Source organism: Candidatus Poriferisodalis sp. (genome assembly GCF_965208555.1).
Lineage (GTDB): Bacteria > Actinomycetota > Acidimicrobiia > Acidimicrobiales > Poriferisodalaceae > Poriferisodalis.
This window is the reverse complement of record NZ_OZ242342.1, coordinates 1,831,733-2,285,378: the sequence shown is the minus strand read 5'-3', so window position 1 is coordinate 2,285,378 and position 453,646 is coordinate 1,831,733. Positions and strand designations below refer to the sequence as shown.

General features: G+C 67.1%; 430 protein-coding genes, 14 tRNA genes and 5 pseudogenes (2 of these 449 cut by a window edge). 163 read left to right on the top strand and 286 right to left on the bottom strand.

The features are described from left to right. Both ACOGXE_RS10600 and ACOGXE_RS10595 read left to right on the top strand, forming a co-directional pair. Window positions 1-381, top strand: the 3' portion of a protein-coding gene (locus tag ACOGXE_RS10600; protein WP_419930879.1) for an NADPH-dependent FMN reductase. Its footprint begins 186 nt before the window's first position; the window shows 381 of its 567 coding nt (coding positions 187-567); its start codon lies beyond the left edge, outside the window; its stop codon occupies window positions 379-381. Further along, a complete protein-coding gene (locus tag ACOGXE_RS10595) occupies window positions 374-2,029 on the top strand; it encodes an FAD-dependent monooxygenase (protein WP_419930878.1) in 1,656 nt (551 codons plus the stop codon). Before ACOGXE_RS10600 ends, ACOGXE_RS10595 begins: the two co-directional genes overlap by 8 nt. Window positions 2,030-2,218: 189 nt before the next feature. Here ACOGXE_RS10595 and ACOGXE_RS10590 read toward each other — a convergent pair whose 3' ends face one another. Then, on the bottom strand, window positions 2,219-3,760 hold the full coding sequence (locus ACOGXE_RS10590; protein ID WP_419930877.1) for a DUF3179 domain-containing (seleno)protein: 1,542 nt from the start codon (window positions 3,758-3,760) through the stop codon (window positions 2,219-2,221). Window positions 3,761-4,042: 282 nt separating this feature from the next. Here ACOGXE_RS10590 and ACOGXE_RS10585 point away from each other — a divergent pair, with 282 nt between their 5' ends. Beyond that, entirely contained in the window at window positions 4,043-4,792 is a 750-nt protein-coding gene (locus ACOGXE_RS10585) for an SDR family oxidoreductase (RefSeq protein WP_419930876.1), read from the top strand. A 22-nt stretch (window positions 4,793-4,814) separates the two neighbouring features. On the opposite strand, the gene ACOGXE_RS10580 is transcribed toward ACOGXE_RS10585, so the two are convergent. Both ACOGXE_RS10580 and ACOGXE_RS10575 read right to left on the bottom strand, forming a co-directional pair. Then, the gene (locus ACOGXE_RS10580; RefSeq protein WP_419930875.1) at window positions 4,815-5,444 is read right to left on the bottom strand and encodes an MSMEG_1061 family FMN-dependent PPOX-type flavoprotein; all 630 of its coding nucleotides are present in this window, start codon (window positions 5,442-5,444) and stop codon (window positions 4,815-4,817) included. 58 nt (window positions 5,445-5,502) lie between these two features. Then, the gene (locus ACOGXE_RS10575; RefSeq protein WP_419930874.1) at window positions 5,503-7,242 is read right to left on the bottom strand and encodes a DUF222 domain-containing protein; all 1,740 of its coding nucleotides are present in this window, start codon (window positions 7,240-7,242) and stop codon (window positions 5,503-5,505) included. A gap of 132 nt (window positions 7,243-7,374) precedes the next feature. On the opposite strand from ACOGXE_RS10575, the gene ACOGXE_RS10570 reads away from it, so the two are divergent. The 4 genes from ACOGXE_RS10570 (at window position 7,375) to ACOGXE_RS10555 (ending at window position 9,825) form a co-directional block, all read left to right on the top strand. Next, the gene (locus ACOGXE_RS10570) at window positions 7,375-7,512 is read left to right on the top strand and encodes a hypothetical protein (RefSeq protein WP_419930873.1); all 138 of its coding nucleotides are present in this window, start codon (window positions 7,375-7,377) and stop codon (window positions 7,510-7,512) included. A gap of 9 nt (window positions 7,513-7,521) precedes the next feature. Continuing rightward, window positions 7,522-8,088 (top strand): DUF1697 domain-containing protein, encoded by a 567-nt coding sequence (locus tag ACOGXE_RS10565; protein ID WP_419930872.1) that lies wholly within the window; start codon window positions 7,522-7,524, stop codon window positions 8,086-8,088. A 119-nt stretch (window positions 8,089-8,207) separates the two neighbouring features. After that, window positions 8,208-9,104, top strand: a complete 897-nt coding sequence (locus ACOGXE_RS10560) for an ABC transporter ATP-binding protein (RefSeq protein WP_419930871.1) — start codon at window positions 8,208-8,210, stop codon at window positions 9,102-9,104. Next, a complete protein-coding gene (locus ACOGXE_RS10555; RefSeq protein ID WP_419930870.1) occupies window positions 9,097-9,825 on the top strand; it encodes an ABC transporter permease in 729 nt (242 codons plus the stop codon). The genes ACOGXE_RS10560 and ACOGXE_RS10555 overlap by 8 nt, the downstream gene beginning before the upstream one ends. A gap of 28 nt (window positions 9,826-9,853) precedes the next feature. Here ACOGXE_RS10555 and ACOGXE_RS10550 read toward each other — a convergent pair whose 3' ends face one another. Both ACOGXE_RS10550 and ACOGXE_RS10545 read right to left on the bottom strand, forming a co-directional pair. Beyond that, complete coding sequence (locus ACOGXE_RS10550) at window positions 9,854-14,839, bottom strand: pre-peptidase C-terminal domain-containing protein (protein WP_419930869.1); 4,986 nt, start codon at window positions 14,837-14,839, stop codon at window positions 9,854-9,856. Between the two features lie 92 nt (window positions 14,840-14,931). Further along, window positions 14,932-15,090, bottom strand: a complete 159-nt coding sequence (locus ACOGXE_RS10545; protein ID WP_419930868.1) for a hypothetical protein — start codon at window positions 15,088-15,090, stop codon at window positions 14,932-14,934. Between the two features lie 137 nt (window positions 15,091-15,227). Here ACOGXE_RS10545 and ACOGXE_RS10540 point away from each other — a divergent pair, with 137 nt between their 5' ends. Beyond that, window positions 15,228-15,602, top strand: a complete 375-nt coding sequence (locus ACOGXE_RS10540) for a helix-turn-helix domain-containing protein (RefSeq protein WP_419930867.1) — start codon at window positions 15,228-15,230, stop codon at window positions 15,600-15,602. A 22-nt stretch (window positions 15,603-15,624) separates the two neighbouring features. Here ACOGXE_RS10540 and ACOGXE_RS10535 read toward each other — a convergent pair whose 3' ends face one another. Together ACOGXE_RS10535 and ACOGXE_RS10530 are read right to left on the bottom strand one after the other, a co-directional pair. Further along, on the bottom strand, window positions 15,625-15,888 hold the full coding sequence (locus ACOGXE_RS10535) for a helix-turn-helix domain-containing protein (protein ID WP_419863635.1): 264 nt from the start codon (window positions 15,886-15,888) through the stop codon (window positions 15,625-15,627). Between the two features lie 69 nt (window positions 15,889-15,957). Then, a complete protein-coding gene (locus ACOGXE_RS10530; protein ID WP_419863634.1) occupies window positions 15,958-16,281 on the bottom strand; it encodes a type II toxin-antitoxin system RelE/ParE family toxin in 324 nt (107 codons plus the stop codon). 125 nt (window positions 16,282-16,406) lie between these two features. Here ACOGXE_RS10530 and ACOGXE_RS10525 point away from each other — a divergent pair, with 125 nt between their 5' ends. Beyond that, a complete protein-coding gene (locus ACOGXE_RS10525) occupies window positions 16,407-17,084 on the top strand; it encodes an MBL fold metallo-hydrolase (RefSeq protein ID WP_419930866.1) in 678 nt (225 codons plus the stop codon). Window positions 17,085-17,450: 366 nt separating this feature from the next. Here ACOGXE_RS10525 and ACOGXE_RS10520 read toward each other — a convergent pair whose 3' ends face one another. From ACOGXE_RS10520 to ACOGXE_RS10480, 9 genes are all read right to left on the bottom strand, one after another. Beyond that, window positions 17,451-18,197 carry a DUF5131 family protein gene (locus ACOGXE_RS10520; protein WP_419930865.1) on the bottom strand — a complete coding sequence of 249 codons (747 nt, stop codon included), beginning with the start codon at window positions 18,195-18,197 and terminating at the stop codon, window positions 17,451-17,453. A gap of 262 nt (window positions 18,198-18,459) precedes the next feature. Next, window positions 18,460-19,440 (bottom strand): FRG domain-containing protein, encoded by a 981-nt coding sequence (locus tag ACOGXE_RS10515; RefSeq protein WP_419930864.1) that lies wholly within the window; start codon window positions 19,438-19,440, stop codon window positions 18,460-18,462. Between the two features lie 109 nt (window positions 19,441-19,549). Further along, on the bottom strand, window positions 19,550-21,556 hold the full coding sequence (gene brxL / locus ACOGXE_RS10510; protein WP_419930863.1) for a protease Lon-related BREX system protein BrxL: 2,007 nt from the start codon (window positions 21,554-21,556) through the stop codon (window positions 19,550-19,552). Next, complete coding sequence (locus ACOGXE_RS10505; protein ID WP_419930862.1) at window positions 21,549-24,035, bottom strand: PglZ domain-containing protein; 2,487 nt, start codon at window positions 24,033-24,035, stop codon at window positions 21,549-21,551. Before ACOGXE_RS10505 ends, brxL begins: the two co-directional genes overlap by 8 nt. Continuing rightward, the gene (locus tag ACOGXE_RS10500; protein ID WP_419930861.1) at window positions 24,032-27,811 is read right to left on the bottom strand and encodes an Eco57I restriction-modification methylase domain-containing protein; all 3,780 of its coding nucleotides are present in this window, start codon (window positions 27,809-27,811) and stop codon (window positions 24,032-24,034) included. The genes ACOGXE_RS10505 and ACOGXE_RS10500 overlap by 4 nt, the downstream gene beginning before the upstream one ends. Continuing rightward, entirely contained in the window at window positions 27,808-31,263 is a 3,456-nt protein-coding gene (brxC, locus tag ACOGXE_RS10495) for a BREX system P-loop protein BrxC (RefSeq protein WP_419930860.1), read from the bottom strand. The genes ACOGXE_RS10500 and brxC overlap by 4 nt, the downstream gene beginning before the upstream one ends. Next, window positions 31,260-31,835, bottom strand: a complete 576-nt coding sequence (locus ACOGXE_RS10490; RefSeq protein WP_419930859.1) for a BREX protein BrxB domain-containing protein — start codon at window positions 31,833-31,835, stop codon at window positions 31,260-31,262. The genes brxC and ACOGXE_RS10490 overlap by 4 nt, the downstream gene beginning before the upstream one ends. Then, on the bottom strand, window positions 31,822-32,565 hold the full coding sequence (locus ACOGXE_RS10485; protein ID WP_419930858.1) for a BrxA family protein: 744 nt from the start codon (window positions 32,563-32,565) through the stop codon (window positions 31,822-31,824). The genes ACOGXE_RS10490 and ACOGXE_RS10485 overlap by 14 nt, the downstream gene beginning before the upstream one ends. Before the next feature lie 20 nt (window positions 32,566-32,585). Then, window positions 32,586-33,131, bottom strand: a complete 546-nt coding sequence (locus ACOGXE_RS10480) for a BrxE family protein (protein ID WP_419930857.1) — start codon at window positions 33,129-33,131, stop codon at window positions 32,586-32,588. Between the two features lie 145 nt (window positions 33,132-33,276). Between ACOGXE_RS10480 and ACOGXE_RS10475 the strand changes: the two genes are divergently transcribed. Continuing rightward, a complete protein-coding gene (locus ACOGXE_RS10475; protein ID WP_419933513.1) occupies window positions 33,277-33,615 on the top strand; it encodes a hypothetical protein in 339 nt (112 codons plus the stop codon). Here the strand turns inward: ACOGXE_RS10475 and ACOGXE_RS10470 are convergent. From ACOGXE_RS10470 to ACOGXE_RS10445, 6 genes are all read right to left on the bottom strand, one after another. Beyond that, entirely contained in the window at window positions 33,612-34,016 is a 405-nt protein-coding gene (locus ACOGXE_RS10470) for a hypothetical protein (RefSeq protein ID WP_419930856.1), read from the bottom strand. The genes ACOGXE_RS10475 and ACOGXE_RS10470 overlap by 4 nt on opposite strands. Window positions 34,017-34,323: 307 nt before the next feature. After that, the gene (locus ACOGXE_RS10465; RefSeq protein ID WP_419930855.1) at window positions 34,324-34,992 is read right to left on the bottom strand and encodes a helix-turn-helix domain-containing protein; all 669 of its coding nucleotides are present in this window, start codon (window positions 34,990-34,992) and stop codon (window positions 34,324-34,326) included. A gap of 32 nt (window positions 34,993-35,024) precedes the next feature. After that, a complete protein-coding gene (locus ACOGXE_RS10460) occupies window positions 35,025-35,867 on the bottom strand; it encodes a TIGR04255 family protein (protein WP_419930854.1) in 843 nt (280 codons plus the stop codon). 63 nt (window positions 35,868-35,930) lie between these two features. Next, window positions 35,931-39,257, bottom strand: coding sequence for a DEAD/DEAH box helicase (locus tag ACOGXE_RS10455; RefSeq protein WP_419930853.1), 3,327 nt, complete (start codon window positions 39,255-39,257; stop codon window positions 35,931-35,933). Further along, the gene (locus ACOGXE_RS10450) at window positions 39,254-41,116 is read right to left on the bottom strand and encodes a phospholipase D family protein (protein ID WP_419930852.1); all 1,863 of its coding nucleotides are present in this window, start codon (window positions 41,114-41,116) and stop codon (window positions 39,254-39,256) included. Before ACOGXE_RS10450 ends, ACOGXE_RS10455 begins: the two co-directional genes overlap by 4 nt. Before the next feature lie 58 nt (window positions 41,117-41,174). Continuing rightward, window positions 41,175-42,413: a DUF6361 family protein gene (locus ACOGXE_RS10445; RefSeq protein WP_419930851.1), complete on the bottom strand. Its 1,239-nt coding sequence runs from the start codon at window positions 42,411-42,413 to the stop codon at window positions 41,175-41,177. A gap of 647 nt (window positions 42,414-43,060) precedes the next feature. On the opposite strand from ACOGXE_RS10445, the gene ACOGXE_RS10440 reads away from it, so the two are divergent. The 3 genes from ACOGXE_RS10440 to ACOGXE_RS10430 all read left to right on the top strand — a co-directional run bounded on the left by ACOGXE_RS10440 (window position 43,061) and on the right by ACOGXE_RS10430 (window position 45,204). Then, window positions 43,061-43,609: a carboxymuconolactone decarboxylase family protein gene (locus ACOGXE_RS10440; protein ID WP_419933512.1), complete on the top strand. Its 549-nt coding sequence runs from the start codon at window positions 43,061-43,063 to the stop codon at window positions 43,607-43,609. A 370-nt stretch (window positions 43,610-43,979) separates the two neighbouring features. Continuing rightward, window positions 43,980-44,483 (top strand): NYN domain-containing protein, encoded by a 504-nt coding sequence (locus ACOGXE_RS10435; protein WP_419930850.1) that lies wholly within the window; start codon window positions 43,980-43,982, stop codon window positions 44,481-44,483. Window positions 44,484-44,586: 103 nt separating this feature from the next. Then, window positions 44,587-45,204, top strand: coding sequence for a uridine kinase family protein (locus ACOGXE_RS10430; protein ID WP_419930849.1), 618 nt, complete (start codon window positions 44,587-44,589; stop codon window positions 45,202-45,204). Between the two features lie 8 nt (window positions 45,205-45,212). Here the strand turns inward: ACOGXE_RS10430 and ACOGXE_RS10425 are convergent, their stop codons facing one another. Beyond that, on the bottom strand, window positions 45,213-46,022 hold the full coding sequence (locus ACOGXE_RS10425) for a fibronectin type III domain-containing protein (RefSeq protein ID WP_419930848.1): 810 nt from the start codon (window positions 46,020-46,022) through the stop codon (window positions 45,213-45,215). 159 nt (window positions 46,023-46,181) lie between these two features. On the opposite strand from ACOGXE_RS10425, the gene ACOGXE_RS10420 reads away from it, so the two are divergent. Next, the gene (locus tag ACOGXE_RS10420) at window positions 46,182-47,174 is read left to right on the top strand and encodes an LLM class flavin-dependent oxidoreductase (RefSeq protein WP_419933511.1); all 993 of its coding nucleotides are present in this window, start codon (window positions 46,182-46,184) and stop codon (window positions 47,172-47,174) included. Between the two features lie 19 nt (window positions 47,175-47,193). Here ACOGXE_RS10420 and ACOGXE_RS10415 read toward each other — a convergent pair whose 3' ends face one another. Beyond that, a complete protein-coding gene (locus ACOGXE_RS10415) occupies window positions 47,194-47,598 on the bottom strand; it encodes a hypothetical protein (protein WP_419930847.1) in 405 nt (134 codons plus the stop codon). A 53-nt stretch (window positions 47,599-47,651) separates the two neighbouring features. Further along, a complete protein-coding gene (locus ACOGXE_RS10410) occupies window positions 47,652-50,336 on the bottom strand; it encodes an RCC1 domain-containing protein (RefSeq protein WP_419930846.1) in 2,685 nt (894 codons plus the stop codon). Window positions 50,337-50,526: 190 nt separating this feature from the next. On the opposite strand from ACOGXE_RS10410, the gene ACOGXE_RS10405 reads away from it, so the two are divergent. After that, entirely contained in the window at window positions 50,527-52,830 is a 2,304-nt protein-coding gene (locus ACOGXE_RS10405; RefSeq protein ID WP_419930845.1) for a TauD/TfdA family dioxygenase, read from the top strand. A 61-nt stretch (window positions 52,831-52,891) separates the two neighbouring features. Beyond that, the gene (locus ACOGXE_RS10400; RefSeq protein ID WP_419930844.1) at window positions 52,892-53,443 is read left to right on the top strand and encodes a superoxide dismutase family protein; all 552 of its coding nucleotides are present in this window, start codon (window positions 52,892-52,894) and stop codon (window positions 53,441-53,443) included. A gap of 19 nt (window positions 53,444-53,462) precedes the next feature. Here the strand turns inward: ACOGXE_RS10400 and ACOGXE_RS10395 are convergent, their stop codons facing one another. Both ACOGXE_RS10395 and ACOGXE_RS10390 read right to left on the bottom strand, forming a co-directional pair. Further along, window positions 53,463-53,888, bottom strand: a complete 426-nt coding sequence (locus ACOGXE_RS10395; protein ID WP_419930843.1) for a PIN domain-containing protein — start codon at window positions 53,886-53,888, stop codon at window positions 53,463-53,465. Beyond that, the gene (locus ACOGXE_RS10390) at window positions 53,878-54,165 is read right to left on the bottom strand and encodes an AbrB/MazE/SpoVT family DNA-binding domain-containing protein (protein WP_419930842.1); all 288 of its coding nucleotides are present in this window, start codon (window positions 54,163-54,165) and stop codon (window positions 53,878-53,880) included. The genes ACOGXE_RS10395 and ACOGXE_RS10390 overlap by 11 nt, the downstream gene beginning before the upstream one ends. Before the next feature lie 152 nt (window positions 54,166-54,317). Here ACOGXE_RS10390 and ACOGXE_RS10385 point away from each other — a divergent pair, with 152 nt between their 5' ends. Continuing rightward, window positions 54,318-55,076 carry a dienelactone hydrolase family protein gene (locus tag ACOGXE_RS10385; protein WP_419930841.1) on the top strand — a complete coding sequence of 253 codons (759 nt, stop codon included), beginning with the start codon at window positions 54,318-54,320 and terminating at the stop codon, window positions 55,074-55,076. Window positions 55,077-55,125: 49 nt separating this feature from the next. Here ACOGXE_RS10385 and ACOGXE_RS10380 read toward each other — a convergent pair whose 3' ends face one another. From ACOGXE_RS10380 to ACOGXE_RS10370, 3 genes are all read right to left on the bottom strand, one after another. Next, on the bottom strand, window positions 55,126-57,168 hold the full coding sequence (locus tag ACOGXE_RS10380) for an ABC transporter permease (RefSeq protein ID WP_419930840.1): 2,043 nt from the start codon (window positions 57,166-57,168) through the stop codon (window positions 55,126-55,128). 5 nt (window positions 57,169-57,173) lie between these two features. Beyond that, window positions 57,174-58,214 carry a quaternary amine ABC transporter ATP-binding protein gene (locus ACOGXE_RS10375; RefSeq protein WP_419930839.1) on the bottom strand — a complete coding sequence of 347 codons (1,041 nt, stop codon included), beginning with the start codon at window positions 58,212-58,214 and terminating at the stop codon, window positions 57,174-57,176. 145 nt (window positions 58,215-58,359) lie between these two features. Continuing rightward, complete coding sequence (locus ACOGXE_RS10370; protein WP_419930838.1) at window positions 58,360-59,388, bottom strand: ABC transporter substrate-binding protein; 1,029 nt, start codon at window positions 59,386-59,388, stop codon at window positions 58,360-58,362. A gap of 674 nt (window positions 59,389-60,062) precedes the next feature. On the opposite strand from ACOGXE_RS10370, the gene ACOGXE_RS10365 reads away from it, so the two are divergent. Together ACOGXE_RS10365 and ACOGXE_RS10360 are read left to right on the top strand one after the other, a co-directional pair. Beyond that, complete coding sequence (locus ACOGXE_RS10365) at window positions 60,063-62,396, top strand: ATP-binding protein (RefSeq protein WP_419930837.1); 2,334 nt, start codon at window positions 60,063-60,065, stop codon at window positions 62,394-62,396. A gap of 106 nt (window positions 62,397-62,502) precedes the next feature. Then, window positions 62,503-63,870 (top strand): protoporphyrinogen/coproporphyrinogen oxidase, encoded by a 1,368-nt coding sequence (locus tag ACOGXE_RS10360; RefSeq protein ID WP_419930836.1) that lies wholly within the window; start codon window positions 62,503-62,505, stop codon window positions 63,868-63,870. Here the strand turns inward: ACOGXE_RS10360 and ACOGXE_RS10355 are convergent. The 5 genes from ACOGXE_RS10355 to ACOGXE_RS10335 are packed head-to-tail and all read right to left on the bottom strand — an operon-like array spanning window position 63,867 to window position 69,444. Continuing rightward, complete coding sequence (locus ACOGXE_RS10355) at window positions 63,867-65,264, bottom strand: amidase (protein WP_419930835.1); 1,398 nt, start codon at window positions 65,262-65,264, stop codon at window positions 63,867-63,869. The two genes, ACOGXE_RS10360 and ACOGXE_RS10355, sit on opposite strands and share 4 nt — an antisense overlap. Beyond that, window positions 65,257-66,018 (bottom strand): SDR family NAD(P)-dependent oxidoreductase, encoded by a 762-nt coding sequence (locus ACOGXE_RS10350; protein WP_419930834.1) that lies wholly within the window; start codon window positions 66,016-66,018, stop codon window positions 65,257-65,259. The genes ACOGXE_RS10355 and ACOGXE_RS10350 overlap by 8 nt, the downstream gene beginning before the upstream one ends. Further along, the gene (locus ACOGXE_RS10345; RefSeq protein ID WP_419930833.1) at window positions 66,018-67,031 is read right to left on the bottom strand and encodes an LLM class flavin-dependent oxidoreductase; all 1,014 of its coding nucleotides are present in this window, start codon (window positions 67,029-67,031) and stop codon (window positions 66,018-66,020) included. The genes ACOGXE_RS10350 and ACOGXE_RS10345 overlap by 1 nt, the downstream gene beginning before the upstream one ends. Continuing rightward, complete coding sequence (locus tag ACOGXE_RS10340) at window positions 67,028-67,822, bottom strand: alpha/beta fold hydrolase (protein ID WP_419930832.1); 795 nt, start codon at window positions 67,820-67,822, stop codon at window positions 67,028-67,030. Before ACOGXE_RS10340 ends, ACOGXE_RS10345 begins: the two co-directional genes overlap by 4 nt. After that, window positions 67,819-69,444: an AMP-binding protein gene (locus ACOGXE_RS10335; RefSeq protein WP_419930831.1), complete on the bottom strand. Its 1,626-nt coding sequence runs from the start codon at window positions 69,442-69,444 to the stop codon at window positions 67,819-67,821. Before ACOGXE_RS10335 ends, ACOGXE_RS10340 begins: the two co-directional genes overlap by 4 nt. Before the next feature lie 149 nt (window positions 69,445-69,593). On the opposite strand from ACOGXE_RS10335, the gene ACOGXE_RS10330 reads away from it, so the two are divergent. Beyond that, window positions 69,594-70,211, top strand: a complete 618-nt coding sequence (locus ACOGXE_RS10330; protein ID WP_419930830.1) for a TetR/AcrR family transcriptional regulator — start codon at window positions 69,594-69,596, stop codon at window positions 70,209-70,211. A gap of 61 nt (window positions 70,212-70,272) precedes the next feature. Here the strand turns inward: ACOGXE_RS10330 and ACOGXE_RS10325 are convergent, their stop codons facing one another. The 9 genes from ACOGXE_RS10325 to ACOGXE_RS10285 form a co-directional block, all read right to left on the bottom strand. After that, window positions 70,273-70,986 carry an ABC transporter ATP-binding protein gene (locus ACOGXE_RS10325; RefSeq protein ID WP_419930829.1) on the bottom strand — a complete coding sequence of 238 codons (714 nt, stop codon included), beginning with the start codon at window positions 70,984-70,986 and terminating at the stop codon, window positions 70,273-70,275. Beyond that, window positions 70,970-72,778: an ABC transporter permease subunit gene (locus ACOGXE_RS10320; protein ID WP_419930828.1), complete on the bottom strand. Its 1,809-nt coding sequence runs from the start codon at window positions 72,776-72,778 to the stop codon at window positions 70,970-70,972. The genes ACOGXE_RS10325 and ACOGXE_RS10320 overlap by 17 nt, the downstream gene beginning before the upstream one ends. Then, window positions 72,775-73,656, bottom strand: a complete 882-nt coding sequence (locus tag ACOGXE_RS10315) for a branched-chain amino acid ABC transporter permease (RefSeq protein ID WP_419930827.1) — start codon at window positions 73,654-73,656, stop codon at window positions 72,775-72,777. Before ACOGXE_RS10315 ends, ACOGXE_RS10320 begins: the two co-directional genes overlap by 4 nt. 33 nt (window positions 73,657-73,689) lie before the next feature. Next, window positions 73,690-75,153, bottom strand: coding sequence for an ABC transporter substrate-binding protein (locus tag ACOGXE_RS10310; protein WP_419930826.1), 1,464 nt, complete (start codon window positions 75,151-75,153; stop codon window positions 73,690-73,692). Window positions 75,154-75,335: 182 nt separating this feature from the next. Next, window positions 75,336-75,731: a GNAT family N-acetyltransferase gene (locus tag ACOGXE_RS10305; protein WP_419930825.1), complete on the bottom strand. Its 396-nt coding sequence runs from the start codon at window positions 75,729-75,731 to the stop codon at window positions 75,336-75,338. Further along, window positions 75,664-76,236, bottom strand: coding sequence for a hypothetical protein (locus tag ACOGXE_RS10300; RefSeq protein WP_419930824.1), 573 nt, complete (start codon window positions 76,234-76,236; stop codon window positions 75,664-75,666). The genes ACOGXE_RS10305 and ACOGXE_RS10300 overlap by 68 nt, the downstream gene beginning before the upstream one ends. 141 nt (window positions 76,237-76,377) lie before the next feature. Then, entirely contained in the window at window positions 76,378-76,914 is a 537-nt protein-coding gene (locus ACOGXE_RS10295; RefSeq protein WP_419930823.1) for a GNAT family N-acetyltransferase, read from the bottom strand. 30 nt (window positions 76,915-76,944) lie between these two features. Beyond that, window positions 76,945-77,196, bottom strand: coding sequence for a hypothetical protein (locus tag ACOGXE_RS10290; RefSeq protein ID WP_419930822.1), 252 nt, complete (start codon window positions 77,194-77,196; stop codon window positions 76,945-76,947). A 49-nt stretch (window positions 77,197-77,245) separates the two neighbouring features. After that, window positions 77,246-77,467: a hypothetical protein gene (locus ACOGXE_RS10285; RefSeq protein ID WP_419930821.1), complete on the bottom strand. Its 222-nt coding sequence runs from the start codon at window positions 77,465-77,467 to the stop codon at window positions 77,246-77,248. 188 nt (window positions 77,468-77,655) lie between these two features. On the opposite strand from ACOGXE_RS10285, the gene ACOGXE_RS10280 reads away from it, so the two are divergent. The 3 genes from ACOGXE_RS10280 (at window position 77,656) to pyrF (ending at window position 79,853) form a co-directional block, all read left to right on the top strand. Next, window positions 77,656-78,114 carry a mobile mystery protein A gene (locus tag ACOGXE_RS10280; protein WP_419930820.1) on the top strand — a complete coding sequence of 153 codons (459 nt, stop codon included), beginning with the start codon at window positions 77,656-77,658 and terminating at the stop codon, window positions 78,112-78,114. Then, window positions 78,111-78,698: a mobile mystery protein B gene (locus ACOGXE_RS10275; RefSeq protein WP_419930819.1), complete on the top strand. Its 588-nt coding sequence runs from the start codon at window positions 78,111-78,113 to the stop codon at window positions 78,696-78,698. Before ACOGXE_RS10280 ends, ACOGXE_RS10275 begins: the two co-directional genes overlap by 4 nt. A gap of 189 nt (window positions 78,699-78,887) precedes the next feature. Continuing rightward, window positions 78,888-79,853: an orotidine-5'-phosphate decarboxylase gene (gene pyrF, locus ACOGXE_RS10270; protein ID WP_419930818.1), complete on the top strand. Its 966-nt coding sequence runs from the start codon at window positions 78,888-78,890 to the stop codon at window positions 79,851-79,853. 98 nt (window positions 79,854-79,951) lie between these two features. Here pyrF and ACOGXE_RS10265 read toward each other — a convergent pair whose 3' ends face one another. Further along, window positions 79,952-80,311, bottom strand: a complete 360-nt coding sequence (locus tag ACOGXE_RS10265) for a hypothetical protein (protein WP_419930817.1) — start codon at window positions 80,309-80,311, stop codon at window positions 79,952-79,954. A 1,052-nt stretch (window positions 80,312-81,363) separates the two neighbouring features. On the opposite strand from ACOGXE_RS10265, the gene ACOGXE_RS10260 reads away from it, so the two are divergent. After that, on the top strand, window positions 81,364-82,347 hold the full coding sequence (locus ACOGXE_RS10260) for a DUF6602 domain-containing protein (RefSeq protein ID WP_419930816.1): 984 nt from the start codon (window positions 81,364-81,366) through the stop codon (window positions 82,345-82,347). Window positions 82,348-82,947: 600 nt separating this feature from the next. On the opposite strand, the gene ACOGXE_RS10255 is transcribed toward ACOGXE_RS10260, so the two are convergent. Both ACOGXE_RS10255 and ACOGXE_RS10250 read right to left on the bottom strand, forming a co-directional pair. Beyond that, on the bottom strand, window positions 82,948-85,338 hold the full coding sequence (locus tag ACOGXE_RS10255; protein ID WP_419930815.1) for a hypothetical protein: 2,391 nt from the start codon (window positions 85,336-85,338) through the stop codon (window positions 82,948-82,950). Window positions 85,339-85,598: 260 nt separating this feature from the next. Continuing rightward, on the bottom strand, window positions 85,599-85,835 hold the full coding sequence (locus ACOGXE_RS10250) for an integrase core domain-containing protein (protein ID WP_419933510.1): 237 nt from the start codon (window positions 85,833-85,835) through the stop codon (window positions 85,599-85,601). Between the two features lie 756 nt (window positions 85,836-86,591). Here ACOGXE_RS10250 and ACOGXE_RS10245 point away from each other — a divergent pair. Both ACOGXE_RS10245 and ACOGXE_RS10240 read left to right on the top strand, forming a co-directional pair. Further along, window positions 86,592-88,025 (top strand): hypothetical protein, encoded by a 1,434-nt coding sequence (locus ACOGXE_RS10245; protein ID WP_419930814.1) that lies wholly within the window; start codon window positions 86,592-86,594, stop codon window positions 88,023-88,025. Then, window positions 88,022-88,708 carry a hypothetical protein gene (locus ACOGXE_RS10240; protein WP_419930813.1) on the top strand — a complete coding sequence of 229 codons (687 nt, stop codon included), beginning with the start codon at window positions 88,022-88,024 and terminating at the stop codon, window positions 88,706-88,708. Before ACOGXE_RS10245 ends, ACOGXE_RS10240 begins: the two co-directional genes overlap by 4 nt. Before the next feature lie 416 nt (window positions 88,709-89,124). On the opposite strand, the gene ACOGXE_RS10235 is transcribed toward ACOGXE_RS10240, so the two are convergent. Then, window positions 89,125-89,457: a leucine zipper domain-containing protein gene (locus tag ACOGXE_RS10235; protein WP_419930812.1), complete on the bottom strand. Its 333-nt coding sequence runs from the start codon at window positions 89,455-89,457 to the stop codon at window positions 89,125-89,127. 707 nt (window positions 89,458-90,164) lie between these two features. On the opposite strand from ACOGXE_RS10235, the gene ACOGXE_RS10230 reads away from it, so the two are divergent. Beyond that, a complete protein-coding gene (locus ACOGXE_RS10230; protein ID WP_419930811.1) occupies window positions 90,165-90,626 on the top strand; it encodes a hypothetical protein in 462 nt (153 codons plus the stop codon). 620 nt (window positions 90,627-91,246) lie between these two features. Next, window positions 91,247-91,318: transfer RNA gene (locus ACOGXE_RS10225), tRNA-Gly, on the top strand. A 130-nt stretch (window positions 91,319-91,448) separates the two neighbouring features. On the opposite strand, the gene ACOGXE_RS10220 is transcribed toward ACOGXE_RS10225, so the two are convergent. Next, the gene (locus tag ACOGXE_RS10220; RefSeq protein ID WP_419930810.1) at window positions 91,449-91,688 is read right to left on the bottom strand and encodes a hypothetical protein; all 240 of its coding nucleotides are present in this window, start codon (window positions 91,686-91,688) and stop codon (window positions 91,449-91,451) included. Window positions 91,689-92,011: 323 nt separating this feature from the next. After that, the gene (locus ACOGXE_RS10215) at window positions 92,012-92,677 is read right to left on the bottom strand and encodes a hypothetical protein (protein WP_419930809.1); all 666 of its coding nucleotides are present in this window, start codon (window positions 92,675-92,677) and stop codon (window positions 92,012-92,014) included. A gap of 763 nt (window positions 92,678-93,440) precedes the next feature. Between ACOGXE_RS10215 and ACOGXE_RS10210 the strand changes: the two genes are divergently transcribed. Both ACOGXE_RS10210 and ACOGXE_RS10205 read left to right on the top strand, forming a co-directional pair. Then, complete coding sequence (locus ACOGXE_RS10210) at window positions 93,441-94,376, top strand: nucleotidyl transferase AbiEii/AbiGii toxin family protein (RefSeq protein WP_419930808.1); 936 nt, start codon at window positions 93,441-93,443, stop codon at window positions 94,374-94,376. Beyond that, window positions 94,357-94,698, top strand: a complete 342-nt coding sequence (locus tag ACOGXE_RS10205; RefSeq protein ID WP_419930807.1) for a hypothetical protein — start codon at window positions 94,357-94,359, stop codon at window positions 94,696-94,698. The genes ACOGXE_RS10210 and ACOGXE_RS10205 overlap by 20 nt, the downstream gene beginning before the upstream one ends. Window positions 94,699-95,508: 810 nt before the next feature. Here ACOGXE_RS10205 and ACOGXE_RS10200 read toward each other — a convergent pair. Then, window positions 95,509-97,329 (bottom strand): hypothetical protein, encoded by a 1,821-nt coding sequence (locus tag ACOGXE_RS10200; protein WP_419930806.1) that lies wholly within the window; start codon window positions 97,327-97,329, stop codon window positions 95,509-95,511. A 731-nt stretch (window positions 97,330-98,060) separates the two neighbouring features. Here ACOGXE_RS10200 and ACOGXE_RS10195 point away from each other — a divergent pair. Next, complete coding sequence (locus ACOGXE_RS10195) at window positions 98,061-99,425, top strand: hypothetical protein (protein ID WP_419930805.1); 1,365 nt, start codon at window positions 98,061-98,063, stop codon at window positions 99,423-99,425. Beyond that, a complete protein-coding gene (locus tag ACOGXE_RS10190) occupies window positions 99,422-101,137 on the top strand; it encodes a hypothetical protein (protein ID WP_419930804.1) in 1,716 nt (571 codons plus the stop codon). The genes ACOGXE_RS10195 and ACOGXE_RS10190 overlap by 4 nt, the downstream gene beginning before the upstream one ends. Window positions 101,138-101,350: 213 nt before the next feature. Here ACOGXE_RS10190 and ACOGXE_RS10185 read toward each other — a convergent pair. Next, a tRNA-Met gene (locus ACOGXE_RS10185) sits at window positions 101,351-101,427 on the bottom strand. A 74-nt stretch (window positions 101,428-101,501) separates the two neighbouring features. Beyond that, window positions 101,502-104,546 carry a UPF0182 family protein gene (locus tag ACOGXE_RS10180; protein ID WP_419930803.1) on the bottom strand — a complete coding sequence of 1,015 codons (3,045 nt, stop codon included), beginning with the start codon at window positions 104,544-104,546 and terminating at the stop codon, window positions 101,502-101,504. 83 nt (window positions 104,547-104,629) lie between these two features. Here ACOGXE_RS10180 and purN point away from each other — a divergent pair, with 83 nt between their 5' ends. The 6 genes from purN to ACOGXE_RS10150 all read left to right on the top strand — a co-directional run bounded on the left by purN (window position 104,630) and on the right by ACOGXE_RS10150 (window position 109,932). Continuing rightward, window positions 104,630-105,295 (top strand): phosphoribosylglycinamide formyltransferase, encoded by a 666-nt coding sequence (purN, locus tag ACOGXE_RS10175; RefSeq protein ID WP_419930802.1) that lies wholly within the window; start codon window positions 104,630-104,632, stop codon window positions 105,293-105,295. Next, on the top strand, window positions 105,292-106,863 hold the full coding sequence (gene purH / locus ACOGXE_RS10170; protein ID WP_419930801.1) for a bifunctional phosphoribosylaminoimidazolecarboxamide formyltransferase/IMP cyclohydrolase: 1,572 nt from the start codon (window positions 105,292-105,294) through the stop codon (window positions 106,861-106,863). The genes purN and purH overlap by 4 nt, the downstream gene beginning before the upstream one ends. Window positions 106,864-106,932: 69 nt before the next feature. Further along, the gene (locus ACOGXE_RS10165) at window positions 106,933-108,732 is read left to right on the top strand and encodes a D-alanyl-D-alanine carboxypeptidase (RefSeq protein ID WP_419930800.1); all 1,800 of its coding nucleotides are present in this window, start codon (window positions 106,933-106,935) and stop codon (window positions 108,730-108,732) included. Window positions 108,733-108,861: 129 nt separating this feature from the next. After that, window positions 108,862-109,146 carry a hypothetical protein gene (locus ACOGXE_RS10160; protein ID WP_419930799.1) on the top strand — a complete coding sequence of 95 codons (285 nt, stop codon included), beginning with the start codon at window positions 108,862-108,864 and terminating at the stop codon, window positions 109,144-109,146. Between the two features lie 148 nt (window positions 109,147-109,294). Further along, window positions 109,295-109,534: a FitA-like ribbon-helix-helix domain-containing protein gene (locus tag ACOGXE_RS10155; protein WP_419930798.1), complete on the top strand. Its 240-nt coding sequence runs from the start codon at window positions 109,295-109,297 to the stop codon at window positions 109,532-109,534. Beyond that, window positions 109,531-109,932, top strand: coding sequence for a type II toxin-antitoxin system VapC family toxin (locus ACOGXE_RS10150; protein WP_419930797.1), 402 nt, complete (start codon window positions 109,531-109,533; stop codon window positions 109,930-109,932). The genes ACOGXE_RS10155 and ACOGXE_RS10150 overlap by 4 nt, the downstream gene beginning before the upstream one ends. Window positions 109,933-109,944: 12 nt before the next feature. Here the strand turns inward: ACOGXE_RS10150 and ACOGXE_RS10145 are convergent, their stop codons facing one another. The 3 genes from ACOGXE_RS10145 to ACOGXE_RS10135 form a co-directional block, all read right to left on the bottom strand. After that, window positions 109,945-110,946 carry a malate dehydrogenase gene (locus tag ACOGXE_RS10145; RefSeq protein WP_419930796.1) on the bottom strand — a complete coding sequence of 334 codons (1,002 nt, stop codon included), beginning with the start codon at window positions 110,944-110,946 and terminating at the stop codon, window positions 109,945-109,947. Window positions 110,947-111,072: 126 nt separating this feature from the next. Continuing rightward, window positions 111,073-111,918 (bottom strand): bifunctional 5,10-methylenetetrahydrofolate dehydrogenase/5,10-methenyltetrahydrofolate cyclohydrolase, encoded by an 846-nt coding sequence (locus ACOGXE_RS10140; RefSeq protein ID WP_419930795.1) that lies wholly within the window; start codon window positions 111,916-111,918, stop codon window positions 111,073-111,075. A gap of 39 nt (window positions 111,919-111,957) precedes the next feature. Next, window positions 111,958-113,214: an NAD(P)/FAD-dependent oxidoreductase gene (locus ACOGXE_RS10135; RefSeq protein ID WP_419930794.1), complete on the bottom strand. Its 1,257-nt coding sequence runs from the start codon at window positions 113,212-113,214 to the stop codon at window positions 111,958-111,960. A gap of 76 nt (window positions 113,215-113,290) precedes the next feature. Here ACOGXE_RS10135 and ACOGXE_RS10130 point away from each other — a divergent pair, with 76 nt between their 5' ends. Next, window positions 113,291-113,896 carry a TetR/AcrR family transcriptional regulator gene (locus tag ACOGXE_RS10130; protein WP_419930793.1) on the top strand — a complete coding sequence of 202 codons (606 nt, stop codon included), beginning with the start codon at window positions 113,291-113,293 and terminating at the stop codon, window positions 113,894-113,896. Then, entirely contained in the window at window positions 113,893-115,491 is a 1,599-nt protein-coding gene (locus ACOGXE_RS10125) for an aromatic ring-hydroxylating oxygenase subunit alpha (RefSeq protein ID WP_419930792.1), read from the top strand. The genes ACOGXE_RS10130 and ACOGXE_RS10125 overlap by 4 nt, the downstream gene beginning before the upstream one ends. Here the strand turns inward: ACOGXE_RS10125 and ACOGXE_RS10120 are convergent. Beyond that, window positions 115,459-115,941, bottom strand: coding sequence for a VOC family protein (locus ACOGXE_RS10120; protein WP_419930791.1), 483 nt, complete (start codon window positions 115,939-115,941; stop codon window positions 115,459-115,461). The two genes, ACOGXE_RS10125 and ACOGXE_RS10120, sit on opposite strands and share 33 nt — an antisense overlap. A gap of 92 nt (window positions 115,942-116,033) precedes the next feature. Here ACOGXE_RS10120 and ACOGXE_RS10115 point away from each other — a divergent pair, with 92 nt between their 5' ends. The 6 genes from ACOGXE_RS10115 to ACOGXE_RS10090 are packed head-to-tail and all read left to right on the top strand — an operon-like array spanning window position 116,034 to window position 121,054. Further along, on the top strand, window positions 116,034-116,861 hold the full coding sequence (locus ACOGXE_RS10115; protein ID WP_419930790.1) for a glucose 1-dehydrogenase: 828 nt from the start codon (window positions 116,034-116,036) through the stop codon (window positions 116,859-116,861). A gap of 28 nt (window positions 116,862-116,889) precedes the next feature. After that, entirely contained in the window at window positions 116,890-117,237 is a 348-nt protein-coding gene (locus ACOGXE_RS10110) for a putative quinol monooxygenase (protein WP_419930789.1), read from the top strand. After that, complete coding sequence (locus ACOGXE_RS10105) at window positions 117,234-118,109, top strand: SDR family NAD(P)-dependent oxidoreductase (protein WP_419930788.1); 876 nt, start codon at window positions 117,234-117,236, stop codon at window positions 118,107-118,109. The genes ACOGXE_RS10110 and ACOGXE_RS10105 overlap by 4 nt, the downstream gene beginning before the upstream one ends. A gap of 47 nt (window positions 118,110-118,156) precedes the next feature. Continuing rightward, entirely contained in the window at window positions 118,157-119,593 is a 1,437-nt protein-coding gene (locus tag ACOGXE_RS10100) for an aromatic ring-hydroxylating oxygenase subunit alpha (protein ID WP_419930787.1), read from the top strand. Window position 119,594: 1 nt separating this feature from the next. Then, window positions 119,595-119,822, top strand: a complete 228-nt coding sequence (locus tag ACOGXE_RS10095; protein ID WP_419930786.1) for a hypothetical protein — start codon at window positions 119,595-119,597, stop codon at window positions 119,820-119,822. An 11-nt stretch (window positions 119,823-119,833) separates the two neighbouring features. Then, window positions 119,834-121,054 (top strand): aromatic ring-hydroxylating oxygenase subunit alpha, encoded by a 1,221-nt coding sequence (locus ACOGXE_RS10090; protein ID WP_419930785.1) that lies wholly within the window; start codon window positions 119,834-119,836, stop codon window positions 121,052-121,054. Window positions 121,055-121,116: 62 nt separating this feature from the next. On the opposite strand, the gene ACOGXE_RS10085 is transcribed toward ACOGXE_RS10090, so the two are convergent. Together ACOGXE_RS10085 and ACOGXE_RS10080 are read right to left on the bottom strand one after the other, a co-directional pair. Next, window positions 121,117-122,202, bottom strand: coding sequence for an LLM class flavin-dependent oxidoreductase (locus tag ACOGXE_RS10085; RefSeq protein ID WP_419930784.1), 1,086 nt, complete (start codon window positions 122,200-122,202; stop codon window positions 121,117-121,119). Window positions 122,203-122,219: 17 nt separating this feature from the next. Next, the gene (locus ACOGXE_RS10080; RefSeq protein WP_419930783.1) at window positions 122,220-122,765 is read right to left on the bottom strand and encodes a pyridoxamine 5'-phosphate oxidase family protein; all 546 of its coding nucleotides are present in this window, start codon (window positions 122,763-122,765) and stop codon (window positions 122,220-122,222) included. Window positions 122,766-122,865: 100 nt separating this feature from the next. Here ACOGXE_RS10080 and ACOGXE_RS10075 point away from each other — a divergent pair, with 100 nt between their 5' ends. The 6 genes from ACOGXE_RS10075 to ACOGXE_RS10050 all read left to right on the top strand — a co-directional run bounded on the left by ACOGXE_RS10075 (window position 122,866) and on the right by ACOGXE_RS10050 (window position 130,518). Continuing rightward, window positions 122,866-123,531 carry a nitroreductase family protein gene (locus ACOGXE_RS10075; protein WP_419930782.1) on the top strand — a complete coding sequence of 222 codons (666 nt, stop codon included), beginning with the start codon at window positions 122,866-122,868 and terminating at the stop codon, window positions 123,529-123,531. 31 nt (window positions 123,532-123,562) lie between these two features. After that, a complete protein-coding gene (locus ACOGXE_RS10070; protein WP_419930781.1) occupies window positions 123,563-125,128 on the top strand; it encodes a hypothetical protein in 1,566 nt (521 codons plus the stop codon). A gap of 120 nt (window positions 125,129-125,248) precedes the next feature. Then, window positions 125,249-127,642 carry an ABC transporter permease gene (locus ACOGXE_RS10065; RefSeq protein ID WP_419930780.1) on the top strand — a complete coding sequence of 798 codons (2,394 nt, stop codon included), beginning with the start codon at window positions 125,249-125,251 and terminating at the stop codon, window positions 127,640-127,642. After that, on the top strand, window positions 127,639-128,433 hold the full coding sequence (locus tag ACOGXE_RS10060; RefSeq protein ID WP_419930779.1) for an ABC transporter ATP-binding protein: 795 nt from the start codon (window positions 127,639-127,641) through the stop codon (window positions 128,431-128,433). Before ACOGXE_RS10065 ends, ACOGXE_RS10060 begins: the two co-directional genes overlap by 4 nt. Next, the gene (locus tag ACOGXE_RS10055; protein WP_419930778.1) at window positions 128,430-129,215 is read left to right on the top strand and encodes an ABC transporter ATP-binding protein; all 786 of its coding nucleotides are present in this window, start codon (window positions 128,430-128,432) and stop codon (window positions 129,213-129,215) included. Before ACOGXE_RS10060 ends, ACOGXE_RS10055 begins: the two co-directional genes overlap by 4 nt. 37 nt (window positions 129,216-129,252) lie before the next feature. Next, window positions 129,253-130,518, top strand: a complete 1,266-nt coding sequence (locus ACOGXE_RS10050; RefSeq protein WP_419930777.1) for an aromatic ring-hydroxylating oxygenase subunit alpha — start codon at window positions 129,253-129,255, stop codon at window positions 130,516-130,518. Here ACOGXE_RS10050 and ACOGXE_RS10045 read toward each other — a convergent pair. After that, window positions 130,503-132,221, bottom strand: coding sequence for an FAD-dependent oxidoreductase (locus ACOGXE_RS10045; protein ID WP_419930776.1), 1,719 nt, complete (start codon window positions 132,219-132,221; stop codon window positions 130,503-130,505). The two genes, ACOGXE_RS10050 and ACOGXE_RS10045, sit on opposite strands and share 16 nt — an antisense overlap. Before the next feature lie 150 nt (window positions 132,222-132,371). Here ACOGXE_RS10045 and ACOGXE_RS10040 point away from each other — a divergent pair, with 150 nt between their 5' ends. Then, on the top strand, window positions 132,372-133,163 hold the full coding sequence (locus ACOGXE_RS10040; protein WP_419930775.1) for an SDR family NAD(P)-dependent oxidoreductase: 792 nt from the start codon (window positions 132,372-132,374) through the stop codon (window positions 133,161-133,163). Then, window positions 133,160-133,678, top strand: coding sequence for a nuclear transport factor 2 family protein (locus ACOGXE_RS10035; RefSeq protein WP_419930774.1), 519 nt, complete (start codon window positions 133,160-133,162; stop codon window positions 133,676-133,678). The genes ACOGXE_RS10040 and ACOGXE_RS10035 overlap by 4 nt, the downstream gene beginning before the upstream one ends. 30 nt (window positions 133,679-133,708) lie before the next feature. Here ACOGXE_RS10035 and ACOGXE_RS10030 read toward each other — a convergent pair whose 3' ends face one another. Then, window positions 133,709-135,124 (bottom strand): aromatic ring-hydroxylating oxygenase subunit alpha, encoded by a 1,416-nt coding sequence (locus ACOGXE_RS10030; protein ID WP_419930773.1) that lies wholly within the window; start codon window positions 135,122-135,124, stop codon window positions 133,709-133,711. Between the two features lie 39 nt (window positions 135,125-135,163). Between ACOGXE_RS10030 and ACOGXE_RS10025 the strand changes: the two genes are divergently transcribed. From ACOGXE_RS10025 to ACOGXE_RS10015, 3 genes are all read left to right on the top strand, one after another. Continuing rightward, window positions 135,164-136,015: a sugar phosphate isomerase/epimerase family protein gene (locus tag ACOGXE_RS10025; protein ID WP_419930772.1), complete on the top strand. Its 852-nt coding sequence runs from the start codon at window positions 135,164-135,166 to the stop codon at window positions 136,013-136,015. A 65-nt stretch (window positions 136,016-136,080) separates the two neighbouring features. Further along, on the top strand, window positions 136,081-137,778 hold the full coding sequence (locus ACOGXE_RS10020; protein WP_419930771.1) for an AMP-binding protein: 1,698 nt from the start codon (window positions 136,081-136,083) through the stop codon (window positions 137,776-137,778). A 78-nt stretch (window positions 137,779-137,856) separates the two neighbouring features. Beyond that, window positions 137,857-138,936, top strand: coding sequence for a phosphotransferase (locus ACOGXE_RS10015; RefSeq protein ID WP_419930770.1), 1,080 nt, complete (start codon window positions 137,857-137,859; stop codon window positions 138,934-138,936). Between the two features lie 21 nt (window positions 138,937-138,957). Here ACOGXE_RS10015 and ACOGXE_RS10010 read toward each other — a convergent pair whose 3' ends face one another. Both ACOGXE_RS10010 and ACOGXE_RS10005 read right to left on the bottom strand, forming a co-directional pair. Beyond that, the gene (locus ACOGXE_RS10010; protein WP_419930769.1) at window positions 138,958-139,782 is read right to left on the bottom strand and encodes an SDR family NAD(P)-dependent oxidoreductase; all 825 of its coding nucleotides are present in this window, start codon (window positions 139,780-139,782) and stop codon (window positions 138,958-138,960) included. A gap of 12 nt (window positions 139,783-139,794) precedes the next feature. Then, complete coding sequence (locus tag ACOGXE_RS10005) at window positions 139,795-140,556, bottom strand: SDR family NAD(P)-dependent oxidoreductase (protein ID WP_419930768.1); 762 nt, start codon at window positions 140,554-140,556, stop codon at window positions 139,795-139,797. A 112-nt stretch (window positions 140,557-140,668) separates the two neighbouring features. On the opposite strand from ACOGXE_RS10005, the gene ACOGXE_RS10000 reads away from it, so the two are divergent. Both ACOGXE_RS10000 and ACOGXE_RS09995 read left to right on the top strand, forming a co-directional pair. Then, complete coding sequence (locus ACOGXE_RS10000) at window positions 140,669-141,466, top strand: SDR family NAD(P)-dependent oxidoreductase (RefSeq protein ID WP_419930767.1); 798 nt, start codon at window positions 140,669-140,671, stop codon at window positions 141,464-141,466. Next, window positions 141,463-141,993 carry a nuclear transport factor 2 family protein gene (locus ACOGXE_RS09995; RefSeq protein ID WP_419930766.1) on the top strand — a complete coding sequence of 177 codons (531 nt, stop codon included), beginning with the start codon at window positions 141,463-141,465 and terminating at the stop codon, window positions 141,991-141,993. Before ACOGXE_RS10000 ends, ACOGXE_RS09995 begins: the two co-directional genes overlap by 4 nt. Window positions 141,994-142,029: 36 nt before the next feature. Here ACOGXE_RS09995 and ACOGXE_RS09990 read toward each other — a convergent pair whose 3' ends face one another. Continuing rightward, window positions 142,030-142,896, bottom strand: a complete 867-nt coding sequence (locus ACOGXE_RS09990) for an enoyl-CoA hydratase (protein ID WP_419930765.1) — start codon at window positions 142,894-142,896, stop codon at window positions 142,030-142,032. Window positions 142,897-142,951: 55 nt separating this feature from the next. Here ACOGXE_RS09990 and ACOGXE_RS09985 point away from each other — a divergent pair, with 55 nt between their 5' ends. From ACOGXE_RS09985 to ACOGXE_RS09970, 4 genes are all read left to right on the top strand, one after another. Next, a complete protein-coding gene (locus tag ACOGXE_RS09985) occupies window positions 142,952-143,239 on the top strand; it encodes a DUF1330 domain-containing protein (RefSeq protein WP_419930764.1) in 288 nt (95 codons plus the stop codon). A 68-nt stretch (window positions 143,240-143,307) separates the two neighbouring features. Next, window positions 143,308-144,585, top strand: coding sequence for an acyl-CoA dehydrogenase family protein (locus ACOGXE_RS09980; RefSeq protein WP_419930763.1), 1,278 nt, complete (start codon window positions 143,308-143,310; stop codon window positions 144,583-144,585). 37 nt (window positions 144,586-144,622) lie between these two features. Then, window positions 144,623-145,378 carry an SDR family NAD(P)-dependent oxidoreductase gene (locus tag ACOGXE_RS09975; RefSeq protein ID WP_419930762.1) on the top strand — a complete coding sequence of 252 codons (756 nt, stop codon included), beginning with the start codon at window positions 144,623-144,625 and terminating at the stop codon, window positions 145,376-145,378. Continuing rightward, window positions 145,375-146,172: a ThuA domain-containing protein gene (locus tag ACOGXE_RS09970; protein WP_419930761.1), complete on the top strand. Its 798-nt coding sequence runs from the start codon at window positions 145,375-145,377 to the stop codon at window positions 146,170-146,172. Before ACOGXE_RS09975 ends, ACOGXE_RS09970 begins: the two co-directional genes overlap by 4 nt. Window positions 146,173-146,192: 20 nt before the next feature. Here the strand turns inward: ACOGXE_RS09970 and ACOGXE_RS09965 are convergent, their stop codons facing one another. The 6 genes from ACOGXE_RS09965 to ACOGXE_RS09940 form a co-directional block, all read right to left on the bottom strand. Beyond that, window positions 146,193-147,566 carry a cytochrome P450 gene (locus ACOGXE_RS09965; protein ID WP_419930760.1) on the bottom strand — a complete coding sequence of 458 codons (1,374 nt, stop codon included), beginning with the start codon at window positions 147,564-147,566 and terminating at the stop codon, window positions 146,193-146,195. 15 nt (window positions 147,567-147,581) lie between these two features. Then, the gene (locus ACOGXE_RS09960; RefSeq protein WP_419930759.1) at window positions 147,582-148,553 is read right to left on the bottom strand and encodes a TIGR03621 family F420-dependent LLM class oxidoreductase; all 972 of its coding nucleotides are present in this window, start codon (window positions 148,551-148,553) and stop codon (window positions 147,582-147,584) included. Beyond that, window positions 148,550-150,295 (bottom strand): PEP-utilizing enzyme, encoded by a 1,746-nt coding sequence (locus tag ACOGXE_RS09955; protein WP_419930758.1) that lies wholly within the window; start codon window positions 150,293-150,295, stop codon window positions 148,550-148,552. Before ACOGXE_RS09955 ends, ACOGXE_RS09960 begins: the two co-directional genes overlap by 4 nt. A gap of 133 nt (window positions 150,296-150,428) precedes the next feature. After that, a complete protein-coding gene (locus ACOGXE_RS09950; RefSeq protein WP_419930757.1) occupies window positions 150,429-150,773 on the bottom strand; it encodes a Rieske (2Fe-2S) protein in 345 nt (114 codons plus the stop codon). Between the two features lie 53 nt (window positions 150,774-150,826). Beyond that, window positions 150,827-152,164: an aromatic ring-hydroxylating oxygenase subunit alpha gene (locus tag ACOGXE_RS09945; protein WP_419930756.1), complete on the bottom strand. Its 1,338-nt coding sequence runs from the start codon at window positions 152,162-152,164 to the stop codon at window positions 150,827-150,829. 108 nt (window positions 152,165-152,272) lie between these two features. Further along, window positions 152,273-153,853: an AMP-binding protein gene (locus ACOGXE_RS09940; protein WP_419930755.1), complete on the bottom strand. Its 1,581-nt coding sequence runs from the start codon at window positions 153,851-153,853 to the stop codon at window positions 152,273-152,275. A gap of 102 nt (window positions 153,854-153,955) precedes the next feature. Between ACOGXE_RS09940 and ACOGXE_RS09935 the strand changes: the two genes are divergently transcribed. The 3 genes from ACOGXE_RS09935 to ACOGXE_RS09925 are packed head-to-tail and all read left to right on the top strand — an operon-like array spanning window position 153,956 to window position 155,037. Further along, window positions 153,956-154,141 carry a hypothetical protein gene (locus ACOGXE_RS09935; RefSeq protein WP_419930754.1) on the top strand — a complete coding sequence of 62 codons (186 nt, stop codon included), beginning with the start codon at window positions 153,956-153,958 and terminating at the stop codon, window positions 154,139-154,141. 36 nt (window positions 154,142-154,177) lie between these two features. Then, on the top strand, window positions 154,178-154,459 hold the full coding sequence (locus tag ACOGXE_RS09930; RefSeq protein ID WP_419930753.1) for a carboxymuconolactone decarboxylase family protein: 282 nt from the start codon (window positions 154,178-154,180) through the stop codon (window positions 154,457-154,459). Next, window positions 154,459-155,037 carry a pyridoxamine 5'-phosphate oxidase family protein gene (locus tag ACOGXE_RS09925; protein ID WP_419930752.1) on the top strand — a complete coding sequence of 193 codons (579 nt, stop codon included), beginning with the start codon at window positions 154,459-154,461 and terminating at the stop codon, window positions 155,035-155,037. The genes ACOGXE_RS09930 and ACOGXE_RS09925 overlap by 1 nt, the downstream gene beginning before the upstream one ends. A 4-nt stretch (window positions 155,038-155,041) precedes the next feature. Here the strand turns inward: ACOGXE_RS09925 and ACOGXE_RS09920 are convergent, their stop codons facing one another. Continuing rightward, entirely contained in the window at window positions 155,042-155,485 is a 444-nt protein-coding gene (locus ACOGXE_RS09920) for a nuclear transport factor 2 family protein (protein ID WP_419930751.1), read from the bottom strand. 61 nt (window positions 155,486-155,546) lie between these two features. Between ACOGXE_RS09920 and ACOGXE_RS09915 the strand changes: the two genes are divergently transcribed. Then, window positions 155,547-156,644, top strand: coding sequence for a phosphotransferase (locus tag ACOGXE_RS09915; RefSeq protein ID WP_419930750.1), 1,098 nt, complete (start codon window positions 155,547-155,549; stop codon window positions 156,642-156,644). Window positions 156,645-156,665: 21 nt separating this feature from the next. After that, the gene (locus ACOGXE_RS09910; RefSeq protein WP_419930749.1) at window positions 156,666-157,973 is read left to right on the top strand and encodes a cytochrome P450; all 1,308 of its coding nucleotides are present in this window, start codon (window positions 156,666-156,668) and stop codon (window positions 157,971-157,973) included. Between the two features lie 15 nt (window positions 157,974-157,988). On the opposite strand, the gene ACOGXE_RS09905 is transcribed toward ACOGXE_RS09910, so the two are convergent. Next, window positions 157,989-158,957: a lysylphosphatidylglycerol synthase transmembrane domain-containing protein gene (locus ACOGXE_RS09905; protein ID WP_419930748.1), complete on the bottom strand. Its 969-nt coding sequence runs from the start codon at window positions 158,955-158,957 to the stop codon at window positions 157,989-157,991. A 63-nt stretch (window positions 158,958-159,020) separates the two neighbouring features. Between ACOGXE_RS09905 and ACOGXE_RS09900 the strand changes: the two genes are divergently transcribed. After that, window positions 159,021-160,265: a glycosyltransferase family 4 protein gene (locus ACOGXE_RS09900; RefSeq protein WP_419930747.1), complete on the top strand. Its 1,245-nt coding sequence runs from the start codon at window positions 159,021-159,023 to the stop codon at window positions 160,263-160,265. A gap of 26 nt (window positions 160,266-160,291) precedes the next feature. On the opposite strand, the gene sucD is transcribed toward ACOGXE_RS09900, so the two are convergent. From sucD to ACOGXE_RS09820, 16 genes are all read right to left on the bottom strand, one after another. Beyond that, on the bottom strand, window positions 160,292-161,176 hold the full coding sequence (gene sucD / locus ACOGXE_RS09895) for a succinate--CoA ligase subunit alpha (protein WP_419930746.1): 885 nt from the start codon (window positions 161,174-161,176) through the stop codon (window positions 160,292-160,294). 15 nt (window positions 161,177-161,191) lie between these two features. Continuing rightward, window positions 161,192-162,334, bottom strand: coding sequence for an ADP-forming succinate--CoA ligase subunit beta (sucC, locus tag ACOGXE_RS09890; RefSeq protein ID WP_419930745.1), 1,143 nt, complete (start codon window positions 162,332-162,334; stop codon window positions 161,192-161,194). Between the two features lie 64 nt (window positions 162,335-162,398). Continuing rightward, window positions 162,399-164,747 carry an ATP-dependent helicase gene (locus ACOGXE_RS09885; RefSeq protein WP_419930744.1) on the bottom strand — a complete coding sequence of 783 codons (2,349 nt, stop codon included), beginning with the start codon at window positions 164,745-164,747 and terminating at the stop codon, window positions 162,399-162,401. Further along, a complete protein-coding gene (gene argJ, locus ACOGXE_RS09880) occupies window positions 164,744-165,964 on the bottom strand; it encodes a bifunctional glutamate N-acetyltransferase/amino-acid acetyltransferase ArgJ (RefSeq protein WP_419930743.1) in 1,221 nt (406 codons plus the stop codon). Before argJ ends, ACOGXE_RS09885 begins: the two co-directional genes overlap by 4 nt. A gap of 97 nt (window positions 165,965-166,061) precedes the next feature. After that, window positions 166,062-167,639, bottom strand: coding sequence for a glutamine-hydrolyzing GMP synthase (gene guaA / locus ACOGXE_RS09875; RefSeq protein ID WP_419930742.1), 1,578 nt, complete (start codon window positions 167,637-167,639; stop codon window positions 166,062-166,064). A 137-nt stretch (window positions 167,640-167,776) separates the two neighbouring features. Next, window positions 167,777-169,426, bottom strand: coding sequence for a chaperonin GroEL (gene groL, locus ACOGXE_RS09870; RefSeq protein ID WP_419930741.1), 1,650 nt, complete (start codon window positions 169,424-169,426; stop codon window positions 167,777-167,779). A gap of 34 nt (window positions 169,427-169,460) precedes the next feature. After that, complete coding sequence (gene groES, locus ACOGXE_RS09865) at window positions 169,461-169,751, bottom strand: co-chaperone GroES (RefSeq protein WP_419854708.1); 291 nt, start codon at window positions 169,749-169,751, stop codon at window positions 169,461-169,463. A gap of 142 nt (window positions 169,752-169,893) precedes the next feature. After that, window positions 169,894-170,901, bottom strand: a complete 1,008-nt coding sequence (gene tsaD / locus ACOGXE_RS09860; protein ID WP_419930740.1) for a tRNA (adenosine(37)-N6)-threonylcarbamoyltransferase complex transferase subunit TsaD — start codon at window positions 170,899-170,901, stop codon at window positions 169,894-169,896. Beyond that, on the bottom strand, window positions 170,898-171,569 hold the full coding sequence (gene rimI / locus ACOGXE_RS09855) for a ribosomal protein S18-alanine N-acetyltransferase (RefSeq protein ID WP_419930739.1): 672 nt from the start codon (window positions 171,567-171,569) through the stop codon (window positions 170,898-170,900). Before rimI ends, tsaD begins: the two co-directional genes overlap by 4 nt. Next, a complete protein-coding gene (tsaB, locus tag ACOGXE_RS09850) occupies window positions 171,566-172,264 on the bottom strand; it encodes a tRNA (adenosine(37)-N6)-threonylcarbamoyltransferase complex dimerization subunit type 1 TsaB (protein WP_419930738.1) in 699 nt (232 codons plus the stop codon). Before tsaB ends, rimI begins: the two co-directional genes overlap by 4 nt. 57 nt (window positions 172,265-172,321) lie before the next feature. Then, complete coding sequence (gene tsaE / locus ACOGXE_RS09845) at window positions 172,322-172,825, bottom strand: tRNA (adenosine(37)-N6)-threonylcarbamoyltransferase complex ATPase subunit type 1 TsaE (protein WP_419930737.1); 504 nt, start codon at window positions 172,823-172,825, stop codon at window positions 172,322-172,324. Between the two features lie 12 nt (window positions 172,826-172,837). Continuing rightward, window positions 172,838-174,163: an alanine racemase gene (alr, locus tag ACOGXE_RS09840; protein WP_419930736.1), complete on the bottom strand. Its 1,326-nt coding sequence runs from the start codon at window positions 174,161-174,163 to the stop codon at window positions 172,838-172,840. Next, complete coding sequence (locus ACOGXE_RS09835) at window positions 174,160-175,602, bottom strand: NAD(P)H-hydrate dehydratase (protein ID WP_419930735.1); 1,443 nt, start codon at window positions 175,600-175,602, stop codon at window positions 174,160-174,162. The genes alr and ACOGXE_RS09835 overlap by 4 nt, the downstream gene beginning before the upstream one ends. Window positions 175,603-175,617: 15 nt before the next feature. Beyond that, window positions 175,618-175,986 carry a holo-ACP synthase gene (locus tag ACOGXE_RS09830; protein ID WP_419930734.1) on the bottom strand — a complete coding sequence of 123 codons (369 nt, stop codon included), beginning with the start codon at window positions 175,984-175,986 and terminating at the stop codon, window positions 175,618-175,620. Window positions 175,987-176,031: 45 nt separating this feature from the next. Next, a complete protein-coding gene (locus tag ACOGXE_RS09825; protein ID WP_419930733.1) occupies window positions 176,032-179,625 on the bottom strand; it encodes an SIS domain-containing protein in 3,594 nt (1,197 codons plus the stop codon). A 66-nt stretch (window positions 179,626-179,691) separates the two neighbouring features. After that, the gene (locus tag ACOGXE_RS09820; RefSeq protein WP_419930732.1) at window positions 179,692-180,042 is read right to left on the bottom strand and encodes a hypothetical protein; all 351 of its coding nucleotides are present in this window, start codon (window positions 180,040-180,042) and stop codon (window positions 179,692-179,694) included. A gap of 170 nt (window positions 180,043-180,212) precedes the next feature. Between ACOGXE_RS09820 and ACOGXE_RS09815 the strand changes: the two genes are divergently transcribed. Continuing rightward, window positions 180,213-180,335 carry a hypothetical protein gene (locus ACOGXE_RS09815; RefSeq protein ID WP_419930731.1) on the top strand — a complete coding sequence of 41 codons (123 nt, stop codon included), beginning with the start codon at window positions 180,213-180,215 and terminating at the stop codon, window positions 180,333-180,335. Between the two features lie 219 nt (window positions 180,336-180,554). On the opposite strand, the gene ACOGXE_RS09810 is transcribed toward ACOGXE_RS09815, so the two are convergent. The 4 genes and pseudogenes from ACOGXE_RS09810 to ACOGXE_RS09795 form a co-directional block, all read right to left on the bottom strand. Beyond that, entirely contained in the window at window positions 180,555-181,994 is a 1,440-nt protein-coding gene (locus ACOGXE_RS09810) for a phosphoglucosamine mutase (protein ID WP_419930730.1), read from the bottom strand. A 28-nt stretch (window positions 181,995-182,022) separates the two neighbouring features. Continuing rightward, window positions 182,023-182,414, bottom strand: a pseudogene (gene rpsI / locus ACOGXE_RS09805) (30S ribosomal protein S9). 59 nt (window positions 182,415-182,473) lie between these two features. Then, entirely contained in the window at window positions 182,474-182,920 is a 447-nt protein-coding gene (gene rplM, locus ACOGXE_RS09800) for a 50S ribosomal protein L13 (protein ID WP_419930729.1), read from the bottom strand. A gap of 88 nt (window positions 182,921-183,008) precedes the next feature. Continuing rightward, complete coding sequence (locus ACOGXE_RS09795; RefSeq protein WP_419930728.1) at window positions 183,009-184,730, bottom strand: N-acyl-D-amino-acid deacylase family protein; 1,722 nt, start codon at window positions 184,728-184,730, stop codon at window positions 183,009-183,011. Window positions 184,731-184,818: 88 nt separating this feature from the next. Between ACOGXE_RS09795 and truA the strand changes: the two genes are divergently transcribed. Then, the gene (gene truA / locus ACOGXE_RS09790) at window positions 184,819-185,643 is read left to right on the top strand and encodes a tRNA pseudouridine(38-40) synthase TruA (RefSeq protein ID WP_419930727.1); all 825 of its coding nucleotides are present in this window, start codon (window positions 184,819-184,821) and stop codon (window positions 185,641-185,643) included. A gap of 69 nt (window positions 185,644-185,712) precedes the next feature. Here the strand turns inward: truA and ACOGXE_RS09785 are convergent, their stop codons facing one another. Then, window positions 185,713-188,742: a M16 family metallopeptidase gene (locus ACOGXE_RS09785; RefSeq protein ID WP_419930726.1), complete on the bottom strand. Its 3,030-nt coding sequence runs from the start codon at window positions 188,740-188,742 to the stop codon at window positions 185,713-185,715. Between the two features lie 218 nt (window positions 188,743-188,960). On the opposite strand from ACOGXE_RS09785, the gene ACOGXE_RS09780 reads away from it, so the two are divergent. From ACOGXE_RS09780 to ACOGXE_RS09765, 4 genes are all read left to right on the top strand, one after another. Further along, window positions 188,961-189,578, top strand: a complete 618-nt coding sequence (locus ACOGXE_RS09780) for a superoxide dismutase (RefSeq protein ID WP_419930725.1) — start codon at window positions 188,961-188,963, stop codon at window positions 189,576-189,578. 110 nt (window positions 189,579-189,688) lie between these two features. Beyond that, window positions 189,689-190,321: a hypothetical protein gene (locus ACOGXE_RS09775; protein WP_419930724.1), complete on the top strand. Its 633-nt coding sequence runs from the start codon at window positions 189,689-189,691 to the stop codon at window positions 190,319-190,321. Then, window positions 190,315-190,650, top strand: a complete 336-nt coding sequence (locus ACOGXE_RS09770) for a transcriptional regulator (protein ID WP_419930723.1) — start codon at window positions 190,315-190,317, stop codon at window positions 190,648-190,650. The genes ACOGXE_RS09775 and ACOGXE_RS09770 overlap by 7 nt, the downstream gene beginning before the upstream one ends. A gap of 32 nt (window positions 190,651-190,682) precedes the next feature. Next, window positions 190,683-191,621: an acyl-ACP desaturase gene (locus ACOGXE_RS09765; RefSeq protein ID WP_419930722.1), complete on the top strand. Its 939-nt coding sequence runs from the start codon at window positions 190,683-190,685 to the stop codon at window positions 191,619-191,621. 66 nt (window positions 191,622-191,687) lie between these two features. On the opposite strand, the gene ACOGXE_RS09760 is transcribed toward ACOGXE_RS09765, so the two are convergent. The 30 genes and pseudogenes from ACOGXE_RS09760 to ACOGXE_RS09615 all read right to left on the bottom strand — a co-directional run bounded on the left by ACOGXE_RS09760 (window position 191,688) and on the right by ACOGXE_RS09615 (window position 208,337). Next, on the bottom strand, window positions 191,688-192,404 hold the full coding sequence (locus tag ACOGXE_RS09760) for an RraA family protein (protein WP_419930721.1): 717 nt from the start codon (window positions 192,402-192,404) through the stop codon (window positions 191,688-191,690). Window positions 192,405-192,428: 24 nt separating this feature from the next. Further along, window positions 192,429-192,779 (bottom strand): annotated as a pseudogene (rplQ, locus tag ACOGXE_RS09755) (50S ribosomal protein L17); the annotation flags it as partial. Window positions 192,780-192,781: 2 nt separating this feature from the next. After that, window positions 192,782-193,813, bottom strand: a complete 1,032-nt coding sequence (locus tag ACOGXE_RS09750) for a DNA-directed RNA polymerase subunit alpha (RefSeq protein ID WP_419930720.1) — start codon at window positions 193,811-193,813, stop codon at window positions 192,782-192,784. A 35-nt stretch (window positions 193,814-193,848) separates the two neighbouring features. Beyond that, window positions 193,849-194,466 carry a 30S ribosomal protein S4 gene (gene rpsD / locus ACOGXE_RS09745; RefSeq protein ID WP_419930719.1) on the bottom strand — a complete coding sequence of 206 codons (618 nt, stop codon included), beginning with the start codon at window positions 194,464-194,466 and terminating at the stop codon, window positions 193,849-193,851. Window positions 194,467-194,468: 2 nt separating this feature from the next. Continuing rightward, window positions 194,469-194,864 (bottom strand): 30S ribosomal protein S11, encoded by a 396-nt coding sequence (gene rpsK / locus ACOGXE_RS09740; RefSeq protein WP_419863536.1) that lies wholly within the window; start codon window positions 194,862-194,864, stop codon window positions 194,469-194,471. A gap of 58 nt (window positions 194,865-194,922) precedes the next feature. Then, window positions 194,923-195,300, bottom strand: coding sequence for a 30S ribosomal protein S13 (gene rpsM, locus ACOGXE_RS09735; protein ID WP_323671034.1), 378 nt, complete (start codon window positions 195,298-195,300; stop codon window positions 194,923-194,925). An 18-nt stretch (window positions 195,301-195,318) separates the two neighbouring features. Then, window positions 195,319-195,432: a 50S ribosomal protein L36 gene (gene rpmJ, locus ACOGXE_RS09730; RefSeq protein WP_155429726.1), complete on the bottom strand. Its 114-nt coding sequence runs from the start codon at window positions 195,430-195,432 to the stop codon at window positions 195,319-195,321. Window positions 195,433-195,472: 40 nt separating this feature from the next. Continuing rightward, entirely contained in the window at window positions 195,473-196,033 is a 561-nt protein-coding gene (locus ACOGXE_RS09725; protein ID WP_419930718.1) for an adenylate kinase, read from the bottom strand. Continuing rightward, window positions 196,033-197,361 (bottom strand): preprotein translocase subunit SecY, encoded by a 1,329-nt coding sequence (gene secY, locus ACOGXE_RS09720; RefSeq protein WP_419930717.1) that lies wholly within the window; start codon window positions 197,359-197,361, stop codon window positions 196,033-196,035. Before secY ends, ACOGXE_RS09725 begins: the two co-directional genes overlap by 1 nt. 9 nt (window positions 197,362-197,370) lie before the next feature. Then, on the bottom strand, window positions 197,371-197,862 hold the full coding sequence (rplO, locus tag ACOGXE_RS09715; protein WP_419930716.1) for a 50S ribosomal protein L15: 492 nt from the start codon (window positions 197,860-197,862) through the stop codon (window positions 197,371-197,373). Beyond that, a complete protein-coding gene (gene rpmD, locus ACOGXE_RS09710) occupies window positions 197,846-198,043 on the bottom strand; it encodes a 50S ribosomal protein L30 (protein ID WP_419930715.1) in 198 nt (65 codons plus the stop codon). Before rpmD ends, rplO begins: the two co-directional genes overlap by 17 nt. Then, complete coding sequence (gene rpsE / locus ACOGXE_RS09705) at window positions 198,040-198,774, bottom strand: 30S ribosomal protein S5 (RefSeq protein WP_419930714.1); 735 nt, start codon at window positions 198,772-198,774, stop codon at window positions 198,040-198,042. The genes rpmD and rpsE overlap by 4 nt, the downstream gene beginning before the upstream one ends. Before the next feature lie 10 nt (window positions 198,775-198,784). Continuing rightward, a complete protein-coding gene (gene rplR, locus ACOGXE_RS09700; protein WP_419930713.1) occupies window positions 198,785-199,138 on the bottom strand; it encodes a 50S ribosomal protein L18 in 354 nt (117 codons plus the stop codon). Then, window positions 199,135-199,716, bottom strand: a complete 582-nt coding sequence (gene rplF, locus ACOGXE_RS09695; protein WP_419930712.1) for a 50S ribosomal protein L6 — start codon at window positions 199,714-199,716, stop codon at window positions 199,135-199,137. The genes rplR and rplF overlap by 4 nt, the downstream gene beginning before the upstream one ends. Before the next feature lie 9 nt (window positions 199,717-199,725). Then, a complete protein-coding gene (gene rpsH, locus ACOGXE_RS09690; RefSeq protein ID WP_419930711.1) occupies window positions 199,726-200,130 on the bottom strand; it encodes a 30S ribosomal protein S8 in 405 nt (134 codons plus the stop codon). 13 nt (window positions 200,131-200,143) lie between these two features. Next, window positions 200,144-200,329 (bottom strand): type Z 30S ribosomal protein S14, encoded by a 186-nt coding sequence (locus ACOGXE_RS09685; protein WP_323671042.1) that lies wholly within the window; start codon window positions 200,327-200,329, stop codon window positions 200,144-200,146. A 56-nt stretch (window positions 200,330-200,385) separates the two neighbouring features. After that, on the bottom strand, window positions 200,386-200,928 hold the full coding sequence (rplE, locus tag ACOGXE_RS09680; RefSeq protein WP_419933509.1) for a 50S ribosomal protein L5: 543 nt from the start codon (window positions 200,926-200,928) through the stop codon (window positions 200,386-200,388). A 77-nt stretch (window positions 200,929-201,005) separates the two neighbouring features. Continuing rightward, complete coding sequence (gene rplX / locus ACOGXE_RS09675) at window positions 201,006-201,344, bottom strand: 50S ribosomal protein L24 (RefSeq protein ID WP_419930710.1); 339 nt, start codon at window positions 201,342-201,344, stop codon at window positions 201,006-201,008. A 13-nt stretch (window positions 201,345-201,357) separates the two neighbouring features. Then, window positions 201,358-201,726 (bottom strand): 50S ribosomal protein L14, encoded by a 369-nt coding sequence (rplN, locus tag ACOGXE_RS09670; RefSeq protein WP_419930709.1) that lies wholly within the window; start codon window positions 201,724-201,726, stop codon window positions 201,358-201,360. 18 nt (window positions 201,727-201,744) lie between these two features. Beyond that, window positions 201,745-202,032 carry a 30S ribosomal protein S17 gene (gene rpsQ, locus ACOGXE_RS09665; protein ID WP_419930708.1) on the bottom strand — a complete coding sequence of 96 codons (288 nt, stop codon included), beginning with the start codon at window positions 202,030-202,032 and terminating at the stop codon, window positions 201,745-201,747. Continuing rightward, window positions 202,029-202,328: a 50S ribosomal protein L29 gene (gene rpmC / locus ACOGXE_RS09660; protein WP_419930707.1), complete on the bottom strand. Its 300-nt coding sequence runs from the start codon at window positions 202,326-202,328 to the stop codon at window positions 202,029-202,031. Before rpmC ends, rpsQ begins: the two co-directional genes overlap by 4 nt. Then, window positions 202,328-202,744, bottom strand: a complete 417-nt coding sequence (gene rplP / locus ACOGXE_RS09655; protein WP_323671046.1) for a 50S ribosomal protein L16 — start codon at window positions 202,742-202,744, stop codon at window positions 202,328-202,330. The genes rpmC and rplP overlap by 1 nt, the downstream gene beginning before the upstream one ends. Further along, window positions 202,744-203,631 carry a 30S ribosomal protein S3 gene (gene rpsC / locus ACOGXE_RS09650; protein ID WP_419930706.1) on the bottom strand — a complete coding sequence of 296 codons (888 nt, stop codon included), beginning with the start codon at window positions 203,629-203,631 and terminating at the stop codon, window positions 202,744-202,746. The genes rplP and rpsC overlap by 1 nt, the downstream gene beginning before the upstream one ends. 2 nt (window positions 203,632-203,633) lie before the next feature. Beyond that, window positions 203,634-204,302: a 50S ribosomal protein L22 gene (gene rplV / locus ACOGXE_RS09645; RefSeq protein WP_419930705.1), complete on the bottom strand. Its 669-nt coding sequence runs from the start codon at window positions 204,300-204,302 to the stop codon at window positions 203,634-203,636. Next, window positions 204,299-204,577: a 30S ribosomal protein S19 gene (gene rpsS / locus ACOGXE_RS09640; protein ID WP_323671047.1), complete on the bottom strand. Its 279-nt coding sequence runs from the start codon at window positions 204,575-204,577 to the stop codon at window positions 204,299-204,301. The genes rplV and rpsS overlap by 4 nt, the downstream gene beginning before the upstream one ends. 4 nt (window positions 204,578-204,581) lie before the next feature. After that, on the bottom strand, window positions 204,582-205,418 hold the full coding sequence (rplB, locus tag ACOGXE_RS09635; protein ID WP_419930704.1) for a 50S ribosomal protein L2: 837 nt from the start codon (window positions 205,416-205,418) through the stop codon (window positions 204,582-204,584). 9 nt (window positions 205,419-205,427) lie between these two features. After that, on the bottom strand, window positions 205,428-205,718 hold the full coding sequence (rplW, locus tag ACOGXE_RS09630) for a 50S ribosomal protein L23 (RefSeq protein WP_419930703.1): 291 nt from the start codon (window positions 205,716-205,718) through the stop codon (window positions 205,428-205,430). Then, on the bottom strand, window positions 205,715-206,392 hold the full coding sequence (gene rplD / locus ACOGXE_RS09625; protein WP_419930702.1) for a 50S ribosomal protein L4: 678 nt from the start codon (window positions 206,390-206,392) through the stop codon (window positions 205,715-205,717). Before rplD ends, rplW begins: the two co-directional genes overlap by 4 nt. A 10-nt stretch (window positions 206,393-206,402) precedes the next feature. Next, window positions 206,403-207,077, bottom strand: a complete 675-nt coding sequence (rplC, locus tag ACOGXE_RS09620) for a 50S ribosomal protein L3 (protein WP_419930701.1) — start codon at window positions 207,075-207,077, stop codon at window positions 206,403-206,405. Between the two features lie 234 nt (window positions 207,078-207,311). Further along, window positions 207,312-208,337 carry an NADP-dependent oxidoreductase gene (locus tag ACOGXE_RS09615; RefSeq protein ID WP_419930700.1) on the bottom strand — a complete coding sequence of 342 codons (1,026 nt, stop codon included), beginning with the start codon at window positions 208,335-208,337 and terminating at the stop codon, window positions 207,312-207,314. 189 nt (window positions 208,338-208,526) lie between these two features. Between ACOGXE_RS09615 and ACOGXE_RS09610 the strand changes: the two genes are divergently transcribed. From ACOGXE_RS09610 to ACOGXE_RS09595, 4 genes are read left to right on the top strand one after another with little or no spacing between them, the layout of a single operon-like run. Beyond that, the gene (locus ACOGXE_RS09610) at window positions 208,527-209,405 is read left to right on the top strand and encodes an FAD binding domain-containing protein (protein WP_419930699.1); all 879 of its coding nucleotides are present in this window, start codon (window positions 208,527-208,529) and stop codon (window positions 209,403-209,405) included. Further along, complete coding sequence (locus ACOGXE_RS09605) at window positions 209,405-209,884, top strand: (2Fe-2S)-binding protein (RefSeq protein ID WP_419837535.1); 480 nt, start codon at window positions 209,405-209,407, stop codon at window positions 209,882-209,884. The genes ACOGXE_RS09610 and ACOGXE_RS09605 overlap by 1 nt, the downstream gene beginning before the upstream one ends. A gap of 51 nt (window positions 209,885-209,935) precedes the next feature. After that, window positions 209,936-212,209, top strand: coding sequence for a xanthine dehydrogenase family protein molybdopterin-binding subunit (locus ACOGXE_RS09600; protein ID WP_419930698.1), 2,274 nt, complete (start codon window positions 209,936-209,938; stop codon window positions 212,207-212,209). A gap of 43 nt (window positions 212,210-212,252) precedes the next feature. Beyond that, a complete protein-coding gene (locus tag ACOGXE_RS09595; RefSeq protein WP_419930697.1) occupies window positions 212,253-212,504 on the top strand; it encodes a MoaD/ThiS family protein in 252 nt (83 codons plus the stop codon). A gap of 62 nt (window positions 212,505-212,566) precedes the next feature. Here the strand turns inward: ACOGXE_RS09595 and rpsJ are convergent, their stop codons facing one another. The 16 genes from rpsJ to ACOGXE_RS09515 all read right to left on the bottom strand — a co-directional run bounded on the left by rpsJ (window position 212,567) and on the right by ACOGXE_RS09515 (window position 229,439). After that, window positions 212,567-212,881 (bottom strand): 30S ribosomal protein S10, encoded by a 315-nt coding sequence (gene rpsJ / locus ACOGXE_RS09590; protein ID WP_323671069.1) that lies wholly within the window; start codon window positions 212,879-212,881, stop codon window positions 212,567-212,569. Window positions 212,882-212,927: 46 nt separating this feature from the next. Then, entirely contained in the window at window positions 212,928-214,112 is a 1,185-nt protein-coding gene (tuf, locus tag ACOGXE_RS09585) for an elongation factor Tu (RefSeq protein WP_419930696.1), read from the bottom strand. 184 nt (window positions 214,113-214,296) lie between these two features. Beyond that, on the bottom strand, window positions 214,297-216,381 hold the full coding sequence (gene fusA, locus ACOGXE_RS09580; protein WP_419930695.1) for an elongation factor G: 2,085 nt from the start codon (window positions 216,379-216,381) through the stop codon (window positions 214,297-214,299). 52 nt (window positions 216,382-216,433) lie between these two features. After that, window positions 216,434-216,904 (bottom strand): 30S ribosomal protein S7, encoded by a 471-nt coding sequence (rpsG, locus tag ACOGXE_RS09575; protein WP_419930694.1) that lies wholly within the window; start codon window positions 216,902-216,904, stop codon window positions 216,434-216,436. A gap of 1 nt (window position 216,905) precedes the next feature. After that, window positions 216,906-217,277 (bottom strand): 30S ribosomal protein S12, encoded by a 372-nt coding sequence (rpsL, locus tag ACOGXE_RS09570; protein WP_419837519.1) that lies wholly within the window; start codon window positions 217,275-217,277, stop codon window positions 216,906-216,908. A 172-nt stretch (window positions 217,278-217,449) separates the two neighbouring features. Beyond that, window positions 217,450-221,388 carry a DNA-directed RNA polymerase subunit beta' gene (locus tag ACOGXE_RS09565; protein WP_419930693.1) on the bottom strand — a complete coding sequence of 1,313 codons (3,939 nt, stop codon included), beginning with the start codon at window positions 221,386-221,388 and terminating at the stop codon, window positions 217,450-217,452. Window positions 221,389-221,472: 84 nt separating this feature from the next. Continuing rightward, window positions 221,473-225,117 (bottom strand): DNA-directed RNA polymerase subunit beta, encoded by a 3,645-nt coding sequence (locus ACOGXE_RS09560; protein WP_419930692.1) that lies wholly within the window; start codon window positions 225,115-225,117, stop codon window positions 221,473-221,475. Window positions 225,118-225,364: 247 nt separating this feature from the next. Beyond that, the gene (rplL, locus tag ACOGXE_RS09555; protein ID WP_419930691.1) at window positions 225,365-225,757 is read right to left on the bottom strand and encodes a 50S ribosomal protein L7/L12; all 393 of its coding nucleotides are present in this window, start codon (window positions 225,755-225,757) and stop codon (window positions 225,365-225,367) included. Then, complete coding sequence (gene rplJ / locus ACOGXE_RS09550) at window positions 225,754-226,356, bottom strand: 50S ribosomal protein L10 (RefSeq protein ID WP_419930690.1); 603 nt, start codon at window positions 226,354-226,356, stop codon at window positions 225,754-225,756. The genes rplL and rplJ overlap by 4 nt, the downstream gene beginning before the upstream one ends. A 308-nt stretch (window positions 226,357-226,664) precedes the next feature. Beyond that, window positions 226,665-227,351: a 50S ribosomal protein L1 gene (gene rplA / locus ACOGXE_RS09545; RefSeq protein WP_419930689.1), complete on the bottom strand. Its 687-nt coding sequence runs from the start codon at window positions 227,349-227,351 to the stop codon at window positions 226,665-226,667. A 28-nt stretch (window positions 227,352-227,379) separates the two neighbouring features. Continuing rightward, entirely contained in the window at window positions 227,380-227,838 is a 459-nt protein-coding gene (rplK, locus tag ACOGXE_RS09540) for a 50S ribosomal protein L11 (protein ID WP_419930688.1), read from the bottom strand. Window positions 227,839-227,855: 17 nt separating this feature from the next. Then, a complete protein-coding gene (gene nusG / locus ACOGXE_RS09535; protein ID WP_419930687.1) occupies window positions 227,856-228,638 on the bottom strand; it encodes a transcription termination/antitermination protein NusG in 783 nt (260 codons plus the stop codon). A 21-nt stretch (window positions 228,639-228,659) separates the two neighbouring features. Beyond that, window positions 228,660-228,962 carry a preprotein translocase subunit SecE gene (gene secE, locus ACOGXE_RS09530; protein ID WP_419930686.1) on the bottom strand — a complete coding sequence of 101 codons (303 nt, stop codon included), beginning with the start codon at window positions 228,960-228,962 and terminating at the stop codon, window positions 228,660-228,662. A gap of 103 nt (window positions 228,963-229,065) precedes the next feature. After that, window positions 229,066-229,139 (bottom strand) — tRNA-Trp (locus ACOGXE_RS09525). Window positions 229,140-229,269: 130 nt separating this feature from the next. Continuing rightward, window positions 229,270-229,343 (bottom strand) — tRNA-Met (locus tag ACOGXE_RS09520). A gap of 23 nt (window positions 229,344-229,366) precedes the next feature. Then, window positions 229,367-229,439, bottom strand: a tRNA-Thr gene (locus ACOGXE_RS09515). A gap of 85 nt (window positions 229,440-229,524) precedes the next feature. Here ACOGXE_RS09515 and ACOGXE_RS09510 point away from each other — a divergent pair. After that, window positions 229,525-230,052 carry an N-acetyltransferase family protein gene (locus ACOGXE_RS09510; RefSeq protein ID WP_419930685.1) on the top strand — a complete coding sequence of 176 codons (528 nt, stop codon included), beginning with the start codon at window positions 229,525-229,527 and terminating at the stop codon, window positions 230,050-230,052. Window positions 230,053-230,083: 31 nt separating this feature from the next. Here ACOGXE_RS09510 and ACOGXE_RS09505 read toward each other — a convergent pair whose 3' ends face one another. Beyond that, a complete protein-coding gene (locus ACOGXE_RS09505) occupies window positions 230,084-230,998 on the bottom strand; it encodes a 1,4-dihydroxy-2-naphthoyl-CoA synthase (protein ID WP_419930684.1) in 915 nt (304 codons plus the stop codon). A gap of 176 nt (window positions 230,999-231,174) precedes the next feature. Between ACOGXE_RS09505 and ACOGXE_RS09500 the strand changes: the two genes are divergently transcribed. Beyond that, window positions 231,175-232,053: an LLM class F420-dependent oxidoreductase gene (locus tag ACOGXE_RS09500; protein ID WP_419930683.1), complete on the top strand. Its 879-nt coding sequence runs from the start codon at window positions 231,175-231,177 to the stop codon at window positions 232,051-232,053. A 155-nt stretch (window positions 232,054-232,208) separates the two neighbouring features. Here ACOGXE_RS09500 and ACOGXE_RS09495 read toward each other — a convergent pair whose 3' ends face one another. The 3 genes from ACOGXE_RS09495 to glnT all read right to left on the bottom strand — a co-directional run bounded on the left by ACOGXE_RS09495 (window position 232,209) and on the right by glnT (window position 235,602). Continuing rightward, window positions 232,209-233,474, bottom strand: coding sequence for a rhodanese-like domain-containing protein (locus tag ACOGXE_RS09495; protein ID WP_419930682.1), 1,266 nt, complete (start codon window positions 233,472-233,474; stop codon window positions 232,209-232,211). A gap of 91 nt (window positions 233,475-233,565) precedes the next feature. Next, window positions 233,566-234,210 (bottom strand): cysteine dioxygenase, encoded by a 645-nt coding sequence (locus ACOGXE_RS09490; RefSeq protein ID WP_419930681.1) that lies wholly within the window; start codon window positions 234,208-234,210, stop codon window positions 233,566-233,568. Window positions 234,211-234,222: 12 nt separating this feature from the next. Further along, window positions 234,223-235,602: a type III glutamate--ammonia ligase gene (gene glnT, locus ACOGXE_RS09485; protein WP_419930680.1), complete on the bottom strand. Its 1,380-nt coding sequence runs from the start codon at window positions 235,600-235,602 to the stop codon at window positions 234,223-234,225. Between the two features lie 200 nt (window positions 235,603-235,802). On the opposite strand from glnT, the gene ACOGXE_RS09480 reads away from it, so the two are divergent. From ACOGXE_RS09480 to ACOGXE_RS09470, 3 genes are all read left to right on the top strand, one after another. After that, a complete protein-coding gene (locus ACOGXE_RS09480; protein ID WP_419930679.1) occupies window positions 235,803-236,702 on the top strand; it encodes a class II glutamine amidotransferase in 900 nt (299 codons plus the stop codon). An 8-nt stretch (window positions 236,703-236,710) separates the two neighbouring features. Then, window positions 236,711-237,430, top strand: a complete 720-nt coding sequence (locus ACOGXE_RS09475; protein WP_419933508.1) for a hypothetical protein — start codon at window positions 236,711-236,713, stop codon at window positions 237,428-237,430. 83 nt (window positions 237,431-237,513) lie between these two features. Beyond that, window positions 237,514-238,812 (top strand): FMN-binding glutamate synthase family protein, encoded by a 1,299-nt coding sequence (locus ACOGXE_RS09470; RefSeq protein ID WP_419933507.1) that lies wholly within the window; start codon window positions 237,514-237,516, stop codon window positions 238,810-238,812. A 13-nt stretch (window positions 238,813-238,825) separates the two neighbouring features. Here ACOGXE_RS09470 and ACOGXE_RS09465 read toward each other — a convergent pair whose 3' ends face one another. After that, entirely contained in the window at window positions 238,826-239,602 is a 777-nt protein-coding gene (locus ACOGXE_RS09465) for an enoyl-CoA hydratase-related protein (protein WP_419930678.1), read from the bottom strand. A gap of 79 nt (window positions 239,603-239,681) precedes the next feature. Further along, window positions 239,682-244,982 (bottom strand): cell wall-binding repeat-containing protein, encoded by a 5,301-nt coding sequence (locus tag ACOGXE_RS09460; RefSeq protein WP_419930677.1) that lies wholly within the window; start codon window positions 244,980-244,982, stop codon window positions 239,682-239,684. A gap of 355 nt (window positions 244,983-245,337) precedes the next feature. On the opposite strand from ACOGXE_RS09460, the gene ACOGXE_RS09455 reads away from it, so the two are divergent. Continuing rightward, the gene (locus ACOGXE_RS09455) at window positions 245,338-247,005 is read left to right on the top strand and encodes a SulP family inorganic anion transporter (protein ID WP_419930676.1); all 1,668 of its coding nucleotides are present in this window, start codon (window positions 245,338-245,340) and stop codon (window positions 247,003-247,005) included. Between the two features lie 38 nt (window positions 247,006-247,043). Here ACOGXE_RS09455 and ACOGXE_RS09450 read toward each other — a convergent pair whose 3' ends face one another. Next, entirely contained in the window at window positions 247,044-247,619 is a 576-nt protein-coding gene (locus ACOGXE_RS09450; RefSeq protein WP_419930675.1) for a hypothetical protein, read from the bottom strand. Window positions 247,620-247,648: 29 nt separating this feature from the next. Between ACOGXE_RS09450 and ACOGXE_RS09445 the strand changes: the two genes are divergently transcribed. Next, complete coding sequence (locus ACOGXE_RS09445) at window positions 247,649-248,482, top strand: hypothetical protein (protein ID WP_419930674.1); 834 nt, start codon at window positions 247,649-247,651, stop codon at window positions 248,480-248,482. Window positions 248,483-248,492: 10 nt separating this feature from the next. Here ACOGXE_RS09445 and ACOGXE_RS09440 read toward each other — a convergent pair whose 3' ends face one another. Then, window positions 248,493-249,326 carry a phytanoyl-CoA dioxygenase family protein gene (locus ACOGXE_RS09440; protein WP_419930673.1) on the bottom strand — a complete coding sequence of 278 codons (834 nt, stop codon included), beginning with the start codon at window positions 249,324-249,326 and terminating at the stop codon, window positions 248,493-248,495. Window positions 249,327-249,460: 134 nt separating this feature from the next. Between ACOGXE_RS09440 and ACOGXE_RS09435 the strand changes: the two genes are divergently transcribed. Next, entirely contained in the window at window positions 249,461-249,970 is a 510-nt protein-coding gene (locus tag ACOGXE_RS09435) for a MaoC family dehydratase (RefSeq protein WP_419930672.1), read from the top strand. A gap of 99 nt (window positions 249,971-250,069) precedes the next feature. Beyond that, window positions 250,070-250,846: an SDR family NAD(P)-dependent oxidoreductase gene (locus ACOGXE_RS09430; protein WP_419930671.1), complete on the top strand. Its 777-nt coding sequence runs from the start codon at window positions 250,070-250,072 to the stop codon at window positions 250,844-250,846. Between the two features lie 19 nt (window positions 250,847-250,865). On the opposite strand, the gene ACOGXE_RS09425 is transcribed toward ACOGXE_RS09430, so the two are convergent. Continuing rightward, a tRNA-Tyr gene (locus ACOGXE_RS09425) sits at window positions 250,866-250,950 on the bottom strand. 72 nt (window positions 250,951-251,022) lie between these two features. On the opposite strand from ACOGXE_RS09425, the gene ACOGXE_RS09420 reads away from it, so the two are divergent. Beyond that, window positions 251,023-251,511, top strand: coding sequence for a YajQ family cyclic di-GMP-binding protein (locus ACOGXE_RS09420; RefSeq protein WP_419930670.1), 489 nt, complete (start codon window positions 251,023-251,025; stop codon window positions 251,509-251,511). A gap of 25 nt (window positions 251,512-251,536) precedes the next feature. Here the strand turns inward: ACOGXE_RS09420 and ACOGXE_RS09415 are convergent, their stop codons facing one another. The 7 genes from ACOGXE_RS09415 to ACOGXE_RS09385 all read right to left on the bottom strand — a co-directional run bounded on the left by ACOGXE_RS09415 (window position 251,537) and on the right by ACOGXE_RS09385 (window position 263,478). Continuing rightward, window positions 251,537-252,595: an NAD-dependent epimerase/dehydratase family protein gene (locus tag ACOGXE_RS09415; protein ID WP_419930669.1), complete on the bottom strand. Its 1,059-nt coding sequence runs from the start codon at window positions 252,593-252,595 to the stop codon at window positions 251,537-251,539. A 12-nt stretch (window positions 252,596-252,607) separates the two neighbouring features. Next, the gene (locus ACOGXE_RS09410) at window positions 252,608-253,285 is read right to left on the bottom strand and encodes a sterol desaturase family protein (protein WP_419930668.1); all 678 of its coding nucleotides are present in this window, start codon (window positions 253,283-253,285) and stop codon (window positions 252,608-252,610) included. A 57-nt stretch (window positions 253,286-253,342) separates the two neighbouring features. Next, the gene (locus ACOGXE_RS09405) at window positions 253,343-254,194 is read right to left on the bottom strand and encodes a zinc metalloprotease HtpX (RefSeq protein WP_419930667.1); all 852 of its coding nucleotides are present in this window, start codon (window positions 254,192-254,194) and stop codon (window positions 253,343-253,345) included. A gap of 151 nt (window positions 254,195-254,345) precedes the next feature. Next, window positions 254,346-255,455: a hypothetical protein gene (locus tag ACOGXE_RS09400; protein WP_419930666.1), complete on the bottom strand. Its 1,110-nt coding sequence runs from the start codon at window positions 255,453-255,455 to the stop codon at window positions 254,346-254,348. A 38-nt stretch (window positions 255,456-255,493) separates the two neighbouring features. Next, window positions 255,494-255,997 (bottom strand): hypothetical protein, encoded by a 504-nt coding sequence (locus tag ACOGXE_RS09395; RefSeq protein WP_419930665.1) that lies wholly within the window; start codon window positions 255,995-255,997, stop codon window positions 255,494-255,496. A 43-nt stretch (window positions 255,998-256,040) separates the two neighbouring features. Next, complete coding sequence (acs, locus tag ACOGXE_RS09390) at window positions 256,041-258,044, bottom strand: acetate--CoA ligase (protein WP_419930664.1); 2,004 nt, start codon at window positions 258,042-258,044, stop codon at window positions 256,041-256,043. A gap of 208 nt (window positions 258,045-258,252) precedes the next feature. Next, the gene (locus ACOGXE_RS09385) at window positions 258,253-263,478 is read right to left on the bottom strand and encodes a SwmB domain-containing protein (RefSeq protein WP_419930663.1); all 5,226 of its coding nucleotides are present in this window, start codon (window positions 263,476-263,478) and stop codon (window positions 258,253-258,255) included. A gap of 323 nt (window positions 263,479-263,801) precedes the next feature. Between ACOGXE_RS09385 and ACOGXE_RS09380 the strand changes: the two are divergent. The 4 genes and pseudogenes from ACOGXE_RS09380 to ACOGXE_RS09365 all read left to right on the top strand — a co-directional run. Continuing rightward, window positions 263,802-264,269: pseudogene (locus ACOGXE_RS09380) on the top strand (adenosylcobinamide amidohydrolase); the annotation flags it as partial. Further along, complete coding sequence (locus ACOGXE_RS09375; RefSeq protein WP_419933506.1) at window positions 264,269-264,433, top strand: adenosylcobinamide amidohydrolase; 165 nt, start codon at window positions 264,269-264,271, stop codon at window positions 264,431-264,433. The pseudogene ACOGXE_RS09380 and the gene ACOGXE_RS09375, both read left to right, overlap by 1 nt. Window positions 264,434-264,494: 61 nt before the next feature. Next, a complete protein-coding gene (cbiB, locus tag ACOGXE_RS09370; protein ID WP_419933505.1) occupies window positions 264,495-265,418 on the top strand; it encodes an adenosylcobinamide-phosphate synthase CbiB in 924 nt (307 codons plus the stop codon). 295 nt (window positions 265,419-265,713) lie between these two features. Further along, window positions 265,714-267,300 carry an HNH endonuclease gene (locus ACOGXE_RS09365; protein WP_419930662.1) on the top strand — a complete coding sequence of 529 codons (1,587 nt, stop codon included), beginning with the start codon at window positions 265,714-265,716 and terminating at the stop codon, window positions 267,298-267,300. Between the two features lie 96 nt (window positions 267,301-267,396). On the opposite strand, the gene ACOGXE_RS09360 is transcribed toward ACOGXE_RS09365, so the two are convergent. From ACOGXE_RS09360 to ACOGXE_RS09145, 44 genes and pseudogenes are all read right to left on the bottom strand, one after another. After that, the gene (locus ACOGXE_RS09360; protein ID WP_419930661.1) at window positions 267,397-268,482 is read right to left on the bottom strand and encodes an SAM-dependent methyltransferase; all 1,086 of its coding nucleotides are present in this window, start codon (window positions 268,480-268,482) and stop codon (window positions 267,397-267,399) included. 15 nt (window positions 268,483-268,497) lie between these two features. After that, window positions 268,498-270,177: an NADH-quinone oxidoreductase subunit N gene (locus ACOGXE_RS09355; protein ID WP_419930660.1), complete on the bottom strand. Its 1,680-nt coding sequence runs from the start codon at window positions 270,175-270,177 to the stop codon at window positions 268,498-268,500. A gap of 2 nt (window positions 270,178-270,179) precedes the next feature. Next, a complete protein-coding gene (locus tag ACOGXE_RS09350; RefSeq protein WP_419930659.1) occupies window positions 270,180-271,745 on the bottom strand; it encodes a complex I subunit 4 family protein in 1,566 nt (521 codons plus the stop codon). Between the two features lie 85 nt (window positions 271,746-271,830). Next, window positions 271,831-274,005 carry an NADH-quinone oxidoreductase subunit L gene (gene nuoL / locus ACOGXE_RS09345; RefSeq protein WP_419930658.1) on the bottom strand — a complete coding sequence of 725 codons (2,175 nt, stop codon included), beginning with the start codon at window positions 274,003-274,005 and terminating at the stop codon, window positions 271,831-271,833. 10 nt (window positions 274,006-274,015) lie between these two features. Further along, a complete protein-coding gene (gene nuoK, locus ACOGXE_RS09340) occupies window positions 274,016-274,315 on the bottom strand; it encodes an NADH-quinone oxidoreductase subunit NuoK (protein ID WP_419930657.1) in 300 nt (99 codons plus the stop codon). 77 nt (window positions 274,316-274,392) lie between these two features. Continuing rightward, window positions 274,393-274,887: an NADH-quinone oxidoreductase subunit J gene (locus ACOGXE_RS09335; RefSeq protein WP_419930656.1), complete on the bottom strand. Its 495-nt coding sequence runs from the start codon at window positions 274,885-274,887 to the stop codon at window positions 274,393-274,395. A gap of 8 nt (window positions 274,888-274,895) precedes the next feature. Next, entirely contained in the window at window positions 274,896-275,483 is a 588-nt protein-coding gene (locus ACOGXE_RS09330) for a NuoI/complex I 23 kDa subunit family protein (RefSeq protein WP_419930655.1), read from the bottom strand. Then, window positions 275,484-276,512, bottom strand: a complete 1,029-nt coding sequence (gene nuoH, locus ACOGXE_RS09325; RefSeq protein WP_419863466.1) for an NADH-quinone oxidoreductase subunit NuoH — start codon at window positions 276,510-276,512, stop codon at window positions 275,484-275,486. After that, a complete protein-coding gene (locus ACOGXE_RS09320; protein WP_419930654.1) occupies window positions 276,509-277,690 on the bottom strand; it encodes an NADH-quinone oxidoreductase subunit D in 1,182 nt (393 codons plus the stop codon). Before ACOGXE_RS09320 ends, nuoH (ACOGXE_RS09325) begins: the two co-directional genes overlap by 4 nt. An 89-nt stretch (window positions 277,691-277,779) precedes the next feature. Then, window positions 277,780-278,328: pseudogene (locus ACOGXE_RS09315) on the bottom strand (NADH-quinone oxidoreductase subunit C); the annotation flags it as partial. 95 nt (window positions 278,329-278,423) lie between these two features. Next, window positions 278,424-278,972 (bottom strand): NADH-quinone oxidoreductase subunit B, encoded by a 549-nt coding sequence (locus ACOGXE_RS09310; protein WP_419930653.1) that lies wholly within the window; start codon window positions 278,970-278,972, stop codon window positions 278,424-278,426. Window positions 278,973-278,992: 20 nt separating this feature from the next. Beyond that, window positions 278,993-279,358, bottom strand: coding sequence for an NADH-quinone oxidoreductase subunit A (locus ACOGXE_RS09305; RefSeq protein ID WP_419930652.1), 366 nt, complete (start codon window positions 279,356-279,358; stop codon window positions 278,993-278,995). A gap of 42 nt (window positions 279,359-279,400) precedes the next feature. Then, window positions 279,401-279,703, bottom strand: coding sequence for a hypothetical protein (locus ACOGXE_RS09300; RefSeq protein ID WP_419930651.1), 303 nt, complete (start codon window positions 279,701-279,703; stop codon window positions 279,401-279,403). Window position 279,704: 1 nt separating this feature from the next. Then, on the bottom strand, window positions 279,705-279,968 hold the full coding sequence (locus ACOGXE_RS09295; RefSeq protein WP_419930650.1) for an HPr family phosphocarrier protein: 264 nt from the start codon (window positions 279,966-279,968) through the stop codon (window positions 279,705-279,707). Window positions 279,969-280,005: 37 nt separating this feature from the next. Continuing rightward, window positions 280,006-280,473: a PTS sugar transporter subunit IIA gene (locus ACOGXE_RS09290; protein ID WP_419930649.1), complete on the bottom strand. Its 468-nt coding sequence runs from the start codon at window positions 280,471-280,473 to the stop codon at window positions 280,006-280,008. 8 nt (window positions 280,474-280,481) lie between these two features. Then, the gene (locus tag ACOGXE_RS09285) at window positions 280,482-280,865 is read right to left on the bottom strand and encodes a hypothetical protein (RefSeq protein WP_419930648.1); all 384 of its coding nucleotides are present in this window, start codon (window positions 280,863-280,865) and stop codon (window positions 280,482-280,484) included. A gap of 64 nt (window positions 280,866-280,929) precedes the next feature. Further along, window positions 280,930-282,024, bottom strand: coding sequence for a PTS transporter subunit EIIC (locus ACOGXE_RS09280; protein ID WP_419930647.1), 1,095 nt, complete (start codon window positions 282,022-282,024; stop codon window positions 280,930-280,932). A 206-nt stretch (window positions 282,025-282,230) separates the two neighbouring features. After that, window positions 282,231-283,739, bottom strand: a complete 1,509-nt coding sequence (locus tag ACOGXE_RS09275) for a BglG family transcription antiterminator (RefSeq protein ID WP_419930646.1) — start codon at window positions 283,737-283,739, stop codon at window positions 282,231-282,233. After that, window positions 283,736-285,442, bottom strand: coding sequence for a phosphoenolpyruvate--protein phosphotransferase (gene ptsP / locus ACOGXE_RS09270; RefSeq protein WP_419930645.1), 1,707 nt, complete (start codon window positions 285,440-285,442; stop codon window positions 283,736-283,738). Before ptsP ends, ACOGXE_RS09275 begins: the two co-directional genes overlap by 4 nt. Further along, complete coding sequence (locus ACOGXE_RS09265; RefSeq protein ID WP_419930644.1) at window positions 285,439-286,125, bottom strand: hypothetical protein; 687 nt, start codon at window positions 286,123-286,125, stop codon at window positions 285,439-285,441. Before ACOGXE_RS09265 ends, ptsP begins: the two co-directional genes overlap by 4 nt. Window positions 286,126-286,187: 62 nt before the next feature. Beyond that, complete coding sequence (locus tag ACOGXE_RS09260; protein ID WP_419930643.1) at window positions 286,188-287,120, bottom strand: 1-phosphofructokinase family hexose kinase; 933 nt, start codon at window positions 287,118-287,120, stop codon at window positions 286,188-286,190. After that, window positions 287,117-288,883: an alcohol dehydrogenase catalytic domain-containing protein gene (locus ACOGXE_RS09255; RefSeq protein ID WP_419930642.1), complete on the bottom strand. Its 1,767-nt coding sequence runs from the start codon at window positions 288,881-288,883 to the stop codon at window positions 287,117-287,119. Before ACOGXE_RS09255 ends, ACOGXE_RS09260 begins: the two co-directional genes overlap by 4 nt. A 153-nt stretch (window positions 288,884-289,036) precedes the next feature. Further along, the gene (locus ACOGXE_RS09250) at window positions 289,037-289,264 is read right to left on the bottom strand and encodes a hypothetical protein (RefSeq protein ID WP_419930641.1); all 228 of its coding nucleotides are present in this window, start codon (window positions 289,262-289,264) and stop codon (window positions 289,037-289,039) included. Between the two features lie 142 nt (window positions 289,265-289,406). Then, a complete protein-coding gene (locus ACOGXE_RS09245; RefSeq protein WP_419930640.1) occupies window positions 289,407-291,023 on the bottom strand; it encodes an NADH-quinone oxidoreductase subunit N in 1,617 nt (538 codons plus the stop codon). Beyond that, window positions 291,023-292,684, bottom strand: coding sequence for a complex I subunit 4 family protein (locus ACOGXE_RS09240; protein WP_419930639.1), 1,662 nt, complete (start codon window positions 292,682-292,684; stop codon window positions 291,023-291,025). Before ACOGXE_RS09240 ends, ACOGXE_RS09245 begins: the two co-directional genes overlap by 1 nt. 2 nt (window positions 292,685-292,686) lie before the next feature. Next, the gene (gene nuoL, locus ACOGXE_RS09235) at window positions 292,687-294,591 is read right to left on the bottom strand and encodes an NADH-quinone oxidoreductase subunit L (RefSeq protein WP_419930638.1); all 1,905 of its coding nucleotides are present in this window, start codon (window positions 294,589-294,591) and stop codon (window positions 292,687-292,689) included. Between the two features lie 4 nt (window positions 294,592-294,595). After that, window positions 294,596-294,910, bottom strand: coding sequence for an NADH-quinone oxidoreductase subunit NuoK (gene nuoK, locus ACOGXE_RS09230; RefSeq protein WP_419854833.1), 315 nt, complete (start codon window positions 294,908-294,910; stop codon window positions 294,596-294,598). Continuing rightward, window positions 294,907-295,518, bottom strand: coding sequence for an NADH-quinone oxidoreductase subunit J (locus ACOGXE_RS09225; protein ID WP_419930637.1), 612 nt, complete (start codon window positions 295,516-295,518; stop codon window positions 294,907-294,909). Before ACOGXE_RS09225 ends, nuoK (ACOGXE_RS09230) begins: the two co-directional genes overlap by 4 nt. Then, complete coding sequence (nuoI, locus tag ACOGXE_RS09220) at window positions 295,518-296,192, bottom strand: NADH-quinone oxidoreductase subunit NuoI (RefSeq protein WP_419930636.1); 675 nt, start codon at window positions 296,190-296,192, stop codon at window positions 295,518-295,520. Before nuoI ends, ACOGXE_RS09225 begins: the two co-directional genes overlap by 1 nt. After that, a complete protein-coding gene (nuoH, locus tag ACOGXE_RS09215; protein ID WP_419930635.1) occupies window positions 296,192-297,436 on the bottom strand; it encodes an NADH-quinone oxidoreductase subunit NuoH in 1,245 nt (414 codons plus the stop codon). Before nuoH (ACOGXE_RS09215) ends, nuoI begins: the two co-directional genes overlap by 1 nt. Next, window positions 297,433-299,922 (bottom strand): NADH-quinone oxidoreductase subunit NuoG, encoded by a 2,490-nt coding sequence (nuoG, locus tag ACOGXE_RS09210; protein WP_419930634.1) that lies wholly within the window; start codon window positions 299,920-299,922, stop codon window positions 297,433-297,435. The genes nuoH (ACOGXE_RS09215) and nuoG overlap by 4 nt, the downstream gene beginning before the upstream one ends. Beyond that, window positions 299,915-301,381, bottom strand: a complete 1,467-nt coding sequence (gene nuoF, locus ACOGXE_RS09205; protein WP_419930633.1) for an NADH-quinone oxidoreductase subunit NuoF — start codon at window positions 301,379-301,381, stop codon at window positions 299,915-299,917. Before nuoF ends, nuoG begins: the two co-directional genes overlap by 8 nt. Beyond that, the gene (gene nuoE / locus ACOGXE_RS09200) at window positions 301,381-302,001 is read right to left on the bottom strand and encodes an NADH-quinone oxidoreductase subunit NuoE (protein ID WP_419930632.1); all 621 of its coding nucleotides are present in this window, start codon (window positions 301,999-302,001) and stop codon (window positions 301,381-301,383) included. The genes nuoF and nuoE overlap by 1 nt, the downstream gene beginning before the upstream one ends. Next, window positions 302,001-303,290, bottom strand: coding sequence for an NADH-quinone oxidoreductase subunit D (locus tag ACOGXE_RS09195; RefSeq protein ID WP_419930631.1), 1,290 nt, complete (start codon window positions 303,288-303,290; stop codon window positions 302,001-302,003). Before ACOGXE_RS09195 ends, nuoE begins: the two co-directional genes overlap by 1 nt. Then, window positions 303,287-303,817, bottom strand: a complete 531-nt coding sequence (locus ACOGXE_RS09190; protein WP_419930630.1) for an NADH-quinone oxidoreductase subunit C — start codon at window positions 303,815-303,817, stop codon at window positions 303,287-303,289. The genes ACOGXE_RS09195 and ACOGXE_RS09190 overlap by 4 nt, the downstream gene beginning before the upstream one ends. After that, window positions 303,817-304,497, bottom strand: coding sequence for an NADH-quinone oxidoreductase subunit B (locus ACOGXE_RS09185; RefSeq protein WP_419930629.1), 681 nt, complete (start codon window positions 304,495-304,497; stop codon window positions 303,817-303,819). The genes ACOGXE_RS09190 and ACOGXE_RS09185 overlap by 1 nt, the downstream gene beginning before the upstream one ends. Next, on the bottom strand, window positions 304,497-305,099 hold the full coding sequence (locus ACOGXE_RS09180; protein WP_419930628.1) for an NADH-quinone oxidoreductase subunit A: 603 nt from the start codon (window positions 305,097-305,099) through the stop codon (window positions 304,497-304,499). The genes ACOGXE_RS09185 and ACOGXE_RS09180 overlap by 1 nt, the downstream gene beginning before the upstream one ends. A 69-nt stretch (window positions 305,100-305,168) precedes the next feature. After that, entirely contained in the window at window positions 305,169-306,065 is an 897-nt protein-coding gene (locus ACOGXE_RS09175; RefSeq protein WP_419930627.1) for a hypothetical protein, read from the bottom strand. Beyond that, window positions 306,062-307,216: a c-type cytochrome gene (locus tag ACOGXE_RS09170; RefSeq protein WP_419930626.1), complete on the bottom strand. Its 1,155-nt coding sequence runs from the start codon at window positions 307,214-307,216 to the stop codon at window positions 306,062-306,064. Before ACOGXE_RS09170 ends, ACOGXE_RS09175 begins: the two co-directional genes overlap by 4 nt. Beyond that, complete coding sequence (locus ACOGXE_RS09165) at window positions 307,209-308,099, bottom strand: ubiquinol-cytochrome c reductase iron-sulfur subunit (RefSeq protein WP_419930625.1); 891 nt, start codon at window positions 308,097-308,099, stop codon at window positions 307,209-307,211. The genes ACOGXE_RS09170 and ACOGXE_RS09165 overlap by 8 nt, the downstream gene beginning before the upstream one ends. 12 nt (window positions 308,100-308,111) lie before the next feature. Beyond that, window positions 308,112-308,858, bottom strand: a complete 747-nt coding sequence (locus ACOGXE_RS09160; RefSeq protein WP_419930624.1) for a menaquinol-cytochrome c reductase cytochrome b subunit — start codon at window positions 308,856-308,858, stop codon at window positions 308,112-308,114. A gap of 27 nt (window positions 308,859-308,885) precedes the next feature. Beyond that, window positions 308,886-309,602 (bottom strand): selenite/tellurite reduction operon b-type cytochrome ExtP, encoded by a 717-nt coding sequence (extP, locus tag ACOGXE_RS09155; protein WP_419933504.1) that lies wholly within the window; start codon window positions 309,600-309,602, stop codon window positions 308,886-308,888. 86 nt (window positions 309,603-309,688) lie between these two features. Further along, window positions 309,689-310,105, bottom strand: coding sequence for a 4Fe-4S dicluster domain-containing protein (locus tag ACOGXE_RS09150; RefSeq protein ID WP_419863446.1), 417 nt, complete (start codon window positions 310,103-310,105; stop codon window positions 309,689-309,691). 11 nt (window positions 310,106-310,116) lie between these two features. Then, window positions 310,117-310,551 (bottom strand): hypothetical protein, encoded by a 435-nt coding sequence (locus ACOGXE_RS09145; RefSeq protein ID WP_419930623.1) that lies wholly within the window; start codon window positions 310,549-310,551, stop codon window positions 310,117-310,119. A gap of 409 nt (window positions 310,552-310,960) precedes the next feature. Here ACOGXE_RS09145 and ACOGXE_RS09140 point away from each other — a divergent pair, with 409 nt between their 5' ends. Beyond that, a complete protein-coding gene (locus tag ACOGXE_RS09140; RefSeq protein ID WP_419930622.1) occupies window positions 310,961-311,734 on the top strand; it encodes a c-type cytochrome in 774 nt (257 codons plus the stop codon). A gap of 71 nt (window positions 311,735-311,805) precedes the next feature. After that, window positions 311,806-313,068: a geranylgeranyl reductase family protein gene (locus ACOGXE_RS09135; RefSeq protein ID WP_419930621.1), complete on the top strand. Its 1,263-nt coding sequence runs from the start codon at window positions 311,806-311,808 to the stop codon at window positions 313,066-313,068. Between the two features lie 13 nt (window positions 313,069-313,081). On the opposite strand, the gene hemL is transcribed toward ACOGXE_RS09135, so the two are convergent. The 10 genes from hemL to ACOGXE_RS09085 all read right to left on the bottom strand — a co-directional run bounded on the left by hemL (window position 313,082) and on the right by ACOGXE_RS09085 (window position 322,447). Beyond that, window positions 313,082-314,368, bottom strand: coding sequence for a glutamate-1-semialdehyde 2,1-aminomutase (hemL, locus tag ACOGXE_RS09130; protein WP_419930620.1), 1,287 nt, complete (start codon window positions 314,366-314,368; stop codon window positions 313,082-313,084). 28 nt (window positions 314,369-314,396) lie between these two features. Beyond that, a complete protein-coding gene (locus tag ACOGXE_RS09125) occupies window positions 314,397-315,185 on the bottom strand; it encodes a uroporphyrinogen-III synthase (protein WP_419930619.1) in 789 nt (262 codons plus the stop codon). Then, complete coding sequence (gene hemC, locus ACOGXE_RS09120) at window positions 315,178-316,092, bottom strand: hydroxymethylbilane synthase (RefSeq protein WP_419930618.1); 915 nt, start codon at window positions 316,090-316,092, stop codon at window positions 315,178-315,180. Before hemC ends, ACOGXE_RS09125 begins: the two co-directional genes overlap by 8 nt. Window positions 316,093-316,103: 11 nt before the next feature. Beyond that, window positions 316,104-317,363: a glutamyl-tRNA reductase gene (locus tag ACOGXE_RS09115; RefSeq protein ID WP_419930617.1), complete on the bottom strand. Its 1,260-nt coding sequence runs from the start codon at window positions 317,361-317,363 to the stop codon at window positions 316,104-316,106. A gap of 230 nt (window positions 317,364-317,593) precedes the next feature. Continuing rightward, a complete protein-coding gene (locus ACOGXE_RS09110) occupies window positions 317,594-318,418 on the bottom strand; it encodes an SAM hydrolase/SAM-dependent halogenase family protein (RefSeq protein ID WP_419930616.1) in 825 nt (274 codons plus the stop codon). Between the two features lie 31 nt (window positions 318,419-318,449). Next, a complete protein-coding gene (gene proC / locus ACOGXE_RS09105; RefSeq protein WP_419930615.1) occupies window positions 318,450-319,247 on the bottom strand; it encodes a pyrroline-5-carboxylate reductase in 798 nt (265 codons plus the stop codon). Window positions 319,248-319,420: 173 nt separating this feature from the next. After that, window positions 319,421-319,897 (bottom strand): YbjN domain-containing protein, encoded by a 477-nt coding sequence (locus tag ACOGXE_RS09100; RefSeq protein ID WP_419930614.1) that lies wholly within the window; start codon window positions 319,895-319,897, stop codon window positions 319,421-319,423. A gap of 19 nt (window positions 319,898-319,916) precedes the next feature. Beyond that, entirely contained in the window at window positions 319,917-321,188 is a 1,272-nt protein-coding gene (locus tag ACOGXE_RS09095; RefSeq protein WP_419930613.1) for a glycosyltransferase, read from the bottom strand. Window positions 321,189-321,260: 72 nt separating this feature from the next. Further along, window positions 321,261-322,112 (bottom strand): hypothetical protein, encoded by an 852-nt coding sequence (locus tag ACOGXE_RS09090; RefSeq protein ID WP_419930612.1) that lies wholly within the window; start codon window positions 322,110-322,112, stop codon window positions 321,261-321,263. A 92-nt stretch (window positions 322,113-322,204) separates the two neighbouring features. After that, window positions 322,205-322,447 carry a MoaD/ThiS family protein gene (locus ACOGXE_RS09085; protein WP_419930611.1) on the bottom strand — a complete coding sequence of 81 codons (243 nt, stop codon included), beginning with the start codon at window positions 322,445-322,447 and terminating at the stop codon, window positions 322,205-322,207. 51 nt (window positions 322,448-322,498) lie between these two features. On the opposite strand from ACOGXE_RS09085, the gene ACOGXE_RS09080 reads away from it, so the two are divergent. Then, window positions 322,499-323,203, top strand: a complete 705-nt coding sequence (locus ACOGXE_RS09080; protein ID WP_419930610.1) for a histidine phosphatase family protein — start codon at window positions 322,499-322,501, stop codon at window positions 323,201-323,203. Between the two features lie 27 nt (window positions 323,204-323,230). On the opposite strand, the gene ACOGXE_RS09075 is transcribed toward ACOGXE_RS09080, so the two are convergent. Beyond that, window positions 323,231-323,437 (bottom strand): hypothetical protein, encoded by a 207-nt coding sequence (locus ACOGXE_RS09075; protein WP_419930609.1) that lies wholly within the window; start codon window positions 323,435-323,437, stop codon window positions 323,231-323,233. Between the two features lie 79 nt (window positions 323,438-323,516). Between ACOGXE_RS09075 and ACOGXE_RS09070 the strand changes: the two genes are divergently transcribed. The 3 genes from ACOGXE_RS09070 (at window position 323,517) to ACOGXE_RS09060 (ending at window position 324,486) form a co-directional block, all read left to right on the top strand. Then, window positions 323,517-323,589: transfer RNA gene (locus ACOGXE_RS09070), tRNA-Lys, on the top strand. Between the two features lie 59 nt (window positions 323,590-323,648). Continuing rightward, on the top strand, window positions 323,649-324,140 hold the full coding sequence (dut, locus tag ACOGXE_RS09065) for a dUTP diphosphatase (RefSeq protein WP_419930608.1): 492 nt from the start codon (window positions 323,649-323,651) through the stop codon (window positions 324,138-324,140). Window positions 324,141-324,192: 52 nt separating this feature from the next. Further along, window positions 324,193-324,486, top strand: coding sequence for a hypothetical protein (locus ACOGXE_RS09060; RefSeq protein ID WP_419930607.1), 294 nt, complete (start codon window positions 324,193-324,195; stop codon window positions 324,484-324,486). 15 nt (window positions 324,487-324,501) lie between these two features. Here the strand turns inward: ACOGXE_RS09060 and ACOGXE_RS09055 are convergent, their stop codons facing one another. Continuing rightward, window positions 324,502-325,341: a potassium channel family protein gene (locus ACOGXE_RS09055; RefSeq protein WP_419930606.1), complete on the bottom strand. Its 840-nt coding sequence runs from the start codon at window positions 325,339-325,341 to the stop codon at window positions 324,502-324,504. Between the two features lie 55 nt (window positions 325,342-325,396). Here ACOGXE_RS09055 and orn point away from each other — a divergent pair, with 55 nt between their 5' ends. From orn to ACOGXE_RS09015, 8 genes are all read left to right on the top strand, one after another. Beyond that, entirely contained in the window at window positions 325,397-326,005 is a 609-nt protein-coding gene (gene orn, locus ACOGXE_RS09050; RefSeq protein ID WP_419933503.1) for an oligoribonuclease, read from the top strand. A 30-nt stretch (window positions 326,006-326,035) separates the two neighbouring features. Further along, entirely contained in the window at window positions 326,036-327,124 is a 1,089-nt protein-coding gene (locus ACOGXE_RS09045; protein ID WP_419930605.1) for an MBL fold metallo-hydrolase, read from the top strand. Window positions 327,125-327,644: 520 nt separating this feature from the next. Next, on the top strand, window positions 327,645-327,989 hold the full coding sequence (locus ACOGXE_RS09040; RefSeq protein WP_419930604.1) for a WhiB family transcriptional regulator: 345 nt from the start codon (window positions 327,645-327,647) through the stop codon (window positions 327,987-327,989). 207 nt (window positions 327,990-328,196) lie between these two features. Continuing rightward, complete coding sequence (locus tag ACOGXE_RS09035) at window positions 328,197-328,928, top strand: TlpA family protein disulfide reductase (protein WP_419930603.1); 732 nt, start codon at window positions 328,197-328,199, stop codon at window positions 328,926-328,928. A gap of 25 nt (window positions 328,929-328,953) precedes the next feature. Beyond that, on the top strand, window positions 328,954-329,868 hold the full coding sequence (locus ACOGXE_RS09030; RefSeq protein ID WP_419930602.1) for a cytochrome c biogenesis CcdA family protein: 915 nt from the start codon (window positions 328,954-328,956) through the stop codon (window positions 329,866-329,868). A gap of 6 nt (window positions 329,869-329,874) precedes the next feature. Continuing rightward, window positions 329,875-330,573, top strand: a complete 699-nt coding sequence (locus ACOGXE_RS09025) for a poly-gamma-glutamate hydrolase family protein (RefSeq protein ID WP_419930601.1) — start codon at window positions 329,875-329,877, stop codon at window positions 330,571-330,573. 10 nt (window positions 330,574-330,583) lie between these two features. After that, window positions 330,584-330,997, top strand: coding sequence for a fluoride efflux transporter FluC (locus ACOGXE_RS09020; RefSeq protein ID WP_419930600.1), 414 nt, complete (start codon window positions 330,584-330,586; stop codon window positions 330,995-330,997). Then, window positions 330,994-331,323 carry a CrcB family protein gene (locus tag ACOGXE_RS09015; RefSeq protein ID WP_419930599.1) on the top strand — a complete coding sequence of 110 codons (330 nt, stop codon included), beginning with the start codon at window positions 330,994-330,996 and terminating at the stop codon, window positions 331,321-331,323. The genes ACOGXE_RS09020 and ACOGXE_RS09015 overlap by 4 nt, the downstream gene beginning before the upstream one ends. A 38-nt stretch (window positions 331,324-331,361) precedes the next feature. On the opposite strand, the gene serS is transcribed toward ACOGXE_RS09015, so the two are convergent. Then, entirely contained in the window at window positions 331,362-332,615 is a 1,254-nt protein-coding gene (gene serS / locus ACOGXE_RS09010; RefSeq protein WP_419930598.1) for a serine--tRNA ligase, read from the bottom strand. Between the two features lie 83 nt (window positions 332,616-332,698). Between serS and ACOGXE_RS09005 the strand changes: the two genes are divergently transcribed. Further along, window positions 332,699-334,465, top strand: coding sequence for a uracil-xanthine permease family protein (locus ACOGXE_RS09005; RefSeq protein ID WP_419930597.1), 1,767 nt, complete (start codon window positions 332,699-332,701; stop codon window positions 334,463-334,465). Window positions 334,466-334,497: 32 nt separating this feature from the next. Continuing rightward, the gene (locus tag ACOGXE_RS09000) at window positions 334,498-336,246 is read left to right on the top strand and encodes a UGSC family (seleno)protein (protein WP_419930596.1); all 1,749 of its coding nucleotides are present in this window, start codon (window positions 334,498-334,500) and stop codon (window positions 336,244-336,246) included. A 36-nt stretch (window positions 336,247-336,282) separates the two neighbouring features. Here ACOGXE_RS09000 and ACOGXE_RS08995 read toward each other — a convergent pair whose 3' ends face one another. From ACOGXE_RS08995 to ACOGXE_RS08960, 8 genes are all read right to left on the bottom strand, one after another. Then, a complete protein-coding gene (locus ACOGXE_RS08995; RefSeq protein ID WP_419930595.1) occupies window positions 336,283-336,666 on the bottom strand; it encodes a cytochrome C oxidase subunit IV family protein in 384 nt (127 codons plus the stop codon). 11 nt (window positions 336,667-336,677) lie between these two features. Beyond that, window positions 336,678-337,361 (bottom strand): cytochrome c oxidase subunit 3, encoded by a 684-nt coding sequence (locus ACOGXE_RS08990; RefSeq protein ID WP_419863417.1) that lies wholly within the window; start codon window positions 337,359-337,361, stop codon window positions 336,678-336,680. Then, on the bottom strand, window positions 337,354-339,456 hold the full coding sequence (locus ACOGXE_RS08985) for a cytochrome c oxidase subunit 4 (RefSeq protein WP_419930594.1): 2,103 nt from the start codon (window positions 339,454-339,456) through the stop codon (window positions 337,354-337,356). The genes ACOGXE_RS08990 and ACOGXE_RS08985 overlap by 8 nt, the downstream gene beginning before the upstream one ends. 13 nt (window positions 339,457-339,469) lie before the next feature. Continuing rightward, the gene (coxB, locus tag ACOGXE_RS08980; RefSeq protein WP_419930593.1) at window positions 339,470-340,651 is read right to left on the bottom strand and encodes a cytochrome c oxidase subunit II; all 1,182 of its coding nucleotides are present in this window, start codon (window positions 340,649-340,651) and stop codon (window positions 339,470-339,472) included. Next, window positions 340,651-341,454, bottom strand: a complete 804-nt coding sequence (locus ACOGXE_RS08975) for a hypothetical protein (protein ID WP_419930592.1) — start codon at window positions 341,452-341,454, stop codon at window positions 340,651-340,653. The genes coxB and ACOGXE_RS08975 overlap by 1 nt, the downstream gene beginning before the upstream one ends. Before the next feature lie 7 nt (window positions 341,455-341,461). Next, window positions 341,462-342,082 carry a cytochrome c oxidase subunit 3 gene (locus ACOGXE_RS08970; RefSeq protein ID WP_419930591.1) on the bottom strand — a complete coding sequence of 207 codons (621 nt, stop codon included), beginning with the start codon at window positions 342,080-342,082 and terminating at the stop codon, window positions 341,462-341,464. After that, on the bottom strand, window positions 342,082-343,830 hold the full coding sequence (locus tag ACOGXE_RS08965) for a cbb3-type cytochrome c oxidase subunit I (protein WP_419930590.1): 1,749 nt from the start codon (window positions 343,828-343,830) through the stop codon (window positions 342,082-342,084). The genes ACOGXE_RS08970 and ACOGXE_RS08965 overlap by 1 nt, the downstream gene beginning before the upstream one ends. Before the next feature lie 181 nt (window positions 343,831-344,011). Continuing rightward, window positions 344,012-344,896, bottom strand: a complete 885-nt coding sequence (locus tag ACOGXE_RS08960; RefSeq protein WP_419930589.1) for a heme o synthase — start codon at window positions 344,894-344,896, stop codon at window positions 344,012-344,014. Window positions 344,897-344,932: 36 nt separating this feature from the next. Between ACOGXE_RS08960 and ACOGXE_RS08955 the strand changes: the two genes are divergently transcribed. The 6 genes and pseudogenes from ACOGXE_RS08955 (at window position 344,933) to ACOGXE_RS08930 (ending at window position 347,409) form a co-directional block, all read left to right on the top strand. Further along, the gene (locus tag ACOGXE_RS08955; RefSeq protein ID WP_419930588.1) at window positions 344,933-345,940 is read left to right on the top strand and encodes a COX15/CtaA family protein; all 1,008 of its coding nucleotides are present in this window, start codon (window positions 344,933-344,935) and stop codon (window positions 345,938-345,940) included. Between the two features lie 4 nt (window positions 345,941-345,944). Continuing rightward, entirely contained in the window at window positions 345,945-346,283 is a 339-nt protein-coding gene (gene clpS, locus ACOGXE_RS08950) for an ATP-dependent Clp protease adapter ClpS (protein ID WP_419930587.1), read from the top strand. A gap of 3 nt (window positions 346,284-346,286) precedes the next feature. Further along, window positions 346,287-346,775, top strand: coding sequence for a DUF2017 family protein (locus tag ACOGXE_RS08945; protein ID WP_419930586.1), 489 nt, complete (start codon window positions 346,287-346,289; stop codon window positions 346,773-346,775). 61 nt (window positions 346,776-346,836) lie between these two features. After that, a tRNA-Glu gene (locus ACOGXE_RS08940) sits at window positions 346,837-346,909 on the top strand. 8 nt (window positions 346,910-346,917) lie between these two features. Further along, window positions 346,918-347,193 (top strand): annotated as a pseudogene (locus ACOGXE_RS08935) (recombinase family protein); the annotation flags it as partial. Continuing rightward, window positions 347,179-347,409, top strand: a complete 231-nt coding sequence (locus ACOGXE_RS08930) for a recombinase family protein (protein ID WP_419933502.1) — start codon at window positions 347,179-347,181, stop codon at window positions 347,407-347,409. The pseudogene ACOGXE_RS08935 and the gene ACOGXE_RS08930, both read left to right, overlap by 15 nt. Window positions 347,410-347,560: 151 nt before the next feature. On the opposite strand, the gene ACOGXE_RS08925 is transcribed toward ACOGXE_RS08930, so the two are convergent. The 7 genes from ACOGXE_RS08925 to ACOGXE_RS08895 form a co-directional block, all read right to left on the bottom strand. Continuing rightward, window positions 347,561-347,800, bottom strand: coding sequence for a hypothetical protein (locus tag ACOGXE_RS08925; RefSeq protein ID WP_419930585.1), 240 nt, complete (start codon window positions 347,798-347,800; stop codon window positions 347,561-347,563). 70 nt (window positions 347,801-347,870) lie between these two features. After that, the gene (locus ACOGXE_RS08920; protein ID WP_419930584.1) at window positions 347,871-348,032 is read right to left on the bottom strand and encodes a hypothetical protein; all 162 of its coding nucleotides are present in this window, start codon (window positions 348,030-348,032) and stop codon (window positions 347,871-347,873) included. 640 nt (window positions 348,033-348,672) lie between these two features. Continuing rightward, a complete protein-coding gene (locus ACOGXE_RS08915) occupies window positions 348,673-350,223 on the bottom strand; it encodes a hypothetical protein (protein ID WP_419930583.1) in 1,551 nt (516 codons plus the stop codon). A 412-nt stretch (window positions 350,224-350,635) separates the two neighbouring features. Next, complete coding sequence (locus ACOGXE_RS08910; protein WP_419930582.1) at window positions 350,636-350,878, bottom strand: hypothetical protein; 243 nt, start codon at window positions 350,876-350,878, stop codon at window positions 350,636-350,638. Window positions 350,879-350,988: 110 nt separating this feature from the next. Then, window positions 350,989-352,368: an ATP-binding protein gene (locus tag ACOGXE_RS08905; RefSeq protein WP_419930581.1), complete on the bottom strand. Its 1,380-nt coding sequence runs from the start codon at window positions 352,366-352,368 to the stop codon at window positions 350,989-350,991. Continuing rightward, on the bottom strand, window positions 352,365-353,060 hold the full coding sequence (locus ACOGXE_RS08900; RefSeq protein ID WP_419930580.1) for a response regulator transcription factor: 696 nt from the start codon (window positions 353,058-353,060) through the stop codon (window positions 352,365-352,367). Before ACOGXE_RS08900 ends, ACOGXE_RS08905 begins: the two co-directional genes overlap by 4 nt. Before the next feature lie 48 nt (window positions 353,061-353,108). Beyond that, on the bottom strand, window positions 353,109-353,648 hold the full coding sequence (locus ACOGXE_RS08895) for an NUDIX hydrolase (protein ID WP_419930579.1): 540 nt from the start codon (window positions 353,646-353,648) through the stop codon (window positions 353,109-353,111). Between the two features lie 76 nt (window positions 353,649-353,724). On the opposite strand from ACOGXE_RS08895, the gene ACOGXE_RS08890 reads away from it, so the two are divergent. The 6 genes from ACOGXE_RS08890 (at window position 353,725) to ACOGXE_RS08865 (ending at window position 356,815) form a co-directional block, all read left to right on the top strand. After that, complete coding sequence (locus tag ACOGXE_RS08890) at window positions 353,725-354,807, top strand: LLM class flavin-dependent oxidoreductase (RefSeq protein ID WP_419930578.1); 1,083 nt, start codon at window positions 353,725-353,727, stop codon at window positions 354,805-354,807. A 75-nt stretch (window positions 354,808-354,882) separates the two neighbouring features. Further along, a complete protein-coding gene (gene rpmB / locus ACOGXE_RS08885) occupies window positions 354,883-355,119 on the top strand; it encodes a 50S ribosomal protein L28 (protein WP_419930577.1) in 237 nt (78 codons plus the stop codon). After that, window positions 355,119-355,283, top strand: a complete 165-nt coding sequence (gene rpmG / locus ACOGXE_RS08880; protein ID WP_419930576.1) for a 50S ribosomal protein L33 — start codon at window positions 355,119-355,121, stop codon at window positions 355,281-355,283. Before rpmB ends, rpmG begins: the two co-directional genes overlap by 1 nt. Before the next feature lie 36 nt (window positions 355,284-355,319). Continuing rightward, window positions 355,320-356,588 carry a winged helix-turn-helix domain-containing protein gene (locus tag ACOGXE_RS08875; RefSeq protein WP_419930575.1) on the top strand — a complete coding sequence of 423 codons (1,269 nt, stop codon included), beginning with the start codon at window positions 355,320-355,322 and terminating at the stop codon, window positions 356,586-356,588. Between the two features lie 78 nt (window positions 356,589-356,666). Continuing rightward, window positions 356,667-356,741 (top strand) — tRNA-Asp (locus tag ACOGXE_RS08870). A gap of 1 nt (window position 356,742) precedes the next feature. Next, window positions 356,743-356,815 (top strand) — tRNA-Phe (locus ACOGXE_RS08865). Window positions 356,816-356,978: 163 nt separating this feature from the next. On the opposite strand, the gene ACOGXE_RS08860 is transcribed toward ACOGXE_RS08865, so the two are convergent. The 4 genes from ACOGXE_RS08860 to purL form a co-directional block, all read right to left on the bottom strand. Continuing rightward, window positions 356,979-358,391 carry an NAD-dependent malic enzyme gene (locus ACOGXE_RS08860; protein ID WP_419930574.1) on the bottom strand — a complete coding sequence of 471 codons (1,413 nt, stop codon included), beginning with the start codon at window positions 358,389-358,391 and terminating at the stop codon, window positions 356,979-356,981. A gap of 77 nt (window positions 358,392-358,468) precedes the next feature. Then, window positions 358,469-359,527: a phosphoribosylformylglycinamidine cyclo-ligase gene (purM, locus tag ACOGXE_RS08855; protein WP_419930573.1), complete on the bottom strand. Its 1,059-nt coding sequence runs from the start codon at window positions 359,525-359,527 to the stop codon at window positions 358,469-358,471. A gap of 5 nt (window positions 359,528-359,532) precedes the next feature. After that, a complete protein-coding gene (purF, locus tag ACOGXE_RS08850; RefSeq protein WP_419930572.1) occupies window positions 359,533-361,155 on the bottom strand; it encodes an amidophosphoribosyltransferase in 1,623 nt (540 codons plus the stop codon). Beyond that, window positions 361,152-363,500, bottom strand: coding sequence for a phosphoribosylformylglycinamidine synthase subunit PurL (purL, locus tag ACOGXE_RS08845; RefSeq protein ID WP_419930571.1), 2,349 nt, complete (start codon window positions 363,498-363,500; stop codon window positions 361,152-361,154). Before purL ends, purF begins: the two co-directional genes overlap by 4 nt. 74 nt (window positions 363,501-363,574) lie before the next feature. Here purL and ACOGXE_RS08840 point away from each other — a divergent pair, with 74 nt between their 5' ends. After that, entirely contained in the window at window positions 363,575-363,976 is a 402-nt protein-coding gene (locus ACOGXE_RS08840; RefSeq protein WP_419930570.1) for a hypothetical protein, read from the top strand. Window positions 363,977-363,980: 4 nt separating this feature from the next. On the opposite strand, the gene purQ is transcribed toward ACOGXE_RS08840, so the two are convergent. From purQ to dnaK, 12 genes are all read right to left on the bottom strand, one after another. Then, window positions 363,981-364,655 (bottom strand): phosphoribosylformylglycinamidine synthase subunit PurQ, encoded by a 675-nt coding sequence (gene purQ / locus ACOGXE_RS08835; protein ID WP_419930569.1) that lies wholly within the window; start codon window positions 364,653-364,655, stop codon window positions 363,981-363,983. A 32-nt stretch (window positions 364,656-364,687) separates the two neighbouring features. Then, window positions 364,688-364,960: a phosphoribosylformylglycinamidine synthase subunit PurS gene (purS, locus tag ACOGXE_RS08830; RefSeq protein WP_419930568.1), complete on the bottom strand. Its 273-nt coding sequence runs from the start codon at window positions 364,958-364,960 to the stop codon at window positions 364,688-364,690. Next, window positions 364,957-365,862: a phosphoribosylaminoimidazolesuccinocarboxamide synthase gene (locus ACOGXE_RS08825; RefSeq protein WP_419930567.1), complete on the bottom strand. Its 906-nt coding sequence runs from the start codon at window positions 365,860-365,862 to the stop codon at window positions 364,957-364,959. Before ACOGXE_RS08825 ends, purS begins: the two co-directional genes overlap by 4 nt. A gap of 78 nt (window positions 365,863-365,940) precedes the next feature. Further along, window positions 365,941-367,371 carry an adenylosuccinate lyase gene (gene purB / locus ACOGXE_RS08820; RefSeq protein WP_419933501.1) on the bottom strand — a complete coding sequence of 477 codons (1,431 nt, stop codon included), beginning with the start codon at window positions 367,369-367,371 and terminating at the stop codon, window positions 365,941-365,943. 7 nt (window positions 367,372-367,378) lie between these two features. Beyond that, window positions 367,379-367,825, bottom strand: coding sequence for a 5-(carboxyamino)imidazole ribonucleotide mutase (gene purE / locus ACOGXE_RS08815; protein WP_419930566.1), 447 nt, complete (start codon window positions 367,823-367,825; stop codon window positions 367,379-367,381). A gap of 21 nt (window positions 367,826-367,846) precedes the next feature. Next, window positions 367,847-369,136, bottom strand: coding sequence for a phosphoribosylamine--glycine ligase (gene purD, locus ACOGXE_RS08810; protein WP_419930565.1), 1,290 nt, complete (start codon window positions 369,134-369,136; stop codon window positions 367,847-367,849). 110 nt (window positions 369,137-369,246) lie between these two features. Next, window positions 369,247-370,527: an adenylosuccinate synthase gene (locus ACOGXE_RS08805; protein ID WP_419930564.1), complete on the bottom strand. Its 1,281-nt coding sequence runs from the start codon at window positions 370,525-370,527 to the stop codon at window positions 369,247-369,249. Between the two features lie 113 nt (window positions 370,528-370,640). After that, window positions 370,641-373,253 (bottom strand): ATP-dependent Clp protease ATP-binding subunit, encoded by a 2,613-nt coding sequence (locus tag ACOGXE_RS08800; protein WP_419930563.1) that lies wholly within the window; start codon window positions 373,251-373,253, stop codon window positions 370,641-370,643. 37 nt (window positions 373,254-373,290) lie between these two features. Beyond that, complete coding sequence (locus ACOGXE_RS08795; protein WP_419930562.1) at window positions 373,291-373,710, bottom strand: heat shock protein transcriptional repressor HspR; 420 nt, start codon at window positions 373,708-373,710, stop codon at window positions 373,291-373,293. An 18-nt stretch (window positions 373,711-373,728) separates the two neighbouring features. Next, the gene (locus tag ACOGXE_RS08790; protein WP_419930561.1) at window positions 373,729-374,712 is read right to left on the bottom strand and encodes a DnaJ C-terminal domain-containing protein; all 984 of its coding nucleotides are present in this window, start codon (window positions 374,710-374,712) and stop codon (window positions 373,729-373,731) included. Window positions 374,713-374,721: 9 nt separating this feature from the next. Further along, on the bottom strand, window positions 374,722-375,348 hold the full coding sequence (locus tag ACOGXE_RS08785) for a nucleotide exchange factor GrpE (protein ID WP_419930560.1): 627 nt from the start codon (window positions 375,346-375,348) through the stop codon (window positions 374,722-374,724). Further along, a complete protein-coding gene (gene dnaK / locus ACOGXE_RS08780; protein ID WP_419930559.1) occupies window positions 375,345-377,162 on the bottom strand; it encodes a molecular chaperone DnaK in 1,818 nt (605 codons plus the stop codon). The genes ACOGXE_RS08785 and dnaK overlap by 4 nt, the downstream gene beginning before the upstream one ends. A 146-nt stretch (window positions 377,163-377,308) precedes the next feature. Here dnaK and gpmA point away from each other — a divergent pair, with 146 nt between their 5' ends. After that, window positions 377,309-378,031 (top strand): 2,3-diphosphoglycerate-dependent phosphoglycerate mutase, encoded by a 723-nt coding sequence (gpmA, locus tag ACOGXE_RS08775; RefSeq protein ID WP_419930558.1) that lies wholly within the window; start codon window positions 377,309-377,311, stop codon window positions 378,029-378,031. A gap of 131 nt (window positions 378,032-378,162) precedes the next feature. Here gpmA and ACOGXE_RS08770 read toward each other — a convergent pair whose 3' ends face one another. After that, the gene (locus ACOGXE_RS08770) at window positions 378,163-378,516 is read right to left on the bottom strand and encodes a P-II family nitrogen regulator (RefSeq protein WP_419930557.1); all 354 of its coding nucleotides are present in this window, start codon (window positions 378,514-378,516) and stop codon (window positions 378,163-378,165) included. A 181-nt stretch (window positions 378,517-378,697) separates the two neighbouring features. On the opposite strand from ACOGXE_RS08770, the gene ACOGXE_RS08765 reads away from it, so the two are divergent. Both ACOGXE_RS08765 and ACOGXE_RS08760 read left to right on the top strand, forming a co-directional pair. Further along, window positions 378,698-379,129 (top strand): Crp/Fnr family transcriptional regulator, encoded by a 432-nt coding sequence (locus ACOGXE_RS08765; RefSeq protein WP_419930556.1) that lies wholly within the window; start codon window positions 378,698-378,700, stop codon window positions 379,127-379,129. A gap of 51 nt (window positions 379,130-379,180) precedes the next feature. After that, on the top strand, window positions 379,181-381,358 hold the full coding sequence (locus tag ACOGXE_RS08760; RefSeq protein WP_419930555.1) for a heterodisulfide reductase-related iron-sulfur binding cluster: 2,178 nt from the start codon (window positions 379,181-379,183) through the stop codon (window positions 381,356-381,358). A gap of 36 nt (window positions 381,359-381,394) precedes the next feature. On the opposite strand, the gene ACOGXE_RS08755 is transcribed toward ACOGXE_RS08760, so the two are convergent. After that, window positions 381,395-382,675, bottom strand: coding sequence for a branched-chain amino acid ABC transporter substrate-binding protein (locus ACOGXE_RS08755; protein WP_419930554.1), 1,281 nt, complete (start codon window positions 382,673-382,675; stop codon window positions 381,395-381,397). Beyond that, the gene (dcd, locus tag ACOGXE_RS08750; protein WP_419933500.1) at window positions 382,672-383,250 is read right to left on the bottom strand and encodes a dCTP deaminase; all 579 of its coding nucleotides are present in this window, start codon (window positions 383,248-383,250) and stop codon (window positions 382,672-382,674) included. The genes ACOGXE_RS08755 and dcd overlap by 4 nt, the downstream gene beginning before the upstream one ends. Window positions 383,251-383,282: 32 nt before the next feature. On the opposite strand from dcd, the gene ACOGXE_RS08745 reads away from it, so the two are divergent. Beyond that, window positions 383,283-383,353, top strand: a tRNA-Gly gene (locus ACOGXE_RS08745). 4 nt (window positions 383,354-383,357) lie between these two features. On the opposite strand, the gene ACOGXE_RS08740 is transcribed toward ACOGXE_RS08745, so the two are convergent. From ACOGXE_RS08740 to ACOGXE_RS08710, 7 genes are all read right to left on the bottom strand, one after another. After that, complete coding sequence (locus ACOGXE_RS08740) at window positions 383,358-383,588, bottom strand: hypothetical protein (protein WP_419930553.1); 231 nt, start codon at window positions 383,586-383,588, stop codon at window positions 383,358-383,360. 11 nt (window positions 383,589-383,599) lie between these two features. Continuing rightward, the gene (gene dnaB / locus ACOGXE_RS08735) at window positions 383,600-385,072 is read right to left on the bottom strand and encodes a replicative DNA helicase (RefSeq protein WP_419930552.1); all 1,473 of its coding nucleotides are present in this window, start codon (window positions 385,070-385,072) and stop codon (window positions 383,600-383,602) included. A 96-nt stretch (window positions 385,073-385,168) separates the two neighbouring features. Continuing rightward, window positions 385,169-385,618 carry a 50S ribosomal protein L9 gene (rplI, locus tag ACOGXE_RS08730; protein WP_419930551.1) on the bottom strand — a complete coding sequence of 150 codons (450 nt, stop codon included), beginning with the start codon at window positions 385,616-385,618 and terminating at the stop codon, window positions 385,169-385,171. Then, a complete protein-coding gene (gene rpsR, locus ACOGXE_RS08725; protein ID WP_419930550.1) occupies window positions 385,615-386,061 on the bottom strand; it encodes a 30S ribosomal protein S18 in 447 nt (148 codons plus the stop codon). Before rpsR ends, rplI begins: the two co-directional genes overlap by 4 nt. Then, window positions 386,061-386,525 (bottom strand): single-stranded DNA-binding protein, encoded by a 465-nt coding sequence (ssb, locus tag ACOGXE_RS08720; protein WP_419930549.1) that lies wholly within the window; start codon window positions 386,523-386,525, stop codon window positions 386,061-386,063. The genes rpsR and ssb overlap by 1 nt, the downstream gene beginning before the upstream one ends. A gap of 11 nt (window positions 386,526-386,536) precedes the next feature. Further along, on the bottom strand, window positions 386,537-386,872 hold the full coding sequence (rpsF, locus tag ACOGXE_RS08715; protein ID WP_419930548.1) for a 30S ribosomal protein S6: 336 nt from the start codon (window positions 386,870-386,872) through the stop codon (window positions 386,537-386,539). 225 nt (window positions 386,873-387,097) lie between these two features. Next, entirely contained in the window at window positions 387,098-388,765 is a 1,668-nt protein-coding gene (locus tag ACOGXE_RS08710; RefSeq protein WP_419930547.1) for a transglycosylase domain-containing protein, read from the bottom strand. A 105-nt stretch (window positions 388,766-388,870) separates the two neighbouring features. Between ACOGXE_RS08710 and ACOGXE_RS08705 the strand changes: the two genes are divergently transcribed. The 10 genes from ACOGXE_RS08705 (at window position 388,871) to ACOGXE_RS08660 (ending at window position 398,051) form a co-directional block, all read left to right on the top strand. Then, entirely contained in the window at window positions 388,871-390,268 is a 1,398-nt protein-coding gene (locus ACOGXE_RS08705) for a CCA tRNA nucleotidyltransferase (protein ID WP_419930546.1), read from the top strand. Window positions 390,269-390,278: 10 nt separating this feature from the next. Continuing rightward, a complete protein-coding gene (locus ACOGXE_RS08700) occupies window positions 390,279-390,674 on the top strand; it encodes a DUF5318 family protein (RefSeq protein ID WP_419930545.1) in 396 nt (131 codons plus the stop codon). A gap of 96 nt (window positions 390,675-390,770) precedes the next feature. Continuing rightward, window positions 390,771-391,253 (top strand): CarD family transcriptional regulator, encoded by a 483-nt coding sequence (locus ACOGXE_RS08695; protein ID WP_419930544.1) that lies wholly within the window; start codon window positions 390,771-390,773, stop codon window positions 391,251-391,253. A 1-nt stretch (window position 391,254) separates the two neighbouring features. Beyond that, entirely contained in the window at window positions 391,255-393,042 is a 1,788-nt protein-coding gene (gene murJ, locus ACOGXE_RS08690) for a murein biosynthesis integral membrane protein MurJ (RefSeq protein ID WP_419930543.1), read from the top strand. After that, on the top strand, window positions 393,039-393,890 hold the full coding sequence (locus tag ACOGXE_RS08685) for a DegV family protein (protein ID WP_419930542.1): 852 nt from the start codon (window positions 393,039-393,041) through the stop codon (window positions 393,888-393,890). The genes murJ and ACOGXE_RS08685 overlap by 4 nt, the downstream gene beginning before the upstream one ends. Continuing rightward, window positions 393,887-395,377, top strand: a complete 1,491-nt coding sequence (locus ACOGXE_RS08680) for a hypothetical protein (protein WP_419930541.1) — start codon at window positions 393,887-393,889, stop codon at window positions 395,375-395,377. Before ACOGXE_RS08685 ends, ACOGXE_RS08680 begins: the two co-directional genes overlap by 4 nt. 33 nt (window positions 395,378-395,410) lie before the next feature. Beyond that, entirely contained in the window at window positions 395,411-395,740 is a 330-nt protein-coding gene (locus ACOGXE_RS08675) for a hypothetical protein (RefSeq protein WP_419930540.1), read from the top strand. Further along, window positions 395,737-396,705 carry a thioredoxin-disulfide reductase gene (gene trxB, locus ACOGXE_RS08670; RefSeq protein ID WP_419930539.1) on the top strand — a complete coding sequence of 323 codons (969 nt, stop codon included), beginning with the start codon at window positions 395,737-395,739 and terminating at the stop codon, window positions 396,703-396,705. Before ACOGXE_RS08675 ends, trxB begins: the two co-directional genes overlap by 4 nt. Before the next feature lie 60 nt (window positions 396,706-396,765). Next, the gene (gene trxA, locus ACOGXE_RS08665) at window positions 396,766-397,089 is read left to right on the top strand and encodes a thioredoxin (protein ID WP_419930538.1); all 324 of its coding nucleotides are present in this window, start codon (window positions 396,766-396,768) and stop codon (window positions 397,087-397,089) included. Beyond that, entirely contained in the window at window positions 397,086-398,051 is a 966-nt protein-coding gene (locus tag ACOGXE_RS08660) for a peptidoglycan-binding protein (RefSeq protein ID WP_419933499.1), read from the top strand. The genes trxA and ACOGXE_RS08660 overlap by 4 nt, the downstream gene beginning before the upstream one ends. Before the next feature lie 132 nt (window positions 398,052-398,183). Here ACOGXE_RS08660 and ACOGXE_RS08655 read toward each other — a convergent pair whose 3' ends face one another. Together ACOGXE_RS08655 and ACOGXE_RS08650 are read right to left on the bottom strand one after the other, a co-directional pair. Beyond that, window positions 398,184-399,086 carry a ParB/RepB/Spo0J family partition protein gene (locus ACOGXE_RS08655; protein ID WP_419930537.1) on the bottom strand — a complete coding sequence of 301 codons (903 nt, stop codon included), beginning with the start codon at window positions 399,084-399,086 and terminating at the stop codon, window positions 398,184-398,186. After that, window positions 399,083-399,880, bottom strand: a complete 798-nt coding sequence (locus ACOGXE_RS08650; RefSeq protein ID WP_419933498.1) for a ParA family protein — start codon at window positions 399,878-399,880, stop codon at window positions 399,083-399,085. The genes ACOGXE_RS08655 and ACOGXE_RS08650 overlap by 4 nt, the downstream gene beginning before the upstream one ends. A 241-nt stretch (window positions 399,881-400,121) precedes the next feature. On the opposite strand from ACOGXE_RS08650, the gene ACOGXE_RS08645 reads away from it, so the two are divergent. Beyond that, a complete protein-coding gene (locus tag ACOGXE_RS08645; protein ID WP_419930536.1) occupies window positions 400,122-400,742 on the top strand; it encodes a 16S rRNA (guanine(527)-N(7))-methyltransferase RsmG in 621 nt (206 codons plus the stop codon). Between the two features lie 12 nt (window positions 400,743-400,754). Here ACOGXE_RS08645 and ACOGXE_RS08640 read toward each other — a convergent pair whose 3' ends face one another. Then, window positions 400,755-401,273, bottom strand: coding sequence for a protein jag (locus tag ACOGXE_RS08640; RefSeq protein ID WP_419930535.1), 519 nt, complete (start codon window positions 401,271-401,273; stop codon window positions 400,755-400,757). A gap of 175 nt (window positions 401,274-401,448) precedes the next feature. Continuing rightward, complete coding sequence (locus tag ACOGXE_RS08635; protein WP_419930534.1) at window positions 401,449-402,501, bottom strand: Rieske 2Fe-2S domain-containing protein; 1,053 nt, start codon at window positions 402,499-402,501, stop codon at window positions 401,449-401,451. 166 nt (window positions 402,502-402,667) lie between these two features. On the opposite strand from ACOGXE_RS08635, the gene ACOGXE_RS08630 reads away from it, so the two are divergent. Beyond that, complete coding sequence (locus tag ACOGXE_RS08630; protein WP_419930533.1) at window positions 402,668-404,710, top strand: cytochrome P450; 2,043 nt, start codon at window positions 402,668-402,670, stop codon at window positions 404,708-404,710. An 11-nt stretch (window positions 404,711-404,721) separates the two neighbouring features. Here ACOGXE_RS08630 and ACOGXE_RS08625 read toward each other — a convergent pair whose 3' ends face one another. Genes ACOGXE_RS08625 through rpmH form a run of 5 tightly spaced genes read right to left on the bottom strand, consistent with a single transcriptional unit; the run spans window position 404,722 to window position 407,062 of the window. Next, the gene (locus tag ACOGXE_RS08625; RefSeq protein WP_419933497.1) at window positions 404,722-405,045 is read right to left on the bottom strand and encodes a Jag N-terminal domain-containing protein; all 324 of its coding nucleotides are present in this window, start codon (window positions 405,043-405,045) and stop codon (window positions 404,722-404,724) included. A gap of 55 nt (window positions 405,046-405,100) precedes the next feature. Further along, window positions 405,101-406,300 carry a YidC/Oxa1 family membrane protein insertase gene (locus ACOGXE_RS08620; protein ID WP_419930532.1) on the bottom strand — a complete coding sequence of 400 codons (1,200 nt, stop codon included), beginning with the start codon at window positions 406,298-406,300 and terminating at the stop codon, window positions 405,101-405,103. Beyond that, entirely contained in the window at window positions 406,300-406,557 is a 258-nt protein-coding gene (gene yidD, locus ACOGXE_RS08615; protein WP_419933496.1) for a membrane protein insertion efficiency factor YidD, read from the bottom strand. The genes ACOGXE_RS08620 and yidD overlap by 1 nt, the downstream gene beginning before the upstream one ends. 23 nt (window positions 406,558-406,580) lie before the next feature. Next, window positions 406,581-406,928: a ribonuclease P protein component gene (gene rnpA, locus ACOGXE_RS08610; RefSeq protein WP_419933495.1), complete on the bottom strand. Its 348-nt coding sequence runs from the start codon at window positions 406,926-406,928 to the stop codon at window positions 406,581-406,583. Further along, window positions 406,928-407,062 (bottom strand): 50S ribosomal protein L34, encoded by a 135-nt coding sequence (gene rpmH / locus ACOGXE_RS08605; RefSeq protein ID WP_419930531.1) that lies wholly within the window; start codon window positions 407,060-407,062, stop codon window positions 406,928-406,930. The genes rnpA and rpmH overlap by 1 nt, the downstream gene beginning before the upstream one ends. A gap of 586 nt (window positions 407,063-407,648) precedes the next feature. Between rpmH and dnaA the strand changes: the two genes are divergently transcribed. The 12 genes from dnaA to ACOGXE_RS08545 all read left to right on the top strand — a co-directional run bounded on the left by dnaA (window position 407,649) and on the right by ACOGXE_RS08545 (window position 419,283). After that, window positions 407,649-409,184: a chromosomal replication initiator protein DnaA gene (gene dnaA / locus ACOGXE_RS08600; RefSeq protein ID WP_419930530.1), complete on the top strand. Its 1,536-nt coding sequence runs from the start codon at window positions 407,649-407,651 to the stop codon at window positions 409,182-409,184. Window positions 409,185-409,256: 72 nt separating this feature from the next. Then, window positions 409,257-409,511, top strand: a complete 255-nt coding sequence (locus ACOGXE_RS08595) for a hypothetical protein (RefSeq protein WP_419930529.1) — start codon at window positions 409,257-409,259, stop codon at window positions 409,509-409,511. Next, window positions 409,508-410,617: a DNA polymerase III subunit beta gene (dnaN, locus tag ACOGXE_RS08590; protein WP_419930528.1), complete on the top strand. Its 1,110-nt coding sequence runs from the start codon at window positions 409,508-409,510 to the stop codon at window positions 410,615-410,617. Before ACOGXE_RS08595 ends, dnaN begins: the two co-directional genes overlap by 4 nt. Continuing rightward, entirely contained in the window at window positions 410,614-411,696 is a 1,083-nt protein-coding gene (recF, locus tag ACOGXE_RS08585) for a DNA replication/repair protein RecF (protein ID WP_419930527.1), read from the top strand. Before dnaN ends, recF begins: the two co-directional genes overlap by 4 nt. 86 nt (window positions 411,697-411,782) lie before the next feature. Continuing rightward, on the top strand, window positions 411,783-412,037 hold the full coding sequence (locus tag ACOGXE_RS08580; RefSeq protein WP_419930526.1) for a DUF721 domain-containing protein: 255 nt from the start codon (window positions 411,783-411,785) through the stop codon (window positions 412,035-412,037). A gap of 117 nt (window positions 412,038-412,154) precedes the next feature. After that, on the top strand, window positions 412,155-414,128 hold the full coding sequence (locus ACOGXE_RS08575) for a DNA gyrase/topoisomerase IV subunit B (protein WP_419933494.1): 1,974 nt from the start codon (window positions 412,155-412,157) through the stop codon (window positions 414,126-414,128). Between the two features lie 28 nt (window positions 414,129-414,156). Beyond that, entirely contained in the window at window positions 414,157-416,718 is a 2,562-nt protein-coding gene (gyrA, locus tag ACOGXE_RS08570) for a DNA gyrase subunit A (RefSeq protein WP_419930525.1), read from the top strand. A 180-nt stretch (window positions 416,719-416,898) separates the two neighbouring features. Beyond that, a complete protein-coding gene (locus tag ACOGXE_RS08565; protein ID WP_419930524.1) occupies window positions 416,899-417,246 on the top strand; it encodes a hypothetical protein in 348 nt (115 codons plus the stop codon). Between the two features lie 17 nt (window positions 417,247-417,263). After that, on the top strand, window positions 417,264-417,932 hold the full coding sequence (locus tag ACOGXE_RS08560; protein WP_419930523.1) for a DUF3566 domain-containing protein: 669 nt from the start codon (window positions 417,264-417,266) through the stop codon (window positions 417,930-417,932). Between the two features lie 65 nt (window positions 417,933-417,997). Next, a tRNA-Ile gene (locus tag ACOGXE_RS08555) sits at window positions 417,998-418,071 on the top strand. A gap of 4 nt (window positions 418,072-418,075) precedes the next feature. Next, a complete protein-coding gene (locus tag ACOGXE_RS08550; RefSeq protein WP_419930522.1) occupies window positions 418,076-418,213 on the top strand; it encodes a hypothetical protein in 138 nt (45 codons plus the stop codon). Between the two features lie 83 nt (window positions 418,214-418,296). After that, complete coding sequence (locus ACOGXE_RS08545; RefSeq protein WP_419930521.1) at window positions 418,297-419,283, top strand: saccharopine dehydrogenase NADP-binding domain-containing protein; 987 nt, start codon at window positions 418,297-418,299, stop codon at window positions 419,281-419,283. Between the two features lie 21 nt (window positions 419,284-419,304). Here ACOGXE_RS08545 and ACOGXE_RS08540 read toward each other — a convergent pair whose 3' ends face one another. Then, a complete protein-coding gene (locus ACOGXE_RS08540) occupies window positions 419,305-420,042 on the bottom strand; it encodes a maleylpyruvate isomerase family mycothiol-dependent enzyme (protein ID WP_419930520.1) in 738 nt (245 codons plus the stop codon). A gap of 51 nt (window positions 420,043-420,093) precedes the next feature. On the opposite strand from ACOGXE_RS08540, the gene lgt reads away from it, so the two are divergent. After that, window positions 420,094-421,017, top strand: a complete 924-nt coding sequence (lgt, locus tag ACOGXE_RS08535; RefSeq protein WP_419930519.1) for a prolipoprotein diacylglyceryl transferase — start codon at window positions 420,094-420,096, stop codon at window positions 421,015-421,017. On the opposite strand, the gene ACOGXE_RS08530 is transcribed toward lgt, so the two are convergent. The 4 genes from ACOGXE_RS08530 to ACOGXE_RS08515 all read right to left on the bottom strand — a co-directional run bounded on the left by ACOGXE_RS08530 (window position 421,010) and on the right by ACOGXE_RS08515 (window position 425,203). Then, entirely contained in the window at window positions 421,010-421,906 is an 897-nt protein-coding gene (locus tag ACOGXE_RS08530; RefSeq protein WP_419930518.1) for a TIGR03564 family F420-dependent LLM class oxidoreductase, read from the bottom strand. The genes lgt and ACOGXE_RS08530 overlap by 8 nt on opposite strands. 75 nt (window positions 421,907-421,981) lie before the next feature. Then, the gene (locus ACOGXE_RS08525; protein ID WP_419930517.1) at window positions 421,982-422,884 is read right to left on the bottom strand and encodes an LLM class flavin-dependent oxidoreductase; all 903 of its coding nucleotides are present in this window, start codon (window positions 422,882-422,884) and stop codon (window positions 421,982-421,984) included. 56 nt (window positions 422,885-422,940) lie between these two features. Further along, a complete protein-coding gene (locus tag ACOGXE_RS08520) occupies window positions 422,941-423,978 on the bottom strand; it encodes a methyltransferase domain-containing protein (protein WP_419930516.1) in 1,038 nt (345 codons plus the stop codon). Between the two features lie 10 nt (window positions 423,979-423,988). Next, window positions 423,989-425,203: an MFS transporter gene (locus ACOGXE_RS08515; RefSeq protein WP_419930515.1), complete on the bottom strand. Its 1,215-nt coding sequence runs from the start codon at window positions 425,201-425,203 to the stop codon at window positions 423,989-423,991. Window positions 425,204-425,256: 53 nt separating this feature from the next. On the opposite strand from ACOGXE_RS08515, the gene ACOGXE_RS08510 reads away from it, so the two are divergent. The 3 genes from ACOGXE_RS08510 (at window position 425,257) to ACOGXE_RS08500 (ending at window position 428,708) form a co-directional block, all read left to right on the top strand. Then, complete coding sequence (locus ACOGXE_RS08510; protein WP_419930514.1) at window positions 425,257-426,978, top strand: solute carrier family 23 protein; 1,722 nt, start codon at window positions 425,257-425,259, stop codon at window positions 426,976-426,978. Window positions 426,979-427,068: 90 nt separating this feature from the next. Beyond that, the gene (locus ACOGXE_RS08505) at window positions 427,069-427,368 is read left to right on the top strand and encodes a DUF1330 domain-containing protein (protein WP_419863341.1); all 300 of its coding nucleotides are present in this window, start codon (window positions 427,069-427,071) and stop codon (window positions 427,366-427,368) included. Between the two features lie 146 nt (window positions 427,369-427,514). Then, the gene (locus ACOGXE_RS08500) at window positions 427,515-428,708 is read left to right on the top strand and encodes a Fic family protein (protein WP_419930513.1); all 1,194 of its coding nucleotides are present in this window, start codon (window positions 427,515-427,517) and stop codon (window positions 428,706-428,708) included. Between the two features lie 61 nt (window positions 428,709-428,769). On the opposite strand, the gene ACOGXE_RS08495 is transcribed toward ACOGXE_RS08500, so the two are convergent. After that, window positions 428,770-429,138: a VOC family protein gene (locus tag ACOGXE_RS08495; protein ID WP_419930512.1), complete on the bottom strand. Its 369-nt coding sequence runs from the start codon at window positions 429,136-429,138 to the stop codon at window positions 428,770-428,772. 105 nt (window positions 429,139-429,243) lie between these two features. Here ACOGXE_RS08495 and ACOGXE_RS08490 point away from each other — a divergent pair. The 3 genes from ACOGXE_RS08490 to ACOGXE_RS08480 all read left to right on the top strand — a co-directional run bounded on the left by ACOGXE_RS08490 (window position 429,244) and on the right by ACOGXE_RS08480 (window position 430,148). After that, a tRNA-Ala gene (locus ACOGXE_RS08490) sits at window positions 429,244-429,320 on the top strand. Window positions 429,321-429,339: 19 nt separating this feature from the next. Then, window positions 429,340-429,726 (top strand): DUF1801 domain-containing protein, encoded by a 387-nt coding sequence (locus ACOGXE_RS08485; protein ID WP_419930511.1) that lies wholly within the window; start codon window positions 429,340-429,342, stop codon window positions 429,724-429,726. A gap of 5 nt (window positions 429,727-429,731) precedes the next feature. Next, window positions 429,732-430,148 (top strand): DUF1801 domain-containing protein, encoded by a 417-nt coding sequence (locus tag ACOGXE_RS08480; protein WP_419930510.1) that lies wholly within the window; start codon window positions 429,732-429,734, stop codon window positions 430,146-430,148. Window positions 430,149-430,200: 52 nt separating this feature from the next. Here ACOGXE_RS08480 and ACOGXE_RS08475 read toward each other — a convergent pair whose 3' ends face one another. Genes ACOGXE_RS08475 through bmt form a run of 5 tightly spaced genes read right to left on the bottom strand, consistent with a single transcriptional unit; the run spans window position 430,201 to window position 435,594 of the window. Further along, window positions 430,201-431,496, bottom strand: a complete 1,296-nt coding sequence (locus ACOGXE_RS08475; RefSeq protein WP_419930509.1) for a tetratricopeptide repeat protein — start codon at window positions 431,494-431,496, stop codon at window positions 430,201-430,203. Window positions 431,497-431,551: 55 nt separating this feature from the next. Further along, entirely contained in the window at window positions 431,552-432,550 is a 999-nt protein-coding gene (locus ACOGXE_RS08470; protein ID WP_419930508.1) for a WD40/YVTN/BNR-like repeat-containing protein, read from the bottom strand. A gap of 45 nt (window positions 432,551-432,595) precedes the next feature. Next, window positions 432,596-433,468: a UGSC family (seleno)protein gene (locus ACOGXE_RS08465; RefSeq protein WP_419930507.1), complete on the bottom strand. Its 873-nt coding sequence runs from the start codon at window positions 433,466-433,468 to the stop codon at window positions 432,596-432,598. Further along, window positions 433,465-434,544: a hypothetical protein gene (locus tag ACOGXE_RS08460; protein WP_419930506.1), complete on the bottom strand. Its 1,080-nt coding sequence runs from the start codon at window positions 434,542-434,544 to the stop codon at window positions 433,465-433,467. Before ACOGXE_RS08460 ends, ACOGXE_RS08465 begins: the two co-directional genes overlap by 4 nt. A gap of 54 nt (window positions 434,545-434,598) precedes the next feature. Then, window positions 434,599-435,594 (bottom strand): betaine--homocysteine S-methyltransferase, encoded by a 996-nt coding sequence (gene bmt, locus ACOGXE_RS08455; RefSeq protein WP_419930505.1) that lies wholly within the window; start codon window positions 435,592-435,594, stop codon window positions 434,599-434,601. Between the two features lie 58 nt (window positions 435,595-435,652). On the opposite strand from bmt, the gene ACOGXE_RS08450 reads away from it, so the two are divergent. Both ACOGXE_RS08450 and ACOGXE_RS08445 read left to right on the top strand, forming a co-directional pair. Further along, entirely contained in the window at window positions 435,653-436,405 is a 753-nt protein-coding gene (locus ACOGXE_RS08450) for an enoyl-CoA hydratase/isomerase family protein (protein ID WP_419930504.1), read from the top strand. A gap of 97 nt (window positions 436,406-436,502) precedes the next feature. Further along, window positions 436,503-438,974: a CaiB/BaiF CoA transferase family protein gene (locus tag ACOGXE_RS08445; protein ID WP_419930503.1), complete on the top strand. Its 2,472-nt coding sequence runs from the start codon at window positions 436,503-436,505 to the stop codon at window positions 438,972-438,974. Here the strand turns inward: ACOGXE_RS08445 and ACOGXE_RS08440 are convergent. Both ACOGXE_RS08440 and ACOGXE_RS08435 read right to left on the bottom strand, forming a co-directional pair. After that, entirely contained in the window at window positions 438,971-439,741 is a 771-nt protein-coding gene (locus tag ACOGXE_RS08440; protein WP_419930502.1) for an SDR family NAD(P)-dependent oxidoreductase, read from the bottom strand. The genes ACOGXE_RS08445 and ACOGXE_RS08440 overlap by 4 nt on opposite strands. A gap of 38 nt (window positions 439,742-439,779) precedes the next feature. Continuing rightward, the gene (locus ACOGXE_RS08435; protein WP_419930501.1) at window positions 439,780-440,808 is read right to left on the bottom strand and encodes a TIGR03617 family F420-dependent LLM class oxidoreductase; all 1,029 of its coding nucleotides are present in this window, start codon (window positions 440,806-440,808) and stop codon (window positions 439,780-439,782) included. Between the two features lie 109 nt (window positions 440,809-440,917). On the opposite strand from ACOGXE_RS08435, the gene ACOGXE_RS08430 reads away from it, so the two are divergent. Next, entirely contained in the window at window positions 440,918-442,549 is a 1,632-nt protein-coding gene (locus ACOGXE_RS08430; RefSeq protein WP_419930500.1) for a class I adenylate-forming enzyme family protein, read from the top strand. 10 nt (window positions 442,550-442,559) lie between these two features. On the opposite strand, the gene ACOGXE_RS08425 is transcribed toward ACOGXE_RS08430, so the two are convergent. Beyond that, entirely contained in the window at window positions 442,560-443,864 is a 1,305-nt protein-coding gene (locus tag ACOGXE_RS08425; protein ID WP_419930499.1) for an acyl-CoA dehydrogenase family protein, read from the bottom strand. Window positions 443,865-444,043: 179 nt separating this feature from the next. Here ACOGXE_RS08425 and ACOGXE_RS08420 point away from each other — a divergent pair, with 179 nt between their 5' ends. Next, window positions 444,044-444,424 carry a DUF3499 family protein gene (locus ACOGXE_RS08420; RefSeq protein WP_419930498.1) on the top strand — a complete coding sequence of 127 codons (381 nt, stop codon included), beginning with the start codon at window positions 444,044-444,046 and terminating at the stop codon, window positions 444,422-444,424. On the opposite strand, the gene ACOGXE_RS08415 is transcribed toward ACOGXE_RS08420, so the two are convergent. Further along, window positions 444,421-444,681: a hypothetical protein gene (locus tag ACOGXE_RS08415; protein ID WP_419930497.1), complete on the bottom strand. Its 261-nt coding sequence runs from the start codon at window positions 444,679-444,681 to the stop codon at window positions 444,421-444,423. The two genes, ACOGXE_RS08420 and ACOGXE_RS08415, sit on opposite strands and share 4 nt — an antisense overlap. A gap of 37 nt (window positions 444,682-444,718) precedes the next feature. On the opposite strand from ACOGXE_RS08415, the gene ACOGXE_RS08410 reads away from it, so the two are divergent. Further along, window positions 444,719-444,976 carry a hypothetical protein gene (locus tag ACOGXE_RS08410; RefSeq protein WP_419863326.1) on the top strand — a complete coding sequence of 86 codons (258 nt, stop codon included), beginning with the start codon at window positions 444,719-444,721 and terminating at the stop codon, window positions 444,974-444,976. Between the two features lie 57 nt (window positions 444,977-445,033). Here ACOGXE_RS08410 and ACOGXE_RS08405 read toward each other — a convergent pair whose 3' ends face one another. From ACOGXE_RS08405 to ACOGXE_RS08375, 7 genes are read right to left on the bottom strand one after another with little or no spacing between them, the layout of a single operon-like run. Further along, complete coding sequence (locus ACOGXE_RS08405; RefSeq protein ID WP_419930496.1) at window positions 445,034-445,300, bottom strand: cell division protein CrgA; 267 nt, start codon at window positions 445,298-445,300, stop codon at window positions 445,034-445,036. A gap of 11 nt (window positions 445,301-445,311) precedes the next feature. Continuing rightward, the gene (pknB, locus tag ACOGXE_RS08400) at window positions 445,312-447,639 is read right to left on the bottom strand and encodes a Stk1 family PASTA domain-containing Ser/Thr kinase (RefSeq protein ID WP_419930495.1); all 2,328 of its coding nucleotides are present in this window, start codon (window positions 447,637-447,639) and stop codon (window positions 445,312-445,314) included. A gap of 54 nt (window positions 447,640-447,693) precedes the next feature. Next, entirely contained in the window at window positions 447,694-448,977 is a 1,284-nt protein-coding gene (locus ACOGXE_RS08395) for a penicillin-binding transpeptidase domain-containing protein (RefSeq protein ID WP_419930494.1), read from the bottom strand. Continuing rightward, window positions 448,974-450,302, bottom strand: a complete 1,329-nt coding sequence (locus ACOGXE_RS08390; protein ID WP_419930493.1) for an FtsW/RodA/SpoVE family cell cycle protein — start codon at window positions 450,300-450,302, stop codon at window positions 448,974-448,976. Before ACOGXE_RS08390 ends, ACOGXE_RS08395 begins: the two co-directional genes overlap by 4 nt. Window positions 450,303-450,353: 51 nt before the next feature. Then, complete coding sequence (locus tag ACOGXE_RS08385) at window positions 450,354-451,193, bottom strand: PP2C family protein-serine/threonine phosphatase (protein WP_419930492.1); 840 nt, start codon at window positions 451,191-451,193, stop codon at window positions 450,354-450,356. A gap of 31 nt (window positions 451,194-451,224) precedes the next feature. Then, window positions 451,225-451,692: an FHA domain-containing protein gene (locus ACOGXE_RS08380; protein ID WP_419930491.1), complete on the bottom strand. Its 468-nt coding sequence runs from the start codon at window positions 451,690-451,692 to the stop codon at window positions 451,225-451,227. Next, window positions 451,692-451,970, bottom strand: a complete 279-nt coding sequence (locus ACOGXE_RS08375) for an FHA domain-containing protein (RefSeq protein WP_419930490.1) — start codon at window positions 451,968-451,970, stop codon at window positions 451,692-451,694. The genes ACOGXE_RS08380 and ACOGXE_RS08375 overlap by 1 nt, the downstream gene beginning before the upstream one ends. A gap of 50 nt (window positions 451,971-452,020) precedes the next feature. On the opposite strand from ACOGXE_RS08375, the gene ACOGXE_RS08370 reads away from it, so the two are divergent. After that, window positions 452,021-452,104, top strand: a tRNA-Leu gene (locus ACOGXE_RS08370). 41 nt (window positions 452,105-452,145) lie between these two features. Here the strand turns inward: ACOGXE_RS08370 and ACOGXE_RS08365 are convergent. Beyond that, window positions 452,146-452,640: a methylated-DNA--[protein]-cysteine S-methyltransferase gene (locus tag ACOGXE_RS08365; protein WP_419930489.1), complete on the bottom strand. Its 495-nt coding sequence runs from the start codon at window positions 452,638-452,640 to the stop codon at window positions 452,146-452,148. Between the two features lie 63 nt (window positions 452,641-452,703). Then, window positions 452,704-453,646 carry the 3' portion of an AlkA N-terminal domain-containing protein gene (locus ACOGXE_RS08360; protein ID WP_419930488.1) on the bottom strand. It continues 512 nt past the right edge of the window, so only the last 943 of its 1,455 coding nucleotides appear in the window; the start codon falls outside the window, past its right edge; the stop codon is at window positions 452,704-452,706.

Genomic DNA, 453,646 nt, shown 5'->3' with positions numbered 1-453,646 from the left:
GGGGGCATCCCGCAGCCGGCGCACGACTTCTACAACGCGCTCGGGGCGGCTGATGCGCTGCTGATCTCATTCGCCGAGCACAACGGCTCGTACACGGTCGCCTACAAGAACGTGTTCGACTGGGCGTCGCGGATCGACATGCGCGTCTACCACGACAAGCCGATCGTGATGCTGTCCACATCGCCGGGCGGCGGGGGTGGCGGCTTCGTGCTGCGAACGGCCAGTCACCTCGCCGGGTACTTCGGCAACGAGATTCTGGCGACCCTGTCGATTCCCCGGTTCGGCGAGAACTTCGACACCGGGGCTGGCGCAGTGAGCGATCCCGACCTCGACGCTCAGTTGCGAGAAGCCTTGGCCGCGTTGACGAGCGTTTGTGACTGACACGACGGTGCTGGTGGCGGGTGCGGGGCCGGCGGGGTTGTCGATGGCGATCCTGCTCGGGCGCTTCGGGCTGGACACCGTCGTTGTCGAGCGCCGCGGAGGTGTGAATCCCCATCCCCGCGCCCGGTCGGTCAACGTGCGGACGGCCGAGCTGATGCGCCAGTGGGGCGTGCTGGACGAGATCGAGGCCGTGAGCCTGCCGCTGCCGTGGACCGAGCAGTTCGTGTACTGCGAGACGCTGGCCGGCACCGAGATCGGCCGGGTGACGACGGGAGTGCAGCCGGTCGTGAACGGAGTGGAGCTGTCGCCGGCGCCGTGGCTGCTGACATCGCAGGACCGGATCGAGGAAGTCCTGCTGCGCCGGCTGGCGGGCATGAGCGAGGTGCAGATCTGCTGGGACACGGAGCTCCTCGAGGTGGTCCAAGACGGCGAGCACGTGACGGCTGAGGTGGGCGATCCATCGGGCACGCAGCACCTGACGGCACGTTGGCTGGTCGGTGCCGACGGGGCGTCGTCAAGCGTGCGTCGCAGCCTCGGCATCGAGATGGACGGCATCGCCAGCTTCGGCACGATGATCAACTGCCAGTTCTACGCCGACCTGGGGCCGTGGACCGATCATCGACCGTCCGCCCTGTACTGGACGACGAAGCCGGCCCGCAACGTCTTCCAGAAGATCGACACCAATGATCGATGGCTGTGCCAGATCAACTACGACCCGTCGACGCACCGTCCGGAGGACTTCACGACCGACATGGCCGAACAGTGGATCCGGCGTTCGATCGGCGACGAGGCGCTTTCCGACAGCTTTGACCTGCGGGTGACCGACGTCATCCCGTGGGTGATGTCCTCGACGGTGGCAGAGCGGTTCCGGGACGGGCGGATGTTCCTGATCGGCGATGCTGCGCACCAGCTGCCGCCCACGGGTGGCTTCGGCATGAACACGGCCGTTCAGGACGCCCACAACCTGGCGTGGAAGTTCGCTGCCGTGGCCGGCGGCCATGCCGGCGAGGGGTTGCTGGACACGTACGAGGCCGAGCGGGCACCCATTGCCCAGTACAACGCTGATCGGTCCCGTGAGAACTCTCGAAGCGTCGGGCGGATCCGGCGGCTGGTCGAATCGGGCACGGCGACCATCGACGAGAAGCGTGTGGCCCTCGCATCCTCGGAGCGGTACGGGAACTGGCTCGGGATGGACCTCGGGCTGCACTACGAGGACGGCTGCCTGATCGGCGACGGCACAGCGCCGCCGCAGGTGGACGACCCGGTGACCGACTACGCCCCGACGGCCCGGCCGGGGCACCGTGCTCCCCATGTGCCGATCGACTTCGACGGGGCGACATCGACGCTGGACCTCTACGACACGCAGTTCGTGCTGATCTGCGGTGCCGACGTCGATCTTGCCGACGTCGACACTGGTGCTAAGGCCGACGGGACCGAAGCCGGAGATGGCGTTGCGGCCCACCCGATGCTTCGTGCGCTGCGGCTCGGCATCGACCTCAACGATCCAGGCGGTGACCTCGCAGCCGCGTATGGCATCGGTCAGGCGGGTGCCGTGCTGGTGCGCCCCGACGGCCATGTCGCCTGGCGCCACCCCAATGCGACGACCACTGCCGCCATGGCCGCTTTCGACAGCCTGCTCATGTGCTGACGGTCCGCCGCTAGCCAGCGCGCCGCTCGCGGCTGCTCCACGACGCGATCCTTCGCATGGCCATGCTGTTGGCTCGCGCGTTGGTTCGCTGCGCTCACGAGCCATTCGGCCGCGGCCTCCGCGCGCGTCGGCGCGGCCTGTCGGCGTGCCGGGTTCTTGAGACCGCGGCCTCGGGGATCGGAGTGCGGGCTAGGGCTCCCAGAGCAGGGTGTCGGCCATGAACTGGCTCCAGGCGAACCAGAACGACTGGTGGCCTTCGACGGGATTGCCATCGGCGTCCACCGCACGCACCCCACCGCCGTCGAGCTGCAGCGTGACCCCGCTCAGCTCCACCACCCCGCCGGCTTCGAGCTCGACCACGGCGGCGGCGACGGGGAACGCGACCGGGGTGCCGTCGTCGAGCACTACGCCGAAGACCTGGTCCTGGACGCTGAGGCGCCCGTCGACGTCGCCGACCGGGAAGATCGGCCCGCGATCGTCGCGGCCGCCCAGCGGGTCCAGCGGGTACTGGCGGCCGATCCCCCCGTCCGAGGCCACGATCGTCGTCTCGGGATGGGCGGCTTTCCATTCGCCCCACGTGGTGGTCACGACAGTGGTCTGCGGCAGCACGACGCCCTGCTCTCGCAGCGGTCCCGATACCGCTTCGCCGGTGAAGGTGTTGAACACCGACTTCGTGATGAGGTCGTACATGACCTTGTTGGACCGTGACAGCAGGCCCGAGGTGCGCAGCACGGGGGTGGCGACGCCGTCGGGCACCTCCTCGGTCAGGTACGCTTGGGCCGAGCCGCACAGCGTGCAGTAGGGCATGCCGATGCGCCGCCCGCCGAGCGAGTCGTTGATCATCTCGTGGATTTCCATGATGTGGCGGGGGTAGGCCCGGGCCTCGCCGCCGAGCACGACGGCGAACACGACGCCGTCGTCGGGGTACCACGAGCCGCCCGCCGCATCGGTGACGCCCGGGTTGTCAAGCGCGGGGATGCAGCCCCGGGGGCAGAGGCGGGGGTCGCCGAGGTCACGGTTGTCGATGAGCACCCCGCCCCAGCTCACGATGCGCCAGTCGATCTTGGCGTCGGGGTCGTCGAAGAACGGCTGCCAGCCGGGCTCGACCAGCGTGAACAGCCGCTCCTTGTACTCGGCATAGCCGTCGAAGACGGGCAAGTCCCAGGCGAGCAGGTGGTCGGTCACCGACTGCCATGGGCTGCGGAGGGCGACGGGGTCGTCGGCGAGCCTGACGCTGGTCAACGACTGGAAGGCCGAAATGGCCCCGTCGGTGAGTTCGCCCGGCGGAACGAACCTGAGCAGGTCGGAGACGATCCACCCGAGTCGAGGGTCGTCCGTCTGGCCGAGCCGGGCGATGGCGTCGCCGCTGACCCCGCCTCGCTGCAGGCCGGACCAGACCATGTTGAGGTCGTTCTGAGCGGCCCGTGACAGCGGGCCTGTCGGCACCTCCGGCGCAGGAGGGAACGTGTAGCCGAGGAAGTTGCGCAGCGAGCCGATTTCGCGCGGGTCGAGGACAACGGTGTTCTCGCTCGTGCCGGCGGCCGCCGCTGACGAGTCAGCGGTGGTCCCCGAAGTGTCCGCTGTGGTGGCGGGTGTGGCCTGCTGGCCAGAGTCTTCTCCCGACGAGGCTGCCGGGTCGCCTGATGTGTTCGATGCAGGTTCGGCGTCGGGTACCGGCACAGTCGAGTCCGTGGTGGCACAAGCCGTTGCGAGCAGGGTGATCGCCAGCATCGCCGCGATGCTCCGGGCGCGAGCACGGCACGCAGCGACACACCTAGCGGAAGCGCTTGGGGCGCAACGACGCCGACTCGAGACGCACTCACGGAGCCGCACGCGGCCACCCTATGACGCCGTCGGGAACAGTTGGTCTCGCCCTTGTCGAGCGGACTATCCCCGACTGTCAGGGCGCGCGGGCAGATCGGCATCGGTTGGACCAGCCAGGGCAGGTGCAGACGGATCGGTACCGGTCGGGCAGGCCAAGACAGGTACTCAGCGGCTCGTAGCGTGCTGCCCATGCCGCCGAACATGTTGGAAGGCAAGCGGATCGTGGTGACCGGAGCGGGCGCCGGCATCGGCGCAGCCATTGCCGACACTGCTCGTCGCTACGGGGCCCAGGTATTCGGTGTCGACATCGACCGGAGTACCCACGCCGACGGCTACTACGACGTCGCCGACGAGGTTGACGTGGCCCGGCTGTTCGAGGCGGCGGCCAGCGCCATGGGCGGCATCGACGGGCTGGTCAACAACGTCGGCATCGCCGGGCCGACCGGCCGGGTCGAAGACCTCGACCCATCAGCGTTCGACGACTGCGTGCAGGTCAACGTGGGCAGCACGTTCCGCTGCACCGCCGCCGCCGTGCCGCTGCTCGGCGTCGGCAGCTCGATCGTCAACATCGTCTCCACAGCCGGCATCTTCGGCTACCCGCTGCGCAGCCCCTATGCGGCCTCGAAGTGGGCGGTGGTAGGTCTCACCAAGACCTGGGCGATGGAGCTGGGCGAGCGCGGCATCCGGGTCAACGCCGTGTGCCCCGGCACCGTGGAGGGCCCGCGCATGGATGGCGTCATCGAGCGGGAGGCCGCCGCCACCGGGACCACACCCGAAGCCATCAAGGCCGGCTACACCGCCCAGGTCTCGCTGCACACGTTGGTCACTGGCGCCGACATAGGCGAGGCCTGCTGTTGGCTGCTCTCGGATGCCGCCCGCTATGTCTCCGGACAGATCCTCAGCGTGGACGGCAACACCGAGACGCTCCGCACCGTTTAGCGACTGCTCGGCCTGACGATTCCTAGGAGCCCCCGCTCTCCCACATGGTCTCGGTGTAGTTGGTGTCGACGTTGCGGTCGATGACCTCGGCCTCGACTCCCAGGTCGTGCTGGCAGGCGATGATGTTGCCCAGCGTGGGCACGTCGGCGTCCGGCCATGTCGAGGTGTCCCAGATGCTTGCCCGCAAGAGCGCTTTCGCACAGTGCACGAAGCATTCATCGACATCGACAACTACCGCTGCTTTGGGCACCCGCTCGCCGACTGCGGTGGCAGCGCAGACGTCGGGATCGGTGGTCAGTGAGGCGGCGCCGTTGACCCGGACGGTGTGGTCGGTGCCGGGCACGAAGAAGATCAGGCCGACTTGGGGGTTCTCGACCAGGTTCGTGTAGGAGTCGAGGCGGTTGTTGCCGCTGAGGTCGCCGAACGCCAGGCGTGTGCCGCCATCGAGCACCCGGGCAAACCCTGGCGGCCCGCCTCGAGGCGAGGCATCGGTACCGCCCGGCCCGTGCGTGGCCAGCACGCACAGCGGCGACATCGCCAGAAATCGGGCCGACTCGGCATCGATTTTGGGTGCGGTCTTGTTCGCCACCAGCTTGGATGGCTGACGGTAAATCTCCCGCAGCCCTGCCGGGTCGCTGACCTGTCCGTTCATCGCTCGTCCCCTTCCCTGGTCTCAGTATTCCCCCTGCCGGATTCCCTCTGCCAGCTGCTCAACGGTTCTGTCGAGTGTGATCTCGGACCGGCGTGCATGCCTTGCGGGGCGCGGCCTGTGTGACAGTCCAGCCATCCCCGGGCGGAGCGGGGCCGGTCGGCGGGTGCAGCACCAGGTTGTATTCGTGCAACCGGTGGTGGTGGCTGTGGCAGAGCAGCGCCAAGTTGTCCAGGCTGGTCGGCCCGTCGTCGAGCCAGTGCTGGAGGTGATGCCCGTCGCAGTGAACGGGCGCTCGATCGCAGCCGGGCCATACGCATCGTTGGTCGCGTGCAATCAATGCCCGACGCAAGGCCGGCGTAATGGTGCGCTTGGCCCGTCCAACGTCAAGCACTTCGCTCGGGCCGCCCATCACCACCGGGATGATCTGGGTATCGCAGGCGATTCTGCGCAGATCGGCGGCGCCGAGCACGGTGCCGTTCTCGGTGATGCCCGCAACGCCGGGAACTGCCAACGGGTCCATCGCCAGCCTCGACGCCACGTCCGTGGACTGAGCAGCTGGCGTTGCCGACAATGGACGCGCGAGCGACGGCGACTCGCCATTGGCGCCCGCGGCCGTAGCTCGTTCGCTCGAGCCGCCACGCAGATTGTCCAGCGTGGTGAGCACGATCATCTGCGTTGGATTCGGCACGATCCAGACGTCGTCTCCCGTGCCCCCGCCGACGACGTTTCCGGAATCGCGGGACGCGAGCCCCGCTCTAGGGAAGCCGGCAGCCGACGCGGGCTCATGGGAAGCGCTGTTTGCGCTTGGAGCTCTGGCCGCCGCAGCGACCTCGCGAGGCAAGGAACCAGCCCGTTGGCCAGCGCTGGCGGTAGCAGCGCTTCCGTCCGCTCGTGTCGCACCTTGGGCGCCGGCGGCCGTGATCAGCCACGCGAGCGCGTCGGCGGCACGCTGCTGAACGCTGCGGCGCTTCGATTCAGGCAGCTCTTTGTCGCTGCGCCAATTCCGCTCGATAGCGCTCACCAAGAGTCGGTTGACTGCGTCGCCAGTCAGCGCGTCGAACTTCGCACGCAGGTGCCACATGCCGTTGTCGGGATCGATCCACATCGAGGCCGACCTCGCTGCGCGCTGACGAGCCTGCCGCTGCGCATCGCTCTCGCGTCGCCACGCGGCTTCGGCGGCGCGCACGGTCTTCCGTGTCTCGTCGGCTGTCTGGTTTCGAGCCTGCTTGCACAGGTCCCTTCGCACCTCGTCGGGGACCTCGGCCGCGGCAACCAGGGCAGCTTGCTCTGCGTTAATCGCACCGTGCCCCAAGGACTCGGCCACCTGCGGTTGAGCATCCAGAACCTCTGCCTCGCGTTCGACACGTCGGGCCAACGCGCCTCCCACCCCAGTGGCATTGACCAGCGTCTCGGCCGCCGAGGCCTCCCCACGGCGCGCATGCAACTGGCGCCGTGAGGCCTCGGCCGCAAGCGCACTGCGTGCTCCCTCGAGCACGTTGATCGCCCGTTGCACCGCCTGCGCGCACCACACCAGATCCCCATCGTCAACAGACCGAGCCGCCCTCGCACCGACCAGCGGACCGGTGCCAGCCAGCGGGCTCACTGCGGCATCCACAGCATCACGGACGCTCCGAGCACCGGCGACATCGCTGCCCAAACCGTTGTCGTCGCCGCTCCCTTCGGCCTCACAGCTTCGTGCCAGCCGGGTACGCAGCTCCACCAAACAGGCACCGCCGACAGACGAGCGGGGCGAGGGCCGCCGGCCGCCGACCGGTCGGTTTCGTACGGCGGGGTTCATGGCGGCCAACGTAGGAGAGGGGTGTGACAAGTTCTTCCGAGCTGGCGCCGCAGCGGTGACCTGCAAGCCGCCGTGCGGGCTCCGCCCCAAAACGATGCGGACCAGAAGCCGCCACTGCCCTACCGTTCTCCCATGGCCAAGGCACACCGCAGCGCCCACGAGCAACCCGCCGGCGCCTGCCGCACCGACGACACCTTCCAGCAACGACTTGCGGCGTCCATGAATCGCCACAGCCGCATTCTCAATCGCCTCGCCGGCGAGTCCGGCTGAGCCGGCCCCGTGAGCACCCGCTGCGTCGTCCTCCCCCGGGGCATCAACGTCGGCGGGCACAACCGGGTTCCCATGGCCGAGCTGCGCCCGAAGCTGGCCGAGGCCGGCTACGGCGATCCCGTCACGATCCTGCAGAGCGGCAACATCATCGTCACCGCCGAGATCACCGCCGACCAACCCGACCAACCCGACCAACCCAGCGCCGCCGCCGTGGCCGCCGCCGTCCAACAACTCCTGGCCGACGAATTCGACGTGAACGTGCCCTGCGCGGCCCGCACCGCCGCCGAGATCGAAGCCATCCTCGAGCGCAACCCACTCGGCCACGTCGCCGACGACGGGTCCCGCTACCTGGTCAACTTCCTGTCAGCGAAACCGAGCCCCGCAGCCGTCCGTGAGCTCGTCGACGCCGACCACAGCCCCGAGGTCGTCCACGTCAAGGGCACCGAGGCATACGTCTGGGCACCCGATGGCATCAAGGCGCTGCGTCTGTCGTACTCGCACCTCGAACGGCATCTCGACGTGACCGCCACGGCCCGCAACTGGAACACGCTCGAACGCATCGCCGCCAAGCTCTAGCCGTCCCGCCCGACGTTCGAGTCTCAGGGAAGCGCTGCCTCAACCGAGGCTCGGGTTTCGGTCCCGCATTCCCGCCTCCCGGCGTTGGCTGACGGGGCTGGGCGGCCAGACTGTCGGCCGTGACGCTGCTGGAGGTCGAGTCGCTGACCAAGCGGTACGGCTCGATCGTCGCCGTCGACGACCTGTCGTTCTCGGTTGCGCCTGGGGAGACGGTCGGCCTGCTGGGCCCCAACGGCGCCGGCAAGACCACCACGATGGGCTGCATCGTCGGCCTGCTGCAGCCCGACGGCGGGCAGATCGCCGTCGACGGGCTGGCGCCGAACTCGCCGCCGGTTAGCGCCATGGTCGGGTACGCGGCCCAGCGGACGGCGCTGTACCTGTCGCTGCGGGTGTCGGACAACCTCTCCTACTTCGGCGGTCTCTACGGCCTGCGGGGCGGCTCGCTCACCACTGCAACAAGCAAGATCGTCGAACTCTTCGATCTCGGCCCGCTGACCGATCGCAGGGTGAAGGACCTCAGCGTGGGCCAGCAGAAGCTGGTGCACCTGGCGACCGCCGTGATCCACGAGCCCCGGCTGCTGCTGGTGGACGAGCCGACGGCCGGCCTCGACGTCGCTGCCCGCCGGCGAGTGATCGACGGCATCCGCCGGCTGGCGGCCCAGGGCACGGCGGTCATCTTCAGCACCCACTACCTCGAGGAAGCCGACGAGGCGTGCGACTCGCTGGTGATCATCGACCACGGCCGGCGGGTCGCGGCCGGGTCGCTCGCCGACCTGCTCGCAGCCGTCGCCGACCCCGCCACGGTCATCACGCTCGGCAGCGGCGAGACGGTGTCGTTCGACGACCGTGACCTGCTGGCGGCGATCAACTCGGTCGACCAGGACCAGATTGCCGAAGTGGTCGTCGAGCGGCCCTCGGTCCGCCGCCTGTACGAGCGGGTGATCGGCGGCGCCGACGGCAACAGCGCCGCCGGCAGCACGGCAGAAGTCACCCCCGGAAGCACCGCCGATGTCTAGAACCCTCCTCGTCACCCGCAACGAGCTGCGCCTGCTGCGCCGCGACCCCTTCCCCCTGTTCGTGCTGGTCGGCATGCCGGGCGTGCTGCTGTTCTTCGTGTCCGACGCGCTCATCGGCGGGCCGGCGCACTCGGTGCCCGCCCTGGCCTCGCTGTTCGCGCTGCTGGGCACCGGATCGATGGGGTTCTCGTTCTTCCGGGAGCACGGATGGGGCACCTGGGACCGGCTGCGCATCGCCCCGATCCGCACGATCGAGATCGTCACCGGCAAGGCCATCCCCATGCTCGCCGTGACCGCCGCCCAGCAGCTCCTGCTGGTGGCCGTCGGCATCGCCACCTTCGGCCTCGAGGTGCCCGGCGGCGCGGCCCAGCTCATCATCACGGCGCTGGCCTGCGCGGCCGCCTACGTCACCCTGGCGATCGCGATGACCTCGCTGTGCCGCACCATGTCGCAGCTCAACGCCGCCTCGATGCTGGGCACGATGGCCGTCGCAGGCGCCGGCGGCGCCATCGCCCAGATCACCACACTGCCGGGCTGGGTGCAGGCCATCGCCCCCGCCAGCCCCGTGTACTGGGCAATCGACGCCTACCGCAGCGTGCTCGCCGGCGAGCAGGGCTTCGGCCGCGCCATCGCCATGCTGCTCGGGTTCACGGCCCTGTTCATCGCCGTCACCCTGTGGCAGTTCCGAGCCGACAAGCCCAAGGACTGGCTCGGCGAGTAACCCAGCGGCCGAAACGCGAACCGCCCGGCTACTCGTCGCTGGCCTCAGTGAAATCGAGGTCGTAGTTGAAGTACGCGCCGTCCCCGAATCTCCACTCGCTCCACACCTCCAGCAGGTGCATACCGGTGCGCTCGGCGGTGTAAAAGCGCCGGTCACCATAGAAATCCGTAAGGTCGTCTTCGGACATGCCGTCCAGCCTGTTGCCGTCGTCGTCACGCAGCCGCATGCGGGGGACGCGTCCGTCCCAACGCCAGTCGCTCCACGGGTAGGTAACCCTCCACATCTCCAACTGGTATCGCTGGCCTTCCTCCAGATACACCCAGTACCAGTCCGCATCCCCTGGGGGTACGTGTCCGAACGCGGTGTCGTCGAGCGCCACATACGCGTGGGTGCGCGCGCCGTCGGGATGGTCGGTGCCGTAACCGGGCGGCTCCGAGACGCTCACCAGCGGCCGTTCGACGACCGTCACCCGGTAGGTGCCCCGCTCGCCCCCGGCCGAGCCCGCTGCGATGTAGTAGGTGCCGCCGGTGTCCACCGTCAACAGCAAGAAGCTGTCCAGCGCCGCGCCGGAGTCGGCATCGCTCGTGCCGGCTACCAGCGTCCCCGTGCTGTCCATCACCCCGTACAGGTGCGGATCGGGCAGGGTGCCCCGGCGGCGCCCGCGGCCGTCGAGCCACACGAAGTACTCCTGGTCGGCCTCAAGGGTGACTGCGAACCAGTCCTGGTCGCCCAGGTACTGCACCTGCCCGTCCACGCTGCCGCCCACGGCGACCGTGCCGGCAGTCGTGGCGTCGCCCGCAAAGTCGTCGCTGAACCCGGCGCTCACGTCGGTCACCGACACCTGGTAGGTGCCCACCTCGCCAGACCCGACATCGATGTAGTAGGTGCCCGCGGTCGACACCTCGAAGATCAGCTCGGCGTCCGCGCCGTGGCCGTTGTCGGCATCAGCAGTGTCCGCGACCATCGTCCCGACGCTGTCCATCACCCCGTACAGGTGCGGGTCGGCCAGCGTGCCGTTCTTGCTCGGGGCGCCCTGCACCTCCAGCCAGTAGGTCGTGTTCGCCGCCAGGGTCACCGCCAGCCAGTCCCGGTCGCCGCGGTAGTCCACCTCTGCAGACGTCGCTCCCCCGTCCACCGCAACCGTGCCGCTGGTAGCGGTGCCGGCTGAATAGTCGTCGACGCCGGCCGTCAGCTCGTAGGTGCCCCGCCCGCTGTTGCCGGTGCCCACCGCGACGTAGTAGGAGCCGGCAGACGCAGGCTCGAACACCACCTGTGCATCCGTGCCCACGCCGCCATCAGCGTCGGCGGTGTCCGCAACCAGCGTGCCGGCGCTGTCGAACACCCCGTACAGGTGGGGATCGGTCAGCGTCCCCCGGCCGGTCGAGGCGCCTTTGGCCATGAACCAGTAGCTGTGCCCGGCCGCCAGGGTGACCTCGAACCAGTCCTGGTCGTCGCCGATCTCCATCTCGCCCACAGCGGCAGCCCCGCCGACCGTGACCACGCCCGTCGTGGACGTGCTGGCCGCAAAGTCGTCGACCACTTCGCTCACCGCCAGGTTGTAGATGCCCAGACCCGACGCCGCCGCGCCGGCGATCACGAAGTACTTGCCCGAAGCGGTGGGCCGGTACCACACGGCGCTGTTGTTGCCAGTACCGCTGCTGTCGTCGGAGGTGTTCGCCACTGCGGTGCCGTCTTCGAGCGTGATGCCCCAGATCTTCGGATCCTCCAGCGTGCCGGAGGCGGGCGTGCCCGGCGGGCTGTCGACCCCCAACAGCTCGATCACGTACGCCGTGCCGGCTACCAGATCCACTGCGAACCAGTCCCGGTCGTTGGCGAAGTCGACCCGCGCCCGGGTGCTGCCGCCGACCGACACCGCCCCCGTCGAGCTCACATCGGCGGAGTGATCGCCCGACAGCACCACCTTGTACTCGTGGACATATCCCGTCACGTCATCGGACACCGACACCGTCACCTCGGTCAGCCCGTGCTCGGCGACGTCGATCTGGTGGCCTGCCGTGTTCGTGTCGGCATCGGCCGGCGAGATCGCAACCCCGAACGCCGGATCTGCGGCCTTCGCCTCGGCCGCCACCGTCACCTGCGCGCCGGGGCGATCCATCTCGTAGAGGAAGGTCTCCGACGAGAACGACGGCACCGAGCTGCCGTCCACGGTCAACGAGGCCAGCAGCGGCGCCGAGGAGCCGACGTAGTCGCTCACCGCGACATCGATCCTGAAGAGCCGCTGGCGGCCGTCAAGGCTGTAGTGCTGGATGGCCTCGATGAGATAGGTGCCCGCCTCCAGCGTCGCCTTGAGGCGCCCGTGATCGGGGCACGGGATGTCGAAGTACGCGAGGCACTCGTCGTTGTCGTAGTCGACGTGATCGAAGTAGTGCGCGAGCTGCGTGCCGTCAGAGGAGCGCACCACGGTGTGGGTGCTGGTCGTCCACCAGTCCGCGTGCCCAGGCTGCCTGGTATCGAGACGGATCGTCACGTCGCTGATCCGTGGCAGCGTCAATTCGTAGAAGTGCGCGTTCCCGGTCGTCGTTATCCCAGCGGGGAGATGGCTGGTCCACTGCGGATACTCGAAGAGCGACGTGCAGCTCGGCACGAAGCGGCCCGACGCTGTGAGCGTGCCGTCGCCTTGATCTTGCAGATGTTCGAGCTCGCAGCCTGCGGGGAGGATCGCCGAGAGCGGGCTGTCGCGGGCGACGGTGATGATGTAGGCGTTGACGGCGTTCTGGGCGTTGCGGGCGATGACGGCAATGACGGTCTGGGTGGGGACGCCGTCGGGGCCGGGCTCGGCCAGGTTGACCTGGTGGCCGTCGGTGATGTCGTCGGCGTCGGCTGGGGTGACGATGTAGGTGGTGCCTGCGGGGGCGGTGGCGTTGACGGTGACAGTGGCGACGTCGGCCGCGACTTCTGCGGTGTAGGCGGTGGTGCCTGCGGCGAACGCCGGACTGAGGGTGGTGTCGGCGAGCGTGATGCTGTCGAGCGTGGGCAGGTTGGTGTGGCGGGTGAAGATGCCGGAGGACCGCAGCCGTCCTGGTTCGAGGCTGACCTGCGATTGCTTGCCGGGCGTCTGGGAGTAGCGCGGGGTTCCGCCTGATGCCTGCTGGCTGATGAGGATGACGTAGGCCCGCTGGCGCAGCCCGTCGGCGGAGGTGACGATCACCAGCACCAACGTGTCGCCGTCGGCGGCGAGGGGAGCTTGGTGGCCGCCTTCGACCGGGTCACCGTCGTCGAGGTCCGGGGTGAGGGTCGGGTCGTCACCGTGCAACGTGATGACCTGCACGGTGGCGTCAGTGTCGTGCAGGCCGGTGATGATCGTGGCGGTGTCGGCGTCTGGGTCAGCGGTGGTCTCATAGCGGGTGGTTGCGGGATCGAATCCCAGGTCGTCGACGCCGTCGACGGCGAGGCCGTTCAGCTTCGGCGGCTCCGAGCCCTGCTCTGAGGGACCCGCTCCGGGGACGTCGACCACCGCCCAGTAGGTCCGCTCGGCGCCGTCGGCGGCGACGACGGTCGCTGCGATCACGGTCTGCGCGCCCTGCGCGAGTGCGACTTGGTGCCCCGTGGCGACGGCGTCTGCGTCTGCGGGCGAGACGGTCGCCACCGATGAGGAATTGGCGGGACCCGCCTCCACCGTGATCTGCTGGGTTCCCGCCGGCGCGGTCGCCGAGTACAACGTCACCTCGGGATCGAATGCGGGTGACAGCGCGAGCGAGCCCACAGTCAGCGACGCCAGTCGCGTTGTGGCCCCAGGCCCTCCGATGTTGGCCTGGGGAGAGTTGCGCAGCATGCGCCCGCCGGCGGAGCACACCGAGGCGGCCGACGCGCAGTCGGCTGGCGCGGCGAGCGTCACGGTCACGTCGCCGGGTCCGTCGGGCGTCACGGCGAGCTCCCAGGTTTTGCCGACGGGCGCTACTTCCGACACGGCCGCCAGCGATCCGCCGGTCACCGTCAGCGCATCGGCGAGCGATCCCGAGACGACGCCGACGTCGTCCTCGTCGAAGTTGAGGCGCAGCGTGAACTGCGACGATCCGTCGTGCGCGTCGGGCACCCGGGAGAACCACGCGCCCGGCGGCGCCGTGCCCCGCTCGGGGAGGGCGTCGGCGCCAGCGCTGAGCGACACGTCGAGCGCGTCGCCTACCGAGCCTGACAGCAGGCCGTCGGAGGGCCACCAGTACGTGCCGCGCAGCGGCAGCCCGGCGGGCACCTGGCTCTGCGAGCCGACGAACTGCTCGCCGTCGATCTCGAGCACGAACTCGGTGTCCAGCGAGCTGCGCAGGCCCAGATACAGACCGCCGGCGAGCTCCGCGAGCAAGATGACCCCATAGGACGACCCGTCGACATCGAAGCTCTCCGAGGTCAGCGAGCCGAAATTCGCCCAGCGCGAGTAGCCGACCGTGCCGTCGGTCGCCCCCACGTCCAGCACCGCCGTCCACGCCTCGACAAGGTCCGTGCCAGTGCCCAGATCCGTCTCGGTGCCCAGGTCCGTGCGGCTGTCGGCGGGCGATTCCGACGAGTCTGTGGACGTCCCGCCGACGGGCTCCCCCACCGGCTCGGACAGCTTCAGTTTCATGCGGTACCGCACGGGGCTGGAGGACTCCACCCGCACCTCATAGGTGCCCGCCGCCAAGGTGATGCTGAACCGCTCATCAGAACGCCCGAGCTCGACGCCCGAGCCCAGCAGATCGCCCTCGGCGCTCTCCAAGTACACGTCCGCGTTGGCAGTCAGCAGCCGCAGCACCACCTCCACCGACTTCGGCGACGACAGCTCGAACTGGTACCGCTCCACACCGCCCGCCGCGTCGTCGATCGTGCTGTTGACAACGGTCTTGGCCTCGTCGGTGATGTCGCCCAGCTCCACCGCCTCGGGATCGTCGCGTAGCTGCAGCTCCGGCGACGCACCCATGGCCGGCGCCAGCGGTCCCAACACCGCCGCCGCCCCCACCAACACCGCAGCCCCAGCCCTCAACAACCGCGACCCGCGGCCCCACCACGCAGCAACGGCCCCCATTCAGACTGATTGTAGTTACCACTACTAGACAGCCAGGGGACAGAACCCCTAACCACTCCCCCGTCAAACAGCGCTCACCGGCGGCCTCTGCGCTAGCTCGAGTTCGGCATCCTCCGCCGTGGGAAGATCGCCCGGTCGTCCTGACGCAACTCCGCCAGAGCTCGCAGCTTGGCCTCTTCGATCCGCCGGGCGCGCTCGGGATCGCGACGTGCCTCGTCCCGCAATTCGCTGAACTTCTTGGTGCTCGGCATCAGCAGAGTCCTCCTGTTCGCTGCGCCCCTCAGGGAAGCCGCGGCCCGATCCAATGCCGGGATGAATGCCCTGCAAGATCGGGTGCCAACTAGTCTGTCTAGTGCGGTTGACACATTATCGACGACGAGTTGAGGCGATGACCACTTACGCAGTGACGTACCGGCGCGACCCCGGCGACAACGCTTGGCTCGTCGACATCGACGGCATGGCCGACGTTCACACGTTCGGCCGGAACCTCGACGAAGCGGCAACGAATGCCCGCGAGGCCATTGCTGTCACCGTCGATGTCCCCGAATCCGCTGTGGAGCTCGACGAGCGCATCGACGTTGCGGACGTCGATGTCGACGAACTCGTACGCCTGCGCGACCAGGCACTGGAGGCCCACGAGATCTACCTGGCTTGTCAACGCGCCGCAGCGCTGCGCCTCACCGATGCCGGTGTTTCACGCCGTGATGCGGCTCGTCTGCTGGGCGTGTCCCACCAACGGGTCCAGCAACTCGTCGCCGGCTGACGTGAGCGATACCTAGGAAGGTTCAGGCGACTTGCACTGCGTCGTGAAGCTGGCCGGGCGGTTCTGCGGGAAATGACAGCACGAGATGTCGGTCTAGCCCGGACGCCACACGGGCGAGGGTGTCGATCCGATTGCGTGCGCCGCCGCCCTCTTCCAGGCGGGAGATCACCGACTGCGTAGTGCCCATGCGGTCGGCGAGCTCCCGCTGGCTCAGACCCGCCTGCACCCGGAGATCGTGAATGAGCTGACCCAGGGCGAGATCCTGCTCGACGGCGGCACGCGTCACAGGAGAAGGCTCACCGCGACCCGCCTTGACATCCTCCCAACGAGATCGATTAGCCACAGCCCGGCTCCCTCACGGATCGCTACCCGCGCACTCGGCGGCAACACGACGCGCCCGAGCGATCTCGATGCGCTCGTTGTCGCGCTGTTTGCGAAACGTCGTCAGGAGCACTACGCGACCGTCCATCGTGAATCGGTACGTAATGCGTCGGGATGTCGGCCCGAGCGTGAACCGCAGCTCGAACAGACCGCCGCCGAGACTTCGCGACAACGGCATTCGTGCCATTGCGCCCAGTTCGGCAAGCCTGTCGATGATCACGACGACGCGGTGCCAGTCGGCTTCGTTGAGCTGATTGAGCCACTCCGCTACCTCGTCGTGAATCTCGACGTCTGCCACGGGAAGGATAATCGCATTATTGCGATAATGCCAGCAAAGCGATTTTGGCGATGCGAAGGCCTAGGCGGGCACTCTGGGCGATGGTTGACGTGACGGGGTCACGATTCGTCGACAATTGCAGCGCAATGACTGCTGTCCACCAGCTCCGGCTCGGCCGCATGAGCCTGCCGCAGAGCCACCCACGAGCCGCGGAGCAAATCTGCGAGATCTGCTGCTACGTCATCGATCACCCCGACGGGGTCATCGTGGTTGACACCGGCCCGAGGGCCGGCCACCCGCTCATCGACGAGTTATATGCGCCGGACGTGGCGGTGATCACGAGCGTGCTCGCCGCCGCCGGGTTCGATGAGCGTGACGTTGCCGCGGTGGTCAACACGCATCTGCACTTCGACCACTGCGGCCAGAACCATCTCCTCGGCCACGCCCCGGTTTGGGTCACCGAAGCTGAGCTGCGGGTGTCGACCACCGAGCGCTACACGGTGCCCGAGTGGGCTCACATCGAGCCGAGCCGCCTCCGACTCGCCGCTGACGGCGAGCTGATTGCGGACGGAGTCCGAGTGCTGCATACCCCAGGCCACTCCCCCGGCCACCTCTCGATCGCCGTGCAGACGAAACGAGGCCTCGAGATCGTCGTCGGCCAGGCCTGCTACTCGTGCGCAGAGTTCGCCGCGGCTACAACAACTGCAGACGACATGCACGATTCTGCCTGGCACTCCGTCGGCCTGGAATCCGTTGCCCGGCTGCGCTCCCTGAACCCAGCCCGGGCCCACTTCAGCCACGACCCCCAGGCATTCGAGGCCTAGACGCTAAACAGCCCCGACCGAAGTCGGGGCCGTCGGACCGGGGCTACGCGCCCCGGTGGGGTGCCCTCACGGTATCGGAAAAACGGCTTCAGCCGAAGCTCGCGTGCTGCCTACCGTCAGCTCGGATCCGCAGAGCGCTCGGCCGGCGGCGTAACCGAACTCTCGTAGGGAAAGCAATCGGGGGGCGCCGCCACAGTTGACGTCGCCCCCCAAATTCTGCCCCAAGCAGCTTCAACGAGAGGCCGACGAGGGGCTTACGACGCTCACAGTATTGGCATTCCCGCGGCCTTGGCAACGCAATTCTGAACCCGCCCAGATCAGCGGATACCCGCTCTGCGCCGAGACTCGGCTGAGAACTGCCTCCAGCTAGCTCGCCACCCCCGCCGGCAGCTCGTTCCACACCTCGCCCTCGAGCTCCCGACCGCCGGCCTTGGGCGTCCTGCCTCCCCACTGCTTGAAGAAGAACGCCACGCCCGCCGCCGTGCACCTGTCGCGCAGCTCGGTGACCCACTCCAGCTCCATGGGCCGGGCGCCGGCACCGGACTCGCCGCCGGCAATCACCCAGTCGATGCCTGCCAGATCGAGCTCGCCGAGCGGGCCGAGCAACGGCTCGGCGCTCACGAACCTCACCGCTGCAGGCACCTTGTGCAGGTGATCGATGCGGAAGGCGTACCGGCGAGTCTCCACGCTCACGCCCATCCACAGGTTCGACGGCCAGTCGAGATCGCCTGCGATCCGGCTCAGCCGCTGCGCTCGCTTGGTGAGCACCTGGTAGGTGTGCTGGGGCGTCTGGCGGATCACCTCGAAGACCTGCGCGATGAACTCGGGCGGCACATCGTCATGGAAGAGATCGCTCATCGAGTCCACGAACACGAGGCGGGGTGCGCTCCAGCGTCGAGGCACGTCGAGCGATGACCGATGCAAGGTGAGCTTGAAGCCCGGCCCGCTCGTCGCCGGGTCGCCGTCGTTCTGGTACTTGGGCGACCCCATCGCCTTGAGCCGCTTGGCCAGGGTCTGCGCATAGCAGCGGTCGCAGCCCGGCGACACCCGATCGCAGCCCGTGGTCGGGTTCCACGTCGCCTCGGTCCACTCGATCGCCGACTTGTCAGCCACACCTCAACCGTAGAGACAGGGTTCGACGTCCATTAGGCCACATGGGAAATCCCACGACTAGCGCTGGCTTCTACTCAGCTATCGCCAAGGAGACATATAGCAGCTCGCTAGAGACCTGGCTCGACGATCAGTATTCCAAACCCGGTTGTCGCCATGAACTTTAGGAGCGGCACACTACCCGTCCAGATCCAACCCAGCCTCAACGATTGAGTCTCCATCAAGGCGATTTGCTGGAGAATCAAAGGTACAAGTCACCGAACCCCTATAAGCCACGTTTTAGGCCTGACACTCCGCGCTCGGCGAATCCCGGATAATCGGGAAACACGGTTCGCGCTTCGATATCAAACCATTGTCCCAGCTCTTCACGAATCCTGACTTTGGCATCGGCATCTACTCGAACGGTCATTGTAGGATTATGTGGCGGACGGCCAGCGTTCATTTCGAGCTTGTGCAGCCGGAGTGGTACCGACGTGAAGCGTTTCACCGTCTCAATGCCCCAAGTGTCACCGGGCAACGTCGATTTTGGCCAAGTTATACTTCCCGTCTTAGGCACGCCTCCAAAGATAAAGCCACTATTTTGCGCTGAGAATCGCGCCTCAATAGCGGCTGGACGCCATGCCCAGTAGCGAGTACTCCAATCCTTGACGCCCTTCACTGTCGAGCGCCACGGTCTCTTGGACACCAGCTCCCATTGACGCTCAATGCGATTCGACTCATTGATTAATCGATTCGAAACATCGAAAATAAAGAGTCGGCCGTCATCGCTGGCATGAGTATCCGTTCCTGGAGTATCTTCTTTAGCCTCAACTGCAAAATACAAAGCAATGAGCGGATTAAACGTGACATCAATCAGCCGGGTAGGAGCACCAAAATGCTGGAGCATCGCCAACTGATATAACACCGGCAAGTGTGCTCGATCCAAGAAATGCAAACCCCAACGGTTGGCATCAGCTAAGATCTTGCCCTCAAGCCTCTCTAGGCTTGTTTCATATGTTTGATGTGGGTTTGTCCAAATCATCCGTCGATAGAGTGCGCTGTGTAACGGCCAACCCGCATTCTGAACACCGCGCCAGGCATAGTGCACATCTTTGGAACTCCAGCGCGAAAACGTGTCACGGATGAGTTGGAGAAACTCGTCTAACGATTGAATTGGCGCTGGCTCCCACGGCCCAAAAAAGTCATCGGAGCCTATTGTTCGATCGTTTGAGTTCTCGGCCGTTTCCCCATCGCCTTTAGCATCCATGTCTTGAGTCCTTCCGTCTGTTCGCTCTGCTGGTTAGCAATCTGGCAAAATGGGATGGGTTGCTACGTTGTAGTCGAGGGCTGCGTCGTAGTCCGACGTTGATTTGTTCTCACCAATGCGCTTGGATATAGGTGAGCGCATCACGCGTGTTGTATGAGCGTGTGGAGTTGCCCATACGAACGTAGAAATCTGCTTCGCCGCCCATGTATACGGGTTGGTCGGAGGGCTCGATGTCGACCCGACATATGTCGCCATCCTCAGTCTGCTCAAATGTGACATACAGTAATGATGCTGTGGGCGTCTTGCCTAGTTCCTGCTCAAGCTTGGTAATGAGCCAGTTTTCGAAGCCGTCTCGACCCTTGTTTCCAGTTAGTGGGTAGTCAATCTCAATGCCCGAAACGGAGCCGTCATCATTTACACCGATGAGCAATACTCCACCGGCAGCGTTCATGAAGCCCGCGACGGTCTTGACCACAGCGCGTTCGATGTTCTTATCCCGAACACCTGTGTGTTCGTTATAGCGGGCGGATCGCTTGAACTCAACCGTCTTACTTTCGCCCGCCGCGACAAGCTCAGCAATGCTGAGACTTGAATCGCTCGCTGAAGCGTCCTCGGCGACGGCCTCCTCAGCGTCAAATGCCTCGGGCTGTTCTGGAACATCGACCCAAATCTCTCGGCCTGTGTCGTTCTCGACGTAGGAAAAGGCGGTTTTTGCGTAGTCATGAGCGGCCAGCTTCCTAAGCTGCTCCTTTACCCGCCGCCGGCCCTCGAGGGCAAACTCGAGGTACTCGCGGAGCTCTCCATGGCTCCACTTTCCGTGCGGATGCAAAATCTTCAGCAAGCCGGAGACGGTCTTGCGCACGGCCTTCTCGTCGCGCGCTGCCAGATGGGAGCCAAGGCTGAAGTCGGTGTCGATCGCCCGTACGTAGCTCTGTTTCCGTAGCTGTCGTAGCGCCTCAGCGAAGTAGTCAGACACAAATCCGAAGTGGTTCGTGAAGAGCCTCTTTTCAAGCTTCGGGGTCTCCCAGCCTGGCACGTAGTAGTGCAGCCGATCCAAGAACGCGGGATCGATCATCGACGGTGGTAGATCAGCGAAGAGATGCGCTGTTCGGACCAACTCCTCGTGTGGCTTCGACGTATTGCCGACATACACGATGGACGCCTCAGCCGGGATCTCCTCCTTGCCGCGAGCAAACGAACCGGACTCCATGAAGTCTTTGAGCATGTTGATCACCGTCGAGTCCGACATCTGGAGGCCGGCAACCTCGTCGAAGGCGACGACATCCCATGTGCCGAGCAGGCCTACGCGACCCGTCGACATGTTGACAAAGAGCTGCGCGACAGTGACTTTGCCTCCCGAGATCAGGATGGTGTTCGGATTCGACTCGCGAAACACAAATGACTTGCCAGTGCCCCACGGGCCTAGCTCGATGAGGTTGTAGTTGCGCTCGGCCATGGGAATCAACCGCGTGAGCGCGAGCAGCTTGCCGCGCAAGTCGTATTCCGTTGGCTCGAGACCAACGGTGCGCATGATGAGGTCGAGCCAGTCATCGCGGCTGAATCCGTCGCGAGCCTCGACGTAGAAGTCGTAGTCGAACGCTGCGACCTGGATGGGTTTGAGCGCCGAGATGTAGAACGGCGTCTTCTGAGCCGCGTCTTCAAGGTCGTTGTAGACTAGGTCGAGCTGGCACCAAGCACCACCGCCCAAGAGACGGTCGTACTTGTACACGATCTCCTCAGGAACGTTGACGTACCGAGAGCCAAAGTTGTGGAGCGTCGCCCAGAACTTCTTATCGCCCTCCACGAAGCGCACGTCGACCTTGTCGATCAATCGGTGCTTGCCCTTCTTCTTGAGTTCTGCCTTGGCCTTCTCGGACTCGTCCGGGCGGATGAAGTTCTCTGCGAGTGTCTGATTGACAACTGCAAGTCCAGCCTCGATGGCAGCAGTGTCGTCAGACGCGCAGTACCTGCCGAGGAGAAACTCAAGAACGTAGACAGGAACGCTGGCTCCCACCTTCACCTGTCGCACAAGGTCCTTGCGAACGACGCGACCTGGGAAGTTTCGGTTGGCAATCTCGTCCAACCGTTCGTAGGCGTGGGTCGAAGTCTCAGTCAAGGTTGTCTTCCACAATCACATTCGCACCGACTGCAATATTCAGAGTCTCAAGCCGAACACCGGTTGCGGCGTCGCTCACCTCAAGTGTGGCGATCGAGCCGGCCACGAGGTTCGCCGTCACCTGCACAGTGATGACACGTGCGGCGTCGACGCTGGCGTCAATCGTCTCGGTCGCGGGGTCGAATCCGTCGCCGCCAACAACCGCGCCAACCCGGTTGTCATCCTGGACAAGCTGCAGGCGAATCCGGCTCTCTCGGGTGAAGAGGTTGCCAGTCATCATTAAGGTGACAGCGACGACGCCGGTCGTGATTCGCTGACCTGCAACATCGAGGTCGATCCTGTACTGCGGATCGTCTGAAGCATCTCTGGCGGTGGCAACTATCACCGGAATGACGAGCTCCTGAGGCGATAGCCCCCCATGGAAGAACTGGAGGCCCCCACCGGTTGCGAACACACCGAGTCCTCGGGGAGTAATGATCTCGAGACCTCCAGCGATGCCGAAGGCAGCAAGCGAGATCTTGACCATCGACTGAGACGCCGTGCCTCCGCGACCGATCCACGAGCGACGATGTGACTCGCCGGCGCCAGTCGATGGCTTGTCGATCCGGCGTTCCTCGCCGAGCTGCCTAACGGCGAGAAAGCCATGGTCAGACGCAATCACAACCCTCTCAACCCCTGCATGAAACAGCTTGGCGACTGCCGTTTGCAGCACGCCCAGTGTCGAGTCGAATGAGCCCCAACTGGCAGCGAGTTGGTCGGACTCACCATCGGAATCGATTTCGGTTGAGCGCACTAGCACCGGTGAAGAGTCGCCGAGCACCTTCTTGAGTTCTTGGTTCGTTAGCTGTGCTACATCATCGAGGTGTAAGTCGGTGATCGCACCGTGCGCGTGCTCCAGCTGACGAACGCGATCTCTGGCCGACTTGACCACGCTGCCACCGACGGACACCACGAGCCGATCGCCTTCGTCAAGTTCGACGAGGAACTCAGTATCGGCATTCGGCAGAAGGGCTGCCATTCCGACCGGCGTAATGGTCGGGGGCGTGGCCACAACTGCTCGGTGCTCGACATCAGCATTCAAGGCTCCCAATCGTTCGACGAGATCCATGCCGAGTTCGTATCGGAGAGCGTCAACGAGAAAATACGCGGTCCGCATGGTTTGATCGCGCAAGAAGCTTGCGTGGATCGAGCGCTGTTGATCGTTGGTCGGGATCTCAGGCGCCGACAACGCATCCGCGGAGTCACGGAGAATCTGATCAAGCCATGCCTCGTAGCGCCGACGAGCGCTGTGATACAGCTCGTCGAACTCGTCGAGAACAATGCCTGACGAGACGCGAATCAACTCACTTTGGCGGTACCCAGAATCAACCTGCCAGCCCTCGTCCTGGTACCAATCGCGGACATCCAACAGGGAGCGAAGCGCCGGCACAGGCCGTGCGATGGAGATCCCAAGTTGTGCGAGCGCTCGGACGGCGCGGAACTTCACGACGAGCGAAACTGCATCGGGCGCTGAAGATCTCAGCCACCAGCTCATCGACAAGCGGTCGCTGGCGAGCTCGACGGCAACTTGCTCATCACCAGCCTCGAGAGCTCGAATTGCGGCGTCAAGGCCGAGCAGATCGATTGCAGGCGTTGCATCCACTGTGCGGAGCTCGTGAGCCCATGTCAGCAGTGTCCCGAGATGAAGTTGCTGGTCGGCCATCTCAGCCAGCTCGACGTAGGCCGCTCGGAACTCCATACGAACCTGGAGCATCTCGATGATGTCCGCGCAGTTCCTCCGCTGCAACGGCGTCGTCGTCGCAACCGAGGCATTCAGGTCGGGCGGTAGACCCACACCGGCCTCAGCAAGGTGGCCAAGCACAACCTGCCGAAAAGCGGCATCCCGGAACTCGGAGTCATCGAGACTGTCATAGCTTCCGCCGATTGCCTCGGTGATCAACTGGCGGCAGGCACTCTCCAGTGACCGCCTAGCCAGTGCTGCTTCATGCGTGCCGCAAATCAGGGCGGCAGCCAGGGCCGCTGTTGATGTCTCGCCAAGAACCGAGATCAATCGCGCGTCAACCTGCCTGTCGCCAGCATCGAGTGCGGCTTCGGCGTCCGCAAATGTTGCGCACTGTCGGCCGATCTGAGTGATCCTTTGCTCTGTGAGCTGACCCTTGAGTGCGTGCTTCAGTAGGGTCGGCAATCTCCTGCGGTAAGGCCTACAAACCGCACGTATCTCCTCAAGGGGGTCTGGGTCAGGGGGCTTGGTCGGTACGTACACAATCAAGGCAGGGGGCTCTTGCCCGGCCATGTGGCGCTCCAGCCGATGTCGGAGCTCCAGCCAACTGCCGCTGAACTCCTGCAGTGCCGTGCCTTCGGGCACGACGTCAGCGGCGACTCCTGCGTATGCAGCTTCAGGGTCGTCCCAGACAACAACGCCACGCTGCTCTACGTGCGCCGCCAGATCGGCCCTCAGCTGTTCGCGTAGTTCAGTCACAGCTGATCCGCGTATTCGGCCACGGCTGCCCACCGGTGGTGTCCGTTTCGCAACTTCGTGCGGAACATGGCAGCCTCTCTCCACGCAGGAAACAAGTCGGCCAGCGGTGCAGCGTTGAGAACGATGCCGTCATCAAGGTTCGGTTGCCAGCCAAGGTTGGCAACCCGTTCGGCTGCCGCGAGGAACGCCTCAAGCTCGACGGCCAATTCGTGCTCTAATGCAAGATCGGTGGCGATCTCGCTTGCTCGACGGCCACTGTTGCCTGCCGCCTCTTCGCGCTGCAATTGCCTCATTTGCTGATCAGCCAACCGTCGCCGCTGGTCGGCTTCGTGAACCACCGCAAACAGCATTTCGCGGCACAACTTGGGCGCGTACAGCCAAAGGCCCCATCGCTTCGAGGGCACCTGGAGCTGCCAGTAGATAGGAGCCTTGCGTCGACTCATCGTGTACATGTTGAGATGTCGTCGGAAGAACTGGTTTCGCAGAAACACTGACAGCGAGGGCCGGCGCATGAGCGCGCCAAGGGCGGCGTCGAGCGCCTCATCGGAGTCGCTCAGCGCAACCCCAGCTTGCTCAACCGCTGCGGTGACATCTCGTTCATGGCCGGGTTGGTCAACCAAGACGCCGTCTGCTGGAAACTCGATCGGATAGTCGCGCAGAGTCGAAGCCGCAGCGCGGCCGTCGGGCGTCAGCAATGTGCCGGGTGCGTAGCGGGCCGGCGGCGACTGGAGATCTGACGCCACCGTCGCCAACCCCGCGTCGCGTCCGATTCTCACATCCCAGCGTCCAAAGGCGAGTCCAACAAGGTACGAGACGAGTCGGAACGCCTGGTCCTCGGATTCGCCTGGCACAGTGAGCCCGCGTTCCTTAATCACTCGTACAATCGTCCTCGGATTGACTTCGAGTCCGTGGGAAATCACTTCGAGTCGACGGTCTGCGACGAAAGTCAGATTCGCTATCGCTCTCGAGCCGCCTCTCTCTTGGATGAGTTCATCAATGATCTCCTTGATTGGCCTCTGGTATAGATCGGCGATGCGATCATCAAGACTGTCAGTCTCTGGGTAAGAGAGTGGAAACGGACCGATTTCCTCATCGAGATACGCCCGACCACCATCGTCGATCCCGGCATGACGGATCACGAGCTCGTCCAATTCTTGACCGTCCGCCAACTGCTCAAGGTGATTCGATAAGTCCGTCGTGACGAAGCCCTTCGGCCGGACGAACCGACGCGTCGTCTCGTCAGAATCGTCTTGCCAAGCTCTTCTGCTCGCGAGACGGGCTGCTACTGGGTTCAGTTCGGGAATGTGAACCCAAGCGAGTTTCTGCACGAGGCCGACCTCGTAGCTCCGTGACGCGCCGCCGGATGACACCTCCTCACCCGCCGACACCATCGCGTCGATCATCGCTTGAGCGAGTCGGCCACGCAGCCACCCAAGGACGCTGAAGAGATCGTCTACGGCAAAGACTGCTGATCCCTTATCGGCGAATACAGTCCCGCTCGGTAAGACTCTCATGCCTAGACCAGAATTGGTGCGCCGAGGCCAAGTGAGGCCAGGTCGGAAATAGAACTGCGTGTTCTGCGCGCGCGACTTGTCGTGCCCTCGAATCACCTCGCCATCGTTCAACCAATCAACTACTAAGTGAATGTCGGCCCAAAATGGGCTGTACTCGCCGCCCTTGGCGAACGGAACCCAACGGTGTCCACGCTTAGTGTCAGAGACCGAATTGCCAATTCGCTCAGGATCCACCTCCCAAAAGGCTCTGACAAATCGGAAGTCGTCGCCCGTTGCTAAGCCCTGCCTTGCGTAAGCTCCCGAACCCTCGAGCGCGGGCAACTCACGAAAGAGGCGCCGAACCGACTCGTCCATCCAGTACGCGACCGGTGACCCGGGGATCCCTCGCAGATCGTCGAGCGCTATTCGAAAGGTTCGATCCCCTTCACCGATCCTTCGAACGTCGTCTATCTCTTCTTGCATCGCGCGTGGGCGGTCCGCATCCTTGAGCAGTCGGATGAACGTGCTACGTCCACCCGGCCGGTCGTTTCGCAGGACGTACGCAGCAGCTTCAACGAGAGCCTGGTCCATCACGCCGTATCCAAGGTCGGCCGTCGCTATGAGCTTGTGCGCGAGCAACACCTCGTTTCGCCAGGCCTCGTAAGTCTTGAGAAACAGTCCTGCGCGGGAGGTAATTGCCCCGCATGTGCCGATCCCAGGCTCCGCTAGCTCGATGCCCCGCCCAACGAACGCCGCTAGAAGGTTGTAGTCCTTGCCGGGAATCCATGGGTACGCCGACTTGAGGTAATCCTTGGTGGAGGGGACCGGCTCACCGAAGGGAGGATTCATCAGCACGGCCGTATAGCGGCGCGCCATCGCCTCCACGAACTTGACTGCATCGCTGGCCTCGGCAGCGAACAACCGCTGCGCAGCACCGGCGGTGGTCGAACCTGCGATCTCGCTCAACGCTGCGAGCACAGCTGCTTCGACGTCGTCGGCCCCTGAGACCACCACTTCAGACAACGTGCCCTCGACGACGCCTGCGCCAAAGACGTCCCGTACTTCCTGGGTCAACCGCTCCTCAATCCTCAGCAGGGAGCCCAGTACCGGTGCGTCGCTCAGCTCGGTACCGATTGACCGCACCACCCGAGCCACATGCGCGGGAAGCGCGTCGATGAGCGCCTCCACTGCTGGTCCGCTCGGCAGCGATCGTGCACAGATGATGTTTGCCGGCGGCAGTGAACCATCACGGCAATGTCGGCGAGCTCGGAACATGATCGCTGCCTGTGCGATCTGTGTTGCCCGCGGGTCGATGTCGATGCCCCAGAGCGACGCCAAGATTTCCGGCGCAGCGGCGCCCGGCTCAACACCGACGTGCTGCCAAGCTCTTTCTAGGACATCGTAGGCGCCTAGCAAGAAATGGCCCGACCCGCAAGCAGGATCCAGCACGTTGACAGCACTCAGGTCGATCACGGCCGGATCAACCGGCGCATCGACGAGCAACGGGAGATCTTCAACGAGGCCCGGAAGACCGCTCGCGAGGTAGGCGCCCAAGCCATTGTGGACCAGGAAATCGACTACGTAGCTCGGCGTAAAGAACTGATTCCTGACTGCGAGCTCGCGGGAGTCCTGCGGTGCAGAAGACTCACGCATCTCACGTCGCTCTGCTCCGGTGTTGAAGTACTGGTAGGTCCATCCCAGAGTGTCAGGAGCCGCCCAAATGATGTCGTCGAGGTCAATGAAGGCCTCGACAACTCTGGCGAGCACAGCCTCCGACATCATGAGTTCGATGAGAGGGTTGCGCGGATCGAACAGCGCGGGCACGTCCGTCGCAAGTTCATCTGCGCAGAGCCGGACAAACTCGCTGAACCGACCCCATTCGGTAACCGCAACCGTAGGCGCGAGTTCGGAGAAATCGCGGAAGCCAGATGACGCAAGCCCCTTGGCTATGGTCTCCGGGAGCAATCCGACCGCTTCGGCAACGCGCACTGCCACCATCCGATTGATGTGGGTAAACGCCGCCTCTCGAATGAGGCGCGAAACCGATTCCGCCCGACCGGCGCCCTCCGAACGCAAGTACTCCACGATGTCGACAAGGTTGGCCCGAACAAGAGAATCCGAATTCGACAAAGAGAGACGTTCCGTGGACTCGATGCGGCCGTCACGTCGGATCCCGAATCTGCCTTCGAGACTCTCGCTGAGATCGTCCTCCAGCCAGCCGCGGGTGTCCTGGATCAGTTGCTCAAGCTCTGATCGTTGGTCAGCCGCGAGAGCTGTGCTCATCGGAGTCGCACTTCAGTGTTGTCGTCGAGTTGCGCGAGCAGAGCCTCGCGGAGACGTTCGAGAGCCGTATCGACGTCGTCAAGTGACGTGATCGGGCCGCCCCACACGTCGCTTACGCGAATATGACGGACTTCTTTGGTCGTGGACAGAGCATCGAGTAATTCTGCGACCCTGAGGACGATTCCGGGCACGGCGTCTGCGCTGGCACGCAAGAGAGATAGATCATTGCTGGTTGTGAGCCCGCGCAGCGGTTCCGTGGCATCTTCGAATGCGCTGTCGTCGACCCGGGGGTAGCGAGATCGCAGGTTCTCCAAGGCGTCCTCGACTTGCGAAGTCACGCGTGCCCGGAACTCGATCCGTTCCTGCTCCGCGGCCAGTTCGACACTTGCAGTCAAAGACCTCAGCTGCGCTAGGTCGTCGGAGTACTGAGCCCGATCGAGCAGTTCTCCGAGTTCAGTAGCCCAAGTTGAGCCGGCTCCATCGGCAAGCAGTATTGCGATTTCCCTCGCACTCTTTGCGGCACGCAAAGTCCCAAGCTGGTCGTCGACAACCGCCGCTAGCTCAGAAATCGAATCCCGCCCTGCATCCAGGTCCGCCTGCCGCTCGAACAGCGTCGTCACAACGAGCTCATCATCGGCACTCGTGACGCGTGCCAAGAGCTCGTCCATGTCGACAAGCGACTGAGGAACGGTCAGACCCGCACCAGCCAGTGTCGAGCGAGCCTCGGTACAGGGCTGGCGGTAGTCGGCAAACGAGTTGCGACCAGCGTCCGCTAGCTCGTGGAGATCCAGCGACAGGACCTCGCCGGTGATACCTCCAAGCCATTCGCTCACGGCCCCGCGTACTTCGGTCGACGGCCCTGATTCCTCTGCCGGTTTGAACGAAGCGGCGCGGAATTTTGTGATGCTTCCGAATACCTGCCCGAGGCGCTGATCCGTGAACGAGGTGATGCGAGCCGCCTGAGAAACGACCTCGATCAGTCCAGCGCGCATTGCAGCTGCCAAGGCCGCCTGCACTGATTCGACCGGAGCACCGAACGGCGGCGCCCCGAAGAATCGTTCAATCTGTGCGCCGTTCTGATCCTCGCCATACTGATTGCGCGCCTGAATGTGCGTCACGACTGCCGCAACTGGACCGCCGTCAGTGACCATCTGTCTGCCTGTCGCCGTGAGCTTGAAGAGGCCAAGTCCTTCGGGCCCGAGCTGATCGGCGAATCCATCAAGGCTGTCGGCCTCGAGAACTTGAAGCACCTCGGCTCGCCTGATCGAGCCTGCGAATGTACGAATGCTGGGGTAGATGTCGTCGAGCAAACCGCTGATCAACCGGCCTGCGGCAGCCCGAAGCTCACCCGAGGGAGCCTCGCTCGAGACTCCTCGAAAGATCGTCGTGCCGTTAGTGGCGTCGCGAGCGACGAGCTGTTCAGCGGTCCTGAGTACCCGGTCACGACGCTTGCGCTCCTCGGCCAGAAGCACACGTTGCACATCGGACTGACCGACGTTGTCATAGCGATCGATCATCTGGTTGCTGCGATAACACTCGGCCAGCGCCTCCCAAGTGTCATCCTCAGTGCTGAAGGACCAGAAAATTCGATTCTTTGCATCCTCCAAGCGCGATGTTTGACGAATATCTTCGATGGAGGTCTGATCGCGCACATCTAACGTGATATCACCGTCACTCACCTTCTCACGTTCTGCGAACAGCTCAATCTTGAAGGAGCGCCTCTTCGTCACAGTTAATGTACCTAGCGCGTCCTCAAGAATGTGCCGCCGCAAACGCACTGCGTCTCCAGGCTTCATTTCGATGCCGCGCCTGGTGTTCTCCCAATCTTTCTGCTCTGGACTTTGCAAACGGTAACCGTCGTCTGTTTCGCGAACACGATCCTCAGCAACCAGATTGTCGAGTGCCACGCTGATAGCATCCTCAATTGGATCCCCCGATATAGACGGGTGAAGGGCAACTGCGAGGTTTCGAGTCGTCAGCGCGAGGCCCGGCACATCCGCGCACAGCGCCACTACTCGCATGATCTTCACCTCGAGACTCTCATCTCCGTGCTTAGCCGCAACTTGATCGACCTCGTGCCTCCAAGCTGTGGGGATGACATCCTCGAGCAGCATATAGGACCGATCCAGAGTGACGAGAGCGCCGACTGGCATCGGTGCAAGGCCCACCGATTGATTACTGATCAGCTGTTGCGCATGGCGAATCAATGTCCGATTAGATCCGCCCATGGTTTGCGGCGCACCACCCTCCGCGCGTCGAGCCGATACAGCATCAATGAGTACGTGAAGCTGATAAGGAACGAGAGGATAGAGCCGCACAAAGTCCTCATCGGCGAACGGTCCATGTCGGTCAGATTGTGGAGAAACTGACGTCACGAGCTTGTTTCGATCCACATCAAGCAATTCTCGAACACGCGCGGCGCCAGCCGCGGTCTTGTTGAGGACTCGTTTACCAGTGACCTCGTCGATGTCCGATGGCAGCAGATCGACTCGAACAGGGAAGCGATCTTGTGCCTTAGCCAGTTCAGTCTGCTTGCCTTCCAGGCTGTCGACAACATCTGTCAGTTTTTCTTGCGATGTAGCAACTAGCCAAAGCCGACCCTTTGTCTTCTGGCATTCCTCCGCGAGACCTTGTAGGTGACGCATACGGTCGGTAGAACGAGAAACGTACTGCCCGACTTCATCTACGACCAGAACCAGTCGCTCTTTGCCAGGACGCCGCCTCCGGAGCAATTCCAGAGCCCGATTGGCAAACCATTTTGCAGTAACCGCAGGCAAGCTAGCCGCGTTAGACCATGAGTCTGCCGCTGGAAAGGTTGCGTCATCAAGCTCATGAAGTACACGACTAGCCCGGTTCTTGGCCGTAATAAAGTCCCGCTGGTCGACCCACTCTGTAGCGAATACCTCTTCATATTTAACGCTGAACCCAATGTAATCGTTTCTTCCTTCAAGTTCGAACTCAAGTTCCGCGAGAACCGGATCTCGGCTGTAGCCAAGCGCCTGTAGCAGAGTGCGATATATGGGCAATACGACTGGCTCACCCTCCTCAAGCACGTTGGGAGAAGTGTTGAGATCAAGCAGCACGGTCTCAGTCGGCGCCGCTGCGTAGATTGTATTCAAGAGGGCCTTGGCTGGCGGAACCTCGTGGAGCTCGAAGAATCGGTTGGCAACTGGCTTTCCATCAATCTGAGGATTGGCCAGCAGGTACCCTAGTATCTTGGCGAATGATGACTTGCCTGAACCGAAGAAGCCACTAATCCAAATGTTGATCTCCTCGCTCGGACTATTGATTGTGCTCTGAAAGGACTCGAGAGCTCCGACCATTTGCGACGCGATGTGGCTAGTGAGTACGTATTCCTCTACCTCGTCAAGCACCGCATCATGATCATCAACCTTGATTACCTCCTTGATATCTCTGTCGATCTCACGGCTAAACAACTGCCCTATGTTCATTGGCGCTTTCCTTCACGAGAAACTATGAGTGCCCGGTATCCATAGGCCGGTTCGGTTTTGCCCATGAATCTCAGGCCGTAGTCTCCGACTAATCGGCCTGGGTAGAGCATGGTAACCGGTCGATCAATTTTATCTTTCAAAGCGTCGAGCAAAGAGCTAGTGCGGTGTGCTGGATACAATGCCCCAGCACGGTACAAGAAGACAGCTTCACGTTCGTCTTGAGGAATTGCAATTTTCGCTACAATGCGATCAGAGAGTGTAGGGGCAGTAGCCAAGATCTGGCGCACAGCCAGCTGCGCGTCGGCATAGTTTCCCGCTTGTTCTGCTTCGACAACCATTTGCAGTCGGCCATGTTCAGTCAGTGATTCCCAGAATATCTCCGCCAGTGAAACCGTCCGACTGCCGATATCATGCTTAGCCTTGAGCCATCGTGTCAGCACTAACAGCTCTTGGCGAACTAAGTATTCATCCGATGGCGGATATTGGTACACGATGAATGGAGGTACCAATTGTCGGTCGTAGTAGCCAACTATTTGATTTGAGATGTCGGCCAGCGGCTCAGACAATTGCATCGACGACCTCCGCCAACGAGCAAGTTCGCCAGTCGATACGCAGCGTTGAGCCGGCAATCGAGTAGAGGGCTGCCCCAGTCGACGCCACATGGTGCATCATCTCATCGACTCGCTTCTCGTCGAGTGACCAACGTTGCCACACCGTTGACGCCAGAATTGCCCTGCTGGATTCGCCCTGCTGATGCAGCCGAAAAGCCACGTAGGCGAAACCCCCGGCCGAGATTCCGGGACGCACAATTTCCTTGCGCGGGCTCGAGCGCTTACCCGTGAGTCGTCCTAGATCTCGCAATGCCGCCATCATTCCGCGAGCCACACGATCGCGGATGTTCGTGGACCAGCATGGCACTCGCTTGTCGCCCACGAGTCGGTCGATCCATTCGCGAGCGTCAGAGGTAGAAACGAATGTGCGGCCTTCATTCCACCAAACAGCAAGCTGCTCCGCTGCGAAGGCGGCTACGAGCGCATCCACACGAGTGAGCTCGTAGTAGCAGGCATCTCGAAATGCGCCGGAGTGCCTCATGAGGCACCGAAGCGCGGGAATGATGCCCGCATCGGGTGTGACAAAACGCGGTCGCAACGCCCGGACCATGACATCGCGGGCCCGCGAGTGAGACGGTAGCGCAAGGAGATTCTCATTGACGATCCGCGTCACGTTGGCCTCATCGGAAGCGTCGTCCTCCCAAACGCCTACGAGGACCCGCGTGTCGCCTAGGTGCGCCCCCACCTTCATGATGTTGGACGTGAATCCCGTCACTTTGTGACCTCGAGGTACGGCACTACGAAGGTTTCATCCATGCCGCAATACGATCTTGCGAGCCGTTCAATTGCCACGCTGGTCGCGGCAATCGAATCAATATCGCCGGCACTGATCGAGCCAACGCGAACTGCCCGATCCGCAGTACTAGGGCGACGCTGCGGCCCGCCGAGATTCTCGATCAGCCGATCGGTCGCGACGGTCTCAAGATGCTCAAACAAGGCATCAGGCTGCGCCGCAGTCTTCTGCCCCGCGATCCATGCACTCGTCCAGCGTCGCGCCGGCCAGTTGTCACTGAATAGATGTACTGCGTTAGGTCGATTGATGACATCGTCGTGGCGGTTCGCGGCTGCTGCGATGTCAAGTTCGAGTGCCGCCATCCGCCAAGTACGCGGCAGCCGTCGCCTCAACACGACCCGTCCAGCGGCTCCGAACGAATGGGTGCCCCACCAGCCGCGACAGTCGACCTCGCCGAGGCGCGCCACAAACACGACCGTTCGGATGATCCGTTCGAGCTCGTCGGTGCTGTTCTCGGCGTTCACGCTTCCGATACCAATTGATGGCGCCATAGTCGGCCACTGGGGATCCGCCCGTCACGAGGCAGATTGGGGCGAATGTACGTCGTCGAGCGTCCCGGTGCGAGGCCTGTCGCGCGGCGTCTCGTCCGGTCGTGTGTCACGCTGGCTCATGGCGCGCATCACGGTCATTGCGGACGACGACTGGGACGGCGAGCTCGGCGAGCTGTACCCCCGGGTCGTGGACCCCGCCTGGGGCCGGGTCGACCACATCTTGGCCATCCACTCGCTCAACCCCCGCAGCATGGCTGCACACCAAGGCCTCTACGAATCGGCCATGGCCGGCACCGCCACGCTGCGCAAGGTCGAACGCGAGTACATCGCACAGCGCGAGGCTGGCTTCAGCGACCGCGACTTCCTCGAAATCACCGAAGTCCTCGGCTACTACGCGTACGCCAACCGCATCGCCGACGGGCTCGGCCTCCGAACCGAAGACTGGATCTCCGCCTAGCTGTGCGCAAGATGCTGCCTCATCGCACGACGGATTCCCGCACGGTGCTGTGGATCGGCGAGCCGTTCCTGTCGTGAACTCCCAGATTGGTCAGGAGACCGAATCCACTGATGGAATGCCTCGACAGATGCGTGGCGCGCGGCGCCGCGCTCGGCTACGCGGCTCACCCACTCTTCTTCCAGTTCGGCTTCCTCAAAGACTGCTTCAGTGGCCTCGGCGAGTCGGTGAGTTGGCACCAAGAATCGTGTGAGGTACCAGATGAAGCGTTGCTGGAGCAGGTGGATGCCGTAGGGCGACAGGCAGGCGATGCGTCGCTCCGGCAGCAGTGACGCCGATTCGACGAGACCCATGTCCTCAAAGCGAGCGGCTTGGTGCTCACCGGCGAGTTCGGGCAGCGGCATCAACTTGAAGTGTCCATCTCGCCATTTCCTCAGTGGGATCTCCTCGTTGGTGGCAACTCGCGCCATGTGAAGTCGTGGCGCCAACTGCACGCCATCAACGCGCATCGAGCACGGGTGGGTCAGAACGATGCCGAGCCCCTCGTCCTCGGGCGCTGTGCCTGGTGTTACACCCGGAATGGTGACTCTTCGGAAGACATCGCCCGTCATGAACGGACGTGCCTGTTCAACCTCCGCAGGCGACGAAGCTAGGTACAGGTCCGAAGGCGAACCCGGAGACTCAAGCGCTTCGTCCGCCAACTGAGATGACCTAGCTGTCAGAGTCGGTGAGTCGAAGACCCGCCAGGCCATCGGCGGCGGTGAATACCTCTACGTCGGAGCGGTAGCGGACACGCCAGTCAGAATCGAACTCATCGAGGACCCGTTCGGGGTCGCTATGCCGGTCTCGGGCCAAATGGAGGACGAGGTCGAGACGCTCTGATGCCATCAAGTCGAGCCCACTCAGCGGAGCCTCCGGGTGCACCGGCGTTTCGAGCCATCCTGCGACATCGTCAATGTGATAACGCTCTTCGGCGATCTCGCAGAGCGCCACTGCGCGGGCGACGCGCTGCCGGTTCTCCCCCGTCGCTGACTCGCCTTGTCGCCATTTGCGGACGGCAGGCACCGAGACTCCGCAGACCCGGGCGATGTCCCGCCACGAGAAGCCCAGCATGCTGAGCCGGTCCAGCATCGCCGGCAAGCGATCCTGAGCCAAGCGAAGCGCAGTCGAGCGCAACTCCTGCTCCAGGCCGTCGGAGTGCATGCGTCCGATTGACTCGTGTAGGTCCTGAGAATCGTTGACCAGCAACTCACTCTGGTTGCGCAGGAACCCGATGTCGTCCACGACATCTTGAATCGTCCTCGTCCGCTCCACGCGGGGCGGTGCGTGACCGACTGACGCGCCGGTGGGCGCGTCATCGGTGCGACTTATCGGGCTCATGTCAGGTCCTTTGTACTCGGCGCATCCGTGCTTCAGTCGAACACTTCGACGCGCAGCTTGTCAGTGACTGCAATCTTGAAGAAGTCGCTCGCTGCTTGATGCACTCGATCGCAGCGTTCGAGAATGCCGTCTGCCGCGAACTCGGGAATCTCATGTTCGCTTGTCCAAAACGCATCAGAGTCGAGCAAGAAATACGGTCCCGGTGGATGCACGGACTTGCGCCGGGTAGGCCCCTCGGGGTCTACGGCGTAGCCCGTCTGCGGTCCGTAACGAACAGTCAGCGCGTGCGAGGCCGCGGTCTGGTATTGGATGCGGCCTTGCCACGCCGTCGCGTTCATCCCAGCCGGCCTCAGCTCAGCTGCCGCTGCGGCCAGCAATTGAGAGTTGATGTAGCCGTCCCAGTCCTCAGGCTCGTCGCCGACGTTGGGTACCCGAATCTCGTCGATGTACCGCAAGCCGATCCGCAACACGCCGTCGGGCGCGCAGATGCGCTCCAAGGTCTCGATGACCTGTCGCGCCAGTGGCCGAAAGTGCTCAACCCAGCCCGCGTACGCCGTGGTCTCGAGAACTAGCGCGTCGTGCCTGACAACTAGCGCAGTCGCTTGGTCACGGGTGCAGAACCTTGGTGCCGTGCGCTGTGTGACCTGCAGCGGAGCTGGCACTTCCACGGCCACGTCAACCTGCTGCTCAATCTGCGTCGCCATGATCGGCAAGCTGTCTTGCACCGCTTCCTTCATCGCTGCCACGGCGTCGTCGCTCAAGCCACCCGCAATCTCGGGATATCGGATCTCCAGCACGGTCAGGACAAGCGGCGGATTCCGGAACGGCGGCGTGTGGCCGGACAGGTCGTCGGCGATAACCAAAAGTGTAACCAAGCGTGTTACACAGCCGCGCCGCCGAGAGCGTCGCAGCAGTTCCACCTGCTCGGCCTAACTCGATCACAGGTCTGTCACCCCGACACGTCGGGCGAGGAGCGTTGGCGGGGAGAGGTCGATCTTCAGGCGGGCAGTCAGCTGCAGTAGCTCTTGATTGGTGCGGTCGGCGCTGAGGAACTCGACTAGCTCTTCTTGGCGCGGTTGGCCGAAGGCGAGGCGGTAAGCGGCGAGGGCCTTGCGCAGTTGCGACACGGCTGCGGCGTCTCGGCTGAACGGCAGCACGGGCACGTGGCGTTGGATCTTCGCTGGGCCATCGTTGAAGACCCAGTACGGCACGATCGCTCCGTCGGTGCTTGGGCTCGACTCGACCGCTGCTTCGAAGAGTTCGTTCCATAGGTCGCCATGGGGCGGCACGCCGTTCGCGAGCAAGTTCGGCCCGAGCGTGGCGGCGAGATTTCGGCGTACGGCGTGGCCCTTGTAGCGGTGCACGCGGCCCTCGCGCTGCTCTAGGTCGACCGGGTTGGTCGGCAGGTTCCAGTGGACGACTGCGTGACACCACAGGTGGAAATCGAGGCCCTCTTGCCCAACCGACGTGGAAGTGAGCACGAAGGGCCAGAACGGGGAATTGAACGCCCTCGAAACAGCCTCGATACGAGCTTCGCCGTGCTCCTCGTCGAGCGTCTGGTTGCCGAATGCGACAGCGAACCTCGTTCGCAGCCGGTGCTCCTCCAGGTTGAATTCCCGACCGCGTGCCTCTCGTTTGGGAATGTCGACCCTGAATGACGTAGTGCGAAGACTCAGCGCCTCTTCGACCTTGTAGCCGATGTCGTCGGCTGCCGCGGTGCGCTGCTCATCGTCGGTCAGGTTCACGTGGCCGAGCCAGTCGCGCAGCACGTGGCAGTGCTCGTCGAGCACAGCTTGGAGGTTGCCGTCGATCGAATGCCGCACCACATCGCGCCAGTAGCGCTCGACGCCTGCCTCGCCATCGGGGCCATCAGGCCTTCCACGCACGATGACGCCGGTGATCTCGGGTGCGTTGAAGAAGCGCCGGAACGTCTCGGCAATCCACGCAGCGTTCGAGACCGTCGACTCGTGAGATCGCGGGAGGCCGACGGCAGAGCTGACCGCCCGCAGGGCGCATTGCGCTGGCCCGCCGATCGCGACCTCGGCGAGCACCGCTGCGAGATCATCAGGAGGACGGCCAAGAGCAAAGTGTCCGTAGCTGGCCATCTCACGGGCTTCGTCGAGATGAGCAGCGAACACCTGGCCAACGTTCTCGCCCTCCCAGTACTGAGCGCCGTTGCGGGCCAGCAACCGGTCTGCCGCCGAAGGGTGCAGCTCGCGGTCGAGGAACAGCAGCGCAGCCCAGTACCAGCGCCGGTCGACAACCCCATCTGAGGGTGCCGACCGAACGAGCGGCGCGATGGCCTCTGCGACCCGCGCTTCGACCTCGGCCAGTACCGCTGAGATCTCGCGCCGACCGCCTCGGGCCAAACGGCGCGGATCACCCAGCTCAGCGAGGCTCGGACTGGGCCACACGAGCAGGAATGCGGTCATCGTGGCAGCCCGCCGGGTGCCTCGTGCCTCCCCTGCCCGAGCTACCCGTGCCGCACGTTCACTGGTGCGGAAATCGAGGCGCGAGCCTCCCCGGCGGTGGTACTCGGCGGTGTAGCTGTGGTTGCGACCGGCGAAGGCGTGCCGTTCGGCCTCCAGGCTGACCAGCGACGAGACGACCTTCGGCACGACCGCCCAGCCCGAGAAGATCAGGCGCTTGGTGAAGCCGGTCGCCTCCGGCGATTCGTACACCGACCCGGTGTCGTAGTAGCGGAGCGACGGCGGCACCCACAGCAACTCGAATGCCCGGTGCCTCTCCAAGTCCTCGAGCAGCCAGCGAAGCCGGCCGTTCTGGGGATCGATGCGCCGGTAGGCCTCGACGTCTTCCCAGCTCAGCAAGCCGGGACCAGGGTCGAGCCGCCCTTCCTCGGCGAGCCGGCCATCGGCTGCGGCCTGCTTGACAGCTTCCTTCAGCTTGTACCGCTCCATGAAGTTGACGAGATACGGGCCCGACTTCCAGTACTCGGTGGGCTCGTGATGCTCGACCTTCTCCGCAAGTTGGCCGATTCGCATGTACGCACGCAGGTCATCGGGTGCCACCGTCACCTGAGCCTCGTACTCGGCGAGCATCCCGTCACGGCTCGGCGTGGCGGCGAGCCGTTCTGTCCGTGACATCACCCTGCGCAGATCGGTGCTGATGTCTTCGCAGATCGCTTCCGCATTCGGCAGCGACTCCGCGGAGGTGAGCGCGGACCGGAGACCGGCGAAGCGCTGCCTCAGCCGTTCGACCCGCTCCTCGTCCTGGAACAGGAACGTGCACGTGTCGAGGAAGTCGGCGTAGTGGTCGCTGTCGATCTCGTCTGCCGTCGTGTACATGCGGTACGGGGTGGCTGACAGCAGCAGCGTCCGTGTGAGACGACCGGTGACGCTGTCCTTGTAGTCGAACAGGCGGTGTGCCAGCTCGGCGGCGAAGTTGTCCGGATCGGGTCGCAGCAGGTCCTTGAAGCGTTGGAACTCGTCCAGCACTACGAGATCGGGCTCAAGCGCGGCAATGCCGACGATCGCCAAGATGCGGCGGACTTCACCGATCAGCACTCTGCGGTCGTCCCACAGGTCACCGGGAAACGTGCGCTTCCACTTCAGTCCATCGACCAGCCGGTCGAAGAGCGTGCGAAGCGTCGGTTGGCCGTGGCGACGGCGCGACTTGTCCACCTCGGCAAGCTCGTCGGCGAATGCCTTGAGCGAGCCAGCGATCTTCGGCCGGTATTCGCGCTCCCATGAACGCAGGCGTCCATCGGGATTTCCGGCCGTGACGCCATCCCAGAAGATCCATCGGGCCGGGGCGGTCATGACCTCGGCACCCCAGTGCGCCCGCAGGAATGTGTACGCCAGGCAGCGCTCCCGAAACTGGCCGGTGCTGCGACCGAACTTCAGCGATGTGCCGGGCGTGATCGCAATGAGATTGATGCCCGGCTGTGTGCCCTGGCCCTCGTTCAACGCGGTGAGCGGCAGCATGGCGAGCCGGCCGACGTCTTCGAGCGGCTCGATGCCTTTGGGGACGAGTTTGCGGAGGTTCTGACGGGCGATCGCTGCGTTCGAGCAGACGTACACGATGTCGTGGCGTGAGTCGCCAATGCGGCCGAGGTGTTCGATGACCTGGGCGATCACGCCCTTGGCGATGTGGGTCTTGCCGAGACCGACTTCGTCGGCCACCAAGAATCGGTACGCCGGATCGTGCTTGTCGAACATCCGCTGGAAGGTCCAACGAGCGGTCCGCTGTTGGAAGTCCTTCAAGTCGCCGAGGACGGCTTCGACGTCGACGTGCCCTTGAGTCACTCGGCCGGTGCTCCTTCAAGCGCTGCCCCGTTGACACTCGGGTCTGCCCCTGCCATCGCCACGTTGAAGATGGTCATCCAGAGTTCGGCGAAGCCCACCGGCAGGACGTCGTCGTCAGCAAGATCCGACACGAGCGGGTGAAGCCCGGCCAGCTTCGCGGGGTCTCGGCGCATCGTTCGCAGCAGCTTCTCCAGCACCGGCAGGGCGGCTACGCCGGCTTCGTCGTCCCAGGCGTCGGTGCTGGCTCGCTCCACCGCTTCCAGCAGGTCCAGCTGGCCGGGATCCTCGTCGAGCAGTGCCAGCAGATAGCGGAAGAAGCGCTCTGCGTTGCCGATGAGGGAACGCAAGAGGAACCGTTCCCGATGCTCGGGTACGCCTCGTAGGGGGACGGGCACCACGAATTCGGTCACCGCGCCGTCGTCCTGTTCGAGTTCGAACGCAAGGAAGCCGCTCATGGCTTCGAGGCTCGTCTCGAAGCGTTCCTCCAAGGGGCTGCCCCCGGCCACTTCACGCCTGTTGCCCGCCGACGAGAGCGGCCAGCAGTGGATAACTGTGTTATCCAAGCTCGGCAGCGGTTCGCTCGTTCGGTACGTGACGGCCCAGTCCGTCCCGCTCGCCTCGACGACTCCTTCGATCTGAAGCCGTCCGATGGCAACGCGCGCCCTGTCCAGTGTCGATGTGTCGGGCAGCGGGACCGGGGCGTCGGCGGGTCGCTGGTACGAGATGAACCAGTTGCGCAGACCGGGCTCATCGTCGGTGCCGCCGCAGAGCCGGTCGACGCCGAGGGTCGCGATGGGTCCCATCAACTCGACGAGGATCTCGACGCTGGTGTGGAAGGCAGACCGGGTCGCATTCGCTGAACCCACGAACAGGTGCGCCCGGTCGCCGGATTCGAATGCGAAGACCTTGGCGTGCAGTCCTGCGAGCGGTCGGGCCGGATCCAGCGGCGACGTCTGATCTTCTGGTGCGGCGAGCTCAACCGGGCTGCCGTCGTCAAACGAGTAGGTCGTGCCCACGTTGGCGAGGGCGGTTGGCTTCAGGGAATCGAGCCACGCCTCCAAGCTCACGAGTTCGGTGACCGGATGCGGGTGCACTGAGCTGAAGAAACCGTCGCTCACGAACGGGGAGATGATCAGCGAGCGCTCGGCGTTGTCCGGGAAGGGCGAACCCGTTGGCGACGAATACCTGCCGTCGAGACCGAACACATGGACCCGCAGGTCGTCCACGCCGTCGGGCAGGGCGAACGTGGCTGTCTGCAGTGCTGCTGCGAGGGACTGGACGCGCTGTCGGTGGCCTGGGGCGACGTCATGGACCGCCGCTTCGAGCAGGCCTTCGAACAGCTCCCCGACCGGCTCGAGCCGAGCGCCGCCTGCACCCGGGGTCTCATCGAGCCGGAGCACGGCATCCCAGCTCGGGTCGAACGTGAGATTTCGGCTGGCCACCAGCACGCGCAGGCGTTGCTCACGGGCCTGGCCCGCGGGCTCATCACCGCATGCCTCGTAGCGGAGCACCCACACCTTGGGATGCACGATCCCGCCGCGTGGCGCATCGACCGGCACTACCGCGCCTTCGAGGAAGGCGAACACCCGGCGGGATGGCGGCACAGCGGTATAGCCGGCCTGGTTGAATACGGTGATCTTGCTGGCATGGGAGCGGAGGGCGTGCAGCAGCTCGACAGGCTCCAGTTGCTCGCCGTCGGCAACCATGCCGTCCGGCCCGGAGAGTGCGAACGCGGCCGGGGCAGCCAGCAGTGCTCGAAGATCGAGCGTGAAAGTGACTGCCATCGCCGACTCGATGCGGAACCCCGCAGGCGGTCGCATTGCGCCGAGGAGCGTCAGGCGGTTGGTGGGCTGAAGCATCAGGTGCCTGTAGCCGTTGGCGCGCTCGCGTTCGCCGGCGTGACAGTGAGCCGGTGCATCAGGCGTGTACCTCGAGGGCCGCGGCGATGTCGCGCATGTAGCTCTGCGTGATGCCCCAGCGGAAGTCGAACTGCCCGCCGACACCCAGGCCGTTCCAATTCTCCAGCGCGGAGCGATGCGCCAGCCGAGCCCGCTTCGATTTCAGGCGAAGTTCGCGGTCACGGATTCTGCGGTGGACCGCTGAGTCTTCGGCGAATCCCTCTGGGTCATGCGCGATTCGCTCGACCATGGCGTTCACGAACTCCTGGACGCCAAGGTTGATGCCGAATTCGTTCAGCAGGGCCCAGAACTCGGGCAGATCGTCGGCCCATGCGCGGACATCGTCGAGCCGCTCTGCTATCCGGTTAGTCCACTTGTCGAGGCGGGCAAGTTCGTCCGATTCCAGCTCGTCGGTGTCCCAGGCCAGCTCTTCGCGGGCCTGACGTGCCACGAGCACGTTATAGACGTGCTGAGGACCGGCGGTCAGCTCGGAGAAGTTCCGAGCGTGGCGGAGGATCTCGACAAGCTGGGCCGGCATGCCGGGTGTTGGCAACTCCCACGGGTAGTCGACCTGCGCAGCCGCTTGCGGCGTCGCGCACAGCACTGCCAGCAACGTGCCAGCGTGGCGGCGCTGGATGTGATCCACCAGCAGCTGCGCCTCGTCGGACGTGAGATCGAAGGTGATCTTTGCGTGCAAGAAATCGTCCGGAGGCGGCGGCAGCTCCGCCCACATCGAGACGGTCCGCGTCGTCGCGTTGTGATCGTCATCACGATCGGGCTGATGCCTCCCGATAGCAGCGGCTCGCTGGCCGTACTCAGAGATGCTGAGGTCCATCCGCCGCAGGCCCCACGTCCACAGGCCTCCCCAGTAGGCGTCGCTCGGCATGCGCTTCAGATTCCGGCCGGCGGTGTAGCCGATGACCCCTTGGAGGCGCCCGAGGTGACGGAGACAATCGATCAGTCGCGCCTCGTCGTCACGAAGCCTGCGCGAGAACTCCCCCGGCGGCACACGCTGGGCTTCAAGCCGAGCGCAGATCCAAGGCACGAAGAGGAAGTAGCGGAGCCTGGTCTGAATGGTCGAAGTTCCAGGATTGAGCATCCCCGAGAACGCATCCCGCACAGTGCCCAGACCCAGAACGTCAAGCGTGCCCGGCTCGTCAAACGCTCGCAGCAGCTCACCGACGCGCTCACTCGCTGCACTGTCAAAGTCCAGCCACCCCAGCGACGACTCGGGAACGTAATCAGTCGCTATCGCCAATGAACGACTCCCAAAGTTCCAGCGTCAATCAACGTGCGCACACAACGGCGATCGGTCAGACCGTGCCTCGCCATTGCTCAGCCCGATGGGCGTCCCGCGCTTGCTTTCGGTCCATGCGCGCCTCGATGCGCTGTACCGCTTCGGGACTCAAGGGGAAGCGGTTGCGTCCCTGATGCAGCCACCAACCTCCGACCAGCGACGCCACCGCCCCATAGACGACCACGAGGGTGATTGCGCCGACGAGGCTGATGGAGGTCCAGTACCTGGACCACGGAATGATGCTTCAGGGCACAGCCGTCGCTGCGAGGTGCCACGTCCACCACTCGGCGCGACTGCGGAACTCCGGAAATCTTCCGAGCGCCCGACGCACCGCTCGCCAATACGACAGCTCGACTCGCTGAATCGTGTCGTTCGTCACCCGAGAAACCCAAGCCCCGCCATCGACGCTGAGGCTACGCGCAACTCGCGAGCAACGGCTGTGTGGCATCTAGCTGACCGTGAGCACCGGTTTCCGCAGCTCAGCGCCCGACACCTCAACACTGCGCTGACTACAGCAACAAAGAGATAACCCCGCCAGGCCCGGCGAGGCCGGGACGGCGGGGAGGAATGGACACACGATACAGCGACTCGGTGTGAAACGCTGGCTCATGGCGCGCATCACGGTCATTGCGGACGACGACTGGGACGGCGAGCTCGGCGAGCTGTACCCCCGGGTCGTGGACCCCGCCTGGGGCCGGGTCGACCACATCTTGGCCATCCACTCGCTCAACCCCCGCAGCATGGCCGCACACCAAGGCCTCTACGAATCGGCCATGGCCGGCACCGCCACGCTGCGCAAGGTCGAACGCGAGCTCATCGCCCTGGTCGTCAGCCTCACCAACGACTGCCACTACTGAGTGGTCCACCACCGGCGCGGTCTGCGCCGCCTCATCGCCGACGACGAGCTCGTCGCCGCCGTCGAGCACGACTGGACCACCGCAGGGCTGTCCGCAAAGCGCACCGCCATGCTGGCCTACGCCGTCAAGCTCACCGAGACCCCCGCCGCCACCACCGACGCCGACGTCGACGCCCTGCGCGATGCCGGCTTCAGCGACCGCGACATCCTCGACATCACCGAAGTCGTCGGCTACTACGCCTACGCCAACCGCATCGCCGACGGGCTCGGCCTCCAAACCGAAGACTGGATCCCCGACTAGCCCGCGCCCCGGGCAAGTGGCGCGGTAGGCGCTGCAGCCTGCGCGCCCCGTCACTATCGGCCAGGAAAACCAGTGGGCCTCGCCACCCATTATGTGCCACCGTCTCGCGTTCAACCCTTGCGAGCGGAGGAGGCAGATGAGAGTCGGCGCCTACATCGACGGACTGAACCTGTTCTACGGCGGACGTTCGATCTGTGGCCGCGGTCAGCCAGGATGGCGTTGGCTGGACCTCCGCCAGCTGAGTCAACGCCTCATCGACCGTCGGCGATCGTGGACCGCTCAAGGTGCGACGTTGCATCGGATCGTCTATTGCACGGCATTCATCGACGGCCATACGAACAGGAACCGTCGACGGCATCAGGATCGGTACGTGGCAGCACTGCGACAACACCGATCCTTCGATGAGTTGATGGAGGGCCGGTTCCAGCCACGCCTGATGCACGCACCTCTTGCCACCATCGGAAGCAGCGGTCGTCCGGAGGTCGTCACTTCACACTGGCCGGTCATGGTGCAGGACTCGCAGGGCAACGCGGTGCCTGACGCCGTCTTCATGGTGTCCCAACTACGCAACGAGGAGAAGGGCTCCGACGTGAACTTGGCGTCCCAGCTTCTGCTTGACGTACTGACACAGTCTGTTGACGCCGCAATCGTCATCTCGAACGACAGCGATCTGCGGTTTCCCATTTGCGAGAGTCGTCTTCGTATTCCGGTCGGGGTTGTCAACCCAAGCTCCGCCAGGCTCGCAGGCGATCTCCGGGGCAACCAGAGCGATGGCGTTGGCGACCACTGGTGGTACCAGCTCGATGCAGCCGACTTCACGAGCTGTCAGTTGCCAGACCTAGTCGGCGCCTACGCGAAGCCAGATGACTGGTAGGCAAAAGAAAACCCGGCCCCTTAAGGGCCGGGTGGTTTATGACGCCAGCATAGCTCCGGTGCTCGGCGAGGCACTGCGAATTCCTCCAAGCGGTGTGATTGGCGTGGCCGACATCGTGCGGCCGGTGGCGCCGATGGGCCCGCAACTGCGGATCGGCATCGATGGTCCTGGCGGATCTGGCAAGAGCAGGCTGGTTGCAGAGCTGATCCGTTGTTGGCCGACCTCGGCCGCGCTCGTCCACGGCGACGACTTCGGTCGACCGACGACCGACCCAGCCAGATCGGAGCAACGCATCGGCGGTCTCTTCGACCTCTCCCGACTGGAGCGCGAGGTGCTCGAGCCCCACGAGCGCGGCGGCTCCATTCGCTACCGGCGCTACGACTGGAACGCAGACCGGCTCAGCGAGTGGATCAGCGCGCCGCATGACGGCACGCTCATCGTCGAGGGCGTCTACACCACCCATCCGTCGATCCGCGATTGGTATCACTTCCTCATCTGGGTCGAGGCCGACCGCCCCACCCGGCTTGCCCGGGGACTGGCTCGTGACGGCGAATCAGCACGATCCCGCTGGGAAGACATCTGGATGCCGGTCGAGGACCGCTACCGAGCCGAGCACCGCCCCGACGACGCCGCCCACCTAGTGCTCGACAGCACCGACTCCAGCGACGGCGACGAGCTGACGTGCCGAGTAGGGCGATCTCGGGCTCTGCCGGACGGATGAGTCCTGGCTCAGTTCCCGGGAGCCGGTGCCACTCGGACGGTGAAGCGCTCCATCAACTGCTTCCGCGTAGGCGGCGGCTGGGTCTCGGGTTCAGTGTCTGTTTCTTCGGGGGGGTCCGGATCGGGGGTGGACGCGCTGGAAGTCGGCTGACTCGGCGGCGTCGGATCTTGCTGCGGCGAGTCGTGATCTGAGCGCTGCTGTTTCGACTCGTCAGCAGGGTCCTTGTTCTCCTGGCCCGATTGACCGTCGTCTTTCTGCGTCAAGCCCTGACCAAGCGGCGGCGGCGATTTCGGCTGCGGCGAGTTGGGTCCGGGGTCTGACTTGGAGAAGACCTGCGCGACCGGGGTGGTGCTGTAGGTGACGGGAGCCGGTGCCGCCGGCGTGTCGGCGCGCACATGCCTCGACGAGGCGCTCAAGCCAGCCGCGTTGCGCGCCTTGACCTGGTACGAGTACGACGACGATGCCGAGACGCCGGTGTCGACGTACGACGTGACGTCACTGCCCAGATCGTCCGCGATGACGGCATAGGTGCTGGCGATGCCGTCAGCGTGATCGCGCCGAAGCACCTGGTAACCCGTCACGCTCGCATCGCTCGGCGGCGTCCAAGAAAGGGTCACCGAGTCATGAGTCACCGACGTCACCGAGAGCCCTTCTGGGGGCGACGGGACATCGGTCGACTGCGCCCCCGCCGGGACACCTGGCGCCAACAACAAGAGCACGACAATCGCCGACAGCGCACCCATCAGCACAGCCCGCTTCGGCGAGCGGCGGCGGGCGCACAACCCCTCCATCACTGCCACCCGTCGCGCCAATCCCACATGAGCACTCCGACGATAGTCCTCGCAACTAGGCACCACTGCGCGTGCCGGACTCGGGGGAACGGCTTGACCGTGGTGAGGCGCGGTTCCTAGCGTTCGGCGTGTCGGCGGCGGCGATCGGTGCTGCCGCACGAACAGGGGGAATCAGACATGGCTGACATGAAGCTGGCGTTGTACTTGCCGAACTTCCGTGACCACGTAACCGTCCAGGAGCTGGAGGAACTCACCGACCTCGCCGAGGAACTCGACTTCGACTCGATATGGACGCTCGACCGCATCGTCGTGCCCGAGGTCTCCGACCGGGGCGAGCTCGAGTACCCGTTCGGGATGATGGAGCAGTTCCCCACCCAGCTCCCCGTCTCGGCCCGCGGCCAGTGGTTCCAGGGCTGGCCGCTCATCCCCTGGCTCGCTGCGAAGACCTCGAAGTGCCGCATCGGCATGAGCATCACCGACACGCCCTACCGCTCGCCTGGCGTGTTCGCCGCCGAGATCGCCACGGTCGATCACCTGTCGAACGGGCGCGTCAACGTCGGGGTCGGCTCGGGCTGGATGCCCGAGGAGTTCGCCGCCGCAAGCGCATCGCACCTCTTCCCGAAGCGCCACAAGCACGTGCGCGAGACCATCGAGATCTGCCTGGGCATCTGGACGAACGATCTGTTCGAGTACCACGGCGAGTTCGCCGACTTCGGCCCCAGCGGCTTCGGCCACAAGCCACTGCAGGACCCGCACCCGCCGATCTTCATGAGCGGCCTGCGCAACCCGGCCATCTCCGCCAAGCGGGTGGCCCAGTACAACCTGTCGGGCTGGATCGGCATCCAGGACACGCCCGAGGAACTGACCGAGTGGCTCACCGCCTTCGGCGACGAGCTCGACAAGCTCGACAGCTCGCACAGCATCGACGACATGGAGATCTCCAGCATGTGCTGGTTCGTGATCACCGACGAGCCGACCGATCAGGCCCGCAACGGCAAGCTGACGAACCTGCTGGCCGGCACCGCCGACCAGATCACGCAGAACCTGATCGAGCTGAAGGCTGCCGGCATGACCATGCCGCTCATCTGGCCGCCGTTCGCCGACGTGCCGGTCGCCAAGACGCTGGACGATCTCCGCCAGCTCAACGACGAGATCCTCCCCCAGGTCAACGCCGCCTAGCGGTTGGGCGGCTGCGCCGTCAGCGGGTGCGACGGACTGCAACTACCAGCCCGACCGCGAAGCCGACGAACTCGATGAGCGCCAGGCTCAGTGCGGTGTGGAAGAACACACCCGCGCCGTCGCCGACGACGTTGGAGTGCAGGTCTGGTGTGTCGATGACGAAGTGCAGCAAGTAGCCGAACACGAACGACGCATACATCGATGCGGCGAACAGCGCAGCGCCCAGCCGGACGCTGCGACGGAACGCCAGCCACACCGCGACCAGCGGCATGAGCGTCACCACCACAACGATGTAGGCGAGCTGGGCGCCCGGGATGGGCACGTCGGCGGCGGCATGGCCGTAGGTGTGCGTCAATCCGACGCCGAGGTGCAGTGCTGCGATCCCCGCCAGCGTGAACTGCTCGAACCTCGCGGACGTCGGCATAGCTACTCCCATTGTCGCGGCCGGCCGACCGCTCTCCGGGCTGCCCGTCAGGCTCAAACGAGCAGCGACTCGAGCTGGCCCCGCACCTCGGGTCCGAACCGGAGCTCGATCTCGTCGAGCCACTCCCCGAGCTCGCCCTCGATCTCCGAGGGCCTCGGTGCCCGAATGTCGATCTCGGCACCGAAGTCGTAGAAGTCGGTCGTCGTCACGATCTCGTCGGGCAGCGCCGTGAAGTCCACGCCGAACCGTTCGGACAGCGCCTGCCAGTCCATGGTCTCGGTCAGGACCGACCGGTGAATCCGCAGATGCTTGTCCAGCCACAGCTCGATCGTGAGTTCGGTTGGCGTGATGCCGCTCAGCACGTCTGCGAGGCTGCCTTCCTCCACGCCCTCAGACGGCACCAGGCTCGCCGCGGCCGCGTCCAGCGTCGCCAGAACGCCCGTCGTCGGAACCCCGCGAATCTCCGCGTCGCCGATGACGGCCGCATCGAGCACGTAGTCCGCGAAGTAGTCATCGGCTTCAGGAAGGACGCACTCATCACCGCTTTCGTCACCGTCAGAGCCCAGACTCCCCTGTGCCGGCCCGCAGTCGAATCCGAGGTACTCCATCGTGGCGCGGCCCACGGTGAACCAACCCGACGGAATGTCGATGCCCGATCCCTGTCGGATCGCCGCAGGAATATGCAGGCGCATGTACACGGCGCCGTCCACGGTGAGGATCTCGTTGCCGACCATGTCCTCCGGCTCGTCGTCGGGACTGCCCTGCAGCGAGATCGTCCGCTCGTTGGACTCCCCGTCGTACTCGGTGATCTGAAATGACCAGCCGAAGGGGCCGAGGTCGGCGACGCTGTATGAGCGCACGGGCTCATCGACGTCGCTTTCCAGCACCTGTGTGACGATCTCCACGAGTATTTCCGGGCTTGTCAGCGGGTCGAATACTCCGGACACGTACTCGCCGTCGCCGTCACCGCCGTCAGCCTCATCGCGGCCCCCCGGTCCCAACGCCTCGACAGCGTCCGGAGTTCCGACAGCCCGAGTCAGCCAGCAGGCCACCGTGGCATCAGACCGGGTCGCACAGGCGTGTCCGTCCCCCACCGAGACTCTCCCGAACACGCCGCTCGGCGCACCCGCATCGCCGGCCACGCCTTCGCCCCAGCATGCGATGGCCCCGTCGACGCGCACCGCACACGCGTAGTCGGCAGCCACGTCCACATAGCGATACAGCCCGTCGGGCGGGTCGGTCTTGCCGCCCGACGCATCGCCCCAGCACTCCACCCGGCTCCCGAAGGCCACGGCACATGCGTGATGACTGCCCGCAGCGAGCTGGAGGAACTCCCCGCCTGCGGGTGGCGACGCCGTGCCGAACTCGTCCTCGCCCCAGCAACGGATCGTGCCCGCGGGCCGCAGCCCGCACACGACGTGCGCAGCGGCAGCAAGCTCGACGAACGTGCCGGCAGGCGAATCCGCTAGCCGGACACCGCTGTCGTCCCAGCAGATCGCCATCCCGTCGACACGCAATCCGCATCCGCCTGTGGACCCAGCCACGATCTGTGTGAATCGCTCCCGTGGAGGCTCGAAGCTTCCGCGGCCGTAGCTGCGGCACACCGCCGCCCCGTCAACCCGGATCGCGCACGACCACGGGAGGCTGGCGTTGATAGCCGTGTACTGGCCCGGCGGGAACTCAGGGGGAGACGTCGGCCACGCGCCCCAGCACTCGACCTGACCGCCCGCTTGGACAGCGCAGCTGTGCCGGAACGCAGCCGAGACGGCTGAGTACTTGCCAGCCGGCATCTCGACGAGATCGTCGATCCGGTAGCCCCAGCACGTCACGTTGTTGTCGATGCCCACCGCGCACGTTTGCTGAGAGCCGGCCGCGACCGATGCGAAGCGTCCGGCAGGCGGATCGGCCGCACCTGCCGAATTGTTGCCCCAGCACGTCACCTCGCCTCCGGTGCCGAGCGCGCAGGCGTGCCCGGCACCCACCGAGACTTGGGTGAAGGTGCCGCTCGGAATGCTGGAGAGCAGCGGCGTGTTCAAGCCCCAGCAGGTGACGCTCTGGTCGTCGCGCACAGCGCACGAGTGAAATGGCCCGCTCGCCACATCGATGAAGCTTCCTGCGGGCACCGTCGACTCGGCATGCTCGATACGTCCCCAGCACGCAACTGTGCGATCAGTCCCCAGCGCGCACCCGTGGGATACGCCGAGTGACACCTTGCTGAACGAGCCCGCCGGGGGTGGCTCGTCACCTACTGCTAGCGAACCCCAGCAGGCGAGCGTGCGGTCGAGACGGATTCCGCACGCGGTGTCGTCGCCAGCGGCGATCGCGACGAACTTCCCAGCAGGAGCATCTGTCTGACCTGCCTCATTCGAGCCCCAGCACGCCACGTCGGCGGTGGTGAGGAGACCGCACGCGAAGCGACCGCCCATCGACACCGATGCGAACTCTCCGTCCGGCGGTTCGGCTTGGCCGTGGCTGTTGGCACCCCAGCAGGCCATGGCGCCATCAAGCGACACCATGCACGCATGGAAATATCCGGCTGCAACGGTGACCGCAGCGGGGAAGTCGATGCGAGGTTCGGCATCAGGCTCGACTGCGGCGCTGACGGAACTCTGTTCGTCGGGTGATGGTTCGTCACTTTCGGCAGGCGCTTCGCTCGTCGACGCGGGCGTCGTTTCGTCTGCCGTGTCGTCCGGCAACTCGTCAGAGACGCACGCCGCAGCCATGAGTGCAACCGCCACGACAATCGACGCCAACCGGACCCATCGCAGGCGGGGCGATAGTTGCGAATATTTTGAGCGGCCCACGAGGCCACTGTAGATGTGCGCTGGTCCGTCCTCTCCGGGCCGCAGGCAGGAGCCATCACGCTCCGCCCGAATCGCCAGTCGTACTCTGCGGGGCACGACGGCTCAGCGACCACCCTCGGTGGTGGTGTCGATCGACGGGTTGGCCCCGCGGCACATCACCCGCACCACCATGCCCGCGCTCACCACGCTCGCCCTCGAGGGCGCCTCGTGCTTTTCTGCCCGCACGGTGACGCCGCCGCTGACGCTGCCTGCGCACACGTCGATGCTGCGCGGCGTCGGTCCTGCCACCCACGGTGTGATCGAGAACCTCTCGGCTGGTTTGCGCACCGACGCGCCCACGTTCCTCAAGGCAGCCCGCGGCGCCGGCCGTTCCACTGCGGCCTGCATCAGCTGGCTGCCGCTCGACGACGTGATCGAATGCGGCGCCGTCACCCAGCGGTTTGTGATCGACGGCGGCTACGACCCCGACAATGACCGCCAAGTGGTCGACGCCGCAGTCGCGGCCATCTGCGAAGCCCACCACGACCTGGTGTTCGCGTACCTCATCGGACCTGACCTCGCCGGGCACGACCACGGCTGGGGCAGCCCCGAGTACCAGACCGCAGTCACCCAGTCGGATGCCGCGCTCGCCCGGATGGCAGAGGCCGCCGGCCCCGACGCCAACGTGCTCGTCACCACCGACCACGGCGGCCTGGGCACCGGCCACGGTGACCCCGTCCCCGAGGTGATGGAGACGTTCGTCGTGGTGCGCGCCCCCGGCCGCATCCGACCCGCCTCGGGCTGGCCCGCAGCGTCGCTCCTCGATATCGCCCCCACCGTCGCCGACGTGTGCGGTTTCGCCGCCGACCGCCGCTGGGAAGGCACCTCGCTGGTCGGGCGGGAACTGCCCCTCAACGACGTGCTGGTGGACCTGCTGGCCGCCAGCGCACACCACACCTACGGCGAGCAGGTGACCATGCTCGATCACGCGCTGCAGGCCGCGGCGCTCGCCGCTGCCGACAATGCCGGCGACGAGATGGTCCTGGCGTGCCTGCTCCACGACGTGGGTCACCTGCTGGCCCGCGCCGGCGAGTGGGGCCTGCCCTCTCACGCGGAGGTCGGCGCCCGGGCACTGCAGCCGCTCCTGTCCCCCGCCATCGTCGAGCCCATCCGCGCCCATGTCCGCGCCAAGCAGTACCGGGTCGCCGTCGAGCCCGCCTACCACGACCAGCTGAGCCTCGCCTCGCAGATGTCGCTCGCCGAGCAGGGAGGCCCGCTCTGCACCGACGCAGTGCGAGCGTTCGCTGCAAGCCCCTTCGTCGCTGAGGCGCTGCAGCTGCGCAGCTATGACGATGCCGGCAAGGTCCACGGTCTCACGATCCCGCCCCTCGAGACCTACCGCAGCCTCATCGACGCCGCGCTCACACCTGCCCGTCCGATCGATCCCGCCTGGGCACGCGACGCGTGCCGGTGCGCCGAATGCCGCGACCCCGGCAACGACCAGCACCTCATCGACGCCACGGCGCTTGAAGGATGGACGGTCGTCCGCACCGACCAGCCTCACCCGCCCGACAACGAGCTGACCGTCACGCTGCATCACTGCTCAGGCGAGCGGCACGTCTGTCGCATCCCCACCGCCCAACGCACCGACCTGCCCATCGAGCCATGGCCGCCCGCCTTCGCCAAGCAGCTCCGCTCCGACAGCACGCGCTGGACCGGCCCAGACTGCGACCACACCAAGTTCGCTCGACAGCTCGCCCACCGCGGCATCGCGCTGCTCCACGACTGCGGAACCGAGCCCCGAACGGTGCTCGACGTCGCCAGCACCATCGGCTTCGTGCGGGAGACCAACTACGGCGCCCTGTTCGATGTCATCGCCGAGCCCGACCCCGTCAACCTGGCCTTCACGCCGCTGGGCCTGCCCGCCCACACCGACAACCCGTACCGGGAACCCTGCCCCACGGTGCAACTCCTCCACTGCCTGGTCACAGCCGCTGACGGCGGCGCCAGCAGATTCGTGGACGGGTTCGCGGCCGCTGCCCGCCTCCGCGACGACAGCCCCGCCGCCTTCAGAGCACTCACCACTACCGAGGTCGGCTTCCGCTTTCGGAGCGCGAATGTCGACCTGCGCGCCCGGCGTCCCCTCATCGAGCTCGACAGCGATGGCGCAGTGCGGGCGGTCAGCGTCAACAACCGCTCGATGGAGCCGTTGCCGGCCTGCCATACCGGCACCGCTGCTTTCTACGCTGCGTACCGCGACTTCACCCGACTCCTCGACAGCGACGACTTCGCCATCGAGATCACCCTGCAACCCGGCGAGCTGGTCGCATTTGACAACCGCCGAGTGCTGCACGGCCGCCGTGCCTTCCGCTCCACCGAACGCCGACACCTGCAGGGCTGCTACATCGACATCGACGCCGTCCGTTCCGCCGCCTACCTCGCCGCTTGATTCGGCACTGACCGCCTAGCGTGGGCGGGGTTTCGGGTCGAATCGGCGGACAGGATCGGGAATGCGCTTCCGGAAGACGATCATCGGGTTGATGGCGGGGCTGCTTGTGGTGCTGGCGCTCGCGGCCTGCAGCGGTGACGACGACGGCAACGACATCGCGGGTGTCGGCCAGCGAGCATCAGCAGCGATGTCGGGGCCCGACGGGTCGCCGATGGGCACCGTCACCCTGGAGCAGGGGCCGCACGGTGTGCTGGTCTCCGCCGACATCAGCGGGCTGAGCCCCGGCGGCCACGGATTCCACATCCACACTGTCGGCACCTGCACGCCGGACTTCAGCGCAGCAGGCGGGCACTTTGCGCCCGGCGAGCGCGGACACGGCTTCATGTACGCCGACGGTCTGCACGCGGGCGACCTTCCAAACATCTATGCGGCCGGCGACGGCACCGCCCGGGCCGACTACTTCACCGACCTCATCACGCTCGCGGCCGACGCCGAGACGTCCGTGTTCGATGCCGACGGCTCCGCGTTCATCGTCCACGCCAAGCCGGACACCTACCAATCCGAAGCCGGCGCCGGCGACCGTGTCGCCTGCGGCGTCATCGAGCGCAGCTGACACGCCCCCAGCCCGGCATCTAGCGCAGTTCTGCGAACGGGTTCGTGACCCGGACCGTGCCGTACAGCCGGCCGTGCTCGAAGTCCTCCGAGAGCAGCTCGGTGATGCCATTGACCTCAGCGCATGCCCACAGGTGCGCATCGAACCATGACATGCCGTAGGCCACCGCGCCCCGCAACGCAGTGTGCAGCACCGTTGCGTCGGGGTAGATGACAGAGAACTGCACCATCAGCTCCTCTGCCTCCCGAGCCGCCTCGGCGAAGTCGAGCAGCCGGCGCTCGGGCCCGCCTCTGGTCGTGGCGGCTACGAACTCGACGATCGACTGGTGAGCGATGAACGCGCGGCCGTCCTCGATGCCGGCTCGCATCCGCTCGGCCGCTGCCTGCTGCTTGTCTGGGAAGCGAGCATCGACCCGGTACACGAGCACGTTGGTGTCAATCAGCAAGACGACCGCCGCGCTCGTACAGCTCGTCGCGGGTCCAGCCCCGCGATCCGGCGCGTTCGAACGTCGTCGCCGCCTCCCGGTGGCGCTGCCGCTCGGTCGCAGCGTCGAACAGCGCAAGGCGCGTCGCCACGTCGGCCAGCTCGGGGCGGGCAGGCGCCGAGGGGGGCACCACCCGAATCACATCGCCCGCTTCCTCAAAGCGGATCTCGTCGCCTGGCCTGATGCCGTAGCGATCAGCCACCGCCTTGGGCACGGTCACCTGAAGCTTGCTCGTCACCTTCGCCACTTCCTTACTTTAGCAAGGACAGCATCCTTACCACCGATGTGCGATCGAACAAAGCGAATTGTCGGTGTCGACTCGGCAGCCGGTCATAGCGCCGAACGGCGAGCGGTTACCGTGCGCGGGCGCATATCACGCTAGGGGGCCGCATGCACACTGAACGACGCGAACTCGACACTGGCGACGGGCAGCTTGGGCTGTATGTCGCCCGGCCCGACGGCGACGGCCCGTTCCCGCTGGTGATGTTCTTCCATCACGGACCGGGATTCGACGACGGGTCGCGTGAAGCCGCAGACGCCATCGCCGATGAGGGCTTCTGCGTTGCGGTGCCTGACCGGTACTGGCGCAACGGCCCGTGGCTGACGTTCGACATCGCGGCGCTCTTCGCCGAGGGCCCCGATTCCCCTGCGATGCAGGAATTCCTGGGCCTGCTGCTGGGCACCACCGATGACATGGTCGACGCAGACATCGCGGTGGCGCTGGCCTCGCTGCACGACGACCCGGCGGTGGACACCGTCAACACCGGATGTATCGGCTACTGCATCGGGGCGCGCACCGTGGTACGGACGCTCGCCGGCCGCTCGGACACCTTCGTCGCCGGCGTGGGGCTGCATCCCTCGTTCTGCGTGACGTCCGAGCCCAACTCACCGCATCTGTCGGTGCCGACGATGACCGGTCGGCTGCACATGGCACAGGGCGCCGCCGATCAGCTCGCATCGCTCGAAGAGAACCAGCCCCTGCTCGATGCGGTCGCCGAGCTGGGCGAGCGGGGCAGCATCGATGTGATCGAGGGTGCCGACCACGGGTTCGCCGTGCCGGGTGGGCACGCCTATCACCCCGAGGGCGCTGCCCGCTCGTACGCCACTGCGCTCGCCATGTTCGGCGAGCATCTCGGCAGCAAGGCCTGACGCTCCGGCCGGCCGTACGTCTCGCGGCCGCGGCCCGGGGCGCCGGCGGCTAGTTGATGCCGAGCTGGGCCTTGCGCTCGCGCGCGTAGTTGGTGATGAGCTGGTCCGCGGTCAGCCCGATGACGGCCACGTTGAAGCCGGCCACCAACCCCTCCCCGACAAGGGCCTGCTCGGTGCGGGCCAGCAAAATCTCGTCGCCGAGGCCGTCGATGCCCCCGATGAACGCGGAGATGATCACCAGCAGCAGCCCGAACAGCAGCACCTGGTTCATGCCCAGCATGATCTCGGGGAACGCCATCGGGAACTTCACCTTGCGCAGGAGCTGCCAGCGGGTGCAGCCCGACATCTCGGCGGCTTCGACCATGTCGGGCGGCACATTGCGCAGGCCGAGCATCGTGTAGCGGACAGCGGGAACCGTGGCGTAGATGACGATGGCCGTCAGCGCCGCCACCGGGCCGACCCGGAACAGCATGACCACCGGGATCAGATAGATGAACGACGGCAGCACCTGGAACGTGTCCAGCACCACTTGCACCGCGGCATAGCGACGAGCCGACGTCGAGGCGAACACACCGATCGGCACGCCGATGGCCACGCTCACGATCAGCGCCGCCACCACGAGGTACAGCGTCTCCATCGACTCGATCCAGAAGCCTGAGAACGCCAGGTACGCCACGAACAGCGACACGATCGCTGCCAGCTTCCAGCCGCCGAATCGCCACCCGACTGCCGCCACCAGCACCAGCAGGCCGATCCACGGCAGGGCACCGAAGCCGTCGCGCATCGGGAACAGGACTTCGGTGATCATGAAGTCCCGGAAGTAGCCCAACGGCGTCTTCAAGTTGAGCTGCACCCAGTCGACCAGCCATTCCCACAGCGGAGCGGTGCTGACCGTCCAGCTCTTCGGCAGCAGCTGGGCGTGACTGGTGAGCTGGGCCAGGGCCGTGCCGACGGCGGCCACCGCAGCGGTGGCGACCCAGTAGGGATGGCGTGCCAGCCACGACTTCGACAGGTCGACGTGCTCGGGCCGGCGGGAGCCTGCGGCCTGGCTGAGGCGGTCCAGCATGATGGCCATCAACACGATCGCTACGCCGTACTCGAGCGCCTTGCCGATCCGCAGGCTCTGCAGGAAGTTCAGCAGCGGCAGGCCCAGGCCGCGAGTGCCGACGAACGAGGCCAGCACGGTCATGCCGAAGCACTGCATCAGCACCTGGTTCACGCCCACGAGCAGCTGCGGGCGCGCCGCCGGCATCTCCACCTTCCACAGCATCTGCCAGCGCGTGCAGCCCGACGTGAGGCCGGCTTCGAGCACCTCGGTGGGCACCGTCTGCAGGCCCAGCAGCGTCAGCCGGGCCATCGGGGGAACGGCGAACAAGATCGTGGCAATGGCGCCGGCCTCGTCGCCGATGCCGATGAACACCGAGATCGGCAGCAGGTACGAGAAGTGCGGCATCGACTGCATCACGTTGAGCACCGGCACCAGCAGGCCCTCGAACCACTTCGCCTTCGCCGCTGCCAGGCCGGCCGCCCAGCCGAACAGGGCCGCCAGCGGGGCCACCACCACCACGATCGACAACGTGATCATGGAGTCGTCCCAGATGTCGAAGAACACCAGGTAGAGCGAGCAGCCGCCGGCCACCACCGCCAGCCGCCAGCCGCCGAACTTCGCCCCCGCCACCGCGAACAGGCCCACCAGCACCACCCACGGCACCGCGCCCAAGCCGAAGGGGCCGTCGCCGGCGATGAGCAGCTGCTCGCTGATGTCCAGCGGGTACTCCAGCCAGCCCGAGACCGTGCGGGTGACGTCCTTGACGTTGAACAGCCCCAAGAGCTGCTCGTCCTTGAGATACAGCAGCGCTTCGTTGGCCCAGTCGGGCAGGAACCGGAACTCGCCCAGCTTCGACAGGAAGTCGGGGAACCAGCCCGGCGCCGCCTGGTGGAAGACCTGTATGGCGAGGTAGGGCGACACCAGCAGCAGCGCCATGCGCCAGCCCCGCAGACGACGGGCTCGCTCCAGCAGGCTTCGTGGTGCAGCGGATTCCGTGGCAGATCCCGCAGCAGACTCCACAGCAGACTCAGTCGCGGCGGCCATCGGCCTCAGTCGCCCACCTCGGAGCCGTTGGCACCCCAGATGGCATCGATCACCGCGTCACGGCTCAGGCTGCCGACTGTCGTGTCGTCGCCGTCGACCACCCGGAGGTTCTCTGCGGCACCCAGCACGCTCGCCGCGATGTCCCGCAGCACCGCATCAGCCGGTACAGCCGCTGCCTCGGCCGCGGCGTCGGCCGCTGCCCCCATCACGCTGCGGGCGGTGAGTATCCGGTCCCGCTGGACGTCACGGGCGAAGTTGCGCACGTAGTCGGTCGCCGGCTGCGTCACCAGGTCTTCGGCACTGCCGAGCTGCACGATCTGGCCCTCGTAGAGAATGGCGATGCGGTCGGCCAAGCGGATCGCCTCGCTGAAATCGTGCGTGATGAACACGATGGTCTTGTGCAGCACCGACTGCAGGCGCAGGAACTCGTCTTGCATCTCGCGCCGGATCAGCGGGTCCAGCGCCGAGAAGGGCTCGTCCAGGAACCACACGTCTGGCTCCACCGCGAGCGACCTGCCGATGCCCACCCGCTGCTGCTGACCGCCGGAGAGCTCCCGCGGGTAGTAGCCGCCGCGGCCCTCGAGCCCCACCAGCGCCAGGATCTCCTCGGCCCGGGCCCTCCGGGTGGCCCCGTCCACACCCTGCACCTCCAAGGGGAAGGTGATGTTCTCCGCGACCGTGCGATGCGGGAACAGCGCGAAGTGCTGGAACACCATGCCCATCCGGTGCCGGCGCATGTCAATCAGCTCACGGCTCGATGCCGCCAGCAAGTCGACGCCCGCAAAATGGATCCTGCCCGCTGTCGGCTCGATCAGGCGCGACAGGCACCGCACCAGCGTCGACTTGCCCGAGCCGCTGAGACCCATCAGCACCAGGATCTCGCCGGGCATCACGTCGAGGCTCGCCGCCACCACCGCCGGGATGTAGCCGGCATCCTTCACCGCATCGACCGACGGCGCGCCGTCGTGACGCTCGAGGAATCGCTGGGGATCGGGGCCGTAGAGCTTCCACACATCGCGGCACGAGATCACGGCGTCACCGTTCACAACAGCACCACATGCGCTCCGCTGAATGACCTAGGCAGCCGACGGGGAAGAGCGCCGATCCCGGGATCGCCAGATCCGAGATCGGCGAGCCCTTCCCCGTCAACCGCGCCTCGGGAGGAGGTCCGCTCTTTGCCCGCTGGACCGCTCAGCCGTCGATCCAGCTCCGCCAGAGATCCTCGTTGGCAGCCAGCCATTCCTGGGCTGCCTCTGATGCTTCCTTGCCGTCCACATCCACCGCTGCGGCCATGGCGGCCAGCATCGGATTGGTGAAGTCCATGCGCTGCACGATCGCCGCTGCCGTGGGCCACTTCTCTGGGAAGTGGATGCCCACGCCGGTCTTGAGGTAGCCGTCGGCGGGGTTGCCGCAGTCATGGGTCAGCTCCTTGTTGGTGCCCCACTCGGGATCGGTGCGGCAGGCGTCCTCGAAGGTCGGGAACTCGATGAACTTGCCCTCATAGACGGCTTCCACGAAGTTGGGCGTCCAGTTGAACAGCACGATCGGCGTGTTGTCCGCCGAGGCGGCGTCCAGCTCGGCCCACAGCGTGGCCGCCGAACCGGCGTTGATCACCTCGAAGTCCATGCCGAGGCCCTCGACACGCTCCTCGTCGCCCTTGAGCCAGTCGACCGGTCCGCCCAGGAAGCGGCCCTTGTCGCCGGTCTCAGCGGTCGCGAACAGGTGAGCGCACGCGTTCAGCGCCTCCCAGTCCGGAAGACCGGGGCACTGCTCCTCCACGTAGATCGGGTACCACCACTCCTCACGCGTCACCGCGTTGTGGGTGGCCCAGTCGAGCACGCAGCCGGCGTCGACCTGCTCTTGGAAGGCCACGCCGAAGGCGCCTTCCCAGACCTCATGCACCAGCTCGATATCGCCGTCGCACATGGACTGGTACACGACCTGGCTGTCGGACGGCACGTACTCCACGCTGAAGCCGGCCGCCTCCAGGATTCCGCCGACCACCTCAGCGCCGACGAGTTGGCTCGACCAGTTGTGCAGCGGAATCCGGATGGGATCTGACGAGTCTTCCATCGCCATCTCCTCCTCGGCCTCCGGTGCTTCGGCGGCCGCCGGTGCTTCCGTGGCGGCGGGCGCCTCGGTAGCGGCCGGAGCCTCTGTTGCCGGCGCCGCCTCATCGTCATCGCTCGTACAGGCCGATGCCACCAGGGCGAAGGCCATCAACGGCAATATCAATCTGCGAAGCATTGACATCGCATCCTCCAGTTGTGAACGTTCCTTTGCGTTCTGTTCGGGCCCGGCCGGTAGCTGCGTCGACTTCAGACTCCAGGTGGAGTCAGACGTCCTCTTTGTCCCCCCCACGGCCGCAGTCATAGATGATGACTGACCCCCAGAACTTTCCTGAAATTAGCATGATCTAGAACCACACTAAAACCGTTGTGCACGCCAATTCGGGGGTCTCATGGGCCAAACACCGTCGTATCTGAGCCACAAATATCAACATCCGTGCGCCAAGGCCTATTTTGTGAATGAGCTGTGCTCTTTCTGCCGATATTTGTGACTAGTTCGCTACTTCTTTAGAGAATTCGGCCGCGACATGCATTGTTTCTTTGCAATTCTCTCTAGGTGGACGGCAGCGTTCATGCAGGTCATTGCTGGTGTCGCGCGGCGTACCAGGCCGCGACGGAGCTCGCTAGATCCCGGTGCACAGCTGTGCCACAGCACTCGACGGCTCGTGATTGCGAAAGAAATCGCGCACTATGGGATGGCGAATGTGAGAAAGTTGTGATTATTGCTGGCCGTTTTGTGACTAAGTCGGTGCTACATCGCCTGCTATTCACAAGATGCAACTGCTCGCGGTGATTTGCGCGCAATACTTCGACAGAGGTGCAGCATTGGCCAGTCACTCATCGAAACAACCCGCCGACGGCGCAGCCAGCAGCCGGATATCCAAGCTGAGCTCGGCAATCCTGCGCATCAATCAGAGCCTCGATGACGCCACGGTCCTCGAGGAAGTGCTGGAAAGCGCTCGAGAGCTCACGGGGGCTCAGCTGGGAGTCATCATCACGGTCGACGAGCGAGGCGAGCTACAGGAATACGTCACGGGAGGTTTTTCGCCCGAGAGCCGCCGCGTGATGGTGGAGTGGCCGGACGGACTGCGGTTCTTCGAGCACCTGCGGGATCTCGGCGCGCCGGTGCAGATTCCCGATCTCGCCGAGTATCTCCGGTCACTCGGGCTCTCCTCGCCCGCCTGGACCTCAACGACCCTGCAGGGCACGCCGATGCTGCACCAGGGCGAGCATCTCGGCATGTTCTTTCTGGGAGACAAGAAAGACGGCCAGGCAGACGACCAAGAATTCACCGGCGAGGACGAGGAACTCCTCAACTTGTTCGCTTCGCAGGCCGCGGCGGCAATCTCGAACGCCCGGACGCACACTGCCGTGAACCGGGCTCGCGCCGATCTGGAAGCACTGGTGGAGACGTCACCGATCGGGGTCGTGGTCTATGACGTGGGCGCCGGTCGCGTCGTGTCGTCCAATCTGGAAGCACGCCGAATCGCCGACAAGCTCCGCAACCCGGGCCAGCGGACCAAAGACCTGCTCGACGTGGTGAGATGGCGTGTGCGCGACGGGCCGGACCTGTCCCTGACAGAGGTGCCCGTGGCTCAGCAACTGGAGCACGCAGCGCAGACGCGTGCCGAGGAGGTCACCCTGTCGGTGCCCGACGGGCGCCGGGTGCGGACGTTGATGAGCGTCACCCCGATCGGCTCGGCACGCGGCGAGAGCGAGTCAGTGGTGATCACCATGCAGGACCTCGCCGGCCTCGAAGAGCTGGAGCGGCAGCGGGCGGAGTTCCTCGAGATGGTGAGCCACGAGCTGCGGGCTCCGCTGACCTCCATCAAGGGCTCCGCAGCGACCGTGCTCGGGACGACGCCGGCACCGCCCCAGTCGGAACTGCTTCAGTTCTTCCGCATCATCGACGAGCAGGCCGACCACATGCGTGGTCTCATCTCCAATCTGCTGGACGCCGGGAGCATCGAAGCCGGCACGCTCACGGTCACTCCCCAGCCGTCCACCGTCTCCGATCTGGTCGACAAGGCCAGGAACAACTTCCTCAGCGCGGGCGGGAGCAACCCTGTCGTCATCGATCTCTCGCCGACGCTGCCGCCGGCCATGGCCGACCCCGAGCGCATCACGCAGGTGCTGAACAACCTTCTGTCGAATGCGGCCCGGCACGCGCCCACCACGTCTCCCATCCGGGTCGAGGCGATCCACGAGAGCGGTTTCATCGCGATCTCGGTGACCGACCAAGGAAGCGGGATCCCGCCTGAGCAGCTCCCGCACCTGTTCAAGCGGCGCTCGGGCCTCGCGGATGGCACCGGACTGGGCCTAGCCATCTGCAAGGGGCTCGTAGAGGCCCACGGCGGCCGCATCCGAGCCCAGAGCGCCGGCACCGACACAGGCGCACGCTTCACGTTCACGATTCCCGCCGCTTCCGCCGAGACAGCGCCGCGCACCGCCGAACAGCGCTCGACCGAGCACTCAGAGGCCAGGACAACGGTGCTCGTCGTGGACGACGACCCGCAGGCCCTGTACATGGTGCGGAACGCGCTCGCGACGGCCGGCTACGCCCCGCTGACGTCGGGCGACCCCGGCAAGCTTCGCGAGCTCATCCGAGCGGAACGGCCCAGCCTGGTACTGCTCGACCTGATGCTCCCCGGAACTGACGGCATCGAGCTGATGAACCGCACCCCGGAACTCGCCGACCTGCCGATCATCTTCATCTCCGGATACGGCAGGGACGAGACGATCGCCAGAGCGCTGGAGAACGGCGCAGCCGACTACATCGTCAAGCCGTTCTCGGCCATCGAGCTCGTTGCGCGGGTCCAGGCTGTGCTCCGCAACCGTGCCGGACCCCAGACCTACATGCGCGGCGACCTCAGGGTGGACTTCACACGGCGACAGGTGAGCCTGGGCAGCCGCGCTGTCGCCCTCACCGCCACCGAGTTCGACGTGCTGCGTGTGCTCGCCGCAAATGCAGGAGGGGTGGTGACCACCGACATGCTGCTGCGGCAGATATGGGGCCACTCGGAGTCGAACCACACCGACCGCGTGCGCGCCGCCGTCAGGAAGCTGCGGGCAAAGCTGGGCGACAACGTTGCAGCGCCCGTCTACATCTTCACCGAGCACGGCGTCGGCTACCGCTTGGCTGCCTCGACTGAGGCCTGAGCTGCGGGCGCGGCGTCACCGTCACCATCCGGCTGCCCTGCGGCCGGCGCCGCCATAGCGTTCAGTCACCGGGGGCGCCGGTGCCAACCAGAAGGGAGCCGGTCGCATGAGCAGAGAGCGGGTCGTCATCGTGGGCGGGGGCTTCGCCGGGCTCAGCGCCGCCTACACGCTGATGAAGCGGGGCATCACTCCCCTGCTGCTCGAGGGTTCCGACCGAGCGGGCGGTCGCGGCAAGGGCGAGACGGTGGACGGGTTCTCGGTGGACATGGGCGCTTTCGTCTTCACCGCCACCTACGACACCGCGTTCCGCATCTGCGAGGAGCTGGGGCTGCCGCTGGTGCGCTCGCAGATGAAGTTCGGGCACCTGCGCGGCGGGCGCTGGGTGACCACCACGCCGGACCAGTCGCTGCGCAGCTTCGTGCGGCAGCTGCCCGCGGCGGCAGCCATGGGCTTCCTGTCGCCGTCGGGGTTCCGGGCCGGCACCAAGGTGATGAGCCAGATCCGTCGCCAGTCGGACTACATGAGCTTTGCCAGCGACAGCCCCCTCGCCGAGATCGACGACGGCGAGAGCTTCGGCGAGTACCTGGAGCGGCTGGGTGTGCCCGAGAAGCTGCAAGTGACGCTGAGCGGGCCGCTCAAGATGATCCTGGGCGATCCGGCGCCGGCCGGCCAGGCGCTGATGCGGGCCTACATCGGCGAGACGATGCTGAGCGACGGCGAGGTGTTCATGCCCGAGCGGGGCATCGGCTCGCTGAGCGCAGCGCTGGCCGCCGAGTGCGCTGATGTCACCCGGGCGTCGGCTCCCGTCAGCAGGATCGTCGTCGCAGACGGCACGGCGACCGGCGTGGTCGTCGACGGCGAGACCATCGAGGCCGACGCGGTCATCTGTGCCGTGCCGGGCACGAAGGTCGCAGACCTGGTGCCCGAGCTGCCGGCAGCGGTCCGCCAGGCGCTGGGCACTGTCAGCTATTCGACCGGTTGCCGAGTGGTGATCGGCCTCGACCGCTCCCCGCTGCCCGCGGACTGGCATGGCGCGATCTACGCGGAAGACCACGACGCCCCGCTGCTGATGGACCGATCCAAGTTCCTGCCAGCGTGCGCGCCGCCGGGCCACAGCATTCTCGACCTGCTCATCGGGCGCGACCGCGCCAAGGAGCTGATCCCGCTGGACGACGAGACGATCAAGCGCGAGCTGCTGGGCGCCGCTCGCCGGAACGCGCCGCCCGGCTCAGCCCTTCCCGGCGACGACGAGGGCCTGTTCTTTCGCGTTTATCGCTGGGAAGAGGCGCTGTGCATGGGCGAGCCCGGAATGCTCGCCGCGCTGGCGGAGGTGCCCGGCCAGCTCGCAGACAGCATCGACAGCCTGTTCCTGGCAGGCGACTACATGGGCATCCCGTCGGTCAACGGCGCCCTATCCAGCGGCGAGAGCACCGCCAACCACGTCGCAGACCTTCTGGCATCCCGCGCGAGCTAGAAGCTGTCGCCCACCGTGTAGGAGGCGAGCGCGCGAAGAGCCGATGAAGCGAAGGGGCGCACATCCAGCGCCCCTTCGAGCTGCTCGGCAACGGCCAGCAGCTCGTCGTCGCCTCCGTGCCGTCCGACGAGCTGGATTGCTGCCGGCAGCCCCTCGACGAACCCGACGGGCAGCACCACCGCGGGATGCCCGGAGACGTTGAACGGCACGGCGAACGGGAACGCGCCCCACAGCTTCGACACGGGCTCGCCGGCGATGGCAGACGGCCGGCAGCCGAGCTCGAACGCGGTGGTGGCCGTAGCGGGGGTGGCGATCACGTCGTAGTCACCGAACCAGCGGTTGACGCGCTCTCGGTACGTCACCAACGCAGTGCGGGCAGTCAAGACAGCGACGGGGTCGAGTCGATCTGCCGCCTCGAGGGACCGGCGGCAGTACCAGGTCAGCTCGTGGGGGCCGTCCAGCAGGTGGCCGCGGCGCTCGCCCTCGTCGGCCAGCACCAGTGGGCCGAAGATCTCCTCCCAGCCGCCGAGATCAAGATCCACCGGGTGCACGTCATGACCGCACGACGCAAGCACCTCCATCGCGGCAGCGGCCACGGCGCCGACCCCGGCATCGATCGGGCGACCCTCGGGCGTGGCACACCACGCCACGCGGCGGGATGCCGCATCGCCGGAGGTGTCCCGACCGCCGTCGCCGTCGGCGAGCACCGCATGCATGCAACGGACATCGGCGACGCATCGCGCCAAGGGACCGACGGAGATGAACGGGCTGAACGCACGGAACCCTTGCTCGTCGTGGACAGTTCCGTAGGTGGGCTTGAATCCGACGAGGCCGCAGAACGAAGCAGGAATGCGGATCGATCCGCCGCCGTCCGACCCGAGGCCGAGCGTGCACATGCCCGCGGCAACCGACGATGCAGCGCCGCCGCTGGAACCGCCAGCGGTGCGACGGAGGTCGAAGGGATTCGCCGTGTCGGGACCCAGCAGGTTGTCGGTGGTGGCCGATTGGCAGAACTCCGGCACGTTGGTTTTGCCGACGAAGACCGCCCCGGCACGGCGCAGCCGGCGAACGGCGCCCGAGTCGTGCGCCATCACGTCGTCGGCGTGCGCCAGCGACCCGAGCGTGGTGACGTGACCTTCGATATGGAAGGCGTCCTTGATCGAGACCGGGACGCCGGCGAGCGGGCCGGCAGTGCCGTTGCGATACGCCGCCTCCGCGGCGACCGCCTGGCCGCGGGCCAGCTCCGACGTGGTGAGGACGACCGCGTTCAGCAGCGGGTTGACCTGTGCGATGCGCTCTTGCGCTTGTTCACAGACCTCGACGGGTGACAGCGAGCCGCCGCGGTACGCATCGATGAGCTGGCGCACCGGCCACCACAGGGGTCCCTCATCCACGAGCCGACACGCCGCCCGAGACCGTGAACACTTCGCCGGTGACGTAACTGGACTCATCTGACGCCAGCAACGAGACCATGGCTGCGACATCGTCCGGCTGGCCGATGCGACCCAGGAACGCCTTTTCGATCAGGTAGTTCGTGAAGAAGTCTTCCGGATAGATCTTGCGCAGGAAGTCGTTGTAGATCAGGCCCGGGGCGATCGCGTTGACACGCACGCCGTGGCTGCCATTCTCCGCGGCGGCCACCCGGGTGAGTGCGAGCACTCCGGCCTTGGCAGCGGAATAGGCGGCGCCGTGCTCGGCCGACATCTCCCAGGCGGCTATCGACGAGATGTTGATGATCGAGCCGCTCCCTGCGGCGATCATGTGCGGGAGCGCAGCGCGCATGCACACGAACGTGCCGGTCAGGTCGACGTCGAGGCAACGCTGCCACGTCTCGGTCGACATCTCGGCCACCGGCTCGATCTTCGACCAGCCTGCGTTGTTGACCAGCACATCGAGCCTGCCCTTGGCCGCAGCGGCCTCCTCGATGACGGCCTGCACCTGGGCGTGGTCGGTGACATCGAGGTGGTACGAGCTGACCTGGCTGCCCACTTCACCGGCGAGCTCGTCGGCGAACTCGTGGCACCGGCGCTCGTGAGCGTCAGTGACCACCACATCGAAGCCGTCGTGGGCGAGCCGCCTCGCCGCGGCGGCCCCGATGCCGGCGCCGGCGGCTGCGGTCACCAGCGCCACTCGCGGTTCGGTTGTCATCAGTCGTCTCCCTCTGCTTCGACGTTGGCGATGAGGTCGTCGGCCAGCTGCGCGAGACGCTGCTCGCGACCGCCCGACAGCAGCGCGAAGGTGATCCGGTCGATATCGAGCTGCCAGAGCTCACGGATCCGTTCGACGCAGGTGTCGCGGTCGCCCGCCGGCGCCACTGACGTGACGAAGTCATCGGACACGATGTGCTTGTGCTCGGCCTGGAGCGACAGGTGGTCGACCAGTCCGTACGCGCCTGCAGCGCGCTCGAATTCGGGGCGGAATCGCTCCCACGCAGGCGGCATGCGCTTCCACGGATGGAACGTGGCCGCCTGGCTGACGGCCCAGGCCCGGACGTCGTCGAGGGCGGTCTGACGGTTGTCGTTCATCGACATCGTGACGAACAGGTCGACGGTCAGCTCCGAACGGTCGCGACCGGCGGCAGCCAGCCCCTGATGGATGAACTCGAGCTGCCACTTGCAGAATTCGGGGTCGGCGGCGCCCATGAGCACGACGCCGTCGCACGTCTGCGCGGCGAGCTGCAGCATGGCGGGCTGGGACACAGCCAGATAGATGGGGACTTGCCGCGTCGCGGTGGCCAGGCGCACCTGGGTGCCGTAGAGATCGCATGGCTCGCCGCTGAAGAGCTGCCGGAACTCGTCGATGCCCGAGCGCAGCTCGGCCAGCTTGGACGGCGCGCCCCCGGCGCCGAGCACTGCTGACCAGCCCGCGCCGAGACCCAGCACAGCGCGGCCGCCGGACAGCTCGTCGACAGCCGCGGTGGCGTTGGCCGTGACGGTGGGGTGACGGGTGACGAGATTGGTGACGCCGGCGCCGATGAGCACCTCGTCGGTGGCCAGCGCTGCCAGGTTCATCGCGGCGTACACGTCCTTCATGCCGAGCTGGAAGTCGATGAACCACAGGGCCTCGAAACCCCGCTCGTCGATGGCGCGGGCCAGCTCGGCCGTGCGGCTCAACGGCTCGCGAGGGCTGACGCCCATGGAAATGCCGTAGCGGCGCTTCATGCTGATTGCCTCTCAGCCAGGAGCCTGGCGATCAGGGTGCCGTAGGCATCGGGCTGGTCCACCGAGATCAGGTGACCGGCGCCGGCTATCTCGTGGTACCGGCTGCCGGTGACACGTTCGGTGATGATGTCCGATGCCCGGCGCGGGCAGAAGACATCGTCCGATGCCCCGATGACGTCCACGGGCACCTCGACGTTCTCCAGCAGCGGGTTGAGCGGCTCGGACCGCAGGCCGATCATGGCTCGGGCGGCGTTGATGTAACCGCTGCCGTCGCCGATGGCAGCCAGTCGCCTCGCGGTCACGGCGTCGATGTCGGACGGCGTGACGATCTGGGCGGCCGTGTCGTCGCGCAGGCCTGCGGCGAAGCCGCTCGCATCGCCGGCTTCGAGCTGGGCGATGCGTCCCGCAAAGAACTCGGCGGCAGCCGAGCCGACCACCGACGAGGTGGCAATCGCGATCAGATGGCCGATCAGGGTGCCCGGCTCCGTCGCTGCCCGCAGCCCGATGGTGCCGCCCAGCGAATAGCCGACCACTGCGGCAGGGCCGGTCACCTCGCGCAGGAACGCGTCGAGGTCGCCGCTCAGCTGCGACAGCGTGCCGGTGCCCTCGCCGGTCGTCGTGCGGCCGTGGCCGCGCAGGTCGAGCGCGTAGACGGTGAACTCGCCGAGATGGCCGGCGATGCCGCCCCAGGACCGATGGTCTTCGGCCAGTCCGTGCAGCAGCACCACGGGCGGTCCCGAGCCGCGCCGGGCGTAGTTGACCGTGATGTCGCCGAGCTCGACGGAACTCATCGGACCGTGTCCCGATCCGGGCCGGCGCTGGCGCCGGGCGTCGTCTCAGCGGGTTCGCCGGCAGCGACGAGCTCATCGCGCAGCTGCTGCTTGCGGATCTTGCCTGCCGCTGTGCGCGGGAAGCCCTCGACATGCACCAAGCGCTCGGGCCAGTACCGGCGCGGCAGCCCCTGTTCTGCGCAGCAGGCGAGCACCTCATCGAGGTCGAGCGGAGTGCGGGCGTGGACGGCTGCGCAGATGCGCTCGCCGAGTCGTTCGTCCGGCCAGCCGATCACGGCCACGCCGACGACCTCGGGATGGGCGGCGATCGCGTTCTCGGTCTCGACGGGCGAGATGTTGACGGCGCCGCGGATGATCAGGTCCTTGAGCCGTCCGGTGATCGATACGTAGCCGTCCGGGTCGATGCGGGCGAGATCGCCGGTGCGGAACCAGCCGTCGCCGACCATGTCCGCGGCGTACAGCTCGGGCTGGCCGTAGTAGCCGTTGAACACCCCCGGCCCGCGCATGACCAGCTCACCGCTGCCTGCGTAGTACAACACCCCATCGGCCTGGAGAATGCGCAGCTCCAGCCCGGGCAGGCCCACCCCCACCGTGGTCTCGACCTGGCGCTCAGTCGACGCCCGAACGCAGGTGGTGAGACCGCCTTCGGTCATGCCCCACAGCGGGGTGACGAACGTGTTGGGCATCTCGACGCGGCAGCGCCGGATGAGCGCAGGCGGCACTTGGGCGCCGCCGCAGAGAAAACTGCGCATCGATGCCAGCTTGGGCGCGCCGGCTTCCCAGCGGGCATCGGCCAGATCCAGCAGGAACGGTGTCGCCGCCGCCGTGAACTCGGCCCCGTGGCGGGCCACCAGCTCCAAGGCCGCCTGGGCATCCCATTCGTCTTGGAGAATGAGCGGCGCACCCACGAACAGTGACAGACGGCAGCCGTGAATGGCGCCGACGCTGTGGCCGAGCGGTGACGGCATGAACACCGGCGTGTGCTGGTCGAGATCGAAGCGCTCGGCGAACTGCATGTTGAGCGCGGCCAGCGAGTCCTCGCAGTGGCTGACCGCCTTGGGCGGCCCGGTCGTGCTGGAGGTGAACATGAGGTGTGCAGTGGTCTCTGGCACGTTTTCGGCGATGGCCGGAGAGCTCAGCGGGCCGTCGGGCGCCAGCCGTCCCCCCTTCGCCACCGCCACGGAGACTGGCCCGCAGGCTGCCGCGGCGGCGGCTCGCCGGACGGAGTCTGCAGGGCGGTCGCCCGGACCCTGGCCAGTGCAGATGACCAGCGCCGGCCGGGTGAGCTCGAAGATGTGGCGCAGGTGAGCCTCTGAGGTGGTGACGGGCGGCGTGGCCGGCACATGGCCCGCCCTCAGCACGGCCAGGAACATCACCATCCAGTCGGCGCAGTTCGGCAGCAGGATCACAACCGGCCGCCTGGCGGTCCCGGCGAGCGAGCGGATCTGCTCGGCAGCCACGCCTGCGGCGTGCCACAGCTCCCACCGTGACATGGCGGTGCCGTCGCTGACCAGAGCGAGCCGGTCGGGGCCCTTGTCGACATGGGCCTCGAATCGATCGATCAGCCGACTGCCCGTCCACCAGCCGGCCCGGCGGTAGCGCTCCGCCCGCTTGTCGCTCACGGCGCTTCTCCGTTCGCCGCTGGGTTTGTCCCCGGGAGTATTGCAGTCTCGCCGGTCATTCATTAGAACGACTTCACTTTTGCTTTTAGTGCATGAGCGATGTGCGGATAGGCTTGCCCGCCGCAGGCATTCGGGCCGCCGAAGCGATCATGGCTATTGAACCCACCACTCCGAAGGGTCGCCGAACACGGCAGACGATCCTCGACGCAGCATCGACGGTCTTCACCAAGGACGGCTACGTCGATGCCCGCATGAGCGATGTCGCGACAGAGGCCGGTCTCTCGCTCGGCGGCCTGTACCGGTACTTCGAGAACAAGGAAGACCTGTTCAGCAGTGTGATCCGCGACATCCATGAGGAGCTCTTCAGGCGGAGCAGGTCGTCGACGCCGATCGGCCAGGATCCGGAGGCCGCGCTGTTCGAGGCCAACCTCGGATACCTGCAGCACTACCGCGACAACAGGGGCGTGATGCGCGCCTTCATCGCGGCGACCACCGTCGAGCAGCGCTTCACCACGATCTGGTGGACGATGCGCGAGCGTCACGTGGCCCGGTTCGTGCATGCGATCGAGAACGACGACCGTGTCCGGCTCGACGGGCTCGATCCGGCCACAGTGGCCCGGGCCATGGCGTCGCTGGTCGAACAGACCGCATACACCACCTTCGCCCACGATGCGCTCAACACCACCACCGTGGACGTGGAGACGGTGGCGCGAGTGGTGACCAGAGCCTGGTACCGGAGCTTCTACGGCGATCCCGACGGCGTCTGAGGCGACCGGGGCGGCCTCGCCGTCGTGGGTGCCTCGCCTCCGCGTACGTCCGGTGAGCATCTCAGAGCTCCGAACCCAGATAGGCGGCCGCCAGCCGCTCGTCGGCCAGCAGTTCCCGGCTGGTGGCCTCCAGCGACACCTCGCCGGACTCCAGCACGTACGCCCGATCGCAGACCTCGAGCGCCTGGTGGGCTCGCTGCTCTACCACGATCATTGCCGTGGTCTCGCTCTGCATCAGGCGCGTGACGCCTTCGAAGATGTCGTCCGCGGCGCGTGGCGCGAGCCCCATGGACGGCTCGTCGAGCATGAGCAGCCGCGGGCAGGCCATCACCCCGCGCGCAACCGCCAGCATCTGCTGCTGGCCGCCCGACAGCGCGCCCCCGTCGCGGCCCGCCATGTCAGCCAGCGCCGGGAAGATCTCGAAGACGAGCTCGCGGCGCTCGTCGTGCCGATGCTGCGCAGCCCTGCGGTGGCTGCCGAGCCGGAGATTGTCGGCCACGCTCATCGAGGCGAAGATCATCCGCCCCTGCGGCACGTGCACGATGCCGGCCTCGACCCGCTTGTGCGGCGCCTGAGCAAGCAGGTCCTGACCGTCGAAGCTGATCGAGCCGGAGTCGGGCACCACGGTGCCGCTGATGGCCTTCAGCAGGGTGGTCTTGCCGGCGCCGTTGGGGCCCAGGATGGCCACATGCTCGCGGGGCCCGACGCGGAAATCGACTGATCTCAGCGCTGGGATGCCGTCATATCCGGCGCACAGGTCACTGATCTCGAGCACGTTCCATCCATTTCGAGCCGAGGTAGGCCTCGACCACGCGGGGGTCGGACACGACGTCGTCGGGTGAGCCGTGCGCAATGATGCGGCCCTCGTCGAGCGCCACCACCGATTCGGCGTAGCGGACCAGCGACCGGACCGAGTGCTCGATCACCACGATCGCCGTCTGCGGCGCAACGAGGTCGTCGACAATCTGGAAGAAGCGAAGACGCTCGGCCTCGTTGAGGCCTGCGAGCGGCTCGTCGAGCAGCAGCAGCTCCGGTTCGCTCACCATGGCCCGTGCCAGCTCGAGACTCTTGATTTCGGCAACGGTGAGCGCGCTGAGCTGGCCCAGCGCCTTGCCGGCCAGGCCGACCCGCTCGAGCATCTCCATCGCAGCGTGCACGGGGTGCTGCACCGACGCGCCGATCGCGGCGACGACCACGTTGTCGAGCGGCGACATGAGCCCGAAGCCCTGCGGCACCTGGAACGTGCGGGAGATGCCGAGCTCGTAGCGGCGCGGGGCCCGGATCCGGTCGATCGGAACGCCTTTGAAGCGGATGCGCCCGGCATCGGCACGCAGGTGGGCGGTCATGATGTTGAACAGCGTTGTCTTGCCGGCACCGTTGGGGCCGATGATGCCCACCCGCCGGCCGGCATCAACCGTGAAGGACACGTCGGACAGGACGCGATTGGCGCCGAAGCTCTTGGCCACGCTTTCCACCTCGAGCACCGGCGCCCCGCCCGCTGAGGGCAGTGCCGCCGGTCGCCGTGATCTGCGCGGCACGCTGAGCAGCGGCGAGGGCCGCGGCGACGGCGCCAGCACGCGCTGCAGCAGCGCCCGGCCCGGCGACTCCGGCGGCGCTCCGAGCCGTGCTGCGAGCCAGCGGCAGGCCCATCCGGCAGCGGGCAAGATCCCGCGCGGCATCAGCAGCGCCACCAGCACGAGCGCGGCGGCATACACCAGCTCCTGCGCGCCGGGCACGGCCTCGCCGATCGAGTCGTCCAGGAACATCGCCAGCGGGATCAGGAACGCCGCGCCGACGACTGGTCCCCACGTCATCCCGACCCCGCCGACGAACGCCACCGACAGCATGACGATCACCACAGTGATGCCGAAGACCTCCTCAGCAACCGTCACCCGCAGCACCGCCTTGACCCACAGCACGGCCATGGCCGCCGACAGCGCGGCGGAGATCATGAAGGCGGCGGACTTCCACGCCACCGTCCGGATGCCGACAGCGCGTGCCAGCACCTCGTTGTCGCGGATGGCCCGCAGGGCGAATCCGAATGAGGTCACGTCGATCAGCTCGCTGATCAGCAGCGCGACGATGAGCATCCCCAGGCCGACCCACACGTAGGTGTGCGCGTCGGCGAACTCCATGAACTTCCACTGATTCTCCGGATGGAACGGAACGGTGAGCTCGGGCTCGCCGTAGTGGGAGACGAGCAGTTCCAGGATGAGCGGGAACGAGATGGTCGCCAGCGTGAAGTAGAAGCCCTTGAGCCGGAACGTGGGCAGGCCGATGACGAAGGCCACCACCGCGGCGGCACCCATCCCGATGGCCATGCCGGTCCACGGCGACATCCCGCCCTCGCGCAGCAGCACGGTGAAGCCGTACGCGCCGATGCCGACGAACGCGCTGTGGCCCAGCGAGATCTGCCCGGCCTTGGCCAGGAGATTCCAGGCCACGCCCGCCAGCGCCCAGACGACGGCAAGGGTGAGCACCCGCACATGGAACCGCTGCCCCAGCCAGCTGTTGAGGAACGCCACTGCCGCGACCAGCACGACGAACGGGATGAGGCGCCGGGTCATATGGCCCGCTGGACCTTGCCGAACAAGCCGTTGGGCCGCACGTACAGGATGAGCAAGAACAGCGCGAATACCCAGACGTTCTTCACCGCCGCCGAGGTCCAGACCTGCGAGACGGACTGGATGATCCCGATGAGCACCCCTCCCACGAAGGCGCCGCTGACGCTGCCGAGACCGCCGAGCACGACGGCGGCGAACATCACCACCACGAACCGCAGGCCCACGAATGGCGTGATGCTCTGGAACGTGACCAGGGCCGATCCCCCGACGGCGGTGAGCGCTACGCCCACGCCGAACGCGATGCGGTTCGTCCGGTCGATGTTGATGCCCATGTAGGTGGCGGCTTCCCAGTTCTCCGACGCGGCCCGGATGGCGCGGCCGGTGCCGGTCCGGTTGAGGAACAGGAACAGCAGCGCTGCGACCAGCAGCGACAGCAGGAAGGCGTACAGGCGCGCCCGGCTGATGAAGATGTCGCCGATGAAGTCGCCCTCGTTGGCGTAGGACGGCGCGACGACGCGTGGCTCCGAGGAGTACCTGATGAGGATGAGGTTCTGGAAGATCAGCCCGAGGCCGATCGTGAGGATGACCTGGGCGTCGTGGTTCTCGTGCCGCCCGATCACGAAGCGGATGAACAGCCAGTGGACCGCCATGCCCAGCAGCAGGAACACGGCGAAGACGCCCGGCATGGCCAGGAACGGGTCCATGCCGATGCCGCCCGCGAACAGCGCCCACGAGAGGTACATGGCCAGCATCATGAAGTCGGCCTGGGCGAAGTTGACCACCCGCATCACGCCGAAGATCAGCCCGAGTCCCGAGGCCAGCAGCGCGTAGACGCCCCCGATGAGGATCCCCGGGATGAGGAACTGCAGGAATTCAGTCATCTAGGCCGCTCAGGCGGCGCCGCGAGCTTCGCGTTACTCCCAGACAGGTTCGCAGATCGCGAACTCCTCCGGATAGACGGTGCACGGGATCAGCCTCCCGTCCACTTCCTGCCATTGGGCGAGCACGCCGAAGTGCTGGTCGATGCGACCGGACGCACTGAAGCTGATGGCCGACGCCGGCATGAGATCCACAGCCGGGCCCTCGGTCAGTTTGACGGTGTTGAAGGCCTTGGCGACCGCAGCCGGCGACGGATCGCCGGACTGCTCCAGCACGGCGGCGATGAGATGGACCACGAAATAGCCGCCGATGTGGTCCTGGCGGGCGTAGGGCTGGTCGATCGCGGCCGCCAGCTCGTCGAACGCGTCGCTGCCCGCCAGCGGGTTGGCGTAGACGAAGGTGGACAGCCCGGCAACCTCCGGGCCCAGATCGGCCCATGCGGGCAGCAGACCCTGCCCGCCGTTCTGGATCACCGGGGCGGTGACGCCGCGGGCGATCAGCTCGTTCTGGAGGGCGCTGACGTCGCTGAACGCGAACGCGATGTTGAAGATGACGTCGACATCGGCGTTGGCGATCTTCGTGGCCACGCCCGAGGGATCGTCGAGCCCGCCGGGCGCCCACGTGTCGGTGACGGCAACCTCGATGCCCCGCTCGGCGAACTCGGCCTTCAGTGCCTCCTGCAGCGGCACCGCTGCAGCCGATGTGGAGCCCACCACTGCCACGGTTTCCATGGTGATGCCCGCCTGGTCGAGTCCGGGTTGGATCGCGTCGAGGACGAGGCCCTTGATGGCCGATGCCGGCGGCGAGTAGCCGAACACGTGGGTGAAGCCCTCGCGGTCGGTGACCGAGTCGGCGAAGCTCTCGGTGACGAACGGGATGCCGGCTCGCTCGGACACCTCGGTGGCGGCCAGGCTGAACGACGACAGCCATGACCCGGCGATGGCCGACACGTCGGGCTCGTCGTCGAGGAGGCGCTCGACGGCGGTGGCTGCCTCTTCGGCGGATCCGCCCGCGTCGTAGATGGCGAGCCGCAGCGTGGCATTGCACAGAGACTCGATGCCGCCGGCCGCGTTGATGTCCTCCACCGCTTTGGTGGCACCGGCGATCTCGGCGCTGCCGACGAAGCTGAAGGTTCCCGACATCGGCCACACCGTGCCGATGACCACCTCGTCGACGCAGTTGCGCTCATCGACCGCTGCGGCAGCGGCGGCCTGCTCGGCTTCCGCCTCGGCCGCTGCGGCGGCTTCGCGCGCCTCGGCCAGCTCTTTCTCGAGATCGGCGACGACCTCTGGGTCGACGCCTTCGGCGGCCTGGGCCTCGGCCAAGGCAGCCTCGGCTGCTTCCGCCTTGGCAGCGGCCTCCTCGGCTTCTGCCTCGGCGGCTGCTGCGGCGTCCTGTGCCTCTTGGAGGGCTTCGGCGTCGGCGGTCGAGTCCGTGTCTGTATCGCTGGCGCAGGCAGCCGCGAGCAGGCCGGCTACGGCGAGCAGAGCTATCAGCAAGCGCCGCTTCGTTGCGAATCGCGTTCGGTGGTGGGGCCGGGTTCCAGGCATAGCCGCTCCTTGGGCCTCCAGGGCCGGCCTCCGGCTGCTGCATTCGACCGACCGAGATCGATGTACGACCGACACTAGGCAGCCGCGAACCCCAAGTCAAGAGACTGATATCGCTTTTTTTATATCGCCCGCTATGAGATCGATAGCTGGAGGGTCAGCGCCTCGCCCGAGTCGGTCGGTGCATCGTCCGCGACAGGCGAACGAAAGCCGGCAGCCTGGTAGAGCGCTACCGCGGCGGTGTTGGCCGGAAACACGTCGAGCGCGATGGACTCGAGCCCGAGCTCTCGGGCCCAAGTGAGGCCGGCTGCAAGCAGTTGCTCGCCATATCCACGGCGACGGAAGGCTGGGGCGACCCACATGCCCCAGACGACTGCCTGCGTCTCAATTGTGCCCTGGCCGATGCCCATCATCCCCTCGGCACGACCATGCCGCGCAAAGTACCGAGCCGCAGGTGACTGACTAGTCCACCGTCGCTTGGCTTGCAGACTGAGCGGACTGTTTCGTCTTGCGGGCCAATATGCGTGCACCGATCACGGTGACGATCCCGCACAGCAACACGTACAGCGTGACCGTGAGATTGCTCACGGGTGGAAAGGCCCACTCCAGAAACTCGGGCACGATCACGGGACCCAGCAGGCACGCCGGGAGAAGCGAGCACCAACTCGCCACCCAGTAGCGGCGCGGCAACGCCCTGCCAAGCTGACGGGGTCGCAACAGGAGCCGCCAGCGGCCGGGTCTGCTCTGCTTTTCTTTCCTCGCCGCCTCCGGCGTGATGATCAAGGCGTACAGCAGCAGATAGACGGCGCTGATCGTGGCTGTGCTGATGATGACGTCTCGCAGACGGTGACGATGGAACTCCTCAATGCAGACGAGCACCGGCTGCTCCGGACTGCCTTCGACGGGCACGCCGTCGACCGACTTCCATCCCATCGTGCAGTGCTCCAGCGGGTGCGCTCCGGCCGGGTCGGCGAGGACGAACACCGAAGCCAGCACAGCTGCGCCCGCGACCAGCCTGCCAATGACAATCCTCATTGCCGTCGCCATGACATCGCCCACAACCTACGGCGACTGAGCGCCGCGAATCCCCCACCAAGCGCTCCTCAGGCGCCAAGTTCGGCCCCAAGGTCACTCAGCGATGCAATTGCTCTCGCTAGGACAGTGTCGGCGCGAATGTCAGTCGTGTCTCGCTTGCGGCGAATCGGTCGACAACAGGAGGTTCAGAGCCTGACTGGGGTCTGTCGACCCATCGTCTGCGCTGACCGGACGAAAGCCGGCAGCTCGATAGAGCGCTACCGCGGCGGTGTTCGCAGGAAACACGTCGAGCGAGATGGATTCCAGCCCGAGGTCTCGGGCCCAGCTGAGACCGGCTGCAAGCAGTTGCTCTCCATACCCTCGACGGCGGAAGCCAGGGGCTACCCACATGCCCCAGACAGTTGCCTGCGCCTCCATTGGGCCTTGGCCGATGCCCATCATCCCTTCGGCGTGACCATCGACATCGGCGACGAATACCGCACCAGGACGGCCCGCGAACGTTTCAAGCCGACTGCGCCAGCTCGCGTCGTCGAGCGAAGCCTCGTCTTCGTGACTCGATTCGAACGCTGCGGCGTCGCACTCCAGCGCCCGCAGCCGAATGGACCGGTAGACGTCCACCTCCGACGCTTGCAGCTGCCGCACGATCACGCCTCGCAAAGTACCGAGCCACCTGGCCATCGCCCAAGCCGTTTGCGGCGGGTGGTTCGCTCAGAGTCCGATCAGGTCGGCGATGAGTTCGCGGATCTGTCCCAGCGCGACGGGGCCGATGTTCGTGCCCGTCACCTCGACGACGCGGTCGACGCTGAGCGTTGTCGGCAGGTGCGCCTGGGCGACACCGAAGGCGGCGACGTCGACTTCGCTCAGCCATCCCCGCTTGGTGGTCGTGCACGGGACGACCACGATTGCGTGCTGCCGGAACTCGAGCACATCGTCAGACGTGATGACGATCGCCGGTCGCACGAACCCCGGCTCGCCCCTCGCCGGAGTCCCAAAATCGCAGCGGAGGATGTCACCCGCTTGCATCGGCGACATCGCTCGCTGACGCATCGAGCACAGCTTCCTCATCGGAGTCGAGCGGCGCGCTCGCGAGCTGAGCCCCGATGATGCGTCGGCGCTCCCGCCGGATCAGCTTCTCGATCTGTGCGTCAAACGTGAGCCCCTCGCGATCGGCAAGCTGACGCAAGGCATCCCGAGTCCGTACCGAGACCTTGATGGTAGTCGATTCAGGCATACCAAGAAATATACCCGTCACACACCCCAACCATCACCTGCCGAGTTCGACGGTGCCACCTTGGTCGACAATCTATAAGTTGTCAGAAGAGAGTATTTCAACAATATATCTAGTGTTAACTCACTCATTTTGTGTTATAGATGTGTTGTGAGAAGATCACTTCCAAGCCCGGGCCTGTGAGGACGACGATGAAGAGCCAACGAGAAATCGCCCGCCACCGTCTCGATGAGCGGCTCGCACGCGTGCCCGAACTGGCGCGGCCGAACAAGGGCTGGATCCGGGCGTTGCGCGACGCCCTCGGTATGTCAAGCGCTGATCTCGCACGCCGCATGGGAGTCAGCCAGCAACGCGTGCCGGCGATCGAGCGGGGCGAGCAGGACATGACCATCAAGCTCGACACGCTGATGCGCGCCGCCGATGCACTCGACTGCGACCTCGTCTATGCACTCGTGCCTCGCACCAGCCTCGACGACATGGTCGCCGACCAGGCACGCCGACGAGCAACCGATCTACTCGGTCGCGTCACGCAGCATTCCCGGCTGGAAAACCAACAGCCCACCGACGCGGACCTCGCCGAACAAATCGAAGAACTCGCGACCGAACTCGCGGAACGACGCAGACTGTGGAACGACGTTCAAGACCGATGAGCGACTGGCGCTTTCCACAAGACGACGGGCATACCCCGCTGTCCGAGGAGGACCGCCAAGGATTGCTGCTCAGTCACATCGCGACCCGCGACGACCTCAACGACGCTGAACAGCGCAACATCACCAAAGCACTCAGACGCCGGGCACCCACCGTCGACCGGCTCCTCGACGACATGTACTTGCGCGGCCTGCACAAGGCGATGTTCGGCGAGGTGTGGGAATGGGCCGGCACCTACCGCCAGCGCGTTACCAACATCGGCGTCGCCCCAACGCAAATCGCCGCAGACCTGCGAATGCTCACAGATGACGCCACAGAATGGATCAAGTGCGAGTATTTCGAACCTGACGAACTCGCCGTGCGCTTCCACCACCGCTTGGTCACCATCCACCCATTCCGCGACGGCAACGGCCGGCACAGCCGAATCAGCGCCGACTACCTAGCTCAAACGCTCAGGCAGCCGCCATTCAGCTGGGGCGCCCGCTTGGACTTGGGAATCGACGTGCTCCGGCGCACCTACCTGACCGCTCTGCGCACCGCAGACCGCGGAGACATTTCGCAACTGCTCAGCTTCGCCCGAAGCTGAACTCCAGCACATCGGCCCTGCAACTGCGGTGTGGCGGCGCGTCTCCTTGGAACTACGTTCACGCGTGCCGGACGGTTCAGCAGTCGAATCCTCACCGGCGTGGAGACATTCCATGGTCACTCAAGCTCTCAAGAACTTCGATGCATACGCAACACATCATCGACCCGAACTCGGCCTCGGTGCCAAGGGATGAGCGCCGCCAACTCCGTGCATGCTGCTGACCGTCTTGTCGCTTCGACGGCGACTACCGGGTCGATCGCGTGTGTGGGACTCGACCCGCGGCCTGAGTTGTTGCCGTCTTCATTGGTCGCCGATGCTCTTCGCGCGCACGAGGACCCGCTGGATCAGGTGTGCCACGCATTCCTCGCCTTCAATCAAGGTGTCCTCGACGCGGTCGCGGGTGCGTGCGCTGCGGTCAAGCCTCAGTCTGCTTGCTATGAGGCCTACGGCTGGCGGGGATGGCGGGTGCTGGAAGCCACGATCGAGCACGCCCACTCGTTGGGCATTCCGGTGATTCTCGACGCAAAGCGGGGCGACATCGGCTCGACGGCCATTCATTACCGTCAAGGACTGCTCACCGAGGCTCCGGGCCTGGAAGAAGGCGCGTTTGTTCGGGGGCTCGGTGTCGACTGGATCACCGCCAGCCCGTTCTTGGGGAGCGACTCGGTAGAGCCCTTGATCGGCTCAGTTGATGAGGGCAAAGGGGCATTCATCCTCGCGCGCACATCGAATCCAGGTGCCGACGATGTCCAAGGGTTGTTGGTCGGCGGAGAGCATCTGTCGACAGTCGTGGCCCGCCTGGTGCACGAGTGGGGAGTCAGCAGAATCGGGGATTCTGGTTATTCCGACGTTGGTGCCGTGGTGGGAGCCACATGGCCGCAGATCGCGGCAGCGCTTCGTCAGCTCATGCCGCACACCTTGTTCTTGGTGCCTGGCTTCGGAGCTCAAGGCGGTTCGGCGGCGCACGCCGTTGCCGGGGCAAACAAACGCGGCGACGGAGTCCTCGTCAGCTCGAGCCGCGCCATCGCCGGTGCATGGCAGTCGGCCGATGCGGACAGTGAATTCGCAGCCGCGGCGCGGGATGCCCTCGACAGGATGAACGACCTGCTCAACGCCGCGATGGCTGCCCAGGCCACATCGAGAACGGCCAGCTGAACCCTTGGGTGATCGGCGCCTCTGTCCGGAAACCGATGCGCTCCGACACACATCTCTGACCGCGCCGCAAGCCAAAGGCGAGTGTTTGGTCCTCGCTGTCAGCAGGTTCCCTTCGGAATCACGAACAGCCAGTACCAGATGAGCGCCTGCAGCGTTCCTGCGGTGTACGGCAGGACCAGCCACCACCTCGCCATCAACAGATGACCGGCGACGAGGGACACAGCGATGCTCCCGACGACGACGCCGACGTTGAGCACGGTGTAGGGCGACTCATGGAAGTCATCGCAAGGGTCCGGGATGGAGGTGCCCGTGAACGCCACCACGAACAACGCTGCGTAGGCGACCCCAGCCGTGATGAGCGCCCACACAAACCACCGTGGAAGCTGAACCGGTGTGGGGTGCTGCACCCGCGAGTCGTCGAGGGGCCTCGCCCGCCGGAATCTCGCCGTCTTGCCCATATCGCCTAGTCGGACCGCAAGCGCTGCTTGACACGAGACAAGCCCCGGAGCCGGGCTCCTGGGGCTTGCTAGGTGGTGGGATGTTGGCCAGTCGCGAAGTGCCTGGTCACGCTAGGCAAGTTCTGGCCCGTTCGTGAATCTCCACATGAAATTCGGCGAATCTCCACATTGGCCTCAAAACAGCGAAACCCCTGGTCAGGACGCCGCACTGAGCATCGCGGCCAGTCAAGAGGTGCGCAAAGCGGGCTTCGAGGCGGCTACTTGGGGTTCGAAATGGCCGATTTGTGGGGTCTTGAGCGCTCTCGCAGTGACGGGGTTATGAGACCGCCGCGTGTGATCTGCTCAACGAGGGATCAGTGTTTCCGGCGAGGGATTACAGGGACACAAATTTGAGGCGCGCGTGACGCGCTCGCTCAGGAGGCCCAACACATCACCCTGCTGCCCAACCGATATGTCCACGACAGCTAGGTAGTCAAGAACGGCCGAGAGGGACCATCACAGTCCCGTCTGCACGAGTGTGCGCAAGTCCGCTCAGGCCTTCACTCTGGTCACACTGAGTCTGAAGCCTCAGCCATCGAGCTGGGCGTGCACTCCTGTGCGCCGCCGGACCGACTAGAACTCGATCTCAGCGGGCAGCCGTCGGAGATCGCCGTTGTCGCTCGTGAGCACGGGAAGTTGCCATCGCAGCGCGAACACAGCGACTTGCAGGTCGTGACAACTTGCGGGGCAAGCCGCGGCGATCACGACAGTGCGAAGCAGCACAGCTAGGCAAGGCAGCAAGGCAGCAAGGCAGCAAGGCAGCAAGGCAGCAAGGCAGCAAGGCAGCAAGGCAGCGTGGGTACGCTCGGGGCATGGAGAGCGTCGCCGTTTCGACGAATGACGCAACGTGACTCTTTCGGCGGTTGTGACATCAGGCTGGGATGACGCGGAGCTGCCGATAATCGCCCAGATGACGATCGAGCGAGCGTTGACTGCCAGTCGAGGCGGCCTACGGAACGCTCCCGCGAGGTCGCCAGACAGATCGACATTGGCGGCGATCGAAAGTGGGTTCAGTGAGCGCGGCCAACGGACCTGAAACCCTCATCGAGGCGCTGCGCGCACATGCCGATGCCACACTCGCCGAACTCCGCAAGTCTGGGATAAGCGCCCATTCGGGAATCAAGGGCGCTGCCAGGGAGGAAGCGATCAAGGCCTTCTTTCGCTGTTTCCTTCCTGGTTCGTATGCCATAGGTCATGGAGAAGTGTTCGCAGAAGGCCACGAGCGGAGCAGGCAGATCGATGTCATCATTCACGATGAGCTCTTCTCCCCGGTATTCCGGGTAGGCGATGGCAGCATCCTCGTACCCTGTGAGGCCGTCTACGGCGTAGCGGAAGTCAAAACGCAGCTTGACGGTCGGGGGCTGGAAGTTGCCCTCGAGAACATTGCATCCGTCAAGCGCCTCCCGCGCGCTCCGTCCACACCTGAGGATGTTCTGCCCAACAGCGCCATGAGGCTCACAGGCTCCGGGGGCATCACGATCGACACCCCCGACAAACCGCAGAATCCGTATCTCGGCGTCATTGTCGCACTTCGTAGCCTTCCACCCGAAAGGGTCATCCAAGGTCTCGAAGAACGAACGCACAACGCAGACAACGGCCCAGCGCTGCTGCCCGACTTGATTGCCTGCCTAGAAGGCGGATGGTTGATAACGCGCTACAACAAGAGCGAAACAGGGGGCAGCAACGTAGGCCGAGCCACGCTCGGCGATTCATACGATGGCTTTCGCCGCTTTGAAGTGGGCGAGTACGTCCTGAGCAGCATGCACCTGGGGCTGAACATACTGCTGTCGGACATTCGGCTCAAGAACCGAGACCTCAGCCAAAACTGGCTAGAGGAAATGCTGTGGATCGAGCGCAAGACACAGTTGGACCGCCTCCACGCCGTGCGCGACGTATTTGGCGTGCACTGGGAGGACATGGAGCAGGAAGCACAGCAGCACGGCGATGTCGACGCGCTCGATCGGCTCAAACGCCTTCGGCAAAATCCGCCTGTCTGAACAACACGGCACACCCGCCCGACCCGTCAACAACCCGGGTGGACGTCACGACTAGGTCTGCCGTGCCGCTCAGCAGCTCGCTCAGTTGAACGCGGGTTCGCTTTCGAAGTCTCGAATGCCAGCTTCGAGCACTCCGAGGACTCGCTCAATGTCGTCATCGGCGAGCCGTAGGCCCCACGAAGCAGGAGCCTAAATGGACTCCTATGTCAACGGCCCGGTGTCGAGGTGGGCCCAGATGCGATCTAATCTGCGTCGCATAAGGGCTCGGATGGCTTCTCGTTAGGTCTTGCCGTGGTCGGGGCAGCGTTGACAATGGCGGCGGCTTCCGATGTGGCGGCGACCGACCTGGTTGACGGTGGCGACGTGGATCACCTCGCTGGTCTGGCGGATACCACAAACGCCACGCTCGCACAGGAGGCTGAGCCCTTCACCTTGCTTTCAGCCTCTATGACCACGAACCCTGGGGACTCGTCGTTTCTGGGGCACTGCCATGCGCGAAGCGCCAGCAGAATCGAGTAGCCCTCTCGTTCTTTGCTGTTCGTCCGCGAGAACGCCGCAGTGGTCTGCTCCTGCTCGCCCACCCGCGTGGCCGACTCGAGCTCACCGCACTGGCGATTTGAGGTATTGGCGCAGTCCGAGGACGGTGAACAGGAACGGGACTCCGAGCATGACTCGGGCGATGTGGCTGAGCCAGGCGGGATCGAAGATGATCGAGTTCCTGCTTCCTGGCCGAAAGTAGGTGACTGGGGCGAACAGCAACTCGATGTACGCGCCTACGTCGGATGTCCTGGGGAGGAAGCCGATCCTGATGTCGAACCAGCTGTAGTGGCGGACGAGCAGCAGCAGCCCGGCGACGGCGAACCAGCTCGCCGCTGCAACGAGCGGCCGGTATCCGTATCCCACCATTCGGTAGAGGGCTCGCAGCGCTCGTTCGGGTGCGAGCTTCCCGAGTCCTCGGTGCTGGAGCCTCATGACAGACCATAGAAGCCAGCTTCGAGACCGTCCGGAGTTGACCCGTTTGCCGACTGCGGCGAAGATGGCTGCGAGCTTCTCGGCGCGTTCGCGGACGTCGTCCCGAGTCAGAGGCGATTCACGGTCGCCGGTCCAAGGGATCCTTGACCATTGGTAGAGCAGCCATGTTCGTTCGGTCGCGAAGCGTTGAAGCGACGTAGCTGAGATTTCGAGCACTCGCAGCGGACGCAGCAATTCGACCTGGCGCGCCGGCAGGTTGTTGAGGTTCACGTTGAGGAGGTGTCCGTCGGCGGCTTCGTCGGCATCGGCTGCCGCTTCGATGTCGACGATCGACAGCTCGCCGTCGTCGGCTCCGTAGATCCTGCCCTGCAGCCCCCTCAGCGAACAAATGCCCTGGGCGTTGCGGACGACCGTGCCACCGGCGAGCATGAGCCGTGGGCAGGTGCTGTCCGGGTCGTCCGATCCGGCGGTCTCGCTGCTTCGGGCGACCTCTGACGTCAGGCCGGATATGTCGACCGCTGTGTCGAGCAGTCCGGAGCCGGCCAGCTTGACATCGTTCAGCTGTGCGTCTGGGTTCGAGTCTCGGAGCCTTGCGGTGCCGTCGCAACTCAGCTGCAGCTCGGAGACGGCTGTTGAGATGTCCTCGAGCGAGAGCGTCGCGTCGTGACGGACGGCAGCACTGATCGAAACGGACTTCCTCTTCTCGACGTCGACCGTCACGCTGAGGTCTCCCTCATGGAGCTCGATCGAGACGAAGCGACTTAGCGCTACGAGAGCAACTCTCGCGAATCCGCCTGGGTCCGCACCGGAGGAGGGCTTGCCGCCTGTGCCAACAACGGCAACGTCGAGATGCGGTATCTCCATTCGCAGCGAGCCGATTCGCGTTCCGGTGGGAATCCTGAGCCGGGGCTCTTGGATCACGCGGCCCTCGTTCGGGAGCAGCAACTGGCCGAGCACGAGATCGCCGTTGTCACTGACTTGAGACGACGGGCGGACTTCGAAGACAGCGCGGGGTCTCGTAGGGCGCCATTTCACTGCGAGCGTCTTCTTGAGAGACCCACGCAGGACTACATGTCCGACAAACGTGGCGGACGAGCACTCCAGGGCGCCGTCGAAGCGGGCACTGTCGTCGACTTCGATCTCGCTCACCTCGGCCCGTTGACGACACCGCGCGCTGCCGTAGGCGTGCAACCCCGCGGTGCCCAGCAGCTCGCCGTGCACATCCAACGACCGGCAGCGCACCTTGGCGTGCGACTCGATGGCGCCTTCGACGTTCAGGTCTCTGCAACGGACCTTCTGCTCAGATTGGGTATCGACGTCGCCTTTGACGGTGACATCTCCGGCGATATCGATAGCGCATCCGGTCAGGTTGCCAGTGACGTGCAGTGAGTTCTTCGGCGCCTCGTCGGAGCGCTCAGGCGGCCGGGAATCGGAGCTGCTGCCCTCATCGCTAATTCTCACGTCGCGCAGATCACCTTCAAACGCGGCGCGTCCGCTTCGCAGCGTTATCTCGGCCCCAGTTTCGAAGGGCAGGCCGTAGACATGGTCGCCGTCAGTGTCGAGCGCCTCGACTGTCACGGCGTCACCGCGAATGGTCGTCTCAGCCTGCGAGTCCTCACAGCGCAGTCGAACGGCCGGCAAGACAGGGCCCGTCGGCCCGCTCAGATGCCAGGAGCCTGCCCCGAAACACAGTGCAGCATCGGAGTCAAGCTGGATGGAGGTGTGGTAGTCGCGGCGATTGGCTTGGTGAGTGGTGCAGTTGACGTTCAGGATCGGACCCCGGATGTCGACTCTTGGGGCAAAGTCCGTGTCCGCGACGAGATAGAAGACCACGTCGTCGAGAGCAGCCTCTTGCAGGTCAGTTGTGAGCACGAGTCGGTCGCGGAAGAAGATCGCTGCACGGCCGCATGTCGGCACGTCGCGGACTCGGATCTCGGTGAGCCCGTCTGGGCATATGAACACCACCACTTCGTTCAAGTCGACGACTTCGCAGTCGAGGCTCGTCGCGTACCAATTCATCTCTCGCTCCTCTTTGCTGTGTCGTTCCTGGCGATCAAGCCATCCTGTCGCAGAGATCCCAGCTGACCCGCCGGTGATCTCCATCTCGTGGGCGACAGTTTGTGCCCGTCGCTGCTCGGCAACGGCATGGGGCTCGCCGGAGTGCGGTCAGATGTCGGGACACTCCGGGAACTGTCGGTGTGGCGTCGGCGCTGCTGTTGCTCCTCGCAGGCGGGCCTGGTTGACAAGGAACTGGATCCCGCCGACGCTGCCAGCCCGATTCAAACACGTATGTCCGTTCGCGTGAGGTAGTGAGCGCGTGAAGCGGGCGGTCCGCCGACGGCGGTGTGGTGCCGGTGGCAGTCGTAGTCGTGCACACAGCGGGCCAGGCGGACCCTGCGGTCGGCTTCTGAATGGAACTTGCGGGAACAAGGAAACCCGTCAGCCAGGGTGCGGTTGAAGCGCTCTGCATTGCCGTTGGTCGGGGACCGGTAGGGCTGGGTGCGGAGGTGCTTGATTCGGCCTTCGGCGAACAGCTAAGCGATCGCGTCGGAGAAGGGTTGGGGCCGTTATCGGTGAGCAACTCGTCGGCCGCCGTGTCGTGCGCCCAGAACGAGCCCGGAGCCCAAGTCCGCTGTTTCCGGACTCGCCGCCAATGAGTGGGACACCAGGTCAGATCTGGTCGCCTCATGCGACAATCCACTGTCAGAATTCCTTCGACAACCCGGGACCGACTTCGTGCGGCGGCGATGTAACGCCGGCGATGTTGCTCGATCCAGCGCCGACTCTGCAGCGTTACCCTGACCGTCTGCGCACTGCCGGCTACGGCCCTTTTGGGACGCGTAGAGGTGCGGGGCAGCCGCCGGCCTTGCGAGACGAGAAGACGCCTGTGACCGGGAGAACCGTGCGGAAGCATGTCTGTGCGTAAGAGAACGACGTGAGTGTCATTCAGGGCCTTCTGCAGCGCAGCGGCGCGAGCTCGTGTCGTCTGGACCGGTCCACATGGGCGAATCGCCATCACACAGGAAGCTGCGAGCTCGCTGCCTGATTCGTACAGAGTCCCTTTTCTGGGTCAGAAGATGGTCCGAGGGGGCGACTGGACGTGCGACCCAGCGCTCTATCAGGAAGTCCAAACATGGATTGATGAGCATTGGGGCACGGGACAGGGGGCGGTGCCGCCTCCAGGGTGTGTCAGATCGAACCGGCCAGTCCGCTTCGGACCACGAGACCGGCTCGACACTCCCACAGCAGCGCGGAAGCTGATCCTGGCCGCGATGCTGCACGGTCCGGAGGCTGCGGCGCACAGCGCCACGCGGTTCGCGCAAACCGACCTGCTTGAGGTCGAGACCATCTATCTGTTGAGGGGGCCCTCGATAAACCAAGCGATTGCGCTGGACGATTACTGCACGATGATCTCGTACCGCGAAGCCGTGCAGATCCGGGAGTCCTTGCTGGAATCGCCGAGTCCTGGCGAGACTTGGCCGCCGAAGCACGCAGACGGTATCTGTGCGCTCAGGGCGAGAGGGTTCGAGCGTCCGGGCAGCGAGGAAGTCACGCAGTACGCCAGCGAGCTCCTTCGGGAGGGTCACGCCGAGGCACTGGCGATGCTTCTCGGGGTGGTCTGGGGAGACGGGTACACCGTGTTCGGACACTGGGACCTAGTTCCGCTCGTGACCTCAGCGGCACTGCCGTTTTGGACGATCGGACCGATCGGCGGATCCTTTCAGATGGCAACGCTGCTGCCGCTTCGGATAGGTCAGCCCTATGTCAAGAAGCGACCGCTCGCCACGAGGGAACTTGGGGAACTCGTGGAGGCCCACGCCGAATTGGACGACCAGCCCCGCAACGTCGTGAACCTGGCGATGCGACGCCTGCGAGATGGTGCGGGAAGGATCGCCTTCGAGGACAAGATCATTGACATCTGCATCGCCTTGGAAGCGCTGTTCACAGGCAACGAATGGGAGGCCGACCTCAGACAAGCGATCAGCCGTCGGGGGTCTTGGTACTACGCAGACACCGTGCAAGAGCGCGACAGCGCCAGACGGGTACTGAAGGAGCTCTACGAGACTCGCCGCAACATCATCCACGGCAACACGACCGACCCTGTCGGGCTCTGGCCAGATGCAGAATCGATCAAGCTGCTGGCCGACGCAGAGAACATCTTGCGGGCCTGTCTGAAGGACTTCGTAGCCAACGGCATACCGGCCGATTGGGAAGCCTCTAAGGAACACAAGTCGATCTGGCGAGATCCGCCGCGGCCCGCCTCGAGGACACCGGCCATCAAGTCGGACTCCATGAGTTGGACCATTACGGAGCAAGCGGAGATTGACCGAGAGTTGGAGGCCGTCTGGAAACCAGAGATCGACAGAGCTCCATCGCAACCAGCCGATGCTGTGTCATCCATCCACACCGGTATCGACGCCGAAGAGATCGAACGGTGTCGCCAACAGGGCATCCCGTATGTCATCAGCGTCCCCATCCGGCTCTACATGGCTCACCCCCGATGGCCTGAGAGCGACAGCGATCCAGTCGACGAGCGCATCAAGTACTACTGCGGGAAGGATGTGGACAGGCACCTGCGTCTGTGGCAGGAGGCAGCGGCAGCAAAGAAGATCCGGCAGTTCACATTGGAATCCGAAGATCCCTCTATGTACCTCCCAAACTCCTTCGACATGTGGCGGAAGATCCTCCAGGGGGCGGCTTCATGATCGACGATCCACTTGCAAACGCATTGCGGACGCTCGGATACGAGCCTCCGATTAGTGCCGACGGCCCGGAGGTCGCAGCGATCCGGCTGCTGCCGGACTCCCCACAGAAGCGCGCCGTGCTCGAGGCAGTGGCCGACTACACGACATCCCGAGCGGGCACGCCGTTCGAGGTAGGGCTCTCGATCTCAGAGGCGCTGGCCCGAACGGACGCCGTGCAAGCGGAGTTCGACGCGAGGTGGAAGTGCGCTGTAGGCAACGTCATCTGCGAGTACCAGCTGCTGCGACGACGAATGGCCATTCTCTGCCACATCGCCGACAGCGGAATGACTGACGATCGTGTGGTCGAGTACGTGGACAAGTTCTGCGACGACCACACCTCGCAGTTCCGCCGCGAGGCGCTGCGCCAGCTGGAAGAGTCGTGCCCTGAGGCGAGCGAGGTCCTGGCTGAATTCGACCGCGCATACGAGACTCGCAATCTGGCAGCCCACACCAGATTCGAAGACGGCATGGTGTACTTCGACGGCATGCCCGAACCTGGGTACTGGGTCGGCAAGCAGGCAAACAAGAAGTGGATGACCGTCACCCAGCTGAACTCGCTCGCCGACAAGATGAGAGAACTTGAGGTCGAAAAGCTCGGGCCGATACTGAGACGACGCAGCGATGCGACGGAGGAGCAGCGGTGACGTCTTCGACAGCCGAGCAGGCGGACTGGATCAAGGAGACCGTCTCCAAGATCCCCAGGTGAGGGCAGCAGTTTCACATCGGTTCTGCGGTCGCTGCGTCGCCAGGACACGAGCCGGCGTAATGGGTCCGATCGCGGTGAGGTTGGAGTCCGGACTGGTGATCCATTGCTAGTCGGGTCAGCGGTGGTCCGCTGGATCGAAGCTGCGTGCTGTCTCTCCGACCGATTCGAAGCGAGACTTGGCGCCCCACACGACGCTGTCGAGCGCTTAGCGGTAACCGTGCCGCAACGCTTGGGAGGTGGAGTGCCTGCGGTGAACGCGGGCGAGGTGCCATAACCATGTCGGGGCTGCGGTGTGGGTACGCGCGCTGCGGCGAATCACTCGATCCGTCGGGCGATCCATCCACGCCAGCCTGTTCAGCCCATGACGCTGCAGCACCCGCCACACTGTCGTAGCAGGCACCCGGTGCGAGCTGCCAAGAATACAAGGCTCCGCTTGGTCGAGCGCCGCAGCCGAAAGATCCGCTCCTCCACGTTGGGATCGGTGCGCTTGGGGGACCGATGCGGCCGGCTGGAACGGTCGATCAGCCCCGCCTCGCCCTCGGCCTGATAGCGATGCCACCACTTCGCCACCGTGCCCCGGGACAGGCCCATCTGGCGGGCCACCTCAGCCTGAGTCGTTCCCGCCTCGATCCGGCTGACCAACAGCAGGCGCCCAGCGGGCGTCAAGCGAGCACTAGCGTGAGACATCGAGCCTCCTGGAGTGATCGTGGTTGTCCTCTCAGACACCACGCTCGCAGAGGAGGCTCAACCCATCACTCTGCTTCCACCCTCTATGTCCACGACACTTGGTCGCCGCCGCCGACCACTGCCGCGCCGGCTGCATACTGCACAGTGTGGACGTTGTTCGGAATTCCAGGTCAACCGGGCCTCGACTCAGCCACTCTCTACGTCCCCAGCTCAAGACCTGTCTCGGATCAAGGTGAGCAGTCGTGGGCGGCTACGCAATGCGAGGCAGCAGCTCACGGCCGGTAGACGGTGCGCAGAGAGTTCTCTCAGGACCGGTGGCTGCGCGCAGGCATCATCATTTTGGTCGCAACCGCCGTCGTCCAATGGTGGACCTGAACCTTGGCGCTCTGGTATCACGAGTGACAATTGGACAACGTGATGTCATGGGGACTACCCTTTCGCACCCCACAGGAGGACAGCACATGACCACCCAAGAACGAGTCGGATGAGCAAGACGCCTAGCCGGGCGGTGTCTCGGTCAAGCGTGCGGTACCCGCTGCCAGCCTTTTGGGACGGGGTAGCCCAGGCGTTCGACATGCGAGGAAAGTTCGTGCCGCGCAAAACGTTCACACGACGAGGATCAAGGGTGCTGGTCGTCATGACACACGACTGGCTTGACTACGCGACGCAAGCAAGCGGAGTCATCTCAGGCCATACGCAATCCAAAGATGGCTGAAGGCGAAGAACCGGTCAACGGAGACATAGTTCCAGAAGCTCCCGCCGAGCAGGCAGCCCCATCAATCGCTATCAATCAACTGATCCAACAGGTTCAAGTCGTGTTTCCGTCGATGGTCGATGCCATCACGGGGCTCGCAAAGACCTCTCTCGACCTGGCTGCGGCAGTGGTCAGCGACATCATCGAGCGAGGGCAGCGACAGGACGAAATGGACATGGTGTTGGTCAGGGGCGCCGACCGGCGCGCCGACAGAGGACAGCGATGGGGACAGTTCGTCGGTCTCTTGGTCTTGGTGTTCGGAGCCGTCTTGATTCTCACCGACCGCCCCGTAGGGGGATGGATACTCCTATCCGTTGCCGCTGCACCGTTTCTTGGCCTCGTGATCTGGCGAAACCCGGCGCGTATCCAGGAACCCCCCGCCATCCCAGACGATGGCCTAGGAGAATCTGCGTAGCCGGCCAGCTACCAGCATCATCAACCCCCGCAATAGTGCACAATCCGAATTGGGGCACTCTGGGACTGCGCAGGACACACCCGCGGCGAGAGCCCTTCGTCCACGCAGCAGCAGCCGAGACGTCCCGACATACGTGCGAGTCGCCAAACGAGCGAATACGAGTTATCGCGACGCCTCCGTCGTCGTGCACGATCCAAGAGCACCGCCCGGCGTGACCAACTTCGGCATCTGACCCAAGCTCTATCACAGGCTCGACGCCACCACCGAAGTGGCGGCCGACATCAGTCCGCCCCCAACCTTGAAGCACGTGTGGGCCGCTCTTGCGTCACTTCGATGTAGTGCGTTCAGAATGGACCCAACGACGAACTCTTCGGCCCCGTGTTGAGCACTATGCCGTAGCGCCGACTGGCATCCGCGGGCCAGCGTAAATCACACGCGCTGTTTCGAGGCGCGCGGTCACTTGGCCGGCCTGGCTGCAGATAGGCCCCTGACCAGCGGTTTTGCACTCCCAAAGCGGCGAGTTTGCAAACTACACAAGCCGCGTGGTCGCGTGTCGTAGCGGAAAACGCCAGACCCCGACTCCGGAAACAAACAGACGCCGGGGCCCAGCGCTTCCGCTCGCCGCAGTAGTTCAAAGGCAGAACGACGCGATTCCCATCGCGTAGCTGCGGGTTCGAAACCCGCCTGCGGCTCTACAGCCCGTGAGTGTATATCTGCGCTCCGCAGGCACGCCAGAGCCGCGCTCGCCCGCTGGTCACAGCGCTGCAGTAGCAGGACGCGGCGCGAGAGATCCCTGAACCGCGCCGGGCACACCGAACTGCGTCAATCCTCGACCGCGCCCGCGCTCCGCCCGATCTTGGCTTCGAGACGCTTGATGAGCGTTCCCAGATTTGCCAGCGAGGCTTCGATGCGGTCGAGGCGTCCTTGCAGCCGGCCGTTGTTCTCGGCGCTGCGCATGTCTCGGTCGTTCTCGTTGCTGAGGTGAGCGGCGAGGTCGCGGTCGATGCGCTCGACGATGTACCGGAGCGAGCGGATATCGGAGCGGACGTCGTGATCGGACATGGGTGCGGTCCTTCCCGAGTCGGTCGGTGTGCTGTGCGAGAGCAGTCCACTTGGGGGGTGTGACAGAAGCGGTGCCGCACCATCGACGCCGACCCTGCTCTCGTCGAAGCGCGCCGACAGGCCGACGAGGACGCGCGTTCGGATGAGCGAGCGCGGATGCGCCAACAACAGCGACGGGCAGCGGCTTCGAAGCGTCGCGCCAACGGCGGGCCAGCCGTCGACGTTGCGGGCAGTGGATGCCGAGGTCTCGGACGTTCTGCCGCAAGCCTGCTGGCCACACCGGCGGATGCGGCCGCAATCCTTGAGTGCATCCGCGCGGCTGATCAGCCCTCGGTGCTTGGCACCCACGTTTCGTGTGCCTCAGGTGCCTTGTCGGATAGGAACTGCGAGACGCCGCTGATCTCGTCGGCGATCTTCTCGTCAGGCCCTTTCGTGTAGTCGACCTCGATGTCGTGCTGCCACCTCGGCGGGATGTCGTCCCAGAAGAAACCCGCCATAGCGACGACCTCTCGAAGCGTCGGGTGCCGGTAGGTGAGGACAGCCGACCAATGATTGGTCAGGACGCACTTGCCGGAGCAGTCCTCGGCGTTGCATGCCAGGAGATGAGACTTGTCGAGCAGCTCCGCGGGGCTCTTCACGCCGAGCCATCCGCTCGCGGAGCCCTCGATCTGCTCGACGACGAGATTGCACATGAGGCAGGCAGCGATGAGAGCGCCGTTGTCGACCTTGTAGCCGGTGAGCCGTTCGACGTCCTCTTTCCGCTTGAGGCTGCCTTCGGTCCGATCGGGCTCATCCAGGGGCCCGCAGACAGCGAGCCATCTCAGGCACATGCAGAGCTGCGCATCGTCGATGCCTGGGCCACCCGCGGCCCGCTTGAAGCCATGGGGACTCAAGTCCGGTTGCGCCTCGAGCACTGATGCGAGGGTGTCGCCGCGGGCAGTTCGATCGTGCAGTAGCCGCATCGCTGATCTTGCAAGGGTGTCGTTCACCGCTTCCTCTCCTTCGTCGAAGGACGCGAAGGTAGTGCGGGATGCGAAATGGGTTGACCGCGGTCCGCCGGGAGCCGCATCAGTGCTGGCGCTCGGCTTGACGCCCCACCGAGGGCTACAGATCTACGGCGCTGATCTCAGGTTTGGAATCTCAGCAGGCCGACGATCAGACTGATGAGCCAGACACTGCCCACGGCCGTGGCCGCCGCGCCGAGAGTGCCGATCAACGGCAAACGATCACGGACCAGCCTCATCTCGTCGCTCAGCCGCGCAACGAGTTCGGCGTAGCTGTCCTCGCCGATGAGGTCGGTGTGTATGGAGACCGTGAGGTTCCGGGGCCTTCGAAGGCGAGCCGAGCCACCGACACCGATGGCGACGCAGACGAACGGACCGAGCTGCCGGCCGGCTTAGGCGAGCCGACCCTTGGCATCTCGTCGGCACGCGGCTCCGGTTCCCGAGCGGCTGGGCGCGTGCGGCATCGACCGGCCGTAAGCTGACACCCCTTCGCCTCGCCTTCCCAGTCCCGCTGGGAGTGATGGGTCATATTCGCTGAGGATCGGTCCCGCGCTCGTGACGACCGCTGCGAACTGGCCCGGTCCGACGAGTCCTTCCCAGATGCCCTTCATTGCCGGAGACTCCCCAAAGCACTCGAGCCGCGTCCGCGCGCCGAGGATACGAATTTGCGCGACTTGACCGCGCCGGCAAGAACCGGACTCATGCCGGCGACCGGTTCGGGGCGCACGAACGCGAATTCGGCGCAGCGGTGCAGCAGGTCGCGGCCGACACCGGCCTGACGCGCCGTCAAGTGATCGTCGACTACTGGGTCGTGCGCGTCCTGTACGCGCTGCATCTGCGTCTTCCCGCCGACGGCACCCCGGGCGAGTCACAGCTGCGAGGGCACCACCGATCAGCTGGGTCGTCGAGCGCCGGCATGTGGGCGTTCAGCGGCGGCAATTCGCTGTCGATGGCGTGGGGAATCACCCGCCGATTCTCCGACGACATCGACGGCACCCTGCTCACCGCCGACCACCGTCGCGGGTCGCCCAATCGGGATGCGCACGCCTGTCGGACTGTCGCGGAATGGGCCGCCTCCGATCCCGCGGTGAGCTGCGGGACCACCGTCGGCAGCCGGATTCGCGCCACGATGCTCAACATCGCTGCTGCCGAGACTGACGTCAAGCTCGAAACCACGCTCCTGCACGTACCCGACGGACTGGTTGCGACATGCGAGGTGAACTCGCTGCTCGCCCGACGCGGCGACCCCGAATGGGCACTCCGATTCCCTGAGCTCGGCGGATTCGAACTGCCATGCGTGTACCCGTGGTGGACAGCGGTCAACAAGCTCGACGCTCTGCACCGTCGCGCCGCCCGGGGCGATCTCGGCGGGCTGTGCGCACGCGGACGGGACCTGTATGACCTGTGGTCCATCGCCGCCCAGCCAACCCACGCAGCCCAAACCCGCGAACACGCACCGCAGATGTGGCGCACGGCGTCCGCAGCGGTTCGCGCACCAACACCGAGACCCCTGCACGGCTATGGAACCTCGCCTGCGTTCACTGAAGGCACTCCCGCCTACGAAGCTCTCCGAGACGGCTATCACCGAGCGCTCGACACCACCGTGTGGGGCCCCAAGCCCCGCTTCGAAACAGCCGTCAAAGCAGCACGCAGCCTCGACATGGTTGGCTTCAGCGACGATTGATGATGCGTGTGGCGAGGACCCGCCGCAACGACCACACTCGGTCGGCGAGCAGATCGTCGCACCCGTCAACGTCCCCGTGATCCCCACAGGCGGCCCGGAATACGCTGATCCCATGTCGGCCAAGGGCGACGAAGAACAGCCGGACCAAGGCGCTTCAGTTTCTGAGGCATTCAGGCAGATAGCCGAGCACTACGTCGAGATGGCCAACGAGGCGCTCAAGGACGACCCCGATCTCTGTATCGATGTTCCCGAGCCGCGGCTTAGCGACATCAACCCGCATGACCGGCCCGGGCTAGATACGTCGACCTCTGGCGGGCCTTAGCGAGGTCAGAGACCCGCACATATGCGCAGCGATGGCGGCTTGCCGGTCGGCCGAAGGCCCCGAGGTCGCGTGCCGCCTATGTGCACTGCGCAGTACCACTTGAAGCTCACATGTCCCGATGTCGTGTATTGCCGCACTTGAGAAGTCCCGGGCTGATGACATCCGGGGGTGCTGCACCACCGGGGCAGATTGGGCTTGGGGCAATGATGCGGATGGCCGTTCCAGCCCCGCCGAACGTGCCTGCTCGCAATCCCGATCCACTTCTCATAGATCTCGTCCCTGACGTCCTTCTCATACCGCGGTTTGGGACCAGAGCCCGGTGCGGCTCTGGCTTCCTTCTCGAACTTCAGCAGGAGGATCCTTGCGCAGAGCCCACAAAGCCACTTGGGGAGGATGCGAGACCAACATGTACGCCAAGTGAACAACGAGGCATCGGGCACGTCTGCATGCGGACCCCAATACTGTGCGTTGAACCAGCACCCGAGCGACAGCAGCCACGCGGGCTTGAGGTAGCGCTTCGTGACCTCGAAGACAGCCACGATGGTCACGACATCCGCGACGACCGATAACACGCTCAACATTGCCGGATTGTGGTTCGCTGCATTGCCGTCTCAGTGATCTTGTCGTTCGCCGTCCAAGCAGTGTGGCGTGTCAGGACTCCAGAATTGCCCGCACGAGCACACCCAGCTGCAGTGGGTTATGCGCGCGAAGAATCGTCCCGATGCCCCGCGGACGGAATCTGCCAGAACTCGTCGCCTCGATTCGCGGCCTGGCGGTTGCTTCATTCCGCTCCAACGGAAGCGGCGTGTTTTAGTGGGCGATGATCCATTCGCTGACCGGCTGCACGTCCGCGGACGCGATGTCAACAAGCCGGTCGATGGGATTGCTGGCCGGCTGATGTCCGGCCATGTTCTCGGCTCTCCATCCGATGCAGCTAGCGATTGCTTTGGCCAGGTCGTGGTCGCCAACTGCCTTGGCGGCTGTTCGGAGGCTTGCGAGCTCGTGTCGGGAGTCTCCGAATGACTTGGTCTCATCCGCTAGGAGCTGGAGCGCTTGCACGGCCAGTGCCTTGCGTACCTGGGCGTCTGTGAAGGCTGGAGCGCCGTCGATCTTCGCCCGGTGCCACGCGACCAGAAAGGCTGCCGAGCGGGCCGTTTCCCCGTCGACGTGTGACCATTCCTTGATCTCCGGCACAGAGATCCGGATCTCGTGATCGCCGCCGTTCGTGGTGAGCCGGATGATCAGACGACTGTGGTCGCCGAGGTGGGTCGAAGCCAGAGGTCCGATTTCTGCGAACTTGACGGGCCGTGTGGTGCGCGCCTCGATGACAGCTTCGTCTTCTTCGAGGCGCATGGCGACGTCCTCCCAGCCGAGCAGGCCTTCTGCGTGGGAGCGAACCAGGAACGGCGACGTGCCGTCGGCGTGATCTCCTACGCAGCGGCCGGTGACGAGCGCGAAAGCCATGTCCATAGCACCGCATGCTTCGCTGATCGCGAGCACCGCGTCGCACAACTCGTCAAGCGACATCACCTTTGAGGGGCGGCCCTGCGCCGCGCATCGCGCGGGGCACAGCTCGATCATTCCGTCGGCTCGGACCGAGTAGTCGCGATGAGCAAACGCGTTGCGGATATCGGAATCGCCCAGTAGCGAGGCGACAGCCCAGCCTTTCTGGTTCGCGACTCCGATCAGCGCAGCGACGTCGCTTGCTTGGGTCGACTCGAAGCGCTGACTTGTCGTTGCCGCACAGGCGATGCCGAGGTGCAGCTTGAGCGGCTGCTCGACGAGCCGGTGGCCGAAGTCCAGCAGCTCGGTGGCGTGCTGGCGCTGGGACTCCGAGTCGTCTTGTTGGACGGCCAATCGTGCTGCGTGCAACAGATCGTCCAATGCGTCCGAGGCGCGCTGTTTGAAGATCTCGGACTCGGCGAGCTCGACGACTCGGTCTCGATGGCGGGCGAGCAGCGATTGGTGCTGTGCCGCGCGGCACCAGAACGAGCGGTCGTCTGAGGTCGAACCGGAGATGAAATCCCACAGCACCGCCAAGACTCCGACGCTGACTTGATCGGAAGTCAGCCTGTGATCCTCCAGAATCGCTCTGCCGCGGGCTTCCGCTGCCACCATGTCGTCGCCGATCGCGAAGCGGATCCAAGTGGCTACGGCATTGTCCGACAGTGCCAGCTCGGTGATCTGGTCGGACAGCTCGTTGCATCGAGAGATCGCGGCGGTCGCCGCGTCCAGATGCTCCTGCAGCTGGGGCTCGAGCTGTTGAGCATCTGATCCTCGGCGCGCTTCGAGTATTGCGACGGTGACATCGAAGACCCCGATCAGGTGCTCGACGGTGATCTTCACGTGCCGCGCGTAGGCACCCAACGGCCTCAGCTGAGGTGTCTCGCTGGCCCAGGCCTCGAGGTCGGCTATGTCCGCCGCGATCTGTTGAAGCTCATCCGGTCGGGCGTTTCGGGTGCGGGAAATGGCGTTGGCGCCCCGCGAAACGCGATCGGGAAGGTCCGCGAGCAGCGCCGACACCAGCATTTCCAAGGGCGAAGCGTCGGGAGCTCGACCGGGCGACGAGCGCTTCTGCTTGACCAGTTCGAGTGCCCGCAGGCGACTCTGATGCTTCAGGTCGACTTCCATCGGCGCGGCCCGAGCTCCGCAAACAGGACAATCAAGTCCCCTCTGCCGCCGCTCGCCGCACCCCTGACAGTCGATCGACTCATAACTGATCTGGAACTTCACCGTCCCGCGACCATAACGACGAACTCTCGAGCACCGCGAGGCATTTTCTGCGGTTCATCGAACACCAGCAGTCTCTCGCGCGATGAGCCTGGATCGTTCTCGCCGCCGATATCGAGTGGCGAGCCGGAATCACACATCTCCCGGGCTGCGGTCACCGCTTAGTCGAGGCAGGCCATGGGTCCGATGCCTCGACCCGCAACGTCGCGCGCATCAGCGACGTGGATTCCCATTCGAATTCTCTGGGGCCACGAAACGACGCCGTTCTTGCGGCGAGGGGCGGTATCCGCGCTCCGTGCCGCGATCGTCTCCATGCAGCCTCGAGCCGTTCGCGGCCAGGAGCATCGAACCGAAGTGCGCGCGCGATCCGCCTATGGGCCAAGTGCTCCGAATCGTGCGTTTAGCCGCATGGGGACTGGGAAATCGGGTTCGCACCTTGCAATCGCGATGCTCCAGGTCGGGAAGCGTGACTACGGCTCTTAGGTAGCAGCCGCAGTGTCGGTCGCCATTTCGGCGAGCGACACCGCGGCTGCTGAACCCAAGGAAATGCGAACTTACAGATCCGTCGTCGACGCGGCCGCGCGGACCGCCAGGTGCCATCGGCGGGCCGCGCGCGGCCCCGAGGTGCTGCTGTGACCGGCATCGCAGCCGATCGTGCCCGAGGGAACGCGTCGGCGCCGGAGACGGCAGACGTCCAGACCGGCGACGTGTGTGGCGGCGTCGCTGCCCGCGGGAGCATCCGCGCGTCGACCTCGCTGATTCTCGCCAGGTTGCGCGAAGCCGAAGGGCTGAGCCCGGCGACGGTGAGCAATCTGGTGTGGCTCGCGAAGAGTCTCCTGGAATACCTGGCGCGCGCTGCCGATGACCGTTGGGCGAACGCGACCCGCGAGATGATCGATGCCTGGTGTGTCGGCGCCTGGGCTGATCCGGTGACAGGCCGGCGGCCGGGCCAGTCGTCGCTGTCGAGGAAGCAGCGCCGCTGGGCTGCGCGACGCGTCGCGGGAGCCGCGGTCGCTGCGGGACTGATCTCGGCTGACAGTGCGATGGCCGGTTTCGCTGACACGCTGCAGCGACGTCGAGCCAGCGCCGGCGACCGTGATCCGGGCAGCGTCGCTCTCACCATCGAGCTGTGGTGCCCCAGCGACGAGCGGTCGCGGGCTGCGACTCCCCTGCTCGCGGTCGCACGCGAATGGGCGACACGTGCCGGACCGCCTACGGCATCCAGCGCGGTCACGTGGCTGCGGGTCATGACCGACGCGCTGCTGTGGTCCGAAGCGGAGCTCGGCACCACAGATCCGGACTATGTGCTGCACCCCCACAACGTCGAGACGTTCGCGATGGACCCGGCACGCGGCTGGTCCGACGGATGGCGTGCCCAGGTCCGCTCCGTGCTGCGTCGTGTCGGCCGGGCGGTCTGCCCCGAGCTGTGGCCCGACGGCCCGCAGCGCATCGGGGCCAGAGACGCCGCCGCGCCGTACTCGGCGGTCGACGAGTTCCTGTTCCGCGAATCGGCCGCGATGGCAGGCCGCAGGCTCAGATGCGAGCGGCTGTGGCTGACCGCCGCGACGCTGGGGGCGGGCCTGCGCGGCGCCGAATCCCACTCCCGCGGCCCCGCCGACCTGGTGAGCCTCGACGGGGGCCGGCTGGGCATCACGGTGCACCGGGACCGGCCGCGGGTCGTCCCGGTCCGTGCCGCGTACACCGACCTGGTTCTCGAGGCCAGCGAGCTGTGCGGCGGGGACCGGTTCTTCGACAGCGACAGCCCCGCCGCTGCCTCCAACGTCGCGACCCGGCTCGCCGTCCCAGGACTCGGGCGGCTGGAGCTGCACCGCGCCCGGGCAACGTTCGTGTGCGCGCACATCCGCGCCGGCACGCCGCTCGACGTCCTCAACGAGATCGCCGGCCCGATCACCGGCTCCTATCTCCAGCAGATGCTCAGCCACTGCGCCGACCCCGCCGACGCCGTCGACGCGGCCAACCGAGGACTCGCAGCATGAGCCGCCGGGTGACAACGCCGAAGCGAGATCCCGCGGCCGGCAAGCTCACGGCCGAGGAGATCGTGCGCCGGCTGAAGGCGCACCAAGAGCCTCCGGGCCATCCCCAGTCCACGGTGTTCTGCAAGAGGCCCGACCCCCGCCAGATCCGCAGGCTCAAGGTGATGTTCGAGTCAGCAGGCGTGCTGCCCTATCTCGAGCGCAGGCTGCGGCGCAGCGGACCCGCGTCTCGCCTGACCGTGAGCACGCTGCTCATCTCGAAGTTCTACGTCATCGGCGAATGGGCCACCTACTGGCGCACACACGTCGCGAATTTCTTGGCGAGCCTGGAACCCCAGGACGCCGTTGACCTCGGCGTGCAGCCGCTGGACACGCTGCTCAAACCCATCTCCTACTACGTCGTGGCCAAGCAATCCAGACGTCTCGAGAAAGCCCTGCACGACGGATGGACCGACGAGGACGGCACCCACTGCGACCTGCGCTGGTTCACCGCTGCGGTCATCCGCGCATCGGTGCGGCCGCGCATCACCCGAATGGTCGAGAACGTCGCCATGGACGCGACCGCCGTGTCCTCATGGGCCAACGGCAAACGCCCCGACGGGCACGGCGGACACGGCCTGGACCCCGACGCGACCCACGGCCATTGCAGCGGCAACTCAGAGCGCGAGCCGGGAGGCTATTACGGCTACATGCTCACAACATGCATCGCAGTGAGGCCCTGGCACCTCACCCGCAGCACCAAACGAGTGAAGTTCGGCCCCGCCGTGCCGCCATATGTGGTGTCGCTGATCTTCGAGACCGCCACCGCGAACGTCGCCAAGACGGGCATCGACGCCATGGAAGACGCACTTCACCTGTGCCCGAACATCTCAAAGCTCGTCGTGGACCGCGGCTACAGCCAGCTCGGACCGAGCTTCAACCGCCCGATCCACACCATGAACATCGACATCGCCATGGACTACAAGGAACCGACACGCACCAGCGTCAAGCCCGTCCGGCTCGGCCCCAGCGGCTACCCAGCGTTCCTCCACGCCGGAACCCTCCTGCACGCCTGCACCCCGCCCAACTGGCGCAAGCCGCCTCCCGAGCTCAAGGGCAAGGAGCTCCAGGACTTCTACACCGAGCGAGCTCGACGATTCGCGCTGACCGTCCACGAGCACCTCGACGGCGGCGCCAAGAAACTCTCGTCGCCCAGCCGAGACGGACGGCTCAACATCGACCCCGACCAGCACACCGGGCCGGAGGGACGACCCCTGTACCCGCCGCCGGCGGACCTCACCAGAATCTTCAAGGACCTCCCCCAAGAACTCCTCCACCAAGGACTCATCACCGCCGCCGTCGAGAATCTCGACTACTTCCAGTGGCCACCGTGGGGCACACCGCTGCACGACCAGGTCTACGGACAGCGCAACCCCTCCGAGAACATCTTCTCCCAGATCAAAGACGAGAACGGCCTCTCCAAGAAGGTCAACCGCATCATGGGCAGCGCAGCACGCCACATCATGTGCCTCGCACGATGCGTCTCCTACAACCTCAAGCTCACCCGCAAGAGCGAAGAAGAGCTCAAGGCCGCCAAGCAGGCTCGACGGGCCGCGAAGAAATCACGCCCCGCAACCGACACACCAGAACAGCTCGAAGACACCGACCAACCAACGTCGACCCCGCCAGCCGGAGAGGCACCCGACTCCCCCGCACGCCCGCCACCACCCACATAGCGCCATAGAAGCATCCCGATGAGGCAGACGGCCCCGAAGCCGTCTGCCTCATCGCGCTCGTCCGCACCCAGCTCGCGGCCCGTCGGACGCCAGCCGGCAAATCAATACGTCAACAAGCCCGAAATCGGTGCCGAAACGCGCAGAAACGGGCCGAATCGGCCCGCTTCTGGTCGAACTGGCCAACACAATTGGGGTGCACTGGCCAAGACCCCGTGGTGGCGGGGGCAGGATTTGAACCTGCGACCTTCGGGTTATGAGCCCGACGAGCTTCCAGACTGCTCCACCCCGCGGCGAGAACGATCACACTACCAGCGGTCCTTCGCGACCGGCAAGGCAGGGTCGGCGCGCGACGGCGGACGGCCGCTTAACCGGTGGCGGCTTGTTCGAGGATGCGGGCGGCTCGGGCGATGAGGCGCTCGGCCTCGTCGACGGCCTCCTGGTAAGCGGCCAGGTCGCCCTCGCGCAGCGCGACGTCGGCACGCTCGAACGCCCTGGCGGCACGCTCGAGCAGGTCGCCCACGTCGTCGGTATCGGGCGTCGTCGCCGGTTCGTCGTCGGCTGCATCGTCGGGCTCGGCGGCAGCCGGCGCTTCGTCTTCGGTAGCGGGCGCATCGGGCGTTCGCTCGGGTTGGCGCACCGTCCCGTTGCCGATGTCGATGCTGGCGCCGATGGCCTTCTCGAGCGCTCCTTCGAACGTCTCGGAGATCACCACATTCGAACCGATGCCTGCAATCACCAGCTGCAGCTCGGGCACCGCCGTCGGCCCGGTGGCCGCGATGAACAGCGGCCGCACGTACAGCAACGAGTTCTCCACCGGGATCAGCAGCAGGTTGCCGGGCCGCACCACCGAACCGTTCTGGTTCAGCAGCGTCAGCCGCTCGGAGATCTCCTCCTCGGTCTGGATGTTCGAGTTGAACAGCGCAGGACCGTCGATCGGCTGATCCGATCGGATCTCGAACACCTCGATGTCGCCATAGCGATCCGGGTCGTTGTGGACCACCATGAAGCCTTCGAGGTTCTTGCGAGAATCGTCCTCGGAGAACGGCACGAACGGCCGGAAGATCACGAACGACGCAGCATCGTCGCCCGGCAATCGGAACAGCAGGTACTGCGGCGAGATGCGGGCCTCGACCGTGGCGATCACCTGCCCGGTGGTCTCGTCGCGCACTGTCTCCACCGTGGTCTGGCCGATGGAGTCGCCCGGGTCCTGCGCCACTGCCCACGCACCCGCAGCGTCGTAGAACTCCGACGGGTCGCTCAGGCGGTAGCGGCCCCACGCATCGGTCTGCACCCGGAACAGATCCTCGGGATAGCGGAAGTGCTCCTGCAGCTCGGCCGGGGGCTCTTCCTCGGAGAACAGATCGGGGAACTGCTTGATGTACGACTGCACGATCGGGTCGCTGCGGTCCACCACATAGAACGTGACCGTGCCGTCGTGCGCATCCACCACGGCCTTCACCGAGTTCCGCACGTAGTTGAACGGGTCGCGCAGGTCGCTGCCCAGCGTGGCCGCCCGGGAATTGGTGCGCTGCGCGTACGGGAACTGCGTGGTGGTGGTGTACGCGTCGAGCACCCACTTCACCTTCCCGTCGAGCACGACCGGGTAGGGGTCGTTGTCGTAGGACAGGAACGGCGCCAGCAGCTCAACCCGCTGGGTGATGTCGCGGTTGTAGAGGATCCGGCTCTCGCCCTGGATCTCGCCCGACACCAGCAGGTTCGGCTCCGCGAAGCGCACCGCGAACGCCAGGCGGCGGAAGAAGCCGCCGATGCCCACCCCGTCTGCGCCGTCGTAGCGGGTGGTCTCGGTGCGGTCGTCGTCGTCCTGGAAGTCGACCTCGGCCCGCTGGGCGCCCACGATGGCGTAGCCCTGCAAGTCCTCGCCCACGTACAGGCCCGGCTCGTCGAGCTCGAGCGCCTCCGCGCCCGGCGACGTCACCCCCGGAATGTCGCCCAGCGCGTACGCCGGGCGGCCGTTGGCGTCGACCCCGTTGGCCGGCGCGGCAGCCACGCCGTAGCCGTGGGTGTAGGCGACGTGCTCGGTCTCCCAGGTGTCGGTGGGCAGCTCGGTGGGGCGCAGCTCACGGGCCGACAGCACGATCTGGGTGACCTGGCCGTCGATCTCGTATCGGTCCACGTCGATGTCGCGGAAGTCGTAGAAGCTCTTGATGCCCTGGGTCTGCTGGAACGTGTCCTGCATGACGGCGGGGTCGAGCAGCCGCACGTTGCGCACCGTGTCGAAGTTGTTCTCGATGTCGGTAGCGGTGAGCTCGGGTTCGTAGTCGAATTCGCTGGTGGTGACATCGTCGAGATCGAGCGCTATGCGGGTCATCTCGATGTTGCGCTCGATATAGGGCGCCTCGCGGGTGGACTCCGAAGGCTCCACCTGGAAGCGCTGCACGATGGCGGGGTACGCCGCGCCCGCCAGGCCAGCGATCACCACCCACAGCGCCACGGCGATCACCGGGTAGGTGAAACCGCGCCGCCAGATGTTCACCACCAGCAGCAGGAAGCTGAACAGGCTGATCACCATCAGCAGCCGCAGCACCGGCAGCTGAGCGTTCACGTCGGTGTAGGTGGCGCCGTCGACGAAGCCCCGGGTGGACAGCGTCAGCTCGAACTGGTCGAAGTAGTAGCCCACCGCCTTGATAAGCGCCAGCAGGCCCAGCAACAGCGACAGATGCGCCTTCACCTGCGGCTGCACCCGGCTGCCGGCGGGGGCCTGCACCCGGATGGCGCCGTTCAGGTAGTGCCAGATGGTGGTGAAGATGAACGTCACCAGCACGGCGGCGAACGCCCAGCCGACCAGGAAGTTGAAGAACGGCAGGCGGAAGACGTAAAAGCCGATGTCGCGGCCGAACTGCGGGTCGGTGAGGCCGAAGTCGGTGGCGTTGATGAAGAACAGCCACGACTCCCACTGGCCCGACACGCCGGTGCCGACCATGAAGGCGAGGAGCAGCGAGACGCCGATGCGGATGAGCGCGCGACGGCGGCGGGAAATCTGGTGCCAGCGGGCGGCGATGTCCTCGGCCGGTCCTGTGGGCGTGGCGCGCGCGGCGAGCCGTTCGGCGATGAACAGGTTCACCCACAGCAGAACGAAGAAGATCGCCGTGAACAGCAGGCCGAGGCCGATCTTGGCCCACAGCACCTTCCACCACACCGAGGCGTAGCCGAGGCTGTCGAACCACAGGTAGTCGGTCCAGAAGCCGGCGAGGCCCCGGATGGAGAACAGCAGGATCAGGCCCGCCGCGACGATGATGCCGATGATCAGGCGGAACCGGGTGAGGCCGCGGGGGCGGCGTGGCATCCGGCTGGGGCCGCCGGGACCTTGGGGTCGCTGGGGGCCTTGAGGGCCTTGGGGGCCCCCTGGCGGCTCTGACGACGGAGGCGGCATGTCCTCGGGCGGACGCATACGGCAGCGAGGCTACTGGGGAGCGCGGGCGCAGCAGCCGGCGGACCGCGCCGCGGGCGGGCGGGGCGCGTAGGTTCGGCGCCGTGCGGCTGGCGGTGCTGGTTTCTGGAACCGGATCGATCCTCGAAGCGATGCTCGGCGTGGGGCTTCCCGTCGATGTCGTGGGGGCCGATCGACCGTGCCGCGGGCTCGCGATTGCCGCCGATGCTGGGATCGAGACCATGCTGGTGGAACGTGCGGAGTGGACGGCCGGCGACGGCGGTGAGGCTCGGCGGCGGCGCTTCGACCGCATGGGCTACAGCTGCGACCTGGCTGCGGTGCTGGACGGGCGGGGCGTCGACGTGGTGGCGATGGCCGGCTTCGGCACCGTGCTGGACGGGTCGTTCTTCGAATGGGGCGGCGGGCGCTACCGCGGCCGGGTGCTGAACACGCACCCGTCGCTGCTGCCTGCATTTCCTGGCTGGCATGCCGTGCGCGACGCGCTGGACGCCGGGGCCGCCGAGTCGGGCTGCACCGTGCACGTGGCGATTCCCGAGGTGGATGCCGGCCCGGTGCTGGCACAGCGAGCGGTGCCGGTGCTGGCGGGTGACGACGAGGCAACGCTGCACGAGCGCATCAAGGCAGTAGAACGCGAGCTCTACCCGGCGACGATTGCGGCGTTCCTGGAACGCTGCGCCGGAGAGACGGCAGGCGATGATGCCTGCGGAGAAGTCGATCCCAGCGGCAGACAGGAAGGACAGACCCGATGAGGGCGTTGATCTCGGTGTGGGACAAGACGGGCGTGGTGGACTTCGCCACCCGGCTGTCGGGCCTCGGGTGGGAGATCGCCTCGAGCGGCGGGACGGCTGCCGCGCTGGCCGAAGCCGGCGTGCCGGTGCTGGCGGTGGAAGACGTCACCGGCAGCCCCGAGATGCTGGACGGGCGGGTGAAGACGCTGCACCCGCGCATCCACGGCGGGATCCTGGCCGACCGCTCGAAACCGGCGCACCTGGCGTCGCTGGACGAGCACGGCATCGCGGCCATCGACCTGGTGGTCTGCAACCTGTACCCGTTCCAGTCCGACCCCGGTCCCGAGCTGATCGACATCGGCGGGCCGGCGATGGTGCGGGCGGCCGCGAAGAACCACGGCGACGATGACGGCGGTGTGGGCGTGGTGGTGAACCCGGCCGACTACGAGCCGGTGCTGGCGGAGCTGGAGGAATCGGGTGCGCTGGGCGCGGCGATGCGGCGGCGGCTGGCCCGGGCGGCCTTCGCCCACACGGCCGCCTACGACGCGGCGATCGTGAGCTGGCTGGACGAGCCGGCCGGCGATGGCGAGATCGAGGCGTCGCCGGCGGGCGGGGCATCGCCCGAGCCCACTCCCCTGCCGCCGACCGTGCACCTGGCGCTGGAACGGGTGGACGAGTGCCGCTACGGCGAGAACCCGCACCACCTCGGTGCCCGTTACCGGCCGGTCGGCGGGTCGACGTGGTGGGACCACGCCTACCAGCACGGCGGGCTGGCGCTCAGCTACCTGAACTTCTTCGATGCCGACGCGGCGTGGCGGATCGTGCACGACCTCGGCGATGCCGAGGGCTCTTCGGCGGTGGTGATCGTGAAGCACGCCAACCCGTGCGGTGCGGCGGCGGGCGACGACCTGGCCGATGTATACCAACGGGCCTACGACTGCGATGCCCGCTCGGCATTCGGCGGGATCGTGGCGTTCAACAAGATCGTCGATCTCGACACGGTCGAGCGCATCGAGGCAGCGGCGCAGGCCGACTTGATCATCGCGCCCGGCTACGAGGACGGCGTGGTGGAGCGGCTCGAGGCGAAACGCCGCAACACCCGGGTGCTGGAGGCGCCGCGGCCCGATGAGACCGGCATCTCGCTGCGGCAGATCAACGGCGGCTGGCTGGTGCAGTCGCCGCACACGTTCGCGTCGGCGCCCGGGGACTGGCAGGTGGTGACCCAGCGCCAGCCGACCGCGAGCGAGCGGGCCGACGCCCGTTTCGCCTGGCGGGTCTGCGGTCACGTGACGTCGAATGCGATCGTGCTGGCGCGAGACCGCACGGCGTGGGGCATCGGCGCCGGCCAGCAGAACCGGGTGGAGTCGGGCCAGCTCGCCGCCGCGAAGGCGGACGGGCGGGCGGCGGGCGGGGCCTGCGCCAGCGATGCGTTCTACCCCTTCCCTGACGGCGTCGAAGCCGCTGCCGAGGCCGGCGTGGCAGTGGTGGTGCAGCCCGGCGGCGCCCTGCGAGACGACGACGTGATCGCCCGGGCCAACGACCTCGGCCTCGCCATGCTGTTCACCGGCGAGCGGCAGTTCCGGCACTGATGAGTGCCGGAACCATCGGACGCAGGCGGCACTGATGAGTGCCGGAACCAATAGGCACAGTCGGCACTAGTGGGACGAATATCGAACGCAATCGCGGCGACCCTCGTTGTCGCGGGCCTGGTGGGAATGTGGCCCACGAGCGCCGGCGCACAGGCGACATCGGCCGGGTCGGCAACGCTGCCGCCGCCCGCGGTGCTGGGCGACTGCGCCGGCGCCGTGCCGGTGATCGTCGCATCCGACGCTGACGCTCAGTCCGACATCTACTCGGCCGTCACGCTTGCGGGCGTGCTCGGATCCACGAGCTGCATCGTGCTGGCCGGGGGACGCGACGAGCCATTCCCGCAGGCCCAGCTGGACAGGCTGGCCGCAGCAGCGAGCGGCGGCTACGTGGTCGGCGGGCCCGCCGCCGTGCCGAACGCCAAGCTGTCGGGCCGCGACATGATCCGCGTATGGGGCGCGGACCGCTGGGAGACCGCGGCCGCTGTGGGCGCCGTCGCGGCGGCGCTCGCAGCCGGCGAGGACCCAAGCGCCTCTGATGGCAGCGGCGACCAGCCCGACGACGACACTCCCGCCTGGCAGCAGCGGCTGGTGACCGAATTCTCGGCTGCGCTGCGGTCCAGCGATGCCCCCGACGACATGTGCATGTCGCTGTACCGCAACGGCGAGCCGGTCTTCGAGCATCAGACCGGCACCCCGCTGCTGCCGGCGTCGCTCATCAAACTCGCGACCGCCTCCGTGGTGCTCAGCGAGCTGGGCGCCGATGCGACGTTCACCACCCGGGTGGTTGCCGATGCCGGAGCGCTCGCCGCGGCCAGCGACGGCGTGCTGCGGGGTGACCTCTACCTGATCGGCGGCGGCGACCCGGTGCTGGCCACGCCTGGCTACATCAACCGGATTGTCCCTGAGCGCCCCTACACGGACGTGACGAAGCTGGCGGACGACGTCATGGCGGCGCTCGACGCTCACGGCATCGACACCATCGACGGTGCGATCGTCGGGGACGGATCGTGGTTCGCCGACGGCGAGCAGACCTACACCTCGCACTACCCGCCCGGCGCAACGCCGGACACGCCGCCGGTGTGGAAGCAGTCGTACATGTCGCAGAACTTCGTCGGCGTCCTGTCGGGTTTGGTCATCAACGACGGCTACTCGCCCTACACCGTCAGCCGGCTGAGCCACACTCGCAGCGCGGATGCGACCCAGGCTGCGGCGTCGGACTTCGACGACCTGCTCGAAGCCCAGGGCCTGGTGATCCGGCACCGGCCCCGTTCGGGCAGCGCCCCGTCGGCGAGCGATTCGACCTCGCTGGGCAGCATCACCTCACCGCCGGTTGAGGACATGCTGGTTCGGATACTGAGAATCTCGGAGAACACGCCGGCGGAGATGCTGTTCAAGCAGATCGGCCGGCACCGCGGCGATTCGTCCCGGGCAGCCTCGGCGGCCGCTGCGACGACTGCGCTGCGCGATCTCCTGGGCAGCGCCGCTGATGGCGTCGTCCTGGTGGACGGGTCGGGACTGTCAGTTCACAACCGCATGACCTGCGAGGCAGCCGCGCAGCTGCTGCTGCTGGCCGGTGACGATTCCCGCTTCGCGGCGTCGCTTTCCATCGCTGGTCGAACCCCAACGCTGCAGAGCTGCGGACCGCGGCCTGCTGCGCCCGGCGGCTCGACCAACACGGTCTACGCCAAGGGCGGCCAGCTCAACGACAGCTCGTCCATCGCCGGGGTCAGCACCGCCCCCAACGGCGACGTGCTCACCTTCGCCATGATCGCCAACGAACCGCTCATCATCCGCTTGGGCAGCTGCAACGCCCTGCGTCAGCTCACCCTTGACGCCATAGGCCGCTACACCTACGGCCCCGACAGCTGATGCTCTGCCCTTCCCGGCGGGCTGCCGTCCAGTTGGAGTCCCACGTGCCCAGAAAACCACTACGTCCGCGGCGGTCGTGCGTGCCACCGTCTCTGCCGAGCGTTCGCTGATCAAGCTGTAGTCGGGTCGATGTCGCGTCAGCTCGGGAATGTGTCACCCGAGATTGCGGCCAGTGTCATCGCCGCGGTCATCGAGCTGCCGGCATCGATCGAGCTGGTGTCTCTTCGCACGCTCGGCTGGCCGATGGGCGAACTCATCCGCGACGGCGCCCGCCTCAACCTGCTGTCGCTCGAAGCACTGGCTGCCGCTCGCTTTCTGGATGCAGAGATCTGTTGCGCGCAGGCCAATGAGAACGAACCTCTCATGGAAGCGGCCCGCAAGCACGCATTGTCGGTTCGCAACATCCAGATCTGAGCAGCGAATCAAACTCCCAAAGAAAACAATTGCGTCCTCGACGACGGCATGCGTCACACTTGGTAGATGAATTTCAGTGATTTTCGCACTCGGACCGTCACATCGGGTGCAGGCAATTTACATGAATTTTTCATGCTAGATTCATGCGATGGCACATCTCCAGGTCAGGAACCTGCCCGATGAGCTTCACGAGCGGCTGCGACGCTGTGCCCAACAGCGCAACAGTTCGATGAGCGCCGTCGTGCTGCAGGCCCTCGAACGCGAGCTCGAGTGGTCCGAATGGCAGGAGCGCCTTGAACAGCGACCCCCGCTGGATGTGAGTCTTGACTCGGTCGCCGCGCTGCACGAAGCGCGCCGTGAACGGGACGAGGAGCTCGGCCTCACGTGACTGGCTACATCGTCGACGCCTCGGTGGCGGTTGAGTACCTGCTTCGCACCCCGGAAGGGCGGCGCGTCGAGGACATCATTCGCGACCGCCAGTTGGCCGCGCCCGAGATGCTCGACGCGGAGATCTTGTCGATACTGCGACGCCATGTCGCCAGTGAGAAGCTGCCAACTGGGCGTGCCGAGACAGCGCTGCGAGATGCCGCGGCCGTGCCGATCAGACGCGTCCCCCATCGGGATCTGCTCGTGACCGCGTGGCATAACCGCCACAACGTGAGCGCATACGACGCGCTGTACGTCGCCGCAGCGCAGCTTCTCGATGCACCGCTGCTCACAGCCGACGGCAGGCTCACCCGGGCGCCGAACCTCGGGATCGCCATTCATCACGTCCAGCTGAGCTGAACGGCGGTTCACTCAGCCGAGAAGGCCTAAGCCTGCGACGGTGTCGCGCTCGTCGACGAGTTCGGCCCAGGAGGCTTCGATGCGGGAGCGGCTGAAGTCGTCGAGCTCGAGGCCGGTCACGACGTGGTACTGGCCGCCTGACACGGTCACCGGGTACGAGGTGATGATGCCCTCGGGGGCGCCGTAATCGCCGGTGGACGGGATGCCCATGGAGACCCAGTCGCCGCCAGGGGTGTCCGACGCCCAGTTGCGCATGTGATCCACCGCGGCCGACGCCGCCGACGCCGCAGACGAGGCGCCCCGGGCGTTGATGATGGCTGCGCCGCGCTGCTGCACGGTGGGGATGAAATCGTCCTCCAGCCACGCTTGATCGTCCACCAGGGCTGCTGCGTTGTGACCGCCCACCTCGGCATGGAAGATGTCGGGATACTGGGTGGCGGAGTGGTTGCCCCAGATGGTCATGCGGGTCACGTCGTTCACCGACACGCCGGCCTTGTTGGCCAGCTGGGCGATCGCCCGGTTGTGGTCGAGGCGGGTCATGGCCGTGAATTGCCCGTCAGCAATTCCGGGCGCATTGCGCATGGCGATCAGGCAGTTGGTGTTGGCCGGGTTGCCCACCACCAGCACTCGCACGCTCGGGTTGGCCGAATCGCTGAGCGCCTTGCCCTGGGTGGTGAAGATGCCGCCGTTCGCCTCCAGCAGATCGCTGCGCTCCATCCCGGCCTTGCGGGGCATCGAGCCCACGAGCAGCGCGTAGTCGGCACCCTCGAAGGCCTCGTTGGGATCCGAGGTGCCGGTGCGTGACGCCAGCAGCGGGAAGGCGCAGTCGTCGAGTTCCATCATCACGCCGTCGAGCGCGCCCATCGCCGGAGGGATCTCCAGCATGCGCAGCTCGACCGGCTGTTCAGGGCCGAGCATGGCGCCCGACGCGATCCGGAACAACAGGCTGTAGCCGATCTGGCCGGCGGCCCCCGTGACAGCAACTCGTACGGGATCGTTCACTGTTCTCTCCATCGCTGGTGTGAGCAGGCGCGCCAGCCTGCGGGGCTGCGGGCGTTTCTAGCGCAGCGGCCCGGCAACCGCACCTGCGTCACCGCCGTGCCCATCGGGCCACGCCGACACGCTGGGATCGGCAGTGGCTCAACCGGCCGCAGCGGCGGCGTCGACGGTGTTGGCCAGCAGCATGGCGCGGGTCATCGGGCCGACGCCGCCCAGCCGGGGCGTGACCCAGCCGGCCACCTCGCCGACCGACTCGTCCACGTCGGACAGGATCTTGCGGCCCTCGCGGGTGATGCCGCCGCCGACCACAGCGGCGCCCGGCTTCACCATGTCCGGCGTGATGAGGCCAGGCACTCCGGCCGCCGCGATGACGATGTCGGCATGACGGGTGTAGGCGCCTAGGTCGGCGACACCGGTGTGCACGACCGTGACGGCCGCGTTCGCCACCGGCCGCTTCAGCGCCATCAGCAGCGCCATGGGCCGGCCGATGGTGAGGCCGCGGCCCACCACCACCACATGTCGCCCCTCCACCGGCACGCCGTAGTGCTCGAGCATCACCTGGATGCCGCGGGGCGTGCACGGCAGCGGCCCGTCGACGCCCATGACCAGCCGGCCCAGGTTCACCGGATGCAGGCCGTCGGCGTCCTTGTCGGGATCGATGGCCAGCAGCGCCGCTTCCTCGTCGAGCTGGCGAGGCAGCGGGAGTTGCACGATGTAGGCATGCACCGCCGGGTCGGCGTTGAAGCGCTCGATGACCGCGTCCAGCTCGGCCTGGGTGATGTCGGCAGGGAGCGCCTCGTGGATCGAGGCGATGCCGACTTCGCCGCAGTCGCGGATCTTGGCCCCGACATAGCTGTGCGACGCCGGATCGTCACCGACGAGGATCGTGCCGAGCCCCGGCCGCAGGTCTTCCTGGGTGATCCGGATGCGCAGGTCTTCCTTGATCTGTTCGGCCAGTGCCTGGCCGTCGAGCAGCACTGCAGTCACGGCGAGCCACCGTAGCGGCCGCCCGCAGAGGGGTCGGCCTCAGGACCCTCCCGAGGGAAGGGTGCCGCGGGTGCGGGCGGTGCGGCGCCGGTGCAGGCGGCGGAGCGCCGGCGAGACCGCCGCCAGCGCGGCGTCAGCCACGTTCAGCACCCGGCCCGCAGCGCCGGGGGTCTCGTTGTCGATGAGGTTGCCCATGACCTGCAGGGTGAGACGCGCGATGGCATCGGTGCCCACCGCCAGCCGCAGGCCTGTCCGCAGGATGCGCGGGTGCCCGATCAGGAACGAGAAGCGCCGGCCGGTGCGTAGGAAGGCGTCGAAGCGGTCGGCCACGAGCCGGTCATAGGTGTCGGGCACTGCGGTGGGATCGGCCGCGAAGAGATCGGCGGCGAGGATGCCGGTCTCGAGGCCGTAGTCGATGCCCTCGCCGTTCATCGGGTTGATCAGCCCGGCCGCATCGCCGATGGCCACCCAGCCGGGGCCGTGCCGCCGCACCGCGCTCATCGGCAGGCGCCACGCCCGGGGACGCTCCAGGTAGGGGCCGAGCTGCCAGCTCTCGGCCACCAGGTCGCGGTAGCTGTCGCAGAGCCGGTTCAGGTTCAGCTTCGCGAAGCCCTTCATGGTGCTGAGCGCGCCGACGCCGACGTTGACGGTGCCGTCGCCGGCGGGGAAGAGCCAGCCGTAGCCGGGCACGGCGGTGCCGTCGGGGTCGCGCAGCGTCAGGCACGCCTCGAGGTACTCCTCGGCGTGGCGGGGTGTCTCGGCGTAGGTGCGGATGGCGAGGCCGAACGGCTCGTCGGGATCGCGCAGCGCACCCAGCATGCGGGCCGCCTGGCCCTGGGCGCCCGCTGCCAGCACGACCAGATCGGCGGTCCAGCGCTCACCGCCGGCGGTGACGCCGACGGCGCGGCCGTTTTCGAGGATCGGCAACGCCTCGGTGCCGAAGCACAGCTCGGCGCCGGCCGCCGCAGCACCGTCGCAGAGTGCGCTGTCCAGCCGGCGGCGGGGCCACACCGCCCCGTAGGGACCGAACTGCCCGTTCGCGGGCCAGTCCAGCTCGCGCACACGCTGCCCGGCGATCATGCGCAACCCGGCGATGCGGTGTGCATCGTCCAGCGAGACGCCCAGCTCGTCGAGCGCGGCAACCGCACGCGGTGTCAGACCGTCACCGCAGACCTTGTCGCGCCCCGGTGCGCCCTTCTCGAACGCCGTCACGTTGATGCCGGCCCGCGCAGCGCGCATGGCGGCCGCCGCACCGGCGGGACCAGCCCCGATCACGATCATGTCCCGGTGCGGCACCGCTACAGCCTGCCGATCCCGACGCCGGATCGCTCAGCCGACGAGGTCCGGGCCGGTGGCCCATACTGACACCGGCATGTCCGAACCCACGACGCGACCGGTCGGTCGACCTCCCAAAGAAGATGCCGACGGCGTTCCCACGCGGGAGCGCCTGCTCAGGTCGGCCATCACCGCGTGCATCGAGCACGGCTTCGAAGGAGTGACCCTGACCGATGTCGCCCGTCGGGCCGATGTGTCGACACCGGCGATCTACAACCACTTCGCCAACAAGCGCGAGCTGCTGGTGGAGGCCTGCCGGGCCCAGCTCTACGGGCTGGCGGGGCAGCAGCCGGTGCGCCCTGCGGATCCCGATCTCGGCATCAAGACGTTCCTGTCCCCCGCATTCGGCGACGGCCGCCGCCTGCTGCTGGAGATCCATCTTGCTGCGCTCAGCAACCCCGACGTTGCCGAACTGCTGGACGACTGGATCTCGACCCGGGCACGGGACTGGATGGAGGACACGGGCATGTCGCTGGCAGACGTGAAGGCTGCGTACATCTTGTTGATGGGTCTGGCGCACATCGACTCGCTGGCAGCGCTCGATGTCGACCGAAATGAGATCGTGAGCGGAGCCCGCAAGATGCTCGCTGCGATCTACGACCATCCCAGTAGACAGAGAATGGACAGTGATCAATTGCCATGACTGAGACGCTGACCGGAACCGGCCGCTCCGCGGGCATCAGCTACGACGAGCTCTTCGACGACGACACGCACCCCGTGTCAGAGGCACTGCGGCGAGTCGGAGAGCACCAGCCGGGCAACACGCGGGTGCCGGCCCGGGTGTACTACGCGCAGGACGTGCACGACCTCGAAGTCGAGCGACTGTGGGGCCGCGTCTGGCAGCTTGCCTGTCTTGAGGAGGAGATTCCCGAGGTCGGGGACTACCACGTCTACGACATCGCGCACCTGTCGTTCCTGGTCATTCGCACCGCCCCCGATCAGATCAAGGCCTACCGCAACGCCTGCCTGCATCGGGGCCGCAAGCTGCGCGAGACGCACGGACACGGCGCCGCAAACCTGCGGTGCGCCTTTCACGGCTGGTGCTGGGAGCTGGACGGCTCGATGAAGGAGATCCCCTGCCAGTGGGATTTCCCCGATGTGGACATGGCCGACTACGGGCTGCCCGAGGCCCTAGTCGGCACCTGGCAGGGCTTCGTGTTCATCAACCCTGACCGCGACGCCGCGCCGCTGAGCGACTACCTGGGCGACCTCGCTGACCACTTCGAATTCGTGCCCTTCGAGCGCCGCTACAAGGCCGTCCACGTCCAGAAGCTCATGCCGATGAACTGGAAGACCTGCCAAGAGGCGTTCATGGAGAGCTACCACGTCGTGGCGACCCACCCGACGCTCATGGAGAACCTCGGCGACGCGAACAGCCGCTACGACGCCTTCGGCAACTACAGCCGGGCGATGTCCGCGCACGCCGTCGCAAGCCCGCACCTCGGCGACGCGCCGCGGTACGAGCGGCTGGCAGACGGCAAGCAGTTCGCCCGCTGGCGGCACCCCATGAACGGACACATCTACGAGCGGGTCGACGAGGCCCGAGTCTCGGTCGCCGACCTCGACGGCAACGTCAGCATCTTCGACGACGACGGCAACCACATTGAGGGCCCGCAGACCCAGGCCGATCCGCATCTGTGCAAATGGATCGGCGGCCCCCTGCTTCCGGGGATGGAAGATGTGCCGCTCATGACGCCCGATCCACCGCCCGAGGTGACCAACGTCCGGGGATGGATCGCCGATCAGAAGCGGGCGCAGGTGCGCAAGGAGATGGGCGACGCCGTCGATCTGGACGCGATCAGCGATGCGGAGATGATCGACGCCATCTTCTATTCGGTGTTTCCCAACTGGTCACCGTGGGGCTGCTTCAACCCGATCATGTACCGCTTTCGGCCCAACGGCGACAACCCCCAGGAGTGCATCTTCGAGGTGATGCTGTTCCCGCTGGCGCCCCCCGATCCGGCCGACCGGCCGCCGCCGGCGTCGGTCCATCACCTCGGGCTTGACGACGATTGGACGCTCGCTCCCCAGCTCGGGCCGCTCGCCAAGATCTTCCAGCAGGACTCGCTGAATCTGCCGCTGGTGCAGAAGGGCCTGCGAGCCCAAGAGCAGCAGGAGGTGATCTTCGCCTCGTACCAGGAGACGAAGATCCGGCACTTCTATCGCCACTACTTCGAGTGGCTGGGACCGGGACTCGATCGCGCGTCAGGTGCGCTCGCTGCCGAGCCGCCCGCCTGACCACCACGACTCGAAGCGAGGCTCGATCGCCGACCAGACCAGTTCGACGATCGGGCCGCTGGGCGGCACGACGTAGGTGAAGGCGCCATAGCCGTCGTCGGGCGACGCCCCCGCCGCGGCGACCTGCCAGCCGGCCTGCAGGCAGTGCTCGGTCTCCGCGACCACGTCGTCGACCCACACCCCCACGTGATGCACCCCCGGGTCGACCGAGCCGTCCCAGATGGTGCCCGGCTCGCCGGCCAGCAGCTCGAGATGCTGGGGCCCCTCGCATGAGTACGTGAAGACCAGCTCGACGGTCTGCAGGCCGTGCTGGGGCGTCCACACCTGCTGCGCCGGGTTGTGCTGCACCGACGCCCAGCTCACCCCCAGCGTCTCGCCCATCTCGGCCATGGCAGCATCCACGTCAGGCACTCGTATCCCCGTGTGGAACAGCCGCTGGTAGTCGATCATCGGACAATCCTCCCTGATGCGGCCATACTCTCGCATGCCGCGTCGCCAGTGACCGCCGGACGCGGCTGGGCCGACTGGAAGGACCGACACTCATGGGACGACTCGACGGCAAGGTCGCACTCATCACCGGGGGCGCGAGCGGCTTGGGCGAGGGGACGGTGCGTCGCTTCGTCGAGGAGGGCGCTCGCGTGGTGGTGGCCGACATCCAAGAGGAGGCAGGACGCGAGCTGGTCTCGTCGCTGGGCGACACCACGCGATTTCACCGCACCGACGTCACCGACGAGTCCGACGTCGAAGCCGCCGTGGGGGCCGCAGTCAGCGAGTTCGGGCAACTGGACTGCATGTTCAACAACGCCGGCATCGTGGGCGCGGTCGGCTCCATCGCCGAGACGCCGGTCGAGGCGTGGGACGAGTCACTGGCCATCCTGCTGAGGGGCGTGTTCCTGGGGTGCAAGCACGCGTCCCGGGTGATGATCGCCCAGGGATCGGGCTCGATCATCTCCACCTCGTCGGTCGCGGGCGTCGCGGGAGGTCTCGGCCCGCATGCCTACACCGCGGCGAAGCACGGCGTCATCGGACTGACCAAGTCGATTGCGAACGAGCTCGCTGCGCACGGGGTACGGGCCAACGCCATCGCGCCGGGCAGCATCGTCACCGCAATGACCGCTTCGGTCATCAGCGGTGACCACACCGACACCGACAGTGCGCAGCAGCACATCTCTGCAGGCTCGCCGCTCGGCTTCGGCGGCATGCCGATCGACATCGCCAACGCCGCCCTCTATCTCGCAAGCGACGACGCCCGCTACGTCAGCGGGCACTGCCTGGTCGTGGATGCCGGATGGACCACCGCGGGTTCGACACCCAACCGCTTCCACCGCGGTGCCGGATCGGTCATCGGCGAAGCCGGCCGGCGCGGGTAGCAACCGCAAACAAACACAGGGCAATCTCATGATCATCATCGCCGGAGAGATCGACTTCGACACCGCCGCCAACCGGGACCGCGCCGTCGAGCTGGGCCGCCCGCTGCAGCAGGCAACGCGGGACGACGAACCGGGCTGCCTCGCCTACTGCTTCTCGGCCGACCCGTGCACCGACACGCGAGTGCTGGTCTACGAGCTGTGGGCCGACGAGGCATCGCTGGCGGCGCACTTCGAGCACCCGAACTACTTCAACATGCGGGCCACGCTGGGCGACTGCGGCATCATCGGAGCGGACAACAACAAGTACCGCTGCGACCTGCGCGAGCCGGTGTACGACGACACCCGCACCCCCAGGGCCGACTTCTTCACCGCATGACCGACCCGCCCGCGGCAGGCTCTTCGGCGAGTCATGCAGAACCAGCGCCGCGCATCGCGCCGCTGTTCCGCATGGACGACCGAGTCGCCGTGGTCACCGGCGCGGGCCAAGGCATCGGCCGCTCGATTGCCATCGCGCTCGCGGAGCACGGCTGCGACGTGGCGATCAATGCCCGGCGAGTCGGCGACCTGGAGACCACCGCGGCCGCGATCGAAGCGCACGGCGAGCGGGCGCTCATCGTGCCGGGCGACATTCGCGACTTCTCCGCGACGCTGGCAGACCGCACGCTGGCCGAGTTCGGACGTGTCGACGTGTGGGTCAACAACGTGGGCGGGTCCGACGAGAAGACCGTGCGCTCGCTGGCGGACACACCCGACGACGTGTTCCGCTCCCAGCTCGAGCTGAACCTGACCACGGCGTTTCAGGGCTGCAAGGCGGCAGCCGCCGCGATGGGCGATGCGGGCGGCGCCATCGTCAACATCTCGTCGGGTGCCGGGACGCGTGGCTCGCCGATGACCGGCCCCTACGCCGCTGCCAAGGCGGCCATGAACAACCTCACCCAGACGCTGGCTCTCGAGCTGGCGCCGCAAGTTCGCGTCAACGCGGTAGCGCCGGGACCGATTGCCACCGAGGCATTCCTCGAGGTGCTGGGCGTGTCGGATCGGCTGGACGAACTGACGGCGAGCATCCCGCTCGGGCGCATGGGCGAACCGGCCGACATCGCCGCCGCGGTCGTCTACCTGACGTCTGACGCGGCCTCGTGGGTCACCGGTCAGCTGCTGCTGGTCAGCGGCGGACGCACCCAGCGCACGACCAACTACCGGCCGGCGCAACCTCGTGACGGCACGGGGGCGAGATTCGGGCAAGACTGAACGGCGCAGACACACGCAGCGTGAGCATGCCGAGAGAGGAACGCAACATGTCCGTCGCACAAGGCCAGCCGAGCGCGTGGGGCGAGGCAAGGTCGCCCGGCATCAGCTACCAGCAGCTGCTCGACGCCGACACGCACGAGGTTCCCGAGGTGTTGCGGCTCGACCACCCGCGTTATCTCGGCAGCGAGGACGTCGCCGCCAGCCGCTACACCAGTCGCGCGTGGCACGAGGCCGAAGTGGAGCACGTCTGGCAGAAGGTCTGGCAGTACGCCTGCCGTACCGACGAGATCCCCGAGGTGGGCGACTACTACATCTACGAGATAGTCCGTGACTCCTACATCGTCATGCGCACCGAAGACGGCATCAAGGCGTACGTCAACGCCTGCCTGCATCGGGGCCGACGGCTCAAGGACTACAACGGCCGCTGCAGCGAGATCCGCTGTGCCTTCCACGGGTTCGCCTGGACCTTGGGCGGCGAGTTGCAGGACATCCCCGGCGATTGGGACTTCCCCCACGTAGACCGCGAGAACTTCACGCTGCCTGAGGCCCAGGTCGGCGAATGGGCCGGGTTCGTGTTCATCAACCCCGATCCCCACAACACCGAGTCACTCGAGGAGTTTCTGGGCGAGATCGTCGACCAGTTCCAGGTGTGGGACCTCGAGCGGCGCTACAAGCAGGCACACGTGGCGAAGGTGATCCGCGCGAACTGGAAGATCGCCCAAGAGGCGTTCTGCGAGGCGTACCACGTGAACGCCACGCACCCCCAGATCATGCCGTACCTCGGCGATACCAACTCCCAAGTGGACATCTGGGAGAACTTCGCCCGGGTGATCACACCGGGCGGCACGCCGAGCCCGCTGCTGGACTGGGAACCCACCGCGGATCAGATGATGCGGGCGATGCTGGACGTGCGCCACGATCAGGAACTGCCGATGCAGCTCGACGACCAAGCCAACATGCGTGCGATCGCCGCAGAGGCCAGCCGCAAGCGATGGCGATCGGTGGCCGGCGACGAGTGGGTCGACTCCATGTCCGACGCGGAGATGATGGACAGCATCGACTACACGGTCTTCCCCAACTTCCACCCGTGGGGCGCGTTCAACCGCATCGTGTACCGCTTCAGGCCTAACGGCGACGATCACCGCTCCGCGATCATGGAGTGCATCTTCCTAGCGCCCTACCAGGGCGAGAAGCCTCCGCCGTGCGAGATCCACTGGCTGGAAGAGTTCGAAACTTTCACCGACGCACCCGAGCTGGGCATGCTGGGAAAGGTCTTCAACCAAGACCTGTTCAACATGGCCAAGCTGCAGATCGGTCTCGAGACCACCCGCAAGCCCGGCATCACCCTGGGCAACTACCAGGAGAGCAAGGTCCGGTGGCTGCACCACAAGCTGGGCGAATGGGTCGAGCGGGGCCGCGAGCAAGCAGTTGCCATCTCGACAAGCGGCGCCGAGGCAGCCGCCACTGCTGCAGGAGGCTGCTGACATGCCGAGCGGCCTGCATCACCCGTTCAGTGGCGCGCTGTACGAGCGCCAGCACGACGGCGAGATCGGCGACATCGTGGTGACCGACGGTGATCGCCAGGGAGTGTTCACCAGCGAAGGCGAGTGGATCAGCGGCGAGCTGCGAGAGTGCGACCCGCAGATGTGCAACTGGATCGCCGGCCCGCAAGTCGCCAACCACCGGGTAGCCGAAGCTGCCCGAGAGGGGTAGGGGGTGTTCAGATGAGCTACGAGACGCTGGTCGAGCTCACCCGCAGGACCCTGAAGCACGCCCGTGCGGGCACCGTGCCGCTGGCGGGCGAGATCGGGCGGGTCCCGGCCACGAACTACTACGACCCGGACCGCTGGCGACTGGAGATGGAGCGCGTCTTCAAACGCACTCCCCTGGTGCTGGGCTTCACGTGCGAGCTGCCCGAGCCCCGCAGCTACAAGGCGCTGGAGGTCGCGGGCGTGCCCGTCCTGCTGTCACGCGGCGCCGACGGCCTGATGCGCTCGTTCGTGAACATGTGCAGCCACCGCGGCTCCATCGTCGTGCGGGAAGGAACCGGCTCGGCCCGCAGGTTCACCTGCCCCTACCACGCTTGGAGCTACGACAACGAGGGTCGGCTGGTGGGCATCCTCGACCGTGACGAATTCGGCGATCTCGACCCCGACTGCAACGGCCTCACCCCGCTTCCCGTGGCGGAGCGGGCCGGCATCATCTTCGGCGCTTTGACACCGGGGATGCCCTTCGACATCGATGCCTACCTCTGCGGCTACGGCGAGATGCTGGAGCATCATGACTTCGCGAGCTGTGCCTACGTGGGCAGCCAGAGCGTCGACGGCCCCAACTGGAAGGTGGCCTACGACGGCTATCTCGACTTCTACCACCTGCCGATCTTGCACCGCGAAACGTTCGGGCCCGACTACTCCAACAAGGCCATCTACGACGCGTGGGGTCCTCACCAGCGGGTGACCTCGCCCGACCACCGGATCCTGGTGCTCGACGACCTCGACGAGGACGACTGGCCCAGTGATGTGCTGACCGCAGGCGTATGGACGATCTTTCCGCACACCTCGGTCGCGGGCTTCAAGGTGAGCGCCGACGGCGTTCCCGGCGGCGGTCGCATGTACATGATCTCGACGCTCTTCCCTGGTGACAATCCCGACACTTCCCGGACCGTCCAGCACTTCTTGGCCGCATTCGAGCCCAACGAGCAACTCGACGAGCTGATCGAGGCCCAGAAGGCATTCCTGCTGCATGTTGTGCGCGACGAGGACTACTACACCGGCAACCGGATCCAGCGGGCTGTCAAGACCGGGGCCAAGACGGAGTTTCTGTTCGGCCGCAACGAGGCCGGCGGCCAGCGTTTCCACGGCTGGGTCGACCGCCTCGTGGCCGCCGAGACCGACGACGACTTCGCCGACCTTTTTGCCGGTGCCGAGGTGGCGTTCCAGCGCTAGCTGGAACCATCAAGCACAGTCAGCGGTAGCTGGAAGCAACAGGCACAGTCAGCGCTAGCGGCTCAGAGTTCTCGCAGCACCGCCATGAGCTGGGGGAACTCCATGGCCCTCGCCATGATCTCGTCCATCCCGCCGACGACGCCGGTGAGGTTGGCCAGCACGGCGTACTCGAGCCCGTTGCGTGCGAATCCTTCGAGCTGCGAGCCGATCTCCTGCGCGTTGCCCACGAACAGCACCTGCTGCACCATCTCGAAGGGGATCGTGGGCGCCAGATCGCGCAGGTCGTCGGCGTCGAGGTCATGGATGATGACATCGATGAAGCCCTGGGAGTCGTTGCCCAAGGGGTGAGACATCCCGTTCGCCTCCCAGATGGACCCCATCGCGAACAGGCCGAAGAGCTTGCCGAGCGGCTCCGCGTCGAACATCTCGGCTGCCCGTTCGGCGCTCTCCGCGAACAGGCAGAACGGCAGCATGCCGGCAGTCGGCGCGGGCCTGCCTGCCGCTGCGGCGTGCTCGCAGACGGTCTGGTACTTCTGCCCGTATTCCTCGGCCGACATCCACCACGCCGGAATCCAGCCGTCGCCGTACTGACCGGTGAGCCGCAGCATCCGACGCCCATGACCGGCAATCCACACGGGCGGACTGCCCTTGCCCGGCATCTCCAGCGGCAGGCCCATGCGACCAGGCCCGCTGGGCATCGACCCGGTGTCGAGCAGGCTCCGCAGCTCGACCAGGCACTCCTCGAGCGCAGCCACGGGACGATCGAACGGGTAGCCGAACGGCGTGAGGCTCTCCGCCTCCCCCGAGCCGACGCCCAGGATGAAGCCGCCGGGGATCAGATCGTGCAGGGTCAATGCGGTGCGGGCCAGGTCGGCCGCTCGACGGCGGGTCGAATCAGTGACCGAGATGCCGTACGGCTTGTCGGTCATGGTGCCCACCTTCACCCCGTAGGCGAAAGGGTCGTAGAAGGCATCGGGGTCGGCGCCGAGCGCCGAAAGCGGGATGTCGGCCCACAGCTCAGGGTGGAAGACGCCCAAGATGTGGTCGGGCGCCCAGTAGCTGTCCGCACCCATCTGCTCATAGAGCGGGAGCATCTGCTCCGTGCCCTCCATCGGGTAGAGCGTCGGGAGCGTGATGCCGACCTTCATGGTGTGCCTTTCGTTCCTCAGCGGGAGGCCCGCGCTGCCATCCACTCGGCAGTGGCCTTCGACATCTTGGCTCCGTCGTAGCCGATCCGCTGGGTCGGCTCGACCTCGAGGATGACCCGGCGAGGCGAGTCCAAGAACTCGACGAAGGCAGCCTGGGCTGCTTCGCTGTCGGGCCTCAGCGCCGCAGCCAGCGCCGGGTAGTACCAGTCCTTGGTCTCGCGATCGTCGTGAACCGTGCAGTTGCCCTTCCACGTGATCGCCTTGTTGCGCGGCATCGGCGAGCCGGTGCTGGTGACCACGATGCACACCCGCGGATCTCGCCGAACGGCGCTGATGCGGGCCCGCTGGCTCGATGCCGTCAGCCAGAACTTCCCGTCGCTCCAGACGTACGACATGATCACGCCGACCGGCCAGCCCTCCTTGTTGGCCCAGATGAACGTGCACTCGTTGTGCGCTAGGAGCAGTTGCTCCTCCACGTCGGCGTCGAGGTCGTACATCGTGACGTCCTCGTAGTTCTCCTCGGGATGGACCTCCGATGATTGCCCAGATGATTGCCCAGCCATGGCGTGACTCCGTTCGACAGCGGCGTCAAGCTACACCGCCGCGGGACCGGCGGTTTCACGCAGCCCGCCTGACCGCGTGACACCCGGCTACGTTGCCCGGATGGACGTCTACGAAGCCATCTACACGACTCGGGCGATGCGCCGGCTGTCATCGGAGCCGTTCGACCCTGCACTGCTGCCCAAGCTGTTCGACGCAGCAGTGCGCGGCCCCAGCGGCGGGAACGAGCAGCGTTTCCGCTTCATGACGGTCGCCGAGCCAGGCACCAAGAGCGAGATTCAGCGCATCTACCGCGAGTGCCTCGACGAGCTGAATTCGACCCGTTACGCGCACGTCCAGCAGCAGGTGGCCACGGGCAGCCGGGATGATCCGGCCGTGCAGGCGGCGGTCCGGATCGACAGCTCAGCCCAGTGGTTCGCCGACAATCTGCATCAAGCGCCCGTCCTGGTGTTCGTGTTCGGCAAGCCCGGCGGCGAGACCACGACGTTCCCGTGCCTGTGGAACCTGTGCCTGGCGGCCCGCGCCGAAGGCCTGGGCACGGCCATCACCACGCTGCTCAAGCTGCAGCAGGAGCGGGTCGAGCGACTGCTGGGCGTGCCTGATGACGGCGTCTGGCAGATGCACGGCATGGTCCCGCTGGGCACGCCGCTCGGCAAGTGGGGCGTGGCCCAGCGCAAGCCGGCGCACCTGTCGGTCTTCAGCGAGCACTGGGGCGAGCCGGTCTCCTGGACCGTCGACGAGCCAATGTGGCCGCCCCATTTCGCCTAATGTGCTTTCACAAATTCCGGGAGGGGATCACGTGAGAACTTCAAGACTCGCAAGGCTGCTTGCGCTGTTGTTCGCGTTCACGCTTGTTGCTGCGGCGTGCGGCAGCGACGATGGAGAGGCCGAGGAGGTCGCTACGACCGAGGCGGCTGCGGACGACAGCGCCGACATGGCCGACGACGACATGGCCGACGACAGCGCCGACATGGCCGATGACGACATGGCCGACGACAGCGCCGACATGGCCGATGACGACATGGCCGACGACGACATGTCGGGCATGCTCGCCGACAACTCCATCTTCGGCAATGGCGCCGAGGAATGGGAGCAAGCGGTCCACCTGGGCGAGGCCAACCCGCTAGCAGCCGAGGGCGATCCGATCACCCTGTTCCTGGTGAACTTGGAAGGGTCGCCCGGCGGCTCGTTCCCCGAGATTCGCGAGGGCCTCGAGATCGGCATCGACTTCATCAACACCACGCTCGGCGGCGTCGGCGCTGACCTCGCCAACGGCGTGCCAGGCAGGCCGCTGGCGCTGGAGTCGTGTCCGCACACGCTCGACCCGGCTGAGGCGCAGGCCTGCGCCGCAGAGTCGGTCGCTGCCAACCCCGACATCATCGTGAAGGGCATCGACTTCTTCAGCCCGATCTTCTGGCCCGTGTGGGGCGGCCAGTTCCCCGTCATCGACACGCTGCCGATCTTCGTCGCCGACTTCGTCGCGGACGGATCGCTCGCCATGAGCGGCGCCTGCGTCACCGCATTCCCCGGCGCCGCGCAGGCCATGGTCGAAGCGGGTCACGACCGCATCGCCATCATCTACTCCGACAATGCGCCGGGCCAAGAATGCTGGGCTGACACCCAGGAGCGCTTCTACAAGTACTACGAGCAGACCGCTGGGCTCGAATTCCGCGGCTTCCCCGAAGCACCGGGCGACCCCTCGGACAACGATGCCAACGTGCAGGAAGTGCTGAACTTCCTGGAGGGCAGCAACGGTGCCGTGCACTTCGGCATCCAGGCGTCCGACTGCGCTGAGTACAACGATGCGCTCGACGCTGCGGGCAACACCCACCAGGTGTGGCCGTCGGGTTCATGCGTGGACGACGCCGTCACCGGCGCAGCGTCCGCCACCGGCAAGCACTTCGGCTTCGAAGGGCCGCCGGCGCCGGACAACGCGTCGCTGCTAGCGCAGTTCCACCCGTTCTGGCAGTGGGAAGTCAACCAGCGCGAGGCAATCCTGGTGGCAGGCGATCCTGAGTCGCCGCTGTCGACCTTCATGCGGCTCGGCTTCAACACCGCAGTGATGGCGTATCAAGTCGTCGGCGATTTCGTTGCCACCGGCGGCGACCCGAGCGATCACCAGGCGCTGAAGGCCTTCATGGGCTCGCTCGACAATCAGCACCGTGTGGCGGGCACGCCGCTCGACTGCGCCAACAAGGTGTCCGACTGGGGCGCAGTGTGCGCCTTCTTCTTCACGAGCTTCACCTGGAACGGCGAGGAGTTCGTGGCCAACGAGTTCTTGGGCCACGACCCGGCCGACCCGAGCACGTGGATCAACGTCCGTGACCTGCTGTCTGCGGTTGCCTCCGAGGTGCCGCGCGGCTAGCAGCTCCGCGGCACGCCGTGCAGAGCCCGCCCTGCGCCGTCATGGCGACGGGCGGGCTCTGCCCGCGTGCAACCCAAGGGGTGCGAGTGGACATGGGGCGACTCACATGAGTGAAGCGTCATGAGCGACCTGCTGGTTGCCATCATCATCGGCATCGGCGCCGGCGGCCTCTACGCCATGCTCGGCTCAGGGATCGTGGCTGCCTTCAAGGGCTCGGGCGTCATCAACTTTGCGCACGGCGCAGTCGCGATGTACGCGGCCTACACCTGGTCGGAGCTCCGCCAGACCGGCGACATCTACCTGCCGTGGTTCGACCCGCTGCCCACGCACTGGCTGAACCTGCCAGTTCGCATCAACGTCCGCGACACCGGGTTCTCCGAGGCCGGCTTCTTCTGGGATCAGGCCGTGCCGATCTTCTTCGGCATGGCGATGGCCCTGCTGCTCGGCGTGATGCTGCACTTCTTGGTGTTCCGGCCGCTGCGCAATTCGCCGGCGCTGGCGAAAGTCATCGGGTCGGTTGGAGCGATGCTGTGGTTCCAGTCGATTGCGCAGCTCCACTTCGGCAGCACGCTGCGCACCCAGCAGGGCTTCCTGCCGACCGGCTCGCTCGACAATTTTCTCGGCTTAGGCGCCAGCATCGGCGTCGATCGAGTCTGGGTGCTCGTCGCAGCCCTGATCATGGGCGCCGGTGTGGCGCTGATCTACCGCTACACGCACTTCGGTCTCGCGACCAGGGCCGCTGACGAGAACGAGAAGGGCGCCACGCTGCTCGGCTACTCACCCCAGCGGCTGGCGTTGCTGAACTGGCTGTTGGCCTCGCTGATGGCAGGCGCGGCGGGGCTGCTGTTCGTGGGCATCGCGACGCTCACCCCGTCCAACTACTCGCTGTTCGTCATCCCGGCACTGGTGGCAGCACTGCTCGGCAACCTCAAGTCGGTGTGGCTGGCCACGCTGGGCGGCATCGGTCTGGGGATGGTCCAGTCCGGGTTCGTGAACATCGCCAATCGGGAGTGGTGGCCGGAACTGCTGCGGGCCGAGGCCGTGCGGCAGATCATCCCGCTTGCCGTCGTGGTGCTGTTCCTGTTCCTGCGGGGCGACAAGCTGCCCGAGCGCGGCACCGTCGGCGTCAAGGGCCAGCCGCGGGCACCCAAGACGCGCAACCCGCTCGTGACCGCCGGGCTTCCGCTGCTGCTGGCCTTGGGAGGCGTCTGGCTGTTCAGCGGCCCGTGGGAAGTGGCCTTCACCGCCTCGCTGGTGGCGATACCGGTGATGCTGTCGCTGGTCGTGCTGACCGGGTACCTCGGCCAGATCAGCTTGGCGCAGACGGCGCTGGGCGGCGTTGCCGCGTACATGATGGTGCGCCTCGTCTCCGACGGCACCAAGGAGACCGAGTTCCAGTTCGTGACCGTCGACGGCCCGGGGCTGCCGCACGAGATCGGCATGGTCTTAGGCGTGCTCATCGCCGTAGCCGCCGGATTGCTCATCGCGCTGCCGGCATTGCGCATCCGCGGCGTGCAGCTCGCCGTGGTCACCATCACCGCCGTGGTCGCGATCAGGGAATTCGTGCTGAAGAACGAATTCCTGTCCGGCGAGGGTGCGAAGTCGAACAATCCGGTGCCCCGGCCGAGCGTCTTCGGCGCAGACGTCGGCGTTCAAGACCCCGAGACGTTCAATCCCGACCGCTGGCAGTTCGCGGTGTTCGCGATCATCCTCATCGCGCTCTGCGCGGTGGCGGTGACGAACCTGCGCCGCGGCGGCACCGGCAGGCGTTTCCTCGCCATCCGCTCGAACGAGCGCGCCGCTGCCGCGGCCGGCATCGACGTGGCCCGCAACAAGCTGCTGGGCTTCGGCATCGCTGCCGCGCTGGCCGGCGTCGGCGGCGTCCTGACGGCCTACAAGCTGTCGTCGATCTCTTTCGAGAACTACAACGTCTTCGTCGGGATCGCCGTGCTGGCATTCGCCTACCTGGGCGGCATCTCGATGGCGTCAGGCTCGGTGTACGGCTCGTTGATCTCGGCCGGCGGCATCCTCGCGTACTTCATCAGCCACCACTTCCCCGATGTCACCAAGGACTACATCACCGCCGTCGGCGCCCTCGGACTGATCTTGAACGCGATCATCACCAACGGCGAGGGCATCGCGATGCTGAACCTGCAGGCGATGCAGGTGGTGCGCAATTTCATTCGCTACGCCAGGTGGCACCACTGGCAGCGCCTCCTGGTCCGGCTCGCGCCCACCATCGCCATCAGCCTGGTGCTGGGATGGCTGGTCTGGACGCGCCAAGAGCACTTCAACGGCTGGATGCTGGTGCTGGCGGTGTGGATCGGATTGAACGTGCGGGCGCTCGTCCACACCATCATCAGATACGCGACCGGCACCGGCGGGCTGTTCTACGTGCCGCCGCCCGACTCGCCCGCATGGGGTCCTGTCGCCGCCTCCCAGGCAGCCCCAGCAGAACCCGCGCAGGCAGCCGGCGCCGGCGTCTCAGGTGACGCAGGAAGCAGCGCCTCATGAGCCTGCTGGAGACTCGCGACCTGACGGTCACCTTCGGGGGCCTGCACGCCAACGATGCGGTCAGCATCAGCATCGAGCCCGGCAGCTTCGTCGGCCTCATCGGGCCGAACGGCGCCGGCAAAACCACCTTCATCGACGCGATCACGGGCTTCGTGCCAACGTCCGCCGGCACCGCAACTCTCGACGGAGCGGATCTGCTGGCCATGAAGCCACACGAGCGAGCCCAGGCGGGATTGTCCCGCACGTTCCAGTCCTTGGAGCTCTTCGATGATCTGAGCGTCGAGGACAACCTGCTCGTGGCGGGTGAGCGGCCCCGCTGGCACAGCTTCCTGGGCGATCTGGTCAAGCCTTCGCGCAAGACCGGGGTCGAGCCGCAGGTGGACTGGGCGCTCGAGGTGCTCGGTCTCACCGAGCACCGCGCCGCCAGCCCCGGCGACCTGTCGCACGGGCAGCGCAAGCTCGTCGGGGTGGCCAGGGCACTGACGTCCGAGCCCAAGCTGGTGCTGCTCGACGAACCGGCGGCCGGACTCGACACATCCGAGAGCCAGCTGCTGGGCAGCCAGCTGCGCTCGTTCCTGACCCACGACATCACGGTCTTCCTGATCGACCACGACATGGGTCTGGTGCTGAACGTCTGCGACTACATCTACGTGCTCGACTTCGGCAAGATCATCGCCGCCGGCACACCCGACGAGATCAGAGTCCATCCTGAGGTGGTGCGGGCGTACCTCGGCGAGTCGGCCACCGACCTGCAAGAGGCGGGCGCCAAGGACGCAAGGGAGGCGCAGTGAGACGCCGGCTGTTGCGCGGCAGCGCCGGTGCATCAGACGGCGGCGGCGCTGGCGCGGAGACCGACGGCATCACGATCGCGGGGCTGCATACGGGCTACAGCGGCGTCGCCGTCGTGCGCGATCTCGACATGTCCGTCCGGCCAGGCGAGGTTGTCGCGCTGCTGGGGCCCAACGGCGCCGGCAAGACCACCACATTGCTGACGATCTCGGGCCTGATCAAGCCGATCGCCGGTCACGTCTGGATCGACGGGATCGCCGTCGACACCAAGTACCCGCATCGCAACGCCCGACTCGGCCTCGCCCACGTCGCGGAGGATCGCTCGCTCTTCTTCGATCTCACCACCGAGGAGAACCTGCGGCTGGGCCTGCGCGAGTCCGACAACGAATCCGAAGATCTCGAGCACGCGCTGGAACTGCTGCCGGCGCTGCGCGACCTGCTCGGCCGCAGGGCCGGGCTGCTGTCGGGCGGTGAGCAGCAGATGCTGGCCATGGCGCGGGCGCTCGCGGGACGCCCCCGGCTGCTGCTGGTCGACGAGATGAGCCTGGGCCTCGCACCGGTGATCGTCGAGCGCCTGCTGCCGATCGTCCGTGACGTCGCCGAAACCACCGGCGCCGGCGTGCTGATCGTGGAACAGCACATTCACATGGCCCTCGAAGTCGTCGACCGGGCCTACGTCATGAACCGCGGCCGCATCGTGATGGAAGGCACGGCAGCCGAGCTGAAACAGCACCAGGAGCTGCTGCTGGCGAGCTACATGGGCGGCGACGAGCTCGATGAGTAAGCCACGGCGTCGCTGCAGCCCCTAGAGGCACGTGCACATGGACACCGCACTGATCGACCGCATCCGCTCGGACATGTCCTACGAATTCGAGCGCACCGGCCCGCCGGATGGCTTCCCCGCGTTCCACGACATTCCTGTCGAGCGGCACATCACCGACGACTTCGCCATGCTCGAGAACGAGCACATGTGGCCGCGCACGTGGGTGATCGCCGGGCGTGCGGAAGATGTCGCAGCGCCCGGCGACTACTTCGTGTTCAAGGACTTGGGCGTGCCGCTGCTGATCGTGCGCGGCACCGACGGGCAGATCCGGTGCTTCTACAACACGTGTCAGCACCGGGGTGCGCCGGTGGTGCGCGATGACCGCGGCAGCTCACGCCGGCTGCGCTGCCAGTACCACTCGTGGACCTACGAGATCGACGGGGGAACGCTGGTCTCGCTGCCGGACGAGCGCGACTTCATCGACTTGGACCCCTCCACCCGGTGCCTGCCGCAGGCGAGCTGCGAGGTGTTCGGCGGCTTCATCTTCGTGAACCGCGACCTCAGCGCACCGCCGCTGGCGGACTGGATCGGCCCGATCGCGGAGATCTTCGAGCCGTTCGACTGCGAGTTGCTGCGCGAGGTGTACCGCAAGAGCGTGGCCGTCCCCTGCAACTGGAAAGTCACCGCCGAGGCGTTCCTGGAGGTGTACCACTTCCGTCACATCCACTCCCGCAAGGGCGTGTCCGTGCTCGACAACCGCGGTGCCGCGATGGGCCTGTACCCGAACGGCCACAGCCGCATGATCACCCCGTACTCGAAGCAGAACTGCCAGCGGATGGGTATGGAGAGCTGGGACGACTGGAAGTTTCTGGACCAGGGCCCGTTCGCGACGGCCGAGCGCGTCCCTGCCATGGTCGACTGCACCAGCACAGCCCTCAGCCTGTTCCCGAACATCATCATCCCGTTCGGGCGGATCGGATTCCCCCTGCTGCTGTTCTGGCCGATGGACAAGCGCACGACCCGACTCGACTGGATCTACTACGCGCCCACGGTCGACGGCACTCACGCCTGGGGCGAGGGCGATCTGCCGCCGCACTGGCAGGAACGCCGCACGGGGTTCGACCAGATCATGGACGAGGACATGATGAACATGGCCCCGATGCAGGAGTCGATGGAGTCGCCGGCGCTGCGCGGCATTCCCATCAACTACCAGGAACGCCGCATCTGGCACCTGCACGAGCAGCTCGATCGGGTCATCGGCGCCGAGCGCATCCCCGACCACATGCGCATGCAGCCCCTGCTGGGCGACTACATCGAGCGCTGAGGTCCGCCCGCGGTCACGGTGCGAGCAGCATCGCGGCCGGCGATGAAGCCCGTCGTGATGGCAGGGCCGAGGGTCCCGCCGGCGCCGCCGTACAGCATCCCGGTCGGTGCGGCCATGGCGTTGCCCGCGGCGTACAGCCCGCCGATCACCCCGCCGGCAGTCGCCAGCACTCGGCATCTCGTGTCGGTCTTGGGGCCGCCATTGGTGCCCAGCGTGCCCAGCTCGATCTCGACGGCGTAGTAGGGGGCTGTTTCCAGCGGTCCGAGCGTCGCGCCGACCCCTGCGATGCGCTGATCGCCGTTGAAGGTGTCATACGCGCTGTCGCCGCGGCCGAACTCGGCATCGCGCCCCTGTGCGGCATCGGCGTTGAAACGGGCCACGGTCGCCCCCAGCGCCGGCGCCGGAACCCCGATCGCCGCAGCAAGCTCGTCGAGGGTCTCAGCGCGGTGCATCCAGTCGGGCGCATCCGGCCCCGGCGGCGCGCCGGCGACGTCGTAGCTCAGCTTGTGCCGGTGGTCGAACACCAGCCAGCAGGGCAGGTTCGGGTAGGTGAAGCCGGCCGGGTCGAACGTGTGGAACGCTCCGCCCATGGCGTTGTAGTTGCCGGCCTCGTTGGTGAATCTGGTGCCGGCGGAGTTCACCATGATCGACCCCGGTCGGGTTCGCTCCAGCAGTATCAGTCGCACCCGTGGATGCCCGAAGCTCTCCTCGCCGGGAACCCGCACCACCGGCACCCACCACGCGCTCGACATGTTGCCGAGACGGGCACCGGCGGCCATCGCCATGGCAAGCCCATCGCCGGTGTTGGTCGGAGAGCCAGCGGGCGCCGTCATCGGACCTCGCAGGAACGCCGCTGTGAGCTCGGGATTCCATTCGAAACCGCCGGTCGCGATGATCACCGCGCCGGCACTGATCATGCGTCCATCGGCCAGCTCCACGCCGTGTACGCGCACCGCGGTGTCAGCGTCGCGTTCGCCCTTACCGGTCGGGTCGCCGGCCGCGTCCGCCGTGATCAGGCGTGCAGCCGGAGCTTGGAGCATCGGCTCGACACCCCGGTCGAGGAGACCCCGAAGCAGCGCTCCCACGAGCCCGAGCCCCATGCCGAACTCGTTTCGCTTCGCTCGCCCGACGAGCACTTCGGTCGGCGGCAGTTCGGTGGCGCCGCCCAATGGCGTCTCGGTGAGCATGATCGGGTGGGCGCCGCGGTCATTGCGCACCCGCCCCGCCCAGTCCCCGAGCTCGTCGTAGCTGAACAGCGCATTGTCGAGCGAGCGGCCGCCGCCGGGCAATCCGCCGGGATGCTCGGGGTGGTAGTCGGGGTAGCTGGGAATCAAGTGGAAGCTGCACGGCGTGCGTTCCGTGAGATGGCGCAGTGCCTCCGGCCCGGTGTCAACGAGCGTGGCTGCCATGTCGGAGTCAATCTGGCCCAGCGACAGCGCGTCCAGGTAGGCCAGTGCCTGTTCGCGGCTGTCGGCGATGCCGGCAGGAGCCTGCAGGTGGTTCACCGGCATCCAGATGATGCCGCCGCTCATCGACGTGGTGCCGCCGATGAGATCCGACTTCTCGATCAGCGCGACCGATGCGCCGCTGTCAGCGGCGGCGATGGCAGCGACCAACCCGGCCGCGCCGCTGCCGAGCACGACGACGTCCGCTCTCTGCGTGTCGGGGCCGAGGTGGTTTTCGATCTCGACGTTCTCTGACATCTCCCGCTCCCCCCTTCACCGCCCGCAGTTCGGAGCCGCTTGGCGCCCCGCCAAGGCTCGCGCACTGGGTCGCCCGATGCACCCGCGTGCGTGGCGATGCTGTCAGGTGAGCATCGACATCGATGGCATCGGCACCTCTAGATTCATCCCGTGAACGAGAACGGCTTGGGCTCGCGGCCCCTCGAAGCTCTGATCGATCTGAGCGGCCAGCAGGCGCTCGTCACCGGTGGGGGAAAGGGAATCGGACGGGCGGTTGCTGCGCGATTCGTCGAAGCCGGTGCCACGGTGACCATCGCCGACCTCGATCCCGATGCCGCCTCGACCGCCGCGGACCTCGGCGCAGCTTTCGCACACTGCGACATCACCGACGCCGGTGACGTCGCCGGCGCTTTGGACATGGTGTGCGCGGCGGGCGGCGGGTCCGCCGACATCATCGACATCCTGGTGAACAACGCCGGCATCTACCCCACGACGGGCTCGATGCTCGAAGCGACAGACGAGTTCGTCACCCGGATGCTCGAGGTCAACGTCCGGGCTCAGTTCAGCACCGCCCGGGAGGCCGCCAAGCGAATGCCGGACGGCGGCTGCATCATCAACATGGCCTCCATCGCAGCCATCGGCGGCGGGGCGAACATCTCCGCCTACAGCGCCTCCAAGGCAGCCCTGGTCGCACTGACCCGGGCATTCGCCAACGAACTCGGTCCGAAGGGCATCCGGGTGAACGCGATCGCTCCAGGCGTCATCGACACACCGGGCGTACGAACGGAAACCGCGGCGCTGCTGGCCAGCGGACTCGACATCGAAGCAGTGATCGCCGCCAATCCGCTGCGGACCGCCGGCGATCCAGATCACATTGCGCGCGCCGCGCTCTTCCTGGCGAGCGAGCTCGCCTGCTTCGTGAACGGGCATCTGCTCGTCGTGGACGGGGGTTCACGGGCATGACACAAGCGGCTGACCGTGCCGAGGCTGCGGCTCGACAACAGATTCACGATGCGCTGCTGTCGTACTGCCGGGGCATCGATCGGCTGCGGCCAGAACTCATCTCGGCAGCGTTCCACCCGGGCGCAATGCTGCACGACTACGGCGCCGAGCCGATGAGCATCGAGCAATTCGCGCAGCACGCTCCTGGCACGCTCAAGCGGAAGTTCGCCGCAACCCAGCACCGGATCAGCAACACGGCCATCGAATTCGACAGCGCTGACTCCGAGGCAGAACGCGTCGCCACGGTCGAGAGCTACGTGCTCGCCTACCACTGGGAAGAAGCCGCAGACGGCAGCAGGCTGCATACGTTCAACGGCCGATACATCGACCGCTTCACCGAACGTGGCGGGAGCTGGAAGATCGCTCGACGCCGCCTGCGCGTCGACTGGAGCAAGGTCGAGCCAGTCGGAGCAACGATGGGCGACCGCTGGGTGCCGAGCGGGCGGGGCGACGACCCCGACCCGCTGTGGGACTGAGCGGCAGCTACACCGCCTCACCGGTGGCGATCACACTGCCGCCTCGCCCGACGCGATGCACTCGCGCACTCTGCGTTGCAGATGGCGCACGCGCGACTCCTGGTAATTGCCAAGCGTCTGGGTGCCCCTGGCACTCGCCTTGAAGCCCCTCGTCTGAGCGGCCATATTGGCCGTGTCCTGGTCGTACACCCGACCGAGCCCGCCCAGGCCGGCCGCCTTCGTGTAGCTGTCGTCGACATCGAGCTCGATGACCTGCGGGGGCGGCGGAGCGTCACCCGAAGCAGGCCGCGGCCGCATCATCAGCAGCTCGAAATAGCTGAAGTCGACATCGTCGGGGTCCGGCCGGAACCGGTACACCATCGGCAACGACAGGCCGGGGAAGAAGAACGCGTTGGGGAACAGGAAGTACTCGATGCTGTCCAGCGTCACCGATTCGCTCAGCCCAGAGAAGTCGTGGCCGTACTGGGTGCCGAGCTGGGACTTGGTGAAGTCGGCGTAGAAGTCACGTGCGCGCTGGCCCTCGGGGAGCTCCAGCGGCTCCATGCCGTGGCGGATGTTGCGCGTCAGGTGCGTCAGCATCTGCTGCTCGGTCCTGGGCACCGGCCGTTCGGGGCCGTCCATGCCGATGGTGTGAATGAAACGGGAAACGTTCGGCTCGAAGACGTCGTACTGCGTGGTCACCTCGTCGCCGGGCCGGCCCGTGGCGTGGGTCTCGCGCACGTGATACGCCTCGATGAACGCCTCCGCCGCGGCCTTCCAGTTGCACGGCAGGCGCTTGCGCAGGTGCGTCTCGATATAGCGATTCTCGAGGCCCCACTCGCCGCACACCTCGGCGAAATGGTCGGGCAGCACGCCCAGGTACTCATCGAGCGGTCCCGCGTCACGGTCGAAGTTCACGAACACGAAACCGGCCCACTCCCCGACCGGCATTTCCGTCAGGCCGTGGCTCGCAGGGTCGACATGGGGAAAGTCCCAGTCCGACGGCACTTCGATCAGCTGGCCGTCCAGCGACCACGTCCAGCCGTGGAACGGGCACTTGATCTGCTGCGCGAAGCCGCATGACCCCGCCGGGCGCAGCTGCGTGCCCCGGTGCATGCAGGAGTTGAAGTAGGCCTTGATCTCGCCGCTGGGTGCCCGCACGACCAGCGCCGAGTACGGGCCGACGTCATAGACGCAATAGTCGCCCGGCTCCCGGATGTGGTCGACGTGGCACGCCCACTGCCACGTCTTGCCCCAGACGTGGCGAACCTCTTGCTCGGCGTAGGCGGTGCTGAGGTACGGCTCGAAGGACAGGTTCTCGTCGCCGAGAAACACCGGCGACTCCACCAGCAGCGGGTCCGGCGGCCGGATGGGATCAGCCAGTATCTGCTCCCGCAGCGTCGGGCCGGGACCGCGCGCGGCCCCCGGTGCTGCCGACGAACCGGCTTCCAACGAGTCATCACCCATGACGGGGACAGTATCCGCGGTACACGCGAGACTTGAGAGGTGAACCGCAACGCGCGTGACCTGGGCCCTGACGATCTCGTCTGGGATCACTTCAGCCGTCCCCGGTTCGACGACGTCCCGGCACGGATCCGGGCCGCGGCCGACGCCGGCTTCGCTGCGATCGGGCTGTACCTGGGGGCGTGGGAACGACTTCGGACCGATGCGAGCGAGGTGGAGCGAATCGAGCAGGCACTCGCTGAGACCGGATTGGTGATCGCCAACATCGAGGTTGTGCGGGGCTGGGCCAGCCCCGACCGCGCCGACGAGGCATGCACGTCGCAGGAAGCGCTGGCGTTCGAGATGGCGGACCGGTTCGGCTGCCGGTACCTGCAGGCCATCGGCAACTACACCGGCTCGATCGCCCAGGCCGCGACGGGATTCGCCTCGCTGTGCGACCGGGCCGCCGGCCACGGCCTGCTGGTGGGCCTGGAATGGGTTCCCTCCCTCACCAACATCGAGAACGCCGCCGTCGCCGACGCGATCGTCGGCGAGGCCGACCGGCCCAACGGCGGCTTCTGCTTCGATGCCTGGCACCTCACCCGCTCCACCAACGATCTCGACGACCTGCGCCGGCTCGACGGAGCGAAGATCTTCGCGACGCAGTTCAACGACGGGACGATCCTGCCCCAGCATCCCGACTACCTCGAGGACTGCCTGACGAATCGTGTCCCGCCGGGCCGCGGGGAGTTCGCGCTGGAAGAGATGATCCGCATCCTCGACCGTCTCGGCTCGATCGCACCGATCGGCCTCGAAGTGTGCTCGCAGCAGCTGTGGGAGGGCTCCGTCGCCGCAGCCGCACAGTCGGCCGCTGACGGGATGCGGTCGGTGCTGAGCCAAGCCCGCCCCTGCTGAACGGGACGCTCTCGGCGCGGACCGCTAGTTTCCTCGCCAGATGGCCTGCGGCCGGGGGGACTGACGTGAGCGACGACGACGCACGGGCGCAGCACGGCGAACACCGCTGGATCAACGTGACGACCCTCGGAGACCTGATCGGCCAGCGGGCCGAGGCCCACCCCGAGCGTGAAGCACTGGTCATCGGGACCGACCGCCGCACCTACGGCGAGCTCGACGAATTGTCCGATCACTACGCCAGAGGTCTCGTCGCGCTCGGCGTCGGCCAGGGCGACCGTGTGGGTTACTTCTTCCACGAGTGCGTTCACTCCGTCGGCGTTCTGCTGGGTGCCGCCAAGATCGGTGCAGTCACGGTGCCCCTGAACGCCCGCTTCAAGTCCTACGAGCTGTCGCAGGTGGTCGTCCACAGCGGCATGAAGGTGCTGCTGACCACGCGCCCGCCCGCAGGCGCCGACTTCGTCGAACTGCTCAATGAGACGCTGCCGGAACTGGCATCGGCCACGGCGGGCTCACTGAGCCTGGTCGACGCCCCCGAACTCGCCGCTGTCGTCGTGCTCTCCGAGGATGGCGCACCTGGCTTCGTCGACCAGGCAGGGTTCGATGCCGGCGCCGCACGCGTCACTGGCTCCGAAGTGCGGCGACGGCAGGCGTCGGTGCGCGTGCGTGACACGGCAGTGATCATGTACACGTCGGGCACGACGGCCGCTCCGAAGGGCGCCATGCTCAGCCATGAGGCGTTCTGCCGCTTCGCCGACGCATCGCTGGTCGGCCGCATGCGCGTCGGCGGCGATGCCCGCGTCTGGACGGCGCTGCCCATGTTCCACATCGGCGGGGTGGGCTTCGCACTCGGAACGCTCTACACCGGCGGAACCTATGTCCACGTGGGCTTCTTCGACCCCGCATTCGCGCTGCAGCAGATTCGTGACGAAGCCTGCAACGTGGCGCTGCCTGGCTTCGAGACCATCTGGCTGCCGGTCATCGGGCATCCGAACCGGGCCGACGGCGATCTCGACTCCCTCGAAGTGCTGATGTGCGTGGGAGTGGAGCAGCGGCTGCGGCAGATCCAGGAATCGACGCCCAACGCGACCATGGTGAGCTGCTTCGGCCAGACAGAGGCCTGCGCCTTCCTCACCCTCGGCGACCTCGACGATCCGCTGGACATGCGCGTCACCACCGGCGGCTTCCCGCTGCCGGGCATGGACTGCGAGATCCGCGACCCTGACACCGGCGAGCCCTTGGAGCTCCCCGGCACCGGAGAGCTGTGGTACCGCGGGCCGCAGGCATTCGACGGGTACTTCCGCGACCCCGAGCTGACCGAGGCGTCGTTCGACGACCGGCGTTTCTTCCGCACCGGTGACGTCGTCCGGATGGACGCGCAGGGACGGGTCACCTTCGACAGCCGCGTGAAGGACATGCTGAAGGTGGGCGGGGAGAACGTGTCGGCCGCGGAAGTCGAGGGCTACCTGCTGACGCATCCCGCCGTGGAGATCGCGCAGGTCGTCGCAGCGCCCGACGAGAAGTACGTCGAGGTGCCTGCGGCCTTCATCCAGCTCAAGGCAGGCGCGACGGCCACCGAGCAGGAGCTCATCGATTTCGCCCGCGGCAAGATCGCCACCTACCGGGTGCCGCGCTATGTGCGCTTCGTGGAGGAATGGCCGATGTCGGGCACCAAGGTCAAGAAGTTCGTGCTCCGCGAGCAGATCGCGAAGGAACTGGCAGACCGGGGAATCACGACTGCGCCGAGAATCACTTCGTCGGCATGATCACCGGACAGCCGCCGGGCCTTGCGCCACCCGGAGGCTGGAGACTGCATCCCGCGGCGCCGATCTGGGAGGGAACCCGTGGAACTGCCGGCAACGCCCGCTGACATCAGCGTCGAGTGGCTGAATGACGCCGTAGGCGGCAACGGGAGTGCCGTCAGCGGTGGCCGAGCCATCGTGGGGGTCGCCGCCACCGACATCGGGGACGGCACTGGCATCTTCGGCGAGATCGCGCGCTTGTCGCTGACGCTCGACGACGGCACCGCCACCTCGCTGGTGGCCAAGATGCCCTGCACCGAGCCGGCGAACCTCCACGTCGCCCAGATGCTGGGCATCTACGAGCGCGAGATGAACATGTTCGAACATGTGCTGGACCGCTCGCCGATGCACGCACCGGCGTGCCGGCTGGTGGCGCGCGGCGACGACGGTCATTTCGTCCTGCTGCTCGAAGACATGAGCACCGACTGGGACGTGGGCGACCAGATCATCGGCGCCACGATCACCCAGGCCGAACAGGTCGTCGATGCGCTGGCCGACTTTCATGCTCACTGGTGGCAGAGCCCCGACCTCGACGACATGACCTGGCTGCCGAAGCCGAACGCGCCGCAGTACACCGCCGTGGTGCCCGGCCTCTACCGGGCAGGGCTCGGTGGCCTGCAATCGGACTGGGCAGATCGCGTGCCGGCGCAGTCGATCGATGTGGCGCTGGCGCTCGACCCCCGCTTCGAGGAGCTCCTCGAGCGCACGGCCGCCGGCCCGACCACGCTGATCCACACCGACACCCGTCTCGACAACATCTTCTTCGCCAAAGACGGCGGCGGAGAGGTCGCCTTCATCGATTTCCAGTTGGCGCTCGCCGGGCGCGGCGTCGCCGATGTCGCCTATCTGGTCGGCACCAGCGTGCCCCACGCCAGCGCTGTGGAGCATTGGGAGGCGCTGCTGCGTCGCTGGCACGCAGGAATCACCGACCACGGCGTCGACTACGCCTTCGACGACGCGCTGCGGGCCTACCGGGAAGCGGCGCTGTACTACCTGTCAGGCGCCATGGCGCTCATCGGCACCTTCGACACCGGCAACGAGCGAGGCGCCAAGTGGGCCGAGGCGTACGCGACGCGCATCTTGAACCACGTCGTCGACATCGAGGCATCGGTGGTGCTGTAGCCGCGGCACCAGCCGCGCCCGTCAATACGGCAGCGTGCCGCCGTCCACCGGGAACATGCAGCCGGTCATGTTGCGGGCTGCGTCGGAGGCAAGGTGCACCGCCACCGCCGCGACTTCCTCGACAGTGTTGAGGCGCTTGATGGCCGATTCCTGTGCGAACGCGTCCAGCAGTGCCTCGTAGCTGCCGAGGCCCATCGCCTCCGCGCTGGCCGGACCGGTGGCGCGCACGATGTCGGTCTCGATCAGCCCCGGCAGGATCGCGTTGACCGTGATGCCCAGCGTGCCCACCTCGGCCGCAGCAGCTTTCACCAGGCCATTCACCGCGTGCTTGGTGGCGGCGTATCCCGGGATGCCGGGCTTGCCCAGCTTGCCTTCCACCGACGACGTGACGATCACGCGGCCGGACTGGCGCGGCACCATGTGCTGCAAGGCGCGGCGCATCCCCCAGAACACGTGATTCAAGTTCCAGTCGACTTCGAGGTTCCACTCCTCGTCGCTCATCTGGAACACCGGTGCGGTCTGCTGCACTCCCCCGCTGTTCAGGCAGCAGATGTCGAGCTGCCCGAATCTCTCGATGGCGAAGTCGACCAGCCCCTCGACGGTGTCCTGAAGAGCGGCATCCCCGGCGAAGAAGGCGACATCGGCCTCGGTGACACCCAGAGCGCTGCACATCTCGTCGATGGCTCGCTGACCCTTGGTGGTGTCGCGCCCGTTGACGACCACCTGAGCACCGCTGGCCAAGAACGCCTCGGCCATGCCGCGCCCGATGCTGCGGGTGCCGCCGGTGATGCAGGCCACACGCCCCGCCAGCTTGCCTGACCCGTTGGTTGAACCGTCTGCTGCCATGGCTCTGACCCCCTAGTACGGCGCCGTGCCGCCGTCGATGGAGATCAGCGAGCCGCTGATCCCGCCTCCTGCTTCGGACGCCAGCAGCACGCAGACCTCGGCGACATCTTCGACCTCGTTGAGTCGCTTGATCGCCGACTCCTGCGCGAACTGATCGAGCAGCTGCTCGTAGGTGAGACCCATGGCCTCGGCGGCCGGCGGCCCCTCGACGGCCATGATGTCGGTCTCGATGGCGCCGGGGCACACAGCGTTGACGGTGATGCCGAGCGGCCCCACCTCTTGCGCACACGATTTCACCAAGCCGTTGATGGCGTGCTTCGCCGCCACGTAGATGGAGATGCCGGGCTTGCCGACCTTGCCCTCGACCGATGACATGGCGATGATGCGCCCGCTGCCCTGGGGGACCATGTGGGCCAGCGCTGCCCTCATCGTCCAGAAGGTGTGCCAGAAGTTCCAGTCCAGCGAGTCGGCCATGGCCTCATCGGTGAGATCCGCCACCGGGGCGTGCCCGCTGGCGCCGCCCGCGTTGGCGAACAGGATGTCGATCTTGCCGAACCGGTCGACGGTGCCGTTGACGACGGCCTCGCAGTCGGCCCGCTGCTTCACATCGCCGGCGATGAAATGGACCCGGTCGCCGGCGCCCATCTCCGAGTCCATCTCTTCCACCGCACGTGCGCCCTTTTCCGGGCTGCGGCCGTTGACCACCACGCTTGCGCCCTCGCGCACGAATGCCTCGGCCGTTGCACGCCCGATGCCGCGCGTCCCGCCGGTCACGCATGCAACCAATCCACTGAGTTCGCCCATCAGCCCCCGCCCGTTCGGCTCCGGGGGATTGTAGGTGCCCGCCGACAGGCGAGCGCTCGCGCACTGCCCCTACTCTGTGCGCGTGGACGCATCCATCGGCTCGCTGCTGAGCCTGGACGGCAGGGTCGCACTGGTGACCGGCGGGGCGACCGGCATCGGCGAGGGCATCGCCCGCACGCTGAGCGCCGCAGGGGCGTCGGTGACCATCGGGGACATCGACGAGGCTGGTGCGGCCCGGGTCGCAGCCGAGATCGGCGGCGACGCCGTGCGGCTCGACGTCACCGACCCTGCTCAAGCTGACGAGACGGTGCGCGCCATCGACGGGCTGGACCTGCTGGTGAACAACGCCGGCACCTATCGCGAGGCGGGCAGCATCCTGGACCAGCCCACCGAGAGCTGGCAGCGCTCGATCGATGTCAACCTCGCCGGGCTGTTTCACTGCTCCAAGCCGGCAGCCACGTCGATGGTCGAGGGCGGGCGGACCGGCACCATCGTCGTCATTGCCTCGGTGGACGGCCTGCTGCCGTGCCTGGGCACCGGCTACGACTCGGCCAAGGCTGCAGCGATCCAGTTCGCCCGCAGCCTCGCTGTCGACCTGGCACCCCACGGCATCCGGGTGAACGCCGTCAGCCCCGGGCACGTACCGGTGCCGACGCTGGCCAGGATGCGCTCGGGCGAGCTGCCGCCGCTGTGGCCGCAGGACCCGTCGGTCAGCGGCCTCATGGGACCGCTGATGACCCAGCGGTCGTCGAACATCCCGCTCGGCCGGTCGGCCGAGGTGGCAGAGATCGCCAACGCCGTGCTCTTCCTGTCGAGCACTGCGTCCAGCTACGTCACCGGCCAGAACCTCGCAGTCGACGGAGGATGGACACTCGTATGAGCGGCACGCTTCCCCGCGCAGTTCGCCCCGGCGACGGGCCGGCCGTGAGCGACCCGTTCCCGCCGGCGGATCTCGGCAGCGCTGACCGGGCAGCCATCGTCCAGCTCACCGTCGACTACTGCTGGGCGCTGGACACCCGTGACTGGGAGGTGCTGCGCCGGGTCTTCACCCCCGACGCGGTGACCGACCTGGGGCTGGGCGGCCAGCACGGCGTCGACGAGATCATTGCCCGCGTGTCGGGGGCACTCACCCCGCTCGACGACAGCCAGCATTTCGTGGGCAACCACCAGATCGTCATCGAGGGCGACACGGCCCGGGGCCGCTGCTACTTGCGCGCCCAGCACGTGCGCAAGATGCCTGACGGCGGCGACGTGTTCGAGATCGGCGGCCGGTACGAGGATCGTTACGTCCGCACCGCGGAGGGCTGGCGCATCTGCGAGCGCACGGTCATCCCGATGTGGCGTTCCGGCAACGTCGAGGTGGTGATGCCGCCCGGACGGGTCTCGGGCGGCAACAGCGACGTCTGACGCCCCGCGGCGGGCTTCGCCTGCCGGCTCAGCCTCCTAGCGGCCGGCGCTGGCGTCGGCCCGGATGACCTCCGCGCCGGTGGGATCCACCAGCATCCCGTGCACCCACTGATTGTGCGCGTGACCGACGTGCTGCAGGCCGAATGCCTGCTGCAACGCCTGCGGGAAGCCCATCGCATCGACTGACTGGTTCACCGACATCTTGGCCAGCTTCAGTCCCATGGAGGGCCGCGAGGCGATGCGCACCGCGAGGTCGAGCGTGGCCTGCGACAGTTCGTCGCGGGGCACGACCCGGTTCACCATGCCGACATCGCGTGCTTCGGCAGCCGACATGGACTCGCCGGTGAACAGCAGCTCCTTGGCTCGGCGGGCGCCCAGCTCGAATGCATGCGCGAAGTACTCGACGCCGTTCACGCCGAACGCCACGACAGGATCGGAGAAGGTGGCGTCCTCGCTGGCCACGACGAGATCGCACGGCCACACCAGCATCAGCCCGCCCGCGATCACCTTGCCCTGCACCTGCGCGATCGTCGGCTTCGGGACATCACGCCACCGGGCGCAGAAGCCCATGTAGATCTCCTGCTCGGTCGACATCCAGCCCTCGGCCCCGGGCTTGTCGAAGCCCGCCACCGGTCCGACGGTGTCGAAGCTCTCGAACGACGACCGGTCGCGCAGGTCATGCCCGGAGGAGAAGTGCTTGCCGTTCGCCCCGAGAATGATGACCTTCACCTCGTCATCTGCGGCGGCGACCCCGAACGCATCGGTCAGCTCGTACAGCATCAGCTTGTCCTGCGCGTTGGCCGCCTCGGGACGGTTCAGCATGATGCGAGCCACACCGTCAGCCGGCATCTCGTAGGTGATCCGCTCGTAGCCGTTCGGCGAGGTGGGGGGCGTTTCGCTCATGGGCTCACCGTAGCCAGCACCGGCGACACGCCGCACGGCCTGCTAGACCGGGCGGATGCCTGCATACCTGATTGCGAACTACGACGTTGTCGACCCCGACAAGTACAAGGAGTACCAGCGCGGAGCGGCGCCGATCATGGCGGGCGGCGGCAAACTGCTCGTGCTCGACCCAGCGTCGGTCGTCAAGGAAGGCGACGCCGGGGCGCAGACGGTTGTCATCGAATATCCCACCATGGAGGCCGCTCGGGCGGCATACGAGTCGGACGACTACCAGGCCGTCGTGGGCATCCGCTTGGGAGCGACCACCAACGGCCGCGCCGTGCTCGCCGACGGCATGGGCTGAGCCGGCCAGCCTGACTGGCAGGACGGGCCCGCTCGAACGGCTCGAACGCCACAGTCGAAGCAGATCGCATGACCCAGCCCACTGTTGAGGAGTTCACGGCGCAGGCCGCCGACTGGCTCCGCCGGCACGCCGACCCGAAACCCGCTGCAGCGACACCGAACGGCAACACCGACCAGATCGCCTGGGGCGAGGGCTCCTTCAGCGTGTCGGTGTTCCACGACATGAGCTTTGACGAGGAGTCCGACCTGCTCGAACGGCTGCGCAGCTGGAACCAGCTCAAGGCCACGCAGGGCTACCACGCCGTGAGATGGCCCGTCGCCCAGGGCGGGCTCGGACTGAGCGCAGCGCACGCACGGGCGTACAGCCGCCTCGAGCGCGAGTTCGAGGTGCCCGACAGCCATGAACTGTTCAGCGTGACGGTGGGTCTGATGGCGCCTACCGTCCGCGCCTTCGGGACGCCGGAGCAGAAGGAACGATTCATCGGCGACCTGCTCCGGACCGATCTCTACTGCTGCCAGCTGTTCTCGGAGCCTGGCGCCGGCTCCGACTTGGCGTCGCTCGGCTGCCGTGCCGTCCGCGACGGCGACGAGTGGATCGTCAACGGGCAGAAGGTGTGGAGCTCCGGCGCGCAGTTCGCCGACTTCGGATTGCTCATCGCCAGGTCCGATCCCGACCAGCCCAAGCACAAGGGCATGACGGCGTTCATGCTGCCGTTCGATCTGGCCGGGGTGACGGTCCGCCCCATCAAGCAGATGAGCGGCGGAACCTCGTTCAACGAGGTGTTCTTCGACGACGTCCGGCTCGGCGACGAGCTGCGGATGGGCGACGAGGGCGAGGGCTGGAAGGTGGCGCTCACCACGCTCGGCTTCGAGCGCGACCACTCAGCCAGCGGGGGCAGCGGCGGCGGCCGGCGGCCGGGCGGATCATGGCGCCAACTGCGCTCGACGGCCGAGTTCCTGGGCGTCGCCGACCGTCCAGTGGTGCGCGACGCGATGATGCGCCTGTACCTGCACCTGCAGTCCGAAGGCCACTTGAACCGCCGAGCCGCCGACCTGGCCAGGGGCGGCACGCCCGGGCCCGAGGGCTCGCTCGGCAAGCTGAAGTGGACCGAAGGGATGCGGCTGATGTCCGAGGTGATCTCGCAGATCCTGGGGCCCCGTCTGGTGGCCGACACGGGCGAGTGGGGCACCTACGCATGGGGCGAGCACGTGCTGGGGGCGCCCGGCTACCGCATCGCCGGCGGCTCCGACGAGGTGCAGCGCAACATCATCGGCGAGCGGGTGCTCGGCTTGCACCCAGAACCACGCGTGGACCGCGGCATCCCGTGGAAGGATGTGCCTCGCTGAGGCGGCACAGCACTCAGGAAGCAAGAGGGAGACAGACATGGATCTCGGGTTGAACGGCAAGAGGGCGCTGGTGACCGGCTCCACCAAAGGCATCGGCAGGGCGGTGACCGAGACGCTGCTTGCCGAAGGCGCATCGGTGGCCATCTGCGCGCGCGATGCCGACGGTGTCGCTGCGGCGTTGGACGAGCTCTCCGCCAGCGGCACGGTCTGCGGCAGCGCCGTCGACGCGGGAGATCTCGACAGCCTGACCGCGTGGGTGAACAGCTCTGCGGAGCAGCTCGGCGGGATCGACATCTACGTGCACAACACGTCGGCCAAGCCGCAGCGCAAGCTGGAGGGCTGGATCAACAACTTCAATGTCGACCTCCAAGCGCTCGTGGGCGGCGTGGCCGCCGCGCAGGAGGCCTTGGCTGACGGCGGCGGATCGCTCATCAGCATCGGCACGACCGCGGTCGCCGAGCACTTCGCGACCGGGTCGAGCAGCTATTCCGCATTCAAGGCAGCCGTCACCAACTGGACCTTGGGCCAGGCACAGGTGCTCGGTGCCCAAGGCATCCGCTGCAACGTCGTGCAGCCCGGCCCGATCTTCATCGAGGGCGGCGACTGGAACATGATCAAGGACCACATGGCCGACTTCTTCACCGCCACGCAGAAGTCGCACCCGCGTGGCGAACTGGGCACGGCGCAAGATGTCGCCAACGCGGTGGTGTTCCTGGCCTCGGATGCCGCGAAGCACATCAACGGCGCGAATCTCACCGTCGACGGCGGCTTCACCAAGCGAGTCAACTATTGAGTCCCGACGGCGACCAGCGTGACGGCGCGGGCAGCGATCCGCCTGCACGCATCGACGCGCACCTCGTAGCCGGCGGCAAGTACCACGACATCGATTTCGCCCGGGCCGAGCTGCTAGGGCTGCTCGCCGAGCACCCTCACGTCCGGGTGACCGTCTGGCCCGACTACGAGGCCGCGGATGCCATCTGCGAGGGTGCATTCCTGGTCAGCTACACCTGCGACGTGCGGCCGTCTGCCGGGGCGCAAGAGACGATCGCCGACTGGGTGCGCGGCGGCGGGCGCTGGGTTGCGCTGCATGGCACGAACGCTGCGCTTGATCTCGGCCGCCCCAACGGCGTGGAATCGCCGCGGGTGTTCCCGACCTGGGCGCACACGCTGGGCAGCCAGTTCATCGCGCATCCGCCGATACAGCCCTACCCGGTCGAGATTGCCGACCCAGCTCATTGGCTGGTCGCGGATATCGAGCCCTTCGACACCGACGACGAGCTGTACTTGATGGAGTACCACGACCGCGACGCACTGCAGCCCCTGCTGCAGACGCGCTGGCAGGGCGACGCACGCGGCTTTGCCGAGTCCGACTGGACCGACAGCGACGAGACGCACCTGATTCAGTATCTGAGGCCGCTGGGGCAAGGCGCGGTGCTCTACAACACGCTCGGCCACTGCCGGGGACACTGGGACATGGCGCCGGTGCTGGCGTACTACCCCACCATCGAGCGGTGCTCGTGGACGAAGCCCCAGTACTACGAGCTGCTGCGTCGCGCGATCCGCTGGGCGCTCGGCGAGACCGTCTGAGCCCCGAGCCCGCGCGGCCCTCAGGCTGCGGTCAGGTGCACATCCAGCCGCTTGAGCCCGCGCAGCATGAAGCTGGGGTGGTACTCGAAGGTGTTGCCGGCGTCTAGCTCGAACGACGACAGCCGACGCGCAAGCTCCTCGAGGGCCACTTTGCCTTCGAGCCTCGACAGGGCCGCCCCGACGCAGAAGTGGATGCCCCGGCCGAACGCCAGGTGACTGGTGGCGCCATCGCGCTCAGGGCAGAACGACTGCGGCTCGTCGAACATCTCGGGATCACGGTTCGCGGCGGAGTACATCACCACCACCCGTGAGCCGGCGGGAATGTCGACGCCGGCAACGGTGGTGTCGTGGCGCACCACCCTGAACATGCCCTGGGTCGGGGTCGACAGGCGCAAGGTCTCCTCGACGACCGAGCGGGCCCGCTCGGGGTCGGCGCGCAACGCCTCCCACTCGGCGGGATGCTCGCCCAGCAGGCGCATCATCTCGGTGAGCATCTTGGTGGTGGTCTCGTTGCCGGCAACCAGCAGCTGCTGGATGATGCTGAGCATCTCGGCCATGGTCAGCGGTGCCTCGGATACCTCGGCATCGTCGATCCCGTCCTCGTCCCGGTCGATGCGGGCGTTGAGCAGCTTCGTCAGCAGGTCGTCCTGCGGCGACGTCTTGCGGATCTCGAGCTGGTGCGCGAAGTACTTCTGGTACTCGATCACCTCACGTTCGGCTTCGAGACGCTCGTCGATGCTGATGTTCGTGCCGATGCCGGCGATGGAGGCGTCGCTCCAGCGCTTGAAGTCGGCAAGCCGGTCATCGGGCACGTTCAACGCCTTCGCTATCACCGTGACCGGCAGCGGCACAGCGAATGCCTCCACGAAGTCGAGCCCCGGGCCGTCAGCAGATCCGTGAGCTGATTCAGTCAGCATCTCGTCGATCAGCCCGGCGGTGATGTCGCGGATCGTCGGCTCGAGATCTGCGATGACCTTCGGCGTGAACGCCTTGCTGATCAGGCGCCGGAAGCGGGTGTGCGCCGGCGGATCGGCCGTGAGCATGGTCCGCACACGCGGGTAGCCGCCTTCGGACCGGTACAGCTCGGCCATGCGTTCCGCCAGCTCAGTGCTGATGTAGCCGCTGGTGTCGAACTCCGAGGAGAACGTGTCAGTGTCGCGGACCACCTCGACCACGTCGTCATAGCGGGTGATCAGGTACAGCTCCGAGCCCGGCATGGCGGCCTCAAAGACGGGCGCCTCCTGCTGCATCTTGGCGTAGTAGGCGTGCGGGCACTGCTGCACGGCAGGGTCGAACAGGTCGAAGTCGCTGAGTTCGACGTCGGGGTCGACATTGGGGTCGACATCGGCGCCGGCAGCATCTGAGTTGCCTTCGTCAGTGAGCGTCTCGGCCATGGGAAGATCCTCCCGCTAGGTGCCCGACAGCGCTGCGACCACCGGCGCAAACGCCTCCATGTTCGCGCCGCCGACGGTCAGATAGCTGATGCCGTAGGTGTCGCGGCGCTGCTGCAGGGTCTCGCAGATCTCAGCTACCGAGCCGATGAGTGCATGCGGGTGGCGTGCCAGCTCTTCGGGTGGCATCCCGAAGGCGCCGGCCATGGCCTCCAGCGTCGGCTGCGTCGCATCGGTGACGGTCGTGAAGTAGGCGCCGATCTCGATCTCGAGATCGGCGAAGCGATCGCCGGCACCCTCGCGGACCCAGTCGATCTTGGCGGCGGTGCCTGCCGCAGTGCCCGACGCGATGCCGTGGGCGCCGATCTTGCCCGCGGAGTTGTCGAAGTTGATCGACACGATGTCGGCCATCTCGCCCGCAGTGCGCAGCACGCGCGGCGAGCCGCCGCCGATCATGATGCGCGGCCCGCCGGATTGCGGCGAGGCAGGCACAGCGGCCATGTCACGCACCTGCACGTGCTCGCCGTCGAAGTCCAGCTCCTCACCGGCGAAGAACGCCCGCGCCAATTGCACATGCTCGATCATGCGGTCGATGCGGATGCCGGGCCGGTCCATCGGCACGCCCATCGCCTCGTATTCGCTGGTCACCCAGCCCGCACCGAACCCCGGCTCGAGCCGGCCGTCGGACAGCAGGTCGATCGTGGCGAGGGACTTGGCCAGCACGACCGGCTGGTGGTAGTCGACGCACATCACCCTTGCGCCGATGAGCAAGTTCTGAGTGACCGCTGCGGCAGTGGCCATTGCCGGCAGCGCAGCCAGGTTCTGGGGCGGGTGGCTTGCGGCGGTCATCGCCGCGCCGGGACCGAGGTAGTGGTCGGCGAGGTGCAGACAGCTGTAGCCCAGATCCTCAGCGGACCGGGCCAAGTCCTTCCACTCCGCTGCCGTATCGGCGCTGAAGGCTTGGACTCCAAAGCGAAACGGCCGGCTCATTGAGGCACCTCCAACACGGTCACCTGGCCGGTGTTGCCGTCGACTTCCACCAAGGCGCCGTCGGGAATCCGCTCGGTGGCGCCCTCCACGGAGACCACGCACGGCAGGCCCAGCTCGCGGCTCACGATGATGGCGTGGCTGATCTGCCCGCCGACATTCACCACGGCCGCGCCGGCGGTCATGAACAGCGGCGTCCAGCCGGGGTCGGTGTTCGGTGCCACCATGACGTCGCCCGGTCCCAGCGCACCGGGGTCACCGGGGTCGGTGATCACCCGTGCACGTCCCGTGTACACGCCTGGACTGCCGGCCAGCCCCGCGAGCACGTCGCCCGCAGCAGCGGGTTGCACCCCCTCCTCGCCCCTGCGAGGCCACTCGCGCAGCGGAGGGACCTGCCCGTCGGCGATGATGAACGGCGGTACCAGATCGGCGAGCTGCCGCCACTGCGCATCACGTTCTGCCAGCGTGTCGCCGAACGAGGCGGGATCGGCCACGAAGTCGTCCAGCTCAGCCGAGACCAGCATGAAGATGTGGAAGGGGTCGCCGATGCTGCCGGCTTTGGCGTGGCGGCGACCCAGCTCGCGGAAGACCATCCGGCCCTCGTGCACCGTCTTGATGATGTTCGTCTTCGTGCGCTCGCGGAAGACCATGAAGTTGCCCGCCACCAGTGCCGCCTCGAACTGCCCGCTCAGCTCGTCGTTGCCGATGTCGGCCAGCTTGGCGCGCACCTCGTCCGCGAGCGCTTCGCGTTCGGCTGCGCGGACCTGCGCACGTCGCTGCGGCGACTCGTCGTCGTTTTGGTGGCGGACCCGGTCGAGCATCGCCAGCACCAGAGACGGCTTGGTCTCCCAGGTCTCTGCGCTGATCTCCCATTCGTTGGGACCGCGGCTGCCGTATTCGTGCAGGAACGCATCGAAGTCGGCGGCGAGTTCGACCGCGGCGGCGTCATCGGACGACCTCAGCCGCTGTTCGAGACCGTCAACCCCGGCGTCGAAGAGCGCCATGAGCGACGGCGCTGAGCGGATCGTGCGCGACATGTCCCACAGCGCATGGCTCGGCGCAGCGGAGTCGACATCGCCCAGCCCGGCGAGCAGTCGCATCGGGATCGTCGCGTCGCCGATGGCCTCGCCGATCACGCCGAGGATGCCGGGCGCTACACCTGACGAACTCGACGACATGTAGTGCTGGTCGAAGCCCCACACCAGGTCGGGCAGCGTCGAGCGGGCCCGCTCGATCAGCTCGGCGTCGCTGAGCGTGCTGAGGTCGGGGCGGTCGTTGCGCACCTGGTTCACGTGATCGCGGTCGTCGAGCAGATCGGGCCAGTCGGTGCGGGTCATGATCCAGCCGAGGTGGGCCATGATCGGATCGGTCAGGTGCGGCTTGGCGTCGTCGGGGTGCTCCACGTAGGGCGGCACATCGGGATGGTCGCCGAAGAACGCCGTGTCGAGCTGCTCCACTGTCACCGCCGGATTGCGCACGCCCTGCATCCGCACGTTCGAGAGGTTGATGTAGAAGTGGCCGCCGAAGAAGCCGAATATCTCGGGCAGAACGGGGTCGTACTCGTGGGGCTCGTACAGGCTGGCCCGGCAGGAGCCCTGCGCTGCCCCGTGGATGATCCCCTCGTCCCAGGTGAATTTCTGGCACAGGGGCGTCACCGGCGACGGCATGACCTCGCCGGCGTTGGCCCGCGTGTAGTGCGGCCAGCGCTCACTGGGCTTGTAGTCGGTGAACCACCGATCCTGCATTGACGCCTCCCCCGTCGCATGCTGCTGAGCGCCCACCGCGCTGCTGCGCGTGGGCACAATGCCCGGTGACCCTACTGCGGCCGGCGCGACAAGAACGCAGCGGCGGCGTGACGGGAGTGGCGAAGCCGCCAGTTCAGCGAGTTTTGAGCCGAGCGCCGATGTCGACGCCGTCGTCGGCATCGACCATTCGGGGCGTCAAGTCCACGACAGCACCCTCGGCGGTCTCGGTGATCGCGTGGATCGCCACGTCCTCGAAGGCCGGCGGCCCCTGCACGCTGCCATCACGCACGTCGAAGCCCGAACCGTGCAGCGGGCAGACGAGCACGGGGCCCCGCAGCCGCCCACTGCTCAAGGGGGTGTCGGCGTGGCTGCAGTTGTCGACCAATGCGTGCAGCTGCCCGTCGACGCGGCACACGACGATGCCGTGAGCGCCGAGTTCGGCAAGCGACCTGAGCTGGCCGTCGCGAAGGTCGCTCACATCTCCGATGTTGACTGAGCTGACTGAGTCGGCCTCAGCCTGCGGAGCATCGCTCACAGCGGCCCCATGGCGAGGTAGCGGTCGATGTTGTCGTGGAAGAAGCGGATGCGGCGCTCCTGGGCGGGCATGTAGTCGCCGCGGTAGCCCCTCGACCGCAAGCCCTGCTGCTGGGTCGTCCAGATCGCGACGTCCTGATCGATGCCGGGCCCGCACGAGACCTCGCCGACGTTGCCGATCTGGTGCTCCACCTGGTGGTCGATGGACACCCAATCGCGCATGGAGTTCGAGAAGTACTCCTTGGCTCCTTCGGGGAAGAGGGTGAGGTACCACATGTCGAAGATGCACTTCTGCGGATCGGTGGGGTGAGGCGTGCCGCGCAGCCAGATGCACCCGTCGGGCTTCATGGAGAAGCTGACGTTGGGGAACACCGTGTAGTGGTAGTGATCGGTGAGCTGCTCGTCTGAGTACGACGAGAAGTCGTAGCCCTTGCTGGCGCCCAGCTCACGCTTGCGCTGCTGCAGCGCAGCCCGCAGACCGCTCACGTCGGCGGTGAACGGCTCGGCATCGAGTTCCCAGAACTCCATGTCGGCCTTGAGGCTCTGCAGCGTGCGGCTGGTCTTGCCGCGGAAGTGCGGCCCGGGTCCCCCGCCGGGCATCAGCATCCGGGCGTGGCCGCTGGGGTACATGTCGAATTGGCAGCCACTGTGGTGCTCATTCATGGAGTGCAGCGTCTGGGGGTGGACGAAGGGCAGGTGGTAGCTCTCGTTGAAATTGTCCTGCACGCACTTCCAGTTCCAGTCGCCGATGATGGTGACCCAGTGGGTGCGCTTCATGTCCTCCATGCGGTAGGCGTCGAGGTGGTCGGCAACCGGGCTCAGCCACGAGCGCAGGTCGTCGCACGCCGGGTCCATGTTGAACCAGATGAAGCCGCCCCAGGTGTCGCAGGGGATCTCGACCAGGTTCCGCTTGCCGCACGGGCTGCCCTGCGGGAAGTCGTCTTCATCGTGCACCCAACGCAGCACGCCTGCCGTGTCGAATCGCCAGCCGTGGTAGGCGCACTGGAACTCGCCGGTTGCCAGCGTGCCGACCTCGCTGCTGACCAGGCGATTGCCGCGGTGCTGGCACACGTTGAAGAAGGCGCGGATGCGGTCGTCATCGCCCCGCACGCACAGGATCGAGTCGCGGCCGATGTCGTAGGTGACGTAGTCGCCTGCGGCAGGCACCTGGTCGACGCGGCCGGCGATCTGCCAGACCCGGGGCCACAGGGCGTCCCATTCGGCTTGCGCGAACTCCGCGGAGAAATAGCGCTCGCCGGTGATCGGACGAGCGCTCAGCTCGGGCTCGGGCGCCTTGGCACGGCTGATGCCCCTGATTTCGACGACATCGCTCACGAGTGCTGCCCTCCCTCGGCCGGCTCAACTGGTGTTCTGCCAGCTCCGCGGTATTGACAGTAACGCGGCGACGTCGAGAATCGCCCCTGAACGCTCGACCTGCGGGCGTCAGGGGAACGGCAGCTCGCCTGCCAGATATGCCTCGCGCAGCCGTCGCTTGTTGATCTTGCCCATCGTGTTGCGCAGCAGATCGCCCACCAGCACATAGCTGCGGGGGCACTTCATCGGCGTCAAGCGCTCGCGCAGCCACCCGGCAAGCTCGCCTGCAAGTTCACCCGTATCAGAGTCGCTGCCGGAAGCATGCGTCGTCTGCTCCGGAACGATCAGTGCCCGAAGCTCCTCGCCCATCTCGGGATGAGGCACGCCGATGCACGCCACATCGGCGACCTTCGGGTGTTCCGCCAGCAGCTGCTCAGCCTCAGCGGGGTAGATGTTGGCTCCCCCGCTGACGACCATGTCGCTGAATCGGTCGGTGATGTAGACGTACCCGTCGTCGTCGATGCGCCCGATCTCGCCCAGCGTGAACAGACCGGGCTCGGGGTTGGACGCCGCGGTCTTTTCGGGATCGTTCGGGTAGATCATCCCGCGCCCGGTGGCGTCACGGAAGTACAGGCGGCCCTCGGTGCCGGCAGCCAGCTCGTTTCCTGCCTCGTCGAGCACCAGCGCGGAGAACGGCCCGATCGGCCGGCCCACCGATCCGGGATGCTCCAGCCACTCCTCGCTCGTGATCGAGCACACGGTGCCCACTTCGGTGGCGCCATAGGCCTCGGAGAACACCGGGCCCCACCAGGCGATCATCGCCCGCTTGACGTCGACCGGGCAGCTCGCCCCTGTATGGGCCACCGTCTGCATCGAGCTGACGTCGTACCGGTCTCTGACGTCGGGCGGCAGCGCCAGCAGCCGCACGAAGTGGGTGGGAACCATCACCGAGCTGCCCGTGCGGTAGCGGTCGATGGCCGCGAGCGTGGCCTCGGCGTCGAACCGTCCCAGGATCACCGACGGGGTGCCGGTGGCCAGCAGGCGCATCCCCGACAGCGGCCCCGTGTGGTACATCGGCCCCACCACCAGGTGCGTGCCCGAGCCCGCGAAGCGCCCGGTGGCCAGGGCCGCCAGGTGCTCGCTCATGTTGGTGCCGCCGGCGAACATGGTCGGCGGCAGCTCGGTGCCCTTGGGCCGGCCGGTGGTGCCGGAGGTGTAGAGCAGGTTCGGCAGCGGCGTGATCTCGTCGGGCGGGTCCGCATCGTCGGCGTCGGCGAGGAACTCCTCCCAGGGTGTGATGCTGCGCCGCAGCGCACCGTCCAGCCCGTCGCAGCCCCACCCGACGACGTGGCTGACCCCTGCCGTGCGGGCTGCGCTCAGCCCCCGTTCGGCAGTGGACGGGCCGACGAAGAGCACCTCGGTCTCAGAGTCGCTGAGGATGTAGGCAGCCTCGGCGGCGTTGAGATGGAAGTTCACCGGCACGGACGAGCAGCCGGCCAGCAGGCCGCCCAAGTGGGCCAGTGCCACCTCGGCCGCGTTTTCTGCGAACACGGCGATGCGCCGGCGCGGGCCGAGATCGGTTGCCAGCAGCGCCTGCGCGCAGCGATTCAACGCAAGGTCCACCTGCGTCCAGGTCATCACGCCGTTCGGGTCGACGAGAGCGAACCCGGTCGGATCCGTGGCGGCGGCTGCCTTGGCGAACGCAGGCATCAGGTGTTGCTCGCTGCGGCCGTCGGCCCCGCCTGCGGGAGACTCGTCACGGGGCGGAAAGCTAGTTTGAACAGGTCAGCAGACCACCGAGTCGGAGGAGCCATGGCGCGCATCGAAGTTCCTGATGGAAAGGGCAAGGAGGCATCGCGGCTGTGGAACGTGGCGCCGCACCTCGGCGAGGGACTGCACGCCATGAGCGCTGCGGTGTACGAGCAGTGCAGCCTGCCGATCCGCGAGCGCGAGGCGATGCGCATGAGGATCGCCCAGCTCAACCGGTGCCACGTCTGACTGAACACTCGGGCTGCATCGGCGATGCAGCAGGGCATGGACGACGACCTGTACAACTCCGTCGACCGCTACTACGAGGTCGACGAGTTTTCGGCACGGGAGAAGCTCGCTATCGAGTTCGGCGAGCGCTTCGCGATCGACCACACCACCATCGACGACGAGTTCTGGGCCCGAGCGAGCGAGCACTTCTCTGAGAAGGAACTGCTCGAGCTCACGGTGACCGCCGGCTTCTGCACCGGGATCGGCCGCGCGCTGCAAGTGCTGGATGTCGCCGTGGATTTCGACGTGCTGTGGAGCCGAGAGCCAGCGCAGCATTGATGAGCGCACCGGACGCTGCCGGTGGCCACGCTGCCGGCGAGGATGAGAACGGCGCTGACTACGTCGACAGCTACGAGGACGTGTCGATCTTCACGCTGTCCGAGAAACGCGAGCAGCGACTGCTCGACGCCCAGACGGAGTGCACGTTCATGTGGACGAATAGCGCCGGCGAGCCGGTCGGCGTGATCATGAACTTCGTGCTGCACGAGGGGCGTTTCTGGATCACCTGCACACGTCAGCGCAAACGGGTGCCCGCCGTGATCGCCCGACCGCGTGTGGCGCTGGCCATCACCAGCCGCGGCACCGACATCGGCATCAGCCAGACGGTCACCTACAAGGGCACCGCCACCGTGCGCGACGACGACACGACCAAGGCGTGGTTCTACCCCGCGCTGGCGGCGCGGGTGCGTCCCGGCGACGATGCAGCGCAGGCGGCGTTCTGTTCGCACCTCGACACCGACGGGCGGGTCATCATCGAGATCGAGCCCGACCTGCGCATCGGATTCGACTCAGAGCAGATGTTCAAGAACTCCCCCGCCGGGCGCACGACGTCTCAGGTGCGCACGCCGGACAGCTAGCGGATCACTCTGCCCAGGCGTTCAAGAACGGGGCGGAGAGATCCTGCGGTCCGCCGTAGTGAATGGTCAGCTCCCGGCTGGCGAACCTCCAGCCCTCATCGGTGAGGACATACGCGTCGTCGTAGTGAGCGAGGAGCTTGCCCTTCTCGCCGCCGGCACGCTGGAAGTGCTCGGCGATGTACCAGCGGCCGGTGCCGGTGCCCGCTTCGGCATCCAGCTCGTATGTGCCGTTCAGCACCATCTGCACCACCGCTGAGAAGCTGCTCATGGCGCCGTGCCAGAACTCCACGATGGCCTCGCGGCCGTCCAGCCGGCGGCCCTTTCCGAGGTCCCAGTGCGCGTCGGGTGCCCACGTCGAACCCCATTGATCGCCGTCGAAGTGCACCACCGCGTCGGCGTAGAGGTGGACCAACTCAGCGATGGGATCTCGGGTCGGTGCGTTCTTCATGTGGTTTCTCCCTGTGTAAGCATCATTGCCGCCTGGATTTCGGGCCGCCTAGATTCTGGCGATGCACAACGAGATTCCCGCCAGTACCTCCGACATCTCCGTCGACTGGCTGAACGAGCGGCTGGCCGACGACTCTGACGTCGGGACGATCGTGGGCATGGAACGAGAGCCGCTCGGGGTGGGCGTCGGGATCTTGGGCGAGCTGGCGCGACTGAAGCTGACCTACGCCTCGGGCCACAGCGGACCGGCCACGCTCATCGCCAAGTGCCAGTCGGCGTTTCCTGAGAACATCGCCCTGTCCCAGGCCATGGGCTTCTACGTGCGGGAGATCAACTTCTACAACCAGATCGCCTCGCAGGTCACCATGCGTGTGCCGCACTGCTACGCAGCCGACATGGCACCGGGGGGTGTCCCGTTCGTGCTGCTGCTCGAGGAGGTGACTGAGGCGCGGATGGTCGATCAGCTCGACGGGGCGAGCCGGGCCGACTGCGAGCGGGTGATCGAGTCGATGTCGACGCTGCACGCCCGCTTCTGGGAATCCGACGAGCTGTACGCGCTGGACTGGCTGCCGCCGATGAACAACGACCTGTACAAGGGCGCAGCCGCAATCCAGGCCGCTCTGTGGGACGGCTTCGTTGCGCGCTGGGACGGCAGGCTCCCGGGGCGAGTGCTGGAGTGCATGCCAGAGATCACCTCCCGCTACGGCCAGCTGCTCGATTGGTGGGCCGATCAGGGCAACGCCACGTTCACCCACACCGACTGCCGCGCTGACAACTACCTGTTCGGCGGTTCCGCCGGCGACGGTGTCACCACGGTGCTGGACTTCCAGCTCTGCACGCGCCACGTGGGTGTGTGGGACATCGCCAACTTCCTCGGCGCCTCGATCACCACGGAGAATCGCCGCGCGTGGGAGGACGACCTGGTGCGCGGGTACCACGCTCAGCTGCTGGCCAAGGGCGTCGGCGCCGACTACACGTTCGAGCGCTGCTGGCGCGACTACCGGTACTGCCTGTTGCAGCAGGCATGGGCACTCACCGTGATCGCGGACCTCGATCCCGGCAACGAGCGCGGGCGCGCGCTGCTCGATGCGATGACGATGCGCCCCTTCCAAGCTGTCGAGGACCTGCAGTCTTGGGAGAATCTCGACGAGCTGATCTAGCGTGCGGAACGGGGCTGGAACATGAACGACTCACCCGGACACGGGACCGCACGCGACACATCGGCGCCGATCGGCAGCTTCCTGGACCCGGCGGTCCAGGACGACCCGTTTGACACGTACGCCGCCATGCGGGAGCAGTGCCCCGTTCACCGCCTGCCCGAGAACGACCTGTACATGGTCACGCGCTTCGACGACGCGAAGTCGGTGCTGACCAACCCGGGCACGTTCTCCAATGATCCAACCGGCACCGCGCGCCGCGCCAGCGAGGCCAGCCGGGCGTCGGCTGCGGTGTTCGCCGAGCGCGGCTGGGTGCGGGCACAGACGCTGCAGCGAACCGATCCCCCGGTGCACACGCACTACCGCCGCCTGGTGAGCCGTGCCTTCACCGCAAAGCGGATGGAGTCGCTCGTGCCGCGCATCAACGAGCTGTGCCACGAGCTGATCGACGGCTTTATCGACGCCGGCGAGTGCGAGTTCGTGGCCGACTTCGCTCTGCCGCTGCCGGGAATCATCATCTGCGAGCAGCTCGGGCTGGATGCGTCGGAGTATCCGACGTTCAAGAGCTGGGCCGATGCGATGCTGGCAACCGCGCAGAAGGTGCTCACCCCGGAGGAGGCCGTCGCGTACGCCGAGGTCGAGCTCGAAGCGCAGCATCACCTAGCCCGGGAGTTCGCGGCGAGGCGCGCCGAGCCAGCCGACGACATCATCTCGTGGCTCGTCCATGCGCATCTCGACGACGATGCGTCCTCCATCAACTCGACTGCGATCGACGAGCCGCTCACCGACGAAGAACTGCAGGATCTCTTGCACCAGCTCGTCACCGGTGGCTTCGAGACCACCACGGCTGCGCTCGGCACGGGGCTGTGGCTGCTGCTTCGCTACCCAGACCAGATGGCCAAGCTGCGGGCCGACCGGTCACTGTTGAACAATTTCATCGACGAGAGTCTGCGTTTCGACAGCCCGGTCGCCGGACTGTGGCGCACCGCCACCGGTCCCGCCACTGTGGCCGGCACCGACATCCCGCAGGGTGCCAACGTGATGGTGCGGTACGCGGCCGCCAACCGCGACCCTGCCAAGTTCGACAACCCTGACACCTTCGACATCGAGCGCCCGGATGCCAAGGACCACCTTGCGTTCGGCTGGGGCAACCACTTCTGTGTCGGCGCATGGCTGGCGCGGGCCGAGCTTCGCTGCGCGTTCACCGCACTGCTGGACCGCTTGGAGGACATCGAACTCTCCCGCCCGCTCGACGAGCTGCCGCATGAGTTCAGCTTCATGCTGCGCCCCCTCAAGGAGCTGCCGATCCGGTTTGCTGCGGCAGGCCGCTGAGACCGGCCGGCTCGCTCAACCGGCGGTCTGTGCCGGCTTAGCTCGGCCGGCCGCCGCGGCGAGCGGCAGCAGCACCAGTTCGTGGGCGAATTCCAGCACGCGCACGGCAATGGCGAACGCGGCTGCGTCGCCGACTCCGAAGCGCTCGGACAGCAGGGCTGCGACCACGACCTCGCGCACGCCGAGCCCCGCCGGGGTGATCCCGACCATGCCCACGACGATGCCTGCGGCGGTGGCACCGGCAATCAACCAGATGTCATCGGCACCGGCGGCGAGCAGCGCGCCGGCAAGCAGCACTGCGGCCATGAGACGCTGCGCAACGGCCAGCCCGTAGACGAATGTCGCTCGCCATACGGTGGCGCGCTCGGCGCTGAGCGAGTCGGGGTGCATCCGCCCCGAGAGCCATCGCAGGACAACCGCCCGCCGCAACAGGCCGTCGATGCGGCGCCACCAGGTCCCGGCACCCGCCAGCGTCCACGGCAGCGTCACCAGACCGATCGCGGCACCAAGGCCGAGCACGATGCGGGCGAGCCAGCCACCCGCCGTACCCAGCCAGTCGGCCGGTGCCCACAGCGCCGCGAACACTGCCGACCATCCCACCAGCGTGGCGGTCTCGACTATCACCGAGGCCCCGGCGGCCGCCCGGTTCACACCCAGAGGAGCAGCCAGGCCGGCCCGGGCCGCGATCGGCACCAGCCCGGTCGGCAGGTAGCGCGTTGCCTGGGACAGCATCCAGACACGCAGCGCCGGGCGCGGCGCCAGCGGCGTGCCGTAACCGCCGATGAGCTCCCGCCAGCCGAGCGCCAAGCACCAGGTGGCAGTTATCGACACCCCGACGGCGCCCAGCAGCCCCACGGCGTCGACCTGGAGGTCGATAAGGCGCAGGTCGTCCCAGTAGCGAACCGCCAGCCAGACGATCATCGCTGCAGTCGCCAGCCCCAGCAGCCACCGCACCACGGCGCCGGATCGACGCTCCGCCAGCATCTCTCCGAGGGTACTGGCGGCCTTTCGGACGGTTCGAGAGCGGGCTGCTGCGAAACTGGGTGCGTGCGAGTCGTGCTGGTGGCCCCTGGGTTTCCGACCTCGCTCGACGATCACCACAAGCCGTTCCTGGCCGATCACGCACGGGCGCTGGCCGCAGCGGGCGCCCACGTGACGGTGGTGTGCCCTGCACATCCCGACGCGCCCCGCCGCCACGAGGTGGGCGGCATCGAGGTGCGCAGGGTGCGGTTCGCACCCGCCAGCGTGGAGGCACGGGTAGCGCTGGGCGAGAGCTACCGGGTGTTCTCCGGGCTGTCGGCACTGTGGGTAATCCCGATGATCGCCCGGCTCGTCTTCGCCGCCGCACGCCAAGCACGCCGGCGCGCAAACGGTGACACCGCAGTCATACACGGCCACTGGTGGTTCCCCTGCGGGCTAGTGGCCGTCGCTGCTGGCGCTGCGGCTGGACGCCGAGCTGGGAGCGTGGTGCACGTGCACGGTTCCGACGCCGCGGTCACCACCAACGCCGTGCACCGCTGGCTGGGCCGTCGAGTGCTGCGCCGGGCGGGCGCCGTGGTCACCGTGTCGGAGAATTTGCGCGACTGGGCGGCATCCCTCTTGCCCCGGCCAGCCGGTCTGCACCCACCGCGGAGCGCGGAGGCGGCTGGACGCAGAAGCGGGCCCCTGCTGGAGGTCGTGTCGATGCCGGTGTGCAGCGATCGGCTAGGAGCGCCCACGTCGGCACCTGCGGACGGCCCCGTGCTCGCGGTCGGCCGACTCATGGCCGAAAAGGGCTTCGATATGCTGACCGAGGCGGTGGCGCTCATGCCCGCAGCGGAGCGACCTGAACTGGTCATCGTCGGCGACGGGCCCGATCGTGCCCTGCTCGAAGCACTGGCACTGCGGCGAGGTGTGAGCGCAAGGTTCACCGGGGCCGTGGCGCCGTCGGAGATTGGCGACTGGTACCGCCGCGCGCGTCTCGTGTGCGTGCCCAGCCGCCGCGAAGGGTTCGGCATGGTCGTTGCCGAGGCCGTCGCCGCGGGTCGCCCCGTCGTCGCGACCGCAGTCGGCGCCGCACCCCGGTTCATCACCGACGGCACCAACGGACGCCTCGTCCCGCCCGACGACATCGAAGCGTTGTCGACAGCACTCACCGCCGCCCTGCAATCAGACCCAGACATACCGGACCAGCACACAGACCCGCTGGCGGCATTCAGCCCACAAGCCCACGCCACGGCCCTGCTTGAGATCTACGCCAGCCTGACTGCGCCGGTCAGCAGCGACTCAGCCGGGCACGAGCAGAAGCCATAGCTGCGGAGGCGCACCTCTTCGCGTAGCTACAGCTCGGCGACGATCTCCGCCATCAGCTCGCCGGCCTCGGTGGGGTTCAGTCCCACCCGCACTCCGGCGTCGCGCAGCGCATCCATCTTGGCCGCAGCCGTTCCCTTGCCGCCCGAGACGATGGCGCCGGCGTGGCCCATCTTCTTGCCCGGCGGCGCGGTCACCCCCGCGATGTAGCTCGACACCGGCTTGGACATGTGACGCTTGATGAACTCGGCGGCCTCTTCCTCGGCTGAGCCGCCGATCTCGCCGATCATCATCACTGCCTTGGTGTCAGGATCGGCCTCGAAGGCCTCGAGGCAGTCGATGAACGACGTACCCGGCACCGGATCGCCGCCGATGCCCACGCAGGTGGTCACCCCGATGTCCTTCTGCTGCAGCTCGTACAGCGCCTGGTAGGTCAGCGTGCCCGACCGGCTGACGATGCCCACCGGGCCGCCCGGCTTGGCGATGTGCCCTGCGGTGATGCCGATGTTGCACTCCCCCGGCGTGATGATGCCCGGGCAGTTCGGCCCCAGCAGCCGGACATGCGGGTAGTCGCGTTTGAGCATGTTGAAGAATCGGGCCTCGTCGTGTGCCGGCACGCCCTCGGTGATGCAGGCCACAAATTCGATGCCCGCCTCGGCGGCGTCCATCACGGCGGAGAACACACCCGGCGCGGGGATGAAGATGCACGAGGCATTGGCGCCGGTCGCCGCGACCGCCTCGGTGCAGTTGGCGAACACCGGCACGCCCTCGACGTCGGTGCCAGCCTTGCGGGGGTTGGTGCCCGCCACCACGTTGGTGCCGTAGTCGCGGTTCAGCATGCCGTAGTAGCGGCCCTGCGAGCCGGTGAGGCCCTGGTAGACGACCTTGGTGTCTTTGTTGACAAAGATGCTCATCTCAAGCTCCCGTGATCAGGCCGCGGCCATCGCGACGGCTCGACGGGCGGCGTCGAGCATGGTCGGTTCCATCACCAGCTTCTCGTTGAGGTGAGGGGCGAGGATCTCCCGCCCTTCCGCGGCGTTGGTGCCGTCGAGGCGCAGCACGATCGGCGCCTCGATGTCGACGGCGTCGAGCGCCCCGATGATGCCGTTGGCCACCTCCTCACCGCGGGTGATGCCGCCGAAGATGTTGATGAAGATGGCCCGCACGTCAGGGTCGTTGTTGATGACCTCCAGCGCATTGGCCATCACCTGAGCATTGGCCCCGCCACCGATGTCCAGGAAGTTGGCCGGCTTGCCGCCCACCTGGTTCACCACGTCCACGGTGCTCATGGCCAGCCCGGCACCGTTGGCGATGACGCCGACGCTGCCCGCCAGGCCCACGTACTGCAGGCCCTTGGCGTGGGCGGCCTCTTCGCGCTCGTCACGCGGCTGGGTCTCGTCATACTGCGCGTAGTCCTCGTGGCGGAACACGGCGTTGGCGTCGAGGGTGACCTTGGCGTCGAGGACATGCACCCGGCCCTCGGGCGTCAGGATCAGCGGGTTGATCTCGACGAGGTCGGCGTCGCCCTCGGTGTAGGCCGTGTACAGCTTGCGCAGGATCTCGACGGCCTGATCGGTGGCGGCCGGGTTGAGGTTGGCGCCCTCCACCCAGGCCTGGGCGGCTTCTTCGGTGAGCCCCTCGGCAGGGTCCACCAGCACCCTGCTGATGGCGTCGGGATTCTCGGCCGCAACCGTCTCGATCTCGACGCCGCCCTCGGCCGACAGCATCCCGAGATGCTTCTTGGCCGAGCGGTCCAGCGTGAAGCTGGCGTAGTACTCCTCGGAGATGTCGGAGGCCTTCTCGATCCAGAGCCGGCGCACGATGTGGCCGTTGATGTCGAGCCCCAGGATGTTGCCGGCGTGGGTGCGCACGTCGTCGACGGTGGCGGCGAACTTGACGCCGCCGGCCTTGCCGCGCCCGCCGGTGTGCACCTGTGCTTTTACCATCACCGGTGTGCCCAAGCGCTGTGCGGCGGCCACTGCTTCGTCGACGCTTAAGGCGACTTCGCCGTCGGATACCGGCATGCCGTAGCTCTTGAAGAACTGCTTGCCCTGATACTCGAAGAGATCCACGGCGGGGAGCATAGGAGGGGCGCGCTACCGCCCGCTGCGGAGGCAGCGGCAGGGTTCTGGCGCTCTATGAGCGGAGGCGGCGGAGGTCGGCGAAGCTGGCTACGAGGGTCTTGGTGCCGACGTCGGCGAAGTGGACGGTGACCTCCCAGTCGTCGCCGTCGGGCCGCACTTCCTGGACGACGCCCGGGCCGAAACGGGCGTGCAGCACGTCGTCGCCCACGCCGTAGCCGAGGTCAGCCTTGGGGGCCGGCTCCGGCTCGCCCATCCGGGCGGCCACCCGGCGGCGGGCCTCCTCGCGGCGAGATTCGCGGCCCTTGGCTGCGCCGTCGTCGTGGCGTGCAGGATCGCTGCGCGGCTGGCTCCGGACGGCCAGCTCCGACTCGTCGAGCTGGCTGTATTCGCTGGGCTCGCTGGCGCTCCGGTTGGCGCCCCAGTCGCTCGTCGCCGGCCGCCACGACGAGCCGTAGCGGCCGGTGTCCGGCGAGCGGTCGTCGATCAAATCGGCAGGAATCTCCTCGACGAACCGGCTGAGCGGGTTGTAGCTGGTCTGGCCGTGCAGCATCCGGCTCCACGCGTGGGTGAGGTACAGCCGCTGACGCGCCCGGGTGATGCCGACGTAGGCCAGCCGGCGTTCTTCCTCCAGCTCCAGCGGGTCGGTGAAGGTGCGGTAGTGCGGGAACACGCCCTCCTCGAGACCGGTCACGAACACCACGTCGAACTCCAGCCCCTTCGCGGCATGCAGCGTCATCAGCGACACTTGGGAACTGTCGCTCATCTCGTCGACATCGCTCACGAGCGACACCTGTTCGAGAAACTCATCGCATGACTCGAACTGCTCGGCGCGGCCGATCAGGTCCTTCAGATTCTCCAGCCGTCCTTCGTCTTCGATGCTGTTCCTCTCACGCAAGTCACCCATGTAGCCGGACTCCTCCAGCGCGGTCTCGAGCACTGCGGCCGGTCCGTCGGCGATCCGGGCCGCACAGCCTGCAAGCAGGTCGCGGAACTGCATGAGACCGGCGCGGGCCTTCCCCCGTATGTCCGTCGTTTCGAGCCGCCCGATGACATCGGTGAGTGACACGCCATCGCGGGCTGCCGTGGAGTCCAGTTTGGCGATGGAACGATCGCCGACACCGCGGGCGGGCTCATTCACGATGCGCTTCAGCGACACCTCATCTGCAGGATTCACGACGGCTCGCAGGAACGCCAGCGCGTCCTTGATCTCCTTGCGGTCGTAGAACCGGGTCCCGCCGATGACCTGGTAGGGGACATCGTTGGCGACCAGCTCTTCCTCGATCACCCGCGACTGCGCGTTCGACCGGTAGAAGACCGCTGCGTCGGCCCAGTCGATCTGGCCGTCGCCGTGGAGGCGACGGAGCTCCGAGCAGACGTAGCCGGCCTCGTCGTCCGCATCGGTGCCGCGATAGCGAATCGGTTTCGCTCCGCCGGAGCGGTCGGTCCAGAGATTCTTCGGCGGCCGCCCGAGGTTGTTGCGGATCACCGAATTGGCAGCGTCGAGGATCGCCTGGCTGGAGCGGTAGTTCTGATCCAGCACGTACGTGGAGCTGTCGTTGAAGGTGGCCCCGAACTCCAAGATGTTGGTGATGTCGGCGCCGCGGAAGGCATAGATCGACTGGTCGGAATCGCCGACGACGAACACGTTGCGGGCCGGGCCTGCGAGCAGACCGATCAGGCGCACCTGCGCCAGGTTCGTGTCCTGGTACTCGTCGACGAGGATGTGCGCGAAGCGCTGCCGGTAGTGCTCGGCCACATCGTCATGGGCGGTGAGCAGTTCGACGCCCAGCATGAGCAGATCGTCGAAGTCCATGGCACCCGCCCGCTGCAGCCGTTTCTGATACTCCGAGTAGACGCGGGCGACATCACGGGCGAACGGTCCCCCGCCGTCGGGGGCGAGCGCCAGGTCGGCGGCTTGCGGCGCCGCGACGAGGCTGTTCTTCAGCGTCGAGATAGCTGCGTGCACCGTCCGGTCAGGGAACTTCTTGGGGTCGAGATCGAGGTCGCGCACCACATAGCGGGTGAGCCGGCGCGCATCGGCCTGGTCGTAGATGCTGAACGCCGACGGGTAGCCGAGGACGTCGGCGTGACTGCGCAGGATGCGGGCACATGCGCTGTGGAAGGTGGAGATCCACATCCGGTGCGCCACCGAGCCGACCAGGCTGCCGATGCGCTCGCGCATCTCGCCCGCCGCCTTGTTGGTGAAGGTGATCGCCAACAGGTCGAAGGGCCTCACCTGACGCCGCGCCAGCAGGTACGCGATGCGGTGGCTGAGCACCCGGGTCTTGCCCGATCCGGCACCCGCCACCACCAGCGCGGGACCGTCGCCGTGGGTGACCGCTGCCCGCTGGCCCGCATTCAGCGGTGCGAGGATCGGATCGTCGTTCAGAACGTCATTCACGTCGTGTAGTCGGCATTGATGCGGACGTACTGATCGGTGAGGTCGCAGCCGTACACCGTGAACGAGCCGCTCGCGCCGTCGGTGCGAACGCCCAGATCCGCCGAGATCAGCACCTCGTCGGATGCCAGGTAGGCCTCGAGCTCTGCAAGGGCCGCGGGGGTAGCGGGCGTCGGATACACCTCTTGGTCGCCGAAGCGGATCCTGACGCGATCGGGATCGATGTCGGTCTCGTCGCTGCACTTGCCGATCGCCATCGCGACCCGGCCCCAGTTGGGGTCGCGCCCGTGCACCGCCGTCTTGACGAGCGGCGAGTTCACGATGGCCTTGGCCACCCGCTTGGCCTGTGCGTCGTCGCGGGCCTCGCTCACGGTCACCACGATGAGGGTCTCGGCGCCCTCCCCGTCGAAGGCCAGCTGGCGTGTCAGGTCCAAGCTCACCGCAGAGAGCGCCGCCTCCAGCTCGGTTTCATCGACCGGCCCGGCTGCACCATTCGCCAGCATCACCACCATGTCGCTGGTGGACGTGTCGGTGTCCACGCTGAGGGCGTTGAACGTCACGTCGCACACCCGGCGCAGCATCGCGTCGAGCCGGTCGGGAGCGATCTCGGCGTCGGTGGTGATGACCGAGATCATCGTGGCCATGTCCGGCTCGATCATTCCCGAGCCCTTGGCGATGCCCACCACGGCCGCTGTTCCATCGCCGGCGGGGATCGTCGCACGGGCGGTCTTGGGATGCGTGTCGGTGGTCATAATCGCGGTCGCCGCGGCCACTGCATCGCGCGAAGTCAGTTGCTGGGACGGCGCTGCCACCAGGCGGTCGAAATACCTGTCGATCACGCCCTCGGGGTACGGCACGCCGATCAGGCCGGTAGAGCCCACCAAGACGTGATCGGGCTCGCAGACCAGCAGTTCCGCGACACGCCGTGCCAGGTTCGCGGCGTCTCGCTCGCCCTGATCCCCAGTGGCCACATTGGAGTTTTTTGACACGACCACCACGGCTCGCGCCCGTCCGTCGGCCACGTTGGCTTGACTCAGACGCACACTCGCGCCGGTGAACAGGCTCTTGGTGAACACTCCCGCCGCTGCGGCCGTGTGGTCGGCCGCGAGCACCATCACATCGTCGGTGTCGTCCTTGATGCCGATGTTGCCGACATGGCAGCCGAAGCCCGCCGGCAGTTCCACCGATGCAGCCGCATTCTCGGCCCCTGCTGAGGTCATGATCCGCCCTTGTCGAACGCTTCCCGCGGCATGACCGCGGCTGTGGGGCCAAGGTAGTTGCGGTTGCGCCAGGAGCCTCCGGCTATTTCCAACCGGGCTATTCCCATTCGATGGTGCCGGGCGGCTTGGAGGTGATGTCGTAGACGACCCTGTTCACGCCGGGCACCTCGTTGACGATGCGTGACGAGATCTGTTCGAGCAGTTCGTGGGGCAGGCGGGCCCAGTCGGCCGTCATGGCGTCCTCGCTGGTGACGGCACGCACGATGATCGGGCGGGCGTAGGTGCGCTCGTCGCCCATCACGCCGACGCTGCGGATGTCGGCCAGCACGGCGAACCCCTGCCAGACCTCGTTGTCGAGGCCGGCCCTCGCGATCTCGTCGCGCACGATGACATCGGCGGCCCGCACTGTCTCGACTGCCTCAGGGGTGACCTCGCCCACGATCCGGACGCCCAGGCCGGGCCCGGGAAACGGCTGGCGCTGCACGATCTCAGGCGGCAGGCCCAGCTCGGAGCCGACGGCCCGCACCTCGTCCTTGAACAGGTTCCGCAGCGGCTCCACCAGCTCGAAGGTCATGTCGGGGGGCAGCCCGCCCACGTTGTGGTGGCTCTTGATCTTCGCCGCGGTCGGCGAGCCCGATTCGATCACATCGGGATACAGCGTTCCCTGCACCAGGAACCGGGCGTCGGTGATGCCGCCGGCGGCACGCTCGAAGATGCGCACAAATTTCTCGCCGATGATCTTGCGCTTGTCCTCGGGATCGGTCACACCGGCCAGCGCCTCGAAGAACTCGTCGGCAGCCCGCTCATGGATCAGCTCGATGCCCTGCGTGCGCCGGAATGTGTCGGTGACCTGGTCGCCCTCGCCAGCACGCATGAGCCCGGTGTCGACGAACACGCAGGTGAGCTGGCTGCCGATGGCCTGCTGGGTGAGCGCGGCGGCCACGGCGCTGTCCACCCCGCCGGACAGCCCGCAGATGGCCCTCGCCGAGCCGACCTGGGCACGGATGGCCTCGATGCTCTCGGTGATGACGTTGGTCATCGTCCACTCAGAGCTGATGCCGCAGATGCCGTGGAGAAACCGCTCAAGCTGGGCTTGGCCGCCTGGGGTGTGCACGACTTCGGGGTGGTACTGCACCCCGTAGAAGCGCCGCTGCGGGTCTTCGATGACTGCGGCTGGGCTGTCCGCGGTGGCTGCGGTGACCGTGAAGCCGTCGGGCGGCTCGATGACGGCATCGAAGTGCGACATCCACACCGGTTCGGGTGACGAGGCTTTGCCCGGGGCGCCGTCCAGCAGTTCCGATTCGGTGCCGGTCCGGTCGAGCATGGTGCGCCCGTACTCGCCCCGACCGCTGCGATCCACCTGCCCGCCCAGGTCACGCGCCAGCAGCTGCGAGCCGTAGCAGATGCCCAAAATCGGCACGCCCAGCTCGTACACGCTGGGGTCGATGCCCGGAGCGCCGTCCACATGCACTGACGCCGGACCGCCGCTGAAGATGATTGCTGCGGGCGAGCGCTGCGCCAGCTCGGCGGCGGTTGCCGTGTGGGGAACGATCTCGGAATAGACCTGCGCCTCGCGCACCCGCCGGGCGATCAGCTGCGCATACTGCGCGCCGAAGTCCACCACGAGGACTGTCGGGTGGGCGACCGGGCCGGCCGCCGGGGAGTGTGGGGACATAGGCCGCAGCCGCGCCGAGTTGGGGAAAACAACGAGGGTACCGCTGGGCCCTGGGGGCTTTGCGGGATTTGGGACCCAACGACGCAGGGCCGGCGCGAACGCCGGCCCTGTGCCTGTTATCGGGGGGTGAAGGGGAGCTACATCATCCCCGGCATGCCGCCCATGCCGCCGCCCATGGCAGCAGCAGCCGCGGCAGCAGCGGCGGGGTCAGCCTCCTCGGGCTTGTCGGTCACCAGCGTCTCAGTGGTGAGCAGCAACGCTGCGATCGACGCCGCGTTCTGCAGTGCCGCCCGCGTCACCTTCGCCGGGTCGATGACGCCGGCCGAGACCAGGTCTTCGAACTTGCCGGTGTCGGCATTGAAGCCCGTGTGGCCGTCAGCCTCCTCGATCTGCTGGACGATGACAGCACCCTCATAACCGGCGTTCTGCGCGATCTGGCGGCTGGGGCCCTCCAGCGCACGGTGCACCATGCGAGCCCCGGTGGCCTCGTCGCCGTCGAGGTCCAGCGCTGCCACTGCAGCACGAGCCCGCAGCAGCGCAGTGCCGCCACCGGGCACGATGCCCTCTTCGATCGCGGCTCGGGTCGCCGACACGGCGTCCTCGATGCGGTGCTTCTTTTCCTTCAGCTCGACCTCGGTGGCCGCGCCGACCTGGATCACCGCCACGCCGCCGGCCAGCTTCGCAAGCCGCTCCTGCAGCTTCTCGCGGTCCCAGTCGGAGTCGGTCTCGTCGATCTCGCGCTTGATCTGCACGACACGTCCCTCGACGTCGCCGGAATCGCCGCCGCCTTCCACGATGGTGGTCTCGTCCTTGGTGATGATCACCTTGCGGGCAGTGCCCAGCAGGTCGACCGTGGTGTTCTCCAGCTTCAGGCCGACCTCCTCGGAGATGACCTGGCCGCCGGTGAGGATGGCCATGTCGGCCAGCATCGCCTTGCGGCGCTCGCCGAACCCGGGGGCCTTCACCGCAGCAGATGAGAACGTGCCGCGGATCTTGTTGACCACCAGCGTGGCCAGCGCCTCGCCCTCGACGTCCTCGGCGATGATCACGAGGCCCTTGCCGCCCTGCATGACCTTCTCGAGCACCGGCACCAGCTCGGTCACTGAGCCGATCTTGCCGTTCACGAACAGCAGGTACGGGTCGTCGAAGACGGCTTCCTGACGGTCGGGGTCGGTGACGAAGTACGGCGACAGGAAGCCCTTGTCGAACTGCATGCCCTCGGTGAACTCCAGGTCGACGCCGAACGTGTTCGACTCCTCAACCGAGATGACGCCGTCCTTGCCGACCTTGTCGAACGCCTCGGCAAGCGTCTCGCCGATCGTGGTGTCGGCCGACGAGATACCAGCGACGCTGGCGATCTTGTCCTTGTCGTCGGAGACGTCGGTGGACATGTCGCCCATCGAGTCCACGGCGGCCGCCACGGCGGCTTCGATGCCCCGCTTGAGCTCCATCGGGTTGGCGCCGGCCGCCACGTTGCGCAGGCCCTCGCGCACCATGGCCTGGGCCAGCACGGTCGCCGTCGTGGTGCCGTCACCGGCGACGTCATTGGTCTTGGTGGCGACTTCCTTGACGAGCTGAGCGCCCATGTTCTCGAACGGGTCGTCCAGTTCGATCTCGCGGGCAATGCTCACACCGTCGTTGGTGATGGTCGGTGCCCCGAATGACTTCTCGAGCACGACGTTGCGGCCCTTGGGCCCCAAGGTCACCTTGACCGCATCGGCCAGCTTGTTGACGCCAGCCTCGAGGCCGCGCCGGGCCTCTTCGCTGAACTTCAGGATCTTCGGCATGTGTTGGTTCCTCTTCTTGTCGTCGCAGCCAGCGTCAGGCGACGATGGCCAGGACGTCGCGGGCGCTCAGGATGAGCAGGTCCTCACCGGCCACGGTGATCTCGGTGCCGCCGTACTTGCTGTAGACGACGGTGTCGCCGACGCCGACGTCCATCTGGATGATGTCGCCGGACTGGTCGGAGCGCTTGCCGGGGCCTACCGCGAGCACCTCGCCCTGCTGGGGCTTTTCCTTGGCGGTGTCGGGGATGACCAGGCCGCTGGCGGTGGTCTCCTCCGCGTCGCTCGGACGCACGACGATGCGGTCCTCAAGTGGCTTCAGGTTCATGGTCGGGTGTGCCTCCTGTGGCGCTGTGCCCTGTCTGGGGGCGTGTCATGGAACTGCCCGGCGGCACTTAGCACTCTCACCGGGCGAGTGCTAACGATACGAGCCTCGTTGGGCGGCCACAACCTCGCTACAACCCGATTTGTCAGGTCAGGAAGTTGATGCTGAGGTTGGGGTCGGCGCCGTGGTCTAGGGGGGAGGGGCCGTCGCTGGCGAGGCGGTACCAGGCGGTTGCGGCGATCATGGCGGCGTTGTCGGTGCACATGGCACGGCTGGGCAGGTAGGCGTTGAAGCCGTCTTCGGTGCAGATGTCGAGCGTCCGCTCTCGCAAGGCGCTGTTGGCTGCTACGCCGCCGGCCAGGCAGATACCCGCCGCCCCGACCTCGTGGGCCGCTTTGCGGGCCTTGTGGGTGAGCACGTCGGTCACGCAGGCCTGGAACGAGGCGGCCACATCGGCGGTCTCCACCTCGGGATGGGCTCGCACCCAGTTGATCACGGCCGTCTTGATGCCCGAGAACGAGAAGTCGTAGCCGTCATCCAGCATCGCCCTCGTCAGCGGGACGGCCGTGGGGTCGCCCTGGCTCGCCAGCTGGTCGATGACCGGTCCGCCCGGGTAGCCGAGCCCCAGGTAGCGGGCCACCTTGTCGAAGGCCTCACCGGCGGCATCGTCACGGGTGGCGCCCAGCAGGCGGTACTGGCCATGGCCCTCGAACGAAATCAGCATCGTGTGCCCGCCCGACACCAGCAGGGTGACGAGCGGGAACTGCACCTCGGCGTCGTGTTCGTCCAGCAGCGCGGCGTACAGGTGGGCTTCGTGGTGGTTGATGCCGATGTAGGGGACATCCCACACCAGCGCCAGCGCCTTGGCTGCGGCCACACCCACGAGCAGGCTGCCCACCAGGCCGGGACCGCAGGTGGCTGCCACGACGTCGATGTCGCTGTCGGCGGCGCCAGCCTCGACCAGCGCCTCGGCCACCACGGGCGTGATGAGGGCTTCGTGGGCGCGGCCGGCGATCTCGGGAACCACGCCGCCGTAGCGGGCATGCAGATCCACCTGGCTGCTGACGATGCTGGAGCGCACCTCGCGACCGTCGTCCACGACGGCTGCGGCCGTCTCGTCGCAGGAGGTCTCGATGCCGAGGATCGTGGTCATGCCGCCCCCATGCCTGTGTTCGATGCGCCCTCGGTACAGCCGAGGGCCGTGCTCATTGCGCCCTCGGTAACGACGAGGGCCGTGGCGATGCCGTCCAGGCGCTCGCCGTGCTCGGCGCCGCCGATGTCGTGGCACCACATCACCAGCGCATCCTCTCGCTTGCCGCCGGGGCCGCCCCGGTAGTAGTTCTTGCGGCTGCCGACGGGCGCATAGCCGAACCAGCGGTAGAGCCGCTGCGCCGCAGCGTTGGAGGCACGCACCTCCAGCGTCAGCGCTTCCAGCCCATCGATGCGTCGGGCCTCGCGGTGCAGCTCCAACATCAGCCGGGCACCCACGCGGTGACCCTGGCAGTCCGGGTGCACCGCCACAGAGGTGATGTGCCCTTCACCGGCCACGATCATGAAGCCGCCGTAGCCGATGACGCCGACGGGTCGGCCGCCTGATCCCGGCGTGCAGGCCACCCGGTACACCCGCTCGCCGCTGCGCTGCAATTCGTCCAGATACAGGGCCATCGACCAGGGCCTCGGGTACACCAGCTTGTCGATGCGGCGAATCTCGCGCAGATGCTTGCGGCGCATCGGGACGATGACCGGCACCGAGCCGTATGGAGCCGAGGCACGCCGCCGGCCAGCAGGCACTGCAGTGTCGGGCACAGCCGGCGTGCTCACGACCGCTCCCGCTGCTGCCAGTTGATGCGGGCGTCGGGGGCGCGCAGGTACATCGGCGTGATCTCGGACGGGCTGACGAACTCCTCGCGCAGCGCCCGGGCGTGTGCCAGCTCCACCAGCGCGCCGGCATTGGGGTGGCGCAGGCCCTCCCGGCCGATCTCGGCCCCTCGTACGTCGCCGAGCACCTCTGCATAGCGCTCGGCCCCGTCGCCGACGATGAGCGTCTCGGCACCCGTCGCCATCAGCTGCGCTGCGACATCGGCGGGCTGGTCGACGGCCGGCGGGCTCATGAGCTGGATGCCCCCCGGGGCGCGCCGGTAGGTGGCGTAGAAGATCTCTCCCCGGCGGGCATCCACCGTCGAGACGATGAGCCGATCGCTGAAGCGCGCCGGGAAGGCCGTGAGATCGAGACTGGAGACGCCGATCATCGGGATCCGGCAGGCGTGCGCGATGGATTTCGCCGTCGCGAGGCCCACCCGCAGGCCGGTGAACAGGCCCGGGCCGACATCGACGGCGACCAGGCCGATCTGCGACAGCTTCATCTGTGCCTGTTCGCACAGGAAATGGATCGCGGGGACGAGCGTCTCGGCGTGGCGCCGGTCGCGGGTGGTGTGGAAGGAGGCGATGATGCCCTCGTGCCCGCCGATGGCCACGCCGACCTGGGGCGTCGCTGTCTCGATGCCGAGTACTAGCACGGCGCTGCCTCCGCGCCGTCGGGTACTAGCACGGCGCTGCCTCCACGCCGTCGAGTACTAGCACGGCGCTGCCCCGCCGCTGTCGGCGAAGTGCCACGCGCCCGCGAGTGCGTCGGCGCGACCGTGCCAGCTCGGGCCGACGAGATCGGCCTCGAAGATGCGGATGTCGGGTGACTCGCCCGGGTCGGCGAGCCGGATGCGCAGGCGCAGGAAATCACGCGGCAGCTCCCCGATGACCACCTCGCCCCATTCGACGCACACCACGGCGTCATCGTCGAGCAGCTCAGGCAGATCCAGGTCCAGCACCTCGCCGAGATTGTCCAGCCGGTAGACGTCGAGGTGGTGCAGCCGCATGCGGCCCTGGTAGCTCTGCGCCAGGGTGAACGTGGGGCTGGTCACCGGCTCGGCAACCCCGAGTGCCGCCGCCAGCCCCTGCGTGAACACCGTCTTGCCAGCCCCGAGGTCGCCCGACAGCACCAGCACGTCGCCGGGGCGCAGCAGCGGGGCGAGTGCCGCTGCGACAGCTCGCGTCCCTTCGGCGCTCGTGGTCCGGAATCGCATGATGGAAACTGTTTAGTGGCCTGCGCCGGATTCGCCACCGCCGTTCACGGCATCGACCGGTGCTTCCCGCTCTTGTTCGCTTCGCTCACGGGCCGCTCGGGCCACGGCTTCGCCTAGCGGCTCAGCCTCCGAGCGGTGGACACGAGGAACACGCAGGGAGATCCCGGTGAGCACCTCATAGGGACTGCGGCCTGACCAATCGGCCAGATCGGTGACGGTGACGCGCTCGCTGCCTTGGCTGCCGATGAGCGTGACCCGATCGCCGTTGTAGGCGCTGGCGTCTCCTATGTCGACCATCGTCTGGTCCATGCACACATTGCCCACGACGCGGTGGCGGACCCCGTCGATGAGCACATCGGTCGGGCCTTGCCCAGGATCGTGCGCCGGGCCCGTGCCCAGCGAGCGGGCGTAGCCGTCGGCGTATCCCACGGGCAGGGTGATCACCCGGGTCTGACGGTCTGCGGTCCAGGTGCTTCCGTAGCCGACCGACGCACCTGGCGGCACCACCTTGAAGTACACGATCTCGCTGTGCCAGCTCAGCACCGGCTCGGTCGGCAGCGCAGCCGCGATCTCAGGCTTGGGCGCGACGCCGTACAGCAGGATGCCCGGGCGCACCCGATCGAGGTGCGCCTCGGGCAAGCGCGCAATGGCTGCGGATGCCGCCATGTGCCGGACCGGGGTGGGCAGCGAATGGCGCTCGTAGAAGCTCACCGCCTCGTTGAAGCGGTCGAGCTGGGTGCGGGCGTCCGACAGATCGGGTGCATCGGCGTTGGCGAAGTGGCTGAAGACGCCCTCGACGCGAACCGAGCGGCAGCGGAGCGACTCAGCGAACAGCTTGTCGGCGTTGTAGTGGTGGACGCCGATGCGCTCCATGCCGGTGTCGATCTTGAGATGCGCCCGGGCGGTGGTGCCCGCGGCGATGGCCGCTTCGTCGATCTGGCGCAGCTTGTCGATCGATGGCGCGGTGAGGATCAAGTTGTGAGCGAGGAACAGCGGTATCTGACGCTCGACGGCGCCCCCGAGCACATGGATGTCGATGGTCACTCCAGCGGCGCGCAGTGCCAAGGCCTCCTCGACATAGGCGACGGCCACGCACGCCACCCCGGCCGCCGCCAGAGCCAGCCCGACGTGCGCGATGCCATGGCCATAGGCGTTGGCCTTGACCACAGGCACCACCTCGGCCTCGCCGACATGTCGGCGAATCGCAGCCAGATTGCGGTCAAGCGCGTCGAGATCGATGTCGCACCAAGTCGGGCGCATCTGCGATGCGTCAATTGGACCCAGGCGCATCTGCGATGCGTCGGTTTCGGGCAGCCGTGCTGCTGGCGCTTCAGTCATGCGCTGCTCGACTCCGCGCTGGCCGCGGCCAGACCGGCTCGCACCGTTCCGAGCAGCTCGACCTGGCGCATGGCGGTCAACGGCGTCAGCGCCATGGCGGGATCATGACTTCCGAAGGCGGCGGTGCGCCCGTGCCAGTGCGCCGCTGCAGCTGCCTGTGTCAGGGCAGTATCGGACGTGGCGGCTCCCGAGGACAAAACCGCCGCGATCACGCCCGAGAGCACGTCGCCTGATCCGGCGGTTGCCAAGCGGGGCGTCCCCGAAGTGACTGCCAGCACGGCGGTGGACGGAGCGGGCGCCGCCACAAGCGTTGTCGGTCCTTTCAGCAGGACAACCGCACCGAGGGCATCGGCCGCTCGGCGCACCGCATCGAACCGGTCGGCCGCAGGCGGGCAGCCCGTGAGCTTGGCGAACTCCCCATCGTGGGGCGTGAGAATCGTCGGCGCCGCCCGCTCACGCAGGCATTCGGGGTGGTCGGCCAACGCTGTCAGGGCGTCGGCATCGACCACCAAGGGCACGGGGCAATCGGAGATGAAACGCGCAATCTGCGTCGATGCCGTGGAGTCGGTGCCGATGCCCGGTCCGATGACGGCGGCGTCGAATCGCTCGATGTCCTCCAGCGCAGGCCCCGCCCACTCGGCCCCTTCGAGGTCGCGCGCCACCGCCTCGGCCGGTCGAGCGACATCGGCTGCGGTCAAGCCCGGAGAGCTGACAACCACCATGCCGGCACCCGCCTGCTGGGCGGCCGCGCACACGAGATGTCCGGCGCCCCGCATCTGGGGCGAACCGGCGATGACCCGCACGGCGCGGCGCCACTTGTGCAGCGTCGGCTCGGCAGCTGGCAGTGCGGCATCAGCGTCGGCGTCGGTGATCAGCCACGACGTCGCCCCGCTCGCGTCGAGACCGATCGAAGCGAGTTCCACCTCGCCAGCAGCCGAAGCGCCCGGATGCAACAGCAGGCCCGGCTTGAGCGCACCGAAGGTGATGGTGGCCGTTGCCGGCCAGCAGCCGTGGTCGACCCCTGTCAGCGCATCGATGCCGGAGGGAATGTCAACCGCCAGCACCGGTGCCGCCGGTGCCCGATCAGCACCCCACGATCCGCGCAGCCCGGTTCCGTACGCCGCATCGACGACGAGGTTCCACGCCGATGACGCCGGGGCCCCGGAATTGGCAGCGGCAACGAGATCGAGCGCCTCGGGCGGCGTCACGACCCGGCAGCGAACGCCCCATCGCTCCAGCGCCGCCGCCGCGACCCGCCCATCTGCGCCGTTGTTGCCCTTGCCGGCGGCCACCAGCACCCGCCGCCCGTAGGTGCCGCCCATCATCCGCCGGGCGGAGATGGCAACAGCCGCGCCGGCACGCGCAACCAGCACATCGGTGCCCTCGGGCGCGGCCGCGTCGATCATCGCCATCTCCGCCGGCGTCACGATCGGGATCACCGTGTCGCTCCGGGCCTATTGCGCCAGCACCATGGCGGCCGCCACCGAGTCGGTGTGGGTGAGCGTCACCTGCCATTGGGACAGACCTGCTGCCGCGGCCCGTTCGGCCGCAAGGCCCCGAAGCACCAGTTCGGGCCGACCGCCGGGCTGGCGTGCCACTTCGATGTCACGAAAGCGGCAGGCGCCCAGGCCGATGCCCAGCACCTTCATCACCGCCTCCTTCGCGGCGAACCTGGCAGCGAGGCGAGTGTCGGGGTCGACCGTGCCCATGGCGTAGGCGAGCTCGTCGGGGGTGAACAAGCGGGCGCGCATGCCGCTGCGCCGCTCGAGCACTGCGGCGAATCGCTGGACGTCCACCATGTCGAGCCCGATCGAGGTGCTCACGTGCCCTCGGCCCGCGCCGGGAGCTCGGGCCCGGCGCCCGGCAACTCAGTCATCCGCCGCACCCAGCCAGTGCTCAGACAGCACATAGACCGGCCTGGTCAGCAGATCGAAGACGTCGACCGTGCCGAGCAGATCGTCCCGGAACCATGGCAGCGTCTCGGTGACTGCGTCGGCGAGCGCGCCATAGCGCCCGCGGTAACCCATCAGCACGGCCCGCATCGCCGGAGCACGCAACCGTTCGACGAAGCGGCAGTGCAGCAGCGTCAGCCCGGTGGTCAAACCGTCCTTGGTCTCCGGAATGTGGAGCACCGTGCGGCCGTCGCTGCCGCGGGCCACCGTGACCTCCCGTTCGTATGCGGCACGGTGCTTGCTGCCGCGCAGCTGCGGGTTGGTCACCGTGCGCGACTCGATGCCGAGTGCTGTGCCGCCCCGATCGGTCAGCCAGACGGTGACCTCGGGGCTGCTGGCAGAGCTCACGTCGCCTTCGATGCGGTAGCGCGACCAGCCCGTCACCTCGGCCACGGCCGGATCGAGTGCCGCGAGGGTGCGCAAGGCCGTGTACGACAGCCGATCTCTCGGTGCGCCCGCTTCGAGCGCCGATGTCACCAGCATCGAGTCGAGAAGCGTTTCGTCAGCCCGCGAGATGCCGACGGTGACGGTTTTGGCTTGGTGCTTGATGGTGTCGATCGGGCGGGTGAGCTCGTCGATGGCGATATTCAGCGCATCGGTGAAGTCGTCGATGACCACTGAGGGCAGCCCCACCTTGCCGATGTCCGCCTGGTACATCTCCAGCGGCGCCATGCCGGCCGCGTACCGCAGCACCGCGCCGAGGCGCGCCGCTGTGCCGGCACGCAAGTGCCCGTCGTAGCTGCCGGCACGCACGCCGTCCCGGAAGCGATTGGCCGGGGGACGCAGGCGCTCCGCGAGCACGGCGAGCAGGTCTCCCTCGCGGCCCCCGGCCGAGAGGGATGCATCAGTGCTGCCGGGAGGTGCAAGCAGGGATTCAGTGGCGGCACGCATCTCGCGCAGCGGAGCGGCCAGTGCGTCGATCGTCAGCGCCGCCTCGTAGCCGTACAGGTGACCGGCGGCCGTGGCCAGCAGGAAGTCCACCGCCGGGTGCACGGCGGGAACCTCCAGCAGCTCGGCGGCGGCGTCGAAGCGTCCCGAGCCGGCGGAGGCCACCACGATCGGCGTCGCCCGGTGCGCCCGGTAGATCGCCACCTCCTTCGCGGCATCGTCGGCGACCGATCCGGTGAGACCCGCTGCGCACACCCAGATGAGCGGCTCGCACGACAGGTCGATGTGCTTCTTGTCTTCGGTGCCGTCCTCGGCGACGGCGTGGTAGCAGACCTCGGACAGCTTGATCCGGATTTCACGTGACGCGATCCGGTTTGCGCCGTTGCCCACCACGGCCCAGTGGCGGTGGCCGCCCACATGGCGCCGAGCGATCCGGGCGATCTCGTCGTGCGATGCCAATACCGTTTCGAGTCCGGTGGGCAGCTTGCCGAGCGCATCGAGCAGACTGCTGATCGCATTCGTCGTCACGTCGTCGTCGGGACGGATGTCAGCGGCGACGGCGGCGGCGAGCAGCGCGCACGCCGCGACCTGTGCGTAGAACGCCTTGGTGGACGCCACCGACATCTCCACGTCGCGTCCGTCGGAGGTGTAGAGCACGCCGTCGGCCCGATCGGTCAGGTCGCTGCCGCGCCGGTTGACGATGGCGACCACGGCGGCGCCCCGCACGCGTGCTAGATCGACCGTGCGATTGGTATCGGTGGTGGTGCCGGACTGACTGACTGCCACCACCAGCGTGTCGGACAGGTCGGCGTGCAGGCCGAAACCGCTGAACTCGGTTGCCAGGGACGCCGTTACGTCAACGCCGCGGAGTGTGCGCGACGGCGCCAGCAGGGTTTCGAAGAAGTGCGGCAGCGACGATGCTGCGACAGCCGCCGTGCCTTGGCCGATGGCGACGATGCGACGGATGGAGCCGTCGCGCAGCCGGGACCGAACGGCGGCAGGCAGGGCGTCGGGCCCGAGCCGGGCGTGCCGCAAAAGGCCGGCTGTCCCAATGCGGCCACGCAATGTGGCCCGAAGCGACCGGGGAGCCTCGCCGATCTCCTTGAGCAAGAAGTGCGGATAGTCACCCCGGTCGATGTCACGGGTGGTGACCTCGGCGGTCACAACGTCACTCGCTTCGACCGGCAGCTCGGTGCCGTCGTATGAGAAACGTCGCAGAGCAGCGAACTCAGCCGGCGACGGCCCGCCGTCGGCTGAGAGCGGTGGCGTGCCGACCAGCATGATCTGGCCACGACTGCCCACCGGGTTAGTCGGATCGGATGGATTCTCCCCGTCCAGCCGGACGTAGGTGCGGCATTCCTCGACCAGGCCGTACGGCTCGCTGGCGACGACATAGGACGGGCCTGTCGCGCCCACATACAACGCCTGCCCGCTCCCTCGCAGCGCCAGCACCACCACGTCGGGCAGCTCGGCGACGTGCGCCGCAATCGCCACCGAGCCCTCGAAGCTGCTTACTGCATCAGCGAAGGCTTGCCGCAACTGCTCTGATCCGACCGTGGCGCGCTCGCCGTTCGAGCCTGCGGCGAGCGCCTGTCGCAGCATCGTCGGGATGACCTTGGCGTCGGTGGTGATCTCGGGTGCAATCGCCAGACGCCGTTGCGCGATCAAGTCGGCGTAATTGTCCACGTCGCCGTTGAGCACAGCAGCGACGTGCGCGACGTCGCCGCCATCAGCACTGCTCCACGCGTCAAGAGGGTGCGTGTTGGGCACCGAGACGATGCCGATGCTGGCCCAGCGGGTGTGGCCCAGCACGACCGTCTCTGCGCCGTCGGCACACAGGGCCCAGCGCAGCAAGCTGTCCTGGCGGATCTGCGATCTCAGCGCCGCCGTGTTGTCGCCGAGCTCCCCGATTTCCGAGGCGGTCTTGTAAACGAATGCCAGTCCGCTGCCGGTGTCACGAGCCGCGCCGGCGCCGAACAGCGGGTCGGTGAGCCGTCCGCTGTGTGCGCGGCGGGCAGTGTCGCCATCGGCGTCGAGGCGAGCGCCTTGGACGAACACCTGCAACCCAGCCGAGTCGCGCCCGCGGACCTCGAGCCGGTCAAGCGCGGACAGCGCCACCTGGATCGACCAGAGCCCACCCACGGCTGCGGGCGGGGGCGATCCGCCCCAGAGCCCGACCACCTCCCGTGCCATCCGCAGGCGGTCTCGGCGCAACGCGAAGGCGTGGTCCTTTGCCTCGCTCAGGCAGGCATTGATGCGCTCGATGCGGGCGCCCTCGTCAACGGGCAGCAGGTCACCGGCATCGACAGCACGGTCGATGCCGGCAATCAGCGCATCGGCAGTCGCCAATACCGTCTCGATGTCGAGGACGCATTTGGCGTCGGAAACCAGCAAGCGCACACCGGGCAGCGATCGCAGCGCCTCATCGGCGTCTCGCAGCGCCGCCGCGGCGGCCTCGAGCAGTTCGACCGCGTCGCGACCGTCAGCGGGAGTGTCCGAGTCGCCCTCGGCTACTACCGCCGCAAGCAGGTCCGAGGCGTCGCGCAGCCGCGGGACGACCGCGGAGGCCTCCAACGCGGCCCGGTCATCGCGGCGGCCGATGACGGCCACAATCCCGCACACAACAGCGAGGGTACCGAGCACCCGACAACCGGCCAGCCGAGTCCATCCGTCCGCCGACTCGCAGAACTATGTGCCGATTGACTTGCGAGTGCCGATGATGATTCCCGAGGAGGCCTCGATCTCTGCGACAACAAGCCGATCATCGCTCTGCAGCAACTTCCGCACATTGGCTACAGCGCGCCGTTCGTCCGCGTCGTCGTACTGACTGGCATCCATATCGTCGACAACGAGGACGCCGCAGGCATCGAGCGAATTGATCGTGAGGTCCAGTCCGGTCCACTTGCCGCCCTCGGCGTCGGCAATAACCAGCGCGAAGCTGCCGAGATCCGGCAGCAAACTCTCGATGTCCGCTGTCAGCAGTTGGACCCACGGCGGCCGGTTCCCGTGCGCCGCGCAGCCACTGTCACCGCGAGCCATGGAGACCGAGCGATGTCGGCAAGTTTGGTCACCGCTGTCGACGAGACAGTTGCCGTTCTGGGCAGCGGAGTTACGTACGTACTCGTTGCAGTCACCGTCCTCGACCGCAGCGCCGCGGCAGCCGCAGCGACGGCCGCTTCGAATACGAGCGGCGCGCCAAGACGGAGCGCATGCTGTGGTACGCGGATGCGCTGGCCGGCATCGTCCGGGAACAGCTCAGCGAGGGTTCTTCGACATACCTTTGCGACTTGGATCAAGAGGGACCGCTGGCAGAAGTCGCGTATCTGGGCTGAGCCCAGCTGAAGCATGCGTAAGCCCCGGCTCCCGTCCTAGGCGCTCCTCACGGAGCCTCGGACTGGCCCTCCGGGGCTTGCGACATCCTCCCAGAAGAGGCACTTTGAGCCTAGACCCGTGTCAGCACGGGGTCAACGCAGTGGGTCGTAAGTACACGTCGCGGCAAGAAGGATTGCATCTCGGGTGCTCATGGCTCAGTGACGCAGTTGTATCAGTGACTAGGCAGGGCCGGCCCCACCAGCTCTGTCGGCGATCAGGTCGGCGAGATGGCCTGCGAGGTCTGTTGCCTCACGCTCGGTCGGGGCTTCAACCATGATGCGGATGACCGGCTCGGTGCCGCTGGCGCGCACCAGTACACGAGCGTCGGGACCGGCATTTGCCACAACGTCGTCGATCGCACGCTGAGCCTCATCGGCGAGCGATTCAGCACCCGCGGGCACATTGCGGAGCACCTGTGGGGCTGCCTGCATCGCCTGCGAGGCAAGCTCCGCGCTGGTCAGCGTCTTGCCACCGGCCCGCCGGGCGACCAGGTCAGCCAGGTGAACGGCGCTGCGCAGGCCGTCGCCGGTGGTGGCCTCGTGCCGGAATACCACGTGGCCTGACTGCTCGCCGCCAAGGCAGTGTCCGCCCATATCCAGCGCTTCGAGCACTGCCCGGTCTCCCACCGCGGTGGTGACCACGTCGATGCCGGCCTGAGCCATCGCTCGGTGCAGGCCCAGGTTGGACATGACCGTCACGACGAGCGTGTTGCCCGCGAGCGAGCCGCGTGCCGCCAGGTCGAGAGCGAACAGTGCCATCTGGCGATCGCCGTCGATGATCTGCCCGTCGCTGTCCACGCCGATCAACCGATCGCCGTCGCCATCGAAGGCAACGCCCAGGTCTGCGCCGGCCTCGAGCACTGCTGCCTGCAGCGGGCCGGGGCTCACCGATCCGCAGCCGTCGTTGATGTTGCGACCGTCGGGCTCACAGCAGATCGCAGTGACCTGCGCTCCCAGCCTTCGCAGCGCTTGGGGCGCCAGCGATGCGCTCGCCCCGTTCGCGCCGTCCACCACCAGGTGCAGGCCATCGAGCGTCCGGCCGTCGATGGCGTCGCTCAGCGAGCGCTCATAGGCCTCCAGCACTCGGGCTGTCTCGCCCGTCGCTGCCGTCTTCCCGGCGATGAGCCCGGCGACCGGATCAGCGGCCGAGCTGGTTGCCGGAAAAACGTCCAGTCGGCGTGCGATCTCACCGGCCGACGGCCGGTCGCCGTGCGTGAGCCCCAGATCGCCGAGGCACCGCGCGACTGCGGCCTGCTCCGCGTCGCCCAGCTTGGTGCCGTCGGCGGCGAACAGCTTGACGCCGTTGTCGCGCCACGGGTTGTGGGACGCCGACACCATCGCCCCGGCCGTGCCGAGGTGCTGGGCTGCGAACGCCACCACCGGTGTGGGCACCACGCCGAGATCGACGACCTCGGCACCTGCAGCACGCAGACCGGCTGCGAGGGCGCTCGACAGGGCCGGACCGGACTCGCGCGTGTCCCGCCCGACGACCCAGCGCGCAGCACCCGTGTCCGCGAATAGCGCCCGATTCGCCGCGAGCCCGATGGCGTGAGCAACGACCTCGTCGAGTTCTTCGAATGCCAGCCCTCGAACGCCGTCGGTTCCGAAGGTCAGTTCCACGCCGGCTGAGCCTCCAGCGCTCGGCGCGCTATCGCTTGGAGTACTGGGGCGCCTTGCGGGCCTTCTTGAGGCCGTACTTCTTGGATTCCTTCTTGCGATCGTCGCGATGCAGCATGCCGGCCGACTTCAACGTCGGCCGCACCTCGGGGTCCATCACCAGCAACGAGCGGGCGATGCCCAAGCGCAGCGCGCCGGCCTGGCCCGCCACACCGCCGCCGTCCACAGTGGCGCTGACGTCGTAGCTGGCGGTGGCCTCAGTGAGGCGCAGCGGCTCGGTGATCTCCATGCGGGCACCGACGAGGTGAAGTACTCCTCGAATGGGCGACCGTTCACCGAGATGTTGCCGCTGCCGGGCAAGAGCCTCACCCGGGCGACGGCACGCTTGCGGCGGCCAGTGGTCTGCGTCAGCGGAACGGGCACGAAATCAGGGTCTTTCTCGTCGGGTGTCGCGTATCGGAGGCGGCGAATCGGTCGGCGTCTCAGCGCGCCAGGGCGTGAGGCAGCGGCAGCGGCTGAGGCTGCTGGGCGGCATGGGGATGGTCGGGTCCGGCGTACACCTTCAGCTTGCGCAGCTGGGCCCGGCCCAAGCGGTTGTGCGGCAGCATGCCGCGGATGGTGCGCCGCACCGCATCAGCCGGGCGGCGGGCCAGCAGGTCGCCGTACTTCTCGCTTCGCAGACCGCCGGGGTAGCCCGAGTGACGGTGCACGAGCTTCTTCGTCGCCTTGTCGCCCGTCAGCACGACCTTGTCAGCGTTCACCACGACGACATGGTCGCCGCCGTCGAGGTAGGGGGCGAAAGTCGGCTTGTGCTTGCCGCGCAAAATCTTGGCCACCTCGGTTGCCATGCGCCCGAGCACCATGCCCTCGGCATCGACGACGAACCACGCGCGTTCGATCTCAGATGCTTTGGGGGCGTAGGTGCGCACGCTGGAACTCCGACGGGGATCGACTGCGAGGACAGTGTCGAGAAGAGATTGGCTCGAACTGAGATTGGCCCCGAGAGGCTACCGGCGGTCAGCCGGTTGCCGTCACCGGAACCGTGTCTCGTCCGGCCCGCAGCAGGGTTCCCGGTCGGGCGTCGGTGAACTCGCCGCCGCTCACGGCTACCTCGCCGTTGATCAGCACTGTGTCGATGCCGTCGGCCTCGCCGTAGAGCCGCCACGCACCGCCGGGCAGGTCCTCACGGACTTCGATCGGCTTCGGCGCCACCTGGTCGGGGTCGAACACCACGACATCGGCATGGCAGCCCTCGGACAGGCGTCCCCGGTCCGCGAGGCCGTACAGACGGGCGGGAATGTCAGTGAGCTTGTGCACAGCATCTTCCAGTTCGAGCATCTGGCGGTCGCGGGCTGCGGCCAGCAGGTAGGTCGAGTAGTTGAATGTGGCCAGGAAGTCGAGGTGCGCGCCCGCGTCCGACGCGCCGATCACGCAGCGGTCGTCGTTCCAGAGTTCTTGGCGCAGCGCCCAGCTGTCGTCGTCGTCCCCGGCGGCGCGGGGGTACAGGCCGGTCTTGAGGTCGTCGGCCACCACCAGGTCGCACAGCGCATCCCACGGCGTGATGCCCTGCTCGTCGGCGATCTCGCCGATCGTGCGACCCTCGAAGTGCGTGAGCTCGGGCTTGGTGACCTCGCCGACGGTGAGACGCTCCCAGCGAGCGACGCCCCGGAACGCGCTCGGCTGCTGGGCGAGATCGTTCAGCTCGGCGCGTCGCTGAGGGTCGGCCAGCAGCTTCATCTTCTCTGCAGGCGCCAGCGCCATCGGTTCCGCCCAGCCGTGCAGCGTGTCGAGCAGGAATCCGCTCTCGAAGCACAGGCGGCTGACCGCAGGCATCGGGGCGGTCAGTGCCAGCACGCGCCCGCCCTGGCGAGCCGCGAAGTTGCTGGCCTCGAGCTTCTGGGCGATGACATCTCGATGCCGGCCGTTGGCGAAGATCACGTTCCAGTTGAGCGGCCGGTCCGCCGCCACCGACATGTCGGCGAGCAGCTGGTACACATCGGTGTCGAAGCGCTCGATGGTCGGGATGAACTCGAGCGCCACCGCCGGACTCGATCGCAGCACCGAGCACAGCTCGATCAGCTCGGTGGTGGAGGCGTGACGCGAGGGCACAGCCTCACCGGCGGCGTCGTTGTGCGTCTTGGCCCACGACGAGCTGAAACCCAGCCCGCCCGAGGCGATGCTCTCGGCCAGGAGCAGCTTCATGGCCTCGAGCTCGTCGGGCGTGGCCTCGTGGCCCACCGAGCGCTCCCCCATCACGATCCGGCGCAGCGCGCAGTGTCCCACCAGGAATCCGGCGTTGGGCATCAGCGTGCCATCGATCGAGTCGAGGTACTCGCCGAAGGTGCGCCAGTCCCACGGGACGCCCTCTTGCAGCGACTCGAGCGGCATGCCCTCCACCCGGGCCAGCATCCGCATCAGATAGTCGCCGTGGTCGGGCTCGAGCGGGGCAATGGTGAAACCGCAGTTGCCGCCGATGACGGTGGTGACGCCATGCAATGGCGACGGGGACAGGGTGGTGTCCCAGAAGACCTGTGCGTCGAAGTGCGTGTGGATGTCCACGAAGCCGGGTGCAACCACCATGCCGGACGCATCGATCGTGCGCTCGGCCGGCCCCGCCGCCGCGGTGGCTTCGTTGCCGACAGCCACGATGCGCCCGCCGGAGATACCGATGTCCCCTTGGGCCCGCGGCGCCCCAGTGCCGTCGATAATCGTGCCGCCCGCAATCCTGGTATCGAGCATCTGCCGTGTCCCCCTGTGACCTGACTGATGCGGCCGAGCGGAAATCTGCCCGTACCGCACCGCTGCCTGCGAAGTTACCGTGCCAGCAGTGAACGAGCATGAGGCCCGCAACAGCAGCGGACAGCGGACGGTGCGACTGGATCTGTCCTACCGCGGCACCGGCTTTCGCGGCTTCGCAGCCAACGAGGGCGTCCGCACGGTTGCCGGCGAGCTGAGCGCTGCGCTGGAGCGCATCCTGGGCGAAGCGCCTCTGCTGACGGTGGCCGGCCGCACCGACGCGGGCGTGCACGCCACGGCGCAGGTCGTGTCGTTCCGGCTCGGCAGCGCGGGACTTCAGCGGATCACCGGCGATCAACCTGCAACTCGGCTGGACCGCCTGGCGTCATCGCTCAACCGGGTGCTGAACCCGGAGATCGCGGTGACGGCGGCGTCAGTCGCTGACGACCGCTTCGATGCGCGTCACTCGGCGACCGGGCGGGCGTATGAGTACCGGGTTCGCAACGCTGCGGTTCCCGATCCCCGCTGTGCCGATCTCGAGTGGCACGTCGCTGCACGGCTCGATATCGGCCAGATGAACGCTGCCGCAGGTCACTTCGTCGGCGAACACGATTTCACCTCGTTCTGCCGCCGGCCGAAGGAACGTCCCGATGCGTCGCTGGTGCGAACCGTGTCGGCGGCCCGCTGGCTTGGGGATGACACCGATCTGCTCTTCGAGATCGAAGCGAACGCCTTCTGCCACCAGATGGTGCGGGCCATCGTCGGCCAGTGCGTGGCGGTGGGGCGCGGCGACCGCTCAGCGGACGATGTGCCTGCTGTGCTGGCGGCGCGCAACCGGGATGCGGCAGCGGCGATAGCGCCGCCGCATGGACTGACCCTTGTCGCAGTCCGCTACCCGGCCGTGGCGACTCGCTGACGCGCCAGCCGCGCCGGAAGCTGCCTCGTGACCAGGTCCCGGCTCTCGGCCGGCTCGTCGGCTGTTCGGTTAGCCCTCGGAGCGGAACACCTCGATGCGGTTGTCGAGGTTGAACCACAGTGCGATGTGCTCCTGCACCTCGGCGGCGGTGATCTCGTCGAGAACTGCGCGCCGCTGAGCGGGCGTGCCCACGTTGCTGTCATCGACATGGTGACGCCGCAAGAGCGGGTTGACGATGGCCGAGTTCGACTCGAGGACGTAGTTGTCGCGCGTCACTGAGATCGCCTGTTGCAGGTCGCGGTCTGTGGGACCGTCGGCAATCAGCTCGGTGAGTATCTCCACGATGGTGGCGTGGCTGGTGTCGAGTCCGTCCGAAGGTCCCGTGGCACTGATGCGCGCCGTCCACTTGCCCGTGGCATCGTCGGGCGAGACCGACGACCCGACCGAGTAGGTGTCACCGAGTTGCTCTCGTACCCGACCGTCGAGCAAGTCATTGATGACCGCTGCGGCCACGTCGGCGAGTACGAGCGTCCTCGTGGTGAGCGCTGTCTCCACACCGAACACCATGTCGAGACCTGCCGAGCCCGCGTCGGCCTCGACCGGAATCGTGATGCGCTGGACCCCCGCCGGGAAACCCGGGTCGTGGTCGGTGAAGGTGTCATCGGCGCCGGCGGGCAGCGTGCCGATGTAACGCGCCGCCAGATTCGCCACGGTGACCCGGTCGATGTCGCCGACAACGGCCACCAAGAGATCGTCCACATCGCTCAGCCGGGCCTGGTAGAGGCCGAGCAGCGACTCCCCGGTGGTGGCGTCGATCTGATCCTGAGTGGCGATGAACTGGTACCAGGGGCTGCCCTGGTACAGCGCGTCCAGCAGTGCCAGCTCGGAGATCCACCGCGGGAAGGTCTCGGCGTTCGCCAGACGGGTCTGCATCGCTTGGATCTGCTCGTTGACCGCCACCTCGGTGATGCGCGGCTCGGTCACGTACAGGTGCAGCAGAGCGAAGAGCGCTTCGAGATCATCGGCCCCAGCGGCGCCCGAGAAGCCTTCCGAGTACTGCCCGATGAACGGACTCACCCGGGCCGTGGTGGTGGCCAAGTACTCGTCGAGCTGTGTGGCGGTCGCGTCGCCGACGCCGCTCGAAGCGACCGCTCCGACCGCATGCCGCACCAGGGCTGAGTCGCCCACCGACAGCGACGACCAGCCGCCCAGGCCCTCCGCCACGACCGACACCTCGCCGGCGGCGATGTCCGATGGCACGAAGACCACGGTGGCACCGTTGGGGAATTCCCATTCATAGGCATCGTCGAACAGGCCGAGTGAGCGTTCGGCAGCGGGCGCGGCCGGATCCGGCCGTGTCATGAGCGTGTCGATGGCCTCTTGAGCTTCCGGCGGAGCCAGCGGAACAGCCGCGTCCACTGCGGCGCGCAGCTCGTCCGCGGTCGGCACGTCCGCCGGGTCGGGTCCGATCGACACCACCAGCGGCGGCGCGATCTCCAAGAGCCAGCGCAGATGTGCGGTCAGCTCTTCGACCGTGTAGGTGTCAAGCAGCGCGCTCAGCCGAGCCACCCGCTCCTCGGTCGAGGAGATATCGGCGCCGCTCAGGAAGTGTGCGGCATAGCCGAACGAGTACTCCCGGTCCTGCCGGGTCTCCTCGCTCTCGAGCTGGAACTCGAGCGAGGTCCGGAACGCGCTGACTGCTTGGTCCAGCTCGGCCCCGGTGAAGCCGAAATGGGCCGCGCCGTGCACCACCGAGATGTAGTCGGTGGTCGCCTGGTTCAGATCGGGGCCCTGGTAGTTCGTGCCGTACAGGCGCAGGCCGCGTGCGGCGGGAAACGCGCTGAAGTGCGGTTCGGTGGCTTGTGACAGCTGTCCGGCCTGGAAAGCGGCATCCAGGCGGATGTCGAGCATGCGGGCGATCAGGTTCTCCATGAACCGAAGTCGCTCGCCCCCGACGGTTCCCTCGGGCCACGCGGGCAGCTGCCAGTCCAGCGAGATGTAGATCGGGCCGTGGTCGGGGTGCGTGACCACATCGGTCACGGGTTCGTCCACGAAGTCTGCGATGAACGCCGAACGGTCGGGCTGCGGCGGGGCCGTCGGCGTGCGCGGCGCCAGCTCTGCGAAGTAGTGCTCCACCAACGTCTCCATCTCCGAGACGGGCAGATCGCCCACGACCACCACGGCCATGTTGTCCGGGCGGTACCAGGTGTCGTAGAACTCGCGCAAGACCTCCGCGGTCATGGACTCATTGGATTCCTCGCTGCCGCCGACCAGCATGCCCTCATAGACGGTTCCCGAGTAGTAGATGGCGTCGAGGAAATTCGAGATCCTTCCCGACGCCGACTCGTCGCGCAGGCGGTATTCGTCCTGGACGATCCCTCGCTCAGCATCGACATCGGCGGGCAGCAGCGTGGCCGCTGACGCCCATTCGGACAGCACCGTGAAGCCGAGTCCGATGGCCCCAGGGTGGTCGAGCTTGAAGTCGAGGATGTAGACGGTCTCATCGGGGCTGGTGTACGCGTTCAGATCGGGGCCGAAGTCGGTGCCGAAGTCGCGCAGCACCTGCAGGAGCTCGTTCTTGGAGAAGCGCTCGGTTCCGTTGAACATCATGTGTTCCAGGAAATGAGCTGCACCCTCTGCGCCGTCGGGGTCGAGCACGGCCCCTGCATTGACGACCAGGTGCATCATGATCGACTTGCCCGGTGAATCGTTCGAGCGCACGTAGTAGGTCAGGCCGTTGGCAAGCTCGCCGATCACAACGTCCGGGTCGACCGGCAGCGGGGTCGCATCCGGATCACCAGGCTCGTAGTCGTTGAATTCGCCCAGATCGACCGGCTCGCCGATGGGCTCGGCAACGGTCTCATCTGCCGGCTCCGGCTCGTCAACGGGTTCCGGCTCGGCCGCTGGTTCAGGCTCATCTGCTGGATCGGGCTCGTCGACGGTCTCGACGGGCTCCGCGTCGTCGTGGACTTCGGCCATTTCGTCGCCGGCCGCATCGGGTTCAACGATCGCGTCGTTGTCGTCGGGGGCACAGGCGGCCGCCACCAGAGCAGCTGCAAACAGCAGTGCGAGAAGTCGGCGCCAAGGGGCTGGACTCATCGAAGAACTCGCTTTCCGGCCGGCGGCATGCGGCACTGGACGGTACTCGCGGATTACCGGCCAGCGTCACCACAAAAAATGACGAATGCTCATGCACACTCAGAGTGCTCGGAGTCGCTCCACGAGCTGCTCCGGCAGCCGGGCGCACCCCTCGATGTTGCCGAAGTTCTGGCTTCCGCTGGCATACTCGCCCGGGCCTTCGACCGCGTGGTGCTCAGATGACGATCCAGCTGCCAGACCTTCCCTATGCATCCGATGCGCTCTCGCCGCATATCAGCGAGCGCACCATCAGCTTCCACTACGGCAAGCACCACGCCGGCTACGTGCGGACGGTGAACGACAGGATTGCAGGCACACGGGACGAGGGCCGTTCGCTCGACGACCTCGTGCGCTCGCTGCCGGCGGGCGGGCTGTTCAACGCTGCGGCGCAGACCTGGAATCACAACTTCTACTGGCAATCGATGTCGCCTAGCGGCGGCGGTGAGCCCGACAGCGATCTCTCCGCAGCACTGGCCGCGAGCTTCGGCAGCGTCGACACCTTCAGGGCCGAGTTCGCCGCAGGGGCGGTGGGGAACTTCGCATCGGGCTGGGGCTGGCTGGTGTTCGATGCAGCCGCTGCCGACTCTGGCTCCCTGCGCATCGTGCAGACCGACGATGCGCAGACGCCGTTGACCGGCGGACTGACGCCGCTGCTGGTCATCGACGTGTGGGAGCACGCCTACTACCTCGACTACCAGAACGCCCGGGCCGCCTACGTGGATGCCTTCGTCGAGCATCTGATCAACTGGGAATTCGCCTCGGCCAACTACAGCGCCGCGCTGGGCGCACGGGCCTAGTTCAAGAGCACAGCGACAGCGCGGCCAGTCTGAGATTGCTCTTGCATCTGCCTGCGCCCGGGTATAGTTTGTATTGCAAACTACTTTGTATGACAGCAAAGGAGGCTCCGATGGCGACTGGCAGTGATGACACCGCAGCGTTGAGTGCGGAAGAGGGATGGCAGACAGTGCGTTCCACGATCCACGGCGCTCGCACTGCGATGTACACGAGAGGGAGCACGGCGATCCTGCTGATGTGGGCCGGCATCATCTCGATCGCCTACTTGGCCCAGTACGCAGTCGCGACCTTCGCTGCGGACTTCGCCGACACGAACCCGTGGTACCCCGGCCCGCTGTGGGCAATCATCACGTTTCCCGGCGTGATCGGCAGCATGGTCATCGGCCAACGCGCCGCCAATGCGGTGTCGCCCGACACTGCGATGCGGAACGCAGGCCTCCGGGTCGCCGGATACTGGATGACCCTCGTCACGGCGGCGGGTCTCCTCCCCGGTGCCGCGGGCCTGTGGAATGAGTCCGGAGCAGAGAGAATCCCCTACGTCTTGCTGGGAGTCATCGCGCTCGGCTACGTGCTCTTCGGCATTCTGCACCGACCGTTGATCGCAATCTTTGGCGTGGGCATGGCCGTGGCCTTCTACGTCCCGCATTACGTCTTCGACGACGTCGCCCCAGCAGTTTCGGGAATCGCCATGCTCGCACTGCTGGCGACCATTGCCCTGTGGGTGCGCAGGACCGGCGAATGGTAGATCCCAGCGAGGCACTCGACGGCGGTGCGATCGACCTCGACGAGATCATCCACCAGCCGACACGGCTGCAGATCATGTCATTGCTCGTGTCGCTGGACGACCAGGATCGGCTCGCCTACGGGTTCGTGCAAAAGCAGCTCGAGCTGACGCCGGGCAACCTGACAACTCACCTGCGGAAGCTGGAGGACGCTGACTACGTGGCGACGACCAAGGAGTTCCACGGCGCCAAGCCGCGCACCTGGATCGAGGCCACGGCTGCAGGACGCACGGCCTTTGCGGTGTACCTGCAGAGCCTGGAACGGGCGCTGGGGGTGCCGAGGGGTCGTTAGGCTGAGCCGCTCATGGTGATTGGCGGTGCCCGATGCCAGTAAAGGCCGATGCCCGGACGCTCGCCGAGCTGGAGCCAGAGGTCGAGCGACTGCTGGCGCGCCATCTCCGCCAGACCAAGGAATGGCATCCCCACGCGCTGGTGCCGTGGAGCCGGGGTGAGGATTTCGCGCCTGACTACGAATGGTCACCCGAGGAGGCCAACCTCACCCCCGAGGCGCGCAGCGCTCTGTTCGTGAATGTGCTCACCGAGGAGAACCTGCCGTACTACTTCCGCGACAGCGAGCGGCTGTTCGGCCGGGAAGGCGCGTGGGGCGAGTGGGTGCGCCGCTGGACGGCCGAAGAGGGACGGCACGGCCGGGTCATCTACGACTACCTGTCGGTCACCCGCGCGCTCGACCCCGTGGCACTGGAGCGGGCGCGTATGGCGCAGGTGCAGTGCGGGCAAGTGCCCCAGCCGCCGAGCCTGCTCGAGGGTCTCGCCTACGTGACGCTGCAGGAGTTGGCCACCCGCATCGCGCACTTCAACACGGGGCGCCACATCGACGACCCGGCCGGCAAGGCCATCATGCGACGGGTCGCCTTCGACGAGAACCTGCATTTCCTGTTCTACCGGGACGTCATGAGCGCCGCCGTCGAGATCGACCCCTCCAGCGCAGTGGTTGCCATCGCCAACCAAGTACAAGACTTCGCCATGCCGGGAGTGGGCATCACCGACTTCGACACCCACTCGCGCATCATCGCCGAGGCCGGGATCTACGACCTCGCCATCCATCACGACCAGATCCTGCAGCCTGTGGTGCTCCGCGATTGGAATCTGCCAGGCCTGACGGAACTCTCGGGCATCGCCGAGGCGGCTCGCGAACGGCTCATGGTGCTGATCGAACGGATCGGCCGAGTGGGGCAACGCCTCGCCGACCGCTACGCAGAAGCGCGGAGCGCGCTGCGTCGCAATGCAGCGCTCCTGCGCTGACTCAACCGTCGCACTCGCACACCGCATCTGGCTGCTGCCTGGCAGACGCGTGGCCTCTGCGGTGGGCTAGTGATCGCCCTCGGGGTCGAGCAGGGCGGTCAGCCGATCGATCGAGAAGTCCTCGCTCCGGGCGGCGTCGATGAGCACGCGCTCGACAGCAGCGATCTTGGCAGCCGCTGCGGGAACCTCAACCGCTGCATCGGCAGGCACCACGACCGCGCCGTGACGGTCGGCGTGAATCAGGTCGCCGGGGCGCACCGACATGCCGTGCACCGTGACCGGCACCGCGTACTCCACGACATGCACCCACGCATGCGAGGGGCCGATGGAGCCGGCGAGAGCTCCGAAACCCGGCGCCCAATCGTCCAAGTCGCGGATGGATCCATTGGTGATGACGCCGAGGGAGCCCAGACCGGCATGGATGCTGCTGTTCACCTCGCCCCACCAAGCGCCATAGCCGGGTGACGCATCGATGTCTTCGATGACGGTGACCGTGGGATGCGGGCCCTCGGCCATGTGCCGGTAGTAGCCGACGCGCACGCCGGCGTCGGCGTCACCGGATCGACCCGACGGCGCTGCGGCTCGGATGGTGGCCGTACGCGCGTAGCCGACCATGACCGTGTCGGGGTCGGGACAGACCAGCGGGGCTGTGGTGTAGCCGTAAGCGCGGCGGTGCGGAGCGACGATCTCCAGCGCATTGCAGACGGTCGGAGTGTCCAGCTCGCGCAGAGCGTCCAGCACCCCCATGCTCAACGGCCCGGCGCTCAACGAGTCGTTGCTCATGTGCTCGAGGACCGTGTGGCGCTAGACCAACTCGATGAGCGCCATGGGGGCGTTGTCGCCCCGGCGCGGGCCGAGCTTCAGGATGCGGGTATAGCCGCCCGGACGGCCCTCGTAGCGCGGGCCGATCTCGTCGATGAGCTTCTGGGCCATCTCCTGGTCGCCGTTGAGGCTGGCGATGATCTGGCGATGCCGTGCCAATCCGCCCTTGCGGGCCTTCGTGATGAGCTTCTCGGCATACGGCCGCAGCGCCTTGGCCTTGGCCTCAGTGGTCTCGATGGCCTCCGCTGCGAACAACGACGCGGCCAGGTTGGCCAGCATCGAGCGCTGGTGGCTGGCGCTGCCGCCGAGGCGTCGGCCCTTCGTGGGCGTGGGCATAGCTAGCTGACCGCCGCTGGTGCGGCCTGCTCGGCCTCGACCCCGGCCTCGCCCTCAGACTCAGTCTCAGACTCAGACGACGGGCTCATGCCGCGCAGGGCCAGCCCGCGCTCGTCGAGCTTCTCGATGACCTCGTCGAGCGACTTCTGGCCGAAGTTCGGAACGGTCATCAGCTCGTCGACCGACTGGTCGAGCAGCTCGCCGATGGTGTTGAACTGCGCGCGCTTGAGGCAGTTGCGGGCACGCTCGGACAGGCCCAGGTCTTCGATGGGCCGTTCCAGATCGCTGGCGCGGCCCCCGCCGACGGCCACCTCGGCGATGTCGAGGCCCAGCGGCTCCGGCGACAGCTCGGCGATCATCAGCATCAGCCGGCACAGGGTGTCGCCGGCCGAGGCCAGCGCTTCGCGCGGACTCATCGCGCCGTCGGTCTCGATATCGAGCACGAGCCGGTCAAAGTCAGTGGACTGCTCGACGCGCACCGGCTCGACTTCCACCGCCACACGCCGCACCGGGCTGAACAGCGCGTCCATCAGGATCACGCCGATGGTGCTGCCGGCACGCTCGCTCTCGGGTGCCGCGTAACCCCAGCCGCGCTCGACGGTGAGGTCCATGGCCAGGCGGGCGCCCTCGCCGAGCGTCGCAATGTGCAAATCGGGTGTCAGGCACTCGACGTCGATGCCCCAGTCCACGTGACCCGCCAGCACCGGACCCACACCGCGCTCGTCGAGGCGCACTGCCACGGCATCGTCGCTGTCACAGCGCAGCACCACGTCCTTGAGATTCAGGATGATGTCGGTGACGTCCTCGACGACGCCTTCGATGGTCGTGAACTCGTGCAGCGCATCGTCGAAACGCACCTGGGTGATTGCCGCGCCGGGAATGGAGGACAGCAGCGTACGCCGCAGCGAGTTGCCCAGCGTGTGCCCGAACCCAGGCTCCAGCGGGCCGATGGCGAAGCGCTGGCGGTTGCCCTCAGGCTCGCCGAGGATGTCGATGGTCGGTCGGTGCATGACCAAGGTGTCGGAGATGGACACGTTCACCCCTTCGTGGGCGGCAGATGTTGACAGGACTATTTGCTGTAGAGCTCGACGATGAGCTGCTCGCGCACCGGGATCTCGATCTGCGATCGGATCGGCAGCTCGCGCACGGTGACTCGCTGGCCCCCGTCGCTCGCCTCCAGCCACGCGGGCGGGGTGCGGTCCAGCACGTCGAGATTCCAGCGGATGGTGACGATCTCGCGGGCCTTCGTCCGCAATTCGACCACGTCGTCCTTGCGGGCCCGGAAGCTGGGGATGTTGACCCTGCGTCCGTTGACGTCGATGTGGCCGTGGCTCACGAACTGGCGGGCCTGCGGGCGAGTTGCCGCCCAGCCGGACCGGTACACGATGTTGTCCAGCCGCAGCTCGAGCAGCCGCAGCAGGTTCTCGCCGGTCACCCCCCGCTGGCGGGCGGCCTCTTCGTACGCATTGCGGAACTGTCGCTCCGTCATCCCGTAGGTGAAGCGGCACTTCTGCTTCTCCTGCAGCTGCATCAAGAACTCGGAGTTCTGGCTGCGGCGCCGGCCGCGGCCGTGCTCACCAGGCGGGTACGGACGCCGGTCGAGCGCCTTGGTCTCGCCCTCGGTGCCCCAGATATTGGTGTTGAGCCGCCGCGAGACGCGCGCCTTTGGACCCGTGTAGCGAGACATCGTCAGACTCTCCGGCGCTTCGGGGGACGGCAGCCGTTGTGAGGCACCGGCGTCATGTCGCGGATGCCCTTGATCTCGATGCCGGAATTCTGGATGGAACGGATGGCCGTCTCGCGGCCCGAGCCAGGACCCTTCACGTGCACATGAACCCGGCGCACTCCATGCTCCATGGCGCGCTCGGAGGCTTGCTCCGCGGCCTGCTGTGCAGCGAACGGCGTCGACTTGCGGGAACCCTTGAAGCCGGCGTTCCCGGCAGATGCCCACGACACCACGTTGCCCTGCAGATCGGTGAACGTGATGATCGTGTTGTTGAACGAGCTCTTGATGTGCGCCACGCCGTCGCCGACGTTCTTGCGCTCCCTGCGGCGCCCGCGCCGAGCCGGCTGCTGCTGGTTCACTTCCGACCGCCTCTCATGCGTCCGGTCTCTCGTTGCCGACGGATTCGGCCGCGCACGCTCACTTGCGCACCTTCTTCTTGCCCGCGACGGTCTTGCGCGGGCCCTTGCGGGTGCGTGCGTTCGTGTGCGTGCGCTGGCCTCGCACCGGCAGGCCGCGCCGGTGCCGGACACCCTGGTAGCAGCCGATCTCGATCTTGCGTTTGACGTCCTGGGCCACGTCGCGCCGCAGGTCGCCCTCGACGGCCAAGTTGGCATCGATGTGGTTGCGGATGCGCGCCACCTCGGCATCGGTCAAGTCACGCACACGGGTGCGCTCGGCGATGTTCAGGTCTTCGCAGATCTGCTGGCTGGCCGAACGACCGATGCCATAGATGTAGGTGAGCGCGATCTCCACACGCTTCTCACGCGGTATGTCGACGCCGGCGATTCGGGCCATCGATTCGGAACTCCTGTCTCAGCCTTGCCGCTGCTTGTGTCGCGGGTTCGAGCAGATCACCCGAATCCGCCCATGACGGCGGATGACGCGGCACTTGTCGCAGATCTTCTTGACGCTCGGACGGACTTTCATCGGGTGACCTGCGCTGTAGGCGAGCGAGCAAGTATAGGGGTCACGGTGCCGCCTCGATGGCTGAAACGATACGCCCATGGACCTGGGCGGGGGTGCCGAGGCCGTCGACGGTGACCAGCACTCCCCGATCTGCGAACAGCTTGCGCAGCGGTGCCGTCTCTGCCTCGTACAGCTCGAGCCGGCGGGCGATTGCCTCGGGTGTGTCGTCCGCTCGGCCTCGGTCCAGCATCCGCTGCGTCACCACGTCGTCAGCTACATCGAGGTCGATGGCCCGGTCCACCGTGTGGGGTGCCAGCAGCGCGAACAGGCCGTCGGCCTGTGCTTCGGTGCGGGGAAAGCCGTCCAGCAGGAAACCGGGCGCAGTGTCGGGTTCTTCGAAACGCTCGGCGACGATGCCCAGGATCAGCTCATCACTGACGAGCTCGCCCGCGTCCATGACCGCTTTGGCCTGCCGGCCCAGTTCGGTGCCGGTCGCGACCGCGGCCCGCAGCATGTCTCCTGTCGAAATGTGGGCAATGCCATAGCGCTCCACTAGCAGCTCGCACTGGGTGCCCTTGCCGGCGCCCTGCTTGCCCAAGATGACCAGCCGTCGCGTGCCCATCAGGCCAGGAACCCTTCGTAGTTGCGCATCAGCAGCTGGCTGTCGACCTGCTTCATGGTCTCCAGCGCCACGCCCGAGGCAATCAGGATGGAGACGCCGCCGAAGCCGATCGCTGCGCCGGCCCCGCCGGAACCCAGCGCATCCAGATCGCTCGTCAGCGACAGCAGCACGCTGGGCAGCAGCGCCACCAGCGCAATGAACAGCGCTCCGGGGAGCGTGATGCGGTTCAGCACCCTGGCCAGGTAGCGCTCGGTCTGCGGACCCGGGCGGATGCCGGGAATGAAGCCGCCCTGCTTGCGGATGTTGTCGGCCTGGCGCACCGGGTCGAACGTGATGGCCGTGTAGAAGTAGGCGAAGCCCACGATCAGCCCGCCGAAGAACAGGATGTAGGCGATGTTGTCGGGCTGGGTCAGGTATTCGTCAACGGCGGTCTGCAGCCAGCCCCAGTTGGCCACATTCGACAGCAGCACCGGCAGGAACAGGATCGAGCTGGCGAAGATGACCGGGATCACGCCCGACTGGTTGACCTTCAGCGGGATGTAGGTGTTCTGCCCTCCGTAGAGCCTGCGGCCCACCTGCCGGCGGGAGAACTGCACCGGGATCCGGCGCTGGCCCTGCTCGATGAAGATGATCGCCACCATCATTCCCGTGGCCACGATGATCGCCGCCGCCAGGTACACGGTGCCCTGCACCGCCAGCAAACGCGCGCCGTCGAAGGGAATGGTGGACACGACCGAGGCGAAGATCAGCAACGACATGCCGTTGCCGACGCCGCGCTGGCTGATCAGCTCGCCCATCCACATCAGCAGCGCCGTGCCCGCCGTCAGCGACAGGATCACCAGCGCCACCCGGTTGAACGTGAAGTCGGGGATGACGATGACACCGGCGGTGTTGCCCAGTGCGGTGCCTTGGCCCCGGCCGAAGATGAACGTGATGCCCGTGGCCTGCACGAAGGCGATGCCCAGCGTCAGGTAGCGGGTGTACTGCGTCAGCTTCCGCTGCCCCACCGCCCCTTGCTGCTGAAGCTGCTCGAAGCGCGGGATCGCAACGGTGAGGATCTGGATGATGATCGATGCCGTGATGTACGGCATGATCCCCAGCGCAAAGATGGCGAAGTTGGTGAGCGCGCCACCCGAGAACAGGTTCAGCAGCGCGAGCACGCCGCCAGTCGAGCTGGCCTGCTCGCGCAGCGAGACGATGGCGTCGAAGTCGATGCCCGGCACCGGCACCTGGGAGCCCAGCCTGTACGCCGCGATGATGAACAGCGTGAACATGATCTTCCGGCGCAGATCCTGAATCCGGAAGATGTTGCGCATGTGGCCGAGCACGACGAACCCCTAGCGATTGGTGTGCTGGTTGCCCTGGGCAGGCGGCCGCGGGCCGCCGAAGGTGGGCGGCAGGATCTCGACGCTGCCGCCGGCGCCTTCGATGGCTGCCCGGGCCGAGCCGGACGCCGCGTGGGCCTTCACCGTGATGGGCCGGGTGATCTCGCCGCGCCCAAGAACCTTGACCATGGCGCCCTTGGACACCAAGCCGCGGGCCAGGAGCTCGGCCGGAGTGATCTCGTCCAGACCGCAGGCCTCGAGGGTGTCGAGATTGACCGGCTGGTACTCGACGCGGAACGGGTTCTTGAAGCCCTTGCGCTTGGGAAGGCGGACCTGCAGCGGCAGCTGCCCGCCCTCGTACCAGACGGGAACGGTGCCGCGGGCCCGTGTGCCCTTGGTGCCGCGGCCGGCAGTCTTGCCGCCCTTGCCGCTGGTGCCGCGCGCCACCCGCTTGCGCTTGCGCTTCGACCCTGGGGGCGGGGCCAGGTCATGCAGTCTCAGCATTGCCGACCTCCTCAACTTCGATGAGATGACTCACCTTGCGCAGCATGCCGCGGATCTCGGGTCGGTCCGGAAGGGTATGGCTGCGGCCGATCTTGCCCAGCCCCAGCGCCCGCAGGGCGCCACGTGCCTTGGGCTTGGCCCCGATGGCCGAACGCACCTGGGTCACCACGATCTGGCTCATGACTGCGCCCCGGCAGAAGCCTCGCTCAGCTTGCGCGTCCGCTCTGTCTCGCGGTACGCCTCCAGCAGTCCTGCGGGAATGCACTCCTCGGGCGACAGCCCGCGCAGCTTGGCTACCTCGTCGGGACGCTTCAGAGCTGCCAAGCCTGCGATCGTGGCGCGCGCCACGTTGATGTGATTGGACGATCCGAGAGACTTGGCCAGCACATCGCTGATGCCTGCCTCCTCGAGGATCGCCCTGGCCGCGCCGCCGGCAATGACTCCGGTGCCTGGCGCCGCTGGCTGCAGCAGCACCTTGCCGGCACCCATCACTCCCAGCACGGGATGGACGATGGTGGAGCCGGCCAGGGGCACCTCGAAGAGGCTCTTGCGGGCCTCCTCGGTGCCCTTCTGGATGGCCAGCGGCACTTCCTTGGCCTTGCCGTAACCCAGGCCGACCCGGCCTGCGCCGTCGCCGATCACAACGAGCGCGGAGAACGAGAAGCGGCGACCGCCCTTGACCACTTTGGCCACGCGGTTGATGTCGATGACCCGCGACTCGCGCAGACCGTCGTCGCCGCTGTTGCGGGGGTTGTCGAACTGGCGATCGCGCGGGCGGCGACCGCGCTCGCGATCGTTGCCGCGTTCACCTCCGCCGCGTTCATTGCCGCTGCCGCGTTGATTGCCGCTGCCACGATCACTGCCGCTTCGCTCTTGGGCGGGTCGGACCTGCGAGGTCGGTGCATCTGTCACGAGTCCTCCCTCAGAACTCCAGGCCGCCCTCGCGGGCAGCGTCTGCAAGGGCCGCAACGCGGCCGTGGTAGCGGTTCCCGCCACGGTCGAAGGTGACCGTGGTGGCGCCCGCGGCCCGGGCTCGCTCGGCGATGAGCCGACCGATCTCGCCTGCAGCCGCGATGTTGCCGCCGCCCGTCACCGCGGGCTCGCGCGATGACGCAGCGGCCAGTGTGTGACCTGCTTCGTCGTCGATGAGCTGGGCGCTGATGTGCCGGTTCGACCGGTACACCGCGAGTCGTGGGCGCGCGGCGGTGCCGGTGATCTTCTTGCGCACGCGGCGCCGACGCCGGTTGCGCCGGGTCGTCCTGGTCGGAGCACTCACTTCGCCGCCTTTCCGGCTTTGCGCAGCACGCGCTCGTCGACGTAGCGGATGCCCTTGCCCTTGTAGGGCTCAGGCTTGCGCAGCGCCCGGATGTTGGCCGCAACCTGCCCGACGAGCTGCTTGTCGATGCCCTTCACGATGATCGACGTCTGGTTCGGGACCTCGAAGCTGATGCCATCAGGTGCCGTCACCGGCACCGTGTGACTGAATCCCAACGACAGCTCGAGCGCCGATGGCCCTCGCGCAGCAGCGCGGTATCCCACACCGACAATCTGCAGTTCCTTGGAGAAGCCCTGCGACACGCCCTGCACCATGTTGGCAACGAGTGCCCGGCTGAGCCCGTGCAGTGATCGCTGCGTGCGGCTGTCGTCGGCTCGCTCGACAATGACGGCCGTGCCGTCTTCGCGGTCGTCGAGGAGCGCTCGGATGCCCGCGGCCAGCGACTGGCTGAGTTCGCCCCCGGGACCGCTGACGGTCACCACATGGCCGCCCGCGGCACCTGCGACGTCCGGAGCCGGCTCGATCGTGACCGTCACCCCGTCGGGAATCGAGATGGGCGTCTTGCCCACGCGTGACATCGTCGCCTCCTACCAGACGTAGCAGAGGATCTCGCCGCCCATGCGGTTGCGGCGAGCCTCGCGATCGGTCATCAGGCCCCGGCTCGTCGACAGCACGGCGATGCCGAGGCCGCCGAGCACGCGGGGGACCTTGTCGGACTTGGTGTACACCCGCAGCCCGGGCTTGGAGATGCGCTGCAGCCCCGAGATCGTGCGATCCCGGTCGCCGGTGTACTTCAGATTGATGGTGAGCGTCCGGGCGGGACTGCCAGCAGCATCGCTCACCTGGTAGTCGCTCACGTAGCCCTCGCGCTTGAGGATCGCCGCAAGGCGCTCCTTCTGCTTGGACGACGGCATGGCCACTTCGTCCTTGAACACCATGTTGGCGTTGCGGATGCGAGTGAGCATGTCCGCAATGGGGTCGGTCATCGACATGCGCGCACCTCCCTCACCAGCTGGCCTTGGTCACGCCGGGCACCTCGCCGGCATGGACCATCTCTCGCAGACACACTCGGCACAGCCCGAACTTGCGGTATACCGACCGCGGTCGGCCGCACACGCGGCATCGCGTGTAGGCGCGCACCTTGAACTTGGGAGTGCGCTGCTGCTTGTTGACGAGTGCCTTCTTGGCCATCAGTGCTGTCCTTGCTGTCGTTGTGTGGCGGTTTGGCCCGATGAAATCGTCGGGCGCTATGCGGTCGGGTTCTGGCGGAATGGAAAGCCGAGCGCTGTCAGCAGGGCGCGCCCGCCTTCGTCGTCGACGGCTGACGTCACCAAGGTGATGTCCATGCCGCGTATCTGGTTGACGCTGTCGTAATCGATCTCCGGAAAGACCAGCTGTTCGGTGATGCCGAACGTGTAGTTGCCGTGGCCGTCGAAGCTGCGCGGCGACAGACCCCGGAAGTCGCGGATGCGGGGGATGGCCAGCGAGACGAGACGGTCGTAGAACTCCCACATCCGGTCCCGGCGCATCGTGACCCGCGCACCGATCGCGTTGCCCTCGCGCAGCTTGAACCCGGCGATGGAACGCTTCGCCCGCGTGATCGCCGGCCGCTGACCGCAGATGCGGCTGAGGTCGTCGATGGCGCCTTCGAGCAGGCCGCGGTTCGTCAGCGCGGCGCCCACGCCCATGTTCACGCTGATCTTCGTGAGCCTGGGCACCTGCATGACGTTGGCAAGCCTCAGCTCGTCCTGCAGCTGGGCGCGGACGGTGTCGCGGTACAGCACCTTCATGCGGGGCTCGGGCCGCGCAGCGCCGCCCGCCTCGGCGGCAGCGGCGGACTGGGTCTCCGGCTGAGCCTCGGTCACACTCATGGCAGCTCCTCCCCGGAAACCCGGTGGTAGCGCACCTTGCGACCGCCTTCGAAGCGGAAGCCGACGCGGCCCGGCTGACCCGTTCGGGGACACACCACCGCCACGTTCGACACGTCGACCGGCAGCAGGTAGTCGATGATCTGGCCCTCCTGGTTCTGCTGGGAGGGTCGCTGGTGCTTGTGCCCCACGTTCACGCCTTCCACCGTGAGGCGCCGGCGCGCCAGGTCCACCGACACCACCTCGCCTTCCCTGCCTTTGTCAGGGCCGGAGATGACGCGCACGGTGTCGCCCTTGCGGACGCGCAGTCGCGGCAGCTGGTTCTTCTGGCGAGCCATCACGTCACCTCCATCACAGGACTTCTGGGGCGAGCGACACGATGCGCATGAAGCGCTTGTCGCGCAGCTCGCGGCCGACGGGACCGAAGATGCGAGTGCCGCGGGGCTGGCGGTTGTCGTCGACGAGCACGGCGGCGTTCTCGTCGAAGCGGATGTAGCTGCCGTCGGGGCGCCGGCGCTGCTTGCGCGTGCGCACCACGACGCAGCGCACCACCTCGCCCTTGCGGACGGCTGCCCCAGGGATGGCGTCCTTCACGGTCGCGACGAACACGTCGCCGATGGAGGCATAGCGCCGGCCCGTGCCGCCCAGCACACGGATGCACAGCACCTCGCGTGCGCCCGAGTTGTCGGCCACCTTGAGCCTGGATTCCTGCTGGATCATGACGTCGCTGCCTTCACCTCATCGGGCCCGTTCGACGATCTCCACCAGGCGCCAGCGCTTGGTCTTCGAGATCGGTCGGGTTTCCATGACGCGCACCCGGTCGCCCGGACGCGTGTCTCCAGCGGGATCGTGGACGTACAGCTTCTTGGTGCGCTGCACGGTCTTGAAGTAGCGGGGGTGGCGCACCCGCTCAGTCACCGAGACCACCGCCGTGCGGTCCATCTTGGTGGAGGTGACGATTCCCTCGCGCACCTTGCGCCGGTTGCGGTCAACGGCCTCGCTGGCGTGAGCGGCGTCGGTGCTCATGACTCATCTCCTGTCGAAGCTGCGCTGTCCGCGGCCGAGCCCTGCGAGGCGCCAGCCAACCCAGCGGCCGAGCCCTGCGGAGCTCCCGCCTGCAGGTCTGCCGCTGCGATCTCGCGCTCGCGCAGCACCGTGTGAATGCGGGCGATGTCACGCTTGGTGGAGGCCACCTGCGCAGAGTTGTCGAGCTGACCGGTCGCGAATGCAAAACGCAGGTTGAATAGCTCCTTCTTGGCGCTGTCGAGCTCGTCGAGCAGCTGATCGTCGGACAGGGTCCGAAGCGTTGCGGCCTTTGCCATCAGATGGCCTCCTCTCGGGAGATCACCCGCGCCCGGATGGGCAGCTTCTGGATGGCGCGTTCCATGGCTCCACGGGCCAGTTCGGCGTTGACGCCGCCCAGCTCGAACATCACCCGGCCGGGCTTGACCACAGCCACCCACTTCTCAGGGTTTCCCTTGCCCGAACCCATGCGGGTCTCCGCAGGCTTCGCCGTCACCGGCTTGTCGGGGAAGATGTTGATCCAGACCTTGCCGCCGCGCTTGACGTGGCGGGTCATGGCGATACGGGCCGCCTCGATCTGGCGGGCTGTGATCCAGCCGGGCTCCAGCGCTTGGATGCCGTAGTCGCCGAAATGCACGGCGGTGCCGCCCTTGGTGCGGCCCTTCATGCGACCGCGATGCGCCTTGCGGTGCTTGACCTTGCGGGGCATCAGCATCAGTCGTCCCCTGGCCTGAAATTGGGCGTCTGGGACTGGTCACGCGTCGCCCGTTCGATCTGCTCTTCCTCTTCGAGCAGGCGCTCAAACTCGGGATCGGCCTCACGCAGCAGCGGGACGGGCTCGGTGGGCAGATCCTCCAGGTCGCCCTGGCGGCCGGCCGAAGTGACCACGCCTGCGGGCGGTGCCCCGTCGCCGGACGTCTGGCCGGTGGCCATGGCCGCCTCGCGGTGGATGCGCTCGTCGGAGGAAACCTTGTAGGGGAGGATGTCGCCCTTGTAGAGCCACACCTTCACGCCGATGCGGCCCGCTGTGGTGCGGGCTTCGCGGAAGCCGTAGTCGATGTCGGCACGCAGCGTGTGCAGCGGCACGCGGCCTTCGCGGTACCACTCGGTGCGGGCCATCTCCGAGCCGCCGAGCCGGCCCGAGCACTGCACCCGGATGCCGAGCGCGCCTGCCTTCTGGGCGTTCTGCACGGCGCGCTTCATGGCCCGCCGGAACGCCACGCGGCCGGCGAGCTGATCTGCCACGCCCTGCGCGATCAGAGCTGCCTCGAGCTCGGGCTGCTTGATCTCCTGGATGTTCAATTGGACCTTGGGATTGCCGGAGATCTTGCCGAGCTTGGTGCGCAGGCGGTCGGCCTCGCTCCCCCGGCGGCCGATGACGATGCCCGGCCGGGCTGTGTGCACGTCGACCCGCAGGCGATCCCGGGTGCGCTCCACTTCGATGCGGCTGATCGCTGCATGCGGCAGCTCCGTCCGCAGGAAGTCGCGGATCTTCCAGTCCTCGATGAGGTAGTCCTGATACTCCTTGTCGGCGTACCAGCGCGACTTCCAGTCGGTGGTGATTCCCAAGCGGAAACCGTAGGGGTTGACCTTCTGACCCATGATCAGTTCTTTTCTTCCGGGTCGGCAACGTCTTCTTCAGGGTCGGCAGCCTCGGCCTCGCCGGCTTCGTCGCTCGCGTCAATCGCTTCGATGTCGTCGCTAGCCGTGTCGGCAGCCTCATCGGCCGCGTCGTCGATGTCGTCAACGTTGTCAGTCGCCGTCGCGTCAGCGTCTTCTGGCGCTGTCTCATCAGCCTCGCCGGTGTCGGTGCCTGCGCGGCTGGCGGCCACGCGAGCCGCGCGGGCGGCCGCGGCGGTCTGCGAACCAGACGCAGCCAGCCGGGCCTCGCGCATCTCGAGTTCCTCTGGGCTGAGCTGGGCCACGATCACCGTGATGTGGCTGGTCTGCTTGAAGATGCGGGTGGCGCGGCCCCGTGCCCTCGGGCGCCAGCGCTTGAGAACGGGGCCCTCGTCGGCCCAGCACTCGGCGACGTACAGCTCGTCGGCGTCGAGCTGCTCGTTGTTGGTGGCATTGGCCACCGCGCTCTCGAGCACCTTGGACACCACCTCGGCGGCGCCGCGCTCGCAGAAGCGCAGACGGTCCCGGGCGAGCGCCAGGTCTTCGTCGCGGATGAGGTTGAGCACCACCCGCGCCTTCGACGCGGACAGGCGCGCGTACTTGTGCGTCGCCTTCGCGCCTGCGATGACGTCGAGATCGATCAACCCGCTCATCGCCTACCCCCGCGTTCCTGGCCGGCGTGGAACTTGAACGTCCGCGTCGGCGCGAACTCGCCCAGCTTGTGACCCACCATCGACTCGGTGACGTACACCGGCAGATGCTTGCGCCCGTCATGAACCGCGATGGTGTGACCGATCATCTCGGGGATGATGGTGGAGCGCCGGCTCCAAGTCTTGATGACCTTGCGCTCGCCGCTCTCATTGAGTTCGTCGACCTTCGAGAGCAGGTGGTCGTCGACGAACGGGCCCTTCTTGAGACTGCGCGGCATCGCTCTACCTCCGGGACCCGCGCGTCCGGCGGCGGCGGACGATGAGGTCGTTGGACTTGCGGTTCTTGGAACGTGTACGGCCTTCGGGCTTGCCCCACGGAGACACCGGGTGGCGGCCTCCCGACGACTTGCCCTCGCCGCCGCCCAAGGGATGGTCGACTGGGTTCATCGCCACGCCGCGGGTTTGGGGCCGGACGCCCTTGTAGCGATTCCGGCCGGCCTTGCCGATCTTGATGAGGTCGGCCTCGGCATTGCCCACCGAGCCGATGGTGGCGCGGCAGTCGATCGGCACGCGGCGCATCTCGGTGGACGGCAGGCGCAAGGTGGCGTAGGCACCCTCCTTGGCCACGAGCTGCACACTGGCGCCGGCCGAGCGAGCCATACGCCCGCCGGCGCCCGGCTTGAGCTCGACGTTGTGCACGGTGGTGCCGACGGGCACGTACCGCAACGGCATGGCGTTGCCGACGCGCACCTCCGCCTGCGCGCCATTGGCCAGCTTGTCGCCGACCTCCAGGCCCGCCGGCGCCAGGATGTAGCGCTTCTCGCCGTCGTGATAGTGCAGCAGCGCGATGCGCGCGTTGCGATTGGGGTCGTACTCGATGGTCGCAACCGTGGCGGGCACGCCGTCCTTGTTGCGGCGGAAGTCGATCACCCGGTACCGCTGCTTGTGGCCGCCGCCACGGTGGCGGGACGTCTTGCGGCCGTAGTTGTTGCGTCCGCCGGTGGAGTGCTGCTTGGCGATGAGCGAGCGCTCGGGCTTGGTCGCGGTGACATCGGCAAAATCGGAAACCGTCTGGAACCTGCGGCCGGGACTGGTCGGTTTGCGTACTCGAATGCCCATGACGCCTCGTCAGGAATTGAAGATCTGGATCGAGTCGCCCTCGACGAGGGTGACGATGGCCCGCTTGGTGTCGGGCCGCTTGCCGGTCGTGTTGTTGCGACGGTTCCGGCGGGATTTGCCCTTGCGATTCAGCGTGTTGACCTTGGCGACCTTGACATCGAAGATCTCCTCGACCGCGTGACGGATCTCGGGCTTGCTGGCCGAGGGGTGGACGCGGAACACGTAGATGCCCTCCTCGAGGAAGTCGTACGACTTCTCCGAGATCACGGGCGCAATCAGCACGTCGCGGGGGTCTTTCATTGTTCGTCCCCCTTGCTCGCAGCGCCGTTTGCGGCTGGCGCCGAGTCGGTGGGCCCGGCACTGGTAGGCAAGGTGTCGCGCGTGAAGACCAGCCAGTCAGAGCGCAAGATGTCGTAGGCGTTCAGCTCGGCCGCGCTGACCGAGCGCACCGACGGGAGGTTGCGGAAGCTGCGATCGGCGGTCTGGTGTGCCGGGCTGCTGCCCAGAACCAGCAGAACCTGTCCGGAAAGGGACAGGTTCTCAAGCACGGCAATGGCGTCCTTTGTGCGGGGCTGCGCAAATCGCCACTCGTCAATGATCATGATGCGCTCGCTGCGAGCCCGATCGCTCAGGGCGGAGCGAAGTGCCAGCCGCACGGTCTTGCGGTTCACCTTCTGGCGGTAGTCGCGGGGCTTGGGACCGTGCGCCACACCGCCGCCGGCCCATTGCGGCGAGCGGATGGAGCCCTGGCGAGCCCGACCGGTGCCCTTCTGGCGCCACGGCTTGGCGCCACCGCCGCGTACCTCCGCACGGGTGAGCGTGCTGTGAGAGCCGCTTCGGCGGGCGGCAAGCTGAGCGGTGACAGCCTGATGCAGTGCAGCCATGTTCGGCTCGATGCCGAAGATGGCCTCGTCGAGCTCCACAGTGCCGGCCGTGCCGCCGTCGGGGGTGCGAACGTCAAGCGTGAGCGTCATCGGATCTCCCTCAGACCTCTGCCGGCGCTGTGCCCATTGACGCGCCTTGCGGCGCTTTGACCGCGTTGCGCACGATCACGGTGCCGCCCTTGGGGCCGGGGACTGAACCGCGCACCAGCAGCAAGCCGCGCTCAGCGTCGGCCTCGACGACGGCAAGGTTGAGCGTGGTCACTTTCTCGCCGCCCATGCGCCCGGCCATCCGAGTGCCCTTGAAGACCCGTGACGGCGTGGCGCAGGCGCCGATCGCACCCGGAGCCCGATGGACCCGGTGCGCGCCATGGCTGGCACGCTGGCCCGAGAAGTTGTGCCGCTTCATGGTGCCGGCGAAACCCTTGCCCTTGGAGGTGGCCGTCACATCGACGAGCTCTCCAGGACTGAAAAGGTCGGCGCCCAATTCGGCGCCGACTGTTACCTCGCTGACATCGTCAAGCCGTAGCTCTACGAGACCTGCGCCGGGATCGACGCCGGCCCGCTCGTAGTGACCGATGGTGGGCTTGTTGACCTTGCGGGCTTCGCGGTGGCCGTAGGTGACCTGCACCGCGGTGTAGCCGTCTTGCTCGGTGGTGCGGACGTGCGTGACCCGGCAGTCGTCGACGCGCAGCACCGTGACCGGGACGACTCGATTGTCGTCGTCCCAGAGCTGTGTCATGCCGACCTTGGTGGCGACGAGCGCCTTGTTCGCCATGTGCGCGTCTCTCCCGTACGGGCTTTCCCCATGCGAACGCTCCGCACGGCGGTGCCGGCGGAGCGGTGTTCTGGTTGTGCCGACCGGTTCCGAATACCCAACCCGTTGCGGGGAGGCATCCGGCCTTGCCGGACGTCGGTTCGGCACAGAACGTCCTGCGCCGCGAGTTGCGCAGCCTACCGAGGGTCCCCTGCTGCCCCAACCCGCCTGCGCCCGCTCGACGGGCAGGGCGGCTCAGTCGCCGAGGCGGACGATGGTGGTGCCGACGGTGCGTCCGCCGAGCAGATCCACGAACGCTCCGCCGGCCGATTCGAGGCCCTCGTAGGTGACGTGACGCGGCACGAGCGAGCCCGCGTCGATCCATGCGCGCATCTGCGCTCGCGCCTCGTCGTAGCGGTCGGCGTAGGAGAACACGATGAAGCCCTGCATGCGCACCTGGTTGTTCACGAGCAGGCCCGGAAGTCCGCGTGGGCTCGGGTCGGGGCTGGCGGTGTCGTAGGCCGAGACCGCACCGCAGCAGACGATGCGGCCGAACGTGGCCATGCGGAACAGCGCTGAGCCCAGAATCTCGCCGCCGGTGTTGTCGAAGTACACGTTGATGCGGTCGGGCGTGGCCGCCCGGAACTCGGCCCGGAAATCCGGCGAATGGCGGTTGATCGCGACATCGAAGCCGATCTCGTCGACCAGCAGCGCACATTTCTCCTCGGAGCCAGCAACACCCACCACCCGGCAGCCCTGCGCTTTGGCGATCTGACCGACGATGTGACCCACCGAACCCGCCGCAGCCGAGACCACCACGGTCTCGCCCGACTCCGGCCTGCCGACGTCCAGCAAACCGAAGTAGGCGGTGAGGCCGTTGTTGCCGAGCACGCCGAGGTGCACGGCTGGGTCGAGGTCGCTGTCGGCCACATGCACTTCGTCGGCACGCAGCACCGCATGGCGACGCCAGCCGGTCCGGCCCACCACCGTGTCGCCGACGCTGATGCTGGCTGCATTGGATGCTTCCACCACGCCTGCGCCGGTGCCCCCCATGACCACCCCCGCTTGGGGCGCACCTGCGTAGCTGGCGCTGCCCTGCAGCCCCGCGCGCTGCCCAGCGCCGATGGTGATGGCCTGCACCCGCACCAGCACTTCGCCCGGTCCGGGTTCGGGCACCTCTTCGGTCTGCAGCGCGAAGTGCTCGGTGTCGAGCGGTCCATCCGGCACTGTTGCCAGCACCACGCAATCCGACACTCGTCCAGACCCCGTCGCATCTGTCATGACCTGCTCCTCGCATCGCTGCCGCCGCAATGATTGCCGGTTCGCGCCGAGACTTCTCAGCGACTTCACCGCTGTCTGTGCGGCGCAGGAGCCGCAGCGCAACTATCGTCCGCTGCCGGGAATGCAGCCGCTCGACGGCAGCGTTCCTGATTCCGCCGCAATCCGCCGCACAAGAGGGAGATGCGCCGCATGAGATACGCCGCGCCGACCACTATCGACGAGGCCAGCGCCCTGCTCGCTGCCGACGGCGACGCCATCGTGTTCGCCGGCGCCACCGACGTGGTGCCGCAGATGCGAGGCGGCCGGCCCGAGCCGTCGATGGTGATCGATCTCAAGAAGATCGACCGGCTGATGTCGGTGAGTCTCGAAGGCGACACCTGGCACGTCGGTGCCGCGGTGCCGACTTCGGTGCTGACCGGCGACGACGCCTTCACCGCCGACTTCCCGGGCCTGTCAGAGGCCGCAGGTCTCATCGGTTCGGATCAGATCCAGAACCGCTGCAGTCTCGGCGGCAACCTGTGCAATGCCTCTCCCGCCGCCGACTCGGTACCGGCGCTCGTGGTGAACGACGCCGTCGCCGTCATCGCCGGTGGCGGCGGCGAGCGGCGGGTGCCGGTGGCCGAGGTGGTCACCGGGCCCGGTCAGACGTCGCTGGCCCATGACGAGATCGTCGTGGGCTTCGAGCTGGAGCGCCCTGCGGCGCGCACCGCTGACGCATACCTGCGGCTCATCCCCCGCACCGAGATGGACATCGCTGTCGTCGGCGCCGGCGTGAGGATCACGCTGGACGGCGACGGCGCCGTCAGCGCGGCCACCGTCGCACTCGGTGCCGTGGCCCCCACGGTCGTGCGGGTGCCCGCAGCCGAAGCAGCGCTCGTGGGCAGCCGCCTGGACGACGCGGCGCTGGCTGCAGCAGCCGATGCCGCCAGCGAGGCCTGCAATCCCATCGACGACAAGCGGGGCACGATCGACTACCGGCGCCAGGTCGCCGGCGTGCTCACCCGTCGAGCGGCCGGCATCGCCGCCGACCGCATTCGAACGCGCAACGGACAGAACGGAGCTTCCTGATGAGTCGCACCCATGTGACCTGCGAGGTCAACGGCGATGCCGTCGACTTCCTGACCGAGGACGGCGAGTCGCTGCTCAACGCACTGCGCGACGAGCTGGGGCTGATCGGCGCCAAGGAGGGCTGCGGCACCGGCGACTGCGGTGCCTGCTCGATCATCATGAACGGCCGCCTGCAGTGCTCGTGCCTCATCTTCGCCCCGGAGGCCGACGGCGCCGCCATCACCACCTGCGAGGGCCTTGCCAGTGCCGATGAACTGCACCCGCTGCAGCAGTGCTTCCTGGAAGGCGCTGCGCTGCAATGCGGCATCTGCACGCCCGGGTTCCTCATCGCCGCAAAGGCATTGCTGGATGAGAATCCCGACCCCACCGAGACCGAGGTGCGCTACGCGCTCGCCGGCAACCTGTGCCGCTGCACCGGCTACGACAAGATCGTGCGCTCGGTGCTCGAGGCCGCTGTCCAGATCCGTACCCCTGCCTGATTGACATCGGCTGGCTGAGACCCTCCCGACATCGCACAAGGACACCAGAACATGAGCACTACCGAAGCACCCGCAAGCACCGGGACCAACGGCAACGGCACCTCTGGCTATCGCTGGGTCGGCACCCGCCCGGTCCGCCACGACGGCCTCGACAAGGTGGCCGGCAAGGCGCGCTACGCGGCCGACCTGAACCTGCCCGGGATGCTGTACGGGCACATCCTGCGCTCGCCGCATCCCCACGCCAAGATCATTTCCATTGACACCACCAAGGCAGCGGCGATGCCCGGCGTCAAGGCCGTGGTGACCGGGGCCGATTTCCCCGAAGCGCCCCCCAAGGGCGCCACCCGCAACCTGATGTGCACGGTCATCGCGCGCGACAAGGTGCTGTACAGCGGCCACGCGGTGGCGGCCGTGGCGGCATCCACCCGCCGCGAGGCCAAGGCGGCGGCGGAGGCCATTGAAGTCACCTACGAGCTGCTGCCCCACGTGCTCAACATCTCCGACGCGATGGCCGACGGCGCACCGGTGCTGCACGACACTCTGTTCACCCGCGGTGTCGAGCCGCGGCCCACCGAGCCGTCGAACATTGCGGCCCGCACGGTCTATGAACGCGGCGATGTCGAGCAGGGCTTCGGCGAAGCCGACATCGTGATCGAGCGGGAGTTCTCCACCCAGGCCGTGCATCAGGGCTACATCGAGCCGCACGCCTGCGTCGTGGACTGCGATCAGGAAGGCAAGGCGGTCATCTGGGCCTCCTCGCAGGGCCATTTCATGGTGCGGTCATCGACGGCCACGGTGCTGGGCTGGGACACGTCGCGCATCAAGGTGATCCCGGCCGAGATCGGCGGAGGCTTCGGCGGCAAGACCACCATCTACATCGAGCCGGTGGCGGCGCTGCTGTCCACCAAGGCGGGCCGCCCGGTCAAGATCGTGATGAGCCGTGAGGACGTGTTCCGGGCAACCGGTCCAGCCCCGGGCGCGATCATCAAGATGAAGGTCGGCGCTCGCAACGACGGCACGATCACCACGGCGAAGGCCTGGCTGGCATACGAGAACGGAGCCTTCCAAGGCATTGCTGCGATGCTCGGCTGCATGTGCGTCGTGTCGGCCTACACCCTCGATCACCTCTATGTCGAGGGCTTCGACGTGGTGCTCAACCGGCCGGTCAATGTGGCCTACCGGGCACCGTCGGCTCCGGCGGCGGCATTCGCCATGGACTCGGTGGTCGACGAGATCGCTGAGCGTGTCGGCATGGACCCGCTCGACCTTCGCATCCAGAACTGCCCCTCGCAAGGCGACCCGACGCCGTACGGCCCGAAGTGGCCGATGATCGGTCTGCGCGAGTGCCTTGAAGCGATCCGCGACAGCGATCACTACCAGTCGGAGCTGCCTGCCGGTCAAGGACGTGGCGTGGCCAGCGGCTTCTGGTTCAACATCGGCGAGGCTTCGAGCGCAACGGTCAACCTGAACGAGAACGGCACCGCCACCGTGATCACCGGCAGCCCCGACATCGGCGGCAGCCGAGCGTCGATGGCGCTGATGGCCGCCGAGGAACTCGGCCTCGATGTGCACCTGATCCAACCGGTCGTGGGCGACACCGAGGTGGTCGGCTTCACCGATGTCACCGAGGGCAGCCGTGCCACGTTCGCGACGGGCATGGCGGTAGTGGAAGCCTGCCGTGACCTCAAGGAGCAGCTGCGCAAGCGTGCCGCCAAGACCTGGGACTGTGATCTCGAAGAAGTCGAATGGGTCGATGGCTCGGCGGTGCATGGGCCTGGCGAGCAGGAGCCGCTGACGCTGGCTGCCATCACCGGCAATGCGAAGCGCACCGGTGGCCCGCTGGGCGCCACCGCGTCGCTGAATGCCCGCGGTGCCGGGCCGGCCTTCTCGGTGCAGGTCGCGGATGTGTCCGTCGACCAGGAAACCGGGCGAGTCACCGTCGAGCGGTACACGACGGCACAGGACGCCGGCACAGCGATCCACCCCAGCTACGTCGAAGGCCAGATGCAGGGCGGCGTCGTGCAGGGCATCGGCTGGGCGCTGAATGAGGAGTACATCTACTCCGACGACGGCAACCTGGAGAACCCGGGCTTCCTCGACTACCGCATCCCGGTGGCGTCGGACCTGCCGATGATCGAGACGGTCATCGTGGAGGTGCCCAATCCCTCGCACCCGTACGGCGTGCGCGGCGTGGGCGAGGTGGGCATCGTGCCGCCGCTGCCGGTGATGGCCAATGCCGTGGCCGATGCCACGGGTGTGCGCATCAGCCATCTGCCGCTCTCGCCGCCGCGAGTGCTCGAAGCACTGACGGCTGCCGAGAGCTGATCGCAGCCCGAGCTAGCTGAGCCGATTCGTCGGAGCGGCTCGAATGGCGGTCGTTCACTTCTCGACCGACCAGCGCCAGCACACCGGCGGCCTGTCGGAGATAGCGATCTCCGCGGCGAATGTACGCGAACTCGTGCGACAGCTCTCCGAGCTGTACCCGTCCCTGAACGCGCACCTCGTCGAGACGTCGTCAACGGCGGTCGCCATCGACGGCGAGATCATCCCGGACCCGTGGCTCGAAGAACTCGCCGAGACATCTGAGGTGCACTTAGTCCGCCCGCTTGCGGGCGGATAGACCAGCACAGCGGCCGCTCGCGGGCGGATAGACCAGCACAGCGCCCACGTGCGGGCGGAGATCTACGGCTGGACTTTGAGCTCGATCTCGACGCCGGCGGGCAGGTCGAGCCGCTGCAGCGAATCGACCGTCTTGTCGGTGGGATCGATCACGTCGATGAGGCGCTTGTGGATGCGCATCTCGAAGTGCTCGCGCGAGTCCTTGTCCTTGTGGGGGGACCGCACGACCGTGTAGCGATGCTTCTCGGTGGGCAGCGGCACCGGTCCTCGCACCTTGGCGTTGGTGCGCAGCACGGTCTCGGTGATCTTCTGCGCCGACTGGTCCACGATCTCGTGGTCGTAGGCCTTGAGACGCATCCGGATGCGAGGTGCTGCCATGTCGCTGCCTAACTGCGCTGGGGCGTAACTGCTGTGGGCCTGACCGCTACTGAAGGATCTTCGTCACCCGGCCGGAACCGACGGTGCGGCCGCCCTCGCGGATGGCGAAGAGCAAGCCCTCGTCCATCGCGATCGGGTTGATCAGCTCGACCGTCATCTCGGTGTTGTCGCCCGGCATGCACATCTCAGTGCCTGCGGGAAGGTCGACCACGCCGGTGATGTCGGTGGTGCGGAAGTAGAACTGCGGCCGGTAGTTCGAGAAGAACGGCTTGTGGCGGCCGCCCTCTTCCTTGGTCAGCACGTACACCTGCGCCTCGAACTTGGTGTGCGGGGTGATCGCGCCCTTGCGGGTGCAGACCTGGCCGCGCTCCACCTCGTCCTTGCCGGTGCCACGCAACAGCAGGCCGACGTTGTCGCCCGCCTGGCCCTGATCGAGGATCTTGCGGAACATCTCGACGCCGGTCACGGTGGTGGTCTGCGTGTCGCGGATGCCCACGATCTCGACCTCGTCGCCGCTGTTGATGATGCCCTGCTCGATCTTGCCGGTCACCACGGTGCCGCGGCCGGTGATCGAGAAGACGTCCTCGATCGGCATCAGGAACGGGCGGTCAGTGTCGCGCTCGGGTTCGGGCACGTACTCGTCGACTGCGTTCATCAGCTCGACGATCTGCTCGGCGGCGGCCGCGTCGCCCTCCAGCGCGTTCAGCGCGGAGACTCGGACCACCGGAACGTCGTCGCCGGGGAACCCGTACTCGCTGAGCAGCTCGCGTACCTCGAGCTCCACGAGCTCGAGCAGCTCCTCGTCGTCGACCATGTCGACTTTGTTGAGGGCGACCACGATGTAGGGCACGCCGACCTGGCGGGCCAGCAGCACGTGCTCACGGGTCTGAGGCATCGGGCCGTCCGCGGCGGACACCACCAGGACGGCGCCGTCCACCTGGGCGGCGCCGGTGATCATGTTCTTGATGTAGTCGGCGTGACCGGGCATGTCGACGTGCGCGTAGTGCCGGTTCCCCGTCTCGTACTCGACGTGCGCGATGGAGATCGTGATGCCGCGCTCACGCTCCTCGGGCGCCTTGTCGATCTCGTCGAAAGCCGTCGCCTGGCCGCCGAACTGTTCGGACAGCACACGCGTGATGGCAGCCGTCAGTGTCGTCTTGCCGTGGTCGATGTGGCCCATCGTGCCCACGTTGACGTGAGGCTTGGTCCGCTCGAAACGCTCTTTTGCCATGTCGTACCCGCCTTTCGGGGTTCTGCTCGCCTATCAGGGGTGAGTGAGGTGCAGGGATGCCTGTTGTCTTTGTTTCTTCAAGGTTCTGAACGGTGTGAGGCTAGGGATGCCGCGGCCCAGTTCCAATGGGATGGGCCAGTGACCGGCTGCAGGGCCAACCGCGGCCCGCCGGCAGCCGGCTGCGTCATTCGCCGCGGATGCGCTTGATGATCTCCTCAGCGATGGTGCGCGGCACCTGCTCGTAGTTGTCGAACTGCATGCTGTACGTCGCGCGGCCTTGGGTGCGAGACCGCAGGTCGTTCGCGTAGCCGAACATCTCCGACAGCGGCACCTTGGCGTCGATCACCTGGTTCACGCCGCGCAGCTCCATCTGCCCGACACGACCGCGCCGCGAGTTGAGGTCGCCGATGACGTCGCCCATGTAATCCTCGGGTGTCACGACCTCCACCGACATGACCGGCTCCAGCAGCACCGGCCGCGCCAGCCGGGCCGCATCGCGCATGGCCATCGTGCCGGCGATCTTGAATGCCATCTCGGAGGAGTCGACATCGTGATGGTTGCCGTCGATCAGATCGACGGCCACGTCCACGAGCGGGAAGCCGGCCAGCGGACCGTTCTCCAGAGACGACTGCAAGCCCGCATCAACCGACGAGATGTACTCGCGTGGGATCACGCCGCCGCGGATGTGGTCTTCGAAGACGTATCCCTCGCCCGGCTCCGACGGCTTCAGGTTGATGACGACGACCGCATACTGGCCCGAGCCGCCCGTCTGCTTGATGTGGCGGTACTCGAATTTGTCGACTGGGGAGGTGATCGTCTCGCGGTACGCCACCTGCGGCTTGCCGATGGAGGCGTCCACCTTGAACTCCCGCAGCATCCGGTCGACCAGCACTTCGAGATGCAGCTCGCCCATGCCCGAGATCACCGTCTGGCCGGTCTCGTCGTCGGTCTTGACCTGGAAGGTGGGGTCTTCCTCGCTGAGCGCCGTGAGCGCCTTGCCCAGCTTGTCCTGGTCACCCTTGGACTTCGGCTCGACAGCGACGTGCACGACCGGGTCGGGGAAGTCGAGCTGTTCGAGCACGATCGGCTTGGACGAATCGCACAGCGTGTCGCCGGTGCGGGTGTTCTTCAGCCCGATGCCCGCGACGATGTCGCCGGTGGCGATGTCCTCACGGTCTTCGCGGTTGTTGGCGTGCATCTGCAGGATGCGCCCGATGCGCTCGCGGTTGCCGGTGGTGGTGTTGAGCACCTGGCCGCCGCGCTCGAACTTGCCGCTGTACACCCGGAAATAGGTGAGCTTGCCGACATGAGGGTCAGTCATGATCTTGAAGGCCAATGCCGAGAACGGCTCTTCGTCGCTGGGCTTGCGTTCCAGATCTTCCTTGCCATTCGTCGAGCGGCCCGCTATTGCCGGGATGTCGACCGGCGCGGGCAGGTACATCGTGACGGCGTCGAGCAGCGGCTGCACGCCCTTGTTCTTGAATGCGCTGCCGGTGAGCACCGGCACGATCTGTCCGTCGACTGTGCCCTGCCGGATTGCCCGCCGGATCGTGTCTGGGCTGACCTCGTCGCCTTCGAGGTAGGCCAGCATGATGTCCTCGTCGACATCGGCGAGCCGTTCGAGCAGCTTGCTGCGGTACTCGGCCGCCTGGTCGGCGAGATCGGCAGGAATGTCGACGGTGTCGTAGGTGGCGCCGAGGTCGTCGCCCTTCCAGACCACGGCGTTCATCTCGACGAGATCGACGACGCCTTCGAAGTCGGCCTCGAGGCCGATCGGCAGCTGCAGGACGGCGGTGTTGGGGGTCAGCCGGTCCTCGATGCTGGCCAGCGAGCCGAAGAACGAGGCGCCCGTGCGGTCCAGCTTGTTGATGAAGCACATCCGCGGCACTTCGTACCGGTCGGCCTGCCGCCACACGGTCTCGGTCTGCGGTTCCACGCCCGCCACGCCGTCGAACACTGCAACGGCGCCGTCGAGCACCCGCAGCGAGCGCTCCACCTCGACGGTGAAGTCGACGTGGCCCGGCGTGTCGATGATGTTGATGACGTGATCGTTCCAGTGGCAGGTGGTGGCAGCCGATGTGATCGTGATGCCCCGTTCCTGCTCCTGCTCCATCCAGTCCATCGTGGCGGCGCCGTCGTGGACCTCGCCGATCTTGTAGTTGACGCCGGTGTAGTAGAGGATCCGCTCCGTCACCGTGGTCTTGCCCGCATCGATGTGGGCCATGATCCCGATGTTGCGGACGCGGTCGAGAGGTTGCGTTCGAGCCATTTCAGCGTTGCCCCAATTGACCAGATATCCCGATCAGATCGCCAGCGATCCGTTACCAGCGGTAGTGAGCGAAGGCCTTGTTGGCCTCTGCCATGCGATGCGTGTCCTCACGCCGCTTGGCAGCCGAGCCGGTGCCGTTGGAGGCATCCATCAGCTCGTTCGCGAGTCGTTCTGACATGGTGCGCTCGCGCCGTTCGCGGGCGAAGCCAACGATCCAGCGGATCGCCAGCGCGGTCGCGCGGCGGGGACGCACCTCCACAGGCACTTGGTAGGTGGCACCGCCGACGCGGCGGCTCTTCACCTCGACTTGCGGCCGGGTGTTGTCGACCGCTCGCTTCAGAATCTCGAGCGGCTCGCCGCCCGTTCGCTCACCGACTAGATCCATCGCCTGGTACACGATGTGCTCGGCCAGCGACCGCTTGCCGCGCCGCAGCACCTTGTTGATGAACTGGGTCACGAGCGTGGAGTCGTAGACCGGATCGGGGGCGATGTCGCGACGGGGCGCTGCGCCTCGGCGGGGCATGTCAGGACTCCCGCTTGGCGCCGTAGCGCGAGCGTGCCTGCTGCCGGGCATTCACACCCGAAGCGTCCAGCGCGCCGCGAATGATCTTGTAGCGGACGCCGGGCAGATCCTTGACCCGGCCGCCGCGCACCAGCACGATGCTGTGCTCTTGCAGGTTGTGGCCCTCGCCCGGGATGTAAGCGGTCACCTCGACACCGCTGGTGAGGCGCACACGAGCCACCTTGCGCAGAGCGGAGTTGGGCTTCTTCGGCGTGTGCGTGTACACGCGGGTGCAGACCCCGCGCCGCTGGGGCGAGCCCTTCAACGCAGGCGTACGCACCTTCGTCGGCTTGGACTTTCGGCCCTTGCGGACCAGCTGCTGGATCGTGGGCACCAGAACCTCGGCGAGTAGGGAAACGGGGTGAGTTCGGGACTGTCAGCGGGGACAGGATGATGGACAGGAGTCGGGCAAATCCGCGCAATGCCCCACCTGGCAGCGCGCCGAAACCGGCTTTGAAGGCTAGGCAGCGCGCCTCAGCACGACAACCGTTCGCGGCGGCGATCGCTCAACTGGCGTCGGTGATCGACGCGACGTTCTCCTCGAACTCCCCCTCGCCGAATCCCGCCTCATCGCCGATCGAGGCCAGCCAAGCGGCCGGATCTTGGGCATCCTCGGACGACCAGAACTCCATCGGCTCGTACTCCGGGGCAATCGTGTCGATGTTGCGGTACACGTCCTGACCGGTGCCTGCCGGGATCAGCTTGCCGATGATGATGTTCTCCTTGAGGCCCTTCAAGCCGTCGCGGCGCGACTCGATGGCCGCCTCGGTCAGCACGCGGGTCGTCTCCTGGAACGAGGCAGCAGACAGCCACGACTCGGTCGCGAGCGATGCCTTTGTGATTCCCATGATGATCGGGCGGCCCTCGGCGGGGCGGCGGCTCTCAGCCACCAGTTCGCGGTTGGCCTCGCGGTAGATCCGCTGATCGACCTGTTCGCCGGGGAGGAAGGGCGAATCGCCCTGCTCGCCGACAAGCACCCGCCTGGTCATCTGGCGAATGATCAACTCGATGTGCTTGTCGTGGATCGACACGCCCTGCTCGCGGTACACCTTCTGGACCTCGGAGACGAGGTACTGCTGCGTCTCGCGCACGCCGCGGATCTCGATGAGCTCCTTGGGGTCGCGCGGGCCGTCCACGAGCGGGTCGCCGGCGCGGATGTCCTGCCCGTCGGTGACGGCAAGACGCGACATCGACGGCACCGTGTAGGTGTCCTCGGCGCCGTCATCGCCGATGACGTCGATCTGGCGTCCCCGACCGTCGTCCTCGCCGATGCGCACCACCCCCGAGCGACGAGCCAGGACCGCCTTGCCCCGCGGTGTACGGGCCTCGAACAGCTCGACGACGCGAGGCAGGCCGCCGGCGATGTTCTCGCCGCCGATGACACCGCCGGTGTGGAAGGTCCGCATGGTCAGCTGCGTGCCGGGCTCGCCGATGGACTGAGCGGCAATGACGCCGACGGCCTCGCCCACCTCGATGAGCTTGCCCGTCGCCAGCGACCCGCCGTAGGCCATGGCCGACACACCGAATTCGGAGTCGTCGGTGAGCGGGGACAGCACGCGGACCCGCGTGATCTCAGGGTCGTCGCGCAGCGCGATCAGCTCGTCCTCACCGACCAGCCTTCCGGCTTCGAGCACGGTGCCGTCGCTGAGCGTCACCTCCGCCGCGAGGCAGCGGCTGAACAGCCTGGTGTCGAGGTGCGTGCGCTTGTCCGGCCGGTCCGCGAAGACATCCTCGATCCACAGCCCGTTCACCGGACCGGGGCGGTCGAAGGGGTTCTCGCTGTTGATGATGAGCTCCTGGGCCACATCGACGAGGCGGCGGGTCAGGTAGCCCGAGTCAGCAGTCCGCAGCGCCGTGTCGACCAGCCCCTTGCGGGCACCGGGCGTGGAGATGAAGTACTCCAGTGTCGCGAGGCCCTCGCGATAGGACGACTTGATGGGTCGCGGGATGATGTCGCCGCGGGGGTTGGCGACCAGCCCGCGTATCGCGGCGATCTGGCGCACCTGCATCATGTTCCCGCGTGCGCCCGATCCGACCATCATGTCGATCGGGTTGAAGGTCGTGCGGGCCAGCTCGGCCTCGAGCGAACGGCGCACCTCATCGGTGGCGTCGGTCCAGATCTCGACTTCCTTCTGGCGCCGCTCGCCATCAGTGATGATGCCGCGCCGGAACTGGGTCTCGACACGTTCCGCCTCGCCCTCGTGACGCTCGAGGATCTCCGCCTTGTCGGGCGGGGTGCGCACATCGTCGACCGAGATCGTCAGACCTGAACGGCTGGCGTAGGCGTAGCAGAGATCCTTGATGTGATCGAGGCTGATGGCGATGTCGCTGGTGGAGTAGTTGTCGGACAGCGCGCGCACGATGCGACCCATGTCGCCCTTGCGCACCGGCCGGTTCACGTACTCGAAGTCGTCCGGGAGCGCAGCGTTGAACAGCGCCCGGCCCGGAGTGGTGGCTGCGTAGCCGCCGTTGCCGTCGCTGAGCTGACCGATGCGCCACTCGATGGGCTGATGCAGCCCGAGCTGGCCCAGATCGAGGGCCTGCTCGATCTGGTGCAGGTGGCGGAAGACGGGCTTGTCGACATCCACGTCATCGGCGGTGCCATCGTGGCCGCGCAGCTCGGTCAGGTAGTAGCTGCCGATGAGCAGGTCCTGACTCGGCACGGTCATAGGCCGGCCGTCGGCGGGGCTCAGGATGTTGTTGGCCGACAGCATCAGCACCCGCGCCTCTGCCTGCGCTTCGGACGAGAGCGGCAGGTGCACGGCCATCTGGTCGCCGTCGAAGTCGGCGTTGAAGGCGGCGCACACGAGCGGGTGGATCTGGACTGCCTTGCCTTCCACCAGCAGCGGCTCGAAGGCCTGGATGCCCAGCCGGTGCAGCGTGGGCGCCCGATTCAGCAGCACCGGGTGCTCCTTGATGACGTCTTCGAGCACGTCCCAGACGTCGGCCCGCCGGCGCTCCACCATCCGCTTCGCGGACTTGATGTTCTGCGCTATCTCCGAGTCGACCAGCCGCTTCATGACGAACGGCTTGAACAGCTCGAGCGCCATCAGCTTGGGAAGCCCGCACTGGTGCAGGCGCAACGTGGGTCCGGCGACGATGACCGAGCGGCCCGAATAGTCCACCCGCTTGCCCAGCAGGTTCTGGCGGAAGCGGCCCTGCTTGCCCTTCAGCATGTCTGACAGCGACTTCAGCGCGCGGTTGCCGGGGCCTGTCACAGGACGGCCCCTTCGGCCGTTGTCGAACAGCGCATCGACCGCCTCTTGCAGCATGCGCTTCTCGTTGTTGACGATGATCTCCGGCGCCCGAAGATCCAACAGGCGCTTCAGCCGGTTGTTGCGGTTGATGACACGCCGGTACAGGTCGTTCAGGTCGGACGTCGCGAAGCGGCCGCCGTCGAGCTGCACCATCGGGCGCAGGTCCGGCGGGATGCACGGCACGGCATCCAGGATCATCGCCCGCGGATCGTTGACGCGGCGCCCGTGCTCGTCTCGCCGGTTGAACGCGCTCAGAATCTTGAGACGCTTGATCGCCTTCTGCTTGCGCTGCGCGGACAACGGCCGGCGCCCGTCGGAGGCCTCGATGGCGGCTCGAAGCTCGGCTTCCTCGACGTCGAAGTCCATGTTGGCCATGAGCTGCGCGATGGCCTCGGCGCCCATGCCGCCCTCGAAGTACTGGCCGTAACGGTCCTCCAGCTCGCGCCAGAGGTCCTCGTCGTCGACGATCATCCGCTCGTGCAGGTCGCGCAGCGCCGCAAAGGCCCGCTCCACGAGGTCCTTCTCTTCGTTCGCCTCTTCGTCAATGGCCTCGAGGTCGCGTTCGGATTCGCGCTGTGCCGAGCGCAGCTCGCGCTCCTTGGCGTCGTCCGCCTCCAGCGAGGCGAGCTCGCTCTCCAGCTCCGCGAGCCGCTCGGCCCGGCGCTCTGCGAGCTCCTCGTCGATGACGGCGAGCTCCTCGGCCTTCTCGGCTTCGAGCCGCGGCAGGTCAGCGTGCAGCTTCTCGCTCTCGACCTTGGTGACGAGATTCGCTGCGAAGTAGATGACCCGCTCCAGCGCCTTGGCCTTGAGCTCCTGGCGGGGATCCAGCCCGGTCAGGAAGTAGGCCAGCCATGAGCGGGTGCCGCGCAGGTACCAGATGTGCACCACCGGAGCGGCCAGCTCGATGTGGCCCATGCGTTCGCGCCGCACCTTGGAGCGGGTGACCTCGACACCGCAGCGCTCGCAGATGATGCCCTTGAACCGGACGCGCTTGTACTTGCCGCAGCCGCACTCCCAGTCCTTGGTGGGACCGAAGATCTTCTCGCAGAACAAGCCGTCCTTCTCGGGCTTGAGCGTGCGGTAGTTGATGGTCTCCGGCTTGCGGACCTCGCCGTTGGACCAAGTGCGGATGGCGTCGGCGGTGGCCAAGCCGATCCGGATGTCCGAGAAGTCGTTGACGTCGATCATGTGTGCTGTCCGGCTCTGTGTGTCGTGGGAGTTCTTGCGGTCTGTGCTGAATTGCCCTCGCAGGGGCTCGGGTCTGTGCGCTGATCAGATGCGCTGCTGGCGGCGCAGCTCGTCTTCTTCATCGGTGCCGCGCTCGGGCCTGCTGATGTCGATGCCCAGCGATTCCTCGGCGCGGAAGACGTCCTCGTCCAAGCCCTGGATGTCGATCTGCTGCCCGGCGGTCGACATGACTTCGACGTTCAGGCAGAGCGCCTGCATCTCCTTGATGAGCACCTTGAAGCTCTCGGGGATGCCGGGCTCGGGAATGTTCTCGCCCTTGACGATCGCCTCGTACACCCGCACCCGTCCCAGCACGTCGTCGGACTTGATGGTGAGCAGCTCCTGCAGGCAGTAGGCGGCGCCGTAGGCCTCCAGCGCCCACACCTCCATCTCGCCGAAGCGCTGGCCGCCGAACTGCGCCTTGCCGCCCAGCGGCTGCTGGGTGATCATCGAGTACGGGCCCGTCGAGCGAGCGTGGATCTTGTCGTCGACCAGGTGCGCCAGTTTCAGGATGTAGCTGTAGCCGACCATGATCGGCTCGTCGTAGGCCTCGCCGGTGCGCCCGTTGAACAGCACGGTCTTGCCCGTGCGGGTCATGAGGCGCTCGCCGGTCCCGCCTTCCTTGATCCACTCGGGTCGCAGGTTCTCCAGCGTCTGCTGGATGGTGGGATGCCGACCCGCGGCCTCGACCTCATCCCAGCGCGCGCCGTCGAACACCGGCGTTGCGATGAACACCGACGGCTCGGTGGTGGGGCGGGTCTTGCGGGCGGTGTTGCTGACCGGCTCCTTGCCGATCATCTCGGCGTTGCCGCCCCCGTCGGTGGCCTTCCAGCCCCAGCGCGCTGCGTAGCCCAGATGGGCCTCGAGCACCTGGCCGACGTTCATGCGGCTCGGCACGCCCAGCGGGCTCAGGATGATGTCGACGGGTGTGCCATCAGCCAGATACGGCATGTCTTCGACCGGCAGGATCTTCGAGATCACGCCCTTGTTGCCGTGGCGGCCGGCGAGCTTGTCGCCCACGCTGATCTTGCGCTTCTGGGCCACGTACACCCGCACCAGCTGGTTCACGCCGGGCGGCAGCTCGTCGTCATCGTCGCGGCTGAACACGCGGATGTCGGTGACGACGCCGTTCTCGCCGTGAGGCACCTTGAGCGAGGTGTCGCGCACCTCGCGGGCCTTCTCGCCGAAGATGGCGCGCAGCAGCCGCTCCTCAGGCGTGAGCTCTGTCTCGCCCTTGGGGGTGACCTTGCCGACCAGCACCGCACCCGGCTCGACCTCGGCGCCGATGCGGACGATGCCCTGCTCGTCGAGGTCGGCGAGGATGTCGTCAGCCAGGTTGGGGATGTCCCGGGTGATCTCTTCCGGCCCCAGCTTGGTGTCGCGGGCGTCGATCTCGTACTCGTGGATGTGGATCGACGTGAGTACGTCGTCCTTCACCAGGCGCTCCGACAGGATGATGGCGTCCTCGAAGTTGTAGCCCTCCCAGGCCATGTAGGCCACCAGGAGGTTCTTGCCCAGTGCCAACTCGCCGTGATCGGTGGACGGCCCGTCCGCGATCACCTGGCCGACCGACACCTGGTCGCCCGGGCGGACGAGGGCCTTCTGATTGATGCAGGTGTCCTGGTTGGAACGCCGGAACTTGAGCAGCGGGTAGACGCGCTCGTTGCCGTCACCGGCTTCCAGGACGATGTGGTCGCCGGTGACCTCGGTGGCTGTCCCCTCGGTCTGCGACAGCACCATCTCCGCGGCGTCGGCCATGGCGAGGCCCTCGATGCCGGTGCCGATGTACGGCGCCTCGGCCCGCAGCAGCGGCACCGCCTGGCGCTGCATGTTGGCGCCCATGAGCGCCCGGTTGGCGTCGTCGTGCTCGAGGAACGGGATGAGCGCCGTGGCCACCGACACGATCTGCTTCGGCGAGACGTCCATCAGCTGGACCTCGGATGCCGGCACGTAGCTGATCTCGGTGGTGGCAGCGAAGTAGGTGTCGCGCTCCATCTGCAAGCGGAGATCCTCGAGGCTGGCGCCTTGAGGGCTCTTGCGCACCAGCACGCGGGGATTGCGGAACGATCCGTCGGGGTTGAGCGGCGCGTTGGCCTGCGCCACCACGAACTCTTCTTCCTCGTCCGCGGTCAGGTAGCGCACCTCGCTGGTGGCCTTGCCGTCAACGATGACCCGGTAGGGCGATTCGATGAAACCGAACTCGTTGACGCGCGCAAAGGTGGCCAGCGCCCCGATGAGGCCGATGTTCGGGCCCTCCGGCGTCTCGATGGGGCACATGCGGCCGTAGTGGCTGAAGTGCACGTCGCGCACCTCGAAGCCGGCCCGCTCCCGGGACAGGCCGCCGGGGCCGAGCGCGGAGAGGCGGCGGCGGTGGGTGAGGCCTGACAGCGGGTTCACCTGGTCCATGAACTGGCTGAGCTGGCTGGTGCCGAAGAACTCCTTGGTGGCTGCCACCACCGGCCGGATGTTGATCAGCGTCTGCGGCGTGATGGCCTCGACGTCCTGGGTGGTCATGCGCTCGCGCACGACCCGCTCCATGCGGCTGAGGCCGATGCGCACCTGGTTCTGGATCAGCTCGCCCACCGAACGGATGCGGCGGTTGGCGAAGTGGTCCTGGTCGTCGAGCCGGTAGCCGGGTTCGGCATTCGCCAGGTGCAGCAGGTAGCTCGCCGTGGCCAGGACTTCGCTGCGGGTGAGCACCGTGGAATCGGGATCGGGACGGATCAACTCGGGATGCTCGAGTGCGTCGGGGTGATCAGCGTCGATGAAGTTCAGGCCGAACAGCTCGGACACGCGGTCGAGTTCGGGGCCGAGCTTGCGGTTCAGCTTGTAGCGGCCGACCTTGGACAGCGAGTACCGGCGCTCGTCGAAGAAGGCGTTCTGGAAGTAGTTGGACGCGGCATCCGGCGTAGCCACTTCTCCAGGGCGGACCCGCTTGTAGAGCTCGAGCAGCGAATCCTGCTGGTTCGGCGCAACATCGCGGTCCTTCTCCCACTGGGGCTCCAGGAAGTCGAAGTGCTCGACGAACCGCTCGAGCAGGCCGGGATGGCGGTCTTCGCCGTAGCCCAGCGCCCGCAGCAGCGAGAAGATGCTGAGACGACGCTTGCGGGCCACCCGGCTGCCGGCGGTGGGATCTTTGCCCGGCTTGTGCTCGACGTCGAACTCGATCCACTCGCCGCGGTAGGGGTGAATGGTGGCCGTCACCAGCTGGTGCTTCGACATGTTCCGCAGCCGGTAGCGCTCACCGGGCTGGAAGATGACGCCGGGCGAGCGCACGAGCTGGCTCACCACCACCCGCTCGGTGCCGTTGATGATGAACGTGCCCTTGGGAGTCATCATCGGGAAGTCGCCCATGAACACGGTCTGGGCCTTGACCTCGCCGGTGTGGGCGTTCTTGAACTCGGCGCGCACGAAGATCGGCGCCGAGTAGGTCATGTCGCGTTCCTTGCACTCCTCCACAGAGAACTTGGGCGGCGGGCGCAGATCCTCGTCATGGGGATCGAACGAGAAGACCAGCTGCAGATGCCCGCCGAAATCGCTGATGGGGCTGATGTCGGAGAACGTCTCCGCGAGGCCGACATCAAGGAATCGTTGGAAGGAGTCTTTCTGGATGGACACGAGGTCCGGGAGTTCCAGGACTTCGTCGAGGTTGCCGAACGAATAGCGTTCGCGGCCGACACGAGACGACAACGGACTCTCCTAGTGGTTCAGTTGTTCGGGATGGGTCACCGGCGACTGCACGCGGCAGGCGACGAGGGGACGGAAGCGCGCGCAGTCGCAGGCGTCCGCAGCAAACAGGGAGCCCACCTGTGGGCTTCGATGCTGGGGACTGGTGGGTGCGCGAATAGGGAGGCCACCTGTGCCACGGCCTTGGCAACGCTATCCAGCGATGCCGTGTGCCACAACCAGCGACGGGCCTCCGCTGCAGCGGAGCCGGTCAGGACAGTTCGACGGTGGCGCCGACAGCCTCGAGGGCTTCTTTGGCCTTGTCGGCGTCGGCCTTCGGCACGCCTTCCAGCACAGGCTTCGGGGCGGCCTCCACCAAGTCCTTGGCCTCCTTGAGACCCAGGCTGGTGAGCGAGCGCACCTCCTTGATGACCTGCACCTTCTTGTCGCCGATGGCAGTCAGCGTGACGGTGACCTCATCGGCGGCCTCCTCGGCGGCCTCGCCGTCACCGTCGCCACCCGCGGCAGCGGCGGCCACCATCATCGGGGCGGCGGCTGCGGCAGTGACGTCGAAGCGCTCTTCGAACGCCTTCTTCAGCTCGACCAGCTCGAGCACGGTCATGTTGCCGATGGCGTCGAGGATCTCGTCGGTGGATGTGCTCATTGGTTGTTCTCCGTGGTTGTTGAGTCGTCTGTTGAATCGGTCGTCGAATCGGCTGTCGGGCTTCGATCGATCAAGGCTTGAACGAGACCGGACACCTCGCCGATCAGGTTGTTCATCATCGAAGCCAGCGCGTTGAGCGGCGCAGCGAACGCGCCGACCATCTGCGCCATGAGCTCGTCGCGCGACGGCAGGTCGGCGAGTTCGCGCACCTGGGCATCGCTGAGCAGCGTGCCCGCCAGCACGCCGCCCTTGATGACCAGTGCGTCGTGCTCCGCAGCGAAGGTGCGCAGCGCCTTGGCGGCAGCCGAAGGATCCTTGCCGCAGAAGGCCAGCGCGGTGGGTCCCAGCAGCAGGTCGAGGGTGCCGGCCGGTGCATCGTCGGACAGCGCGCGGCGAACCAGGGTGTTCTTGTAGATCTTGTAGCGGCAGTCGGCATCGATGAGGCGGCCTCGCAGGTCAGCCATCTCGGCCACGTCCAGGCCGCGGTACTCGGTGAACAGCACGGCCTCGGCGTCGGTGAACCGCTCGCGGACCTCGTCCACCACGGCCACCTTGTCGGCCCGTGGCGCGCGCCCGTCAGCTGTCGTTGCTGTCGCCACTGTCGAGACCTCCTGTGCTGCTGAATGCGATGTGCTGGGGCGGTTAGATCGCTCCCGGTCCCAGAACGGGCACCGGTCCGCAGACCAGACAGAACCGCATCCCGACGCATACGCGCACAGGAATACCGTCCGCCTCATCAGGCCCGACCCGTGCGGCTCACCCGAGGCGGGCGAGCCCCTGAACGAGGTTCAGACGGGGCCGATTTCAGGCCGAAGCCACCGGAGTTCTACGGCGAGCAAGTTGTCGAGGGCCGAACGCTACCGGTCGCGCCCAGCGATTCAACGATCCGGTTGTGGGGTTGGGGGCGCTAGTTGAACGTGGTGGGGTCGATGCGGATGCCCGGGCCCATGGTGGAGGACACCACCATCTTGCGGACGTAGCGACCCTTGGCGCTGGCCGGCTTCGCCCGTGCCAGCTCGTCCATGACGGCTTCGAGATTGGCGTTCAGATCTTCAGCGGTGAAGCTCACCTTGCCGATCGCCAGGTGCACGTTGCCGTACCGGTCCGTGCGGTACTCGATCTTGCCGCCCTTGAACTCGCCCACGGCCTTGCCCACATCGGGCGTCACCGTGCCGGACTTGGGGTTCGGCATGAGGCCACGCGGTCCGAGCACCTTGCCCAACCGGCCGACGACACCCATCATGTCCGGGGTCGCGATCGCCACGTCGAAGTCGGTGAAGCCGGCCTCCACGCGCTCGGCCAGATCGGCACCGCCGACGACATCGGCGCCCGCTTCGGAGGCCGCTGCCGCGGCGTCACCCTGGGCGAACACCGCAACGCGCACGTCGCCGCCGGTGCCCGACGGCAAGGCGACGGTGCCGCGCACCATCTGGTCGGCCTTGCGCGGATCCACGCCGAGCCGCACCGACAGATCGACGGTCTCGTCGAACTTCGCCGGCGCGAACGTCCGCACCATGTCGATGGCCGCGGCGGGCTCGTGCATCATCTGCCTGTCGTACCGCCGTGTCGCCTCGGCGTACTTCTTCCCTGACATCTGGGGGGCTCCTCTGCTGTGCCTCGACTCAGCCCGCGACTTCGATGCCCATCGACCGCGCGGTGCCGATCACCTGCAGTTTGGCGCTCTCGAGATCGCGTGCGTTGAGATCGGGCATCTTCGTCGTGGCGATCTCGGCCACCTGGGCCTCAGTGATGTGCGCCACGGTCTCGCGGCCGGGGTTGTTGGCCGCCGTCTCCAGACCGGCTGCCTGGCGCAGCAGCACCGAGGTCGGCGGCGTCTTGGTGATGAACGTGAACGACCGGTCCTCGAAGATCGTGATCTCCGCCGGCACGATCGTGCCGCGCTGGCTCTCGGTCTTGGCGTTGTACTCCTTGCAGAAGTCCATGATCGCGACGCCGTGCGGTCCGAGCGCCGTGCCCACCGGCGGCGCCGGCGATGCCTGCCCGGCCGGGATCTGGATCTTCACAACCGCGCTCACCCGCTTGCCACGGCCTGCCGCGGGTCGTGCCGGGTTGTCTGCCATCACATGCTCCTTGGGGCTCAGATCTTTGCGACTTGTACGAAGTCGAGCTCGACGGGAGTCTCGCGGCCGAAGATGTTCACCAGCACCTTCACCTTCAGCTGCTCCTCGTTGATCTCGATGACCTGACCCTGGAAGTCAGAGAACGGGCCTTCCTTGATACGCACGCCCTCGTCGATCTCGAAGATCATCGACGGCTTGGTGCGGCGCGGCATCTCGGGCCCGTCGTCGGGCTCGGCCAGGAATGCCTCCACCTCCCGGCGGCGCAGCGGTGACGGCTTGCCGCCCGGACCGGCGTAGCCGGTGACTCCCGGTGTGCTGCGGATCATGTGATGGGCCTCGTCGCTGGGACGGCAGCGGATCAGCAGGTAGCCGGGAAAGACCTTCTTCTTGGCGACGACTTTTCGGCCGCCCTTGAACTCGATCACGTCCTCCATCGGGATCGCGACTTCGAGAATCTGCTCTTCCATGTCGAAGGTGCCGATGCGGGCTTCGAGGTTCTGCTTCACCTTCTTCTCGTAACCCGACTGCGTGTGCACGACAAACCAGCGGCCCGGGCGGTCGTAGGGCGAAACCCGCTTCGCATCCGGCTCGTCGGCAGCAAGCAGCTCGTCCTCGGTGAGCACGTCGACGAATCCACCCCCCTCGGCGGTCGCATCAACGGCGTCTGCGGTGCCGGCGGTCTCGACAGGCTCAGCGCCCGGCCCCACCAAGGTGGTCGCCGTCTGGGAACTCAGCAACCGCCGGGCGGTCGCCATCGGGTCGGTCTCAGGTTCTGCGGGGGTGTCGGTCAGGTCACTCATGTTCGTCAGTTCAGATGCTCGTCAGTTCACGTCGAAGAGGCGCAGGACGCCCTCGCCCAGAATCCAGTCGAATCCGGCGATCATCGCCGTCAGGATCACGATGGTGATGAACACCACAATCGAGTAGTTGACGATCTCGGCTCGGGTCGGCCAGATCACCTTCTTCAGCTCGGACCGGATCTCGCCGACGAACTGAGCCGGTCCAGCGCGCTCGGTGGTCGGCGTCGCCGAAGCGGCTTGACGCCGCTCGCGCCTCCCCGCGGGCGTGCCGTCAGCGGTCATCTCGCCTTGGCGCTGCAGGTGACGGCGTGTCCGTCGGTTCATGGCCATCGGGAATATCTCCGGCCCGGGGGTTCGTTAGGGACTTGTCTTCGGGGGCTTGGGCATGGTCAGTCCGTCGGGCTGACGGTCCAAACCGGCGGGGGCGCAGGGCAGGAGGGACTCGAACCCGCAACCGCCGGTTTTGGAGACCGGTGCTCTACCAAATTGAGCTACTGCCCTCAGCGTCGGTGCATCGCGCGCGATGCACGGGTGACACTCAGTGCGGGCCTTCTTGGCGAATGTCCGCCGCAACAGGCTACCGGCAGGCATCTGGCTCGCGTCCAGGGGCGACGCGCGCAAGCCGTTCCAGTAGCGGGACTGGGACTCGAACCCAGGACCTCACGATTATGAGCCGTGCGCTCTGACCAACTGAGCTATCCCGCCTTGCGGGCCGCAGGGTAGCGGCGAGCCCCGTGCCGGAATCGAACCGGCGACACCAGCCTTACCATGGCTGTGCTCTGCCTACTGAGCTAACGGGGCGACGCTCGTGCGCCATCGCCAGCGATGTGCGCCGAACAGTGTGGGATCCGGAGTGTATCTGTGACCCTTCGGTAGCTTCGCTGCCATGCGTACCCGGCTGGCCACGATGGCCGATGCCGATGCGATCGCGGAGATCTACAACCGCGAGGTCACCGAGGGCACCGCCACGTTCGACATGGTGCCCCGTTCGGCGACCGAGCAGGCCGCCTGGATGCGGGAGCACTCGGGCGCCTACCCGTGCATCGTGGCGGTGTCCGACGAGGGTTCCGGTGGCGATGCTGACGACGGATCCGGCGAGACAGTGCTGGGCTGGGCGTGCCTGTCGCCCTACCGCACCCGACCGGCGTATTCGACCAGCGTCGAGGACTCCGTCTACGTGCATCGCGACCATCACGGTCGAGGTGTGGGCAGCCTGCTGCTCGGGGACCTGGTGGCACTCGCCGACGACCATGGGTTCCATGCAGTGTTCGCCCGGATCGCCGACGCCGGCGCTGCGTCGGTGGCATTGCACGCCAAACACGGCTTCGAGCTTGTCGGTGTGGAGCGAGAGGTGGGGCGAAAGTTCGGGCGCTGGCTTGACGTGACGCTCATGCAGCGCCTGCGTCCCACCTAGCAGTGCGCCCGACCCGGCCTCGCGGCCTTGGTCAGAAGTGCCAGGGGAACTGCTCGTACTCCGGGTCGCGCTTCTCTAGGAATGCGTCACGGCCCTCCGCGGCCTCATCGGTGCCGTAGGCCAGCCGGGTGGCCTCGCCGGCGAACACCTGCTGGCCCACCAGGCCGTCGTCGATCAGGTTGAACGCGAACTTGGCCATGCGCTGTGCCGTGGGTGAACGGGAGACGATTTCGGCCGCCCACTCCAGCGCCACCGACTCCAGCTGAATGTGAGGCACCACCGCGTTCACGTCGCCCATATCGAAGCGTTCCCAGGCGGTGTAGGTGCGGCCGAGGAAGAAGATCTCGCGGGCCTTCTTCTGGCCGATCTGGCGAGCGAGGTAGGCCGAGCCGAAACCCCCGTCGAAGCTGGCCACGTTGGTGTCGGTCTGGCGGAAGCGGGCGTGCTCTTCGGAGGCGATGGTGAGATCGCACACGACATGGAGGCTGTGCCCGCCGCCGGCCGCCCAGCCGCTCGCCACGCAGATCACCACTTTGGGCATCATGCGGATGAGCCGCTGGCACTCCAGGATGTGCAGGCGCCCGGTGCGGGCCGGGTCGATGTCGTCGGCGGTCTCGCCGTCGGCGTAGCGGTAGCCGTCCTTGCCGCGGATGCGCTGGTCGCCGCCCGAGCAGAACGCCCAGCCGCCGTCGGCCGGCGCGGGGCCGTTGCCGGTCAGCAGGATGCAGCCCACGTCAGGGGTCTGCCGGGCGTGGTCCAGCGCCCGGTACAGCTCGTCGACGGTGTGCGGGCGGAAGGCGTTGCGCACGTCGGGCCGGTCGAACGCAATGCGCACGGTGCCGTGCTCGTTGGCGCGGTGGTAGGTGATGTCGGTGAAGTCGAACCCGTCGACGTCGCTCCAGCGCGACGCGTCGAAGATGTCCGAGACGTGTGGCAAGAACGGCATGGGGAATCCTGGGCCGGAGACGTGAGGACAGGTGAGGGCACGGTATTGGATCGAGCCGCGATTCCGGCCGGTGCGCGGCCCACGCCTGCACCCGAAGGCAGCGCCAGCAGCCCGGCCCGGCCGCGGGGCTGCGTGCGAGACTGCGGGCCGCCACCGCCATCGAGGAGGAGATCAGGATGAAATTCGGACTCAGGTACTGCAACACCGGCAAGTTCGCCATGGACACCGCCTTGGCCACCGAACTCGTGCAGGCGGGCGAGGCCGCCGGCTTCGAATCTGCATGGACGGTGGAGCACACCGTCATCCCGTCGGGCTACCAGTCGCAGTACCCCTACAGCCCTGACGGGAAGATGGCCGGCGGCGTCGAGGATCTGCTGCTGCCCGACCCGCTGATGTGGATGGCCTACATGGCGGGCGTGACGTCCACCATCAACTTCGGCACCGGCATCTTGATCGTGCCCCAGCACAGCCCGGTGGTGTGCGCCAAGCAGATCGCCACGCTCGACCACATGTCGGGCGGCCGGGTGCTGCTGGGCATCGGCGTGGGCTGGATGCGCGAGGAGTTCGACGCGATCGGGGTCGGCGAGCACTTCGACGACCGGGGGCGGCGCACCGACGAGTACGTGGCGGCGATGCGCGAGCTGTGGTCAGCCGAGCGGCCCACGTTCCATGGCGAGTTCGTGAACTTCGACGCTGCGTACTGCCGTCCGCAGCCGGTGAACGGCTCGGTGCCGATCATCGTGGGAGGCGACTCGAAGGTGGCAGCGCGGCGGGCGGGACGGCTCGGCGACGGCTACTTCCCCGCCCGGGGCGCGCCCTGGGACCTGATCGATCTGGCCCGCCAGACTGCCGCCGAGCACGGCCGGGATCCCGATGCGCTGGAGATCACCGTGCAGCTGCCGGCCGATCTCGACGAGATTCCCGACCTGGCGCGCCGCGGCGTCAGCCGGATCGCCGTACCGGTGTCGCCGATGGCCGGGCTGCAGACGGTCATCTCCACGCCCGACGACGCCAGCGCCTGGGCCGAGACCATCGAGCGTTTCGCCGACCTCTAGCCACGACGAGAATCAGAAGACCGAATTAAATCGAGGCTCATCGAAAGGGTCTGAGAACTACGGTGCGCGACGGCGGGACGGACCCATTCCAACAACATGAGCCGTGCGCTGGGTCCGTCCCGCTCGTAGCAGCCAGCGTAGACCCGGCGGGCTTGCTAGCAGAAACGGAATTCGACGAGGTCGTCGCCGGCGTACTGGTCGGGCAGGGCGACCTCCCAGACCAGGTAGGCCTCCATGGCGGCGCGGGCCACATCGGCGTCTTCGGGGTCGTAGGGCAACGGGGGCTGGCGTGAGCGGATCGCGGCGGCGGTCTCGTCGGCACCGTCGGTGACAAGCTCCGCATCTTCGAGCCATCCCGGCTCGAGCACGTAGGCGTCCCAGCCCATCTGGATGAGCCACGATGCGGTCATGGTGGCGCCGATGCCGTCATGGTCGGCCAGCACCACCCGGGCCCCACGGGTCACCAAGTACTCATCGGTGGCCTGCACGAGCTGGCCGCCGGGGGCGCCGATCGCGCCGGTCAGGTGCCCGGCCGCGAACTCCTCGGGTGTGCGCACGTCCATGAAGTAGGTGGTGCGGCCGCCCTCGGCCAGCCAGTCGTCGAGCTCATCACGGTCGACCGTGCGCACACCGCAGCGTTCTGCCACCGTCTGTGCCGCCGCCTCGGCCTGGGCTCTGCCCGCAGCACTGGGCTCGGGGGCCAGCTCGTCGCGGCCGTGTTCCAGCTTGAGCCCAGCCAGCTCCCAGCCCATCGTGCCGTCCTTCAGCGCCACGACCCGGTCCAGGCCCGCGGAGCGCAGCGACTGCGCGCCCAAGATGCTGCGGGTCCGGCCGGCGCAGTTGACGACCACGGTCGTGCCGTCGTCGATCAGGTCATGCACCCGGCGCACCAGCTCTCCGCCGGGGCAGGACCGTCCGGTCGGAATGCTCATGCGGTTGAACTCCCGGCGCGTGCGCGAGTCCAGCACCACCAGGTCGCGGCCGTCGGCCAGCCAGCCAGCCAACTCGGCGGCGGTCACGTGCGGCGTGCCGAAGTGCTCCTCGACCAGCTCGCCGAACAGCTTGGACGGCACGTTGATGCCCGAGTACAGCTCGCCACCCGCGGCTGCCCAGGCATCGATGCCGCCGTCCAGCACGGCTGCTTCGGTGTAGCCCAGCACGGTCAGCTCCAGCGCGACTGCCGCAGCCTCTCCCCCGCCGCCGTCGCAGATCACCACCGGCGTATCCAGCCTTGGGATGCGGGCCGCCACCTCCAAGCCCACGTGGCTGAGCGGCAGGTTCGCCGCATACAGCAGGTGACGCCGGGTGAACTCGGTCGGCTCACGGGCATCGGTCAGCGCCAGCTCGGTGCCGTCACCGCGCAGCAGCCCCCGGTGCAGTTCCGTCAACTCGGCCGCCGAAATGGTGCGAACGTCAGCCATCACACTTCCCTCGAGACTGAGCCACGCCGCCCCGGTGGCGACTCAGGCATCGGCCGGCGCAGCGTGAGCCGCCGACCCGTGGCCATGCGGCTCAGGCGGCGGCCGTTGTCGGGTAGCCCGGACGGGCTTCGACGATGCTCGACGAATCGGCGAAGACCAGCCACTCACCTTGGTCGGCGTTCCAGTAGCGGCGACCGGTCATGTTCTCCATGGCCAAGCCGTAGCAGTGGAAGTTGGTGGAGGCGCCTTCGATGTGGATCGAGTGGATGTCGTGCCCGAGCATCGCGACGCCAGTGCCGCGCTCGACCATCTCCTCACGGTCGACATGCGGTTCGCCCTCACCGGCGCAGCAGTCGTAGAAGCGATTCAGCTCCTGGCCGCGCATGCCCACGATGACCGCCCAGGTGAGGTGCTCGTGCGGCGGCGCCGAGGTGCCGACGCCGACGCTCTGGACATACAGCGCCAACGTGCCGTCGTCGTTCTGCGCCAAGCGGTAGTTGAACGAGCCCCGCTCGCCGTCAGGCGCCGGGAAGTCCTCGGGCGGGAACAGGTGCTCGACGGCAGCCAGTTCCAGCAGCCGTTCCTTGATGCGTGCGATGCCGGCCCGGTCGATGCCGCCGTGCTCACGGCCGTGCGCATCGATCTTGGCGATGTCGTCCATCGCGTCGGCGACAGCGGCTGCACGTGCTGCAGCCCGATCCGACGCCTGCTGGTCAGGGGCGTTCGATCCGCTCATGGGTTCATCTTTTCAGAACAGCGTGAGGTACTGATCGACCTCGCCAGAGGTGACCACGCTGTGGTGAGCCAGGAACTCATCCTTCTTGGTCTTCACGAAGTAGTCCCGGTAGGGACCCTCAGCAGTGTCGCCCAGCCCGGCCCCGAGCACCTCGTTGCCCGCCAGTTCCTCGGCGGCGTGCAGCAGGGTGGGCGGCAGCACGGCGATCCCCTTGGCGGCCACCTCCTCGGCCGACATGGCGTGCAGGTTGTCGACATTGGGGTCGCCCGGATCGATGTCGTTATCGATCCCGTCCAGCCCGCAGGCCAGGTACGCCGCGAACATCAGGTAGGGGTTGGCGGCACCGTCGCCCAGGCGGATCTCGATGCGGTCCGGCTCGGGGATGCGGATCATCTGCGTGCGGTTGTTGCCGCCATAGGCCGCATAGGCGGGCGCCCAGGTGGCACCCGAGGTGGGGGCTCCCACCCCCATGCGCTTGTAGGAGTTGACGATGGGGCACACCACTGCCACCAGCGAGCGGGCGTGTCGCAGCAGCCCGCCGACGAACTTGTACGCCATGTCGCTCAGGCCCAGCCCCTTGGTGTCAGGCCCGCCGGCAGATCCGCCGATGAACAGCGGTTCGTCGGTGTCAGCGGTCCACAGGCTCGTGTGAGCATGCAGCCCGTTGCCGGTCTTGTCGGCGAACGGCTTGGGCATGAACGTGGCGTAGCGGCCGTCGCGCTGGGCCAGGGTGTGCACCATCAGCCTGAACAGGATCAGCCGGTCGGCGGTGGTGAGCGCGTCGGAGTACAGCCAGTTCTGCTCGTACTGCCCGTTGGCGTCCTCGTGGTCGTTGGCGTAGTTGCCCCATCCCATGGCGTCGAGATTCCTCGACACCGCAGTGAGATGCGGCAGCATCCGGGTGAGGCCCTTGGCGTCGTAGCAGGGCAGCGTCATGTTGTCGCGGTCGTCGGCAACCGAGAGTGAGCCGTCCTCGTTGCGCACCACCAGTGAGTACTCGGCCTCCACGCCGGACTTGAGCACCAGATTGCGCTCAGCCGCTGCCTCCAGCGCCCGGCGCAGGATCACCCGTGGCGCGTACGGCCACAGCTCGCCTTCCACCGTCGGGTCGCACTGCATCGCGGCCACGTTCGGCTGCCACGGCAGCTGGGTGTACGAGGCCGGATCGGGCAGGGCCAAGATGTCGGGGCTGGAGGGGTCCTGGCCCATCGGGCCGGCGGCGAAACCGGCGAAGCCAGCCCCGTCGCTCATGAGCCCGTCCAAGGCGCTGACCGGCACCAGCTTGGCGCACGGCTTCCCGTGCATCTCCACGAACATGGCGTAGATGAACTCCACGCCGTCAGCCTCGGCCCGGCTGCGGATCTCCTCGGTTGCGTCAGTGCCGTCGCTCATGCCCTGCTCCCCCCGGCGCTCGTGACATTGCGGCCGTCAGTTCGGTTGCGGCCCCGCGCCGACAGTACTCAACGAACCAGACACACCCCGCAAGTGACCCCGAACTGAGGCCGGTCCACGGCGGCCCTCAGCCGGACTGGGCGCTACGGTGCGGGAGGCTCGACGGACGGGCGCGGGGAATCTCGGGCTGGGGGTAGGCCATGTGCGGGATTGTGGGCTTGTTCTGCAAAACCGAAACGCACCGGCACGAACTGGGACGGCTGACGGAAGTCATGCTCGCCGAGATGGGCGACCGCGGCCCGGACAGCGCCGGCTTTGCGGTGTACGACGCCGGCGTCCGGGGCCGCACTCGCATCACCGTGCTGGCCGAGGGCCGCGAGGTGGACTGGGGGCCGGTGGCTGCAGCCCTCGAGGGAGCCCTGGGCGCGGAGGTGACTGTCCAGGGGGTGCATGACCACGCGGTGTTCTCCACCGACGGCGACGGTCGAGCTGCCCGCCAGTGGATCATCGACAACGTCGCAGGCACGACTGTGCTGGCCCAGGGCAACAGGATCGAGATGTTCAAGGCCGTGGGCTACCCCGACTTGGTCGCCGAGCGCTACGACCTGAGGTCGCGCACCGGCACCCATGCGCTGGCCCACACCCGCATGGCCACCGAGTCGGCAGTCACCACCAACGGCTCGCATCCGTTCTCGACGGGTTCGGACACCTGCCTGGTTCACAACGGATCGCTGTCGAACCACAACCGGCTGCGGCGCCAGCTCGAAGGCCACGGAGAGTCGTTCCAGACCGAGAACGACTCCGAGGTGGCCGCCGGTTACCTGGCCTGGCGCATGCGCTCGGGCGACAGCATCACTGAGGCCCTCGAAGGTGCGCTGAGCGATCTCGACGGCTTCTACACCTTCGCCATCGGCGTCGCTGACGGATTCGCCATCCTGCGCGATCCCATCGCCTGCAAGCCCGCAGTGGTCGCCGAGACCGACGACTGGGTTGCCATGTCGTCTGAGTACCGGGCCATCGCCCGCCTGCCCGGCGCACTGGACGCCGAGGTCTGGGAACCCGAGCCGGCCCGGATCTACACCTGGAGCCTGGCGGCGTGAGCGGGGCGGTGCGGACGTTCGATCTCGCCGAGGCGGCTCGGCGCAAGCTCAATCAGGCTCTGCACGAGGCCGCCGACGGCGAGTCGTTCGAGGTGATCAATCCCCGCGGCGCCCATGCGGTGGCCTGCGGCATCACGGCGGCCATTGATGTGGTGGTGCGGGGCTCGGTGGGCTACTACGGCGCCGGCATGCACCAGCGGGGGCGGGTGCTGATCGAGGGAAACGCCAGCACCGGACTGGCTGAGAACATCATGTCGGGCGAGGTGCGTATCACCGGCAACGCCACCATGTCGGCGGGCGCCACCGGCTGCGGCGGCCTGCTAGTGGTGGGCGGCAATGCCGGTGCCCGCTGCGGCATCTCCATGAAGGGCGTCGACATCGTGGTCGGGGGCAACGTCGGACACATGAGCGCGTTCATGGCCCAAGCCGGGAACCTGGTGGTTTGCGGTGACGCAGCGGCCGACCTTGGCGACTCGATCTATGAGGCGCAGATCTTCGTACGGGGCGCCGTGGAATCGCTGGGTGCCGATTGCATCGAGAAGGAGATGCGGCCCGAACACGCCGAGACGGTGGCACGGCTGCTGGCCGCCGCTGGCGGTGCGGCAGGCAGCGCTGATGCCGGCGAATTCCGCCGATACGGCTCGGCCCGCCGCCTCTACAACTTCACGATCGACGACGTGGACGCCGCGGAAGCGGCCGCACAGGCGACCGGCGGTGACGGCCAGTGAGCGCGACACCGAACGGAGCATCGGGCGCAACGCCGCGGGACGGCCTCGACCCAGTCGCCGAGAATGACCCCGAGAACTGGCACCTGCGCGAGTCGTACACCTTCGACCGCAACGTGATCGCCGAGATCCGCCGGGCGGCCAACACCGGCATCTACCGCATCCGCGGCTGGGGAGCCAAGCGTCGCCTGCCCACCCTGGACGACCTCGTGTTCCTGGGCGCCTCTATGTCGCGCTACCCGCTGGAGGGCTACCGCGAGGCGTGCGGCACCGATGTGGTGATCGGCGAAGACCGCGCCGAGCGTCCGGTGCGCCTGGAGATCCCCGTCACGATCGCCGGGATGAGCTTCGGCTCGCTGTCGGCGCAGGCCAAGGAGGCGCTGGGTCGGGGCGCATCGGCCGCCGGCACCTCGACCACCACCGGCGACGGCGGCATGACGATGGAGGAACGCGAGCACTCCTCGGTGCTCGTGTATCAGTACCTGCCCTCTCGCTACGGCATGAACCCGGACCATCTGCGGATGGCCGATGCCATCGAAGTGGTGGTGGGCCAGGGGGCCAAGCCGGGCGGCGGCGGGATGCTGCTGGGTCAGAAGATCACCGAGCGGGTGGCCGAGATGCGCACGCTGCCGACTGGGATCGACCAGCGCTCGGCGTGCCGCCACCCGGATTGGACCGGTCCCGACGATCTGGAGATCAAGATCGGCGAGCTGCGCGAGATCACCGACTGGCGGGTGCCGATCTACGTGAAGGTGGGTGCCGCCCGCCCGTACTACGACACCGCGCTGGCGGTGAAGGCCGGCGCCGACGCGGTGGTGGTGGACGGCATGCAGGGCGGCACGGCCGCCACTCAGGACGTGTTCATCGAGCATGTCGGCATCCCGACGATCGCGGCGATTCCCGAGGCAGTGCGGGCCTTGCGGGAGCTCGGTGTGCACCGCCGCGAGGTGAAGCTGATTGCGGCAGGCGGCTTCCGCTCGGGGGCCGACGTGGCGAAGGCCCTGGCGCTGGGCGCCGACGCCGCCTCGATCGGCACCGCTGCGCTGATCGCCATCGGCGACAACGACCCTGCCTACGAAGCCGACTATCGCGAGCTGGGCACCTCGGCAGGATTCTGGGAGGACTTCCAGGCCGGTACCGATCCTGCTGGCATCACCACCCAAGACCCAGATCTGTCAGCACGGCTCGACCCAGTACTGGCCGGGCGGCGTCTGGCCAACTACCTGCAGGTGCTCAGCATCGAGACGCAGATCCTGGCCCGCGCCAACGGCAAGTCGCACGTGCTGAACCTGGAACCAGAGGACCTGGCGGCGCTCACCGTCGAAGCCGCGGCAATGGCGAAAGTGCCGCTGGCCGGCACCAGCTGGATCCCCGGCGCCGACTAAGGCAGCACAAGCCTCAGCGGCCCTGCCACTGGGGCGGGCGCTTCTCTGAGAACGCCCGCGGCCCCTCGATGAAGTCGGCGCTGCCGTTCATGGCCCGCACCGCCTCGTAGCGGCCTTCATGGGCAGCCCGGACGCCGGCCTCGTTGAGACCCTGCATAGCGGCCTGCTTGGTGGCCCGGATGGACATCGGCGAGCACTCGAGGACCATCTCGGCCCAGCGGCGGGCGCACGCCAGCGCCTCGCCCTGCGGGACTACTTCGGCGACGATGCCCATCTCCTTGGCCTCGGCGGCAGGCACGTGACGACCCGTCAGCATCATGCTCATCGCTCGCTTCAACCCGATGTGGCGCGGCAGGCGATGCACGCCGCCTGCCAGCGCTGCCAGACCCACCTTGGGCTCGGGCAGCGCCAGGAGCGCGTTCTCGGACGCCACAATGATGTCGCAGGCCAGCGCGATCTCGAACCCGCCGCCCATCGCCACGCCGTTCACGGCCGCGATGACCGGCTTGTCGAGATCCCAGCGCGACGTGAGACCCCCAAAGCCCGACGACGGCATCGCCGAACGGTCGCCGCCCTCGGCCTGGTACCGCAGGTCATTTCCGGCCGAGAAGGCTCGATCGCCTTCCCCCGTCACAATCGCCACCCACAGGTCCGGGTCGTTCTGGAACTCGTCGAACAGGTCCGACATCTCGGCATTGCCGGGCGGGTGCAAGGCATTCATCCGCTCCGGCCGGTTGATCGTGACGACGAACAGGTGCCCGTCGCGCTCCGCATAACAAAACTCACCCATGCCGCGGCAACCTAGCGCTCAGCGTCTGCCAGCGCCCGATGGACGACTCGCTGTCGGCGGCAAACCCAGATCGCCGAGCTCAGGGTTCGGAGTCCTCCAGAACTTGGCGAGCTACGCGCTCAGCGGTGGCAATCCGGTCGGCACCCGAGATGCGCTCAATTCTCGCTCCCGGCGACGCAACGCTGATAGCGGCGACCACCTCGGGGGTGACAGCGGCAGCGCCGCCTACGATCACGATGCGAGCCGGCCGCAGTTCGGCAACCAGCGCCCGCGTCGCCAGCGGCAGCTCCCCCGGCGACACATAGGCCACCGCCGAATCGCTAGCACGTGCCACCAGCGACGCCGCGGCACCGATATCGGGCGGACTCCAGCCATTGGCCACCACCACCGTGGAGGCCGACGAGCCAGCAGCAGTCGCGGCGTGGCGCGCTGCGTTGGCTGCTGTCTCAGCGCGGTCCGCACCGGTGATGCGCTCGATGGATGCACCGGGCGCGGACGCGGCGAGAGAGTTCACGGCCTCGGGTGTGACAGCGCTGGCACCCCCAACCACCAGAATTCGCGCAGGGAGATATTCGGCGATCAGCGCTCGCGTCGCCTCAGGCACACCTCCCGGCAACACGTACAGCACCGCCGAGTCGCGAATGCGTGCCGCCAGCGACGCGGCAACGCCGATATCGGGTGGGCTCCAGCCATTGGCCACTACCACGGTTGCTGCAGTCGGCGATCCGGCATCTCCGAGGATCTGCCATGCCACGGTGGCCGCGGTGTCCACACGGGTCGCGCCGCTGACGCGGTCGACATCCGCCTCGTCCGCGGCCGACGATGCCGCGGACCGCACCTCCCGAGTAAGGGCGAGGTGGCCGCCGACCAGCACGACCCGGCCGGGGCCACAGATGCGCAGAAACCGAGCCATGCTTGCTGGCAGCGCTTCCGCACGGGAATAGAGCACCGCCGAATCGGGAGTGCGCGCCGCAAGCACTGAGGCCACGCCGATGTCGGCTGGGCTCCAGCCGTTAGCCACCACGACGACGCTGCCGTCCGCGCAGAATCCTCCCGAGCTGCCACCAGCGTCTCCGACGCTGCCGCTACCACCGCCACCACCGCCAGAGGGTCCACCACCGCCAACCGGGCCAGTCCCCTGCGGGCGTGTGCCGTCAACGAGCTCGATGTCCGCCGAATCGATCCAGTTGTTGTCGTAGTAGGCGTTGATCTGGATCGTCTCGGGGTTGTCTGCCGGACTGTCCGCGACGTCGTCATAGAGAGCGGTCAAGGACACCCGGGCCGAACGCTGGCCCCGAGGCAGCGAAATGCGGTGGGGCGACGGTCCACTTTGGCCGCCGATTCGGTAGTCGGTGCCCAGCTCAGCCGTGCCAGCCAGCCGTAGTTCGATCTCCTGAGCTGTCGGGAAGGTCACTCCGCCCGCATCGACGGTCAGCGTGAGCGATTGGCCCTCGGTCAACCGGTTCGCGGAAGCGGTGAGGGTGAAGTTGGCGACGTCGTTGTCGCTCACGGCAACAGTCGCGCCGCTCTGCGGCGTCGTGAGATATGCGGGGGGATTGGAAATGCTGCCCAGCAGGTACACCGTCACCTGCCCGCCCGCGTCCCGCACGACCGTGTCGTCGCGCGTCGGCAGGCTCAACGTGGCGGTGCTGCTGCCGGCGACGAAGGTGACGCTGGAGGGAGCGCTGCTGCTGAGGGCTGCCCCGCTGGCGACCGCTCGCACGGAAACCGTGAGCGCCGCTGTGGTGGCGCCGGTGCGTTCCAGCGTGAATGACGCCGTGCCGCCTTCGGTCACGGAGGTTCCCGCAGCAATCGTCACGTCCGGCACGTTCGCGACATCGCTCGGCGGAATCGTGACCGTGCGGCTGCCGAGATTCGCGTTCGTGAGTGCCAACGTCGCTCGGATCGTGACGGTTTCCTTTGTCGGCTCGGCAGTGCTGTCGTCGGTTGCCCGGATGGTGAGGCTCGTCGACGATTCACCCGCGGAGAGGGTCACTGAGTACGGCGACGACAGCGTCGAACCGCTCGCGTTCTCCAGGGTGAAGTCGTTCCCGGCGGTCGCGCTGCCGGCGACCGTGAGATTGATCGTCGCGTTCTCGGCGAACGTGACGCCGTTGGTGATCGCGAAGGAGAGCGAGGCGCTGGCACCTTCTGCCAACTCCCCGTCGACGCGGCTGAAGTCGAAGCTCGCGGTGGTGCGGTCTGCGAGCGTGACTGTGGTCGAGGAAATCGAACCGGTGCCGATGGCGTCGGGCAGCCTGCCGAAGCCGAGCGCGACGGTCTCGTCACCTTCGACCAGCGTGTCGGTGGCGGCCTGGATCCTGAACGTCTTGCTGGTCTCGCCGCGCTGGAAGGTCACGCTCTGCGCGGTTGCGAAGTCCGGCGCGTAGTCGTCTTGCGAGGCGCTGGACGCGTCCGAATCGAGCACGATGGGGATCGTGACGCCGCTGGCGCTCTGGTGTGCCCGGCTCAGCCGGACCACGACCGAGCCCGACGCGCCCTCCCTGACGCTGTACGCGGCCTGCTGGAACGAGACCAGGGGCGCCGGGGTGACTACGGCCGTGAGCGCTTGCTTCAGGGTGGTCCCGTCGGCGGCGCAGATGCCGCCATCGGCGCACGCCTTGTTGGCGAGCAGCCTCAGCGTCACCGCGCCTTCGCCGGCGGGATCGAGCGTGAACAGGTACGCATTGGCCGGCTCGCCGTCCGCGACCAGGGCGCTGACCGCCGTGATTGTGCCGCCGGAGACGCTCAGCGAGGGCGACGCAGCCGCGAAGTCGACGACGGGGCGGTTGAAGGTGACCAGCACCTGCGGCGTGTCGTCATCGCCCTTGTGGAACACCGAGGTCCGCTCACTGGCGGGCGCGGCCGCTCTGAGCGCTACCGGCTGAGGGGCTAGCACGTAGGCGGGCATGGCTGCGGCGCGGATGTTGGCCTGCACGGAAGTGTCGCTCGGGTTGGGAATGTCGAAGGCAAGCTTGCGCGTCCCGGTCTTCGGGTCGACCTGCGTGATCGCCTTCTCGACGTTGCCGTAGCCCGCCTTATCCTCCTGCCGCTCCCGCGCCCAGCTGATGAGCCAGTCGCCGTTGTCGAGCACGACCACATGCCCGCCGCGGGTGCCTTGCAGCGTCTTCGAGTCGTTCTGGTCCTTGGCCCAGAGGAAGACCGCCTCGCCATTGTCGAGGTCGAGTGCGTACTCCACAGCGCGGGCGTAGAGATCGGATTCGCGCGTGCTCTCCCTGGTGATGGGATCGACCACGCAGTGCTCGCCGTTGTCGAAGAGGGTGAGCCGGTTGCCGAGATGCAACTCCGCACCGTGCTGGCCGCAGAACTCGCCTTCCGGGTCGCCGATGATCGTCAGCGGCTCGGGACCGAGCCCGCGGCTGACCCACTCCCCCGGCTCCAGGTTGGTGCGCCCGATGCTCCACTCGGTCTTGCCGTTGCTGCTGTTGATGCCCAGCACCTTCGAGCAGCCGCGGAACGAGGCGGTGATGGTGCCTTCGAAGTAGTGCGCCATGTTGACGTGGGCGTACCGGTCGGCCCAGTGCTGTGTGCAGTCCTCGTAGGGGAGCTTGCCCCACGACTTCCAGGAGAACACGGAACGGCGCGAAGGGCTGACAATCTGGATGCCAGAGTCCTGGTGCCAGGCCAGCGTTCCGGATAGCCAGTCAACGTGCAAGCGCGGAAAGTTGCTCAGGCCATACCCATAGGCGGACAGGTCGCGCCGGATCCGATCCTCATACGACATCAGCAGGTAATTCCCGTTGGGCAAAACGCGGAAGTCATGGACGCCGGTGTTCGTCAGCGGAGAAACATGCGACACAGTTGCGATCTGCTGGAAGTCTTCGTCCAGGATGAAGTGAGTGGCGTCGGGTGGATTGGCTTGGCTGCCCGCTCCTCGGTTCCCATAGCTGTAGCGGTATTCTCCGTTCGCCCCGACGCGAGCGAAGCGAAACCAGAACCGCGGGTCTCCGGCGGATGCACCCACGGCCCGCCGGTAGCGGGGCACGCCGTGGTGGTCGATGATGACCACGTAGTTGCGCATCCCCCACGAGATCAGCTCCTCCGTAGCTCCGTCGGTTACCTCCTCGGTCACGCTCATGTTGGCGAGGAAGTCCTGCACGCAGTGCACGACGTAGTCGGTGAACCCGCCGTCGGCGACGCTCGCCCGCACGACGACGTCGCTGTCCTTTGTCACGGAGACGTCGACGGCCGTGCCGCTGGTGGTCTGGGTGCCGTCGATCGCGAGCCGCACGCCGGTGTCGGCTGTCGGGGTGACGGTCATGGTGTCCGTGTCGCCGCAGCTGATCTTGTAGTGCAGCACGTCCGCTTCGAACCCGGGCGTCAGGGCAAGCGTGGTGTCGGTGGTGGTGCTCGCCGTCAGGCCAGTGAGAACGCTGGCGAGCACGACGTGGTGCGCCGTGGTCTCGGCGGTCTTGTTCGCTCCGTGCCCGTCGGTGTAGGTCGCCCTAGCGCGCAAGTACTGGCCCGAGTCGGCCGCAACCGGCGTGTAGCTGGCGCTGGTCGCCCCCGAGATGGTCGTCCAGTTGTTGCGCCCGCTGGAGCGCTGCCATGCCCAAGTGGTCGAACCGCTCACGGTGTCGGGGTCGCTCAGCGTCGCGGTGATTGCCGTCCCGACCTTGGGCCGCACCGGCGAGAGAGCGACGGCGCCCGGCTCGTCGACGTCGGTCACCGTCACGGTCACGGCCAGCGTCGAGTCGACCCCGCCGACCGTTGCAGTCAGGGTGATCGAGTACGACCGGTCCGCGCCGTCATCGTCGGGCGACTCGTAGTCGGGCATCTTCGGACGCTTCAGGCCAGTCGCAGTGTCCGCGGTGTCGATCAGGCGCAGCGCCCCCTTCGGCGTGGAGATGTCGAAGTGGCTGGCGTCCGTACCCGAGATCGCCCATGTGATTTCATCCACCTCGAGGTCGGCGCCCGTCACGGTGAACGTTCCCACGCGCGTGGCGGAATTCTCGGCATACGAGAGTGCCGCTGTGCCGAAGATCGCCGGGGTCGGTGTGGCGGCGGTCTGGGTCGCCGACCACGTGCCGTCTCCGTTCGCGTTGACGGCGCGCACTTGGAAGTCGTAGCCGACCGACGGCGTCAGCCCGGTCTGGGTGTACGACAGCGCGCCTCCGCCCGTCTCCCAGATGTCGTGCTGCTCAGTCCACTGGCTGTCCGACTTGTCCGTCGCATCACTGCGGATATGGCGTAGGTCGTAGGCGGTGACAGCCGAGCCGCCGTTACTCGACGGTGCCGTCCACGCGACTGTCACCGAGGTCAGCGTCGTCGACGCCGAGGAGATTGCCGGGGCGCCAGGTACCGAAGACTGAGCGCCCGCGTGCGGAACCGCCAACAGGGTTGTTCCACCGCACAGCACGAAGGCGACGGCGAGAAGCAGCCGGCGACATCGCTGCCCCCCCCCCCCCGCTCATACGACGCGCCGCGCGGCGTGGCGCGGCGAATCTCGGTGCCGGCTGGGCAATTGATGCATCAGAGATGTGGGTCAACACAACACGCGAAACATACACATGTGTCGAACTACACATGCAGGCCAGCTGAGCAGTTCTTCCGATCGATGAGTCGTATCGGCTGCGCTGGTCGGCGATTCGAATCGGCGAGCCGAAAGGAACTGAACGACAGCGAGATAGCGCAGGCGACCATCACTGAACACGCGTAATGTCGTTGGCGCGTGCCCGTCGGGGGGCGGGCGCGCCGCCGTTTGGGGGCAACGGATGCGAGAGCGGCCGAACATCCTGCCCAGCTACAGCTTGGCAACGCTGCGCGGCGACATCTTCGGGGGTGTCACGACGGCGGTGGTGGGGTTGCCGGTGGCGCTTGCGTTCGGTGTGGCCTCGGGCCTCGGCGCGATGGCGGGCCTGTACGGCGCCATCGCTCTGGGTTTCTTCGCCGCGGTGTTCGGAGGCACGCGCTCCCAGATCTCCGGGCCGACCGGGCCGATGGCTGTTGCGATGGCCGTGGTCATCACCGAGCATGCGTCCAACCTCGCCGAGGCGCTCACCGTCGTGGTCATGGCGGGAGTCATCCAGACGCTGCTGGGCGTGCTGCGATTCGGCCGGTTCGTCTCCTACACGCCGTACTCGGTGATCTCGGGCTTCATGTCGGGCGTCGGCATCATCATCATCATCCTGCAGACGCTGCCGGCCCTGGGTGTCGAGAGCGCCGGCGGCGGTCCGCTCGACGTGATGCGTGCCTGGCCTGACGCCATCGTGAACCTCAACGCCAGCGCCGTGGCCATCGCCGCCGTCAGCCTGGGCGTATGCATCTTCTGGCCCGGCCGGCTGCATCGCTGGTTCCCCGCGACGCTCGCTGCCCTCGCCGTGGGGACCCTGATGGGGGTGCTGTTCCTCGGCGATGCGCCGGTCATCGGGGAAGTGCCCTCCGGCTTGCCGGACCTGCAGGAACCGGTGCTGTCGCTGGGCGTCCTGGCCGGCGCGGTGCAGCCCGCCATCACGCTCGCCTTGCTGGGCGCCGTCGACAGCCTGCTGACGTCGCTCATCGCCGACTCGATGACGCGCACACGGCACAGCCCCAACCAGGAACTCATCGGCCAAGGCCTGGGCAACATCGCCGCTGGTCTGGTGGGCGGGCTGCCAGGAGCCGGCGCCACCGTCGGCACCGTCGTGAACATCCGCGCCGGCGGCAGCACCCGCGTGTCGGGTGCGCTGCGCGCCCTAGTGCTGCTGGCCATCGTGCTGGGAGCAGGCAGCTACGTCGAATCGGTGCCGCTCGCCGCGCTGGCCGGCATCTTGCTGAAGGTCGGCTGGGACATCGTGGACTGGCGGTTCCTCAAACGCATGCACCGGGTGCAGCGCGAGCACCTGATGATCATGGGCATCACGATGGTGCTGACGGTGGCACTCGATCTCATCACCGCCGTGGCGATCGGCCTCATCGTGGCGGCCATGTCGGCTGCCCGCCAGTTCGAACGGCTCCAGCTCGACGCCGTGGTGTCGGTGCCGCTGCTGGACCGGGTCTTCCTGGGGGAAGACGCCGAAGCCGGCGATGCCGACGAGGTCGCAGCCGGCGGGTTCTCTGCACGGGTTGGGCTGGTGTCGCTGCGAGGCACGTTCACGGTCGCATCGTCGAAGAGCCTCATCGACATTCTCGGCGCAGACATCGCTGAGCACGAGATCGTGATCATCGACTTCACCGACACCGTGTACATCGACGACAGCGCGGCGATGCTGGTCGAGTACCTCATCGACACCGCAGTGGAGAGCAACACCGAGGTCATCGTGATGGGTCTCAGCGGCGAGCCGGCGATCAGCCTGCGTGCGCTGAACGCGCTCGACAAGGTGCCGAGAAACCGGTTCGTGCCGACGCTGGACAGGGCTCGTGCGGCTGCCCGGGTTCTGCTGAGGCTGCCCGAGCCGAGCTGAACCGGGCTGAGCCGGCCCGCGGCGGCCGCTGGGCCTGCTCAGTCGGCGGGCGAATAGATGGGGTGCGTCCCGAACTGGTTCTTGGTGACAGGGGTGCCGGTCTCGGCGAAGTACGCCGTGCCGCGCACGACCGAGTCGAGGTAGGAGGGCAGCGGCCGGCGGATCATGTGCTCGGCATAGTGCTCGCGCTCGGCGGCGGGCACGTCGTCACGCAGCAGCGCCACCACCTTGATGCTGAAGTCGCTGCCGTGGCCCGCCACGGCGATGCGCCATCGCACCAAGGCCGTGCGGGCGTCGGGCGGGCCGAGCACCAGGTCGTAGCCCGCTCCGTCAAACCAGTCGCAGAACTCGCGCTGGTAGTGGACGCCGCTGTAGTAGTAGACGTGGTCGCGGCTGCGGGCTTCGTCCCAGACGTTCACCTCGTTGCGCTCGCAGAACGGGTGGATGTTGGTGAGGTTGCCGGCCGGGCTGATGGCGGCCCAGACATCGGTGGGCGGTGCCGCGACGGCAGCCGTGGCGATGATCGGTTCCATCATCTCGTACCCGGCACCGGCGTGTGCCGTCACGAGTGCCTCGTCAGAGGGCGTCAGTGCACTGCTGGTCGCTTCGTCCACGGCGCCATTGTGGTCGTTGCGCCTGACAAATGCAGGCGAGCGCCCAAGTCATATCCGCTGTTATCAAGCTCGCACTAATCTCGCTGCTGGGCCTGCATCTGGGGCCGAGGGGGGCGATCTGCATGGCGATGGTTCTGGAGAAGATCAACAACTACACCCGGCGGCAGCGCGGCGGGTTCGCGCTGCTCTACGGCGGTCTGCTGGCGCTGGTGATGGCAGCTATCGAGCCCGGCGGCGTCATCGTCCGCAGTGCCGATCGGGTGGACTTCGTCGGCCGGATCGACGCCATGGCCGATCTGGCCTGGCTGAGTCACCTGACGTCCATCCTCATCGCGATCGCCGCCGTGACGATCATCGCCGGCCTCATGGTGGTCTGGAACACGGCGCACGAGGAAGGCCTCGACTGCACCGGCACGCGCTACGGCCTCATGATGGCGGGCATCGGCGCCGGCATCGGCGTGCTCGGCGAGGGACTCGACATGATGATGGTGATCGCGATCGACGACGGCCTCGGCGCCGGCGCCGCGGCCGGTTCAGACGCCGTCATGCAGGTCGCTCTCGCGATGCACTCAGTCAAGGCGGGTTTCGCGTTCGTGGCGATCCCGCTGGTGATGCTGGGTGCCGCGTCGATGGCAATTGGCTTGATGCCGATCCTGCCCCGAGGATTCCATCGGGGTGCGGCCCTGTTCACCGCCGCCGTCGGCATCGTGTGGACGACGCTGTTCTGGATCATCGCGGCGATCGTCGACTTCGAGGGCTGGGATGTCATCAACGGCATCGGCGGCTTGGTCGCCGTGCTGTGGCTGATGCTGCTGGGCCGATCGATGGTCAGCGGCTCGATCGGCGCACACAACAACACCTAGCCGGAGACGACTAGCCAGAGCGGGGCCACACCACCGGGTAGCGGTCCAATTCCATCGTGGCGCCCGGTGCAAGCCCGTCGACATGCAGCACCTGCGCTGTGCCGATGCGCGGGTCGTAACGAACGTCGGTGCCGATGTAGCGGGCGGCGTAGCCCCGGCGCGCCCGGCCCCGATTCGAGTTGCCCTGCGATCCGTGCAGGATCATGGCCCAGAAGGCCACCGCGTCTCCCGGCTCGAGATCGAACGAGACAATGTCGTAGCTGCCGCGGTCGGCCTCGATGTCGGGCATGAGCTCGTAGTCCGGGTTGCGCTCGTAGTCGTGGGCCTTGGTGGGCGCGAAGGTGCGGGGCTGGAACCAGCGATCCCAGGCGTGCGAGCCCCGGATGTATTCGACCCGGCCGTTGGTGGCGTCGACCGTGTCGAGTGCGATCCAGAACGACATGACCTGGCGGCCCGAGATGGGCCAGTACGGCTGGTCGTTGTGCCACGGCACCGGCTGGCTGGAACCGGGTTCCTTGACGAACAGCTGGTCGTAGTACATGCGCACGACGGGCGAGCCGAACATGGCGGCCGCCAGCTCACCCAGCCGGGACTGCGTGACGAATTCTTCGAACAGGGGGTGAAAACGCCACAGATCCAGCGAGCCGAAGAAGCCGGTGGAGTCATAGTTGTGGGCCGTGGGGCTGGGGTTGGCCATCTCGTCGGCGATGCCCCCGCGCAGCCGCTCCACCCAATCGGCGTCGACGACGTTGCGCAGCGCCACCACGCCGTCGGTGCGGAACCGCTCGATGGTGTCGTCGTCGACGATGTCGTGTGCTGGTCGGTCCACAACCGTGTCGCTCATCGTCGTCCCCTGTCGCCGATGCCGCCTGATGGCTGTCAAGTCAACACGATGTGCGTGCTGCGCCGCCAGCCGTCGCGCGGCGAAGCACTGCACCGGCATGGGCTGCACTGCGAGACTCGGTACTGGGAGGCGACATGTACGACGATGACAGCAGCAGCGGTACCGGTGCGATCCCGGGACTGCCGCCCCGGCCGCATCGAGGCTGGACGTTCGATGAGCAGCCGGTAGGCAAGCGCTGGAGCACCAGCCGGCGAACCATCACCGAGACCGACCTCGTGGTGTATGCCACCCAGTTCGGGTTTGCCGAGGGGCTCTTCCTGGATGCGACGGCCGCCGAGCGCGCCGGCTACGACGGCCGGCTCGTGCCCGGCAGCCTGGTGATGTCGCTGGCTGAGGGACTGATCATCAGCGGCGGTGCGATTGCCGGCACCGGCGTGGCCTACCTGGGCGCAACCGTCGAGGTGAAGGGCCCGACGTTCGTCGGCGACACTTTGCAGGTGGTGGCCGAAGTGACGGCGTCCCGGCTCACCTCACGCGGCGACCGCGGCATCGTGACCACCCGCAACGAGGTCTTCAACCAGCACGGCAGCCTCGTGATGGTGTACTCCCCCACCCGCATGGTCCTCCGCCAACACGCCGACTAGCGCCGCGCGGGACCCCGTCACAGCAGTACGGTCGGCGCCCGGCGCGGCGGCTCGCAAACCCGACAACAGGACCGCGCTGCCGGCAGGCGAGGAGGCGCAATGAGCAGGTTCAGGGGACGGGTGGCGATCGTGACTGGCGCGGCCGGCGGGATCGGGCTGGCTGCGTGTGAGCGGTTCGCTTCCGAGGGCGCATCGGTGGTGGCCGTGGACTTGGCCACCACCGACCTAGGCGCGGCGGTGGCGGCAGCCGAGGCGGCAGGCGGCGAGGCGCTGGCTGTCGGAGCTGATGTGACCAAGTCCGACGAGGTTGCGGGCTATGTGCAGGCAGCTATGGACAACTTCGGACGTGTCGATGTGCTGTTCAACAACGCCGGCATCGAGGGAACCTATTTCCCGATGGTCGACTATCCCGAGGACGACTTCGACCGGGTGATCGCGGTCAACGTGCGCGGGGTCTGGCTGGGCATCAAGTACGCCGTCCCGGCGATGATCGCCGGCGGGGGCGGCGCCATCGTGAACACGGCTTCGGTTGCGGGCCTGTTCGGCGCACGGGGCATCTCGCCGTACTCGGCCAGCAAGCACGCCGTAGCCGGCCTCACCAAGTCCGCCGCTCTCGAGTTGGCTACGTCCGGGGTGCGCGTCAACGCTGTCTGCCCATCGCCGATCGAGACACGCATGATGCGCTCGCTCGAGACGTTCATCGGCGGCGATGACGCCGACGAGGTCCGCAAGGGCATGGCCGAACGAATTCCCGCGCAGCGCTACGGCGAGCCCCACGAGGTTGCGGCACTCGTGGCATTCCTGGCCTCTGATGACGCCAGCTACATCACGGGCAGCCTCTACCCCATCGACGGCGGCTTCAGCGCCGGCCGCTGATGGGCGGCGTCTCACGCGCTGGTGGGCCGGGGAGGATTCGAACCTCCGTAGGCGAAGCCGACGGGTTTACAGCCCGCTCCCTTTGTCCGCTCGGGCACCGACCCAGGTGAGCCTCGAAGCCTAAAGCGTTGCCGAACTCCAGCAACCCGGCCCTGCTTCCTCGCTAGCTTGCGGACATGCCTTCTTTCGATGTCGTTTCCAAGGTGGATATGCAGGAGATCCGCAACGCCGTGGATCAGGCGTCCCGCGAGATCGCCAACCGCTACGACTTCCGCAACACCGGCAGTGCCGTGGAACTCGGCGAGGGCGTCATCAACATGCGATCGAGCACTGAGGATCGGCTGACAGCCATGCGCCAGGTGCTGGAAGAGAAGCTGGTACGGCGTCAGGTCAGCCTCAAGGCCGTGCACTACGGCAGCGTCGAGGAGGCCTCAGGCGGCACCGTGCGCCAGGTGGCGGCGCTGCAGGCCGGCATTTCGTCAGATCGGGCCCGCGACCTGAACAAGTTCATCAAGGGACTCGGCATCAAGGGCGTCCAGTCGCAGACCCAGGGCGATCAGCTTCGGGTGATCTCCAAGAAGCGGGACGACCTGCAAGCGGTCATCGCCGAGCTCAAGGCCGGCGACTTCGACGTGCCACTGCAGTACGAGAACTTCCGCGACTGACCCGGCCCGGCGGTGCGGGCGCGGCTCAGGCGTCTGGCTGCTGCGCCAAGTGAGCCACCGTTCGCTCGATGCCGTCTGCCAGCGTCACACGCGGTTCCCACCCGAGATCGCGGCGGGCCTTGTCGATGCAGTAGTGCTTGCCGGTCACCAGGTATTTGACGGCGAACCGCGACACTCGATCCTCACCGTGGTTGCGGCCGGTCGCAGCGCCGACGACCTCGAGCACGGCCGCGCCGACATAAGCGAGCCAGAACGGCACCCGCTTGGTCGGCGGCGCATACCCGAGAGCCGTCAGCAACGACTCCACGAATGCATAGAAGGCCATCGGCTCACCGTTGGTGACGAAGTAGGCCTGACCGTTGAGCGGCGATCCAGGCCCCAGGCGTCGCTCGGCTGCGACCACTGCGTCCGCCACATTGGCGACGTAGGTGAAGTCCTGCAGCTTGTCGCGTGATCCGATCTCGCGCCGCAGGCGGCCCGACGCTGCCTGCCGCAGGATGCTCGGGATCAGGCGGGCATCGCCGGGTCCGAACACGAGGCTGGGGCGCAGGGCGCAGGCGTGTGTGCGCGACCCGGAGCCGGCGAGCGCTAGCACAGCTTGTTCGGCTGCGATCTTGCTGGCCGCATAGGGGGCTTGGGCCACCTCTGCATAAGGCAGGCGCTCATCGCCGCCCTCGATGTCGTGTCCTGAGAAGACCACGCTGGCCGAGCTGATGTGCACCAGACGTGCGATGTCGTGATGCTCGCAGGCCGCCAGGACGTTCAGCGTGCCGCCGTGGTTGTGATGCCAGACGATGTCGCCGTCATTGCGCCGCGTGCTGACCACCGAGGCGCAGTGAACGATGCTGTCAACGCCCTCGGCGATCTCCAGCAACGGCTCGGATCGAGTGATGTCGAGTCGGGCGTAGCTGACATCGCCGCGTGGCTGCGCGGGTTCTGCGATGTCGGCCGCAATGACCTCGTGACCGTTGCCGGCCAGCTCGTCGACGACAGCGCGGCCGATGAACCCGCAGCCTCCGGTCACCAGTATCCGTCGCTGCGGCTCGGGCTCCGCCGTGGGTGCCTCGGCGTCGGGACTCGTCATGTGCGCGTGGCCTCAGGCGTGTGTTCCGAGCAGCCGATCCCAGAAGGGGAAGATCGTCGCGTAGTTCCTGTCCAAGTGGCCTGCATGGTGGCGGTGGTGGCGCATCACCCAGTGGTTCCACAGCGCGAACAGCGGATGCGGGAAGACCAGGTTGGTGTGCACGATCACGTTGATCAGGCCATGAACCAGCACAATCGTCAAGAACGCCCAGGTGCTGACCGGGCCGACGACGGCCACGGCGACGAGCAGCAGCATGATGCCGGCCATCAGCTCGGCGTGGTGCAGATACAGGCTGTCCCGTGCCGTCGGGTACCGCACACGGTGATGCACGCCGTGGACGAGACGCATCAGTCTCGGCAGGTGCATCGCCCGGTGCATCACGTAGTACAGGACGTCGTAGATCACCAGCGCCCCCACCACCTGCGCCGCGAACACCGCTATGCCGGTCGGCTCGGTGGCATACAGCCAGCGCGGCGCCACGCTGATCGCGACCGCGTAGCACGCCAGTGACAACGTCGAATTGAGCGCGATGTTGCGGTGCCTCTGCGGGTTGCTCACCCTGATGGGCGCGGGCGTCGCAGTGCGGTACTTGCCGAAGCGCTGCGAGTTGAACGCCCAGACGGCCGCCGCGCCCAGCGCGCCGATGACCGAGAACACGACGACGAGTCCCCCGACGACTTCGTAGGTCATGTCGCTGCCGCCGTCTCCGGGCTGCCGAGCCGAGCGTCGCCCTCGGACGACTGCGGGCTAGATCGCTTCCTGCCAGGAGCCGTCACGCAGGCGGCGGATGCGCTCTTCCATCGGCGGATGCGTGGTGAACAGGCCCTTGAAGCCCATCCGGCGGCTGGCCAGCGGGTTGGCGATGTACATCTGGGCCTGGTTGGGGTCGGCCAGGCTGGGGACCGTCTTGGAGGCCACATCGAGCTTCTCGAGCGCCCGGGCCAGCGGCTCTCCGTCGCCGATCATGCGGGCAGCAGTGCGGTCGGCCTGATACTCGCGGCTGCGGCTGATGGCCATCTGCAGCAGCATCGCGGCGATTGGCGCCAGGATGATCAGAAGAATCTCGCCGAACGGGTTGCGGTCGTTGTCACGTCCGCCGCCGAAGATCAGGGCGAATTGCGCCATGCGGGCGGCGAAGGTGATGGCTGTTGCCACAGCGGCAGCGACGGAACCGATGAGGATGTCGCGGTTGCGGATATGGGCCATCTCGTGCGCCAGCACACCCCGGATCTCGTACCAGTTGAGGTTCCGGATGAGCCCTTCGGTGACGCAGACTGCGGCGTTGCGCGGGTTGCGGCCGGTGGCGAAAGCGTTGGGCTGCGGATCGGGCGAGACGTAGAGCCGTGGCATCGGCATGTCCGACAGCGTGGTGAGCTCCTGCATGATTCGCCAGTACTCAGGGAGCTGATGGGGCTGAACCTCTTGGGCACGGGCGGAGCGGATTGCCAGCTTGTCGCTGAACCAGTAGCTGCCGCCCACCAGGAGCAGCGCTATGACGACGGCGATCGTGAGGCCGCCCTGGCCCCAGAAGCTGCCGATCCACAGGATCAAGCCGGCGAGGCCGGCCAGGAGGACAGTGGTCTTGGCCGTGTTGCGCACGTCGTGCTGCACCTCATTTCGGCCGCCGTGTTGCTGACGCTGTGCGGTTGCGGCTCAGGCTAATGACGGCAGTCCGCCGCTCAGGCGCGGGATTCGTCGCGACGGCGGGACGGTGCTCGTGCGGCTGTGCCTGAGTCTGCTCGCTCGGTGTTCAGTTCTTGGCGTCGACGAGGCGCCAGTCGTCTGAGCCCGGGCTGTAGCGGCCGCGGAAGTCGGGATCGAAGGTCGCAGCCAGCTCGGCGGCTTTGCCGATGGACGAGCGGTAGGCGTCGATGATGGCGTCCTCGGCTTCGTAGTCGAACGGATCCTGCATGCGCCGTTCCTTGGTGCTGCCGCGCCGGACCGGGTTGTCGACCAGCCATTGGGCCGTGAGACCAACCGCCTCCACCACGCCGACCTTGTCGCGGTAGCCCAGCTCGGCGATCATCAGGTCGGGCGACATGGCTCGGTGCAGCGATTCCTCTTCGCCCAGGAAGGGGCGGGCCGGCGTCGCGAGCTCGCCGGGCAGGTTCACGATGTCGAGCTCGACATCGAGAGCCGCGGCGATCACCTGGATGGTCTGGCGAGCCGTGAGGGTGTGCTCGTCGCTGATGTTGTAGGCCTTGCCGGCGGCTGCAGTGGGATGGTCGGCGGCCAGCGTGAGGGCGTGGCCGGCGTTGGGGCCGTACGCGGCGGCGCGCAGCGTGAGCCCGCCGTCGGCCACGATGATCCGGCGGCGGCCGTCGATGATGCGGCGCACGATCAGCCACTCGCGCGGGTTGATCTGGCCGGGTCCGTAGATGAGCGGGTAGCGGAAGATGGTGGCATCGGGATGGTGCTCGAACAGCACGTCCTCGGTGGCGACGATTTTGGCCACCTTGTCGTTGGCGTCGTCGACGGCACGTTCGGCAGACTCCCGCAGCGGGGTGAGCAGCCCGCGTGGCCAGTTCTCGGCCGGCCGGGCGTAACCCCGGTAGACGGGGATGCCGCCGACGGCGATGAACTGGCCGCAGCGCCCCACGAAGTACGGCGCCAAGTCGCGCAATCGCCCGTACATGGCGTACACGACATCGAAGGTCGCATCTCCGAGAGTCTCGGCAACTTCGTCGATGCGGAACGGGTTGGTGTGGAGGTGCGGGACTTCGGACTCAGGCGGGAGGGTGTCGACCTCGTGGCGCCCGGTATGTAGGACCGTGATGTCGTACCCGCGCTCGAACAGCCCATTCACCACGCCAGGCCCCGTCGGCCCTGTGCCGCCAATCACCAACGCTGTACGAGTCACCGGTTCATGCTGTCAGGTCCAGCGCTGCTGGGACAGCCTCAGTGGGGGTGGTAGCCGCTGTCGATGTAGAGCGTCGGCAGGTCGAGGTCGCGGTACATGCGGACGTTGCGCATGTCGTCGTCGATGGCGAGACGAGGCGTGTAGCCGCACTCAAGGAGCGCTTCGGTCTGCTCGCCCTTGAACATCGGCGAGGGGCGGAAGTCGCCCATGGGCCGCATGATGAGCAGGTCCCAGCGGACCTGGTGCTTGATCAGCCAGTCAAGAGTTGGGCCCGACACCCAGGTGGGCCGGGAGGTGAGCGCCACGACGACCAGCTCGGGGTTGAGCAGCACCAGCAGCTCGAAGACCTCGTCGAGCACGTCGTCGTCGCCCACGTCGGCGAAGAACGAGTCCCAGTCGCGCCACGGACCGTCGAGGTGATGCTGGCGATGGGCGGCGTCGGCGAGCACGCCGTCGATGTCGACGATGACGCAGTCGCCCGGCGGCACCGGCCCGTCCCGCCACCACCAGTACGCTGGCCAATCGCCGCCCGATGCCGCCATCGAAAAGGCTCGCCTGCGCCTGAACCCGCCGGCCGCCGTCGGCTCAGTCCTCGCTCGGGGCTTCGGCGGCCCGGGTCCGGATCTCCTCCACGACACCGGCATCGGCCAGCGTGGTGGTGTCGCCGAGCTGGCGACCCTCGGCAACGTCGCGCAGCAGCCGTCGCATGATCTTGCCCGAGCGGGTCTTGGGAAGGTCCGGCACCAGCACCACCGCCTTGGGTCGGGCAATCGCACCCAGCTTGGTGGACACGTGCTGCCGCACTTCCTCCCGCAGCTCGTCGGTGGCGTCGTGGCCGCCGCGCAGGATCACGTAGCCCACGATCGCTTGGCCGGTGGTGTCGTCGGTGGCGCCCACCACGGCTGCTTCGGCAACCGATGGGTGATCGACCAGTGCCGATTCCACCTCGGTGGTGGAGATGCGGTGGCCCGACACGTTCATCACGTCGTCTACCCGGCCGAGCAGCCACAGGTAGCCGTCATCGTCGAGCTTGGCGCCGTCGCCGGCGAAGTAGCGGCCCTCGTACGTGCTCCAGTAGGTCTCGCGGTAGCGCGCGGGATCGCCCCAGATGCCCCGCAGCATCGACGGCCACGGCTCGGTGATGGTCAGGTAGCCGCCGCCGCGTTCGACCGGGTTGCCGGCGTCGTCCACGAGCTCGACCGAGATGCCCGGCAGCGCGTGAGTGGCCGAGCCCGGCTTGGTGGTGGTGACGCCGGGCAGCGGCGTGATCATGTGGCCGCCGGTCTCGGTCTGCCACCACGTGTCCACGATGGGGCAGGTGCCGCCGCCGATGTGGGTGTGGTACCACATCCACGCCTCGGGGTTGATGGGCTCGCCGACCGTGCCCAGCACGCGCAGGCTGGACAGGTCGTGCTGGGACACCTCGGCCGCTCCCCACTTCATGAACGTGCGGATGGCCGTGGGGGCGGTATAGAGCTGCGTGACGCCGTAGCGCTCGATGATGTCCCAGAGGCGGTCCTTGGGCCAAGCCGTCCGGTCGCCGTCGCGGAACTCGGGGCGGGGCGTGTCGGGGGTGCCCTCGTACATCACCGACGAGGCGCCGTTGGCAAGCGGGCCGTACACGATGTAGCTGTGGCCGGTGACCCAGCCGATGTCGGCTGCACACCAGAAGACGTCGACATCGGGCTTGAGGTCGAACACGTAGCGATGCGTGAACGCCACCTGGGTCAAGTAGCCGCCGGTGGTGTGCATGATGCCCTTGGGCTTGGCCGTGGTGCCCGAGGTGTACAGCAGGTACAGCAGATCCTCCGAGTCCATGTGCTCGGGCGGGCAGTCGGCAGAGGCGCCGTCCATCAGGTCGTGGTACCAGTGGTCGACGCTGTCGTTCCACGACACGTCCTGACCGGTGCGGCGCACGACCACCACGTTGGAGATCGTCGTCGTGGCCTCGACGGAGGCGTCGGCGGTGTCCTTCAGGCCGAACGGCTCGCCTCGCCGGTAGCCCCCATCGGCGGTGATGAGCAGCTTGGCGGAGGCGTCGTCGATGCGGTCTGACAGCGAGTCGGCCGAGAAGCCGCCGAACACCACCGAGTGGGCGGCGCCGATGCGGGCACAGGCCAGCATGGCAACCGGCAGCTCGGGGATCATCGGCATGTAGATGCACACCCGGTCGCCCCGCTCGACGCCGAGGCCCTTCAGCACGTTGGCGAACTTGCACACCTCGTCCAGCAGGTCGGCGTAGGTGATGGTGCGGGTGTCGCCCGGCTCGCCCTCCCACCAGTACGCCACCTTGTCGCCACGGCCAGCCTCGACGTGGCGGTCGAGGCAGTTGTAGGACACGTTGAGCGTGCCGCCCAAGAACCACTTCGCGAACGGCAGGTCCCACTCGAGCACGGTGTGGAAATCGGTGAACCAAGTGACGTGCTCGCGGGCCTGGCGGGCCCAGAACGCCAGCCGGTCCGCGGCCGCCTCGTCATACAGCGACCGGTCCGCGGCGAGAGCGACCGATGCGAAGTCGGCGGCAGGCTCGAAGACACGGTCCTCGACGTAGTAATCCTCAATCGTCGCTTCGGTTGTCGGGTCAGCCATCGGTATCCCTGTCTGGTCGTGCTGTTGCGGGCCAAGTGGGGTCGGCGACGTCCCTCTGCTCAGCCAGATTCGCAGAGTAGTTGGCTGCTGGCAGGCTGCTCACTGAGCACGTCGGCACGACCGGACGACGCGTGCTCAGAGCTGCACGAACCGCTGTGCCCACATGGACCGTCAACGGTTTCTGGGGCTGCGCCGCCGCAGCTCAAGCTCAGTCGCGCTGCGTGGTGGTGAGGGTGGCGGTGAAGTCCACTACTGGGTTGCCATCGGTGCCGCGGAGGGCGTTGGCGGCGGCGTTGGAGTAGTAGCGGACGGTGGCGTCGTTGCCGGACGCGATGGCGGTGCCGAGGGTGAGCGTGACAGCGTTGCCGTCAACGGACACCCCGCTGGGCGACTGGCTGTTGACCGCGGTGCCATGGCCGTCATAGGCCCCGTCGACGAGGAACGCCCAGCGCAGCGCCCTGGCCTGTGCGGCGTTGATCGCACCAAGGTCGCGGTTGAAGGTGAGCGTGAGCTCATTGCCGCTCACCGCGGCGCTGATCGGCGCGGTGGGTCCGCCGGCCGGCGGGTCGACCTCCGGCTCTTCCAGCTCCTCGAGCTTCTCGGGAACCTCGGGTACTTCGGGCACAGGGGTGTTGTTGGTGACCGATTGGTCAGTGAAGGCAGCAGCCATGGGGTCGTCGCCGTGGATGTAGCTGACGGTGACGGCCTGGCCCGCGGTCACCGGCGACGCCAAGGTCAGCACGATCGTGGTGCCGGCGGCCGAGACCGCGTCGGTGTCGGCCAAGCTCACCTCAGTGTCGTCAACCTTCACTTCGAACTGGTCAGCGGTGGGCGGGTCGTAGCTCGGCGGCAGCTTCCCGTCGGCGGCAAGCGTGATGGTGAGCGTGTCGCCGTCCACTGCGGCGGCGGACAGCGTGGGGCACGCGTACGTGGCGGGATCAGTGCGGAACGTGGCCGTCGCCGAGGCGGTGGCCCCCTCGGGATCGGTGGCCGTCAGGGTGATCACCGTGTCGTAGGCGCCGCCGGTCGGCGGGTCGAGTTCGGCGAGCGCGCAGGCCGTCTTGGCCCGGAACCAGATCCGCCCGTAGCCCTCGAGGTAGCCATAACCCTGCGGCCCGTACACGTCGTCGCGGCTGGCGCTGAGCGTGAACGTCAATGCGTCGCGGTCGGGGTCGCTGAAATCGTCCTTGGACACTGCGAGGCTCACAAAGGTGCCGGGCAGCGCATTGTTGTGGGTGTCCGACGTGCCGGTGAAGACCGGCGGCCGATTGCCGTCGACGTCAGGAGGCGACTGGCGCCAGTCGACCTTGTGGGCAGGGTCGTGGCCCAGCCCGGTGTGCGTCAGCGCCGCGTCAGTCTGCGACGATGCCGACCGGATCGCGCCACCGGCGTGGGCGAGCGTGTCGGCGAGCACAGCGATGCCCTGTGACGAGTAGTTGGGCCGTATCACCTCGTGGGTGAAGGTCAGCTCCGCAGTGCCGCTGCCGCCCGCATACACCGCGTCCTTGCGGCCCCAGTGCGCGGGATCCATGTCGATGCCCAAGGTCGGTGTGCCGGTGACGTCCACCGCGTCGCTGAACGTGACCCGCACCGAGATCGTCTCGCCCATGGCGTAGGTGTCGTCGGCGCCGGCGTCGGAGACGACCTCCACACCGGTCACGGTCGGCGCCGGGGCGGGTACCACCGTCGAGACTGAGAAGGCTGCGATCTGGTTGCCGTCGCTGTCCACGAGGCCCGGTGCAGCGCGCGGATGCCGGTAGCTCGCCGTCACCTGCTCTCCGGGGTTGAGGCGACGGCTCAGTGCCATCTGCAACTGAGTGCCGTCGTCCGAGAACTTGACGCTCTTCACCTCTACCGGCGGCGCCGCCGCGCCGCCGGGTGTCTGTGACCTCACGCTGAACCCGTCGGGACTCGGCACCGGCGACCGGCGCATCGACCGCTTGAAGCCCAGGCTCAGCGCGTCGGCGCCGCTGTTCCCGCCCGGGCCGCTGTTCCCGCTGGGGCCTGGTTCGACACGCGGGGTGACGCCTACGCCCGCGCACTTCGCTGACGACTGGATCGTCACGGCCTGGTCTGAGAACGCGTTCGCGTCTGTGCCCCACAGGTTGCGCAGGGCGTTCTCAGCCGCTGGGTCGTAGCTCACAGTGAGGCCGTCGTCACAGGCCAGGAAACCGGGGCTGACGGTGAGCTCGAGCTTCTTGCCGCGCACCGCGATATCGGTGATGCGATGACTGTCCCCGTAGTCGACGCCGGTCGTGGGGTCGGTACCGCCGAGCGTGAACGTGTCCGCGGCTGGCACGTGTGCCGGGTCGAGCCACGTGTCGAACGTGAGCGTCAGCACGAGCGGATCGACCACCGGCGGCGACGACACCAGCGACGGCGGGCCCGGATCGGTTGCCCCGGCGTTGGTGACACCATTGGCACTGAGCGTCCGCGACAGGAGGGTATTGCCCGCGAGGTCCGCAACCCGCACCGAATTCTGCGTCGGACCGTAGCCAAAGGCCACGGGATCACTGTCTCCGGGCGCGGACGCCAGCGTGAGTATCACCGCTTCGTCGCTCATCTTGACGCCGGTCAGTGACATAGAGCTATTGCTGGTTCCGTTGAACACTGTGAAATCGCTCGCCGCCAGCGTCAAGCTGGTGTCCAGCTTCTCGCTGAGGTAGATAACGAAAGCAGTCCCGGCGAGGGCGCTTGTGACGATCGTGGGGCGGGTGCGGTCGAGTGTCGTTATCACCGTGTCCCAGATGTCGTCCACCTCTGGCCCCGGCGAATCGCCGCCCAGCGGATGAGAGACGGTGTCCCCCCGCAGCGGGTTCGCGTCGGTGCCCTGCCAGTACCACACGGCGGCGCGCTGGCGTTCGGCCACGGCGGAGGCCAGCGTGACCGTGACCGTCTTGCCGCTGACCGTCGCTGTGCCGGTGCCCGAGATGGGCCCCGACGCGGTCTGCACGCTGAAGCGGCTCCCCGCTGGCGCGGAGGCGCTGTCGAGGTCGGCGTCGAAGGTCAGCGTCAGCTCGGTGCCCGCGACCTGCCCCGACACCAGCCGCGGCGGGACCGTCGCCGCGAGCGTGGCCGTCACCACCTGTTCGTACACGCTCGGCACCCGGAGGCTGTCGGCGTCGAGCAGGCCGGCCTCGAGCGTCTGGGCGATGCCCGAGTAGTAGTCGACGGTGGCGTGCCGGCCGGGCGAGATGTCTGAGCCGAACGTCAGCGTCACCGTGTTTCCGCTGACCGAGGCCGATTCGGGCGCCACCCGCCGCAGTGGGACCCCGCCGTCGGCGATGCCGTCGCCGTCGGTGTCGGCATGCCAGTGCACGCCGCTGGCCGAGAACGCCCGGGCCAGATCGGCCGCGTCGCCGCCGGTCTCGATCGACACGTTCCGGTTGAAGGTGACGGTCATGGTGTTCGCGTTCATGGCGGCGGCCGTCGGGACGGTGTTGAGCGCGTTGACCACCGGCTGGTCGGTGAAGGGCCGAGCTTCGGCCACGACTGGCGCGAAGCTCACGGTGACCTCCTGGTTACGGGTGACTGCTTGGGCCAAGGTGAGCACGAGAGAGGAATCGCTGCGCGACACGGGGCTTGTCTGCGCCAGCGCTGCCGTCGTGCCGTCCACGGCGACCTCGAACTGTTCCTCCGCGCCGCTGGCGATCAGGTCGTCGTGCACCGTGCCGTCGAAGGTCAGTGTCAACGCCGCGCCGTTCACCGACGCGCTGACCAACTCCCTGCAGTTCCAGTTGGTGAGCAGGGTCGCCCTCAGCGTCACTTTCGCGCCGTCGGGGTCGGCCGCGGTGAGGGTGATGTCGTTCTCGAAGACGTCGTCCTCGTTGCGCTCGAGTGCAGGCTCGAGGTCTTCGAGCACGCACCCCCTATGAACCACTTGGAACCAACCCTGTTCGTTGAGCAGATGCGTTTCCAGCGCGTCTGGACGGGCCGCCGTGATCGAATAGCGCAGGTTGTCCTTGTTGGCGTCGCTGATGTCGCCCAAGACGCCGAAGGTGTGGACAAGCGTGCCCGTGGGCGCGTTCTTGTCTCCCAGATCCGTGTCGTCTTCGGTATTGGGATCATCGTCGGGGTCATAGACCGGTGCGGAGTTGCCGGCCGCCGCAATGGAGCCTTTCACCGTATGGCCCGCCTGCGCGCTCAGCCCCGCAGCGTGGAGCGTCCCCGCGTTGGAATCGGCTGCATCGGTACCTGCGCTGCCCTTCAGCGTCGCCCCGTTGCGCAAGAACACCACCTTGTCCTTGTTGTTGCCCGTGGTGTTCGGCACCACCGCCACACCATCGGTGTCGGTGTCTGCGGTGACCGGGGTGTAGCTGAACCACAGCGTCTCGGCGGTGCCGCTCGTCGCCCCGTCGGTCACGAGCTCTGCATTCTTGTTGCCACTCCCCACCTGCAAACGCACCCTCATCCCCGCGTTGTCGGCGCTCAGGTCCCAGGTCACCGGACCGTTCCAGGTCACCGCCACCACGATCGGCTGACCACGCGCGTAGACAAAGGTGCCGCTGTCAGAAGTGCGCGGCTTGGAAACGATCTCCATGCCCGTGATCACCGGTGCTGTGACATTGAGCACCGGCTGAGCGCCGAACGTCTCCACCTCGACATTGGCCGTGTTCTCCAGCGGCATGGCCGAAGCACCCGTCGGCTTTGTGTAGCTCACCGTGACGGCTTGGCCCACCGTGACCGCAGACGCCAGCGTCAACGTCACCTTCTTGCCTGTAATCGCCACACCGCCGGACGCCACACTGCGAGCGCTGCCGTCCACCGTCACCGCGAAAGCGGTCGTGGCCGGCACCGATCCTGTGTTGAGGCTCTCGCTGAACTTCATCGCCAGCTTGGTGCCGTCTGCCTCCGCCGAGACCAACTCCGGCACGACCGGCGTGCCCTTGAGCCTCATCCCGAGTTTCTGTGTTCTGGTGCCCCAACTCGCCGCATCGCTGCTCTTGGTCAGGCTGTTGTTGCCGATGGTCCAGCCGGAGAGACCGGTCTGGCTGTTGCCAAGCACCAGCCGGTGAGTTCTGCGTAGGCCCGAGACTCCCTCGTTCATGGTCACCCAATACGTCGTGTTTGCAGCAAGCGTGACGCCCTCTGGAGCGGTGAACGCAACGGTGGTGCCGGTCGTGTTGGACGGATTTCTGAGTGTGGCCACCAGAGCCCCTGGGCAGCTGGTGAGCGCGCCCGTACAACTGCTGGTCTTGTTCTCCCTCAGACTCAGTGAGGTACCACCGGTGCCTGCAATGGTGACGATTTCGATCTCGGAAAGCGTGGCGCCCTGCGCGCTCGTCGTGAAGCTTTGCGCAACGATTGAGCGGGAGCCTGACCCGGACAGCGTCGACTGCGTGTTGGAGACCAGCGTCGTCGTGGTGGCCTGTGCGGGCTCGGCCGCTACCAGCGGCAGCAGCGCCATCGCCACCAGCGCAGCAGCTAGCGCCACACCAATCCTCCGCGTTGGCATGAATCGGCTCACCGGCATCGACGGGCGGAGTCGGGGGGGGGGGGGGTCACAGGCATGCCGGGCACCTCGCTGTGCTGACACCACTGAGGCCATCTGCCGCCACGCAGATGGCCTCACACACGAAAGAACTGAAGTGAGAGTGTGCCAGATGATTCGCTCCGAGCAAATGCTCAAATACACATCTACGAGACACAAAATGGATGCATTCACATGTGCCCGTGGCGAGCACAGTCCCATCCTCAACCTGACACCGGCGGTCGGACGCTCCAGCTCTGGCCTCGGACATCGGTAGCGTCCGGCCGATGAGCCCTGCTGCTGTGGAGCCAACCCTGGTGGCGGCCCCGCACAGCGCCCTGGTCTGGCGATTCGATCAACCCACTGAGGTGATCTCGTCGGCCGCAGTGGGCGGCGGCATCGGCCAGATCGACTGGGTCGTGAACATCGGGGTGGGCAGCGGCTACACCCGGACAGATCTGGACGCACACGCTGCAGAGCTCGCAGCCGAGCTCGGTCTGCGCGGTCCCGGAACCGCACTGTTCACGGCGGTGGATGTGGAGCACTACTCGACGGCCGAGTGCGACGGCGTGGTCGTGCACGCCACCGTGGGTGTGTCGAAGCCGACATGGGCTGCCGATGTCGGCGGCTCGGTGGACGCCTGCGGGCCAGGAACGATCAACATCGTGGCGCAACTGCCCGTCGGTTTCGAGCCGGGCGCTGCAGTCAATGCCGCCATGACGATCACCGAAGCCAAGACACAGGCGCTGGCTGAGTGCGGGGTCGCCGGCACCGCACCGCCACGGACGCAGTGGTGGCGGCATGGCCTGCGGCAGCGCGCCGGCAGCGCTTCGGTGGACCTCGCTCGGAGTGGGGACAGCGCCTTGCGCTCGCGGTGCACAGCGCAGTGCAGGCCGGACTGCCCGCAGGACTCGCGTGAGCACAGCAGGCCCGCCGACCTCGATGAGCGCCGCAGATCCCCCCAGTGGAGCTGGTGCGTCATGAGATCCACCGGTCAACGCAGCGGTGCGGCGGTGTTGGGGCTACTTGTGGACCGCATCGCGGCAGAGCCGCCGGAGCGAGTGCATCCGGTAGCGGCATTCGGGAAGCTGATGACGCGCCTGGAGCAGCTGATCTGGGCAGACCGGCGACTGCCTGGGGTTGCCTACACCGTGACCGGTGTGGCCATCGGCGCAACCGCCGGGATTCTCCAGCGCTCGACCGCCTCGGCGGTCGCGCTGACTGCAGCCGGACGGGAATTGCGGTCGGTGGCGATGGGGATTGCCGGCCGGTTGGAGGCGGGAGACCTAGACGCAGCTCGCGCCGAGCTCCCGCGCCTTGTGGGCCGTGATCCCAGCGAACTCGACGAGTCGGGCGTGGCAGCCGCTGTCATCGAATCCGTTGCCGAGAACAGCGTGGACGCCGTGTTTGCACCGGTCTTCTGGGCGATCGTGGCCGGAGCTCCGGGTGCAACGGCCTACCGGGCGGTCAACACGATGGATGCGATGGTGGGTCGCCGCGACGAGCGCTATCGCAACTTTGGCTGGACGGCAGCCCGACTGGACGATGTCGCCAACTACATGCCGGCCCGGCTCTTTGCCGCCCTGGTGGCTGCGCTGCGCCCGCGGCAGGCGCGCGCCATTTGGACTGCGATCCGGCGCGACGCAGTCGCACACCCCTCCCCCAACGCTGGCGTTGCCGAGGCTGCGGTGGCGGCTGCGCTCGGGCGGGAACTCGGGGGACCGCTGCGCTACGGCCCTCGGCAGGAGAATCGGCCACGTCTCGGCGTCGGACCGCGGCCGGCCGCCAGCGACATCGAGACAGCGGTACGCCTCGCCTCCCAGGCCGAACTGCTGCTGGCCGCGGTAGTCGCCGTGACATGGTTCGTCGCTCATCGCGGGCGAGCTCTCACGGATCGTTCCTGAGCCAGGCTCCCACCTCCGTCTGCGCTGCCGAGGGGGCGACGACGCCGTTCGGCAGATCGCCGACGTTCGGCGGTGATGACCGAATGCACGCATGTATCGCTCTGATGGCCGAGTCGTTCGAGTCAGCCTGATCGAGCTGTGGCGGTGTTCCTGCCGGCGGCATGCACGGTCGGCAGGTCTATTTCACACTCGGCGGCTGTAGTTGAAACTATCTGAAAACACTTGTCATATATTTGTAATAATCAAATTATCACATAGATGCTTTCGTGTGACACCCAGTCGGTAGAGTGAACGTATGTTCTCGCAGGTGCAGCAGGCGCTCGATTGCCTCGGTGCGGCCCTCGACGGAGTCGAGGCGGCGCCGACCGGCGAGCTGCGCCGCACGCTGGGGCTGGCGAAGCAGCTGCGCTCGCGCGTCGAGCTGCTCGAGACCAAGGCCGCTTCGGCGGTCGCGCAGCGTGAGCGCCACGGCGACGGCGGCGCAGGGTTGCTGAACCAGGTCGGCGGGCGGTCGCGTTCCGAGGCCGCCCGCAACGTCCGCACCGAAGCGGAGCTCGCGGAGCTGCCTGCGGCGCGCACCGGGGTATCAGACGGCGAGATCAGCCTCGCCAACGCCGCCAAGCTGGCGCACGCCGCACGCAAGACCAGCCCCGGCGCGGTGCAAGGCGACGCCGATCTGATCGAGCTCGCCAAGACGCTGCCCGAAGACGAGTTCGCGCAGGCCGCGCAGCGCTGGACGATCCGGCACCAGAGCGCCGATGATCTCGCCGTGCAGCATCGCCGCAACCGGCGCAACCGCCATGTGCGGTTCTGGAACGGCGATGACGGCTCGGTGCAGATGCGCGGCTCATTCGACGCCGAGATGGGCGCCCGCATCCAGCAACGCCTGCGCCAACAAGCCGAACAACTCCGCCAAGCAGACCGCCGCCGCCAGCAACACGAACAACAGCGCAGCCACGGTGCCGAATCCGGCGATGCCGCATCCGGGGCAGCAGCGTCGGGCGATGGCGCGGCCCATGACAGCGTCGTGCCCGGCAAGGCCATCCGCACTCGCGACCAGCGCATGGCCGACGCCCTCGACACACTCCTCGCTAGCGGCACAGCACCGGCGCACTCGGCCCACGCCGCATCGCGACCGGGCGAGCCTGACGACGCCGACCACCCCCAGCCGGCATCCGGTGTCATGCAGACTCCCCCAGCCGGCCCCAAGGCAGGCGAGATCATCGTGCGCGCCGACCTCGCGGCACTCGCCGGCGAGCCCGGGAGCATCGCCGAGATCTGTGGCGTCGGTCCGATCCCGCCCAGCACCCTGCAACGGCTGGCGTGCAACTCCGACGTCTCGGTCGAGATCTTCGGCGACAACCTCACACCGCTGTATGAGACCGTCGCAAGCCGGGCACCCACTGCAGCACAACGACGCGCGCTGATCGCCCGCGACGAGGCGTGCATCGGCTGCGGTGAACCGCCCGGCGAATGCGAAGCCCACCACATCACACCCTGCCAACACGGTGGCAAGACCCGCCTCGACAACCTCGTGCTGGTGTGCTGGCGCTGCCACGACCTCATCCACGACCACAACTGGCAAGTCACCATCCGAAACAGCCGCTACCGGCTGGCACCCCCCGACCCAGCTAAACCCGCCGAACCTGCCCCGCAACGCAAACCCAAACGCCAAACGGCGCAGCCCAGGGCCCAGCGCGCTTCGGCTCAACGCAAACCCAAGCACCAGACGGCCGGGCCCAGATCCCACCGGCATTCGCCCCAACGCGAATCCGAGCAGCAGGCTCCCCAGCGGCGTTCGCCGCAGCAGACACTGACCACACAAGATCCCCCACCGAACCCGCCCGTCCCCGAACCGCTATGGGAAGATCCCGCAGCCTGAGTACACCGACGGGGCCGACTTGCCCCGGCCCGATCTCATCAAGCACTGTGAACCGGCCAGCGATGAGCTGCGCCCGGCCCGGCTCGGCGAAGAACCTCAGCCGGCGTGCCACTCGGCGGCCCAGAAGGCGCCCATGCCATCTGGATCCGTGAGTGCGGCGGCTTCGTCGAGCAGGGTCCGGGCGGCCAGCGCCTCGGCGGTGGGCTTGGCCCTGCCTCGTTGCCACAGATTCCGCGCCGTCGCTGTGATGTCATCGATGCCTGCGGCGGCCAGCCAGTCGGCTTGGGGGGTGAGGGTGGCACCGGGCGGGAGCTGGTCGAATGCCACGTCGCAGGTGATGTCGGCGCTGCCGGGTTGGTGCAGCGGGTCATGGCCCCGTCGCTGCGAGCGATATGTGCGCAGCCACTCCGTCGCCGGGCGTGCCGCCAGCTCGGCGGTCGTCGGCACTCCGTAGTCGAAGACCAGCAGCCGGCCGCGCTCGAGCAGCCGCAGCGCTCGCCGAATCCAGACCGCCGCCTTCAATTGCAGCGGTACTCGCGCCCCCGGCTCGGCATCGGGTGCCAGCGCGTCCGCCATCGCCGCGGCGTCGTCCGGCGCAGGCGTCAACACCTCGGTGAAGTCTCCTGGCGAGACATGGACTTCCTGCCAGCCATCCGTCGAGCGTTCGAGCAGGCGGAACGGCAGGTTGTCGAGCAGCTCGTTGGCGAGCACCACGCCGGCCAGCGGGCCTGCTGGGAGCGCAGATACGGCAAGCACGGTCTGTTCCGAACCGGCCAGAGGTTCGTCACCCGGACCGGCGCGAGGTTCAGCGGCCGGCGAAGCAGGGAGCCTGTCGTGCATATCGGCAATGGCTGCCAAGGCCTCAGCGCGCTGACGGTCAACGCGTTCCACCATCACGTAGCGCAGCACCTGACGGCACTCCCGTGCGTGCTGCAGGACCTGGCGGCAGAGCGTGCCGCGACCGGCGCCGCCCTCGACGACCATGAAGGGATCAGGTCGTCCCAGCTCGTGCCACACACGGTCCAGGTAGCCGGCCACGCACTGAGCGAACAGCGACCCCAGCTCCACCGATGTCGCAAAGTCGCCGCCCCGGGCCGCCGGGTGGCCACCGCGCACGTAGAAGCCCGAGACGCCGTACAGCGTCTCGTCCATGTAGTCGTCAAATCGCACGGCGTCAGGCACGCGGCGTGCCTGTGCTCAGCCGCCGAAGTGGAACGTGGCGACGTCGCCGAAGTGGCTGACGAGGCCGGGGAAGATTCCCAGCGCGAGCGTGGCGATTGCTGTGATGGCCAGCGCAGCCGCCAGCGCTCCCGTCATCGGGATCGGACCGGGCGTGAAGCTCACCATCGTCATCTGGCGCTTCTCGGTCGCCAGGAAGCCGGCACCGTGGTCGTCGTGATCGGCATCGGCCGACCCGGTCGCTTCGTCAAGATCGGGTTCGTCGCCGTCGTCGCCACCGGAATCGACGCCCAGCGAGACCATCTCGGGCACCGGCTGGAACCACATCTGCACCAACACCCGGGCGTAGTAGCCGAACGCGATCACCGCGTTGACGGCCACGATGACGGCAAGCACCCAGCCTGCCGGCGTGCTGGCATCGGCCAGCGCCCGGAAGATCACGAACTTGGCGAACCAGCCGCCCGCCGGCGGTATGCCCGCCAGCGCCGCCAGGAACAGCGTCATCAGCACCGCCATGCCAGGCGCGTAGCTGAACAGCCCGCCGTAGCTCGAGATGGCGCCAGAGCGGGTCCGCCGTGACACTGCGAGCACCACGCTGAATGCGCCCAGGTTCATGAAGGCGTAGATGATGGCGTAGACGATGATCGCCTCGTACGCGCTAGGCAGCACGTTGGTCGTGATGTCGGTGCCGGGGACTGTCCACGCATCGCCTTCGAACGCCACGGCGAAGGGCACCAGCATGAAGCCGCCTTGGGCGACACCCGAGTAGGCCAGCATCCGCACGATGTTCGTCTGACGCAGTGCGATGAGATTGCCCACGGTCATCGTCACCGCGGCCAGTACCCAGAAGAACGGCTGCACCACGTCGGCGGCCCCCTCGAAGGCCACGAACACCAGCCCCAACAGCGCCACAAAGCCGGCTGCCTTCGACGCCACCGACAGGAACGCCGTCACCGGCGTGGGAGCACCCTCGTAGGTATCGGGCGCCCACGTGTGGAACGGCACGGCCGACACTTTGAAGGCAAAGCCGATCAGCACGAACAGAATCGCCACGATGACAATCGGGCTGGTGCCCTCCCCGGTCAGCGCTGCGGCAATCGTCCCGAAATCGGTGTCGCCGGCTACGCCGAACACCAGCGACATGCCATACAGCATCACTGCGGTGGCAAACACCCCCATCAGGTAGTACTTCAGGCCGGCCTCGTTGGACCGGGGCCCGCCCTTGCGCCACGCCGCCAGCATGTACGCGGGAATCGACAGCAGCTCCAGCGCCACGAACACGCTGACCAGGTCGCGCGAGCTGGCCATCATGATCATGCCCAGCAGCGACGTCAGCAGCAGCGTGTAGTACTCGTTCTCGTAGTAGTCGCCCTCGCGCACGTAGTCGACCGACATCAGCACCACCAGGTACCCGGCCAGGATGAACAGCGCCTTGAGCACCAGCGAGAAGTCATCGACGACGTAGGCCCCGCCGAACATGGGTCGCTCGGCGCCATCGGCTGCCAAGGTCAGAATCGGCACCAGCGTGACCAGCAGGCCGACGCCGGTCAGCGTCGGCATTATCCGCTTGGCCTTGTCGTCGAACGCAATGTCAGCGACGGTCACGAGCGTGCCGACCGCCAGCAGGGTCAATTCGGGCGCGAGCGCATGCCAGTCAAGATCCGGCCGCACAAACGCGAGAAGTGCCCCCAGGTTCATCGTCAGCTCCCGAGCACCGCTGCGCTGATGCTCTCGGCGATGTTCACCGACACGTCATCGACCACGCCGAAGATCAATCCGGGGACCCAGCCGAAGAGCACCATCGCGATGATGAGCGGTGTCCACGCCGCCCACTCGTAGCGATTGACATCGGCGATCGTGTGGCCTTCCCATTCAGGCTTGGGTTCGCCGAAGGCACTGCGCTGGAACAGCCACAGCAGGTACCCGGCGGCAAACACCGTGCCCACGGCGGCGATCACCATGTAGGTGCGGAAGGTCTCCTCGGACAGACCCGCACCGGGGTTGTAGGCCGAGAGGATGGCCGGGAACTCGCCCCAGAATCCGGCCAAGCCGGGCAGGCCCAGCGACGCCATCGCCGAGATGGCCAGGATCCAGCCCATGCGAGGCGCCGACTTCAGCAGGCCGCCCAACCGGCTGATCTCGAGCGTGTGGTAGCGCTCCTTCACCGAGCCAGCCAGGAAGAAGAGCATCCCGGTGATGATCCCGTGGGCCACCATGCCGAACACGGCGGCATTGATGCCGATCGGGGTGAGCGTGGCGATGCCCAGCATCACGAAGCCCATGTGGGCCACCGAGCTGAAGGCGATCAGCCGCTTCATGTCGGTCTGCGCCAGGCAGCCCAAGGCGCCGTAGATGATGCCGATCACCGCCAGCAGGCCGATCCACGGTGCCCACGCCGCGGCGCCCTCGGGCAGGAACGGCAGCGCGATCCGCACGAATCCGTATGTGCCGAGCTTCAGCAAGATGGCCGCCAAGATCACCGAGCCCACGGTGGGTGCCTCGGTGTGCGCGTCGGGCAGCCACGTGTGGAACGGGAACATCGGCACCTTGATGCCGAAGCCCATGAACAGGCCGGCGAAGATGATCGCCTGGGTGCCGCGGGCCAGGTCGCCGCCGGCGGCCTTAGCCAGCTCGTGCATGTTGAACGTGTTCAGCGCCGTCCCGGCATCGTTGGTGGCCACGAAGAACAGCGCCACGAAGCTCACGATCATCAGCGCCGAGCCGAACAGCGTGAACAGGAAGAACTTCAGCGAGGCGTAGCGACGGTTCTCGCCGCCCCACACACCGATCATGAAGTACATCGGCAGCAGCACGACCTCGAAGAAGACGAAGAACAGGATGAGGTCCTGCGCCACGAAGGTGCCGTTCATGCCCGATGCCAGGATCAGCATCAGGATCAGGAAGGCCTTGGCGTTGCCCGGCTCGGGGATGTGCTCCCACGAATAGATCACGCACAGCGGGATGATCACCATCGACAGGATCAGCAGCGGCAGCGACAGCCCGTCGAGACCCAGGATGTAGTCGGCGTTGATCGCGTCGATCCAGCCCTTGGACACCCCGAACTGCAGCGAACCGGCGTCGCTGTAGTCAAACGCGGCCAACAGGTACACCCCTACTGCCAGCGAGGCCAGCGAGGCCACGAGCGCGATCGTCTTCAGCTCGAATTCGCGGGCGCGCGGCACCAGCATCATCACGAGTGCGCCGACGGCGGGCAGGAACACCGCAAGCGTCAGCGCCCAAGCGTCGAATCCAGATGCTGCGTCCACTAGCAAGCTCCCTCTCGGTTACGGCCCGATTTCACTGACGGCGGGCTCGTCGGTTGCGTCGTTCTTCTCTGATTCATTGCACTGCTCACAGCACGATCACGAACACGATGGCGACTACGGCCGCTGTGCCGAACAGCAGCGAGCCGTAGTTCTGGACCCTGCCGGTCTGCATCACCCGCAGACCCTGACCGCCGGCATCGGCACCGCTGCCGAGCGCGTTGACGGTGTTGTCGATAGTGCCCTGGTCGATCCAGCGGTACACCCAGCGGCCGCTGTCGCGAGCCCCCTCGCCGGCGGTGTTGACCACCTTGTCGATCACGTTGTTGTTGACCCAGTTGGCGGCTCGGGCGATCGGCGCCTTGATCGAGCCCACCACGATGTCGGTGTAGAGGTGGTCGAGGTAGTACTTCTGCTCGAGGAACGTGTACCCCGCTTTGGCGTAGCGGTTCCGCTCGGTCAGTCCGTGCGGACCGGTGTTGCGCCAGAAGTACAGGAACGCGACGGCGATGCCGCCCAGCGCGAGCGCGAGGCCCACGAGCGCCAGCCACAGCGACGGATCGGGATGCGACAGCCCGATCGCATTCAGGTAGTGCGTGGGCTCGGCGTAGGTCTGCACCAGATGCGCGAGGCCTTCAAGACCGACGATCTCGAGCACCGGCGTCGGCAGGTTGAATGCGCCCGCCACCACCGCCATGACCGCCAGGATCCACAGCGGCACCGTCATCACCTTGGGCGACTCGTGCGGGTGGCCGTGACCCCGGTATTCGCCCCAGAACGTGTACCAGATGACCCGGGTCATGTAGGCGGCGGTCAGCAATGCCACGACGCAGCCGAAGATGAGCATGAGCGGGTATGCGTTCTGTTGCCCGGCGAGCGCCCCCAGCAAGATCTCGTCCTTCGACCAGAATCCGGCGAAGGGGAAAATGCCGGCCAGCGCCAGCGTCGAGATCACAAACGTCTTGTAGGTGTGCGGCATGTACTTGCGCAGGCCGCCCATCTCACGCATGTCGAAGGTGTGGTGCGCCGCATGGCTGACCGAGCCGGCCCCCAGGAACAGGCAGGCCTTGAAGAAGGCATGCGTGAACAGGTGGAACATGGCCGCGGTCCACGCACCCACGCCCAGCGCCATCACCATGTAGCCAAGCTGGCTCACGGTGCTGTAGGCCAGCACCTTCTTGATGTCCCACTGAGCGAAGGCCAGCCCGGCGCCGGCCAGCGCCGTGAAGCCGCCGATGAACGCCATCAGGTTGATCGAGGAGGTGCCGATGGAGAAGCCCTCGTAGAAGACTGGGTAGAGGCGGCCGATCATGAACACGCCCGCCACGACCATCGTCGCGGCATGGATCAGCGCCGAGACTGGCGTGGGCCCGGCCATGGCATCGGGCAGCCACGTGTGCAGCGGGAACTGGCCCGACTTGGAGCACACCGCTGCCATGAGCGCAATCGAGGCGATCAGCAGGGCGAAGTGGTCCTCCGGGCCGGCCATCGTGTTGATCTCGTGGATGTCGAATGTCTTGAAGGTGCCGAACAGGATCGCGACGCCCACCAGCAGGCCGATATCGCCGACGCGATTGGTCAGGAAGGCCTTCACGGCCGCATCGGTGTTCGGTCGTTCCTCCCACCAGTGCCCGATGAGCACAAAGCTGCACACGCCCACCAACTCCCAGCCCACGATCATCTGGACCAGGTTCTGGGCCATGACGAAGAAGAGCATCGAGGCGGTGAACAAGCTCAGGAAGGCGTAGTAGTGGACGAATCGCCGGTCGCCCTTCAGGTACTCGCTGGAATAGATATGCACCAGCAGTGAGATCGACGTGACGACCACCAGCAGCAGCACGGTCTGGCCATCCACCAGCGTTCCCACAGCAAAGGGAACGCCACCGCTCGACCACCAGCCGTCGACCTCAGAGATGACGGGCTCGGTGGTGGCGTAGCCATGCCCGTCACCACCGTGGCCGTCGTCTTCGGCGGCGAAATGCAGCTCGCCGTCGACGCCGGTGGCTGCCGTTGCGCTCAGCCCCTCATGTACGTCGACGAGTGCGTGTTCGGCCTTGCCGTCCTTTGACGAGGTGCTGTCCTCCACCCGGGTGATCCACGAGACCGCGGCGATCATCGAGAGGATCCACACGATGCCGATCGCAGTGATGCCCACCTTCTGGACCCGCTCTGCGCCAATGACGCTTCGGCCGAACAGCAGGATGACGACGAAGGAGATCGCCGGGATCAGCGGGATGAGGAAGGCGTTCTCGAGGATCCACATACGCCGGCGCTCAGCCCTTCATCAGGTCGAACTCGTCGACCGCGATCGACTTGCGGTTGCGGTACAGCAGCAGCACGATGGCCAGGCCCACGCCGACCTCGGCCGCTGCCACCGCAATGATGAACAGGGCGAAGACCTGCCCCGACACCACGTCGTGCTGCAGCCCGAACGCCACCAGGTTGAGGTTGACGGCGTTGAGCATCAGCTCGATCGACATCAGCACCATCACGCCGTTGCGGCGCGCCAGCACGCCATAGACGCCGACGGCGAACAGCACCGCACCGAGCAGCAGGAACTGGTTCAGCAGCATGAGCTGACTTTCCTGGCGTCCAGCGCCGTCGAGCCCGCTGCCGTGGCCCGGATCACTGCTTCGTCCATCACGGCCCCTCAGTCGCGCCGTGCCAGCACGACGGCGCCGATCAGCGCAGCTAGCAGCAGCACCGAGACGGCTTCGAACGGGATGATGTACTGCGAGAAGACCGAGTCGGACACATCAGCGGTGCGGAACACCGTGTTGTCGGTGGCCAGCGAATCGGTGCCGTAGCGGTCGATCAGGGCGTACACGGTGATGCCGCCCAAGGCCAGCGCCGACAGCGCGGCAACCGGCCAGGTGGCCCCGGTCATCTGGGGTATTCGCCCGATCGGCGCCCGGGTCAGCATGATGCCGAACAGGAACAGCACCATCACGGCGCCGATGTAGACCAGCACCTGCGTGGTGGCGATGAACTCGGCTGTCAGCAGCACATAGTTGGCCGCAAGACCGCCCAGCACCATCACCAGGAACAGGGCTGCGTGCACGATGTTGCGCGTCGTCACCATGCCGAGCGCGGCCAGCACGGTGATGGCCGCGATGATCCCGAAGGCGATGTTCTGCGCAACCATCGGGCGGCCTAGCTCCCGGCCTCGAGCTTGCGCGCCGGCGCGAAGTCATCAGAGCCGAACTCGGGAACCTTGCGCACCTTCTGCTCCGAGCCGGGCTCGTAATCCAAGAACTCGGGCACGGTCTCCATCCACTCGCTGAGGCGGATCCGGTCGTGCAGCAAGTCGGCGATATGAGGCTCGGAGTACTCGTACTCGGGCGTCCAGAACAGCGCGTCGAACGGGCACACCTCCACGCAGATGCCGCAGTACATGCACAGCGCGTAGTCGATGTCGAAGCGGTCGACCACGTTGACCGAGCGCACCGCGCCACCGGCTCGCCGGGGCGGCGCCTTCACCTTGTGGCCCTCGATGTAGATGCACCAGTCGGGGCAGGAACGCGAGCACAGCATGCAGGCGGTGCAGTTCTCCTCGTGCAGGGCGATCACGCCCCGTGCCCGATCGGGCGGCGCTTCCTTCTCGTGCGGGTACTGCACGGTGACCGAGCCTTGCTGCGGCGCCGGGATGAGCGTGCGCAGGCCGCGCTTGGGGAACAGCGTGCGCATGGCGGTGCGCGCCGTCACGCCGAGGCCCTTCAGCAATCCGGGGAGCTGTGGCATCTAGAGCACCACCTTGAAAATGCCCGTCACGACAATGTTGGCGAGCGAGAGCGGGATGAGGACCTTCCACGCGAACTTCTGCAGCTGGTCCTCGCGCAGGCGTGGGTAGGTGAAGCGGATCCAGAAGATGACGAAAGCCACCAGCAGGATCTTGACGAGCATCACCACGGGTCCGAGCACGTTCAGCACCGGGGCATCGAAGTCGAAGCCCGGGATCCACCAGCCGCCCAGGAACATCACGGTGGCGAGCGCCGAGAAGGCGAATGCCGTGGCCACTTCGGCCATGAAGAACAGCAGGAAGCGGAAGCCCGTGTACTCCACGTGGAAGCCGCCGACCAGCTCGGTCTCGGCCACGGGCATGTCGAACGGCGTCTGGGTCAGCTCGGCCTGGGCGGCGATCATGAAAATCAGAAAGCCGACGAACTGCGTCAGGATGAACGGGTTGCCGATGAGGCCGAAGCCGAAGATCTCGCCCTCCGCCTGGGCTCGGACGATCTGCTGCAAGTTGAGCGAGTCGGCCTGGATGACCACGCCCATGACGGCGAGGATCAGCGGCAGCTCGTACGCAATGAGCTGGCCCGCCGCTCGCAGGCCGCCGAGCAGTGCGTACTTGTTGGCTGACGCCCAGCCGGCCATCAGCACGCCCAGCACCGACAGCGACGACACCGCCATCGCGTAGAAGATCCCGGTGTCCAGGTTCTCCACCACGGCATCGGGGCCCGTGGGCAGCACCACGAACAGCAGGAATGACGAGGCCAGCACCACCACGGGGGCCGCCCGGAACACGCGCCGGTCGGCGGCGGCGGGGTGGATGTCCTCCTTCTGGAGGAACTTGACCGCGTCGGCGATGAGCTGCAGCGTGCCGTAGGGGCCCACGTCCTGGGGGCCCAGCCGGCTCTGCATGAACGCCATCATCTTCAACAGGAACAGGTAGCCCAGCATGAGTGCGGCTGTGGGTATGACGATGAGCGCGACGCCCAGCTTGATGCTGGTCTCCGCCCAGTACGCCAGTCCCAGCAGGTCCGTCACCGGTCGATATCCCCGAGGATGAAGTACAGCGAGCCGAGGATGGTGATGATGTCGGGCACGTAGGTGCCTCGCATCACCCACGGCACGACCGAGATGTTGCTGAAGCTGGGCGTGCGGATCTTCACCCGGAACGGGCCTAGACCGCCCTTGGACACCACGTAGTAGCCCATCTCGCCCAGCGGGTTCTCCGTGGAGACGTAGGCCTCACCGGCGGGCACCTTGATGATGCGCGGCACCTTGGCCATGATCGGGCCCGAGGGGATGCCGTCGAGCAGCTGGTCGACGATCTTGGTGGCCTCGCGGGTCTCCTGCAGGCGCACCCAGTAGCGGGCGAACGAGTCACCGTCGGGGTGAGTCCAGACCCGCCAGTCGACCTGGTCCCAGGCGAGGCCCGGGTTTGCGTCGCGGCGCAGGTCCCAGTCGACGCCGCTGGCTCGGAGGTTGGCGCCCGACAGGCCGTAGCTGAGCGCCACGTCGCCCGGGATCACGCCGACGCTGCGGCAGCGCGTCTGGAAGATCTCGTTGCCCATGAGCAGGTCTTCCATCTCGTCGCAGAAACCGCGCATCTTGGCCATGACGGCGTGCGTCTCGGCGATCCAGCCGCGGGGGATGTCGTCCTTCAGGCCGCCGATGCGGTCGAAGTTGGGGTGGAAGCGGCCGCCGGTGACCTCTTCGATCTGATTGAGCACCCGCTCGCGGTCGCGGAAGGCGAAGAACACCGGGGTGAGCGCGCCGACCTGCACGCCCATGTCGCCGAGGAACAGCGACACGTTCGCGATGCGGCTCAGCTCGAACAGGATGGTGCGGATCCACTGGGCACGGGGCGGGGCCTCCACCCCCATCAGCTGCTCGGCCGCCAGGATGAACGGCACCTCGTTGGCAAAACTGCCCAGCCAGTCGATGCGGTTGATCAGCGTGGTGCACTGCGGGTAGGTGCGGACCTCGCACAGCTTCTCGTAGCCGCGGTGCATGTAGCCCATCAGCGGCTCGGCCGAAATGACCTGCTCGCCGTCGAGTTGGCAGGCGATGCGCAGCGTGCCGTGCGTGGCGGGGTGCTGCGGGCCGATGTTCAGCGTCATGTCGCCGGTGTCCAGCTCGACGTTGACGCGGGCATCCGCGGCCTGGGCCGCCACGTAGGCCTGCTGTGAGCGCAGGTCAGTCGCCGTTGCAGCGCTCATGCGCCCGCTCCCGATGCCTCGAACTCGGCCATCACCTCGGCCTCAAGCTGGGCTTCGAGCTCCGGCGGGATCTCTTCGATATCGACGACGCCGGGCCACGGCTTGACCGCACGCGCCAGCAGCGGGAAATCTTTGCGCAGGGGGTGGCCCTCGAATTCGGTGGGCAGGTAGATGTGTGCCAGATTCGGGTGCCCGTCGAAGACGAGGCCGAACATCTCGTGGGCCTCGCGTTCATGCCAGTCGGCACCGGCGAAGACATCGATGATCGACGGCACCGCCTCAGGCGTACTGCGCCCATCGCTGTCGGCGACCTCCGCCAGGTCGGCCTTGATGAGGACAGCGGCGTGGCGGGTCGGCGAGTGCAACTGCGCCAGCAATTGGAAGCGTGTCTCGCCGCCTCCGTGCCGCACCGTCTCCTCGGCGGTGGCGCTGGCGGCTTCGTCATCCTGCCCGACCCCCGCGGCGTCGAACTCAGTGTCCTCGTAGCGGCCTTCGGGCGCATCGGTCCAGTCGATGGCGGAGAGGAAGCCGAAGTAGGAGAAACCGGCATCGCGCAGCGCCGTCATCGCGGCATGCCACTGCGCGACGTCAACGCGCAGCCAAAGGTTCTGCCCTGCTTCGACGTGGAATTCCACCATCGCGTCGCCGAGCAGCTCGGACAGCTCGGCGGCGAGCGCTTCACGCGCCTCGTCACCTGGCTCCGCTGCGTCCTCGCCGGTTTCGTCCGCCATGTCTACGCCTGTGCCGATCCCGCCGGCACACGTGTTGATGATGGTGCCGAGGGCGGCACCACTATCGGCTCGCCTCGCCAGCGTTCCTGCATGTCTTCGCGCTGGATGCGTTCCTGCAGCAGCACGATGCCTTCCAGCAGTGCTTCGGGTCGTGGCGGGCAGCCGGGCACGTACACGTCAACCGGGATGACCTGATCCACGCCCTTGGTGACCGAGTAGCTGTCCCAGTAGGGCCCGCCGCAGTTGGCGCACGAGCCCATCGAGATGACGTACTTGGGCTCGGGCATCTGCTCGTACAGGCGGCGGATGACCGGCGCCATTTTGTCGGTCACGGTGCCGGAGATCACCACCAGGTCGGCCTGGCGCGGGCTGGCAGGGAACGGGATGACCCCGAGCCGCATCACGTCGTACCGGGGAGAACCGAACGCGGCACCCATCTCGATGGCACAGCAGGCCAGGCCCCACTGGTACACCCACAGCGAGCGGGCCCGGCCGAAGTTCAGCAGCCAGGTGAGCGGCTTGGGCAGTTTGACCTTGTCGACCAGTGCCATCGTGGGATTCCCTCAGCCCCTCAGACCCAGCGCAGGACGCCCTTGCGCCATGCGTAGAACAGGCCCAGCACCAGGATGAAGATGAAAATTGCCATCTCGACCAGGCCGAACAGGGCATAGACCTCGAGCCGCGTCGCCCAAGGAAAGATGAACACGGCCTCCACGTCGAACAAGACAAAGAGCACCGCGAAGACGTAGTAGCGGATCTGGCTCTGGGTCCAGTCGCTGCCTACCGGATCTACGCCGCTCTCATACGCGATGAGCTTCTGGGGCGTCGGTCGCTGGGGCCGCAGGACTCGTGCGACTCCGAACATCGTGAAGGCCATCAGGACTGCCGCTGTGCCGAAGATCGCGACAGTCAGATAGCTCCGCAAGAGGTCGGACACGGACCGCAACGCTAGCGACTTCGCGCCACCCTGCGCCGATTCTCAGACCTTCTTGCGAGGTATGTCCGCGTTCTTGAGGATCTCGCCGTGAGCATCGATGATTCCGGCCTTGGACCCCAAGGAAAGCGGGTTCGCGCCGAACAGGTCGGCACGGTTGATGGCCACCCATCGGTAGCCATCGATCTTCTTCACACGCTTGAAGGCGCCCTTCAGTTCCTCCGCGCTCGCTGCGACGACGATGGAGCCCTTTTCGAACACGAGGTCGGCCGCGCCTGAGTCGTCCGCTGACGCCCCGACCGCCTCCGCTACAGCGGCGACCAGTGCGTCACGATCGAGCCTGCTCATGTCACTCCTCCTCGGTGAGAATGGCCACGACAGCCTCAAGCGCGGCCTCGGCCTGAGGTCCTTCTGAGTGGACACGTGCAGTGTCACCGGGTCCTGCTCCAAGCGCGAGCACGCTCATGATGCTCACCGCGTTGGCGGCCTTCTGGCCGGCTTCGATCCTGACTTCCGCATCGAAGGTCTTCAGCCTCTCGACCATGACCGCAGCAGGCCGTGCGTGCAAACCATGGGGATTGGTGATGACCACTTCGGCGAACACTGAGTCCATCGGGGTCTCCAGTTTCTGCCTTCAATCTTCGCCGTGCTCAGTCGTCGACAGGCGGTGCGGCGCTCAGTTGGTCGTAGACAAAATCGGCATCGCTTGACTGCGCAAGCTGCTCGCAGAGTTCTTCGTCCTGCAGTATCTCGGCCAGTTGCGACAGGACGCGCACGTGATCATCGCCGACCGCCGCAAGTCCGACCACTAGATACGCCGTTCCCGGGCCCCAGTCGACGCCCTCGGGATACTGGGCGACCACGATTCCCGTGGACCGGATGAAGTCCTTGCTCTCGTTGACACCATGAGGCAGGGCGACGCCGTTGCCCAGGTAGGTGGAGACAACTCGTTCCCGGTGCTTCATCCCGTCGACGTACTCGGGCGTCACCGAACCACGATTCACGAGCAGGCTGCCCGAATGCTCGATGGCCTCGTCCATGGAACTCGCTCGGCACCCGAGCACAACGTCCGCTCGGGTCAGGACAGACCCAAGTCCGTCCTCTGCACTGTCGTCCACGTCAGCGCTCAGATCTTCGACACGACCGGATCACCGGCCTTCAGCGTTGCGACGAGCTGCTTCACCGACGGGTCATTCACGAACAGAATGAACGGCACGATGGCCGCCGTAGGGACCTTCTCCTTGGCCTGCTTCGCGAGACCTTGATGGACCACGATCACGTCCGCATCTTCTGACAGCTGCCCTACTGGCTGATGCACCACGGTGATGTCGAGCTTGGCCTTCTTGACCAGCTTCTTCAGCTGATTCGCACCCATCAGGCTGCTGCCCATGCCTGCCTCGCAGGCGAACACAATCAGCTTCACGTCGCTCGCCGTCTTGCTGACTCGCTCCGTCATCTTTGACCTCCGGTTGGTGCCGACGAGAATAGGAGGACCGGGGCGGTCAGCCATCCTGAACCGCCCCGGCCTCCTCAGGCTGCGCCCAACTGGGGGTCAGCGCAACCTCCGCGGCATCTCAGTTCAGCGGGACACCCTCCATGGCGTCGTCGAGCGAGGTGTCGTCGTCGCTGTCGTCGATCTCAGGGACCGGGAACAGTTTCAACAGAATCGAGCCGACGATGAATGCAGCCGCAGCCCCTGCGGCGATACCTAGCAGCACACCTGCAACCGCTCCTCCGTTGGATGGCAAGAACGAGAAGTAGGCGAAGATGCTGCCTGGCGACGGTGGCCCGGTCAGGCCTGCATCGAAGATCACGAACACGATGTCCGCCACGATGCCGCCTGCCCACATGGCGCCGATCATCACCGGGTTCATCAGGACGTACGGGAAGTACACCTCGTGGATGCCGCCGAAGAAGTGGATGACGATGGCACCTGGAGCGGACAGCTTGGCCAGCCCCTTGCCAGCAAACCAGTACGCGAGCAGCAGCCCCAGACCAGGTCCGGGATTCGACTCGAGCATGTAGTAAATGGAGCGGCCGGTCTCCGCCACGTCAGTGGTGCCCAGCGGTGTGAGCACCCCGTGGTTGATGGCGTTGTTGAGGAACAACACCTTGCCGACTTCGATGGGCAGATCCATGAGCGGCAACAAGCCGGCATCGCTGAGACCCTCGACCATGTTGCCGAACGCGTTGGCGATGCTTGATGTAATCGGCCCGATAACCAAGTAGCCCAGCAACGCCAAGAAGAGACCAGAAATAGCCTGCGAGAAGTTGTTGATGAGCATCTCGAAGCCGGCAGGACGCTTGTCCTCAAGCCACTTGTCGACTTCCCTCATCACATAGCCCGCAAGCGGGCCGACAATCATTGCGCCGAGGAACTGCGGCACATTCTGGGCCGAGGCACCAGATGCCAATTCGAAAGATGCGCCCCCGATGACACCGAGGACCGCAACGGCGCCGAGCACGCCGCCACGGTGACCGTGGATCAGTTTGCCGCCGGTGTATGCGACGAGCACCGGCAGCAGGTACACGATCATCGGGCCGACAATGTTGCCGGTAAGGGCATCCCAGTCCCAGTCAAGGCTGGTCTTGGCTAGCCAACCCGTCGGAATGAACAGGCTGGTGATCAACCCCCACGCCATGAACGCACCGATGTTCGGTATGACCATGCTGGATAGGAAGCCGCCGAATCGTTGAACACGTTGAAGCATGCGTAGAACCCCCCTTGCTTCAGGCGATTGGAACATATTTGCCCTTGGGATCCGCCCGGCTCTACTGCCAATTCGGCACCGGTCGACAACGACATTTCGGTGCCCGCGCGGCACGGTGTCACAGCGCCAATCGGCCACAACGGCGGCCGACTGCGACGGAGCGATCAGGCGTACTGCGCGACCTGGGCGACGTCGGTGGTTGACAGCAAGGGGCTGACCACCACCACAGGCACATCACTCGCCCTCAGCGGCACCGTCGAGATGACCAGGTCGAAGTCATCGTGTCGGAGATCTTCGAAGCCTCGCTCGGACAGGACCTCGACGAGGTCCAATTCCGGGAACTCAGACTTGATCCGCGAGACGAGCACCCAGACCGTGGCCATCCCGCTGGGGCACACGACAAGAGCGCGCCGCCTCGGCCGGAGCCTGGCTCGCTCCATGGCACCCGAGACGTACATGGTGATAAAGCCGATCTCGTCTTCGGCAACCGCCACGTGCATTGCCTCGGTAAGCAGCGACGCCATCTCCGCAGCAACGGCATAGACGTCCGGATAGCGCTCTCGCACCTCGTCAAGCAGCGGATTGTGGATGGGCAATCCATAGCGCAGGCGAACACCGAGACGCTCGAGGTGAGATGCCAATCCGCGCCTGAGTTCGGAGTCGTCGACGAGGGCAGTGTGCAGCCTGTCGCCGGCGAGCCGCATGATCTCGTCGAGGAGGCTGTCGGCGACACCCTCGGAACCCGGACGCACGGTGTCCAGGGCATCGAGGCCGAGCAGATATTCGGTGATTGTCGCCACCTCCGCAGCGGGCAGGCTGGTGCCAGCGAGCTGTTCCAAGCTCGGAACGATGGTCGCAACGCTGCGGGCGATGGGGTGATCCATCGCCGAGCGATGCACGCCGGCATCGAGTGCCACGCTTCGTCCTGCGCGGATCCTGGCCACCGACACGGCGAGGTACAGCGCGAATACCGCGTCGCTGCGGCCGGTGGTGAGGGTCTGGCCGAGCGCGCTGGCCCGGACGAGCGCGGCGGTCTCGACGAGGGGAAGCGTGAATATCCGTTCCAGCAGGCCGATCGGTACCCGCGCGGTCGCCTGTTGCGCGGCAGAGGGCGCTTCAGCGAGCTGCAGGTGCAGGACCTCTTCGGGGATCGCTTCGAGAATGAGCTGCACGGTGACGCGGCGGATGCGCCGTTCGGTACCGACGACAGAGATGCCGCGGCCGGCGCGCCGCACCAGCGGAAGCCCGTTGCGCTCGAGCCACGGTTCACACCTCTGCAAGTCGCGTCGGGCCGACGTCTTCGACACCTCCAGTTCCAGGTGCAGCTCCTCAAGAGACACCACGTCCGGCGCCTCCCACAGCAGCGCCGCGAGGAGAATCCGGGCCCGTTCAGGCGGGGCATAGACCCGCGGCACCTCCGGCAAAGACCGGATGTCAGCGGCGATCTTGGAGCGCACATCGGGCGAGGCGGTGACGAGCAAGCCTTGACCCCGCTTGCGCGCCAGTTCGGCACCGCACGCCTGCAGGAAGTGCTCGACCTGGTCGAGGCGGTAACGCACGACGCGCTGGCTCAGTCCAAGATCTGAGGCGAGCGCGGCAGTGCTGCGGGGCTGGTCCTGCTGCAGCAGCCACCGGGTGATCCGCAGGGCACGCGTGTCGAGCAGGGCCGTCATGAGCTGCCCGCCGGGTCGGCAATGACGCTGCGAGCTTCGTCAGCCGTTGCCGCCGCAAGTGCTGCCCGAACCATCACCTCGGCTGTCCACGCATCAGTTGCCGCAATTGCGGCTTTCACGATGTTGACCGTGCGCGGGCTGACCGAGAGCTTGTCGACGCCCATGGCAGCGAACACCGCCGCGCCGAGCGGGTCGGCTGCAGCCAGACCGCAGACCGAAACGCTGATGCCGTGGCGCTTGGCTGCGGCCACCGTGCGCTCGCACAGGGCAAGCACCGCAGGATGGAGCGGGTCCTGGAGATCGTCGAGTCCGGTGTTGGTGCGGTCGGCGGCCATGACGTACTGCGTGAGGTCGTTGGTGCCGATCGAGAAGAAGTCGACGTGCGGCGCCACGGCATCGGCCACGAGTGCCACTGAAGGGACTTCCACCATGATCCCGATCGGCGGCATGTCGTGACGGGTGCCACGTGCCGTCAACCCGGCCGAAATCTCGGTGATCCGGTCGCGCAGTGCACGTATCTCGGTGACCGTGGAGACCATGGGAAGCATCAGCCAGACCTGGGTGTCGACCGCAGCTCGCAGGATCGCTCGCACCTGCGTCTCGAACACTTCGGGGAACTGGCTGTAGAGACGCGCACCGCGTACACCGAGGAACGGATTCTCCTCTTCCGCGATGTTGAGGTACGGCGCCGGCTTGTCCCCCCCGATGTCAAAGGTCCTGATAACGACCGGATCGCTGAAGCTCGAACCGGCAAAGGAGTAGAAGTCGAATTGCTCCTCCTCGCCGGGCGCATCGGATCGATCCAGAAACAGGAACTCCGTTCGCAGCAGGCCAATGCCCTCCGATGCGGCCGCTACAGCACGCTCGACGTCATCGCGCGATCCCACGTTGGCGGGCACCTGGACCGGATGCTCGCCGAGAGCCACGCTGATTCCCCGGAACCGATCGGCAGCGGCGACAGCAGCCTCGAAGGCCTCGCGGCGCGATGCGAAGTCGTCGACCGTCGCGTCAGTCGGGCAGACGACGATGTCGCCCGTCGCGCCGTCGATGGCGATCGGGTCGCCTGCTTGCGTGCGTTCGACGATGCCTGCGGCGCCCACCACCGCTGCCACGCCGAGCGATCGAGCGATGATGGCAACGTGAGAGGTCGGCCCGCCGGCCTCGGTCACGAAGCCGAGGACGGTCTCGGAATCGAGCGCCGCTGTGTCTGCGGCTGTCAGCTCCCGCGCCACCAGCACCGACGGCACGTCGATCTGGCCCAAGTCGGGCACGTCGACGCCGGCGAGCTGATGCCGGATCCGGTTGGTGACCTCGACGACGTCTTGGGCGCGTGCCGCGATGTACGGATCGTCGATGGCCGCAAACAGCTCTTCGATCTGCTGGCGTGCCTGCTGCAGCGCTGCGTCGAGCCCGGCACCCGTGTCGAGCGCGGCGGCCACGGCGTCGGCCAGCATCGGGTCCTGCGCCATGAGCGCTTGAGCCTCGAGCACATCGGCAGCTTCGGAGCGCCCTGAGGTTCGCGCCGTCTCGCACATTGCCCCGAGCTGCTCACTCACCGCCGCACTGGCAGTGGCGAACGCTGCAGCGGGATCTGCGAGATCGGGCACCACAACCGCCTGCGGGTCGATGACGATCGCCGGCCCGACGGCGATGCCCGCCGAGGCTGGCGAGCCGCCAAGCCGGATCTCCGGAGATTCGCTCATTGATCGCCCAATCGCTCGGTCAAGACGTCGTAGAGGCATGCCCAGCTCACGAGCGTGATGCTGGCAGTGACGGTCAGCAGGGCGAGCGTGAGCACCACGGTCACCAGCGACACTCCGTATCCCATCGGGATTGCGGCCAGCAGATTGAACGCAGCGAACAGCGCCATGATCGCGAAGAGCGCGATCCGGCGCTTGGTGCCCAGACGCACGCTGGTGCCCAGCGCTCGCAGGCCGCCTTTCGCTGCCCGGTCAGCGACGACGTAGCCAGAGAAGCCGTAGAAGAGGACCGCCAAGATCGACGGGATGGCAAACAGCATCGCACCGAGCAAGAACCCCGCCCAGAAGAAGACCGAGCACACGAACTGCGCGGCGAACATCCTGCCGCTGCGCCACGGCGCGGCGATGTCGGCGGAATAACCGCGAGCAGCGTCAAGGGCATAGGCGAACCACGGCAACGAGACCGTGCCCGCCAGCACGAGGCCGATGAGATACAGAGCGACATACGACGCGGTCAGCTCGTTCTCCGCCCCGCCAGCTCTCGACGCCTGCGCCCAGTATCCGAACAATCCAGACACGCTGAAGGTCACCGCAGCAGCAGCCGTGAGCGGCACGAGGTTCTTGACGTACCCCGCGATTCCGCCCCGGAGCATCGCCGAGATCGGCAGCGGAAACTGCTCGTTCATGCCCATGCCTCCGCCGTCTTCATGTCACCGGCACGCGGCGTCTCGCTGGCCTAATGGCGACTTCATGCCGTCACCGTCAATCTTCGCGGCACGCACTGCGACACGGCTACCGCACGTCGACCTTCGCCGCTGACCCGGGCACCCGCCGTGCCCACAGATCTCACCGCGGCTCCGGCCCAGGCGAGCCCTTCAGCGAGAGCGGTCGCGCCGCGTCCGCCTGCTGCGATGAAGCCGGCCAGGAGTGCATCGCCCGCCCCGACCGTGTTGCGCACGTCGGTCACGGAGACGGTTCCGTAGGCGATCTCATCGCTCACCAACACAGCCCCGAAGCGGCCGAGACTGACCAACACCGAGGCCCAGCCGGCGTCGCGCAACTCTATGGCGGCGTCGACAACCTCGCCCACCGTGCACATGTGCCGACGTGTGAGGTGAACCAGCTCGCTGAGATTCGGCTTCACCACGGCACACGGCGTTCCGATGAGCAGCTCGAGTGGCTGGCCGCTGGAATCCACGGCAAGCCGATGCGCCGAGTCGGGGAGCGATGCAGCGAGTTGGGCATAGAAATCCGTTGGTGTGCTGGGCGCCAAGCTCCCGCTGGCAATGAGCCAGCCCGAGCCCGAACCGGCCGCCGCAGCGCGTATCAGCTCGCCGGCCTCCGCGGCGTTGAGTTCCGGCCCTGGCTCGTTGATCTTGGTGGTGGTGCCGTCAGGCTCTACCACCGTGATGTTGCTTCGGATGGATCCACGTATCCGGACCGCCTGCGACGTCACCCCCGTCGCGGCCAACGCAGCATCGAAGGCAGCGAAATCGTCGTCGTTGGCCGGAAACACGGCCCGAGCCGGATGCTCGTTGACGGCAAGCGCACGGGCGACGTTGACTCCCTTGCCGGCGCACTCGACGCGTACGAGCGATGCCCGGTGGACCTCGCCTCGTTCGAGCGCATTGACGCGCAGCGTCCGGTCGAAGCTCGGGTTCGGGGTCAGCGTCGTGATCACGATTCCTCTACGACGCCATACGCCTCGATGAGTCGTCGCTCAGCCTCGGCTGTCCACTGGCCCTGCGGCCCCAAGGCACTCCCGATCTCCGGGTACTTGTCGGACAGCTCGTCGAGTCCGAGCAGCGGCATGCCGGAGACCTGGGGAAAAATGACGATCTTGCCGGCGAACCGGCCGTCGAGCATCGCCTGCACGCCGTCGCGCCCCGCCTCGATTCCGCCGACCGCGGCCAGGTTCAGGTCGGGCGACAGCGAGCCCTGCGCGGTCTTGTCGAGCACGAGCGCCTGGTCGCCGAGCGTCGAGCCCGATGTGCCGGTGTACTGGGCATTGCCCAGATACACCGCGCTCATGTCGAGCGGCCCTGTGGTGCCGTTCGCCACACCGGCAAAGAACACGAGCATCCCGTCAGCGCTCATCAATTGCGCCGCCGAAGCCATGACCGACGCCACCGGCACGGTCACAATCACATCGTCGGCGCCGGCTCCGTCCGAATGCCGGTCGACCAGTTCGCGCACGCTCGGCTCAGACGCATCGGCGTTCAGCACGATGAGCTGGGTACGCGAGCGTTCCGCAACCGGGCCGAGTGAAGCCTGCAGCACATCGAGCCGCTCTTGGTCGGGATCGATGCCGATGACGACGCTGGGGCCGTCAGCCTTCTCGAGCGCGCGCTGCACGTGCATCTGGCCCATCGGCCCGCCCGCACCGACGAACACGGCCAACCCGCCGGGACGCAGGTCGCAGCGATTCCGCTGCTCGCCGTAGCTGTGCGCAATATTCGGGCCGCGGGTGCCGAAGAAGGCCGTGTAGTCGTAGTGCAGGCGGCCGAAGTCGATCGATGACGGGCCGTCGAGCGGGCGCTCGCCGACGAGGTTGAGCGTGCCGCGAAAAGCGATGTGCCGTGCGATCTCGGTCACCTGGGCAGCGGAGTCCGGGTCGAGGAGAACGATGTCGTCGAAGCCCTCGCCGCCGGTCTCACGTTCGACAAGCGATGCGTACTCCGTCGACTGGATGGCGTTGACGACCGACGTCTCAGTCTGCGGGCCGATCGAGTCGAGCACTGCGTCGGCGGCGCCGGGGCTCAGACCGGTCAACACGACGCGGGCAGCATCCCGCAGCGTCTCGCCGAAGTCGTAGCTGTGCCGGTCATCGGGGCGGCCGACGACCCACGCCGTTCCGCCGCTGCGCGGCCACAGCCGGCGACGCTGCGTGTACGCGGCTTCCACGCATGCCCAAGGCTCCGACAGCGCCGCTGCCGCGTACCCGATGCCCTCAGCAACCGGGATGACGTACGAGACGCCGTCCGCAGCGAGGATCTCAGGGCCGATCAGGTGGTACTGGATCAATCCTCCGGGGATCGTGTAGCCGTAGGCGGTGCTGCGGCCGTCCAGGTAGATGTCCGGCTGGATCGCGAGGCGATCACCGGTGCGGTAGCTCCCGGCGAGGTCGTGTCCGACCTCGATGACCGTCACCGTTGCCTCATGGCCGAGGCGAATGGGGTCGACCGACAGATCGCGGCCATACAGCTTGGGATGCTCCGAGCCGAGCCGGATCAGCTTCACGTCTGAGAAGCAGAGGCCGACAGCGTCCACCCGCACCAGCAGCTGATCGGGCGCCGGCGCCGGGAAGTCGACCGGCTCAGGGCGCCCCTCGCGTCCGATGCTCTCGACCCCCTCGCCGTAGGTGTTCCATGCGAGATTCGGCCGAGGAAGGGGCGCCGTGCCCTCGCGATACCGGTCATATGACCATTCGCCGGTCGTCGCCATGGGCCGGACCTCCCTGCGGGAGCCTCACCCCGGGCTCCGCAGGCAACATCGTTGACCGCTGCTCAATCGGCTGCAACCGGCAGTTTGACTGAGAGCAGATCGGCCAATCTGGCGTGACCGATCGCTTCTGTCACATCGGCTATGCCCGCCTTGCTAGAGCGTCGGATACAGGCCCATGTGGGCTTGCCGCATCCACACATGCACCGTGAATCGGCTCACACCGGCAGCTTTCGCAATCTCCTTCAGTGTCGTACCAGCGCTCGCGAGCTTGCGCTCAAGCTCCTGCCGACGAGACTGTTGATCCTCAATATCGCCCGCCCGCGATGCGTGATCCGCTATCTGCCGAGCGAGGCTGCGCAGCTCACGTCCGAGCGGTGTCATCGTAATGTCACCCTAGGCATTGTCGTGGAGTGCCGCGTCGACGCCGTCGTTCCAAAGGAAGTGCATTCGCCACCGGCAATTGCCGGCAGCTGCGCTGGGCGGGTTCGCCGTCAGAGCCGAGGGATCCGCCACGTGAGGCGTTCTACAAGATGATCGACAGGACCGCCTCGGCGCTCCACTCGAGGAGTCGCTGAGGCAACACGCCGACGACGATGGTCACGCCGACCGCGAGGCTGATGGCGAAGACCGAGGTCAAGGGCAGGCCGCCCCAGCGCGGCCGGCTGGCTCGAGCGGCCGGGGCAGTGTCGCCGTCGTCGACCTGCCCTTCCGGGGCGTACATGGCCAGCACGACCCGCAAGTAGGCAAAGGCGCTCACGACCGCCGTGATCATCGCCACTGCGGCCAGGACGTAGCCGCGGGTGCCGATTGCCGCGCGGATGACCTCGAACTTGGCCCAGAAGCCGGCGGTGAACGGCACGCCCGCCTGCGCCAGCAGCAGCGCTGCGAAAGCGAGCGCCAAAACAGGGCGGCGGCGTGCAAGCCCGCTGTATCGGCCGAGGGCGTGGGCGCTCGCATCGGATTCTGACGACCCAAGCTCAGCGCCGACGACCGACAGCACGGCGAAACTGCCCAGCGCCATGAACGAGTAAGCGATCAGGTAGAAGACGGCCGACGAGACAGCCTCGCCGCTGCCAGCCGTCACGAGCACCAGCGGGGCATCGTCTCCGACGCTCACGATCCACTGGGCCGCTCCGCCGAGCGCCGGGGCCGCGGAGAGGCCGACCAGCACGAAGCCTGCATGGCTGATCGAGCTGTACGCCAGCATGCGCTTGACGTCGGACTGGCAGATGGCCAGCACCGCACCCACCGCGAGCGTGGCGAACGCCAGCCCGATGAGAATCGGCGCCCACGCAGTGCTCTGCTCCGCGAGCGCCACGTACAGCACGCGCGCCAGCGCGGCGAAGCCGGCGGCCTTGGCGATCGACGCCAGGTAACCGGTGACCGGGCTGGGCGCGCCCTCATAGACGTCAGGTGCCCAGAAATGGAACGGGACGGCGGCCACCTTGAACCCCAAGCCGACGAGCAGCAAGGCGGTACCGACAAGCAGCAGGTAGTCGGTTTCCCTGATGGATCCGAAGAGGAAGCCGCCGATCCCGCTGAGATTCGTGCCGCCGGTGGAGCCGTAGACGAGCGCGATGCCGTAGAGGAAGAATGCCGAGCTGAACGCCCCCAGCACGAAATACTTCATGGCCGACTCGCGCGCGGACGCTCGGCGGCCTGCCAGCGCGATCAGCACGTACAGGGCGATCGACAGCGATTCGAGGCCCAGGAACAGCACGATGAGATCGTTCGCGCCCGCCATGACGACAGCCCCGGCTGCCGAGGCCAGCAGCAGCGCCGCGAACTCCGGCGGCGCCATGTCATAGCGGTCGAGCGCCGAATGCGCGACGAGCGCCGTCATGACAACTCCGGCACCGATCAGCACCGTGAGCAGCAGGCTGAAGCCATCGCTGACGAATGCGCCTGCCAGCGTGGGCCGGGGCGTCGATCCCCACATGCCCCACTGGACGGCAGCCACGATGGCGGCGGCTGCACCCGTGGCGATGGCGACGACGGTGGACACCCAGTCAGGCAGCGCGCGCGGCGCCAGCGAGGCCACCAGCAGCAGCCCCAGCGCAGCGCCGACCAGGATGATCTGCGGCACCAGGACCCACCAGTCGACCGGCGGGGAGACGAACACGTCCTGCACCTGGGCCATCAGTGGCCGTCCTCGTCGTGCTCGCCGGTGCTGTGGCCGGCGCTGTCGCTGGCAGAGTCGGCGCTCTCACGGATGTCACAACCGTCAAAGACCACGACAGGATCGCCAGGGTCACGCAGCTCGTCGGAGCTGTGCATGGTGACGTGCATCACCAGGCAGTCGGCGGCAGGTTCGGTGGCCGTGAGCAGCGGCTTGGGGTAGACGCCCAGTGCCACCGCTGCGATGACGAACGGCGCGAGCGTCAGCAGCTCTCCCTTGCGCAGGTCGGAAGTCTGGCGATCGGCCGCCGCGGGCGGCCCGTGGAACACCCGCTGGTAGGCCCACAGCAGATACAGCGCCGCCAAGATGACGCCGGTCGCAGCGATGATCGTCCATGCCGGCCGGGTCTCGAACGAGCCGATCAAGATCAGGAACTCGCCCACGAAACCGTTGAGACCCGGCACACCGATCGACGACAGCATGATCAGCGTGAAAACGCCTGCAAAGACCGGTGCGGCCGACTGGATGCCGGCCAGCTCGTCGATCTGCCGTGTTCGGCGCCGCTCATAGAGCATCCCCACCAAGAGGAACAGCGCACCGGTGCTGATGCCGTGGTTGACCATCTGGATCACGCCGCCGCCGATTGCCTGAGTGGTGAAGGCGAAGATGCCCAGCACGATGAAGCCCATGTGCGCGACCGAGGAATACGCGACAAGCCGCTTGAGGTCGCGCTGCATGGCCGCAGTAATCGCACCCCAGATCACACCCACCACGCCGACGGTCACCAGCACGGGCGCGGCCCAGTCGGACGCCTCGGGGAACAGGTAGAGGCCAAAGCGCAGCAGGCCGTAGGTGCCCAGCTTCAGCAGCACGGCCGCCAGCACCACCGAACCCGCCGTGGGCGCTTCGGTGTGCGCATCGGGCAGCCAGGTATGCAGCGGCACCACGGGCACCTTCACCAGGAAGGCGATCGCGAATGCCACAAAGCACAGACGGGCAGTGTTGGTGGCCAGGTGCTGGCCTTCGGCGAGCGCCACCAGGTCGAACGTGATGCCGCCGTCGGGTGAGCCGAGCACCGCCGTCGCAACGATCGCCACGAGCAGCAGCGCCGAGCCCGCCATCGTGTAGATGAAGAACTTCGTGGCGGCGTACCGGCGCCCCTCGTAGCCCCAGCCCGCGATGAGGAAGTACATGGGCACCAGCACCACTTCGAACATCACGAAGAACAGGAACAGGTCGAGGGCGACGAATGCGCCGACTGAGCCGGCCTGCAGCAGCAGCATCCATGCCGTGTAGGGCTTGGGATCGTGGTGCGGGTCGACGCCGGCCAGCACGATCGGCACCACCACGCTGGTCAGCACCACCAGCCACAGCGAGATGCCGTCGACACCGACGTTCCACGAAATGCCGAGCGCCGGGATCCACGACTGCTGGCTGACGAACTGAAAACCCTCCGCGACGGATTCGGCGTGCGCCGCCGTTCCGGTGTCGAACTGCCAAGCCAACGCCAGCGCCAGCACACCGCCGATGGCAGCGAACAGCGTGCCGAGCGGACGTGCCAGGTCCGGGCGGCTGCGCGGCAGCAATGCGACCACGAGTGCGCCCACGGCAGGGACAAAGATCAGCGCATTCAGCAGCGGGAAATCGCCGGTTGCACCTGATGCGGCAAGCAGGGAGCCCATGGCTACGAGACGCCCCGCAGCGCGAGCCAGATGACGAGGATGATCGCGCCGACGGCGACGCCCGACGCGTAGTGCCGCAGGTAGCCCGACTGCAGCGGGCGTACAGCTTCGCCGAGCATTCGCACCAGCCGCGCAACGCCGTTGACGGCGCCGTCGACGAAGCGCCGGTCAGCGGTTGCAGCGGCCTCGAACGCCTTGGTGCCGGGGCCGCCCACGAAGTTGGAAATGGTCGCGTCGACGTAGAAGACGTTCTGCAGCAGCGCGGGCTCGAGCTTGTCAGTCGGGATACGCGAGCGCAGCCATGCCGCAACGGCGATCGCTATGCCGATCAGCGCTGCGAGTACCGCCACGAATGCGAAGAGCACCTTCTGCCAGGTATCGCTCTTGAATTCGTGCTCGTGGGCCAGCACCGGCTCCAGGAAATGTTCGAGCACCAGCCAGTCACCCACCAGCGGCAGGTTCATGATGCCGCCGATGGCCGCCGCGCCTGCCAGCAGCACGAGCGGCAGCGTCATGGTCGGCGGTGACTCGTGCGGGTGGGCGCTGTCGTCCCAGCGCTGGCCCCCGAAGAACACCAGGAAGGTCTGGCGGCTCATGTAGTAGGCGGTCAGCAAGGCTGTGACGAGGCCCACGGCCCACAGCAGCTTGCCTATGTCGGGCTGCTCCCACGCTGCCAGCAAAATCTCATCCTTCGACCAGAAACCCGACAGCGGCGGCACGCCGGCAATCGCCAGCCATCCCACGATGAACGTGACGGCGGTGACGGGCATGAGCAGCCGCAGACCGCCCATGCGACGCATGTCCTGCTCATCGCCGAGGCCGTGGATGACCGAGCCGGATCCCAAGAACAGCAGCCCCTTGAAGAAGGCGTGGGTGACGACGTGGAAGATGGCCGCCACGTACGCTTCCGAGCCGATCGCCAGGAACATGTAGCCGAGCTGGCTGACCGTCGAGTAGGCCAGTACTCGTTTGATGTCGTGCTGCGCTACCGCGGCCAGTGCCGCAAACAACGCAGTGGCAGCACCGACGATGGCGATGACCAACAGCGCCGATTTCGACTGGTCCAGCACCGGGTTGAGCCGCACCAGCAGGTACACGCCGGCGGTGACCATCGTGGCCGCGTGCACCATGGCCGAAACCGGCGTCGGGCCCTCCATGGCGTCGGGCAGCCAGACGTAGAGCGGGAGCTGCGCCGATTTTCCAGCGGCAGCAAGCAGCAGAAGCAGCGCTACAGCCGTGGCGGTGCCGCTTGCCAGGTCGCCGGATGCCGCTGCGATACCGGCGTAGGACACCGTGCCGAGCGTCGTCCACAGCAGGAACGTGGCCACCATGAAGCCGAAGTCGCCGATGCGGTTGGTGACGAACGCCTTTTTCCCGGCAGTGGCCGCGGTGGGCCGCTCGTGCCAGAACGAGATGAGCAAATACGAGCAGGTGCCCACGCCTTCCCAGCCCAGGAAGGTGACTACGAGGTTGTCGCCCAGCACCAGCATGAGCATCGAGAACAGGAACAGGTTGAGGTACAGGAAGAACTTGGAGTACTTCGGGTCGCCGTGCATGTAGCCGACCGAGTACAGGTGGATGAGCGTGCCCACGCCGGTCACGAACAGCGCCATCGTCATCGACAGCGGGTCCACCAGCAGCGCGGCGTCCACCTCCAGGCCGCCGATCGGCATCCACTCGAACAGCGTCGAGGTGAACCAGCGCCCGCCGCGGCCGCCGGCACCGCCAGGCGTGCTGTCGAGCCCCAGCAGCCCGCCGAACGTGACGAGCGTGAACAGGAACGACCCGGCACTGGCAGCCGTGGCCAGCCAGCCGGCCCGGGGCTCGCCCAGGCGAGGCCCCGCCAGCAGGAGCACGGCGAACCCGGCGAGGGGCAGCGCGGGGATGAGCCATACCAGTTCGACCATGGGTTCAGCCCTTCAGGGCCGACAGATCGTCCGCTGTCGCACGAGGCGAGGCGCGCAGCACCGCCACCACCAGACCGAGACCGACCACCACCTCGGCCGCCGCCACGACCAAGACGAAGAGCACCACCGTGTGCCCATGCACGTCGCCGAAACGGTCAGCGAAGGCAATGAAGCTGAGATTGACGCCGTTGAGCATCAGCTCGACGCACATGAGCATGATCAGCGGGTTGCGCCGCACCAGCAGGCCCGTGCCGCCGATGAGGAACAGCATCGCCCCCAGCGTCAGGTACCAGCCGGTCGTCACCTCAAGGCCGCTCACTGGCGTGCCTCCTCCGGCGCCTGAGTGCGCTCAGCCGACGGCGGATGGCCGCCGTACCCGCTGCGCCGAGCCAAAATCACCGTGCCGATGACCGCCACGATGAGCAACAGCGATGTCAGCTCGAATGCGTACACGTAGTCGGAGAACAGCGACCTGGCGATCGCGCTGACATCGGTGACGTAGTCCGCGGCCGCAGCGTCGGCGTCGGCCCCGGCGATACCGAGCTGCTCAATCTCGTACGAACGAGCGCCCTTGAAGATCCGGTCCACGGCCGCAACCAGCCACACCAGCACGGCGGCACCGCCGAGGCCGAAGGCGGCTGCGGTCCATCGCTGGGCCGGCAAGGAGCCCAGCGAGAGCTCGGCGGCCCGGTCCACGCCCAGCAGCATGATGACGAACAGGAACAGCACCACGATGGCGCCGGCGTACACGATGACCTGCACGGCGGCGATGAAGTGCGCCTGCTGCGCGACGAACAGCACCGCAATGCCGAACAGCGTCATCACCAGCATGAGCGCTGCATGCACCGGGTTGCGCGACAGCACCACGCCGACCGCGCCGACAAGGCACGCGGCGCCGGCGATCGCGAACACCACCACCTCGACCATCAGTGATGGTCTCCCGTCGCGGGCGTGTGGGAGTGCTCTTCGACGCCGGCGGATTCGTCGTCGCTCTCGGCAGCGTCGGCGTCGTAGTCGGCGTGCTGGCCCTGCTCGGGCGCTCGTACGCCGTAGCCCAGCTCGCCGCTCCAGCCCACGCGGCCCTCGTAGTCGGGCTGGCCGGATGGCGAGGTGGCCCGCATCCAGCCAGAGGTGTGCTCGTCGTCGCCGTCGTGCCACAGCTCCCACGGCTGGCGGCGGGGGCGGCCATCTTCGTCGGTGAGCAGCTCGTCCTTGGTGTAGATGGCGTCGCGGCGGGTCGGGAAACTGAACTCGAAGACCTTCGTCTCGGTGATGGCCTCGGTCGGGCAGGCTTCCACGCATAGGTCGCAGTGGATGCAGCGCAGGTAGTTGATCTCGTAGACGTAGCCGAAGCGCTCCCCCGGCGACACCGGGTCGTCGGGCGAGTTGTCGGCCCCGCGGACGTAGATGCAGCGGGCCGGGCACACGCCTGCGCACAGCTCGCACCCGATGCACTTCTCCATGCCGTCGGGGTAGCGGTTGAGCACATGGCGGCCATGGAAACGCGGCGGCTTCGGTCGCTTCTCATGCGGGTACTCGGTGGTGACTCGCTCGCCGAAGAGCTTGCCGAACGTGACCTTGAAGCCGTCGAGGTAGCCCATCAGCCTCCCCCTACTTCGAGACCTTCGTCGACGTCGTCGACCCGACGTTTGGCGGCCCGCAGGGCTGCTGCCAGCAGCGCCCATCCCAGCGCGAACGCCGCAGCGCTGATGACCAGCGTCACCACCAGTTGTTGCACCAGGTTCCAGCCTTCCTGGTCGGCGACCAGTTGCCGCAGGCCCAAGAACATCAGCCAGAACAGCATCAGGGGGATGAGCACCTTCCATCCCAGCGACATCAGCTGGTCGTAACGCAGGCGGGGCAGCGTGGCCCGGAACCACACGAACACGAACAGGAAGGCGAGCACCTTCACCAGGAACCACACGGTGGGCCACAGCCACGTCAGGCCGAAGAAGACGGGTCCTGCCGGGCCGCCGAAGAACAGCGTCACCATGATCGCCGACATCGTGATGACGTTCATGAACTCGGCCAGGAAGAACAACGCGAAGCGAATCGAGGAGTACTCGGTGTGAAAGCCGCCCACCAGCTCCTGCTCGGCTTCGACGAGATCGAACGGCGGCCGGTTCAGCTCAGCAGTGGCAGCGATGAGAAAGACAAAGAACGGCACGATGCCGGTCGTCAGGATCAACCAGTTGCCGATGCCGCCCGCCTGGTCCGCCACGATGTGCTGGGTGGACAGGGAGCCGGTCACGATCACCGCCGCGACCACAGCCATGCCCAGCGCGGCCTCATACGAGATGGCCTGCGCCGAGGCCCGAACCGACCCGATGAGCGGGTACTTCGACCCCGACGACCAGCCCGCCAGCATGACGCCATAGACGGCGACCGAGGACATCGCGAGCAGCAGCAGGATGCCGACCGGCGGATCGGCCACCTGCAGGATGGTCTCCTTGCCGAACAGCGTGACCGTGCCGCTGCGAGTCCCGGGCGGCGACGACGCAGGGTTCGTGAACACGCCGCCGATCGGCACGATGGCGAAGGCGACGAACGCGGTGACCGCCGAGATGTACGGCGCCAGCCGGAAGACGAGCGGGTCGGCATTGGCCGGGCGCAGGTCTTCCTTGAAGAAGAACTTCACGCCGTCGGCGAAAGCCTGCAGCAGGCCCCATGGCCCGGCCACGTTGGGCCCGATGCGGTGCTGCATGTCCGAGATCAGCTTGCGCTCGAACCAGATCATGAACATGGTGGCGACCAACAAGGCAGCGAACGCCACCAGCACTTTGACGCCCATGATGCCGATGTCGCCCCAGTCGACTCCATCAGCAAAGAGCGGATCACCGGTCATCTTGACCCCTCGCCACCGCGAGTCTCGATGCGCACGTCCGTGACCGGCGCTGTCGCGTCGATCAACGCGCCTACGTCGATGTGAGACGACGGGAACATCACCACGACGTTGCCGCGTGCGACATCGGCATCAGCCACGATCGGCAGCCGCAGCGCGCCGCGCTCGGAGTGAACCTCGACCTCAGTGCCCGACTCGACTCCGACCCGCTCCAGATCCACCGGATGCACGCGCAGGAGCGTGTCCGCCTCCAGCGACGCCAGCGCCGGCGTCTGGCCCACCGTCACCCCGCCGTCGTAGAGTTTGCGGCTGGCGATCAAGCGGAGGCCGTACGCATCGTGGGGCGGCGCGACCTGCTCAGCCGGGAACTCGGGCTTGAAGGCCGCCCCCGATGCCAGCACGCCGTCAGCGGCCAGCGCAGGTCCACGCGCGGCTGCGTGGCTGGCACACACAGCGGCAATCTCGGCAGTGATCTCATCGACGGAGAGGAACCCGAGGTCGCCGCCGCAGAGCACCGCCAGCTCGGCCGCGATCATCCAGTCGGGACGGGCCGAGCCCGGCGCAGTCACCAGCTCGCCGACGGCTGAGACGCGTCCCTCCAGGTTGGTCGTGGTGCCCGACTTCTCCCCGAACACCGCAGCCGGCAGCACGATGTCGGCCTCCGCCGTCGATTGGCTTACGAACGAATCCACCGCCACGACGGTGCCCGCGCCGGACACGCCGAGGCGAGCCAGCATGCTGTCGGGGAAATCGGTCAGCGGATCCGCGCCGAGCAGGAACAGCACGTCGATCTCTCCGGCAGCGGCTGCCGCGAGTATTCCCGTTGCGTCGTGCCCGCGTTCACTGGGCAGTTCGCCCCACGCATCCGCAAGCTCGCGCGGCGGGCTGGCGCTCAGTGCCCGACCGGGCAGCAGCCCCGGCGCCAGACCCATGTCGAGCGCGCCGCGGACGTTGCCCCGCCGTGCGGCGACGAGGAAGCGGGCGTGGGGGACGCGGGCACTGATGACCGAGGCCGCCTCGGCCGCTGCTTCGGCCGACTCCGACACCGACGAACGGCCGAGCACCACCACCACCGACCCGGCCGCCAGTTCGTCGGCCAGGGGGTCATCGCCGTCGAGCAGGCTTCGCAGCACCGACGCGGCCTCGCCGCCGCGGCACTGCTCGCTCCGCGCAGCGCTGCGGGTCAGGCCCGTTGTGGTCGGGGCAATCTCGACCAAGCGAGTGGTGCCCGCTCGCGCCGCACCGCGCAAGCGCAGATGCAGGACGGGCAGCTCCTCGCGAAGGTCGCCGCACACCAGCAGTGTCGTGTCGGCGCTGCACGCCTCATCGATGGTTGCCGCCGGCAGGCCCACCACCAGCTCAGCGGGCAGCCCATCGCCGAGCTGGGCGTCGACATGGTCCGTCTGCAGCACCGTGCGGGCCAGCTTCGACCACGCATAGGCATCCTCGTTGGTGCCGCGAGCACCGCCGAGCACGGCAATCGCGCCCGGCCGGGCCGCCGTCACCGCGGCGGTCACCGCAGCGAGCGCGCTCGCCCAGTCGGTCGGCTGGAAACGACGCAGCGGCTCATCGTCGGAGAGGTCCGAAGTAGTGCCCGGCGGCGTGCGGGCCTGCAGCGGCGTCGTCACCCGGTCTGGGCTCGCCACCGAGCCGAAAGCGAAGCGGCCCTTGTCGCACAGCCAGCCATGGTTGACCGGGTCGATGTCGACACCGAGATAGCGCACCAGTTCGTTGCGAGTCGACTGAACTGCGATCCGGCAGCCCACGGCGCACGTCGTGCAGGTGGATTCTGTCTCGACAAGGTCCCACGGCCGCGCTTTGAAGCGGTAGGGCGCTGCGGTGAGCGCGCCGACGGGGCAGATCTGGACCGTGTTGCCCGAGAAGTACGACGAGAAGGGCTCGCCGGGGAAGGTGAGCACCTGGGTCTCGTTGCCGCGCTCGGTGAAGTCGATGAGCGGATCGCCCGCAACCTCGTCAGCGAACCGGGTGCAGCGGTCGCACAGGATGCAGCGTTCCCGGTCGAGGTGGACCAGGTCGGAGATGGGGATGGGCTTTTGGAAGTGCCGCTTTTCCTCCACGAACCTGGACTCGCCCGGGCCGTAGGCCATGGTCTGGTCCTGCAGTGGGCACTCGCCGCCCTTGTCGCAGACCGGGCAGTCCAGCGGATGGTTGATGAGCAGCAGCTCGAGCACGCCCTCCTGCGCCCGCTGCGTGCGCTCGCTGGTGGTGTCCACCACCATCTGCGGTGAGACCGGGACCATGCAGGATGCCTGCAGTTGAGGCCCGCGGCCGGTGTCGATCTCGACAAGGCACATGCGGCACATGCCGACCGAGCTCATCCGCTCGTGGTAACAGAAGCGCGGGATGTGCACTCCGGCACGCTCCGCCGCTGCGATGACGAGTTCGCCCGGTCGTGCATCGAATGCAACGCCGTCGATCGTCACCTCGACGGTGCTCGGTGCAGCTTCAGCAGGCGCTGTGTCAGACACGGATGGACACCTCCGACACCGAGCTTGATGCCGGGCCGTGGGACGGCCCGGTGCCAGATGCTGGGCTGCCAAGCAGCCCGTTCTCGAGATGCGCGTTCGGGGCCACCCGGGCCTCGAACTCCTCGGGGAACAACGTCATGGCCGAGTGCAGAGGCGCGAACGCGGACGGTCCCACAAAGCAGATGGTGGTCATCTGGTATGGGAACGGCTTCGCCTCGAGGCCTCGTTCGGGAACCGCGGCGTGAGGGAAGTCTCCCGGGCTGATCGAAGCGCCGACCTCGAGCAGCACTTCGAGATCACGTGGTGTGCCCGTGCCATCGCACACGCGCCGCAGCACTCGCTCCAGCCAGGTAGCCCCCTCCCGGCACGGCACGCACTTGCCGCATGACTCGTGCGCATAGAACTTGGTCAACGTCAGCGCCGCGGCGGGGATGTCGGTGGTGTCGTCCATCACCATCACCGCGCCCGAGCCCAGCATCGAGCCCTGCGGGCCCACTTCGGAGGCCTCGAAGGGAAGGTCGAGCTGTGCCGGGGTGAACCACGGGGCTGAGCCGCCGCCGGGCACGAACGCCTTCAGCTCCCGGCCGGGACGCAGGCCGCCGCAGTAGTCCTCGCCATAGATGAGATCACGGAACGTGGTAGTGCCGTTGGTGATCTCGTACACGCCGGGGCGTTGAACGTGACCGCTGACCGCGATCATGCGCGTGCCCGGCGAGGTGGGCGTGCCGATGGCCGTGAATGCCGCAGCGCCATTGCGCATGATCCACGGCAGGTTCGCCAGGGTCTCGACGTTGTTCACGATGGTCGGCTGGCCGTACAGCCCGATCGCCGCAGGGAAGTAGGGGGGCTTGAGCCGCGGCATGCCGCGATTGCCTTCCAGGCTCTCGATGAGGGCCGTTTCCTCTCCGACGACATACGCGCCGGCGCCCCAGTGCAACACGATGTCGACCGAGAAGTCGGTGCCGCAGATATTGCGGCCCACCCAGCCGGCGTCGTAGGCCTCATTGAGGGCCTGCGCCACACGCTCCTGCGCAACGGCCATCTCGCCGCGGATGTACAGGAAGCACTGCGACAGCCCGACCGCGTAGCAAGCGATGAGGCACCCCTCGATGAGCTGGTGCGGGTCCAGCTCCATCAGCAGGCGGTCCTTGTAGGTGCCCGGCTCGGACTCGTCGCCGTTCACGACGAGATAGCGGGGCCACACCCCTGGCGGGCAGAAACCCCACTTCACGCCTGCCGGGAATCCGGCGCCGCCGCGCCCGAGCAGGGTGGCATCGCGTACTTCGCTGTGGACGTCGGCCGGCGAGCGCTCGAGCGCGGCGCGCAAGCCCTCGTAACCGCCGGTGGCCAGATACCGCTCGAGGGTGTAGCTGTCGGCATGATCGAATCGCTCGGTGACGATGCGAGGCGCATCGTTGGCCACGAAGCCGGGCGCGTGGGGAATCGTGTACGACGCCATCAGCTGGACACCCCGTCTGCAACGGCCAGCCACACGGGCTCCTCGTTGACCTCTTCGGGCGGGACGGCGCCAACTGCCCGGTCGGCCGGAATGCGCTGCCGTATGCGCGCAGTGACGCCGTGCGGCGGGATCTCGCCGTCGAGGGCACCTGCAGCGAGGTCGTCGACGAGCTGGTCGAAGCTCTCAGCGTCGACCCGGTAGCGGTAGCGGTAGTTCACCTGCAGGCACGGAGCCTCGGTGCAGGCGGCCTGGCATTCCGCAGAAGCCAGCGTGAACAAGCCGTCAGGGGTGGTGCCGCCGGCGCGCACGCCCAAGCGCTCCTCCGCATGTTCCATCAGCTCTGCCGCGCCGGCGAGCGCACACGACATGGTGGCGCAGATGTTCACCAGGTACTTGCCGACGGGTTCGCGCTTGAACATCTCGTAGAACGAGCAGGTACCCAGCACCTCGGCGGGCGTTGTGTCGACGAGTTCGGCAATCTCCACCATGGCCTCGGGAGACACCCAGCCGGCCTGTGCCTGTGCAACGTGCAAGAGGGGGATCATGGCCGACCGGCGCTTGGGATAGCGGCCGATGATCTCGCGCGCCAGCAAGCGGTTCTCCTCACTGAAGAAGGTCATTATCTGTCGACCTCCCCCATGATCGGGTCGACGGAGGAGATGATGGCGATGGCGTCGGCCAGCAGGCCGCCGTACATCAGATGCGGCAGGCTCTGCAGGTTGACGAACGAGGGCGCCCGGATGTGCACCCGCTGCGGCTTGGGCCCGCCGTCGGAAACCAGATAGCAGCCCAGCTCTCCGCGCGGCGACTCGACCGCCACATACGTCTCGCCGGCCGGCACCCGGAACCCTTCGGTGAAGATCTTGAAGTGGTGAATCAGCGCTTCCATCGACTCGTCGATGCGCGCCCGCGGCGGCGGCGTGACCTTGCGGTCCTCTGTGCGGTAGGGACCCTTGGGCATCTTGTCCAGGCACTGGGCGACGATGCGCATCGACTCCCGGATCTCGTTCAGCCGGATGGAGTACCGGTCGAACGTGTCGCCGTAGGCGCCGACCACGACGTCGAAATCCACCTCGTCGTAGGCCAGGTACGGCATGGTGCGGCGCAGGTCCCACGCCTCGCCGGTGCTGCGCAGCAGCGGCCCGGTGGCCGACATGGCGATGGCCTCGTCGGCGGTGATGACGCCGACGCCCTGGGTGCGGTCTCGCCAGATCGGCTGGCCGGTCATCAAGGTGTCGAACTGCTCAAGCCGGTCGGGCAGCACCGCCAGGATGTGCTCCACGTCGTCCTGCCAGCCGTCGGGCAAATCGGCCGCCACGCCGCCGGGACGGATGTAGTTGTGGTTCATCCGCAAGCCGGTGACGCTCTCGAAGAACCGCAGGATCTCCTCGCGCTCTCGCCAGCCGTACAGCATCATCCCGACGGCGCCGAGATCCATGCCGTTCGTCGCCAGGAACAGCAGGTGCGAGCTCATGCGGTTCAGCTCGCACATCAGCATGCGGATCCACGTCGCCCGCGGCGGGATCTCCGTTTCCAGCAGATTTTCGACGGCGAGGCAGAACACCAGCTCGGTGAACAGGGGCGAGGCGTAGTCCATGCGGGTGACGTTCGTCGGCCCCTGCAGGAACGTGAGGTCCTCGGCGGTCTTCTCCATTCCCGTGTGCAGGTAGCCGATGATCGGCTTGGAGCGCAGCACCGTCTCGCCCTGCAGTTCCATTGCGATGCGCAGCACGCCGTGGGTGGACGGGTGCTGCGGGCCCATGTTGATGAGCATCGGCCCGTCGTCGGGTGCTGCTGCGACGGCCTCGACGTCATCTTCGACGACCGCTGCATCCAACGCCTCCTCTTCGGAGATGCGCAGCACGGCGTCCGTCGGTCGGCAGATTGCGGCGGCCGTTGCAGCGCTCATCGGCCTTCGACCGCCTTGAACTGCACCGGGATGGCGCCGATGGCGTAGTCCTTGCGCAGCGGATGTCCATCCCAGTCCGGCGGCATGAGAATGCGGCTGGGATCGGGATGGTCGCTGAAGCTGATGCCGAACAGGTCGGCCGCCTCTCGCTCGGGCGCCTCAGCACCCGGGTACAGGCCGACGGCAGAGGGCACCTGCGGGTCATCGGCCGGGACTTGGGTGCGAATGCGCAGCCGGCGGCGGCCACGGAGATCCAGCAGGTTCACCACCACTTCGAAACGTTCCGGCTCGATGCCGGGCGGTACCGTACGGCTGCGATTCGTGAGCCCGTCCACAGCGCACACGTCAACGCACAGCTCGAAGCCGTCAGCGGCGGCCATGCCGAGTACATCGAGGTACTCGTCACGGCTCGGATACAGCACCTGCTGTCCACGCTCGTCAGTGCACGGCACGCCGAACATGGTCGGCTGCTCAGCGATTTCTGTCGCTGGCGCGGCGTCGTCGGCTGCTACGCCCTCGTCGGCCATCAGCGCGCCGCCGTGCCTGATTGCGGCGCTTCATCTGCGGCCGTGCCTGATTGCGGCACTCCATGTGCCGCCAGACCCGATTGCGGCACTCCATGTGCCGCCTTGCTCGATTGCGGCACTCCATGTGCCGCCAGGTCCACCGCAGCGCCTCCGCCGCGCTCAGCGCGGCGCTGGGTCAGCTCACCGGTGCGGATCTTCTCGTGCAGCGCGAGGATCGCATGCAGCAGCGTCTCGGGACCGGGCGGGCAGCCGGGTGCATACATATCGACCGGCACAACCTGGTCGACGCCCTGCACGATCGCGTAGTTGTTGAACATCCCCCCGCTGGACGCACACACCCCCATCGACAGGACCCACTTGGGCTCCATCATCTGGTCATAGATCTGGCGCAAAACCGGTGCCATCTTCTGACTGACACGGCCCGCCACGATCATCAGGTCGGCTTGGCGAGGCGAGGCTCGGAACGTCTCCATGCCGAAGCGAGCCAAGTCGTAGTGCGCCGTGCCGGTCGCCATCATCTCGATGGCGCAACAGGCGAGCCCGAATGTGGCCGGCATCAAGCTGCGTCGACGCGCCCACTTCACCAGCTCCTCCACCGGCGCCGTGAAGACGTTGTGGCCGAGCCCGGCGAGACCGTCGTCGATGCCGAGACGCGACTTGAGGTCGTCGATCCCCGCCATCAGCCTGCCGCCGCCCCGCTGCTGTGCTGCTCTGCGCCGCTCAATGCGGCGCCATGTTGCTCTGCGCCGCTCAATGCGGCGCCATGTTGCTCTGCGCCGCTCAATGCGGCGCCATGTTGCTCTGCGCCGCTCAATGCGGCGCCGGGCACAAGGTCACGTCCCGTCAGCCCGACCGTGCGCACGCCCTGGACGCCGCTGCGGCTCGCCGGGGGCAGTGGCAGGACGCGGCGCTTGCGCGGACCCCACTCCAACCCACCCATCGCCAGCTCGTAGACGAACGACAGGAAGAAGATGACGACAAAGATCAACATCGCCATGAATCCGAAGAGACCGAGCTGGCCGTTCGCGACGGCCCACGGGTACAGGAACACGATCTCGATGTCGAACATGATGAACAGCATCGCGACCAGGTAGAAGCGCACCGGGAACCGCTCAGGAATGGCGGCCTGGTCGACGATCCCGCACTCGTAGGACGCCAGCTTCGCGTTCGTGCTGCGCTGCGGCGCCAGCAGCCGCGACGCAATGATGCTCACCAGCACGAACAGAACAGCGAGCACACCGAGAACCAGCACCGGCAGGTATTCCGCCAAGCCGCTGTTCATGCCCCGGACCCCCTCTGCGCGTCGGTGATCAGATGCCGGTCCCAGTCTGGCCCAAGAACGAACAAGCCGTCACTGGCCCGCAGCTTCGCGCACCGCCCAGATCGCCTGATCCCGTCGATGCAGGTGATAGCAGCCCAGGCCGAACAGCAGCGCCGAAAAGACAGTCAGCAGGGCCGGGCGGAGCCGGACGCTGCCGTGATCGCGCACCAGCACCACCGAGTACACCGGCTCGTTCTCGTCGATCTGCGGGGCAGGGACGACGATCTTCCCGTCGTCGCCGAAGAGGTTCGGATCAATCTCGACTCTCGGCTGGTACGGCTGGATCTGGACGACGGCGTAGTGCGGCTTGCCCCTGCTCGGCAGGAAGTACTGCGTGATCACGTTGTCGGGAATGCCCGCGGGCCGGTATCGCTCACCGCCCCGGATCAGCACCCGGTAGGTCTTGTATTGATCCGCAGCCGAGAACAAGCACGAATTCACTGCCAGCAGCCGGCGCGGGTCGGCATCGTCGCAGACGACATGCCCATCGGCCGCGGAGCGGGCGTCAGCCGCAAACGCCTGGGCTTGGACGATCTCGGGATCGACGATCTCCTCCGCGTCGTCGTCCGACTTCTCCTTGACGACGATCTCGATCCAGCCCGGGGGCGACTGATGGACCGGAACGCCCTCGAGCTGCTGCACTTCGTCGACCAGCACGGTCGCGGGACTGGAGGTCACCTGCAGCACGTTCCAACCGGGCTGGCTGCCGATCCAGCCGATGCCGAACACCCACCACACAATGGACATCAGCAGCATCCAGCCCCACAGACCGGTCCACGCAACCAGGAAGCCGAGACGGACGCCGAGGTTGGTGGCCAGCAGCAAATACACCGAGCCGCACAGCACGGCGATGCCGATGATGACGGCCAGGTAACCGGTGAGAACCGGATCCCAGCTGACGATGCCGAGAAGGTGCGCAGCGCTCATTCGTCGTCTCCCGGCTCGTGCAGTTCCTCGAAGCCCACGCCAGCCTGGCGCTGCGGATCGAGGCTGCGCTCGTACGCGGCAATGGCCCGGATCTCGTCTTCGTCCAGCACCTTGCCGAAGCCCGGCATGCCGTAGTTGCCGAGGCGCGCGAACTGGCCGTAGGGCACGTTGTCCGCGGCGCCGTCAGTGATGAATGAGACGTGATCTTCGAATTCAGGGAACAGCCGCCGCAGGCTCACGCTGTTGAGCGCCGGTCCATAACGGCCGGCGCCGTCTGGACCGGGAAGCACCTCGACCGATCCCCCGTTGTTGGGCAGCTGGGCCAGGCCACGGCCGGGCCAGCGCGGCGTGTGGCAGCGAGCGCAGTGGAGGTCGAACAGGACTGCTCCCTGGGTCACCGACGGATTCTCTTCGCGCTGGGCAGCGAACTCCGCCTCGTAGCGAGCCTTGGCGCGAGCCCTCGCCTCGGTGTTGTTGTCGTCTTCGGCGTCAATCCTGTTGTCCCACAGCCATGCCACGAGGTCGTCGATCTGCTGATCGTTGTACGGCCCACCGCCCTCAAGGCCCCACGCCGGCATCACGCCGCGGCCGTACACCAAGATCTGGCGGACTTCAGTGACCTCATCCAACGTCTCGGCATCGGTGTCGAAACGCGTGAACACGTCGTCGAGGGACGGCGCTTCCCACGTCGTGTTGATGATGAAGGACCCCTTGTCGGAGAACTGGTGACCGATGTCGAGCACCACCGGTGCGAAACGGGCACCGCCGAGGTCGGCGCCATGGCAGTCAGTGCATTCCGCAGCGGTTGCGACAGCCTCACCGCGGATCACGGCGGCTTCGGAGAACGACGTCTCTGCGCCTGAACGGCGCCCGCCCTCGAGCATCCAGTAGACGGGCAGGACGAGCGCCATGATCAGCAGCATCAGGACACCGAAGGCCTGGACCTTCTCCAGCCGTCGGCCTTCGAGTTCCTCGTCGTCGGGCAGATTGCCACGATTGGGTGCCAGCTCGATCTCGCTGCCCACCTCGGCCTTCGCCTGGCGGATGTTGACGAAGACATAGATCGCCCATCCGACAACGACAATCGCCAAGAGCACGATCGCGATCGAACGCTCCGTGCTGGCAGCCAGCATGTGGCTCAACTCAGGCACAGTGCGGCCCCTCGAGGCCCTGGCCCGTGGAGTCGGTGCCGATCGCCGGTCCCTGCGACACGGTGCCGGTGTCGACGTAGACGCTGCCGCCCTCGATGGTCACCGGGAAGCGATCCATGCCACGGGGCGCCGGACCGGACTTCTTCTCGCCCACGCGGTTGTACTTCGAGCCGTGGCACGGGCACTCGAACCACTGCGAGCTGCCGCACACCGGCACCTTGCAGCCCAGGTGCGGGCAGACTTGCCACAGCGCGACGTAGCCCAGCCGCATGCCGTCGAGAATCGCACCGCCGTACACCGTCTCGGCGTTCGACAGCGTCGCTGAATCGGTGGGGTAGGGCTGGATGTAGCTCTGCGCCTCAGAGAAGTACGAGAAGTTCTCGGCCGGCGTGGACGATGTGATCGCCTCGTCGACCGATGCGACCGTGCCGATCTTGATCTTCGATCCGAATCCGCCCGTCGGGCGTGGCCACAAGAAGGCCAGCATGGCGGCATTGAAGGTGCCCAGACCGGTCGCCATCAGCATCACCGACGACCGGTTCAGGAACTGCCGCCGCGTGACACCCACCTCGTCGGACGGCGGCGGCGCCCAGTCCTGCGGCAGCTCAGGCTCGGCGACAGCCACGGGCGACGGGCGGCGCTCAGCGGCTACCGAGCGCTCCAGCTCCTGGGCTTGCACGCTCACACCGAAGGCGCCAGTGCCGTCTTCGTCGGCAGCGTCGTCACCGCCCGCGGCAGCCGCCAGCTCGTCCCGACGGCGGGTTTCGCGCGACAGGTGCCCCAGACCGGTGGCATCCCGGCGGCGCAGCGAGACGAACGCGACCACCGCACCCAGCACGACGATGACCGGGATGGCAATCGCGAGAATCGTTCCGGTGGACATGCCGACGTGCTCCTACAAGTGGAAGATGCCGTGCAGACCGGTGTCCCACGGGTAGGTGAAGTTGAAGCCCTGCCCCCGGAAGAACGAGCCGATGATCACCAGGACTGCCCAGAACATGAGGTGGATCGTCTGGATCGAGATGGCGAACTTGCGATCCTCGGGTCGCATCGAGGGGTTCCTGTCGACGTAGGGGGCGAAGGCCAGCAGTATCAGCGCGACACCGGGGATGGTCACCCCGGCGATCATCGGGTCGAACATCGTGAGCAGTTCCTGGAGGCCCAGGAAATACCACGGCGCCTTGGACGGGTTGGGCGTCTCGTTGTGGTTGGCGAGCTCGAGCAGCGGCGCGTTGATGAACAGCGAGAAGACCAGCGTGAAGGCCGTGATGAACAGCGCTGCGGTGAATTCGGCGGCCAGCAGGTGCGGCCAGACGTGGACCTTGTCACCCGGGCTGGCCTTGACGTCTTGGATCGAGCCCGACTTGACGACGGTCAGCAGGCGGTGGGTGTTGCCCGCTGGCCCTCCCATGAGCGGCGGCAGCGCGGTGGCCACTCCCCCGCCTGCAGCTGCAGGGCCGCCCGCCGGCGCGCCGCCGGGCTGCTGGCTGGCTTCCAGCAGCGATCGGGGGATCGTGACACCGTCGTCGTCGCCGGGCTGCGCCGCAGCCGGCGCCTCGCCTTCGCCTGCCGCGGGCGCGCCGGTCGCGCGGGCCCTGGCTTCGGCGCTCCGGCGCAGGAGGTGTTCGGGGATCTCAGTCATGCTGATGGCTCGGGACGCTCAGGCTTCCTACAGCGGCCCCGAAATGCCTCCGTCCTTTCTCACTCTCCAGAAGTGGATCGCCATGAAGATGACGATCACGAAGGGAAGCATCAAGACGTGCAGCACGTACCAGCGCAATAGCGTCTCCGCGCCTATCTGCTGGCCGCCGAGCAGTACGAATCGCACTTGCTCGCCGAAGACCGGCGTGAAGCCCATCATGTTGGTGCCCACCGTGACCGCCCACAGCGCGAGCTGATCCCACGGCAGCAGGTAGCCGGTGAACGCGAGCAGCAACGTCAGCTGCAGCAGCATGACGCCGACGACCCAGTTGAACTCTCTCGGCGCCTTGTAGGCGCCGTGATAGAAGACGCGGGCCATGTGCAAGAACACCGTGATCACCATCAGGTGTGCGGCCCATCGATGCATGTTGCGCACGAGCAGGCCGAACGCCACCTGGGTGTGGAGGCTCTCGATGTCCAACCACGCTGCCGTGTCGGTCGGGCGGTAGAAGAACATCAGGAAGATGCCGGTGATCGTCAGCAGGATGAACAGGAAGAAGCTCAGACCGCCCAGGCACAGCGTGTAGCTCACCTTCACGGCGTGCCGCTTCACCTTCACCGGGTGAAGGTGGTACAGCACGCTGTTCATGATCACGTAGGACCGGTTCCGGGGGCTGTCGGTGTAGCCCTTCCGGAAGATCGAGCCGGGTCGGAAGATCGATGTCCAGAACTGGCTGTCCTGCATCCAATCGGCTGCCTGCTGCTGCGCGTTCTGGAGACGCTGCGGCAGCTTTGGCTTGGCATTGGGGGACTCGAGAGTGTTCGCCATGTTTAGAGCCGCATTCCGTAGGCATAGCCGTGGGTGTGGGTCCGGCCGTGGACATCGCCCTCCGGCGGCGGATTGTTGCTGACCCGCCCGAGCGTGATGACGCCGGTCGGGCAGCGGTCGACGCACAGCGCACAGCGGGTGCACACGTCGTCGTCGATGATGAAGATGGCGTTGTCCGTGGGATCGAGGCCCGGCAGGTCGACGCCGACGGCCTCGTCGACCGCCTCGGTGGACACGTACCAGATGCACTTCCACGGGCAGATGTCCACGCAGCCCTCGCACTGGATGCACTCGGACTGGTCGATGTTGATGAACTGCTTCGGCTTGACGGCCGCGTCGAGGTACGAGGCGTCAACCTGCTGCAACAGGTAGTCGTCCCGGAACTTGGGCATCGGCGGGTTCGCGTCGTTCGCAGCCATTCGTCGCGCTCTCAGTTGCCTTTGACCAGTGGACGGCCGTAGTCCGAAATCGGCTCGGCAGCGGGTTGGGCCTTGTCGCGTTTCTGCCACCACATCGCCAGCACCGGCAATCCGATGAACGCGATCAGGTGCTCGATGACCACCACGATGTCGCTGACCTTCTTGAGATCGATGCGCGTCGGCGGGAACGTGATCGGCGAGGTCATGAACTGGCCTTCAGTGACCAGGAAGCGTTCCACCGACCAGCCCCACTCGTTGTCGGTGAGGCGGATCCAGCGGTCAGGCACGATGCCGAACACCAGCAGCATCAGCATGAAGACGTAGGCAGCCCCCAGCATGGCTTCGCCCCAGGTAGTGGGGCGGTCGGTCGGGCGGCGCTTGCCGTACCACACGAGCAGGTAGACCATCAGCGCGGTGACGAGGATCGATGTGACGAGTGCAACCACTCGGTGTTCCTCCCGCGTTCTCCCGTCGGCGTGTCAGGACTGTTGCGAACTGGCCCAATCGATGATGTATCGAGTGCGTCAGCCGCAGCGAGGCCGGGGCAAAGATTACCGGCGCCCCGGCCATGGCGCGTGATGTTCTAGCACGACGGCCAGCGCTCGCCACAATCCGGGACATGTGGTTACTGCGCCATCGGGGTGACTGCATGGCAGACTTGCGCCTCGGTGCGCTCGGGCGCGTATCGTGCCCTGCGAACCGAGAGGCGAAGCCGTGGCCCGAGCGGCCCGTGAGCGGCAGCGAACAGGAGCGGGAAATGACTGATGCGGCCACGGGAAGGCTCATCGTTCAGCGCCGCCGCCTAGCCGTGCCGGCCGTGCCAGAACCCCTGGGGGCAACCCCGCGGAGGATCCCGTGACCGAAGTTCCCGAGTACCTGCTGGAGCGCTCGCGACAGCGTCGCATTGCGCTGGGGGTTCTCGAAGACGACGGCAGCGGCAGCGGCGGCGCCGCGAGCGCGGCGGCACCCGCAGCCGGAGCAGCTCCCGACGCAGGGCCCACGCAGGCAGAGATGATCGCCGCGGCGCGCGAGGCGGCCCAGCTCGAGACAGAGCCCGAAGCCCCGCCGGACCCGGCATGGGTCGTCGCAGCCCAGACGCGACACCGGATTCCGATCTGGGTGCTTCCGGTGCTGTTCTGCCTGCCGTTGTGGGCGTTCGTCTACGTGAAGCTGACCGAGCCGCCCCCCGAGCCCATCACCGCCATCAACGAGGGCGCGGCAACCTACGCGGTGCGCTGCGCGAGCTGTCACGTCGGTGATGGCTCCGGCAGCGACGGCAGCGGCGTGGGACGCCCGCTGTGGAACGGTGAGGTGCTGCTGACCTTCCCCGACCTGGACGACTCGTTCATCGAGTGGATCTCGGTGGGCTCCGAAGGCATCGGCATCGGCCAGGTCTACGGCGATCCGAACCGGCCCGGCGGCGCCCACATCACCGGCGAGACCGAGTCCAACATGCCCGCATTCGGTGATGTGCTCAATGATCACCAGCTGTACTCGGTCGCGCGATACGTACGCGAAGTGATCGGCGGCGAGGTCATCAGCGACGAAGTGGCCGCCGAACGCAACGCCGAGTGGGAGCATCTCGGCGGCGGCGCTGTGTCCGGCGGGGGTGGCGGCGGCGGCCACTAAGCCATCCCTGCGGCGTTGCGGCGCCCATGCTGAACCGATCTGCACCGAGCTCCGAATGTGACCGCGACACCTTGACCCAGACGCTCGCTTGCGACGTGCTCGTCGTCGGTGGCGGGCCGGCGGGTTGCGCCGCCGCGTACTGGCTGGCACTGGCGGGACGCGATGTGCTGCTCATCGAGCGCTCGACGCATCCACGCGAGCGCGTGTGCGGCGACGCCCTCACGCCGGTTGCCGTGGGCGAGCTCCTCGACATGGGTTGTGATCCGAGCGCAGCGCGCTGGCACCGGCATCGCGGGCTGCGCATCACCGCTCATGGACAGAGCCTCGAAGTGCCGTGGCCCCAAGGCGAGCAATGGCCCGGCTACGGCGTCGTAGCGCGCCGGTCGCGCCTCGATGCGCTGACGTTCGCCCGGGCGCAGTCTGCCGGAGCGCGCATGCTCACCGGCACCGAGGTCACGGCGCCGCTGATCACCGACGGTCACCTGCGCGGGTGCGTCGCCACGAGGCTGAGCCCTGCACCCGAGGAGGTGACGGCGCGCGCCCGTTACGTCGTGATCGCCGACGGCCCCCGCTCGCATTTCGGCCGGGCGCTCGGGACCGTGCGCACCCGGACCTACGCGCAGGGGCTGGCGATGCGCGCCTATTTCCCCACGCCGCGCCACGCCGAGCCGTGGATCGAGTCGGTCTTCGCATTGGCCGACCACGCGGGGAGCCAGCTGCCGGGATATGGCTGGGTGTTTCCCGTCGGGGACGGCACGGCCAACGTCGGCGTGGGCCTGCTCAGCCATCACTACGGCAACGAAGCCATTTCCCTGGAGCGCCTCTTTGAACAGTGGATCCAGCAGATCCCGGAACGCTGGGAGATCGATCCGGCTGGACCGCGCACCGAACCAGCAGGCGGCCGATTGCCGATGGGAGGCTCAGTGCGGCCGCGCTCGGGGCCGAATTGGGTCGTTGTCGGCGACGCAGCAGGCAGCATCAATCCCTGGAACGGCGACGGCGTCGGACCGGCGCTGGCGACCGGCCGGCTGGCGGCCGAGGTCATCGGGCAGGCGCTCGATGCCGACGACGGGCTTGAACTGCGGCACTACGAGGCTGAGCTCGCCGCGCGTTGGCAGCGATACCACCACTTGGGCCGGCTGACGACTCGCGCCCTGGGTCGACCCGGGTTGATGCGCAAGCTGACACAGCTCGCTATTCGCTCCCCCCGCATGGGAAACCTGGCCATGCGCGTCTCGACAGATCTGCTGCAGGGCAGCGCCGGCCCCCTCGGCCCTCGCAGCATCTACCGGACGGCCTCCGGGGTGGCACGACTCTGGCGAGACCGCACCTGAGGTGCCGCACGTTCTAGGCCTGTGATGCGGCAGCGGCGTCGGCGATGCTGGTGAGGGCCTCGTCGATGACGTCGGGGGTGTGGGCGAGGCCGACGAAGATCGCCTCGTAGGCGCCGGGTGCGAACGCCACGCCGCGCTTCAGCAGCTCGGCGTGCAGGCGGGCGTAGGCCTGCTCATCGGTTGTGCGGGCATCGTCATAGTCGACTGGGACCCAACCAGGCTCGGCGACCGAGCCGCAGTACAGGCCCACGAGCGTGCCGACCTGGACGACAGCGGCGTCGAAGCCTGAACGTGCCAGCACCTCACGCACACCGTCGGCGAACTGACCGGCACGGGACTCCAGCTGCGCGTAGGCCGCCGGCGTGAGCTGCTCCAGCGCAGCAAGCCCTGCCGCTGTCGCGAGCGGGTTACCCGACAGCGTTCCGGCTTGGTACACGGGACCCGTCGGTGCCAACGTCTCCATGATCTCCGAGCGAGCGCCGAGGGCGCCGATGGGCAGGCCGCCACCGATGACCTTGCCGAAGCAGGAAATGTCAGGCGTGACGCCGTACCGGTCGGCCGCACCGCCTGGGCCGAGACGGAATCCGGTGATGACCTCGTCGAAGACCAGCAGGGCCCCCGCTTCGGTGCATGCCTGTCGCAAGCCCGCCAGGAAGCCGGGCACCGGCGGCACCAAGCCCATGTTCGCCGCCACGGGCTCCACCACCACCGCAGCTACCTGGTCGTCGAGTTCCGGCACCACGTTGTAGGGCGCCACCACCGTGTCGGCCACGGCGCTGGGCGGGACCCCGGCCGAGCCGGACAGACCGAGCGTGGCCACGCCGCTCCCGCCGGCAGCCAGCAGCGCATCAGCATGGCCGTGATAGCAGCCAGCGAACTTGACGATCCGGGGTCGTCCGGTGAAGCCTCGCGCCAGCCGGACGGCCGTCATGGTGGCTTCGGTGCCGCTGCTGGTCAGGCGAACCTGGTCGACTCCCGACGCGACACTGGCGATGCGCTCGGCGAGAGTCACCTCGCGCTCGGTGGGTGCGCCGTAGGACGTCCCTTCCGCCGCAGCAGCAGCCACCGCCTCGGTGACGGCCGCATGAGCGTGGCCGAGGATGATCGCGCCGTACGACTGCACGAAGTCGATGAACCGCCGACCTTCTGCGTCAACTACGTATGGCCCGCTGGCCGAGGCCACGAAGTACGGCGTTCCGCCGACGGACCCGAAGGCACGCACGGGTGAGTTGACGCCGCCCGGAATGACACGCCGCGCTGCGTCGAACAGTCCGGCGTTCGTCGGATGCAGCTCGGTCACGGCTCGCAGCGTAGGGGTGCCAACGTGCTCACGAGCCCGCCGGACGGACATCGGCGCGCAGCACCGCCGCGACTGCTTCGACGAGACCTGCGTCGGTGGGTCCGTCGGCAACGGCGGCGACCGGCACATCGGCCTGTCGGCAGGCGGCGGCGGTGGTGCGGCCGATGCACACAATCTTTCCGGTCACTCCTTGCGAGCCGATCTGCGACAGATGGCCGCGCACGGCCGACGGCGACGCGAATACCACGGCATCCGCGCCGGACACGTCGGCGATGAGATGATCGGACAACGTGGGCGTGACGATGCGGTAGGCGCTCACGGCATCGACGTTCCAGCCGCGGGCACGCAGCCCATCGACCAGTTCGGGTCGGGCCTGTGCCGACTGCGGCACGAAGCACCAGTCGTCCGCGCGGGCATCGGGAAATGCCGCGGCGAGCCCGGCAGCATCGGATTGGTCTGGCACGAGGTTGACCGGACGACCGACTTCAGCCTCGACGCGTGCTGCCGTGGCAGGCCCGACAGCCGCTGTTCGGATGCGCGCGAAGCGACGGCGAACGCCACGCCGGTCTGCGCGAGCGAACGTGGCTGCCACGGCGTTCGAAGATGTGAATGCGACCCAGCTGTACTGCTCAAGGCGCAGCAGGGCATCGTCGAGCGGCTGGCCGCCGTCGAGCGGGGGCACCACCGCGAGAGCGGGTGCCACAACCACCGTCGCCCCGCGTTCGCGCAAGGACGTCGCCAGCGGGCCGGCCTGGTGCGAGGCTCTCGTGACGACGACGGTGCGACCGGCGAGTGGGCCGAGGGGATTGTCAGGCATCGCCGACCCGACCGGCCCACATGGCGGCGTCTGTGCCGGTTCGGTCGAGCAGTTCGCGGGCCAGTGCCTCACCCAGCGGCTCGCCGTCGGCACCGCTTCCCGCTGCGCGCACGATGTCGCCCCGATCCGGCGTCGCGAGCAGCGCGCTCATGACCACGCGCCCGCCGGCGTCGACCGTTGCGTAGGCCCCCGTGGGCAGATCGCAGCCGCCGCCGAGCGTCCGCAGGAACGCGCGCTCGGCGCCGACGCACCGCGTGGTCGCTTCGTCGATGATCGCGCCGACAGCGGCCTCTGTGCCGGCGTCGCCGGTGCGGTGCTCGACGGCGATCGCACCCTGCCCCGCCTGGGGCACCACCTCGTCGGCACTGAATCGCTGCGCGATCAGGTGGGACTCGCCGAGACGTTCGAGCGCCGCCGACGCCACGACCACTGCGGCGATGCCGGGTTCGGCGGCTGCAGCGATGCGACGAGCCATGTTGCCGCGCAGACCCGTGAAGCGCAGATCCCCGCGCAGCACCGCAAGCTGGCACTGGCGACGCTGAGATCCGGTCGCCACGACACCGCCGTGGGGAATCTCGTCAAGCGCCAAGCCGACCAGGGCGTCGCTGGCGTCGCCTCTCGCCAGGCAGCCCGCCAGCGTCAGACCCGGGGTCGGCTCGGAACGCATGTCCTTGGCGCTGTGCACGGCGATGTCCGCGCGCCCGTCCAGCACCGCTGCCTGCACCTCGGTCACGAACACGCCCCTGCCGGACATCTCCGAGATCGGCGTGGACAGATCGAGGTCACCGCTCGTGCGCACGGGCACGAGCTCGATGTCGCCCCCCGGCGATCCGGCCGCCTCCAGAGCAGCGGCGACGGCGCGCGCCTGCCACGTTGCCAGCGGGCTCGATCGTGTCGCGATTCTCACGCAGCCAAGATTTACAAGTCGAACAAGTCGCGCACCGAGTCCGCGAGCCGGTCGCCCTTGGCTTTGCCTGCCGCGGACCTCAATGCGATGGTGGGCTGATGCAGCAGCTTGTTGACCAGCGCTGCTGTTGCCCGCTCGAGCGCCTCGCGTGCGCCGTCGTCGAGATCGGGGTGAGCCGCCAGGGCCCGTTCGATCTCAGAGAGGCGGACCGCTTCAGCCTTGCCGCGCAGCGATTCGATGAGCGGCGCCATCTCGCGGGCGGTGCGGTCTGCGGAGAAGCGTTCGGTCTCGTCGACCAGGATCGACTCGACCGCCGCCACTTCGGCTTGCCGGCTTGCTTGACCGACTTCCGCGAAGCGGGACAGGTCGTCCATGTCGAGGAGAGTGACGCCCGGAAGGCGGGCTACGGCTGGATCGACGTCGCGAGGCACGGCAATGTCGACGATCAGCAGCGGGCGCCCGGCACGTCGCTCGATGACCGCCCCGACGCTGGCGTGGTCGACGATCACCGCCGAAGCACCGGTGGAGGTCAGGAGCAGATCGACCTCGACCAAGGCGTCCTCGAGGCTCCCGAGCGGCAGGTGGCTGCCCCCGACCCGGGCGGCCAGGGCCTCGGCGTGGGAGGGCGTGCGGTTGGCTACCTGCACCGCAGCGGGACCGGCCGAGGCCAGCGCAACGATCATGCCCTCGGCCATCTCGCCGGCGCCTACGACAAGCACCCGAGAAGCCTCCAGCGTGCCGAGGTGGTTCTTGGCCATGCTGACCGCCGCGTGGCTGATCGACGCCGTGCCGTGCGAGATGGCGGTCTCGGTGCGCGCTCGCTTGCCGGCGCTGATGCCGTGCCGGAAGAGCTGATTCAGCACCGCGCCCGTCGTGCCCTCGGTTCGTGCCACGTCCCATGCGGTGCGGACTTGGCCCAAGATCTCGTGCTCGCCGAGCACGGCGGATTCCAGGCCGCTCGCCACGCGGAACAGGTGACGCGCTGCATCGTCGTCGTAGTGGACGTAGAGATGGTCGGACAGCTCGGCGGGTGCCGCGCCCGACAGCGTGCAGAAGAAATCGCGCATCTCGCCGAACGCCGCATGGAACTTCTCGGCCACGACGTAGGCCTCGGTGCGGTTGCAGGTGGATACGACGACGGCCTCGCTGACGTTGGAGCACGATGCGAGATCGCTCAGTCGTTTCGGCACGTCGGCGGCGGCAACCGTGCAGCGCTCCAACAGCTCAAGCGGTGCGCTGCGATGGCTCACGCCCATGACAACGATGGACACGAGGACTACCCAGGGTTCGGAAATGCGGCCCGCACAGTCTCGCCGATCCGGCACCCGGTTTCCACGCGTTCGACGCAAGATCGCGCGGCGAATCGGGCCGAGTACGGCCAAGTGCCGCTCAGTCGAGGGCTACCAGCAGCTGGATCGTGGCCGTCAGCAGGATGAGCGCGGCCAGCGCCGCCAGTACGAGCGCCGTTCGCGGTCTCATGTCGCGGTCCCGTGTAGCGGTCTCATGCGGAGGGGCGCAGCCGGACTTCGGTGCCGGCGGCGAAGCCCAGGTGCGCCGCGCTCCCGCCGGCCACCGTCAGCTCGAGCAGACCGAAAGGATCGTCGCACAGGGCGAGGCTGCCGGTGCCGGCCGAGCCCGCGGGTGCGAGCCGGACCGACTGCGAGCTGGCTTCGGCGGGCTGGAAGGCACTCGCTCCAGATGTCCATTCCGCCACCAGCAGATCGCCGAGCGGGGCCAGCGTGCCGCGGTCGACATTGAGCTGCACCGTGCCCCATCGCGTGACCGACAGCACCTCTGCGGTCACCGAGCCGTCGTCTTCGACGCGAGGCACAGCAACAAGCGACGGCAGCAGCAACGACGGATCGATCGGCGCGCCCACGGCCTCGATGGGCTCGCCCGCCGCGAGCCGGCCGGCTGCGGGGGCAAGCACATCGCGCGCCGGGTGAAGCACCGATTCGGGACCGCCGCAGCCGGCGTCCCCGATGCGAACGGCAAGGTCCGCTCCGCCGACCGCAGCGGTGGCTGCTGCCAGCACTCCGTTGTCAGGGCCCACCAGCATCGACTGTCCGCCGCCGACCGAGACCGCGATGGCGGGCCTGTCCAGGCGCCGGCCCACCGACGCAAGCACGACGCCGGGTGCGAGATGCGGCACGCTGCGCACCAGCATCAACGCCGCCGTGCGGGCATCGCCCGGATCGATCTCGTGGCACAAGTCGATCACTGCGGCGTGGGGAGCCGCCTGGCGCACGATCGAATGAATGACGCCCACCGACTCGTCCGCTGTGCCCAGATCGCTCACGCACGTGACCGTGTCGAAACCCGTCATGACGGGCAACCGCCTTGCTTGCGGCGTTCGATCACGCTGTGCCGAGCTCGATGGAGCGGCGGGTGGCGGCTTCCACGGCCGCAGCGAACGCGGCACGTATGCCGTGGCGCTCCAGCTCGCGCAGCCCCGCCGCCGTCGTGCCGCCCGGCGACGTCACGTCGGCTCGCAGTTCAGCGGGCGGACGCCCCTCGGCCAGCAGCTTCGCTGAACCCAGCAGGGTTTGGCTGGCCAATTCCGTCGCCACCGGTCGGCCCAGGCCCATGAGCACTCCTGCCTCGATCAGCGCCTCGGCTACGAGGAAGACATACGCCGGTCCAGATCCCGACAGACCGGTCACGGCATCCATCAGGTGCTCTGGGACGCGCACCACGCGGCCCACGGCACCCAGAATCCCCTCGGCCCATGCGAGCTCGGCCTCACCCGCAGCCTCGTTCCCGCAGATCGCCGCGGCGCCTTCCGATACCAGCGCAGGCGTATTCGGCATGGCGCGGACCACGGCGATGGGTTGGTCGTGTGTCGTGGCTTGAGTGAGCGTGTCGAGCGTCACGCCTGCGGCGATCGACAAGATCCGATTGGGGCCGAGGTCGGCAACCTGGCGCGCGACTGCCGGGATGACATCCGGCTTGGTCGCCAGGATCGCGTCCCAGCACGGCACGATCTGCTCGGAGACAGCAACGCCGTAGCGGCTGGCCAACTCATCGCGGCGCGCGGCGATCGGCTCAGCAATGCAGATGCTCTCGGCGCTGCGGCCTGCCGCGAGCAATCCGCCCAGCAGCGCTTCGCCCATCTTGCCGCCGCCGACGATCAGCAGTTCGACCCTGTCAGCCATGCGGTCACGGTACCGGACCGCTGCCGGGAGGCTTCAGTGCTGCGGACACCGGACGAAGCAGTGCCGGGGCACTCGCGGTGAGTGGGACGCTTCCCTGCGGCCTGCCAGCGAGTGCCCCGGCAAGAGTGAAATTAAGCAGAAATTAATGAAAGACGCCAAATAGTTTTCGCGACCTAGTTCTGGAAGCCCAGCCGGATCAGCGTGGTGAAGTCACGCTCGATGTACGCCCAGAGCGACCCGACGATCCGGTCGAGTTCGTCTTCGTCCACGCAGTGAGTGGGCAGCTCGCCTGTCAGGTAGAGGGCGTCTTCGGGGCCGACGCTGTACTGGGCGCCGACCAGCGAGTAGTTGCGGCGAAGGACAAATTCGGCCACCTGCTCGGGTCGGTGCTGCGGTGTGGGCAGGACGTAGGACTCATAGGTCAGCGTGCGCTGACGCAGCGTCAGCCAGATGGCGATGACGTCGCGCGACTCCCCCGCCAGACGCACGTACCAGCGTCGTGGCACCTCGTCGTCACGGGTCACGTCCAGCAGCATCGGACGCTCATCGGCATCGCCCCGGGCCTGCGAGCGGGCCCAGTCGGCCAGCCAGCCGTCCATACGGGCCTCGAGCTGATCGAGCTCAGCGTCGGTCGCCGGACGGCGTGTCATGGCGCGCCGGTTGCCAGCGTCACAGGCAGGCGACGAGTTCGCGCCGGGCCGCCGCGTCGATCACGTCCAGCGCCGCAGCCGCACTCGTGCGCCAGCTATGACGCTCGGCGCGGCGAGAGCCGGCGTCGCCGAGCCGCAGCGCCAGGAGCGGGTCGGCGAGGATGTCGATGACGCGGCGGGCGAATTCGTCGCTGCTGCGACCGGCGACGAGATAGCCAGTGCTCCCCTCGACGACGTTGTCGCGCAGGCCGCCGACATCGGACGCAACGACTGGCGTCCCGCAGGCTGCCGCCTCGAGCGCCACCAGTCCGAACGATTCCGAACGGCTCGGCACCAAGCACACATCAGCGGCCCGGTAGTACGTCGACAGCAAATGGTGCGGGAGCGGGTCGACGAAGCGCACGTGGTCCGCGACCTCCAAGCCGTCAGCCATCGCTCTCAGCTGGTTCAGCGTGGCCTCGCCATGCGGACCGCTGGGTCCTCCCACGATGACGAGTTGGGCGTCGGCACCCGCGGTGCCGGCTGCCCTCGTTGCCGCGAGCGTCTCAACTGCCAATTCGGCGCCCTTGAGCGGCTGCAGGCGACCGACGAACAACAGCACCGGTCCCGGCGGAAGATCGATCGCCGCGCGGGCCGCGTGGCGCTGTCCGGGCGCAAACATGGCCCGGTCGACGCCGGGTGTCAGCACATGGAGGCGTTCCGGGGGAACCTCGTACAGCGACCTGAGCTGGTCTGCCTCGGCGTCGCCGGAGGTGAACACAGCATCGGCACAGTCGATGACTCGCTGCTCGGCTTCGCCGCGGTGGCGCGGCTCGGCGTCGCCCGTGCTCGTCTTGACGCGCCCCAGCGTGTGAAAGGTGACGGCCAACGGGATGTCCAGCCGGTGCTTGAGCTGGTGTCCTGCCATGCCGCTCAACCAGTAGTGAGCGTGAAGTGCGTCGACCGGACGGCGTGCGAGATGCTCGCCGACCCTGTCGGCGAATGCCGAGACAACGGCCGGCAGATCATCCTTGTCGAGCGATGGGGCGCCGGCGTCGACGTGGGTGACGCTCACTCCCATTTCCACCTCGTGCCGGTCGGGCTGCGACGGATCGGTGCGGCGTGTGTAAATGTCGCAATCGACGCCGAGATGAGCCAACGCGGCCGTGAGTTCGCGCACGTACACATTCAGGCCGCCGCCGTCGCCGCTTCCGGGCTGGTGCAGCGGCGACGTGTGCATGCACAGCACCGCGACTCTCAAGAGGCGAACGTGTTCGCCAGGCGTCTGAGAGTCGGGAGCGTCGGGCGCCACGGCCGATAACGCTACGCAGATCACTGCGGAGTCACGAACTGAGCCAGCTGCAGTGCTGTGCGGGCGAGACGTTCAGATGGCGAGGAGTCCCAGGGCCCACATCCACGCCAGGGCTGTGACGCTCAGCGAATCGAGCCTGCGCACGGCCCACTCCCGGGTCAGTCGTTGCCACGCTCGCCGGGGCCCGTCGGCAATCTCCGGGGCAGTGTTCGGCCGGGCGAGGGCGGGGCCGAGCGGCAGTGTCAGCACGGCGAGCAGGCCGAACCCGATGACGTTCGACGGCGCGAACGGCGGCACGCTGAGACCGGTCAGGGCAAAGACGGCAGTTGCGGCTGCGGTCACTCCAGCCAGCGGACCGCGCAGCCCCGGCGGCCGACCCGACGCACTGAGGTGAGCGGCGGCGTCGTAGGCCGCAGCCGCACTCACGAGCACCAGTGCCGCCCCGAGCGAGTAGCGGGCAACCGCGGCCGAGCACGCCGCCGCAACACCGACCTGCATCCAGCTGCGAATCAGCAATCCTGCGCCGGCCAGCACCGGCAGCGGCGGCCCGTGTCCCGCAGGCTGTGTGACGCCGCCGGCGCGTCGGGGTCGCAGCGCGGCCACCACCATGAAGCTGGCGAGCGCTGCCGCACCGACCACAGCTCCCGCCAGGCGGGTGTCGAGAACGCCGGCAAATCCGACTGCGCCGGCCAGCGCTGCCGCCGGCAGCCGGTGGCTCGGGGGCAGCACCTGCGCGGCGAGCGCCGCGTCGCCGCTGGGCGATTGGCGTGTTACGGCGGCAGGGCCACGAGCACCCGCAGCTTGCCAAGCAGCGAGCATGGCGACCGCCGTCATGGTCAGCCCGAACGTCACTGCCCCGGCCCGCAAGGCAGCGATCAGCGCGGCGAACCAGAGCAATCCCGCGCTGATGCTGGCGTCGCTCAAGGCGACCGCAGGCCCGAGCCATTGCGCGACCGCGGACGTTCGCGGCCGCGCCGGCGGGAGGCCCGGCGACGCTGCCACCGTGCCGCCGCCTCTCAGCCGCCCGATACGGGTGGCAGGACGGCGATCTCGTCGCCGGTGCTGAGCTGCGACTCTCCGACCGCCGGCTCGCCGTTCAGCCAGACCCTGCTGGCAGCCAGGACGGCGCTGAAACCCTCGCCGAAACTCGCCTTCGCCCAGTCCAGCGCTTCGGCCACCGACGACGCCTCGGTCTGGGTGCTGCCGACGCCAGCCGCTTCGCGCGCCCCCGCGAACAGGCGGATCGTCACCGTCGGCATCGCTGCGATGCTACCGATCACGTCTCAGCGCAGCCTCTAGGGTCGGGCGCCGTGACACAGCATTCGGAATTGCTGGCGGTGCGGCATGGCCAATCCGAGTGGAATCTGCGCGGCCGCTGGCAGGGACAGGCCGATCCTGCGCTGACTGGTCTCGGCGAGCGCCAGGCCGAGATCGCCGCCGACGCCTTGGCAACGACACTCGCTGCCGCCGACGACAGCTGGCGGACACCCGCTATGCGCGGGCGCGATCTGCACACCGGCCGGCATGCGTTCGACTTGCCGGCGTTCGACCTCATCGTGTCGAGCGATCTGCAACGGGCGCGCCGGACCGCCGAGATCATCGCCAAGCAGCTCGGCGTCAGCGACGTCGTGACCGATGAGGCACTGCGTGAGCGCAGCGCGGGACCATGGGAGGGTCTCACCCGGGCTGAGATCGACGAGGGCTGGCCGGGCGATGTCGCAGCCAGGAGATGGCCGCCCGGCTTCGAGTCCGAGGGCAGCATCGCCCGACGGCTGCTGCCGGCGCTGCGGCGGCATCTGTCCGTGTGCGGTCGCGTCCTGCTGGTGGGCCACGCCGGCGTGCTCAAGACGATCGACGCGCACGTCGGCCTCGGCGACGAGCGGGTGCCGAATCTGGCAGGCCGTTGGTTCTGGCTCGACGGCGCCGCGGCGGACGCCGCCTGGAACTGGGATCAGCTGGAGCCCCGCAACAGGGTCGAACTGGTTGCCTCTGACATCGATCTCATGATCGAGTAGCTGGGCCGACCGTCTCGGCTGCGGCGATCAGGACTCAGCGAGCCAAGCCACCGCATCTGCCGCGTCGATGTCGTCGTCGGCCAGCAAGCCCAAGGTTCGCTCCGCTCGTGCCAGTTCATCCTCGATGGCATCGAGTTCGCCGTCGCTGAGCAGTTCCGCCTGCAGCGCCGACTCGGGCGGCACGGCGCTCACTGCAGGCGGTGGCGACCCTTCGGGCCCGGATGCTGACGGCACGGGCGTCAGGCTAGAGCGAGAACCCCGCCAGTAGCCTCGATGCGAGTGCCGGAGCGCCGGATCGGCGCCTGCGGACATCGGGCCGCTAGCTCATCAGGTAGAGCAGGGGACTTTTAATCCCAAGGTGCCGGGTTCGAGTCCCGGGCGGCCTACCGCACCGGCAAGTCGCTAGCGCAGCATTGCCAAAATCAACCCATCCGAAGCGGCACCCGTGGGCCTTCGACAAGACGAGACTGGCGCGTCGCGGTCACATAGAGTGACTCGTGTGGTGAGCTTCCCGATTGTCCGACTCGATGGGGAGCTACCGCTCCCCACTTACGCAATGCCAGGTGACGCGGGTTGTGACCTCTTGGCCGCTGAAGGCGTCACCCTCAAAGCAGGCGGTGGTCGGGCGATGATCCCGACTGGAATTGCGGTTGCCATTCCCTCTGGTTTCGCCGGTTTTGTTCAACCTCGAAGTGGCCTCGCATGGCAACACGGCGTGACCTGCGTGAACTCGCCCGGTTTGATCGACAGCGGTTACCGGGACGAGCTGCGGGTGCTACTCGTGAACACGGATCCGTCTGAGGACTACGAAGTTCAGCGCGGCGACCGCATCGCCCAGCTGGTCATCCAGCGCGTGGAACAGGCCGAGTGGGATGTGGTCGACTCACTCGATGAGACCGAGCGGGGCCTCGGCGGATTCGGGCACTCAGGCCGCTGAATCCAGGCGGCGTTCGCTATTGCTGTCACACCCCGTCGGTAGCCATGAACCCATGACGACGAAGCCGCCGACGCTGCCGCCGCTGACCCTGTTCGATGCATCTCAATTCGAGTTCGAGACCGATCAGACAGCCAAGACGCCTGGTCGGGTTCCGTCCACGGGGCTCCGCGTCGGCGGCTTCATTGCCGCGGGACTGGCCCGGAAGGTCGTCGCCGACGCCGATGCGGCGAAGGCCCGCAGGCGCCGTGCGCGGGCGCGCCTGGCAAAGCGTCGCTACCTCGCCGACACCGAGGGCTACGAGCGCATCGAGCAGACTCGCCGCGCCCTGCACCTCGTGGCCGACTGAGTCACATCGTCGCAGTCAGCGGCTGGGCTCCCGGTCCGATTGGCCCGTGCCGTCGTCGGTCGCGTCCTGACGCAACGCAGCAGCGGCCATGTGCGCTCCGCCGATCTGGTGCGGGTTGATGACGCGATCGGCGCCTGCCTGACGCAGCTTCGGCAATGCCTCCGGCGAGTTCGCTCTCGCCACGATGAACAGCTCGGTGCACAGCGCGCGGGCGCTCAAAGCGACATAGAGATTGTCGGCGTCGGAATCCAGGGCCACCACCAGCGAGCTCGCCCGCTCGATGCCGGCGTCTTGCAGGGTGCTGTCGTGGGTGGCGTCGCCGGACAGCATGTGCAGATCGCCGGAGTCGATGTCGGCGTCCTGGTCAATGAGCACCACCTCAGTGCCCGCGTCGATCATGGCCTCGGCGATCGCCTGGCCGACTTGGCCGTAGCCGCAGATGACCGCGTGACCGGAAAGACTGTCGATGGAGCGCTGCATGCGCCGCCTCCTGATGTGGTCGTCGAGCCGTCCCTCGAACAGCATCTCAATCACGACACCGATCGTGTACAGCGACGTGCCGGTGCCGAGCAGGATGAGAGCGATCGTGAAGATCTGGTACCGCGCTCCTACACCCGCCGGATCGCTGTAGCCGACGGTCGAGACGGTGATGACCGTCTGGTACAGCGCGTCGAGCGCTCCCAGCCCCAGCAGCACATACCCGGTGGTGCCAGCTGCCAAGACGAACACGAGAACGGTGACGCCGACGACGAGACGATCGACGGGTTCGAGACCTCCGGAAAACAGACGCCGCCGCGATTCCCTGCGCAGTCGCGGACTCTGGCGCGCCTGCCGCCGTCCCAACACGCCCTTCATCGATTGCACGCTATTGCGGCCAGCCACGCGGGCCGTGCCTACGATGGCCGCCGTGATGGTCTGGCTGGACCTCGAGATGACCGGGCTGGATCATCGGCGCCATCGCATCGTGGAGATCGCGACGGTCATCACCGACGACTCGCTGGAGATCGTCGCCACCGGACCGTCGCTGGTCATCGGGGCGACACGGGCAGATCTCGACGCCATGGACTCCGAAGTCCGCCAGATGCACGAGGCGACAGGACTGCTCGACGAGATCGCCGTGTCGCAGATCACCGTGGCCGACGCGCACGAGCGCACGCTCGCGTTTGTGAGCGAGCACGTTCCCGAGCCTCGCACCGCGCCGCTGTGCGGGAATTCGATCGGGACCGACCGCCGCTTTTTGGACCAGTACATGCCTGCACTGGAGGAGCACCTCCACTACCGGGTGGTCGACGTGTCGTCGATCAAGGAGCTCGCCAAGCGATGGCGGCCGGGCGTCGCGGCAGCCTGGGCGGATCTGAGTCGATCCCGTGCGGGCACCACCAAGCACCGGGCACTTGACGACGTGCTCGAGAGCATCGATGAGCTGCGCTTCTACCGCGACCAGTGGCTGCAACCGGGTGCAACCGGCCCAGCCGCCGACACGGTCGCTGAGTCCGCCGCAGAATCGAACGCTCTTTAGAAGTTGGGGCGGCTCGCTAGTCTGCACCTCGTGTCACGCCCGACTCGCGAGGAGCAGATGCCGCCCGACGGCAAGATCACCGAGCTTGCGCCCGACGTGCGCCGGCTGCAGCTGCCGATGTCCATGCCGGGTCTCGGGCACGTCAACTGCTACATCCTCGACGACGACCGCGGTGCCGCCCTCGTCGATCCCGGCCTGCCGGGCCCGGCCAACTGGAAGGCACTCATGGCAGGGCTGGCCGAGGCCGAGGTGCCGCCCGAGCGAGTCCACTCCATCATCGTCACCCACAGCCACCCGGACCACTTCGGCGCCGCAGGGCGCTTCCATCGGGAGTACGGCGCCGACGTGGTCACCCACCGTCATTTCCGGCTGTGGTGGGACACTGCCGACGAGGACGAAGAGGCGCTGGAACCGGTGTCGTCCGACGGCGAGAACAACGAGCTGGTTGCCGACCCTGTGTACGGCGGGCGCGATACCGGACCAGGCGGCCCGACGCCGTGGGGCGGTCAGCGCTACAAGATGCCCATCCGGGCCAAGCTCGGCTACTGGGCAATGCGCAACGGGTGGGGCGGGCGCTGGTTTGCCACCCCACACCCCACGCATCACGTCGAGGACGCTGACCGCATCAAGCTGGCGCGGCGCGAGTTCGTGGCAATCCATACGCCGGGGCACACCATCGACCACCTGTGCCTCTTCGATCCCGAAGGCGGGTTGATGATCTGCGGCGATCACGTGCTGCCGACGATCACCCCGCACATCTCGGGCATCACCACGGCTCGCGACCCGCTCAAGGACTTCTTCTCCAGTCTCGACCGGGTCGCCAGCTTCGACGGCGTGAAGATGGGTCTGCCGGCCCACGGCCAACCCTTTACTGATCTGAGCGGGCGCGTCGACGACATCAAGCGCCACCACAACGAGCGCCTGGACCTGCTGCGCACCTCCTCGGACCGGCTCGGGCGGGCACCCGTGCAGGACTACATGAAGCAGCTGTTCAAAGAGCGTTCCTGGGGTCCGATGGCCGAGTCCGAGACGTTCGCTCACCTGGAGCATCTGCGTTACATAGGCGAGGTCAGCGTCTCCCGGCGCCCCGACGACGTCCTCGAGTACGAGTTCGACTGAGCACATCTGCGCCCGCTGCAGCGGGTGCGCAGAAAATAACTTGACACGACCTGTCGTGACATGGTGCTGTTGGCACCGCTGCGGCCTATCGTCGGGTATCCGCAGCTAGCCAGTTGCCCCGACCATTCGCTTGATTGGACCACCAATGTTCGACCACGGCGCCGACACCACAGCGCGTGCCTGCGGGTATCGCGTACGGGTGCCTGCACCTGGCGCGCGCTGCCGTTGGCAAACCGCCACGCGCATGCGGGCGTGCGGTACGGCCGCCGGTGTGTTCACGGCGGCGGGCCCGATGCCGGTCATGTTCCAGCATGCGGTGCGCGGTCACGGTGCCAAGCCGACGGCAATCACGAAGCGCCACCGCCTGCGGCCCTCGGAGTGTCTGATGTAGTCCACTGAGACACCAGAACTCTCCGAACGGCCGCTGGGACAACCCGGCGGCCGTTTTGCGTTTCCGCTGCCCGTACTGACACCCCCGACCACTGCCACATCACCACCCACACGACACAGGAGAAAGCTCATGCTGCAACTGGTCATCGACAACACAGCAGCCCTCACCAATGAGGGCTGGCGCGCACGGGGTCGCTGCCGCGACCTCGTGGGCACCCTGACCCCGCTGTTCTTCTCGGAGAACTTCTACGAGATCGCTCGCGCCAAGGCCATCTGCTCGGCGTGCCCGGTGGTGAGCGAGTGCTTCGACGCCGCCAAAGCACGCCACGAGCCATGGGGCGTGTGGGGCGGCGAGCTCTTCGAGAACGGGCGCGTCTGTAGGGACAAACGCCCACGCGGCCGGCCGCCCAGAAGCGGCCACCCGCAACTCGTGATCGAGGAGGTGCCGCTGCCTCCCGACTTGGCCCGCGCCTGAGTCTTCCCCTGCTCAGGCGCGTCCTCGAGACGGCCCGCCCCGGCGGACTGAGGCTGCCCGAAATGGGCGGCTGGCAGCCCCGGGGCGGGCCGTCAAGCGGCGCTGCGACATAGGGCGATACGGGCATCGAAGCATCTGGTCACCGCCGCGATGCCGCTCGCAGCCTGAATCAGCCGCCCGGCAGAGCGCAAGTAGCCTCGCCCCTGCATGGAATCACCGGGCGGCGCACGCTGGCGGGCACAGCTCAGGGGCTGGCGCGGCGGCCTGTTCGCCCTGCTCGGCCTCTACGCACTCGGTGCGACGGTGTTCCTGTTGGCAGGCGGCGGTCGGCCCGCCATGACCTCGCTGGTGGCGATGGAAGCCGAGGTTGAGGGCGGCGATTCCGCAGCCGGGACCGGCCCGGACAGCCCAGGCAGCTCCGAGGGAATTGCGCCTGCCGCGACCGGCTCGGTCTCGGAGACGGTCACAGCGTCGGAAGCGCCGCCGGCGTGCAATGACATCGATCCCGTCGAGCACGACGTGGATCCGGGCCTCACCGGTGTGCACGCACTGGGATTCGTGACGCTCGAAGAGCTGCCCGCAGCATTCGCCGGGTATGAGGGCTGCCCGCTCATCGTGAACTTCTTCGCGTCATGGTGTGTGCCCTGCGTCACCGAGATGCCCGACTTCGAACGCTTCTGGAACACCCATGGCTCGCAGGTGGCGGTGCTGGGACTGGCAGCCAACGATCGGCTGGAAGACGCCATTGCTACGGTGGCTGACCGCGGTGTGACCTACCCCACCGGGCTCGACGAGGGTGAGCTGTTCATCGACTTCGGCGGGCTGGGCATGCCCACCACGGTGTTCGTGTCCCCCCAAGGCGAGATCCTGGAAACGCACAGCGGTCTGCTCACCCTCGACGACATCACCACCCGAGCAGAGGAGCACTTCGGGCTGTAGGCCCGAAGAAAGGACACAGCGGCATATGAACGGCGCTCGACTCACCTTCGCCTTCACCGCGGGCATCGTGGCAACGATCAACCCGTGCGGCTTTGCCATGCTGCCCGCTTATCTGTCGTTCTTCCTGGGAATCGACCGCCGTGCGGCCGAGGGCAGCTCGCGCGCCGGCGTCGGGCGGGCACTCGCCACCGGCGCCGTCGTCACCACTGGCATCGTGGTGGTGTTCGGCATTGTCGGTATTGCGTTATCGGCGGGTCTCAGCGCCCTGCGCGACTACGTGCCGTGGGCGGCCATCGTCATCGGTGCGGGACTCATCGCGCTCGGCGTCGCGATTCTCGCCGGGTTCCGCCTGACGGCGTACCTGCCGAAGTTCGAGCGCGGGGCGGGCGGCCGCGATGTGCGCTCGCTGTTCCTGTTCGGCGTCAGCTACGCCATCGCGTCGGTGTCGTGCGGGCTGGCGACGTTCCTCGTCGTGGTCACGGCCTCGGCAGGCGACGACAGCTTCGTCGGCGGCATCGTGTCGTTCGTGCTGTACGCGCTGGGCATGGGCATGGTGCTCACGTCGCTGGCGGTCAGCTTGGCGCTGGCGCGCGGCTGGCTGCTGAGCAAGCTGCGGGTGCTCATGCGGCACACCGACACCATTGCAGCGGTGCTCTTGATCGCGGCGGGTGCGTTCACCATCTGGTACTGGTTCATCGACCTGACCGACCGCGGCGGCGACGGACTGGTGGTGACTGTCGAACGCTGGAGCAGCAGCCTGAGCAACTGGGTGGCCTCGGTCGGCGGCGTGCGACTCGGGCTCATCATGAGCATCGTGCTCGCCATCGGACTCATGGCGATGCTGGCGACGGGTCGCCGCAGCGAGGCGGCCTCTGCGGGCGATGACGGCGAGCTGTCAGATCCGGACCAAGCAGACACTGCCGCTGGGGTGCTGAACTAAGCCGCTGTGGCACTGCACCTGAAGGACCGCACGCTGCTTGACGCCGAGCGGCCCTTTGCCGAGCTGCTCGGACGGCCGGGCGTGACCGAGGTGCTGCAACTCCGCTCGCGCTTCGGCTTCATGGCGTTTCACGGAGGCTGGCTCGAGGAGGTCACCGACGACATCGCCTCGACGGCGGCCGAACGCAGCGGCGCCTCGGTGTATGCCTGCCTGCAAGGCCCTGACGATCAGTGGCATCTGCCCAGTCACTGCTTCGATCCGGCCGACTCGCCCGTGCTGCGCGAGTTCCTCGACCACGTCGACGTCGTGGTGGCGGTCCACGGCTTCGGCAGCCCACGGTTGCTGCGAGCCGTGCTGCTGGGCGGGCGCAACCGGACGCTCGCGGCACATCTCGCGGTGCACCTGATCGGGCGGTTGCCGCACTACGAGATCCTTCATCAGCTCGACGAGATCCCCAAGTCGCTGGCCGGCCAGCACCCGCGCAACCCGTGCAACCTGCCTCGCGGCGGCGGCGTGCAGATCGAGCTGCCGCCGCGCATCCGCGGCAAGAGCCCGATGTGGACCGGATTCCGCGGTCCCGGGCGGGTACCCCATCACGAGGCGCTCATCGAAGGTCTGGCGGCCGCAGCTCGGGCCTGGCCGTCCTCGGAGGTTCCGCACGGAGCCGCCGCGGAGCTGGTGCCCGAGCCTGCTCTCGCCGACTGAGATTTCGGCGATGTCCTTGCGTGTCGCAGCCACGGTTGCGGCAGCAGGAATCGTCGGTGCGGCTGTCCGCTGGAGCATCGACGCACCCCTCGACGGCAACTGGGCGCTGCTCATCGCCAACGCGGTCGGCTGCGGCGTGGTCGGCTGGGCGACCGCTCGTCACGAGCGAGTCCGACGCCGCAGGCCCCGTCGGGCCGGCACCCCCAGCGCTGGCCACAGCGATGCCGGCCCCCCGGTTGGGCTGACGATCGGTTTCTGCGGGGCGCTGACCAGCATGTCGGCGCTTGCGCTGCAGCTCGCACGGCACCTCGACGACGGCCAAGTCGCAACCGCAGGCGCTTGGCTCGTTTTGACGATTGCGGCCTGCACTGCGGCGTTCGTCATGGGCCGCTTCGTCGTGCTCGCGAACGTGAGGCGGCCATGACGACGCTGGCAGTGGCGGTGGGATTTGGCGTGGCAGCCGCGGCGGGCACGATTCTGCGCTGGAGAGTCAGCGTCGCGCTCGGTCCGGGCGGGACGCTGCTGATCAACATCTGCGGTGCTTTCGCACTCGGATTGCTCGCAAGCACATCGGGTGCCGCGGCAACCATCCTGGGCACTGCGGGCCTCGGCGCCCTCACGACCGTCTCGGGGATTTTCCCCGAGTCGATCCGGCTGTCCCGAGCCAGCCCGCTGCTGGCGCTCGGCTACATCTCCCTGACGATCACCGGCGCCACCGCCGCCGCAACCGCCGGCCTCGCCCTCGCTTAGCTCGCAGGCACAGATTCACCAGCTGCCCGCTGAGCTCGTCAGGCAGGGGCGGGAATCTCGGTGAAGTTGAGCCAGGGATGGAGCACTTCGGGCACCGCGATGGAGCCGTCGGACCGCTGGTGGTTCTCCATGATGAACACGAGCGTGCGGCCGATGGCGCACGCAGTGCCGTTCAGCGTGTGCACCAGCCCGCTGCCGTCGTCATCGATCCAGCGTGTGCCGAGGCGCCGGGCTGAGTAGTCGGTGTAGTTCGAGCACGACGTCACCTCGCGGTAGGCGCGCTCGGACGGCAACCACACCTCGAGGTCGTACTTCTTGGCCGCCGCCGCGCCCAAGTCGCCTGCCGCCACGTTGATGACCCGGTACGGCAGATCGAGCGAGCTGACGATCTCCTCCTGGATGGCCCGCAAAGCCTCCAGCTCCTCCCAGCTCGCATCGGAGTCGCAGAAGGAGAACATCTCCACCTTGTCGAACTGGTGGACGCGAAAGATCCCGCGGGTGTCCTTGCCGTGGGTGCCGGCCTCGCGCCTGAAGCACGACGAGAAGCCCGCGTACCGCAGCGGCAGCGAGGCCCGCTCCACGCGCTCGCCCCGGTGCAGGCCCGCCAGCGCCACCTCGGACGTGCCGATCAGGAACAGGTCGTCGCCGTCGATCTCATACACCTGATGACGGTCGGCAGGGAAGAACCCAGCCTCGACCATCATCTCCTCGCGCACCAGCACCGGCGGCACGACAGGCAGGAAGCCGTTGCGCTCCAGCACGTCCATGGTCCACTGCACCAACGCAAACTCCAGCCGCACGGCGGCGCCTTTGATGTAGGCGAACCGGGTGCCGCTGTTGCGCGCCCCGCTCTCGGAGTCGACCAGACCGGTCAACGCTCCGATCTCGGCATGGTCGTGGGCGGGCGGGTCGCCCCGCTCTCCCACCTCACGCACCGTCTCGAAGTGCTCCTCACCTCCCGAAGGCACGTCAGCCGCGGCCGGGTTCGGGATCTGCAGCGCCAGATCGGCGCGGCGCTCGGTGGCAGCACGCTCGTCGGCCTCGAGCCGTTCCACCGCTTCCTTGTGGCGAGCCGCCTCGGCGATCTTGGCCGGACGGTCCTCAGGGGCACTGCGTCCGATCTCACGCGACGCAGCGTTCTGTGCTGCCCGGGCCTGCTCAGCTTGGTGGGTGATCGAACGCCATGCTTCGTCGGCCGCGAGCACCTCGTCGATGAACTCCTGCGCGGTGCCCTTGCGGGCGGCCCCGTCCCGATAGGCAGAGTCCTCTCGAAGCCGGCGGAGATCGATCACGCCGGGTGAAGCTACCGGCGTCTCGGGCCCGCGCCGGATCGGCGGTGCTTGCGCACGCGCTCGGCGCCCGCAAGCATCGCCAGATGCCAGATCACGCGCCGGCCCCCGACCGGCACCTCCGCTTCGAAGCCTCTGACACGCCGCCGCTGCCGCTCACCGCCGGGCTGGGCCTGCAGTTCGCGATCCTCGCCATCGCCGGCATCGTGCTGACACCTGCCATCGTCGTCCGCGCCGCTGACGGATCGGACGCGTACTTGGCGTGGGCGGTGTTCGCGGCCGCAGCCATCAGCGGCGTCAGCACCATCTTGCAAGCGGTCCGGTTCGGGCGCATCGGCGCGGGCTACGTGCTGCTGATGGGCACCTCCGGTGCGTTCATCGCAGTGTGCGTCACGGCGCTCGCCGACGGCGGTCCGGGGCTCCTGGCCACCTTGGTCGTGGCCTCGTCGCTGTTCCAGTTCCTGCTGGCCGCGAAGCTGTCGCTGTTCCGGCGACTGTTCACGCCGACCGTGGCCGGGACCGTGGTGATGCTCATCGCAGTCTCGGTGATGCCGCTCATCTTCGACATGGTGGCTGCCTCGCCCGAAGGCGCTGCCGCGGCGAGTGCGCCCGTCAGCGCCCTCGTGGCCGTCGGCGTCATTGTGGTGATCGCGCTGAAAGCCCGGGGCAGCCTCCGCCTGTGGGCGCCGGTGATCGGCATCGTGGTGGGATCAGTCATCGCGGCATTCTTCGGGCTGTATGACTTCGACCGGATCGCCGACGCCGGCTGGATCGGACTGCCGGACGGCGGCTGGCCCGGTTTCGACTTCACGTTCGGATCGGAGTTCTGGATCCTCCTGCCGGGTTTCGTGTTCGCCACCCTCATCGGCGCCATCGAGACCATCGGCGACTCGGTGGCCATCCAGCGGGTGTCCTGGCGGCGGCCCCGGGCCGTCGACTACCGGGCCGTGCAGGGTGCTGTCGCCGCCGACGGCACCGGCAACCTGCTGTCGGGATTGGCCGGCACGGTGCCGAACACCACCTACTCGATGAGCATCTCGGTCACTGAGCTGACCGGCGTGGCGGCGCGACGGGTCGGCGTGGCCATCGGCGCTGCGTTCATCGTGATGGCGTTCGTGCCAAAGGCACTCGCGGCGGTGATGGCAGTGCCCGACGCCGTCGTCGCGGCGTACGCAACGATTCTGCTGGCGATGCTGTTCGTGACCGGCATGCAGATCGTCATCGCCGACGCGACCGACTACCGCAAGGGGCTGATTGCGGGCTTCTCGTTCTGGATCGGCGTGGGCTTCCAGAACGGCGTGATATTCCCGGACTACCTCGAAGACTTTGCCGGCGGGTTCCTCGAGAACGGCATGACCGCCGGCGGGCTGACGGCGATTGTCCTGACGCTGTTCACCGAGATCACCCAAAAGCGTCCACAGCGGCTCCGCTGCGAGCTGGCGGCATCGTCATTGCCGCAGATTCGGGTGTTCTCAGGTCGCTTCGCCGACCGCAGTGGCTGGAGCCGGGCGATGGCGGACCGTCTCGATGCAGTAACCGAGGAAGCGTTGCTGACGCTGATCGACGTCGACCGGCCTGCGGGTGCGGGTGAAGGTCGCACTCTGCGGTTGACAGCGAGCAAGCAGGACGGCAGTGCCCTGCTCGAGTTCGTGGCCGCAGCGAGCGGGGAGAACATCGAGGACCGGCTCGCCGTGCTGGATTCGCACAGGGTGGAACGGCCGGTCGAGCGCGACCTGTCGCTTCGAATGCTGCAGCATCACGCCGCATCGGTGCATCATCAGCAATATCACGAGGTGGATATCGTGACCGTCCGCGTTGACGTACCCGACCCCAGAATGCTCACCGAGGCGTGAGGACCGGGTCAGCGTGGCGAGGGGATGCTCCGATGACCGAACCGTCCTATGACGTCGTGTGGCCCGGAGCGCCGTCGGGCATCGAGCACCGGGAGCTGGCGCCGCGACTCGACACGCTGGCCGGCAAGCGGATCGGATTCCTGTGGGACTACCTGTTCCGGGGCGACGAATTGTTCCCGATCCTCGAGCGCGAGCTCACTGCCCGCTACGAGGGGGTGACGTTCGTCGGCTACGAGACGTTCGGCAACACCCACGGCGGCGACGAAGCCGCCGTGATCGACCGCCTGCCCGACTCGCTGCGATCACGGGCTGTCGACGCCGTCGTGTCGGGCATGGGTTGCTGAGGCAGCTGCACGCCCGCCGTGGCGCGGGCAGCCGTAGCGGCGGAGACCGCGGGGGTGCCGTCGGTCTCGATCGTGTGCGAGAGTTTCGACGGCCAGGCCGCCGCCACCGCACGGGGGTACGGCTTCGAGCAGCTTCCGGTGGCGCTCACCGTGGGCCACGTGGATGCCCAATCCGCTGCCGAGATGACGGCCAACTTCGTCAATCACACTGTGGATGCCGTGGTCGAGGGTCTGACCGGGGCATCCGCCGAACGCAACGGCACGAACGGAGCGTCTGCGCTCGGTAATCGAGATAGACGCGCTCCGGCTGCGATGGGCCCATACAGCACAGCGATGAGCGGTTCCGTCGACGAGATCAACGACGCCTTCGCCGAGCGGGGCTGGTCCGACGGGCTGCCGATCGTGCCGCCGACGCGGGACCGTGTCGAGAGGTTCCTGGCAGGCACGGGCCTGGATCCCCAGCAATCGCTGGGCCTCGCCCGCACCACCGGCAGGAACATGACCGTGTGGTCGGTGGCCGCCAATGCCGTCATGGCGGGCTGCGAGCCGGCACACCTGGGCGTGCTGCTGGCCGCGGCGCGCATCCTTGCCGACCCGCACTACGGCGCAGAGCACTCGGGCAACACCACCGGCGCCGACGCCCTGATGATCCTGGACGGTCCGAATGCGGCAGCGCTCGGCTTCAACTCCGGTGTCGGCGCACTGCGCGACGGCGTGCGCGCCAACACCAGCGTCGGCCGCTGGCTGCGGCTCTACCAGCGCAACGTGTTCGGCTTCACCGCGGCCGAGCACGACAAGTCCACCTTCGGGAACACATTCCGCGTGGTGCTGTGCGAGGACCAAGCCACGCTGGCCGACATCGGCTGGGATCCCGTCAGCGCCGAGTTCGGCTTTGGCCCTGACGACGACGTGCTGACCATGGCCCGCTTCAACAGCGGGGCCATCGTCGGCAGCGTGTTCGGCTCGACCCCTGACGAGATCGTGCCGTACCTTGCCGACGGCCTGGCGCGGATCACCGGATGGGACCTCGGTCACCTGTACGGCCTCGGCCGAATGCACTACCGGCCGCTGCTGGTGCTGTCACCGATCCTGGCGCGCACCTGCACAGCAGCCGGCTGGACCAAAGCAAACCTGGCCGAGGCCCTGTTCGAACACGCTCGCATCCCGGCGTGGCGCTTCGAGAAGCTCCTCGGCGAGTGGACCAACCTGGCAGCAGGCCGCCCCCGGCTCACCGATGTCGTCGCGGCCGGCGACTTGCCGTCGCAGTTTGCCGAATCGGACGACCCGGACCGCCTGGTGCCGATCGTCTCAGAGCCGGCGAAGTTCGTCATCGCCGTGGCAGGCGACGCGAACCGCACCAACGCCTACGTGTTCAGCCACGACGGCCCCCACGGCGACTACACCGCCGCAGCGGTCGAACACCTCGGCCGCAGCTGACGGCCGGCGGCGCTGCGCGTCGCGGCGGCTCAGCGATCAGCAGCTGAGGCCGGGACTGAGATCGCAGCCGGCTGGGTCGGTCCAGAACAGCATTGAGGTGCCCATCGCCGCGTAGACCGCGATAGCGAGCACCAGCCCTCCTACGAACATCCACGTGAACAGCTTGTTGTCGAAGCGCAGGTGCATGAAGTACGCCACGACGATCTCGAACTTGACGACCATCAGTATCAGCAGCAACGGCACTTCCAGCGGGCCGACCCTGTCATCGAAGAAGTAGATCAGCACTTCGGCCGCCGTGAGCACGGCCAGCAGCAGTGCGACCTTGATGTAGCCCCAGTCGCTCAGGCCGTGGTCATGGTCGTCGTGAGCCTCGTCGGAGGGGTGGATCTCTTCGGATGCGGCTTCGGTGGCGGTGCTCATCGCTGCACTTCCTACGGGATCAGGTACACGACCGCGAAGATCACGATCCAGACGATGTCGACGAAGTGCCAGTACAGGCCGATGATCTCGACAGTCTCTGCTCGCTCAGGACCGATGATCCCTCGATTGATCATCGCCCACAGCGTGACCAGCATGATGATGCCCAGCGACACGTGGACGCCGTGGAAGCCGGTCAACGTGTAGAAGGCCGACGACGAGATGCTGACGGTGAAGCCGAGGCCTTCCCGGTAGAAGCTCGTGAACTCGTACACCTGACCGGCGATGAACACGGCACCCTGCGCTGCAGTGGTCAGCAGCCACAGCTTGCAGCGCTCCATCTCGCCCCTGGCGATCGCCGACACCGCGAGCACCATGGTGAGCGAGCTCATCAACAGCACGAACGAACTCACCGAGGTGAACGGGATGTCGAACAGATCGGCGGCTTTCAGCGACCCTTCGCCCGAGAGCGGTTGACGGTTGCGCAGCAACAGGTAGGTCGAGATCAACGCCCCGAAGAGCAGGCAATCCGAACCCAGGAAGGTCCACATCGTCAGCTTCTCGTTGGACAGGCTCGTGGTGGGCGGGACGATCTCGTAGTCGTCCCACTCCGTGCGCGGGTAGGCGATCTGCGGTTCGTCGCCTTCGGCCGGTTCGACGGCTGCCGCTGTGCTGCCGGTCGTGGGGGTGTCAGTCACCGGCGGCCTCCCCGTTTGGGGTGCTGGCGGTCAGCACGCCGTTCCCGTCATCATGGCCGTCGGGGCTGTCGTCATGTTGCCCGCCGCCATGATCATCGTCGTGGTCGCCATGCCCGTCGTGGCCGTGACCGTGACCCGCATCGGGATCGGTGGCCGGCTCGAGGGTCCAACCGAACATGGAACCGACCAGCAACAACAGCCCGATGCCGGCGATCCACAGGTTGTAGATCAGCCCGAACCCGATGAGCGGCATGCCCATCGCCAGCACGATCGGCCAGTACGACGGCGACGGCAGGTGCGGGTGCTGATCGCCGATCTGGGCGATGTCGTTGCCGTAGGCAATCCGTCGCAGCTTGCCGGTCTCGTCGGGCTGGTATTTCTTGTGCCAGAAGTCGTCGACATCGCTCACCACCGGCACGTAGTCGAAGTTGTGCTCGGGCACCGGCGAGGGAATGGCCCATTCCAGCGTGCGGCCGTCCCACGGGTCGGCTCCGGCCGCCGGCTCCAAGCCCCGGCGGTAGCGACCCCACGTGCGGAAGATGTTGACGGCCAGGATCACCATGGCAATGAGCATGAAGAAGTAGCCGATGGTGGCGATCTTGTTCCAGAACTCGAACCCGTCGAATTCCCCATAGACGCTGTGGCGCCGGGCCATGCCCTGCAGGCCCACGATGTGCATCGGCCCGAACGTGACGTTGAAGCCCAGCAGCATCAGCCAGAAGTGCCAGCGGCCCAGCCGCTCGTTGAGGTGGTAGCCGAACGCCTTGGGCCACCAGTAGTACAGGCCGGCGAACATGCCCATGAGCGCGCCACCCACGAGCACGTAGTGGAAGTGCGCCACGATGAAGTACGTGTCGGTCTGCTGGGTGTCGGCGGGCGCGATCGCATGCATGACGCCAGACAAACCGCCGATCGTGAACATGGCTACGAGCGACACCGAGAACATCATCGGCACGGTGAAGCGGACCTTGCCCGCCCACATGGTCGCGATCCAGTTCAGGATCTTCACGCCCGTCGGCACCGCGATGAACATGGTGGTCGCCGAGAACGCCGCCACCGAGACCGGCCCCATGCCCGAGGTGAACATGTGGTGCGCCCACACGCCCCATCCCATGAAGCCGATGGCCGCACCCGACAGCACCACGATCGGGTAGCCGAACAGCGGCTTGCGGCTGAACACCGGCAGCGTCTCGGACACCACGCCGAATGCCGGCAGGATCAGGATGTAGACCTCCGGATGACCGAATATCCAGAACAGGTGCTGCCAGAGCAGGGCATCGGCACCCGCGTCGACATTGAAGAAGTTGGCATCGAAGGTTCGATCGAACGTCAACAGGATCAGCGCCACCGTGATGACCGGCAGGGCGAACACCAGCAGGAACTGCACCACCAGGATCATCCAGGTGAACACCGGCATGCGCAGCAGGCTCATGCCCGGGCAGCGCATGTTGATGATGGTCACCAGCAGGTTGATGGCACCCAGCAGCGAGGCGATGCCGGCAATCTGCAGGCCCAGGGCGTAGAAGTCCATGCCGTGGCCAGGGCTGTAGGCCATGCCGGTGTTGGGCGCATAGGCGAACCAGCCGCCGTCGGCGCCGCCGCCCAGGAACCAGCTGAGATTCAGGAAGATGCCGCCGAAGAAGAAGATCCAGAGGCCCAGCGCGTTCATGCGCGGGAAGGCCACGTCCCTGGCGCCTATCTGCAACGGCACGAGATAGTTCGCGAACGCGTTCGCCAGCGGCATGATCACCAGGAAGACCATGGTGACGCCGTGCATGGTGAACAGCTGGTTGTAGAAGTCGGCGCTGATCACCTCGCCGTCAGGCGCCCACAGCTGCAGGCGCACCAGCCCGATCTCGAGGCCGCCGATCAGGAACCAGAACAGCGCGAGGGCGCCGTACATGATCCCGATCTTCTTGTGGTCCACCGTGAAGAGCCACTCGCGCCAGCCGGTTGCGTGCGTAGGACGGGCGAAGACGCCGGTACGCGGTGAATCGTCTGCGTGCGAGTCCGGCTCGGCCACCTCCAGCTCAGTGCCCGGTCCGGCGCCGTCGGGAGAGTCAGCGCTGTCTGGTCGATCGGTGACGATTGCCATCGGGTCGTCCTCCTCAGCCTGCGCCGGCGTTCGTCGCGGGCAGCACCGGCTCGCTGCCAAGGGTCTGCAAGTAGGCCATCAGGTTGTCGAGGTCTTGATCGGTCAGCACCTCGGAGAAATCCAGCATGCCCTGCTGGTTGTCGGCACGAGCCGGCTTCATGTCGGGGGCGTTGCGCACCCACTCACGCAGTTCGGCAAGGTTGAGCTTGAGACTTCCGTCGGGATTGCGCAGGTATTCCCCGTCGGGCCCGATCTGGTAGGTCTCGTAGAGCGCGCCGGCAAAGGCGGTGCGGCTCATCAGGTTGGTGAGATTCGGCGCGATGCCCGCCAGGAGGTTCGCGTTGCCCCCGGCCGCGCTCTCGTAGGGGCCGTCGACGACGTGGCAGCTGATGCAGTGGGTCTCGAACAGCGTGGCGCCGGCCGATTCGGGCGATCCCTCGTCGGGCGCCTTCTCGGCTGCTTCCTGCCCGGCCAGCTGTTCCTGCTTCCAGCGCTCGAAATCGGCGGGCGTGAGCACGATGGTCCGCATCTGCATGTTGGCGTGGCTCAGCCCGCAGAACTCCACGCACTCGCCGTAGAAGATGCCCGGCTCGTCGGAGCTGATCAGCCACTCGTGGATCCGGCCGGGCACGGCGTCCTTCTTGCCGTTCAGCTGGGGGATCCAGAACGAGTGGATGACGTCGTTGGAGTGAATCTCGAGGTTGACCTCTTCGCCGGTCGGGATGACCAGGTCGTTGGCCGTGACGATGTCGTAGTGGCCGTCATCGTCGAGGTCGTAGCTGAACTGCCACCACCACTGCTGGCCCTCGACTTTGATCGTCTGGCCGTCGCCCTCCCTGGCGAGAGCAAACACCTCGGGGAGTGTGTAGATCGTGAGGAACACGAGCATGGCCGTGGGGATGATCGTCCAGGTCAGCTCGGCCTTGCGGTTGCCGTGAATCTGCGGCGGCAGGTCGTCGGGGTCGTCGGTGGGCTTGGCCCGGAACTTCACGATGATCGTGGTGACCGCCGCCGCCACGAAGATGCCGACACCCACCGCCATCCAGCCCGACAGGCGCATCAGGCCGTCGATGTCCTGAGCCTCCTGGCCCACCGGCTTGGTGGCGTCGAGACGACCGGTGGCACAGCCCGCCGCCATCGCGGCCAGCAACGTCAGCGCGATCAGACGCCAGCGTCGAACGAGGCCGGTGCCCATCACTCGTGGCCTCCGTCCGATTCGCTCATCCCGCTCGATTCGCCGCTGCCGTGATCGCCAGTCCCTGCCTGTCCGCCAGTTTCGCTGTGGTCGCCGGCCTCGGCGTGGCCGACATGGTGGAACTCGCGCTCGCCGATGACGGCCGAGGTGATGCCGGCGACGATGAGCGCGACACCGCCCAGCACCAGCATCGACGCGGTGACGGCGCGTCGCAGCTGCGGCTTGGCGTACACCAGGAAGGCGAACGCCAGGATCACCGCTGCGATCACGATGGCCGCATAGCTTGCCGCCGTCTTGCTGACGGTCAGGAAGATGCGAGACGCGAGCACTACCGGTATGGCGATGCCCAGCGCTCCGTAGAGCGAGATCTCGAAGGGCCGCAGCAGGCGTGCGCGCTCGACTGCATTCGACGCCGCATCAGTGGACAGGTGCTCGGCCCAGGCGCTCATGGTCCACTCGATCGCGGAGATCAGCAGCAACGCCACGCCCGCGATGGTGAGCAGCGAGTCGGTCACCAAGCCCACCATGAGCACGCCCATGCCGACCGCAGCCATGATCGGCCAGTACGCCGGTGCCGGCCGGTGCTCGTGCGAGTGCTCCCGGTCGAGCGAGTCTCCGTCGCCCACGGTGAGCGCAAGCGCGAACAGCAGGGCGAATGCCCCGGCGGCGACGCCCAGCACGATCGTGGCGTACATGACCACGTGACCGGTGCCGTCCATGCCGGTGAGCACGCCGACCACCACGGCGGCCGCGGCAGCCAGCGCGATGCGTCCGGCGAAGTACCTGCTGGCGATGCCGACCATCGATCCCCTACTTCACCACGTACACGACGTACCAGGTGGCGGCCCACGCAAGCACGGCGAAGTCCCAGAAGAACACCGCTGCGCCCAGCGGCGTCGAGCGATCGCGGCCCACACCGCCGCCCAGCGAACGAAGCGTCATCAACCCCAGGTAGAACATGCCCACGATCAGGATGGCCAGCGAGAGTCCGGTGACGGCGAACGCCAAGGTGGCCCATTCGCCCGAACCGATCTCGATCTCCATGCGGTTCAGGCTGAACATCACCATGTTGAAGAAGGCCAGTCCCATCACCAAGGTGAGCGCCATGCCCACCCAGGTGTGGCCGCGCTCGCCGCGGCCGCTGGCCCACACGGCCCAGTGCGCTGTGACCACCGAGACCAGCAGGGTGATGAGCGCATAGACGAGCTGCGGATTCGGCACTGAATGGCCGGCGAGCCAATCGTGGCCGGGGTCGATGCCCGATGCGTGCCGACGTGCCATGTAGTGGCCCAGCGCCCCCGCGACCGCCATGGCGCCGGCCGCTATGGCAAACCCGGTGCCGACCAGCTGGCTGCGGGGGCGCGGCGGGGGGCCGGGGACGGTGTAACGGCCCGGCTGCTGGGCTTCGACGGCGCTCGTCGTGTCCGTCATCAGGCCGGCACCTCTTGCGCGTCGCGTTCGACCGCGGCCCCGTTGCCGTTGAGCCCGTTCTCACCGAGCAACGGCGTTCCTGACGTGAGCTCTGGCAGGGCTTCGGCCGGACCGAGCGGGGGCGGCGAGGGCAGCAGCCATTCCGGCGTCAAACCGCCCCACGGGTCGGCCTCGGCCTCGGCGCCTTTGCTCATGACAACGCAGACGACCAAGTTCAGCACCACGAGCGCCACGCCGGCCAGCACGATGACGACGCCGACAGCGCCGAGTATCGAGAGCCCTTCGGCGACGGAGGCGCCCGTGTCATCGACCTGGCCGATGTAGCGACTGGTCAGCAGCGGCTCGCCGTACACGAACTGCGGCTGCTCAGTGAACGCACCTGACAGCGTCGGGCCCAGCCAGGCCAGCAGCGCTCCCCCGCCGATCGCCAGCAAGCTGCCCAGTCCGGCAAGCTCGGACAGTCGTCGGCCCCAGATCTTGGGCGCCCACCAGTGCAGCGCAGCCAGCGCGCCCAGCAGTCCTGCGCCGTAGATCAGCAGGCTCTGCTGGCCCGTGACCCAGGTGCTGAATCGCAACGGCGTATTCCCGTCGACACCGCGTCCTGCAATCTGCAGCCAGTCCACGCCGGCGCCGATCAGGCCGATCAGCGCGGCGGCGGCGACCAGTGTTCCGGCGGCGAATGCAGCCAGCACTGCCGTGGTCGGGCGCGGCCACCTGCGGCTCTGCCAGACGGTGAAGCCCAGCAGCGCCAGCAATCCTGAGACTCCTGCGAGGGCCCCCGCATACAGGCCCACCAGCACGATGCCCTCGAGGCCGTCGACGATGTCGCTGCCCTCCGGGCTGATGTCGTCCATGGTGATGCCGAAGTTGGCCCAGGCGCCGAAGCCGAACAGGCCGACCAGACCCATGGTGAAGTACAGCGCGATCGGTTCGAAGACCCAGCGGCGGGCGGCGGCCAGCATGATCTCGGCGACCACGCCGAGCACCGGCACTACGTAGATGAACAGCTGCGGCGTGCGGTACATCCAATCGATGCGCGGCCAGATGCCGTAGTTACCGCCCAGAAAGCGGGGGCCGTAGCGGTGCTCGATGTACAGAACGACGATCTGGCCGAGCACCACGCCGAGGCTGACCACCAGCATCGAAGCCGTGACGAGCGCCGACCAGGCGAACGGGGGCGTGCGGTCCATGTACATGCCCGGTGCACGCATGGTGAGCGTGGTGACGGCAACGCAGATCGCTCCGGTGAGCAGCGATATCACGAGCCCCGCCAGGGCCAGCAGGTGCAGGTCGACCCCGTCGGAGAAACCGCCGCCCGGGCCGCCGTTGGCGATGTACGCCCCGACGAGCACGCCGGCTGATACCAGCCAGCCCCAGAACGACAGCGCAGCGGCCCGCCCGAAGGCCACGTTCGGAGCGCCCACCTGCAGCGGCACCACATAGATGGCGATGCCCAGGAACAGGGGGATGAGCATGCCGAACACCAAGGCATCCCGGGTGAACGTGAAGACCTGCACGAATGAGTCGGCGCCCAGGACGGTGTGCCCGTCGGACGAGGCCAAGTCGAAGCGCACCAGCAGATCGGCAACCGCGCCGGCGAGGGCGAACAGCAGCGAGCAGGCGATGAACAGCCGGCCGATGCGCTTGTGGTCAGCAGTGTTGAGCCAACCGAACGCCGTCGGGTCTTCCGCCGGAGTGGTCCCGGCAGATCCTCCCGAATGCGTTGCTTCGGTAGTGGCGTCGGTCATGCGGCGAAGTGGTTCCCGGACTCGGCTGGCAGCGCCGCTTCGGGGCGACACCAACGGCGCACTCTAGCGACCCGCGGCCCCCTCAACCAGATTGTTCGCCCTGTTGCTTCCCGCTCTTGTTCGCTGCGCTCACGGGCCGCTCGGGCCACGGCTGTGCCTATCGGCTCAGCCTCTGACCAGATCACCAGCTGAGCCGAATGACCACGTCGGCGGCCATCGCCACGAACAGCAGCCCCAGGTACGCGATGGAGGTGTGAAAGACGCGCATCGCGGACCGGGGAGTCAACGCGCGCCACAACGTCAGCAACTGCCACCCGAACGCAGCACCGCCCGCCAGCGCGACCGCCCAGTACAGCCCTCCCGTTGAAGCGGCCACGGCGAACCACAGCGACAGCGCGATTACGGCAACGGTGTGCAGGGTCATCTGGACCAGCACTGAGCGCTCGCTGGCCACCGAGGGCAGCATCGGCACCTCGGCAGCGTCGTAGTCGGAGGCGTAGCGGATGGCCAGCGCCCAGAAATGCGGCGGGGTCCAGAAGAAGACGATGCCGAACGCGATCCAGGCCTCAAGCGACAGCGTGCCGGTGACGGCCGCCCAGCCGACGAGCACCGGCGCAGCGCCGGCTGCCCCGCCGATGACGATGTTCTGAGCCGATGTCCGCTTCAGCCACAGGGTGTACACGAACACGTAGAACAAGCACGCGGCCAGCGCGAGCAGGGCTGCGAGCAGATTGGCGCCCCACCACAAGATGCCGAACGCCGCTGTCTCGAGCACCACGCCGTAGATCAACGCAGCGCGCGGTGTCACCGTGCCGACGACCAGCGGGCGGTGTGCCGTGCGTTCCATCGTCGCGTCAATGTCGCGGTCGAGGTACATGTTGAAGGTGTTGGCGCCGGCCGCAGACAGCGTGCCGCCGACGACGGTGAGCAGCATCAGCGCCAGGCCAGGGACGCCGCGTTCGGCTACGAACATCGGCGGCACGGTCGTCACCAGCAGCAGCTCGATGATGCGCGGCTTCGTGAGCGCGACGTATCCCCGCAGTGTTGGGCGCAGCGCCGCCAGCATTGCCGTGAGGCTACGAGTCGCCCCTAGCGTTTCGGCGTGAGCTTGACGCGCCGGTCGGATACCGGTGAGCGCCGACTTGTAGTTGCACCCCAAAGGTTCGCCCTGATCGCGCGCTGGGCGCTGTGGTCGCTCGTGGCGATCGTCATCACCGGCTCGCTCGTACGGCTCACCGGCAGCGGTCTGGGATGCAGCGACTGGCCGAACTGCGAGCCCGGCGAGTTCGTGCCGGCGGCGGATTTTCACGGCTGGGTGGAGTTCGGCAACCGCATCGTGACCGGCCTGGTGTCAGTGGCCGTCGTTGCGGCTGTCGGGGCATCACTGTGGCGCCGGCCGCGCCGGGTCGACCTGGCCTGGTGGTCGCTGGGGTTGGTGGCTGGTGTGGTCTTCCAGATCGGTCTTGGCGCCGTGACAGTGCTGACTCACCTGTCCCCGCCGATCGTGATGTCGCACTTCCTGGCGTCCCAGGTGCTGGTGGCCGCTGCGGTGGTGTTGCAGTACCGAGCGGAACGCGAGCCGTCCCGTGGCGACAGTCCTGCAGCCGGAATGCCCACGCACATCCGGACGCTCGCTTGGCTCGCCGCGACGCTGACGGCTGTGGCCCTGTTCACCGGAACCGTGGTGACCGGCACAGGCCCTCACGGCGGTGATGAGCACGTCGAGCGCTTGCAGTTCGCCCTTCCCTCCGTGGCACGTCTCCACGGCATCACGGTGGCGGTGCTGGCTGCCGTCACGCTGCTGCTCGCCGCTGCGGTCCGGCGCGTGGCCGCGGCACCGGACAATGAGGCCGCCGGCGCGGGAGCTGCCGTGCTGCGCCGGCGCGTCCGGGTGGTGATCGCTGTCATGGCCGCGCAGGCGGCGATCGGGTACGTGCAGTACTTCAACGAGCTGCCGGTGCTGCTGGTGGCGCTGCATGTCGTGGGCGCGACGCTGCTCACCATCACGATGACTCGTTTGGTGCTCGCGACGGAGGCCGGCAGTTGGGCCCCGGCGAGGTCCGAGGTTGGCGAACCGGTTGGCATCGCGGGCCGCGGCTTCGCAGAATGAAGCCGTGAGCTCCACCGCTCCGGTTGTGTCGCCCCGGCTGGCACAGGCGCCGGCTGTTGCCGATCCCGAGGTCGTCCGCGATCCGACCAGTGAGGACGAGCACGGCACCGACGTGCCGTGGGTGGTGTTGGTCTGGAATGACCCGATCAACCTGATGAGCTACGTCGTGTACGTGTTCCAGAAGCTGTTCGGCTACAGCGAGGCCAAGGCCACCGAGCTGATGCTGGACGTGCACAACAAGGGCCGCGCCGCGGTCGCGTGGGGCTCGCGCGAGAAGGCCGAGCTGGACGTCTTCCGGCTCCACGAGTACGGCCTGTGGGCCACCATGCAGAAGGACAACTGAGCGGTGAGCGGGACACGGTTCGGGGCGCGCGGCTCGCTGGTGAGCGTGCATCTCGACGACTGGGAACGTCGGCTGCTGACCGAGATGGTGGGCGAGCTGCGATCCAACCTGCTCGACCACACACCGGCACGCGACGGCGGCGACGGTCTGGACCCGTCGTTGCGGCGCCTGTTCCCGCCTGCGTATCTGAGCGATCCCGACCGGGATGCCGAGTACCAGCGCCTCATGCGCGACGAGCTGCTGGCCGAACGCCTGGAGCATCTCGATCAGCTCGACGGCACGCTCGCTGCGGACCATCTCGATGACGAGCAGATCACGGCCTGGCTGCAGGGTCTGAACGAGCTGCGCCTGGTGCTCGGCACCCAGCTCGACATCTCCGAGGAGGACGATCCCGCCGAGCTCGACCCGCACGATCCGGCTCAGCGGCCGCGGCTGCGCTACCACTACCTCGGCGGCCTGCTCGCGGAGCTCATCGACGCCGCCCACCGTTGAGCCGCTCGCCGTCGGCTCGAACGTGGTCGGACTGCGGGCTCGGCCTAGCCTGAGATGCCCGGCCCCCATCGTCTAGCGGCCTAGGACACCGGCCTTTCACGCCGGCGGCACGGGTTCGAATCCCGTTGGGGGTGCTGTCGAGCGTCGTGGCCTGAGTGCGGCGCTTGCACAACTTGACCGGGGCAAAGCCGACGTGCTCATCGCGACGAGCGTCGACCGGCTCGCCCGCAACACCCTCGAGACCTTGCTCTTGTTCGACCACGCGGAGCGTTTGGGCTGGGATCTGATCACCCTCGACGCCCCCGAGGGCGTTCGGACTCGCGGCGGACGACTGCAGGTAGGCGTGCTCGCTGTCATCGCCGCCCACGAAGCCGGCATGGCCCAGGACCGCACCAAGGCAGCCCTGCAAACCGCTAAGCGCAACGGCACACGTCTCGGCAGGCCCGGTCGCCAGTCGGAAGAGGCCCGAGTCCTCTCAGCGCAGCTCGACGCTGACGGCTACAGCCTGCGCGAAATCGCCGCTGCGCTCCAGGTCGCAGGCATTCCCACCGCCACCGGCAAGACCACCTGGCACCACTCCAGCGTCGCAGCCCTGCTCAAGAGCAATCGGGACCGAGACCGCCAAACCGACTAACCGCCAACGGCGAGCAACTCCGCGACCGAAGCCGGCGGGGTTCCGCTCCATGCGGGGCCAAGCCCAGTCAAACCATGCCGGGCCTCGACTGCCAAGCCATGTCGAAACGACGATCCACCCGCAACGCAACAGCAAATGCTGACGCGAGTGCTCAGGTCGGCACTGCCTCGCGAGCGGCGCGCCGCTTGCGCCACCGTTCCGATGCGAACCCGACAACCAAGACAACGGCGACCCACGCGACGATTGCCAAGACACTGCCTGTCAGGTAGTACACAAGAAGCCACACCGCGGCGGACGCCACGTGTAGGGCAAGGCTCTTCCACGAAGTGAGTTCCTCGCGAAGCGCTTCCCAGAACGTGGGCGGAGTTGCCGTTTCGCCGCCGTCGCTCATGGTCTCAGGGTAGTTCGCTGTTCTCACGGCTTCGATCTCCAATCGGCGGGTCCGATCGACGAGTTCTCGATCAAGGAACCGTGACAATGGCCGGAGCCGACATCGGGCCCGAGAGCGTCCCGCTGACCGCCTGAACTCGATAGGTGTAGGTAACGCCGGGCTGCAGACTGCGGTCGAAATAGGCGTTGCCGCCGACTTGAGCGACTTCCTGCTCTGCGCCGCCAGTTGCCATCCGCAGTACGCGGTGTGCAGCCGTCGTGCGACCCGTAGCGGGCGCGTTCCAACCACGCCAAACCGAATTACCGGCTGCCGATCCGCCGAGGCCTGTCACCGGTCCCACGGCTACCGGCGGCGCCGTGGCCGCGGTCGGCGGCGACAGACACCGCTATCGAGGCGAGCGGGGTTCTTCCCCAAACTATGCCCTGCCTCGACAGTCAGGCCGTGTCAAGAACGAAGGCGCTATCGGGTTGCTGCCTCCGCCGTCGCGCGCCTGCGCTTACCCCACTCGTAAACAGAACCGGCCATCGCGAAGGCACATATGAGAGAGACGGCATGCCATCCGGAGAGCGTGGTCAGACGCCCGATGAGAAAGCCCAGCAGGACCCAAGCCTGCATCCGCCAGAAGTGCCTGCGCTCATTCTGCAACGGATCCAACTTTCCGTCGGTGGCCCCTATGTCTGCAGAGTACTTCACTGCGTTTACGGCTCACTTCTGCGGTTGGGAAGCTGCCCGGGCTCGCTCATCGGGTGGCTCCATGCGTTCCGTCGTCGGATGAGGCTACTAAGCCGGTCCCAGTCGGCCCGTTCTGTATGCCGCTACAGCTCGGGTTCGGCAGCGCTCGACCCCAGAGGTTCCATATGACCGGCAGATGATCAAGGAATCGTGACGTTGGTCGATGCGGATACCGGTCCAGCGAGCGTACCGCTGATCGCCTGAATTCGATAAGTGTAGGTCACGCCAGATTGCACGTTGCTGTCGAAGTAGGCGTTGCCGCCGACTCGGGCAACTTCCTGCTCATTGCCACCCAATGCGGTCCTCAGGACGCGGTACGCGGTCGGCGCGGGGCCCGTAGTGGGTGCGTTCCAGCCAAGCCAGACCGAATTGCCGTCTGCCGACCCGCCCAGGCCCGTCACCGACCCCACCGCAACCGGCGGCGCGGTGGTAGGCGGCGAATCGGCTTCGCTGTTCGTATCGCCGTTATCCACACCGCCTTGTTGGTCATCGCTGTCGCCATCGGCGGGCTCGGTCTGAGTAGTCGTGTCCGGCGTTTGGACAGGCCTCACCGTTTGCTCCGTCGTCTCGTCATCGAGCTCCGGCTGTGGAGGCACATTCGACTGCTGGCTGCCCTGTTGGTTCGAGTCGCCGTGCTCGGAATCTGGATCGCTCTCGTCAATCTCCAGGGCCGTGATGGCCGCTTCGCAGCCGAGTCCGCCTACGACGGCCTTCCAGCCGGGAACCTTCGCAGCCTTGCCCTTGGTCTTGATGAATGCAGCAACCACAGCTGCACATGCGAGGTAGTCGTTGGCAGCGTCTAGGTAGGGCTCCACGTGCTCGAAGCCGGGGATTTCGTAGTTCCACGCCTTCTTGATCGCCTCGCGAAGCTCGTCATATGCCACCTCGGTTGCCTGACGTTCGCCTTCTGCGGCATCCGCGTGGCTCTCCACCACTCTTCTGAGCAAGTTCCCGAGTGCTTCGAGTACGTCGGTCCGTTCCCCGCACCCGTCAGGCGCTGGGGTGATGCTAGGGCTCCCATCGGGGTCGAGATTGTGGAGCGCATCGCGCGTGCTGTCTAGCCACGCAACGCACGGGTCCTCCGCCGAGTGCTCACCTTCTTCGCTGACTCCTTCGTCGCCTTCGCCTGCTTCCCCGGTCTCATCGTCGTCGGCTGCTGGTTCGGCGTCGGACCCTGCGGGTGAGTCTTCGGCTCTGGAGTCGCAGTTGCCGCTGACGAACGTGCCGCTGGGGCAGCTGTCGTCGTCGCCTTCTTCGCCGTCAAGCTCTTCGCTCTCGGCTGCTTCTTCGTCGGTTTCTGATTCGTCGTTCTCGGGATCGGGTCGAGGTGAGGTGTCAGGCGGCGGCGAATAGTGATTCGGGGGCTGCACCGGCGGACGGGGCGAGGTGTCGGGCGGCGGCGAATAGTGGTTCGGCACCTGCAGCGGCGTCGTATCGGGCGGTGAGGTGTCTGATGGCGGTGGAATTGTCGGCACTGGTTGTGTTGTTGGTGGTGGTTGCGTCGTGCTCGGCGGCTGCGTGGTGGTTGGCGAAGTGTCGGGCGGCGGCGAGTAGTGGTTGGGCGGGTGCACGTGCGACACCGGCACCTGCCGGCAGTTGAAGCTCTGACCCGAGATGGGGTCGTAGTCGCAGCGCTGCGCGGTCTGCCGGTGCGCGGACGCGGGCTGCGCGATCACAGCCAGCGCCGGCATGGCAATGAGCAGCGCCAGGAGCGCAGCTGTAAGCCGTCGTATTGCTGAGGTTGATATTCCAGTAGGCATCGCTGGAACCGGTCCTTTCTGTCGAGGAACGGTTCGTTTCATCGACAGAAAGGACGGCCCAAAACGGGCTCGATGTCAGATACTCGGCTGGGTCGCGTCGAGGAAGGGTCGAGCCCCGGATACTCAGCAGGTATGCGGGTCTGCGGCCGCGATGAGCGCTGTCAACGGCGAAGAGGCGTTGAGCTCAGAGATTGGCTTGACAGGCTCAGCAGGGCTGTCTACAATACGAACGTTTGTTAGACAGCAAAATACACTCTTGACCTGCAGGTTTGGAATAGCAACCAATCACGAACGTCCGTCAGGATTAGGGCAGGCTCATGAGGCGACCTAGCACGGGCTGTGACTAGGCACCCGGGCGCAGCGGTCGTTCATCCGGGTCCCGAATATCGCTCGCATGCATGCGCTTGTTGCGCAGAACTCGGCTGTAGGCAAGAGCTGCAACAGCGCCGGGTACCCAGAACGCGAGGAACCACAATGGGTGTGCATCGGTGATCTCGATGAGTATCCATCCGGCCCCAATGCTGAGGGCGACAGCGAGCGCTGTGCGTCGCTCGGAGGCGGTGCGGTGGGGCTGCATCAGGCTCATCGGCGACAAAACGTATCGAATCACTACTGAACACTTGGCCAGCTGAAGGGAGGGAGCTTGGTTACGGCCGGACAATGAGCGTCCAAACGACAACGCGATATTGCTGAGGGTCAGCCTGTGCCGGCAGGGGGCGAATCGGCTTCGGGAGTGAGCGGGAGGCGGAGTTCGACGGTGGTGCCGGGGCCATCGGTGTCAATGACGGACGCAGAGCCGTCGTGGCTGCGAGCGACGTAATCGACGATGGACAGCCCGAGGCCGGAGCCGGGCTGAGAACGTGCCTCGGGAGCTCGGTAGAACCGTTCGAAGACCGTCTCGCGCAGCTCCGCGGGGATGCCGGGCCCGTGGTCGCGCACTCGGACGCGAGCCTCCCGGTCGGTCCCAGCAACGCTGACCTCGATGGGTTCGCCGGGCGGGGACCACTTCACCGCGTTGTCAACGAGATTGCCGATCGCTCGCTCGACCAGCGCCGTGTTCACGACCACATCGCACGGCTCGAAAACGGTCACAAAATCCGTCTCGGTGCGGCGGCGGTGCCGATCCACGACCGCTGCCGCCAACTCGGCCAGATCGACTGGCGCCGGCTCGCCCAGCGCCCGCCGGTCCGTGGCCAGCTCGACGAGCTCGGCTGCCAGCTCGGTGAGCTGATCCAGCTCGAACTGCACATCGTCGAGCATCCGACGCCGTTCGTCTGCATCGAGGATCGCGGGGGTCTCATCGGCTTCGGATCGGGCCAGCAGCTCGATGTTGGTGCGGATGCTGGTGAGCGGCGTTCGCAGCTCGTGACCCGCGTCCGTGATCAACCGATGCTGCTGGTCGCGCGACAGTGCCAAGGCCTCCAGCATCGCGTTGAAGCTGCGCGCCAGCTCGCCCAGCTCGTCGTCACCTTCAATCTCGATGGGCTGGTCCAGGTCTTGGGTCTGTGCGACGTTCCGCGCCGCATCGGTGAGCCGCCGGACCGGTCGTATGGCACGGCCTGCCACCAGGAATCCCAACAGTCCGGCCCCTGCGACGCCGATGGCGGCGACGACCGCCAGTGCGTTGCGCAAGCCCGCCACATTCGCATCGACCTCGTCGAGCGGGCTCGCAACCATCAGCGCGCCGCCGGCAGCGACCGGCACGGTGAGCACTCGCAGGCGAACACCGTCTGCCGACACATCAGTTCGATTCAGGCGAGACCGGCCGTGCGCCACGGCAAGATCGGCGGGCGACACGGGCAGCGCTTCGTCAGACGCGTAGACCACCACTCCGTTCGAGGCCACGATCTGGGCGAGCACATCCCGGGGAACGAATCGTCCGAAGAACTGCACGCCACGGCGTTCGGGCAGGCGGCCGCCGCTCGCGACCAGAACGGCGACGCGGTCGTCCAGCTTGCGGTCGAGCGCGGAGCGGGCCTCGGCTCGGGCAATCCAGAGCGCGACTCCCGAGACGGCCAACACCGCGACAGCAACCGAGGCCGCCACCAGCAGCCCGAGCCGGGTGCGAAAGCTCATGCGGGTCGGAGCACGTAGCCGACGCCTCGAACGGTCCGGATGGGGCTGTGACCGTCGCTGCCCGCAGCCGCCGCGGCCAGCTTGCGTCGCAGGTAGCCGACGTAGACCTCCAATGAGTTCGACGCCAGCGATGCGTCGTAGCCCCACACCGTGTCGTAGATCTCGTCGCGCCCCAGGACGCGACCGGGGTTGCGCAGGAACAGCTCCAGCAGCCGGTGCTCGGTGTGGGTCAGCGTCACGGGCTCACCGGCGCAGGTCACCTCGTAGCTGGCGGTGTCAAGCGTGATGCCGGCGCACGCGAGCCGCTCGCCCCCGTCGGCGGCTTCGCTCCCTGCACCCCGGCGCAGCAGCGCCCGCAGCCGAGCCAGCAGCTCGTCGAGCGCAAATGGCTTCGACAGGTAGTCGTCCGCGCCGGCATCAAGACCTTCCACCCGGTCGGCAGTGGCGCCCCGGGCCGTCAGCAGCAGGATCGGCAAGCGGCTCCCGCCGGCACGCAGGCGGCGGCACAGCTCGAAGCCGCCCAGGTTCGGCATGGTGGCATCCAGCACCATCACGTCCGCTTGCGTGGCAAGCGCCTCGCCCTCGAGACCGTCGCTGCCTTCGAGCACGTCATAGCCCTCGAGCTGCAAGGCGCGTCGCAAGGCCGCTCGGATGCGCTGGTCATCGTCGACGACCGCGATGCGGGCGCTCATGGACTCATTGTGCGCTGTGTTCGATGAGAAACCGATGAGAACGCGCCGTCAGCTCGCGGCGGGGCTGCGGCGGCGCAGGTGCGGGATGGTGAGCGCCGAGCAGGCGTTGCGCTCAGACTCGTAGCTGAGCGCCCGCACAGCATCGGCGATGTCCCACCAGGCCACCTCGTCAACCTCGCTCGGGTCGCCCGCGAGACGCTTGGGCAGCTTCGTCGGCACCATCAAATAGAAGAGCACCAGCTTGGGCACGTCGTCGCGGATCAGGTAGCTGACCGGGTACGGGGCAGACGTGATCGCGCACCGCACCCCGGTCTCCTCGCGCACCTCACGCAGTGCCGCCTCTTCCCACGTCTCGCCCCGGTCGAGGTGGCCTTTGGGCAACGTCCAGTCGTCATAGCGGGGCCGGTGAACGACCAGCACCGAGCCGTCATGGCAGACCACGCCGCCCGCCGCTCGGTCGACCGGAGCGTTGACATAGCGGCCCCGCTCGGCGTGGCGGCGGCGAGTCTTCGTTGTGACCTGCACAGCAGCAGCCCGGGCCGACTTCTTGCGGCCCTTCTTCGATGACTTGGCCCCGTCGGATGCCACGGTTCGTGTCTAGCGTGTCCACGCTGGCCGGAACGCACATCTCGGGGGTCCGCCAGACCGACAGCGAGGAGACAGCATGGACTTGGGGATTTGCATCGCATCGCACATCGGCGATCTCGACTACGTCGAGCGTGCCGAGGAGCTCGGCTACACGCATGCCTGGTTCGCCGACAGCCACATGCTGTGGTCGGACTGCTACGCCACCTTGGCGCTCGCTGCCGAGCGCACCAGCACCATCCAGCTCGGCACCGGCGTCTCGGTGTCGGGGACGCGGCCCGCGCCGGTCACCGCCGCGTCGATCGCCACGATCAACGCGCTCGCGCCCGGGCGGACGTTTCTCGGCATCGGCACCGGCAACACGGCGATGCGGATCATGGGGCACAAGCCGCAGCGCATCGCCGAGTTCGACCACTACCTCGCGGCGCTGCGCCCGCTGCTGCGCGGCGACGAAGCCGTGCACCACTTCGGCGGCAGCGCTCAGCCGATCCGTCACATCATGCCCGACGCCGGCTTTGTCAATTTCGACGATCCGATCCCGCTGTACGTGTCGGGCTTCGGGCCGCGCTCGCTGGGACTGGCCGGCCGTTACGGCGACGGCGCGGTGCTGTCGGTGCCGCCTGACGGCTCCGCGACGGCCCGCGTGTGGGAATACATCGAAGCCGGCGCTGCCGAAGCCGGCCGCACCATCGACCGCGGCGACTACCTGATGTGCTCGCTGACGACGATCGTGATCCTCGATGACGGCGAGACGCTGGCGAGCCAGCGCGAGCGGGTGCACCACGAGGCGGGCGCCTTCGCCATGGCGTCGCTGCACTACTCCTACGACCAGTACCGGCAGTTCGGCCGATCGCCCGGAGCTCGCCTGGAGGCGGTCTGGGACGAGTACTGCGCCATGCTCGACGACACCGACCCCGAGCGCATCCACCAGCGCATCCATGCCGGCCACAACTGCTGGGTGCTGCCAGAGGAGGCTCGGTTTCTCAACGACGAACTCATCGATGCAACCTGCATCGTGGGCACTGCCGACCAAGTCGTCGAGCGGTTGGCAGCCCTGGGCGAGCGAGGGCTCGACCAGATCATGATTCTGCCCAACTTCGACCCCCGCTACGAGGTGCTCGAACGCGTCGGCCGCGAGATCATCCCCCAGCTCCGAGGCTGAGCTGAGTGGGTCAGCACGGGACCGGTCGCTAGCCTTGTGCGCCGCTGTCGAGCCCACGCACCGGAGCTGTCGGGTATGAGCAACATCTGCCAAGTCACCGGCCGCCGGCCGCATTCGGGCTTCAACGTGTCCCACTCGCACCGGCGCACCAAGCGCTGGTTCAAGCCCAACATCCAGCGGAAGCGATTCTGGGTGCCCAATGAAGGGCGCTGGGTGACGCTGACCGTCAGCGCCAAGGGCATCAAGACCATCAACAAGCGCGGCATCGAATCGGTGGTAGCCGAGCTGCGCGGTCGCGGGGAGAAAGTCTGATGCCCAAGAGCGACAAGCGTCCCGTCATCAAGCTGAAGTCCACCGAGGGCACCGGCTACACGTACTCGACTCGCAAGAACAAGACGAATACCCGCGACCGGATCGAGCTGCGCAAGTACGACCCGGTGCTGCGCCGGCACGTCATCTTCCGCGAAGAACGCTGACCAACGCCGCCGTCGAGGGGCCTGTCTGAACGCGGCATGACCACGGCGCGGCCTGCTCGCCTGAGCCTGCGGGCGGCGCGCCGGCTCGCCATCGGCGCCCAAGGGCTTGCCGCGCCGCTGCCGGCCGGGCGGCTGGACGTCCGGCATCTGCGACGGGCCATGGACTGCATGGGTCTGCTGCAGATCGACGCCGTCAACGTGCTGGCGCGCTCGCACCTGCTGGTGCTGCGAGCCCGGGTGGGCGGCACTCACGACACCGTGCTGGGGTTGCTCGAGCGCGCGGCGTACGCCCGCCGGGCGTCCGAGCGGGAGCTGACCGAGTACTGGGGTCACGAGGCATCGTTCGTCCGCGTGGCCGACTGGCCGCTGTTCGGCTGGCGGATGCGGCGAGGCGCTGCCGGCGACATGTGGAGCGGGTATGCGCGCTTCGGGCAGGCCAACCAGTCCAAGATCGCTGCGGCGCTCGACTGGATGAGCGCCAACGGTCCCGCATCCACTGCCGAGCTGGATGCCGCGATGGAATGGGGTCCTGGCGTGCGCGGGCCCTGGGGGACGCGCAGCAACGGGAAGCTGGCGCTGGCGTGGCTGTTCTGGGCGGGTCGCGTCGGCGTTGCCGATCGCACCGGCTTCGTGCGCCGCTACGACATCATCGAACGGGTGCTGCCTGCTGACGTGGTCGAGGCGGTGGTGGACGAACCCGACGCGCACCGGGCGTTGCTGGCAGACGCCGCTCGATGTCTTGGTGTCGCCACCGCCGACGATCTCATCGACTATCACCGCCTGCCGAAGCGCATCGCGCCCGCACGCATCGCAGAGCTGGTTGATGACGACCAGCTCCGGGAGGTCGCCGTGGAGGGTTGGGACCGGCCGGGGTATGTCCCCGCCGGCCAGCGCGCTGCGCGGCGACGGTCACGATCAGCGCTGCTGAGCCCATTCGACCCGCTGGTCTGGCACCGGCCGCGCGCAGAGCGACTCTTCGGCTTCCACTACCGCATCGAGATATACACGCCCAAGGCCAAGCGCCAGTACGGCTACTTCGTGCTGCCGTTCCTGCACGACGATGAGCTGGTGGCGCGCCTGGATGTGCGCTTCGACCGGGAGCGCAAGATGCTCGAAGTGCCGGCTTCGTGGGCGGAACCGGGGTCGTGGCCCAGCGGTACCGCGGCCTCCGCGCACGCGCTGGAAGCCTTGGCAGCGGAGCTGCACGCGCTGTCGGCGTGGTGCGGCGGCGAGGGAGTCTCGGTGCTGTCTCGTGGCGATCTTGCCGGCCGCCTGCGTGCTGCGGTCACCGGCGCTGATTGCTGATCGAGGTGGCTATCGTTGCTGCTCTTGCGTGGACGGCTTCGGTCGCGAGATTCGACGCAAGGCAAACAGCAAACAACTGGTCCCGTGGTGAAGTCTGGAGTTCACGCTGGCCTGTCAAGCCAGAGGTCGCGGGTTCAAATCCCGTCGGGACCGCGGTCGGGTAGCTCAGTTGGCAGAGCGCGCGCCTGAAAAGCGTGAGGTCACCGGATCGACGCCGGTCCCGACCACGAGCACAGCGGCCTCGAAGGCTTCGCCCTCGGCCGCGAACTTAAGGGTGCAGGCACAGTTGCCATAGCTGCAGAGGCGGCAGGATTCTCTGCGACGTTGCGACCTGCTGGATCGCTGGTCGCAGAGAATCCTGCCGCCTCTGCAGCGGGCGCACGTTCTCGGCTAGCGGGTGACTTGGTCTTGGCGGGCAGCTGTTGCCACTGCCGATGCGACTGCGGGGACTACTGAGCGGTCGAAGGCTGTGGGGATGACCAGGTCGGGGCTGAGGTCGTCGCTGGAGACGCCTGCGGCGATGGCCTCGGCGGCTGCAATCTTCATGTTCTCGGTGATGTCGGTGGCGCCCGCGTCGAACGCGCCGCGGAAGATGCCGGGGAACGCCAGCACGTTGTTGATCTGGTTCGGGTAGTCGCTGCGGCCGGTGGCCACCACGGCGGCGATGTCGCCGATGTCTTCGGGCAAGATCTCGGGGTCGGGATTCGCCATGGCGAACACGATCGGCCGCTCCGCCATCGTCGCCACATCATCGCGGGTGATGAGGCCGGGCCCGCTGAGACCGAGGAACACATCCGCGCCGGCCATGGCATCGGACACCGAACCGGCGATGCGCTCGGTGTTGGTGTTGGCCGCCAGCCATTCCTTGGCGTGATTCAGCTCGCTGCGCCCCGGATGGATCGTGCCCCTGCGGTCGCAGGCAATCACGTCGCCGATGCCGGCGCCCAGCAGGATCTTGGCGGTCGCGACGCCGGCGGCACCCGCGCCCAGGATGACGCAGCGCAGATTTGCCAGCTCCTTGCCCACGATTCGCGCCGAGTTCTCGAGCGCAGCCAGCGCGACCACGGCGGTGCCGTGCTGGTCATCGTGGAACACGGGGATGTCGAGCGCTGCGCGCAGCGCCTCCTCGACCTCGAACGCCCCGGGCGCCGCGATGTCCTCCAGGTTGATGCCGCCGAACGTGGGTGCCAGCCGGATGACCGTCTCGACTATCTCGCCGGGTTCGTTGACATCGAGGCAGATCGGGAAAGCATCCACGCCGGCGAACTCCTTGAAGAGCAGCGCCTTGCCCTCCATGACCGGCATCGCAGCCGCCGGGCCGATGTCGCCGAGGCCCAGCACTGCCGTGCCGTCGCTGACAATGGCGACCGTGTTGCCCTTGATGGTCAGGTCGTGGACCCGTTCTGGCTCGTCGGCGATTGCCCGGCACACACGAGCCACGCCCGGCGTATAGGCCATGGACAGGTCATCGGCATTGCGCAGCGGGATGCGGGTGACCGTCTCGAGCTTGCCGCCGGCATGCAATTCGAACGTGCGATCAAGCGCAGCAATGACCGTGATGCCTTCGAGCCCGTTGACCGCCTCGCAGATCCGGACGATGTGCTGCTCGCTGGACGCGTCCACCACGATGTGCTGGCGCAGGGAGCCCTGGGTGATGGTGAAGCCGTCGAGGCTCTGGATGTTGCCGCCTACGTCGCCGATCGCCGTGCACAGCCGGCCGAGCGTGCCGGGCTGGTGAGCCAGCTCGACCTCGAGCGTGGCGGAATAGGCAGCGGTGGGTCGCGACCCCGCGGTGGCAGTCATCGGTGCTCCTGGCGCGCCTGGGGCGCTGTCCGGACAATGGGCAGGCAGGGTATTGGGCTGGACCCGCCGATTTGGGTCTAGTTGCCCGCTTCGACCAGGCGGGCGGTGCCTGTGCCAGGGCGGGTCTCACCGATCACCCACGCGTCGTGTCCGGCTGCGTGAGCCGAATCGACCGCACTGACGGCAGACGAGGCCGGGACGGCCACCACCATGCCGATGCCGAGGTTGAAGACGCGTTCCATCTCGTCGGGCGTGACCGGACCAGCGTCGGCGATGCGCTCGAAGATTCTGGGCACCGGCCAGGATCCGCGCCGCAGCACCGCATCGACCTCCGGGCCGAGCATGCGGGCCACGTTCGCGGCCAGTCCCCCACCGGTGATGTGCGCAGCCCCCAGAGCACCGCATTCGGAGAAAAGCTCGAGCACCGCAGGGGTGTAGATGACCGACGGTCGCAGCATCTCGTCGCCCAGCGAATGATCGGCACCCGGCCAGGCCGGCGACCCGAGCGGGTTGTCATCGGATGCGCCAGTGAGCAGAACCCGGCGAGCGAGGCTGTAGCCGTTGCATCGAAGTCCGCCTGACGCCAGACCCACGAGCGCCGCGTCGCCAGCGGTGACCGAGCCTCGCAACCGCGCTCGTTCTGTCACCCCCACGGCAAAGCCGGCGATGTCATAGTCGCCGGGCGCGAGCGCGTCGGGGTGTTCGGCCAACTCGCCGCCCACGAGCGCGCAACCGGCCATGCGGCAGCCGGCGGCCAAGCCTTCCACGATCGCCTCGACGACGTCGGCATCGAGACGTCCTGCAGTGATCTGATCGTGGAACAGCAGCGGCTGCGCACCGAGCGTGACGATGTCGTCGACGCACATGGCCACCACGTCGATCCCGATCGTGTCCCATCGGCCGAGTGCTGCGGCAATGAGGGGCTTCGTGCCCGCGCCGTCGTTCGCGCTGACCAGCACCGGGTCGGTGAGACCGTCGGGCACCGCGGTGACTGCTCCGAATGCTCCGATGTCGCTCAGCACCTCGGGCCGGTACGTGCTGCGAGCGTGGGGCGTCAGGCGCCGGACGGCCTCGTCGCCCGCGGCGATGTTCACCCCAGCCGCTTCGTAGGTGAGCGGTGTTGGATCGCTCGCCACCGGTGTCACCCTGCGATGGGTTCAGCGACGGCAGCCGGCTGCACGCTGCCCGTCGCGATCAGCGAGCGATTCGGCTCGTCGGCGTCGCTGCCGAAGACTTCGGTCCGCGCTCGGTCGCCGATCTCCACCGGATACTCACCGGTCAGGCATGCATGACAGAAGCCCCCGCCGGGCACACCGGTGGCCTCGATGAGCTGATCGAGGCTCAGGTACGCCAGCGAATCGACGCCCAGGTACGCCTCGATCTCTGCCAGATCGCGATTCGCGGCAAGCAGTTCGCCGGAAGTGCCCGTGTCCATGCCGTAGAAGCACGGCCAGCGGTACGGAGGTGAGGAGATACGCAGGTGCACCTCGGCAGCGCCGGCGCCGCGCAGCATGTCGACAATCGACCGGGTAGTGGTGCCCCGCACAATCGAATCGTCGACCACCACGAGCCGGCGGCCGTCGATGTTGGAGCTGATCGCATTCAGCTTGGTGCGCACACCCAAGGAACGGACGTGCTGGTTCGGCGCGATGAACGTGCGCCCGATGTAGCGATTCTTGACCAGCCCGTCGCCGTAGGAGATGCCGCTGGCGCGGGCATAGCCCTGCGCAGCCGGTATGCCCGACTCGGGAACGGGCATCACCAGGTCGGCATCGACTGGTGCATTGGTGGCCAGATGCGCGCCCATGCGCTGGCGGGCTGCGTGCACGTTCTGGCCCGCCAAGGTGGTGTCCGGGCGCGAGAAATACACGAATTCGAAGATGCACAGGTGCGGGGACAGCCCGTCGCCGCTTGCCGGTCTGCTCGCGAACGGCCACAACGAGCGGCACCCGGCTGCGTCGATGACGATCATCTCGCCCGGCCGGATCTCGCGTTCGAATGTCGCGCCGACGACCTCCAGCGCCGGGTTCTCCGATGCCAGCACCCAACCGCCGCTGGGCTGGCTGCTCTCGTGGGCACCGGCTGCGTGCTCATCGACCCCGTCCTCATCGACACTGAGGCGGCCGAGACACAGCGGCCAGATGCCGTGCGGATCACGAACCCCGATCAGGCGATCCCGGTCGGCGACCACGAACGTGAAGCCGCCACGAAGGCTCGGCAGCACCGCCGCCAGCGCCTCGGTCACGGCCTCGCGCGGGCGGGTGCGTGTGATCTGCGGCGTGGCAGTAACGCGCTGGGCGACCAGTTCGGCGACCAGATCGCTGTCGCTGGTGACCATCCCGTCGAGCATTCCCGAAGCAGCCGCGAGCTCGGCGGTGTTGGTGAGATTCCCGTTGTGACCGAGCGCGAACTCCGTGCCGTCGAGGCCTCGGTAGAACGGCTGCGCCGCACGCCACGAGCTCGACCCCGTCGTGGAGTACCGGGTGTGCCCGATGGCGAGATCGCCTTCGAGTCCTGCGAGCACCCGGTCGTCGAACGCGCTGGCGACCAGGCCCATGTCCTTGACGACCGTGATGTGGGTGCGGTCGGACACGGCGATGCCGGCTGATTCCTGCCCCCGGTGCTGCAGCGCGTACAGCCCGAGATAGCTCAGGTGGGCCACTGGGCCGCCCGGCATGTACACGCCGAAGACGCCGCAGGCTTCGCGCGGCTTGCGGAAGTCCACGCCGCCGTCGGGGACGTCTGCCACACCGGGGCCGCTCATGCCGCCGTCCCGTCGGCTGGTTGTGCGAACGAGTCAGGCAACGCACCGCTCCACCGCGCCAGCACGTCGTCGAACGCCAGGTCGATGTCGAGGTCGGGTTCGGTGACGCGGCCGATCTGCACCCTCGACCCGCCGAACGTTCCGAGCCGGTGGCTCGCGAGTCCTGCCGCCGAGGCTGCGCTGGCAAGCCGCTCGACATCGTCTGAGTCGACCGCCGCCAAGACGCGGCCCGGCGGCTCGGCGAACAGTGCCCGTTGCGCCGGTGCGGGTTCGCCGAGCGACGGCACGCGCGCGTGTGCGCCCGCACCGCCGTGGCAGCACATTTCCGCGATGGCCGCAGCGATGCCGCCGTCGGAGACATCGTGCGCACACCGGACGCGGCCCTCGCGCACGGCTGCGGCCACGAACCGGGCGGTTGCGACGCTGCCGGCGAGGTCGAGCTCGGGCAACGTTCCGTCACGGCAGCGGCGGCGTTCCCATGCCCAGCGGCTGCCTCCTAGCGCCACACGATGCGGGCCCGATGCGGCGGCACTCGCTCCGCCGTCGCCGGCGAAGCCGGGCGGAGCCAGCAGCATGAGTTCGGTTCCGGGCGGCAGCCCGTCAGCGACCGGACGCCGGACCAGATCGGGATGCAGCCCGATCATGCACACCACCGGCGTCGGGCAGATGTCGGTGCCGTTGGTCTCGTTGTAGAGGCTGACGTTGCCACCGACGACCGGCACACCCAGCGCATCACAGGCTTCAGCCATGCCGTCGATGGCTTCGGTGAGCTGCCACATGACCTCGGGATGAGTCGGGTTCCCGAAGTTGAGGCAGTTGACGATCGCAAGCGGATCCGCGCCGACGCAGGCGAGGTTCAGCGCCGCCTCGACCACCACCATCGCCGTGCCCCGGCGGGGATCGGCGTGGCACCAGCGGTGGTTGCCGTCGACTGACACCCCAAGGCCTCGACCGGTGGAGGTGCCGTTGCGAGGGTCGCGCAGTCGCAGCAGCGTCGCATCGCTGCCGGGACCGACGACCGTGTTCAGAAACAGCTGGTGGTCGTACTGCCGGTACACCCAACGCGGGTCGGCGAGCATCGCCAGCAGATCAGCAGCACAATCGCTGGGACTGCCCGCCGGAGCGCCGTCCGCCGCCGGGTCGACGCGGTGGCGCACCTGCAGATCGGCCGGCGGGCGGCGGGGGCGGTCATAGGACGGCGCGTCGTCGTGCAGTGTGCTCGCAGGCACCTCGGCGAGGATCACGCCGTCGACCCCGTCACGCACGCGCAGCATGCCGTCGTCGGTCACGCGCCCGACAACCGTGGCAGTGATCTCCCACCGCGCGCAGATCTCGAGCACCCGGTCGACGTTGGCTGACGAGACAATCGCCAGCATTCGCTCCTGAGACTCCGACGTCATGATCTCGAAGGGCTCCATGCCGCGCTGGCGCAGCGGCACGGCGCTGACATCGACCTCCATGCCGGTGCCGCCGCGTGAGGCCGTCTCGCTTGCAGCACAGGTCAGGCCCGCGCCGCCGAGGTCCTGAATCCCGCCGACAAGCCCTGCCTCCAGCAGCTCCAGGCAGGCTTCGATGAGGCGCTTTTCCTCGAAGGGATCGCCGACCTGCACGCTCGGGCGCTTGGTCGAATCGTCATCGGCCTCGTCGAAACCCGCTGACGCGAGCACGCTGACGCCGCCGATGCCGTCGCGGCCCGTGCTCGCGCCCATCAGCACGGCGGCGCTGCCCACCTCGGTCGCTCGGCCCAAGACCAGACGCTCGGTCGGCATGATCCCGAGCGCGGCCACGTTCACCAACGGGTTGTCCCGGTAGGTCTCGCACGACACGAATTCGCCCGCAACGGTGGGCACACCCACGCTGTTCCCGTAGCCGGATATGCCGCTGACAATTCCCTCGGCAATCCAGTTGCTGCGCGCCTCGTCGAGCGGCCCGACGCGCAGCGGATCTGCGAGCGCAATGGGTCGTGCTCCCATCGTGAAGATGTCGCGCAGGATGCCCCCCACCCCGGTCGCCGCACCCTGATACGGCTCAATAGCCGAGGGATGGTTGTGACTCTCGATGCGCACGGCGACGGCAATGCCGTCGCCGACGTCGACAACCCCTGCATTCTCGCCGGGACCGACGAGCACGCACGGTGCCTCGGTGGGCAAACGAGCGAGATGTCGGCGCGATGACTTATACGAACAATGCTCAGACCACATCACTGCATACATCGCGAGTTCAAGATGATTGGGCTGACGGTCCAACAACTCGCAAATGTGGCCGTATTCGTCATCTGTCAGGCCCAGAGCCGCATGAATGTCCGGCAAGTCGGGTGCGGCGAAATCGCTAGAGGTGGCAGTCACAACAATCCATATTCGGTGGAAACAGGTTCATTGGATTCATTGGAGAGCGGAAGACGCCGTGCTATACAGACGTCATGAGCGAACGAACCATGTCGGACGAACACAAAGCTGCTATTGCCGCGGGTCGCATCGAGGCTGCAGCAGTGCGGGATTATCTTGAAGCCCTCGAAACGCACCGGCCCCGGCCAGGTCGCAGGCAGAGCGCAGAATCGCTGAACGCCAAGAAGGACGCAATCGACGCCCAGATTGCCGAGGCAAAGCCGATTAAGCGCTTGCTGCTGATGCAGGAGCGTCGGGACATCGAGGCAGCCATCGAAGCGCTCCAGGTAGAGCCCGATATGGCCTCCGTGGAAGAGGGTTTTGTCACTCATGCCGCCAACTACGGCCGGCGCAAGGGAATTCAGTACGCCACATGGCGTGAGTTCGGCGTCGCAGCCGACATGCTGGCCCGTGCGGGCATTACACGGGGCGGCTGACACTTCACACCGTCCGGCTTGCTGCATATATCAACGCTTCAAGCAGTCTTCGTCCATCCGTAGAGCCCAATAACTCCGACGTTGCCCGTTCGGGGTGGGGCATGAGCCCCACGACATTGCCCGTTTCGTTGCAGATGCCGGCAATGTCGTCGACCGATCCATTCGGGTTGTCGACGTATCGCATCACTACTTGGCCCTTTTGACGCATACATTGCAACGTCGACTGGTCACACACGTAGTTCCCTTCAAAGTGATTGATGGGAATGCTCAATACATCTGACGGCGACAGCCCATGCCCCAGCACATGGTCAACGGACGCCATGACGACGTGCTGCGGCTGGCACAGAAACGACAGCCCCGCATTGGGGCGAAGTGCTCCGGGCAGCAGGCCTGCCTCGGTCAATACCTGAAATCCATTGCATATCCCGACAACCGGACCGCCGGCGGCCGCGAACGATGCCACGGCGTCCATGATCGGCGAGAAGCGGGCGATTGCACCGGTGCGCAGGTAGTCGCCGTGCGCGAATCCACCCGGAATGACGACAGCATCCACACCTGCGAGCGAGGTTTCGTCACTGCGCAAGAGCGCCGTTCGAGTTCCCAGTTCTCCCAGCGCGTCGAGTGTGTCGAGATCGCAGTTCGTGCCGGGGAACTGAACGACACCGACGGTGACACTCATCGGGACGCTCGCCGGGGCATTCGTGGGGACACTCACGGGCTGCGATCAGGCACTGCAGCGCGCAGTTCGATGCGGGCGTCTTCGATCACCGGGTTCGCCAGCAGGCGGTCGCACATCTGCTCGGTGACCGAACGCGCTTCGGACGCATCCGCTGCAGCGACCTCCATGCGGATGGCCTTGCCGACCCTGACCCCGCTCACGCCGGCAAAGCCCAGCGCGGCGAGAGCCCGTTCAATCGTGGTCCCGGCCGGATCTGCGATCTCGGCGCGTGGCGAGACCTCCACCAGAACGTCCCAGCGATTCATGAAGCGACGGCTCCGGCCCGTACGCCCGGATGCGTCAGCCAGTCATCGAACGACTCGCCGGTCAGCGTCTCGTACGCCTCGATGTAGCGGGCGCGCGTAGCCGCAACCACCTCTGCCGGCAGCGGGGGCGGGGGCGGTTCCTTGTTCCAGCCGGTGGCTTCGGTGGCGTCACGCACCGGCTGCTTGTCGAGCGACGGAGGCGATGCACCTGGCTGCCAGTGATCCTTGGGCCAGAAACGAGACGAATCGGGTGTGAGCCACTCATCCGCGATGACCAGGGTGCCGTCCACGTAGCCGAGCTCGAACTTGGTGTCCGCGATGATGATCCCCCGCTCCGAGGCATGGGCCGCCGCCGTGCTGTAGGCATCAACGCACACTTGGCGGGCGGCCGCAGCCGCCTCGTCGCCGACCAGCTCGGCGGCTGCGGCGAATGAGATGTTCACGTCGTGGCCATCGGTCGCTTTGGTGGATGGCGTGAAGACGGGTTCATCGAGCTGCTGCGACTCGAGCAGGCCGGCCGGCAGCGGCTCGTCGTGCATGGTGCCGTGCTGCCGGTACTCCTTCCATGCCGAGCCGGTGATGTACCCGCGCACGATGCATTCGATCGGCAGCATCTCCGCGCGGCGGACGAGGAGCGCTCGCCCGGCCCATTCAGGTCGCCGTGCTGCCGCTGGGAAGTCGCTGGGATCGCCCGAGACCACATGGGTCGGCGCGATGTCGCCGAGCCAGGTTGACCACCACGCCGTCATGGCCGTCAGCACGCGGCCCTTGTCCGGCACGGGTTCGTCGAACACCACATCGAAGGCCGAGATGCGGTCGCTTGCGACCATCAGCAGATGGCGGTCGTCGACGCGGTACATCTCGCGCACCTTCCCGCGGTGCACTAGCTCAAGCTCGCTCACATCGGCCCTTTCGTCCTTGCTGGCTTGTCATTGCTGGCGTGTCATCGTCGGTCGGCGCTGCGCCGCTCACCACCTGGCTCACAGCACCGGGCCGGGCTCGTAGTCGACCGCGGCGCCGTACCGCTGCGCCACCTTGCCCGCAGCGGCCACGAACTCGTCGACGTGATCGCCGGCACGGCCGCTGAACGACGCCGGATCCGCGAGCGCCGCCGCGACCTCATCCGCACTGAGCTGCAGATCGGGGTCTGCAACGATGCGGGCCGCGAGATCGTTGCGGTCGACGGTGCCCTCGCGAAGCGCCAAGACCGCCGCAGTTGCATGGGCACCGATGCGCTCGTGCGCTTCCTCGCGGCCGGCGCCCGCTGCCACGGCAGCAGCCAACAGGCGAGTGGTGGCAAGAAACGGCAGGTACGCGGCCAGCTCGGCTTCGATCCGGGCCGGGAAGACGGCGAAGCCGTCCATGACGCTGAAGGCAGTCTCCAGTGCTCCGTCGAGCGCGAAGAACGCGTCGGGGAGCACGATGCGACGCACGACCGAGCAGCTCACATCGCCTTCGTCCCATTGATCACCGGCGAGCTGTGAGGCCATCGTCAGGTGCCCTCGCAGGATGGTCAGCAGGCCGGTGATTCGCTCGCACGAGCGGGTGTTCATCTTGTGCGGCATTGCCGACGAACCGACTTGGCCCGCAGCGAAGCCCTCGGTCACCAGCTCGTGACCGGCGCCGAGCCGCACGGTGAGTGCCAGGTTGCCGAGCGGCGCCGCCGCGGCAACCAGCGCTGCGACGACGTCGAGGTCGAGCGAGCGGGGATAGATCTGCCCGCCGGAGCCGAGCACACGTTCGAAGCCCAGCTCGTCGGCGATGCGGCGCTCCAGGCGGTCCAGGGCCGCCCGGTCGCCACCCACCAGCTCGAGCATGTCCTGCTGCGTGCCCACCGGCCCGCGGATGCCGCGCAACGGGTAACGCGCGACGAGCTCTTCGATGCGTGCGAGCGACACGGCCGCCTCGGTGCCGATCGTGGCCCAGCGCTTTCCCAGCGTGGTGGCCTGCGCCGGCACATTGTGCGTGCGCGCCGTCATCACGAGATTCCGATGGGCGCTCGCCAGTGCCGCGATGCGCACGATGAACGCCGCCATGCGCTCGGCAACCAAACCCAACGCTGCTTTGACCTGGCATTGCTCGACGTTCTCGGTGACATCGCGCGAGGTCATCGCGCGATGGATCTGCTGGTAGCCGGCCAGCGCACAGAATTCCTCGATGCGCGCCTTCACGTCATGGCGCGTGATCCGTTCCCGCTCGGTGATCGAGTCGAGATCGACGTGGGTGACGGCATCGCGATACGCGTCCAGCGCGCCGTCGGGCACATCGACACCCGCTTCTCGCTGCGCTTCGAGCACTGCTATCCACAGCCGCCGTTCGAGGATGACCTTGTGGCGGGGTGACCACAGTTCGGCCATCTCGGCCGAGGCGTAGCGCGTCGCCAGGACGTTGGGGATGACGTCCCGGCTCATATCGATGTCACCGGGCACCAGCGGCGCGGAACTCGTCCAAGCGGTCGGCGAGCCCCGGATCAGTCACCGCCAGCATCTCGACGACCAGCACGGCCGCATTTGCCGAGCCGTTCACCGCCACGGTCGCGACCGGGATGCCCTTGGGCATCTGCACCGTGGACAGCAACGCGTCGAGGCCGTCGGCGAGGCCGCCGCTGAGCGGCACGCCGATCACCGGCAAGGTGGTATGCGCGGCCACCACGCCGGCCAGATGTGCCGCCATGCCGGCTCCGCAGATGACCGCAGCGAAGCCGGCGTCGCGCGCCCCGGTTGCGAACGATGCCACCGCGGCAGGCGTGCGGTGAGCGCTCATCACCTCGGTGACATGGGAGATGCCGAACCTGTCGAGCATCTCGGCGGCGGGTGCCATCTTCGACTCATCGTTCGGCGATCCCATCAAGATGGCGACCTTCATCACAGTGCTCCCCGGCATCGATCAGCTCCGTCGTTGAGTCTCGCCGCCCCGAGGGGGCAGCGGGGAGATTTCCGCAGCGGCGATGTCGGTGCGGTAGGTCATCCCAGGCCAGCTGATGCAGCGGACAGCTTCGTACGCTCGGCGGCGGGCGGCAGCCACGTCCGGCCCGCGGCCGCACACGTTCAGCACACGGCCGCCGGCCGTCACGAGCGAACCGGGCGGCGTTGATGGATCGTCGCAGGGTCCGACGCCCGCACAGAAAACCGTCACGCCGGGCATCGCCCGGGCATGCTCGATCCCTGTGATGAGATCGCCGGCCCGCGGGTCGCTCGGGTATCCCTCGGCCGCGCAGACGACGCACACCATGGCGTCGTCGGACACATCGATGCGGTCGTCCGACTCCCCCGCTGCCGCCGCGGCCAGCAGCTCGGCGAGGTCGCCTTGGACGCGTGGCAACGTGACCTGCGCCTCAGGATCGCCGAATCGGACGTTGAACTCCAGCAGCCGAGGCCCGCGTGGCGTCAGCATGAAGCCCGCGTACAGCACGCCGCGGTAGTCGACGCCCCGGCGCTGCAACTCGGCCAGCGTCGGCTCGAACGCCAGCGCGCCCAGATCAGCACAGGTCGCCCGATCGACATCGGCCAGCGGCGAGACGCAGCCCATCCCGCCGGTGTTCGGCCCCGAGTCACCGTCGCCCAGGCGCTTGTGATCGCGCACCGCCGTCGGCAGCAGCACGGCACGGCGGCCGTCACAGATCGCGAACAGCGAGACCTCCGGGCCCACCAGTCCTTCCTCGATGACGATGCGGCGTCCGGCGTCTCCGAAGGCAGTGCCATCCAGCTTGGCGTCGATGTCAGCATGCGCTGCGGCCAGCTCATCGGTGACCAGCACACCCTTGCCCGCAGCCAGCCCGCTGGTCTTGATGACGTACGGAGGCGGCAGCGTCTCCAAGTAGGCATGCGCCTCGCGGCGGCTCGCCTCCTCCCCGTCGAACGTCCGGTACGCGGCAGTCGGAACGCCCGCCGCACTCACCACTTCCTTCATCCACGCCTTGGAGCCCTCGAGCGCAGCGCCGTCGGCGCCCGGGCCGAACACGAGCCGCCCATCTGCGCGCAGCCGGTCGGCCAGGCCGTCGGCCAGGGGTCCTTCGGGACCGATCACGAACAAGTCGGCGTCGATGTCGCCCGGCGGTATCGCAACGCTGCCCTCGATGCCGGCATTGCCCGGTGTGACCACGACATCGGCGGTCCGGCGCAGCGTCTCAGCGAATGCGTGCTCTCGCCCGCCCTGGCCGACAACACACACTCTCACCGGCACATCCCTGACTCAGCCCGGCTCCAAGCGCCGGACCCGATCTCGCAGCTCACGCTGCGCTGTATCCGATGTCGCAGCTCACGCTGCACTGCATCCAATGTCGCAGCTCACGCTGCGAACTTGATGTACTGCTCGCGGCCGGGGCCGACGCAGACATACCGGATCGGCAGACCAAGCTGGCGTTCGAGAAAGACGATGTAGTCGACGGCCTGCCGCGGCAGCTGCCACCGTTCGGTCACCTTGTCGAGCGGCGTCTTCCAGCCCGGCAGCGTGGCCCACACCGGCACCGCCCGATCATGCAGCGAGCGCAGGTGCGGTAGGTAGTCGTAGCGCTGGCCGTCGACTTCGTACGCCACGCAGACTTTGATCGAGTCGAGTTCGTCGAGCACGTCAAGCTTCGTGAGCGCAATCTCGGTGCAGGCGTTGAGGCGCACCGCCTGCCGGCCCATCACGGCATCGAACCAGCCGCAGCGGCGGCGGCGCCCGGTGTTGGTACCGAACTCAGCGCCTCGCTCCACCAGCTGGTCGCCGATCTCGTCGTGCAGCTCGGTCACGAAGGGGCCCGAACCGACGCGGGTGGTGTACGCCTTGGCGATGCCGATGACCTGGTCAATGGCGCCAGGACCGATGCCCGAGCCGACCAGGGCAAAGCCCGCCACCGGATTCGACGAGGTCACAAAGGGGTAGGTCCCGTGGTCGAGGTCCAAGAAGGTGGCCTGGGCACCCTCGAACAGGACCCGCTCACCCGCATGCAGCGCCTCGTGCAGCCAGCCCACCGTGTCGCCGATGTACGGCGCGAGGCGGGGCGCCACCTCATCGATCAGCCGATCAGCGAGCTCGCCCGGGTCGACGCCGGGATGGTCGTGCACCTGGCGCAGGTAGTCGTTGCGGTCGGCGAGCACAGCCGCAAGCCGCTCGCGCAGCGTTGCCGGCTCAAGCAGATCCTCGACACGCAGGCCGACCCGTGCGGCCTTGTCGGCGTAGGCGGGTCCGATGCCGCGTTTCGTCGTGCCCAGCTTTGCGTCACCTCGCTGTGCTTCTGACAGCTCGTCGGCGATCTGGTGGTACGGGAGTACGAGGTGCGACGCGGGGCTCAGCATCAGCCTGCTGCAGTCGACGCCTCGCCCACTGAGCATGTCGATTTCGTCGATCAGCACCCAAGGATTGACGACCACGCCGTTGCCGATGATCGGCGTCACGTGGTTGTAGAGCACACCGCTGGGAATGAGCTGCAGGGCGAATGTCTCGCCGTCGACGACGATCCTGTGCCCCGCGTTGTGGCCGCCCTGGTAGCGGACGACGTGCTGGCATTCCTTTGCGACGACGTCGACGATGCGGCCCTTGCCCTCATCGCCCCATTGCATTCCTACGACGATCGAGCCGGGCATGATTCAGCTGATCGCCCGCCGGCAGGATGCCTTGGTCGTCACCAAATCAGTCTAGGGACTGACCCCTCCGGGACCGCCGGATTTCCGGCCGATTCGGCCTGTCGACGGACCGGTCAGGAGGCCCGTGCAAGCAGTTGGGCGTCGTCGCCGGCCTGAGGCCCGACGCCTTCGCGGAGCGGCAGGGTGCTCAGACCGAACGAGCCCTCGACGTTGTCCACCGTCACGGTGTCGCCGTCGGCGAATGTGCCGTCGAGCAGGCCGGAGGCCAGCGGGTCGGTCAGCTCGCGCTGGATCAGCCGCCGAAGCGGCCGAGCGCCGTACGCGGGGTCATACCCGCGATTGGCGAGCAGCTCCGCGGCGGCAGCGGTCACGTCCAGCGTGATCTCGCGATCAACAAGGCGGGCGCGCAGGATCTCCAGCTGCCGCTCGGCAATGGCAGCCACGTCGCTGCGGCTGAGCGCGTCGAACTGCAAGATCTCGTCGACACGGTTGATGAACTCCGGAGCGAAGAACTCAGCAGGATCGGTGGCCAGGTTGGACGTCATGATGAGCACGACGTTGGAGAAGTCCACTGTGCGCCCCCGACCGTCGGTCAGCCGGCCGTCGTCGAGCACCTGCAGCAGCACGCTGAACACATCGGTGTGCGCCTTCTCGATCTCGTCGAGCAAGACCACGGAGTAGGGCCGTCGCCGGACCGCCTCGGTCAGCTGGCCGCCGTCGTCGTGGCCGATGTAGCCGGGAGGCGCGCCGATGAGGCGGCTCACCGAGTGCCGCTCGAGATACTCGGACATGTCGATGCGAACCATGGCGCGCTCGTCGTCGAAGAGCGCTTCGGCCAGCGCACGCGCCAGCTCGGTCTTGCCGACACCGGTCGGACCCAGGAACAGGAAGCTGCCGATGGGCCGATCAGGCTCGCTCAGCCCAGCGCGGCTGCGACGGATTGCGTTCGCCACTGCCGCCACCGCATGACGCTGGCCGACGACCCGCTCCGCCAGGGTTTCCTCCAGGTGCACCAGCTTGTGCACTTCGCCCTCCAACAAGCGACTCGTGGCAATGCCGGTCCAGCGCGACACGACCTCGGCGATGTCGTTTGCATCCACCTCTTCGCGGAGGATCCGCTTGCCGTCTTGCAGCCGAGCCAGCTCGCCCGCCGCCTCATCGAGACGCCGGTGCACGTCCGGCAGTTGCCCGAAGCGGATCTCCGCCGCGCGTTCGAGATCTGTCTCGCGTTCCACTTGGGCCGCCAGCGATTCCGCCTCAGACTTCAGCGCCCGGATCTGGCCAATGGCCTCCTTCTCTGCTTGCCAGTGCGCCTTGAGGGCCGCCGCCTGCTCGCGCTGGGATGCCAGCTCTGCTGTGATGTCGGCGAGCCTCTGAGATTCGGGTCCCGGATCGGGAAGCTGCCCATTCGAGGTCTCGTCGCCGCTCAGCGCCAACTGCTCGATCTCGAGCTGGCGGATGCGGCGCTCGCAAATGTCGATCTCGAGCGGCACCGAGTCGATCTCGATCCGCAAGCGGCTCGCAGCCTCGTCCATCAGGTCGATGGCCTTGTCGGGCAGAAAACGCTCACGCAGGTACCGGTCGGACAGGGTGACCGCCGCGACCAGCGCGGCATCGGTGATGCGCACGCCGTGGTGGACCTCGTAGCGCTCCTTCAGGCCCCGCAGGATGGCCACTGCATCGGTGACCGCCGGTTCGCCCACGTAGACCGGCGCGAAGCGCCGTTCCAGTGCCGCATCGTCTTCGATGTGCTGGCGGTACTCGTCGAGCGTCGTGGCACCCACCAGTCGCAGCTGGCCCCGAGCCAGCATCGGCTTGAGCATGTTCGCGGCGTCGAGCGAGCTGTCGCCGCCCGCGCCGGCGCCGACCAGCGTGTGCACCTCGTCCAGGAACGTGATGACCTCGCCGTCGGAGTCGGCGATCTCGTTGAGCACTGCCTCAAGTCGTTCCTCGAACTCACCCCGGTACTTGGCCCCCGCCACCATGGCGGCCAGATCCAAGGCGACGACTCGCTTGTCGCGCAGTCCCTCAGGGACGTCTCCCTCGGCGATGCGGCGGGCCAGGCCTTCGACGATCGCCGTCTTGCCGACGCCTGGCTCGCCGATCAGCACAGGGTTGTTCTTGGTGCGCCGCGACAGCACCTGGATGATCCGTCGGATCTCGTCGTCGCGGCCGATGACGGGATCGAGCCTGTCATCGCGTGCCTCTTCGGTGAGATCCCGGCCGAATCGCTCAAGTGCGTCATAGGAGTTCTCTGGCGTCGGCGATGTCACTCGCGTGCTGCCGCGCAGCTCGGCGACGAGCGATGCCAGCACATCACGGTCGGCATCGAGGTCGTCTGCGAGCGCCAGCAACAGGTGCTCAGTGGACAGGTAGTCGTCGCCCATGCGGGCGCGCTCGGCGTCGGCAGCTTGCAGCGTCTCAGCCAGTTCCCCGGCGAGCGCTGGTTGCGCTGGTGCCTGGGTGCTGAAGCTGCGAGGCAGGCGCTCGAGCGCCTCGATCGCGCTCCGGCGCACGACGGCCGGTTCGATGCCGGCGCGTGTGAGCAGGGGCAGCACCAAGCCCTCGGGTTGGGAGACGAGCGCAGCCAGCAGGTGCGCCCGGGTGACTTCCGGGTGACCCTGGCTCTGCGCCGTTCGGGCCGCCGAGGCCAGTGCTTCTTGGCACTTGTGCGTCAGCGGGCTGGACGGCAGCGGGGAGTTGCGGGGATCAGCGTCATTATTCATGACTCTGATTATATCAAAAAACTTGATAACAATATACTCAAGTTGGACGATTCGGGCCTGTTCCGGGCCGCGGGATGAGATCGGTCTGCGGCAACGGCACCAGGTCACGCCGGTACTGGCGGTGCGTCTCGGCCACCAAGGCTGCTGCCTCGCTCTGCATGTCGGCCAGCTTGCGCTCCAACGCCGCCACGCGCTCCTCCAGTTCCAGCACGCGCTTGACGCCCGCCAGGTTGAGGCCCTCGCTGGTGAGCTGACTGATCCGATTCAGCATGGCAATGTCGCGGTCGCTGTAGCGACGGCTGCCGCCAGAGGTGCGTGCTGGAGCCAGCAGACCCTTGCGTTCGTAGATGCGCAGCGTCTGGGCATGCACGCCGGCGAGCTCGGCCGCCACCGAGATGACATAGAGCGCCCGGTTGCGCTCTGAGGCGGACGGCGGTCGTCTTGGTTGTTCGCTCATGGCTGTGCCCCTTGGCCGCTATCGCTGAGCTCCTGCAGCGTCGGCGAGTGTCGCCGGTTCCGGCTCGGCATCGCGCTGTCGCCGGCTGGTGCCTTCGGTGAAGTCAGCAACGTCGCGCAGCGCCTCGATGGCCGCTTGCTCCGCCGAGGACAGCTTCGTCGGTACCACGATCTCGACGCTCACCAGCAGGTCGCCGGTTCCACGGCGGGTCGCTATGCCGCGACCACGCACCCGGAATGTCTTGCCCGACGGCGTTCCCGGCGGGATGCGCAGGGTCACCGAGTCGCCGCTGAAATCCAGCACCCGCACATCGGCGCCGAAGACGGCTTCGGGATAGGTGATGGGCACGCTGATGGTCAGATTCCGGCCGTCCCGGCCGAAGTCTGCATCGGGTGCCACGTCGACCACCACGAACAGGTCGCCGTTCGGCCCCCCGCCCGCTCCCGGCGAGCCCTTGCCCGCCAGCCTGATCCGGCCGTTGTCGTCGACGCCGGCGGGAATGCGCACCTTGACCTTCCGCATCCCGCCGGATGTCGAGTCGGGCACGGCAACCTCGGTGACGACTCCCTCGACCGCATCGCGGAACGAGATCCCGATGCGGGTTTCCAGGTCGTGGCCGCGCATCGGCATGGGGCCGCTGCGGCCTGCTCGACCGCGGCCGTCGCCGAAGAGGTTGCCGAATATGCCGCCCAGGTCGCCGAGATCCTCAATGCGGATGCTGAAGCCGCCCGGGCCCGACGCGAAGCCGCCCATCTGGGGGCCGAAGCCGGCGGGACCCAAGCGCCGTGCCTCGTCGTAGGCCGCTCGCTTCTCGGTATCGCCGACGACGTCATATGCCGCGGAGATCTGCTTGAAGCGCTCCTCGTTGCCCGCGCTGGAGTCCGGGTGGTGCTTGCGCGCGAGCTTCCTGTACGCCTTGGTGATCTCCTTGTCCGACGCATCGGGCGAGACACCCAGGGCTGCGTAGTAGTCGGTCTCGAACCACTCGCGTCGTGGGTCCATCGCGGTCCCCTACCCCGTGCGCACCTTGACCATGGCAGCACGCAGCACACGGCCGTCGAAACGGAAGCCGCTGCGCAACTCCGCGGTCACCAGCTGGCGGGAAGCGGCTGGGTCACCATCGGTGTCCCCCGCTGCGCCGTCGGTTTCGGGGGCACCGTCGCTGGCGGGCTCGCCGGCCTCGGCGGCAGGTGTCTCCTCGATCGTGACTGCCTCATGCTGGGTGGGGTCGAACGGCTCGCCGACGGCGTCGATGCGTTCGAGTCCTGCCTTGCCCAGGGCCACCATGAGCGACTGGCCCACGGCGGCCACTTCGCTGTGCCCTTGGGCCGTCGCCGCGTCGCATCCGTCGAGCACCGGCAGCAGCGACTCGACCAGCCGGCTCACTCCGGCGGAGACCTGCTGGCGGCGATCCGCCTCGACTCGCTTCCGGAAGTTCTGGAACTCTGCCCGCTGGCGCTGGAGCTGGTCGAGATAGTCGTCTCGCTCGGCGGTCACCTCGTCAAGCTGCGACTGCAGGTCAGCCCGTTCCGCCAGATCGTCCAAGCCAGGCTCGTCCAGAGCTGGCGGGCTCTCGCCGGCGGCTTCGGTAGGCGCCGCATCGAGCTCGCCGTCGAGCTCGGCCTCGGTCTCGCTCACTTCTCCTCGTCCACGATCTCCGCGTCGACGACGTCGTCGTCGGCACCGGTGCCGTCAGCACCGGCGGCGCTGTCCGAGGCCGCGGACTCGTACAGCTTCTGGCTGAACGCGCCGCTGGCCGCAGCGAGCGTCTCGGTGGCAGAGCGGATGGCATCGAGGTCGTCGCTCTCGAGCGCCTCGCTTGCGGCAGCCAGGGCAGACTCCACGGGTTCCTTGTCGTCAGCCGAGACGCTGTCGCCCTGCTCATCGAGCAGCTTGCGGGTCTGGTACACGAGCGTGTCCGCGTTGTTGCGGATCTCGGCCTCTTCGCGCCGGCGAGCATCCTCCGCGGCGTGCGCCTCGGCATCGGACACCATCCGTTCGATCTCCTCGGGAGACATCGCCGACTGCCCGGTGATGGTGATGGACTGCTCCTTGCTCGTCGCGCTGTCCTTCGCAGACACGTGGACGATGCCGTTCGCGTCGATGTCGAACGCCACCTCGATCTGCGGGACGCCTCGCGGCGCCGGTGGCAGGCCGACGAGCTGGAACTTGCCCAGGGTCTTGTTGCCGGCGGCCATCTCACGCTCGCCCTGCAGTACGTGAATCTCCACGGACGGCTGGCCGTCTTCAGCGGTGGTGAACATCTCCGACCGGCGCGTGGGGATCGTGGTGTTGCGCTCGATGAGCCGTGTCATCACGCCGCCCTTGGTCTCGATGCCCAGGCTGAGCGGTGTGACGTCCAGCAGCAGCACGTCGGTGACGTCGCCCTTGAGCACCCCGGCCTGGATGGCCGCGCCGACGGCAACCACCTCATCGGGGTTGACGCCCTTGTGGGGCTCGCGGCCGGTCAGCTCGGTGACCAGCTTCTGCACGGCGGGCATGCGGGTGGAACCGCCGACCAGGATCACATGGTCGATGTCGGCCTTCGCCAGGCCGGCATCGGAGATTGCCTGCTCGAAGGGGGAACGGCAGCGCTTCAGCAGGTCGAAGGTGAGCTCTTCGAACTTGGCTCGCGTCATCTCGTAGTCGAGGTGCAGGGGGCCGCTGTCGGTCGCCGTGATGAACGGCAGGTTGATCTGGGTGGTCTGCTTGGACGACAGGTCCTTCTTGGCCTGCTCGGCTGCCTCCCGCAGCCGCTGGCATGCCATGGCGTCGGTGCTCAGGTCCACCCCGTGGTCGCCCTTGAACGAGTCGACCAGCCACGACACCACGGTCGCATCCCAGTCGTCGCCGCCGAGATGTGTGTCGCCCGCGGTGGACTTCACCTCGAAGACACCGTCGCCGATCTCGAGCACCGACACGTCGAAGGTGCCGCCGCCGAGGTCGAACACCAGGATGGTCTGGTCCTCGGTCTCCTTGTCGAGGCCGTAGGCCAGGGCAGCGGCGGTCGGCTCGTTGATGATCCGCAGCACGTCGAGACCGGCGATCTTGCCGGCCTCGGTGGTGGCGGTTCGCTGGGCATCGTCGAAGTACGCGGGCACGGTGATCACGGCCTCGGTGACGGTGTCGCCGATGTACTGCTCGGCGTCGCGCTTCAGCTTCTGCAGCACTCGGGCCGAGATCTCCTGCGGCGTGTAGTTCTTGTCGTCGACTTCCTTGCCCCAGGTGGTGCCCATGTGCCGCTTGACCGAGGCAATGGTCCGATCGGGGTTCGTGACTGCCTGCCGCTTCGCGACTTCCCCGGTCAGCACCTCGCCGTTGCGGGCGAAGGCCACCACTGACGGCGTCGTGCGGTCGCCTTCGGCATTCGCGATGACGGTGGGCTCACCGCCTTCCATGGCCGACACCACCGAGTTGGTGGTTCCGAGGTCAATTCCGACAGCCTTGGGCATCGTTGCGCCTTTCGTGGTCAGGCATCCCGACCGAATCTGGTCAGGAATGTGAACTAGTAGCACAGACAAGCATATAACTTGAGTGTTTTACTAGCAACTTCTCTAAGTGATGCTACCGGCCTCGCCGCGGGCTACCGTGCACGCCCATGTCACCGGCCGGCGCCACGCACATCCTCGTGCTCCTGCGCCATGGCCAGAGCGCCTGGAATCTCGAGAACCGGTTTACCGGTTGGTGGGACGTCGGGCTGACGGACGACGGCCAAGCTGAAGCCCGTGCCGCCGGCGAGGCACTCCTGGCGGCCGGCATCGAACCCGACATCGTGCACACGTCGCTCCTGCGGCGTGCCATTCAGACCGCCAACACGACGCTCGACGCGATGGATCGCGCCTGGCTGCCGGTGCGGCGGCACTGGCGGCTGAACGAGCGGCACTACGGAGCGCTCACCGGCCTGAACAAGGCCGAGATGGCCGAACAGCACGGCGCCGACCAAGTCCATCTCTGGCGTCGCAGCTACGACGTGCCTCCCCCGCCGATCCCCCCCGACCACGAATTCGACGTCGCAGGCGATCCGCGTTATGCCGACCTGGCTGCGGGCAGCGTGCCGCGCACCGAGTGTCTCGCCGACGTCGTGACGAGACTGCTGCCCTACTGGCACGACGGCATAGCGCCCGATCTCCGGGCAGGACGCACGGTGCTGGTGGCAGCCCACGGCAACAGCCTGCGAGCGCTCGTGAAACATCTCGACGGCATCAGCGACGCCGACATCGCCGAGCTCAACATCCCCACCGGCGCACCGCTGGTGTACGACCTCAACGCCGACCTCAGGGTCGCCGACGCGCAATCAGTCGAAGACCGCTACCTCCGCTGAGCAGCGCCTGGAGGCACCAGCCACATAGCGGCGAGGGCGGCAGTGAACTCTGCGACGTTGCGACCTGCTGGATCGCTGGTCGCTGAGGGCGCTGCCGCCCTCGCCGCGGGCGAACACTGAACGCGGTCTGGCTACAAGGCGTCGATGCCGCGCTCGCCGGTGCGGATGCGCACAACGCTGTTCACCGAGGTGACCCACACCTTGCCGTCGCCGATGCGCTCAGTCCGAGTGGACTCGACAATGGCGTCCACCACCCGCTCCGCCAGCTCGGTCGCGACCAGCACTTCGATGCGGACCTTCGGAATGAAGTCGACGTGGTACTCGGTACCCCGGTAGGTCTCGGTGTGGCCGCCCTGACGGCCGAATCCCCGTACCTCCGACGCGGTGAGCCCGGTGATGTCAAGATCCCGCAGCGCCTCGAGCACCATCTCGAGCCGGTGCGGCTTGATGACCGCTGTCACCATTGCAACCGGGGCCTCAACCATTGCGCCCTCCTCAGCCTCTGTAGCGTCGCACGCCGCGGGGCCAATTGCACGCGACCCGTCCGGTAGATGGACGGCGGGCGCTAGTCTCTGGCGCGTCTTGGGGGCCGGGCGCATGCTACGGTCCGGCGCTTGTGGACCGGCGGGTCCCGGCGCAACAGGGCACTGCGGCAAGGAGCGGGATATGTCTGTAGCGAATCGTGCGGAGAGTCTTCGTGAAGTTGACCTGTTCTCCGACTGCAGCAAGAAGGAACTCCAGCACATCGCACGCAAGGCCGAGCAAGTCGATTTCACGGCCGGCGACAACATCGTCGAGGAGGGCAGCGGCGGTGCGATGGCCGGTTACGCGTTCGTGATCGTGCACGGCACGGCGGTGGTGCGGCGCAACGGGCGCAAGGTCGCTGAGATCGGCCCAGGCGAGTCCATCGGCGAGATGGCGCTCTTCGACGACGGCCCGCGCACCGCGTCGGTCGTGGCTGCCACCGACATGGAGACGATCATGCTGTCGCGGCGGGAGCTGAAAGGCATCATCGACAGCACGCCGTCCGTGGCGCACAAGCTGCTGTCGGAGCTGGCCGGTCGCCTGCGCAAGGCGAACCGCAAGCTCTACGGCTGAGCCGCTCACCGGCTCCCGGCAGTCGCGGGGTCGTCAGCTAACTTCGCCAGCGTGAGCAAGCCGCCTCTGCGACCGCACCAGCTCGTACTGGGCATCGGCGTCGCGTTCGCGGCGATTACCGCTGCCTCGGGCATTGCGGCAGCCGTCTTCGGATTCCACGAAGACACCGATGCTGCGCATCGCGAGGTGTTCGGCAACGTCCCGGGCGGGGTCAAGTTCGCGTTCTACGCGCTGACCTGCGTGCTGATCATCTACGGGGCGTGGAACTTCGCCCAGCGCACGCGCAACTGGCAGCGGGGCGCGCCTGACCGGCGCTCCACCACCGCCGCCAACGCCCGCCGGCGGCTGCACGACTACCGCGGCGGTGTGCTCATGCAGACGCTGCTGCGCGATCCGGCCGCGGGCGTGATGCACGCGTTGCTCTATTACGGCTTCCTGGTGCTGCTGGCCGTCACCACCACGCTGGAGATCAACCACCAGCTGCCCACGGCGGCCAAGTTTCTCGTCGGTCCCACCTACCAGGGCTTCAGCTTCGTCGGCGATCTGGCCGGGGTGATCTTCCTCGCCGGCGCAGTATGGGCGATCGCGCGGCGCTACGTCGCCCGCCCGTATCGCATCCGGATCAAGTCGCGGCCTGAGCACATGATCATCCTGGTCGTGCTGGCCGCGCTCGGCGCAACGGGGTTCGTGGCCGAGGCCATGAGGATCGTCATCGATGAACGGCCGGCCTACGAGCAGTGGTCGTTCATCGGCTACCCGCTGTCGGCCGCGTTCGACGGCCTCACCAACATCCGCGGCTGGCACCAGGCGCTGTGGATCGCCCATGTGGGCTGCTTCTTCGCATTCTTGGTGATGCTGCCCATCACCATGCTGCGGCACATGTTCACCTCGCCGCTCAATATGTACCTGCGCGACCGCGAGCGGCCCAAGGGCGCCATGCGGATGGTGCCCGACCTGATGGAGGCCGAAGACATCGAGACCATCGGCGTGTCGGTGGTGAGCGAGTTCACGTGGAAGCAGCTGCTCGACACCGATGCCTGCACCATGTGCGGCCGCTGCACCGCGGTGTGCCCGGCTCACGCCACGGGCAAGCCGCTCGACCCCCGCGAGATCGTGCTGAAAACCGGCGAGATCATGGCGGCCACCGGCGAGCACGGCCAGGTGACACCGCCGATCGGCACCGACGCCGAGATCACCGTGGCGGCCGACTCTGTCTTTGAGCGGATCACTCATGATGAACTCTGGGCGTGCACGACCTGCAAGGCGTGCGATGAGAACTGCCCGGTGAACATCGAGATCCTGGACAAGATCCTCGACATGCGGCGGTACTTGACGCTGATGGAGAGCGAGTTCCCCGCAGAGCTGGGCGGCGCCTTCCGCGGCATGGAGAACAACGCCAATCCGTGGAACCTCAACAACGGCGAGCGGGCCGACTGGGCCGACGGCCTCGACGTCGAGGTGGTCGACGCCGATGACCCGTTCGATCACGAGTACCTCTACTGGGTGGGCTGTGCCGGGTCGTTCGACGACAAGAACCGCCGGGTCTCGGTGGCCACAGCGAAGCTGCTGCGGCGCGCCGGTGTCGACTTCGCCATCCTGGGCCCGGGCGAGAACTGCACCGGCGACAGCGCGCGCCGCTCGGGCAACGAGTACCTGTTCCAGATGCTCGCCGCAGAGAACATCGCTGCGCTCAATGGCATGGGCGTCCGCAAGATCATCACCCAGTGCCCCCACTGCTTCAACACGCTGCGCAACGAGTACCCGCAATACGGCGGGAACTGGGAGGTCATCCACCACGCGCAGTTCTTGGAGCAACTCGTGGCCGACGGGCGCCTGGATCTGTCAGAAGCTCGGCTCGACGAGCGGGTCGTCTACCACGACTCGTGCTACCTGGGCCGCCACAACGACGTTTACCTGGCACCGCGCAATGTCATCGGCAGTCTCGGCGGCGTGGAGATCGTGGAGGCTCCCCGCAACGGCACCAAGGGCATGTGCTGCGGGGCCGGCGGCGCGCGCATGTGGATGGAGGAAACGCTCGGCACCAAGGTGAACGACGAGCGCTCACGCGAGCTGCTCGACACCGGCGCCGACCGCATCGCCACGGCGTGCCCGTTCTGCTTCATCATGATCGACGACGGCGTGAAGGGTCATGGGGTGGAGGACGACGAGGTCAAGGTGGCCGACATCTCCATCCACCTCATCGACGCCCTCGAAGCCGACGACGACTGACCGCTGGCACCTGCGCCCGTCCTGATCGCGGCTCGCTCAGCGGCTGTACTCGAAGACCACGTTGCCGGCTGCGGCGGCGGGGTCGGCTGGATCGATGTGCTGGTAGACCGCGATGCGCGCGGCGCCGCAGTCGCCGAACTCGTCGCAGGCGAGCGTGCCGGTGAGGCCGTCGTAGCCGTCGGTCGCTGAGAGGTGCTCTCGCAGTCTCGCCCGCTCGATGACCAGGACCCCGTCGTCAAGGTGTGACGTACGCTCGATGGCGTCGAGCATCAGCGTTGTGGCGTCGTACGCCTGAGGCCAGTACGAGCCGGCGGACACCTCGCCGATATCGACGACTAGACGGCTCAGCACGTCGGCCACACCCTGGCCGGTGGACTCGTTGACGTCGTCACCGTGACGGGCATCGCGGCCCGCGAGATAGAGACCAGCCGAACGTTGCTCGCTCAGGTACTCGTTGCCGAAGAAATCCGAGGTGATCACCGTCGCCGAAATCGTGCCGAGAGAATCAGTAGGGCGATGCTGCAGGACTTCGCTGGCCTCATCCGGGAACAGCGTGATGAGCACCGCCTCAGGTTCGCTCTCGACCACGGAATCCCACGTCGCGGCGTGGCTGGCAGCCTGGCGATGAATGCTCACCGACGCCGTGACGGTGCCGCCGCGCTCGTTGAAGGCATCGGCGAACGCTGTCGCGAGCCCTTCGGTGTACGGGTCGCCATCGTGAATTGCCGCCGCCCGGCGAAGGCCCAGTTCGAGGAACAAGAAATCTGCCACGGCTCTGCCGACATGCAGGTCGTTGTGAGCCGTGCGGTAGTAACCGACCTGGCGATGCTCGCCTGCGTTGCCGGCCAAGTCGGATGTCAGCCCGGGCGCGGTGTTCGACGGCGAGATCATCACCAGCCCCGCCTCGGTCAACAGCGGCGCAGCCGCGATGGCGGCAACTGAGCACTGTGTCCCGATCACGCCGACCACCGCCTGGGTTCGCAGCACGGCGCGGGCTGCCCGCCGACCGCCCGCATCCGAGCACTCGCCGTCGAGCCCGGCGCCCACCTCCACGTCAAACTGCCCGTGCAGCGGGCCGTAGTCATGCACTGCCATGCGGACCGCGAGATACACCGGCGACTCAGCGTCCGGCGAACCGCCGAGCGCGCTGATCGCGCGAATCTGCACGGCCTCATCACCCGCCACTCGCACCTCGCTCAGCGGGCCGGCCGATCTGTCCTCGTCGGCCACTGCATCGGTGCCGTTCGAGCACGCTGCCGCCAGCACGACGGCCGCGACCAGACCGAGCGGTCGCGCGATGGCCACAGCGCGCTTCACAGCAGGCGACGGGAGCGGAAGTTCTCGTGGTAGCGGCTGGGCGTGGGGCCCCGCTGGCCCCGGTACTTGGATCCCAGCAGTTCGGCGCCGTAGGGGTGCTCGGCCGGCGTGGTCATCTCCATGAAGCTGATCTGGCAGATCTTCATGCTCGGGTACAGCGTGATCGGCAGGTTGGCCACGTTGGACAGCTCGAGGGTCAAGTAGCCGTCCCAGCCGGGATCCACGAATCCCGCAGTCGTGTGGATGAGCAAGCCGAGACGGCCCAACGACGACTTGCCCTCGATGCGCCCGACGAGGTCGTCGGGCACGGCGACCCGTTCGAGCGTCGAGCCCAAGGCGAACTCGCCGGGGTGCAGGATGAATGCGTCGCCTGCGGCAACCTCCACCTCCTCGGTCAGGTCGGTCTGATCCTCGACGACGTCGATGACCTGGCGCGTGTGGTTGCGGAAGACCCGAAAGGTGGCATCCAGCCGCAGGTCCACCGATGAGGGTTGCACGGCTGCATCACCCAAGGGCTCGATGACGATGCGGCCCTTCTCGAGCGCTTCATGGATGCTCCGGTCCGACAGGATCACCACACACCTCCTCTAGGCTCTGGCCTTCGCTTGCGGGTGTAGTTCAATGGCAGAACTTCAGCTTCCCAAGCTGATAACGGGGGTTCGATTCCCCTCACCCGCTCACCTCATCCCGCCAGCAGTGTCGCGAGCGCCCAGACCGCTGCGACAAGTCCCACAAGAGCGAGCGGCACCGCCCGCCGCGCCGGCGCTCGCACTGCTCTTCCGCCGTCACCGACCTGCCGCGGGCGCACCATGGCGGCCAGATTGCCCACGAACAACGCTCCGCCCAGCGCCAACACCAGGTACGGGATGAGGTCGTCGCCGAGGAACATCGTTCCGTCGTTGGCCGCGGACATCAACATGACGCTCAGTTCTCGTGCGCCATGTCGGCGAACAGCGTGTACTGCGGCATGAACGCCAGGCGTGCGGTGCCGGTCGGCCCATTGCGGTGCTTCGCGACGATGATCTCCGCCATGCCTCGATCGGCGGTGTCCTCGTTGTAGATCTCGTCGCGGTAGATGAACATGACAATGTCCGCGTCCTGCTCGATGGAACCCGATTCGCGCAGATCCGACAGCATGGGTCGCTTGTCGCCGCGGGACTCGAGATTCCGGCTCAACTGCGAGAGCGCCACGATCGGCGTCTCCAGCTCGCGGGCCAGGATCTTGAGCCCGCGTGAAATCTCTGCGATCTCCACTTGGCGATTCTCGGCGTTCGCGCGGCCGCTCATGAGCTGCAGGTAGTCGACCACGATAAGCCCCAGGCTGCCCAGCCGGCTGCGCAGTCGCCGGGCCTTGGCGCGGATCTCGGTGACGGTGACGTTCGGGTTGTCGTCGATCCACATCGGCGCGTCGCCCAAGCGACCCACGCTGCGCGTGATGTTGTTCCACTCGTCCGCGCGCAGCTGACCCGTCCGCACCCGGGTGGCATCGACCCGCGCATCGGAGGCCAGCAGCCGGCCGGTCAGCTCCGCATGGTTCATCTCCAGCGAGAAGAGCAGCACGGGCTGCTGCAAGTCGAGGGCCACGCTGGAGGCCATCGTCAGCGCCAGCGACGTCTTGCCCATCGCGGGCCGTGCGCCCACGACGACCAGCGACGACGGCTGGATCCCCGCCAGGATGCGGTCGAGCGAGGCGAAGCCGGTCGCCAGACCGGAGAACGCATCGCCCCGTTCGTACAGCTCTTCCAGCCGGTCCAAGCTCTCGTCGAGCAGGTCGTGCAGGGACTGGGTGGAGTCGACGATGCGGCGCTCGGCCACGCTGAACACCAGGGATTCCGCCTGGTCGATGGCCGCCGCGGTGTCGTCGGGGCGGCTGTGCGCCAGCTCGGAGATCTCCGATGAGACAGCGATCAAGCGGCGCAGCAGCGCCGTGTCTTCCACGATGCGCGCATAGCGGTCGACGTGGGTCAGCGTCGGCGTGGCTGCTTCGAGGGCCAGCAGGCGCTCGGGGCCGCCGGCAGCGGCGAGATTCCCGGATCGCTCGAGCTGATCGGCGACCGTCAGGCAGTCGACGGGCTCGGAGGAGACATAGAGCGACTCGATCGCCTCGAACACGAGGCCGTTCGCCGGCACATAGAAGTGATCGGCAGCGAGACGCTCGACGGCGGCGCCGATGGCATCGTTCGAGAGCAGCATGGCCCCGAGCACCGATTCCTCAGCATCGACGTTCTGCGGTGGCACCCGACCGCCGGCCCGGCGCGCGACGTCGGTCGGCAGCTCGGCGAGACTCATCGCCGCATACCTTGCCGCGCCGGCCCTGCGAGGTACATGAGGACTACGCGGGGATTTGGCGTGGAAATCGCGCCCTTCGCGTGTGGAAAACGTTCCCGTTGTCCACACGCCGCGTCGCTCAATGTGATCACAATGCGAGTGTGAACGAGGGGTGTGACACGCAACCCGCCGTAGCCAGGCTCGCGCCCGTCCCCATGGTGCCGACTAGCTCAGCGCGACAACCTCGACGCTGAAGGTGAAAGCCACGTCGGGATGCAGCTGCGCCGAGACCTCGTGCGTGCCGATGGTCCGGATCGGCGCCTCGATCGTCAGCTTGCGCCGATCGACGTCGGCACCGGTCCGGGCGGTCACCGCCGCAGCAATCTCCGCTGTCGTGACTGATCCGTAGAGGTGCGAACCCGAACCCGCCCGCGCAGCGATCGTGACACCGTCCGCGACCAGTTCCTTGGCAACGCGTTCAGCGGTATCGCGCTCGCGCAGATCACGGGCGGCGCGCGCCCGGGACATCGCCGCCGCCTGGCTGACGGTGCCCTCCGTTGCTCGCAGGGCCAAGCCGCGCGGTATCAGGTGATTCCGGGCGAACCCGTCCGCGACGTCGATCACGGATCCAGCGGTGCCGACACCGTCGACGTCGCTGCGCAGCACGACCTTCATGCCTGTTCTCCCGCGACCGCCGCAGGCGCTTCGACAACGACCTCGTCGAGATGCTCGTCGATCCCGTCGTCGTGGTGTTCCCGCTCGTCGCCGGGCGGGCCGTCTGCTCGATCAGCGGGTGGGCGGCGGTCGTCGCCCGGCCGCTGGCCGCGCCGCTTGTCGCCACGACGCTGCGTCATCGGACGGCGCGCATATTCGATCAAGGCCATCTCGCGGGCAGTCTTGATCGCGCGAGCCACCTCGCGCTGCTGCTGGCGATTGTTGCCCGAGACGCGCTGGGCCCGGATCTTGGCTCGCTCGGAGACAAATGACCTGAGCAGCTCGACATCCTTGTAGTCGACGTAGGACACCCCAGCCGTGGTGAGCGGGCTGACCTTGCGCCGGCGAGGACGGCTTCGCAGGTCTTTTGCGCGTGCTCGACCGGTTCGCTTGCGTGGTGGCATTAGAAGGGTTCCTCCTCAGGTGACTGCTGCGGTGCGCTGTCGCCGGTCTCCCAGCCGCCCCCGCCGCGGCGCTCGCGGGATCCGCCCGCATCGCCGGCTGGCCCTCTCGGGATTCGGGTGATCTCGGCGGTCGCCCAGCGCAGCGATGGCGCAATCTCGTCGGCGACGATCTCCACAACGCTGCGCTGATCGCCGTCCGGCGTTTCCCAGCTGCGCTGCTCGAGCCGACCGGTCACGACGACGCGGTTGCCCTTGGCCAGCGATTCGCTGACGTTCTCGGCCAGTTCGGCCCAGCACACGACGTTGAAGAAGCTGACTTGCTCCTCCCAGTCGTTGGTCTGGCGGTTCATCCACCGCCGGTTGACGGCAACGCCGAGCACTGCCCGAGCGCGGCCGGTCTGGGTGAATCGAAGTTCGGGATCGCGGGTGAGATTGCCCACCACGGTGATGGTGTTGTCAGCCATGACGCCTCCGCTTAGTGGCTGTTGGTCGACCCCTCGTCGAGCAATCCGCGCCGTTGCGCTTCATCGTCGGGGAGTCGGATGAGCTTGTGACGGACGACGTCGTCCGCGATCCGCAGGTACCGCTCGACTGGGTCCATCGCTCCGGGCTCGGCCCGCAATTCGATCACCGAGTAGTACCCGCGTGCCTTGTGGTTGATCTCGTACGCAAAATCGCGCAATCCCCAGAAATCGAACGAGGCGACCTCGCCGATCTCCGAGATGCGGCCTTGGACCTCGTCCATGGCCTTGCGGGCTTCAGCGTTCTCCAGGTCACCGTCGCAGATGACCATCAGCTCGTACGCGCGCAATTGGGGGCGACCTCCTGTGGACCCGCCGGGGCGGGGCCCCGTGCGGGGCAGGGATGTGCTGTTGCACCGGCCATGCGAACCCGGCCCCAATGAGCAGGTTTGCGGCAAGCGTCACAGACGCCTGTGGCCGAACGGGTACGTGAATACCCGCGGTGCGCCCGCAACGCTAGGCCCAGCGCTCGTCGATCGCACCCCGATTTTCTGTCGCGCCGTCGCGAACCGGTGTCATGAGGGCGGATAGTGCAGCGAGTCCAGCACCGCCGTGAACAGTTCGCTCGCCAGCGACGCTGTGTCGATCTGGGCTGGGTCGGTCCCGGTCGGCGCCAGTGTCGAGGTCACCCGCACCGCGGCGGTGTAGTGGGTCGTCCATCCGGCGAACCACGTGTCGCCGGTTCCGGTCGAGACCCCGGCGCGAGTGAGCGCCGGCACGCCGGAGGGAAGCGTGAGCGTATGCATGCCAGCGCGCAGTTCGGCGATGGACGCCGCCTCGGGGACCGGGGTGCGATGCATCGGCCATCGGTCCGTGTCGCGGTCTGGCAACGATCGCGTCGGCGGCCGGTCGGCCGCCTCGAGCACGATCCGCGAGGTGCGTTTCTCCCCGCCGGCAGCGACAACGCTGAACGCGGCTGCGACCTGCGCCGCATCCGCAGCATGGGGGACGACGCCATCGGGGACGGCGTTTTCGGCACTGTCGCCTGTGACCCACGGCAGCAGGGTGCTTGCCGCTGGACCGAGCAGATCGCCGAGTGGCCGTGGCTGCAACCCGGACTCGGCATGCTCGCCGTTCGCTGCCGGTGCGCCGGTGGCACTGACCAGCACGCGCACATCGCCGCTGCGGTCCAGCACCGCGACTTCGGCACCCGTGGCGGGGTTGGCTGTGCTGCCGAGCTGGGAGCGGACGGCCTGCACTGCGGCGCTCTGGGCCGGCACGTCCAGGCTGGTCGTGACCTGCAGGCCGCCGGTGACCACTCGATGAATGCCGTAGCGCTCGACCAGCTCGACGTACGCCTGCCCCACGGCGGGCGTGAGGCCGATGTCAGCGATGAGCATCCGCACGAACCCGCCCGCTGCGGCGTCAAGGGCGCCGCCGTCCACGACGTCAGCACCAGCGGCGTCGACACCGAGAGCGACCGCAGGGCGAACACCAGCGGGAACCGGTTGGGATCGCCCCGTTGCCAACTCGTCGGAGGTGAGCAAGCCGTGCTCGTACATGGTCACGAGCACCCGGTCTCGGCCTTCCCGGGCCGTCCGGAACCGGTCGTCGGCAGGACCCGATGCGGTGTCGACGCCGCCGGGAGCGTCGACAAGCGACGCGAGATACGCCGCTTGGGTCACGGTGAGGTCGGACGCCGGCACGCCGTACCAGGCGGCGGCGGCGGCGTGAACTCCATAGGCGCCACGACCCAGGTACACGATGTTCGCGAAGCGCTCGAGGATCTCCGGGCGGCTGAGCTGACGCCCCAGCCGCAGCTCGGCCAACAGCAGGCGGGCTTCGCTGAGCAATCCGTCGTCGATGTTGTGAACGGTGCCGAGATACCTGCGCATGATCCCGTCGCGCGCCGCATCCGGCTGCCCCCACAGGTGCCGCAACGCCGCTGAATACGTGCCGGCGTTGACGCCGTCGCGCTCCAGGAAACTCGGGTCCAGCACCGCAACCATGGCGTCGACGAGAGCCGGCGCCATGTCCTCAAGGCCCAGCGACGCGTGCGGGACGCTCGGGCCGATCTCAGCGATCGGGGTCCCGTAGCGGTCATACAGCACGCTCGGCGCCACCGACACGTGCTGCGGCGGCGAGGGGAGGCTGTCGAACAGCCGGCTTCCGGCACCTACCGCAACCGCCGACGCCAGAGCAAGCCACAGGAGCCATCGAGCCCAGCGCTGGCGAGCGGGCATCCGGTCCAAACTACTTCAACTCCGGTGCTGCGAACCGGCGGGCCGCTCGGGCCTCGGTTTCGCCTATCGGCTCAGCCTCTCCGGCCGATTTGTACGCTCGATTCAGTGGGACCACGCCCAGAGGGATCGACCCCGGCCCGCGGGCTCCGGCCCGGCACGCCAGTGCTGAGCGACGATGACCGGCGAGAGCTCGGCAAGCGAATCGGGCTGCTCGCCGAGGCATTCGCCGATGCGGGACATCGGTTCTTTCTCGTCGGCGGGCTCGTTCGCGATGCGCTGCTCGGCCAAGGTCTGACCGGCGACATCGACATCACGACTGACGCCCGGCCGGACCAGATCGCAGGGCTCGTGACCGGTTGGGCCGAGACCGTCTGGGATCAGGGGAAACGCTTCGGCACCATCGGGGCACGCCGAGGCGACACCACGGTGGAGATCACCACCCATCGAGCCGAGTCCTACGACAGCGGCTCTCGCAAGCCGCACGTGCGCTATTCCGACGATGTCGCGATCGATCTGAGCCGGCGCGACTTCACCGTCAATGCCATGGCCGTCGAGCTTCCCGGCTGGGCACTGCTCGATCCATTCGGCGGCTTGACAGACCTGACGAACGGCGTGCTGCGCACGCCATCGGCGCCGGAGAGCCTGTTCGCCGACGACCCCTTGCGCATGCTGCGAGCCGCTCGATTCAGCGCGCAGCTCTCGCTCACTGCGACGCCCGAGCTGGTCGCCGCGGTGCGCAGTTCACGCCCCCGGCTGTCCATCGTGTCGCGCGAACGCATCGAAGCTGAGCTCACCAAGCTGCTCGAGCTGCCTCAACCCTGCGCCGGCATCGATTTCCTGCATGACACAGGCCTGCTGGGAGATCTCCTGCCGCCATGGCAGAACGCCGAGACCCCAGTGCCGGCTGCCGGGCTGGATGCAGCACTGGACGCCGCCAGCGGTCTCGACGAGCTGGTCACCCTGCGTTGGGCCATCCTGCTGGGACCTGTCTGCGACGAGACGGCCGCCGCGCGCTGCCTGTCTGCGCTGCGCTGCCGCAGCGCTACGACCCGTGGCGCCGCCGCGATTCTCCGGGCTGTCCGGGCACTGGATGCGGCTGTTGCTGACACCGGAACATCGGGCGACATCGGCCCCGACGCCTGGCGAAAGCTCGCCCGGAGACTGATCGCCGATCACGAACCCGCGCTGGATGCTGCCCACGCCGTCCTTGCTGCTTGGGGCCGAGCGGTCCGCGAGCCGCTCGCGTCGTTGCTGGCCGACGTTCGAGCAGACGAGGGCGACGGCCTTCGGCGATTGCCGGTGGACGGCCATCGCGTCATGGAGCTGCTCGGGCGATCGGGTCCGGCAGTCGGCGAAGCCCTGTCATGGCTGCGCAGCCAGCAGATCGAATATGGCCCGCTGAGTGCCGAGCGGGCGCGCGACCTGCTCGTGGCGTGGGCCGCAGCCAAGAGCGACACCCCTCCGGAGGAAGGGGGGCCGGGGGCATTTGAGCCCGCGCACTAGCGTGAGCCGCGTGGCGCTCCAGCCCTACATCGCACCCGAGCCCGCGCCGGCCGTTCCCGGCTCGGTCGACTACCGGCTCAAGCGCCGCCGACTGCTTGCAGATGTGGAAGCAGGTGTGGTGTCACGCGCCGAGGCATGCGATGCCCACCCCGACCTGCTGCGAGCCGCTCGCAACGCCGCCCCGCCGCTCGGCCGGCGCTGCCCGCTGTGTCCTGAGGGCGATCTGCGCATCGTCGGCTACGTCTTCGGCCCTCGCATGGGCAGCGGCGGCAAGTGCGTGCTCTCGGATGCAGAACTCCAGCGCGTCGCCCGTCGCAACGGCAACTTCATGGCCTACGAGCTCGAGGTGTGTCCTGAGTGCGGCTGGAATCACCTGATCCGGAAATACCCGCTCAGCGCCAGCTGAGCGGCTGAGCCCCGGTGGGAGCACTGGGAGTTTCTGGCATCCTCTTGGCTGTTCGGCACGGGCGGGGACCGACCCGTGCTCGGAAGACAGGTGACGATGAAGTTTGAGCTTGGCGACCGTGTGATCTACCCGCACCACGGTGCAGCGGAGATCATGGCCCGGGAGCAGCGAAACGAGTTCGGCGAATCCCGCGAGTACTTGGTGCTCAAGACCGCGCACGGCGATTTGACCGTGAAGGTCCCCGCCGACATGGTCGATGAAGTCGGCATGCGGCCGCCGATCGACACCGACGACGTCGAAGACCTCTTCGAGCTGCTCGCGAAGAAAGACGTCCGCGAACCGGCCAACTGGAGCCGCCGCTTCAAGAACCACCAGGAGAAGCTGAAGTCCGGCGACATCTACCAAGTCGCCGAGGTCGTCCGGAATCTCGCGCTGCGTGAGAACGCCAAGGGTCTGTCGGCCGGCGAGAAATCGATGCTGGAGAAGTCCCGGCAGATTCTCGTCTCGGAGCTGTCCATCAGCATGGACGTCACCGAGGACGAGGCCCGCCACCAGGTGGAATTGCGGCTCGCCGGCTGAGATGCGCCGACAGCAGGGCGCCGCGGCGGCAGCAGCCGGCATCGGCGCCTCTCGCCTGTCGGGGCTTGCACGCACGGCGCTCGTCACCAACGTCCTGGGGATCGGCACCATCGGCGACGCCTTCGCCGCGGCGATGCGCATCCCGAATTTTCTCCAGAACCTGCTCGGCGAAGGCGCGCTGTCGGGAGCATTCGTACCCGCGTACAGCTCGCTGACCGAGCGCGACGAACGTGCGGCAGGTCGACTTGCCGGTGCCATCGCCACGTTCCTGGTCGCGGTCACCGCGGCGGCGGCGCTGACCAGCATCTTTGCGGCGCGGCCCCTGGTGCGGCTCATTGCGTGGGGCTTCGTGGGCGAGCGCTTCGAGCTCACAGTCACGCTCGTGCGCATCACGGTGTGCGGCACGGCGGTGGCCGTGCTGAGCGCATGGTGCCTGGGAGTGCTCAACAGCCACCGACGCTTCTTCCTCTCCTATGTGGCGCCGGTGGTGTGGAACGCCACCCAGATCGCCGTTCTCGTCGGCGTGCTCGCATGGGGGGTCGCGGGAGCTGACCGGGCCACGGCATTGGCCTGGGGTGTGACCGCAGGCGCAGTGGCACAGGTAGTGGTGCAGCTGCGGGGCGTCTGGCGGGCGGACCCGCAGATCGCCCTGAACTTCCGGTGGCGAGAGCCGAATGCCGCAGGGGTCATCAAGCGATTCGGGCCAGCGGTGGCCGGTCGTGGGGTGCTGCAGATCTCCGCCTTCCTGGATCTCGCGCTGGCCTCACTGCTCAGCGTGGGAGCGGCGGCGGCCATGGCCGCTGCGCAGACGCTGTACCTGCTGCCGTTGAGCCTGATCGGCACCAGCATCGCCGCCGCTGAGCTGACCGAGCTGAGTCGCACCCAGGACCCTGCCACGATCGCTGAGCGCACCTCTGGGCGCCTGTGCGGGACGGTCTTCGCCGTGTCCGGCGTGGTGGCGATCTACTTCGCTGCGGGCGGCCCGATCACCGATTCGGTCTTCAATCTCGCCGGGCTGCGCACTGCCATCGCAGATGACGACATCACGCTGATCGCGCTGGTGCTCGGCGCCTATTCGATCGGATTGGTCCCGCTGGTGGCATCGAGGCTGTGCCAGAACGTCCTGTTCGCGGCGCGCGACACACGCACGGCTGCCACTATCGCAGCGATCCGGCTGGCTGTCTCATTGGTGGTGGGCGCCATGCTGATGCTGCCGCTGGACCGGGTGCTGGTCGTGGAAGGCGCTCTCACCGGATTCGGCGACATCGATTTGTTCTCGCTGGAGTCCACGTGGTCGCTGCTGGACTCAGCGATCCGCTCAGACCCCGCACTGCCGGCTCGCCTCGGCGCCGTGGGGCTGGCGCTCGGCGCAGCCCTGGGTGCATGGGTCGAACTGGGCTTGCTGCGTCGAGCGGTGCTGCAGCGTCGCCCAGTGAGAGCCAGCATGCCGCGGCAGGCCGATTGGCCGGACCAGCGGCTGTTCGGCGGCGCGCTCGGCCGTCACCTGGTTCCGGCCGCAGTGGCGTTCGTCGTCGGCCTGCCCGTCACCCTGGTGCTGGCGCCGCTGCCTTCCGTGCTGCGAGCAGCGCTCGCCGGGCTCATCATGGCGGGACTGCACCTCGGCTGCGGACTGGCGCTCCGGCTGCCCGCAGCCCGAGCACTAACTTCGCAACTGTCGCACATCGCACTGCGCCGCACGCAACCCTCACACGGCGCTGCGCACAGCGACGCACTCGCCCCCGAGGATCAGCCCCCAGCCGACGACAACGAAGGAGGCCTGGCGCAATGACAGCACAAGCCCCAGTGCACATCATCACCGACAGTTCCTGCGATCTCAGCGAAGACGACACCGCACACCTCGGCATCTCGGTCGTCCCGCTGGAGATCCGGTTCGGCATGCAGTCGTTCACCGACCGCGTCGAGCTGAGCACGGCCGACTTCTGGAAACGATGCCGGACGAGCGACGAGCTTCCGTCCACCGCAGCACCCTCCCCCGGCGCCTTCGCCGAGGCATACCAGCGCGCAGCAGATGCCGGCGCGAGCGAAGTCGTGGTGATCACGCTGAGCGGAGATCTCTCGGCCACGATCGAAGCAGCGCAACAGGCGGCATCGCAGCCTCCCGATGGACTCACGTGCCATGTGGTCGACAGTCGAACGGTCAGCGCCGGCCTCGGGCTGCTGGTCATCGAGGCCGCGGAACTCGCTGCTGCGGGTGCCGATGGAACTCGCATCGCCGATTCGGTGCGAGCGGCCGCACAGCGAGTCCGCGTCCACGCCGCGCTGGACACGCTGGAGAACCTTCGCAAGGGCGGTCGCATCGGAGCTGCGCAATCGCTGCTCGGTTCCGTCCTGTCGATCAAGCCGCTGATCACGGTCACCGATGGCCGCGTCGAGCCGGCAGGCAAGCAGCGAACGCGCTCCCGCGCGCTCGCGCACCTTGTCGACCTGGTGTCCGCAGAGGGTCCGAACATCGCCGAGATCGCAGTGATGCATGCGGACTGTGACGATGTCGACGAATTCGTGGCGCGGATCGCACCGCTCACCGACAGCGAGCCCAGGGTGATGCTGATCGGTCCCGTGGTCGGAGCGCACGCGGGTGTGGGCACCATCGGCGTGGTCTTCGTCACTCAGGAGTGACCGACACCGACTCGAACGAACGATACGAGCGGCGCGAGCTGCTGCAGCCGGGCGCAGTCGAGACGTGGTCCGGCCTCGATCGCACGCTCAATCGGCCCGTCACCATCCGCCGGGCGGCGGCGGACAGCGAGATCGGTCAACGCCTGCGTCTGCAGGCCAAGGCGCTGGCCCGGGTGGAACACCACGGTCTGCTGCACATCCTCGACACGTACGACGACGCGGATCACTTTGCGATCGTCACCGAGCAACTGCCCACGAGGATGCTTGCTGACGATCTCGCGTCGTCGGGTGGGGACACCAGGCGCCTCGCCGCAACGGAGGCAATTCGCATCGTCATCGCGGTGACCGAAGCACTGGCCGTTCTGCACAGCGCAGGTTTCGCTCACGGCGGCGTCGACGCCGACTACATCGGGTGGCGCCCCGAGGTGGGATGGGTCATTCTCAACGGACCGCCGACCGACGACGCGGTCACCATTCCCGCGACGCGGCGCGCTGATCTGGCATCGGTTGCCGTGCTCGCGCACCGGCTCATTGCCGGAGCGGCACCCCAGCGTCGACCCGACGGCACCTGGGAACTCGATCCGGTGGTGCCCGATGTCGTGGCACCGGTGCTGACGAGGGCCATCAGTGCCTCGGATCCGTGGCCCGATGTCCCGTCGATGCTGCTCGCGCTGCGCTCGGTTGTGGACGAGCTGCCGGCGAACAACGGCACGAGCGCCGATCGCAGGTCGGTGTGGCAGGCCGAGCGGCACTGGCTGGCACCCGTCGGCGTGCTGGTGGCCGCGGCCGCGACGCTGGTCGGCGTAGCGGTGATCATCGAGCGACCGCCTGCGCCGGCCAGCGACACATCACCGCCCCCGGCGATCACGGTCCCCGTAGCCGCCACGCAGCCGATCATCACGGTGGCCCCGCGCGCCACCGTGACCGCTGCGCCGCAGACAACCCTGCCGGCCCTGCCGGTGCCGACGACGACCGAGGTCCGGCGCACATCGATCCCGCTGGAGTCCATTACCGACTTCGACCCCGCCGGCGACGACCGGATCGAGCATCCCGAACGCCTGATCTTCATCAACGACGGCGACCCGACGACGGGCTGGAGCACGGCGCGCTACCGCACCCGTGACTTCGGCGGGCTCAAGGACGGTGTGGGGCTCATTGTCGTGCTGGCAGGCGACGAGCCGCACCGCGTCGAGCGCGTGGTGATCGATTCGGTGACCGTGGGGTGGTCCTTCGAGCTGTACGCATCACGGGAGCGCAATCGCACGCTGATCGACTGGGGGAGCCCGGTGGCGAACGCGCAGGACATCACCGGCTCGACAGCGTTGGATGTGCCCGCTGCCGATGCCGCTGCATTGCTCGTGTGGATTACCGATCTCGGCGACGAGTTGCCCAACGGCGGCCACCGGGTAACCGTTTCCCGGATCGAAGTCGCCACCACGATCAGCGCGCCGCAAGCACCACCCGGCACCGACGCCGTGACGCCCTAGAGACGAGGCTGTGACGCTCGTAGGCTTCCGCCGATGATCTCGAAGCGCGCCAAGGACTCGGACGAGGCAACTGACGACAGCATCGACGCAGCCGTCGCACGCTTCGCCGATGCGGTCGAGGCCGTACGCGCACGCACCAGCGGACCGCTGATCACGGCCGCTCGGGCACTGGTGTACGGCTTGGTGATCGCCACCGCGGCCATCGGTGCGGTGGTGCTGGTGGCCATCGCAGCCGTCAGGGCGCTCGACATCGCTGTACCGGGCGAGGTGTGGTCTGCGCATCTGATTGCCGGCGCCATATTCGGCGGCGCCGGAGCGTGGGCGTGGTCCAGGCGGAGACCTCGTGCGACGAGGGAAGCATGAGCGGCGACGGCGGCGCCGACGCCGAACCGCGCGACGTCATCATCGTCGGCAGCGGTCCGGCCGGTCTCACCGCTGCCATCTACACCGCACGAGCAAACCTGCAGCCGCTGGTCATCGAGGGCGAGCCGTCCTCTACCAGCGACCAGCCGGGCGGACAGCTCATGCTGACCACCGATGTCGAGAACTATCCCGGATTCCCCGACGGTGTGCTGGGACCTGATCTGATGGTCAGCTTCCGGGCCCAGGCAGAGCGGTTCGGCGCAGAATTCCTCACGGCGAAGGCCACCAGAGTGGATTTTAGCGAACGACCGTTCTCAGTGTGGGTCGGCGATGCGTGCTACCGCAGCCGCACGGTGATCGTGTCCACCGGGGCGCAGAGCCTGCTGCTTGAGCTGCCCAACGAAGAACGCCTCATCGGTCACGGAGTCTCCACCTGTGCCACCTGTGACGGCTTCTTCTTCCGGGGTCAAGAGATTGCGGTGGTGGGAGGCGGCGACAGCGCTCTCGAAGAGGCCACGTTCCTGACCCGTTTCGCGTCCAAGGTGTACGTGGTGCATCGGCGCGACGAGCTGCGCGCTTCAAAGATCATGCAAGACCGGGCTTTCGCCAACGAGCGAATCGAGTTCTTGTGGAACCGGCAGGTGGTGGAGATACTGGGTGACGAACGTCTCGAGGGTGTCACGGTCGAGGACACGCTGACCGGAGAGCGTTCAGCGCTCGACATCACGGGCCTGTTCATCGCCATCGGGCATCGGCCGAACACCGAGCTGTTCGCGGACTGGCTCGACCGCAAGCCCAACGGCTATCTCGTGACCGAAGCCGGCAGTGCTCGTACGAACATCGAGGGCGTCTTCGCCTGCGGTGACGTGCAGGACGACTTCTACCGTCAGGCAGTGACGGCCGCCGGCTCGGGCTGCCAAGCCGCTATCGACGCCGAGCGCTGGCTTGAGGCCCAAGGTCACTGAGCACCGTCGGGCGAGACCGCAGCGGTAGCCTCGCCGCAACCGCGAGATGAGGAGCCAGCGATGGCCGAAGGCATATCCACCTTGGACGACAGCACGTTCGACGAGACCGTCGGAAGTGCTGACAGCCCTGTGCTGGTGGATTTCTGGGCCGAATGGTGCGGACCGTGCAAGATGATCGCCCCTATTCTCGAGGAGATCGCCTCCGAGCACGACAGCATTCGCATCGCAAAGGTCAACGTCGACGAGAGTCCCGACTTGGCTATGCGCTACCAGGTGATGAGCATTCCCACGCTCATCATGTTCCGCGATGGCGAACCGGCTAAGCGCTTGGTAGGCGCCAAGCCGAAGAGCGCCCTGCTGGCGGAGATCGGCGAGTTCCTCTGATCCGACCATTCGGCGTCGGCGCGGCAGGTCCGCACGTTCGAGACCTGCAGCACCGGCTGACCGCGACTGGTCACTGGCGCGGCCCGATCACCGGCATCTTCGACTCAGCGACGGCCGAGTCGGTCAAGGCATTCCAGGCTCAGCGCTCGATCGATGTCGACGGCATCTGCGGCCTCGAGACATGGTCGTTGCTGATCGAGGCGGGACAGCGGCTCGGAGACCGTTTTCTGTATCTGCGGACTCCACACCTGCGAGGTGATGACGTCGCCGAGGTACAGCGGATGCTCAGCACGCTGGGCTTTTCTGTCGGGCGCATCGACGGGATCTGGGGTCCGCTGACGGCTGCGGCGCTTGCCGACTTTCAGACGAACATGAGTCTCGGCGGCGACGGCGTTTGCGGTGGTCAGACCCTGCAGACGCTGCAGCGCCTGGTGCGGCCCCTGGGCGACGCGTCGGTCGTGGCCCACATCACTGAACGCCAGCGTTTGGAATCAGCCGGCGGCCAGCTGGCCGGAAGGCGTATCGCCGTGGGCGAAGCCGGTGGTCTCGAGCCCGTGACGGCATCGGTGCGGCGCGAGATCGGGCGCAACGGAGCTGAAGTGCTGACCGTCCACCATCCCGATTGGTCGACCCAGGCCGCGCAGGTCAACCGGTTCGGCGCAGCCGTCTACATCGGCTTCGAGGTCAAGCCCGCGGCACCCTCGATCAGCTATTTCCAAGGCCGTCACTTCGTGAGCCGCGCTGGTCAGAAGCTCGCTGCCGACATCGCCGACAGACTCGAACCAATGTTCGGATCCATTCCGACGAACGGCATGGGGCTTCCGATGCTGCGTGAGAGTGCCATGCCCGCCGTGCTGTGCAGATTCGAGCGCATTGACGCTCTGCTCGAACGCAACCGGGAGGTCGCTGACATCGTCGCCCGGTCGACCCGCGATCTCCTCGCTGATCTGCCAGCCGCCTGAACCGCACTGGCCGTCAACGCTGCTCGTCCCCAAGTTGTCCACAGTTCGTGGACAACAAGTTCAGATTGAGGCTGCTCTTCTCGGTTCTGGCGCTCGTCCGTTCCGCAATCTGAGCACTGCCGCGATGGGCCCTCAACCTTCAAGAGGCACTGAAAGGTTGTCGCTCAGCGCCTCGTAGAGCCTCCTGAGATCGTCCATGTCGGCGAATCTGATGACAATGTGCCCGCCACGGCGGCCGAGCTGCACCTCGACAGACGTGGCCAGGGCGGCGGCGAGTGCAGATTCGACTTCCAGCGCTGCCGCCGGCCGGTCGGACTCGACAGCCGGGGTCTTGGTGGCTTGTTCGCTCACCGGATCCGGCGGCGATTCGCGTTCGGGAGGGGCGCTGAGGGCCCGAACAGCATTCTCGACGGTGCGAACCGACCAGCCTTCATCGACGGCACGCTCGGCCAGCAGTTCGAGCTCGACGGGGTCATCGCAGCCGAGCAATGCACGAGCGTGGCCTGCCGAGAGCTCGCCGTCCACCAGGTAGCGATGCACCGTCGCCGGCAACGACAGGAGTCGAAGCGAGTTAGTGACCGCCGCTCGGCTGCGGCCCATGCGACGTCCCAGCTCGTCGTGGGTGACGCCGAAATCATCGATGAGCTGGCGATAGGCGGCCGCCTCGTCCAAGGGATTGAGATCCGTTCGGTGGACGTTCTCAATGAGCGCCTGGGTGAGACTGGACTCATCGTCGGCGGCTCGTACGACCACCGGAATGGTGTCCAGGCCGGCGGTCCGCGCCGCGCGCCAGCGGCGCTCGCCAGCAATGATCTCGAACTGCCCGACGATGCCTGTCTCGCGTACGACGATCGGCTGCAGCACCCCGATCTGGCGGATCGAATCGGCAAGGGCATCCAAAGCCGCTGTGTCGAAGTGTCGCCGGGGCTGCAGCGGATTGACCTCGACGGCCGACAGGGGCACTTCGCGGTACGCCGACTGGCCTGTGGGGATCAGTGCGCCGAGTCCCCGTCCGAGTCCTCGCTGAGCCTTCATAGTGTCTCCCGCTCCTGTTCCCACTCTCGATTCGAGACGGGCTCATGGATCTCTCGGGCAAGTTCCTGGTAGGCGACGGCGCCCCGGCTGTTCGGCGCATACACCGTCACCGGCTGACCCACGCTCGGAGCTTCGGACAGGCGCACCGCCCGCGGGATGACCACCCGGCACACACGATCACCGAAGTGCTGCCGTACATCAGCGACCACCTCGGCCGCGAGCCGGGTTCGAGCGTCGTACATGACCATGACGATGGCGCTGATGACGAGTGCGGGATTCAGACCCTCGCGCACCATCTCGACGTTGTGCAACAACTGGCCGAGGCCCTCGAGTGCGTAGTACTCGCATTGGACCGGCACCAAGATCTCCACAGCCGCACTCAAGGCGTTGACAGTCAGCAGTCCGAGCGACGGTGGGCAGTCAATGAAGATGTAGTCGTAGTCGTCAGCAATCGGAGCGAGGGCGTGCCGGAGTCTCAACTCGCGACTGAAGGCAGTGACGAGTTCGATTTCTGCACCAGACATTTCCAGACGGGCTGGTGCAACGGCAAAATGCTCGATTCCGGTTGACCGGATGCAGTCGGTGATGTCGGCGGAGCCCAGCAGCACCTGGTACATCGAAATGTCGAAGGCTCGGGGGTCGATGCCCGCACCAGTTGCAGCGTTGCCCTGCGGGTCCATGTCCACGAGCAGCGTCTTCTGGCCGAGATCAGCAAGCGCAGCACACAGATTGACGGCCGTCGTAGTCTTGCCGACACCGCCTTTCTGGTTCGTCACCGCAATGATCCGACCCACGCGGCCTCCGTTCACTGGCGCTTGGAGATCAGCCAAGTGCGGCTCAGCGTACGCCGTTGTCTGTGCGGGCGAGGTCCGCCCCCGGCGATGTTTCACGTGAAACAGGCCGGAGGCTGAGCCGTGAGGCGAAGCCGTGGCCCGAGCGGCCCGTGAGCGCAGCGAACAAGAGCGGGACACAGTACGGGCGACCGCATGAAGGCTCACCTACACATGCATCCGTCAAGATACGGTGGCTCGCATCATGGCGACAGCGGATGACGGTCTGCTCACCGTGCTCGGCCGCAGCCAGCGTCAGGGGTTTCTGGGCCCGGGCAACCTCCTGACGCATGTCACGCATGCGCGTGCACACGAGGCTGTGGCCCAACCGATGACCGGCCAGCGCTGGTGCGATCTCGGCAGCGGTGGGGGAGTGCCGGGACTGGTCATGGCACTCGGGCGACCCGACGTCGAGTTTGTGCTGCTGGACCGGTCCCAGCGGCGGGTCAGCTTCCTCGACACCGCTGTCCGGGAGCTCAAACTCGCTGGTCACGTCGCTGTTGCGCTCGGTGATGCCGCCGAGCTCGCGCGCCGTCCTGAGCACCGCTACGCCTACGACGGGGTCGTCAGCCGGGCGTTCGGTCCCCCAGCTGCCGTTGCTGAGTGCAGCGCCGGTCTGCTCCAACTCGGCGGCCGGCTTGTCGTCAGCGAACCTCCCGGAAGCGACGAGACGCGCTGGCCAGCAGAGCCCCTTGCCCGGCTCGGCATGCGTTTTGTCCACAGAACCGGTCCTGCCCCTGTATTTGCCGTGCTGGAACGCCGTGCGACACCAGACACGGCATACCCGCGAACGTGGAAACAGATCCGGAAGCGCCCGCTCTTCTGACCGGTGCGTGGACTATTCGCTGTCGCTCGGATCGGGTGCGTCAGCGGGACTGGACGGCACCAGCACTACACGCCGGCGTGGTTCATCGCCGACGGAGATGGTGTCGACACCCTCGATTTCGTTGACGGTGTCGTGCACGACCTTCCGATCTGCGGCGTTCATCGGCTCCAGCCCGCGTTCGGTGCCGCGCTCCAGCACAGCTCCAGCGAGCTCGCGAACATACGCCTCGAGGGCTTCACGGCGACGCTGTCGGTAGCCGCCCACGTCCACCCGCACCCGCGCGCGGCGTACGCCGGGCAGCCGGCGCTGCAGCATGGTCTTCGCGACCTCCTGAAGTGCGACCACATGGCGGCCGCGAGGACCGATGAGCAACCCGAGTGCCTCGTTCTCGCCCTCAAGATTGACCTCGAAGCTGTCGTCGTCCGCTGCAACAGAAACTGCCTTGGCCTCGATGCCGAAGGCGCCAACCAGGCCATCCAGAAACTCCTGCACCATGGTCTGCTGTTCTGCTGTTGATGTCTCGCCTGTCATCTTCATCACCTCTGATCGGGCACGCATGGGTTGTGGGCCCGCCGCACATCGGACGGAAGCTGTCCACGGGAACTGCTGTCGGATTGCTTGCACGACGTGAGCAGCGGCCAGCCTACGGGTCTGCGACCGCGGAACCCCTGAGAGGGGAGACGTTCATATTGACGGGACGCAGCGTTCAGGGTCGGGACGATTCGCACCGACGCTCGTCGGCATAGAACTGGGCGCAGTACTCCCGGAATTTCATGATCTCGCCGTCCGTGTGCACGAGCCGGGGGCGTGGCACGTAGTGCTTGTGACTCCAGATCACCACATCCTGCTTGACCTCACCGATCTGCAGATCCGCTATGAACTTGTTCACGATGGGCGCCCGTATCCGTGTCGGCAGGAAGCTCAAGCCGATGATCGGTCGCTTGGGTTCGTGCAGCGTGCGCATTCTCGACACGATGGACATGTCGATCAGCGTGCCGTCGACAGGCGCCGCCAATACCCACAGCCGAGCATCGAGGCCGATGGAATGCTCCTGGAACTCGACGAAGGAGTAGCCCAGCCCCACCACGTGGGCAATCGCCGAGACATCCAAGGTCAGCTTGGCGAACTTGGCGATCTTCCGGGTCGTCGAGAAGCTGAACCGGCTCTCGAGTTGCGGTCCATCGACCGATACCGGCGCGTCGTTGGTGACGTTGTGGTAACCGTGGATGCAGCTCAGGTGCGCAATATCCACCGAATTCTCGCTGGTCTCCTGCGGATGCCCGGCGAAGCGAATCGTCCGGATCTGGAGATCGGTCCAGTCGTCTTCAGTCTGCGGAACATCGGGCAAGTGCCACTGCGAGGGCCTGCCTCCGAGCCCCCACCAGCCGAAGATGAGACCTTCGATCTCACGCACCTCGACGAGGTCCAGCTTCGCAGAACGGGCGGGCGCGCCGGACGGTGTGGCCACGCACTGCCCGCTGGTCTCGAACTCAAACCCGTGAAAGGGACACACGAGCCTCCCACCGACGACTCTCGCCCCGGCCTCAGGTCCCAGCTCGGAGCCCAAGTGGGGGCACACCGATTTCGCGACGCATATCTGACCGGCCGGATCAGACCAGATGACGATCTCTTCGCCCATCCAGGTTCGCTGCATCAACCCCGCCTTGCGGACAGCGTCGCGCGTCGCAATGAAGAACCAGCCTTCCGGGAATGGCGGAAGCGAACTAACGTTCGTTTCCGGCTGCGGTCTGGCATTCATCGAATCGCGCTCTCCATGCAAGCCGATGCCGGCAGGCTAGGCCGGTTGACTGGAACCATCTGCAAGCTCGGGTGCTGCGCCCCATACCCGCAAGTATCCGTACACTTGAGACGATCTTCCCGAACGCTGGCCTGACCACTGTGCGCCGCGTGACCAGGAGCGTCTCTTGACTATTGCATCACCAGCATCGCCGAAGGTCGCAGCGGCGCAGCCGCTCGACCTGACCGAGGAACTCATCCTGGTGCTGCTCAGCGAAGAGAGCGGGTACTTCCACCAAGTTCCCGGTTGGCACTTGAACTGCGCGATGGCTGGTGCAGCGCTGGCCGAGCTCTCGCTGCGGGCACGCATAGACACCGACATGGAGTCGCTGATCCTGCTGGACCCCACGCCAACCGGCAAGCCGATCTTGGATCTCGCGCTCCAGCAGATTTCCAACGAACCCAATCAGCACAACGCTCAGTACTGGGTCGAGCGCCTCGCGCCTCGCGCCGAGATGATGATCGACTTGGCGTTGGAGCAGCTGGTCAGGCTCGGGATCCTCGAGCATCACGACGGCGAATTCTGGAGCTTGACCGCAGCGGCCCGGCACAGCGACTTCTTTGCCGGCGACGATGACGACACAGCCGTCCAATTCATCAAGACGCGCATTGGCAGGTCGATCCTGCTGGGCGAGATTCCCAGCCCGAGAGACGTCATCATCATCGGTCTCGCACACACGTGCGACGTCCTGCGCTTCATCTTCGAACTCGACGACGAAGCGGAAGAGCGGGTGCAGCTCATCTGCCAGATGGACTTGATCGGCAGAGCCATCGCCGATGCCGTCGCGCACAACTTGGTCGCATCGCTGCTCCGAAGCTCCGCCCTGACGAAGTCGATACCCAAGCTGCCGCTGAACAAGCTGCTGCTCAATCGCCATTTCCTTCGGGGGAACATTCCTGCCGTCTATGCCCAATTGACGGAAGAATTCGGTCCGGTCTTCAGGCTCAAGCCCTTATTCTCCAAACGAGAAATCACCTTTTTGGCAGGGCCTCGTGTCAATCGCTGGGTTCACCGTCAAGGTCGTATGCATCTCAGGTCGAGCGACTATCTCCGGGGTCTCGAGACTGCATATCACGCCTCCGGATTGCTGCCTGCACTGGACGGTGCAGACCACTTCCGCATGCGCAAAGCGCTGCGCGCGGGTTACGGACGTGCAAGATTCGAGCAGCAGCTCGAGATGGTGTATCAGCACGCCCGAACCCACATGAGCAATTGGAAAGTCGGGGACACATTTGGAGCCGTATCCATGTGTCGTGGCTTCTCCGGCGCTCAAGTCACACCGTTCCTTGCGAGCATTGAAGCAGACGATGTCATCGACGATCTCATCGCCTACAAGTCCCGTGTGCTCATGACCCAGGTCGTCAATGTTTTGCCGAATTTCATGCTCCATACGCCACGTATGAAGCGCAAAAAGCAGGTCGTCGACGTTTTGTACGATCGTGTTCTGGAATCCCACACGGCCGCGCAGAGAGCCGGCTGCCCTCGCGATCTTGCTGACGACGTACTGAGCCTGCACAGCAGCGATCCGATTTTCGTACCCGAGTCAAATCTCAGCTTCACCTTCTCAGCACCGGTACTGGCGGGGATGTATGCGGGAGACGAGCTCAGCTTCATCTTGCATGCGATGGTGTCTCAGCCGGCGCTCTATGAACGCATCCAAGCAGAAGCTGACGCGTTGTTTGGTGATGGCGACCCGTTGCCGGACAACTTGAATTCTGCCGAGTCCGACGTCACACGACGATTCATCATGGAGTGCTTGCGGCTGTGGCCCACCGTGCCGATGTCAATCCGCACAGTGATGAACGCATGTGTCATCGAAGACTACGAATTGCCGGTCGGCTCCAAGGTGTTCATTGCCACGACGGCACCGCACTACATGAGCGAAGTTTTCCCGGATCCATTCACTTTTGACATCGATCGATACTTGCCTTCACGCGGCGAGCACCGAACTCCGGGTTATGCGCCTTTCGGCCTCGGCACACATAGCTGCCTGGGTTCTCACATGGTCGAGCTGCAGATGCTGCTGAGCGTATTGATGCTCGCGCATTACTTCACCTTTGAGATCTCGCCGTCGAAGTACAAGCTGAAGATCAGCCCGTTTCCATCAATGTCGCCCAACAAGCGGCTGAAGCTCAAGATCACCGAGCAGAGGCACGCGCTGAGGGCGTGAGCGGTCCCGGGTCAGCGGGAGCCTGATCGGGGACGGCGGCGAGATGACCGGCCGCCGCGACTGCGGTTCTGAGTGCCGGTCCGGCCGTGCTGCTGCGCTTGGCGCTGTCTGCCTCCGGAGCGGCGGCGAGACCGGCGGCGATCACGCCGCTGATCGCCCACTCGCGGCGGCGGGCCTGTCGGGCGAACGCGAATGCGGACACGAGCTGGGTGACGTCGGAGCCCCCAGCGTGACCGCGCGGGTTCGGCCAAAACCTCGACGTCCACGTCCTCCGCCGCGACCGACAGCGCATCCAGCGCTCGATCACGAGCCTCGGCAACGGAGGCGCCCGTCATCACGATCCACTCCACGACGCAGCGCCTTAGGTCCCCACAGCAGTCGTCGGCACGCTCATCGCTTGCGGCGGTTGCGGGTCTTGCCGTCGCCCGAGGTGCGACGACTCTGAATGGGCTTCGATTCCGGTTCCGGTTCGGTCCGCCTGCGCCGACGACCGCTGTCGGCGGCCTGCTGCCGATTCGACGAATCGGTTCCACGACGTGCTCGCTTGCGTGCATCTTCGACCCGCTCAGCCGAGGACCTGGTCCGGCGGATGGCAGGAGGCTCGGAGGTTTCTGTCGGCGTGGGTTCCGGTGCCTGATCGCTCGACGAGTTCCGTGAGCCCGTCCGCCGCTCCGCGCTTCGCCGTTCACGTTCCGCCCGCCGCTCCGCCTCAGCGTCGAGTGCCTTGCGCGAACGCTGATTGGGCACCTGGCGCGGCGGCTCGGGCGCCGGGACAGTCTCGGCTTCGATGACGTCGTCATCCGAATCGGCATCGACCAGCGGGGCCGGCGGTTTCATCCTGGCGTGAATGAACGCCTGCTGCAGCATCCGGTAGATGCTGGACACGATGAAGTAGGGCACCAGCGCCGCCGGGACAAAGAAGCTGAAGACCGGCAGCATGAACGGCAGGTACTTCATCATGAGTTCCATCTGGCGGTTCGGCATGGCCGAAGTGCCCCGTCGCGCCGCCATCTGGCGCTGCTGCAGCCAAGCCAGCAGGAAGGTCACCGCGATGAGCCCCAGGTACGGCAGCCCCTCGACGAAATCTGCCTGGACCACATCCTTGGCCGTCTCCGAGAGGTCCATGCCCAAGGACCGCATCTCGCCGCCCGCAGCGACGATGTCCTCGTACATCTGCGAATCGGGGCTCAGATTGCGGGGGAAGCGCTCGCCTTCTGGGAGTGTGAGGTTGTCATCGGGTATGCGCAGGTTCCAGATGACGCGGTACAGCACGATGAAGATCGGGATCTGCACCAAGTTCGGCAAGCAGCCGCCCAGGGGGCTCACCCCATGGGACTGGTACAGCTTCATCATCTCTTCGTTGAGCTTCTGGCGGTCGCCGGCGTGCCGCTTGCGCAGCTGGGCCATCTCCGGCTGCAGCGCCTGCATCTTCGTCATCGAGCGGGCGCCCCGCAGGGTGAGCGGGGTGAACAGCAGCATGATCGCCAAGGTCAGCATGGCGATGGCGAACGTGTAATCAGGCAGCAACGAGTAGAACCACGCCATCACCGCGGCGATGCCGTCGAAAATGGGGTCTGCCCAATCGAACATCAGTGCTCCAAGAGTCCAGGCGCGGCGAGCGCACCACGATCTCGACGGACCCGATCACTCGTCACCGGAACCGGGTCGTAACCCCAGCCGCCCCAAGGATGGCAGCGACAGATGCGGCGGAGAGCCAGCCAGCCGCCGCGCAGCGCACCCCATCTGCCCACGGCGTCCAGTGCGTACTGCGAGCACGTCGGATCGAAACGGCACGATGGCAGCCTCGATCGTGGGAATGCGCGGTACAGCCGCACTGCTGCAATCATCGCCCGTGCGACGGGTCCAGGCCTCACGCCTGCGTGCTCTCCGCACTCGGACTCAGGGCGCCGGCAGCTGACAGCAACCGCACCAGCTCGGATCGAGCCCGCCGGTACGTCACGGTCGATGCCGCCGCTCGCACCCCGACGAGATAGCGCCCAGGCATCAAGTCGACCGCGAGTTCGCGAAAGAGCGCCCTCAGACGCCGGCGAGCTCGATTGCGCATCACTGCGGTTCCTCGACGCCTGCTGAGCGCGAACGCCACCCGCGGCCCGGGCAGGCCGCCGTCGGCCGCGAACGTCAGCCACAGCAGCTCGCTGTCGAATCGACGACCGCGGCGCAGTGCTGCGAAGTCGGCCCTGCTGCGGCACGAATCGATCAGGCGCTTAGCCGTTGCCGGCCCTTGCGTCGGCGAGCGTTCACAATTGCTCGGCCCGCGCGGCTGGACATGCGATGGCGAAAGCCATGCTTGCGGGCTCGTCTGCGGTTATGTGGTTGATACGTGCGCTTCACGCTGCAGCCTCCTGGAGGTTCAGGCCGCGGGCAGGCCCGCGAGAGGCGGTGCGGCGGCCGGAGCGTGCCCGGGCGGTGGCCCGAGAGCACGGACAGCCTACGGGTGCCGGTCGTCTTCGATGCGCGGAGAGGCAAACCCTCCCGCGCATCGGTGGCGTCCCGAGCGCGCGCGAGGGCGGCCGGTACTCGCGCCCGGGGCCGTCTTCCGCGCGCCGCACACTGACGACAGCTCTCCCCACAAGGGCACCGGGTTTCGATGTCATCCCCTTGTTATGCGGGCGTTAGGGACCTGTCGCTGAACCGCGGAGCCCCCGTCAACTCGAACATGTCGCAGGCACCCAAAGACGCGCTTGCAGCAGTGCCAGCGCGGCCATAGGTTCCGACCACCGGACGCCGCTTCGTGCCCCGCAGGCGAACAACAGGTTCCCCGGATGCACGACGGACGGAGATGAACGAGGTTGTCGTGGTGAGTACTCCGCAGGCAGGTGCTGCAGCGCATGAACCTGAGGATCAACACCGCATCTCGCAGTCGCCGGAATCGTTCGCGGCCGCTCATGCGGCTTCGGACACATCTCCTGCCGCCCGCGTGAATCCCGACTCCGCACCGGCAGCGCCCGAGGCCACCCGCGCGAACACCGATGAGCTGTGGTCACAGTGCCGTGACATTCTCCGGGCGACGGTTTCTGACGCGCTCTGGCTGGGCTATTTCCGCCACCTGCAGGCACTGCACATCGACGCCGAACTGGCCGTGCTGATCGCGCCGAGCAACATGATCCGGGATCGCATTCAGCGGCGCTATATCCCCATGCTTCACGCCGCGTTCGAGCAACTGCCCGTTCGCCCTCAGACCTACGAGATCGAGACCCGTCCTGAACTCGGCGATCTGGACAGCGCCAACGGCACCGACGCAGACCCGCACGCCATGGATGCGCACGATGTGGATGCGGTGGTCGATGACGAGTCTGCTGCCCCAGCCAACGACGAGGCCTGGCACCCGGCGACCGGTGCCGCCCAGAAGCCGCCAGACGCCGACCCTGAGACGATGAACCTGGACACAGCTGCGTCGGCGACCGATGCCGGCAGCACGCCACGCAGGGTGACGGGCGTCGACATCACCAATCCGCGCTACACCTTCGAGAGCTTCGTCACCGGCAGCGGCAACCGGTTTGCCCAGGCCGCAGCACTTGCGGTCGCAGAGACGCCGGGCATTGCCTACAACCCCCTGTTCATTCACGGCGGCACCGGTCTCGGCAAGACCCATCTGCTGCAGGCCATCGTGAACTTCGTGGGAGCCACCCTTCCGGAGCACCGTGTGCGGTACGTCTCCACGGAGACCTTCCTGTCGGAGTTCATCGAGGCGATCCGGACGAACACGACACCGGCATTCAAGAGGCGCTACCGCGAGCTCGACGTGCTGCTGCTTGACGACATCCAGTTCATGGAGGGCAAGGAAGGCCTGCAGGAAGAGCTGTTCCACACGTTCAACTCGCTGCATGTCGCCGGCCGGCAGATCGTGATCTCATCCGATCGCCCGCCCCGCAGCATTTCCACCCTGTCCGACCGCCTGCGCAGCCGGTTCGAATGGGGCCTGATCACCGACATCCAGCCGCCTGATCTCGAAACCCGGGTGGCGATCCTGCGCAAGAAGACCGAGCACGGCCACGTACCCGACGAAGTGCTCGAGCACATCGCGCACCTCATCACGAACAACATCCGAGAGCTCGAGGGGGCACTGGTGCGCGTCACCGCCTATGCCAGTCTCACCCGGAGTGCTGTCACGCTGGAGATGGCGCAACAGATCCTGAGCGATGTTCGCGAACCGCAGGAGAAGCCCATCACCACGGAGCGGATCCTGAACATGACAGCAGACATGTTCGGCTACGACGTGACCGAACTCACCAGCCAGCGGCGCCAGCAGGGTTTGGTCAAGGCACGCCAGATCAGCATGTACGTGATGCGGGAGCTCACGGATCTGAGCTACCCCGCCATAGCCAGCGTCTTCGGCGGGCGAGATCACACGACAGTCATGCACGCCGTCAAGAAGATCAACAGCTTGCTGCCAGCCGAGCGCAAGGTGTACGACCAGGTCGCACAACTGATAGCGCGCGTCCGGGCAGCCTGAGACTGATTCACCGATTGCTGTCCTCTGCCCGGTCAGAGACTGGATCTAGGGTGTCTCCACACGCTGTGGACAATGAGTGGAAAAGTTCTCGACAAACCTCGGGAAAAGTCGCGCTTTTCCACTCTCGCACTGATACTGCAGAAAATGAAAGGTGCAGCTGTGGACGGGCAGGCAAGACTGTTGACAGACCGCGCTGCGCTGATCTGCGACAACGGCTGGTCGTCCACAATTCACAGCCCCTACAACCACTATCGAATGAATCTCAACCTTCTCATTGAGGATGGCCAGTCTCATCGCCCCTGTACGGCCAAGGAGAACCGCCCGTGAAGCTGCGCATTGAACGAGATGCACTTGTCGACCAGTTGACCTTGGCCAGTCGGGGGGTCAATGCGCGCGGGGGCGGTTTGTTCGTGCTGACTGGACTGCACTTGCGTGCCGACGGCACGGGGCTCACGGTCACTGGCACCGATCTCGACCTGACCGTGCGTACGCAGCTGCGTACGGCGGTAGAGACCGAGGGCGAGACCGTGGTGCCGGCTCGACTGCTGACAGACATCGCCCGCGCCTTGCCGTCAGGTGAGGTCGATGTCCAGGTGGACGACGAAGAAGTCCAGATCACCAGTGCACGAGCCCAATTCTCCGTCCGGACCTTGCCGACGGCCGACTTTCCGACGCTGCCCCAGCCGAGCGGAGACGATGTCACCGTGCCCGCAGGCGACCTGGCAGAGGCCTTCCGCCAGGTAGTGCGCGCCGCGAGCTCCGATGATGCTCGCCCGATCCTGACCGGTGTGCTCATGGCAGCCCGCGGCGACGGTCTTCGGCTGGTGGCGACGGACTCGTACCGTCTCGCGCTGCGGGACCTCCCTGAGGCACAGGTGCTCGGTCCAGGACAGCAAGTGCTTGTGCCGTCTCGCGCACTTGAGGAGCTCGGTCGGATTCTCGATCCAAGCAACGACGTCACCATGCGGTTGGGCGAGCGCGAGGTCGCGTTCGAAGTGAGCGACGATGCGCAGTCAGCTCAAGTGACCTGTCGCCTGATCGCGGGGGACTTTCCGAGCTACGAACCCTTGATCCCCGACTCCCACGACAATCGCCTGGAGGTGGATCGGGCTGCCTTGCTCGACGGCGCACGCCGGCTTCGCTTGCTGGCCCGCGACACGAACGCGCCGCTGCGAATGGAGTTGCGCCCTGACAGCATCGAGCTGACGGTCATCAGCCAGGACGTCGGCAGCGCGAGCGAGGAAATCGATGCCGCCTACGAAGGCGACCCGACCACCGTCGCATTCAATCCCGACTACCTCATCGAGGGTCTTGAAGCGGCTGGCGGCGACACCGTCGAGCTGGTGCGCCTCGATGCCCTCAAGCCCGCTGTCCTGCGGACGCCCGGGCAAGGGGAATTCCTGTACTTGCTGATGCCCGTTCGGGTGTCGTGATCGTCGCTTGGCTGGGCATCGAGAATTTCCGGAATCACCGGGCAACGAAGCTGACGCTTAACGCCGAGCGAACGCTCATTGTCGGTCCCAACGGGCACGGCAAGACCAATCTGCTTGAGGCCCTGGCGCTGCTGGACGGCTCGGGTTCTTTCCGCGGTGCGAGCGCCGAGACACTTGTGCGCTCCGGCTGTGACCGGGCTTTCGTGCGAGCCGGGATCCAGCGGAACCGCCGGACGTACCTCGTGGAGATGGAGATCACACTGGCCGGCCGGTCTCGGGTCCAGGTGAACGGGCAACGGATGAAATCGCTGCGCGATCTCGCTGATGTGGTGAGCACAGTGGTCTTCTGCCCCGCCGACTTGTCGATTGCTGCGGGCGCGCCGTCAGTGCGTCGGGAGTTGCTCGACAACGTGCTGACCAGCATCGATCGCGAGTACCGGGCGATGCGGCTCGATTTCGAGCGGGTGCTGCGGCAGCGCAACAACCTCTTGAAACAGGTCGGGCAACGTCCCGACGATGAGGCCCTCATGACCCTCGACGTCTGGGATGCCCAGCTGGCAGCGGTGGGTGAGGCCATTGCACAACAGCGCGATGCCGTGTGCTCGGCGTTGACGTCTCCGGCGCACGACGCCTATTGCCAGCTCGCGGGGTCTGCCGCCGACTTGAGGCTGTCCTATACGGCGCACTGGCGAGAGAGCTCCCTGTCGGCCGCTCTGGCACAAGCACGCGCGGAGGATCTGCGACGCGGGACCACCACAGTGGGCCCACACCGCGACGACATGACAATCTGCCTGGACGGCCTGCCGGCGCGGACGCACGCATCCCAAGGGGAGCAGCGCAGCATCGCTCTGGCGCTGAGGTTGGCGCAGCATCGCTACACAGCGCAGATCAGCGGCATCGATCCCGTCATCCTGCTGGACGATGTGTTCTCAGAGCTTGACGAGGGCCGAGCCGCACGGCTCGTCGGCTGCCTGCCCCCTGCGCAGACGGTGGTGACCTCGGCTACCGGTCACGTTCCGCCCGGAATCGAAGCTCACAGCCAAGTGCAGATCCGCGATGGCGAAGTCATGGCTGCCTAGCGCGCGAGCATGTGCTTCGGATGACGAGACGCCGGCGCACGAGGGGTGGCCGCGATCCACGGCCGATCGGCGATTCACTCAAAGCAGTGACCGCCGGCTTCGGTTCGAGGGGTCGCGCGATCGACCTCAACGACCGTTGGGCCGAGGCCGTCGGCGAGGCCATTGCGGCCCACGCGCAGCCCGAACGGCTCGAAGCCGGCCGGCTGACCGTCGTGGTCGACGACCCTGCTTGGGCGACGGAACTGCGCTACCACGCCAGCCAGATTCTGGCTGCACTGAACGCAGATTCCGGTGCGGCGGCGATCTCTGAATTGCACCTGCGCGTCCATCCTGGCGGTTGACACAAAAAGCGCTTCTGACCTGCGGATTCACTGCCTCCTCAGCAGTCACCGCTGCGCCGAAAATCACTCGCTGTCCGGTAGACTGATTGCACCGTGACCGACGTCACTTTGGCACCCATATCAGCAGCCCCCGGGGTCGGCGCGACCGGCGCTGACGGCGTCGTTGCCGGGGACTACAACGCAGATGCCATCACGGTGCTCGAAGGCCTCGAGCCAGTCCGTGAGCGGCCTGGCATGTTCATCGGCTCGACCGGTTCAGGCGGCCTGCACCACTTGGTCTATGAGGTGGTGGACAACGCCGTCGATGAGGCCATGGCGGGTCATTGCACATCCATTGAGGTCACGCTGCAGCCTGACGGCTCGTGCACGGTCACCGACAACGGTCGCGGCATCCCGGTCGAGGCGCATCCGCAGTATCCCGACAAGTCGGCGGCCGAGGTGGTGCTGACCGTCCTGCATGCCGGCGGCAAATTCGGCGGCGCCGGCTACAAGGTGTCCGGGGGATTGCATGGCGTCGGCGTCTCGGTCGTGAACGCCCTGTCCTCCGAGCTGGAAGCTGTCATCGACCGTGACGGGCGCCGCTGGTGCCTGAAGTTCCGTGACGGCGGCGAACCGGTCGGCGAGCTCACCGACACCGGCCCGTCACCTTCACCGACCACTGGCACCACCATCACGTTCCGACCCGATGCCACGGTGTTCGACCACACCGAGTTCCGGGCCCAGACGCTCACCGAGCGGCTGCAGATGATGGCGTTCCTCAATGCCGGGCTGCAGATTGTCTTCGTCGATGCCCGGCCTGCCGAGCCAGTACGCCACGAGTACTGCTATCCGGGCGGCATCCGCGACTTCGTCCGCCATCTCAATGAGACGTCCGAAGCGCTGTTCGACGAGGTGGGGTATCTGACGGCCGCCGAAGACGGCGATGAGGTGGAGATCGCCTTCCAGTGGAACACCGGCTTCAACACTGACGGCATCCACAGCTTCGCCAACGGCATCAACACCATCGAAGGGGGCATGCATGCCGAGGGGTTCCGCTCGGCCCTCACCTCGGCAGTGAACGCGTATGCCAAAGACCGCAAGATGCTGCGGCCCGACGACGGCAACCTGCAGGGCGACGACATTCGCGAGGGTCTCACCGCGGTGGTCAGCGTCCGCATGGAAGCACCGCAGTTCGAAGGCCAGACCAAAGCCAAGCTGGGCAACACCGCCATGCGCAGCCTCGTGCAGAAGGCCGCCTACAGCGGGCTCAGCGAATGGCTTGAAGAGCATCCCGCGGAGGCCAAGCTGCTGGTCGGCAAGTCCGTCGACGCTCGCCGGGCGCGCATCGCCGCGCAGAAGGCCCGCAACACCGTCCGCAAGTCAGCACTGGGCGGCGCTGGCTTGCCCGGCAAGCTCACCGACTGCTCCTCGGGCGACCCCGAAGAAGCCGAGCTGTACATCGTGGAGGGCGATTCGGCCGGGGGATCTGCCAAGGAGGCTCGCGACCCCGCAACCATGGCGATCCTGCCCATCCGGGGCAAGATCCTGAATGTTCAGCGCAGCCGGCCTGAACGCATTTTTGATAACAACGAGATCAGCGCGCTGATCTCAGCCATCGGTGCCGGCGTGGACGGCGCGACCGGTGAGAATGGCTTCGACGTCACGAGGGTCCGCTATCACAAAGTGATCCTGCTGTGTGATGCCGACGTCGACGGCAGCCACATTCGCACGCTGCTGTTGACGTTCTTCTTCCATCGCATGCGCGAGCTGTTGTCGCACGGCTGCGTCTACATCGCGCAGCCGCCGCTGTACTCCACCAAGGTCGGCACTGAGACCGTTTACCTCAAGGACGACCGGGCAAAGGCAGCGTTCCTCGAAGAGCGGCCCAACCACCGCAACGAGTTCCAGCGCCTCAAGGGTCTCGGCGAGATGGATGCGCAAGAGCTGTGGGATACCACTATGGACCCGGCTACCCGGACCCTGCTGCGTGTCACGCTCGAAGAGGCCGCCACAGCGGATCTCATTTTCAGCATCCTCATGGGCGACGACGTGGACGCCCGCCGGGGGTTCATCCAGAACAACGCCACCGACGTCCGCTTCCTCGACGTCTGAGTCCAGTGGATCATCGGACCCCAGGCGCATGAGCGACGACGGCGCCACAGACGCAGAGGACGCAGTCGGCGCCGTCGGCAGCGCCGATTCGCCGGCGGGAGGCGCCGTCGGCATTGTCGACGTCGAGATCCAGACCGAGATGGAGCAGTCCTTCTTGGACTACGCCATGTCGGTCATCACCTCGCGGGCACTGCCCGATGCGCGTGACGGCTTGAAGCCGGTGCATCGTCGGATCCTGTGGTCGATGTTCGATACCGGGCTGCGGCCGGACCGTCCGCACAAGAAATGCGCCACCGTGGTCGGCGATGTCATCGCCAACTACCACCCCCACGGCGACGGGTCGATCTACGACGCGCTGGTCAGGATGGGTCAGTCGTTCAGTCTGGCCAACACGCTGATCGACCCGCACGGCAACTTCGGCTCGCCGTCGGATCCGCCGGCTGCCTACCGCTACACCGAGTGCCGCCTGACTGACTTGGCCATGACGATGGCCGAGGGCATCGACGAGGAGACGGTGGATTTCGCCTCGAACTTCGACGGCTCCCGCACCGAGCCGCTGGTGATGCCCTCACGGTTCCCGAATCTGCTGGTCAACGGCAGTCAAGGCATCGCGGTGGGCATGGCCACCAACATTCCCACCCACAACTTGGGCGAGGTCGTCGATGCCACGATCCATCTCATTCAGCATCCCGAGGCCACCGTCGACGATCTCATGGAGTTCGTACGCGGCCCGGACTTCCCGACAGGCGGGCGGATGCTCGGCCGCGCCGGTGCCCGCGAAGCCATGGCCACCGGCCGCGGTTCGGTGAAGCTGCGGGCCCGGGCCGAGATCGTCCAGAACGGCAAGCGATCCAGCATCGTGGTCACCGAGATCCCGTACCAGACCTCGGTCGAGAACATCGAGCGCAAGATCGCCGATGCGGTGAACCGCAAGGTCATCGACGGCATCACCGAGCTGCGCAATGAGTCCGCGAAGGGCAAGACGCGCTTCGTCATCGAGCTGCGACCGTCGGCGCCGGCGAACGTCGTGCTCAACAATCTGTGGAAGCACACGCCGCTGCAGTCCAGCTTCGCCGTGAACATGGTTGCGCTGGTTGACGGGGTGCCGCGCACGCTCAATCTCCGAGACGCCCTCGGCGCCTATGTCGACCATCAGATCGAAGTGGTCACCCGGCGCAGCCAGCACCGCCTCGACGAGGCGCGAGCCAGGGCGCACATCGTGGAGGGCCTGCTGCGTGCGCTCGACCTGATCGACGAGATCATCGCGCTGATCCGCTCGAGCGACGATCGGGCTGCGGCGCTTGTGGGGCTCTGTGATGAGCCGCTGTCGTTCAGCGCCGAGCAGGCCAATCACATCCTGGACATGCAGCTGAGCCGCCTGACCCGGCTGGGCCGCACACGCCTGAGCGACGAGCTGGCCGAGCTGACGCAGGCGATTGCCGAGCTGGAAGCCATCTTGGGCTCAGACGAGCGGCTGCGGCAGGTGATCATCGACGAGCTGAGCGCGCTGCGCGGCGAGCACAACACGCCGCGGCGCACCGAGATCGTCACCGATCCGGGTGAGATGGACGCCGAGGATCTCATCGAGGATGAGCCGTTGGTGGTGACGCTGACGCGCGAGGGATACGTCAAGGCGACGTCGCCCGACATGTTCCGCACCCAGGGACGGGGCGGCCGCGGCGTGCAGGGTGCGCGGCTGAAGGACGACGATGTCGTGGTCCGCGTCCTGCTGACCACGGCGCACGCCTGGCTGCTGTGCTTCACCAACCGGGGCAGGGTGCACCGGTTGAAGGCTTACGAAGTGCCGCTCACCAACCGCACAGCCCGCGGCACGGCGCTGGTGAACCTGTTGCAGCTCGAGGCCGACGAACGCGTCGAAGCCGTGGTGGAAGCGCGGGAATTCCCGGCGGACCGGTACCTGATGTTCGTGACCCGCAACGGGCTCGCCAAGAAGACGCCGTTGAGTGCCTATGAGAACATCCGCTCGAACGGCTTGATAGCGCTAAGCCTGCGAGACGGCGACGAGCTGGTGCGTGTGCTGGAAACCTCCGGCGATGACGACGCTTTTGTTGTGTCGCGTGCAGGACAGGCCGTCCGGTTTTCGGAATCCAAGGTGCGGTCGATGGGCCGTGTCGCTGCTGGCGTTCGAGCTATGCGCTTGCGTGACGGCGACGCCGTGGCTGCCGCTGATGTGCTGCACCCGAACGATGTTCGCGACTTGCTGGTAGTGACCAGCAACGGCGCCGCGAAGCGCACGACAGCGGAAGAGTTCTCGCGCAAAGGCCGTGGTGGTCTCGGCGTGATCGCTGTCAAGTTGCCGAGCGCAGAATCCCGGCTCGTCGGCGCCCGCTTGGTGGACGTTGACGATGAAGTCCTGCTGGTGTCCTCCAGCGGCGTGCTGATCCGCACTCCGGTGTCAGAGATCTCGAGCCAAGGCCGTGCTGCGGCCGGAGTGCGGGCGATGGCACTTGCTGAGGGCGAGGAAGTCGTGGCGGTTGCTCTCGTCGAGCTCCCGGACATTTCAGAGAGCCCAGATTCCAGCAGCGAGCCCCGCGAAAATGCTGCGGGCGAGGTGAGCTCGCCGACGTAGTTTCGGCCGATGCCCACGACGAGACAGAGCCCCGGCTTCCGAAGAGGCCGAGGCTCTGTCGAGTTTCTGTGGGGCCACTGGCAGGTGCCAGGGCGTCACGGCTTGCCACCCTACGTCGAGGGTTCAAGTCCCTCCGGCTCCACACGCACACGGTATCAGGACGGGCAGGCAGCGCTGCCGGTGGCATTGCTGGCGCTGGCGCTGCTTGTGGGGGTGGGGCTCGTGGCCCGCTGGGGGAACGCTGCGCTGTCGAGTTCGCGAGCCCAGGCTGTCGCCGATGCGGCGGCACTGGTGACGCTGGCAACCGCTGACATCGCCGCGATTTCACAGGGTGCGCTGCCCGACGATGCCGCCGCCCAGGACCTGATCCGCGATGCCGGCGGCGCTCTCTTGGGATTCGAGGTGCGCGTCGACGACGGAGCGGCATACGTCGAAGTGGTTGTGGAGTTCGACGGCCAGCGTGCTTCAGCCGCTGCCGAAGTCCGGGTGCCGATGGTCGCTCCAGCGACCGGGGGCTCTGCCGGCTGACTCCTACACTGCGAAGCGTGGCCGATGCGACATCGGGTGGGGGGCCGCCGTCGCCGGGGCCAGGCGGGCCGACTCCCACTGACGAACTGTTTGCCGAAGCGCTGGGCATCACCCCGGCGAGTCGCGCACGCCGTCGCCGCCGCCGCACACCTGCTGCTGAGACCCCGGTGCCCGGTGAGTCCAGTCCGCCCCAGATCCCGCCGTCGCCACAGCAGCCCGCGCAGCCCGCTGCCGCCAGCGGCCGGCCTGCACCGCCCCCGCCGCCCGCCGAAGAGGTTCCGGCGGTGCGCTGGGCATGGCTGAGCCAGCGCCGTGCCCGGGTACGGCGAACGCACCGGATCCTGCGCCACATCGATCCCTGGTCGGTGTTCAAGGTGTCGGTGCTGCTCTACGCCTGCCTGTATGTCGCTGTGCTGGCGGCGGGAGTGCTGCTGTGGAACGCGGCGCAACGCTCGGGCCTCGTTGACAAGGTCGAGTCGTTCATCACCGAAGTCGGCTCGTATGACAGCTGGACCATCGACGGCATGGTGATCTTCCGGCGCGCCCGGATCATCGGGCTCATCGTGGCCACGGTCGGCGTTGCCTTCAACGTGGTGATGGCGATCATGTTCAATCTGATCAGCGATCTCACCGGCGGTGTTCGGGTCACCGTGCTCGAAGACGAGCGTCGCCCCCCCGCCCGCTGAACCCCCGGCCGCCGCCACCGCGGGCGCGTTCAGAGACGGTCTGGCTGTAGTGTGTGCGGCTCCGCGGGGCTATAGCTCAGTCGGTTAGAGCGCACCCCTGATAAGGGTGAGGTCGTTGGTTCGATTCCAGCTAGCCCCACATGATGAGCCTGCTGCGCCGTGCGCTGCTCGCAAGCGTGGTGGGCGGTCTGATCACCATCGTCCTGCGGCTGCGCTCGTCCGAAGACATCCCTCGCCGCGAAGGCAGTTGGCGAGAGTTGGCGGGCCCCGACCTTCGGTGACGGCGTGATCCTCCGGGGCGTCGAGATCTCCGATGAGCCCGGAATTCCGATGAGGCGAGAGTCTCGATGAGCCCGGATTCTCCATGAGCACGGTCGCGGTCATCGGCGCGGGAGCGGTAGGGCAGCGAATTGCCCGGCAGCTGGCCTCCCGGCCCGATGTCGATCGCCTCGTGCTGGGATCGCGCCACACCGCCCGCTTGCGTGGCCTGGCTGCGCAGCTGCTCGATGTGGACGTGGAGGTGCTCGAACCCGGTGCGTTGCCGGAGGCCGATGTGGTGGTCCTCAGCCTGCCGAGCGGCGGTCACGCCGCGCTGGCCGAAAAAGCGCTCGACCGCCGAGCGCACGTGGTGTCCCTGTCGGGTGCCGTGACCGACGTCGAGCAGCTGCTCGAGATGAACAAGCGGGCCACCAACGCTCGACGGTCCATCGTGGTGGGGGCGGGCTTCTCGCCGGGGTACAGCTGCTTGCTGGCCCGCCACGGCGCTGCCCGGTTCGATGTGGTCACCGAGGTGCATATCGCGCGGGTCGGCACCGGAGGGCCGGCATGCCAGCGTCAGCTGCACCGTGCCAGGACCGGAACCTCGGTGGACTGGCGCGACGGGCAATGGCGGCGTCGTCGTGGCGGGTCAGGCCGGGAGCTCGTGTGGTTCCCAGATCCGCTCGGCGCTCATGACTGCTACCGCGCAGCTCTCGCTGATGCGCTGCTGCTGGTGCCGGCGTTCAGCGATGTCGAGCGGGTGACTGCCCGTGTGGCAGGCACCCGGCGCGATCGCCTGACAGCGATGCTGCCCATGCTGCGGCCGCCGCATCCTGAAGGCGGACCCGGGGGAGTCCGTGTCGAGCTGCGGGGCCGGCGGGACGGTCGTCACTGCACCGACGTGCTTGGCGTGATCGACCATCCGAGTGCGGCCGCAGCAGCGGTGGCGGCGACCGCTGCAAGCTGGGCCCTGGCCGACGAGCTGCCCACGGGAGCGTGGGGGCTGGGCATGCTCGACGACCCGTTGCCGTGGCTCTCGGAGCTGGCCGAGCGGGGTGTGCGAGCGGCCGCGTACGAGGGAGCGCGCCTGTAGGTCTGGCGCAGCCGGCGGGGATCAGAAGCGCACGAGACGCTGCCAGTCCTCGAGCAGGGCGGTGTCGCCGAAGGTTTCGAGCCGGTCGGGGCCGATGCGGCCCCACACGAACAGCAGCAGGTCTTGTGCGGGTGCCCGAGCAGCCACGTCGGATTTCGCGTGTGCGCGCTCGACGGTCATGCCGTCGCTGCCGCGGGTGATCACCCATTCGCCGTGCGCGTCGGTGGCGTGCAGATGAACGGTCTCGCCGTTGCCGGCGAACCCCGTCGGGTTCCGGAGCCGCACGTAGACGTCGAACAGCTCGTCGACGCCGTCGACAGCCAGCTCGGGATCGATGAGCGCCGGCGTCATGCCCAGCGCGGCCTCAGCGTCCCACCGGTGCATGGTGGTCTCGTGGGCCATGCGACGCCACCAGAAGCTCATGGACTGTTGTTCGGGATCCCAGGTCCAGGCTTCGGCGTCGGGCGGGCGCCCAGTCATGAGGTCGGTGAGTGCGTCGAACGCGTCTGCATGCCACTGCGCCACGGAACCGGAAGGTTTGGCGACGGCGGCGGGGTCGACGCGCGCTCCCGCGGTGATGCTGCTGCGCACGAATGTCCAGACCGTGGCGCAGTGCGCGATCAGTGCTTCGAGAGTCCAGTCCCCGCAGCTGGGGACCTGCCGGCTCCACATGTCCGGCAAGCGTTCGGCATCTGCGGCGATTTCGTTGAGTCGCGCGCCCTCCGCCGCTCGCAACTCTGCGTACCCTGTCGCGTCCATGGCGTGTGATCTCCTGCTCTTGCCGGTCGAGCCAGTGACCGCAGCCATGACGTGAGCTGGCTTCTAGCGTCCATTCCCAGCCCGTCACGGAGCTACGTCTCGCTCGGACCGCTGGATATTCGAGCCTATGGCCTCGGCATTGCGGTGGCTGTTCTGGTGGCCGTATGGATCACCAGCCGTCGCTGGCGTCGCGCCATCGCAGGTTGCGATGAGGCGTATCGGGCCAGCGCCAACGATCTCGTCGGGACGATCGCGGTCTGGGCGGTTGCTGCTGGATTGATCGGCGCCCGGCTGTATCACGTGCTCACCGACTTCGATCGCTACCAGGACAACCTCGGCGAAGCAGTGAAGATCTGGCAGGGCGGCCTGGGCATCTGGGGCGGCATCTCGGCTGGTGTCCTGGTGGCGGTGTGGCGGCTGCGACGAGGTGGGCACAGCACCGGGACAATGCTCGACGCGCTCGCGCCTGCGCTGGCTGTGGGCCAAGCCATCGGCCGGTTGGGCAACTGGTTCAACCAGGAGCTGTACGGACGACCGACCGATCTGCCGTGGGCCCTCGAGATCGACCAGGCCCACCGTGTTGCCGGCTACGGCCTCGAAGAGACGTTCCATCCGACCTTCGCCTACGAGGCGCTGTGGAATCTGACGTTGGCAGCAACGCTCGTGTGGGTGATCCCGCGGGTGCTGCCGCGCCTGCGCACCGGGTATCTGTTCGCGATGTACGTGCTGGGCTACACCGCAGGGCGTGTCTGGATCGAGCTGCTGCGCATCGACACGGTCAACGAGCTGTGGGGCCTGCGGTTCAACGTGTGGACCAGCATCGTGATCGGTCTGGCGGCGTTGGCAGCCGTGCTGGTCGGCCTGCGCCGCGGTCCCGACACAGAGCGCACCGATGGGCAGGACGGCGCGGGCGAGAGCGATCTCGGAGCTGGGCCGGCCGATCCTGCAGCGCAGGACGCCGAAACGATCAGCTGAGCAGGCCGATCAGGGTCTCGCGGGTGGCGGCCTGCTCGTCGAGGGTGCCGAACGCTGAGCCGGCGAATGACGTCACACCGCACTCAGCGAGCGCACTGATGCGGTCGCTCACCTCGGCTGCACTGCCGATGACGGCGATGTCTTCGGGCCCGCTCAATCCCTCCCGGTCGAGCATCGCCCGGTAGCTGGGCAGGGTGCCGTACACAACGAGGTCCTTGGCAGCGCGCTCCCGAGCAGTGTCAGGGTCATCTGTCACGCACACAGGGAAGCCGGCCACAACCTGCGGCGCCGGCCTGCCGGCTTTCGCGGCGGCCTCGTTGATGGTCGGCGCGGTGTGATCCCGCAGTGTGGCGGGCCCGGTCATCCAGGTGAACGTGCCATCGGCCATCCGGGCGGTCAGGCGCAGCATCTGGCTGCCTAGCGCCGCCACGAACACGGGCGGTGCGTCGGCAGCAGGGGGAGTGATCTCGCCTCGCCCGACGACGGCATCGCCGCCGTGGGAGACGCGGCGATCGGTCATCAGCTTGGTCAGGATCGTCAGGTAGTCGCGCATGTGCGCAATGGGCCGATCGAACGAATAACCCCACATGCCCTCGACCACTGGCTTGTGGGACGGCCCGATGCCGAGGTCCAGTCGCCCGCCGATCACGGCTTGGGTCGTGAGTGCCTGCTGGGCCAGCATCATCGGATGCCGCGGGTACGTGGGCACCACTGCAGTGCCGAGGCGGATGCCCGGCACCCCGCGGCCGGCCACGGCGATGGTGGTCAGCGCGTCATGGCCGAAGATCTGGGGCGTCCAGTAGCGGCGGAAGCCCTGCTCGGAGGCCTCGCGGATGCTGGCCTCGAAGCGTTCAGGTGTGGTGTCGAATCCGAACAGCTCGATGTGCATGCCTCGGAGCGTAACGGCGTGCTCAGTGGCGTGACTGAGTTGTCGTCTGACCTGCTAACGCTCAGGCGTCAAGTCTCAGGCAAAGGTGTCGAACAGCTCCTCGAGCGCCTTGAGCTGGCCGCCGCTCGTGCTTGAGGGCACCAGGATCGGTGTCTTGCAGCCGGCGTCGAACCATGCCTCGACCCCGTCGCGCACCTGTGACGCCGATCCGTACAGCGTCGCGTTCGACAGCCACTCGTCCGTCATCGCACGTTCCAGCGCCTCGGAGTCGCCCGCAGCGATCGCCGTCTCCGCTGCTTCCATCTCGTCGATCCAGCCGGCTTGCTTCCAGTAGTTCCGGTAGTTCGGCAGTGCCACGTAGCCCGCGAGCGTCTTGCGGTTGCGGGCTGCTCCAGCAGCCCGGTCGTCATCGATGACGGCGGGGATCATGTTCCCCACGAAGAAATCATCGCGGCTCGCGGCGTCGCCGAGGTGCGCCACCGAATTCTGGAAGTCGTTGCAGCTCGCGTTCGCCCACACGGCCCCGGAACTGATCTCGGCCGACAGCTCGGCCATGCGCTGGCGCAGCGTGGCCAGCACGATCGGCGGGAGCTCGCCGTGCTGCGCCGATGCTGCCTCCATGGCAGCGATGTACTCGCGGATGTCGCCGAGCGGCTTGCCGGGCGTGATGCCAAGACGTTCGTGCACCGGGCCATGGGTGACGCCGATGCCCAGCCAGAAGCGTCCGCCCGAGATCTCATGGATGAACGCAGCGGTCGAGGCCATGTCGACGGGGTTGCGGAAGTAGATCGGCTGCACCGAGGTGCCGAAGTGGATCTCGTTGGTGACGTGTGCGATCGCCTGGCACAGCGCCACTGGGTCGCCCATTGACGGGCAGTAGATGCCGCTGAATCCTCGTTGCTCGATCTCGGCGGCGATTTCCAGGGTGCGTTCACGGCGGCCGCGCACAGCGGCCAGCGAGATGGCAGGCATGTTCATGCGGGGTTTCCTAGCAGACGTGCCCGATTGTCGCCGTTGGCTGTGCCGCGGCGCTCTCAGGGAGACTTGCGGGCCACGAAGCAATACAGCGTCGTGAAGATTCCCGTCTTGCCGCCGGCGACGTAGGCGTCGGCGGTGCGATCGAGCAGCTTGGCGATCTCGGCGGTGCCTCTGGGCAGGATCCTCAACGTTTCAGCCACGCGTGCAGCCCGGATCGCGAGTTGTCGACCCAACGGTGTTCCTCGCAGGGTGATGCGGCGTGTACCGCTGCGCGCCTCCATGGGCTGATACCACGGCGTTGTCGATCCGTTTGCTGTGGTTCCGCGGTCAATTCCTTCGATGACTTCGAATCCTGCTGTTTCGAGTGCTTGGTTGACTTCGGCGAATGTTGCGATCTGCTTGAGCGCGATCCCGCGCATCAGTTCTCGCTTGATCTCCTGATGATTCGCGTTGTCGGGATCGAACGTGTCTGTCAGGCACATTTCCTGACCCCACAACAGCGCACCGGGCTTCAGCACCCGCGAGATCTCGGTGAATGCGCCGACCTTGTCCGGCGCATGACAGGTCGACTCGATCGCGTAGGCCCGGTCGTAGGTGCCGTCTTCGATGGCACCCATGTCCATGAAGCTGGTCTCTACGTAGTCGATCATGTTGCCGAGGCCTGCTTCGGCGGTCAACTCCCTCGCCCTGGCCAGCTGGACTTGGCTGCTGTTGATGCCGGTGACCTTGACACCTGCTTCGCGGACCACCGTCCGCATCGGTCCGCCGATCCCGCACCCGACGTCGATAACCGACATGCCCTCGCGCAAGTCCAGCTTGTCGATCATCAGCCGCTGATGCCGAAGCTTGGAATCTTCCAAACTCTCCTGTGGAGTCAGCGGTGCGAAGTGGAGCGATTCACCCCAGCCGTAGATCATGAGGTGGCTGCAGATGTCGTAGTACTCCGTTGCCGTCTCGGCGTGGTCGGAACTCGGGCCGTCGCTCGGCGCGTACGTCTTGTCGAGTCGGCCGTTCAGCAACGCCACCCGGTTGCGCAGATCCGAGTCGCGGTATGACGCCCTCAGCCCGCGGGCGACCTGCCAGATGCTGCTCACCCGGGGGAGCCTAAGAGTTAGAGCCGGCAGCGGAGGACGTGCCGAGCAACGGCAGCGCCAGCAAAGCGAGCGCAATCAGGCTCGTCACGGTGACCAGGCCGATGGCAGGCCCGAATCCGGCGGCATCGATGACGAATCCGCACACTGCGGGGCCGACCAGCCCGCCCACCCCGAGCCCGGTGTAGTAGATGCCGATGACCCCGCCGAGGTTCTCCACGCCGTACCAGCCCGCCAGCACCGAGGGCGTGGCGGTCACCCACACCGCCCAGCCGACGCCGTGCGTCACGGCGCTCGTGATGAGCAGCGCGACATCGCCGCCTGAGATCCACCAGATCGCCAGGGCACCGGTCAGGCAGGCAAATGCGGCCCGGCACAGCCACATGGGATCGATGCGGTTCCCCAATGCGCCGCACGCCAGGCGTGCAGCGACGCTGGTGGCCCCGGAGATGCCGACCAGCCCGGCAGCCAGCCCGGGCGCCACCCCGGCGTCGACGGCGTAGTCGTTGTAGAACGCGACCGGCGCGTAGAAGCCGGGCCCGATGGCGACGACCGCCGCGAAGAACAGCAGGAAACGGGACGACCGCGCCAGCGTGCCGACGCGCATCAGCCGTGCGCCCGAGGTGCGCACCCGGTCGCCCCGTGTTGCAGCCCAACCGATGGTCACCAAGGCCAGCGCGGCCAGCAGGGCATACGTCGAGCGCCACCCGATCGCCGAGATCAGCTGGTGTCCGAGCCACGGCATCACGAGCGTTCCGGCCCCGACACCGGCCAGCAGGAAGCCCATCGCCGCCGGCCGCCGCTGCTCGCTGAAACTGCGGCCGATGAGGCCGATCATCGAGGGATAGCAGAACCCGGTCGCCAGCCCGACGAGCACACCGAACGCGGCATAGGTCTGCCAGAGGGCTCCCGAGGCGGCCGTTCCAAGCAGGCCCAGCGACATGGCCAGCGCAGCAGCTGCCACCAGCGGGCGGGCGCCGAATCGATCGCCGATGCGGCCCCCGATGGCGCCGCCGAGGTAGTAGGTGCTGATGGCCGTGGAGAACAGCGCGGCGACAGGTCCGGTGGTGGTGCCGAAGTCTTCGGCGATGGGCGTCAGGAACACCCCGAACGAGAACAGGATCCCGAACGTCACGAAGTTCGCAGCGAAAGCCGCCGCCGCGACCGACCACGGGGTCGCGGTCTCCGCTGGCTCGCTGGCGGACGGCAGGCTCGTCGTGTCGGACACTCAGATGCAAGCCTGCCCTGTCAGTACCGTGGTCCGCAGATCGGTCGGTGCCCGTGAACGACGACATTCGCTTCGAACCAGACGAACGCCCGCCCGCGCTGCTGACGCTTAACGTGGCGTTCCAGGGAGCGGTGCTGATCGTCACCAACGTCGTCACGTTCATCGTCATCTACTCCGCCGCCTTCGACGACGATGGCAGCTACGCCGAGTGGGCGGTGGTCGGCTCGTTGGCGGTGGCCGGTGTCCTCACTGCGCTCCATGCATCACGCCTGGGTCCGGGGTATCTCCTGCTGTGGGGATCGGGCATTCCCTTCATGGTCCCGTGCATCCTCGCCGTCGAGGCGGGCGGACCGGCACTGGCTGCGAGCCTGGCGGTGACCTCGTCATTGCTGCAGCTCGCCATGGCAGCAGGGCTGGCACGGCTGCGGCGGCTGATTACGCCGGTCGTCGCCGGTGTGGCATTCATCATGATTTCCCTGTCGGCGATGCCGATCGCCATGCGACGGATCAGCGACGTACCCGACGGCGCTTCCGAGCTGGCCGGCACCGCAGTCGGGGTGATCACGCTGGTGGTGGCCGCGCTGGCGATGCTGCGGGCCACCGGGCTGTGGCGTCTGTGGGCTATGCCGATCGCCATCGTGATCGGCTGCGCCGGATCTGTCGCCCTGGGCGTGTACGACGTCCAGCCGGCACGCAACGCTCCATGGCTCGACCTCCCCGATGTCGGCAGCTGGCCCGGATTCGCCTCCATCGCCGATGCCGACTATTGGTCGCTGCTGCCGGTGTTTCTGGTGATCAGCGCCGTGGTGGCGGCCCGGGCCACCAGTGAAGGTGTGTCGGTTCAGGAGATCTCCCACAGCACGGCGCGCGCCGTGGACTTCCGCGGTGTGCAGCGCACAGTCGGCGTGGGCGGCCTGGCGGTATTCCTGTCAGGAATCGCCGGCACCTTGCCCGCAATCTCCTACCTTCCGGCCACGATCTCGCTGCTCAGCTTCACCCGGGTGGCGGCACGCCGAGTCGGTCTGCTGATGGGCGCGATGCTGATCGTGCTGGCATTGCTGCCCAAGGCGGTCGCTGCGCTGATCACCATTCCCCGCCCCGTCAGCGGAGCGCTGCTGATGGCGATCTTGGGGTTGCTCTTCATCGAGGGTGTGCGGGCTGTGACGCGCGATGGCCTGAGCCGCCACCGCGGCTTCATCGTGGGGCTGTCGCTCTCGGTCGCTGTCGGATTGCAAAGCCAGCCGAGCTTCCTGGATCTCCTCGGCGGTCCGGTAGCGGCGCTCCTGGGCAACGGCGTGCTCGTCGGCGTGGGCATCGCCGTGTTGCTCACTGGAGTGTTCGAGGTGACGAGCGCACGGCGCCAGCGCTTCGAGACAGTGCTGGACCGCTCGGCGTTCGTTGATCTCGACGGGTTCTTGCGCACGCTGGGCGACGGCATGGGATGGAACAGTGCATCGGTCGAGCGCCTGCGTGCCGCCGGGGAAGAGACGCTCACAGCGATGATGCAGCTGCTCGAGGACAATCCGGGTGATGTGCCGCCGAGAGTGGTGCTGAACGCTCGGCCCGGCACCGCGTCAGCTGAGCTGGAGTTTCTGGCGCTGTTCTCCGAGGAGAACATCGAGGACCGGATCTCGTATCTCAACGAGCAGGCCTCCACGCCTGATGTCGGTGACCTTTCGTTCCGCTTGCTGCGGCTGCATGCCGCGGCCGTCCGCCACCGCAGGTACCACGGCATCGACGTCGTCACCGTGGAAGTCGAAGGCTCTGCGGCCTGACAGCAACGCATCAGGCTGGCCCGAGGCCGATGCGGCGTCGAATAGCGTGCGTGCACGAATCTGCGCACTCATTGGAAGGGGACAGCAGGCATGAAGGGCTACGTCGTCATCGACAACGAGATACTCGACCGTGAGGCATTCGCGGAATTCGCCGCGAAGGTTCCCGACGCAATGGCCGCCTATGGCGGACGGTTCGTCGTGCGTGGCGGCAACCCGGAGGCCGTCGAGGGGGACTGGGCACCGGACCGGCTTGTCATCATGGAGTTCGACAGCCGTTCGGCGGCCAACGCCTTCGCTGCCTCGGCCGAGTTCGCCGCCCTCGCCGAGCTTCGTGGCCGCGCACTGAAGTCCAGGCTGCTGGTGGCCGAGGGGTACGACCCCGCCGGCTGAGCCACCCTGGGGCGGGCTCTGCATTTGCACCCAAACTTGGATTACTGACCTGTAATTCCAAGTTTCGCGCGTAAAACTTGGATTCTCGGCGCGTAATTTCAAGTTTCAGGCCCGAAACTTGGATTCTCGGCGGTAGATTTCAAGTTGTGCCTACCGACCTCTCGCAGTCACCTGTCGGCACAACGGTGCCGATCACCGGGACCGACCGTCGGTTCAACGTGCCGTACGAACTCGATGCCTTCATGCCAGCCCCACTCCCTCGAGAGCTCGACCTGCCTAGCGAGACGTGGATGGCACTGTCTGAAGCCATGGCCGCTCTCGGGCGCCTCGATGCATCAGCGCATCTCATACCCAACCCGCAGCTCGTTACTCACATCGCTACCCGCCGTGAGGCCGTCGGCACCTCGGCGCTAGAGGGCACATTCGCGAACCTTTCAGATCTCTTTGCGGCCGAAGTCGCTTCGGATGACGAAGCGGATCCGCGTGTTCCACCAAACGTTCGCGAGGTGATGAACTACGCGCGCGCTGCGGACGCTGCCTACGAGTGGGTGCCCGAGCGCCCGATCACCAAGGGCCTGCTGGCCAGCCTCCAGGCGGTGATCGTCAGCGGCACGGAGAGTGACGGCCCCGAAGCGGGCGCCGTCCGAGAACGACAGGTGTTCGTCGGTCCTAAGGACCGTCCGATCACCGAAGCCCGCTATATCCCACCGCCGCCCGGAGATCAGCTCACAGCGCTCTTTGACAGCTGGCTTAGCTGGATCAATGACGAATCACTGCGTGACTCGGTGCACCTGCTGGTCCGTATAGCGCTTGCGCATTACCAGTTCGAGGCAATCCATCCGTACACCGACGGCAACGGTCGCCTCGGTCGCCTCGTGGCCATGCTTCAGGTCCTGCTCGACGGCATCCTGAAGTCACCGGTGCTCTCGGTTTCGGACTGGCTGAAGGACCATGACACGGAATACCGGGACCACCTGCTCCAGGTGAGCGTCAGCGGTGAGTGGACTCCATGGGTCGAGTTCTTCGCTGAGGCGATAGCGGTGTCGGCAGAAGATGCGTACCGGCGAGTCATGAACCTGCTTGCGCTGCAAGAAGAGCTGTCGCAGGAGGCTCGGGCGGCGCTCCCACGGGCCCGCCTTGCCATCGACATCGCCGATGATCTCATCGCCTACCCGTTCTTGACAGTCGCTGCTGCACAGGCTCGCTACGAGAAGTCGAATCAGGCCAATCGGAATGCCATCGGTCAGCTATGCACATTGGGCCTTCTCGAGCCATTCAGCGACACCCGCTATGACCGCATGTACTGGAACAAGCGAGTATTCGAAGTCATCGAGCGATAGGCCGCGGTCACGACGGCCGGTGCTCTCGAGCCACCGATCTGCAGGGCTGTAGCTCAGGGGCCTACGCGCCTTCTCTCAGCCCGTACCAGTTGCCGTCCTCGTCGATGAAGATGGCGAACCATGCCCACGGCATCTCTCTCGGCTCCTGCGTGAACTCCACGCCCCGGCCGCTCATTGCCGTGTACGTAGCTTGGATGTCGTCGCACGCGAAGACAATGGACGGTTTCCGTTCCGCCCAGTCCTGCATCATCGCCTTCGGGTAGATGACGAGGTGCGATTCGCCACTCGGCGGACCCACCTCGACCCACCTGGCGTTCGGGCCCATGTCGGCCTCGAAGCGCAGTTCGAATCCAACCCGCTCCGTCCAGAACCGAACGGCAGCCGATTGGTCGTCGACGTACACCGCCTGCGTCGCGATCTTCGTAATCATCGGCGACTTCTCCTGCCGTATCGAATGCCGGCTCGGTATACCACGGGACGGTTCCAACCGAGCCCCGCTGTGCTGTCGGCCGGTACCCTCAAGCCTCTGATCTGCGGGGCTGTAGCTCAGATGGCAAGAGCACCTGCTTTGCAAGCAGGGGGTCACGGGTTCGAGTCCCGTCAGCTCCACCAGCGTGTGGGGAATGCGACCATGCCCAAGGCCAGCTTCGGAACGTTCGGCGAACTGCTGGACGTCACGGAAGAGCCGCTGCGTCCAATCGCCAAGGCGGTGAGACAGGTGGTGCTTGAGGTCGATCCGAACGCCATTGAGGTGGTGCGCCTTGGCGACCGCGCGGCGACTTTTGGAGTGGGGCCGAGGAAGATGATCGACGGCTACGCCTACATCTTGCCGTACCAACGATGGGTCAACCTCGGTTTCTACCAAGGTGTCCATCTGGCAGATCCGGAGGGCTTGCTGGAGGGATCAGGCGCCAGCATGCGCCATGTGAAACTGCGCTCCTTGGATGATGCCAACCGGCCGGCAGTTCGAGATCTCATTCAGGACGCACTGGCGCGCAGGAAAGCGACCCAGCGCTGAACTCCATGTCGGACAGTCCAGGGCCGAAGCTGCTTGCCGGGGGCAATCCGCAGATCCCCAAGGGCGACGGCGACGGCCCGGTGCAGGCCTACATCGAGGCGATGCCGGAATGGAAGGGCGTCATCGCCCGCCAGCTCGATGACCTCGTCGAGAGTGTCGTGCCGGACGTGCGCAAGGCAGTGCGCTGGAACTCGCCCTTCTATGGCGTCAAGGGGCGCGGCTGGTTCGCGAGCTGCCATGCATTCACGCGCTATGTCAAGGTGACGTTCCTGAACGGGGCGTTGCTGCAGCCCCCGCCGCCCGGATCGGGCAAGGACCCAGATTCGCGCTGGGTGGACATCGGCGAGGGCGAATTCGACGAATCGCAGATGTCAGCATGGATCCGCCAATCGGCGGCAGAGGACGGCTGGCACGGCTTCTGAGCGCCGGCGGTTTGGAGTTGTCAACCGGCTCAGGCAGATGTCAGGACCAGACTCAGGCAGCGACGAGCCCCGCAACGGGCCGTGAGGGCTGCCGATCGGTGACGCGCTCGAGGAAGGCGCGGGCGTCACCGGGGCGATCAGCCTTGACGTACGCGGCGAGCAGCGTGTTGGTCATCAGGTCGCGCTGCGCCCGGCTGCCGCCGATGCGGACGACCTGGGGGATCAGGGGTTCGAGAACATCGATGACCGTCGCCCAGTCGTCGTTCTCGAATGCCGCGTATGCCCGGGTGAGGCTTGCCCCTGTGGTCCCGGCGGGAAGCTGTGCGGCCTCGCCCAGCTCCTGCAGCTGGGCGACGCACGCCTGCAACTGCTCGGTGTCGCCGAGCGCCGCGTACATCAGCCCGACGTGGGCGTCCACGAACACCATGGGCTGCGGGAATCGCTCTTCGTAGAACTCGCGCACTCGCTGCCAGACATCGCGGTCGCGGGGCCGACCGGCCAGCTCTGAGCGCCATATGAACGACGACGAGTCGGAGAACACCGTGATCGGCGGGCTGGCTGTAGCACCGGGCAGGCAGTTGTCGCGGAACGCCTGCCAGGCATCGTCATGGCGGCTGACCGCCATGAGCACCAGTGCGTAGTGCCACCAGATGTGGCAGTGCAGCACACTCGCCCGGCTGGATTCGGCGAGCCACCCGTCGAGGAAATCGACCGCTTCGTCATCAGCACCGGCTTCAAAGAGCGCGTGTACCAGCGTGTGGGCGCCGTGGGGAGTCCTCGGCCGCACTTCGAGCGCACCCTCTGCGAGCTGCCGGCCCCGGTCCCACTGGCCTGTCTCGATGAGGGCGAAGGCATGCACGGTGGCGAACCACCAGTCGTCGCCGTAGTGCGTGGCAAGCGGTTCGAGGAATGCGAGCAGTTCGGCTTCCCTGCCGATGCGGCCGCTGAAGCCGATGGCGCCGAAGACGCCGCAGGCGGGCGCGAGGGCGAACGCATCGCGCGGGTACTCGGCGACGTGCTGGCGGATGAGATCCAGGGCATCCCGAGCCTGGCCGGCAACGAGCAGGCGGACGATCTCGACGTGCTGCTGTTCCCTGGGTGTCGCCCCGCGGCTCAGCCAAACGGCAGTCTCCGCAGAGGCCCGAGCTTCGGCGGGCCGCACGTAGAGCTGGTGATGGCGTGCAAGGGCGGCATGGGGGAGGGCGAAATCGGGGTCTGCTGCGATTGCCTCCGACAGGCATTCTTCGACCCCGGCCTCGGCCGACAGCATCCGATCGATGCCCTCGACATAGGAGTCACGCGCGCCGGCGGACGAGGTGCTGAGTTCGAGGCCGTAGCGGTCCTTCATGCGTTCGGTCTCCAGCGTCGCCGACGTCGGGTTTTCCGTGGCCTGCGGGGACGCGTCAGACCACCGCCAGCGACCAGACGAGCGGGAGACCCGATCCGAGCTCGGTCCACCGAGCGTCGTCGGACACCTGCCATACCTCGCCGGTGTCGGTGCCCACAAGCACCCCGCCCACGTTCTCCGGGTCGGGGACGAGGCCATGGAAATTGGCCGGCGACGGCGAGTGGGCCTCGTCGCAGAGCGACCGCCACGACTGGCCGTGGTCGTCAGATCGATACAGGGCCGCATGAGCCCCGCCGTCGTCCTTGTAATGGGAGAAAGCCGTGGGGGCACTGGCGACGGTGACGCTGTACGGGTCGCGCCGGTCGATGCACAGCGGCCGCGAGTAGCGGGGGGTCACACCCTTCCACGCGTAGGTCCATGTTTCGCCGTAGTCGTCGGAGCGGAACACGCCGGCGTTGCCTTCGAGCTCTTCGGCGACGCCGTCGAAGCGGCCGTAGCCGGTGCTGATGAACAGCACGCCCGGCTCAGCAGGGTGGGCGAACATCATGTGGATGTCGGGGTTGTCGCCGGGAAGGTCGACCTTCCAGCTCTGCCCGCCGTCGGTGCTTCGGGCCACGCCGCCGACTTCGACGCCGACCCAGATGCGGTCGGGGTCGTCCTCATCGATGACGAGAGCACGGGCTCGACCCGGCTGGGGAGGCTCGATCGGCACGCACCAGCGTTCGGCTTCGGGAAGGTTGGCAAACGCCTCGATCTCAGACCAGGTCGCGCCTTGGTCGTCGCTGCGGAACAGGGCGGCAGGCTCGGTGCTGGCGTACAGCCGGCCGTCGCTGGCTGCCCGGATCTGCCACACGTCGCGGCCTTCGAGCTGAGGTTCGGACCAGGTGCGACCTCCGTCGTCGCTGGTGAACAGGCCTCCGGCCGATCCAGCGAGCACGCGCCCGTCCAAGTTGACGAGGTCGCGGACGTGCCGGGCTTCGAGCGTCTGTGTGGACCCCGCGCCGTCCACGATGAAGACACCCTTCGTAGTTCCCGCGAGCAGCTGACCGTTCATGGGTTCACCCTAGATCGCACGCGGAAATGGCGGGTTCGGGCCGAATCACTCGCGCACGGGACTGCTGTGCTCAGGCTCTCGAGGATCGGCGAGCGTGATGGTCCAGCCTGGGCCGAGCTCGGTGTCGAATCGGTGCTGGAACATCGAAATGAGCATGGTGGCGGGCAGGACGCACTCAGCGCAGGCTTCGTCGGGAATGTGAAGGCGGAGCGTGATGTGGCGCCCTGCGACCGTCGCCGTGAGGTCGGCACGATCGGCGCGCAAGACAGCGGCCAGTCGCTCGACGACCTCGGCGGGCGTGGACCTGTCCGCTGTCAATCGGGAAGCGTCGTCACCGCGCGCCGACTGCGTGTCGACGTTGGTCAGAGGGCTGTCGTCGGTGGGCTGGGCACCGGCGGCGGTGAGCAGGCGCAGCACTGCGGGGGTCACCGCATCGGCCACCGCCGCCGCTTCGGTCGTAGTCAGGCTGCCGATCGGATGCGGCACGGTGGCGAAGGGGTAGTCAGCGAAGCCCCCGAGTTCGGCGATTGCGGTGCCGGTAGCGGCGAACGGCTCGGTCAGGATGGCCGCGGCAGGCACTCCCAGCGTTTCGAAGTGCACGGCGTCGAGCACACTGCTCGACGAGCAGCTGCCTCAGTCGCCGATCGCGGCGATGATCGCCGTGACGTCCGCTGCCAGCGCTTCCACCGCCTCGGGCGCAGCCGGCAAGTTGGCGGTGGGCTTGAGCATCAGCACGGCATCGCTGGCACCGTGTGCCTCGATGAGGTTCTGAGCGACGCGTTCGAGGATCCCAGGTGCGTGGGTCTTGCCGTTGCTCACGAGCCCGATGACGGCACCTTCCAGCGAGGCGGGACGGGCGGCGACCGCTGCCGCGTCGCTGGAAGGTGTCAGCGTCGGGTCCACCAGGGTGATGGTCATGGCGTGCGTATCTCCTGGGTGATGAGCGGGACGCTGCGGTCGCGGCTCCAGGTGGGGAAGAACGACGAGTGACCGCCGGCGTCGCCGCCGCCCACCATGAGGGCGATGTCGTCGGGACACGTCCCGCGGGGGACCGTGATGTCTTCGTCGCCGGGCTGCACCTCTGGGCTGGATTCCATCCACTGGGTGGGATGGAATCCCGAGACGTTCCCCGCGGCCTCGACCTTGCCGCCCCGCTTGACTTCGGCATAGGTCCGGGTGGCGTGGGTGAACAGGTACTCCTGGACCTGTTTGCGGCTCCAGCCCGCCGCACCCAGCTTGCGGGCGTGCTCAGGTGCGAACACGATGAGCGAGCGGCCGGAGCTCAGCGAACCGAACGCGGACATCGTGTCCGCGAAGGTGCCGAGCAGGCCCTCAGGGTCGGGCGAGGCGTGGTTCAGCACGTTGTGGCCCGACTCGGCGGCCATCACGGTGACCGTGCTCTGGTCCGGCGAATAGCCGAGCGAGACGTGGTACGGCTCCCAGGGGCTGGTGGATTCGTCCTCCCCGAAGCACATCGCGTACTTGCCGGCCCACCCTTGGGTGCTCTTGTCCAGCTTGCCGGGAATGGCAGCCAGGCAATTGCGCAGCACGAGCCGCACCGTGCGGCCGATCGTTGCGTTGGCCCGGAAGCCGGGGCCGAACAGGTTCTCCTTGCAGTGGACGCCGATCTCGTCACGGATCGGCCCGTTGACCGCGATGAGGATGGCGGCGCCGCCGGTGCTGGCCGCCACGGCGTGCAGCTCGAAAGAAGGGGCACCGATGGCAGTGAGTGCGGCGCCCACGACTGGGAAATACTCGGGCAGGCACCCCGCCATGACCGCGTTGGCAGCGGCCTTGCGAGCGGTGACCTCCAGGCCGCGGGCGGGCTCGCGCAGCAGCACAGCATCGCCATCCCACACGCCACCGGCCACCATGGCATCCACCAGCGGCTCGGTGGGCGGCACCACCGGCAGCCCGTCGGTCCAGCCGGCCTCGTAGCACGCCTCAATGGCCTGCCACGGGTTGCTCAGCTCCACGGCACCATCTGCGGTCATCGCTCTCGAGCGCATCCGGTGCGGACGGATGAACGCAGCGACATCTGGACGGCGTCAACCGTGCTTGCGGCGCCGGCGTGGCCGCCGCCGGACCAAGCGTTCGTCGAGGGCGGTCTTGGGGTTGAGGACCACCTCGACCGAGGGCGGCGGTTCCTCGCCGGCGAGCACAGCGACCATCTTGGCGGTGTGCTCAGGTGTGCTGCCACAGCAGCTGCCGATCACGTCGACGCCCGATATATGTGCGCGGTGTGCATGTACGGCCAGCAGTTCGGGGGTGCCGTCGTAGACCAACGCGTCCTTGTGCCAGACCGGCACTCCGGCGTTCGGCTTCGACACGGTGAGCGTGCCGCTGCCGGCGTTGGCAATGGCGATGACCGCCGCCTCGGTGTCGGGCACGTTGTTCCCGCAGTTGGCGCCGATGGCCGCGAGCTGCAGCGCCCCCAGGCGGTCAACCATCTCCCTGCCGGTGACGCCCATCATCGTGCGGCCGGCGGTGTCGAAGCTCATGGTGGCGGCGACCGGCAAGTCGCACACTGAGCGTGCACCACGAACCGCAGCCTCGATCTCGTCGAGAGCGCTCATGGTCTCGATCCACAGCAGATCGACGCCACCCTCCGCCAACCCAGCAGCCTGCTCGGCGAATGCGGCTTCGCACGCACCCGCTTTCATGGTGCCGAGGGGCTCGAGCAGCTCGCCGGTGGGTCCCATGGAGCCGGCGACGAGCACCTCCCGGTCTGACCGCTGCATCTCTGCGTCGGCCTCGAGCCGACCGATGTGCGCGGCGGCCCGGTTCAGCTCGTCCACCCGGTCTTCGAAGCCGTGCAAGCTCTGCCGAAAGCAGTTGCCGCCGAAGCTGTTGGTCACGATCAGGTCCGCACCCGCCTGCAGGTATCCCCGGTGGACGGCCCGAACCTCGTCGGGGTGACTGAGATTCCATTCCTCCGGCGACCACCCCGCCGACAGCCCGGCCGCGAACAGCTGCGTGCCCATGGCGCCGTCGGCCACGACGTAGCCCTTCGACATCACCAGTGCCATCAGTGTCGTTGTCATTGGTCAGTGCATCCTCTCACTGTGCAAGCATTCCGCAAAGCGAATTAGGGAGCGGGCGATGGACGAGGTGACCTACGAGGTTGACGGGCATGTGGCGACGATCACGCTGAACCGGCCGGACAAGCTCAACGCGATGACCGATGAGATGTATCACGCCATCGGCGCAGCGCTCGTCGCATCAGACGCCGACCCAGCCGTGCGCTGCACGATTGTCACCGGAACCGGCAGAGCGTTCACCTCCGGTCACGACCTGGGGGAGTTCGCCGACAGAGAGGCCTGGATGCCGTGGCGTCCCGAACGGTTCGACGTCGGGCTCGAAGTGGCCAAGCCCACGATTGCCGCCGTTCAGGGCTACTGCTTGGCGGGCGGTCTGGAGCTGGCGCTGTTCTGCGATATCCGGGTGTGCGACAGCACGGCGCAGTTCGGCTGCCCGGAGGTGCGCTGGGCCATCCTGCACGGCTACGGAGCGCTGCGGCTGCCGGGCTTGATCGGTTCGTCCGATGCGATGCGTCTCTTGCTCACCGGCTCGTTCATCGACGCCCCAGAGGCGCTGCGCATCGGGCTGGTCAGCGAGATGACCGCCCCGGTTGACCTGCAGGCCACTGCACGGGGTATTGCCGACCAGATCGCAGCGAACGGCCCGGCTGCCATCCGCATGACCAAGGAAATGGCCCTGCGCGGCCGCGAGATGTCGCTGGCCGACGGCCTGCGACTGTACCAAGAATACACCCGGGCTGCGTTCGCTTCCCCCGATGCGAAAGAAGGCCTGCGAGCCTTCGCCGAGCGCCGCGACCCCGACTACGGCGCCTAGCGCACTGGCGCCTTCGTCGCGGACGGCTCCCGCGGCAGGCGCTCAATGGCGTCGGTACGATCCGGGCCCGCTGGGTTGACGGCGATGCAGGGGTGATGTGCGAGGCGTTCGGATACTCGATCTGAGCGACGGCCGCGCTGGCGCATACTGCGCCCGGCTGCTCGCGATGACCGGTGCTGAGGTGGTAGTCGGAGAGCCGCCAGAGGGCTCGCGGCTGCGGCAGTCACGTGTGGTGGACAGCGGCGCCGGCCCGGTTTCTGCGGCGTGGGAGTACCTACGCGCCAACACGGCGAGCGTCGTGGTGGACCCTGGCACCTCACTGGCCGAGCTGGCTCGTGACGTCGATGTCGTGGTGCTGGACATCCATGGCGACCTGACTCGGGCCGAGGCGGAGATTCTGTCGGCCCGCGACATGCTGCCGGAACTGGTGGTCACCGTCATCACGCCGTACGGGTTCACCGGGCCCAAGTCGGCGTGGCGGGCGGGTCCGCTTGAGCACTGGGCGCTGGGCGGGCACATGAGCCTCAACGGCGAGCCTGACCGGCACCCGCTGCCGGGCGGCGGTCCGTGGCTCACGCACCTGGTCGGCGCGACCGCCGCCATCGGCATCCAGGCGGCGCTCGTGCATGCTGCGACCACCGGCCGAGGCGATCTGGTGGAGATTTCAGCGCTGGAAGCGCTCGCCAACGCCCACCAGTGGAGCTTCAGCCTCTACACCCACAACGGCGTCAGCAAGCGGCGGTGGGGGAATCGCTTCGGCGAGCAGCACCATCCGCTGGCGCTTTATGAGTGCATCGACGGCTGGGTCTGCATCGCGGCCGTCTCGGTCCACCAGTGGGAGAGCTTCTGTATCGCGATGGACCAGGTCGAGCTGCTGGCTCGCGACGACTTCTACGTCCCGGCAGTGCGATTCGATCACGCCGATGAGCTGGACGAGATCATCTCCGCTTGGGCTGCCACGAAAACGGTCGCCGAAGCAGTCGCCGTCCTGCAGGCCAACCAGGTTCCGTCCGGACCGGTGGCCAGCCTCGACGACATGCTGGCCAGCCCGCAGCTCGCCGCCCGCGGCTACTGGGCCCACCTCGCCGCCGCTCACGCGCCAGCCGGCGATGCCCGGCAGGACGAACCGGGCGCTGGCGGCGTGCCGACGGCGCGACTTCCCGGGCCGCCGGCACATATCGAAGGTGCGACGCTGCCATTCCGGCGTGCGCCGGCACTCGGGACGGGTCTCGACGGCACCGCGTCGGATGGAAGGAGCTGGCCCGCTGGTGCCAAGCCGCTGGCGGGCGTGCGGGTGATCGAGTTCACGATCGCTTGGGCAGGCCCACTGGTCTGCCGGATGCTCGGCGATCTCGGTGCCGATGTCATCAAGATCGAGCACCCCACTGCGCGAGGCCTCGCCATGCCGCCCGCCGAGATGATCCTGGCCGAGCGAGGCGGCTGGGAATGGGGACAGCTTCCCGGTCCGTTGTCGCGCAACGGGATCTTCCTGAACAACGATCCCGGCGACGACTGGTTCAACCGGCTCGGCCACTGGAACAAGATGAACCGCTCGAAACGCGGCCTGTGCCTGGATCTGAAGGCGCCCGGCGGGCGAGATGTGCTGCGCAAGCTCGTCGCCACGGCCGACATCGTGGTGAACAACTACAGCCCCCGCGGCGTTCGATCGGCTGGCATCACGCGCGCGGAGCTCCGCGAGATGAATCCGGCGATCGTGACGCTCGACATGTCCGGCTTCGGCGCCACCGGACCCGACGCCGAGCGCATCAGCTGGGGTCCGGTGCTCGATGCCGCCTCGGGCCTGGCGTCCGCCACCGGCTACCCGGACTCGGGCCCCTACAAGCAGGGCATCGCATTCCCCGATGTCGTCGGCGGCCTGCACGGCACCGTCATCGCACTGGCTGCCCTGTGGCAGCACTGGCGTACCGCCGAGCCTGTCGGTGTCGATCTGTCACAGCTCGAGACCGCGATCAACGTCGCAGGCGACCAGTTCGTCGAAGCCTCCATGCGCCCACCCGGCGCGCCTCACCCGCCTCGCCGGGGTGCGCGTACTTCGGACGCCGCGCCGGCGGGTGTGTACCGGTGCCGCGGCGACGACGCTTGGCTGACGCTGACGGTCGATGACGACGCGACGTGGAAGTCGTTGACCGCGTTGCTCGGCGACGCTGAGTGCGAGCCTCGTTGGACGACCGCAGCGGCACGCCATGCCGACCACGACGCCATCGACGCCGTGATCGAACGCTGGACAGCGACCCGGGACAAGCACGAGGCCGCTGCCGAACTGCAAGCAGCAGGCATCTCAGCCGCAGCGGTCATGACCATCGCCGACATCGTCCACGACGACCACAGCGTTGCTCGCGGCCTCATGGTCGACCACGCACGCCCCGGCGAGCAGCCGCAGTTCTTCCCCGGCATGCCGTTCCGATTCGACACGACACCAGCCGCTCTCAGCCCGCCCCCAAGACTGGGCCAGCACAACGAAGACATCCTCACCGAACTCGGCTACACCCCCGCCGAGATCACCGACCTCTACAGCCGCAACACCATCGCCACGGCACCACCCGCCTAAGCCATGGTGAGGCCACCGCTGACTGACAGCGTCTGGCCAGTGATGTAACCCGCTTCCTCGCTGCACAGGAACACCACGGCCGCCGCCACCTCGTGCGGCTGCCCAATGCGCTTCATCGGCACTGCCCGCGCCATCGCCCCGATGATCTTGTCGCTCGTGTCGGTGGCCGAGGCGATCTCTTCCAGCAGCGGGGTGTCCGTCGGGCCTGGGCACACCACGTTTGCGGTGATGCCACGGCGTGCCACCTCGCGGGCAATGGTCTTGGTGAACGCGATGACGCCGCCCTTGGCGCCTGCGTAGACAGCTTCGCCCGAGGAGCCCACCCGGCCGGCATCGGAGCCGATGTTCACGATCCGCCCGAAGCCCGCTTCGATCATGGCGGGCAGGCATCCGTGCGTCGTCCGGAGCGGGCCCTTGTAGTTGATCTCGATGACGCGGTCCCAGAAGTCCTCATCGGTTGCAACGAAGGGTGTCAGCACGTCCCAGCCGGCGCAGTTGACGAGGATCTCGACCGGACCGAGCTGGTCGGCAACGGCCAACAAGCCCGCCGACACGGCACCGGCGTCGGCCACGTCCATCTCGACGGCGACCGCCGTACCGCCCCCAGCATTGATCATGGCTGCCGTCTCGGTGGCCTCGGGCACCCGTAGGTCGGCGACGGCGACTCCGCGGCCGGCCCGAGCCAGGCCCAAGCAGATCTCTCGACCGATGCCCCGGCCGCCGCCGGTTACCAGGGCCACCCGGTCTGCGTTGCCGTTGTCGGTCATCTCGTCTCCTGCCGTCGAGGGCTCCGGTGCGGGTCTGCTCAGGAGCGCGTGGCCTGCGCCACCTCGCCCCACTTGTGGACCATGTCGGGGTCCTTGCGGATCTGTTCCTCCGCCAGGTACATCACGACCCGGGCTGCCGTGCCGTCGTAGCGGTCCTTGAGCCGATCAGCCATCTCGTTCCAAGGGGCGACGAGCGCGAAGTGCTCGAGCATGTCGTCGGTGATGCAGTCGGCCATGCCGGAAATGTCGCCGGCGGCCATGCGATCCCGCAGCGCAGAGGTGACCCCCTCGTACCCCAGGTCGGTGAACTGGAACGAGTAGTTCGGCGTGGTGCCGTAGAAAGCGATCTGGGTCTTGGCTCGGCGAACGAGCGGCGCGAGTTCGTCACCGGAGTCGCCCGGCGCAGCGAAGACCGGCACGATCAGGTCGATCTCGTCGACGTTGCGGCCAGCGCGTTCGGCCCCCCGGGCCACCTCGGGCAGCAGCCGCTCGCGGATGTAGTGCATCGTGTGCATCGGGTGGACATGCACGCCGTCGGCAACCTCGCCGGCAACCCCATTCATCACCGGGCCGACCGAGGAGATGTCGACCTTGATGTCGCCGTAGTCGTGGCTGCGCGGCGTCCACTGGGCCGGCAGCAGGCTGAGGTTGAAGAACTCGCCCTCGTGGCTGAGCTTCTCCTCCCGCCGGAATGCCCGCAGGCAGGCCTTCACTGCTTCGGTGTAGTCGCGCATTCGCGCCGCCGGTCGATCGAACTCAGACGAGTAGCGCCGCACGATGTGACCCTTGACCTGGCTGCCGAGTCCCAGCCGGAAGCGGCCCTTGGTCTCGCCTGCGAGTTCCCACGCGATCTGGGCCGACACCATCGGGCTGCGGGGGAAGGCCACGGCGATGCCGGTGGTGAAGGTCAGGCTGGGGGCTGCCATGGCGGCCGCAGCGAGCTGCATCCAGGGCACCTGTCCGGTCTCGGTATAGAGCATCCCCGAGAAGCCGGCGCCCTCGACCTTGCGGGCCAGATCGGCCGCATCGTTCCACGTCGAGGACCCTGTCATCAGATCGAATTCCACAGCAGACTCCTTCGGGGCGAGGCGAGAACCCGCTCAACGTAGCCCCCGCCGTCCGTTCGTGCGGTAGGCGGCCCCGCGGACCGGCAGGCCGCCGTTCTACGCTGCGGCGATGGCTGCAAGTGCAAGCTACGACTGGCTATTGCTGGGCGATGTCGTCGATCGAGCGGCACGCCTGTGGGGGGATCGTCCAGCGGTGGTCTTCGGCGGCCGCCGCTGGACCTACGCCGACTTCGCCGCCGAGGTTGATCGTGTCGCCAAGGGGCTGATGGCGCTGGGCGCACAGCGCGGCGACCACGTGGCGGTGTGGATGACCAACCTGCCCGAGTGGCTGTGGCTGCAGTACGCCATTCCCAAGGTGGGCGGCTGCATCGTGCCGCTGAACACCCGGTACCGCACTGACGATGTGGCCTACACGGTGGCGCAGTCCGAGAGCCGGTTCATGATCTCGATCGATTCCTCGGGCCCGATCGATTACCGCCAGATGCTCTGCGAGGCCCATGCCGACATCGCCGCCGCCGGGCACCTCGAACAGCTCATCTTCACCGGCCAGCCGAGGGACGATGCGCTCGCCGACTCGCTGAGCTGGGAGGATCTGCTGGCGGCAGGCGAAAGCGTGTCCGACCAGGAGCTGGCTGAGCGCGCCGCGAGCGTGACTGTCGACGACCGCATGATGCTGGCGTACACGTCGGGCACGACCGGCCACCCCAAGGGCGTCGTGCACACCCATCGACCGCTGCGCAACAGCCGCGAGCGAACCATGTTGCTGGGGCACACCGCCAACGACATTCACATGAGCTACCTGCCGCTGTTTCACCTGTTCGGCTATGGCGAGGTGTCGATCCAGGCAGTGCTGAGCGGCGGCTGCCAAGTGCTGTTCGACGTCTTCGATCCGGCAGCGGTGCTGGCAGAAGTGGAATCACGTGGCGGCACCGTCCTGCATGGCTTCGATTCGCACTGGGGCGACCTGCTGCGGGCTCAGGACGAGCACCCCCGTGACGTGTCCAGCCTGCGCATGGGAACGCTGGCGGCGGGCATGGAGTCATCGACGCCGATCGCTCGGCGGGCTCAGGAAGTGTTCTGCCCGACCATCTCGGGCTGGGGCATGAGCGAATCGTGGGCGTTCGTGAGCTGCAGCCACCCCACCCACTCCGTCGAGCTGCGCACCGAGGCCTCCGGCTACCCGATGGACGGCATCGAGTACCAGATTCGTGACCTGGAGACCGGCGAAGAGTGCGCGCCCGATGTGCCGGGGGCGCTGTTCGTCCGCGGCTACACGGTCATGGAGGAATACTGGCGCCGCCCCGAGGCCACCGCCGAAGTGCTCGGCGACGATGGCTGGCTCGACACCGGCGACATCGCAAGGATGCGGCCCGACGGCCACGCCGTCTTCATCGGTCGCCACAAGGACATGCTCAAGGTAGGCGGCGAGAACGTCTCGCCGGCCGAGGTCGAGGGCTACTTGCTCGAAGTAGACGGCGTCGAGCAGATCGCAGTCGTCGGCTACCCCGACCCCCGCCTCGTAGAGGTCCCGGTCGCCTTCGTCCAGCTCACCGCAACAGCCCCACCAGAGATCACCGAGGACTCGCTCATCGAGCGCTGCCGAGGCCGCATAGCCAGCTTCAAGATCCCCCGCCGCGTGATCTTCGTAGACGAAATGCCCGCCACCCCCTCCGGCAAGATCCGCAAGGTGGAGCTGCGCGACTGGGCCTTACGAGATCTCGGCGACCCCCACCACGCCTGACCGGCCGCGATTACGGGCCAGAGAAAGCCATTGCAGGCTGACGCGGCCCGTCCAACGTGTGATCGTCGGCGAAGCCCATCGCCCGCTCTGACTCACGAGTGCGAACCTCAGCCCGAGCCACGACGTGGTGATGCACCTCGTCGGGGCCATCGGCCAACCGCAGCGTGCGCTGCGCGTGCCACATGTCCGCCAGCGGGAACCACTGCGAGACGCCCGCAGCACCGTGCATCTGGATGGCCTCGTTGATGATGTCGCAGCACTTCTCGGGCACCATCGCCTTGACGGCGCTGACCCAGACCCGGGCTTCCGCGTTGCCCAGCGTGTCCATGGCCTTCGCCGCTCGCAGCACCATGAGCCGCATCGCCTCCACTTCGATGCGTGAGCGCGACACGATCTCCATGTTCTTGCCGAGGTTGATCAGCTTCTTGCCGAAGCCCTCGCGGTTCACACCCCGATCCACCATCATCTCGATGGCCTTCTCGGCCGAGCCGATCGAGCGCATGCAGTGGTGGATGCGTCCCGGTCCGAGCCGCAGCTGGCTGATCTCGAAGCCGCGGCCTTCGCCGAGCAGGATGTTCTCCCTCGGCACGCGCACGTCGTTGAACAGGATGTGCATGTGCCCGTGGGGAGCGTCGTCGGCGCCGAACACGTGCATCGGCCCCAGGATCTCGACGCCTGGAGCATCGATCGGCACCAGGATCTGCGACTGCTGCTTGTAGGTGTCCGCGTCGGGATTCGTGCGGACCATCGTGATCATGATCTTGCAGCGGGGATCGCCGGCACCCGAGATGTAGAACTTCTCGCCGTTGATCAGCCACTCGTCGCCGTCAAGCACGGCATTGGTCTGCACCTGCTTGGCGTCCGAGCTCATCACCGCCGGCTCAGTCATGGCGTAGGCCGAGCGGATCTTGCCCTCGAGCAGCGGCTCGAGCCACTGCGCCTTCTGCTCAGGTGTGCCGACACGCTCCAGCACTTCCATGTTGCCGGTGTCGGGCGCGGAGCAGTTCAGGCACTCCGAGGCCAGCCGGTTCTTGCCCAGCTCGTTGGCGATGTAGGCGTAGTCCAGATTGCTCAGCCCTTCGCCGGTGTCGGCGTCGGGCAGGAAGAAGTTCCACAGGCCTTGCTCACGTGCCTTTGCCTTGGCGCCGTCCAGCAGCTCGAGCTGGCCGGGTGCCCAGCTCCAGCGGTCTTCGCGGTTCTCGCCCATCCGGTGGAATTCCTCGGTGATGGGGTCGACCTCGTCGCGGATGAACGCCTTGACTGCCTCGTACAGCGGCTCGACCTCGGTGGACATCCGAAGATCGAAATCGTCCATGCTCGCGGACTTCAATGCTCCGCCAACCACAGCTGCTCCCCTCGTGTGCTCGCCAGCTGCAGGTCTGCTTCTGGCGCAGTGAACCCTAGCGAGATCGGTCCTGCGGCACCGGGCTGCGGGCTTGCCTGCAGGCCGCCTATCCCCTCCCAGCGCCAGGCGCGCCGGTACCGTCGGAAGCCATGTTGCAGTGTGTTCGAGGGATGTGCACCGAAATGGCCACCGCAGGGCTGGGCTACGACGTGCCGGGAACGAGGGCGTGGCTCTACGACCTCGACGCTGCCACCATGGCTGGCACCTCCCGCCAGCGCGACATGATCATGCCGCTGTGCCGGACCCATGCGAACCGGATCAAGGTGCCGGTCGGATGGGAGCTCACTGATCAGCGAGCCCCCGAGCCCGAACCTGTCGTGCCTCGAGCCGAACCGGCTGCGGGAGCCGCCGAGGAGGCCCCGCCGCTGTTCAAGCCCCGCTCACGGCCCGAGCCCGCGGAAATGCCGGAGCCCGAGCCGGCACCGTCGTCCCTGCTCGAGCGAGCCTTCCGGGCGGCACCCTCGCGTTAGAGCAGGCTCGCCTTGCGAGCGGCCGTCAGCACCAGCCGCCCACGGGGGTTCAAGCTCGCCCGATAGCGGATCCCGTCGGCGTCGACCAGCACCAGTTCGTTGCCGTCGCTGGCAACCCGGAGCTCGACGCCGAGCTCTGCCGACAGCTCGGCCCGGCTGGCCTCCAGCGCAGACCGCATGGCGCTGCGGCGCTGCGCCTCATAGAGATCCATGTCGTACTCGACAAAGTCCCCCGGCTCAGTCCCAGAAGGCCGCACAGACAAACAATGTCACAAGCACCGTTAGCGTGATGGCGTGAGCCTGTGGCTGGCCGTGCCGCTCTCGCTGGTGTTCATCTACATCGTGTACCGGCTCGGCCTGCGAATGATGGCCACGTTCTCAAGGCCCATCCCCCCGCCCCCGCCACCAGGAGAGCTGCGACGGGTGCGGCTCACCTACCGGTGCAGCCTCTGCGGCACTGAGATGCGCATGACACGGGCACCGGTGCAGCACCCCGAACCGCCCCGCTGCTGCAGCGAGGACATGGACCTCGTCGCCAACGCCGACGAGTAGAAGATCCACAGGTTTTCCACAGTCTGGGGATAGTTACATCCGTGTGATTCGCACCAGTTATCGCCAGCGCGTCGCCAGCAGGATGCCGACCAAGACGATGGCCAAGCCCACGGCAATCCATGCGCTCGCGGGACTGCCCGGCAGCCAGCTCATGTAGTTCGCCACGATCACCGCAGTGCCGAGGCCGAGCAGCACCACAATCAGCCAGCCGAACCATGAGGCGCTCTGAGGGGCATCGCCGCCGGCGCCGTGCTGCTGTGCGGGCGCGTTCTGCGGGCGCGTGCCCTTGGGCGTGATGCGGCTGGTCTTGCGGGGTCGGGCCATGACGCGCCAACCTAACTGTTGGGATCGGTCTCTTCGCCGCCACCGGTGGGGCTGTCCCCGTCAGACTCAGCAGCGCCGATGACCATGGTGATGGTGTCGTAGTTGATCCTGATGTCGGTACCCGGCGAGGGGTCGAGGGAGATGACCTGCCCAGCGGCAGGATCGCCGTCAGCGACAGACTGCGTGCGCCGTTCGACCATGAAGCCCAGTTCTGTCAAGGCTGCTTCGACTCCGTCGGGGTCGAAGGTCTCCAGTGCCTGCAGGCTCGGAACCGTCAGCACCGCCGGCGGCTTGAACAGGTGCAGGATGACCTCGGATCCAGCGATGAGCACGGTTCCGGGCTCAGGGCTGATGTCCCGGACGACATTGGTGTTGACATCAAGATTGGACACCTCGCGCGCTGTGCGCTTCACCGTGAATCCCAGCGACAGCAGCTCTGCCTCGATCCGATCGGCCAGCGTCGTGCCGAAGTCCTCAAGTGCGGGAACGACCAACTCCTCGGGCCCGTCGGACACGATCAATGCGACTGTGCTTCCGCGTTCCACTGAGGTACCGGCCTCGGGACTGGTGCGTATCACTGTCCCTTCGGTGAATTCGGTAGAGGATTCCCGCTCGGGATCGTCCACGAGCCCGAGGCGAGCCAGCGCGACCCGCGCGTCGGTCTCGGTCTGGCCGGCCAGCCGTGGCACCTCGACCTCACCGCGGCCAGCGGAAACGGTGAGCACTATCCCTGTACCAGGCGGCCGTTGCTCAGTGCTCGGGATGCTCTGAGCGGTCACCAGCCCGCGTGCCAGACTCTCGTTGCGCTCGTCGATCCGCTCGACGCTGAAGCCTGCCGTGACCAGCACGGACTCGGCTTCTTCAAAGGTCCGCCCGACCACGTTCGGGAGCTGGACAAGCGTACGAGGGCTCCTCACGAAAAGCGTGATCGGGTTGTCGGGATCGTTGGGTTCGGCCAGCAGCAGGCCCGCTCGAGGATTCTGCTGGAACACGGTGTTCTCGTCGCCGTCACGTTCGGAGAACTCGACGGTGACGTGCTCGAAACCGGCGTCCTCCAGCGCTCGTTCTGCATCGGCGAAATGCAGATCCACCACATTGGGCACTCGCAGCCGCACATCGGAGGTGCTCTCGGGTTCGGCCACCACCCCGGATTCGCCGCGGTCGTTGACCAGCAGGAACACCAGCCCGGCGATGACCAGCAGCAAGATGACCAGCAGCGTGATCCACATCGGCGTGCGATCGGGCGGCTCCACCGCGCCCGGCGGCGGCCCCTGCGGGTACTGCGGCGGGTACTGCGGGCCGCCGTAGTCACCTGCGCCGCCTCCATGGCGGCCGTAGGGGGGCGCCGCCGGTGGGGCGGCTGGCGGCTGCTGGTACGCCGGAGTCGGAGCCTGCGGCGGAGCGGCGGCCTGTTCCCCAGCGGAAGTGCGCGGTGCCCCTTCAGGCGGAGCAGCCGTCACTGCGGGGAAGTACGCCGTGATGTCGGTCGCGGCAGCATGTGTCGGCTGACCAGCCCGGAACCGCAGCAAGTCGTTGCGCAGCTCGGCGGCCGAGCCATAGCGCGCCTCGGGATCCTTGGCGAGTCCACGCAGGCAAATGGCCTCGAGTTCGTGAGGAACGTCGGCGTTGTAACGCGATGGCGGGACCGGCGCTTCCTGGACATGTTTGTAGGCGATGGCGACGGGACTCTCCCCGGTGAACGGCGGACCGGCCGTGAGCACCTCGTAGAGCACGACCGACAGGGAGTACACATCGCTGCGCGGATCGGCATCGAGCCCCTGCGCCTGTTCGGGCGACAGGTAGGTAGCGGTGCCCATGACAGAACCGGTGCGGGTCAGGTCGTCGTTCCCGCCGCCGAGCGCCCGTGCGATGCCGAAATCGGCCACCTTGACCTGGCCGGCCTGGGTGATCATGACGTTGCCCGGCTTGATGTCGCGGTGCACGACGCCGTTGCCGTGAGCGAAAGCAAGCGCAGCGGCGATGTCGATGGCGATGTCCGCAGCACGATCAGGATGCAGCGGGCCGTCGCTGCGGATGACCTCCGCCAGGCTTCGACCCTCGACGTACTCCATCACGATGTAGTACGTGCCTTCGTGGTTGCCCCAGTCGTACACGCCGACCACGTTCGGCTGGCTCAGGTTCGCGGCAGCTTGGGCCTCACGCCGGAACCGTTCGACGAACGACGAGTCGGTAGCGAATTCGGGGAACAGGACCTTGACGGCGACGGGCCGGTCGAGCAGGCGGTCACGGCCCAGGAACACCTCGGACATTCCGCCTCGCGCGATGCGGCTGAACAGCTCGTAGCGACCGCCGAAGATTGGGTTGTCGGTGTCTGCCATGAGCACGGGGCGGGTGATCGGGCCGTCGAGGCGGCTGCGAGGCGGTCGGGCGAGCTAGGGACGGTCGGGCTGCGGAACTGCTCGCAGCGCAAGGGCGGCTTCCGCTGCGGTCGCAGCGATCATCGTTGCCAAGGTACCGCCGCCTCGCGGGTCCCCGATGTCAAGAGTGGCATCGGGTTCGATCAGCACCGCGACCGCAACCGTGGGTGCATCGGCTGGGGCCAGCAGCACCGCCCAGCCCCCCATGCGCGCACGGTCACCGGTCGCTTCGCCCAGCCAGCCGACGGCAGACGCCGCGGCGAGCTCGACGCCGTCGGCCGACTCAAGGCTGATCGACGATTGCCGTGCCTCTGCGATCATGCGAGCCAGCAATGCGGCTGCGTCGGCCGGAGAGAACAGGCGCCCGGCTTCGCGTGGTGTGCTCTCGACCGATGCATCGGGCGCTGACGCTTCGCCCTCGTTCGAACGGATGTCAACGCGGTGCACGACGTGGGGGCGCATGCGGATCCCGTCATTGGCGAGCGACGCGGCCGCCAGCGCGAGCTGCAGCGGTGTCAATCGCACCCGTTCGACATCGCCATCGCCCATGCCGGGGTCGTTTGGATCAGCCCCATCCGGTTCGCTGGGCAGATCGATGCTGGTCGAGCCCGGCTCCTGACGTGCGCCCTCCAGCAAATCGACACCCGCTCGGCTGAGCGATTCGCTGACGCCGAGGGCGTAGTGACGCTGGTAGGCGCGTGCCGAAGGAAGCCCAGCATCCGCTCCATCAGCGTCGGGCCCCAGCGATACCAGCGCACCTGGGTCAAGACTCGGACGCGACCACATCGCGACGACCGCGCCGGTCGCCGGGTCGATGACAACGATGGCGCCGTCACGGTCGCCCAGCGCAGCACGTGCGGTGAGCTGCACTCCGTGGTTCAGGGTCAGCACGATGTCGCCCACTCGACCGCTGTCGGCGAACAGGTCGGTCAGCTCCCGCACAGCGATGCCGGTCGTCGTGCCGGACAGCTCGCTGTCGTAGCTGCGCTCGACCCCGCTCGCCCCGGCCTCAGGTCCCAGGTAGCCGACGATGTGCGCATAGAGCGGTCCGTGCGGGTATGTGCGCAGCACGGGCGCGCCGTTCCTGTCGCCGGGACTGATCGAAGGCGCAAGGGTCTCGCCGTCGACGCTGGCGATCCCACCGCGCGCGTTGCCGATGGCAGCCGCGGCTGCGCGTGTGTTGAGTTCGTGCCGACGCAGCTCGCCAGCCCTCACGAAGCCGATGTTGGTGAGTTGAACCAACAGGACCGCGAAGCCGGCGGCGAGCGCCAGAGTCAGCCGGATGACACGGCGATTCACGGACTGCTCAGCGGGAGTTGTTGCGGCTCGCCGTGAGGGGCATCGCTGGCATCGGAGATGGCCAGCAACAACCCGACGGCCATGCAGTTGCCCACCATTGCCAATGGTCCGTAGGCCACGAACGGCAAAGCTCCGACGGTGTGCGGCAGCAGCCGCAACACGCCGGCAACGGTGAACAGCGCCTGCAGCCCGATGATCGACGTGGCAGCGGTTGCCAGAAGTCGGTGGGTTCGGTGCGCGCGCTGGGCGATGCCGGCGCCGATGCCGACCAGCAAGATGAATGCGGCGAGCAGTGCGGCGCCGCCCAGGATGCCGAGTTCTTCGGCAATGACGGCAAAGATGAACTCGCTGTGCGCTTCGGGCAAGTGCTGCGGCGCGCCGAGTCCGGGTCCCACCCCGCTGATGCCGCCGGCGCTGATTGCAAAGGCCGCGTCGACGACCGCTGCTCCTTCGGCATCGATCCACGGGTTCAGCCAGTAGTGCGCTTGTGCCGACAGCCGGTCATACACGGTGACCAGCACGCCGACACCGATGGCGTAGGTGACGAGTACCCCGTTGAGTGCCCTCGCACGCGTCGATCGGGGCATGGTCGGCACGTCACTGCCGACGAGATCGTCTCCGTCGAGCCACAGCGGCAGCCAGGCCGCTGCAAAGATGATCACCGACGAAGCGAGGTCAGCACCGATGATGAGCAGCGCCCACGCGCCGACTGCCGCAGCGCTCGCTCCTGCGGCATGGCGGTGCGGGGTGAGGCGGGGCCCAAGCCAGCGCGGCGCGGTTGCTGTGAGCCCGCAGGCAGCGACGACAGCGACGATCTTGGCGAGACCGTAGGGCTGGACGCTCAGCAGCGTCCCCAAATCCAGCCACTGCCGCGGAGGCTCGTACGCGCCGGCCGAGACATCGGCTCCGCCGGAGAAGCTCCCCACGGCAAGAAGCGCCGCCGCGATGAGCCCGCACGCGCCAGGGCGGCTCAGGAACCAGTCGAGCCGCCGTGCGGCCGCCAAGCTTCCGACAATGGCTGCGAAGCCCAGCAGCACAGCGACTGCTTGTTCGGACGCCAGCCGGGCGTCGACCCGCGCGACGAAGACCCAGCCGATGCCGATGAGCAACCCGACGATCCCGAGCAACAGCTCATTGCTGTTCGGCGCCCACCGCTTGATCGCGACGCGGGCAGCCGCACCGCCGGCCACGACGGCTGCCAGCCAGCCGGCGGTGCCCCACAGCGATTCGGCGCCGCCCGAGCTGCTGGCACCGCCCCAGAACGAGTTCTGCTCCACACCGAGCGCGGTGACGGCAAATGTCGTGCAAACCACCACGCCCGCCATTGCGGCGAGCGCTGTCTCGGTGCGGCGTCGGACTCGCAGCGACGGATCCTCTCAGCGCGCGCGCGAACGTCGCCAGCTGCGTCGCCTCGACGTTCGCTGGATGCTGCCGTCAGGCTGCGGGGCCTCGGCGTGCGCCGTCGTCGGTTCGCTCGCGATCCCCTCGATGTCGACGTCGACCACCAGTGCGGTCGAGTTGTCGCGTCCCCCGCGGTCATTCGCCTGCCGCACCAGGGCGCGTGCCACATCCGACGGGTGCTCGTCGATATCGAGCAGCTCGGAGATGTCGGACTCGTCCAGTTCGTTGGTCACGCCGTCTGTGCACAACAGGAATCGATCGTTGCCGGTGAGCTCGAGGATCCAGTCGTCGACCATCACCTCGGGCTCCACGCCGATGGCCCGAGTCAGCGTGTTGCGCCGCGGATGGTCAGCGGCCTGCTCGGCGGTGAGGTCGCCGGCGCGGATCATCTCGGCCACGAAATTGTGATCGATCGTGAGCTGGGTGAGCTCGCCCCCCTGGAATCGGTAGACGCGGGAATCGCCCACGTTGACCAAGCACCAGACGCGGTTGTCGTCTTGCTGCACCACGGCGATGGCACACAGCGTGGTGCCCATGCCCGCGAGATCCGCATGGGCAGTCGATCGGTGATGCACCACTTGGTTGGCATGGCGAACCGCTCCCAGCAACTCGGCTGGCGTCGAGGGGGAGTTTGCGGCGACGGTCTTCACCGCGAGGCTCGATGCGACGCTGCCGCCGAGGTGGCCGCCCATGCCGTCGGCCACCACGAACAGTCCGATGTCGGCGTACATGGCGTCCTGGTTTTCGGCGCGGCGCAGGCCCCGATCCGACGCTCCGCCCCAGCGAATGCGCATCTGGCGGGCAGGCGCGTTCATAGCGGCCCAGTCTCGCGGCTTCGGGACACCGTCACGCGCTGACCTCGAAGACGGTGGAGCCGACTTGCACGAAATCGCCGATGCGCACAACGGTGGCGTTGGCGACCTTCTGACGGTTCAGGTAGGTCCCGTTCGTCGACCCCAGATCCTCCAGCAAGTGCTGGCTGCCGTCGCGGTACAGGCGGGCATGAGCCTGCGACGAGTAGCTGTCGTCGATGATCACGTCGCACTCGGGACTTCGCCCGATGGTCAGCGCGTCGGCCAGAACGTGCCGTTCCCCTTGAGCGCTCAACGGCGAACGGACGACCAAAGCTGCCGGCTGCGGGGCCGCAGTGCCGTTGGGGGACCCGTCTCCGCGCCATGCACGCAGCGATCTCCAGCTGAGGTGATTGCGGGGTGTCGCGACACCGGCCCACACGGCTCGCATCACCCGGAAGAAGAACAGGTACAGCAGGACAAGCACGCACAGCGCGAGCAGCCGCACCAACTGCTCAGACATCAGTCCAGCTCCAGCCGCAGTTCATGAGTGCCGATAGTCACGACATCGCCGTTCGACAAGCGTTCGCTGGTGATCTCGACTCCGTTCAGCAGCGTGCCGTTCACACTGGCGAGGTCCACCAGCAGCAGGCCGTCCGCGCTGGACCTGATCTGCGCATGCCGCCGTGAGACCTTCGGCCCGTTCAGCACGATGTCGCAGTCCTCGCGCCGTCCGATGACCGTCGAAGAGCCCAGTTCGTGGCACTGTCCGTCGCTGCCGACCAGGCTGGCGCCACCCACGAGGGCCCAGTGTAGGAGCGGAGGTTCGCGGGCTAGTCTGTTCGCCCCACGCGCGAGTGGCGGAATTGGCAGACGCGCAGGCTTCAGGTGCCTGTGCCCGCAAGGGTGTGAGGGTTCAAGTCCCTCCTCGCGCACTGCACACGAGCGGCAAGCGAACTGCAGCGCACCGGGCCGGTCAGTCGAGAGCGCCCTCGTGCTGGAGCAGCTGGGTCTTGAGGTCGAGGCCGCCGCCGAACCCGGTGAGTGAGCCGTTGGCGCCGATGACCCGGTGGCATGGCAGCACGATGGGGACGGGATTGCGGCCGTTGGCTTGGCCGACGGCGCGTACCGCCTTGGGGCGACCGATGAGGGCGGCCTGCTCGCCGTAGCTGCGGGTGCTGCCGTAGGGGATGTCGCCGAGTGCGCGCCAGGCGGCCTCTTGGAATGGCGTGCCGCGCAGGTCCAGCGGAAGGTCGAAGCTGGTGCGGTCGCCGTCGAAGTACTCGCCGAGCTGATGCGCAGCTTGGCGCAGGATCGGATGATCGGGGTCTTCGACCATGTCGTCGGGCAGCTTGACGGAGGTCTCGTCGCCGCGCCACGACACGGCGCGCAGTCCCTCGTCGGTGGCCACTAGGCCCAGCGGCCCGATGGGGCTGTCGACAGTCGTATGCCAGTGGGTGTCGGTGCTCATGTTGGCTCGGTGCTCCTCGGATAGCAGGGACGGGTTGGGGGAAGGCGGTAGTGGGAGGGCAGATCAGCGAGTGCTCGGACCCGATTGGCGGCTGGCATGCCAGAGGTGCTGCGCGGCCCACGAACGGTACGGGCGCCAGCTGTCCGCGAGCGCCTCGAGTTCGCGGGCGCCGACCGGGCGGCCGACCAAGCGTTCCGCTGCGCGCCGCAGGCCCAGGTCGGACGCCGGAAAGGCGTCGTCATGGCCGAACACCCGCATTGCGATGAGGTGCGCGGTCCACGGGCCGATCCCCGGCAGCTCGCACAGCCGGGACACGGTTGCATCCAGCGTGTCGACGGCGGTCAAGTCCAACTCGCCGTCAGCCACCGCTTGGGAGAAGCCGACGATCGTGGCGATGCGCTGCTGGGTGAAACCCAGGCCGTCGAACCCCGTCCCACCCGCGCTCGCAAGCGTTGTGGCGCTCGGGAACAGGTGCGTGAGCGGCACCAAGACGTCGTCGCAGCACTCCAGCACGGGGTCGATCGGTGTGCCGAAGCGCTCGGCAATGCGGCCGCTGAGCGTGGACGCTGCCGCAAGCGAAATCTGCTGCCCCACGATGATCCGCACGGCGGTCTCGAAGCGATCCCACGCGCGCGGCACGCGCAGCCCCGGAGTCGTGCGCACGAGCGGGCCGATGACGGGGTCTTTCCCCAGCGTGGCAGCCGCAGCGGCGGGATCTTCATCGGTTCCCAGCAGCGTGCGGACCCGACTCACTGCGTCGATGATCGAGTCGTAGGTCGGCAGATGCAGCCGCAGCTGCAGGTGCTCGCGTTCGCCTGGCAGGGCTGCCACCTCTGCAATGCCCGGGTGCCCGCAAGCACTGAAGCTGCGCACATACGTCGGCCCGGTCTCATCTGCGACCACGGCTTCCACGCCGGGAATCGACCGGCAGTCCTGATGCTCGACGAACGCGTTGAAGTCGTACGGCGCCAGCGTGGGCACCGTCAGCACCAGACCCCCGTCGAGT

What these genes read in the sequence shown, in the direction of transcription:
- rpsC (WP_419930706.1), bottom strand. Translation starts at nt 203,631, where the DNA reads ATGGGTCAGAAGGTCAACCCCTACGGTTTCCGCTTGGGAATCACCACC.
- ACOGXE_RS09430 (WP_419930671.1), top strand. Translation starts at nt 250,070, where the DNA reads ATGAGCAGGTTCAGGGGACGGGTGGCGATCGTGACTGGCGCGGCCGGC.
- ACOGXE_RS09495 (WP_419930682.1), bottom strand. Translation starts at nt 233,474, where the DNA reads ATGGCTGACGTTCGCACCATTTCGGCGGCCGAGTTGACGGAACTGCAC.
- ACOGXE_RS10180 (WP_419930803.1), bottom strand. Translation starts at nt 104,546, where the DNA reads ATGCGTCCGCCCGAGGACATGCCGCCTCCGTCGTCAGAGCCGCCAGGG.
- ACOGXE_RS09125 (WP_419930619.1), bottom strand. Translation starts at nt 315,185, where the DNA reads ATGCCTGACAATCCCCTCGGCCCACTCGCCGGTCGCACCGTCGTCGTC.
- ACOGXE_RS09760 (WP_419930721.1), bottom strand. Translation starts at nt 192,404, where the DNA reads ATGAGCAACGACTCGTTGAGCGCCGGGCCGTTGAGCATGGGGGTGCTG.
- nuoK (WP_419930657.1), bottom strand. Translation starts at nt 274,315, where the DNA reads ATGCTGCTGAACCAGTTCCTGCTGCTCGGTGCGGTGCTGTTCGCCGTC.
- ACOGXE_RS09435 (WP_419930672.1), top strand. Translation starts at nt 249,461, where the DNA reads ATGTACGACGATGACAGCAGCAGCGGTACCGGTGCGATCCCGGGACTG.
- ACOGXE_RS09565 (WP_419930693.1), bottom strand. Translation starts at nt 221,388, where the DNA reads ATGATCGACGTCAACGACTTCTCGGACATCCGGATCGGCTTGGCCACC.
- ACOGXE_RS08440 (WP_419930502.1), bottom strand. Translation starts at nt 439,741, where the DNA reads ATGACCGACAACGGCAACGCAGACCGGGTGGCCCTGGTAACCGGCGGC.
- ACOGXE_RS09995 (WP_419930766.1), top strand. Translation starts at nt 141,463, where the DNA reads ATGAGCGGCACGCTTCCCCGCGCAGTTCGCCCCGGCGACGGGCCGGCC.
- dnaK (WP_419930559.1), bottom strand. Translation starts at nt 377,162, where the DNA reads ATGCCCAAGGCTGTCGGAATTGACCTCGGAACCACCAACTCGGTGGTG.
- rplI (WP_419930551.1), bottom strand. Translation starts at nt 385,618, where the DNA reads ATGAAGGTCGTGCTGCGCAGCGACGTCGACGGTGTCGGCACCGCTGGA.
- ACOGXE_RS10110 (WP_419930789.1), top strand. Translation starts at nt 116,890, where the DNA reads ATGATCATCATCGCCGGAGAGATCGACTTCGACACCGCCGCCAACCGG.
- nuoL (WP_419930658.1), bottom strand. Translation starts at nt 274,005, where the DNA reads ATGTGGATCCTCGAGAACGCCTTCCTCATCCCGCTGATCCCGGCGATC.
- ACOGXE_RS10200 (WP_419930806.1), bottom strand. Translation starts at nt 97,329, where the DNA reads ATGGAAGTCGACCTGAAGCATCAGAGTCGCCTGCGGGCACTCGAACTG.
- rplV (WP_419930705.1), bottom strand. Translation starts at nt 204,302, where the DNA reads ATGAGCGGGTTGATCGATCTCGACGTCATCGCAGGCGCGAAGGCGACG.
- ACOGXE_RS10345 (WP_419930833.1), bottom strand. Translation starts at nt 67,031, where the DNA reads ATGAAGCGCCGCTACGGCATTTCCATGGGCGTCAGCCCTCGCGAGCCG.
- ACOGXE_RS10220 (WP_419930810.1), bottom strand. Translation starts at nt 91,688, where the DNA reads ATGTCCGATCACGACGTCCGCTCCGATATCCGCTCGCTCCGGTACATC.
- ACOGXE_RS08620 (WP_419930532.1), bottom strand. Translation starts at nt 406,300, where the DNA reads ATGTTCGATTGGGCAGACCCCATTTTCGACGGCATCGCCGCGGTGATG.
- ACOGXE_RS08635 (WP_419930534.1), bottom strand. Translation starts at nt 402,501, where the DNA reads ATGAATGCCAGACCGCAGCCGGAAACGAACGTTAGTTCGCTTCCGCCA.
- trxA (WP_419930538.1), top strand. Translation starts at nt 396,766, where the DNA reads ATGGCCGAAGGCATATCCACCTTGGACGACAGCACGTTCGACGAGACC.
- ACOGXE_RS08460 (WP_419930506.1), bottom strand. Translation starts at nt 434,544, where the DNA reads ATGACCGCAGATGGTGCCGTGGAGCTGAGCAACCCGTGGCAGGCCATT.
- ACOGXE_RS09015 (WP_419930599.1), top strand. Translation starts at nt 330,994, where the DNA reads ATGACGACGCTGGCAGTGGCGGTGGGATTTGGCGTGGCAGCCGCGGCG.
- ACOGXE_RS08790 (WP_419930561.1), bottom strand. Translation starts at nt 374,712, where the DNA reads ATGGACCCACGACGCGAGTGGTTCGAGACCGACTACTACGCAGCCCTG.
- purE (WP_419930566.1), bottom strand. Translation starts at nt 367,825, where the DNA reads ATGAAGGTCGCCATCTTGATGGGATCGCCGAACGATGAGTCGAAGATG.
- rpmG (WP_419930576.1), top strand. Translation starts at nt 355,119, where the DNA reads ATGCCCAAGAGCGACAAGCGTCCCGTCATCAAGCTGAAGTCCACCGAG.
- ACOGXE_RS09455 (WP_419930676.1), top strand. Translation starts at nt 245,338, where the DNA reads ATGCGAGAGCGGCCGAACATCCTGCCCAGCTACAGCTTGGCAACGCTG.
- purS (WP_419930568.1), bottom strand. Translation starts at nt 364,960, where the DNA reads ATGAATCGCTGGGACGTTCTGGTGGAGGTCTCGCCACGCGCCGAGATC.
- rplE (WP_419933509.1), bottom strand. Translation starts at nt 200,928, where the DNA reads ATGAAGGTGCTGTACCGCGACACCGTCCGCGCCCAGCTGCAGGACGAG.
- ACOGXE_RS09165 (WP_419930625.1), bottom strand. Translation starts at nt 308,099, where the DNA reads ATGTCCACCGGAACGATTCTCGCGATTGCCATCCCGGTCATCGTCGTG.
- rplC (WP_419930701.1), bottom strand. Translation starts at nt 207,077, where the DNA reads ATGGCGAACAAGGCGCTCGTCGCCACCAAGGTCGGCATGACACAGCTC.
- ACOGXE_RS10590 (WP_419930877.1), bottom strand. Translation starts at nt 3,760, where the DNA reads ATGCTGGCGATCACCCTGCTCGCAACGGCTTGTGCCACCACGGACTCG.
- rpsH (WP_419930711.1), bottom strand. Translation starts at nt 200,130, where the DNA reads ATGTCGATGACCGACCCCATTGCGGACATGCTCACTCGCATCCGCAAC.
- ACOGXE_RS10370 (WP_419930838.1), bottom strand. Translation starts at nt 59,388, where the DNA reads ATGGCCTTCGCCCTGGTGGCATCGGCCTGTACGAGCGATGACGATGAG.
- ACOGXE_RS10300 (WP_419930824.1), bottom strand. Translation starts at nt 76,236, where the DNA reads ATGAGGATTGTCATTGGCAGGCTGGTCGCGGGCGCAGCTGTGCTGGCT.
- proC (WP_419930615.1), bottom strand. Translation starts at nt 319,247, where the DNA reads ATGGCTGACAGGGTCGAACTGCTGATCGTCGGCGGCGGCAAGATGGGC.
- rpsQ (WP_419930708.1), bottom strand. Translation starts at nt 202,032, where the DNA reads ATGAGCACCGACGCCGCTCACGCCAGCGAGGCCGTTGACCGCAACCGG.
- ACOGXE_RS10130 (WP_419930793.1), top strand. Translation starts at nt 113,291, where the DNA reads ATGTCCGAACCCACGACGCGACCGGTCGGTCGACCTCCCAAAGAAGAT.
- ACOGXE_RS10470 (WP_419930856.1), bottom strand. Translation starts at nt 34,016, where the DNA reads ATGCCGCTGCCCGAACTCGCCGGTGAGCACCAAGCCGCTCGCTTTGAG.
- ACOGXE_RS08525 (WP_419930517.1), bottom strand. Translation starts at nt 422,884, where the DNA reads ATGAACATGCCTGCCATCTCGCTGGCCGCTGTGCGCGGCCGCCGTGAA.
- ACOGXE_RS09910 (WP_419930749.1), top strand. Translation starts at nt 156,666, where the DNA reads ATGAACGACTCACCCGGACACGGGACCGCACGCGACACATCGGCGCCG.
- ACOGXE_RS08430 (WP_419930500.1), top strand. Translation starts at nt 440,918, where the DNA reads ATGGCTGCAAGTGCAAGCTACGACTGGCTATTGCTGGGCGATGTCGTC.
- ACOGXE_RS08860 (WP_419930574.1), bottom strand. Translation starts at nt 358,391, where the DNA reads ATGACTGCCACCGCGGGGTCGCGACCCACCGCTGCCTATTCCGCCACG.
- ACOGXE_RS09915 (WP_419930750.1), top strand. Translation starts at nt 155,547, where the DNA reads ATGCACAACGAGATTCCCGCCAGTACCTCCGACATCTCCGTCGACTGG.
- orn (WP_419933503.1), top strand. Translation starts at nt 325,397, where the DNA reads ATGGTCTGGCTGGACCTCGAGATGACCGGGCTGGATCATCGGCGCCAT.
- ACOGXE_RS09320 (WP_419930654.1), bottom strand. Translation starts at nt 277,690, where the DNA reads ATGAGCGCTGCAACGGCGACTGACCTGCGCTCACAGCAGGCCTACGTG.
- ACOGXE_RS09955 (WP_419930758.1), bottom strand. Translation starts at nt 150,295, where the DNA reads ATGCAGGATCGGTGGTTCACCGACTACAAGCCCAGTGAGCGCTGGCCG.
- ACOGXE_RS09275 (WP_419930646.1), bottom strand. Translation starts at nt 283,739, where the DNA reads ATGACGGCCCTGCTCGACACGCGTGCCCTGCGGATCACCCGGTGGCTG.
- tsaD (WP_419930740.1), bottom strand. Translation starts at nt 170,901, where the DNA reads ATGACCACGATCCTCGGCATCGAGACCTCCTGCGACGAGACGGCCGCA.
- ACOGXE_RS08495 (WP_419930512.1), bottom strand. Translation starts at nt 429,138, where the DNA reads ATGATTACGAAGATCGCGACGCAGGCGGTGTACGTCGACGACCAATCG.
- ACOGXE_RS09245 (WP_419930640.1), bottom strand. Translation starts at nt 291,023, where the DNA reads ATGGCCCAGGTGCAGGACGTGTTCGTCTCCCCGCCGGTCGACTGGTGG.
- rplL (WP_419930691.1), bottom strand. Translation starts at nt 225,757, where the DNA reads ATGAGCACATCCACCGACGAGATCCTCGACGCCATCGGCAACATGACC.
- secE (WP_419930686.1), bottom strand. Translation starts at nt 228,962, where the DNA reads ATGAACCGACGGACACGCCGTCACCTGCAGCGCCAAGGCGAGATGACC.
- ACOGXE_RS08805 (WP_419930564.1), bottom strand. Translation starts at nt 370,527, where the DNA reads ATGCCCGGCTCGATCGTCGTAGGAATGCAATGGGGCGATGAGGGCAAG.
- ACOGXE_RS08480 (WP_419930510.1), top strand. Translation starts at nt 429,732, where the DNA reads ATGTCGGACAGTCCAGGGCCGAAGCTGCTTGCCGGGGGCAATCCGCAG.
- rpsR (WP_419930550.1), bottom strand. Translation starts at nt 386,061, where the DNA reads ATGCCACCACGCAAGCGAACCGGTCGAGCACGCGCAAAAGACCTGCGA.
- ACOGXE_RS10190 (WP_419930804.1), top strand. Translation starts at nt 99,422, where the DNA reads ATGAGCCGCCGGGTGACAACGCCGAAGCGAGATCCCGCGGCCGGCAAG.
- ACOGXE_RS10235 (WP_419930812.1), bottom strand. Translation starts at nt 89,457, where the DNA reads ATGTCTCACGCTAGTGCTCGCTTGACGCCCGCTGGGCGCCTGCTGTTG.
- ACOGXE_RS10545 (WP_419930868.1), bottom strand. Translation starts at nt 15,090, where the DNA reads ATGCCGAGCACCAAGAAGTTCAGCGAATTGCGGGACGAGGCACGTCGC.
- ACOGXE_RS08685 (WP_419930542.1), top strand. Translation starts at nt 393,039, where the DNA reads ATGACAGCACAAGCCCCAGTGCACATCATCACCGACAGTTCCTGCGAT.
- ACOGXE_RS09605 (WP_419837535.1), top strand. Translation starts at nt 209,405, where the DNA reads ATGAGTCGCACCCATGTGACCTGCGAGGTCAACGGCGATGCCGTCGAC.
- ACOGXE_RS09040 (WP_419930604.1), top strand. Translation starts at nt 327,645, where the DNA reads ATGCTGCAACTGGTCATCGACAACACAGCAGCCCTCACCAATGAGGGC.
- ACOGXE_RS09795 (WP_419930728.1), bottom strand. Translation starts at nt 184,730, where the DNA reads ATGCTCGATACCAGGATTGCGGGCGGCACGATTATCGACGGCACTGGG.
- ACOGXE_RS08920 (WP_419930584.1), bottom strand. Translation starts at nt 348,032, where the DNA reads ATGGCAACTGGCGGCGCAGAGCAGGAAGTCGCTCAAGTCGGCGGCAAC.
- ACOGXE_RS09085 (WP_419930611.1), bottom strand. Translation starts at nt 322,447, where the DNA reads ATGCCGACGGTGACGATCCGCCTGTTCGCGGGGGCGCGCGAAGCGGCT.
- rplA (WP_419930689.1), bottom strand. Translation starts at nt 227,351, where the DNA reads ATGTCAGGGAAGAAGTACGCCGAGGCGACACGGCGGTACGACAGGCAG.
- ACOGXE_RS09055 (WP_419930606.1), bottom strand. Translation starts at nt 325,341, where the DNA reads ATGAAGGGCGTGTTGGGACGGCGGCAGGCGCGCCAGAGTCCGCGACTG.
- ACOGXE_RS10465 (WP_419930855.1), bottom strand. Translation starts at nt 34,992, where the DNA reads ATGAGCCCGATAAGTCGCACCGATGACGCGCCCACCGGCGCGTCAGTC.
- groL (WP_419930741.1), bottom strand. Translation starts at nt 169,426, where the DNA reads ATGCCGAAGATCCTGAAGTTCAGCGAAGAGGCCCGGCGCGGCCTCGAG.
- ACOGXE_RS09505 (WP_419930684.1), bottom strand. Translation starts at nt 230,998, where the DNA reads ATGCCGTTCTTGCCACACGTCTCGGACATCTTCGACGCGTCGCGCTGG.
- ACOGXE_RS10035 (WP_419930774.1), top strand. Translation starts at nt 133,160, where the DNA reads ATGACACAAGCGGCTGACCGTGCCGAGGCTGCGGCTCGACAACAGATT.
- ACOGXE_RS08405 (WP_419930496.1), bottom strand. Translation starts at nt 445,300, where the DNA reads ATGGCCCGACCCCGCAAGACCAGCCGCATCACGCCCAAGGGCACGCGC.
- alr (WP_419930736.1), bottom strand. Translation starts at nt 174,163, where the DNA reads ATGACTGAAGCGCCAGCAGCACGGCTGCCCGAAACCGACGCATCGCAG.
- rpsG (WP_419930694.1), bottom strand. Translation starts at nt 216,904, where the DNA reads ATGCCCCGCCGAGGCGCAGCGCCCCGTCGCGACATCGCCCCCGATCCG.
- ACOGXE_RS09615 (WP_419930700.1), bottom strand. Translation starts at nt 208,337, where the DNA reads ATGACAGATGCGACGGGGTCTGGACGAGTGTCGGATTGCGTGGTGCTG.
- ACOGXE_RS09330 (WP_419930655.1), bottom strand. Translation starts at nt 275,483, where the DNA reads ATGCCACAGCTCCCCGGATTGCTGAAGGGCCTCGGCGTGACGGCGCGC.
- ACOGXE_RS10255 (WP_419930815.1), bottom strand. Translation starts at nt 85,338, where the DNA reads ATGAATTGGTACGCGACGAGCCTCGACTGCGAAGTCGTCGACTTGAAC.
- ptsP (WP_419930645.1), bottom strand. Translation starts at nt 285,442, where the DNA reads ATGAGCGAATCTCCGGAGATCCGGCTTGGCGGCTCGCCAGCCTCGGCG.
- ACOGXE_RS09110 (WP_419930616.1), bottom strand. Translation starts at nt 318,418, where the DNA reads ATGACGGGTTTCGACACGGTCACGTGCGTGAGCGATCTGGGCACAGCG.
- extP (WP_419933504.1), bottom strand. Translation starts at nt 309,602, where the DNA reads ATGCAGGACAGCCAGTTCTGGACATCGATCTTCCGACCCGGCTCGATC.
- ACOGXE_RS08390 (WP_419930493.1), bottom strand. Translation starts at nt 450,302, where the DNA reads ATGGCGGGCGTGGTGGTTTGCACGACATTTGCCGTCACCGCGCTCGGT.
- rplF (WP_419930712.1), bottom strand. Translation starts at nt 199,716, where the DNA reads ATGTCACGCGTGGGCAAGACGCCCATCTCGATTCCCGACGGGGTGACG.
- ACOGXE_RS08505 (WP_419863341.1), top strand. Translation starts at nt 427,069, where the DNA reads ATGAAGGGCTACGTCGTCATCGACAACGAGATACTCGACCGTGAGGCA.
- ACOGXE_RS09685 (WP_323671042.1), bottom strand. Translation starts at nt 200,329, where the DNA reads ATGGCCAAGAAGGCACTCGTCAACAAGCAGCAGCGCACTCCCAAGTTC.
- ACOGXE_RS09600 (WP_419930698.1), top strand. Translation starts at nt 209,936, where the DNA reads ATGAGCACTACCGAAGCACCCGCAAGCACCGGGACCAACGGCAACGGC.
- ACOGXE_RS08970 (WP_419930591.1), bottom strand. Translation starts at nt 342,082, where the DNA reads ATGACGGACACGACGAGCGCCGTCGAAGCCCAGCAGCCGGGCCGTTAC.
- rpsJ (WP_323671069.1), bottom strand. Translation starts at nt 212,881, where the DNA reads ATGGCAGCACCTCGCATCCGGATGCGTCTCAAGGCCTACGACCACGAG.
- ACOGXE_RS09935 (WP_419930754.1), top strand. Translation starts at nt 153,956, where the DNA reads ATGGCGCGCATCGAAGTTCCTGATGGAAAGGGCAAGGAGGCATCGCGG.
- ACOGXE_RS10555 (WP_419930870.1), top strand. Translation starts at nt 9,097, where the DNA reads ATGTCTAGAACCCTCCTCGTCACCCGCAACGAGCTGCGCCTGCTGCGC.
- ACOGXE_RS08640 (WP_419930535.1), bottom strand. Translation starts at nt 401,273, where the DNA reads ATGACAGGCGAGACATCAACAGCAGAACAGCAGACCATGGTGCAGGAG.
- ACOGXE_RS08770 (WP_419930557.1), bottom strand. Translation starts at nt 378,516, where the DNA reads ATGGTTGAGGCCCCGGTTGCAATGGTGACAGCGGTCATCAAGCCGCAC.
- rpsS (WP_323671047.1), bottom strand. Translation starts at nt 204,577, where the DNA reads ATGCCGCGCAGTCTCAAGAAGGGCCCGTTCGTCGACGACCACCTGCTC.
- ACOGXE_RS08675 (WP_419930540.1), top strand. Translation starts at nt 395,411, where the DNA reads ATGATCTCGAAGCGCGCCAAGGACTCGGACGAGGCAACTGACGACAGC.
- ACOGXE_RS08985 (WP_419930594.1), bottom strand. Translation starts at nt 339,456, where the DNA reads ATGGCAATCGTCACCGATCGACCAGACAGCGCTGACTCTCCCGACGGC.
- ACOGXE_RS09030 (WP_419930602.1), top strand. Translation starts at nt 328,954, where the DNA reads ATGAACGGCGCTCGACTCACCTTCGCCTTCACCGCGGGCATCGTGGCA.
- ACOGXE_RS10060 (WP_419930779.1), top strand. Translation starts at nt 127,639, where the DNA reads ATGAGCCTGCTGGAGACTCGCGACCTGACGGTCACCTTCGGGGGCCTG.
- ACOGXE_RS09195 (WP_419930631.1), bottom strand. Translation starts at nt 303,290, where the DNA reads ATGAGCGCTGCAACGGCCGCCGCAATCTGCCGACCGACGGACGCCGTG.
- ACOGXE_RS10550 (WP_419930869.1), bottom strand. Translation starts at nt 14,839, where the DNA reads ATGGGGGCCGTTGCTGCGTGGTGGGGCCGCGGGTCGCGGTTGTTGAGG.
- ACOGXE_RS08995 (WP_419930595.1), bottom strand. Translation starts at nt 336,666, where the DNA reads ATGAGCACCGCCACCGAAGCCGCATCCGAAGAGATCCACCCCTCCGAC.
- rplD (WP_419930702.1), bottom strand. Translation starts at nt 206,392, where the DNA reads ATGACGCTCACGCTTGACGTTCGCACCCCCGACGGCGGCACGGCCGGC.
- rpmB (WP_419930577.1), top strand. Translation starts at nt 354,883, where the DNA reads ATGAGCAACATCTGCCAAGTCACCGGCCGCCGGCCGCATTCGGGCTTC.
- ACOGXE_RS08875 (WP_419930575.1), top strand. Translation starts at nt 355,320, where the DNA reads ATGACCACGGCGCGGCCTGCTCGCCTGAGCCTGCGGGCGGCGCGCCGG.
- ACOGXE_RS09175 (WP_419930627.1), bottom strand. Translation starts at nt 306,065, where the DNA reads ATGAGCGCTGCGCACCTTCTCGGCATCGTCAGCTGGGATCCGGTTCTC.
- ACOGXE_RS09265 (WP_419930644.1), bottom strand. Translation starts at nt 286,125, where the DNA reads ATGAACGAGCAGTTTCCGCTGCCGATCTCGGCGATGCTCCGGGGCGGA.
- ACOGXE_RS09335 (WP_419930656.1), bottom strand. Translation starts at nt 274,887, where the DNA reads ATGGTTGCGCAGAACATCGCCTTCGGGATCATCGCGGCCATCACCGTG.
- tuf (WP_419930696.1), bottom strand. Translation starts at nt 214,112, where the DNA reads ATGGCAAAAGAGCGTTTCGAGCGGACCAAGCCTCACGTCAACGTGGGC.
- ACOGXE_RS10230 (WP_419930811.1), top strand. Translation starts at nt 90,165, where the DNA reads ATGGCTGAAGGCGAAGAACCGGTCAACGGAGACATAGTTCCAGAAGCT.
- ACOGXE_RS09960 (WP_419930759.1), bottom strand. Translation starts at nt 148,553, where the DNA reads ATGAGCCGGCCGTTTCGCTTTGGAGTCCAAGCCTTCAGCGCCGATACG.
- glnT (WP_419930680.1), bottom strand. Translation starts at nt 235,602, where the DNA reads ATGAGCGACGGCACTGACGCAACCGAGGAGATCCGCAGCCGGGCCGAG.
- ACOGXE_RS09815 (WP_419930731.1), top strand. Translation starts at nt 180,213, where the DNA reads ATGCTGTGGTACGCGGATGCGCTGGCCGGCATCGTCCGGGAACAGCTC.
- ACOGXE_RS08425 (WP_419930499.1), bottom strand. Translation starts at nt 443,864, where the DNA reads ATGGACGATTTCGATCTTCGGATGTCCACCGAGGTCGAGCCGCTGTAC.
- ACOGXE_RS09785 (WP_419930726.1), bottom strand. Translation starts at nt 188,742, where the DNA reads ATGAGTCCAGCCCCTTGGCGCCGACTTCTCGCACTGCTGTTTGCAGCT.
- ACOGXE_RS08450 (WP_419930504.1), top strand. Translation starts at nt 435,653, where the DNA reads ATGGACGAGGTGACCTACGAGGTTGACGGGCATGTGGCGACGATCACG.
- ACOGXE_RS09005 (WP_419930597.1), top strand. Translation starts at nt 332,699, where the DNA reads ATGCCAGATCACGCGCCGGCCCCCGACCGGCACCTCCGCTTCGAAGCC.
- ACOGXE_RS08545 (WP_419930521.1), top strand. Translation starts at nt 418,297, where the DNA reads ATGAGCACGGTCGCGGTCATCGGCGCGGGAGCGGTAGGGCAGCGAATT.
- ACOGXE_RS08910 (WP_419930582.1), bottom strand. Translation starts at nt 350,878, where the DNA reads ATGAGCCTGATGCAGCCCCACCGCACCGCCTCCGAGCGACGCACAGCG.
- ACOGXE_RS08365 (WP_419930489.1), bottom strand. Translation starts at nt 452,640, where the DNA reads ATGAGCACCGACACCCACTGGCATACGACTGTCGACAGCCCCATCGGG.
- ACOGXE_RS09465 (WP_419930678.1), bottom strand. Translation starts at nt 239,602, where the DNA reads ATGGGTGAGTTTTGTTATGCGGAGCGCGACGGGCACCTGTTCGTCGTC.
- purF (WP_419930572.1), bottom strand. Translation starts at nt 361,155, where the DNA reads ATGAGCGGCCCCGGTGTGGCAGACGTCCCCGACGGCGGCGTGGACTTC.
- ACOGXE_RS10400 (WP_419930844.1), top strand. Translation starts at nt 52,892, where the DNA reads ATGCGCTTCCGGAAGACGATCATCGGGTTGATGGCGGGGCTGCTTGTG.
- purH (WP_419930801.1), top strand. Translation starts at nt 105,292, where the DNA reads ATGAGGGCGTTGATCTCGGTGTGGGACAAGACGGGCGTGGTGGACTTC.
- ACOGXE_RS09180 (WP_419930628.1), bottom strand. Translation starts at nt 305,099, where the DNA reads ATGAACAGCGGCTTGGCGGAATACCTGCCGGTGCTGGTTCTCGGTGTG.
- ACOGXE_RS09490 (WP_419930681.1), bottom strand. Translation starts at nt 234,210, where the DNA reads ATGAGCGGATCGAACGCCCCTGACCAGCAGGCGTCGGATCGGGCTGCA.
- ACOGXE_RS08960 (WP_419930589.1), bottom strand. Translation starts at nt 344,896, where the DNA reads ATGCTGGCGGCGCTGCGCCCAACACTGCGGGGATACGTCGCGCTCACG.
- ACOGXE_RS10360 (WP_419930836.1), top strand. Translation starts at nt 62,503, where the DNA reads ATGAGCAGAGAGCGGGTCGTCATCGTGGGCGGGGGCTTCGCCGGGCTC.
- ACOGXE_RS10285 (WP_419930821.1), bottom strand. Translation starts at nt 77,467, where the DNA reads ATGCCTGAATCGACTACCATCAAGGTCTCGGTACGGACTCGGGATGCC.
- ACOGXE_RS10415 (WP_419930847.1), bottom strand. Translation starts at nt 47,598, where the DNA reads ATGCCGACGTCCGCGAGGTTCGAGCAGTTCACGCTGGCGGGGATCGCA.
- ACOGXE_RS09765 (WP_419930722.1), top strand. Translation starts at nt 190,683, where the DNA reads ATGCCAGTAAAGGCCGATGCCCGGACGCTCGCCGAGCTGGAGCCAGAG.
- ACOGXE_RS10065 (WP_419930780.1), top strand. Translation starts at nt 125,249, where the DNA reads ATGAGCGACCTGCTGGTTGCCATCATCATCGGCATCGGCGCCGGCGGC.
- ACOGXE_RS09480 (WP_419930679.1), top strand. Translation starts at nt 235,803, where the DNA reads ATGTGCGGGATTGTGGGCTTGTTCTGCAAAACCGAAACGCACCGGCAC.
- rplB (WP_419930704.1), bottom strand. Translation starts at nt 205,418, where the DNA reads ATGGGCATTCGAGTACGCAAACCGACCAGTCCCGGCCGCAGGTTCCAG.
- nuoL (WP_419930638.1), bottom strand. Translation starts at nt 294,591, where the DNA reads ATGGTCGAACTGGTATGGCTCATCCCCGCGCTGCCCCTCGCCGGGTTC.
- ACOGXE_RS08595 (WP_419930529.1), top strand. Translation starts at nt 409,257, where the DNA reads ATGAGTGGAAAAGTTCTCGACAAACCTCGGGAAAAGTCGCGCTTTTCC.
- ACOGXE_RS10120 (WP_419930791.1), bottom strand. Translation starts at nt 115,941, where the DNA reads ATGATCGACTACCAGCGGCTGTTCCACACGGGGATACGAGTGCCTGAC.
- ACOGXE_RS10045 (WP_419930776.1), bottom strand. Translation starts at nt 132,221, where the DNA reads ATGTCAGAGAACGTCGAGATCGAAAACCACCTCGGCCCCGACACGCAG.
- ACOGXE_RS08925 (WP_419930585.1), bottom strand. Translation starts at nt 347,800, where the DNA reads ATGAGCGACGGCGGCGAAACGGCAACTCCGCCCACGTTCTGGGAAGCG.
- ACOGXE_RS10450 (WP_419930852.1), bottom strand. Translation starts at nt 41,116, where the DNA reads ATGCTTCAGCCCACCAACCGCCTGACGCTCCTCGGCGCAATGCGACCG.
- ACOGXE_RS09975 (WP_419930762.1), top strand. Translation starts at nt 144,623, where the DNA reads ATGGATCTCGGGTTGAACGGCAAGAGGGCGCTGGTGACCGGCTCCACC.
- ACOGXE_RS09280 (WP_419930647.1), bottom strand. Translation starts at nt 282,024, where the DNA reads ATGGTCATACCGAACATCGGTGCGTTCATGGCGTGGGGGTTGATCACC.
- ACOGXE_RS10320 (WP_419930828.1), bottom strand. Translation starts at nt 72,778, where the DNA reads ATGACCCGGCGCCTCATCCCGTTCGTCGTGCTGGTCGCGGCAGTGGCG.
- ACOGXE_RS08840 (WP_419930570.1), top strand. Translation starts at nt 363,575, where the DNA reads ATGAGCGAACGAACCATGTCGGACGAACACAAAGCTGCTATTGCCGCG.
- ACOGXE_RS10580 (WP_419930875.1), bottom strand. Translation starts at nt 5,444, where the DNA reads ATGAACGGACAGGTCAGCGACCCGGCAGGGCTGCGGGAGATTTACCGT.
- ACOGXE_RS08975 (WP_419930592.1), bottom strand. Translation starts at nt 341,454, where the DNA reads ATGGTCGGCATCGCCAGCAGGTACTTCGCCGGACGCATCGCGCTGGCT.
- sucD (WP_419930746.1), bottom strand. Translation starts at nt 161,176, where the DNA reads ATGAGCATCTTTGTCAACAAAGACACCAAGGTCGTCTACCAGGGCCTC.
- ACOGXE_RS09395 (WP_419930665.1), bottom strand. Translation starts at nt 255,997, where the DNA reads ATGGCGGCATCGGGCGGCGATTGGCCAGCGTACTGGTGGTGGCGGGAC.
- ACOGXE_RS10575 (WP_419930874.1), bottom strand. Translation starts at nt 7,242, where the DNA reads ATGAACCCCGCCGTACGAAACCGACCGGTCGGCGGCCGGCGGCCCTCG.
- ACOGXE_RS08625 (WP_419933497.1), bottom strand. Translation starts at nt 405,045, where the DNA reads ATGACGGGCGCCTCCGTTGCCGAGGCTCGTGATCGAGCGCTGGATGCG.
- ACOGXE_RS09410 (WP_419930668.1), bottom strand. Translation starts at nt 253,285, where the DNA reads ATGACCTACGAAGTCGTCGGGGGACTCGTCGTCGTGTTCTCGGTCATC.
- ACOGXE_RS10160 (WP_419930799.1), top strand. Translation starts at nt 108,862, where the DNA reads ATGTCGCGTCAGCTCGGGAATGTGTCACCCGAGATTGCGGCCAGTGTC.
- ACOGXE_RS08890 (WP_419930578.1), top strand. Translation starts at nt 353,725, where the DNA reads ATGGACTTGGGGATTTGCATCGCATCGCACATCGGCGATCTCGACTAC.
- nusG (WP_419930687.1), bottom strand. Translation starts at nt 228,638, where the DNA reads ATGAGTGACCTGACCGACACCCCCGCAGAACCTGAGACCGACCCGATG.
- nuoI (WP_419930636.1), bottom strand. Translation starts at nt 296,192, where the DNA reads ATGGGCTACCTCGACGGCTTCAAGGTCACGTTCGGCAAGCTCTTCGGC.
- rpsM (WP_323671034.1), bottom strand. Translation starts at nt 195,300, where the DNA reads ATGGCCCGAATCGCCGGCGTCGACATACCGCGTGAGAAGCGTGTGGAG.
- ACOGXE_RS08485 (WP_419930511.1), top strand. Translation starts at nt 429,340, where the DNA reads ATGCCCAAGGCCAGCTTCGGAACGTTCGGCGAACTGCTGGACGTCACG.
- ACOGXE_RS08740 (WP_419930553.1), bottom strand. Translation starts at nt 383,588, where the DNA reads ATGTCCGCGGCCAACGACGGAACGATGTTCCTCGGCGACGACCTCATC.
- ACOGXE_RS09420 (WP_419930670.1), top strand. Translation starts at nt 251,023, where the DNA reads ATGCCTTCTTTCGATGTCGTTTCCAAGGTGGATATGCAGGAGATCCGC.
- ACOGXE_RS09300 (WP_419930651.1), bottom strand. Translation starts at nt 279,703, where the DNA reads ATGAGCAGGCTCGATCGTGACGCACTGGTCGCCGCTGTAGCGGAGGCG.
- rplK (WP_419930688.1), bottom strand. Translation starts at nt 227,838, where the DNA reads ATGGCAGACAACCCGGCACGACCCGCGGCAGGCCGTGGCAAGCGGGTG.
- ACOGXE_RS10490 (WP_419930859.1), bottom strand. Translation starts at nt 31,835, where the DNA reads ATGCAATTGTCTGAGCCGCTGGCCGACATCTCAAATCAAATAGTTGGC.
- ACOGXE_RS10420 (WP_419933511.1), top strand. Translation starts at nt 46,182, where the DNA reads ATGAAGCTGGCGTTGTACTTGCCGAACTTCCGTGACCACGTAACCGTC.
- ACOGXE_RS10085 (WP_419930784.1), bottom strand. Translation starts at nt 122,202, where the DNA reads ATGAAGGTCGGCATCACGCTCCCGACGCTCTACCCGATGGAGGGCACG.
- coxB (WP_419930593.1), bottom strand. Translation starts at nt 340,651, where the DNA reads ATGGGCACCGGCCTCGTTCGACGCTGGCGTCTGATCGCGCTGACGTTG.
- ACOGXE_RS10350 (WP_419930834.1), bottom strand. Translation starts at nt 66,018, where the DNA reads ATGACAACCGAACCGCGAGTGGCGCTGGTGACCGCAGCCGCCGGCGCC.
- ACOGXE_RS09940 (WP_419930755.1), bottom strand. Translation starts at nt 153,853, where the DNA reads ATGCCTGCGTTCGCCAAGGCAGCCGCCGCCACGGATCCGACCGGGTTC.
- ACOGXE_RS09930 (WP_419930753.1), top strand. Translation starts at nt 154,178, where the DNA reads ATGGACGACGACCTGTACAACTCCGTCGACCGCTACTACGAGGTCGAC.
- ACOGXE_RS10075 (WP_419930782.1), top strand. Translation starts at nt 122,866, where the DNA reads ATGGACGTCTACGAAGCCATCTACACGACTCGGGCGATGCGCCGGCTG.
- groES (WP_419854708.1), bottom strand. Translation starts at nt 169,751, where the DNA reads ATGAACCTGAAGCCACTTGAGGACCGCATCGTCGTGCGTCCGAGCGAC.
- ACOGXE_RS10265 (WP_419930817.1), bottom strand. Translation starts at nt 80,311, where the DNA reads ATGGGCAAGACGGCGAGATTCCGGCGGGCGAGGCCCCTCGACGACTCG.
- ACOGXE_RS10240 (WP_419930813.1), top strand. Translation starts at nt 88,022, where the DNA reads ATGATCGACGATCCACTTGCAAACGCATTGCGGACGCTCGGATACGAG.
- ACOGXE_RS08380 (WP_419930491.1), bottom strand. Translation starts at nt 451,692, where the DNA reads ATGTCTGAGCAGTTGGTGCGGCTGCTCGCGCTGTGCGTGCTTGTCCTG.
- ACOGXE_RS09255 (WP_419930642.1), bottom strand. Translation starts at nt 288,883, where the DNA reads ATGGCGACGACCGGCGAATGGTCATATGACCGGTATCGCGAGGGCACG.
- ACOGXE_RS10100 (WP_419930787.1), top strand. Translation starts at nt 118,157, where the DNA reads ATGTCCGTCGCACAAGGCCAGCCGAGCGCGTGGGGCGAGGCAAGGTCG.
- fusA (WP_419930695.1), bottom strand. Translation starts at nt 216,381, where the DNA reads ATGGCTCGAACGCAACCTCTCGACCGCGTCCGCAACATCGGGATCATG.
- murJ (WP_419930543.1), top strand. Translation starts at nt 391,255, where the DNA reads ATGCGCCGACAGCAGGGCGCCGCGGCGGCAGCAGCCGGCATCGGCGCC.
- ACOGXE_RS08475 (WP_419930509.1), bottom strand. Translation starts at nt 431,496, where the DNA reads ATGAAGGACCGCTACGGCCTCGAACTCAGCACCTCGTCCGCCGGCGCG.
- ACOGXE_RS09355 (WP_419930660.1), bottom strand. Translation starts at nt 270,177, where the DNA reads ATGAACCTGGGGGCACTTCTCGCGTTTGTGCGGCCGGATCTTGACTGG.
- ACOGXE_RS08795 (WP_419930562.1), bottom strand. Translation starts at nt 373,710, where the DNA reads ATGAGCGAACAACCAAGACGACCGCCGTCCGCCTCAGAGCGCAACCGG.
- ACOGXE_RS10540 (WP_419930867.1), top strand. Translation starts at nt 15,228, where the DNA reads ATGACCACTTACGCAGTGACGTACCGGCGCGACCCCGGCGACAACGCT.
- ACOGXE_RS10050 (WP_419930777.1), top strand. Translation starts at nt 129,253, where the DNA reads ATGGACACCGCACTGATCGACCGCATCCGCTCGGACATGTCCTACGAA.
- ACOGXE_RS10380 (WP_419930840.1), bottom strand. Translation starts at nt 57,168, where the DNA reads ATGGCCGCCGCGACTGAGTCTGCTGTGGAGTCTGCTGCGGGATCTGCC.
- ACOGXE_RS10515 (WP_419930864.1), bottom strand. Translation starts at nt 19,440, where the DNA reads ATGGATGCTAAAGGCGATGGGGAAACGGCCGAGAACTCAAACGATCGA.
- ACOGXE_RS09500 (WP_419930683.1), top strand. Translation starts at nt 231,175, where the DNA reads ATGAAATTCGGACTCAGGTACTGCAACACCGGCAAGTTCGCCATGGAC.
- ACOGXE_RS09775 (WP_419930724.1), top strand. Translation starts at nt 189,689, where the DNA reads ATGGCGACTGGCAGTGATGACACCGCAGCGTTGAGTGCGGAAGAGGGA.
- purB (WP_419933501.1), bottom strand. Translation starts at nt 367,371, where the DNA reads ATGAGCCGGGACGTCATCCCCAACGTCCTGGCGACGCGCTACGCCTCG.
- ACOGXE_RS10145 (WP_419930796.1), bottom strand. Translation starts at nt 110,946, where the DNA reads ATGGAGAGAACAGTGAACGATCCCGTACGAGTTGCTGTCACGGGGGCC.
- ACOGXE_RS09225 (WP_419930637.1), bottom strand. Translation starts at nt 295,518, where the DNA reads ATGGTCGAGGTGGTGGTGTTCGCGATCGCCGGCGCCGCGTGCCTTGTC.
- ACOGXE_RS10080 (WP_419930783.1), bottom strand. Translation starts at nt 122,765, where the DNA reads ATGGCTGGGCAATCATCTGGGCAATCATCGGAGGTCCATCCCGAGGAG.
- ACOGXE_RS09250 (WP_419930641.1), bottom strand. Translation starts at nt 289,264, where the DNA reads ATGACACCGCTCGGACGTGAGCTGCGCAGCCTCGCTCGGCAGATAGCG.
- ACOGXE_RS10500 (WP_419930861.1), bottom strand. Translation starts at nt 27,811, where the DNA reads ATGAGCACAGCTCTCGCGGCTGACCAACGATCAGAGCTTGAGCAACTG.
- gyrA (WP_419930525.1), top strand. Translation starts at nt 414,157, where the DNA reads ATGAGCGACGACGGCGCCACAGACGCAGAGGACGCAGTCGGCGCCGTC.
- ACOGXE_RS09365 (WP_419930662.1), top strand. Translation starts at nt 265,714, where the DNA reads ATGTTCTCGCAGGTGCAGCAGGCGCTCGATTGCCTCGGTGCGGCCCTC.
- ACOGXE_RS09595 (WP_419930697.1), top strand. Translation starts at nt 212,253, where the DNA reads ATGGCGGTCGTTCACTTCTCGACCGACCAGCGCCAGCACACCGGCGGC.
- ACOGXE_RS10330 (WP_419930830.1), top strand. Translation starts at nt 69,594, where the DNA reads ATGGCTATTGAACCCACCACTCCGAAGGGTCGCCGAACACGGCAGACG.
- ACOGXE_RS08655 (WP_419930537.1), bottom strand. Translation starts at nt 399,086, where the DNA reads ATGAAGGCTCAGCGAGGACTCGGACGGGGACTCGGCGCACTGATCCCC.
- ACOGXE_RS10090 (WP_419930785.1), top strand. Translation starts at nt 119,834, where the DNA reads ATGAGCTACGAGACGCTGGTCGAGCTCACCCGCAGGACCCTGAAGCAC.
- ACOGXE_RS09295 (WP_419930650.1), bottom strand. Translation starts at nt 279,968, where the DNA reads ATGGACTCAGTGTTCGCCGAAGTGGTCATCACCAATCCCCATGGTTTG.
- ACOGXE_RS10585 (WP_419930876.1), top strand. Translation starts at nt 4,043, where the DNA reads ATGCCGCCGAACATGTTGGAAGGCAAGCGGATCGTGGTGACCGGAGCG.
- ACOGXE_RS10385 (WP_419930841.1), top strand. Translation starts at nt 54,318, where the DNA reads ATGCACACTGAACGACGCGAACTCGACACTGGCGACGGGCAGCTTGGG.
- purQ (WP_419930569.1), bottom strand. Translation starts at nt 364,655, where the DNA reads ATGAGTGTCACCGTCGGTGTCGTTCAGTTCCCCGGCACGAACTGCGAT.
- ACOGXE_RS08530 (WP_419930518.1), bottom strand. Translation starts at nt 421,906, where the DNA reads ATGCACATCGAGCTGTTCGGATTCGACACCACACCTGAACGCTTCGAG.
- ACOGXE_RS09160 (WP_419930624.1), bottom strand. Translation starts at nt 308,858, where the DNA reads ATGACTGAGATCCCCGAACACCTCCTGCGCCGGAGCGCCGAAGCCAGG.
- ACOGXE_RS09925 (WP_419930752.1), top strand. Translation starts at nt 154,459, where the DNA reads ATGAGCGCACCGGACGCTGCCGGTGGCCACGCTGCCGGCGAGGATGAG.
- rplP (WP_323671046.1), bottom strand. Translation starts at nt 202,744, where the DNA reads ATGCTGATGCCCCGCAAGGTCAAGCACCGCAAGGCGCATCGCGGTCGC.
- ACOGXE_RS10105 (WP_419930788.1), top strand. Translation starts at nt 117,234, where the DNA reads ATGACCGACCCGCCCGCGGCAGGCTCTTCGGCGAGTCATGCAGAACCA.
- cbiB (WP_419933505.1), top strand. Translation starts at nt 264,495, where the DNA reads ATGAGATCCACCGGTCAACGCAGCGGTGCGGCGGTGTTGGGGCTACTT.
- ACOGXE_RS09100 (WP_419930614.1), bottom strand. Translation starts at nt 319,897, where the DNA reads ATGACACGCCGTCCGGCGACCGACGCTGAGCTCGATCAGCTCGAGGCC.
- ACOGXE_RS09820 (WP_419930732.1), bottom strand. Translation starts at nt 180,042, where the DNA reads ATGGCTCGCGGTGACAGTGGCTGCGCGGCGCACGGGAACCGGCCGCCG.
- ACOGXE_RS10275 (WP_419930819.1), top strand. Translation starts at nt 78,111, where the DNA reads ATGAGCGACTGGCGCTTTCCACAAGACGACGGGCATACCCCGCTGTCC.
- ACOGXE_RS10115 (WP_419930790.1), top strand. Translation starts at nt 116,034, where the DNA reads ATGGGACGACTCGACGGCAAGGTCGCACTCATCACCGGGGGCGCGAGC.
- ACOGXE_RS08470 (WP_419930508.1), bottom strand. Translation starts at nt 432,550, where the DNA reads ATGAACGGTCAGCTGCTCGCGGGAACTACGAAGGGTGTCTTCATCGTG.
- ACOGXE_RS08710 (WP_419930547.1), bottom strand. Translation starts at nt 388,765, where the DNA reads ATGCCCGCTCGCCAGCGCTGGGCTCGATGGCTCCTGTGGCTTGCTCTG.
- ACOGXE_RS10095 (WP_419930786.1), top strand. Translation starts at nt 119,595, where the DNA reads ATGCCGAGCGGCCTGCATCACCCGTTCAGTGGCGCGCTGTACGAGCGC.
- rplX (WP_419930710.1), bottom strand. Translation starts at nt 201,344, where the DNA reads ATGGCTCGCCAGAAGAACCAGCTGCCGCGACTGCGCGTCCGCAAGGGC.
- pknB (WP_419930495.1), bottom strand. Translation starts at nt 447,639, where the DNA reads ATGGCAGACACCGACAACCCAATCTTCGGCGGTCGCTACGAGCTGTTC.
- rpsD (WP_419930719.1), bottom strand. Translation starts at nt 194,466, where the DNA reads ATGTCTCGCTACACGGGTCCAAAGGCGCGCGTCTCGCGGCGGCTCAAC.
- ACOGXE_RS10475 (WP_419933513.1), top strand. Translation starts at nt 33,277, where the DNA reads ATGGCGCGCATCACGGTCATTGCGGACGACGACTGGGACGGCGAGCTC.
- ACOGXE_RS09060 (WP_419930607.1), top strand. Translation starts at nt 324,193, where the DNA reads ATGACGACGAAGCCGCCGACGCTGCCGCCGCTGACCCTGTTCGATGCA.
- rplO (WP_419930716.1), bottom strand. Translation starts at nt 197,862, where the DNA reads ATGCTGAGACTGCATGACCTGGCCCCGCCCCCAGGGTCGAAGCGCAAG.
- ACOGXE_RS09725 (WP_419930718.1), bottom strand. Translation starts at nt 196,033, where the DNA reads ATGGGCACGCGACGGCTGGTCATCTTGGGCAAGCAGGGCGCCGGCAAG.
- ACOGXE_RS09440 (WP_419930673.1), bottom strand. Translation starts at nt 249,326, where the DNA reads ATGAGCGACACGGTTGTGGACCGACCAGCACACGACATCGTCGACGAC.
- ACOGXE_RS10295 (WP_419930823.1), bottom strand. Translation starts at nt 76,914, where the DNA reads ATGGCCAGGTGGCTCGGTACTTTGCGAGGCGTGATCGTGCGGCAGCTG.
- rpmD (WP_419930715.1), bottom strand. Translation starts at nt 198,043, where the DNA reads ATGAGCCAGATCGTGGTGACCCAGGTGCGTTCGGCCATCGGGGCCAAG.
- gpmA (WP_419930558.1), top strand. Translation starts at nt 377,309, where the DNA reads ATGTCACCGGCCGGCGCCACGCACATCCTCGTGCTCCTGCGCCATGGC.
- ACOGXE_RS09240 (WP_419930639.1), bottom strand. Translation starts at nt 292,684, where the DNA reads ATGGGCTCCCTGCTTGCCGCATCAGGTGCAACCGGCGATTTCCCGCTG.
- ACOGXE_RS09920 (WP_419930751.1), bottom strand. Translation starts at nt 155,485, where the DNA reads ATGAAGAACGCACCGACCCGAGATCCCATCGCTGAGTTGGTCCACCTC.
- ACOGXE_RS10570 (WP_419930873.1), top strand. Translation starts at nt 7,375, where the DNA reads ATGGCCAAGGCACACCGCAGCGCCCACGAGCAACCCGCCGGCGCCTGC.
- ACOGXE_RS09965 (WP_419930760.1), bottom strand. Translation starts at nt 147,566, where the DNA reads ATGGCCGAGACGCTCACTGACGAAGGCAACTCAGATGCTGCCGGCGCC.
- ACOGXE_RS09770 (WP_419930723.1), top strand. Translation starts at nt 190,315, where the DNA reads ATGGTAGATCCCAGCGAGGCACTCGACGGCGGTGCGATCGACCTCGAC.
- guaA (WP_419930742.1), bottom strand. Translation starts at nt 167,639, where the DNA reads ATGTCCCCACACTCCCCGGCGGCCGGCCCGGTCGCCCACCCGACAGTC.
- ACOGXE_RS08765 (WP_419930556.1), top strand. Translation starts at nt 378,698, where the DNA reads ATGTCTGTAGCGAATCGTGCGGAGAGTCTTCGTGAAGTTGACCTGTTC.
- ACOGXE_RS08965 (WP_419930590.1), bottom strand. Translation starts at nt 343,830, where the DNA reads ATGACCGACGCCACTACCGAAGCAACGCATTCGGGAGGATCTGCCGGG.
- ACOGXE_RS08905 (WP_419930581.1), bottom strand. Translation starts at nt 352,368, where the DNA reads ATGAGCTTTCGCACCCGGCTCGGGCTGCTGGTGGCGGCCTCGGTTGCT.
- ACOGXE_RS09510 (WP_419930685.1), top strand. Translation starts at nt 229,525, where the DNA reads ATGCGTACCCGGCTGGCCACGATGGCCGATGCCGATGCGATCGCGGAG.
- ACOGXE_RS08800 (WP_419930563.1), bottom strand. Translation starts at nt 373,253, where the DNA reads ATGAATAATGACGCTGATCCCCGCAACTCCCCGCTGCCGTCCAGCCCG.
- ACOGXE_RS09905 (WP_419930748.1), bottom strand. Translation starts at nt 158,957, where the DNA reads ATGCTGGCGGAGCGTCGATCCGGCGCCGTGGTGCGGTGGCTGCTGGGG.
- ACOGXE_RS10485 (WP_419930858.1), bottom strand. Translation starts at nt 32,565, where the DNA reads ATGAAGGTGGGGGCGCACCTAGGCGACACGCGGGTCCTCGTAGGCGTT.
- ACOGXE_RS10010 (WP_419930769.1), bottom strand. Translation starts at nt 139,782, where the DNA reads ATGGCAGCAGACGGTTCAACCAACGGGTCAGGCAAGCTGGCGGGGCGT.
- ACOGXE_RS10155 (WP_419930798.1), top strand. Translation starts at nt 109,295, where the DNA reads ATGGCACATCTCCAGGTCAGGAACCTGCCCGATGAGCTTCACGAGCGG.
- ACOGXE_RS09310 (WP_419930653.1), bottom strand. Translation starts at nt 278,972, where the DNA reads ATGGCACTGGTCGACAAGGTCAAACTGCCCAAGCCGCTCACCTGGCTG.
- ACOGXE_RS09610 (WP_419930699.1), top strand. Translation starts at nt 208,527, where the DNA reads ATGAGATACGCCGCGCCGACCACTATCGACGAGGCCAGCGCCCTGCTC.
- brxC (WP_419930860.1), bottom strand. Translation starts at nt 31,263, where the DNA reads ATGAACATAGGGCAGTTGTTTAGCCGTGAGATCGACAGAGATATCAAG.
- acs (WP_419930664.1), bottom strand. Translation starts at nt 258,044, where the DNA reads ATGGCTGACCCGACAACCGAAGCGACGATTGAGGATTACTACGTCGAG.
- ACOGXE_RS09150 (WP_419863446.1), bottom strand. Translation starts at nt 310,105, where the DNA reads ATGGCTGCGAACGACGCGAACCCGCCGATGCCCAAGTTCCGGGACGAC.
- ACOGXE_RS10030 (WP_419930773.1), bottom strand. Translation starts at nt 135,124, where the DNA reads ATGGGTGATGACTCGTTGGAAGCCGGTTCGTCGGCAGCACCGGGGGCC.
- ACOGXE_RS08385 (WP_419930492.1), bottom strand. Translation starts at nt 451,193, where the DNA reads ATGAACGCGCCTGCCCGCCAGATGCGCATTCGCTGGGGCGGAGCGTCG.
- yidD (WP_419933496.1), bottom strand. Translation starts at nt 406,557, where the DNA reads ATGATTGCAGCAGTGCGGCTGTACCGCGCATTCCCACGATCGAGGCTG.
- rplW (WP_419930703.1), bottom strand. Translation starts at nt 205,718, where the DNA reads ATGAAAGACCCCCGCGACGTGCTGATTGCGCCCGTGATCTCGGAGAAG.
- nuoH (WP_419930635.1), bottom strand. Translation starts at nt 297,436, where the DNA reads ATGACCGGTGATCCGCTCTTTGCTGATGGAGTCGACTGGGGCGACATC.
- pyrF (WP_419930818.1), top strand. Translation starts at nt 78,888, where the DNA reads ATGAGCGCCGCCAACTCCGTGCATGCTGCTGACCGTCTTGTCGCTTCG.
- ACOGXE_RS10340 (WP_419930832.1), bottom strand. Translation starts at nt 67,822, where the DNA reads ATGAGTTCCGTCGAGCTCGGCGACATCACGGTCAACTACGCCCGGCGC.
- ACOGXE_RS10315 (WP_419930827.1), bottom strand. Translation starts at nt 73,656, where the DNA reads ATGACTGAATTCCTGCAGTTCCTCATCCCGGGGATCCTCATCGGGGGC.
- trxB (WP_419930539.1), top strand. Translation starts at nt 395,737, where the DNA reads ATGAGCGGCGACGGCGGCGCCGACGCCGAACCGCGCGACGTCATCATC.
- ACOGXE_RS08695 (WP_419930544.1), top strand. Translation starts at nt 390,771, where the DNA reads ATGAAGTTTGAGCTTGGCGACCGTGTGATCTACCCGCACCACGGTGCA.
- ACOGXE_RS09415 (WP_419930669.1), bottom strand. Translation starts at nt 252,595, where the DNA reads ATGACGAGTCCCGACGCCGAGGCACCCACGGCGGAGCCCGAGCCGCAG.
- ACOGXE_RS08645 (WP_419930536.1), top strand. Translation starts at nt 400,122, where the DNA reads ATGGCGACAGCGGATGACGGTCTGCTCACCGTGCTCGGCCGCAGCCAG.
- ACOGXE_RS08900 (WP_419930580.1), bottom strand. Translation starts at nt 353,060, where the DNA reads ATGAGCGCCCGCATCGCGGTCGTCGACGATGACCAGCGCATCCGAGCG.
- ACOGXE_RS08550 (WP_419930522.1), top strand. Translation starts at nt 418,076, where the DNA reads ATGAGCCTGCTGCGCCGTGCGCTGCTCGCAAGCGTGGTGGGCGGTCTG.
- ACOGXE_RS09780 (WP_419930725.1), top strand. Translation starts at nt 188,961, where the DNA reads ATGACGATCCAGCTGCCAGACCTTCCCTATGCATCCGATGCGCTCTCG.
- tsaE (WP_419930737.1), bottom strand. Translation starts at nt 172,825, where the DNA reads ATGCGATTCCGGACCACGAGCGCCGAAGGGACGCGAGCTGTCGCAGCG.
- ACOGXE_RS10280 (WP_419930820.1), top strand. Translation starts at nt 77,656, where the DNA reads ATGAAGAGCCAACGAGAAATCGCCCGCCACCGTCTCGATGAGCGGCTC.
- ACOGXE_RS09020 (WP_419930600.1), top strand. Translation starts at nt 330,584, where the DNA reads ATGTCCTTGCGTGTCGCAGCCACGGTTGCGGCAGCAGGAATCGTCGGT.
- ACOGXE_RS09285 (WP_419930648.1), bottom strand. Translation starts at nt 280,865, where the DNA reads ATGGCTGACCGCCCCGGTCCTCCTATTCTCGTCGGCACCAACCGGAGG.
- ACOGXE_RS09185 (WP_419930629.1), bottom strand. Translation starts at nt 304,497, where the DNA reads ATGGCGGGGATCGACGACCTCAAGTCGCGTCTCGGCATCGACGACGGT.
- ACOGXE_RS08420 (WP_419930498.1), top strand. Translation starts at nt 444,044, where the DNA reads ATGTTGCAGTGTGTTCGAGGGATGTGCACCGAAATGGCCACCGCAGGG.
- rpmJ (WP_155429726.1), bottom strand. Translation starts at nt 195,432, where the DNA reads ATGAAAGTCCGTCCGAGCGTCAAGAAGATCTGCGACAAGTGCCGCGTC.
- ACOGXE_RS09445 (WP_419930674.1), top strand. Translation starts at nt 247,649, where the DNA reads ATGCAGGCGAGCGCCCAAGTCATATCCGCTGTTATCAAGCTCGCACTA.
- ACOGXE_RS10245 (WP_419930814.1), top strand. Translation starts at nt 86,592, where the DNA reads ATGCTGCACGGTCCGGAGGCTGCGGCGCACAGCGCCACGCGGTTCGCG.
- ACOGXE_RS10525 (WP_419930866.1), top strand. Translation starts at nt 16,407, where the DNA reads ATGACTGCTGTCCACCAGCTCCGGCTCGGCCGCATGAGCCTGCCGCAG.
- ACOGXE_RS10125 (WP_419930792.1), top strand. Translation starts at nt 113,893, where the DNA reads ATGACTGAGACGCTGACCGGAACCGGCCGCTCCGCGGGCATCAGCTAC.
- nuoF (WP_419930633.1), bottom strand. Translation starts at nt 301,381, where the DNA reads ATGGCGTCGTACACGATTCCCCACGCGCCCGGCTTCGTGGCCAACGAT.
- nuoE (WP_419930632.1), bottom strand. Translation starts at nt 302,001, where the DNA reads ATGACCTTCTTCAGTGAGGAGAACCGCTTGCTGGCGCGCGAGATCATC.
- bmt (WP_419930505.1), bottom strand. Translation starts at nt 435,594, where the DNA reads ATGACAACGACACTGATGGCACTGGTGATGTCGAAGGGCTACGTCGTG.
- ACOGXE_RS08540 (WP_419930520.1), bottom strand. Translation starts at nt 420,042, where the DNA reads ATGGACGCGACAGGGTACGCAGAGTTGCGAGCGGCGGAGGGCGCGCGA.
- ACOGXE_RS09990 (WP_419930765.1), bottom strand. Translation starts at nt 142,896, where the DNA reads ATGAGCGAAACGCCCCCCACCTCGCCGAACGGCTACGAGCGGATCACC.
- ACOGXE_RS09190 (WP_419930630.1), bottom strand. Translation starts at nt 303,817, where the DNA reads ATGGCCGACGAGGGCGTAGCAGCCGACGACGCCGCGCCAGCGACAGAA.
- argJ (WP_419930743.1), bottom strand. Translation starts at nt 165,964, where the DNA reads ATGACCTCAGCAGGGGCCGAGAATGCGGCTGCATCGGTGGAACTGCCG.
- ACOGXE_RS09985 (WP_419930764.1), top strand. Translation starts at nt 142,952, where the DNA reads ATGCCTGCATACCTGATTGCGAACTACGACGTTGTCGACCCCGACAAG.
- ssb (WP_419930549.1), bottom strand. Translation starts at nt 386,525, where the DNA reads ATGGCTGACAACACCATCACCGTGGTGGGCAATCTCACCCGCGATCCC.
- rplN (WP_419930709.1), bottom strand. Translation starts at nt 201,726, where the DNA reads ATGATCCAGCAGGAATCCAGGCTCAAGGTGGCCGACAACTCGGGCGCA.
- ACOGXE_RS08915 (WP_419930583.1), bottom strand. Translation starts at nt 350,223, where the DNA reads ATGCCGGCGCTGGCTGTGATCGCGCAGCCCGCGTCCGCGCACCGGCAG.
- ACOGXE_RS09035 (WP_419930603.1), top strand. Translation starts at nt 328,197, where the DNA reads ATGGAATCACCGGGCGGCGCACGCTGGCGGGCACAGCTCAGGGGCTGG.
- ACOGXE_RS09980 (WP_419930763.1), top strand. Translation starts at nt 143,308, where the DNA reads ATGACCCAGCCCACTGTTGAGGAGTTCACGGCGCAGGCCGCCGACTGG.
- rpmC (WP_419930707.1), bottom strand. Translation starts at nt 202,328, where the DNA reads ATGGCAAAGGCCGCAACGCTTCGGACCCTGTCCGACGATCAGCTGCTC.